This is a genomic window from Rhizobium viscosum (genome assembly GCF_014873945.1).
In the GTDB taxonomy this organism is placed as follows: Bacteria; Pseudomonadota; Alphaproteobacteria; order Rhizobiales; family Rhizobiaceae; genus Rhizobium; species Rhizobium viscosum.
Genome location: NZ_JADBEC010000001.1, coordinates 2,973,293 through 3,428,513, shown reverse-complemented (window position 1 = coordinate 3,428,513; position 455,221 = coordinate 2,973,293). Strand labels below are relative to the sequence as shown.

The 455,221-nt window shown below is 60.0% G+C and carries 452 protein-coding genes, 2 tRNA genes, 1 other RNA gene and 3 pseudogenes (2 of these 458 cut by a window edge); 228 read left to right on the top strand and 230 right to left on the bottom strand.

What is annotated here, in order from left to right:
* Positions 1-1,556: the 5' portion of an aminopeptidase P family protein gene (locus H4W29_RS16795; protein WP_192729913.1), read on the bottom strand. Its footprint begins 280 nt before the window's first position; the window shows 1,556 of its 1,836 coding nt (coding positions 1-1,556); its start codon is at positions 1,554-1,556; its stop codon lies beyond the left edge, outside the window.
* A 277-nt stretch (positions 1,557-1,833) separates the two neighbouring features.
* Between H4W29_RS16795 and H4W29_RS16790 the strand changes: the two genes are divergently transcribed.
* Positions 1,834-2,007, top strand: coding sequence for a hypothetical protein (locus H4W29_RS16790; RefSeq protein ID WP_018115709.1), 174 nt, complete (start codon positions 1,834-1,836; stop codon positions 2,005-2,007).
* A 170-nt stretch (positions 2,008-2,177) separates the two neighbouring features.
* On the opposite strand, the gene H4W29_RS16785 is transcribed toward H4W29_RS16790, so the two are convergent.
* On the bottom strand, positions 2,178-3,056 hold the full coding sequence (locus tag H4W29_RS16785) for a 50S ribosomal protein L11 methyltransferase (protein WP_192729912.1): 879 nt from the start codon (positions 3,054-3,056) through the stop codon (positions 2,178-2,180).
* Between the two features lie 59 nt (positions 3,057-3,115).
* Entirely contained in the window at positions 3,116-3,718 is a 603-nt protein-coding gene (locus H4W29_RS16780) for an SCO family protein (RefSeq protein WP_192729911.1), read from the bottom strand.
* Between the two features lie 125 nt (positions 3,719-3,843).
* Between H4W29_RS16780 and H4W29_RS16775 the strand changes: the two are divergent.
* Together H4W29_RS16775 and H4W29_RS16770 are read left to right on the top strand one after the other, a co-directional pair.
* Positions 3,844-4,260: pseudogene (locus H4W29_RS16775) on the top strand (methyl-accepting chemotaxis protein); the annotation flags it as partial.
* 2 nt (positions 4,261-4,262) lie between these two features.
* The gene (locus H4W29_RS16770) at positions 4,263-4,730 is read left to right on the top strand and encodes a chemotaxis protein CheW (RefSeq protein WP_112568976.1); all 468 of its coding nucleotides are present in this window, start codon (positions 4,263-4,265) and stop codon (positions 4,728-4,730) included.
* 48 nt (positions 4,731-4,778) lie between these two features.
* Here the strand turns inward: H4W29_RS16770 and H4W29_RS16765 are convergent, their stop codons facing one another.
* Together H4W29_RS16765 and H4W29_RS16760 are read right to left on the bottom strand one after the other, a co-directional pair.
* Complete coding sequence (locus tag H4W29_RS16765; RefSeq protein ID WP_192729910.1) at positions 4,779-5,270, bottom strand: CreA family protein; 492 nt, start codon at positions 5,268-5,270, stop codon at positions 4,779-4,781.
* A gap of 87 nt (positions 5,271-5,357) precedes the next feature.
* Positions 5,358-5,948, bottom strand: a complete 591-nt coding sequence (locus H4W29_RS16760; protein WP_192729909.1) for a 3'-5' exonuclease — start codon at positions 5,946-5,948, stop codon at positions 5,358-5,360.
* Between the two features lie 271 nt (positions 5,949-6,219).
* Here H4W29_RS16760 and H4W29_RS16755 point away from each other — a divergent pair, with 271 nt between their 5' ends.
* Entirely contained in the window at positions 6,220-6,750 is a 531-nt protein-coding gene (locus H4W29_RS16755) for a GNAT family N-acetyltransferase (RefSeq protein ID WP_192729908.1), read from the top strand.
* A 156-nt stretch (positions 6,751-6,906) separates the two neighbouring features.
* Here the strand turns inward: H4W29_RS16755 and ligA are convergent, their stop codons facing one another.
* The 10 genes from ligA to aqpZ all read right to left on the bottom strand — a co-directional run bounded on the left by ligA (position 6,907) and on the right by aqpZ (position 19,669).
* Entirely contained in the window at positions 6,907-9,063 is a 2,157-nt protein-coding gene (ligA, locus tag H4W29_RS16750; RefSeq protein WP_192729907.1) for an NAD-dependent DNA ligase LigA, read from the bottom strand.
* A gap of 75 nt (positions 9,064-9,138) precedes the next feature.
* Positions 9,139-9,657, bottom strand: a complete 519-nt coding sequence (locus tag H4W29_RS16745; RefSeq protein ID WP_192729906.1) for a DUF6886 family protein — start codon at positions 9,655-9,657, stop codon at positions 9,139-9,141.
* A 67-nt stretch (positions 9,658-9,724) separates the two neighbouring features.
* Positions 9,725-11,398: a DNA repair protein RecN gene (gene recN, locus H4W29_RS16740; protein WP_192729905.1), complete on the bottom strand. Its 1,674-nt coding sequence runs from the start codon at positions 11,396-11,398 to the stop codon at positions 9,725-9,727.
* A gap of 5 nt (positions 11,399-11,403) precedes the next feature.
* Complete coding sequence (locus H4W29_RS16735; protein ID WP_192729904.1) at positions 11,404-12,273, bottom strand: outer membrane protein assembly factor BamD; 870 nt, start codon at positions 12,271-12,273, stop codon at positions 11,404-11,406.
* A gap of 272 nt (positions 12,274-12,545) precedes the next feature.
* The gene (gene lpxC, locus H4W29_RS16730) at positions 12,546-13,502 is read right to left on the bottom strand and encodes a UDP-3-O-acyl-N-acetylglucosamine deacetylase (RefSeq protein ID WP_192729903.1); all 957 of its coding nucleotides are present in this window, start codon (positions 13,500-13,502) and stop codon (positions 12,546-12,548) included.
* 261 nt (positions 13,503-13,763) lie between these two features.
* The gene (gene ftsZ / locus H4W29_RS16725; RefSeq protein ID WP_192729902.1) at positions 13,764-15,476 is read right to left on the bottom strand and encodes a cell division protein FtsZ; all 1,713 of its coding nucleotides are present in this window, start codon (positions 15,474-15,476) and stop codon (positions 13,764-13,766) included.
* Between the two features lie 56 nt (positions 15,477-15,532).
* Positions 15,533-16,864 carry a cell division protein FtsA gene (gene ftsA, locus H4W29_RS16720; protein WP_192729901.1) on the bottom strand — a complete coding sequence of 444 codons (1,332 nt, stop codon included), beginning with the start codon at positions 16,862-16,864 and terminating at the stop codon, positions 15,533-15,535.
* The gene (locus tag H4W29_RS16715) at positions 16,861-17,793 is read right to left on the bottom strand and encodes a cell division protein FtsQ/DivIB (RefSeq protein WP_192729900.1); all 933 of its coding nucleotides are present in this window, start codon (positions 17,791-17,793) and stop codon (positions 16,861-16,863) included. Before H4W29_RS16715 ends, ftsA begins: the two co-directional genes overlap by 4 nt.
* Positions 17,781-18,707: a D-alanine--D-alanine ligase gene (locus tag H4W29_RS16710; RefSeq protein ID WP_192729899.1), complete on the bottom strand. Its 927-nt coding sequence runs from the start codon at positions 18,705-18,707 to the stop codon at positions 17,781-17,783. The genes H4W29_RS16715 and H4W29_RS16710 overlap by 13 nt, the downstream gene beginning before the upstream one ends.
* A gap of 275 nt (positions 18,708-18,982) precedes the next feature.
* On the bottom strand, positions 18,983-19,669 hold the full coding sequence (gene aqpZ / locus H4W29_RS16705; RefSeq protein ID WP_192729898.1) for an aquaporin Z: 687 nt from the start codon (positions 19,667-19,669) through the stop codon (positions 18,983-18,985).
* Positions 19,670-19,946: 277 nt separating this feature from the next.
* Here aqpZ and H4W29_RS16700 point away from each other — a divergent pair, with 277 nt between their 5' ends.
* Both H4W29_RS16700 and H4W29_RS16695 read left to right on the top strand, forming a co-directional pair.
* Entirely contained in the window at positions 19,947-21,257 is a 1,311-nt protein-coding gene (locus tag H4W29_RS16700) for an MFS transporter (RefSeq protein ID WP_192729897.1), read from the top strand.
* A gap of 113 nt (positions 21,258-21,370) precedes the next feature.
* Positions 21,371-22,300 carry a UDP-glucose 4-epimerase family protein gene (locus H4W29_RS16695; RefSeq protein ID WP_192729896.1) on the top strand — a complete coding sequence of 310 codons (930 nt, stop codon included), beginning with the start codon at positions 21,371-21,373 and terminating at the stop codon, positions 22,298-22,300.
* Between the two features lie 3 nt (positions 22,301-22,303).
* Here H4W29_RS16695 and murB read toward each other — a convergent pair whose 3' ends face one another.
* The 17 genes from murB to H4W29_RS16610 form a co-directional block, all read right to left on the bottom strand.
* A complete protein-coding gene (murB, locus tag H4W29_RS16690; RefSeq protein ID WP_192729895.1) occupies positions 22,304-23,278 on the bottom strand; it encodes a UDP-N-acetylmuramate dehydrogenase in 975 nt (324 codons plus the stop codon).
* Positions 23,275-24,690, bottom strand: coding sequence for a UDP-N-acetylmuramate--L-alanine ligase (murC, locus tag H4W29_RS16685; RefSeq protein ID WP_192729894.1), 1,416 nt, complete (start codon positions 24,688-24,690; stop codon positions 23,275-23,277). Before murC ends, murB begins: the two co-directional genes overlap by 4 nt.
* Entirely contained in the window at positions 24,687-25,811 is a 1,125-nt protein-coding gene (murG, locus tag H4W29_RS16680) for an undecaprenyldiphospho-muramoylpentapeptide beta-N-acetylglucosaminyltransferase (RefSeq protein ID WP_192729893.1), read from the bottom strand. The genes murC and murG overlap by 4 nt, the downstream gene beginning before the upstream one ends.
* Positions 25,812-25,818: 7 nt before the next feature.
* Positions 25,819-26,973 carry a putative lipid II flippase FtsW gene (ftsW, locus tag H4W29_RS16675; RefSeq protein ID WP_007824016.1) on the bottom strand — a complete coding sequence of 385 codons (1,155 nt, stop codon included), beginning with the start codon at positions 26,971-26,973 and terminating at the stop codon, positions 25,819-25,821.
* Between the two features lies 1 nt (position 26,974).
* Positions 26,975-28,387: a UDP-N-acetylmuramoyl-L-alanine--D-glutamate ligase gene (murD, locus tag H4W29_RS16670; protein WP_192729892.1), complete on the bottom strand. Its 1,413-nt coding sequence runs from the start codon at positions 28,385-28,387 to the stop codon at positions 26,975-26,977.
* A 7-nt stretch (positions 28,388-28,394) separates the two neighbouring features.
* Positions 28,395-29,495, bottom strand: coding sequence for a phospho-N-acetylmuramoyl-pentapeptide-transferase (gene mraY, locus H4W29_RS16665; protein ID WP_192729891.1), 1,101 nt, complete (start codon positions 29,493-29,495; stop codon positions 28,395-28,397).
* Positions 29,496-29,515: 20 nt separating this feature from the next.
* Positions 29,516-30,949, bottom strand: a complete 1,434-nt coding sequence (locus tag H4W29_RS16660) for a UDP-N-acetylmuramoylalanyl-D-glutamyl-2,6-diaminopimelate--D-alanyl-D-alanine ligase (RefSeq protein ID WP_192729890.1) — start codon at positions 30,947-30,949, stop codon at positions 29,516-29,518.
* Entirely contained in the window at positions 30,946-32,406 is a 1,461-nt protein-coding gene (locus H4W29_RS16655; RefSeq protein WP_192729889.1) for a UDP-N-acetylmuramoyl-L-alanyl-D-glutamate--2,6-diaminopimelate ligase, read from the bottom strand. The genes H4W29_RS16660 and H4W29_RS16655 overlap by 4 nt, the downstream gene beginning before the upstream one ends.
* 64 nt (positions 32,407-32,470) lie before the next feature.
* Positions 32,471-34,219, bottom strand: a complete 1,749-nt coding sequence (locus tag H4W29_RS16650; RefSeq protein ID WP_192729888.1) for a peptidoglycan D,D-transpeptidase FtsI family protein — start codon at positions 34,217-34,219, stop codon at positions 32,471-32,473.
* Positions 34,219-34,659: a cell division protein FtsL gene (ftsL, locus tag H4W29_RS16645; protein WP_192729887.1), complete on the bottom strand. Its 441-nt coding sequence runs from the start codon at positions 34,657-34,659 to the stop codon at positions 34,219-34,221. The genes H4W29_RS16650 and ftsL overlap by 1 nt, the downstream gene beginning before the upstream one ends.
* 1 nt (position 34,660) lies before the next feature.
* On the bottom strand, positions 34,661-35,686 hold the full coding sequence (gene rsmH, locus H4W29_RS16640) for a 16S rRNA (cytosine(1402)-N(4))-methyltransferase RsmH (protein WP_192729886.1): 1,026 nt from the start codon (positions 35,684-35,686) through the stop codon (positions 34,661-34,663).
* 17 nt (positions 35,687-35,703) lie between these two features.
* The gene (gene mraZ, locus H4W29_RS16635) at positions 35,704-36,141 is read right to left on the bottom strand and encodes a division/cell wall cluster transcriptional repressor MraZ (protein ID WP_246517201.1); all 438 of its coding nucleotides are present in this window, start codon (positions 36,139-36,141) and stop codon (positions 35,704-35,706) included.
* A 430-nt stretch (positions 36,142-36,571) separates the two neighbouring features.
* Positions 36,572-36,965, bottom strand: an RNA gene (rnpB, locus tag H4W29_RS16630) — RNase P RNA component class A.
* 57 nt (positions 36,966-37,022) lie between these two features.
* On the bottom strand, positions 37,023-38,198 hold the full coding sequence (locus tag H4W29_RS16625) for an NAD(P)/FAD-dependent oxidoreductase (RefSeq protein WP_192729884.1): 1,176 nt from the start codon (positions 38,196-38,198) through the stop codon (positions 37,023-37,025).
* 81 nt (positions 38,199-38,279) lie between these two features.
* Positions 38,280-38,897 (bottom strand): lytic transglycosylase domain-containing protein, encoded by a 618-nt coding sequence (locus tag H4W29_RS16620; RefSeq protein ID WP_192729883.1) that lies wholly within the window; start codon positions 38,895-38,897, stop codon positions 38,280-38,282.
* A gap of 263 nt (positions 38,898-39,160) precedes the next feature.
* Entirely contained in the window at positions 39,161-39,922 is a 762-nt protein-coding gene (locus tag H4W29_RS16615; RefSeq protein ID WP_192729882.1) for an N-acetylmuramoyl-L-alanine amidase, read from the bottom strand.
* Positions 39,919-40,626 carry a J domain-containing protein gene (locus tag H4W29_RS16610; RefSeq protein ID WP_192729881.1) on the bottom strand — a complete coding sequence of 236 codons (708 nt, stop codon included), beginning with the start codon at positions 40,624-40,626 and terminating at the stop codon, positions 39,919-39,921. The genes H4W29_RS16615 and H4W29_RS16610 overlap by 4 nt, the downstream gene beginning before the upstream one ends.
* A 428-nt stretch (positions 40,627-41,054) precedes the next feature.
* On the opposite strand from H4W29_RS16610, the gene H4W29_RS16605 reads away from it, so the two are divergent.
* The 3 genes from H4W29_RS16605 (at position 41,055) to H4W29_RS16595 (ending at position 44,043) form a co-directional block, all read left to right on the top strand.
* Positions 41,055-42,266: a pyrophosphate--fructose-6-phosphate 1-phosphotransferase gene (locus H4W29_RS16605; protein WP_192729880.1), complete on the top strand. Its 1,212-nt coding sequence runs from the start codon at positions 41,055-41,057 to the stop codon at positions 42,264-42,266.
* Positions 42,267-42,323: 57 nt separating this feature from the next.
* Positions 42,324-42,959, top strand: a complete 636-nt coding sequence (locus H4W29_RS16600; protein ID WP_192729879.1) for a LysE family translocator — start codon at positions 42,324-42,326, stop codon at positions 42,957-42,959.
* Between the two features lie 115 nt (positions 42,960-43,074).
* The gene (locus H4W29_RS16595; protein ID WP_192729878.1) at positions 43,075-44,043 is read left to right on the top strand and encodes a lytic transglycosylase domain-containing protein; all 969 of its coding nucleotides are present in this window, start codon (positions 43,075-43,077) and stop codon (positions 44,041-44,043) included.
* Between the two features lie 39 nt (positions 44,044-44,082).
* Here the strand turns inward: H4W29_RS16595 and H4W29_RS16590 are convergent, their stop codons facing one another.
* Positions 44,083-45,474 (bottom strand): serine hydrolase domain-containing protein, encoded by a 1,392-nt coding sequence (locus H4W29_RS16590; protein ID WP_192729877.1) that lies wholly within the window; start codon positions 45,472-45,474, stop codon positions 44,083-44,085.
* Between the two features lie 196 nt (positions 45,475-45,670).
* On the opposite strand from H4W29_RS16590, the gene H4W29_RS16585 reads away from it, so the two are divergent.
* From H4W29_RS16585 to H4W29_RS16565, 5 genes are all read left to right on the top strand, one after another.
* Complete coding sequence (locus tag H4W29_RS16585) at positions 45,671-46,915, top strand: BtaA family protein (protein ID WP_192729876.1); 1,245 nt, start codon at positions 45,671-45,673, stop codon at positions 46,913-46,915.
* A gap of 14 nt (positions 46,916-46,929) precedes the next feature.
* The gene (locus H4W29_RS16580; RefSeq protein WP_210332316.1) at positions 46,930-47,583 is read left to right on the top strand and encodes a class I SAM-dependent methyltransferase; all 654 of its coding nucleotides are present in this window, start codon (positions 46,930-46,932) and stop codon (positions 47,581-47,583) included.
* A 120-nt stretch (positions 47,584-47,703) separates the two neighbouring features.
* Positions 47,704-48,501: a glycoside hydrolase family 25 protein gene (locus H4W29_RS16575; RefSeq protein ID WP_192729874.1), complete on the top strand. Its 798-nt coding sequence runs from the start codon at positions 47,704-47,706 to the stop codon at positions 48,499-48,501.
* A gap of 83 nt (positions 48,502-48,584) precedes the next feature.
* On the top strand, positions 48,585-49,811 hold the full coding sequence (locus tag H4W29_RS16570) for a lytic murein transglycosylase (RefSeq protein ID WP_192729873.1): 1,227 nt from the start codon (positions 48,585-48,587) through the stop codon (positions 49,809-49,811).
* Between the two features lie 95 nt (positions 49,812-49,906).
* Positions 49,907-50,812, top strand: a complete 906-nt coding sequence (locus H4W29_RS16565) for a DMT family transporter (protein WP_192729872.1) — start codon at positions 49,907-49,909, stop codon at positions 50,810-50,812.
* 429 nt (positions 50,813-51,241) lie between these two features.
* On the opposite strand, the gene metF is transcribed toward H4W29_RS16565, so the two are convergent.
* The 4 genes from metF to H4W29_RS16545 all read right to left on the bottom strand — a co-directional run bounded on the left by metF (position 51,242) and on the right by H4W29_RS16545 (position 55,824).
* On the bottom strand, positions 51,242-52,144 hold the full coding sequence (gene metF, locus H4W29_RS16560; protein ID WP_192729871.1) for a methylenetetrahydrofolate reductase [NAD(P)H]: 903 nt from the start codon (positions 52,142-52,144) through the stop codon (positions 51,242-51,244).
* Positions 52,145-53,170, bottom strand: a complete 1,026-nt coding sequence (locus tag H4W29_RS16555) for an ArsR/SmtB family transcription factor (RefSeq protein ID WP_192729870.1) — start codon at positions 53,168-53,170, stop codon at positions 52,145-52,147.
* Between the two features lie 158 nt (positions 53,171-53,328).
* A complete protein-coding gene (gene ettA, locus H4W29_RS16550; protein ID WP_192729869.1) occupies positions 53,329-54,978 on the bottom strand; it encodes an energy-dependent translational throttle protein EttA in 1,650 nt (549 codons plus the stop codon).
* A gap of 108 nt (positions 54,979-55,086) precedes the next feature.
* Entirely contained in the window at positions 55,087-55,824 is a 738-nt protein-coding gene (locus H4W29_RS16545) for a ribonuclease T2 family protein (RefSeq protein WP_192729868.1), read from the bottom strand.
* Positions 55,825-55,994: 170 nt separating this feature from the next.
* On the opposite strand from H4W29_RS16545, the gene H4W29_RS16540 reads away from it, so the two are divergent.
* Genes H4W29_RS16540 through H4W29_RS16525 form a run of 4 tightly spaced genes read left to right on the top strand, consistent with a single transcriptional unit; the run spans position 55,995 to position 60,829 of the window.
* Entirely contained in the window at positions 55,995-56,939 is a 945-nt protein-coding gene (locus H4W29_RS16540; RefSeq protein ID WP_192729867.1) for an alpha/beta fold hydrolase, read from the top strand.
* Position 56,940: 1 nt separating this feature from the next.
* Positions 56,941-57,897 (top strand): DMT family transporter, encoded by a 957-nt coding sequence (locus H4W29_RS16535; protein WP_192729866.1) that lies wholly within the window; start codon positions 56,941-56,943, stop codon positions 57,895-57,897.
* A gap of 45 nt (positions 57,898-57,942) precedes the next feature.
* On the top strand, positions 57,943-59,142 hold the full coding sequence (caiB, locus tag H4W29_RS16530; protein WP_192729865.1) for a succinate--glutarate CoA-transferase: 1,200 nt from the start codon (positions 57,943-57,945) through the stop codon (positions 59,140-59,142).
* 28 nt (positions 59,143-59,170) lie between these two features.
* Entirely contained in the window at positions 59,171-60,829 is a 1,659-nt protein-coding gene (locus tag H4W29_RS16525) for a thiamine pyrophosphate-binding protein (protein WP_192729864.1), read from the top strand.
* A gap of 45 nt (positions 60,830-60,874) precedes the next feature.
* Here H4W29_RS16525 and H4W29_RS16520 read toward each other — a convergent pair whose 3' ends face one another.
* The 3 genes from H4W29_RS16520 to H4W29_RS16510 all read right to left on the bottom strand — a co-directional run bounded on the left by H4W29_RS16520 (position 60,875) and on the right by H4W29_RS16510 (position 62,553).
* Positions 60,875-61,219: a RidA family protein gene (locus H4W29_RS16520; RefSeq protein WP_007824077.1), complete on the bottom strand. Its 345-nt coding sequence runs from the start codon at positions 61,217-61,219 to the stop codon at positions 60,875-60,877.
* 72 nt (positions 61,220-61,291) lie between these two features.
* A complete protein-coding gene (locus tag H4W29_RS16515; RefSeq protein WP_192729863.1) occupies positions 61,292-61,630 on the bottom strand; it encodes a protein tyrosine phosphatase family protein in 339 nt (112 codons plus the stop codon).
* 86 nt (positions 61,631-61,716) lie between these two features.
* On the bottom strand, positions 61,717-62,553 hold the full coding sequence (locus H4W29_RS16510) for an aldose 1-epimerase family protein (protein ID WP_192729862.1): 837 nt from the start codon (positions 62,551-62,553) through the stop codon (positions 61,717-61,719).
* Between the two features lie 255 nt (positions 62,554-62,808).
* Between H4W29_RS16510 and H4W29_RS16505 the strand changes: the two genes are divergently transcribed.
* Positions 62,809-64,194: a L,D-transpeptidase gene (locus H4W29_RS16505; RefSeq protein WP_192729861.1), complete on the top strand. Its 1,386-nt coding sequence runs from the start codon at positions 62,809-62,811 to the stop codon at positions 64,192-64,194.
* Between the two features lie 6 nt (positions 64,195-64,200).
* On the opposite strand, the gene H4W29_RS16500 is transcribed toward H4W29_RS16505, so the two are convergent.
* The 7 genes from H4W29_RS16500 to H4W29_RS16470 all read right to left on the bottom strand — a co-directional run bounded on the left by H4W29_RS16500 (position 64,201) and on the right by H4W29_RS16470 (position 72,990).
* A complete protein-coding gene (locus H4W29_RS16500; RefSeq protein ID WP_192729860.1) occupies positions 64,201-65,316 on the bottom strand; it encodes a helix-turn-helix transcriptional regulator in 1,116 nt (371 codons plus the stop codon).
* A gap of 128 nt (positions 65,317-65,444) precedes the next feature.
* Entirely contained in the window at positions 65,445-66,155 is a 711-nt protein-coding gene (locus H4W29_RS16495) for an AAA family ATPase (protein ID WP_192729859.1), read from the bottom strand.
* A 247-nt stretch (positions 66,156-66,402) separates the two neighbouring features.
* Positions 66,403-67,557, bottom strand: coding sequence for an iron-containing alcohol dehydrogenase (locus H4W29_RS16490; protein ID WP_192729858.1), 1,155 nt, complete (start codon positions 67,555-67,557; stop codon positions 66,403-66,405).
* On the bottom strand, positions 67,554-68,939 hold the full coding sequence (locus H4W29_RS16485) for an aldehyde dehydrogenase family protein (protein ID WP_192729857.1): 1,386 nt from the start codon (positions 68,937-68,939) through the stop codon (positions 67,554-67,556). The genes H4W29_RS16490 and H4W29_RS16485 overlap by 4 nt, the downstream gene beginning before the upstream one ends.
* Before the next feature lie 100 nt (positions 68,940-69,039).
* Positions 69,040-70,404 carry a glutamine synthetase family protein gene (locus tag H4W29_RS16480; RefSeq protein ID WP_192729856.1) on the bottom strand — a complete coding sequence of 455 codons (1,365 nt, stop codon included), beginning with the start codon at positions 70,402-70,404 and terminating at the stop codon, positions 69,040-69,042.
* A gap of 146 nt (positions 70,405-70,550) precedes the next feature.
* The gene (locus H4W29_RS16475) at positions 70,551-72,098 is read right to left on the bottom strand and encodes an amino acid permease (RefSeq protein WP_192729855.1); all 1,548 of its coding nucleotides are present in this window, start codon (positions 72,096-72,098) and stop codon (positions 70,551-70,553) included.
* 121 nt (positions 72,099-72,219) lie between these two features.
* Positions 72,220-72,990 carry an N-formylglutamate amidohydrolase gene (locus H4W29_RS16470; RefSeq protein ID WP_192729854.1) on the bottom strand — a complete coding sequence of 257 codons (771 nt, stop codon included), beginning with the start codon at positions 72,988-72,990 and terminating at the stop codon, positions 72,220-72,222.
* Positions 72,991-73,166: 176 nt separating this feature from the next.
* Between H4W29_RS16470 and H4W29_RS16465 the strand changes: the two genes are divergently transcribed.
* The 8 genes from H4W29_RS16465 (at position 73,167) to H4W29_RS16430 (ending at position 80,578) form a co-directional block, all read left to right on the top strand.
* A complete protein-coding gene (locus H4W29_RS16465; RefSeq protein WP_025669073.1) occupies positions 73,167-74,039 on the top strand; it encodes a MurR/RpiR family transcriptional regulator in 873 nt (290 codons plus the stop codon).
* A gap of 189 nt (positions 74,040-74,228) precedes the next feature.
* Positions 74,229-75,332, top strand: a complete 1,104-nt coding sequence (locus H4W29_RS16460) for an ABC transporter substrate-binding protein (RefSeq protein ID WP_192729853.1) — start codon at positions 74,229-74,231, stop codon at positions 75,330-75,332.
* 75 nt (positions 75,333-75,407) lie between these two features.
* A complete protein-coding gene (locus tag H4W29_RS16455; RefSeq protein ID WP_192729852.1) occupies positions 75,408-76,301 on the top strand; it encodes an ABC transporter permease in 894 nt (297 codons plus the stop codon).
* Positions 76,298-77,086 (top strand): ABC transporter permease, encoded by a 789-nt coding sequence (locus tag H4W29_RS16450; protein ID WP_192729851.1) that lies wholly within the window; start codon positions 76,298-76,300, stop codon positions 77,084-77,086. The genes H4W29_RS16455 and H4W29_RS16450 overlap by 4 nt, the downstream gene beginning before the upstream one ends.
* Positions 77,087-77,098: 12 nt before the next feature.
* Positions 77,099-78,160 (top strand): ABC transporter ATP-binding protein, encoded by a 1,062-nt coding sequence (locus H4W29_RS16445; RefSeq protein WP_192729850.1) that lies wholly within the window; start codon positions 77,099-77,101, stop codon positions 78,158-78,160.
* 218 nt (positions 78,161-78,378) lie between these two features.
* Complete coding sequence (locus H4W29_RS16440) at positions 78,379-78,684, top strand: NIPSNAP family protein (RefSeq protein WP_007824100.1); 306 nt, start codon at positions 78,379-78,381, stop codon at positions 78,682-78,684.
* A 184-nt stretch (positions 78,685-78,868) separates the two neighbouring features.
* The gene (locus H4W29_RS16435) at positions 78,869-79,747 is read left to right on the top strand and encodes a DMT family transporter (protein ID WP_192729849.1); all 879 of its coding nucleotides are present in this window, start codon (positions 78,869-78,871) and stop codon (positions 79,745-79,747) included.
* A gap of 225 nt (positions 79,748-79,972) precedes the next feature.
* The gene (locus H4W29_RS16430) at positions 79,973-80,578 is read left to right on the top strand and encodes a nucleotidyltransferase family protein (protein ID WP_192729848.1); all 606 of its coding nucleotides are present in this window, start codon (positions 79,973-79,975) and stop codon (positions 80,576-80,578) included.
* 140 nt (positions 80,579-80,718) lie between these two features.
* Here H4W29_RS16430 and H4W29_RS16425 read toward each other — a convergent pair whose 3' ends face one another.
* From H4W29_RS16425 to H4W29_RS16405, 5 genes are all read right to left on the bottom strand, one after another.
* A complete protein-coding gene (locus tag H4W29_RS16425) occupies positions 80,719-81,720 on the bottom strand; it encodes an ABC transporter ATP-binding protein (RefSeq protein ID WP_192729847.1) in 1,002 nt (333 codons plus the stop codon).
* Positions 81,721-81,730: 10 nt separating this feature from the next.
* Positions 81,731-82,798: a Gfo/Idh/MocA family protein gene (locus H4W29_RS16420; protein WP_192729846.1), complete on the bottom strand. Its 1,068-nt coding sequence runs from the start codon at positions 82,796-82,798 to the stop codon at positions 81,731-81,733.
* The gene (locus H4W29_RS16415) at positions 82,795-83,637 is read right to left on the bottom strand and encodes a carbohydrate ABC transporter permease (protein ID WP_192729845.1); all 843 of its coding nucleotides are present in this window, start codon (positions 83,635-83,637) and stop codon (positions 82,795-82,797) included. The genes H4W29_RS16420 and H4W29_RS16415 overlap by 4 nt, the downstream gene beginning before the upstream one ends.
* A 13-nt stretch (positions 83,638-83,650) precedes the next feature.
* Complete coding sequence (locus H4W29_RS16410; protein WP_112541211.1) at positions 83,651-84,598, bottom strand: carbohydrate ABC transporter permease; 948 nt, start codon at positions 84,596-84,598, stop codon at positions 83,651-83,653.
* A 215-nt stretch (positions 84,599-84,813) separates the two neighbouring features.
* Positions 84,814-86,073, bottom strand: a complete 1,260-nt coding sequence (locus tag H4W29_RS16405) for an ABC transporter substrate-binding protein (RefSeq protein ID WP_192729844.1) — start codon at positions 86,071-86,073, stop codon at positions 84,814-84,816.
* A gap of 155 nt (positions 86,074-86,228) precedes the next feature.
* On the opposite strand from H4W29_RS16405, the gene H4W29_RS16400 reads away from it, so the two are divergent.
* Genes H4W29_RS16400 through H4W29_RS16390 form a run of 3 tightly spaced genes read left to right on the top strand, consistent with a single transcriptional unit; the run spans position 86,229 to position 88,251 of the window.
* Positions 86,229-86,546 (top strand): hypothetical protein, encoded by a 318-nt coding sequence (locus H4W29_RS16400; RefSeq protein WP_192729843.1) that lies wholly within the window; start codon positions 86,229-86,231, stop codon positions 86,544-86,546.
* Positions 86,547-86,605: 59 nt separating this feature from the next.
* Positions 86,606-87,490 carry a glucosamine kinase nucleotide-binding domain-containing protein gene (locus H4W29_RS16395; RefSeq protein ID WP_192729842.1) on the top strand — a complete coding sequence of 295 codons (885 nt, stop codon included), beginning with the start codon at positions 86,606-86,608 and terminating at the stop codon, positions 87,488-87,490.
* Complete coding sequence (locus H4W29_RS16390) at positions 87,487-88,251, top strand: GntR family transcriptional regulator (protein WP_192729841.1); 765 nt, start codon at positions 87,487-87,489, stop codon at positions 88,249-88,251. The genes H4W29_RS16395 and H4W29_RS16390 overlap by 4 nt, the downstream gene beginning before the upstream one ends.
* Before the next feature lie 115 nt (positions 88,252-88,366).
* Here H4W29_RS16390 and metH read toward each other — a convergent pair whose 3' ends face one another.
* Entirely contained in the window at positions 88,367-92,140 is a 3,774-nt protein-coding gene (metH, locus tag H4W29_RS16385) for a methionine synthase (protein WP_192729840.1), read from the bottom strand.
* 173 nt (positions 92,141-92,313) lie between these two features.
* On the opposite strand from metH, the gene H4W29_RS16380 reads away from it, so the two are divergent.
* Positions 92,314-93,558, top strand: a complete 1,245-nt coding sequence (locus tag H4W29_RS16380) for an AGE family epimerase/isomerase (RefSeq protein ID WP_192729839.1) — start codon at positions 92,314-92,316, stop codon at positions 93,556-93,558.
* A 10-nt stretch (positions 93,559-93,568) separates the two neighbouring features.
* Here the strand turns inward: H4W29_RS16380 and H4W29_RS16375 are convergent, their stop codons facing one another.
* The 8 genes from H4W29_RS16375 to H4W29_RS16340 all read right to left on the bottom strand — a co-directional run bounded on the left by H4W29_RS16375 (position 93,569) and on the right by H4W29_RS16340 (position 100,679).
* On the bottom strand, positions 93,569-94,192 hold the full coding sequence (locus tag H4W29_RS16375; protein WP_192729838.1) for a DUF2799 domain-containing protein: 624 nt from the start codon (positions 94,190-94,192) through the stop codon (positions 93,569-93,571).
* 122 nt (positions 94,193-94,314) lie between these two features.
* Entirely contained in the window at positions 94,315-94,803 is a 489-nt protein-coding gene (locus H4W29_RS16370) for a heme-degrading domain-containing protein (RefSeq protein WP_192729837.1), read from the bottom strand.
* Between the two features lie 90 nt (positions 94,804-94,893).
* The gene (locus tag H4W29_RS16365) at positions 94,894-95,505 is read right to left on the bottom strand and encodes a flavin reductase family protein (protein ID WP_192729836.1); all 612 of its coding nucleotides are present in this window, start codon (positions 95,503-95,505) and stop codon (positions 94,894-94,896) included.
* Positions 95,506-95,509: 4 nt separating this feature from the next.
* Positions 95,510-96,253 carry an aspartate/glutamate racemase family protein gene (locus H4W29_RS16360; protein ID WP_192729835.1) on the bottom strand — a complete coding sequence of 248 codons (744 nt, stop codon included), beginning with the start codon at positions 96,251-96,253 and terminating at the stop codon, positions 95,510-95,512.
* A 1-nt stretch (position 96,254) separates the two neighbouring features.
* On the bottom strand, positions 96,255-97,076 hold the full coding sequence (locus tag H4W29_RS16355; RefSeq protein ID WP_192729834.1) for an ABC transporter permease: 822 nt from the start codon (positions 97,074-97,076) through the stop codon (positions 96,255-96,257).
* A 1-nt stretch (position 97,077) separates the two neighbouring features.
* The gene (locus H4W29_RS16350) at positions 97,078-97,992 is read right to left on the bottom strand and encodes an ABC transporter permease (protein ID WP_192729833.1); all 915 of its coding nucleotides are present in this window, start codon (positions 97,990-97,992) and stop codon (positions 97,078-97,080) included.
* Positions 97,993-98,262: 270 nt separating this feature from the next.
* Entirely contained in the window at positions 98,263-99,561 is a 1,299-nt protein-coding gene (locus H4W29_RS16345) for an ABC transporter substrate-binding protein (RefSeq protein WP_192729832.1), read from the bottom strand.
* Positions 99,562-99,590: 29 nt separating this feature from the next.
* Positions 99,591-100,679, bottom strand: coding sequence for an ABC transporter ATP-binding protein (locus H4W29_RS16340; RefSeq protein WP_192729831.1), 1,089 nt, complete (start codon positions 100,677-100,679; stop codon positions 99,591-99,593).
* 266 nt (positions 100,680-100,945) lie between these two features.
* Here H4W29_RS16340 and H4W29_RS16335 point away from each other — a divergent pair, with 266 nt between their 5' ends.
* Complete coding sequence (locus H4W29_RS16335) at positions 100,946-101,656, top strand: GntR family transcriptional regulator (protein ID WP_192729830.1); 711 nt, start codon at positions 100,946-100,948, stop codon at positions 101,654-101,656.
* Between the two features lie 4 nt (positions 101,657-101,660).
* On the opposite strand, the gene H4W29_RS16330 is transcribed toward H4W29_RS16335, so the two are convergent.
* Together H4W29_RS16330 and H4W29_RS16325 are read right to left on the bottom strand one after the other, a co-directional pair.
* Entirely contained in the window at positions 101,661-102,068 is a 408-nt protein-coding gene (locus H4W29_RS16330) for a DUF4174 domain-containing protein (RefSeq protein ID WP_192729829.1), read from the bottom strand.
* Between the two features lie 96 nt (positions 102,069-102,164).
* Positions 102,165-102,548 (bottom strand): BRA0787 family protein, encoded by a 384-nt coding sequence (locus H4W29_RS16325; protein ID WP_192729828.1) that lies wholly within the window; start codon positions 102,546-102,548, stop codon positions 102,165-102,167.
* A gap of 319 nt (positions 102,549-102,867) precedes the next feature.
* Here H4W29_RS16325 and H4W29_RS16320 point away from each other — a divergent pair, with 319 nt between their 5' ends.
* From H4W29_RS16320 to H4W29_RS16310, 3 genes are all read left to right on the top strand, one after another.
* Positions 102,868-103,074: a hypothetical protein gene (locus tag H4W29_RS16320; RefSeq protein ID WP_192729827.1), complete on the top strand. Its 207-nt coding sequence runs from the start codon at positions 102,868-102,870 to the stop codon at positions 103,072-103,074.
* A 9-nt stretch (positions 103,075-103,083) separates the two neighbouring features.
* On the top strand, positions 103,084-103,299 hold the full coding sequence (locus tag H4W29_RS16315) for a hypothetical protein (protein WP_312872305.1): 216 nt from the start codon (positions 103,084-103,086) through the stop codon (positions 103,297-103,299).
* Between the two features lie 228 nt (positions 103,300-103,527).
* The gene (locus tag H4W29_RS16310; RefSeq protein ID WP_192729826.1) at positions 103,528-103,773 is read left to right on the top strand and encodes a DUF2934 domain-containing protein; all 246 of its coding nucleotides are present in this window, start codon (positions 103,528-103,530) and stop codon (positions 103,771-103,773) included.
* Here H4W29_RS16310 and H4W29_RS16305 read toward each other — a convergent pair.
* Together H4W29_RS16305 and H4W29_RS16300 are read right to left on the bottom strand one after the other, a co-directional pair.
* Positions 103,770-105,698, bottom strand: coding sequence for a DUF5054 domain-containing protein (locus tag H4W29_RS16305; RefSeq protein ID WP_192729825.1), 1,929 nt, complete (start codon positions 105,696-105,698; stop codon positions 103,770-103,772). The two genes, H4W29_RS16310 and H4W29_RS16305, sit on opposite strands and share 4 nt — an antisense overlap.
* Positions 105,699-106,261: 563 nt before the next feature.
* A complete protein-coding gene (locus tag H4W29_RS16300) occupies positions 106,262-106,447 on the bottom strand; it encodes a hypothetical protein (RefSeq protein ID WP_007824145.1) in 186 nt (61 codons plus the stop codon).
* 126 nt (positions 106,448-106,573) lie between these two features.
* Between H4W29_RS16300 and H4W29_RS16295 the strand changes: the two genes are divergently transcribed.
* The 4 genes from H4W29_RS16295 (at position 106,574) to H4W29_RS16280 (ending at position 108,839) form a co-directional block, all read left to right on the top strand.
* Positions 106,574-107,299 carry a LuxR family transcriptional regulator gene (locus H4W29_RS16295; protein WP_192729824.1) on the top strand — a complete coding sequence of 242 codons (726 nt, stop codon included), beginning with the start codon at positions 106,574-106,576 and terminating at the stop codon, positions 107,297-107,299.
* Between the two features lie 218 nt (positions 107,300-107,517).
* Positions 107,518-108,183: an acyl-homoserine-lactone synthase gene (locus tag H4W29_RS16290; RefSeq protein WP_192729823.1), complete on the top strand. Its 666-nt coding sequence runs from the start codon at positions 107,518-107,520 to the stop codon at positions 108,181-108,183.
* On the top strand, positions 108,180-108,371 hold the full coding sequence (locus H4W29_RS16285) for a hypothetical protein (protein ID WP_007824152.1): 192 nt from the start codon (positions 108,180-108,182) through the stop codon (positions 108,369-108,371). The genes H4W29_RS16290 and H4W29_RS16285 overlap by 4 nt, the downstream gene beginning before the upstream one ends.
* Before the next feature lie 237 nt (positions 108,372-108,608).
* Positions 108,609-108,839 (top strand): DUF2934 domain-containing protein, encoded by a 231-nt coding sequence (locus tag H4W29_RS16280; RefSeq protein ID WP_192729822.1) that lies wholly within the window; start codon positions 108,609-108,611, stop codon positions 108,837-108,839.
* Between the two features lie 15 nt (positions 108,840-108,854).
* Here H4W29_RS16280 and H4W29_RS16275 read toward each other — a convergent pair whose 3' ends face one another.
* Complete coding sequence (locus H4W29_RS16275) at positions 108,855-109,223, bottom strand: response regulator (protein ID WP_192729821.1); 369 nt, start codon at positions 109,221-109,223, stop codon at positions 108,855-108,857.
* A gap of 192 nt (positions 109,224-109,415) precedes the next feature.
* On the opposite strand from H4W29_RS16275, the gene H4W29_RS16270 reads away from it, so the two are divergent.
* Positions 109,416-109,491, top strand: a tRNA-Ile gene (locus H4W29_RS16270).
* A 284-nt stretch (positions 109,492-109,775) separates the two neighbouring features.
* On the opposite strand, the gene H4W29_RS16265 is transcribed toward H4W29_RS16270, so the two are convergent.
* From H4W29_RS16265 to H4W29_RS34350, 3 genes are read right to left on the bottom strand one after another with little or no spacing between them, the layout of a single operon-like run.
* Positions 109,776-110,414, bottom strand: coding sequence for a DUF3226 domain-containing protein (locus tag H4W29_RS16265; RefSeq protein WP_192729820.1), 639 nt, complete (start codon positions 110,412-110,414; stop codon positions 109,776-109,778).
* A gap of 16 nt (positions 110,415-110,430) precedes the next feature.
* Positions 110,431-111,531 carry an AAA family ATPase gene (locus tag H4W29_RS16260; RefSeq protein ID WP_192729819.1) on the bottom strand — a complete coding sequence of 367 codons (1,101 nt, stop codon included), beginning with the start codon at positions 111,529-111,531 and terminating at the stop codon, positions 110,431-110,433.
* Between the two features lie 34 nt (positions 111,532-111,565).
* Positions 111,566-111,718: a hypothetical protein gene (locus H4W29_RS34350; protein ID WP_246517198.1), complete on the bottom strand. Its 153-nt coding sequence runs from the start codon at positions 111,716-111,718 to the stop codon at positions 111,566-111,568.
* Between the two features lie 441 nt (positions 111,719-112,159).
* Between H4W29_RS34350 and H4W29_RS16250 the strand changes: the two genes are divergently transcribed.
* The 5 genes and pseudogenes from H4W29_RS16250 to H4W29_RS16235 all read left to right on the top strand — a co-directional run bounded on the left by H4W29_RS16250 (position 112,160) and on the right by H4W29_RS16235 (position 116,081).
* Positions 112,160-113,500, top strand: coding sequence for a hypothetical protein (locus tag H4W29_RS16250; protein WP_192729818.1), 1,341 nt, complete (start codon positions 112,160-112,162; stop codon positions 113,498-113,500).
* A gap of 41 nt (positions 113,501-113,541) precedes the next feature.
* The gene (locus H4W29_RS16245) at positions 113,542-113,901 is read left to right on the top strand and encodes a hypothetical protein (RefSeq protein ID WP_192729817.1); all 360 of its coding nucleotides are present in this window, start codon (positions 113,542-113,544) and stop codon (positions 113,899-113,901) included.
* Positions 113,902-114,487: 586 nt separating this feature from the next.
* Positions 114,488-114,697 (top strand): annotated as a pseudogene (locus tag H4W29_RS34775) (DUF6538 domain-containing protein); the annotation flags it as partial.
* A gap of 250 nt (positions 114,698-114,947) precedes the next feature.
* Complete coding sequence (locus H4W29_RS16240; RefSeq protein WP_192729816.1) at positions 114,948-115,538, top strand: ankyrin repeat domain-containing protein; 591 nt, start codon at positions 114,948-114,950, stop codon at positions 115,536-115,538.
* A 30-nt stretch (positions 115,539-115,568) separates the two neighbouring features.
* Entirely contained in the window at positions 115,569-116,081 is a 513-nt protein-coding gene (locus H4W29_RS16235; protein WP_210332183.1) for a YHS domain-containing (seleno)protein, read from the top strand.
* A 15-nt stretch (positions 116,082-116,096) separates the two neighbouring features.
* Here H4W29_RS16235 and H4W29_RS16230 read toward each other — a convergent pair whose 3' ends face one another.
* The 4 genes from H4W29_RS16230 to H4W29_RS16215 form a co-directional block, all read right to left on the bottom strand.
* Positions 116,097-118,313: an adenylate/guanylate cyclase domain-containing protein gene (locus tag H4W29_RS16230; protein ID WP_192729815.1), complete on the bottom strand. Its 2,217-nt coding sequence runs from the start codon at positions 118,311-118,313 to the stop codon at positions 116,097-116,099.
* Positions 118,314-118,404: 91 nt separating this feature from the next.
* The gene (locus tag H4W29_RS16225; RefSeq protein WP_192729814.1) at positions 118,405-118,659 is read right to left on the bottom strand and encodes a hypothetical protein; all 255 of its coding nucleotides are present in this window, start codon (positions 118,657-118,659) and stop codon (positions 118,405-118,407) included.
* A gap of 92 nt (positions 118,660-118,751) precedes the next feature.
* On the bottom strand, positions 118,752-120,095 hold the full coding sequence (locus H4W29_RS16220; protein WP_192729813.1) for an O-antigen ligase family protein: 1,344 nt from the start codon (positions 120,093-120,095) through the stop codon (positions 118,752-118,754).
* Positions 120,089-120,826 (bottom strand): glycosyltransferase family 25 protein, encoded by a 738-nt coding sequence (locus tag H4W29_RS16215; protein WP_192729812.1) that lies wholly within the window; start codon positions 120,824-120,826, stop codon positions 120,089-120,091. Before H4W29_RS16215 ends, H4W29_RS16220 begins: the two co-directional genes overlap by 7 nt.
* A 229-nt stretch (positions 120,827-121,055) precedes the next feature.
* Between H4W29_RS16215 and H4W29_RS16210 the strand changes: the two genes are divergently transcribed.
* Positions 121,056-121,799, top strand: a complete 744-nt coding sequence (locus tag H4W29_RS16210) for an SIMPL domain-containing protein (RefSeq protein ID WP_192729811.1) — start codon at positions 121,056-121,058, stop codon at positions 121,797-121,799.
* Between the two features lie 115 nt (positions 121,800-121,914).
* Here H4W29_RS16210 and H4W29_RS16205 read toward each other — a convergent pair whose 3' ends face one another.
* From H4W29_RS16205 to H4W29_RS16180, 6 genes are all read right to left on the bottom strand, one after another.
* Positions 121,915-122,286 carry a hypothetical protein gene (locus H4W29_RS16205; RefSeq protein WP_192729810.1) on the bottom strand — a complete coding sequence of 124 codons (372 nt, stop codon included), beginning with the start codon at positions 122,284-122,286 and terminating at the stop codon, positions 121,915-121,917.
* 148 nt (positions 122,287-122,434) lie between these two features.
* Positions 122,435-122,743 (bottom strand): hypothetical protein, encoded by a 309-nt coding sequence (locus H4W29_RS16200; RefSeq protein ID WP_192729809.1) that lies wholly within the window; start codon positions 122,741-122,743, stop codon positions 122,435-122,437.
* A 122-nt stretch (positions 122,744-122,865) separates the two neighbouring features.
* Positions 122,866-123,288, bottom strand: coding sequence for a secondary thiamine-phosphate synthase enzyme YjbQ (locus H4W29_RS16195; protein WP_192729808.1), 423 nt, complete (start codon positions 123,286-123,288; stop codon positions 122,866-122,868).
* 74 nt (positions 123,289-123,362) lie between these two features.
* Positions 123,363-123,716 carry a DUF1428 domain-containing protein gene (locus H4W29_RS16190; RefSeq protein ID WP_192729807.1) on the bottom strand — a complete coding sequence of 118 codons (354 nt, stop codon included), beginning with the start codon at positions 123,714-123,716 and terminating at the stop codon, positions 123,363-123,365.
* Positions 123,717-123,822: 106 nt separating this feature from the next.
* A complete protein-coding gene (locus tag H4W29_RS16185) occupies positions 123,823-125,046 on the bottom strand; it encodes an MFS transporter (protein ID WP_192729806.1) in 1,224 nt (407 codons plus the stop codon).
* Between the two features lie 123 nt (positions 125,047-125,169).
* On the bottom strand, positions 125,170-125,601 hold the full coding sequence (locus tag H4W29_RS16180; RefSeq protein WP_246517195.1) for a hypothetical protein: 432 nt from the start codon (positions 125,599-125,601) through the stop codon (positions 125,170-125,172).
* A 12-nt stretch (positions 125,602-125,613) separates the two neighbouring features.
* Here H4W29_RS16180 and H4W29_RS34345 point away from each other — a divergent pair, with 12 nt between their 5' ends.
* Positions 125,614-125,922 (top strand): hypothetical protein, encoded by a 309-nt coding sequence (locus H4W29_RS34345; RefSeq protein WP_246517193.1) that lies wholly within the window; start codon positions 125,614-125,616, stop codon positions 125,920-125,922.
* A gap of 37 nt (positions 125,923-125,959) precedes the next feature.
* Here H4W29_RS34345 and H4W29_RS16175 read toward each other — a convergent pair whose 3' ends face one another.
* Together H4W29_RS16175 and H4W29_RS16170 are read right to left on the bottom strand one after the other, a co-directional pair.
* Positions 125,960-126,358: a DUF427 domain-containing protein gene (locus H4W29_RS16175; RefSeq protein WP_192729804.1), complete on the bottom strand. Its 399-nt coding sequence runs from the start codon at positions 126,356-126,358 to the stop codon at positions 125,960-125,962.
* A 153-nt stretch (positions 126,359-126,511) separates the two neighbouring features.
* A complete protein-coding gene (locus H4W29_RS16170; protein WP_192729803.1) occupies positions 126,512-127,447 on the bottom strand; it encodes a phytanoyl-CoA dioxygenase family protein in 936 nt (311 codons plus the stop codon).
* Positions 127,448-127,581: 134 nt separating this feature from the next.
* On the opposite strand from H4W29_RS16170, the gene H4W29_RS16165 reads away from it, so the two are divergent.
* Complete coding sequence (locus H4W29_RS16165; RefSeq protein ID WP_192729802.1) at positions 127,582-128,445, top strand: helix-turn-helix domain-containing protein; 864 nt, start codon at positions 127,582-127,584, stop codon at positions 128,443-128,445.
* On the opposite strand, the gene H4W29_RS16160 is transcribed toward H4W29_RS16165, so the two are convergent.
* The 8 genes from H4W29_RS16160 to rpoD form a co-directional block, all read right to left on the bottom strand.
* On the bottom strand, positions 128,442-129,329 hold the full coding sequence (locus H4W29_RS16160) for a DMT family transporter (RefSeq protein WP_192729801.1): 888 nt from the start codon (positions 129,327-129,329) through the stop codon (positions 128,442-128,444). The two genes, H4W29_RS16165 and H4W29_RS16160, sit on opposite strands and share 4 nt — an antisense overlap.
* 84 nt (positions 129,330-129,413) lie before the next feature.
* Positions 129,414-130,214 (bottom strand): AraC family transcriptional regulator, encoded by an 801-nt coding sequence (locus H4W29_RS16155; RefSeq protein WP_192729800.1) that lies wholly within the window; start codon positions 130,212-130,214, stop codon positions 129,414-129,416.
* Between the two features lie 117 nt (positions 130,215-130,331).
* Positions 130,332-131,129, bottom strand: coding sequence for an APH(3') family aminoglycoside O-phosphotransferase (locus H4W29_RS16150; RefSeq protein ID WP_192729799.1), 798 nt, complete (start codon positions 131,127-131,129; stop codon positions 130,332-130,334).
* Between the two features lie 48 nt (positions 131,130-131,177).
* Entirely contained in the window at positions 131,178-131,339 is a 162-nt protein-coding gene (locus H4W29_RS16145) for a hypothetical protein (protein ID WP_183740999.1), read from the bottom strand.
* A 105-nt stretch (positions 131,340-131,444) separates the two neighbouring features.
* The gene (locus H4W29_RS16140) at positions 131,445-132,536 is read right to left on the bottom strand and encodes a DUF930 domain-containing protein (RefSeq protein WP_192730756.1); all 1,092 of its coding nucleotides are present in this window, start codon (positions 132,534-132,536) and stop codon (positions 131,445-131,447) included.
* Between the two features lie 49 nt (positions 132,537-132,585).
* Positions 132,586-133,323 carry a DUF930 domain-containing protein gene (locus tag H4W29_RS16135; RefSeq protein WP_246517337.1) on the bottom strand — a complete coding sequence of 246 codons (738 nt, stop codon included), beginning with the start codon at positions 133,321-133,323 and terminating at the stop codon, positions 132,586-132,588.
* A gap of 108 nt (positions 133,324-133,431) precedes the next feature.
* Positions 133,432-133,725 carry a GYD domain-containing protein gene (locus H4W29_RS16130; RefSeq protein WP_113185697.1) on the bottom strand — a complete coding sequence of 98 codons (294 nt, stop codon included), beginning with the start codon at positions 133,723-133,725 and terminating at the stop codon, positions 133,432-133,434.
* Between the two features lie 237 nt (positions 133,726-133,962).
* A complete protein-coding gene (gene rpoD, locus H4W29_RS16125; protein WP_192729797.1) occupies positions 133,963-136,017 on the bottom strand; it encodes an RNA polymerase sigma factor RpoD in 2,055 nt (684 codons plus the stop codon).
* A 441-nt stretch (positions 136,018-136,458) separates the two neighbouring features.
* Between rpoD and H4W29_RS16120 the strand changes: the two genes are divergently transcribed.
* Both H4W29_RS16120 and H4W29_RS16115 read left to right on the top strand, forming a co-directional pair.
* Positions 136,459-136,899 (top strand): hypothetical protein, encoded by a 441-nt coding sequence (locus H4W29_RS16120; protein ID WP_192729796.1) that lies wholly within the window; start codon positions 136,459-136,461, stop codon positions 136,897-136,899.
* Positions 136,900-136,956: 57 nt separating this feature from the next.
* On the top strand, positions 136,957-137,499 hold the full coding sequence (locus H4W29_RS16115; protein ID WP_192730755.1) for a L,D-transpeptidase family protein: 543 nt from the start codon (positions 136,957-136,959) through the stop codon (positions 137,497-137,499).
* Positions 137,500-137,621: 122 nt separating this feature from the next.
* Here H4W29_RS16115 and tdh read toward each other — a convergent pair whose 3' ends face one another.
* The 4 genes from tdh to dnaG form a co-directional block, all read right to left on the bottom strand.
* A complete protein-coding gene (gene tdh, locus H4W29_RS16110; RefSeq protein WP_192729795.1) occupies positions 137,622-138,659 on the bottom strand; it encodes an L-threonine 3-dehydrogenase in 1,038 nt (345 codons plus the stop codon).
* A gap of 21 nt (positions 138,660-138,680) precedes the next feature.
* The gene (locus H4W29_RS16105; RefSeq protein WP_192729794.1) at positions 138,681-139,868 is read right to left on the bottom strand and encodes a glycine C-acetyltransferase; all 1,188 of its coding nucleotides are present in this window, start codon (positions 139,866-139,868) and stop codon (positions 138,681-138,683) included.
* A 219-nt stretch (positions 139,869-140,087) separates the two neighbouring features.
* Positions 140,088-141,953 carry a DNA helicase RecQ gene (gene recQ / locus H4W29_RS16100; protein WP_192729793.1) on the bottom strand — a complete coding sequence of 622 codons (1,866 nt, stop codon included), beginning with the start codon at positions 141,951-141,953 and terminating at the stop codon, positions 140,088-140,090.
* Positions 141,953-143,941 (bottom strand): DNA primase, encoded by a 1,989-nt coding sequence (gene dnaG, locus H4W29_RS16095; protein ID WP_192729792.1) that lies wholly within the window; start codon positions 143,939-143,941, stop codon positions 141,953-141,955. Before dnaG ends, recQ begins: the two co-directional genes overlap by 1 nt.
* Positions 143,942-144,707: 766 nt before the next feature.
* On the opposite strand from dnaG, the gene H4W29_RS16090 reads away from it, so the two are divergent.
* Complete coding sequence (locus H4W29_RS16090) at positions 144,708-145,604, top strand: hypothetical protein (protein ID WP_192729791.1); 897 nt, start codon at positions 144,708-144,710, stop codon at positions 145,602-145,604.
* On the opposite strand, the gene H4W29_RS16085 is transcribed toward H4W29_RS16090, so the two are convergent.
* Complete coding sequence (locus H4W29_RS16085; protein WP_192729790.1) at positions 145,585-146,037, bottom strand: GatB/YqeY domain-containing protein; 453 nt, start codon at positions 146,035-146,037, stop codon at positions 145,585-145,587. The two genes, H4W29_RS16090 and H4W29_RS16085, sit on opposite strands and share 20 nt — an antisense overlap.
* A 271-nt stretch (positions 146,038-146,308) precedes the next feature.
* Here H4W29_RS16085 and carA point away from each other — a divergent pair, with 271 nt between their 5' ends.
* From carA to H4W29_RS16070, 3 genes are all read left to right on the top strand, one after another.
* Positions 146,309-147,514, top strand: a complete 1,206-nt coding sequence (carA, locus tag H4W29_RS16080; RefSeq protein WP_192730754.1) for a glutamine-hydrolyzing carbamoyl-phosphate synthase small subunit — start codon at positions 146,309-146,311, stop codon at positions 147,512-147,514.
* A 150-nt stretch (positions 147,515-147,664) separates the two neighbouring features.
* Entirely contained in the window at positions 147,665-148,216 is a 552-nt protein-coding gene (locus H4W29_RS16075; RefSeq protein ID WP_192729789.1) for a GNAT family N-acetyltransferase, read from the top strand.
* Positions 148,217-148,353: 137 nt separating this feature from the next.
* Positions 148,354-148,674: a hypothetical protein gene (locus H4W29_RS16070; protein WP_007824261.1), complete on the top strand. Its 321-nt coding sequence runs from the start codon at positions 148,354-148,356 to the stop codon at positions 148,672-148,674.
* An 18-nt stretch (positions 148,675-148,692) separates the two neighbouring features.
* Here H4W29_RS16070 and H4W29_RS16065 read toward each other — a convergent pair whose 3' ends face one another.
* The 3 genes from H4W29_RS16065 to H4W29_RS16055 form a co-directional block, all read right to left on the bottom strand.
* Positions 148,693-150,096 carry an MATE family efflux transporter gene (locus H4W29_RS16065; RefSeq protein WP_192729788.1) on the bottom strand — a complete coding sequence of 468 codons (1,404 nt, stop codon included), beginning with the start codon at positions 150,094-150,096 and terminating at the stop codon, positions 148,693-148,695.
* A gap of 140 nt (positions 150,097-150,236) precedes the next feature.
* A complete protein-coding gene (locus H4W29_RS16060) occupies positions 150,237-151,484 on the bottom strand; it encodes a TCR/Tet family MFS transporter (RefSeq protein WP_192729787.1) in 1,248 nt (415 codons plus the stop codon).
* Between the two features lie 134 nt (positions 151,485-151,618).
* Positions 151,619-152,524, bottom strand: coding sequence for a LysR family transcriptional regulator (locus H4W29_RS16055; protein WP_192729786.1), 906 nt, complete (start codon positions 152,522-152,524; stop codon positions 151,619-151,621).
* A 106-nt stretch (positions 152,525-152,630) separates the two neighbouring features.
* Between H4W29_RS16055 and H4W29_RS16050 the strand changes: the two genes are divergently transcribed.
* Positions 152,631-153,623 (top strand): aldo/keto reductase, encoded by a 993-nt coding sequence (locus tag H4W29_RS16050; RefSeq protein WP_192729785.1) that lies wholly within the window; start codon positions 152,631-152,633, stop codon positions 153,621-153,623.
* Between the two features lie 52 nt (positions 153,624-153,675).
* Here the strand turns inward: H4W29_RS16050 and ypfJ are convergent, their stop codons facing one another.
* Positions 153,676-154,617, bottom strand: coding sequence for a KPN_02809 family neutral zinc metallopeptidase (ypfJ, locus tag H4W29_RS16045; protein ID WP_192729784.1), 942 nt, complete (start codon positions 154,615-154,617; stop codon positions 153,676-153,678).
* A gap of 84 nt (positions 154,618-154,701) precedes the next feature.
* A complete protein-coding gene (locus tag H4W29_RS16040) occupies positions 154,702-155,190 on the bottom strand; it encodes a DUF2306 domain-containing protein (RefSeq protein WP_192729783.1) in 489 nt (162 codons plus the stop codon).
* An 85-nt stretch (positions 155,191-155,275) separates the two neighbouring features.
* Here H4W29_RS16040 and H4W29_RS16035 point away from each other — a divergent pair, with 85 nt between their 5' ends.
* From H4W29_RS16035 to H4W29_RS16000, 8 genes are all read left to right on the top strand, one after another.
* Positions 155,276-156,046 (top strand): LytTR family DNA-binding domain-containing protein, encoded by a 771-nt coding sequence (locus H4W29_RS16035; protein ID WP_192729782.1) that lies wholly within the window; start codon positions 155,276-155,278, stop codon positions 156,044-156,046.
* A gap of 77 nt (positions 156,047-156,123) precedes the next feature.
* Positions 156,124-157,152 (top strand): zinc-dependent alcohol dehydrogenase family protein, encoded by a 1,029-nt coding sequence (locus tag H4W29_RS16030; RefSeq protein WP_192729781.1) that lies wholly within the window; start codon positions 156,124-156,126, stop codon positions 157,150-157,152.
* 172 nt (positions 157,153-157,324) lie between these two features.
* Positions 157,325-160,810: a carbamoyl-phosphate synthase large subunit gene (gene carB, locus H4W29_RS16025; protein ID WP_192729780.1), complete on the top strand. Its 3,486-nt coding sequence runs from the start codon at positions 157,325-157,327 to the stop codon at positions 160,808-160,810.
* Positions 160,811-160,930: 120 nt separating this feature from the next.
* Positions 160,931-162,121: a T6SS phospholipase effector Tle1-like catalytic domain-containing protein gene (locus H4W29_RS16020; protein ID WP_192729779.1), complete on the top strand. Its 1,191-nt coding sequence runs from the start codon at positions 160,931-160,933 to the stop codon at positions 162,119-162,121.
* A 29-nt stretch (positions 162,122-162,150) separates the two neighbouring features.
* The gene (locus H4W29_RS16015; RefSeq protein WP_192730822.1) at positions 162,151-162,384 is read left to right on the top strand and encodes a hypothetical protein; all 234 of its coding nucleotides are present in this window, start codon (positions 162,151-162,153) and stop codon (positions 162,382-162,384) included.
* Positions 162,385-162,485: 101 nt separating this feature from the next.
* A complete protein-coding gene (gene greA, locus H4W29_RS16010) occupies positions 162,486-162,962 on the top strand; it encodes a transcription elongation factor GreA (protein ID WP_113325123.1) in 477 nt (158 codons plus the stop codon).
* Between the two features lie 31 nt (positions 162,963-162,993).
* Positions 162,994-164,043: a glycosyltransferase family 4 protein gene (locus H4W29_RS16005; RefSeq protein WP_192729778.1), complete on the top strand. Its 1,050-nt coding sequence runs from the start codon at positions 162,994-162,996 to the stop codon at positions 164,041-164,043.
* A gap of 52 nt (positions 164,044-164,095) precedes the next feature.
* Positions 164,096-164,890: a hypothetical protein gene (locus H4W29_RS16000; RefSeq protein ID WP_192729777.1), complete on the top strand. Its 795-nt coding sequence runs from the start codon at positions 164,096-164,098 to the stop codon at positions 164,888-164,890.
* A gap of 1 nt (position 164,891) precedes the next feature.
* Here the strand turns inward: H4W29_RS16000 and H4W29_RS15995 are convergent, their stop codons facing one another.
* Positions 164,892-165,359, bottom strand: coding sequence for an Lrp/AsnC family transcriptional regulator (locus H4W29_RS15995; RefSeq protein WP_112564538.1), 468 nt, complete (start codon positions 165,357-165,359; stop codon positions 164,892-164,894).
* Positions 165,360-165,588: 229 nt separating this feature from the next.
* Between H4W29_RS15995 and trxB the strand changes: the two genes are divergently transcribed.
* The 6 genes from trxB to H4W29_RS15965 all read left to right on the top strand — a co-directional run bounded on the left by trxB (position 165,589) and on the right by H4W29_RS15965 (position 171,541).
* Positions 165,589-166,563, top strand: coding sequence for a thioredoxin-disulfide reductase (gene trxB, locus H4W29_RS15990; RefSeq protein ID WP_192729776.1), 975 nt, complete (start codon positions 165,589-165,591; stop codon positions 166,561-166,563).
* A gap of 22 nt (positions 166,564-166,585) precedes the next feature.
* A complete protein-coding gene (locus tag H4W29_RS15985) occupies positions 166,586-167,482 on the top strand; it encodes a LysR family transcriptional regulator VtlR (RefSeq protein ID WP_112543602.1) in 897 nt (298 codons plus the stop codon).
* Positions 167,483-168,058: 576 nt separating this feature from the next.
* Positions 168,059-168,352: an ArsR/SmtB family transcription factor gene (locus H4W29_RS15980; RefSeq protein WP_007824305.1), complete on the top strand. Its 294-nt coding sequence runs from the start codon at positions 168,059-168,061 to the stop codon at positions 168,350-168,352.
* Positions 168,353-168,354: 2 nt separating this feature from the next.
* Entirely contained in the window at positions 168,355-169,521 is a 1,167-nt protein-coding gene (locus H4W29_RS15975; protein ID WP_192729775.1) for an MFS transporter, read from the top strand.
* A gap of 24 nt (positions 169,522-169,545) precedes the next feature.
* A complete protein-coding gene (locus H4W29_RS15970; protein WP_192729774.1) occupies positions 169,546-170,670 on the top strand; it encodes an alkene reductase in 1,125 nt (374 codons plus the stop codon).
* 73 nt (positions 170,671-170,743) lie between these two features.
* Positions 170,744-171,541: an aminoglycoside phosphotransferase family protein gene (locus H4W29_RS15965; protein WP_192729773.1), complete on the top strand. Its 798-nt coding sequence runs from the start codon at positions 170,744-170,746 to the stop codon at positions 171,539-171,541.
* Here the strand turns inward: H4W29_RS15965 and H4W29_RS15960 are convergent.
* Positions 171,538-172,560: an NAD(P)H-binding protein gene (locus H4W29_RS15960; RefSeq protein WP_192729772.1), complete on the bottom strand. Its 1,023-nt coding sequence runs from the start codon at positions 172,558-172,560 to the stop codon at positions 171,538-171,540. The genes H4W29_RS15965 and H4W29_RS15960 overlap by 4 nt on opposite strands.
* Positions 172,561-172,649: 89 nt before the next feature.
* On the opposite strand from H4W29_RS15960, the gene H4W29_RS15955 reads away from it, so the two are divergent.
* Positions 172,650-173,558, top strand: coding sequence for a LysR family transcriptional regulator (locus H4W29_RS15955; protein ID WP_192729771.1), 909 nt, complete (start codon positions 172,650-172,652; stop codon positions 173,556-173,558).
* 35 nt (positions 173,559-173,593) lie between these two features.
* Here H4W29_RS15955 and H4W29_RS15950 read toward each other — a convergent pair whose 3' ends face one another.
* A complete protein-coding gene (locus H4W29_RS15950) occupies positions 173,594-173,875 on the bottom strand; it encodes a DUF2188 domain-containing protein (protein ID WP_192729770.1) in 282 nt (93 codons plus the stop codon).
* A 239-nt stretch (positions 173,876-174,114) separates the two neighbouring features.
* Here H4W29_RS15950 and H4W29_RS15945 point away from each other — a divergent pair, with 239 nt between their 5' ends.
* Positions 174,115-175,209: a calcium:cation antiporter gene (locus H4W29_RS15945; RefSeq protein ID WP_192729769.1), complete on the top strand. Its 1,095-nt coding sequence runs from the start codon at positions 174,115-174,117 to the stop codon at positions 175,207-175,209.
* 124 nt (positions 175,210-175,333) lie between these two features.
* On the opposite strand, the gene H4W29_RS15940 is transcribed toward H4W29_RS15945, so the two are convergent.
* Positions 175,334-176,536, bottom strand: coding sequence for a pyridoxal phosphate-dependent aminotransferase (locus H4W29_RS15940; RefSeq protein ID WP_192729768.1), 1,203 nt, complete (start codon positions 176,534-176,536; stop codon positions 175,334-175,336).
* Positions 176,537-176,921: 385 nt separating this feature from the next.
* Between H4W29_RS15940 and H4W29_RS15935 the strand changes: the two genes are divergently transcribed.
* From H4W29_RS15935 to H4W29_RS15925, 3 genes are all read left to right on the top strand, one after another.
* The gene (locus tag H4W29_RS15935; protein ID WP_192729767.1) at positions 176,922-177,221 is read left to right on the top strand and encodes a hypothetical protein; all 300 of its coding nucleotides are present in this window, start codon (positions 176,922-176,924) and stop codon (positions 177,219-177,221) included.
* A complete protein-coding gene (locus H4W29_RS15930; protein WP_192729766.1) occupies positions 177,211-177,543 on the top strand; it encodes a sortase in 333 nt (110 codons plus the stop codon). Before H4W29_RS15935 ends, H4W29_RS15930 begins: the two co-directional genes overlap by 11 nt.
* A 108-nt stretch (positions 177,544-177,651) precedes the next feature.
* Positions 177,652-178,806 carry a PQQ-dependent sugar dehydrogenase gene (locus H4W29_RS15925; protein WP_192729765.1) on the top strand — a complete coding sequence of 385 codons (1,155 nt, stop codon included), beginning with the start codon at positions 177,652-177,654 and terminating at the stop codon, positions 178,804-178,806.
* Here the strand turns inward: H4W29_RS15925 and H4W29_RS15920 are convergent.
* Positions 178,803-179,252 (bottom strand): hypothetical protein, encoded by a 450-nt coding sequence (locus H4W29_RS15920; RefSeq protein WP_192729764.1) that lies wholly within the window; start codon positions 179,250-179,252, stop codon positions 178,803-178,805. The genes H4W29_RS15925 and H4W29_RS15920 overlap by 4 nt on opposite strands.
* Positions 179,225-179,788, bottom strand: a complete 564-nt coding sequence (locus H4W29_RS15915) for a DUF1176 domain-containing protein (protein WP_192729763.1) — start codon at positions 179,786-179,788, stop codon at positions 179,225-179,227. Before H4W29_RS15915 ends, H4W29_RS15920 begins: the two co-directional genes overlap by 28 nt.
* Positions 179,789-179,892: 104 nt before the next feature.
* Here H4W29_RS15915 and H4W29_RS15910 point away from each other — a divergent pair, with 104 nt between their 5' ends.
* The 3 genes from H4W29_RS15910 (at position 179,893) to H4W29_RS15900 (ending at position 182,089) form a co-directional block, all read left to right on the top strand.
* Entirely contained in the window at positions 179,893-180,783 is an 891-nt protein-coding gene (locus H4W29_RS15910; RefSeq protein WP_192729762.1) for a DMT family transporter, read from the top strand.
* A 489-nt stretch (positions 180,784-181,272) separates the two neighbouring features.
* On the top strand, positions 181,273-181,488 hold the full coding sequence (locus H4W29_RS15905) for a cold-shock protein (RefSeq protein ID WP_007824341.1): 216 nt from the start codon (positions 181,273-181,275) through the stop codon (positions 181,486-181,488).
* A 145-nt stretch (positions 181,489-181,633) separates the two neighbouring features.
* On the top strand, positions 181,634-182,089 hold the full coding sequence (locus H4W29_RS15900) for a BA14K family protein (RefSeq protein ID WP_192729761.1): 456 nt from the start codon (positions 181,634-181,636) through the stop codon (positions 182,087-182,089).
* A gap of 63 nt (positions 182,090-182,152) precedes the next feature.
* Here the strand turns inward: H4W29_RS15900 and H4W29_RS15895 are convergent, their stop codons facing one another.
* Complete coding sequence (locus tag H4W29_RS15895) at positions 182,153-183,025, bottom strand: oxidoreductase (protein ID WP_192729760.1); 873 nt, start codon at positions 183,023-183,025, stop codon at positions 182,153-182,155.
* A gap of 98 nt (positions 183,026-183,123) precedes the next feature.
* Between H4W29_RS15895 and H4W29_RS15890 the strand changes: the two genes are divergently transcribed.
* Positions 183,124-183,504, top strand: coding sequence for a winged helix-turn-helix transcriptional regulator (locus H4W29_RS15890; protein ID WP_246517336.1), 381 nt, complete (start codon positions 183,124-183,126; stop codon positions 183,502-183,504).
* Here H4W29_RS15890 and H4W29_RS15885 read toward each other — a convergent pair.
* The 6 genes from H4W29_RS15885 to H4W29_RS15860 form a co-directional block, all read right to left on the bottom strand.
* Complete coding sequence (locus H4W29_RS15885) at positions 183,501-184,877, bottom strand: ATP-binding protein (RefSeq protein WP_192729758.1); 1,377 nt, start codon at positions 184,875-184,877, stop codon at positions 183,501-183,503. The genes H4W29_RS15890 and H4W29_RS15885 overlap by 4 nt on opposite strands.
* Before the next feature lie 25 nt (positions 184,878-184,902).
* The gene (locus tag H4W29_RS15880; protein WP_007824352.1) at positions 184,903-185,604 is read right to left on the bottom strand and encodes a response regulator; all 702 of its coding nucleotides are present in this window, start codon (positions 185,602-185,604) and stop codon (positions 184,903-184,905) included.
* Complete coding sequence (locus H4W29_RS15875) at positions 185,605-186,096, bottom strand: MarR family winged helix-turn-helix transcriptional regulator (RefSeq protein WP_007824353.1); 492 nt, start codon at positions 186,094-186,096, stop codon at positions 185,605-185,607.
* A gap of 379 nt (positions 186,097-186,475) precedes the next feature.
* Entirely contained in the window at positions 186,476-186,748 is a 273-nt protein-coding gene (locus tag H4W29_RS15870; RefSeq protein ID WP_192729757.1) for a hypothetical protein, read from the bottom strand.
* A gap of 84 nt (positions 186,749-186,832) precedes the next feature.
* Entirely contained in the window at positions 186,833-187,099 is a 267-nt protein-coding gene (locus H4W29_RS15865) for a hypothetical protein (protein ID WP_113323654.1), read from the bottom strand.
* A gap of 173 nt (positions 187,100-187,272) precedes the next feature.
* Positions 187,273-187,890, bottom strand: coding sequence for a DUF1236 domain-containing protein (locus H4W29_RS15860; protein ID WP_192729756.1), 618 nt, complete (start codon positions 187,888-187,890; stop codon positions 187,273-187,275).
* A gap of 279 nt (positions 187,891-188,169) precedes the next feature.
* On the opposite strand from H4W29_RS15860, the gene H4W29_RS15855 reads away from it, so the two are divergent.
* Together H4W29_RS15855 and H4W29_RS15850 are read left to right on the top strand one after the other, a co-directional pair.
* Positions 188,170-188,814 carry an MBL fold metallo-hydrolase gene (locus tag H4W29_RS15855; RefSeq protein WP_192729755.1) on the top strand — a complete coding sequence of 215 codons (645 nt, stop codon included), beginning with the start codon at positions 188,170-188,172 and terminating at the stop codon, positions 188,812-188,814.
* Positions 188,815-188,825: 11 nt separating this feature from the next.
* Complete coding sequence (locus H4W29_RS15850) at positions 188,826-189,386, top strand: DUF1349 domain-containing protein (RefSeq protein WP_192730753.1); 561 nt, start codon at positions 188,826-188,828, stop codon at positions 189,384-189,386.
* Between the two features lie 44 nt (positions 189,387-189,430).
* Here H4W29_RS15850 and H4W29_RS15845 read toward each other — a convergent pair whose 3' ends face one another.
* The 4 genes from H4W29_RS15845 to H4W29_RS15830 form a co-directional block, all read right to left on the bottom strand.
* The gene (locus H4W29_RS15845; protein ID WP_192729754.1) at positions 189,431-189,772 is read right to left on the bottom strand and encodes a tRNA-binding protein; all 342 of its coding nucleotides are present in this window, start codon (positions 189,770-189,772) and stop codon (positions 189,431-189,433) included.
* Positions 189,773-189,783: 11 nt separating this feature from the next.
* A complete protein-coding gene (gene proC / locus H4W29_RS15840) occupies positions 189,784-190,611 on the bottom strand; it encodes a pyrroline-5-carboxylate reductase (protein WP_192729753.1) in 828 nt (275 codons plus the stop codon).
* Positions 190,612-190,614: 3 nt separating this feature from the next.
* The gene (locus tag H4W29_RS15835) at positions 190,615-191,115 is read right to left on the bottom strand and encodes a type III secretion system chaperone family protein (protein ID WP_007824374.1); all 501 of its coding nucleotides are present in this window, start codon (positions 191,113-191,115) and stop codon (positions 190,615-190,617) included.
* 401 nt (positions 191,116-191,516) lie between these two features.
* Entirely contained in the window at positions 191,517-191,777 is a 261-nt protein-coding gene (locus H4W29_RS15830) for an accessory factor UbiK family protein (RefSeq protein WP_113185736.1), read from the bottom strand.
* A 192-nt stretch (positions 191,778-191,969) separates the two neighbouring features.
* On the opposite strand from H4W29_RS15830, the gene lgt reads away from it, so the two are divergent.
* The 6 genes from lgt to H4W29_RS15800 all read left to right on the top strand — a co-directional run bounded on the left by lgt (position 191,970) and on the right by H4W29_RS15800 (position 197,977).
* The gene (lgt, locus tag H4W29_RS15825) at positions 191,970-192,821 is read left to right on the top strand and encodes a prolipoprotein diacylglyceryl transferase (protein WP_192729752.1); all 852 of its coding nucleotides are present in this window, start codon (positions 191,970-191,972) and stop codon (positions 192,819-192,821) included.
* An 18-nt stretch (positions 192,822-192,839) separates the two neighbouring features.
* Positions 192,840-193,940: a class I SAM-dependent methyltransferase gene (locus H4W29_RS15820; protein WP_192729751.1), complete on the top strand. Its 1,101-nt coding sequence runs from the start codon at positions 192,840-192,842 to the stop codon at positions 193,938-193,940.
* A 105-nt stretch (positions 193,941-194,045) separates the two neighbouring features.
* Complete coding sequence (pgeF, locus tag H4W29_RS15815; RefSeq protein WP_192729750.1) at positions 194,046-194,840, top strand: peptidoglycan editing factor PgeF; 795 nt, start codon at positions 194,046-194,048, stop codon at positions 194,838-194,840.
* Between the two features lie 5 nt (positions 194,841-194,845).
* Positions 194,846-195,997: a M24 family metallopeptidase gene (locus H4W29_RS15810; RefSeq protein WP_192729749.1), complete on the top strand. Its 1,152-nt coding sequence runs from the start codon at positions 194,846-194,848 to the stop codon at positions 195,995-195,997.
* A 102-nt stretch (positions 195,998-196,099) separates the two neighbouring features.
* On the top strand, positions 196,100-196,939 hold the full coding sequence (locus H4W29_RS15805; RefSeq protein ID WP_192729748.1) for a chromosomal replication initiator protein DnaA: 840 nt from the start codon (positions 196,100-196,102) through the stop codon (positions 196,937-196,939).
* A 105-nt stretch (positions 196,940-197,044) separates the two neighbouring features.
* Complete coding sequence (locus H4W29_RS15800) at positions 197,045-197,977, top strand: ribose-phosphate pyrophosphokinase (RefSeq protein WP_183731561.1); 933 nt, start codon at positions 197,045-197,047, stop codon at positions 197,975-197,977.
* 312 nt (positions 197,978-198,289) lie between these two features.
* Here the strand turns inward: H4W29_RS15800 and H4W29_RS15795 are convergent, their stop codons facing one another.
* Both H4W29_RS15795 and H4W29_RS15790 read right to left on the bottom strand, forming a co-directional pair.
* Positions 198,290-199,831, bottom strand: a complete 1,542-nt coding sequence (locus H4W29_RS15795; protein WP_192729747.1) for a hypothetical protein — start codon at positions 199,829-199,831, stop codon at positions 198,290-198,292.
* Positions 199,832-199,999: 168 nt separating this feature from the next.
* Complete coding sequence (locus H4W29_RS15790) at positions 200,000-202,789, bottom strand: bifunctional diguanylate cyclase/phosphodiesterase (protein ID WP_192729746.1); 2,790 nt, start codon at positions 202,787-202,789, stop codon at positions 200,000-200,002.
* Positions 202,790-203,206: 417 nt separating this feature from the next.
* Here H4W29_RS15790 and H4W29_RS15785 point away from each other — a divergent pair, with 417 nt between their 5' ends.
* The 5 genes from H4W29_RS15785 (at position 203,207) to H4W29_RS15765 (ending at position 208,381) form a co-directional block, all read left to right on the top strand.
* Positions 203,207-203,818 carry a 50S ribosomal protein L25/general stress protein Ctc gene (locus H4W29_RS15785; RefSeq protein WP_192729745.1) on the top strand — a complete coding sequence of 204 codons (612 nt, stop codon included), beginning with the start codon at positions 203,207-203,209 and terminating at the stop codon, positions 203,816-203,818.
* Positions 203,819-204,002: 184 nt separating this feature from the next.
* A complete protein-coding gene (locus H4W29_RS15780) occupies positions 204,003-206,360 on the top strand; it encodes an EAL domain-containing protein (RefSeq protein WP_192729744.1) in 2,358 nt (785 codons plus the stop codon).
* A gap of 26 nt (positions 206,361-206,386) precedes the next feature.
* Complete coding sequence (locus tag H4W29_RS15775) at positions 206,387-207,109, top strand: substrate-binding periplasmic protein (protein WP_192729743.1); 723 nt, start codon at positions 206,387-206,389, stop codon at positions 207,107-207,109.
* A gap of 94 nt (positions 207,110-207,203) precedes the next feature.
* Complete coding sequence (pth, locus tag H4W29_RS15770; protein ID WP_192729742.1) at positions 207,204-207,920, top strand: aminoacyl-tRNA hydrolase; 717 nt, start codon at positions 207,204-207,206, stop codon at positions 207,918-207,920.
* Positions 207,921-207,925: 5 nt separating this feature from the next.
* Positions 207,926-208,381, top strand: coding sequence for a GNAT family N-acetyltransferase (locus H4W29_RS15765; protein WP_192729741.1), 456 nt, complete (start codon positions 207,926-207,928; stop codon positions 208,379-208,381).
* Positions 208,382-208,391: 10 nt separating this feature from the next.
* On the opposite strand, the gene clpS is transcribed toward H4W29_RS15765, so the two are convergent.
* A complete protein-coding gene (gene clpS, locus H4W29_RS15760; protein WP_192729740.1) occupies positions 208,392-208,703 on the bottom strand; it encodes an ATP-dependent Clp protease adapter ClpS in 312 nt (103 codons plus the stop codon).
* Between the two features lie 226 nt (positions 208,704-208,929).
* Here clpS and ychF point away from each other — a divergent pair, with 226 nt between their 5' ends.
* Positions 208,930-210,033 carry a redox-regulated ATPase YchF gene (gene ychF, locus H4W29_RS15755; protein ID WP_192729739.1) on the top strand — a complete coding sequence of 368 codons (1,104 nt, stop codon included), beginning with the start codon at positions 208,930-208,932 and terminating at the stop codon, positions 210,031-210,033.
* Between the two features lie 103 nt (positions 210,034-210,136).
* On the opposite strand, the gene H4W29_RS15750 is transcribed toward ychF, so the two are convergent.
* On the bottom strand, positions 210,137-211,207 hold the full coding sequence (locus H4W29_RS15750) for a hypothetical protein (protein WP_192729738.1): 1,071 nt from the start codon (positions 211,205-211,207) through the stop codon (positions 210,137-210,139).
* A gap of 81 nt (positions 211,208-211,288) precedes the next feature.
* Between H4W29_RS15750 and H4W29_RS15745 the strand changes: the two genes are divergently transcribed.
* Positions 211,289-211,759, top strand: a complete 471-nt coding sequence (locus H4W29_RS15745; RefSeq protein WP_192729737.1) for a MaoC family dehydratase — start codon at positions 211,289-211,291, stop codon at positions 211,757-211,759.
* Positions 211,756-212,223, top strand: a complete 468-nt coding sequence (locus tag H4W29_RS15740; RefSeq protein WP_192729736.1) for a MaoC/PaaZ C-terminal domain-containing protein — start codon at positions 211,756-211,758, stop codon at positions 212,221-212,223. Before H4W29_RS15745 ends, H4W29_RS15740 begins: the two co-directional genes overlap by 4 nt.
* 57 nt (positions 212,224-212,280) lie before the next feature.
* Here the strand turns inward: H4W29_RS15740 and H4W29_RS15735 are convergent, their stop codons facing one another.
* The 4 genes from H4W29_RS15735 to petA all read right to left on the bottom strand — a co-directional run bounded on the left by H4W29_RS15735 (position 212,281) and on the right by petA (position 215,695).
* A complete protein-coding gene (locus H4W29_RS15735; RefSeq protein ID WP_007824424.1) occupies positions 212,281-212,823 on the bottom strand; it encodes an adenine phosphoribosyltransferase in 543 nt (180 codons plus the stop codon).
* Between the two features lie 115 nt (positions 212,824-212,938).
* A complete protein-coding gene (locus tag H4W29_RS15730) occupies positions 212,939-213,811 on the bottom strand; it encodes a cytochrome c1 (RefSeq protein WP_192729735.1) in 873 nt (290 codons plus the stop codon).
* Positions 213,812-213,836: 25 nt separating this feature from the next.
* Positions 213,837-215,105, bottom strand: coding sequence for a cytochrome b (locus H4W29_RS15725; protein WP_192729734.1), 1,269 nt, complete (start codon positions 215,103-215,105; stop codon positions 213,837-213,839).
* A gap of 14 nt (positions 215,106-215,119) precedes the next feature.
* Positions 215,120-215,695: a ubiquinol-cytochrome c reductase iron-sulfur subunit gene (gene petA, locus H4W29_RS15720; protein WP_192729733.1), complete on the bottom strand. Its 576-nt coding sequence runs from the start codon at positions 215,693-215,695 to the stop codon at positions 215,120-215,122.
* A 287-nt stretch (positions 215,696-215,982) separates the two neighbouring features.
* Between petA and H4W29_RS15715 the strand changes: the two genes are divergently transcribed.
* Positions 215,983-216,912 carry an endonuclease/exonuclease/phosphatase family protein gene (locus H4W29_RS15715; RefSeq protein ID WP_192729732.1) on the top strand — a complete coding sequence of 310 codons (930 nt, stop codon included), beginning with the start codon at positions 215,983-215,985 and terminating at the stop codon, positions 216,910-216,912.
* Here the strand turns inward: H4W29_RS15715 and H4W29_RS15710 are convergent.
* Positions 216,883-218,781, bottom strand: a complete 1,899-nt coding sequence (locus H4W29_RS15710; protein WP_192730752.1) for an ABC transporter ATP-binding protein — start codon at positions 218,779-218,781, stop codon at positions 216,883-216,885. The genes H4W29_RS15715 and H4W29_RS15710 overlap by 30 nt on opposite strands.
* Before the next feature lie 162 nt (positions 218,782-218,943).
* Here H4W29_RS15710 and H4W29_RS15705 point away from each other — a divergent pair, with 162 nt between their 5' ends.
* Entirely contained in the window at positions 218,944-219,195 is a 252-nt protein-coding gene (locus H4W29_RS15705; RefSeq protein ID WP_192729731.1) for a CopG family ribbon-helix-helix protein, read from the top strand.
* A 67-nt stretch (positions 219,196-219,262) separates the two neighbouring features.
* Here the strand turns inward: H4W29_RS15705 and H4W29_RS15700 are convergent, their stop codons facing one another.
* Positions 219,263-221,119 carry an ABC transporter ATP-binding protein gene (locus tag H4W29_RS15700; RefSeq protein WP_192729730.1) on the bottom strand — a complete coding sequence of 619 codons (1,857 nt, stop codon included), beginning with the start codon at positions 221,117-221,119 and terminating at the stop codon, positions 219,263-219,265.
* 385 nt (positions 221,120-221,504) lie between these two features.
* Between H4W29_RS15700 and H4W29_RS15695 the strand changes: the two genes are divergently transcribed.
* Both H4W29_RS15695 and H4W29_RS15690 read left to right on the top strand, forming a co-directional pair.
* Positions 221,505-221,966 (top strand): tRNA (cytidine(34)-2'-O)-methyltransferase, encoded by a 462-nt coding sequence (locus tag H4W29_RS15695; protein WP_192729729.1) that lies wholly within the window; start codon positions 221,505-221,507, stop codon positions 221,964-221,966.
* Between the two features lie 190 nt (positions 221,967-222,156).
* Positions 222,157-223,803 (top strand): Na/Pi cotransporter family protein, encoded by a 1,647-nt coding sequence (locus H4W29_RS15690; RefSeq protein ID WP_192729728.1) that lies wholly within the window; start codon positions 222,157-222,159, stop codon positions 223,801-223,803.
* Positions 223,804-223,805: 2 nt separating this feature from the next.
* Here the strand turns inward: H4W29_RS15690 and H4W29_RS15685 are convergent, their stop codons facing one another.
* Positions 223,806-224,066 carry a hypothetical protein gene (locus tag H4W29_RS15685; RefSeq protein ID WP_037100062.1) on the bottom strand — a complete coding sequence of 87 codons (261 nt, stop codon included), beginning with the start codon at positions 224,064-224,066 and terminating at the stop codon, positions 223,806-223,808.
* Between the two features lie 133 nt (positions 224,067-224,199).
* On the opposite strand from H4W29_RS15685, the gene hemF reads away from it, so the two are divergent.
* The 3 genes from hemF to H4W29_RS15670 all read left to right on the top strand — a co-directional run bounded on the left by hemF (position 224,200) and on the right by H4W29_RS15670 (position 225,840).
* Positions 224,200-225,111, top strand: coding sequence for an oxygen-dependent coproporphyrinogen oxidase (gene hemF / locus H4W29_RS15680; RefSeq protein ID WP_192729727.1), 912 nt, complete (start codon positions 224,200-224,202; stop codon positions 225,109-225,111).
* Between the two features lie 142 nt (positions 225,112-225,253).
* Positions 225,254-225,529: a hypothetical protein gene (locus tag H4W29_RS15675; RefSeq protein ID WP_192729726.1), complete on the top strand. Its 276-nt coding sequence runs from the start codon at positions 225,254-225,256 to the stop codon at positions 225,527-225,529.
* A 125-nt stretch (positions 225,530-225,654) separates the two neighbouring features.
* Positions 225,655-225,840: a DUF1059 domain-containing protein gene (locus tag H4W29_RS15670; protein WP_007824454.1), complete on the top strand. Its 186-nt coding sequence runs from the start codon at positions 225,655-225,657 to the stop codon at positions 225,838-225,840.
* Positions 225,841-225,842: 2 nt separating this feature from the next.
* Here H4W29_RS15670 and H4W29_RS15665 read toward each other — a convergent pair whose 3' ends face one another.
* From H4W29_RS15665 to H4W29_RS15655, 3 genes are read right to left on the bottom strand one after another with little or no spacing between them, the layout of a single operon-like run.
* On the bottom strand, positions 225,843-227,099 hold the full coding sequence (locus H4W29_RS15665) for a CCA tRNA nucleotidyltransferase (RefSeq protein ID WP_192729725.1): 1,257 nt from the start codon (positions 227,097-227,099) through the stop codon (positions 225,843-225,845).
* Entirely contained in the window at positions 227,096-227,746 is a 651-nt protein-coding gene (locus H4W29_RS15660) for a CoA pyrophosphatase (protein ID WP_192729724.1), read from the bottom strand. The genes H4W29_RS15665 and H4W29_RS15660 overlap by 4 nt, the downstream gene beginning before the upstream one ends.
* Positions 227,743-228,390: a DUF1285 domain-containing protein gene (locus H4W29_RS15655; protein ID WP_192729723.1), complete on the bottom strand. Its 648-nt coding sequence runs from the start codon at positions 228,388-228,390 to the stop codon at positions 227,743-227,745. The genes H4W29_RS15660 and H4W29_RS15655 overlap by 4 nt, the downstream gene beginning before the upstream one ends.
* 159 nt (positions 228,391-228,549) lie before the next feature.
* Between H4W29_RS15655 and H4W29_RS15650 the strand changes: the two genes are divergently transcribed.
* From H4W29_RS15650 to H4W29_RS15630, 5 genes are read left to right on the top strand one after another with little or no spacing between them, the layout of a single operon-like run.
* Positions 228,550-229,560: an AAA family ATPase gene (locus H4W29_RS15650; RefSeq protein ID WP_192729722.1), complete on the top strand. Its 1,011-nt coding sequence runs from the start codon at positions 228,550-228,552 to the stop codon at positions 229,558-229,560.
* A gap of 13 nt (positions 229,561-229,573) precedes the next feature.
* Complete coding sequence (locus tag H4W29_RS15645; protein WP_192729721.1) at positions 229,574-230,494, top strand: DUF58 domain-containing protein; 921 nt, start codon at positions 229,574-229,576, stop codon at positions 230,492-230,494.
* On the top strand, positions 230,491-233,310 hold the full coding sequence (locus tag H4W29_RS15640) for a DUF4159 domain-containing protein (RefSeq protein ID WP_192729720.1): 2,820 nt from the start codon (positions 230,491-230,493) through the stop codon (positions 233,308-233,310). Before H4W29_RS15645 ends, H4W29_RS15640 begins: the two co-directional genes overlap by 4 nt.
* Position 233,311: 1 nt before the next feature.
* Positions 233,312-235,384 (top strand): hypothetical protein, encoded by a 2,073-nt coding sequence (locus H4W29_RS15635; protein ID WP_192729719.1) that lies wholly within the window; start codon positions 233,312-233,314, stop codon positions 235,382-235,384.
* 2 nt (positions 235,385-235,386) lie between these two features.
* Complete coding sequence (locus H4W29_RS15630) at positions 235,387-235,803, top strand: GNAT family N-acetyltransferase (protein ID WP_192729718.1); 417 nt, start codon at positions 235,387-235,389, stop codon at positions 235,801-235,803.
* Here H4W29_RS15630 and H4W29_RS15625 read toward each other — a convergent pair.
* Positions 235,800-236,354, bottom strand: a complete 555-nt coding sequence (locus tag H4W29_RS15625; RefSeq protein ID WP_312872304.1) for a GNAT family N-acetyltransferase — start codon at positions 236,352-236,354, stop codon at positions 235,800-235,802. The genes H4W29_RS15630 and H4W29_RS15625 overlap by 4 nt on opposite strands.
* Positions 236,355-236,586: 232 nt before the next feature.
* Between H4W29_RS15625 and H4W29_RS15620 the strand changes: the two genes are divergently transcribed.
* A complete protein-coding gene (locus H4W29_RS15620; protein ID WP_192729717.1) occupies positions 236,587-237,576 on the top strand; it encodes a glutathione S-transferase family protein in 990 nt (329 codons plus the stop codon).
* 3 nt (positions 237,577-237,579) lie between these two features.
* Here the strand turns inward: H4W29_RS15620 and H4W29_RS15615 are convergent, their stop codons facing one another.
* Positions 237,580-238,059 (bottom strand): NUDIX domain-containing protein, encoded by a 480-nt coding sequence (locus H4W29_RS15615; protein WP_192729716.1) that lies wholly within the window; start codon positions 238,057-238,059, stop codon positions 237,580-237,582.
* A gap of 68 nt (positions 238,060-238,127) precedes the next feature.
* On the opposite strand from H4W29_RS15615, the gene H4W29_RS15610 reads away from it, so the two are divergent.
* The 4 genes from H4W29_RS15610 to H4W29_RS15595 all read left to right on the top strand — a co-directional run bounded on the left by H4W29_RS15610 (position 238,128) and on the right by H4W29_RS15595 (position 241,330).
* Entirely contained in the window at positions 238,128-239,036 is a 909-nt protein-coding gene (locus H4W29_RS15610; RefSeq protein WP_192729715.1) for a metallophosphoesterase family protein, read from the top strand.
* Positions 239,037-239,195: 159 nt separating this feature from the next.
* The gene (locus H4W29_RS15605; RefSeq protein WP_192729714.1) at positions 239,196-239,756 is read left to right on the top strand and encodes a tetratricopeptide repeat protein; all 561 of its coding nucleotides are present in this window, start codon (positions 239,196-239,198) and stop codon (positions 239,754-239,756) included.
* A gap of 219 nt (positions 239,757-239,975) precedes the next feature.
* The gene (locus tag H4W29_RS15600; protein WP_192729713.1) at positions 239,976-240,488 is read left to right on the top strand and encodes an RNA polymerase sigma factor; all 513 of its coding nucleotides are present in this window, start codon (positions 239,976-239,978) and stop codon (positions 240,486-240,488) included.
* Between the two features lie 5 nt (positions 240,489-240,493).
* On the top strand, positions 240,494-241,330 hold the full coding sequence (locus H4W29_RS15595; RefSeq protein WP_192729712.1) for an anti-sigma factor family protein: 837 nt from the start codon (positions 240,494-240,496) through the stop codon (positions 241,328-241,330).
* A 3-nt stretch (positions 241,331-241,333) separates the two neighbouring features.
* On the opposite strand, the gene H4W29_RS15590 is transcribed toward H4W29_RS15595, so the two are convergent.
* Complete coding sequence (locus tag H4W29_RS15590) at positions 241,334-242,314, bottom strand: quinone oxidoreductase family protein (RefSeq protein WP_192729711.1); 981 nt, start codon at positions 242,312-242,314, stop codon at positions 241,334-241,336.
* A gap of 98 nt (positions 242,315-242,412) precedes the next feature.
* On the opposite strand from H4W29_RS15590, the gene H4W29_RS15585 reads away from it, so the two are divergent.
* Positions 242,413-242,802 (top strand): winged helix-turn-helix transcriptional regulator, encoded by a 390-nt coding sequence (locus H4W29_RS15585; protein ID WP_192729710.1) that lies wholly within the window; start codon positions 242,413-242,415, stop codon positions 242,800-242,802.
* Between the two features lie 9 nt (positions 242,803-242,811).
* Here H4W29_RS15585 and leuA read toward each other — a convergent pair whose 3' ends face one another.
* The 4 genes from leuA to H4W29_RS15570 form a co-directional block, all read right to left on the bottom strand.
* Positions 242,812-244,545: a 2-isopropylmalate synthase gene (leuA, locus tag H4W29_RS15580; RefSeq protein ID WP_192729709.1), complete on the bottom strand. Its 1,734-nt coding sequence runs from the start codon at positions 244,543-244,545 to the stop codon at positions 242,812-242,814.
* Between the two features lie 157 nt (positions 244,546-244,702).
* Complete coding sequence (locus H4W29_RS34670) at positions 244,703-244,828, bottom strand: hypothetical protein (protein WP_281401335.1); 126 nt, start codon at positions 244,826-244,828, stop codon at positions 244,703-244,705.
* A 44-nt stretch (positions 244,829-244,872) separates the two neighbouring features.
* Positions 244,873-246,087: a benzoate/H(+) symporter BenE family transporter gene (locus H4W29_RS15575; protein WP_192729708.1), complete on the bottom strand. Its 1,215-nt coding sequence runs from the start codon at positions 246,085-246,087 to the stop codon at positions 244,873-244,875.
* Between the two features lie 160 nt (positions 246,088-246,247).
* Entirely contained in the window at positions 246,248-246,835 is a 588-nt protein-coding gene (locus tag H4W29_RS15570) for an ATP-dependent Clp protease proteolytic subunit (protein WP_192729707.1), read from the bottom strand.
* Between the two features lie 155 nt (positions 246,836-246,990).
* Here H4W29_RS15570 and H4W29_RS15565 point away from each other — a divergent pair, with 155 nt between their 5' ends.
* Positions 246,991-247,701: a hypothetical protein gene (locus H4W29_RS15565; RefSeq protein WP_192729706.1), complete on the top strand. Its 711-nt coding sequence runs from the start codon at positions 246,991-246,993 to the stop codon at positions 247,699-247,701.
* Positions 247,702-247,813: 112 nt separating this feature from the next.
* Positions 247,814-248,560 carry a DUF2076 domain-containing protein gene (locus tag H4W29_RS15560; RefSeq protein ID WP_192729705.1) on the top strand — a complete coding sequence of 249 codons (747 nt, stop codon included), beginning with the start codon at positions 247,814-247,816 and terminating at the stop codon, positions 248,558-248,560.
* 135 nt (positions 248,561-248,695) lie between these two features.
* Here the strand turns inward: H4W29_RS15560 and queF are convergent, their stop codons facing one another.
* The 3 genes from queF to lepB form a co-directional block, all read right to left on the bottom strand.
* Positions 248,696-249,160, bottom strand: a complete 465-nt coding sequence (queF, locus tag H4W29_RS15555) for a preQ(1) synthase (RefSeq protein ID WP_183741178.1) — start codon at positions 249,158-249,160, stop codon at positions 248,696-248,698.
* A complete protein-coding gene (emfA, locus tag H4W29_RS15550; RefSeq protein ID WP_192729704.1) occupies positions 249,160-250,074 on the bottom strand; it encodes a CDF family cation efflux transporter EmfA in 915 nt (304 codons plus the stop codon). Before emfA ends, queF begins: the two co-directional genes overlap by 1 nt.
* 145 nt (positions 250,075-250,219) lie before the next feature.
* Positions 250,220-251,041 (bottom strand): signal peptidase I, encoded by an 822-nt coding sequence (gene lepB / locus H4W29_RS15545; protein ID WP_192729703.1) that lies wholly within the window; start codon positions 251,039-251,041, stop codon positions 250,220-250,222.
* Between the two features lie 169 nt (positions 251,042-251,210).
* On the opposite strand from lepB, the gene H4W29_RS15540 reads away from it, so the two are divergent.
* From H4W29_RS15540 to H4W29_RS15525, 4 genes are all read left to right on the top strand, one after another.
* Positions 251,211-251,705 carry a MarR family winged helix-turn-helix transcriptional regulator gene (locus tag H4W29_RS15540; RefSeq protein WP_192729702.1) on the top strand — a complete coding sequence of 165 codons (495 nt, stop codon included), beginning with the start codon at positions 251,211-251,213 and terminating at the stop codon, positions 251,703-251,705.
* Complete coding sequence (locus tag H4W29_RS15535; protein ID WP_192729701.1) at positions 251,702-252,382, top strand: GNAT family N-acetyltransferase; 681 nt, start codon at positions 251,702-251,704, stop codon at positions 252,380-252,382. The genes H4W29_RS15540 and H4W29_RS15535 overlap by 4 nt, the downstream gene beginning before the upstream one ends.
* A 104-nt stretch (positions 252,383-252,486) precedes the next feature.
* A complete protein-coding gene (locus H4W29_RS15530) occupies positions 252,487-253,011 on the top strand; it encodes a hypothetical protein (RefSeq protein ID WP_192729700.1) in 525 nt (174 codons plus the stop codon).
* A gap of 99 nt (positions 253,012-253,110) precedes the next feature.
* Complete coding sequence (locus H4W29_RS15525) at positions 253,111-253,275, top strand: DUF1328 domain-containing protein (protein WP_007824505.1); 165 nt, start codon at positions 253,111-253,113, stop codon at positions 253,273-253,275.
* A gap of 68 nt (positions 253,276-253,343) precedes the next feature.
* On the opposite strand, the gene H4W29_RS15520 is transcribed toward H4W29_RS15525, so the two are convergent.
* Positions 253,344-255,533: an anthranilate synthase gene (locus tag H4W29_RS15520; RefSeq protein ID WP_192729699.1), complete on the bottom strand. Its 2,190-nt coding sequence runs from the start codon at positions 255,531-255,533 to the stop codon at positions 253,344-253,346.
* A gap of 267 nt (positions 255,534-255,800) precedes the next feature.
* Positions 255,801-258,035 (bottom strand): TonB-dependent hemoglobin/transferrin/lactoferrin family receptor, encoded by a 2,235-nt coding sequence (locus H4W29_RS15515; protein ID WP_192729698.1) that lies wholly within the window; start codon positions 258,033-258,035, stop codon positions 255,801-255,803.
* A gap of 279 nt (positions 258,036-258,314) precedes the next feature.
* On the opposite strand from H4W29_RS15515, the gene H4W29_RS15510 reads away from it, so the two are divergent.
* Both H4W29_RS15510 and H4W29_RS15505 read left to right on the top strand, forming a co-directional pair.
* Positions 258,315-259,226, top strand: coding sequence for an extensin-like domain-containing protein (locus H4W29_RS15510; RefSeq protein ID WP_192730750.1), 912 nt, complete (start codon positions 258,315-258,317; stop codon positions 259,224-259,226).
* Positions 259,227-259,318: 92 nt separating this feature from the next.
* Positions 259,319-259,546, top strand: a complete 228-nt coding sequence (locus H4W29_RS15505) for a hypothetical protein (RefSeq protein WP_192729697.1) — start codon at positions 259,319-259,321, stop codon at positions 259,544-259,546.
* Here the strand turns inward: H4W29_RS15505 and H4W29_RS15500 are convergent.
* Positions 259,525-261,204, bottom strand: coding sequence for a formate--tetrahydrofolate ligase (locus H4W29_RS15500; RefSeq protein ID WP_192729696.1), 1,680 nt, complete (start codon positions 261,202-261,204; stop codon positions 259,525-259,527). The genes H4W29_RS15505 and H4W29_RS15500 overlap by 22 nt on opposite strands.
* 155 nt (positions 261,205-261,359) lie before the next feature.
* On the opposite strand from H4W29_RS15500, the gene H4W29_RS15495 reads away from it, so the two are divergent.
* Positions 261,360-261,887 (top strand): TIGR00645 family protein, encoded by a 528-nt coding sequence (locus H4W29_RS15495; protein ID WP_192729695.1) that lies wholly within the window; start codon positions 261,360-261,362, stop codon positions 261,885-261,887.
* Positions 261,888-261,977: 90 nt separating this feature from the next.
* Here H4W29_RS15495 and H4W29_RS15490 read toward each other — a convergent pair whose 3' ends face one another.
* Positions 261,978-263,666, bottom strand: coding sequence for a COG3904 family protein (locus H4W29_RS15490; protein ID WP_192729694.1), 1,689 nt, complete (start codon positions 263,664-263,666; stop codon positions 261,978-261,980).
* A gap of 95 nt (positions 263,667-263,761) precedes the next feature.
* Entirely contained in the window at positions 263,762-266,878 is a 3,117-nt protein-coding gene (putA, locus tag H4W29_RS15485; RefSeq protein ID WP_192729693.1) for a bifunctional proline dehydrogenase/L-glutamate gamma-semialdehyde dehydrogenase PutA, read from the bottom strand.
* Positions 266,879-266,990: 112 nt separating this feature from the next.
* Here putA and H4W29_RS15480 point away from each other — a divergent pair, with 112 nt between their 5' ends.
* The 3 genes from H4W29_RS15480 (at position 266,991) to H4W29_RS15470 (ending at position 268,830) form a co-directional block, all read left to right on the top strand.
* Positions 266,991-267,452, top strand: coding sequence for an Lrp/AsnC ligand binding domain-containing protein (locus H4W29_RS15480; RefSeq protein WP_192729692.1), 462 nt, complete (start codon positions 266,991-266,993; stop codon positions 267,450-267,452).
* A gap of 145 nt (positions 267,453-267,597) precedes the next feature.
* Positions 267,598-268,323 (top strand): helix-turn-helix transcriptional regulator, encoded by a 726-nt coding sequence (locus H4W29_RS15475; RefSeq protein ID WP_192729691.1) that lies wholly within the window; start codon positions 267,598-267,600, stop codon positions 268,321-268,323.
* A gap of 45 nt (positions 268,324-268,368) precedes the next feature.
* Positions 268,369-268,830 carry a PAS domain-containing protein gene (locus tag H4W29_RS15470; RefSeq protein WP_192729690.1) on the top strand — a complete coding sequence of 154 codons (462 nt, stop codon included), beginning with the start codon at positions 268,369-268,371 and terminating at the stop codon, positions 268,828-268,830.
* Here H4W29_RS15470 and H4W29_RS15465 read toward each other — a convergent pair.
* The 3 genes from H4W29_RS15465 to H4W29_RS15455 all read right to left on the bottom strand — a co-directional run bounded on the left by H4W29_RS15465 (position 268,827) and on the right by H4W29_RS15455 (position 271,849).
* Entirely contained in the window at positions 268,827-269,948 is a 1,122-nt protein-coding gene (locus H4W29_RS15465) for a DUF2333 family protein (protein WP_192729689.1), read from the bottom strand. The two genes, H4W29_RS15470 and H4W29_RS15465, sit on opposite strands and share 4 nt — an antisense overlap.
* 152 nt (positions 269,949-270,100) lie before the next feature.
* Positions 270,101-271,174, bottom strand: coding sequence for a hypothetical protein (locus H4W29_RS15460; RefSeq protein ID WP_192729688.1), 1,074 nt, complete (start codon positions 271,172-271,174; stop codon positions 270,101-270,103).
* Between the two features lie 72 nt (positions 271,175-271,246).
* Positions 271,247-271,849, bottom strand: a complete 603-nt coding sequence (locus H4W29_RS15455) for a thymidine kinase (RefSeq protein WP_192729687.1) — start codon at positions 271,847-271,849, stop codon at positions 271,247-271,249.
* Positions 271,850-272,082: 233 nt separating this feature from the next.
* Here H4W29_RS15455 and H4W29_RS15450 point away from each other — a divergent pair, with 233 nt between their 5' ends.
* The 5 genes from H4W29_RS15450 to H4W29_RS15430 all read left to right on the top strand — a co-directional run bounded on the left by H4W29_RS15450 (position 272,083) and on the right by H4W29_RS15430 (position 276,225).
* Positions 272,083-273,039, top strand: coding sequence for a choline ABC transporter substrate-binding protein (locus H4W29_RS15450; protein WP_192729686.1), 957 nt, complete (start codon positions 272,083-272,085; stop codon positions 273,037-273,039).
* A gap of 77 nt (positions 273,040-273,116) precedes the next feature.
* Complete coding sequence (choW, locus tag H4W29_RS15445; protein WP_192729685.1) at positions 273,117-273,962, top strand: choline ABC transporter permease subunit; 846 nt, start codon at positions 273,117-273,119, stop codon at positions 273,960-273,962.
* Positions 273,959-275,005, top strand: coding sequence for a choline ABC transporter ATP-binding protein (choV, locus tag H4W29_RS15440; protein ID WP_192729684.1), 1,047 nt, complete (start codon positions 273,959-273,961; stop codon positions 275,003-275,005). The genes choW and choV overlap by 4 nt, the downstream gene beginning before the upstream one ends.
* 37 nt (positions 275,006-275,042) lie before the next feature.
* The gene (locus H4W29_RS15435; RefSeq protein WP_192729683.1) at positions 275,043-275,792 is read left to right on the top strand and encodes a HugZ family pyridoxamine 5'-phosphate oxidase; all 750 of its coding nucleotides are present in this window, start codon (positions 275,043-275,045) and stop codon (positions 275,790-275,792) included.
* A gap of 115 nt (positions 275,793-275,907) precedes the next feature.
* On the top strand, positions 275,908-276,225 hold the full coding sequence (locus tag H4W29_RS15430; RefSeq protein ID WP_007824533.1) for an ArsR/SmtB family transcription factor: 318 nt from the start codon (positions 275,908-275,910) through the stop codon (positions 276,223-276,225).
* Positions 276,226-276,369: 144 nt separating this feature from the next.
* On the opposite strand, the gene H4W29_RS15425 is transcribed toward H4W29_RS15430, so the two are convergent.
* Positions 276,370-278,343, bottom strand: a complete 1,974-nt coding sequence (locus tag H4W29_RS15425; RefSeq protein ID WP_192729682.1) for a PhoX family protein — start codon at positions 278,341-278,343, stop codon at positions 276,370-276,372.
* A 248-nt stretch (positions 278,344-278,591) separates the two neighbouring features.
* On the opposite strand from H4W29_RS15425, the gene aptA reads away from it, so the two are divergent.
* Positions 278,592-279,920: an omega-aminotransferase AptA gene (gene aptA / locus H4W29_RS15420; RefSeq protein ID WP_192729681.1), complete on the top strand. Its 1,329-nt coding sequence runs from the start codon at positions 278,592-278,594 to the stop codon at positions 279,918-279,920.
* 139 nt (positions 279,921-280,059) lie between these two features.
* Positions 280,060-281,118, top strand: a complete 1,059-nt coding sequence (locus H4W29_RS15415) for an alpha/beta hydrolase family protein (RefSeq protein WP_192729680.1) — start codon at positions 280,060-280,062, stop codon at positions 281,116-281,118.
* 105 nt (positions 281,119-281,223) lie between these two features.
* Here H4W29_RS15415 and H4W29_RS15410 read toward each other — a convergent pair whose 3' ends face one another.
* Positions 281,224-282,135: an HD-GYP domain-containing protein gene (locus tag H4W29_RS15410; protein WP_192729679.1), complete on the bottom strand. Its 912-nt coding sequence runs from the start codon at positions 282,133-282,135 to the stop codon at positions 281,224-281,226.
* A gap of 623 nt (positions 282,136-282,758) precedes the next feature.
* On the opposite strand from H4W29_RS15410, the gene H4W29_RS15405 reads away from it, so the two are divergent.
* Entirely contained in the window at positions 282,759-283,862 is a 1,104-nt protein-coding gene (locus H4W29_RS15405) for a branched-chain amino acid ABC transporter substrate-binding protein (protein ID WP_192729678.1), read from the top strand.
* Between the two features lie 117 nt (positions 283,863-283,979).
* Positions 283,980-285,677 (top strand): adenine deaminase, encoded by a 1,698-nt coding sequence (ade, locus tag H4W29_RS15400; RefSeq protein WP_192729677.1) that lies wholly within the window; start codon positions 283,980-283,982, stop codon positions 285,675-285,677.
* Here the strand turns inward: ade and bglA are convergent.
* Positions 285,670-287,319 carry a beta-galactosidase BglA gene (bglA, locus tag H4W29_RS15395; protein ID WP_192729676.1) on the bottom strand — a complete coding sequence of 550 codons (1,650 nt, stop codon included), beginning with the start codon at positions 287,317-287,319 and terminating at the stop codon, positions 285,670-285,672. The two genes, ade and bglA, sit on opposite strands and share 8 nt — an antisense overlap.
* A 274-nt stretch (positions 287,320-287,593) precedes the next feature.
* Between bglA and H4W29_RS15390 the strand changes: the two genes are divergently transcribed.
* The 6 genes from H4W29_RS15390 to H4W29_RS15365 all read left to right on the top strand — a co-directional run bounded on the left by H4W29_RS15390 (position 287,594) and on the right by H4W29_RS15365 (position 294,084).
* Positions 287,594-289,174, top strand: a complete 1,581-nt coding sequence (locus H4W29_RS15390; protein ID WP_183731777.1) for a peptide ABC transporter substrate-binding protein — start codon at positions 287,594-287,596, stop codon at positions 289,172-289,174.
* Between the two features lie 48 nt (positions 289,175-289,222).
* The gene (locus H4W29_RS15385; RefSeq protein WP_113412129.1) at positions 289,223-290,146 is read left to right on the top strand and encodes an ABC transporter permease subunit; all 924 of its coding nucleotides are present in this window, start codon (positions 289,223-289,225) and stop codon (positions 290,144-290,146) included.
* A complete protein-coding gene (locus H4W29_RS15380) occupies positions 290,143-291,060 on the top strand; it encodes an ABC transporter permease (RefSeq protein ID WP_192729675.1) in 918 nt (305 codons plus the stop codon). The genes H4W29_RS15385 and H4W29_RS15380 overlap by 4 nt, the downstream gene beginning before the upstream one ends.
* Position 291,061: 1 nt before the next feature.
* Positions 291,062-292,081, top strand: coding sequence for an ABC transporter ATP-binding protein (locus H4W29_RS15375; protein WP_192729674.1), 1,020 nt, complete (start codon positions 291,062-291,064; stop codon positions 292,079-292,081).
* Entirely contained in the window at positions 292,074-293,060 is a 987-nt protein-coding gene (locus H4W29_RS15370; RefSeq protein WP_192729673.1) for an ABC transporter ATP-binding protein, read from the top strand. The genes H4W29_RS15375 and H4W29_RS15370 overlap by 8 nt, the downstream gene beginning before the upstream one ends.
* 112 nt (positions 293,061-293,172) lie before the next feature.
* Positions 293,173-294,084, top strand: coding sequence for a sugar kinase (locus tag H4W29_RS15365; protein WP_192729672.1), 912 nt, complete (start codon positions 293,173-293,175; stop codon positions 294,082-294,084).
* 92 nt (positions 294,085-294,176) lie between these two features.
* Here H4W29_RS15365 and H4W29_RS15360 read toward each other — a convergent pair whose 3' ends face one another.
* Entirely contained in the window at positions 294,177-294,368 is a 192-nt protein-coding gene (locus tag H4W29_RS15360) for a DUF2735 domain-containing protein (RefSeq protein WP_192729671.1), read from the bottom strand.
* A 427-nt stretch (positions 294,369-294,795) separates the two neighbouring features.
* On the opposite strand from H4W29_RS15360, the gene H4W29_RS15355 reads away from it, so the two are divergent.
* Both H4W29_RS15355 and H4W29_RS15350 read left to right on the top strand, forming a co-directional pair.
* On the top strand, positions 294,796-295,836 hold the full coding sequence (locus H4W29_RS15355) for a glutamine synthetase beta-grasp domain-containing protein (RefSeq protein WP_192729670.1): 1,041 nt from the start codon (positions 294,796-294,798) through the stop codon (positions 295,834-295,836).
* 246 nt (positions 295,837-296,082) lie between these two features.
* Positions 296,083-297,267, top strand: coding sequence for a glycosyltransferase family 4 protein (locus H4W29_RS15350; protein ID WP_192729669.1), 1,185 nt, complete (start codon positions 296,083-296,085; stop codon positions 297,265-297,267).
* A 3-nt stretch (positions 297,268-297,270) separates the two neighbouring features.
* On the opposite strand, the gene H4W29_RS15345 is transcribed toward H4W29_RS15350, so the two are convergent.
* The gene (locus tag H4W29_RS15345; protein ID WP_192729668.1) at positions 297,271-298,284 is read right to left on the bottom strand and encodes an alpha/beta hydrolase; all 1,014 of its coding nucleotides are present in this window, start codon (positions 298,282-298,284) and stop codon (positions 297,271-297,273) included.
* Positions 298,285-298,448: 164 nt separating this feature from the next.
* Here H4W29_RS15345 and H4W29_RS15340 point away from each other — a divergent pair, with 164 nt between their 5' ends.
* Complete coding sequence (locus tag H4W29_RS15340; protein ID WP_192729667.1) at positions 298,449-298,886, top strand: MarR family winged helix-turn-helix transcriptional regulator; 438 nt, start codon at positions 298,449-298,451, stop codon at positions 298,884-298,886.
* A 64-nt stretch (positions 298,887-298,950) separates the two neighbouring features.
* Here the strand turns inward: H4W29_RS15340 and der are convergent, their stop codons facing one another.
* From der to H4W29_RS15325, 3 genes are all read right to left on the bottom strand, one after another.
* Positions 298,951-300,375: a ribosome biogenesis GTPase Der gene (gene der / locus H4W29_RS15335; protein WP_192729666.1), complete on the bottom strand. Its 1,425-nt coding sequence runs from the start codon at positions 300,373-300,375 to the stop codon at positions 298,951-298,953.
* A gap of 15 nt (positions 300,376-300,390) precedes the next feature.
* Positions 300,391-301,074, bottom strand: a complete 684-nt coding sequence (locus H4W29_RS15330; protein WP_192729665.1) for a tetratricopeptide repeat protein — start codon at positions 301,072-301,074, stop codon at positions 300,391-300,393.
* 101 nt (positions 301,075-301,175) lie between these two features.
* On the bottom strand, positions 301,176-301,772 hold the full coding sequence (locus tag H4W29_RS15325) for an NnrU family protein (RefSeq protein WP_192729664.1): 597 nt from the start codon (positions 301,770-301,772) through the stop codon (positions 301,176-301,178).
* A 129-nt stretch (positions 301,773-301,901) separates the two neighbouring features.
* Here H4W29_RS15325 and H4W29_RS15320 point away from each other — a divergent pair, with 129 nt between their 5' ends.
* Together H4W29_RS15320 and H4W29_RS15315 are read left to right on the top strand one after the other, a co-directional pair.
* Positions 301,902-302,891 carry a polysaccharide deacetylase family protein gene (locus H4W29_RS15320; protein WP_192729663.1) on the top strand — a complete coding sequence of 330 codons (990 nt, stop codon included), beginning with the start codon at positions 301,902-301,904 and terminating at the stop codon, positions 302,889-302,891.
* 120 nt (positions 302,892-303,011) lie between these two features.
* Positions 303,012-303,542 (top strand): PAS domain-containing protein, encoded by a 531-nt coding sequence (locus tag H4W29_RS15315; protein ID WP_192729662.1) that lies wholly within the window; start codon positions 303,012-303,014, stop codon positions 303,540-303,542.
* A gap of 61 nt (positions 303,543-303,603) precedes the next feature.
* Here the strand turns inward: H4W29_RS15315 and sbmA are convergent, their stop codons facing one another.
* Both sbmA and H4W29_RS15305 read right to left on the bottom strand, forming a co-directional pair.
* Complete coding sequence (gene sbmA, locus H4W29_RS15310) at positions 303,604-304,869, bottom strand: peptide antibiotic transporter SbmA (protein ID WP_192729661.1); 1,266 nt, start codon at positions 304,867-304,869, stop codon at positions 303,604-303,606.
* Positions 304,870-304,992: 123 nt separating this feature from the next.
* Complete coding sequence (locus H4W29_RS15305) at positions 304,993-306,204, bottom strand: MFS transporter (protein WP_376776568.1); 1,212 nt, start codon at positions 306,202-306,204, stop codon at positions 304,993-304,995.
* Between the two features lie 130 nt (positions 306,205-306,334).
* Between H4W29_RS15305 and H4W29_RS15300 the strand changes: the two genes are divergently transcribed.
* Positions 306,335-306,952, top strand: a complete 618-nt coding sequence (locus H4W29_RS15300; RefSeq protein WP_192729659.1) for a PadR family transcriptional regulator — start codon at positions 306,335-306,337, stop codon at positions 306,950-306,952.
* A gap of 38 nt (positions 306,953-306,990) precedes the next feature.
* On the opposite strand, the gene H4W29_RS15295 is transcribed toward H4W29_RS15300, so the two are convergent.
* The gene (locus tag H4W29_RS15295; protein ID WP_192729658.1) at positions 306,991-307,587 is read right to left on the bottom strand and encodes a TetR/AcrR family transcriptional regulator; all 597 of its coding nucleotides are present in this window, start codon (positions 307,585-307,587) and stop codon (positions 306,991-306,993) included.
* Between the two features lie 190 nt (positions 307,588-307,777).
* On the opposite strand from H4W29_RS15295, the gene H4W29_RS15290 reads away from it, so the two are divergent.
* Positions 307,778-308,176, top strand: a complete 399-nt coding sequence (locus tag H4W29_RS15290) for a RidA family protein (RefSeq protein ID WP_192729657.1) — start codon at positions 307,778-307,780, stop codon at positions 308,174-308,176.
* A gap of 54 nt (positions 308,177-308,230) precedes the next feature.
* Here the strand turns inward: H4W29_RS15290 and greA (H4W29_RS15285) are convergent, their stop codons facing one another.
* From greA (H4W29_RS15285) to H4W29_RS15265, 5 genes are all read right to left on the bottom strand, one after another.
* Positions 308,231-308,713, bottom strand: a complete 483-nt coding sequence (greA, locus tag H4W29_RS15285; RefSeq protein WP_192729656.1) for a transcription elongation factor GreA — start codon at positions 308,711-308,713, stop codon at positions 308,231-308,233.
* Between the two features lie 31 nt (positions 308,714-308,744).
* Positions 308,745-309,494 (bottom strand): type I methionyl aminopeptidase, encoded by a 750-nt coding sequence (gene map, locus H4W29_RS15280; protein ID WP_192729655.1) that lies wholly within the window; start codon positions 309,492-309,494, stop codon positions 308,745-308,747.
* Positions 309,495-309,533: 39 nt separating this feature from the next.
* Positions 309,534-310,595 carry an LLM class flavin-dependent oxidoreductase gene (locus H4W29_RS15275; RefSeq protein WP_192729654.1) on the bottom strand — a complete coding sequence of 354 codons (1,062 nt, stop codon included), beginning with the start codon at positions 310,593-310,595 and terminating at the stop codon, positions 309,534-309,536.
* Positions 310,596-310,776: 181 nt separating this feature from the next.
* On the bottom strand, positions 310,777-312,036 hold the full coding sequence (locus tag H4W29_RS15270) for an RNA polymerase sigma factor (protein ID WP_192729653.1): 1,260 nt from the start codon (positions 312,034-312,036) through the stop codon (positions 310,777-310,779).
* Positions 312,033-312,407, bottom strand: a complete 375-nt coding sequence (locus tag H4W29_RS15265) for a YciI family protein (protein ID WP_192729652.1) — start codon at positions 312,405-312,407, stop codon at positions 312,033-312,035. Before H4W29_RS15265 ends, H4W29_RS15270 begins: the two co-directional genes overlap by 4 nt.
* Before the next feature lie 81 nt (positions 312,408-312,488).
* Here H4W29_RS15265 and H4W29_RS34340 point away from each other — a divergent pair, with 81 nt between their 5' ends.
* Entirely contained in the window at positions 312,489-312,884 is a 396-nt protein-coding gene (locus tag H4W29_RS34340; protein WP_246517188.1) for a hypothetical protein, read from the top strand.
* On the top strand, positions 312,881-313,084 hold the full coding sequence (locus H4W29_RS34335; RefSeq protein ID WP_246517187.1) for a hypothetical protein: 204 nt from the start codon (positions 312,881-312,883) through the stop codon (positions 313,082-313,084). The genes H4W29_RS34340 and H4W29_RS34335 overlap by 4 nt, the downstream gene beginning before the upstream one ends.
* A gap of 58 nt (positions 313,085-313,142) precedes the next feature.
* On the opposite strand, the gene glpK is transcribed toward H4W29_RS34335, so the two are convergent.
* Entirely contained in the window at positions 313,143-314,636 is a 1,494-nt protein-coding gene (gene glpK, locus H4W29_RS15255; protein ID WP_192729651.1) for a glycerol kinase GlpK, read from the bottom strand.
* Positions 314,637-314,817: 181 nt separating this feature from the next.
* Here glpK and H4W29_RS15250 point away from each other — a divergent pair, with 181 nt between their 5' ends.
* The 4 genes from H4W29_RS15250 to xdhC are packed head-to-tail and all read left to right on the top strand — an operon-like array spanning position 314,818 to position 320,278.
* The gene (locus H4W29_RS15250) at positions 314,818-315,594 is read left to right on the top strand and encodes a 3-hydroxybutyrate dehydrogenase (RefSeq protein ID WP_192729650.1); all 777 of its coding nucleotides are present in this window, start codon (positions 314,818-314,820) and stop codon (positions 315,592-315,594) included.
* Positions 315,595-315,621: 27 nt separating this feature from the next.
* Positions 315,622-317,088, top strand: coding sequence for a xanthine dehydrogenase small subunit (gene xdhA, locus H4W29_RS15245; protein ID WP_192729649.1), 1,467 nt, complete (start codon positions 315,622-315,624; stop codon positions 317,086-317,088).
* Entirely contained in the window at positions 317,088-319,424 is a 2,337-nt protein-coding gene (gene xdhB / locus H4W29_RS15240) for a xanthine dehydrogenase molybdopterin binding subunit (RefSeq protein ID WP_192729648.1), read from the top strand. The genes xdhA and xdhB overlap by 1 nt, the downstream gene beginning before the upstream one ends.
* Positions 319,425-319,426: 2 nt before the next feature.
* Positions 319,427-320,278 carry a xanthine dehydrogenase accessory protein XdhC gene (gene xdhC, locus H4W29_RS15235; RefSeq protein ID WP_192729647.1) on the top strand — a complete coding sequence of 284 codons (852 nt, stop codon included), beginning with the start codon at positions 319,427-319,429 and terminating at the stop codon, positions 320,276-320,278.
* Here xdhC and H4W29_RS15230 read toward each other — a convergent pair.
* Positions 320,254-320,451: a hypothetical protein gene (locus H4W29_RS15230; RefSeq protein WP_192730749.1), complete on the bottom strand. Its 198-nt coding sequence runs from the start codon at positions 320,449-320,451 to the stop codon at positions 320,254-320,256. The two genes, xdhC and H4W29_RS15230, sit on opposite strands and share 25 nt — an antisense overlap.
* A 100-nt stretch (positions 320,452-320,551) precedes the next feature.
* Here H4W29_RS15230 and H4W29_RS15225 point away from each other — a divergent pair, with 100 nt between their 5' ends.
* On the top strand, positions 320,552-321,490 hold the full coding sequence (locus tag H4W29_RS15225) for a LysR substrate-binding domain-containing protein (protein WP_192729646.1): 939 nt from the start codon (positions 320,552-320,554) through the stop codon (positions 321,488-321,490).
* Here H4W29_RS15225 and H4W29_RS15220 read toward each other — a convergent pair.
* A complete protein-coding gene (locus H4W29_RS15220) occupies positions 321,484-321,816 on the bottom strand; it encodes a hypothetical protein (RefSeq protein WP_192729645.1) in 333 nt (110 codons plus the stop codon). The genes H4W29_RS15225 and H4W29_RS15220 overlap by 7 nt on opposite strands.
* Positions 321,817-322,066: 250 nt before the next feature.
* Between H4W29_RS15220 and H4W29_RS15215 the strand changes: the two genes are divergently transcribed.
* Together H4W29_RS15215 and H4W29_RS15210 are read left to right on the top strand one after the other, a co-directional pair.
* Positions 322,067-323,596, top strand: coding sequence for a winged helix-turn-helix domain-containing tetratricopeptide repeat protein (locus H4W29_RS15215; protein ID WP_192729644.1), 1,530 nt, complete (start codon positions 322,067-322,069; stop codon positions 323,594-323,596).
* 112 nt (positions 323,597-323,708) lie between these two features.
* Positions 323,709-323,930, top strand: a complete 222-nt coding sequence (locus tag H4W29_RS15210; protein WP_192729643.1) for a hypothetical protein — start codon at positions 323,709-323,711, stop codon at positions 323,928-323,930.
* A gap of 2 nt (positions 323,931-323,932) precedes the next feature.
* On the opposite strand, the gene H4W29_RS15205 is transcribed toward H4W29_RS15210, so the two are convergent.
* Complete coding sequence (locus H4W29_RS15205) at positions 323,933-324,127, bottom strand: hypothetical protein (RefSeq protein WP_192730821.1); 195 nt, start codon at positions 324,125-324,127, stop codon at positions 323,933-323,935.
* Positions 324,128-324,296: 169 nt separating this feature from the next.
* Between H4W29_RS15205 and H4W29_RS15200 the strand changes: the two genes are divergently transcribed.
* From H4W29_RS15200 to H4W29_RS15190, 3 genes are all read left to right on the top strand, one after another.
* Positions 324,297-325,535 (top strand): urate hydroxylase PuuD, encoded by a 1,239-nt coding sequence (locus tag H4W29_RS15200; RefSeq protein WP_192729642.1) that lies wholly within the window; start codon positions 324,297-324,299, stop codon positions 325,533-325,535.
* Entirely contained in the window at positions 325,532-326,839 is a 1,308-nt protein-coding gene (gene guaD, locus H4W29_RS15195; protein WP_192729641.1) for a guanine deaminase, read from the top strand. The genes H4W29_RS15200 and guaD overlap by 4 nt, the downstream gene beginning before the upstream one ends.
* 98 nt (positions 326,840-326,937) lie before the next feature.
* Positions 326,938-328,071, top strand: a complete 1,134-nt coding sequence (locus H4W29_RS15190) for an alpha-hydroxy acid oxidase (protein WP_192729640.1) — start codon at positions 326,938-326,940, stop codon at positions 328,069-328,071.
* A gap of 2 nt (positions 328,072-328,073) precedes the next feature.
* On the opposite strand, the gene H4W29_RS15185 is transcribed toward H4W29_RS15190, so the two are convergent.
* From H4W29_RS15185 to H4W29_RS15140, 10 genes are all read right to left on the bottom strand, one after another.
* The gene (locus H4W29_RS15185; protein ID WP_192729639.1) at positions 328,074-328,823 is read right to left on the bottom strand and encodes a metallophosphoesterase family protein; all 750 of its coding nucleotides are present in this window, start codon (positions 328,821-328,823) and stop codon (positions 328,074-328,076) included.
* A 1-nt stretch (position 328,824) separates the two neighbouring features.
* Entirely contained in the window at positions 328,825-329,181 is a 357-nt protein-coding gene (uraH, locus tag H4W29_RS15180; RefSeq protein WP_192729638.1) for a hydroxyisourate hydrolase, read from the bottom strand.
* A complete protein-coding gene (locus H4W29_RS15175) occupies positions 329,178-329,678 on the bottom strand; it encodes an ureidoglycolate lyase (RefSeq protein WP_192729637.1) in 501 nt (166 codons plus the stop codon). Before H4W29_RS15175 ends, uraH begins: the two co-directional genes overlap by 4 nt.
* Positions 329,679-329,684: 6 nt before the next feature.
* Positions 329,685-330,047 carry a HepT-like ribonuclease domain-containing protein gene (locus H4W29_RS15170; protein ID WP_192729636.1) on the bottom strand — a complete coding sequence of 121 codons (363 nt, stop codon included), beginning with the start codon at positions 330,045-330,047 and terminating at the stop codon, positions 329,685-329,687.
* Positions 330,044-330,337, bottom strand: a complete 294-nt coding sequence (locus H4W29_RS15165; protein ID WP_192729635.1) for a nucleotidyltransferase family protein — start codon at positions 330,335-330,337, stop codon at positions 330,044-330,046. Before H4W29_RS15165 ends, H4W29_RS15170 begins: the two co-directional genes overlap by 4 nt.
* 57 nt (positions 330,338-330,394) lie before the next feature.
* On the bottom strand, positions 330,395-331,417 hold the full coding sequence (gene alc / locus H4W29_RS15160) for an allantoicase (RefSeq protein ID WP_192729634.1): 1,023 nt from the start codon (positions 331,415-331,417) through the stop codon (positions 330,395-330,397).
* Entirely contained in the window at positions 331,418-331,915 is a 498-nt protein-coding gene (gene uraD / locus H4W29_RS15155) for a 2-oxo-4-hydroxy-4-carboxy-5-ureidoimidazoline decarboxylase (protein ID WP_192729633.1), read from the bottom strand.
* Positions 331,915-332,838 (bottom strand): allantoinase PuuE, encoded by a 924-nt coding sequence (puuE, locus tag H4W29_RS15150; protein WP_192729632.1) that lies wholly within the window; start codon positions 332,836-332,838, stop codon positions 331,915-331,917. The genes uraD and puuE overlap by 1 nt, the downstream gene beginning before the upstream one ends.
* A 99-nt stretch (positions 332,839-332,937) precedes the next feature.
* Positions 332,938-333,645 carry a DUF1045 domain-containing protein gene (locus H4W29_RS15145; RefSeq protein ID WP_192729631.1) on the bottom strand — a complete coding sequence of 236 codons (708 nt, stop codon included), beginning with the start codon at positions 333,643-333,645 and terminating at the stop codon, positions 332,938-332,940.
* A 116-nt stretch (positions 333,646-333,761) separates the two neighbouring features.
* Positions 333,762-334,940 (bottom strand): NAD(P)/FAD-dependent oxidoreductase, encoded by a 1,179-nt coding sequence (locus tag H4W29_RS15140; protein WP_192729630.1) that lies wholly within the window; start codon positions 334,938-334,940, stop codon positions 333,762-333,764.
* Between H4W29_RS15140 and mnmC2 the strand changes: the two genes are divergently transcribed.
* Positions 334,939-335,661 carry a tRNA (5-methylaminomethyl-2-thiouridine)(34)-methyltransferase MnmC2 gene (gene mnmC2, locus H4W29_RS15135; protein ID WP_192729629.1) on the top strand — a complete coding sequence of 241 codons (723 nt, stop codon included), beginning with the start codon at positions 334,939-334,941 and terminating at the stop codon, positions 335,659-335,661. The genes H4W29_RS15140 and mnmC2 overlap by 2 nt on opposite strands.
* Here mnmC2 and H4W29_RS15130 read toward each other — a convergent pair.
* Complete coding sequence (locus H4W29_RS15130) at positions 335,655-339,086, bottom strand: response regulator (RefSeq protein ID WP_192729628.1); 3,432 nt, start codon at positions 339,084-339,086, stop codon at positions 335,655-335,657. The genes mnmC2 and H4W29_RS15130 overlap by 7 nt on opposite strands.
* A gap of 43 nt (positions 339,087-339,129) precedes the next feature.
* Positions 339,130-339,426, bottom strand: a complete 297-nt coding sequence (locus tag H4W29_RS15125) for a hypothetical protein (RefSeq protein ID WP_192729627.1) — start codon at positions 339,424-339,426, stop codon at positions 339,130-339,132.
* On the opposite strand from H4W29_RS15125, the gene H4W29_RS15120 reads away from it, so the two are divergent.
* The 6 genes from H4W29_RS15120 (at position 339,425) to H4W29_RS15095 (ending at position 346,385) form a co-directional block, all read left to right on the top strand.
* Positions 339,425-339,742, top strand: a complete 318-nt coding sequence (locus tag H4W29_RS15120; protein ID WP_192729626.1) for a hypothetical protein — start codon at positions 339,425-339,427, stop codon at positions 339,740-339,742. The genes H4W29_RS15125 and H4W29_RS15120 overlap by 2 nt on opposite strands.
* A gap of 75 nt (positions 339,743-339,817) precedes the next feature.
* Positions 339,818-340,918, top strand: a complete 1,101-nt coding sequence (locus tag H4W29_RS15115; RefSeq protein ID WP_192729625.1) for a DNA alkylation repair protein — start codon at positions 339,818-339,820, stop codon at positions 340,916-340,918.
* 237 nt (positions 340,919-341,155) lie between these two features.
* A complete protein-coding gene (locus H4W29_RS15110; RefSeq protein ID WP_192729624.1) occupies positions 341,156-342,898 on the top strand; it encodes a DEAD/DEAH box helicase in 1,743 nt (580 codons plus the stop codon).
* Between the two features lie 299 nt (positions 342,899-343,197).
* Entirely contained in the window at positions 343,198-344,607 is a 1,410-nt protein-coding gene (locus H4W29_RS15105; RefSeq protein WP_007824659.1) for a circularly permuted type 2 ATP-grasp protein, read from the top strand.
* On the top strand, positions 344,607-345,548 hold the full coding sequence (locus H4W29_RS15100; protein ID WP_192729623.1) for an alpha-E domain-containing protein: 942 nt from the start codon (positions 344,607-344,609) through the stop codon (positions 345,546-345,548). The genes H4W29_RS15105 and H4W29_RS15100 overlap by 1 nt, the downstream gene beginning before the upstream one ends.
* Positions 345,549-345,560: 12 nt before the next feature.
* Positions 345,561-346,385, top strand: a complete 825-nt coding sequence (locus H4W29_RS15095; protein WP_192729622.1) for a transglutaminase family protein — start codon at positions 345,561-345,563, stop codon at positions 346,383-346,385.
* A gap of 166 nt (positions 346,386-346,551) precedes the next feature.
* Here the strand turns inward: H4W29_RS15095 and H4W29_RS15090 are convergent, their stop codons facing one another.
* The 4 genes from H4W29_RS15090 to H4W29_RS15075 are packed head-to-tail and all read right to left on the bottom strand — an operon-like array spanning position 346,552 to position 350,284.
* Positions 346,552-347,325, bottom strand: coding sequence for an ABC transporter permease (locus tag H4W29_RS15090; RefSeq protein WP_192729621.1), 774 nt, complete (start codon positions 347,323-347,325; stop codon positions 346,552-346,554).
* Entirely contained in the window at positions 347,309-348,142 is an 834-nt protein-coding gene (locus tag H4W29_RS15085) for an ABC transporter ATP-binding protein (protein ID WP_376776567.1), read from the bottom strand. The genes H4W29_RS15090 and H4W29_RS15085 overlap by 17 nt, the downstream gene beginning before the upstream one ends.
* Positions 348,143-348,153: 11 nt before the next feature.
* The gene (locus H4W29_RS15080; RefSeq protein WP_192729620.1) at positions 348,154-349,155 is read right to left on the bottom strand and encodes an ABC transporter substrate-binding protein; all 1,002 of its coding nucleotides are present in this window, start codon (positions 349,153-349,155) and stop codon (positions 348,154-348,156) included.
* Between the two features lie 46 nt (positions 349,156-349,201).
* A complete protein-coding gene (locus H4W29_RS15075) occupies positions 349,202-350,284 on the bottom strand; it encodes a 4-oxalomesaconate tautomerase (protein ID WP_192729619.1) in 1,083 nt (360 codons plus the stop codon).
* A gap of 106 nt (positions 350,285-350,390) precedes the next feature.
* Between H4W29_RS15075 and H4W29_RS15070 the strand changes: the two genes are divergently transcribed.
* A complete protein-coding gene (locus H4W29_RS15070; protein WP_192729618.1) occupies positions 350,391-351,305 on the top strand; it encodes a LysR family transcriptional regulator in 915 nt (304 codons plus the stop codon).
* 108 nt (positions 351,306-351,413) lie between these two features.
* Here the strand turns inward: H4W29_RS15070 and H4W29_RS15065 are convergent, their stop codons facing one another.
* A complete protein-coding gene (locus H4W29_RS15065) occupies positions 351,414-351,653 on the bottom strand; it encodes a hypothetical protein (RefSeq protein ID WP_192729617.1) in 240 nt (79 codons plus the stop codon).
* A gap of 398 nt (positions 351,654-352,051) precedes the next feature.
* Here H4W29_RS15065 and H4W29_RS15060 point away from each other — a divergent pair, with 398 nt between their 5' ends.
* Positions 352,052-352,255, top strand: a complete 204-nt coding sequence (locus H4W29_RS15060) for a hypothetical protein (protein ID WP_192729616.1) — start codon at positions 352,052-352,054, stop codon at positions 352,253-352,255.
* Positions 352,256-352,286: 31 nt separating this feature from the next.
* Positions 352,287-352,754 (top strand): NUDIX hydrolase, encoded by a 468-nt coding sequence (locus H4W29_RS15055; RefSeq protein WP_192729615.1) that lies wholly within the window; start codon positions 352,287-352,289, stop codon positions 352,752-352,754.
* 174 nt (positions 352,755-352,928) lie between these two features.
* Here the strand turns inward: H4W29_RS15055 and araD are convergent, their stop codons facing one another.
* The 6 genes from araD to chvE all read right to left on the bottom strand — a co-directional run bounded on the left by araD (position 352,929) and on the right by chvE (position 361,244).
* A complete protein-coding gene (gene araD, locus H4W29_RS15050) occupies positions 352,929-354,668 on the bottom strand; it encodes an L-arabinonate dehydratase (protein ID WP_192729614.1) in 1,740 nt (579 codons plus the stop codon).
* A 62-nt stretch (positions 354,669-354,730) separates the two neighbouring features.
* On the bottom strand, positions 354,731-356,164 hold the full coding sequence (locus tag H4W29_RS15045; protein ID WP_192729613.1) for an aldehyde dehydrogenase family protein: 1,434 nt from the start codon (positions 356,162-356,164) through the stop codon (positions 354,731-354,733).
* A 75-nt stretch (positions 356,165-356,239) separates the two neighbouring features.
* The gene (araD1, locus tag H4W29_RS15040; RefSeq protein WP_192729612.1) at positions 356,240-357,235 is read right to left on the bottom strand and encodes an AraD1 family protein; all 996 of its coding nucleotides are present in this window, start codon (positions 357,233-357,235) and stop codon (positions 356,240-356,242) included.
* A 107-nt stretch (positions 357,236-357,342) separates the two neighbouring features.
* On the bottom strand, positions 357,343-358,551 hold the full coding sequence (gene mmsB, locus H4W29_RS15035) for a multiple monosaccharide ABC transporter permease (RefSeq protein WP_192729611.1): 1,209 nt from the start codon (positions 358,549-358,551) through the stop codon (positions 357,343-357,345).
* Positions 358,548-360,086, bottom strand: coding sequence for a multiple monosaccharide ABC transporter ATP-binding protein (gene mmsA / locus H4W29_RS15030; RefSeq protein ID WP_192729610.1), 1,539 nt, complete (start codon positions 360,084-360,086; stop codon positions 358,548-358,550). The genes mmsB and mmsA overlap by 4 nt, the downstream gene beginning before the upstream one ends.
* Before the next feature lie 93 nt (positions 360,087-360,179).
* The gene (gene chvE, locus H4W29_RS15025) at positions 360,180-361,244 is read right to left on the bottom strand and encodes a multiple monosaccharide ABC transporter substrate-binding protein (protein WP_192729609.1); all 1,065 of its coding nucleotides are present in this window, start codon (positions 361,242-361,244) and stop codon (positions 360,180-360,182) included.
* Between the two features lie 270 nt (positions 361,245-361,514).
* On the opposite strand from chvE, the gene H4W29_RS15020 reads away from it, so the two are divergent.
* From H4W29_RS15020 to H4W29_RS15010, 3 genes are all read left to right on the top strand, one after another.
* Positions 361,515-362,534: a LysR family transcriptional regulator gene (locus H4W29_RS15020; protein ID WP_192729608.1), complete on the top strand. Its 1,020-nt coding sequence runs from the start codon at positions 361,515-361,517 to the stop codon at positions 362,532-362,534.
* Positions 362,535-362,605: 71 nt separating this feature from the next.
* Positions 362,606-363,061: a hypothetical protein gene (locus H4W29_RS15015; RefSeq protein WP_192729607.1), complete on the top strand. Its 456-nt coding sequence runs from the start codon at positions 362,606-362,608 to the stop codon at positions 363,059-363,061.
* A 262-nt stretch (positions 363,062-363,323) separates the two neighbouring features.
* Positions 363,324-364,214, top strand: a complete 891-nt coding sequence (locus H4W29_RS15010) for a Hint domain-containing protein (protein ID WP_192729606.1) — start codon at positions 363,324-363,326, stop codon at positions 364,212-364,214.
* Between the two features lie 142 nt (positions 364,215-364,356).
* Here the strand turns inward: H4W29_RS15010 and H4W29_RS15005 are convergent, their stop codons facing one another.
* Entirely contained in the window at positions 364,357-364,626 is a 270-nt protein-coding gene (locus H4W29_RS15005) for a hypothetical protein (RefSeq protein ID WP_192729605.1), read from the bottom strand.
* A gap of 176 nt (positions 364,627-364,802) precedes the next feature.
* Between H4W29_RS15005 and iolG the strand changes: the two genes are divergently transcribed.
* The gene (gene iolG, locus H4W29_RS15000) at positions 364,803-365,795 is read left to right on the top strand and encodes an inositol 2-dehydrogenase (RefSeq protein WP_192729604.1); all 993 of its coding nucleotides are present in this window, start codon (positions 364,803-364,805) and stop codon (positions 365,793-365,795) included.
* A 168-nt stretch (positions 365,796-365,963) separates the two neighbouring features.
* On the opposite strand, the gene H4W29_RS14995 is transcribed toward iolG, so the two are convergent.
* Entirely contained in the window at positions 365,964-367,187 is a 1,224-nt protein-coding gene (locus H4W29_RS14995) for an ROK family transcriptional regulator (RefSeq protein WP_192729603.1), read from the bottom strand.
* Positions 367,188-367,414: 227 nt separating this feature from the next.
* On the opposite strand from H4W29_RS14995, the gene xylF reads away from it, so the two are divergent.
* From xylF to H4W29_RS14980, 3 genes are all read left to right on the top strand, one after another.
* Positions 367,415-368,455 carry a D-xylose ABC transporter substrate-binding protein gene (gene xylF, locus H4W29_RS14990; RefSeq protein ID WP_192729602.1) on the top strand — a complete coding sequence of 347 codons (1,041 nt, stop codon included), beginning with the start codon at positions 367,415-367,417 and terminating at the stop codon, positions 368,453-368,455.
* A gap of 251 nt (positions 368,456-368,706) precedes the next feature.
* On the top strand, positions 368,707-370,017 hold the full coding sequence (locus tag H4W29_RS14985) for a sugar ABC transporter permease (protein ID WP_192729601.1): 1,311 nt from the start codon (positions 368,707-368,709) through the stop codon (positions 370,015-370,017).
* 14 nt (positions 370,018-370,031) lie between these two features.
* A complete protein-coding gene (locus H4W29_RS14980) occupies positions 370,032-370,814 on the top strand; it encodes an ATP-binding cassette domain-containing protein (RefSeq protein WP_132653514.1) in 783 nt (260 codons plus the stop codon).
* 220 nt (positions 370,815-371,034) lie between these two features.
* On the opposite strand, the gene H4W29_RS14975 is transcribed toward H4W29_RS14980, so the two are convergent.
* Positions 371,035-371,484 carry a VOC family protein gene (locus H4W29_RS14975; RefSeq protein ID WP_192729600.1) on the bottom strand — a complete coding sequence of 150 codons (450 nt, stop codon included), beginning with the start codon at positions 371,482-371,484 and terminating at the stop codon, positions 371,035-371,037.
* A 51-nt stretch (positions 371,485-371,535) separates the two neighbouring features.
* On the opposite strand from H4W29_RS14975, the gene H4W29_RS14970 reads away from it, so the two are divergent.
* The 3 genes and pseudogenes from H4W29_RS14970 to H4W29_RS14960 all read left to right on the top strand — a co-directional run bounded on the left by H4W29_RS14970 (position 371,536) and on the right by H4W29_RS14960 (position 372,699).
* Positions 371,536-372,138, top strand: a complete 603-nt coding sequence (locus H4W29_RS14970) for a TetR/AcrR family transcriptional regulator (protein ID WP_192729599.1) — start codon at positions 371,536-371,538, stop codon at positions 372,136-372,138.
* Positions 372,102-372,429 (top strand): annotated as a pseudogene (locus tag H4W29_RS14965) (ATP-binding cassette domain-containing protein); the annotation flags it as partial. The gene H4W29_RS14970 and the pseudogene H4W29_RS14965, both read left to right, overlap by 37 nt.
* Before the next feature lie 193 nt (positions 372,430-372,622).
* Positions 372,623-372,699, top strand: a tRNA-Arg gene (locus tag H4W29_RS14960).
* Positions 372,700-372,736: 37 nt separating this feature from the next.
* Here H4W29_RS14960 and H4W29_RS14955 read toward each other — a convergent pair.
* From H4W29_RS14955 to H4W29_RS14925, 7 genes are all read right to left on the bottom strand, one after another.
* A complete protein-coding gene (locus H4W29_RS14955; RefSeq protein ID WP_376776556.1) occupies positions 372,737-373,924 on the bottom strand; it encodes a helix-turn-helix domain-containing protein in 1,188 nt (395 codons plus the stop codon).
* A 229-nt stretch (positions 373,925-374,153) separates the two neighbouring features.
* Positions 374,154-375,620: a M12 family metallopeptidase gene (locus tag H4W29_RS14950; protein WP_192729598.1), complete on the bottom strand. Its 1,467-nt coding sequence runs from the start codon at positions 375,618-375,620 to the stop codon at positions 374,154-374,156.
* Positions 375,621-376,295: 675 nt separating this feature from the next.
* A complete protein-coding gene (locus H4W29_RS14945; protein ID WP_192729597.1) occupies positions 376,296-377,579 on the bottom strand; it encodes a phage exclusion protein Lit family protein in 1,284 nt (427 codons plus the stop codon).
* Complete coding sequence (locus H4W29_RS14940; RefSeq protein WP_192729596.1) at positions 377,576-377,923, bottom strand: hypothetical protein; 348 nt, start codon at positions 377,921-377,923, stop codon at positions 377,576-377,578. Before H4W29_RS14940 ends, H4W29_RS14945 begins: the two co-directional genes overlap by 4 nt.
* A gap of 500 nt (positions 377,924-378,423) precedes the next feature.
* Complete coding sequence (locus H4W29_RS14935) at positions 378,424-379,596, bottom strand: M14 family metallopeptidase (protein WP_192729595.1); 1,173 nt, start codon at positions 379,594-379,596, stop codon at positions 378,424-378,426.
* A gap of 405 nt (positions 379,597-380,001) precedes the next feature.
* Positions 380,002-380,397 (bottom strand): VOC family protein, encoded by a 396-nt coding sequence (locus H4W29_RS14930; RefSeq protein ID WP_192730747.1) that lies wholly within the window; start codon positions 380,395-380,397, stop codon positions 380,002-380,004.
* Positions 380,398-380,461: 64 nt separating this feature from the next.
* Positions 380,462-380,896 (bottom strand): tautomerase family protein, encoded by a 435-nt coding sequence (locus H4W29_RS14925; protein WP_192729594.1) that lies wholly within the window; start codon positions 380,894-380,896, stop codon positions 380,462-380,464.
* A gap of 119 nt (positions 380,897-381,015) precedes the next feature.
* On the opposite strand from H4W29_RS14925, the gene H4W29_RS14920 reads away from it, so the two are divergent.
* A complete protein-coding gene (locus tag H4W29_RS14920; RefSeq protein ID WP_192729593.1) occupies positions 381,016-381,609 on the top strand; it encodes a TetR/AcrR family transcriptional regulator in 594 nt (197 codons plus the stop codon).
* Between the two features lie 112 nt (positions 381,610-381,721).
* Here the strand turns inward: H4W29_RS14920 and H4W29_RS14915 are convergent, their stop codons facing one another.
* Entirely contained in the window at positions 381,722-381,886 is a 165-nt protein-coding gene (locus tag H4W29_RS14915) for a hypothetical protein (protein ID WP_376776566.1), read from the bottom strand.
* 513 nt (positions 381,887-382,399) lie between these two features.
* On the opposite strand from H4W29_RS14915, the gene H4W29_RS14910 reads away from it, so the two are divergent.
* The 5 genes from H4W29_RS14910 to H4W29_RS14890 all read left to right on the top strand — a co-directional run bounded on the left by H4W29_RS14910 (position 382,400) and on the right by H4W29_RS14890 (position 385,024).
* Positions 382,400-382,648 (top strand): type II toxin-antitoxin system ParD family antitoxin, encoded by a 249-nt coding sequence (locus H4W29_RS14910; RefSeq protein WP_192729592.1) that lies wholly within the window; start codon positions 382,400-382,402, stop codon positions 382,646-382,648.
* The gene (locus H4W29_RS14905) at positions 382,645-382,884 is read left to right on the top strand and encodes a type II toxin-antitoxin system RelE/ParE family toxin (protein WP_246517186.1); all 240 of its coding nucleotides are present in this window, start codon (positions 382,645-382,647) and stop codon (positions 382,882-382,884) included. Before H4W29_RS14910 ends, H4W29_RS14905 begins: the two co-directional genes overlap by 4 nt.
* A gap of 246 nt (positions 382,885-383,130) precedes the next feature.
* On the top strand, positions 383,131-384,093 hold the full coding sequence (locus H4W29_RS14900) for a hypothetical protein (protein WP_192729591.1): 963 nt from the start codon (positions 383,131-383,133) through the stop codon (positions 384,091-384,093).
* A gap of 107 nt (positions 384,094-384,200) precedes the next feature.
* Positions 384,201-384,548: a hypothetical protein gene (locus tag H4W29_RS14895; protein WP_192729590.1), complete on the top strand. Its 348-nt coding sequence runs from the start codon at positions 384,201-384,203 to the stop codon at positions 384,546-384,548.
* A gap of 212 nt (positions 384,549-384,760) precedes the next feature.
* Positions 384,761-385,024, top strand: coding sequence for a DUF982 domain-containing protein (locus H4W29_RS14890; RefSeq protein WP_192729589.1), 264 nt, complete (start codon positions 384,761-384,763; stop codon positions 385,022-385,024).
* Between the two features lie 378 nt (positions 385,025-385,402).
* Here H4W29_RS14890 and H4W29_RS14885 read toward each other — a convergent pair whose 3' ends face one another.
* Positions 385,403-386,725: a virulence-associated E family protein gene (locus H4W29_RS14885; RefSeq protein WP_192729588.1), complete on the bottom strand. Its 1,323-nt coding sequence runs from the start codon at positions 386,723-386,725 to the stop codon at positions 385,403-385,405.
* Positions 386,726-387,403: 678 nt separating this feature from the next.
* Here H4W29_RS14885 and H4W29_RS14880 point away from each other — a divergent pair.
* The 6 genes from H4W29_RS14880 to H4W29_RS14855 all read left to right on the top strand — a co-directional run bounded on the left by H4W29_RS14880 (position 387,404) and on the right by H4W29_RS14855 (position 394,130).
* Positions 387,404-387,550 carry a hypothetical protein gene (locus H4W29_RS14880; protein ID WP_167669471.1) on the top strand — a complete coding sequence of 49 codons (147 nt, stop codon included), beginning with the start codon at positions 387,404-387,406 and terminating at the stop codon, positions 387,548-387,550.
* Between the two features lie 276 nt (positions 387,551-387,826).
* The gene (locus tag H4W29_RS14875; RefSeq protein WP_192729587.1) at positions 387,827-388,510 is read left to right on the top strand and encodes a hypothetical protein; all 684 of its coding nucleotides are present in this window, start codon (positions 387,827-387,829) and stop codon (positions 388,508-388,510) included.
* A gap of 196 nt (positions 388,511-388,706) precedes the next feature.
* Complete coding sequence (locus H4W29_RS14870; RefSeq protein WP_246517184.1) at positions 388,707-388,988, top strand: hypothetical protein; 282 nt, start codon at positions 388,707-388,709, stop codon at positions 388,986-388,988.
* Positions 388,989-389,113: 125 nt separating this feature from the next.
* A complete protein-coding gene (locus H4W29_RS14865) occupies positions 389,114-389,515 on the top strand; it encodes a FixH family protein (protein WP_246517183.1) in 402 nt (133 codons plus the stop codon).
* On the top strand, positions 389,512-390,963 hold the full coding sequence (locus tag H4W29_RS14860; protein WP_210332180.1) for an efflux RND transporter periplasmic adaptor subunit: 1,452 nt from the start codon (positions 389,512-389,514) through the stop codon (positions 390,961-390,963). The genes H4W29_RS14865 and H4W29_RS14860 overlap by 4 nt, the downstream gene beginning before the upstream one ends.
* On the top strand, positions 390,960-394,130 hold the full coding sequence (locus tag H4W29_RS14855) for an efflux RND transporter permease subunit (RefSeq protein ID WP_192729585.1): 3,171 nt from the start codon (positions 390,960-390,962) through the stop codon (positions 394,128-394,130). Before H4W29_RS14860 ends, H4W29_RS14855 begins: the two co-directional genes overlap by 4 nt.
* 111 nt (positions 394,131-394,241) lie before the next feature.
* On the opposite strand, the gene H4W29_RS14850 is transcribed toward H4W29_RS14855, so the two are convergent.
* The 3 genes from H4W29_RS14850 to H4W29_RS14840 form a co-directional block, all read right to left on the bottom strand.
* Entirely contained in the window at positions 394,242-395,144 is a 903-nt protein-coding gene (locus H4W29_RS14850; protein ID WP_192729584.1) for an MBL fold metallo-hydrolase, read from the bottom strand.
* Between the two features lie 136 nt (positions 395,145-395,280).
* Entirely contained in the window at positions 395,281-395,889 is a 609-nt protein-coding gene (locus H4W29_RS14845; RefSeq protein ID WP_192729583.1) for an NAD(P)-dependent oxidoreductase, read from the bottom strand.
* 29 nt (positions 395,890-395,918) lie between these two features.
* A complete protein-coding gene (locus H4W29_RS14840) occupies positions 395,919-396,587 on the bottom strand; it encodes a DsbA family protein (RefSeq protein ID WP_192729582.1) in 669 nt (222 codons plus the stop codon).
* Positions 396,588-396,680: 93 nt separating this feature from the next.
* Between H4W29_RS14840 and H4W29_RS14835 the strand changes: the two genes are divergently transcribed.
* Positions 396,681-397,589 (top strand): LysR family transcriptional regulator, encoded by a 909-nt coding sequence (locus tag H4W29_RS14835; RefSeq protein WP_192729581.1) that lies wholly within the window; start codon positions 396,681-396,683, stop codon positions 397,587-397,589.
* Between the two features lie 31 nt (positions 397,590-397,620).
* On the opposite strand, the gene H4W29_RS14830 is transcribed toward H4W29_RS14835, so the two are convergent.
* The 5 genes from H4W29_RS14830 to H4W29_RS14810 all read right to left on the bottom strand — a co-directional run bounded on the left by H4W29_RS14830 (position 397,621) and on the right by H4W29_RS14810 (position 404,140).
* Positions 397,621-398,403 carry an ATP-binding cassette domain-containing protein gene (locus H4W29_RS14830; protein ID WP_192729580.1) on the bottom strand — a complete coding sequence of 261 codons (783 nt, stop codon included), beginning with the start codon at positions 398,401-398,403 and terminating at the stop codon, positions 397,621-397,623.
* Complete coding sequence (locus H4W29_RS14825) at positions 398,396-400,651, bottom strand: ABC transporter permease (RefSeq protein ID WP_192729579.1); 2,256 nt, start codon at positions 400,649-400,651, stop codon at positions 398,396-398,398. Before H4W29_RS14825 ends, H4W29_RS14830 begins: the two co-directional genes overlap by 8 nt.
* 102 nt (positions 400,652-400,753) lie before the next feature.
* Complete coding sequence (locus H4W29_RS14820) at positions 400,754-401,836, bottom strand: substrate-binding domain-containing protein (RefSeq protein WP_192729578.1); 1,083 nt, start codon at positions 401,834-401,836, stop codon at positions 400,754-400,756.
* 215 nt (positions 401,837-402,051) lie between these two features.
* Positions 402,052-403,245, bottom strand: coding sequence for a M14 family metallopeptidase (locus tag H4W29_RS14815; RefSeq protein ID WP_192729577.1), 1,194 nt, complete (start codon positions 403,243-403,245; stop codon positions 402,052-402,054).
* 139 nt (positions 403,246-403,384) lie between these two features.
* Positions 403,385-404,140 carry an SDR family NAD(P)-dependent oxidoreductase gene (locus H4W29_RS14810; RefSeq protein WP_192729576.1) on the bottom strand — a complete coding sequence of 252 codons (756 nt, stop codon included), beginning with the start codon at positions 404,138-404,140 and terminating at the stop codon, positions 403,385-403,387.
* A 198-nt stretch (positions 404,141-404,338) separates the two neighbouring features.
* On the opposite strand from H4W29_RS14810, the gene H4W29_RS14805 reads away from it, so the two are divergent.
* The 12 genes from H4W29_RS14805 to H4W29_RS14750 all read left to right on the top strand — a co-directional run bounded on the left by H4W29_RS14805 (position 404,339) and on the right by H4W29_RS14750 (position 415,316).
* Positions 404,339-404,935 carry a L,D-transpeptidase gene (locus H4W29_RS14805; RefSeq protein ID WP_192729575.1) on the top strand — a complete coding sequence of 199 codons (597 nt, stop codon included), beginning with the start codon at positions 404,339-404,341 and terminating at the stop codon, positions 404,933-404,935.
* Between the two features lie 265 nt (positions 404,936-405,200).
* The gene (locus tag H4W29_RS14800; RefSeq protein ID WP_007815309.1) at positions 405,201-405,323 is read left to right on the top strand and encodes a hypothetical protein; all 123 of its coding nucleotides are present in this window, start codon (positions 405,201-405,203) and stop codon (positions 405,321-405,323) included.
* Positions 405,324-405,484: 161 nt separating this feature from the next.
* Entirely contained in the window at positions 405,485-406,069 is a 585-nt protein-coding gene (locus tag H4W29_RS14795) for a hypothetical protein (protein ID WP_192729574.1), read from the top strand.
* A gap of 60 nt (positions 406,070-406,129) precedes the next feature.
* Positions 406,130-406,717 carry a protein-S-isoprenylcysteine O-methyltransferase gene (locus H4W29_RS14790; RefSeq protein WP_192729573.1) on the top strand — a complete coding sequence of 196 codons (588 nt, stop codon included), beginning with the start codon at positions 406,130-406,132 and terminating at the stop codon, positions 406,715-406,717.
* Positions 406,718-406,831: 114 nt separating this feature from the next.
* On the top strand, positions 406,832-407,617 hold the full coding sequence (locus H4W29_RS14785) for a hypothetical protein (protein ID WP_192729572.1): 786 nt from the start codon (positions 406,832-406,834) through the stop codon (positions 407,615-407,617).
* Complete coding sequence (locus tag H4W29_RS14780) at positions 407,614-408,453, top strand: SDR family NAD(P)-dependent oxidoreductase (protein ID WP_192729571.1); 840 nt, start codon at positions 407,614-407,616, stop codon at positions 408,451-408,453. Before H4W29_RS14785 ends, H4W29_RS14780 begins: the two co-directional genes overlap by 4 nt.
* A 574-nt stretch (positions 408,454-409,027) precedes the next feature.
* A complete protein-coding gene (locus H4W29_RS14775) occupies positions 409,028-409,717 on the top strand; it encodes a CerR family C-terminal domain-containing protein (RefSeq protein ID WP_192729570.1) in 690 nt (229 codons plus the stop codon).
* The gene (gene hlyD / locus H4W29_RS14770; RefSeq protein WP_192729569.1) at positions 409,714-410,721 is read left to right on the top strand and encodes a secretion protein HlyD; all 1,008 of its coding nucleotides are present in this window, start codon (positions 409,714-409,716) and stop codon (positions 410,719-410,721) included. The genes H4W29_RS14775 and hlyD overlap by 4 nt, the downstream gene beginning before the upstream one ends.
* Positions 410,718-412,463, top strand: a complete 1,746-nt coding sequence (locus H4W29_RS14765) for an ATP-binding cassette domain-containing protein (RefSeq protein WP_192729568.1) — start codon at positions 410,718-410,720, stop codon at positions 412,461-412,463. Before hlyD ends, H4W29_RS14765 begins: the two co-directional genes overlap by 4 nt.
* Positions 412,460-413,584, top strand: coding sequence for an ABC transporter permease (locus H4W29_RS14760; protein ID WP_192729567.1), 1,125 nt, complete (start codon positions 412,460-412,462; stop codon positions 413,582-413,584). The genes H4W29_RS14765 and H4W29_RS14760 overlap by 4 nt, the downstream gene beginning before the upstream one ends.
* Before the next feature lies 1 nt (position 413,585).
* Positions 413,586-414,698, top strand: coding sequence for an ABC transporter permease (locus H4W29_RS14755; RefSeq protein ID WP_192729566.1), 1,113 nt, complete (start codon positions 413,586-413,588; stop codon positions 414,696-414,698).
* A 222-nt stretch (positions 414,699-414,920) separates the two neighbouring features.
* Positions 414,921-415,316, top strand: coding sequence for a DUF1236 domain-containing protein (locus H4W29_RS14750; RefSeq protein WP_192729565.1), 396 nt, complete (start codon positions 414,921-414,923; stop codon positions 415,314-415,316).
* A gap of 173 nt (positions 415,317-415,489) precedes the next feature.
* On the opposite strand, the gene olsC is transcribed toward H4W29_RS14750, so the two are convergent.
* The 5 genes from olsC to H4W29_RS14725 all read right to left on the bottom strand — a co-directional run bounded on the left by olsC (position 415,490) and on the right by H4W29_RS14725 (position 419,581).
* On the bottom strand, positions 415,490-416,323 hold the full coding sequence (olsC, locus tag H4W29_RS14745) for an ornithine lipid ester-linked acyl 2-hydroxylase OlsC (protein WP_192729564.1): 834 nt from the start codon (positions 416,321-416,323) through the stop codon (positions 415,490-415,492).
* A gap of 312 nt (positions 416,324-416,635) precedes the next feature.
* A complete protein-coding gene (locus H4W29_RS14740) occupies positions 416,636-417,679 on the bottom strand; it encodes a Gfo/Idh/MocA family protein (protein WP_192729563.1) in 1,044 nt (347 codons plus the stop codon).
* A gap of 9 nt (positions 417,680-417,688) precedes the next feature.
* Positions 417,689-418,474 (bottom strand): ThuA domain-containing protein, encoded by a 786-nt coding sequence (locus tag H4W29_RS14735; protein ID WP_192729562.1) that lies wholly within the window; start codon positions 418,472-418,474, stop codon positions 417,689-417,691.
* A gap of 182 nt (positions 418,475-418,656) precedes the next feature.
* Complete coding sequence (locus tag H4W29_RS14730; RefSeq protein ID WP_192729561.1) at positions 418,657-418,998, bottom strand: DMT family transporter; 342 nt, start codon at positions 418,996-418,998, stop codon at positions 418,657-418,659.
* Between the two features lie 19 nt (positions 418,999-419,017).
* Positions 419,018-419,581: a TetR/AcrR family transcriptional regulator gene (locus H4W29_RS14725; protein ID WP_183732094.1), complete on the bottom strand. Its 564-nt coding sequence runs from the start codon at positions 419,579-419,581 to the stop codon at positions 419,018-419,020.
* Positions 419,582-419,739: 158 nt separating this feature from the next.
* Here H4W29_RS14725 and H4W29_RS14720 point away from each other — a divergent pair, with 158 nt between their 5' ends.
* Both H4W29_RS14720 and H4W29_RS14715 read left to right on the top strand, forming a co-directional pair.
* Complete coding sequence (locus H4W29_RS14720; protein WP_192729560.1) at positions 419,740-420,129, top strand: group II truncated hemoglobin; 390 nt, start codon at positions 419,740-419,742, stop codon at positions 420,127-420,129.
* A 2-nt stretch (positions 420,130-420,131) separates the two neighbouring features.
* The gene (locus H4W29_RS14715; protein ID WP_192729559.1) at positions 420,132-420,503 is read left to right on the top strand and encodes a DUF423 domain-containing protein; all 372 of its coding nucleotides are present in this window, start codon (positions 420,132-420,134) and stop codon (positions 420,501-420,503) included.
* On the opposite strand, the gene H4W29_RS14710 is transcribed toward H4W29_RS14715, so the two are convergent.
* The 6 genes from H4W29_RS14710 to H4W29_RS14685 all read right to left on the bottom strand — a co-directional run bounded on the left by H4W29_RS14710 (position 420,500) and on the right by H4W29_RS14685 (position 423,832).
* The gene (locus H4W29_RS14710; protein WP_192729558.1) at positions 420,500-420,871 is read right to left on the bottom strand and encodes a bleomycin resistance protein; all 372 of its coding nucleotides are present in this window, start codon (positions 420,869-420,871) and stop codon (positions 420,500-420,502) included. The genes H4W29_RS14715 and H4W29_RS14710 overlap by 4 nt on opposite strands.
* Positions 420,868-421,182 carry a heme-degrading protein HmuQ gene (gene hmuQ, locus H4W29_RS14705; protein ID WP_192729557.1) on the bottom strand — a complete coding sequence of 105 codons (315 nt, stop codon included), beginning with the start codon at positions 421,180-421,182 and terminating at the stop codon, positions 420,868-420,870. Before hmuQ ends, H4W29_RS14710 begins: the two co-directional genes overlap by 4 nt.
* 10 nt (positions 421,183-421,192) lie before the next feature.
* Positions 421,193-421,465 carry a hypothetical protein gene (locus H4W29_RS14700; protein WP_192729556.1) on the bottom strand — a complete coding sequence of 91 codons (273 nt, stop codon included), beginning with the start codon at positions 421,463-421,465 and terminating at the stop codon, positions 421,193-421,195.
* Between the two features lie 15 nt (positions 421,466-421,480).
* The gene (locus H4W29_RS14695; protein ID WP_192729555.1) at positions 421,481-421,888 is read right to left on the bottom strand and encodes a DUF2325 domain-containing protein; all 408 of its coding nucleotides are present in this window, start codon (positions 421,886-421,888) and stop codon (positions 421,481-421,483) included.
* A 108-nt stretch (positions 421,889-421,996) separates the two neighbouring features.
* Positions 421,997-423,346 (bottom strand): energy transducer TonB family protein, encoded by a 1,350-nt coding sequence (locus H4W29_RS14690; protein ID WP_192729554.1) that lies wholly within the window; start codon positions 423,344-423,346, stop codon positions 421,997-421,999.
* A 54-nt stretch (positions 423,347-423,400) separates the two neighbouring features.
* The gene (locus H4W29_RS14685; RefSeq protein ID WP_192730744.1) at positions 423,401-423,832 is read right to left on the bottom strand and encodes a hypothetical protein; all 432 of its coding nucleotides are present in this window, start codon (positions 423,830-423,832) and stop codon (positions 423,401-423,403) included.
* A gap of 179 nt (positions 423,833-424,011) precedes the next feature.
* Between H4W29_RS14685 and hemP the strand changes: the two genes are divergently transcribed.
* The 7 genes from hemP to H4W29_RS14650 all read left to right on the top strand — a co-directional run bounded on the left by hemP (position 424,012) and on the right by H4W29_RS14650 (position 429,014).
* Positions 424,012-424,197, top strand: coding sequence for a hemin uptake protein HemP (hemP, locus tag H4W29_RS14680; RefSeq protein ID WP_192729553.1), 186 nt, complete (start codon positions 424,012-424,014; stop codon positions 424,195-424,197).
* A 19-nt stretch (positions 424,198-424,216) separates the two neighbouring features.
* Positions 424,217-425,266 (top strand): hemin-degrading factor, encoded by a 1,050-nt coding sequence (locus H4W29_RS14675; protein WP_192729552.1) that lies wholly within the window; start codon positions 424,217-424,219, stop codon positions 425,264-425,266.
* A gap of 11 nt (positions 425,267-425,277) precedes the next feature.
* On the top strand, positions 425,278-426,207 hold the full coding sequence (locus tag H4W29_RS14670; protein WP_192729551.1) for a heme/hemin ABC transporter substrate-binding protein: 930 nt from the start codon (positions 425,278-425,280) through the stop codon (positions 426,205-426,207).
* 2 nt (positions 426,208-426,209) lie between these two features.
* Positions 426,210-427,319 carry a FecCD family ABC transporter permease gene (locus H4W29_RS14665; protein WP_192729550.1) on the top strand — a complete coding sequence of 370 codons (1,110 nt, stop codon included), beginning with the start codon at positions 426,210-426,212 and terminating at the stop codon, positions 427,317-427,319.
* Positions 427,320-427,329: 10 nt separating this feature from the next.
* The gene (locus tag H4W29_RS14660) at positions 427,330-428,124 is read left to right on the top strand and encodes a heme ABC transporter ATP-binding protein (protein WP_192729549.1); all 795 of its coding nucleotides are present in this window, start codon (positions 427,330-427,332) and stop codon (positions 428,122-428,124) included.
* Between the two features lie 135 nt (positions 428,125-428,259).
* Positions 428,260-428,604, top strand: a complete 345-nt coding sequence (locus tag H4W29_RS14655; RefSeq protein ID WP_192729548.1) for an ElaB/YgaM/YqjD family protein — start codon at positions 428,260-428,262, stop codon at positions 428,602-428,604.
* A gap of 8 nt (positions 428,605-428,612) precedes the next feature.
* Positions 428,613-429,014, top strand: coding sequence for a hypothetical protein (locus H4W29_RS14650; RefSeq protein WP_192729547.1), 402 nt, complete (start codon positions 428,613-428,615; stop codon positions 429,012-429,014).
* 178 nt (positions 429,015-429,192) lie between these two features.
* Here H4W29_RS14650 and H4W29_RS14645 read toward each other — a convergent pair whose 3' ends face one another.
* Both H4W29_RS14645 and H4W29_RS14640 read right to left on the bottom strand, forming a co-directional pair.
* Positions 429,193-429,747, bottom strand: a complete 555-nt coding sequence (locus tag H4W29_RS14645) for an RNA polymerase sigma factor (protein ID WP_007815244.1) — start codon at positions 429,745-429,747, stop codon at positions 429,193-429,195.
* 10 nt (positions 429,748-429,757) lie between these two features.
* A complete protein-coding gene (locus H4W29_RS14640) occupies positions 429,758-429,964 on the bottom strand; it encodes a NepR family anti-sigma factor (protein WP_192729546.1) in 207 nt (68 codons plus the stop codon).
* 272 nt (positions 429,965-430,236) lie between these two features.
* Here H4W29_RS14640 and H4W29_RS14635 point away from each other — a divergent pair, with 272 nt between their 5' ends.
* The 4 genes from H4W29_RS14635 to preA all read left to right on the top strand — a co-directional run bounded on the left by H4W29_RS14635 (position 430,237) and on the right by preA (position 435,397).
* On the top strand, positions 430,237-431,031 hold the full coding sequence (locus tag H4W29_RS14635) for a response regulator (protein WP_192729545.1): 795 nt from the start codon (positions 430,237-430,239) through the stop codon (positions 431,029-431,031).
* Positions 431,032-431,226: 195 nt separating this feature from the next.
* On the top strand, positions 431,227-432,222 hold the full coding sequence (locus H4W29_RS14630; protein WP_192730743.1) for a sensor histidine kinase: 996 nt from the start codon (positions 431,227-431,229) through the stop codon (positions 432,220-432,222).
* 484 nt (positions 432,223-432,706) lie between these two features.
* Positions 432,707-434,068, top strand: coding sequence for an NAD(P)-dependent oxidoreductase (locus tag H4W29_RS14625; protein WP_192729544.1), 1,362 nt, complete (start codon positions 432,707-432,709; stop codon positions 434,066-434,068).
* Between the two features lie 15 nt (positions 434,069-434,083).
* Positions 434,084-435,397 (top strand): NAD-dependent dihydropyrimidine dehydrogenase subunit PreA, encoded by a 1,314-nt coding sequence (gene preA, locus H4W29_RS14620; RefSeq protein WP_192729543.1) that lies wholly within the window; start codon positions 434,084-434,086, stop codon positions 435,395-435,397.
* A 422-nt stretch (positions 435,398-435,819) separates the two neighbouring features.
* On the opposite strand, the gene prfH is transcribed toward preA, so the two are convergent.
* From prfH to ftrA, 3 genes are all read right to left on the bottom strand, one after another.
* Positions 435,820-436,434 (bottom strand): peptide chain release factor H, encoded by a 615-nt coding sequence (prfH, locus tag H4W29_RS14615; RefSeq protein ID WP_192729542.1) that lies wholly within the window; start codon positions 436,432-436,434, stop codon positions 435,820-435,822.
* Entirely contained in the window at positions 436,421-437,644 is a 1,224-nt protein-coding gene (locus tag H4W29_RS14610) for an RNA ligase RtcB family protein (RefSeq protein WP_192729541.1), read from the bottom strand. Before H4W29_RS14610 ends, prfH begins: the two co-directional genes overlap by 14 nt.
* Before the next feature lie 200 nt (positions 437,645-437,844).
* The gene (gene ftrA, locus H4W29_RS14605) at positions 437,845-438,825 is read right to left on the bottom strand and encodes a transcriptional regulator FtrA (protein WP_192729540.1); all 981 of its coding nucleotides are present in this window, start codon (positions 438,823-438,825) and stop codon (positions 437,845-437,847) included.
* 92 nt (positions 438,826-438,917) lie between these two features.
* Here ftrA and H4W29_RS14600 point away from each other — a divergent pair, with 92 nt between their 5' ends.
* Positions 438,918-439,328 carry a rhodanese-like domain-containing protein gene (locus H4W29_RS14600; protein ID WP_192729539.1) on the top strand — a complete coding sequence of 137 codons (411 nt, stop codon included), beginning with the start codon at positions 438,918-438,920 and terminating at the stop codon, positions 439,326-439,328.
* A gap of 44 nt (positions 439,329-439,372) precedes the next feature.
* Here H4W29_RS14600 and H4W29_RS14595 read toward each other — a convergent pair whose 3' ends face one another.
* Positions 439,373-440,395, bottom strand: coding sequence for a zinc-dependent alcohol dehydrogenase family protein (locus tag H4W29_RS14595; protein WP_192729538.1), 1,023 nt, complete (start codon positions 440,393-440,395; stop codon positions 439,373-439,375).
* A 102-nt stretch (positions 440,396-440,497) separates the two neighbouring features.
* Between H4W29_RS14595 and H4W29_RS14590 the strand changes: the two genes are divergently transcribed.
* The gene (locus H4W29_RS14590) at positions 440,498-441,397 is read left to right on the top strand and encodes a LysR family transcriptional regulator (protein WP_192729537.1); all 900 of its coding nucleotides are present in this window, start codon (positions 440,498-440,500) and stop codon (positions 441,395-441,397) included.
* Between the two features lie 65 nt (positions 441,398-441,462).
* On the opposite strand, the gene H4W29_RS14585 is transcribed toward H4W29_RS14590, so the two are convergent.
* On the bottom strand, positions 441,463-442,101 hold the full coding sequence (locus tag H4W29_RS14585) for a TetR family transcriptional regulator C-terminal domain-containing protein (protein WP_192729536.1): 639 nt from the start codon (positions 442,099-442,101) through the stop codon (positions 441,463-441,465).
* Positions 442,102-442,413: 312 nt separating this feature from the next.
* Between H4W29_RS14585 and H4W29_RS14580 the strand changes: the two genes are divergently transcribed.
* Genes H4W29_RS14580 through H4W29_RS14565 form a run of 4 tightly spaced genes read left to right on the top strand, consistent with a single transcriptional unit; the run spans position 442,414 to position 446,131 of the window.
* Positions 442,414-443,667: a Zn-dependent hydrolase gene (locus H4W29_RS14580; protein WP_192729535.1), complete on the top strand. Its 1,254-nt coding sequence runs from the start codon at positions 442,414-442,416 to the stop codon at positions 443,665-443,667.
* Positions 443,664-444,269 carry a hypothetical protein gene (locus H4W29_RS14575; RefSeq protein ID WP_192729534.1) on the top strand — a complete coding sequence of 202 codons (606 nt, stop codon included), beginning with the start codon at positions 443,664-443,666 and terminating at the stop codon, positions 444,267-444,269. Before H4W29_RS14580 ends, H4W29_RS14575 begins: the two co-directional genes overlap by 4 nt.
* A 24-nt stretch (positions 444,270-444,293) precedes the next feature.
* Entirely contained in the window at positions 444,294-445,748 is a 1,455-nt protein-coding gene (hydA, locus tag H4W29_RS14570; protein ID WP_192729533.1) for a dihydropyrimidinase, read from the top strand.
* 5 nt (positions 445,749-445,753) lie between these two features.
* The gene (locus H4W29_RS14565) at positions 445,754-446,131 is read left to right on the top strand and encodes a hypothetical protein (RefSeq protein WP_210332178.1); all 378 of its coding nucleotides are present in this window, start codon (positions 445,754-445,756) and stop codon (positions 446,129-446,131) included.
* A 2-nt stretch (positions 446,132-446,133) separates the two neighbouring features.
* On the opposite strand, the gene H4W29_RS14560 is transcribed toward H4W29_RS14565, so the two are convergent.
* Complete coding sequence (locus H4W29_RS14560; RefSeq protein ID WP_192729531.1) at positions 446,134-446,547, bottom strand: cupin domain-containing protein; 414 nt, start codon at positions 446,545-446,547, stop codon at positions 446,134-446,136.
* A 94-nt stretch (positions 446,548-446,641) separates the two neighbouring features.
* Here H4W29_RS14560 and H4W29_RS14555 point away from each other — a divergent pair, with 94 nt between their 5' ends.
* The 6 genes from H4W29_RS14555 to H4W29_RS14530 all read left to right on the top strand — a co-directional run.
* Positions 446,642-447,427, top strand: coding sequence for an ABC transporter ATP-binding protein (locus tag H4W29_RS14555; RefSeq protein ID WP_192729530.1), 786 nt, complete (start codon positions 446,642-446,644; stop codon positions 447,425-447,427).
* A gap of 225 nt (positions 447,428-447,652) precedes the next feature.
* Positions 447,653-448,537 (top strand): ABC transporter permease, encoded by an 885-nt coding sequence (locus tag H4W29_RS14550; protein ID WP_192729529.1) that lies wholly within the window; start codon positions 447,653-447,655, stop codon positions 448,535-448,537.
* A complete protein-coding gene (locus H4W29_RS14545; RefSeq protein ID WP_192729528.1) occupies positions 448,534-449,661 on the top strand; it encodes an ABC transporter permease in 1,128 nt (375 codons plus the stop codon). Before H4W29_RS14550 ends, H4W29_RS14545 begins: the two co-directional genes overlap by 4 nt.
* 54 nt (positions 449,662-449,715) lie before the next feature.
* Complete coding sequence (locus tag H4W29_RS14540) at positions 449,716-450,687, top strand: ABC transporter substrate-binding protein (RefSeq protein WP_192729527.1); 972 nt, start codon at positions 449,716-449,718, stop codon at positions 450,685-450,687.
* A 410-nt stretch (positions 450,688-451,097) separates the two neighbouring features.
* The gene (locus H4W29_RS14535) at positions 451,098-452,330 is read left to right on the top strand and encodes an efflux RND transporter periplasmic adaptor subunit (RefSeq protein WP_246517180.1); all 1,233 of its coding nucleotides are present in this window, start codon (positions 451,098-451,100) and stop codon (positions 452,328-452,330) included.
* Positions 452,331-452,342: 12 nt separating this feature from the next.
* Positions 452,343-455,221, top strand: the 5' portion of a protein-coding gene (locus H4W29_RS14530; RefSeq protein ID WP_192729526.1) for an efflux RND transporter permease subunit. It continues 445 nt past the right edge of the window; 2,879 of the gene's 3,324 nt are visible here — the first part of the coding sequence; it begins with the start codon at positions 452,343-452,345; its stop codon lies off the right edge, out of view.

Below are 455,221 nucleotides of genomic sequence, written 5' to 3'. Positions count from 1 at the left end.
CCCGGCTCATTGGAGAGAATCATGCCGGGCAGCAGCTCCTGCGTCGAAAGCCGCGAAATGCGCTGCGGCCCCTCGTGAACCGAGAGGTAGGAGCCCACGCCGTGGCCCGTACCATGCGCGAAATCGGCCCCTGCCCGCCATAGAGCGATACGCGCCAGCGGATCGAGGTCGCAGCCGCGCGTACCCTTGGGGAAGCGCGCCGTGCTGATCTGTATCATGCCCTTCAGCACCAGGGTGAAGAAGCGCTTGTGCTCTTCACCGACGGCGCCGATGCCGACCGTACGGGTGATGTCGGTCGTGCCATTGGTATATTGCGCGCCGGAATCGATCAGGAAGAGCTCACCCGGCTGGATATGCCGGTCGGTCGCCGTCGTCACCCGGTAATGCATGATGGCCGCATGTTCGCCCGCACCCGAGATCGTGTCGAAGGAAATATCCTTCAGCGGGTTCTGCATGCTCTGACCCAGCCTGGCGCGGGCCGCTTCCAGCCGTTCGGCAGCGCCAATTTCGGTGATCGTGCCCGGCTTGCTCTGCGACAGCCAGTAGAGGAATTCCACCATGGCCGCGCCATCCTGCAGATGGGCTGCGGCCGAACCGTTGATCTCCGTGCTGTTCTTCACCGCGCGTGGCAGCTTTGCCGGATCGGCACCCTCGACCACTTCGCCGCCAGCCTTGCGGCTGATCTCGGCAAGCGCATAGGAAGCGATATCGGGATCGATGAGGATACGCCCGCCATCCTTGGCGACTGCAGCTAGCTTCTCATCCAGCAGCGAGGGCGCAAGCTGGACGGCGATCTGCGCGAGATAGGCTTCCGGCTCGATGCCGGTCTTGCGCTTGTCGAGAAATATCTCCGCCTTGCCGTCGGCATGGATGATGGCGCGCGCCAGCGGATGTGGCGTATGCGGCACGTCGGCGCCGCGGATATTGAAGATCCAGGCGATTGAGGACGGATCGGCGATCAACACCGCCTTCAGGTTCTTCTTGCCGAGGTCGGCGGCAATGGTCGCGATCTTGTCTTTCGCGAGAACACCAGCCTGCGCGACATTTTGGATGGTGACGGCGCCGAGCGGTTCTGCCGGCCGGTCGGTCCAGAGCTTGTCGAGCGGATTATGCGGCAGGAAGATGAGCGAGCCGCCGATCTCCGACAGCGCCTTTTCGAGCTTGCGCACTTCGGCGCCCGAATGCAGCCACGGATCGATGCCGAGCTTCAGCCCCTTTTTGCCATGCGCCGGAAGCCACACGTGCGGCGGCTCGTTGACGAGATCGCCGCCGGTAAAGACCGAACCGTCCACTTGCTCGGCCAATTGCGTCACGTAGCGGCTGTCGACATAGACGATCGCTTCCGTCCGGGTGATCAGCGCAATGCCCGCCGAGCCGGTGAAGCCCGTCAGCCAAGAGAGCCGTTCCGCACAAGCAGGCACATATTCACCGTTGAACTCATCGGCGCGCGGCACGAGGAAGGCATCGATACCGAGCGCGTCGAAACTGGCGCGCAGTGCGGAAACCCGTTCCCTGCCGAACTGTGGCGTGGAGGTGACTTCGAAAGACTGGAACATGCTGGAAACCCGAATGAATGAAACGAATCCGGTTAATGGGATAGCAGCCATGTTAGCGAAATTTCAGTCATTGGGGAGAAAAAGCGACGCGAAGCGGCTGGAAAGGCTCGGGCGCCCAATAATTTGGCAGAAATGTGTCTCGATGGGGGAAACTGGCACGCTTCATGCATTGCGCGCATGGCTGCAATGAAACAAACCCTCTGCCACTGCATGACGGAATAGCTATATACGGCTCATCGAACGGTTCACGACGAACCACCAACAAAGGATTTTTGAAATGACCGCCTCGCTCTCGCGCTTCGCTTACAGCAGCCCGGTACAGGCTGGCGAACGCCAGACTGTGCGTCATATCATCGGCGCCCGCCGCCCGCAGCATGAGGACAGCCTCAAGGTGCTCGCAGCAGGCCAGCGTTCTACGCGCCACAAGGGCGCACCGAGCTACGCATTCTGAGCTTAAAGCCTTTCCGATCCTCCTCCCTCCACCGGACAGGCCTATCGGAATGCAGTAGTGCCCGCTTGAGCATCCTCCTCCTTCGAGCTCGCGGGCAAGACCGGATTTAAATGCCGGTCCAAGGCGGTGCCTCTGGCACCGCCTTTTTTCTTGTCTCTATTCCGGGGAAATCAGGGGCGATCCAGATGGATCGTTACCCAGCCATTGCGCCAGATGGTGCGCACGTGGCGAAGCTTCGCGCCGCTATAGGCGGCAATCACCTTCCAGCGCTGACTGGCGAGAATGCCCGACAGGATCACCGAGCCACCCGGCGCCAGATGCGCCACGAGTTGCGGCGCCATCTTGATCAGCGGCCGCGCCAGAATATTGGCGATGATGAGATCGAACGGCCCGTTCTCGGAAAAGGCCGTCGAGTGGAAGCCCGGTGCCGTCACCGTGCTGATGCCGCTGGCAATACCGTTGCGGCGAACATTCTCGGCCGCAACGCGGACAGCGATCGGGTCGATATCGGTTGCGAGCACCGAAATGTTCTTGAGCTTGCGCACGGCAATCGCCAGCACGCCGCTGCCCGTACCAAGATCGAGCGCATTACGCACGGTGCGCGCCCTGACCACGCGGTCGATCACCTCAAGGCAGCCGGCCGTCGTGCCGTGATGGCCGGTACCGAAGGCCTGGCCGGCATCGATCTCGATGGCGATGTCGCCCATGCGCACCTTGTCGCGGTCATGCGAGCCGTGCACGAGGAACCGCCCTGCCCTGACGGGCTTCAGCCCCTCCAGCGATTTGACCACCCAGTCCACATCCGGAATGACCTCGCGCGACAGCGCAGCATCCGGGAAAGCGTCCTTCAGCGCCGCTTCGATACGAGTGCGCACATCCGCCTCTTCCTCCGCCATCATGTAGACGGAGGCTTCCCAGACATCTTTCTTCTCGTCGATCTCGGTCGTGCCAATGGCAAAATCTTCTTCACCGAAGACCTCGCTCAGAAGGTCGAGGATGTCCTCGGCCTGCTTTTCAGTCGTCGACACATAAAGGCGGATTTCACTCACGATAGGCAATCTTTCCGGTTGCGTCGCCCGCTGCCGGTTCCAACATATTCAGCTGCCGGTCATCCCTTGGCGACGAGATTCTCAAGCTTCTTTATCGCCGTATCGGGGTTTTCGCCATAGGAGATCGTTCCCGCAAAACGCCCGGCCGAATCGAGCAGGAAGACCGAGGCGGTATGGTCCATCGTATAGTCGCCGTTTGGGTTTTTCTCATCCACGGGCACCTTCTTGGCATAGACGCGGAAGCCCTTGATCACGTCGGCGATCTTGTCCGGCGAACCGGAAATGCCGGTGATACGCTTGGAAACGTTGGAGACATACTGGTCCATGATCTCAGGCGTATCGCGCTCGGGATCGACGGTCACGAAATAGGCCTGCAGCTTGTTACCCTCCGGATCGACCTTCGCCATCCAGCCATCGAGCTCGAAGAGCGTCGTCGGGCACACTTCAGGGCAATGCGTGAAGCCGAAGAACAAGGCGGTGGGCTTGCCGCGCAGGGCCTGCTCCGTAATCGGCTGACCTGTCTGCGATACCAGCGTGAACGGCACCCCGAACGGCCCCTCGGCCACCACTTCTCTCGTCCGGCTCTGGTCCAGCGTGAACCAGCCAAGCACGCCGGCAAGCAGCAGCACTGCGATCCACACGGCGATACGGAAATTCTTCATTGCGTGATCCTTGCTCCGGCAGCGGATGCCCCCATCCGTTCGTTCGCTGATTATAGTCACGATCGCAGGCGCGCAATTCAAGAATGCGTTTTCTGACCCGTGATTAATTGTCCCACGATACTCAAGTGACGCCGGCCAGGAACGCTTTGCGCCAAATCGACGAAGATGTTCTGCGTATCGACGGTCATGTTAAATCAATCGTAACCTCTGCGCGCGAACAATCAGTCAGACTGAACGAGATCAATACAGCCATCAGCCAGATGGATCAGGCGACGCAGAAGAATGCGGCAATGGTGGAAGAAACGAACGCCGCCAGCCACACTCTCGCAAGCGATACAGAAAACCTGACGCAGCTGGTACGGCAGTTCAATATCGGCGAGGGCATGAACGCCCGTCAAACGCCGCGAGAAGCCCCCGCAGCCTCGCATCCGAAAACCTCACCCGCACGAAGCCTCATCGGCAAGGTCGCGGGCGCCTTCACGGGCGGCTCTGCCGCCAGGACACTCGCCTCTCCGGCCGGAGACAACTGGGAAGAATTCTGATCATGAGCAACGCCATCAAGCAGTCGGGCGCCTACCTCGAAATCGTCTCGTTCCACCTGGGCGACCAGGAGTTCTGCATCGATATCATGGCGATCCGCGAAATCCGCGGCTGGGCACCGGTGACCCCAATGCCGCATACCCCGCCCTACGTCCTCGGCCTCATCAACCTGCGCGGTGCCGTGATCCCGGTCATCGACATGGCCTGCCGCCTCGGCATGAAGATGACAGAACCGTCAGAGCGTTCCGCCATCATCGTCACCGACATCGCCGGCAAGCTCGTCGGCCTGCTGGTCGAACAGGTCTCCGACATGATGACCATCAAGAGCGAAGACCTGCAGCCGCCACCGGAAATCATCCCGGAAGCCCAGCGTGCCTTCTGCCGCGGCATCGTCGCGCTCGAAAAGACCATGGTCTGCTTCCTCAACCTCGACACCGTCATTGCCGACGAGCTGGCTCGCGAAGCGGCCTGATCTCTCCTCATATTCGGAATTCAAAGGCCCGGCTTGCCCGGGCCTTTTTTATTGCGGCTTCCCGTTCTTCCACACCACATCCTGCCCATAGAGCGGGATCGTCGAAATCGACATCTTCGCCGAGCCATCCGTCACCTGTCGCGAATGCGCGAGATAGATCAGCGTATTATTGGCCTTGTCGTAGATGCGGTTGACGGCAAGCGTCTTCCAGATCAGTGACATGCCTTGGCGAAACACCTCGCTGCCGTCCTTGGACATATCGATATTGCCGATCTCGATCGGCCCCGTCTGGCGGCAGGCGATGGAATTGTTTGAAGGATCTTCGAACCAGTTGCCGTTCTTGAAACGGTCGATGAGGCTGCGGTCGAAATAGGTGACATGGCAGGTCACGCCCTTCACCTCAGGGTCGGAGACCGCCTCGATTATGATGTCGTTGCCGATCCAGTCGATCCCGACCTTGCCGACGACTTCCGCAGAAGTCGCGCCTGCGGAAACGGTCAGGAACGCTGCAGAGAGGAAAAGATTGCGCAAAGCGGACATGGCAACTCCCGTGTTGATCCGGAAGCTAAGATAAGAATGGCCGGACCCTTTGCAAGAAAGCGCCTGAGCCTTGCAGGAAAGCAAAAATCACGCCTTGCGGCAGGTGCAGGGCTCGTAGCCCGCAGACGTCAGCCGGCCGGGCTTCATGCCGATCACAGCGGGAATGGCGGCAACCGTCGCGGCCTTAACGGCCTTCGCCATCTCGATTGCCGCTGCCGCGCAAACGGCAGCATCCTCGGCGGCATTATGGTGGACGAAACGCAGGCCGAGATGTTCGGCAATCAGGTTCAGCCGGTGCGACAGGAAATGCGGCCAGATGCGCTGCGCCATCTTCAGGCTGCAGAGATAGGTCAGCTCCGGATAGGACTGCCGGTAAAGATCGAGGCTCGCCCGCCAGACGCTGAAATCGAAGGCGGCATTGTGGGCGATCATCGTCGCACCCCGGAAGTCGTCAACAAACTCGTCCATGACTTCGGGGAATTCAGGCGCATCCTCGACATGCTCGGGGCGAATGCCGTGGATCGCGATATTCATGCCGGAAAAGCGCATGTCGCGTGGGCGGATCAGCCGCTCCTCGACCCGCGTCACCCGCCCGTCTTCGATCCAGGCAAGGCCGACCGAGCAGGCACTGCCGCGCTGTTCGTTGGCTGTCTCGAAATCGATGGCGATGGTCTTCACGGGCAGATATCCGAATCGTCTGTCCTTATCGGAATAAAGATAGCCGCTTCCGAAGGCAAATCCTGACCTGTTGACATCTGCACGCAAATGGCGAAACTTCCGCCATGATCAACTCTGTGGCCCACACCCATCATCTTATCACCACGCCCCTTGCAGGGTACGCGGGAGAGATGGTGCGTCACTAGAGCCGATCATTCCCGAAAACCCTGCCGAGGCGAGCAGGGTTTTCTGAAACTCCGCTCTCCTCTTTTTGAAACCCAAGGAGAGCATGATGTCAGTCAATCAGGATACCCCACCCGAAAAGCCTTCTATGAAGGGCCTCAGCGTTCGCGCCCTGCGCGTGAGCGATGCCGAAGCCGTCACCGAACTGTTGAACCTGCCGGGCTACCGCGCCGGCACGCTGCGCCCGCCCTTTCAAAGCATCGACGCGGTGCGCAAGCGCATGGAAAACCTCTCGCCCGGCGCGCTCAATCTCGTCGTCGAACTCGACGGCAAGCTCGTCGCCAATGGCGGCATGACCCGCTTCGAGGGACGGCGCCAACATGCCGCTAGCCTCGGCATGGGTGTGCACGACGATTTCACCGGTCGCGGCGTCGGAACCTTCCTGATGGCCGCCATGCTCGACGCTGCCGACAACTGGCATGACATCAAGCGGATGGAATTGACCGTCTATACGGATAATGATGCGGCTATCCGTCTCTACGAGAAGTTCGGCTTCGAAAAGGAAGGCTTGCTCCGCTCCTTCGGCTATCGCGACGGGCAATATGTCGATGCCTATACGATGGCGCGGCTGAGGGTGTGAAAACTCTCCTCCGTCATGCTCGGGCTTTGTCCCGAGCATCTGCTGCCGTTCTGTATGTTGATGCGTGGCAGATCCTCGGGACAAGCCCGAGGACGACGCCGAGTAAAAGGCCGGCCTGTCAAAAGCCGAAACCGGACGTCCCGCGCCCGCTCTCCTTCATCCGCCAATCAGCGCCAGCCACTCGTCCTCGTCCATCGTCTGGACGCCGAGTTCGCGAGCCTTGTCGAGCTTGGAGCCGGCGCCGGGGCCGGCAACGACGATATCGGTCTTCTTGGAGACGGAACCCGCCACCTTTGCTCCGAGGCCTTCAGCCCTCGCCTTCGCCTCTTCGCGGGTAAACTTCTCCAGCGAACCGGTAAAAACGACGGTCTTGCCGGCGACCGGGCTGCCCGCTGTCACCGGCTGTTCGGCCTCCTGCGGCGTCACCTCGTCGAGCAGGCGGCCGATCACTTCGATATTGCGCGGCTCCTTGTAGAATTCGACGATGGCACGCGCCACGACCTCACCAATACCTTCGATGGCGTTGAGGTCGTTCCAGGCATCACCCGAAAGCGCTGCCGCCTCCTTCATCGCCGTCGCAAAGGCCTCGTAGGTATTGTAGGAGCGCGCCAGAAGCTTTGCAGTGGTTTCGCCCACATGGCGGATGCCAAGTGCATAAATGAAGCGGTGAAGGGCAATGCTGCGCCGCTCGTTGATGGCGGCATAAAGCTTGGCGACGCTGACCTTGCCGAAACCGTCGATATTCTCAAGCTTGGTCAACGAAGCGGATTGCCGCTTTTCCAGCGTGAAAATATCAGGCGCCGTACGGATCTGCAGCGCAGGATCATCGTTCTCGAAAAAGAAATCGATCTGCTTGGAGCCGAGCCCTTCAATGTCGAAGGCATTGCGCGAGACGAAGTGCTTTAGCTCTTCCGTAGCCTGCGCCCGGCAGATGAACCCGCCAGTGCAGCGGGTGACGGAATCGAGCTTGCCGGTCTTCTCGTGCCGCTCACGCACCGCATGCGAACCGCAGACCGGGCACACCTTCGGAAACTGATAGGGCTGAGCTTCCGCCGGCCGCTTTTCCATGACGACGTCGAGAACCTGCGGGATCACGTCACCGGCACGCTGCACGATGACGGTGTCGCCGATGCGGATATCGTGCTCCTCCTCGCGGATGCGTTCGCCATTGTTGCCGATGCCCTTGATATAATCCTCGTTATGCAGCGTCGCATTAGTGACGACGACGCCGCCGACGGTGATCGGCGTCAGCCGCGCTACGGGCGTCAGTGCGCCGGTGCGGCCGACCTGGATGTCGATATTCTCGACGATGGTGAAAGCCTGTTCGGCCGGGAACTTGTGCGCGGTCGCCCAGCGCGGACTGCGCGAGCGGAAGCCGAGGCGCTGCTGCAATTCGAGGCTGTCGACCTTGTAGACGACACCGTCGATATCATAATCGAGGTCCGGCCGTTCGAGACCGATCTCACTATAGTGGGCAAGGATATCGTCAACCGAACTCAGCCGCTTCATCAGTGGATTGACCGGGAAGCCCCACTCCCTGAACTTTTCGACCATGCCCATCTGCGTATTGGCAGGCATGTCCGACATCTCGCCCCATGCATAGGCAAAGAACTTCAACTTGCGGCTCGCCGTCACCTTCGCGTCGAGCTGACGCAGCGATCCTGCCGCCGTGTTGCGCGGATTGACATAGGTCTGCTTGCCTTCGGCCTCCATCTGGGCGTTGAGCGCCATGAAATCGCTCTTGGCCATGTAGACCTCGCCACGCACTTCCACGACGGATGGAACGCCCTTCGGCAGCTCGTTTGGGATTTCCTTGATGGTGCGGATATTGGCCGTGACGTTTTCGCCTGTCGTGCCGTCGCCGCGCGTGGCAGCCGTCACCAGCTTGCCATTCTCGTAACGGATCGACATGGAAAGCCCGTCAATCTTCGGTTCGGCGGTAAAGGCGATGGAATTGTCAGGCAGGCGGCCGAGGAAGCGATAGACGCTGGCAACGAAGTCGCGCACATCTTCCTGTGAAAAGGTGTTGTCGAGTGACAGCATCGGCCGGGAATGGACGACCGGCGCAAAGGTGTTGGACGGTTCGGCCCCCACCCGGCGCGACGGACTGTCATCGCGAATGAGCTCCGGAAAGCGTGCCTCGATCGCATCGTTGCGACGCTTCAGCGCGTCGTAATCCGCATCGGAAATCTCTGGCTGGTCCTTGCCATGATAGAGCGCGTCGTTACGCGCAACCTCCTTGGCCAGCCGCTCCAGTTCGATGGCAGCGTCTTCAAGGGTCAGGTCCTCAACAGCGACGGATTCGGTCGACATGCAGCTCCACTCCAGAGAATCTGCAATGGTTTTAGAGCAAAATTCCGCGATTGAAATAGCACCGACGTTTGGAATTTACGGCCGGGCGTTGCGGAGTCTGATGGCGCTCACATGTAATGTCGTGTCCTGCAGCGCCTTCACCGGCATAAGACTGTCGACGACCTTAAGCTCGATACCGCGTGGTGCAAATTCCCGGTCGAGGCCGGACAGAGCCGTGAGCGCGAGCGGTACGACATTCCTCCGCGACACCCACATTCCCGCGTCCTGCAGATCCTCGAAACCCTCCGTCGGCATCTCGTAGCGGTGGATGGTCTCGGCCTGCAGTCGCTCCAGCCAGTCTCGCTCGACATAGGCGGCACCCCGCCAGTCCCCGAGCAGGCGGCGATCCTCGTGCGATGTCTCCGGCTTTGCCCAAACAACGATGCGCGGGCAATCGCGCGGGAAGAGATACATGAAGTCGTGAATATCATCGATCGCCCAGACGAGCGGCCCGTTCAGCCACTCCCGGCCGGGCGGCCGTCCGGACGAAATGCGAACCGGGCGCGGTTCGAAGACCGCAATGCCGGGATCGTCGCTGAAATGGAAAAGCCGCATACATGGACCTCACCAGTGGTGAGGTCAGATAACCCAGCGCTTCGCGCTTGTCACCACCGGTGAATACCTAGCCGTTACCTGCCAGCAGCCGCGCAGCGGCCGCCCTCGCCTCTTCCGTCACGGAAGCGCCGGCCAGCATGCGTGCGATCTCTTCTGTACGGTCCTTGTGAGCCATAGTGGCAACGCGCGTGGCGATCTTGTCGGAGCCGTCGCCGGACGGTCCCTTGGAGATCAGGAGATGCGTGGCGGCCCGCGCGGCCACCTGCGGCGCATGAGTGACGGAGAGCACCTGCACACGCTCGGAAAGCCGCTTCAGCCGCTGGCCGATCGCGTCAGCCACGGCACCACCCACACCAGTGTCGATTTCGTCAAAGACGAGGGTCGGCGCCGAACCGCGATCGGCAAGCGCCACCTTGAGCGCCAGCAGGAAGCGCGAGAGTTCGCCGCCCGAGGCCACCTTCATGATCGAGCCCGGCCGCGTGCCCGGATTGGTCTGGACATGGAATTCGACGACATCGATACCTTCGGCCGTCGCCTCCTCCGTATCGGTAGTGATCTCCACCATGAAGCGGGCGCGCTCGAGCTTCAGTGCCGGCAGCTCTGCCATGACGGCCTGCGCCAGCGCATCGCCCGCATGGTGACGCTTCTGCGAAAGCGAGCGGGCGGCCGCATCATAATTCGCCTTGGCGACCCCGACTTCCGCCTCGAGCTTGGAGAGACGCTCTTCGCCGGCATCGAGATCGGCAAGATCGCTGATCATGCGCACGGCGAGCGCCGGAAGCTCGGTGACGGGAACGGAATATTTGCGGGAGGCAGCGCGCAGCGCAAACAGCCGCTCTTCGACGCGCTCCAGTTCCTTCGGATCATATTCCGTCTTGCGCAGTGCCGCCTCGACTTCCATCTGCGCGTTGGAGAGCTGGTCCAGCGCGGCGTCAAGAAGCGCTACGGTGTCTTCCAGCAATCCGGGCGCCTCATGGCTCTTGCGCTCGAGACGGCGCACCAGCGAGGCGATATGCGGCACGGGAGAGGCATTGCCGTTGAGGAACTCGGAAGCCTCGGCAATATCGCCGGCAATGCGCTCCGCCTTCATCATCTTCTGGCGGCGGTCGGCAAGCTCGTCTTCTTCACCATCGCGCGGTGAAAGCTTTTCGAGCTCTTCGACGGAGGAGCGCAGATAATCCGCCTCACGGGAAGCCGCCTCGACCTTCTCGCGGTGTTTCTTCAGCGTACGCTCGCTGTCGCGCCACTGGCGGTAAAGTGTCCCGACGCCCTGAACGTCATCGCTGATGCCCGCAAAGGCGTCCAGCAACGTTCTATGGGCGTTTGTATCGACGAGCGCGCGGTCGTCGTGCTGGCCGTGGATCTCGACCAGCATCTGGCCGGCCTGACGCATCAGCTGCACGCTCAGCGGCTGGTCGTTCACATAGGCCTTTGTGCGGCCATCTGAGGATTGCTGTCGGCGAAAGATCAGGTCGCCTTCGTCATCGATGCCGTTTTCGCGCAAGAGCTTGCGGGCACCGTGATCCATGCCGACATCGAAGACGGCCGTCACCTGGCCCTTGTCCTCGCCGTGGCGCACGAGGCCGCCATCGCCGCGCCCGCCAAGGGCCAGCGATAAACTGTCGAGCAGGATGGATTTGCCCGCACCCGTCTCACCCGTCAGCACGGAGAGGCCGGTCTCGAAGGCAAGATCCAGCCGCTCGATCAGAACGATATCGCGGATCGAAAGCTGGATCAGCATTGGCCTCAGGAACCGAGAAGGAGTTTCTTGCCCGCTGCGGCGATCCACGAACCCTTGTTTTCACGCGGCTCCGCGCCACCCGACTGCAGCAGTTTATAAGAATCAGCATACCACTGGCTGTCGGGATAATTGTGACCGAGAACGGCAGCAGCAGTCTGCGCCTCCTCGACGACACCCATCGCATAATAGGCTTCAACGAGACGGGCGAGCGCCTCTTCGACCTGATTCGTGTTCGGGTATTTCTCGACGACAATGCGGAAACGCGAGATCGCAGCGAGATATTCCTTGCGCTCCATGTAGTAACGGCCGACCTGCATCTCCTTGCCGGCGAGCTGGTCGCGCGCAAAGCGCATCTTGGCCTGCGCGTCGTCGACATATTCGGAGTCGGGATAGTTGTCGACGACGGCCTGCATCGCCTCGATCGTCTTCTGCGAGGCGCGCTGGTCCTGCGTCACGTCGACGATCTGCTTGGAATAGGTCAGGCCCACGAGATACTGCACGTAAGCGGCATCCTTAGACTTCGGATACTGCGCCATATATTTGTTGCCGGATGCGAGCGCGTCGTCGAAGCGGCCCTGGCGATACTTGACGAAGGTGCTCATGACGAGCGCCTTGCGCGCCCATTCCGAGAAGGGGTTCTGCGCATCGATCGCATCGAACTTGCGCGCCGCCTCGGCCATATTGCCGGCCTTCATGTTGGCGAGGCCCTGCGTGTAGAGCACGTCAGGCGGATCGGTTTCGAGGCCGAGCTTGGTGATGTCGATATCAGGGTCCGACTGGCAGCCGGAAATCAAGGCACCTGCGCTCAGCACCATCACGGATGCGAGCAAAGCACGCGCTGTCTTCATCATCATGTCAGACCTTGCATAAGCCATTCGAAAGAATCCCACCGCTGCCGTCCACTCCACGGCAGCCACGCCTAGCTGGCGTTTCTAGCCACAAATACCTATCAAGAGCAACGCAATGATCACGCATTAACGCATTTTTGTGGCAGCACCGCCGAGAATGTCGGGCTTTTCACCGGCATTCGAAGCGGCAGCGGCTAAATATATGCCGCAAAACATCTATCGCCACGCATCCGCCGCCTCTCCATAAAAAAACCGCCCCCGTTAGGAGGCGGCCCTGGCCTTAATTGGTATACTGGAGGTCATGCCGACCAGGGGGCGAATTCCGGAGCGCTGACTGCAATGAATTCGCGAACGGCAACGCGCTGGCGCGGCGTCGAGGTCTCGACCACTTCATAGGCCGAGGGATCGCTGAGCAGTGCCTTGAGAGCGTTGGCATTCATCTTGTGGCCGCCGCGATAGGAACGGTAGCAGCCGATGAACTGTGCGCCGGCAAGCGCCAGATCGCCGACGGCATCGAGCGTCTTGTGACGCACGAACTCGTCCTTGGCATAGCGCAGGCCTTCGACATTGATGACGGTATTATCGTCGGAGATGACGACGGAATTTTCGAGCGAAGAGCCGAGAGCATGGCCCGAAGCCCAGAGACGCTCGACATCACGCATGAAGCCGAAAGTGCGCGCACGCGACAGCTCGGCCTTGAAAACGGTGGCAGTTAGATCGCCTTCCCACTTCTGACGGCCGATCAGCGGGCATTCGAAATCGATCTCGACTTCGAAGCGCGTGCCGTCATAGGGGCGGAACTCGCTCCAGGAACCACCATGCTCGATACGTACAGGCTTGGTGATGCGGATATAGCGGCGCTTGACGCCGAGGGAAACGAGGCCGACCTGTTCGATAGCTTCGACGAAGGGAACCGAGCTGCCATCCATGATCGGCATTTCAGCGCCGTTGACTTCGATCACGACATTGTCGAGGCCGAGAGCGTAAACGGCTGCCATGACATGTTCGATCGTCGCGACGGAATGGGCCGGCGAGAAGCCGAGAACGGTGCAGAGATCGGTATTGCCGACCTGCGAGGAAACAGCCTTCAGTTCGGTAACGTCACCATTGTCATGGATGCGCTGGAAAATCACGCCGGTGCCGGCTTCGGCCGGATTGAAGGTGATCGAAACGTCGGCACCAGAATGAACGCCGATGCCCGAAAGTGTCACCGGACGCGATACCGTCGTCTGAAAGCCCAGCAAGCCAAGTCCCATAAAATTCTGCCTTTATTCTTCCGTATCCGTTGCAGGCAACCGACCGGATCTTTCTTCTACACTGCCCGAACCGCTCGAAGCGGACTCTAAGGGCAGTTCGCTTGCTTCATACTTACGTGGACGGGCGCTGCAATCCAAATCACTGTTCGTTTCGATTTGTTACGAAATCCGCAGAGCGAAAAGCATTTAGAATTCAATCAGGTAGAAATGCAAACGCCCGGGATTTCTGCCCCGGGCGTTTTCTGTGGAGAAGCTGTCCTATCAGTTCGACTGGCGACGCAGGAACGCCGGGATTTCCAGCTGGTCGTCTTCCTGCATCATGCGGGCCTGCGGCACTGCACGGCCCTGGTCGTCAAGGTTGCCGCGACGCGGTGCGTAGAGGCTTGCTTCCGGTGACAACGGACGGCGCTGCTGCGAGGATGCAGCCGGCGCGGAGGTCATTTCCGGAGCGACTTCCTCTTCGCGGCGGCCAAGCGAATTGGTGATTCGCTTGAGCAGGCCCATCGGGCCGCGCTCTTCCTGGACGTGCGAAGCGGCAGGCTGCGAGCGATGGTCGATCTCGGCCTGGACGACCGGCGGGAAGTCCTCGACCTTTGGCATGCGGACCTGCTCAGGAGCCTGGCGGATCAGGGGCTCGTGACGGACCGGCTGCTGCTGCATGATAGGCTGCGGAGCCGGCTGCTGCATGACGGGAGCCGACTGTACCGGAGCCTGGCGCATGACCGGGGCCGCTTCAGGCGCAGAAGCAAAAATCTTGCTCTGCGGACGGAAGGTCTCCTGCATCACCGGCTGCTGCTGGATCGGAGCAGCGGCACGCGGAGCCGGGATTTCCAGTTCACGTTCCATCTCGGCTTCAGCCATACGGATGGTCTGCGCAATCTGGTCGGCCTTCGGTGCCTGCATGACCGGAGCAGGCTGAACTGCGGCCGGTGCCGGAGCAACGGCCGCGGAGGGACGGATAGCCGGCTTTGCGACCGGCTGGAACGACCGATCGGCAGCCTGGTTCATCGCGCGGTCGATACCGGTGGCAACGACCGAGACGCGGATGATGCCTTCGAGCGATTCGTCGAAGGTTGCGCCGAGGATGATGTTGGCGTCCGGATCGACTTCTTCACGGATGCGGGTTGCAGCTTCGTCGACTTCGAAGAGCGTGAGGTCGCGACCGCCGGTGATGGAGATCAGCAGGCCCTGTGCGCCCTTCATCGAGGTTTCGTCGAGCAGCGGGTTGGCGATCGCCGCTTCGGCGGCCTGCATGGCGCGGCCCGAACCGGAAGCCTCGCCCGTGCCCATCATCGCACGGCCCATTTCGCGCATGACGGAACGGACGTCGGCGAAGTCGAGGTTGATGAGACCTTCCTTCACCATCAGGTCGGTGATGCAGGCAACGCCCGAGTAGAGAACCTGGTCAGCCATGGCGAAGGCGTCGGCGAAGGTCGTCTTGTCGTTGGCGATCCGGAAGAGGTTCTGGTTCGGAATGACGATGAGCGTATCGACAGACTTCTGCAGTTCCTGAATACCGGATTCGGCCAGGCGCATGCGGCGCCCGCCTTCGAAGTGGAACGGCTTGGTAACGACGCCGACCGTCAGGATGCCCTTGTTGCGGGCCGCCTGTGCGACGACAGGAGCAGCACCCGTACCGGTACCACCGCCCATGCCGGCGGTGACGAAGCACATATGCGTGCCATTCAGGTGATCGACGATCTCGTCGATGCACTCTTCGGCGGCTGCACGGCCGACTTCCGGCTGCGAGCCGGCGCCGAGGCCTTCGGTAACGCTGGCGCCGAGCTGGATGATCCGTTCGGCCTTCGTCATCGTCAGTGCCTGGGCATCCGTGTTGGCAACGACGAAGTCGACGCCCTGGAGGCCTGCGGAAATCATGTTATTGACGGCATTGCCGCCGCCGCCGCCAACGCCGAACACGGTGATGCGCGGCTTCAGCTCGGTGATGTCAGGCTTCTGCAGCTTGATAGTCATGGTACCAGTTCCTTCTCTCTCTGGCCGCATCGCCACGCCGGCCAATTCACTCAATTTCAAAAGCTTTCCTTCAGCCACTGGCCCATGCGGGCGATGCGGCTGTTATTACCCCCAAGCGACAGAAGCAGGCTGCTCTGTGACGCATGTGTTTCCATGTCCGCGACCTGCGGATAGATCATCAAACCCACGGCCGTCGAAAAGGCCGGGCCCTTGGCCGCCGTCGGAAGACCCGAGACACCCATCGGGCGGCCGATACGGACGTTGCGGGCCAGGATGCGCCGTGCCACTTCGGCAAGGCCCGTCAGCTGGCTGGCGCCGCCCGTCAGCACGACTCGCTTTCCGACGATCGGGCTGAAGCCCGAACGCTGGATCCGGTCGCGGATGAGTTCCATCGTCTCCTCGATACGCGCCGAAACGATGCGCGAAACCAGAGCCCGCGGCACCTGCGACGGCTGATCACGGTCATCCTCGCCGATCGGCGGAATGGAGATCAGTTCACGCTCGTCGGAAGAATTGGTCAGCGCCGAAGCATGGACCACCTTCAAACGTTCAGCATCCTCGATCCGGGTGGAAAGGCCGCGTGCGAGGTCGGTCGTCACATGATGACCGCCGAGGCCGACTGCATCGGTATGGACAAGCTTGCCTTCGGCAAAGACCGAAATCGTCGTCGTGCCGCCGCCCATGTCGATGGCCGCACAGCCAAGTTCGACTTCATCGTCGACCAGTGCGGCAAGACCAGATGCATAAGGCGTTGCAACGATTCCTTCCACCGAAAGATGCGCCCTGTTGACGCTCAGCTCGAGATTTTTGAGCGCCGAGCGCTCCGCCGTCACCACATGCATGTCGACGCCGAGCGCATCGCCATACATCGCCAGCGGATCGCGGATGCCGCGCTCGCCATCCAGCGAGAAGCCGGTGGCCAGCGAATGCAGGACGGCGCGGTCCTGGCGCAGCGACTGCTGGCAGGCTGCCGAAAGCACCTTCTTCAGGTCGTTCAGTTCGACTTCCTGGCCGCCGAGATCGATGGTTGCCGTGTAGATGTCGCTGCCGAGACGACCGGCAGTCAGATTGACGATCAGGCTCTCGACGGTCAGGCCCGCCATGCGCTCGGCCGCATCGACGGCGAGACGAATGACGCCTTCCAGCGCGTCGAGATCGGCGATCACACCGGTCTTGATCCCGCGCGAACGCTGATGGCCGATGCCGATGATCTCGATATTGTGCGTGCGGCCCGGCAGGATCTGGCTTTCCTCGCGCGGCGTCAGCCGACCGATCATGCAGACGACCTTGGTCGAGCCGATATCGAGCACCGAAACAATATGCGACCGCTTCGACGAAAGCGGCTTCAGGCGCGGCAATCCGAAATGGGATGAACCGAACAAGCTCATATATTCTGCCCCGCCTTCTTCAAATCCTTGGTGCGCGCCGTGACTGCCGCCTGTCGGCGGGCTGCTGCCTCAGGCGTCAGCTGGATCGTCGTGCGATCCGGCAACCTGAGATCGACTGCAGCGATATCGCGCTCCAGAAGCTGCTGTTCCTTGTCAAATTCCGAAAGGGTCGCGAGTGCCTGGTCGAGACCGTCTTCCGGCAGCTTGACGACGACGCCGTTGTCCATGTGCAGATCCCAGCGACGACCGGAAACCCAGACGTAAGCCTTCACACGGGCCTTGACATCGGGCCACTTGGCGAAGGCATCTTCGATGGAGGCGGCCGCCGTTTCGGCATCACGGCCGACGACCAGCGGCAGGGTCGAGAATTTATTGTCGCGAAGCGGCGCGATCACGCTGCCACTCTTCTCGATCAGCGAAAGCTCCTGGCCGTGCTGCCAGATGGCATAGGCGGCGCGCTCCGAGAGCTTCACCTCGATCGTCTTCGGATAGACCTTGCGGACTTCGACATTTTCGACCCAGGGAAGGCGCGCAATCTTCTGGCGCGCGGCATCGACATCGAGGGCGACGAGCGACGTCGCGCCATCGAGTCCGAGAAGCTGCAGAATCTCGATTTCGGAGGTCTGATTGTTGCCGGAGACCTTCACGTCCTCGATGGCAAAGCCGACAGCACTGGTCGTTGCCTGCGCGACGGCTTCCGTATGGCCGCCAAGCGACATGCCATAGAGACCAGTCGCGGCAAGGAAGCCAAGCGCGGAAACCGTGCCCGTGTGGGTCGGGATATGGATGCGGCCGCTACCGAGACTGACGAGGAAGCGTACGACGCGGCGCAGCGGACGCGGCAGCACGCGGCGTTCGTCGGCTTCCAGAACAGGAAGCTCGGCATAACGGCTGGGGCGCCCTATCCTTTTGACCGTCAACGCAAACAAGACGCGTCCTCCACCATCCACCGGAGAAATGCACCAAAGGAATATCCGGCATGGCCGGCCATTTCGGGCACAAGGGAGGTTGGAGTCATGCCCGGCTGAGTATTGACCTCCAGCCAGATGATCTCGCCGTCTTCGGAGAAACGATCGTCGTAACGAAAGTCGGACCGACTGACGCCGCGGCAACCGATTGCTTGATGCGCCCTTAATGCCAATGTTTGTATTTTTTGGTAAATTTTCGGTGAAATTTTAGCCGGCAAGACATGTTTTGAGCCACCCGACGCATACTTGGAGTCGTAATCATAGAAATTGTGGCCCTGAGGTACCACCTCAATGACATCCATGGGTTGATCACCCATCACACCGCAGGTCAGCTCGCGACCATGGATGTAGCGCTCGACGATGACCTCCTCGCCATAACGCCACTCGGCCGAGCCGATGACCTGCGGCGGATGCGCCTGATCCTCACCGACGATAACGACACCAAAGCTGGAGCCCTCGCGCACCGGCTTGACCACATAGGGCGCCTTCATCGGATGCTCCGACGGAAACGAGAAGCGATTCAGAACCTGCGATTCGGCAACCGGAACACCGGCGGCGGCGGCCACACGCTTCGCCCGGGCCTTGTCCATGGCAAGCGCAGAAGCAAGCACGCCCGAATGCGTATAAGGGATCTGCAGATATTCGAGAATGCCCTGGATGGTGCCATCCTCGCCGAAAGGCCCATGCAAGGCATTGAAGACAACGTCGGGCTTCAGGGCAGAGAGCTTCTCGGAAATGTCGCGCTCGACATCGATGCGCGTCACCTTGAAGCCTTCACCTTCGAGAGCATCGGCACACGCCTTCCCCGAAGAAAGGCTGACAGGCCTCTCCGAAGAAAATCCGCCCATCAGGACAGCTACGTGCTCGCGACTCATCAACACCCCCAAAAATAACTTTCACTCTGCCGGATCGAGGCTTACGCGGAGCTGGTCTGCGCGGTTCGTGGCCTTTGTCTGACTTGGGTGCATTAGAGCATCATTATGGTTAACGAATCGTTTACTTTCGTTAACTCCGCCTTGCCGTATGCTTCATTTTTCTGCCGTTACGATCGCTCGAATATCACCGCGAATAGGCCGCAAGCACGATGGAAAACGAAAAACCCGCGCAGAAAAACCACGCGGGTTCAATGGCATGTGGCGATCTTCTGCGATCAGTCCTTATCGCCGAAGAACTTCCAGACGAGGCCGCCAATCGCACCGCCCGCAAGCGGCGCGATCCAGAACAGCCAGAGCTGCTGCAGCGCCCAGCCGCCGACGAAAAGCGCCTGCCCGGTCGAACGCGCCGGATTGACGGAGGTGTTCGTTACGGGGATCGCGACGAGGTGAATTAGCGTCAGCCCCAGGCCGATCGCAAGTGGTGCAAAGCCGGCAGGCACCCTGCTGCTTGTCGATCCCAGGATGATGATCAGGAAAAACATGGTCAGCAGAATTTCGATCAGCAGCGCCGAAAGCAGCGAATAACCGCCGGGAGAATGTTCGCCATATCCGTTGGCGGCAAACCCGCCGAGTTCGAAACCCGCCTTGCCGCTGGCGATGAGATAGAGCGCGGCGGCAGCAACGATGGCACCGATCACCTGTGCGACGATATAGGGAACGAGACGCGCCGCAGGAAAACGTCCCGCAACAACAAGCCCGAGAGAGACGGCGGGATTGAAATGGCCGCCGGAAATACCGCCCACGGCATAGGCCATGGTGACCACGGTCAAACCAAACGCCAGCGCCACGCCGGCAAAACCGATTCCAAGTTCGGGATAGGCGGCCGCGAGCACGGCACTACCGCATCCGCCGAAGACCAACCAAAACGTGCCGAGAAACTCGGCAGCAAGACTTTTCCGCATGTGTGCCCCTCCATTCTCTCAACCAGAGAGCACTTTATCAATCAATTGCAATTTGATTCCGGTCAAGTTCGGGGCCACTTCCCGACAAGCCTGGCGCAAGGTTGAGAAACCGCCGAACCAGGGCGGACGGCTACCCATATCGGTGCCGCCCTGTCAAACCAGCGCATAATGTCGCTTGCGTCATATTCTTGCGTGTCCGGGCATTTTCTCAGCCTTAAAATTGCGTTAAGAGCGACACCTCCCAAGCAAATCGATAAAAATACTGATTGGAATGAACATGACAGAAGCGATCTCCGTATCGCCGAGCCCTTCGAGCAGCACGCAAGTCAATTCCCCCGCACGCGTCCTGATCGCGAGCCTCATCGGCACCACGATCGAATTCTTCGATTTCTACGTCTATGCGACGGCAGCCGTCCTCGTTTTCCCGCACCTCTTCTTCCCGTCCAGCGATCCGACCTCTGCGCTGCTGCAATCCCTCGTCACTTTCTCTATCGCCTTCTTCGCCCGCCCCTTCGGCGCCGTGGTCTTCGGTCATTTCGGCGACAAGGTCGGCCGCAAGGCGACGCTGGTGGCAGCCCTGATGACCATGGGCCTGTCGACCGTGGTGATCGGCATTCTGCCGGGCTACGACGCGATCGGCATCGCCGCGCCGCTGCTGCTGGCACTTTGCCGCTTCGGCCAGGGCCTTGGCCTCGGCGGCGAATGGGGCGGCGCCGTGCTGCTCGCAACAGAAAACGCTCCTCCCGGCAGGCGCAGCTGGTATGCCATGTTCCCGCAGCTCGGTGCGCCGATCGGCTTCATTCTCTCCTCCGGCTTCTTCCTGATCCTGGCGGAAACCATGAGCAACGAGGACTTCCTCACCTATGGCTGGCGCATTCCCTTCATTGCCAGCCTCGCGCTCGTCGCCGTCGGTCTCTATGTTCGCCTGAAGATCGCTGAAACGCCGGAATTTCAGAAGGCTGTCGAAAAGCACGAGCGCGTCGCCGTTCCGGTCGCCACCGTCTTCCGCGGTCATCTGCGCAGCCTGATTCTCGGCACCTTCATCGCCGTCGCCACCTTCGTGCTCTTCTACCTGATGACGGTCTTCACGCTGTCCTGGGGCACCACACCCCTGGAAAAGGGCGGGCTCGGCTATTCGCGCGAGCAGTTCCTGGTCGTCCAACTCGTCGGCGTCGTCTTCTTCGGCCTGACGATCCCGCTCTCCGGCTGGCTATCGGATCGCTATTCGCGTCGCCTGATCCTGAGCCTGACGACGATCGCCATTGCGATCTTCGGCTTTTTCTACGCAAGCCTGCTGACGGCGGGCCTGACCGGCGCCTTCATGTGCTCGATCATCGGCCTCGGCCTGATGGGCTTCACCTATGGTCCGATCGGCGCAGCGCTCGCTGCCCCCTTCCCGACCATGGTGCGCTACACCGGCGCCTCGATGACCTTCAACCTCGGCGGCATCTTCGGGGCTTCGCTCGCTCCCTATATCGCCACCTGGCTCGCGACCAACTACAGCCTCAACTATGTCGGCTACTACCTCGCCGCCTCGGCTGCGATCTCGCTGATCTGCATCCGGCTGTCGGGCCGAGAAGAAGTCTGAACCACTGAATCTAAGCGAGAGGCCGCGACGCTTGCCGTCGCGGCCTTTTTCTATTGATGCGCGTGATACTTCCGGTTAGCGAAGACCTCCACGGGCGGAACAGGGAGAAGATCATGCGATGCCTCGTCACCGGCGCAGCCGGCTTCGTCGGCGCTCCTCTTGTCGAACGGCTGTACAGGGAGCGGATCTGCGACGTGGCGGTTACGACCCGATCCCCGATATCAGCCTTCCCGCCTGATATCAGGCATTTCCCAATCGAGATCACCGAGAAGACTGATTGGACTGCAGCACTCGAAGGCGTCGATGCCATCGTCCATCTTGCTGCCCGCGTTCACATGATGAACGATCGCTCGGCTGATCCGCTGGCGGATTTCCGCCGGGTCAACACTGCCTCCACGCTCAATCTTGCCGAACAGGCAGCCCGCGCCGGCGTGAAGCGTTTCGTCTTCATCAGCACCATCAAGGTCAACGGCGAAGAAAACGACCGGCCGTTCAGGCACGATGACGCGCCGAAGCCGATCGATCCCTACGGCATTTCGAAAATGGAAAGCGAAATCGGCCTCCGGGAGATCGCCGCCCGCACCGGCATGGAGGTCGTCGTCATTCGCCCGCCGCTTGTCTACGGCCCAGGTGCACGCGGTAACTTCGCCCTGCTCGTCGCCCTTGTCCGCAAGAAGCTGCCCCTGCCCTTCGCCTCGCTGAAGAACCACCGCACGCTGGTCGCGGTTCAGAACCTCGTCGACCTGATCATCACCTGCATGCAGCATCCGGCTGCCGCAGGCGAAACCTTCCTTGCGGGCGATGGGGAAGATCTCTCGACGCCTGCGTTGATCGAGGGTATCGCCGCAGGGCTCGGTGTCAGACCGGCACTTCTCCCCTTCCCGCCTTCCCTGATACACATGGCGGCCAGGATCACGGGAAAGGAAGCCGTCTATCAGCGCCTCTGCGGCTCGCTGCAGGTCGATATATCCCATGCGCGCGACGTGCTGGGCTGGTCGCCCATCGTGACGCCGCGCGAAGGTTTAAGGCTTGCAGTAAAATAGCGCTTACTCTGTCGTGACACCCTGGAAAGGGCGAACCTCGCGGCCGGGCATGAAGAGACCGAGACGCTTGATTTCCCATTCGAGCTTGATGCCCGCCGTCTCGAAAACCTTGCGACGCACTTCTTCGCCGAGATATTCGAGATCGTAACCCGTCGCCTGCCCCATGTTGATCATGAAGTTGCAGTGAAGCGACGACATCTGCGCGCTGCCGATGACGAGACCGCGGCAATCCGCCTCGTCGATCAGCTTCCACGCCGAATGCCCCTCGGGATTCTTGAAGGTCGAACCACCGGTCTTTTCACGAATCGGCTGCACCGTCTCCCGGTGATTGCGCACGGCATCCATCTCGGCGCGGATCTTGGCGCGATCGTCGGGATAGCCCTCGAACAGCACTGAGGTGAAGATCAGATCATCGGCAGCATCGGAATGGCGATAGGAATAGCCCATCTCGGCATTCGTCAGCACGTGTTTGTTGCCCTTGCGGTCGATCGCGCGGACCTCGACGACGCGATCCTTCGTCTCGGATCCATTGGCGCCGGCATTCATGCGGGCGGCACCACCGATGCCGCCTGGAATGCCATAATAGAAAGCAAATCCGCCGATGCCGTTGTCCATCGCCATGGCGGCCACATGCTTGTCCGGGCAGATGGCGCCGGCGAGAATGCGGTTTTCGCCGGCGAGTTCGACAAAGCCGAAGCCCTTGGCCGACAGGCGCAGCACGACGCCCGGAATTCCGCCATCGCGTACCAGGATGTTCGAGCCGACGCCGACCACCGTCAGCGGAACTTCATCCGGCAGGATCTTCAGGAAGGCGATGAGATCGTCCTCGTCGTGCGGCTGGAACATCAGCTCTGCCAGACCGCCGGCGTGGAACCAGGTGACGCGGTCCATGGGGGCATCCGGCGTCAGTCGACCGCGAATGTCCTTTACGCCTTCTCCGAGAGAGGCAAGTAGCTTTTCCCCATTAACCTGTTTCATGCGGATTTTCCTGAAAGGTCTTGCAACTGCTTCGGCAGCGCCGCTGCCCAATATGTAATGCTACCAGCACCCAACAGAACTACAAAGTCCCCGGGTTTTGCAATTTCTGCTACCATCTGCGGTAGAGCTTCCGCCGAAGGAAGGAAGCGCGCATCGCGATGACCACCCGATTTGATGCGGGAAACCAGCGATTCCGATTCCGCGCCCTCGATCGCATCCTCGCCCGCTGCATAAACAGGCGCGATAAAAATACTATCGGCATCATTGAAGCAGGCGGCAAATTCCTCGAACAGGCTCGACAGGCGGGTATAGCGGTGAGGCTGGTGCACCGCGATGATACGGCCCTTGCAGGCCTCGCGGGCGGCGCGCAGCACCGCCTTGATCTCGACCGGGTGATGACCGTAATCGTCGAAGATCTGCACGCCGTTCCATTCGCCGGTCAGCGTGAAGCGCCGCTTTACGCCGCCGAAAGAGGCAAGCCCTTTGGCGATATCCTCGCGGGACATGCCGAGGCGGTTGGCGACGGCGATGGCCGCGGTGGCATTCGAGATGTTGTGACGGCCGGGCATCGGCATGACGAGATCGTCGAGCCTGATGACTTCGCCGGTGCGGCGGCGGCGGATTTCAACGTCGAAGATCGAGCGCGTGCCATCGATACGCACATTCATGAAGCGCACATCGGCCTGCGGATTCTCGCCGTAGGTGATGACCTTGCGGTCTTCGATCCGGCTGACCAGCGCCTGAACCTCGGGATGGTCGAGGCACATGACGCCGAAGCCGTAGAAAGGAACATTCTCGACAAATTGCCGGAAGGCGGCGCGAACGGCGTCGAAATTGCCGTAATGATCCAGATGCTCAGGATCGATATTGGTCACGACGGCCACATCGGCCGGCAGCTTCAGGAAGGTGCCGTCGGATTCGTCCGCCTCGACCACCATCCACTCGCCCTCGCCCATGCGCGCATTCGTGCCGTAGGCATTGATGATGCCGCCATTGATGACGGTCGGATCCAGCCCTCCGGCTTCGAGCAGCGTGGCAACAAGCGAAGTGGTCGTCGTCTTGCCATGCGTGCCGCCGATGGCAATCGCATTGCGGAAGCGCATCAGCTCGGCCAGCATTTCAGCGCGGCGCACGACCGGCAGGAGCTTCTCGCGTGCAGCAATGAGTTCCGGATTGCTCTTCTTGATCGCGGTCGACACGACGACGACTTCGGCATCGCCGAGGTTTTCCGCCCTATGGCCGACAAAGACTTCGATGCCCTTGTCGCGCAGGCGCTGAACGTTGGCGCTGTCGGACTGATCCGATCCCTGTACCCTGTGACCGAGATTATGCAGCACCTCGGCGATACCGCTCATGCCGATACCGCCGATGCCGATGAAATGGACAAGGCCGATCGCCTTTGGCAGCTTCATGCGCATGCCCCCTTGAATTCTGCAACTGTCTTACCGGCGGCAATAGCCTCAACCATGTCGGCAAGCAAGTTCGCTGCATCAGGTTTTCCCGCGAGCTTGGCGGCAGCCGCCATGCTGGCGAGCTTTTCCGGATCGTTCATGACATGCGTCAGGATAGAGGCGATACGCTCGGGCGAAAGCTCGGATTGGGCGATCACCTTGGCTCCGCCGGCCGCTGCCAGCGCCGCCGCATTGGCCGCCTGATCGTGGTCCAGCGCATGCGGATAAGGCACCAGCACGGCTGGACGGCCGATGACCGAGATCTCTGAAACCGTCGAGGCGCCGGAGCGGCAGATGACCAGATGCGCTTTGGCAAGACGCTCCGCCATGTCGTTGAAAAACGGTGCAATATCCGCAGCCATCTGCAGCTGCACCACGCAGCCGCGCACCGTCTCCATATCCTCCGGCCGAACTTGTTGGGTCACCCTGAGCCGCGCGCGCAGCGCATCGTCGAGCAGGCTGATCGCCGTCGGCATCGCCTTGGAGAAATATTGCGCGCCCTGGCTGCCGCCGAAGACGACAAGATTGAAATCCTCGCCCGGATGCGACGGCATGTAAGGCTGTTCGGCCGCGGCAAGGATGGCCGGCCGCACTGGATTGCCGGTCGCGATCGTCTTGTCGGAAAACGTGCCGCCGCTCTCGGGCAGGAAGCCGCCGGCAATCGCCCTGACCCGCGGCGCAAGCGCCTTGTTGGCACGACCCATGACGGCATTTTGCTCATGCAGCATGGAGGGCACACCGAGCCGAGCGGCGGCAAGCAGCGGCGGCACGGTCGGATAACCGCCGAAGCCGACGACGATCACCGGCTTCAACCGCTGGATCAGCCGCTTTGCGGCGCGCATCCCCGTCCAGAGCTTCCATAGAGAACGGGCAACCGCCACAGGGTTCTTCGAACCGATCGTTGCCGACGGCACGACATGGATCTCGTCGGCCGGAAACTTGCCGGCATAGCGCTCGGCGCGGCTGTCGGTGACGAGATGCACGGAATAGCCGCGCTCCCTCAGCTTGAAGGCAAGCGCCTCTGCCGGAAAGACGTGGCCGCCGGTTCCCCCGGCAGCAAGAAGGACGATGCCCTTGCTCATAATACCCTTACTCCGCCGGCATGCCGTGCGGCACTCGGAAGAGGCTCCGATCCTGCGCACGTTTTTCCGGGCGATGGCGCGTCAGCGCCAGAATGAAGCCGGCCGTCACGCAGATCGCCACCATCGACGAACCGCCGTAGGAAATCAGCGGCAGCGTCATGCCCTTGGCCGGCAGCAGTTCGAGATTGACGCCGATATTGATGATCGACTGAATACCCATCTGCAGCACGAGGCCGGCGACGGCAAAGCGATTGAAGTCGTTGCGTTCGCGATAGGCATGCGACAGGCCGCGCAGCACCAGCACAGTGAAGATGACAACGAGTGCGATGCAGAAGACGATGCCGAATTCCTCGGCCGCGACCGAAAAGATGAAGTCGGTATGCGCATCCGGAATGATGCGCTTGACGATGCCTTCGCCCGGCCCCTGCCCGAACCAGTCACCTCGGATAATCGCCTCGCGGGCGGTATCGATCTGAAACGTATCGCCTTCGCCGGTAAGGAACTTGTCTATTCGGCCCGCCACGTGCGGAAAAACGTAATAGGCGGTCACAAGGCCGCCGGCACCGCCGACACCCAGTACGATGATCCAGAGCCAAGGCATTCCAGCCATGAAAAACATGCCGCCCCAGACGGCCGTCGTCAGGATCGTTTGACCAAGGTCAGGCTGCGCCACGAGCAGAGCGACGACGATACCGAACAGGATGATGGCGAAGAGATTGCCCGGTATCTCCGGCTGGCGCGCATGTTCGGCAAAGAGCCAGGCGCAGACCACGACGAAGGCCGGCTTCATGAATTCCGACGGCTGGATGGAAAGGCCGGCGATCCAGATCCATCGCCTGCCGCCCTTCACTTCCTGGCCGAAGAACAGCACTAGCAGCATCATTGCGAGTGCCACGATCAGCAGGATGATTGCGGTGCGCCGCACCTGCCGCGGCGTCAGGAAGGAGAGGCCAAGCATGACCGCAATCGACGGGATCATGAAGGCGGCGTGGCGCTTGACGAAGTGGAAGGGCTCCAGGCCGATACGCTCGGCAACCGCCGGCGAAGCCGCAAAGGAGAGCATGAAGCCGATGCCCATCAGGAAGAGGAACAAGGCCAGGAAAAAGCGGTCGATGGTCCAGAACCAATCGGCCAATGCTCCACGTTCCGCGCGGCTCACCATGTCATTTGCCTCCTGTTGCCGAATTGATCAGCATCGTCACGCCGTCAAGGGCGGCCACATGGCCGACAAAGGCATCACCCCTGACTTCGAAGTTCTTATACTGGTCGAAGCTTGCGCAAGCCGGGGATAACATCACGGCCGCGGGGCCGGTTTCATCCTTTTCGGCGTCAGCTGCCGCATGTGCCACGGCGCGCTCAAGCGTGCCTGATATCTCATAGGGTGCCGCCTCGCCGAGCGTCGCTGCAAATTCCGCCGCCGCCTCACCGATCAGATAGGCTTTTGCGATGCGGGGGAAATAGGGCGCAAGCGTCGTAATACCGCCAGCCTTCGGCAATCCGCCGGCAATCCAGTAGATCCTGTTGTAGCTCGAAAGTGCCGGAGCTGCAGCATCCGCATTCGTCGCCTTGGAATCGTTAACGAAGACGACATTGCCGCGCCGGCCGACCGGCTGCATGCGATGCTTGAGGCCAGGGAAGGATGCCAGCCCCGCACGGATGTCCTCGGCGGAGATACCCACCGCAAGGCAGGCGGCGACCGCGGCAGCAGCGTTCTGCGCATTGTGGCTGCCGCGCAGCGTCTGGATGCCGTCGAGATCGACGAAGGGCAGCATGGCGCCACTCGCTGCCTGGATGAGCTTCGTGCCTTCGGCATAAATACCATCGGCCAGGACATTGCGGCGGGAGATCCTGATAACCCTCACCCCTGCCCGCTCGATGCGGTCGGCAATCAGCGCCGAATGGCTATCATCGACGCCGACAACAGCGACATCGCTGCCGGCGACCAGCCGTTCCTTCACATCGGCATAGTGCTGCATCGTGCCGTGCCGATCGAGGTGGTCGGGTGTCAGGTTGAGCAGGATGCCGGCCGAAGGATTGAGCGTCGGCGAAAGATCGATCTGGTAGGAAGAGCATTCGACGACGAAATAGCGCTCACTCTTCGGCGGATCCAGCGTCAGCACGGCCGTGCCGATATTGCCGCCGAGCTGTGTGTCGCGGCCACTCGATTTGAGGATATGGGCAATCAGCGCCGTCGTCGTCGATTTGCCGTTAGTCCCCGTGATCGCGATGAAGGGGCAATCGGGAGCATGCGCCCTGCGCTCGCGCACGAAGAGTTCGACATCGCCGACGATATCGACGCCGGCAGCACGCGCGAGATCAACGGTCCAGTGCGGCTTCGGATGGGTAAGCGGCACGCCGGGTGAAAGCACGAAGAGCGCCTGCGCGCTCCAGTCGATTGTATGCAGATCGGCAGAGGTGATGCCCTCTGCCGCAGCCTTGGCGACGCTGTCAGGATTGTCGTCCCAGGCCGTGACATCGGCGCCACCGGCGACGAGCGCCTTGGCCGTGGCCAGACCTGAGCCGCCGAGACCGAAGAGAGCGACCTTCTTTCCTGCAAGCGTCGTGACCGGGATCATGACCGCCTCACCGCAGCTTCAGGGTGGAGAGGCCGAGCATGGCAAGGCCGACGGCAATGATCCAGAAACGGATCACCACCTGGCTCTCCGTCCAGCCCTTCTTTTCGAAATGGTGGTGGATCGGCGCCATGAGGAAGACGCGCCGGCCAGTCATCTTGAAGAAGCCGACCTGGATGATGACCGAGAGGGTCTCCATGACGAACAGGCCGCCGACGATCGCCATGACGATCTCATGCTTGGTGGCAACAGCAACCGTGCCGATCGTGCCGCCGAGCGCCAGCGACCCGGTATCCCCCATGAAGATCGCCGCCGGAGGGGCGTTGAACCAAAGGAAGCCGAGGCCCGCGCCGATAACGGCGCCGAGCACGACGGCAAGCTCGCCGGTACCGGGCACGAAATTGATCTGCAGGTAATTCGCAAAGACCGCATTACCGGCGAGATAGGCGATGATGCCGAAGGCGGCGGCGGCAATCATGACCGGTACGATGGCAAGGCCGTCGAGGCCATCGGTCAGGTTTACGGCATTGCCGGCGCCGACGATGACGAAGCCGCCGAAGACGACGAACATGATGCCGATATTGATCAGGAAGTCCTTGAAGAAGGGGAATGCAATCGAGGAGCCGAAGGTGGAGCCTGCCGGACCCGAGACGAGCGCCGTGCGCATCATGAAATAGACGGCAATGCCGGCAATGATGAACTCGATGCCGAGACGCGCCTTGCCCGAAAAGCCCTTGTGGCTCTGCTTGGTGACCTTGAGGTAATCGTCATAGAAACCGATGGCGCCGAAGCCGAGCGTCACCAGTAATGTTGCGACAACATAGACATTGGAAAGATCGGCCCAGAGCAGCGACGCGCCGACGATGCCGGCAAGGATCATCAGGCCGCCCATGGTTGGCGTACCGGCCTTCTTGAAATGCGTTTGCGGCCCGTCGGCGCGAATCGGCTGGCCCTTACCCTGCCGGATGCGCAGCGAGTTGATGATAGTTGGCCCGAAGAGGAAGACGATCAGAGCGGAGGTAAAGAGAGCGGCACCCGCCCGGAAGGTAATGTACCTGAACAAATTCAGAAATTTGAAATATTCCGACAGTTCAACTAGCCAAATCAGCATTCAAGGCCCCTTTTACCCGATCACGGTTCGCGTTGCGTGTCTGAAACTGGCGGGTACTTGTCAAGGAGCGCGGCGACAATCTTGCCGAAACCGATCCCCAGAGACGACTTCACCATCAACACGTCGCCAGGCGCGACCGAGTTCGATACGAATTCCAGCAGTTCTTCCGTCGTCTCGCGATGCTCGACCGCGACGCTATCGGGAAGCGATTCCTTCAGCGCCACCATCTCGGGCCCTGCGAGCCAGACATGTTCGAGACCGGCGGCAAGCAGCGGGCCGGCAAGATCTGCATGTACCTGCTCGGCAAATTCGCCCATTTCCAGCATGTCGCCGAGCACGGCGATACGGCGCCCCCGGCCGATCGGCTCGGCTGTCGCAAGCAGCGCGATCGCCGCGCGCATGGAGGCCGGATTGGCGTTATAGCTCTCGTCGATCAGTGTGAAGCTGCCGTTGCCGATCGGAAGCCTGTAACGCTTGCCTCTGCCCTTTTCCGGCTTCAGCGTCGCAAGCGCGTCGATTGCCTTGTCGAGGCTGGCGCCGACGATCGTCACGACGCCCAATGCAGCCAGCGCATTCTCAGCGATATGGCGTCCAGGTGCGCCGATGCGCACTTCCTTGGTATCGCCTCCAACAGTCATCCAGAGCGTCGAGCTTTCGTCCGAGCCGTTGAATTCAGCGAGTCGGAACTCCGCCTTGGCGTGCTGGCCGAAGGAATGGATCCTGGTGATACCGAGCGACTGGGCAGCCTGCTCCAGGAAATTGAACTGATCGTTGTCGCGGTTGAGCACGACGTCGCCGCCCGGCTCCAGCCCCTCGAAGATCTCCGCCTTTGCAGCGGCGATTTCCTGAACGTTCTGGAAATTGCCGAGATGGGCCGGCGCGATTGTCGTGACGACCGCGACGTGAGGTCGGATCATCTTCACCAGCGGCCGGATCTCGTCCGGATGGTTCATGCCGACCTCGAACACGCCGAAATAGGTGTCGATCGGCATGCGTGCCAAGGTCAGCGGCACGCCCCAGTGATTGTTGAAGGAAGCAACGGATGCATGCACCTTGCCGGAGGGAGACAGTACATGGCGCAGCATTTCCTTCGTCGTCGTCTTGCCGACCGAGCCGGTGACGGCGATGATCTTCGCGCGCGAACGCTCGCGCGATGCCTGTCCCAGCTTGCCGAGTGCCGCAAGCACATCCTCGACCACAATCATCGGCACGGTCAGGCGACCCATCGCCGGCAGGCGGCCTTCGCTGACAACGAGCAAGGACGCACCGTTTGCCACCGCCATCGAGGCAAAATCATGCCCGTCGACCCGGTCGCCCTTGATCGCGAAGAAGGCTTCACCTGGCGCAATCGAGCGGCTGTCGATGGAAATGCCGGTAATACCCTGCGGCAGCGAGCCGAACGGACGGCCCGCCATCGCGGCGATCATGTCTTCGGTGGTCCAGAGCCAGTTCATGGTACCCGCTCCTCCAAAGCCTTGCGCACTTCGGCATGATCGGAAAACGGCAGCGTAACGCTACCGACCGTCTGCCCCTCTTCATGTCCCTTGCCGGCGACGATCAGCGTATCGCCGGATTTCAACTGCAGAACCGCCTCGCGGATCGCCTGCGCGCGGTCACCGATCTCGGAAGCGCATTTCGCCGCCGCCATGATCTGGGAGCGGATCGCAGCCGGCTCTTCCGAGCGCGGATTATCATCGGTAACGATCACGACGTCGGCAAGCCGGCAGGCGATTTCGCCCATGATCGGCCGCTTGCCACGGTCGCGGTCGCCGCCGCAGCCGAAAACGACGATGACGCGCCCCGTCGTGAACGGACGCACCGAGTTTAGCACATTTTCCAGCGCGTCCGGCTTGTGGGCGTAATCGACATAGGCGAGCGCGCCGTCCTTGGTATGACCGACCAGCTCAAGACGGCCGGAAGCGCCCTGCAGCTTTTCGAGTGCCGCCATCGCAACCTTTGCCGGAACGCCGGTCGACATGGCAAGTGCCGCAGCAACCAGCGCATTGGCGATCTGGAAATCCCCGGCAAGCGGAATATCGACTTCGAAGATCTCGCCTTCGGCATGAACTTCCGCGACCTGCTTGTGACGGAAATGCTCGACACGCTTCAGCGTCAGATAGGCACCCTTGCGCCCAACCGTGCGCACATCGTGGCCGGCAGCTGTCGCCGCCTTGATTGCCTGCTCCGACCACGGATCGTCGGCGAAGATGATAGCGGGCGAGCCCTTCGGCAGCACCCGATCGAAGAGATGCATCTTCGCTGCCATATAGTCTTCGACCGTCGGATGGTAGTCCATGTGGTCGCGGCCGAGATTGGTGAAGGCGGCGGCCGCGAGCTTCACGCCGTCGAGGCGATACTGGTCCAGGCCGTGGCTGGAAGCCTCCATCGAGGCATGTGTGACGCCTTCATCGGCGAGTTCGGCGAGCAGCTCGTGCAGCGATACGGTATCAGGCGTCGTCAGCGAGCCATATTCATTGCGCGTCGGCGAGATGACACCGGTCGTGCCGATCATGGCGGCCGCGTGGCCGGCATGCGCCCAGATCTGCCTGACGAAGGAGGCAACCGAAGTCTTGCCGGCAGTGCCCGTCACCGCAACCATCGTCTCCGGCTGACGGCCGTAGAAATGCGAGGCGGCAACAGAGAGAAAACGCCGCGGCTCGGAAACGACCAGAACCGGTACGGAAGTCTCAGCCGCATGTGATGCGACGACAACGGCAGCACCTTTTGCAACCGCATCGGCGATGAAGCCCGCACCATCAGCCTTGGAACCGGCAATCGCCACGAAAGCCATTCCGGGTATGATCTTTCGGCTGTCGGAAGACAATCCCGTTATATCCAGCGCCCCGGCCGGTCCTTCAAGTTCAGCTTTGAGTTCCGGAAACGCATTTCCGGCGAGGTCCCGCAATTTCATCGAATGCACTTTTCTGGTTCAGGTCGATCGCCCCTTACGAATCGACACCGACATTGATTCACACTCAATAAGACACCAACAAGGCCGAGCCGTCTTCGCCAAATTCCGGCTCGACACCGAGGATGGGGGCTGCGCGGCGCACGATGTTCTTGACCATGGGTGCTGCCGTATAGGCGGCGATACGCTGATGCTGCTCGCCGTCAAGCGGTTCGTCGCAGAAGGTCAGCACCACATATTTCGGATTGTCGATCGGGAAAGCCGCCAGAAAAGCGTTGAAATTCAGGTTGTTGGCGTAGCGACCGTTGACGACCTTGTCGGCCGTGCCGGTCTTGCCGCCGACATGAAACCCCGGCACATCGGCGTTGCGGCCGGAGCCTTTCACACCATTCAGCTTGAAGAGATAGCGGATATCGTCGCTGGTGCTTTTCTTGATGACCATTTCGGCGACTTCATCGGCCTGCTCGCGATTACGCGGCAAGAAGGTCGGCTCGATCAGCTTGCCCCCATTGATGAGCGCGGCACCGGCAACCGCCGTCTGCAGCGGCGTCGTGGCCACGCCATGGCCGAAGGAGATCGTGATGGAGTTGATCTTTTTCCAGACGCGCGGTTGGCTCGGCATCTTCACTTCGGGCAGTTCGGTCTGCATCTTGGTGAGCAGACCGAGACGCGTCAGATATTCCTTCTGCATTTCCATGCCGACGATATCGATCATTCGCGCCGTGCCGATGTTGGAGGAATATTCGAAGATCTCAGGAACCGTCAGCCAGCGGCGCTGGCCGTGGAAGTCTTTGATGGTAAAGCCGCCGATACGGATCGGATTGGTGGCGTCGAAACTGTCCTTCAGCGAAACCTTGCCGCTATCGATCGCCATGGCGGTCGAGAAGGTCTTAAAGGTGGAGCCCATTTCGAACGTGCCGTTCGACATGCGGTTCAACCAGCCGTCCTTGGATCCTTCCTGCGGATTGTTGGGATCGAAATCCGGCGCGGACGCCATGGCAATCACTTCGCCGGTATGCGCGTCGAGCACTGCGGCCCCTGCCCCCTTGGCCTTGTAGTTGACCACGGCATTGACAACGACATCGCGCACGATCGCCTGCACACGCACATCGATCGAAAGACGCACCGGCTCCAACGGCTGGTTGCTCGTCATGCCGACCGAGGCGAGATCGGCAAGTCCCTGATCGTCGATATATTTCTCCATGCCGGCAACGCCGCGGTTGTCGATGTTGACATAACCGAGGATATGCGCGGCCGTCGCGCCACCCGGATAGAAACGGCGCTTTTCCGGACGGAAACCGATGCCGGGAATGCCAAGCGCCAGGATCTGGCTCTGCTGCTTCGGCGTCAGCTGGCGGCGCAGCCAGGCGAAATGTGAGGTGCGGTTCGAGAGCTTCTTGTAGGTGTCCTTGACATCGAGGTCGGAAAGCACCGTCTGCAGCTTCTCGACGGCCTCGTCGGTATCGACAATCTTGTTCGGCTCGGCAAACAGCGAAACAGTACGGATATCGGTCGCCAGGATTTCGCCGTTGCGGTCGACAATATCTGGGCGCGATGCCATCAGCCGATCAGGCGGCAGGATAGACGAGACCGATTCCGGTTCCTTCATTCCATATTCGACCATACGGGCGCCGATGACTGCATAGAGGGCGGTAAAGCCGACGATCAGCAGGCCGACGCGGCTCCTGGCCTGTCCGGTCTTGCGCTTGCGCGAGCCTTCGATCGCCATGCCCGAGGGTGCACCGAAGCGGTCGTAGACGCCGGCGGAAAAATGCGCCTGGCTCTTCAGCACCATGATGCGGGAAAGAAAGGACATTATTCCACCGCCCCCGTTTCGATCTGGTCCGCGTCCTCAGTTTCGCGCGGCGCCGGCATCGGGATCGGCTGTGACTTGGCTGCAGCTACAGACTTGGCGCCAGTCTTAGCATCCCCAGCCTTAGCTTCAGTAACGTCAGGCGGCGGAACCTGCGATTTCAGCATCGGCAGCTCGCGCGCATGGGCAAGCGATGTCGAATCCGTCGGCTGCAGCTGCAGCTCGCCGTTATAGGCATTGACCAGCCGCTCCAGCCGGTTCGGCTGCGATTGCAGCGCCCAGTCGGCCTTCAGGAGATCGATCGTGTCCTTCTCCAGCTTGATCTCCGCTTCGAGGCGATGGACCTCCTCGAGCTTCAGCTCGGCGCGGTGCTTGATCGTGTAAGTGACGGCGGCTGCCGCCGTCATGATGCCGATGAGTACAAGATCGAACGTTCTCAGCATATCAAGCTCCAAGCTTTCCGAGGCTGGCAAGATTGGGGAATCCGAAGAGCGACATGTCTTCGGCTTCTGCGGGAGCGCCGGTGCGCTGGCCGGCACGCAGCTTGGCGGAGCGGGCGCGCGGATTGGTCTGAGCCTCTTCTTCGCTGGCCGAAACCATCGACTTGCCGACCGGCTCGAAGGTCGCGGCGCGCTCATGCGCGATCGGCAGATGTCGCGAACCCGACGCCTTGCCGGCGCGGTCGGAGAAGAATTTCTTGACGATACGGTCTTCCAGTGAATGGAAGGTGACGACGACGAGGCGACCGCCGGGCTTCAGCGCCCGCTCGGCGGCAAACAGCGCCTGCGCCAATTCGCCGAGCTCGTCATTGACGAAGATGCGCAGCGCCTGGAAGACGCGCGTTGCCGGATGGATCTTGTCCTTCATCTTGCGTGGCGTCACCAGTTCGATGAGGCCGGCAAGATCACGCGTCGTCTCAAAGGGTTTTTCGGCGCGATGCTTCTCGATGGCATGCGCGATGCGCGGCGCCTGATTTTCCTCGCCGAGATAGTGGAATATCCGGATGAGATCGGCGACCTTGGCGCGGTTGACGACATCGGCGGCAGAAACGCCCGCAGCCGACATGCGCATGTCGAGCGGGCCACTCTTCTGAAACGAGAAGCCGCGCTCGGCCTCATCGATCTGCATGGAGGAAACGCCGATATCAAGCACGACACCATCGAGCCCGCCATCAGGCGCATGATCGGCAAGTTGCGAAAACTGCGAATGGATGAGCTTGAGATGACCGCCATGCGCGGCGACGAGTGCCTGGCCCGCCGCAATCGCCGTCGGATCGCGATCGAGCGCGATCACATCAGCACCGGCACCGAGAATGGCGGACGTGTATCCGCCCGCGCCAAAGGTGCCATCGAGAATGATCTTGCCGGAAGAAGGCTCCAGCGCCGCAAGCACTTCCTTGAGAAGAACCGGAATGTGGCGAACCGGTCCGCCACCGGCTTCAGTTGAACCTCCGCCAGGATTCGCCACCATTCCGTTCCCTCGTTCGCTCAGGAACGCTTGCCCGCCAGCTTGCGCTCCCCTCGTGCCTGCGCCTGCGCGGCCGCGAATGCTTGCGGCTGCCAGAGCTGAAAGTGATCCGCCCGACCCACGAAGGTCACCTCGTCCGAAATACCGGTGAAGTCGCGAATGAAATCCGTGACCATCAACCGACCCTCGGCGTCGAGCTTCATGAAGACCCCGCCCCCATGAATGAGAAGCGACATCTCGTTTGCATCCGGCGAAAACGGATCTTCCGCCGCAATCTGCCGCTCGAACCTTTCCAGAAGATCCGAACCGCCGACGCTGATCGCCGGAAACACAAAATCCTGGAAGCAATAAACCTCCTGAATATTGCGCTGCGCCAGCACGGAACGAAAAGCCGCCGGCACGGAAACCCGTCCCTTGGCATCGATCCTGTTGGTCGCATTCGAAAGGAAGCGGCTCATGACACGAAACATCCGTTTCCGAAAGAGCCCGGAAAGCCCTCAGCCACCCGAAACCCTCAAAGTCAGGCACAGCTACGCAAGCCGAAAGAACCAGGGTCCTCCCGACGCTTCCGATCCGGAAGACGCCTTTGCTTTGCGATGGATGGGCAGATGATTGCCCTGATGCAGTGCGCATTTGGGATAGCATGGGACCATATGGGCGTCAATGGGATGAGCCCATTTTGAGGTGGGCGCAGTATCAAACATTTATAAGCCGTTAAGTTTAACAAAGGGTTAGGAAAGCGATTCTCAGACACCACCCGAAGTACCCCGAGCGAACGGGAAATCCGGCCAGACTAGGCCCGCGAGACCTTGCCCCCATTTCAGACATTTCAATGGCTTGATAGCAAGAAAATCGGATTTTGCCGCAAAGCGGACGCCGGAAAAGGTAATCGCCAGTTGGCCTGTAAGCCGGGTTCTGTATGGCTCCGGCGAACCGGAACGTGGCAGCCATTCATCTGGGACAGCGCTTGCACGCTGCCTCACGCAACCCACCCGGATGACTGACCCAGAAACAGGCCGGAAGGCTTTCGCCAACCGCGTCATCCCTATTCGGTTTTGCTCCCGGTGGGGTTTACCGTGCCATATCCGTTGCCGGAGATGCGGTGGGCTCTTACCCCACCCTTTCACCCTTACCCGTCATGACGGGCGGTTTGCTTTCTGTGGCACTTTCCCTGAGGTCGCCCTCGCCGGACGTTATCCGGCACCGTGTTTCCGTGGAGCCCGGACTTTCCTCACCCTACCGCCTTTCGGCATTGGTAAAGCGCGGCTGCCCGGCCAACTGGCAGGGGCTCCCTTAAACGAGGAAGCACGCAAATGCCAACGAAATATGGGAACCATGCTCAATGGAAATAAGGTGCGAAATCCGTGGCGTAGCCCTGGTCCTTGATTCTGCCTTCGAGAATGAGTTCGGCTCCCAGCCTGCCGACCTCGTCGGAGCTCTTGGCAGATGTTCCCATGCAGCCCGTCAAGACGGCAATATGCGGCGAAGCGGTATAGCCGATCATCGGATAACGGCTCTTCGTATAGGAGACCACGCAGGATGCACTCGAAATGGACCGCGCCTCGAGTTCCGGCACGATGCGTGCAACGATACCCTTGAAGTGTTCACGCGCAACTTCGCGCCCATCGGTGCGGAACCACGCACGCATGTCCTTGTCATTGTTCAGCACCAGATTGTCCGGATCACCGCCGATCTTCAGATAGAGCCTGCCATCGGAGTAACGGATCGGCGGCAGCAGGTAGATATCGATGCCGGGTGCATCGAGGATCAGCGACGGCATGCCGGCAAAGCGATGCGCATCCTCTTCCGCTACTTCGAAAAGGGTCACGGTGCGCCCGTAAACCGTCATATCAACCGATTGCGGCAAGAGATTCTGCGAAATGGAAAAACCACCAGCTGCAAGCAGCACTTTCTCGGCTCGCCAGACGTCGCCGCCATCAGTCGTGACGACAGCCGCCCCACCTTCCTCTCGGATCGAAGTGGCGTGATCGCGGATGACGGCCGCACCTGCCTTTTCAGCAAGCAGCGACTGCGCCTTTACCAGCTTTCGCGGACTGATATGCCCTGCTCCCTTCGCTTCGAAAATGCCGTTACTGTCGGCAAGAAAATCGAAGTAAGGAAATTGTCTCTTCAGCCCTTCTCCCTCGAAAGAAGCCGTCTCGACGCCGAGCGAGGTCGCAGCCCGTTGCGTGGCGGCAAGATAATCGCTACCCGGAGGCCCCACAGCGAGGCAGCCTGCTTCCGTATAGAACTCCACGCCGCTTTCTTCGGCGATCCCGCCATAGCGGGCGATGGAGCGATTGGCGAGCAAGGCCCAGTCGCGGTCCGGATCGATGGTGCGGGTGATGCGTCCTTCATCATAGTGGCTGGCGAAGACGCCTTCGTGCGCCTTGCGGTCTTCAGGCTCGTCCGGACCGATGACGGCAACGCCGTCCGTCCGGCGTGCCAGATACTTTGCGGCCGCTGCACCCATCATGCCGCGGCCGATGACGATGAACCTGAAGTCGACTGCCATATCTCACCTCTTTTGGAGGTAGCGATAGCATGGCAATCGCTCTGAGGCATCAAGCTCTTGTCGGAGAAAAACGCCTCCGGTTCAGAGCATCGCAAGAACCTTGCCGCAATAGGACTTAGAGACCGGGTTCATGCGCGTCGCGCCGTGACCGGCATTGTACTTGAGGATGGTATTGCAGGTCTGCCCGCCACCGAGATCATGGGCCGCCGCCAGGTACTTCATGCCGTACTTAATGTTGGTTTCCGGATCGAACAGGCCCTTGGCACCGCCGGAATAACCCATCATGCGGGCCGTCGCCGGCTTGATCTGCATCAGGCCGATCTCGCCGTGGGTGCCGCGAGCCATCGGATTGAAATTGCTTTCGACACGGATGACGGCAGTCGCAAGAGCCACCGGCACATCATACTGATTGGCATATTTGCTGATCAGTGCGGAATAAGAATTGCCGGAAACGTCGGCGACGGGATAGCCACTCTGGCGCTCGACCGTCTTCAGCGGACGCTGCGTTTTCTTCTGCACACGCTGCGCCGTCCTCTGCGGGCGTTCCTTCTTATTCATATGCTCCGCTGTCTTCTGCGGACGCTCCACTTTCTTCACGGGTGCATCGGCCCGTACGCCCCAGTCATTCGCAAAGGCAAAGCTATTTCCCGCCAGCACCATGCCAACGCACGCTGCAGCAACAACAATCATTTTTCTCATGTAGTCTTGATCACTCCGACCCAAAGAATTACCGGACTGCGCGCCTCGCGGTCATGATGTATTCCTGACCAAGAACTGATCAGGCCTCGCAGCAATTCTTATCGTTTCACATGACGCCTTCGATTTAGCTTGGGAACAACCATCGGCGTCGCTTAGCGGAAGCCCTTAGACCATCGCAATGAGGAGATAATAGGGAAATGATGTGGCAGTCCGAATTTCGCATCCGGACATGGAAAATCGGTAATGTTGGAAACTGTGAACGGTCAGGAATATCGCGGCAGCGCCGACAGCAGGCGATGCAGCGTATCGATCGTCGAGAAATCGGCGATCCCGTCCACCCGTTCGGGACGGAAATGCCGCTGGAAAGCTTCCACGTCACCGGCCGTCTTGTCGCTGAATTCGCCTGTGATCTCAGTACCGTAGCCATAAAGCGACAGCATGGATTGCAGCGCCTCGATCGGCTGCCCGCGGTCACCGCGCTGGAAGAAGCGTCCGCCGGTAATGGCGGCCGGTTCCACCCAGTGGCCGACACCTGCCTTATACAGCTCGCGCCAAGGGAATTTTTCGCCGGGATCGACCTTGCGCACAGGGGCGACGTCGGAGTGACCGAGCACCCTTTCAGGCGCGATTGACCAGCGATTGCCGCAATCGCGACATAATTCGATCACCGCCGCAATCTGCTCTTTCGGATAATCCGGAAGCCCGCCCGGATGGCCGGCATTGGCGATCTCGATGCCGATGGACAGTGAGTTGATATCCGTCTCGCCGTGCCAGAAACTCTTGCCCGCATGCCATGCACGGCGGCTCTCCGGCACGAGTTGCACGACCTCGCCGTCCGGCTGCACGAAATAATGGCTGGAGACCTGGCTTTCGTCCCGACAGAGCCACTCGAGTGCTCCTTCCGGGCTCGGCATGCCGGTATAATGCAGCAGGATCATATCGGGCTTGCGTCCGTCAGCGCGTTCGCCATGGTTTGGCGAAGGTTGGACGCGCGCTTGGCTGTAATCGGCCTCGAATGAGGTCATGCAGCGCGGCGTTCCTTTTCGATCGCCGCATAGGCGTCGTTCAGGGCTGCCATGCGTTCATTGGCAATCGCATGAAACTCTTCCGGCACGCCTCGCGAGATCAGCCGATCCGGATGATGCTCGCTGACGAGCACATGGTAGTGGCGGCGGATCGTCGGGAAATCATCTGCCGGCGAAACCCCGAGAACCTTGTAAGGGTCGCGTCCATCGGAGACGTGACGCGCAGCGATCTGATCGAAGCGGGCCTCGCTCATCTGAAAGATCTCGGCGATATGGCGCAGGAAATTCATTTCCTTCTCGTGGATCAGCCCATCCGCCTTGGCGATATGGAACAGACCATCGAGCACGTCCTCCAGAACCGGGCAATTGGCGGCGCAGGTCGAGCAGAGCGTGGACAGCTTGGCTGCATAGGCCTCGTAACCGGCAACGTCCTGGCGGGCGAGATTATAGAGGCGCGCGACATTCTTCGCCTCGCTCGGAGGAAACTCGAAAATATCGCGGAAGGCCTGCACTTCCTTTTCGCTGACGAGACCGTCAGCTTTTGCCATCTTGGCGGAAAGCGCAATGACGGCTACGGAAAAGGCAACCTTGCGGCGCGTCTCCGGATCACCTTCGAAAACTGTTCGAATAGCTTCGACCACCGCGGAGAGCGCATTGCCCGCGGTATTGCCAATGGCATTCACCAGTTTTTCCCAGAAAGACATCGTCATCTTCTCGCAATGCAGCAAGTTCAAGAAACACCTTGACCAAATAATCGTCGCCATTGCAAGGCGGCTATTGGTCGTAGGTTCGAAAACAGTTTTCACAATTCGGTAACGGTCGCCCAAACACGACCATCCGCTGTGCCCGCCATTTCCTGCAGTATTCGCACAACGCTCGACGATTTCCACAACACTTATGGATAGGTGGAACTGGCTTTGAACCGATTATATCGCCGCTTCCGGCGCCTGCTCTGCAGAAAGGCGCGTTTTTCGTAAATTCTTTACTTTACAGGGCACTTTCCCTGCCGCATCCATGCGTTACCAGAAGCATGTCGCGCAAAAACATGCAGCGGTTTTGCGATAACGACATGCGTAAAACAAAGTGACTTAAGCTGCACTCAGTCGCGCATCGGGCGCCCAAGGAGGGATCTATGGCCAAACAGAAAGTCGCAATGCTGACCGCCGGAGGCCTGGCGCCCTGTCTCTCATCCGCCGTCGGCGGCCTCATCGAGCGCTATAGCGACGTTGCACCTGATATCGAGCTCATCGCCTATAAGTCCGGTTATCAGGGCGTGCTGCTCGGCGACAGCGTCGCGATCACCAAGGAAATGCGCGAGAAGGCGCCGCTCTTGCACCGTTATGGCGGTTCGCCGATCGGCAACAGCCGCGTGAAGCTCACCAATGCTGCCGACTGCGTGAAGCGCGGTCTCGTCAAGGAAGGCGAAAACCCGCTCAGGGTCGCAGCAGAACGTCTTGCCAATGACGGCGTCACCATCCTGCACACGATCGGCGGCGACGACACGAACACGACAGCCGCGGATCTGGCCGCCTATCTCGCGGCAAACGGTTATGACCTCACGGTCGTCGGCCTGCCGAAAACCGTCGACAACGACGTCGTGCCGATCCGCCAGTCGCTCGGCGCCTGGACGGCTGCCGAAGTCGGCGCCCATTTCTTCGACAATGTCAGCAACGAACAGACCGCGGCCCCGCGCACACTCGTCATTCACGAGGTCATGGGCCGCCACTGCGGCTGGCTGACGGCCGCTACCGCCCGTGCCTATCTCCAGCGCACCAAAGGCAATGAATATGTCGATGGCCTGATGATGAACGCGCGTATGAAGAGCATCGACGCCGTCTACCTGCCGGAAATGGCCTTCGACCTTGATGCCGAAGCCGCCCGCCTGAAGGAGATTATGGACCGCACCGGCCATGCCACGGTCTTCGTATCGGAAGGCGCCTGCCTCGATGCCATCGTCGCAGAACGCGAAGCTGCCGGCGAGACAGTCAAGCGCGATGCCTTCGGCCATGTGAAGATCGACACGATCAATGTCGGCGCCTGGTTCCAGAAGCAGTTCGCAAGCCTGCTCGACGCCGAGCGCTCGCTCGTCCAGAAATCCGGCTATTTCGCCCGCTCCGCACCGGCAAACGGTGAAGATCTGCGCCTGATCCAGAGCATGGTCGACCTCGCTGTCGAAAGCGCTCTCAACAGGATTTCGGGCGTAACCGGCCACGATGAAGCGCAGAACGGCAAGTTGCGCACAATAGAATTTCCCCGCATCAAGGGTGGCAAGCCATTTGATCTTTCGACCGCATGGTTTGGTGAAGTAATGAGCCAGATCGGGCAAAAATACAGGGCGGCATGATTGACGGATGGCTAATATGGTGTCTTTGCTTGTTCTCTAGGAATAGGAGGAGATTCCATGTCGCTTGAAGCTTGGTTCGCTTTTGCAGCCGCATCCGCCATCATGCTCGCCATACCGGGACCGACCATTCTTCTGGTTGTTTCCTATGCGCTTGGTCATGGCCGGAAAACGGCGCTGGCGACCGTTTCGGGCGTGGCGCTCGGCGATTTCACGGCCATGACGGCGTCGCTTTTCGGACTGGGCGCACTGCTCGCCGCATCCGCGACGCTATTTACCGTGCTGAAGTGGATCGGCGGCGCCTACCTGATCTGGCTGGGAATCAAGCTCTGGCGGGCACCGATCGTCGGCGAACACATCGCTGACAACGATAACCTGCCGGAAGAAAAGTCGCTGCGGATCTTCCTGCATGCCTATGCGGTGACGGCGCTGAACCCGAAGAGCATCGTCTTCTTCGTCGCCTTCGTGCCCCAGTTCCTCAACCCTGCCCTTCCCTTCTTCGATCAGATGCTGATCATGGAAGCGACCTTCCTCGTGCTCGCCACCATCAACGCCTCCTGCTACGCGCTCGCCGCTCATGCCGCCCGCGGCCTGATTCGCAAGGCCAACGTGCAGCGCGCGGTCAACCGCACCGGGGGCACCCTGCTCATCGCAGCAGGCGCCGTAACTGCCGGCTATCGCCGTATTGCAGCCTAGTAATATTCCGTGGTTGCTGGAAAGCCACGAATAGGTTAATGGCTATCCCCGGGCTTAAGGTATTTGATAACTTTTAAGACGCTGCTGGGGCGGCGAAATTCACGAAAGTGAGAGAATGGTAGCGATCGGATTTTCCGGCCTGAAACGCAGTGTCGTGGTCTCTACCATGCTCTGCGGCGTCATTTCCGGATGCGCGAGCGTCGAATATACCTCTCAGGCGGAACTGACCGCCGCACAGACCGTGATTCCCATACCGAAGCCGGGTGAAGATGCAACGCTGGCTGCTATCCCAACCGCTGAAGGCGCAAACGGCCCGGCCGTCGCGACTCTCAATCCCCAGGCAGCAACCGCCGCACCTGTTCTCACCGCAGCCGCCATGCCGAATGTCGTCTCGCCCGTGCAGCAGCAGGCCGGTGATTTCGCCATGCAGGGCGGTGTCCAGCAGGTTGCTGTCAACGGCTATGCTCCTATTCCGCTGACGCCCGAAATGACGGCGATCCAGTCCGTTGTTCCGACGCCGCGTCCGGGCTCGCCCGCGAGCCCCTCTACGCAGCTTGCTTTTGCTGCCACGACACCGCAGAACGGCGCGCTCGCAGCGCTCGCCGCCGTCGATACCACGCCGCGCTTCACCATGGACTACGGCTTCGACGAGTCCGGTCCGATCGATCCGCCGGCCGCCCCGCCGATGTTTAGCGATGACGACAGCGACGATGCGCCGACCGTCGAAAAGAGCTTCGTCAGCAAGCTCATCAGCAAATACTCGAAGCTTTACGAAATTCCGGAATCGCTGCTCCACCGCGTCGTTCATCGCGAGAGCCGGTATAATTCCAAAGCCTATAACAAGCGCGGCTACTTCGGTCTCATGCAGATCAAGTACAACACCGCAAAATCGATGGGTTACGACGGCAATCCGGCCGGCCTCTTCGACGCCGAAACCAATATCAAATATGCAGGCAAGTACCTGCAGGGCGCCTGGCAGGTGGCCGACAAGAAGGAAGACGACGCCGTTCGTCTCTATGCCCGCGGTTACTATTATGACGCTAAGCGCAAGGGCATGACCGATATCGCCCAAGGCAATTACTGATAGTCCAATTACCGATATAGACCATCATCAGTGACGTCCTCAGCCGGCTTTCGCCGACTGAAGCGTATTGAGAATTTCCTTCAGCACGATCTGCGGCCTGTAGCGCAGCCAACTCGGTGTCAGCCCCATGCGGACGAAGACAAGATTGGCCGAAGGAACGATTGCCACCGTCTGGCCGTCATGCCCCTGCAGCCAGAACGTATCCGGCGGCAGACCGAACTCCGCGCTCGTCCCGCCGCCCGGCCCCGCAAGCCAGGCCTGGCCTTGCGTATACTGGCCGCCCGAACTTGCCGTCGGCGTGCGCATCATCGCAACAAAGCCTTCCGGCAAAAGTCTCTGCCCGTTCCACACGCCGTCCTGCAGCAGGAACTGTCCGAAGCGCACCCAGTCATGCGCCGTGGCATAGAGATAGGAACTGCCGGTAAACGTACCGCGCTCGTCGGCTTCGAAGACTGCGCTCGTCATGCCGAGCGGAGAAAACAGCGCATCACGGGGATAATCGAAGGCCGCCTGCGGGTCGCCGACCTTATCCATCCAGATGCGCGACAGAAGCATAGCCGTACCGCTGGAATAATGGAAATTCGTGCCCGGTGCAGCCACCAGTGGCGCACCTGCCGGCAGAGAAACCATGTCGGGGTCGAGGTAGAGCATGCGCGTCACATCGGCGACAGCGCCGTAATCCTCGTTGAAAGCAAGCCCGCTTTCCATGCCGAGCAGGTCGGAGAGCTTGATGTCGCGGCGTGGATCATGCGCCCATTGCGGCAGCAGATGCGTGTCGTCGAAAGAGATCTTGCCTGACAGCATCAGCCGGCCGATCAGCGCAGCATTGACGGTCTTCGTCATCGACCAGCCGACCAGCGGCGTATCGGCGTTGAAGCCCGGCCCGTAGCTTTCGGCAATGATGCGGCCATCCTGCACGACGACCATCGCCCGCATGGCGGGCCCGGCAAGCTTGGCATCGGCCAGGAGGTCTGCAACCTTGGCATTGCCGGTCGCCGGATCGACGCTCTCGCCATCCGGCCAGACCGCGTCATTTTCACCCGCCTGCGCCGCCGGCACCAGAGGCGCAGCCTTTGCAGCCGCATCGAAATCGCCATCGGGCACACTCGCGCAGCCGAGGGCGCCGCGATAAAGCGCATAGCTCGGCGCAAACAGACCCATGAAACGCGAGGTCACCCGCCCGCTGTCGTGATCGATCTCGACCCGCATTAGCCTGAGCAGCGGGTTTCCAGGCGCCTGGACATCGTCATGGAGAACTGTGTCGGGATCACGCCCAGCGATGAAGACATTGGAGCAGACGATCTTGGCAGCATAGCCATTGCCCACCTTCAGGAGCTCCGGCGGAGCTATGGAGAGCCACGCGGCTGCGCCTATGGCGACGAGAATGACGAGCAGGGCCAAGCCCTTGAAGATACGCGGAACAACTCGCATGCAATCCTCCACGAGACGGAGAGAAGCAGGAAACTTGGCTCACGAAAAGAGCGAAGCGAAAAGAAGTGCTTCAATTGGCTTCAAATTTCGCGGAAGTCATCGCCGAGTTTCGTCGAAGACTTTGCCCACAGGGCTCGTCATCAAACTGTAGCAGAGGCGCGTTACACGCCCTGAACGCTAAAAAGGTGACAGACTCATGTCGGAATTTGCACCGGATACCGGCTTCCGCAAGAACCGGAAACTCAAGGCAGCGCTTCTCCGCCACAAGGCTTTTTCCAAGGACGGCTTCTCCGAGCGTCTCTTCGGCCTTCTCTTCTCCGGCCTCGTCTATCCGCAGATCTGGGAAGACCCGGATCTCGACATGCAGGCGATGGAGCTGAAGCCCAATCACCGTATCGTCACGATAGGTTCTGGCGGCTGCAACATGCTGGCTTATCTTTCCAAGGCACCGGCCTCGATCGACGTGGTAGATCTTAATCCGCACCACATCGCGCTGAACAGGCTGAAGCTTGCCGCCTTCAAGAACCTGCCGGGCCATTCGGATCTCGTGCGCTTCCTGGCCATGCCGAACGAGAAATCGAACAGCCGGGTTTTCGACCGCTACCTGTCGTCCAATCTCGATGAGACGACCCGCGCCTACTGGAACACTCGCAAGTTCGGCCGCCGGCGCGTCACGGTCTTCGACCGCAACATTTATGAAACCGGCCTGCTCGGCCGCTTCATCGGCGCCGCTCATCTTCTTGCCCGCCTGCATGGCGTGAAGCTGCAGGAAATGACCAAGGCCCGCACGATCCGCGAGCAGCGCCAATTCTTCGAGGATCAGATCGCCCCTCTCTTCGAAAAGCCCGTCGTTCGCTGGATTACCAACCGCAAGAGCTCGCTTTTCGGTCTTGGCATTCCGCCGCAGCAATATGATGAGCTAGCAAGCCTTGCCGCCGACAATTCCATCGCGCCGGTTCTGAAGCACCGTCTGGAAAAGCTGGCATGCCATTTCCCGATGCGCGACAACTACTTCGCTTGGCAGGCCTTCGCACGCCGCTACGCCGATGGCGAAGAAGGCCCGCTGCCGACCTATCTGAAGCCTGAGCACTATGAAGTGATCCGGGCCAATGTCGACCGCGTCAACGTTCACCATGCAAGCTTCACCGAGCTTCTGGCCAATGAACCGGCGGCATCGCGCGACCGCTACATCCTGCTCGACGCGCAGGACTGGATGACAGACCAGCAGCTCAACGATGTCTGGCGCGAAATCACCCGCACCGCCCGCGAAGGCGCCCGCGTGATCTTCCGCACAGCCGCCGAAAAGAGCATCATCGAAGGCCGCCTCGCCCCTGCAATCCGCGACCAGTGGCACTATTTCGAAGAACAATCGCGTGAGATGACCACCCAGGACCGCTCGGCAATCTACGGCGGCTTCCATATCTACGGGAAGAAGGCGTGAGCAAAGTCGACGAGATGACCGTCAAGAGCGAGGAACATGCTGACCTTATGGACGGCATGTACCGCTACCAGCGCCATTTCTATGATCTCACCCGCAAATATTATCTTCTCGGCCGCGACCGCACGATCCGCAATCTCGACGTTCCCGAGGGCGGCACGCTGCTCGAAGTCGGCTGCGGCACCGGCCGCAACATGGCGCTTGCCCACAAGTATTTCCCGACAGCCAAGCTCTACGGTCTCGACATTTCCCAGGAAATGCTGATTTCCGCGCGCAAGACCTTCGCCACCAAGACGACGATCCCGGATTTTCGGGTGGCGGATGCCACGGCCTATACGCCACGCGAATTCGGCGCCGTCGGTTTCGACCGCATTCTGATTTCTTACGCACTGTCGATGATCCCGGATTGGGAACGCGCGGTGGATGCGTCAATTGCCGCACTCAATCCCGGCGGCCAGCTCCACATCGTCGATTTCGGCCAGCAGGAAGGCCTGCCCGCCTGGTTCCGCAGGCTGCTGCAGGCCTGGCTCGCCAAATTCCATGTCACGCCCCGCGCCAATCTGCGCGAGGTTCTGGAGGCACAAGCCGCTGAAAATAACGCCCGACTGTCGTTCGAGACGATCGGCGGCGGCTACGCCTGGCGGGCGGCGATTATCAGCAAGCGCTCATAATTCGCTTGTAAATAACCATTTTTTTACGTTGATATTAGAAAAGAGGGTTATACCCTCTGCTGGGCGCGTGTTTTCAAAGGTCAGGCTGTGGGGCAGATCCATCATCACGACGGAACATTCATGCGTCGGCTTCTGTTTTGCGTCCTGCCGCTTGCCCTGCTGCTCGCCGGTTGCAGCTCCACGGGTTACGATTATCTCGAAACTGCTTCCATAAAGCCGAAAACCAGCTTCAAGGATACCGATCCCCAGGATTTCGGGCCCAAGCGCCCACAGCAAAACGCGGTCCACGGCATCGACATTTCCAAATGGCAGGGTGATATCGACTGGCAGACGGTACGCAAATCCGGCGTTGCCTTTGCCTTCATCAAGGCGACGGAAGGCAAGGACCGCATCGATCCGCGCTTTGACGAATACTGGCGCGAGGCAGCCGCGTCAGGCATTCCGCACGCGCCCTATCACTTCTATTATTTCTGCTCCTCCGCCGACGACCAGGCCGACTGGTTCATCCGCAACGTTCCCAGGGAATCCATGCGTCTGCCGCCGGTGCTGGATGTCGAGTGGAATGCAGAATCGAAGACCTGTCGCTTCCGCCCCGACCCGGCCACGGTGCGTTCTGAAATGCAGCGCTTCATGGATCGCCTGGAGGCCTATTACGGCAAGCGGCCGATCATCTACACCTCTGTCGATTTCCACCGCGAAAATCTCGACGGCTATTTCCAGGATTATCACTTCTGGGTCCGCTCGACCGCCAAACACCCCGAAGTGACCTATGCCGACCGTCGCTGGGCCTTCTGGCAATATACGTCGACAGGCGTCATTCCGGGCATCAAAGGGCCGACCGACATCAATGTCTTCGCCGGCTCCGCGAAAAACTGGAACAACTGGGTGGCTGACGTTTCCAAGGATAGAAATTCTTAGTAACGTGCCCTAATCTTTCTTGCTTCCGTCACATTCGTCTGTGAAATCGGCGGCATTCTATGTGATTTTACGAGGATCGTTTCATGCACCGCTCGCTTAAAGGCCGCCCTGCACTTGCCCTTCTGTTTGCCTGCGTCCTAGCAACGGGCGCCGCCGCCCAACAGGCTCCGGATGCGGCAGCTTCGGCCCCGGCAGCACCCTGCGGCGGCGATCTCTCCGCCTTCCTTGAAGGCGTCAAGAAGGACGCGATTGCAGCCGGCGCCAGCGCCGAAGCAGCAGACGAGGCGTTCGCCGGCGCTCAGATCGATCCCAAGGTTCTGAGCCGCGACCGCGCTCAGGGTGTCTTCCGCCAGACCTTCCTCGAGTTCTCGCAACGCACAGTCAGCCAGGCCCGCCTCGACATCGGCCGCCAGAAGATGAAGCAATATGCCGATGTTTTTGCCCGCGCCGAGCAGGAATTCGGTGTTCCCGCTGGCATCATCACCGCCTTCTGGGCGATGGAAACGGATTTCGGCGCCGTGCAGGGCGATTTCAACACGCGCAACGCACTGGTGACGCTCTCTCATGATTGCCGCCGCCCGGAGCTTTTCCGCCCACAGCTGATCGCCCTCGTCGAAATGGTGCAGCACGGTGACCTCGACCCGCAGACCAATACAGGCGCCTGGGCCGGCGAAATCGGTCAGGTGCAGATGCTGCCGCGCGATATCATCGCCTATGGCATGGACGGCGACGGTGACGGCCATGTTCGCCTCAAGCAGAGCGGCCCAGACGCGATCCTGACGGCCGCCAAGTTCATCCAGCATCTCGGCTTCGAGCGCGGCCAGCCCTGGCTGCAGGAAGTCACCCTGCCGGATAACCTGCCTTGGGAAAAGTCGGGCCTCGGTGGCACGATGACGGCAGGCGAATGGTTCAACCTCGGCGTCAAGCCGCGCGACGGCAACACCGCCTTTGCCAATCTCGAAGGCGATCTCGTGCTGCCGCAGGGCCGCCTTGGACCGGCCTTCATCGCCTATCCCAATTTCAAGATCTATCTGGAATGGAACAAGTCGTTCATCTACACGACCTCTGCCGCTTATTTCGCGACCCGTCTCTCCGGTGCGCCGACCTATCAGAAGGGCACGCCTGAGCAGGGCCTCTCCAACGACGAGATGAAACAGTTGCAGACGAAGCTCGATTCGCTCGGCCATGACGTCGGCGAGATCGACGGCATCCTCGGCTCCGGCACCCGTGTTGCGATCCAGAAGGAACAGCAGCGCCTGGGTATGCCGGCGGATGGTTGGGCTACTCCCGCCCTGCTCAACGCGCTCTGAGACGCCACATTTGCCCTTTTGCCACCCTGCTTCCTGAATCGGGTGGCGGCTTCCCGCCGATCGGGTAAACCTGCCAGCAAATGGGAGGGATCGGCGTGGAACAGAAAATGAATGCTTTGACCTGGGGGCTTCTTGCCCTGCTCGGTCTGATCTGGGGCGGCTCCTTCTTCTTTGCACGCATCGCTGTTGTGGAGGTGCCGCCACTCACCCTCGTCTTCCTACGCCTCTCCATCGCAGCCATAGCGCTGCATATCTACATCGGCGGACGCTTCGGCATCTACCCACTCTTAAAGAGCGGGTGGCGCGAATTCCTCATTCTCGGCATCCTCAACAACGCCCTGCCCCATGCGCTGATCTTCTTCGGCCAGACGCGCATCGGCGCCGGCCTTGCCTCCATTCTCAATGCCACGACGCCGATCTGGACGGTGCTGATCGCCAATTACCTGACGTCGGACGAGAAGCTCTCCTCGGCGAAGATCATCGGCTGCCTTACCGGCCTTCTCGGCACGGTCGTACTGATCGGCCCCAGCGTTACGGCTCGCAGCGATCTTCCGTTATGGGCTTTGCTCCTGCCGGTGATCGCAGCGGTCTCCTATGGCTTTGCCGCCACTTACAGCAAGCGCTTCAAGGGCGTGGCGCCGCCCGTCATCGCTGCCGGCCAGATGACGGCATCCTCGCTCGTTGCCCTGCCGCTGTCGCTCGTCATGGACCATCCCTGGGCACTCGCCATCCCTTCGGCCAATACCATCGCCGCCATTCTGGCGATCGCCCTGCTGTCGACCGCCTTCGGTTATATTCTCTACTTCCGCATCCTGGCCGCTGCGGGCGCGACCAATGCCTCTCTGGTGACGCTGCTCGTGCCGCCGAGCGCGATCCTGCTCGGCTTCCTATTCCTGGATGAGCGACTGGAAGTGACCGAGATTGCCGGCATGGCGCTCATCGGCGCGGGACTTGTCATACTGGACGGCCGTATCTACCACCGCTTTGGCGCGATAACCTGAAATGATTATGCTGCAGTGCGCCATTCTTCCGCCAAAAGTGTGAATCGCCGCTATCGGTTTGTAACGAAGCGTTAAATTTTGAGAGCGGAATTTTCTGATTATATTTCAGTATCTTGCTGGATGGTTCCCAGACTTATCCACTGCCCTCTTCGGCGGTGCAGCACAAGAAGCGCTTCCCAACTAACACATTTCCGACATATTATTAGTCGGTTAACGCGAGGAGGCAGACATGGGACTTACGCAATCCTTGAATGTCCTGTTGGTCAGTGCAGCGTTCGCATTCGTCGTATCCATGCTCTTCATTTGAGCAGATGCGAAGCGTAAAGACTGAAATACCGAACTCCTGAAACAATCAGCCCCAGCTATTGAAAAGCGCATGCCCCGCCCGGCATGCGCTTTTCCTATATGCTGATAACGGTATCTGTCTGATCAGGCGGCAGCGCCGGCGCTTCTCGCCGTCTGTCGCGAAAGGCCGAGGTTGGCGAGAACGGCAGAAACCAGCGGCGCACGGTTCATCGTATAGAGATGGAACTCGTTGAGACCGCGGCGGACGAGATCCTCGATCTGCTCGGCAGCGACGTCGGCAGCAACCTTGGCTCGCTCCTCCGGCTTGTCGTCATATCCGGCAAAGCGCTCGTCGAGAAAGGCCGGGATGACCGTGCCGCAGGCGCCGGCAAAACGCTTCAGCTGCGTCAGGTTCTGGATCGGCATGATGCCCGGTACGACAGGGATCTTGACGCCGGCGGCGCGCACCTTTTCGAGATAACGCTCGAAATTGTCATTATCGAAGAAGAACTGTGTCAGGGCGCGGTCGGCGCCATTATCTGCCTTGCGCTTCAGCATCTCGATATCGGCCGCCTGGTCGCGGCTTTCCGGGTGCTTTTCCGGATAGGCCGAGACGGAGATTTCGAAATCGCCGATCTGCTTGAGGCCGGCCACGAGTTCGGCTGCATTGGCATACCCGCCCGGATGCGGCTGGTAAGGCGCACCGACACCGCCAGGCGCATCACCGCGCAGCGCCACGAAATGCGTGATGCCGGCCTTGCGGAAGCTGTCGACCACCTGATGCGTCTCTTCCTTCGTGGCGCTGACGCAGGTCAGGTGTGACGCCGTCGCAAGCGGCGTGTCGGTGAGGAAGCGCGTGACCGTGGAGAGCGTCGGCGCTTTGGTAGTGCCACCGGCGCCATAGGTCACCGAGACGAATTCCGGGTTCCAATCCTGCAGGTCGCGGACGGTGTTCCAGAGCTGGCCCTCCATCTCCTCGGACTTCGGCGGAAAGAACTCGAAGGAGATCGCGATATCGCGGCGGCGGGCGTCGTTTTTCTGGGTCATTTATTCTCTCCCGGCAAATGTAGGTACGGCGCCTTCGCTCTCCAGCGAAGCCATCAGGCGCCTCGGGTCGCGTGCGAGCCAGACCGTAACCGTGAGGCCCTTCTCGCCCTGCTGACCCGGATGAAGGTCGACTAGCTGCTCTATATCGAGCCCAGCCTTGCGCACCCAGTCCGACATGGCCTGATGCGAAAAGCCGAGACGCACATGGGCATGTTCGTCGCGAAGATATTCGAGATTGTGTGGCGCCAGATCGATGATAACAAGACGCCCGCCCGGTCGCAGCATGCGCGCGGCTTCTGTGATCGCGATGTCAGGCTGATCGAAGAAATGCAGCACCTGATGGATCGTCACCAGATCGAAATCCTGCCCTTCGAAAGGCAGGTTCAGGATATCGGCGTGGCGCACAGAGGCGGTGGTGATGCGGGACTTGTCGAGATTGGCGCGCGCCACGCTCAGCATGTCGCGGCTGGCATCGACGCCGATCGCCCGGCGATAGCGGCCGGCGAGAAGCTCCAGCATGCGCCCGGTGCCGGTGCCGAGGTCGAGCAGGGAATCGATCGGGTTGGCCCCGAGCAGCTTGATGACGGCTGCGTCCACCTCTTCGTCAGCGGCGTGCAGACGGCGAAGCTCGTCCCATTCGGCGGCGTTGCGGCTGAAATAGGCCTGCGCCCGCTCGGCACGCTGGCGCTTGACGGAAGCCAGACGCTCGCCGTCACGCTGGACGACAGGATCGTTTTCGGAGACATGCTTCAGCAAGGCTCGTACGAGTGCAGCGGCCTTGCCCTCCTGCGCCAGCCGGAAATAGGCCCAGGCGCCTTCCTGGTAGCGATCTATCAATTCCGCCTCGCCAAGCAGCTTCAGATGCCGGGAGATACGGGGCTGGGATTGGCCGAGAATTTCCGTAAGATCTGTTACGGTGAGATCGCCCGCCGCCAGCAGCGCCAGCAGCCGCAGGCGCGTCGGTTCGCCGGCCGCCTTCAAGACGTCCACCAGCGCATCCAGTCCAAGCCTTAGGGGTTCGCTCATATCCTACCCAATCAAGATATAAAGATATCTTTATGTGATTTGGATAGCTGAGGCAAGCGGCATTTTCCCGATTTGCGAACTTGCCTGTGGTAATCGCGCCATCAGAAATGAAAAAACCCCGGCAGACACCGGGGCTTTCGAAAGGCGTCAAAAATCAATCAGCGTGTCAGGCGCTTGTGAGCCTGGCTGCCGGGGTTGAGGGCGTCTGGGCCGAGACGGCGGACTTTGTCCTGCTCATAATCCTCGAAGTTGCCTTCGAACCATTCGACATGACCCTCGCCTTCGAAAGCGAGGATATGCGTGGCCAGACGGTCGAGGAACATGCGATCGTGGCTGATGATGATGGCGCAGCCGGCAAATGCTTCCAGCGCGCTTTCCAGAGCGCCGAGCGTTTCCGTATCGAGGTCGTTGGTCGGTTCGTCGAGCAGCAGAACGTTGCCACCGGCCTTCAGCATCTTGGCTAGGTGAACGCGGTTGCGCTGACCACCGGAGAGATTGCCGACCTTCTGCTGCTGATCGCCGCCCTTGAAGTTGAAGGCGCCGCAATAGGCGCGGGAGTTCATGTCGAACTTGCCGAGCTTGATGACTTCCGCACCGCCGGAAATTTCCTCCCAGACGGTCTTGTTGCCGTCGAGAGCATCACGGCTCTGATCGACATAACCGAGATGCACGGTCTCGCCGATGCGGATCGAACCGTTGTCGGGCTTTTCCTGGCCGGTGATCATCTTGAACAGCGTCGTCTTGCCGGCGCCGTTCGGGCCGATGATGCCAACGATACCACCCGGCGGCAGCTTGATCGACAGGTCGTTGATCAGCGTGCGGCCCTCGAAGCCCTTGGTGATGCCCTCCATCTCGATGACCACCTGGCCGAGACGCTCGCTGACCGGAATGATGATCTGCGCGTCGCCGGGACGCTGCTTCTCGGCGGCTTCCACCAGCTGCTCGTAGGACTTGATACGCGCCTTGGACTTGGCCTGACGAGCCTTCGGGCTGGAAGCAATCCATTCCTGTTCGCGGCTGATCGCCTTCTGGCGGCCTGCCTCTTCGCGGTTTTCCTGCAGCATGCGCTTGGCTTTCGCCTGAAGGTAAGCCGAGTAGTTGCCTTCGTAAGGAATGCCGCGACCGCGGTCGAGTTCGAGGATCCAGCCGGTGACGTTGTCCAGGAAGTAGCGGTCGTGGGTGATCATCATCACGGCGCCCGGATAGTCGCGCAGATGCTTTTCGAGCCAGGCGATGGTCTCGGCGTCCAGATGGTTGGTCGGTTCGTCGAGCAGCAGCAGATCCGGCTGCGAGAGCAACAGGCGGCAGAGTGCAATACGGCGACGTTCACCACCAGAAAGGCTGGTGACTTCGGCGTCGCGCGGCGGGCAGCGCAAAGCTTCCATCGCCATCTCGACCTGGCTTTCCAGATCCCAGAGGTTCTGGCTGTCGATGATATCCTGAAGTTTCGCGCCCTCTTCCGCCGTCTCGTCGGAATAGTTCATCATCAGTTCGTTGTAGCGATCGACGATTGCCGTCTTGGAGGCAACACCTTCCATGACGTTCTCGAACACTGTCTTGTTGGGATCGAGTTTCGGTTCCTGTTCCAAGTAGCCGACCGTCGCGCCCTCGGCGAGCCAGGCTTCGCCGGTATATTCCTTGTCCTGGCCGGCGATGATGCGCAGCACGGTGGACTTACCGGCGCCGTTCGGACCGAGGATACCAATCTTGGCATCGGGATAGAAGGAAAGATGGATATTCTCGAGGATCTTCTTATTGCCGTAGGCCTTGTTGAGGCCGGACATATGATAGATGAACTGGCGTGCCATGCTGGGATGCTCCGGGCGGAAACTTGAAATCGTGGCCGCTATGTAGGCGAAACCACGCCCTGGAGCAACGCCGAAACCCTGTTTCGTCAGGATTTCGGCATGTTTCCGTCAGAAGCCGGCTGCATCCACAATGCCTTCGTCGCAGCCGAAGGAAGTCTGCCCTGCTCCCTGGATGAGGCCGCCGAGGCCCTTCTCCTTCGCTTGCGCCGAAACAGCATCCTGCGAAAGCCCGATCGTCAGTTCGCTGATAACGCGCTTGTTGCCGACGCGCCGGCAGCTCATCTTCACGCGGTCGCTGGCGCCAGCGCCGAAACTCTTGTCGAAGGCCGCCTTGATCGCATCTGATTTCAGCGTCTTGCCGACATTGGCGGCAAAGAGATCGCGCACGGCCGAAGCATTGAGATCGCCCATCAGACGGACGGCGGTGGCGAAATAATCGTCGGCACTCATCTTCGTGCAGGTGCCGTGCTTGATCCATTCATGCCGCTCGAGACCCGATTGCGTGCCGGGCATCGCCTTGTCGAGCGCACTCTTCGTCTCGGCTGAGAGGTTCACCGCCGGCAGGCTCGTCCACTGGCCATCCTTGTCGGCGGCTTTCTGGTCTGCAGATACGTCGCAATAGTTCTGCCGCATCGGCCAAAGACCATGGAGAGAAAAGTTGGTGGCGTCATAGCGGTCGCCGCTCTGGCTGGCGCATTCGGCCTTCTTCTGGTTGGTCTGGCAGAATGCCGGCTGCCAGCTTGCCGCAAGGATGAACCGCGTGCGCCCGCTCTCCTGTGCGGACACGGAACCGACTGACGACAGCGAAAGGAACAGGATGGAAACCGAGAGTAGAAACTTGCCCATTATTAGCCCCGAAATAGCCCCGAAAAAGAACAATACAGGAACAAACAAGCACGAAGCCGAAGTTCGCGCAACCCTGAATCGCAGGGGCAAGCATGCTTTTCTTATGTATGAGCGAAACCGCAATATTGCATTCGCCTTGATATCTGGTCTTTTGGGCGTGGGAGGAATGCATGTTTTCCGAGACATTGCGGCTTCAAAACGCCGCGGCTTCGCTTGCCTATCATCACCAGCCTGCCAAGGGGCAAGCACGGGCTATCCTGATGATTTCGCATGGGCTTGCCGAACATTCCCGCCGTTACCAGCGCTTTGCTGCGGCGATGGCGGCAAGGGGCTATCATTGCTATGCGCATGACCATCGCGGCCATGGCGAGACGACCGCACCCGATGCGCCGCTCGGCCGCTTCGCGAGGCGAGATGGCATCGAGCGCGTCGTCAGCGATATCGCCGTCATGCACACCTTTGCCACGGGCCGTCACCCCGGCCTGCCCGTCATTCTCTTCGGTCACTCCATGGGCGGCCTGATCGCACTCAATGCCGTAGCAGACCTCCCTGGCCGTTTCGCCGCCCTCGCCGTCTGGAATTCGAATTTCGCCGTCGGTCTTTCCGGCCGCACTGCCCAGGCGATCCTGCTTGCCGAGCGCATGCTGAAAGGCTCGGACGTGCCGAGCGACATGCTGCCGCGGCTGACATTTTCCGCCTGGGGCAAATCCATTCCCGATCACCGCACGGAATTCGACTGGCTGTCGCGCGACCCGACCGAGGTCGACGCCTATATTGCCGATCCGCTTTGCGGCTTCGATGCTTCGGTATCGCTCTGGCTCGATGTCTTCGCCCTGACCTTCCGCGGCATCGAGAAGGAGCGGCTCGAGACCCTGCCGAAGAACATGCCGATCCATCTGGTCGGCGGCGGCAAGGACCCGGCAACCGAAAATGGAAAAGCCGTGCTCTGGTTGTCAAAGCGTTTGAAAAGCCGAGGCTTCTCCCGTATCAGCACTGAGATATATCAGGACATGCGGCATGAAACGCTGAACGAGATCGGCGCGGAAACGGCAATTGCGGATTTCGCCGATTGGTGCGACGAGGCAATCCGCACGGTCCCGAGCGAAAGGACCTGAGATGACGAGCCTGAGCTATTCCCGCCATCCCGCCTCATCCGAGGTGACATTCGGCTTGCTTTTCATGCTGCTCTCGGTGCTGATCTCGCCGCTGATCGACATCTTCTCGAAGCTCGCAACGACAACGATCTCCTCGACGGAGGTCGCCGGTTTCCGTTTCGTCATCCAGTCGCTCACCATGCTGCCTTTCATCTTCCTGCGCGGCGCCAGGATCCAATTCTCGCTGAAGCAGAGCTGGTATCATGCGATCCGCGGCGCGATGGTCACCATCTCGATGATCTGCTTCGTCACAACGCTGAAGGTCATGGCGGTCGCCGATGCGATCGCCATCTTCTTCGTCGAGCCGATCATCCTGACAATCCTCGGAAGCATCTTTCTGAAAGAGACGATCGGCTGGCGGCGCTACAGCGCGTGCGCCGTCGGCTTCCTGGGCGCGATGCTGATCATCCAGCCAAGCTTCGAAGAGGTCGGCTATATCGCCCTGCTGCCCGTCGTCAGCGCCTTCTGCATCGCCGTCTTCGCGCTCATGACGCGCGTGTTGTCGCATCGGGAAGATCCCTGGGCCATGCAGTTCCAGACCGGCCTCTGGGGCATCTTCTTCTGCGCCGTCATCCTGTTCTTCGGCTATGGCAGCGGCTCCGACATCGTCGACACGACCATGCCCGACCTTCCCGCCTTCGGCTACCTGCTGGGTACTGGCATTGCCGCAGCGATAACAGGCATTCTCGCGGCTTACGCCTATCGCGCCGCCCCGGCCTCCACGCTTGCGCCGCTGCAATATCTGGAAATCGTCTCGGCCACCGTCTTTGCCTGGCTGGTCTTCGCCGATTTCCCGGACGCGCTGAAATGGCTCGGCATCCTCATCGTCATCGCGTCCGGCCTCTACATCATCTGGCGCGAGCGCCGCTTTGCTTCCAAACCCGTATCCGATACATCTGAGGCAACGCGGGCGCCCTGAAATCCGATACCGATGGGAGCAACCCGGGAGGAAACTGGGAGGAACATGACGCAGGACGTGAAGAAGAAGCCGCCGCTTGCGGGCATCAGGGTGATCGAGCTTGCGCGCGTCTTGGCCGGCCCCTGGGCGGGGCAGATGCTGGCTGATCTCGGCGCCGATGTGATCAAGGTGGAAAACCCCGACGGAGGCGACGACACCCGGCATTGGGGGCCGCCCTTCGTCGAAGGAGCAGATGGCGAAAATCTCTCGGCCGCCTATTACCATTCTACCAATCGCGGCAAGCGATCCATTACCGCCGATCTCAAGAGCGAAGAAGGCCAGTCGCTGGTGCGCCGCCTCGTCGCTACAGCAGACGTGCTGATCGAGAACTTCAAACTTGGCGGCCTCGTCAAATACGGGCTCGACTATGAGAGCCTGAAAGCGATCAATCCGCGCCTCGTCTATTGTTCCATCACCGGCTTCGGCCAGACCGGCCCCTATGCCAATCGCGCCGGCTACGACTATATCGTCCAGGGCATGTCGGGTTTCATGTCCATAACGGGTGAACCGGATGGACAGCCGATGAAAGCGGGTGTCGCGATTGCTGATATCTTCACCGGCATCTATGCGGTCTCGGCAATCGAAGCCGCCCTCATCCATGCCCTGAAGACGGGCGAAGGCCAGCTGATCGACATGGCGCTGCTCGATGTGCAATCGGCAGTGCTTGCCAACCAGAACATGAACTATCTGGTTTCCGGTCGCGCGCCGGTGCGCCTCGGCAATGCGCACCCGAATATCTCGCCTTATGAGGTCGTGCCGACGGCTGACGGCTATCTCATCCTTGCCGTCGGCAATGACGGCCAGTTCCGCCGGCTCTGCACGATCCTCGGCCTCGTCATCGCCGATGACGAGAATTTCGCAACCAATAAAGCACGCGTCGCCAACAGAGACGCAGTGCGCCGGATGGTCTCCACCGAAACGCTGAAATGGCAAAAAGCCGACCTTCTGAAGGCTTGCGAGGACAATGCCGTCCCGGCCGGCGCCATCAACACGATCGAGGAAATGTTCGCCGATCCGCAGATTGCCGCGCGCGGCCTGCGCATCGATCTGCCGGATGCCGCAGGCACGATGATTCCGGGTGTGCGCACGCCGGTCGTGCTATCGGAAACGCCGCTGCGTTACGAACGGCCGAGCCCGCGCCTTGGCGAGCATAATGAAGAGGTCCTGGCCGAACTTGTAGAATGGGAGAGGAAGACGTCGCCATGAGAAAAGGGGCCATGAGAAGGACGGGACCATGAAGAGGACAGGCGGGCAATTGATCGTCGAGGCGCTGAAGGCAAACGGCGTGAAGCGCCTCTCCTGCGTGCCTGGAGAAAGTTTCCTCGCCGTGCTCGACGCGCTGTATGACAGCGATATCGACGTCATCGTCTGCCGCCAGGAGGGTGGTGCTGCGATGATGGCGGATTGCTGGGGGCGGCTGACCGGCGAACCCGGCATCTGTATGGTCACCCGCGGCCCTGGCGCCACCAATGCCTCTGCCGGCCTGCACATTGCCCGGCAGGATTCGATCCCGATGATCCTCTTCATCGGCCAGGTGCAGCGGGAGGCGCGCGAGCGCGAAGCCTTCCAGGAAGTCGAGTTCCGCCGCGCCTTCACCGAATTTGCCAAATGGGTCGGTGAGATCGACGATGCCGCCCGCATCCCGGAATTCGTCACCCGCGCCTTTGCGATCGCCACATCGGGGCGTCCCGGCCCTGTCGTCCTGACGCTGCCGGAGGATATGCTGCGCGACGAAGTCGAAGCGCCTCGCGCCAAGCGCTATACGCGCGTCGAAGCCCATCCGGGCCGCAGCCAGATCGACGACCTCTACCTGCGCCTCTTGAAGGCCGAACGGCCGATGGTCATCCTCGGCGGCACCCGTTGGGATGCCGATGCAGTCGCCGATTTCCAGACCTTTGCCGAACGCTTCCGCCTGCCGGTTGGCTGCTCCTTCCGCCGGCAGATGCTGTTCGACCACCTGCATCCCTGCTACGCCGGTGACGTCGGTATCGGCATCAATCCGGCCCTGGCGAAAGAGATCAAGGAGAGCGACCTGCTGATCCTGCTCGGCAGCCGTATGTCGGAAATGCCCTCCTCGGGCTATACGCTGCTCGACATCCCCTACCCGGCCCAATCACTCGTCCACATCCATCCGGACCCGTCCGAGCTCGGCCACGTCTATCGCCCCGATCTTGCGATTTGTGCGAGCCCGGCCGATTTCGTCGAAGCGCTCGCCGATCTGGAAGCCCCTGCCGAACCGCGCTGGGCCGAACGAACCGAACATATGCACCAGGCCTATCTCTCCTGGTCGAAGCCGCCGGCGACTGGTCCCGGCACCGTCCACATGGGGCCGATCATGGAATGGCTGGAGGCCAATACCAAGCCGGACACGATCTTCACCAATGGCGCCGGCAACTACGCCACCTGGGTGCATCGCTTCCACCGCTTCCGCCGCTTCAACACGCAGGCGGCACCAACCTCAGGCTCCATGGGCTACGGTCTACCGGCCGCCGTTGCTGCCAAGCGTCTTTTTCCCGAGCAGGAAGTCATCTGCTTTGCCGGTGATGGCTGCTTCCTGATGCACGGACAGGAATTTGCGACCGCCGTGCGCTACGACCTGCCGATCATCGCAGTCGTGGTCAACAATGGTATCTACGGCACGATCCGTATGCATCAGGAGCGCGACTATCCGGGCCGCATCAGCGCCACCGACCTCACCAATCCGGATTTTGCGGCGCTCGCCCGCGCCTATGGCGGCCATGGCGAGACGGTGGAAAAGACCGAGGACTTTGCGCCGGCCTTCGAGCGGGCGCGCGACAGCGGCAAGCCGGCAATCATCGAGATCAAGCTCGATCCAGAGGCGATAACGCCGACGAGGACACTCTCGGAAATCGCGCAAACAAAAAGCCGGTGAAGAGTTCACACCTCACCGGCTTTGATCGGTCGCTGCAGGGCGCTCTTAGTCGAGAGCAGCCGTGACGATGAACTCGACCTTGTACTTCGGCGCAGCGAGCTTGGCTTCGCTGGTGGCGCGGGCCGGCGGGTTTGCCGGGTCGATCCAGCCTTCCCAGACGGCGTTCATCTCTGCGAAGTAAGCGATATCGGAGAGATAGATGATCGTCTGCAGGATCTTCGACTTGTTGCTGCCGGCAGCAGCCAGCAGACGGTCGACTTCGCCGAGTGCCGACTTGCACTGATCGGTAACGCTTTCGCCTTCGCCGACCTGGCCTGCGAGATAGACGGTGTTGCCGTGGATGACGGCACCGCTCATGCGGGCGCCAATGTCGATACGCTTGATGCTCATCGTGTTCTCCTGTTCATCAAATGAAAGACGCCGCTTTCGGGCGGCGTCGGATTATGTCCGGACGGGACCGGATCAGGCGCGGATGTGGTGCGTCTTCTGATAGATCGCCGTAGAGCGCGCGCCGGAGCGGCAATAGCCGAGCATCGGGCGGTCGAATTCGTCGAGCGCATCGACCATGCCCTGCACGGCCTCCTCGGTCACGCCCATCGGTCCGACCGGCACATGGGTGATCTGCAGGCCGAGCTCCTTGGCGCGGGTTTCGATGACGGCAAAGGGCGGTTGATCAGGGCTTTCGCCATCCGGACGATGGCAGACGATGGACTTGAAGCCGAGCGCCTTGATCTGGTCGAGTTCGTCAACCGTGATCTGGCCGGAAACGGAGTATTCATCGTCGATCTGGCGGATATCCATCGTCTCAATCTCCTCGAAAATGGTGGGCTGAAGGTCTACGACGCCCCCTGTCAAGCGTCAACACGTCTTCTCCGAACACACCTTGATTAGTCGAAGCCGAAACGCAGGCCGTAGCTGCGGCTTTCCCCCGGCTTCAGCCAGTTGAACTCGCCGGCCGCCTCCAGCTCATGGCGCAGCACCCAACGGTGCGACACCGGTTCGATACCGATAATATGCGCCGGCGCCTTCTGGTTCCGCCAGATTTGCAGATGCGGCAGCGTATCGGCGCGGAAACGTACCCTCAACGTCTTGCCGCCGATCGCAGCAATCGGCCCGAGCCGGACTTCGGCAAAACCATCCTCCGTTGCCGGAGCCTCGACGCAGAAAATGCCGCCCGGCTCCTCGCCGAAGGTCCAGGGAAAACCGCCGCCCTCGAGCATCCTCCCCTCGAGCCGCGTTCCCGCGTCCAGCCATTTGCCGCCGATATTCATATGGTACATCAGAAAGGTCGGCACCGCTTGGTTGCTCGCATTGACGACGCGATCCTCAAGCGAGACCTCGCCCGTTGCCCCGTCGATCCGCCACAGGCGCTCGATGCGCTGGGGTAGACCCTCGACCGTGGTGATGTCGATATCGGCGCGGCATTCGGCATTGCCATCTTCGAACCTCGTCCACAACACCCTGGCGGCATGGCCGGAGGCAGAACCGTGAAGCGGATAGATCTTGCCGTCCGTCCCGGGAATGGGTTGGCGATGACGAATATGGTCGGGGCCGCAGGTGAAGAGAAAGCCTTCCAGAGAATGATCGATTCGCGGATCACCATCATCGGGGATGGCGCGCTTGGGCGCGATATCGATACCCTCGACGATGCAGCCGCCGATATCCAGCACCGATCTCTCATCCAGCATCAGGCGCGGCCCGCGTGCGGCGGCAAATTCGATCATCGGCTTGTCCTCCCGGAAATCTTGGCTGCGGTAGGGTTAGGGGGTGCCGTCACCCTAGTCAATCGAGGACAGGAATGGCGGCTGACGGCACCGCAAGCGGCGACTTCACAGGAACGTCATCTTCGCGCAAGCGTTTCTGAGTAAACGCAAAATACCGTTGTTTTTATGTTTTGTTCAGCACGGCTTAAGAAATTCCACACTAGCGTCAAAATTCGCAGGTGTGTGTCTGCCGAGCCACTGATCGAGGTGTGGGACGTGAATCGCTTTATGAAATCGGCCTTTTCTTTTTCGGCCATACTGTTGGCGCTCGCTGCCGTCGCGCCGCAGGCCGATGCCCAGCAATATGGCCGGAACCGGAGCGATATCGTACTGGTGACGCCAGGTGGCGAAATTCTCGACTACGTCCCACCCGGCCGCGGCTTCGTCTATGCCCACGACTACAGCGGCAATCGCGTATTGGTCGACCGCTACGGCAACATTATCGCCACCGAGATGCGCGCCCGCGGCTATTATTCGCCGCGCACAAATCGCGATGTCTATAACGACGCCTACAACAACGATCCCTATTATCCCGACGGTAACCGCTATGGCGACACGCGCTATTCCGAGCGCGGCCCGGTAACCGGTTCCATTCCGCAGGACGCTGCCATCGAGCGCCGCGCGCTCGAGGATCAGCCTTACCCCGGCGACCAGCAGGGTCAGGACGACTATGCAGCAATTGAGCCCGATCAGCAGGTTCCGCCGGCCGACGAGCCGCGCCCGGCGCCGCAGGAGCCTGTGATCACGCTCAAGGACAAGTCCAAGCCCGAGATCGTGGCCCTTCAGGTGTTTCTGGATCGCTCCGGCGTTTCTCCCGGTGTCATCGACGGCCACATGGGCTCCAATGTTACCAAGGCAATCTACGCCTACGAACAGATGACCGGCACGAAGCTCGATCCAAACAATACGGATGCGATCCTCGAAGATCTGCGCATGAATGGTGGCCTGCCGGTCGTCAGCTACACGATCACGGATGCGGATGCGGCCGGTCCCTATGTCGCGCAGATCCCGGAAGATTATTCGCAGAAGGCGCTCCTGCCATCCCTCGCCTACACATCGGTGACCGAAGCGCTCGCCGAACGCTTCCACATGGACGAGAACTTCCTGAAGGAAATGAACCCCGGCGCGGATTTCACGATTCCGGGCACCGTCATCAAGGTCGTCAATCCCGGCGAGAACAAGAAGGGCGCAGTCGCGAAGATCCTCGCCGACAAGGGCCGCAAGCAGGTCTTCGCCTATGACGACGCCGGCAACCTCGTTGCCGCCTACCCCGCCTCGATCGGCTCCACCGATACGCCCTCTCCATCAGGCATCGTCACCGTCGAGCGCGTCGCCTTCAATCCGGGCTACACCTACAATCCGAAGATCAATTTCCAGCAGGGCGCCAACGACAAGATCCTCGACATCCCGCCAGGCCCGAACGGCCCGGTCGGTACGGTCTGGATGGCGCTGTCCAAGCCCACCTACGGCATTCACGGCACGCCCGATCCGTCGAGGATCGGCCGCACCCAGAGCCATGGCTGCATCCGCCTGACCAACTGGGATGCGACGGAACTTGCCAAGATGGTCAAGCCTGGCGTGACGGTCGAATTCGTCGATTGAGGAAATCTATTCGCCCGGTGTCTCTGCCGGGCGCTCGCCGAACTGGATGAGGCGCAGGAGCTCCACTTGTTTCCTGGCACCCGTCTTCATGTAGACGGACCGCACCTGAGATCGGATCGTCTCTCGGGAACGGCTGGTCTCAGCAGCAAGGCCCGCAACCGAGCCTCCCGAAACCAGCGCCCTGACGACCCTGATTTCAGCCTCCGTAAGACCGAAATCGTTGCGCAGTTTCTCATCGCTCAGCCCTGTGGGGCTTTGTTTCGGCTCGATCAGGACAGCGACGACAGGCCGTTCGAAGAAGCGTGGCTGATGGCTCTTCTCAAGTTTGAGCAAGATGATCTTCCGGCCATCGGTCAGAACCGTCTGCTGACGCTGCGCCTCCTCTCCATGCCGCAGCATCAGTGTGAGGCGGTCATCGGCATCCTTGTCGGCGAGATGCAGCATTCCGAGCGGTGACAGCCAGACACCCGTTCCCTGTTCGAGCACTGCCTCTCCGATGACAGAAGCAGACCACAGTCGCCGCTCTGAATTCAGAAGGAGTACGCCGACACCAATGGCATCAAATAGTCGCCCGTTGATCTCCGAATGGCTCTTTTGCCGGCCGCCGGATTCGACCGCGATGAAGGCGCGCCTTAAATGCGGCCCTATCCGTGTCAGAAGCTCAGCACACGCCCGGCTCTCATCCGGATCTGTCCACCGGGTCGTGGTGATCGAAAGATTGAACGATCGGCTCCCCTCCCGCAGGATCGTCATGCCGACGGCGCCGTGGCCGTCATGCCGATGCCAAAAGTCATTGAAGAACTCGGTCTTGGAAAGCTCCGCGTAGGATATGAAATCCTCGCCGATTGCCCCCTGTCCGGTGGGCGTTCTGTTCAGACCTGTTATCCACGGGTTCAGCCGGCAGTAGTAGCGCGTGTAGGTGTCGATCCACGCCTGATCCATGTTGATGTGGAATTGCGACGAACCTTCCGCCCGCACTGCGTCATGATAGAAAAGGCTGGTTCCCGCACCTGGCAACAGCCCGTTCAATTCCGTCAGAAACGCATCCCATCGCGCTTCACCAAAAACAATTCCGTAGATGGAATCGATAAGCTTTTCGTCGACTTGCCGAGTGATGCTCATGCGTTGCTTCGCGGGTGACGGGATTTCTACAGCCTATGTTATCAGCATCCCAGCAAGCAACTGTAATCGCAAATAGAAAATGCCCCGACACTAGTCGGGGCATTGATTTCTTCATCGAAATGTTATGATCAGGCAGCGCGGCCCATGGCATTTGCCAACCGAACTGCAACGGGGAGCCGGCCCGGCACTTTGCGAATGATTTCCTCAGCAAAACAGAGAGCGTTTTCACGAGCCTTGTCGAGATTGCTGACGCGCGTCGGATCCATCGTATGCAGCGTGCCGCCGCAATCGAAGATGTCGCGGAAGGCAGAACGTTCGATGATCGCCGTATCGAGAACCGGTACGTGACGTTCGTTCAACAGTGCCTTGACGAGTTGCAGCGCGCGGGTGGTGACCATGGAGTTGACGCGGGTCAGCACGACCGAATGGCCGATCTTGATGCCTGCCTTGTCCGCCAGATACTGGAGAAGCTCAAGAACCTGGGCGCCGCCGCGGGCATCCATGGCGCAGCCCTGGATCGGGATCAGCACATGATCGGAAAGACCGACGGCCGTTGCCAGCAGCGGATTGCGCGCGCCCGGCAGGTCGATGATGAAGTAATCGGTATTCTGCTTGTTTTCGCTGATGTGCTGCGGCAGCGAGGCAGTCGTTACGAAGTCGATGACGCTGATGTTTGCCACATGGCCGGAGATTTCGTGCCAGCGCGAAATCCAGTGTTGCGGGTCGGCATCGAGGATCGTGACGCGGTAGCCCTGACGGGCAAGTTCGGTGGCAAGCAGCAACACGGCTGTGGTTTTGCCGGCGCCGCCCTTGGTATTTGCGAATGTGATGACTGGCATATTCTAAGTCCTCGAAGGGAATTGGCGCGAGCCGGCATCGCTCTTTCATTGATCGCACTGTCGGAGCATCGTGCGGTTAACCCATCCTTTCCAATCGTGGTTAACAAACTGTAAACGCGCCCGCCGAAATTGCGGTCCGCATTTTTCGCATCATCAAAAATCAGGATGGCCTGAAGCGCGAAAGACAACAAAAAAGCCCGGAAAACCGAGGTTTTCCGGGCCAGTTTAGAGGTCCGCCTTTATCTGTTCAGAAGCAATCCTTAAACAGGGTCTTCGTATTTTCGAGCGTCAATGCAACCGGATTGCCACCTGCACTCGGATCTTCGATCGCCATTGCGGCCAGTTCGTCGATCCGATCGGGGGTGATTCCCATCGCAGTGAGATTTTCGGGCACGCCAAGTTCGGAGCGCAGCTTCAGCACGTAGTCATAGAAGCCGTCGAAACCGCCCGATATGCCGAGATAGGCAGCCGCACGCGCAATCTTCTCTTCGATGGCCGAGCGGTTGAAGCGCAGCACTGCAGGCATGACGACGGCATTGGTCATGCCGTGATGCGTGTTGTAGACAGCGCCGATCGGATGCGAGAGCGCATGGATGGCCCCGAGCCCCTTCTGGAAGGCGACAGCACCCATGGCGGCTGCCGACATCATGTTGGCGCGGGCTTCCAGATCCGTACCCTCCTTATAGGCACGCGGCAGGAATTCCTTGACGAGCCGCATACCTTCCAGCGCGATGCCGGCCGACATCGGGTGGTAGAAGGGCGAGGAATAGGCTTCCAGGCAATGGGCGAAGGCATCCATGCCGGTGCCGGCCGTGATGATTTTCGGCATGCCGACCGTCAGTTCCGGATCGGAAATGACAACACCCGGCAGGAACTTCGGATGGAAGATGATCTTCTTCACATGCGTGACGGAATTGGTGATGACGCTGGCGCGGCCGACTTCCGAACCGGTGCCGGCTGTCGTTGGCACGGCAACGATCGGCGCAATGCCTTCGACGCTGGCACGCGTCCACCAGTCGCCGATATCCTCGAAATCCCAGACCGGGCGCGTCTGGCCGACCATGAAGGCCACACACTTGCCGAGGTCGAGCCCCGAGCCGCCGCCGAAGGCGACGACGCCGTCATGGCCGCCATCGCGAAAGGCCTTGATGCCGGCTTCGAGGTTCTTCTCGTTCGGGTTCGGATCGACATCGGCAAAGATCGCCCGGCCGAGGCCGGCATCTTCGAGAATGTCGAGCGCGTTCTTGGTGATCGCCATCGAGGCGAGGCCGCGGTCGGTGACGAGCAGCGGCTTCTTCATGCCGAGGCTCTTGCAGGCGTCGGCCAGTTCCTTGATGCGTCCGCGGCCGAGCTTGACGGCTGTCGGGTAGCTCCAGTTGGCGGTGATGTTGGCGCTGCTCATGCTGTGACTTTCTTCAGGTGGTAGGATTTCGGGCGCGTCAAGTTGTGGAAGCCGATGATCGACAACGAGCCGCCGCGACCGGTTTCCTTGACGCCGGTCCAGCATAGAGCCGGATCGAGATAGTCGGCGCGGTTCATGAAGACGGTGCCGGTTTCGATTTCGCGGCCGAGCCGTCCTGCCCGCTCCGCATCCTTAGTCCAGAGCGAGGCCGTCAGGCCATACTGGCTGTCGTTCATCAACGCCAGTGCTTCATCGTCACTCTTGACCTTCATGATGCCGACGGCCGGGCCGAAGGTTTCTTCACGCATGAAGGCCATGGAATGATCAACATTGACGAGGATCTGCGGGGCGAGATAGGCGCCGCCGTCATCGGCAGGGAAGAGCTTGGGATCGACGAGCGCCTTGGCGCCCTTGGAAACCGCATCAGCGATCTGTTCGCGCACCACCTTGGCGAAGCGCTTGTGCGCCATCGGGCCGAGCGAAGTCTCGGGATCGAGCGGATTGCCGAGCTTGTAGTTCGAAACCCAGGCGACCGACTTTTCGACGAAGGCGTCGTAGAGTGATTCATGCACATAGATGCGCTCGATGCCGCAGCAGCACTGGCCGGAATTATAGGTCGCGCCATCCATCAGCGTATCGACGGCAGCGTCGAGATCAGCATCTTCCATCACATAGCCCGGATCCTTGCCGCCGAGCTCGAGGCCCAGACCAGTAAAGGTGCCGGCAGCAGCGCGCTCCATCGAGCGGCCGCCTTCGACGGAGCCGGTGAAATTGACGAAGTTGAAGCTGCCGGCAGCGATCAGCGCCGAGGTCGTCTCATGGTCGAGGAAGATATTCTGGAACACATCCTCGGGAACACCGGCCTCGACAAAGGCCTGCACCAGCCGCTCACCGACGAGCAGCGTCTGTGAGGCGTGCTTGAGCACGACCGTATTGCCCGCCATCAGCGCAGGAGCGATCGTGTTGATCGCCGTCATGTAAGGGTAGTTCCAGGGGGCGACAACGAAGACGACACCATGCGCTTCGCGCTCGATGCGGCGCTCGAACTTGTCGCTCTCTTCGACGACGAGCGGCGCAAGCGCATCCGCTGCGATCGAGGCGACATAGTTGGAGCGCTCGTTGAAGCCGCGATATTCGCCGCCATACTTGATCGGCCGGCCCATCTGCCAGGCAAGCTCGGGTACGACGACATCAGACATCTCGTTGAGACGGGCGACACCCTTCAGCACCAGCTGGACGCGATTTTCGAGCGGGCGCCTGGCCCAGGCCTTCTGCGCCTTGCGCGCACGCGCCACGGCTTCCTTTGCCGCTTCGAGCGAAAGCGCCGGACGCTCCGCATAAACAGAGCCGTCAATCGGCGAAATGCATTGGATCATTGTCATGATCTAAATCCTGTTTTCCTCTGAGCCGCAGGGATAGACGCCACGACTAATCCTCCGCGGTGAGAATCCAGTCGGGCGGCTTTCCGCTTCGGGTATGTTCTTAAGCTCTCTCGAAGCCGCGCGCCACTTCCCAATCCGTGATGCGGCGGTCGTATTCTTCCTGCTCCCATTCCGCGGCGCGGGTATAGTGGTCGATGACGTCGTCACCGAAGGCTGCGCGCAGCATCTCCGATTCCGTCATCGCCTTGGTCGCAGCCCGAAGCGTACGCGGGATTTCGCGGATATCCTTGCCGAAATAGGCGTCACCCACATAGGGCGCTTCCAGTTCGAGTTTCTTCTCGATGCCGTCGATGCCTGCCGCAAGCAGGGCCGCGAAGGCGAGATAGGGATTGAGATCGGAGCCGCCGACGCGGCATTCGATACGGATCCCCTTGGTCTCCTCGCCGCACAGGCGATAGCCGGCCGTGCGGTTGTCCTTGCTCCAGACGGCCTTGGTCGGCGCAAAGGTGCCGGCCATGAAGCGCTTGTAGGAGTTGATGTAAGGCGCCAGGAAATAAGTGATTTCGCTCGCGTGGCTGAGCAGGCCGGCAATATAGTTCTGCATCAGCGGCGACATGCCGTGATGGCCGGCATGGTCGAAGAACAGCGGCTTTTCTTCGAGACTCCAGAGCGACTGATGGATATGCGAGGAACTGCCGGCGGCATTGTAATGCCACTTGGCGAGGAAGGTGATCGCCTTGCCCTTCGACCAGGCGATTTCCTTGCAGCCGTTCTTGATGATCGCGTGCCGGTCGGCCATGGTGAGCGCATCGGCATAACGCACATTGATTTCTTCCTGGCCGGCGGAAGCCTCGCCCTTGGAATTTTCGACCGGGATGCCCGCACCCTGCAACCCCTTGCGGATCGCCCGCATCACGTCTTCTTCCTTGGTTGTCTGGAAGATGTGGTAGTCTTCATTATAGGCGCTGGCGAGCTTCAGGTTGCGGTATCCGGAAGCCTGTGCCGCCTCGTAAGTCTGGTCGAACAGGAAGAATTCGAGCTCGGAGGCCATATAGGCCTTCATGCCCATGTCCTCCAGGCGCTTGACCTGCTTCTTCAGGATCGCGCGGGGGGAATGGGCCACTTCCTCATGCGTATGGTGGTCGAGCACGTCGCAGAGAACGAGCGCGGTGCCCTCGAGCCAGGGAATGACCCGCAGCGTCGAAAGGTCCGGCTTCATCGTATAGTCGCCGTAGCCCTTTTCCCAGCTCGTCGCCTTGTAGCCGGAGACGGTCTCCATCTCCATGTCGGTCGCCTGCAGATAATTGCAGCTATGCGTTTCCTTCCAGGCACTTTCGAGGAAAAACTCCGCCTGGAAACGCTTGCCCATCAGGCGCCCCTGCATGTCCACCTGGCAGGCCAGCACCGTATCGATGCGCCCGTCGGCAACGTCCTGTCTGAGATCGTCGAGAGTATAGCTGCTCATGATTCATCCGCCTGAAATTGGAACCGGGAAATCGGGACAACGAAACGGCATGCGACCGCCGGGATCAACCCGCCCGATGCCTTTTCGTTGAACCGTGATGGGGCCGCATGGTGCGGCCCCGCCATGTGAGAGGGAAGCCTCAGTTTTTAGCCTTCGCCGACAGCTTTTTCGGCCGCTGCGATTTCGGCCTGGCGCCTGGCCACCTCGTCGCCGATCGGCGGCCCCTTGAAGCGGCGGCTTTCGAAGCCGAACCAGACGATACCGGTCAGAACGAGGAAGCCAACGGTCACATAGAGTGCCGGTCCATTCGGCGGCTGAATGCCGAGAATGAAGATCAGGATCATCGCCAGGATCGAGAGAACCGCGAAGAGCTTGAACATGCCTTCACCGAGGTTCCACGGACCCATCTTGTCCCACTTCGAGGTTCCCCAGGCGAAAAGGCCAAGCGCAATCGGGATCGCGAAGGAGAAGAACAGGAAGATGACCGTGCAAGACACGACGATCGTGTAAACCGGCGTGTCGCCGATCGAAACGAGCGACGAGCCCCAGACGAAGAGTACCGAGAGGATCGAGCCTGTCCAGATCGCGGCAACCGGCGTGCGGTAGTTCGGGCTGACCTTCGACAGCGCCTTGGAGGCCGGCAGTCCGCCGTCACGCGAGAAGGCGAAGATCATGCGCGAGACCGAGGTAACGGTCGCGAGGCCGCACAGCCACTGGCTGATGAGGATCGCGAGGTAGAGGATGTCCTTCACAACCGCATTGACCTGCGTGTCCATCGCCCAGAAGAACACGTTCCAGCCCTGTTTTGCCGCATCGTCCATGTTCGGCAGCATGAGCACGAAAGCGCACAGCATGATGTAGCCGAAAAGCGCCGACCACAGGACCGACGCGACCATGCCGCGCGGTACGGAATGCGCCGCCTTGACGGTTTCTTCCGACGTATGGGCAGAAGCGTCATAGCCGGTGATCGTGTAGATCGGCAGCAGCAAACCAAGCAGGAAGACCCAGAGGCCAGATGTTGCCGGCCAGACATTGCCACCCGCTTCGCCTGAATAGTTGGCGAAGGTGAAGAGACGGCCGAACTCATAGGATGGAGCCGACAGCAGGCACACGGCCGCAAGCGCGATTGCAGTTGCAAAGATCAGGTAACCGGAGAAGTCCGTGAGCTTTGCTGTGAGCCCGATGCCCATATGGTTCACAAGCGCCTGCGCGCCGGTGATGATCACCAGGAAGACGATACGAACAGTCGTCGTATCCGTCAGGCCGAGATAGCTCGTGCCGAAGGCGCCCATGAAGAAGTAATAGGTGCCGACATTGATGGCGCCGAGAACGGTGACCAGACCGAGCAGGTTGAACCAGGCGGTCAGCCAGCCGGTGAAGCGGTTGCCGAGGATCGAACCCCAGTGATAGAGGCCGCCAGCAGTCGGATAGGCGGAACTGATCTGCGCCATGGCGACGGCGAAGACGAGCGAAACAAAGCAGCCGACCGGCCAGCCGATGCCGATGGCAGCGCCGCCTGCACCTGCGGTCGCCTGCGCGAGCGAGTTGATGCCGCCCGACAGGATGCAGATGATCGAGAAGGAGACGGCAAAGTTCGAGAACGAGCTCATTCGCCGTTCGAGTTCCTGGGCATAACCCATGGAATGCAGGATGCTCATATCCTGCTTCTTATCACTTTCGGAATAGTCCGACATGACTTCCCCCTGTTGACAATCGCCCGCGGAATTGCGGCCGATCCTGTGCCAATAGTGCCCGTGGCTTTTCGCCTTGCGGGCTGTTCGCAGTTAAACTGCTCCCCGGGGTCTTATGTTTTCTTCAGGCGTCCAGGCTTTGCTGGAGAAGCCTTGTGAGATAGTCGGCCACGACCCCTTGGCCGGTATCTTCATTGATGAGGTCGTTGCGGACCTCGATCATGACATTGCGCAACCCGTTGGAAATGCCGTGCAGGATCAGCGTGTGCGTCACGCCGTCCTCAGGTCCATAGGGCTCGTTACGTTCGGTGCGGTAGAGCGGCGCCTCGGCCGAAAATTCTAGCATGCGGTCGGCAAGACGGCTGTCTTCGTCATGAAGGATGCCAAGTTCGACGGCACGCGGCTTGCCATTATAGACCGGCGTGAAGGAATGCATGGTCACGATAACGCTATCCTGCCCCCTCGCCTGCCGGTCTCGGATCAGGCCGCGGACGGCATCATGGAATGGCTCATAGAGCGCTTCGGTGCGCGCCTTGCGCTCTTCAGCACTCAAATTCCTGTTACCGGGGATCGCATAGATCTCGCTCGTCTCCGGCATGGCGCCGGGCGAACTCGGTGGCCGGTTGCAGTCATAGATCAGCCGCGAGAAGCGCTGGTAGATCAAAGCTGCATCGAGAGCAGCCGAAATGCCGCGGGCAACAGCAAGCGCGCCCGGATCCCAGGCGATATGGCTGGCAAGCGCCTCCTGCGAAAGGCCGAGATCGCCGAACTGTTCAGGAAGCTTGCGCGACGCATGCTCGCAGACGAGCAGCACCGGGCTCTTGCCATTGACGCGCTCGATTGCGACGCAATCGCCGTCCGCTTCGCTGAGAATTCGGGGCTGAGCCAGCACCAACCACACCTCTCCATCGCTTAACAAAATCTTTATAAGAAAAGAATTCTTCAGGTTCACGGCAGTGTCAAGCGCGTTCTGAAAATTTCTTTTCATGACACTTGTTGACATGGATTGTGACAGCGTTGTTAACTTTCAGTGGGAAAGTGGCATCAGACCATCCCGGGGAGCAAAATCACGTGAGTGTCGCGGCTAAGACCGTTTCGGACGTCATTCATTCACATCTCGGCGTGCTCACGCGCGCCGAAAAGCAATTGGCCGAAAGCCTGCTCGACAACTACCCCGTCTCCGGTCTCGGCAGCATCACCACCATCGCCGAAAATGCCGGCGTCTCCACGCCGACGGTCGTGCGCATGGTCCAGAAGCTCGGCTACAAGGGCTATCCGGACTTCCAGCAGCATCTGCATCAGGAAGTCGAAGCGACGATTTCCAATCCGATCGCCAAGCATGATCGCTGGGCCCAAAACGCGCCGGGCACCCATATATTGAACCGCTTCGCCGATGCCATCATGGGCAATCTGCGCCAAACGCTCTCCGACCTCGATACGGCTACCTTCGACAACGTCGCCGCCCTGCTCTCGGACCGAAAGCGCACGCTCTATTTCGTGGGCGGACGCATCACCGGCGCACTCGCGGAATACTTCTTTACCCATATGCAGGTCATCCGCCCGAACACGGCGCTGCTTTCTTCCAATTCGTCGAGCTGGCCGCAATACGTCCTCAATATGAATCCGGGCGATCTGCTCATCATCTTCGATATCCGCCGCTACGAGCAGGAAATGGTGAGCCTCGCTACCGCCGCCCGCAAGCGCGGAGCCGAAATCATCGTCTTCACAGACCAATGGGCTTCGCCTGCCGCCAAGCTCGCCCGTCACGCCTTTCGCGTGCAGATCGAGGCGCCGTCGGCCTGGGACTCCTCCGTCGTCACCCTCTTCATCGTCGAGGCACTCATCGAGGCGGTGCAGAACTCGACCTGGGACGAGACGAAAGAGCGCATGAAAACGCTGGAAGGCCTGTTCGAACAGACCCGGCTTTTCCGCAAACCCGGTTAGGAGGGACAGCTAAAAAAAAGGCAAAAACAAAGACGGATCTCGCGGAATCAGGACAGCCTGTCGCAAATAAAACATCTGCCGCAAGCTCCTGCTATTCATGACGAAATTAACGTCACGCAACTGTCATACAAGCTTCATCTAACGACAGTAACAGCACATCGGACACTGAAAACCCGAAGGAGAACAACAGTGATCTCTAACATTTCTCGACTGCTCTCGCTTTCTACTGCGATGATCGTTGCTTCGACTGCGATCGCAGCAGCTGAGCCGAGCGCTGATCTTATCGCTGCCGCCAAGAAGGAAGGCACGCTGACCACGATCGCTCTCCCGCATAACTGGTGCGGCTATGGCGACGTTATCGCAGGCTTCAAGGCCAAGTACGGCCTCGACGTCAACGAACTGAACCCGGATGCAGGTTCGGGCGACGAAATCGAAGCAATCAAGGCCAACAAGGGCAACACCGGCCCGCAGGCACCTGACGTCATCGACGTCGGCCTCTCCTTCGGTCCGTCCGCCAAGAAGGACGGCCTGATCCAGCCTTATAAGGTTTCTACCTGGGATTCCATTCCCGATAGCGCCAAGGATGCCGAAGGCTACTGGTACGGCGATTATTACGGCGTTCTCTCCTTCGTCGTGAACACCGATATCGTCAAGAACGTCCCGAAGGACTGGGCTGACCTCAAGAAGCCGGAATATGCCAACACCGTTTCGCTCGCCGGCGACCCGCGCGCTTCGAACCAGGCTGTTCAGGCCGTCTACGCTGCCGGCCTTGCGACCGGTGAAAAGGACGCGACGAAGGCTGGTGAAGCTGGTCTCGCCTACTTCGCAGAGCTGAACAAGGCCGGCGTGCTCGTTCCGGTTATCGGCAAGTCCGCTTCGCTCGCTCAGGGCTCCACCCCGATCGTCGTCGCATGGGACTACAACGGTCTCTCATGGCGTGACAGCCTTGCCGGCAACCCGCCGGTCGAAGTCGTCGTTCCCTCGACAGGCGTCGTCGCAGGTGTCTACGTTCAGGCGATCTCCGCTTTCGCTCCGCATCCGAATGCTGCCAAGCTCTGGATGGAATACCTCTATTCGGACGAAGGCCAACTCGCTTGGCTGAAGGGCTACTGCCACCCGATCCGCTTCAACGACCTCGCCCAGAAGGGCAAGGTTCCGAAGGAACTGCTCGACAAGCTGCCGCCGGCTGAAGGCTATGCAAAGGCCGTCTTCCCGACGCTCGATGAGCAGGATAAGGGCAAGACCGCAATCACCACCAAGTGGGACAGCGTCGTCGGCGCCAACGTTCAGTAATATTTGCTACGGCCTCCCCGCCTACAAAAGGCGGGGAGGCTTTTCTCACTCCGACGCCCCAGGATGAGCTTTTCCATGAGCACTGTTTCAACGCCTATGGTAAGCAATGCCCCCTTGATCAACAAAGACCGTGTGATCGACTGGCTGGGCATTGCACCCTTTATAATTTTTTCTCTGCTATTCCTGATCATCCCCACTCTCTATCTCGTGGCGGGCGCGTTTCTGACGCCCGATGGCGATTTCACGCTGAAAAATATCGGCGATCTTTTCACCCCATCCATTATGAGTGCCTACTGGATCAGTATCCGCGTCTCGGTCGCCTCCGCTCTTGGCGGGGCGCTGATCGGCTTCTTTCTGGCCTGGGCCGTCGTGCTCGGCGGGCTGCCGAGCGGGGTGCGCGCAACGCTGCTGACATTCTCGGGCGTCGCCTCGAACTTTGCGGGCGTGCCGCTCGCCTTCGCCTTTCTGGCGACGCTTGGCCGCACCGGCCTCGTTACCCTCTTCCTGCGCGACTGGTTCGGCTTCAACCTTTATGGCACCGGCTTCAACCTTCTCTCCTTCTTCGGCCTCACCATCACCTACATGTATTTCCAGATTCCGCTGATGGTGCTGATCCTGACACCGGCGCTCGACGGCATGAAGAAGGAATGGCGTGAAGCTTCGCAGATCCTCGGCGCCACCAACCGCCAGTATTGGACAATGGTTGCCATGCCGATCCTCTGGCCGAGCCTGCTCGGCACGACGTTGCTTCTGTTTGCGAATGCTTTCGGCGCCATTGCAACGGCCTATGCGCTGACCGGCTCGTCGCTCAACATCGTCCCGATCCTGCTCTACGCACAGATCCAGGGTGACGTGCTTCACAACGCCAACCTCGGCTACGCGATCGCGCTCGGCATGATCGTTATCACGGGCGTTTCGAATGTTCTCTATCTCATGCTGCGCATGCGCGCTGAACGGTGGCAAAAATGAAGGGACAACGTATCGGCGCCTGGATCGCCATCATCATCGGCGCAACTTATTTCATCGTACCGCTTCTCGGCACGCTGGAATTCTCCCTGCGCAAGCGTCGTGACGCCTATTCGTTCGACGCCTATCAGTCTGTCTTTTCGGACGTCAATTTCCGCGAGACGTTCGGCTACTCCATGATGATGGCCGCGCTGACCATCGTCTTCGGCATGCTGCTCGTGGTGCCAACCGCCTATTGGGTGCGCCTGCGCCTGCCGCAGATGCGTCAGATCGTCGAATTCATCACGCTGCTGCCGCTCGTCATTCCGGCGATCGTCATCGTCTTCGGCTATATCCAGATGTACAAGTCGTCCTCGTACCTGCCGCTGACCGGCTCCACGACGGGCACCAACATCCTGCTGATGTTCTCCTACATCACGCTCTCGCTGCCCTACATGTACCGCGCCGTCGATACCGCCATGCGCGCCATCGACGTCCGAACGCTGACGGAAGCAGCCGAAAGCCTTGGCGCGAAGTGGACGACGATCATGTTCAGGTGCATTTTTCCGAACGTCATGAGCGGCGTGCTTTCGGGCGCCTTCATCACGCTCGCGATCGTCATGGGCGAATTCACCATGGCAGCCTTGCTCGGCCGCCCTGCTTTCGGCCCCTACCTGCAGCGTGTCGGCGCCAACCAGGCCTATGAGCCGTCGGCGCTCGCCGTTATCGCATTTTCGATCACCTGGCTCAGCATGGGCCTGCTCAATCTCGTTTCCCGCTTTGGCAAAGCCCGCCCGGCTAGGGTATAAGGTATTTGGCTCATGTCTTTTCTTACGCTGACCAACATTCAGAAATCCTTCGGCCAGACGCAGGTCGTCAAGAACTTCAACATGAACATCGAGAAAGGGGAGTTCGTCTCCTTCCTCGGCCCATCAGGCTGCGGCAAGACGACCGTGCTGCGCATGATCGCCGGTTTCGAAACGCCGACCGGCGGCACGCTGACGATCAACGGCAAGGACCAGCGCGCGCTGAAGCCGAACCAGCGCAACATCGGCATGGTCTTCCAGGCTTACGCTCTGTTCCCGAACATGACGGTGCATGACAACGTCGCCTTTGGCATGAAGGTCGCAGGTGCTCCGAAGCCGGAGATCGACAAGCGCGTCAAGGAAATGCTTGGCCTCATCAAGCTCGATCATCTGGCAGATCGCTTCCCCTACCAGATGTCCGGCGGCCAGCAGCAGCGCGTTGCTCTTGCCCGCGCCCTTGCCGTCAAGCCGCAGGTCCTGCTGCTCGACGAACCACTGTCTGCTCTCGACGCCAAGATCCGCGTTTCACTGCGCGAGGAAATCCGCCAGATCCAGCAGTCACTCGGCATCACAACGGTTTTCGTCACGCACGATCAGGAAGAAGCGCTCTCGATCTCCGACCGCATCGTCGTCATGAACGCCGGCAAGGCCGACCAGATCGGTACGCCCTTCGAGATCTACAACACACCGGCAACGCGCTTCGTCGCCTCCTTCGTCGGCACGCTGAATCTCATCGAGGCCAAGGTCATTGACCCCGACAGCAACCGCATCCAGATCGGTGACCAGGGCGTGACGCTCAAGCAGTCCGTCCAGACCTACAAGGCTGGCGACACCGTTCAGCTTGCGCTCCGTCCGGAAGCCGGCTCGCTCGCCGAAGGCGCCCACAGCGACACCGCCCTGACCGGCGAGGTCGTCTCCGCCCACTTCCTGGGCTCGGTCATTCGCACTCGCATGAATGTCGGCGGAAACGTGATCTCCTTCGATATGTTCAACAGCCCCGGCGTCACGCCGCCGGCCGCTGGCGAGACCGTGACGCTCCGCTTCATGGCCGCCGACCTGCTCGTCATCCGCGACTGATCAAAATGGACTGAAATCAAACGGAGGCGCCGCCAACGCGGCGCCTTTTGCATGCCTGCTACCTATTTTTAATGAGCCCTGCCCCTCTGAATATCCAGGTCAGGGAAATAGCATCGAAACGGAAGGCAGCGTAAAGACCAAACGGCTTGCCTCGAATCCGCGCAAGCAATACAGACCGGACGGCTATCCGCTCGGTCGTTCTACAACGGGGTCTTTCAATGATTACCTGCCATCTGCGATACGTCATCGACCCCTACAAGCTTGCCGAATTCGAGCAATACGCCCGGCTCTGGATCCCCATCGTCAACAGAATGGGCGGCGCCCATCACGGCTATTTCCTGCCGTCCGAAGGCGCAAACAACATTGCCGTGGCGCTGTTTTCCTTCCCGAGCCTCGCCGCCTATGAGGACTATCGCACCCGGATGGCAAGCGACCCGGAATGCCAGGCCGCCTTCGATCTCGACAAGCGTAACCGCAGCATCATCAGTTATGAGCGCAGCTTCATGCGCCCGGTTCTCGGCTGATCGCCCTGGAATTCAGTCCAGGCATATCAATCCGGCCGATCGGCATAAGACAGCACCAGATTCCATAGAATTCGGATATCCGGATTGTTTCGTCGCTGTCGGCCGCCCCAGCCGGGGATAGAGTGCAAGGCATATCTCCATTTAGTGGACGACGGCTTTGCGCACCGAAGCGATGACACAATCCATGTCTGCGAAGGATTGGGGCCAGCTTGCGCTCCTGGGCGCACTTTGGGGCGGGTCCTTCTTCTTCGCCCGCATAGCCGTGTCCGAAATTCCGCCCTTGGCCCTCGTCCTTTATCGCGTGGCGATTGCCGCGCTGGCCCTGCATCTGTGGTTGAGGCTGTGCGGCATTTCCTTCGCGCCGGTTCTCGCCCGGCCCGGCTCTTTCTTGTGTCTCGCGTTGCTCAACAACGTCATTCCGTTCTCGCTGATCTTCACCGGCCAAACGGAAATCGGCGCCGGCCTCGCCTCGGTGTTCTATGCTACAACACCTCTTTGGACGATCCTTGTGGCAAACGCGCTGACACCGGATGAGAAGATCTCAGCCCTGAAGATCGCAGGTGTGGCAATCGGCATCGCAGGCGCCGCCGTGATGATTGGTCCTGGGCTTCTGTCCAATCTCGGCGGCCCCACATGGGCAAAACTCGCAGTCATCGGAGCCGCTGTCTCCTATGCCTTTGCCGTGGTCTACGCCAAGCGCTTCAACGGCATAAGCCCGACGGCGGTCGCAACCGGCCAACTGACAGGCGCGACCATCCTCATGCCGCCGATCGTTTTCTTTTTCTACAGCCCGGCCGACATCGTCACGTCATCTGTTCCGATATGGATGGCGGTGCTGGTTCTCGCGATCCTGACCACCGCCTTCGCCTTCATTCTCTATTTCAATCTCATCGCTTCGGCCGGAGCGACCAATGCTTCCCTGGTGACGCTGCTGGTGCCTGTCAGCGCGATCTTGCTAGGCGCGGTCTTTCTTGGTGAAAGACTGGAGACGTTCGAGTTTGGCGGAATGACCCTGATCATGGCGAGTCTGATCGTCATCGACGGCAGGCTTTTTCGACGCTGACTTCACCCATCACGTTGTCGAACGAAGGGCCTCGCGCGCTGTCCGAGCCTTGGCGAAAGGTGGAATTCAAGCCGATGTGGACGCCGAGCGCCTTGCAGCAGGGCTCTTTCAAGTGAAGGATCTTGCCGGAAATATCTTCGTGAAGCATTTTGCTCAATCAACTGTCGCTTTAGTTGGGATTTTGCGACGGCATTTTCACGACGCCAATAAGCAAAAGGAGGGGCTATGTCGCTTACGGAGCAGCAATTCTTTGAGTCCGTCCAACGCAACCCTGTAAATGCTCAATTGTTGATCCGGCTGCGCGCCCTCCAAATTCCCCAAGGCATTCTAACCGCAGGCTGCCTCGTGCAGACCGTTTGGAATCTAAAGTCGGGGTGTGATCCTCAGTACGGGATAAAGGATTACGACATCTTCTACTTCGATGACTCCGACCTATCATGGGATGCCGAAGACGCCGTCATTCGCCAGGTGCAGCAGGCGGTCGCTGATCTACCCGCGAAGGTGGAGATCAAGAACCAAGCTCGGGTCCATCTCTGGTACAAGGACAAGTTTGGAGCGGAATATCCAGCCTTACAGAAGGCGGAGGATGGCATCGACCGCTATCTCACCCTGTGCACGAGGGTCGGCATTCGCCTTTGCGATAGCAGCCTTTATGCTCCTGATGGCTTTGATGATATGTGGAACGGCATCCTGCGCCTGAATCCTCTCAATCCTCAGCATGAATTATATCTGATTAAATGCACCGAATATTTGCAGCGGTGGCCGTGGCTGACGATCATTGATGGTCAGCCAGAGGTGGCGATGGACCGCAACAGCGGCGTTCGCAATTAACGCGTTCCGCTCTATCGCGAACATCCTGAATTTTGGGACGATGCATCAATCAGTCGCCGAAAGTCATGAGACTCGGCGGCCACAATCCCAAACTGGGGTTGGAACGCTTTATGCGAACAAGTCCTTCATTCCGGCTGCGATCAACGGATCGCCCTGTCGTTGGCATCGAAGCGATGGATATGGGTCCCATCCGGCGTCGCATAAACGATCTCATCCGGCTCATACTTGTGCTCGCCGAAGAGACGCGCGGTGATGAGGCCGCACTGCTCGGATTCCAGGTAGACGATGGTGTCTGCACCGAGATGCTCGACATGCACGGTCTTCGCCTTCCAGGTGCCGCTATTACGAGACAGCGTCAAGTGCTCGGGGCGGATGCCGATCGTCTTTGCGTCCGCATCGCCGACCTTGTCGCCGGCAATGAAGTTCATCTGCGGCGAACCGATGAAGCCGGCGACGAATGTATTGGCCGGGCGGTTATAGAGTTCCATCGGCGAGCCGATCTGTTCGATCGCACCGGCATTCAGCACCACGATCTTGTCGGCAAGCGTCATCGCCTCGACCTGGTCGTGGGTGACGTAGATCATGGTGGCCTTGAGGCTGCGATGCAGACGGGCGATTTCCAGACGCGTCTGTACGCGTAGCGCTGCATCGAGGTTGGAGAGCGGCTCGTCGAAGAGGAAGAGTTCCGGCTCGCGCACGATCGCCCGGCCGATCGCGACGCGCTGGCGCTGGCCACCCGATAGCTCGGCCGGGCGGCGCGCCAGATATTGCTCGAGCGACAGCATTGACGAGGCCTTCGTCACCCGCGTCTCGATTTCATCCTTCGGCGCCCCCGCCTGTTTCAGGCCAAGGCCCATATTGTCCTTGACCGTCAGGTGCGGATAAAGCGCATAGGACTGGAACACCATGGCGATGCCGCGCTTGGCTGGCGGCGTCAGCGTCTCGTCGCGGCCGTTGATGATAACGGCGCCCGAGGTGACATCTTCCAGGCCGGCAATGCTGCGCAGCAGGGTCGATTTCCCGCAGCCTGATGGACCGACGAAGATGACGAATTCCCCGTCCTTGACCTCAAGGTCGATGCCCTTCAGCACTTCGTGCTTGCCGTAGGCCTTGCGGATGGATTTGAGTTGAAGCGATCCCACTAGTCTTTCCTTATAGTCTAACCGGTCGGCCGGTGCGCACGCTTTCATCAGCGGCAAGGCAGATGCGCAGCGAAGCCACCGCATCATCCATATGGCGGGTGAGGTCCAGATCCTCGTTGATGGCGCGCAGCACGAAGGCCTGTTCCAGGTCGCAAAGCGCCTGGTGGCCGGGTTCGCCTTCCATCGTCATGTCCTGATCGGGACGAATGAACTTGCCGTCAGGCCCCATCGCTGCCGTATGCAGGCGGATGACGGAGGTTTTTGTATGCGTGTCGATATCGTCGGACTTCGCATTCGGATCCATGACGATCGAGACGGCGCCGTTCGGCGACATCACATCCTTCACGAAGAAGGCCGTCTCGGAAATCATCGGCCCCCAGCCGGCCTCGTACCAGCCGACGGAACCGTCTTCATAGAGCACCTGCAGATGGCCGTAATTATACATATCCGGCGCGATCTCGTTCGACAGCCGCAGGCCCATGCCGCGTACTTCGACGGCCTTGGCATCAGTGATCTGGCACATGACGTCGACGTAATGAACGCCGCAATCGACGATCGGCGACGTCGTCTGCATCAGCGACTTGTGCGTCGCCCATGTCGGCCCGCTGGATTGCTGATTGAGGTTCATGCGGAAGACATAGGGTCCGCCGAGCTTGCGGGCTTCCTCGATTAGTTTCTTCCAGGAAGGATGGTGGCGAAGGATATAGCCAATGACCAGCTTCTTGCCGGCCTTCTTCGCCGCAGCCACCACGCGCTCCGCATCCGCAACAGTCGTTGCCAGCGGCTTTTCGACGAAGACGTCGCAGCCGGCCTCGAAGGCAGCCACCGCGTAATCGGCATGGCTGTCCGAATAGGTGTTTATCGAGCAGAGATCCGGCTTCAGCTCGGCAAGTGCCGTCATGAAATCGGGATGGATCGCGTACTGCTCCAGCTCAGGTGCGAGCTGACTCGGCTTTGAACGGTTGACGAGACCGATGATCTCGTAGCCCGGATTGTTGTGATAGGCGAGCGCATGGCTGCGGCCCATATTGCCGAGGCCCGCCACGAGGACGCGGATCGGCTTGTCTGATTGGCTCACTTGACGGCTCCCGAGGTGATGCCGCGGATCAGCTGCCGCGAGAAGATGACGTAGAGAACGAGGATCGGCAGGATTGCGAGCGACAGCGCCGCCAGAACCGCGTTCCAGTTGGTGACGAACTGGCCGATGAAGATCTGCGAGCCGAGAGTCACGGTCTTGGTGGCTTCGGATGGCGCGAGGATCAGCGGGAACCACAGATCGTTCCAGATCGGGATCATCGTGAAAACGGCAACCGTCGCCATGGCCGGGCGCACCAGCGGCAACACGAGGCGGAAGAAGATCGCATACTCCGAGAGCCCGTCGATGCGCCCGGCATTCTTCAGGTCGTCGGAAACCGTGCGCATGAATTCCGAGAGAATGAAGATCGCGAGCGGTATGCCCTGCGCCGTATAGACGAGGATCAGCGCCGTCAGCGTATTGACGAGGCCGCTTGCCACCATACCCTGCAGGATCGCGACAGTGCCGAGGCGGATCGGGATCATGATGCCGATCGCCATATAAAGGCCAACAAGCGTGTTGCCTTTGAAACGGTATTCCGACAGCGCAAAGGCCGCCATCGCCCCGAACAGCAGCACGAGGAAGATCGCAACGATCGTCACGATGAAGCTGTTCTGGAAATAGGTGGCAAAGTCACCCTGCCCCAGCACCGTCTGATAGCCGACGAGACTGAAGGTCGAAGGTGTGGGCACCTGGAGGGGCGACCGGAAGATCGAATTTCGGTCCTTGAACGAATTCACGATCGTCAGGAACACCGGGAAGATGGCGATCAGCGTGTAGCCGATCAGCGCCAGATGTACGAGGCCGGTGCGGATGGGGGATGTGCGCGCTCTGTTCGACATGGGCTCACACTCCTCAGAACTGGTAGCGACGCATGCGCCGCTGAATGGCAAAGAGATAGAAGGAAACGCCCGCAAGGATGATCAGGAACATGACCGTCGCGATCGTCGCGCCCATGGAGCGGTCGCCGAGCTGCAGCTGGAAACCGAAGAAGGTGCGGTAGAGCAGCGTGCCCAGAATATCCGTCGACATATCGGGGCCGGCAAGTGCGCCCTGCACCGTATAGATCAGGTCGAAGGCATTGAAATTGCCGACGAAAGTCAGGATCGAGATGATGCCGATTGCCGGCAATATCAGCGGCAGCTTGATCTTCCAGAATTGCGCCCAGCCGGTAATGCCGTCGCATTCGGCAGCCTCGATCACTTCCTCGGGAATGCTCAGAAGTGCTGCGTAGATCAGCATCATCGGGATGCCGATATATTGCCAGTTCGAGATTAGCGACACCGCGATCAGCGCCGGGCCGGACTGACCGAGCCAGGGTGCGAAGGCCCACTTCAGGCCGACGAGGCTCATCAGCCAGGGTGCGACACCCCAGATCGGCGAAAGGATCAGCTTCCAGATGAAGCCGACAATGACGAAGGAGAGCAGCGTCGGCAGGAAGATAGCAGTGCGGTAGAAGGCAACGAAGCGAAGCCGCGGCGTCGACAGAAGTGCGGCAAGCGCAATCCCGATCGGGTTCTGCACGCACATATGGATGATGAAGAAGATGACGTTGTTGCGCAGCGCATTCCAGAAGTCATGCACCCAGCGGGCATCGCCGAAGAGAACCTTGTAATTGGCAAAGCCAACGAAGGCCGGTGCGCCATCGACCGTATTGTAGAAGGAAAGCCGGAGCGTTTCGATCAGCGGCAGGATCATGATCGCCGTATAGACGATGAAGGCCGGAAGAAGGAAGATTCCGATATGCCAGCGAATGGGACGCTTGATCGGGATCACGTCGACGGCGGTGTCGGCTTCGCTCATGGCTTTTGCCTGTTTTTATTGGCTGGACCATCAGGCGCAGCGCAGGTGGAAATCTTGCCCCTCATTCCCCTCTCCCTCTTCGGAGAGCCGGACCATGCCCGTACCTGAAAACCACGGGCCAGGAGGCGGCTGCGAGTCTCCTGCCCCTCGCGGGACAAGATGGCCGGCAGGCCGATAAGGGGCGGTCCAACAGGCCGCCCCTCATCTTCAAAACCTTACTTGCCCGGCTTGTACCAGCTGTCGAGGCCCTTCTGGAGCTTCTCGCCGGCGACGGCCGGAGTGTCCGTGCCGTTGATGACGTTGGCCGATTCAACCCAGGTCTCGTTCTCGAGGTTCGGCGTACCGCGCGACAGGATCTGATAGGTCGAGCGGACGGTCGACTTGTACGGGCCGCGCCAGGAAACGAATTCCTGAGCCAGCGGATCGCTCATCTTGACCGGGTTGGAGTTCAGGCTGAAGAAGCCCGGCAGTGCGTTCGCATAGATGTCTGCGAATTCAGGCGAAGCAACCCAGGTGAGGAACTTCTTGGCTTCTTCCTGGTGCGTGCTCTTGGCGTTCAGCGCAACGCCGATATCCGGATGGTCGGAAATGTAGCCCTGGTCGCCGGCCTTCGGAACCGGCGGCGGGAAGGCGCCCATCTTGAACTGAGCCTGCGTGTTGAACAGCGCGATTTCCCACGAACCGGCCGGATAGATGGCGGCGCGGCCGAGCGTGAAGAGGTTCTGGCTGTCCGAGTAGGTCTGGGCTTCGAAACCGTCGCCGAGATAGGGCTTCCACTTGGCAAGCTCTTCATAGGGCTTGACCCAGTCGGCGTCGGTCAGCTTCTGCTTGCCTGATATCAGGGCTTCGCGGCCTTCTTCACCCTTCCAGTAGTTCGGGCCGATGTTCTGGTAGCCCATGGTAGCGGCCTCCCAGAGATCCTTCGTGCCCATGGCGAGCGGGATATAGGTACCGTCAGCCTTGATCTTGTCGAGGGCAGCGAAGAACTCGTCTTCCGTCTTCGGAATAGCGATGCCGAGCTTGTCGAAGGCATCCTTGTTGTAGATGAAGCCATGGATGACCGAAGCCATCGGCACGCAGAAGGTCGACTTGCCGTCGTCTGTCGACCATGCAGCCTTGGCAACCGGCGAGAAGTTTTCCATGCCGGAGAGGCTGATGAGATCGACGAGTTGCTTCTTGTTGAAGAGTTCGAGCGAAGCGTCGAACGGACGGCAGGTAATGATGTCGCCTGCGGAACCGGCATCGAGCTTGGCATTCAGCGAAGCGTTATATTCAGTCGGAGCGGTCGGCGAGAAGACGATCTTGATGCCCGGGTTCTTGGCTTCGAAAGCCGGGATGATCTTCTCCTGCCAGATCTGCAGGTCGTCGTTACGCCAGCTTTCAACAGTAAGCGTCACGTCAGCGGCATGAACGAGGCCGGCTGACGACAGCAGGCTGGATGCAAGCAGCAAGCTTTTCAGAGCAGTGTTTTTCATTTCCCTCTCCTGTTTTTAAGCGCCGCAAAGCGCTGTTTTCGATCTGAAACAAGCAGTTGGCGTGTCTGAGGAAACACCCAACGCCCCTTTTGAAGCCGCCAAGACTGCCGGCCCCGAAGCTCTGTCGACCGAAGACGATAGCCTCCGGCCAACCGGTGCGCCCTCCCGATACGCTGAACCGGGCGCCTGAAAATAAGAGAAAAGCTTGGAAAGATACCGCACGCCTCCGCGAGCCGATGCCGGCCCTTGCGATCACCGTCTGCACCTTTCTCGAAACCTGGCCGGCGCTGTTTTTCTTTGCCGGTTTTCACACGCCTCGATACGCTGTTCCCTTTTCCGGAATTAAGGCCAAAAAAATACCAATTGTCCAGCCGAAATTAACTTCTAGACGAGAGAAAAATCATAAAAAATTTTTATTATTTAAAATCAATAGGATAAAAACAGGAAATTTCCTGATCATTTCCGCTTGGTAAATGGTATTTTTTTGGTATTGTATTAAAAAACATAAGGGAACGGCGTATCCGGAGGTCCGATGACGGAACTTGCAATCGGTATAGATGGCGGTGGAACAAGCTGCCGGGCCGCAGTTGCGGACAGAATGGGCAATGTCATTGGCCGCGGCAAGGCGGGCCCTGCCAACATCCTTTCCAATCTGGAAAACTCTCTCGTCAATATCGTCGAATCTGCTCGGCAGGCGCTGCGTGATGCGGGATTTGAAAATGAAACCGTTTCCACTTCCACTGCAGTCATTGGCGTCGCCGGGGCCAATGTCGGCGATTACGGCAAGCGCATCGAAAAGGCTCTCCCCTTCAGAAACCGAGAGGTCGTCACCGACGCGCTGATTTCGCTGCAGGGCGCGCTCGGTGATGGCGACGGCATTGTCGGCGCTCTCGGAACGGGCTCCGTTTATAATGCCCGCCGGAATGGCACACTGCACGGGATCGGCGGCTGGGGCTCGATCGTCGGCGATCAGGCAAGCGGCGCCCGGCTCGGCCGCGATCTCCTGGAAAAAACCCTGCTTTCCTATGATAAAGTTCGCCCTGCCTCACCGTTGACGGAAAAGGTCATGGCCGAATATGGCAACGATCCGGAACGCGTCGTCGAATTTGCCCATACGGCCCGGCCGACAGACTTTGCCCGTTATGCGCCCATGGTCTTCGAAGGCGCTCAGGCCGGCGATGTCACTGCAATCGAGATCGTCAAGGATGCCGCGCGCGCCATCGGCGAAAGCCTCGATGCGCTCTCATGGGCGGAATGCCCGTCCATCTGCCTGCTTGGCGGCTTGGCGAAAGCCTATCATCCGTGGCTTGCCGATCGGCACAAGGCATTGCTGACGGAACCGAAGGCCGATGCGCTGCAGGGCGCCGTCGACCTTGCCGTTAAGCTCCTGCGCGAACGGCAGAGAGGTGCGGCATGACCGACGATCTCGCCTCCATCCTTTCGCCTGAACGCTTGCAGGCTGGCGGCACCGGTCCACTTTACGTGAAGCTGCGCCGCACACTCGAAGATGCCGTGCGCACCGGCACGCTCGCCCATGGCGATGCCCTGCCCCCGGAACGCGACATTGCCGAATTTGCGGCCGTCAGCCGTGTCACCGTGCGCAAGGCGATCGACGAGCTTGTGGCTGACGGCCTGCTCGTGCGCCGCCACGGCTCCGGCACCTTCGTCGCCAAGCCGGTGTCCAAAGTCGAGCAACGACTGTCGCAGCTCACCTCTTTCACCGAGGACATGGCCCGGCGCGGCATGACCGCCCGCTCCGAATGGCTGCATAAAGGCGTCCACACGCCCTCGCCCGACGAGATGATGATCCTTGGCCTCGGCGCCGACATCAAAGTCTCGCGCCTCTCGCGCCTGCGCATAGCCGACGACCAGCCCTTGGCGATCGAACATGCGAGCGTGTCAGGCGAGTTCCTGCCCGATCCATCCTCTGTCACCAATTCACTCTATGCCGAGTTGGAGCGCCTCGGCGTGCGCCCCGTCCGCGCCGTCCAGCGCATATCTGCGACCAACATGAAAGAGGCCGACGCCCACTTGCTCGGCGTCCCCGTCGGCCAGGCCGGGCTCTCCATCGAGCGTATTTCCTATCTCGGCTCCGGCCGCGCGGTGGAATTCACCCGCTCGCTTTATCGTGGCGACGCCTATGACTTCGTCGCCGAGCTGACGATTGGAGCGAGCTGAATTTTTCAATTCAATTCAAAAAGATAAAGCCGGAAAGTGAATCACTTCCCGGCTTTTCCATTCATTGAATCGGCCACTGAGCCTGCCGCTTTAAGCGATGGGAAAGACTCAGGTTTCAGGCAGCGTCTTCGATCTCTTCATCAGCCTTGCGCGGCACGTAGTTGAGCACTGGCCCGAGCCAGCGCTCGACCTCGGGGACATTCATGCCCTTGCGCTTGGCATAGTCTTCGACCTGATCGCGCTCCACCTTGGCGACACCGAAATAGTAGGAGTCGGGGTGGCCGATATAGATGCCGGATACTGACGAGCCGGGCCACATCGCGTAGCTCTCGGTCAACTTCACGCCGGCGGTATTCTCCGCATCGAGAAGACCGAACAAGGTCTTCTTCTCGGTGTGATCGGGCTGGGCCGGGTAACCGGGTGCCGGGCGGATACCGGCATAGGCCTCGGTAATGAGATCCTCGTTGGAAAGATGCTCGTCCTTGGCGTAGCCCCAATATTCGCGACGCACGCGCTCATGCATGCACTCGGCGAAAGCTTCGGCGAAGCGGTCGGCAAGCGCCTTCACGAGGATCGAGGAATAGTCGTCGTTCGAACGCTCGAAACGTTCGGCGATGGCGATCTCCTCGAAGCCCGCCGTCACCACGAAGCCGCCGACATAGTCCTGCACGCCGCTGTCCACGGGCGCGACGAAGTCCGACAATGCCACGTTCGGACGGCCATCGCGTTTCGAAAGCTGCTGGCGCAGCGTGTAGAACGTCGCCAACTCCTCCTTGCGCGCATCGTCCTTGAACAGGCGGATATCGTCGCCGACTGTACCGGCCGGCCAGAAGCCGATGACGGCGCGCGGGCGGAACCACTTCTCGTCGATGATCTTCTTCAGCATCGCCTGGGCATCAGCCCAGAGTGCGCGGGCTGCTTCGCCCTGCTTCTCGTCTTCGAGGATCGCCGGGTAGCGGCCGCGCAACTCCCAGGTCTGGAAGAACGGCGTCCAATCGATGTACTTGGCAAGGTCGGCCAGATCGTAATCTTCGAATACCTTGGTTCCGAGGAAGCTCGGCTTGGTCGGCTTGTAGGCCGCCCAGTCGACCTTCTGTGCGTTCTCTCGGGCACGAGTGAGCGGCAGACGCACCTTCTCGGCTTCGCTACGCGCATGGGCGGCAGCGACCTTGGCATATTCGGCCCTGATATCGTCGATATAGGGCTGACGGGCTTCCGGCGAGAGCAGCGAAGAGACAACGCCGACAGCGCGGCTGGCATCCGTCACGTAAATGGACTGGCCTTTGTTGTAGCCCGGATGGATCTTAACGGCGGTATGCACACGACTGGTCGTTGCCCCGCCGATCAGCAGCGGGATATCGAAGCCCTCCCGCTCCATTTCGGCAGCAACATGCACCATCTCGTCAAGCGACGGCGTGATAAGGCCGGAAAGACCGATGACATCGACCTTCTCTGCAACAGCCGTTTCGAGGATCTTCGTTGCCGGCACCATCACGCCGAGGTCGATGATCTCGTAATTGTTGCAGGCGAGTACGACGCCGACGATGTTCTTGCCGATATCGTGTACGTCGCCCTTGACGGTTGCCATCAGGATCTTGCCGGCAGACTTGCGTTCTTCGCCGCCATTCTGGCGCTTCTCCTCTTCCATATAGGGAAGGAGTACGGCAACGGCCTGTTTCATGACGCGGGCGGACTTGACCACCTGCGGAAGGAACATTTTGCCGGAGCCGAAGAGATCGCCGACCACATTCATGCCGGCCATCAGCGGGCCTTCGATGACATGCAGCGGCCGCGCGGCCTGCTGGCGCGCCTCCTCGGTATCAGCCTCGATATATTCGGTGATGCCGTTGACCAGCGCATGTTCGAGACGCTTCTCGACGCTCCACTCGCGCCAGGAGAGATCCTGTGCCTTGGCTTCCTTGCCGGCAGCGCCGCGGAAGCGTTCGGCAACATCGAGCAGCCGTTCGGTCGCATCGGAGCGACGGTTCAGCACCACGTCTTCGCAGGCCTCGCGCAGTTCCGGATCGATCTGGTCGTAGACAGCCAACTGGCCGGCATTGACGATACCCATATCCATGCCCGCCTGAATGGCGTGGTAGAGGAACACGGCATGCATCGCCTCACGTACCGGCTCATTGCCGCGGAAGGAGAAGGAAAGGTTCGACACGCCGCCCGAGATATGGACGAGCGGCATGGTCTTACGGATCGTGCGCGTCGCCTCGATGAAGTCGACGCCGTAATTGTTGTGCTCTTCGATACCGGTCGCGACCGCGAAAATGTTCGGGTCGAAGATGATGTCTTCGGGCGGGAATCCGACCTTCTCGGTCAACAGCTTGTAGGCGCGCGTGCAGATCTCGACCTTGCGCTCATAGCTGTCGGCTTGCCCCGTCTCATCGAAGGCCATGACGACGACGGCCGCGCCGTAGTTGTGCAAGAGGCGCGCCTGGGCAAGGAAATTCTCCTCGCCTTCCTTGAGCGAGATCGAGTTGACGATCGCCTTGCCCTGCACGCGCTTCAGGCCGGATTCGATGATCGAGAACTTCGAGCTATCGATCATCACAGGAACGCGGGCGATGTCGGGTTCGGCAGCGATCAGGTTCAGGAACTCGACCATCGCCTTTTCGGAATCGATCAGGCCTTCGTCCATGTTGATGTCGATTACCTGCGCGCCGTTCTCGACCTGGTCGCGGGCGACGTCGAGCGCTGCCGTGAAATCGGCATTGGTGATCAGCTTGCGGAAGCGGGCCGAACCGGTGACGTTGGTGCGCTCGCCGACATTGACGAAAGGAATGTCCTTGGTCAGCTCGAAGGGTTCGAGGCCGGACAGCGACATGAAGGGGCGATGCTCGGGGATCGGCCGCGGCTTGTACTTGGCCACAGTCTCGGCGATGACACGGATATGCTCGGGCGTGGAGCCGCAGCAGCCGCCGACGATGTTGACAAGGCCTTCGCGGGCGAAGCTGTCGATCTGCGCCGCCATCAGTTCCGGCGTCTCGTCATACTGGCCGAATTCATTGGGCAAACCAGCATTCGGATAGGCACAGACAAACGTGTCGGCAACGCCCGAAAGCTCCTGCAGATGCGGACGCATCGCATTGGCACCGAGCGCGCAGTTGAGCCCGATCGTGAACGGATTGGCGTGACGCACCGAATTCCAGAAGGCGCTTGGCGTCTGGCCGGAAAGCGTGCGGCCCGAAAGGTCGGTGATCGTGCCTGATATCATGACCGGCAGGCGGATGCCCTTGGCCTCGAAACGCTCCTCGCAGGCAAAGATCGCAGCCTTCGCATTCAGCGTATCGAAGATCGTCTCGATGAGGATGATATCGGCGCCGCCATCGATCAGGCCGTCGATCTGTTCCGCATAGGCATCGCGCAGGTCGTCGAAAGTGACGGCGCGGAAGCCCGGATTATTGACGTCGGGCGAAATGGAAGCAGTGCGGTTGGTCGGACCGATGGCGCCGGCAACAAAGCGGCGCTTGCCGTCTTCACGCTCCGCACGCTGGGCGGCGCGTCGAACGATCTCCGCGCCTTCCTTGTTCAGCGCATAGACCTCGCCTTCCATCTGATAATCGGCCTGCGCGATGCGGGTCGAGGAGAAGGTATTGGTTTCGAGGATGTCAGCGCCGGCCTTGGCATATTTATAGTGGATTTCCTCGATCGCGTCCGGCTGCGACAGGATCAAGAGGTCATTATTGCCCTTCTGATGGCAAGCGCAGCCGATGAACCGCGAGCCGCGGAAATGGTCTTCATCGTAGCCCAGGCCTTGGATCTGTGTGCCCATGGCGCCGTCAAGAACGAGGATGCGTTCGCTGGCGGCTTTCTTCAGCGCCGCAAACACTTCACTGCCATCACGCTTGCCCCCTTCGGGACCAAAAAGGTTATCAAACACGGGAAGGCTCCTTGACGTCATAAGATCAGAAACGACAAATCACATAAAGATATCTTTATGTCAACATATGTCCGTTGCTTTAGGGCATTGCAAGCCTTGGCGGATGACAGACTCGCCCGACCTCTATATAGGCGTTTTCCTAAAGGCATTGTGCACGAATTCGGAGGAGTACCATGGCACCTGCACTCGGCAACTGGTCCACCCGCGCCTATCATCGTGGCTGGCTGCTTTCGCAGGCCAACGGCCTCTTTGATTTCTTCCAGCACAATTCCGTCAATTCCAAAGGCGGTTTCTACGATCTCGACGACGCTGGCAAGCCGCTCAATGCCGAAGGTCAGGTGCGTCCGCTCCATATTGCCTCGCGCGCCGTCCACTGCTTCTCCATCGGCACGCTTCTCGGCCGTCCGGGTGCCGCCGATGTCGTCGATCACGGCATGAACTACATCTGGAACCATCATCGCGACCGCAAGAACGGCGGTTACTTCTGGTCGCTGGACAATAACGGTCCTGTCGATTCCAACAAGCAGGGTTACGGCCACGCCTTCGTCCTGCTCGCAGCCTCCTCGGCAAAGACGATCGGTCATCCGCTCGCTGACGGCATGCTCGCCGATATAACCGAGGTCCTGAACACGAAGTTCTGGGAAACCAAACACGGTGCTATCGCCGAAGAGTTTACCGCGGACTGGCAACCGCTCGATGGCGGCAGCTATCGCGGCCAGAACTCCAATATGCACCTCACCGAAGCGCTGATGGCCGCCTTCGAGGCAACCGGCGACCGCGACTACCTCACCAAAGCCGAAAGCATCGCCGATCTCGTCATCCGCCGTTCGGCCGGCTCCGTCGACTGGCGCGTCGCCGAGCATTTCGATGCCGAATGGAACCTCGACAAGGATTACTATCATCCGAACGAAATGTTCCGCCCGGCCGGCACGACGCCGGGACATTGGCTGGAATGGACCCGCCTCATCCTGCAGCTCTGGGCACTCGGCGGCAAGAAGATCGACTGGATGCCGGATGCGGCAAAAGCCCTCTTCGAGCAATCCATGGTGCTTGGCTGGGACAACGACAAGGGCAGTTTCCTCTATACGCTCGACTGGGCCGACAAGCCGGCCAAACGCAACAAGCTCTGGTGGCCGGCCTGCGAGGGTGCGGCTGCCGCGCACTTCCTCAACGAGCACCTGCCGAGCGATTATCACGAAGAATGCTACCGCAAGATCTGGAACGTGATCGAGCGCAGCTTCATCGACCATGAGAATGGCGGCTGGCACGAAGAACTGACGGAAGACCTCGTTCCCTCACACTCGCTCTTCCCCGGCAAGGGCGACATCTACCACGCCCTGCAGGCCTGCCTCATCCCGCTCTTCCCGGCAACCGGCAGTCTGACCAAGGGCATTGTCGAAGCCGGCGGCAAGCTCTGAGGCGAAAGCCTTAGTAGCCGGGCATGACCGGCGGCGCCGCGTTCGGGTTCTGCTGGAACCACTGGACCTCGGCGCTCGCGTCATCGAGTTCGTCCTCAACGTCGCGTTGCTCCCTGCGGATGCGGCGCATATCGTCTTCGAGATCGTCCATCCGCCGGCGGATATCATGCCGATCCGCATCGGGCGCATCCTTGAGCTTGCGCGACAGGTCGTCGATCTCGGCTTCCTTCGATCCATAATCGCTCTGCAGCGAGCTTAGCCGTGATTGCAGCGAATGCTGGCGGTTCCCGAGCGTATAGCCGCGCAGGAAGCCTGCAGCCGCCACCGGCGGGCAGACATTGGAGTAGCCGTGACCCGCCTGCCCGTGCATCAGGCCGCTCATCGGCGTGCAGTAGCGCACGAGACCCGCCTGATAGCCCTGATACCAGATCGTCTGATCGGGCACGATCTTTACCCGCTCGCAGGATTTGGCATGCGCGGCAAAACGCTCCTGCGGCTCGTAGCCGGCTGCGCCGTCGGATTCACCAATCACCCGCCAGTCGGCGGCGACGCATTCTTCCTTCGAGAGCGTATTGCAGGAGGCGAGGAAAAGGCTGAAACCAATGGCAGCAAAGGTAAAGAGCAAACGTAACATGATGTCCCGGCAGCAAGTCACAAAACCGGGCGCACCTTATCGTCACGAAATACGTCAGTCACCGGGAACGGATCGCGATCTTGCAATTTTCGTGGCTTTTATTTGTCGAAAATGCGGCAGACTCATGCAAGCCGCAGGCTTTCGAGATCCTTTGCCAGGATCAGTGCCAGCGCTTCGACCGCGAGATTGTGGTCGTCGCGCTGCGGCAGGCCGGATACGGTGACGGCGCCGATGCAGCCAGTGCCTCTGACATTGATCGGGAAACTACCGCCGTGCGGCGCATAATCAGCGGGCGAAAGCCCGTTGTCCTCAACCTTCTTGCCTTCCTTCTGCAGCTTGAGGCCGGAAGCGTAGCTGCTGCGGAAATAGCGGGACACCATATTGCGCTTGCGGCGCACCCAATTGACATTGTCAGGCGTCACACCCGGCAAGGCCGCATAGAAGACCGGCATGGAATGCAGCGTAATATCGATCGCGATGCCGAGACCACGTTCGGTAGCGAGTTCCTGCAAGAGCTTGCCGAGTTGCCAGGCAGTCGTCAGATCGAAGGCATCGAAGCTCAGCGCCTTTTCCTGTTCCGCAATCCGGATCAGATCCTCGTCGATCGACATGGCACGGCTCTCCTCTCAGCGTGATGATCGGCTGTGACAATTCTCACGCAAGGGGGAAAAGTAAAGTCAAAACTTGGCGCTATGCACTGCTCAGAGTTTCGGCGTCAGCATCTCGAAGCGGTCGCGGATCGTCGAGCAGGTATCCCCGCCGAGCCGTGCGATGGCATCGACCATGGCCGGATCCACATGCAACCGCTCGGGGTCCACCACCCCGTCGCGATAATGTGCATAAACGATCTCGCCCATGATGATCTGCCGTGATTTTCCGAGTTCGAGCGTCACATGCCGACGACATTCGAAGGCCGCCGGCGCCTCGTCGATCCAGGGCGAAGCGACCTTCACTCCCGGTACAGCCGTCAGCCCTGCCTCCTTTAACTCATCGACACCGCGCGGATATTTGGCACCGCAAGTATGCATGGCCTCGGCGATCGCGAAGGAAACGATATTGACCGTGAAGACCTCGGTCATGCGGATATTGTGGCCGGTATCCTTGAACGACATGTCCGGATGGTTCTCGACGCCGATGGCGAGGATCGGAGGATCGGCCGACAGACAGTTGAAGAAGGAGAACGGTGCGGCGTTGATGTGCCCGTTCTCATCCACCGTCGTCACGAGTGCGATCGGCCTGGGAATGATCGTGCCGATCATTAGCTTGTAGCGCTCGTGCTCTGTCAGCTGCTCGAAATCGAAGGAAATGGCCATCGGTTCAGACAGCCTTCAGAGCCGGCGAAAAACCGCTCATAGCCCCGATGAAGGATTTCGGCAGCGGCGAGGCATAAGAACCGCGCTTGCTGGTGGAAAGCCCAAGCGATACCAGCGCCTCGGCCTGCTTGACGGCCGCAGCAACGCCATCGACGACAGGTATGCCGTAGATCTCCTGCAATTCTCTCGCGAGATCGGTCATGCCGGCGCAGCCGAGCACGATCGCTTCGGCGCCGTCTTCCGCAAGCGCCCGCTCGATCTCGGCGCGCAGCTTACCGATCGCACCGGAGGCCGCATCCTCCAGTTCCAGCACGGGGATATCGGAGGCACGCACCTTGGCGCGATCGCCCATTCCGTAGCGGCGAACGAGATTGTCGATCAGCACCCGCGACCGCTCCAGCGTCGTCACGACAGTAAAACGCTGTGCGAGGAAGCCCGCCGTCACGACCGCGGATTCGCAAAGCCCGAGGATCGGGACGTCCGAGAAGCTGCGTGCCGCTTCAAGCCCGGTATCGTCGAAGCAGGCGATAACGGCCGCATGGTAGCCCGCACTTTGCCGCTCCTTAAGTTCGGAGATGAGCCCGGGAATCGCCAGCGCCCCATCATAGTGCCCCTCGATCGAGACGGGTCCCATGCGCGAGGTGGCGGCGATGATCTCCGTGCCTGAAGCAGCCACCGCGCGCGCGGCGGTCGCGGCCTTCTCGGTCATGGAGGCCGTGGTATTCGGATTGACGATGAGGATGCGCATGTCAGTCTGTCTTTGCCTGTCGCCGGCTGAGCATGGTCATGATGCCGAGCGCGATGAGAATGATGGTGAAGGAAAACAGCGTCGTCACCGTGCCGAGCGCATAGAGCACCGGCGTCGTGACGTTGGTCGTCATGCCGTAGATTTCGAGCGGCAGCGTATTGTAGGTGCCCGACGTCATCAGCGTGCGGGCGAACTCGTCATAGGAGAGCGTGAAGCCGAACAGGCCGACGCCGACCAGGCTCGGCGCGATCATCGGCAGCACAACATGGCGGAACGTCTGCCAGGATGTCGCGCCGAGGTCGCGCGCCGCTTCTTCATAGGCCGGCGAGAAGCGGTTGAAGACGGCAAACATGATCAGCACCCCGAAAGGCAGCGTCCAGGTGAGATGCGCGCCGAAAGCCGAGGAATACCAGGCGGGCTTGAGGCCACCCTCCTGGAAGACGACGCCGATGCCGAGCGAGACGATGATCGACGGCACGACGAGGCTTGCGACGGTGGCGTAGAACAGCACGGTCGATCCGCGGAAGCGGCGGCGGAAGGCAAGGCCTGCGAGCAACGACACGACGATGGTCACCACCATCACCATCAGCCCGAGCGAGAAGGAGCGTCGGAAGGAGGCGCCGAAATCGCCGACCGCCTGCTTCTCGAAGAGATTGAAGAACCAGTGCGTGGAAACGCCGTTCATCGGAAAGGTCAGGCCGCCATCCGGCCCTTGGAAGGAGAGGATCAAGATCGCCGACAGCGGGCCGTAAAGGAACAGCACGAAGAGGATGAAGAAGGTCGCCAGCAGATAGAATTCCAGGCCACGTTTTTCGTGATTCATCTCAAAGCTCCTTGCGGATGTCGACGACGCGCAGGATGGCGGCGACCATCAGCAGCACCACGGCGAGCAACACCACGGCATTGGCCGCTGCCGCCGGATATTGCAGCAGCGACATCTGGTTCTTCATCATCAGCGCCACCGAAGCGCTCTGTCCGCCGGACATCACCTGCACCGTCGAGAAATCCGCCATCACGAGTGTCACGACGAAAATCGTGCCGATCGCCATGCCGGGCTTTGCAAGCGGGATCACTACATTCCACAGGACCTGCCAGCCGGAGGCGCCCGCGTCGCGCGCCGCCTCGAATAGCGACCGGTCGATGCGCATCAGCGTGTTGAAGATCGGCGTCACCATGAACAGCGTGTAGAGATGCACCATGGCAAGCACGACGGCGAAGTCGGAATAGAGCAGCCATTCGAGCGGCTGCGGAATGATCCCCACCTGGATCAGCGTCGAATTGACAAGGCCGTTGCGCCCAAGCACCGGGATCCAGGAGATCATCCGGATGATGTTGGACGTCATGAAGGGCACGGTGCAGACGAGGAAGAGGATCATCTGCGTCGACGTCCGGCGGATGTGGAACGCCAGGAAATAGGCCACCCAGAAGCCAATGACGAGCGTCAGCGCCCAGACGATGGCGGTGAATTTCAGCGTATTGAGATAGGTCTTCCACGTCACCCATGAACCGAGCGTATCGGTATAGTTCATGGTGAGGAAATCAGGATAGAGGCCGGCGAAATCATAGTCCCAGAAGCTGACGACAGCGATCATGGCGATCGGCAGCAGGAAGAAGAAGCCGAGAATTGCAATCAGCGGCGTCGCCTGGAGATAGGAGATGGCTGAGGGGGAGAGGCGGAAAGAACGCCTGCCGCGGGCGTCGTGGCTGCTCTCTTCCGTTTCTGCTGCGATGGTCGCCATGATTTCTTCCCCGTTCCGATTGGGTCAGGTTGAACGAAGGCGCGTGCCGCCCCCTCATCCGCCTGCCGGCACCTTCTCCCCGCTGGGGAGAAGAGAATCGTGGCAGCGTCCCCGCCGCCACAACTTCGCTGTCGTCGCGCGACCCCAGCCGCAAACTCCCGCTTCTCCCTAGCGGGGAGAAGATGCCCGAAGGGCAGATGAGGGGGCGGAGCGAAGCGACGTCTTGAGCGTCAGCGAAAGACAGCGCGCACTCCGCCCTCTCAGCCAGCCTTACGCCGCGATGAACTCGTTCCAGCGGCGGACCATGTAGCGGTCTTCGTCCATGACGGAGTTCCAGCAGGCAACGGCGCCCATGCGGGCTTCGAAGGAGCCGCCGTCGCGCACGGCACCGGCCTTCTCCATGACCTTGCCTTCCGGCGAGAGGATATCACCCGCGGCCGGCTTGCCTTCGATCCAGTAGCCCCATTCGTCTGCCGTCATGAAGTTCTTGGCGGTCTCCATGCAGGCGGAATAATAGCCCTGGCGATTGAGGTAGCCGCCGACCCAGCCCGACGTATACCAGTTGATGTATTCATAGGCCGCATCGAGTTGCGCGCCCTTGAGGTGCGAGGCAAGGCCGAGGCCGCCGCCCCATGCGCGGTAGCCTTCCTTGAGCGGCTGGTACTTGCAGGCAATGCCCTTGGAGCGGACGGCGGCGACGGCCGGCGACCACATCGACTGGATGACGACTTCGCCCGATGCCATCAGGTTGACCGACTCGTCGAAGCTCTTCCAGAAGGCGCGGAACTGGCCATCGCCCTTGGCCTTGATCAGGAATTCGATCGTTTTGTCGATCTCGGCCTTGGTCATGTTGCCCTTGTCGGCATATTTGATGTTGCCCATGGCTTCCATGATCATCGCCGCATCCATGATGCCGATCGACGGGATGTTGAGGATCGAGGTCTTGCCCTTGAACTTCGGGTCCATGATGTCGGCCCAGCTCGTAATGTCGCGGCCGACGAGATCCGGGCGGATGCCGAGCGTATCGGCGTTGTAGATGGTCGGAACCATCGTCATCCACTGCGTCGGCGCCTTGGCGAACTTCTTGGAACCCTGCGCCTCGACGAAGCCGACCGTATGCGGCGCCGTGCCCTGAGCAATCACGCTGTCCGGCTTCATCTTGCCGTTGATGAACAACGGCACGATCTTGTCGTAATATTTGAGCTTCTTGACGTCCATCGGCTGCAGCACGCCTGTTGGAAACACCTTCTTGGCAATCCAGTATTCGATGTCGGCAATGTCGTAACTATCGGGCTGGGTGACGGCGCGCTGGGCCGCAGCGTCGGAATCCGTCGCCGTCATTTCCAGGGTAATGCCCAGGTCCTGCTTGCACTTCTCGGCGATCGCATTGATGTTCGAGACGCCGGTGCCGAACTGGCGAAGCGTGATGTTGGACTGCGCCCAGATGGTCGGAAAGCCGGTAATGGCGCCCGAGCCGGCAATGGCGCCGACGGCGGCGGCACCCGTCTTCAGAAGCGTGCGGCGGGAAATTCCCTTTTCCGCCTTCGTGGTTTTCGTTTCAGTCGTCATGGCAGTTCCCCTTTTCTTGATGCTGAAGGTCATGCGGAAACGCGGCCAAGGAGGACGGCATCCTCCAGAGCCCAACTCAAAGACACCGCATCGCCGACCGAAACCGGGCTGGCGAAGTAATCGCTGTCGCTTGCGATGACGGTGAAATCGTCGCTGCCAGCTCCGAAGACGGTGATCTTCACCGAGGAGCCGCGATATTCGATATTGGAGACGATGCCGTTGAAGCCGAGGGTCCATTCGGTCGCCACCTGAAGACGTACGCGGTCAGTGCGGATGCCGATATCGATGGGCTCGCCGACCTCCCTGCCCGTCCCGCGCACGGAAAAACTCTGCCCTTCCGGCACCGTCATCACGATCACGCCGTTCTCGCTTGAGGTGACGCGGCCGGAGAGCACGTTATGATCGCCCATGAAGCGGGCGACGAAGGCGGTCGCCGGCTTTTCGAAGACCTGCCGCGGCGAGGCCGCCTGCTCGATCTTCCCGTCATTCATGATGACGATAATGTCGGCGAGCGCCATCGCCTCTTCCTGGCTGTGCGTCACATGCACGAAGGTAATGCCGAGCGTTTTCTGCAGCTTTTTCAGCTCTGCGCGCATGCGGATCTTCAGGAACGGATCAAGTGCAGAAAGTGGCTCATCGAGCAGCAGCGCTTCCGGATCGGTGATCAAGGCACGCGCCAGAGCGACGCGCTGCTGCTGGCCTCCGGAAAGCTGCGCCGGCCGCCGGCTGGCATAGGCCTCCATCTGCATCAGCTTCAGCATCTCCAGTGCCTTGGCGCGGCGCTCGTCCTTGTCGACACCCTTCATCTTCAGGCTGAAGGCGACGTTGTCGACGAGGTCGAGATGCGGAAACAGCGCATAGGACTGGAACATCATCGCCGTGCCGCGTTTTGCCGGCGGGAAATCGGTGACGACGGTATTGCCAAGCCTGATGTCACCAGACGAAATCGTCTCGTGACCGGCGATCATGCGCAACGTCGAGGTCTTGCCGCAGCCGGACGGACCCAGGAAGCAGCAATAGGAGCCGGCCGGGATTTTCAGGCTGATGGCATGGACCGCCGTGGTCGCGCCATAGACCTTTGAAACGGATGCTATATCGATCTCTGCCGCTTTCGACATCGTGTCTTCCCCTGTTCGAGAAAGACAATGCATCTGCCGTGCCAATTTGGTGAGCACATCCTAAGCCCTTGCAAACCATGAATTTTTAATGGCATCATGCGGACTGACGAAATTTCCGGCACTTTTCGCGCTGCACACAAAATGGGCTTTCGTCCTCAATTCGTGCAGAAAATCGTATACAATTTCACCCAGGCCGTGCGTACAAATTCATTTAACTTTTGAGACGAAGGCAGCTATGGTTTGCCGACATCAAGGAAACCGATTTCATGAAATCCGCCGCAAGCGCCATGAGCCATGACGACATCAGGGAAACGGGCGTCCCGCAGATCCGCGATGCAATCAGGGAGGCTATCGTCGAGCGGCGCCTGTCACCCGGCACGAAACTGTCGGAAAGCGATGTCGGCAATCTCTTCAATGTCAGCCGCACGCTGGCGCGCGCCGCCTTGCAGGCGCTTTCCTATGAAGGTCTCGTCAGCGTCGAGAAAAACCGTGGCGCCTTCGTCGCTTACCCCTCTCCGGAAGAGGCCCGGCAGATTTTTGCCGCCCGCCGCCTGGTCGAGCCCGGCATTCTGCGCGAAGCAGCGGCCCGCATCACGCAGTCGGATATCCAGCATCTCAAGCAATTGCTCTTGGAAGAAGGCCGGCTGATGGGCGAGCGCGGCCAGACGGCAAGACGGGCCGAGATCAAGGCATCCGGCGATTTCCACCTGACGCTCGCGGCCATATCGGGCAATGCGATCATGCAGCGCTTCATGGAGGAACTCGTCGCCCGTTCATCCCTTGTGATCGCGCTTTACGGGCAATCGACCGTCTCGAGCTGCGGCCATGCCGAACACGGGGACATCATCGAGGCGATCGAAAGCAGGGAACTCGATCGCGCCTGCCATCTGATGCTCCACCACATCGCCCATATCGAGGCCGACCTCGACCTGCGCGAACGCAAGAGCCTCGGCCTCAAGGAAGCATTCGAACTCTGAAAACTCAGTGGCCCGGCGACGAGATATCAGCTGCGCGGCTGATCTCCTCCACGCTCATTGGCTCGCTGGAGCGCATCTTCACCTTGCCGTCAGTGCCAACAAGCACGAGCCCAAATTCGCCGCTGAGCGGCCCCTGAAGCTCATCCCGCAGTTCGTCGGCATCAAGGTCCTGCCCACCCTCGAAAAGCGAGAATGCGCCGCCGCCGGCGATCGTGAAAACCTCGATATCATCTTCGATCAGCCGCATCTGTGATTTGCGCAGCAATTCGTCCTGAACGATCGGCCTGTCGTCCTCGGCATCTGCAAAGACGATGAGGACATTCTTTTCGCCAAGAAACTGTTCCAGCGATCGTGGCGTATGAGCCTCGCGGACGCCCGTTCCCATAATTTCGTGTAGAATGGATCTCAACATGGTGCTCATTCCTTCTCTGCCTGTTTCAACGGCTGGAAATGAGCAGGGTTCCCCGCGGGGAACAGGATCGCGGCCAGTGCCGCGATCCTGGAAGGCCTAGTCGCGGGGTTCCGCTTCGGGTGCGCGCGTCGAAAGCGCTGTGATATCAGGCGTGCCATTGGCAAGAAGGCGCTTGCGCACCAGAACGCGCATGACGCGCGCTGCCGTGGAGAAGGTCATCTGGTCCAGCGGTCCCTCGCCTTCCCAGGGCTTGGTCAGCCGTTCGGTAACGGCGCCGACGATATTGGCCGGGACGATATCAGTGCATTCGCGCATGGCTTCGAAAACGAAGCTGATCGGAATGACCCTGCCTTCATGGGTGACAATCGGCTCCGTCAGTTCGCTGTCCCATTCCTCGTAGGCATAAAGCGCCTCACGGAACAGCTGTTGCAGGATAAACGGGGCATGTCCGTCGTGAAGTGGCGGCAGTGCATTCATCATGTCTGTCTCCTCTGATGGATTTAGCCAGCTTCCTCAAGACCCGGTCCGGATCGACGCGGAAATAACGCTCGGCTCCTCCTTCGGACCGGATACACGATTCATTTTATAGAGTAACACAGGCGTGATAAAGCCATTTCTGCCCACCTGTCCGCCGGCATGTTCTAACCGATTGAAATTCATTGCGACTTGCCGGCATTTTTTTGCTGCCGAGGCGGGTTCAAACGGCGTTTTCCCTCCAAGATCGCATCGGAAAGCCAGATTCGGAACCTTTAGCGTGCTGGCCGGTTTTGCCCTAGCAAGCAGTCTGGGGAGATTACCAATGACGCAAATTCACCGACCTGAACGACGCAGCCGCACCCTGCGTGGCCGTCCCTATAGTCTTCACGAATTCGCCACCAAATACGGCCTCAAGAACGAGCAGGCCGAAAGCCTCTTCACCCGCTTCGGTCCATCTTCCGTCGAACTCGACTTGCTGATGGCCGCCAAGCGCCGTCCGCCTGTTCTGCCCGATCGTATTCACGAGTAGGACAGGATCGTGAGCGGCAAGGACAAAATCCACAAGGACGCCGAAGGACAGTTCGCGCGTTCGGACGAGGGCCGCCGCAACAGCGGCGTCTCCAGCGCCAAGCCGCGCGTCATCACTCACTCCGATGATGCGACCATCCACTGCACGCCGCCCGGCCAGAAGCCGAACAAGGACTGGAACGTCAAACACGACGAGGCCAACAGCGAGCGGTCACGCTCCGAATGACTGTCCCTCCCTCCACCTCTTGGAGCGAAATTTCACAGAATATGTCTGGAACACATGTCAGGTGAAACCGTTCTTCCGGTGAGCATGGCGAAATGCCATGCGGCCCCATCGAAATGCCGGCATAATTGCCGGCTCCTTCTACAAGATCAGCTTGAGGTACCGCTTCGGCGGGAGGCCAATCGTGTGGAATCGATGTGGGAAGAACATTGGCGCAAGAAGGACGGAACGATGAGCAACACCTCCCGGCATGAGTGGATATGCAAGCGAGCCTACGCGATCTGGGAAATGGAAGGCAGGCCGCATGGCCGCGATGCCGAACATTGGCTCCAGGCAACAGCCGAACGCGAACGGCTGGAACATACGCGTGCCTCGACGGACGGCAATGAAGTCCTCGTCAAATTCCCGAAAACGCCCAAAGCACCCCAGCCGGCAGTTACCGCCACCCCACGCCAGAGGCTGTCGCGCGCCGGTTAATCCAGGGCGATCCTGAAACGAGCGGAGAAATCACCTTCCCACCACATGGGGAAGTTGGTTCCCCACTTGTTGTTGTGCAGGTTGAAGCGGATTCCATCAGCAAAATCCGGCAAGCCTTTGCAAAAGGACATGAAATCCCAGCTCTGCGGCGCAACCAGCGGCGTATCCAGGGGCTCGACGACGAATGCTCCGGCATCCCCTGATACGCCGCTGACCGCGTTGACCGCCTGTAACTGCGCGCCGCCGGACCGGGCGAAATTGCCGGACCGGTGCCACAGACCCATCTTCCTGAAGAGCCAGTCCTTTGCGCCATCAGGCGTGAACGACAGGAAACTCGCCTCCGGCATGCGGTTGGCCAGCTTGTCGCGCAAAGAGAGCCGCAGTTGCAAGGCATCGCCATCAGCCGAAAACTCCACGGCGAGCTGGCGTGGCGCCCCGAACCGCTCGACGGCCTCGGCCGGCATGGACAAGAGAACTCCAGCCTCGCCCGCATCTTCCAGGCTCGGCACAAAAACTTTCGAAAGCGCCGCACCCGAACGGCCAAGCCCCGGCTTGTCGTGATCGAGCACCGCCCATTCCTGCCGATGCGTCAGATAGCTGTCCATATGTCTGTTGACGTCGGCAGCATCATAGCTCTCATAGCGATAGGCGATCAGCGAACCATTGCGACCGGCAATCCGGCGCCCCAGCGGCGAAGTCACCGCAGCGACATCGCCCGTCACCTCGTCAAGCTCGATCGACCAGCCGCCGGCATCAAGGCGGGTCTCCCGGCTCGCGCTGCCAACGAGCGCCGGCGCGAAGAGTTCTGCGAGCACGGCCTGCACCTGTTGCTGGTCGTCGGCATCGAGTTCGGCGACGGCCTGATCGATATAGCCGCGCTGCTCGTCCCACGACGCCTCGGTGTAGGCGAAACGGTAATCCGTTTTGCGCGCGGTGTTGAAATCGGCTTTTGCCCAGGCCTTGTCATCACGCAGATAGGATTTGATATCCACCCCGCACGTATGCTCCGCCACCATGGCGAGGCCACGGCCGAAGGCGAGCCTGCGGCTGTTGAGCCCCTCGCCCACAAAGCGGTCATAGAGCCGCTGCAGAGCCAGAAATTTCGCCGTCTTCAACGGGTCCGCGGCGCTTCCGTGGATCCAGCTGTCACCCAACTCCAGCTCCAGCACTGGGAAACGCTCGCGCTTTTCCCAGAGGATCGCGCCGTAATCCTCCAGCGTCGCCGCGCGGATGATCGCGTCAGACTCGAGGCGGCGCATATCGCGATAGGCTTCCGCCGTCTGCGGCACGCTCTGCGGGCCGATATTGTCCTGCGTATGCGCAAAACTCAGCCCGTCGTCGAAACCTTCGGGGAAATAGGTCTCGCCATAGGAACGCTGGTACATGACAACGACTTCGGCACCATCAGGCGCGCGCCAACGGAAGATGTCAGGCACGTCAGGCGGCGGCGAAGCGGTGTTGACGCCGAGATGCAGGAAGCGGATGCCGGCCTCCGCAAGCAACGGCACCATGCCGAGTGTGTGACCGGGAACGTCGGTCATCTTCGCCGCAATCGTCTGCTTGCCGAAACGGCGGTCGAGCTCCTGCGAATAGGAAAGGCCCGCGCGGAACAGGTCTGGCGACATCAGCTCGGTATGGGTGGTGAAAGGCAGCCCGTGCCAGCGGATGAGCCCGCGCTCGATCGCCTGTTCAAGTGCTGCGACCTCGACAGGGGAACGCGAATTCAGATAATCCCAGATCAGCCACGCACCTGTTGTCCAGATGAACTTCGGCTCTTCAGGGTTTTCGGCATAGAAATGCGCACCGGTCTCGATCGCCTGCGGAATGAAGCGCTCGTGATACTGACGGCGAACCTTCTCGGCATGGTCGGTGAAACCGATATCGAGATGGGTCTTGAAGACCAGGTGCACGCGCTTTTCTGTCATCTGCATTCCGCTAGATCAGTCTCGCCGTCGTCAAGCAGCTCTCATGAGACGCAACGCAAATGATTTTGCGTTCGACACGCAATCCCAATCCCCTCCCAATATGGCACAATGGCATTTTGTGTAACCGTTTCCACAAACACCTTTGCGCTTTGTGGTAACGATCCGTCAAGCATATTTGCTTGAGTGGTCCCGAATATGCTGGATATTTCATCGAGCTGGACTTTGCCCATCTTGCTTCCGGCAGGCAACGCAAATTAAGTGGCGACAAAATGTGAAAACGTGTTCATACGCTATTAACCTGACCGGCCAAGGCGGTGCACGCACGATACACCTGTCATCTTGCTGCCTTACACGACATAGCCCGGACCTCTTGCCAATGGCCTCCATGATCGAAATCACCGTCCATGCCCCATGTTCGGATCGGGCGAGCGAATTCCTTCCCCCACGCGAAATTTCGCTGGGAGATTTCAACATGGCCATATCCGGGCGGACCGCTTTTCCGGCAGCCCGACGATCCGTCTGTACGGAAGAAATGCGTGACTGATGTAGCGATAAAGGAGCGACTATTTCTCTTCGCAGAGCGTCCGGTGAACCTCTGTCCAGAACAAGGCAAGCAACGTATCGCCGTTGCGTTCGGCAACGAGCGCGCGGATCAGCGCCTCGGAGCCAGCCATGTCCTGCCAGCTCGATCTCAGCCCTTTGGCTGCCTGATGGCATTCGGCGATATCGAACGTTCTCTTGCTGTCCATCTGGAGCCTCCCCGAAAAAGGCGCTAACAGACGGATATGGAAAAGTCATTCCCCGCATATGTGGGGATGCCTTGTATTTTTGACATTCCTCGCGGTAGGATTGAACGGTTTGAGACAGGCGGCACGATGACGGAAAATAGTTATTCCCAAAAGTTCGAACCCGTTTTCGAACAGATCAAGGCTGCGATCAATGTCGATGCTTCCATCCGCATTTTCCAGGCGGAGTATGCCGTCGACTATGTCACCTATCACCTCGCTCAGACCATTGCGGCAAAGATCGATGCCCCTTTCGTGCGCACCACCTACCCGGACGCCTGGGTGTCGCGCTATCTGCTCAACAGCTATGTGAAGGTCGATCCGATCGTAAAACAGGGCTTCGAGCGCCAGCTGCCCTTCGACTGGAGCGAGGTGGAGCCGACGCCGGAAGCCTATGCCATGCTCGTCGACGCCCAGAAGCACGGGATCGGCGGCAACGGCTATTCGATCCCCGTTGCCGACAAGGCGCAGCGCCGCGCGCTGCTGTCGATCAACGCCCGCATTCCGCTCGATGACTGGACCGCCATGGTCAAGCTCTATCGCAATGAGTGGATCGAGCTCGCCCATGTCATCCATCGCAAGGCCATCTACGAGCTCCACGGCGAGAACGACCCGGTGCCGACGCTTTCCCCGCGCGAAATCGAATGTCTGCATTGGACGGCACTCGGCAAGGATTACAAGGACATCGCCGTCATCCTCGGCATTTCCGAGCATACGACCCGCGACTATCTGAAAACCGCCCGCTTCAAGCTCGGCTGCGCCACCATTTCCGCGGCCGCCTCGCGGGCCGTGCAGCTGCGCATCATCAACCCCTAGGGTTTTTCCCAATCAGATCGAGCATTCTGTTAGCTGAGACCGGCCGGTCGATCGGGCGGCCCGTCTCAGCCGATGGAATGATTCAAGCTGACCAGAAAGGGCTCCAAACGACCCCCTCATATGCGGGGGCTCATCTGTAGGCACCCATATGAGGGAATTTCCGATACCGCCGTCCTGAACCATTCTGCCCTCACGAACCCAACACGCTGGAGGGAAAAATGTTCGTTATCATTCAGGCACATGAGTATCAGAAATACGCTTTCATACTCGACCAGATGTTCCGCCTGCGCAAGAAAGTCTTTGCGGACACCCTTGGCTGGAACGTTCCGGTAATCGGCCCCTTCGAGCGCGACAGCTATGACTCGCTCTGCCCGGCCTATCTCGTCTGGTGCAACGAAACCCGCACCCGCCTTTATGGCGGCATGCGCCTCATGCCGACGACCGGACCGACCCTCCTCTACGACGTCTTCCGCGCGACCTTCCCGCAGGCAGCCAATCTCGTTGCCCCCGGCATCTGGGAAGGCACCCGCATGTGCATCGACGAGGAAGCGATCGCCGACGATTTTCCCGATGTCGATGCCGGCCGCGCCTTCTCTATGCTGCTGCTGGCACTCTGCGAATGCGCCCTCGATCACGGCATCCACACCATGATCTCCAACTACGAACCCCACCTGAAACGCGTCTACAAGCGTGCCGGCGCCGAGGTCGATGAACTCGGCCGCGCCGACGGCTACGGCAAATATCCGGTCTGCTGCGGCGCCTTCGAAGTTTCCGAACACGTGCTGGACAGGATGCGTGCATCCCTCGGCATCGATACCCCCCTCTACACCCGCTATGTCCCGACGCGTTCCGTCGTGACTCAATTCCTGGAGATGGCAGCATGAACCGCTTGAGTGAAACCACCGTACAAAAAGACATCGGTGCGTTGGAACGACATATCCTCGCATCCCGCGATATCGCCACGCAGATGGGAGACCCCTTCCTCTCCTATCTCCTCTCGATGGCTCTCTTCACGATCTACGAGAAGAAGGCGCATCAGGAAAACGACCTGCTGAAGAGCAGCTATAACTAAGCAATTCCAGCAAAAGTGCGCAGCGGCTTTGCGTCCGGAGTTGCGTGAAAACAAAGAGATAGAGCATTTTCGTTATTCGAAGAAAAATGAAATGCTCTAACCGTTCCCCCGGCAGCGGCCGGGCCTTGAAGCAGACCTCCCCTTCAGGCCCGGCTGCGCCTCCCGATGTCAGGCGCCTTGTCGGAACATTCCGCTCCCCGGCCGGTTCTATGTGATCGAAAACCAAGGGAGATAGCCATGACGGACCGAAACGAGGACCGCGTGCGCGAACGCGCCTATGCAATCTGGGAAAAGGAAGGCAGGCCGGAAGGCGAAGATCTGCGCCATTGGAGCGATGCCGAAGCCGAACTGCGCGGCGACGAGACACCAAAGGCCAGCGAGCAGCGCAAACAGCTCGAAGAAACCGAAGGTGCCACCGGAGCACCGGGCATTCCTATCGCCTCGCCGTCGATGGCAAGCCCCGATTGATCGTTCCGACCGCAGCTACCGCGTCATGGCAGCGATCGTCGAGATCAAGGCCTCGTGTAGATAGGGTTTCGGCAGGAAAGCCGTGTTGGCCGGCAGCGACATGGGATCGAGCCGCACCATGCCCGAGGTGATGATGATGCCGATATTCGGCCGCATCGCCCTCACCCGCTTGGCGAGCTGGATGCCATCCATCGAACCGGCCATGTTGACATCCGTGAAGAGAATATCGACATCGTTGCGGGCCTTCAGAAGCACCATCGCCTCATCCGCGTTCCCCGCCTCGAGCGCCACATGCCCCACGTCTTCAAGCACGTCAAGAATATTGAACCTGATCAGCGGCTCATCCTCGACGATGAGCACCACGGCACCCTGGGAAGCCACCATTCTGCGATTGCCCTCTTCAGATCCACCCTGACAGAAGTAAATGTAGCCCGCCTGCGAAGGTTCCAGAGGGCAAACCGGAAATATGCATCGTCCACAGATGCTTGCGCTCATGGCTTGTGACTGTCCCGGATTTGCGTTAAGCGGACAAAAGCCGCGGGTGCCATTGCCCCGGCTGACCGCACCATGGGTGCCGGGCCTGTAGCTCAATGGTTAGAGCCGGCGGCTCATAACCGCTTGGTTGGGGGTTCGAGTCCCTCCGGGCCCACCATCTTTTCCCACCGAGATCGCCGCCACTAACTGTTTGAACGGTGTAGCCGGACGCGAAAAACCGGAATTTTGACAGCAAGTTCCGGAATTTTCGATTTCAAAAAGGGTGGAGCGACGACAGCTTGAAGCCCCTTTAAAGAGCCTTTGAATTGCAGAGGGAGGCGCGGGAGCCTTGCGCCTGTTTCTAGACACTTTGGCGACCACTACGATTTGAGGCGCTGGCCATTTTCCGAACCACGATGGTCCTTCATCGAAGGGATAGACAATGAGATGGCGCGGGCTGGCTTATGGTATGGTGTCGAGATACGCTGCGATAGGATCGAAGACGGCGTCCTGCAGCGGGATTAGGTTTGGCTGCTCGATCCAGACTCGACTGAAGAGAATGTCTGGATTTCTGCGGTAGGTGCCTGCCAAATAGCTGCGAAGCCTCATTTTTGCTTTCTTCTGTTCCGGCCAGCCCGCTATCCCAAGACACGCTTCGAAAGCACTGATGCAGCTTGCGATCGCCGCTTTGCCCCTCGTTCCCGCGGAGTAACAAAGACTTTCGAGTGAACCGCTTTGATTAGCGGCGGGGATCATCATTACGTGAATATTGGGGTTCCCAACACTGACCGCGCCGGGCTGATTTGGCGGCACCAAGCCAGCATCTGTGATTTGTTTGCAAACATCCGCGAATGCTGTCGCGGGGTCATCGTCATTGTCTGCAACAACAACAATGTCTTTCACTTTCTCGAAGCCGGTGATCGCGGGGAACCCTTCCAGACTTCTCTTGAAACCTGAAATCCCGGGCCCTGTCTCCTTGTCAGGAGATTTTATATGGAATTCCTTGAGCTGGCGCTGGGATATAAGGCCACGAAAGAAGCCGGCATCGTGAGGACCCTCACAAAGGATTAGTCGCGGAAGAAAAAAGGTGAATTCCTGCAAATGAGTGTCCCGCACGCTACCTTAGCTCTCCCCCGATCTCTAGACCCGCCTTTAGTTGTTTGCCGGTAAAAGTTCTCAGCAAAGGTGCTCCTCCTTCGCTTCTCTCAACGCGCCAAAGCATTATATCGGAGACGTCTTTCCCCGCCGCTTCCACAAGAGCGGTCAGCCATTCCAGGCTATGGGTTGTAGTGAATATCTGGGTACGGCTGGAACGGCAGAATGACAAAACAGATCTCCAGACGGACCCATAATGCTTGTAATAGACGCCGTTTTCCAACTCATCTACGAGCACTACGCCGCCTGGGTGAGCGGTGATCGCCAAGAGGATAGCGATGATACGGCTGATCGCGCCGGAAACATTAGCAACAGGTATCTTCTCGTCTATGCCTGTAACCGTGGCATGTAGAACAGGTGCGCCTCCAACGACCTCTATATTGAGGTCTTCAATCCACGGATATTCTCTCACGAACGCGCCTACAAAGTCTTTCGATCGGCGAGCCTTACTCAGTTCGGAAAACCGACCCGCTGTCTCCTGAGCCCCGATGGGCTGCATTGACGAGAAATAAAAGAAATCTGGCAGGTCCTCGCCGGTATTGCCAAAACCTACGCTCCCATTTGGATTGATCTGGAAAGAAGCGGGCCGCACGTTCCCGGTCGCGTCCTTCCACTGGAAAAGAAGGGTGCCCAGTCCGGTGGTCCCAGACGTTTCTCCCATGAATGCCGGTAGGAACATCGTTCCGCCTTGCGAACGGGAGATATAAAGCGAGCGCGCCTCTGGGCCATCGCCTGATAGCTCAATTGATATGGCTTTCGTCGTATCCTTCTGAAAGAAAAGGTCAGAGAAGATCGCGTCCTCTATTACCTTTGGCGAACCTGTGAAATTGCCTTCCAATCCACGCTGTTGCCTATACCTTATCGCAATGTCTGTGCCAGCATTTAGAGCCGCAAATATTGCTTCCAAGATCGTCGTTTTGCCGACACCGTTGTCGCCAACGATGACGTTAACAAGCCCACAGTCAGCTGCAGAAAGCTCCCTGAAGCACCTAAAATTGTTTACATTAAGCGTTCTGATCATCTGGAAGCTCGCACAAGGTGTATCGCCATTCTCCTGCAGCATGTTGTGACTCATCAGTTGCTCGTTAGCAAGCTGCCTACCTGCAGAGGATTAGGCCACCAGCTTCCCATGCGACGCGAGGATCGGCGATCTTGCGGACGATCGGCGCTCCGATCTCTGCGACACCGGTGCCGCCCGTGTTGCAGAGGTGTCTCAGGACCAACAGGTTATCGAGGCGGATGTTGGTCATTGTCAGCCCCGGCGGAAGCCAGAGCTTCGAGCCGCAGAAAGCGACCGCCCCCGCCCGCCGACATAGTTCCCTGTCGTCCAACCGCCGCCGGTGACGGTATGGAAAGCGGCGATATGAGCAGCCCGCGTGTGCTATGCTAATACGGCGAGATCGCGGACATTGCAGCGTAAACCAGCAGGCAGAAAAAACGACAAACCTTGAAGACCCCAAATCAGCCATCGCCGCGACATACTATACGTCTGAATTAGCTCACAATATCGCCGATAATACAATTCGGATCACGGCAAGGAAGCCCATCAGTTACTGATTCCAATTGCATAGTGTACTCAGACAAGCGATAAAAACACTTGCAGTCACGTTAGAGTTGCAGCACTATGCGTGTATTATCATAACTGCGCTAGTATTGCGATAGTTAGCGCAAGCATACTGGGGGAGGATGTGATGCGAAATATCTTTGTTCAAGGATTCTGCTGCCTACTTCTATCCACGACAACTATGCCAACGGCGTTTGCTGCCGATAAGACAGCGCATAATTATTGCCAATTAGCGCCTGTGAGGTCTGACGCGCTCGACTTTCCCAGTAAGCATGCGTGGGACCTCTTTTTGATGCTCAACCACCCTGCGGTTGACCGGGAAATTGAACGCGGTCGAGCCGACTGTGCCCGCCCAATCGGAGACCCCGGTTCGACTACTGTTTGGGAAAGTTGGCGAAATGCCGGCAAGATAGGTGTTCAGGGTGAAGTGTTTTTGAAGGATGGAGTCGAGCCTCCTGACTGGAACGACACCACGATTCCTGATGAAAAACCTGGACAGGTTCCGAAGGAAGCAATCACGAGGGTACAAGCGTTTTCGGGGTCAGACCGGCAGCCTATCGATCCGCGCCAGATCTCATTCCATGACTGGGCGTTGATCGACAAAGCGAAACCTCAGTTTTCGCCAGGCGACGGTATTTTCGAAGGGGGCGGCGCGTTTGGAGAAACCCGCTTAAACCGTGAGACGTTTGAATTTATCAAGCGCAACTGTCTTTGGAGCAAGGATGGCCTCCGCCGTTATGCACAGGCATATCAGGATGGCAAGAAGCCCCTTATCGTGTTCCCGCCAGGTGCAATGGAGGTTAAGGCCGCATGGATCGACCTCGAACGAGAGAAAGTGCCCAAAGAAAAATGGAATACCTTCTATTCTGCTGATTACAAAGGCAAGAAGTATGGCCTTATGACATTGCACGTAATTACAAAGGACATCCCCAACTGGTTCTGGGCGAGTTTTCACCACAAAGATCAATTGAGCTTTGGTGACAAGCTGGAGCCTGGCATTGAAACTCCCGACGAATTCGGGCAGCCTTCGGCGCTGAAGGGAACCGTGTGGGAAAACTATGTATTGGGCGGGACGCAAATCGAGTTTGACAGTTCGACCGGTGCCCCCACAATGCTCTCCGACGCCCATGTGGAGAAAGGCTTTGTTCGGTCGTCGTGCATTACCTGTCACTCAACGGCAGTTATATCTCCTGACGACACGAAGTCGGTTGCAAGCCAAGCAGCGGCGATGTGCATATTGACGCCAACTGTCCCGGAATTCGATCTCGACCCGAAGGGATGTCGCGAAATAATCGGCGACAAATACTTCATGAAAGACGACAAGCTCGTTGCTGAGCGCGGTGCGCCGTTGCCCGAATGGTATATGAAGAACGATAAGCTTTTCTTCATTCAAACTGACTTCCTCTACTCACTCCCGCAAAGGGCACAAAAGGAGATGAACTCTCCTCCGAAACGCTGCGTCTGGTGAGCTGACGCATTGGCTTGATAAAGAATTTGGAGGATCAAAAATTGACAATTTCATATGCGCGGCTGCAAGAGTACCTCAGCCTGATCGGGCCCCGAGCTGGAAACGCGCCTCACGGCGAATTCTGGGATGTTGACCGCAACATCTTCATTGGAATGAATATTCCGGGCGTTGGATGTAACGGTGCCGCAATCCCAGCCGTAGACGCGGCGAATCCCGCCGCTTCAGGATTTTTGGAAATTTTGAAGGCCGGCCTTTGTGAAAATCCGCAGATGCCCAGATTTGCGAAGAAAGTCACTTCCGCCAGCTACAACGTTACGCTGTCTGACGGTTCGGTCGTGACTGGGGCGCAAATGCTGCAAGACATCGAGGATTGGTTGGTCGCCGGCTGTCCAGAGAAGTAACTACCATTATCGGGGGGGCGCGCAGCCCCGTGTATTTACAGCTAGAGCGCCGTGCATCCAATCGGACGCACAAAGGACGCTCCATCCCTTTGAATCTACGCATCAGGCTTTCCGAAAATCGATTCCGATTTTCGGGCCGATGCTGTAGGCCGTATAGCGGCCGCCATGTGGAAATCTCCCCGGCGTCAGGAAGCGAGCCATTCCTGTGATTTCCTTCACTAATTGAGGTTTCAGAGAGATTTTCACGCTGATATGGGAATTTTTTTGGCAGGAAAGGCACAAGCCCACGGGACCGGTTTCTCGTTCCGTCGTGAATAACTTCGAACGCCTTGTTTTGCAGGAATTGAAGGGTACTTGAAGGCGGCTCCAAGTTTCTCGAATGCATTTCGAGGTAACCATCCAATTCAAGCCTCCTTTTCGCTAACTCCGCCTTTTCTTTATTTGGACTGTCAGAGATGGTTCACGGGGCTTCCCTCTCCGCCCCAGTTAAGAGCTTGCTTTTAGGCACATTAGCGCGTGTTCCCGGATAATCCCACAGATTCCCACATTTTCCGGATACTGATGTCAGACAACACAGGTCCCCTCCGACCTGGTCAAAGCACTCGGAAAGACCGAAGTCGTGATTGCCCTCCACACTTCAAACCATAAGGCTGCTGCCGACGCGGCAAGGCGAGAGAGCCATCTTCTTGATGAGTTGTGGAAGAGCCACCGCGAGGCACTGAAGCGTGGCGAGACGATCGACCTAACCCGGAAGGTACCCGCCAGCCCACAATCCGGCGCGCGAAGGCGTCGATGACATCCGCGCAAATGCGCAGCATTTGTCGCGTGGCCACGTAGGCTTGCTCATATCGGCTCCACGTTCTCAGAAGTTGGAGCCTCCGGCAAACCCGACGCGGTTCACGTCCTGTGATCATCTTGCCCTTTTAAGGCTCTCACCTTCAGAGCCTGTCGATAGCGTCTCCATTCATTGCCGCCCCATCATATTCATGATAGCTTAAATGCACTTTCGCGCTTGTAAGCCAGTAATGGCAAGACGGGGGTGCGCGATGAATGTCTTTTGGATCAGCTTCGTCTGTTTCGGCCTTGGGATTTCCGCGGTGTCCGCGGGCCCATTGCACGATGCCGCGCGCGAAGGCAATGTCGATCGCGTCAAGCAGCTTGCCGACCAGGGCGCAAACCTCGCTGAACTGGATGACACCGGCGAACCGGCACTGCTGATCGCGGCCCTCTCCGGCAAGGCCGATGTCGTCACTCATCTTCTTGATCGCGGCTGCGATATCGAGATCCGCAACAAGGGCGGACTGACGGCCCTGCATGCGGCGGCCTATGGCGGCCATCTCGATATTGTTGAACTGCTGGTGGCCAAGGGTGCCTCCGTCAACGACCACGAGAACTTCTACAACATGACGCCGCTGCATGCGGCAGCCGAGGAAGGCCATGCCGATGTCATCGCTTTCCTGCTCGCGCAGAAGGCCGATATCGAGCCGAAGGAAAGAAACGGCTATACGCCGGTGACCCAGGCCGGATGGCGGTCGCACTGGGACGCCGTCACTCTTTTGTTGAAAGCAGGCGCCGCCTGTCAGGGAGCCGACCTCACGGGTCAGTGGCTCTATGACGAATGCACGAAGCGAAAATGAGCGTGCGCGCCTGAAAACGGGAGCATTGAAATGTCTCACTGGAATGGATTTGTGAAGGCCGCGGCTATAGGCGGCCTTGCCATCCTGCTGCTGGCAAACGAGGCCACAGCGGAAGACTTCGTCAACACCGGCTATTTCGGGGATGTGGCGATCAAGGGCTATGACCCGGTCGCCTATTTCACTGACGATAAAGCCGTGGAGGGATCGCCGCAATATTCCCATCACTGGCTGGGGGCGACCTGGTATTTCGCCAGCGCCGAGCACCGTGACATGTTCGTCAAGGATCCCGGCAAATATGCCCCGCAATATGGCGGCTACTGCGCCGATGGCGTGTCCTTTGGAACGGTGACCACCAATATCGATCCGAATGCCTGGCGGATCATCGAAGGCAAGCTCTATATCAGCTATGATCCGGGTGCTGCCGAGGGGCTGGTGAAGAACCCCACCAAGGTGGTCGACTCCAAAAAGCACTGGTCGGAAGTGCAGAACATCCTGATCTCGGAGAAGGCGCAGAAAGACTGGCAGCATCCCTCTGCCCAGTAGCTGACCAATTGGCGGTCAGCCCTCGATCGAGAAGAATTTCAGCGCCTGCGGCGTGACATGCACATATGTCGCGCCGGGCTCCTCGGGAGCGCGATTGCGATAGACGTTGCCGCAGACCATCCTGTCGAGGAAATAGCCCGGGAATTTCTCGCAGAGCCAGTCTTCTTTAATCTCGACGGTGCCGGTAATATTCGTGTTGGCGCTGCGATAGGCGGTATTGCCTGCCTTGTCGAAGAACTGGACAAATTGCGTGCCGTTGCGGTGCTTGCCGGTCCAGGTCTTGTCGCTGATGAGATCGCGCAACTGTTCGCCGGTGACCTGATCGGCCTTCTCGCCCTGAAACCCAAAAGGCCATTCGGGAATTCCAGCTTTCTGCAGCCTGCTCAAATGCAGGTCCAGATCATCCTTGCGCCAGTAGTCGTAGAGATAGCTGTAATAGGTCAGATTGCTTTCGGGAAAGAGCGCCAGCAGCTTCGTCTTCTCCTGCAGGCTGCGTTTCTTGTCGCCGTCCTCGATATAGGCTGCGGTCAGAAATTCGCGCGCCGCCTCCGCATTGGGAAGCGCGTCACGGGCCGCCTCCATGAGCGAGATCGACCGGTCGTCATCACCGATGATGTAGAAGACGATACCCGCCAGCAATTGGAAGCCGGGCGATGGCGAAGGATCGAAGCGCAGCGCCTTTTCCATTTCCGTGGTCGCCTGGTCATGATTGCCGATATGAGCGAGCACGAGGGCGAGATTGCCATTGGCTTCAGCATCGCTCGGCTGCGCCTGCACGGCACGGTTCGCCGATATCAGCGCCTCCGTCTGGCGCCCGTCGACCAGTTGCAGGAGGGCAAGGACCGTATGCGCCCGCGCATTGTTCGAATCGATCTTCAATGCCTGCCCTGCCGCGTCATAGGCGATCTTGCGGGCAACGGCGGCCGACCAGAGGATATTGTAGTCGTTGCGCCAGACATCGACGGCGATGCGCGCGATCCCGGCATGCGCATCGGCAAAGTTAGGATCGAGGTCGATCGCCTTCTGGTAATAGGACAGCGCTTCGCGGTAGGTCCCGACGTCTCCATAGGTGAGACCCGCCTGCTCGGCGCGCATGTAATAATCGTAGGCCTCGAGATTCTCCGTGGGGATCTGCGCCAGTTGCGTGCGCTCGCCCTCGCTGAGCCTGATGGCAAGCGCTGCGATGATCTTGCTGATGACATCATCCTGAACCGCGAAAAGGTCGGCATATTCGCGGTCGTAGCGCTCGGCCCAGAGGGAAAGGCCGCTCAGCGCATCGATCAGTTTGACATTGATGCGCAATCGTGAGCCTGCGCGCTGCAGCGTGCCTTCAAGGACATAATGGACGCCGAGCTCAGCCGCCACATCCTGTATCTTGCCGCCGTCATCGCGCACCGCAAAGACGGAGTGGCGCGCGATGACAAAGAGGCCGGAGACTTTCGACAGTTCCGTAATCAGATCATCGGTCAAGCCTTCTGCAAGATGATCGTGCTCCACGTCGCCGCTGACATTGATGAATGGCAACACGGCGACGGACGGCTTGTCCGGCAAAGGATAGGCAAAGCGCTGGGTCAACGACGGGGTTTCGAATAGCGCCCATGGCTGCCACCACAGCGCCGCTCCGGCCAGAATGAGCAGGATGGCAGCAGCAGCCATTGCCGCGATGCGTCGGCGGCTGAGATACTTTCGCAGATTGCTGAACTTCTTTGCTGCCGCCGGATCGAACACGACGCGGTAGACGCGCACGGGTTCAGCGATGCTCTTGACCCTTTGCTCGCCCAGTGAAACGAAACCGACATCGAGCTTCGATTTCACCTGGTCATAGGCTGGCCCGGAGACCGCGATCCCGCCGGGCTCGGCGAGCACCTGCATACGGTCGGCGAGATTGACGCCATCGCCGTGGATATCTGCCCCCTCGACGATGATGTCACCCAGATTGATGCCGATGCGGAAATCCAGGCGAAAATCGGCCGGTATCTCCGCATTGTGTTTCGCCTTCAGCTTCTGCACGTCCACCGCGCAGCGCATGGCCTCGACTACACTGTGAAATTCGACCAGCAGCCCGTCGCCCATGGTTTTGACCAGCCGCCCGCTATGCTCGGCTATCAGGGGCTCGACGATCTCCCTGAGGTCTGCCTGGAAGCGCAGACGCGTCCCCTCCTCGTCGACCTGGCTCAAACGGCCATAGCCCACGACATCGGCAATCAGGATGGCTGCAAGGCGGCGCTCCATGTCAGTCTCTTCCCCCGAAAGGACGACAGCAGCATCTTACAGCACCGCTATGGCCGATACCATCGACGACGAAAGGAAGGTCGTCAGCCCGTCACGGGGCGTGAGACTGCGCCATTGTCATCTCACTGTCATATTCTGCATAGGTGGCATGCCAAAATGCCCATTGTTGCAGCATCGCGCACAAATTATATGCTCGCCGGCTAACAAAAATAAAAAAAGTGAGCTTGATATGCCCTTGATTTTCAAACGCCGTAAAAACGGCCTCATGCGACGGATCGTCGACGGTCTTGGTTCTGCCCAGCAGCGCTATCGTGATGCGCGCGAGGCAAGGAAGACCGCGATCCATCCTTCGTTTCTTGACGATTTCGGTATCTGACAAGACGAGCGCTCAAGCTTGAGAGCGCTCGGCATCCCTTTCGGGCGGGCTTCCACGCCCTCTCAGGCAGCCTTCCGATCCCGGGATATCATCCCGGCATCTTGCCTGACCTCCCTCTTCTTCAACATGATCCCGCAGGCAAACGCGACGGCGGAAAACACGAAAAAGAACGATTCGCCGATTGCCAGCCGATTGTTGGAGTTGGACAGGATCGTTCCGAGGAAGAACAGCGTCACCATGCTATAGGCCAGCAGCGCGCTGAGGCTGATCAGCCTGGCTCTCCATGCGGCAAACACCCGGCTGTACATGCCTGTTGCCAATATGGCGAAAACGATAATGCCGAACAGCCCGTGACGAACAAGCATCTCGAAGTAGCCGTTATGGAGCAGCGTATAGGGTACGCTGGCATAGGTGGTGGACTGCCAGAGCGTGAGCCAGTGGTTGCCGGCACCGAAGAAAGGCGCCTGGGCAATCACTTCCGAAGCATTCGCCCAGAGCTGCAGCCGTTCATTCATCGACTCCGGCGTATCCTTTGACGCGATCGCATCAGCGACAGCATTCCATGCGCCATGCGCAGAGATTTCGGTCTCGATCCGTGCGGTGGCCTCGTAGGTCGGGCCGGCAAACCGCCAGATATCATCGCCGCCGACAAAAAGCGCCGCTGCGATGAGAGCGACGACGACAGCCCCTACCAACGCGGCCCGGCGTCTATCTGCATAAAGCAGCAGCGAGGCGAGCATTAGAGGCCCGACGAGGACGAGGCTCAGCCAGACGCCTTTCGCCTTGGAGCCGTAAATGTTGAAAAGGCAGAGAGCGATGATGAGCGTCGCGACGGCGATAATCCAGCTGCCGGAACGGCGTGCAAGCTGGCCGGTCTCCCAAGCGTGCAACAGCCAGTAGAAAGCCCCGATCATCAGGAAGCCGCAGCCGATCGCGCCATGGATCAGGTTGTTATGGAAGAGCGGCGAAATACGGTCGTCGCCTGCAAGAATGAGCCGATAGTCGGTGGAGATCAGCAGGGCGGCAAGTGCGATCGGGAAATAGATCGCAAAGACCGTTTCGATCTGTTTCCGGCTGGAATAAAGCGCGATGCCCACAGCCGGAAAAAACAGCGGAAAGGCGTAGAGCCAGTCGGACGCGCCCTTTTCGCCGTCGACGATCAGGCCGAAGAGGAAGCGCAGCAGAGCGTAGGCGCCCCAGGCAATGCAGGCATTGGCCAGCCAATCTCGCTTCAACAGGCCAAGATTCGGCTTGAACCAGACAAAGATCGTCCCGATCAGCAGCAGCGCCGCATAGCGATAGCTATCGCTTTCCAGAATGGGAGCCGAAATCAGCAGCAGCCACAGGATGATGAGGACAGGCTTGAGGCGGGAGGGCGTGGCAATCGGCTCTTCGCTCGCTACCATAGAGAATATTGCACCCTTCTAGCATAATCGGCGGCGCGAAGCAGATGCGTGACGGAGCGGCGTATTCCCTTGAATTTCTGCCGTCTGTAGTCAAGCTTCGTCGCAATCGCCGTTTCGTGGCTGTTCGGCCCTAGCTCTATCAGATTGTTCTTGACCGTAAAGGTATTAACCTCGGTCGACCACCCGCGCTCTAATGCCACATCGAAGGGATAGACCATGACGGTCATGGTCCGCAGAAGCTTCTTTGCGCCGGATCGGGTGACCAGATAGCAGGCGGCCGAACCCTGCGGCCCGTGGATGCAGCGGCCGATCGCATCACCGAATTTCGTCGTCGCCTTCTGCACGAAGCCCTTGGACCGATGGTTGAGCAACTTGACCAGTTCCGCTTTCGGAACCGCAGCAAGCACAGCCTCTGCACGTTCTATCAGATCGGCCTGCAGTTCCACGTCATCTTCCATGATGATCGCCGCATCATTGCTGCTGTCGAGAAACTCGGTGAGTGCCTTGACGTGGCTGCGATAGCAGCCGTGCTCGCCTGACAGATAGTTCCTGCCATTGCGAAGAAAAAATTGCCGCTTGTTGATGTCAGCCTTGTCGTGCGGCTGGATCTGCGAGCCATCCACCCCGGATATCCTGACGACGTCGAGCGCCAGCGAATTGGCCCTCCGCGAAAGCCCTTCCCATCGGGCGATGGAGCGGTTCAGGTTGATGACATAGGCACCGATTTTCATAAAAGCGAAACTTCAGCATGAGACAGAAATGCGGTTCTTTATAAGTCGAGGCTTAACCGCGGGCAACAGCCACACGCTCAGATTACCTACCATGCGTTGATTGCCCCCTACACTCTTTAGTCGAAAGCAATCATCGTGATAAAGCAATTCTCATATCGATTCCTGCCGCAATAGCTTCACAATCCGCAGACACAAAGCTCGCAGGGACGCAAACAGCCGAGGAACAAACATGGCGCCGAACTACACCAAGACTGCCCTTCTGACAGCCTTTCTGAGCCTGCCGCTTGCGGCATCCGCTCCGCTTCTGGCGCAGGAGAATCGGCCGCGCGAAGCGGTCATCACCGTATCAGGAGAGGGCGAATCGGCATTGGCTCCCGATATGGCCGTCGTCAATCTCGCAGTGGTCAAACAGGCAAAGACCGCCCGCGAAGCGCTCGATGAAAACAACAAGGCGATGAGCGAAGTGCTGGCTGCACTGAAGAAGAGCGGCATTGCCGACCGCGACCTGCAGACCTCGGGCTTTTCGATCCAGCCGCAGTACAATTACCCGCAGCCGGTCGACAACCAGCCGCAGCCGCCGCAGCTGATCGGCTACCAGACCAGCAATTCGGTCACCGTTCGCGTCCGCGACCTCTCCAAACTCGGCGAGATCATTGATCAGTCCGTCACGCTCGGCATCAATCAGGGCGGCGATATCCAATTCACCAACGACAAGCCGGAAGCAGCCCTCGAGGCAGCCCGCAAGAACGCTGTCGCCAATGCGATCAAGAAAGCCAAAACGCTGAGCGAAGCCGCCGGCGTGAAGGTTGGCCGCGTCGTCGAGATCAGCGAGAATGTCGTGCGCCCGATGCCGCAGCCGGTCTACCGCGCCGCGATGATGAAGGAAGCCTCCGATGTCGCCGCCGTTCCGGTCCAGGGTGGCGAGAACAGCTACAATGTCACCGTCAGCATGACTTTCGCAATCGAGCAGTAAACTTTCGCAGGGCGCTTCCGCGCCCTGTCCCAAAGGGAAAAGCCGCTCAAAAGAAAACCGCCTTTGCTGTCTGCAAGGGCGGTTTTTTATGCGATGGACGATCGTACGCCTGGTATCAGCGGCGCATGAGTGGGCAACCGCGAACGTTGCCGAAAGTCATCTGGTCGGGGCCGCGGCGGCTCCAGCCCTGCACGATGACACGGCGCGGCGTGATATCGACGACGCGCGTGCGGCGCAGGCCGTAATCCTCGGCGATGTTTTCCGCCATGCGCGGATCGCAGCCGCCACGCGGTGGGCGCCCGTAGCCCGGCGGACGGCCGTAACCCGGCGGTGGTGGCGGCGGACGGCGCCAGTCCGGCGGGGGCGGACCACGGTCCGGTTCGCCGATAATGATATTCACCTGTGCTGCAGCCGGCGCAATGGTGCCGGCCAGCGCAGCAGCGGAAAGAAGGGCGGCAAGCCCCGCCTTCGCCAGAAACTGCATCATGAAAAGATCCTCGTGGTTGGTAGCCGCGGGCAACTGCCGGAGCTGTTCCGGAATCACTTACACACAGTTCCGAGAGAACACGGGCGAAAGCGTTGCGGTCAAGGCAAAACGGCCGGAGCTCGAGTTTTCCGGGCTCCGGCCGAACGAATTAACGGTACATGAGCGGGCAGCCGCGCACATTGGCGAAGGCCATTCGGTCCCAGCCACGGCGGTCGCGGCCGGTGACGACGACACGGCGCGGCGTGATCTTGGAAATGCGCACGTCTCGCAGGCCGGAATAGCGAGCCTTGCGAATGGCCTGCATCGGCGAGCAGCCACGAACCGGCGGGCGGTGATAATACTGCGCCTTGACGACGAAATCCGTCTGGGGCGCGGCGAAAGCGGCGGAGCCGGCAAACGGAATGGAACTCAAAGCGAGCAGTGCGGCAAGCCAAGCCTTGGCAAGGAAATGCGACATTGGGTTTGTCTCCTCGTGGTGTTTCCTCAATCTCCCTTTTGGGATTGCCGCAAGACTAAACGCACGAAGCTGAATGCCGTTCGAACCGCCCATTCAGTTGGCATTCACAAGGCGTAATGATCTCACGGACTCAAATGCAACACGACGTCGCGCCGGTGCGGACGGTCACGGTGCTCGAAGAGATAGATGCCTTGCCAGGTGCCAAGTACCAGTCGACCGCGACTGACGGGAACGCCGATCGAAACCTGGGTCAGTGCAGCCTTGATGTGAGCAGGCATATCATCCGGTCCCTCTGTCGTATGAACGACCCACTGCATTGATGGGTCGGATGATGGCGGCACGAGGCGGCGGAAAAAGCTGTTGAGGTCCGTCTTCACATCGGGATCGGCATTTTCCTGGATGAGCAGCGAACAGGAGGTATGGCGCACGAAAACCGTCAACAACCCCTCCTCCATGCCGGACTGTCGCACGAAGGCTTGGGCCTGATCGGTGAATTCGTAGAGGCCCTGGCCACGGGTGGAAAGCGTAAACATCGTCTGGGGCAAGGCGGTCTCCGTCGCAGATTATCTCCCGCGAGGTGGCGTGCCTTGCCCTTGAAGTCAATGGCACGGATCCGATGCTAGAGCCGCAGCAACTCCTCGAAGCCGCCGTAGATCATGCGCTTGCCGTCGAAAGGCATCTGCCACTTGTCGCTGGAAAGGCGCGGATCGGCCATCACCTTGGCATTGATCTCGTCGCGCTGCTGCCTGGATTTGTAGAGGATCCAGGAAAACACCACGACCTCGTCATCCTTGGCCATCACGGCGCGTGGAAACGAGGTCAGTTCGCCATAAGGCACGTCGTTGCCGAGGCATTCGACATATTCGAGCGCACCATATTCCTTCCAGATCGAACCGGCATAGGCGGAGAATTCCTTGTAGGCATCGACATTCTCGCGGGGAACGGCGACGATGAAGCCATCAACATAGGACATTGCATTTCTCCTCTCGTGTTAACGTCCAAAGGACGTTCGACGCCGGCCACATCCGACATTGCCGCCTCAATTAACGCCCGCGGCCGATGCGGCAAGGAGATAAGGGCTAGCCCTGAAGTGTCTTCACCTTCAGAAGGTCGGGGAAGAATCGCGTCCACAGGAACACGACGACGATCGTACCGACCCCGCCGGCAATGCCGGCCACGACCGGGCCGACCACGCCGGCAACCATGCCGGACTCGAATTCGCCAAGCTGGTTCGAGGTGCCGATGAAGAGCGAGTTCACGGCGTTGACGCGGCCGCGCATCTCGTCGGGCGTCAGAAGCTGCACGAGAGAGCTCCGCACGACGACGCTGACCGTATCGGAGGCACCGACGACGAGCAGCGCGATGACGGAAAGCGCGATGTTTGTCGAGAGCGAGAAGACGATGGTGGCGACACCGAAGACCGCGACCGCCACCATCATCTTCCGGCCGACATCCGATGTCAGCGGCCGGCGCGCCAGCACGATGGACATGGCAAGTGCACCGATTGCGGGCGCCGCGCGCAGCAGGCCAAGGCCCCACGGGCCGGCATGCAGAATATCGCGGGCAAACATCGGCAGCAGCGCCGTCGCTCCGCCAAGCAGCACCGCGAAGAGATCGAGCGAAATCGTGCCGAGCATCACCGGCCGGCTGCGGATGAAGGAAACGCCGGCGAAGATGGAGGTAAGTGTCACCGGCTCGCGTTTCGAAGGAAGCCATTCCATGCGGATCGAAATCACGTTGAAGCTCGCCACGGCAAATAGCACGGCTGCAACAGCGAAAGGCGCAACGGGGCTGACGCCATAGAGAAGACCGCCGAGCGACGGGCCGATGATCAGCGCCGTCTGCATCAGCGAGGTCGAAGTGGCAACGGCTCTCTGGAGCATCGAGGTCGGCACGATATTGGGCAGGAGAGCCGCCATGGTCGGCCGTTCGAACGCAACGACGGCGCCCATGATCGTGACCGCGACCAGAATTCCAACCGGCGAAAGCCATTGCTGCCAGGTCGCGACCGCCAGCACCAGCGCAGTGACTGCCTCGATCAGTTGGCAGGCGAGCCCGATCCGGCGGCGGTCGAACCGGTCAGCGACGTGACCGACGACAAAGGTCAGCACGGCCATCGGCAGGAACTGGCAGAAACCAACGAGAGCGAGCGCGAAGGCGCTATGCGTCTGATCGTAGATCATCCACCCCATGGCGATGCCGACAGCCTGGAAGGAAAGCGAGGAGAAGACGCGGGAGGCGGCGAAGTTCAGATAGCCGGGATGGCGCAGAACGCTATCCCGCTCTTTCACTGGTATGTCCATTGTTCAGTCACCGGCGTGCGGCCCAGCCACAGGCACATATAGGAATCTTATAAGAACGAAACGGTGTTCTGCTTGAAAATGATTTCTGTCAACCGGAATAAGCTCCGGCGCGCAATTGCCGCATCAACGTGGGGGCGGACAGCAGCCGACCATCTGGCACGCGGCAGCATGGAGCTGGTCACGCATGTCGAGTAGCCACATGGTCTCTTCCATGACATCGAGGATTGCCGTTCGCAAATCCGGACCGACAAGAGCAAGCAGTTCGTTCTGCGAACTGCCTATGGTCGCTGTGCCACTGAGAAGCTTCCGCATCTGCTCGACAGTGGGAGCGGTGGAAATCTCGACCCTATCCAGAATGTCCGGAGACGGAATACCCATCCAGGCAAGTGCGGAAGCAACGAGCAATCTGGAAAGCGCCCGGCACAGCGGACAGGACAATTCCTCTGATGTGTTGACGATCTTCCGCTTGAAGCAGGCGATCGTCGCCCGGACCTTGCTGTTGACGGCAGCGAACATGCCGACAGCAATCCTGCGGGCAGCTTCGACAGGTCTCAATATGTAGACCCTTTGCCGGCTCCGGAGGGATGTGGCGGCACTATTTTCCTCATTGAAACCCTGGACGAGGAAATCACCCCTCCCGGCCAGTATTTCGAGAAGGATCAGAACGTATCCGTCACTGCGAGAAACATCGAATTCAAGATTGAAAGAACCATCACCGATGCTCTCTACGATGCGGATATCCAATACTTCGGAACGAAGCTCTACCTGATCCAGTTTCATGAGGCCCCCGGCAGCACCCTCGCGCGCGGCAAAGATACTGCAACCTCAGGGGGATTCATATTAACCCAATACGCTTACGGCTCCAGCCTCTTTTGACCAATGCGTAGATCAAAGGTGGAGATCAAGTTATCCCTTAGAACTGCCCTGCTTCCGGCGATGGCAGCTCTTCAATGGAATCGACCCTATCAGGATAAAAGGCCAAATAGCCCTTGATATTGGCAACGGCGGGATTGGGCGTCTCATAGGTCCAGATCGCATTTTTCGAACGCTCGCCCCCATCAGGAATGCTGTAGTAGGAGGCATCCCCCTTATAGGGGCAATGGCTCTCGTGGTCGGTGCGCTCCAGCAGCGACATATTTACATCCTTGCGTGGAATATACTGCACCGGCGGGTAGGAAGCCTCGCGAAGCGTCAGCGCATCATGCGTATCGGCAACCACGCGGCCGCCGAGCTTGACGACGACACGGGAGGGATTGTGTTCGACGGTGATCGGATGGTCCGGCCCGGGAATCTTGATCGGCTTGCCTGACATGGATGTCATCTCCGGATTGAGTTCGCTCCGAAAGAGATAGGGTACGCAGGCGAGCAACCCAAGGGGGCGGCGTATTTCATGAGCCCGCAGATGCGGCGCTTAGGAAAGAGCCGCGGAGGCGTCCACCTCCGCGGCTCGTGATCTGCTATCCGCTTACCAGCGGTCGAGGCCGAGCAGCTTGCGGCCGAGCGGCGTCAGCTCGGCAGTCTTGGCATTGTGCTTTTCCCATTCGCGCGGATCGCCGGGGAAGGCATCACGTTTCGGATGGTCGAGCTCCCGCCATAGGCGGATGCGTTCTTCGCGCTCTCCGGCATTGTCGTATTCAGCCGGATGCATGGAGATATATTGCGCCATGCGCACGCGATTGTCCGCATGGTTCGGGCGAACGCCATGGGCGAGCAGCGAATTGAAGATCATCAGGTCGCCCGGCTCCATGTCGATATTGACCACGGAAAGCCCGGTCATATCAGGATGCATCGGATCACGGTCCTCGGGCTGCGTCTTCACCCATTCCTCGAAATGTTCGAAAAGATAGGGCACGCACTGGAAGCCCCCGACATCGCCGTCCTGCTTCTTGAGGCTCAGCACGCCCTGCACGCCGATCGGCAGCGGCCGGATGGATGTATCGACGTCCCAGTGGATGAAGCCGTTCGGATTTCCTTTGACCTTCTTCGGCGGGTTCAGATTGGCGCGGTCGATCGTCACCCACAGGTCTTCGCGGTCCCAGATATCGACGAAGACGTCGTAGACGCGCTTCTCCATACGGTTATCCCAGAGCGCCTGATGATTATAGATCTCCAGCATGCCGGTATTGTTGAGCTCTTTCATCTTGTGCTCACGGCGCTGCGGCGCATACCAGGTGGAAGCGTCGTTCGGATCCTTCTCGTCAAAACGCCAGAGCACCTCCGCAAGCCGCTCGACATTGGCTGCAGGAACGGCCTGGCGAACGATGACATAGCCCTTCGTCGTCCAGTGCTGCCAGTCCGCTTCCGAAAGCACGCGCAGCGGCAGCCTCTTCTTGATGTCCTTGAGCTGCGTGGTGACCGACGAGGCCGTCGGATGAGCGTCGCGTTTCACTGCCAGTTCCATGAGATCCTCCCATCATTGATGCATTCCTGTGTTTCCAGGCGATGAAGAGAGTGTAGCCTTCCATTCTGGGTTATGTTGTGCCGTCTTGGCTGATTATGATACTATTCTGGCGTCAACAGTCAGAAAGGCGCCCGATGAGGCCTTATCTCGAAATCCTGCCGCGTCACGCCGATGCTTCCTGGAGCATGCTGAACCGGCGGCTGGATGACGCGATCCCCTTCCAGTGGCACCACCACCCCGAATTCGAACTGACGCTGACGCTGAATTCCATCGGCCAGCGTTTCATCGGCGACCACACGGGGGAATATGAGGATGGCGATCTCGTGCTCGTCGGTCCCAACCTGCCGCACACCTGGGTATCGCGAGCGAAATACGACGAGGCAAACCCGCATATCGCCCTTGTGCTCTGGTTCCATCCGGACTGGATACAGAAGATGACATCAGGTGCGGTGGAGCTTCGCCCGGTCGAGTCCATGCTTGCCCGCGCCGATCGCGGCCTGCACTTCTCGAAGGAAGCGGCCACAGCCGTCCGCGACGACATCGAAGCCATCTTCGCAAAGCCGCCCGCCGAACGGCTGCTCTCACTCTTCGACATCCTCGGCTCCATCGCCGGCGACCGGCAAGCATCCCCACTCGCCAGCACACCCGGCCAGAGCCGGGAATTGCAGGAGAGCCGTGAGCGCATCGACCGGGTGCTCACCCACCTGCATCTGCACTATGCCCGCACGATCGCACTGGAAGAACTCGCCGATATAGCCGCGCTCAGCGTCTCCGGCCTGCACCGGCTCTTCCGTCGCCATACCGGCACCACCGTCTCGGACTATCTGATCCGCATGCGCATCGGTGATGCCTGCGCCCGCCTTTCGGCCACGGTCCAGCCGGTCGGCCATATCGCCGATGCCGTCGGCTATGGTTCGCTTGCCAATTTCAACAGGCAGTTCAGGACGCAGACCGGAATGACGCCGCGGGAATACCGCAACGTCTTCCGCCCCGCTTAAACCTTGGCCGTTCGCCGCAGGCTGGCGAGGCCGAGGCCTAGGACCGCCGCCAGAACGCAGGCAATTCCGAAAATCTGATTGGAACCGATCGCCTCTCCAAGGACCAGGAAGGCGAAAATGACGGCTGTTGCCGGCGCAACAGCCGTAAAGAGAGAGGCCTCCGCACCACTGACGCGCTCCGCTCCCGCATACCAGAGAATGAAGCCGCCGACGGTCGGCACCAGCGCGTAATAGGCGACCGCAAGCAGAGCAGGTTGCGAAGCGATGCCGATATCATGATGCTCAAACAAGGCGGGCACACCCGCAACGACGAAGCCGATTGCCGTCATCAGCGCCGACTGCGTCAATGGTGGAATCGACGTGCCGAGCCGCTTGTTGAGCAGGATGAACAGCCCCTCGCAGATGACCGCGCCAAAAATCATGATGTCACCTACAAGCGACCCTCGACCGGCAGCCGGCGAAAAGGCAATGGAAAAGACGCCGGCTGCCGCCAGTCCGATTGCCAGAAGCAGGAAACGTTGCGGCCTCTCGCCAAGCACGAGGATGGAGATTGCCGCGGAGACGACCGGCAGCGTGCCGATGATGACACCGGCATTGGCCGCTGACGTCAGTGACAGGCCCGAAATCAACAGCGTCGTGTAACCCACGCTCCCGGCCCCCGCCTGTGTAACAAGGATCAGCCAGTCCCTCCCGGAGAGCCGGGGCAGCCGCGAACCTGTCCAGCGCATCAGGAGGAGGAAAAATGGAAAGGCCATCGCAAAACGCAAGGCCGTCGCCGTAAAAGGCGGCAATCCGGAAGCAATGACCTTGCTGGCGACGACGGTACTGCCGACCGTCGTCATGGCTAGTGTGAGATAGATATAACCTTGGAATTCCCTGCTCATCTGCCGCTCCTTTCGAGACGGAGCAAGCAAACAGGCTGGGAGGCCAGGGGTCTTGAACGAAATTGCAAGGGAACAGGAGAGCAATCAGGAATGGCCGCGCGCATAGGTGCCGGGCGTCAGGCCATAGCGGGAAACGAAGGCGCGGGTCATATGGCTCTGGTCGGCAAAGCCGCTTTCGGCTGCAGCCTCCGCCAGCGCCGCACCATCGGCGATCAGCCGCCGGGCAAGATGCACGCGGGCCTGAACGTGATAGGCGTGCGGCGTGAAACCCGTCGCCCGCGCAAAGGCGCGCAACACCTGAAATCGGCTGAGGCCGCTCTCCCGTGCCAGATCGGAAAGCGAGATCTCGGCGGCCGGATCATCATCGATCATGTTGCGGGCACGAACAATGGAATGCGGTGCCATGGCCGGCTCCTCCCGCATCGCCCTTTCACGCAGGGCATCAGCAATGATCGACAGGAGCAGCTCCTCGCAGCGCATCCGTTCCCCGTCGCCGGTCACAGCGAAAAACAGTGCGCGAAATCGATCGGCGAGCAGGCTGTCGTGAATGACAGGGCGCGGAATTTCCGAGCGATTGGCCCCGCCTCCTGTAACCTCGCGCGCAAGCCCCTCCATCACGGCAGGATCGAAATAGAGAATGCTCCATGAGCGCGCCTCACCGATCGGCGCCCCGTCATGGACTTCGTTCGGATTGACGGTGATAAGATCGCCGGCCTCCGCCTCGACCATGCCGCGCCCGCTCAGCGATTTTTGAGCCCCAGAAAAGATAAGACCGATGCCGAACTGCTCATGCGTATGGCGTGCGAAACGATGGCCCGATCTCGCCACCACCGCTTCCACGCCGGGCACGGACGAGCGCAGCATCCTGAACTGGCTGGTGGCCATGGCAAACTCCTTCGCGACCGACTGTGCCAGCCGGCGACGAGCCGGACAAGCGCTGAGGCAAATCCGGCAAAAGCGCGCAGCGGTTTTGTATCCGGAACTACGTCAAAACAAAGAGTTCTAAAAGAACTCATCCAGGAGCTGATAATAGTCCATCTTCACGGGATCGATGATCGACAGGCCATAGGCATTGAGAAACAGCCGCACGAATTCGCCGCCGAAATTATGGGCGATGCTGCGGCAGGCGAGCGCGATATCCTGATAGCGGTCGGCTACACCAAGGCGGCAGCAATCGATATAACCGGCAAACCGCCCCTCCGCGACCATGAAGTTCGGCAGGCAGGCGTCACCATGCGCAACGACGAGATTTTCAATTGCCGGTCGCAGCCGCTGCAATTCGCCGAAGAGGAAGAAGGCGCTTTTGCCGAGCCTCTCCTCGTCGAAATCCGTCTCGTCGACGACGCCGGCCCGCATGCGCGCTGCAGCGGCCACGAGGCGCTTCTCCAGCCGATGATCAAACGGACAGGCGCTGATATCGACATTGTGGAGGGTGCTGAACGCAGAGGCGAAAATCTCGATGCGCTCTTCGGGCAGAAGCGTCGCGGCAGTGACGAGATCCACACCCGGCAGCGCCGTCATCAGAAGAAAACTGCGCTCTCCATCGCTCTCATGGGCGATGACTTCAGGACAATCGAGGCCCTGGCTGCGAAGCCAGACAAGCCTCTCGGCCTCATCGGCGAGCTCGCAAAACGGCCCCGCCTCCTCGACCTTCAGGTAAAGCCCCGGACGCCCTTCGCCTTCCAATCGGAAAACGCAAGCCGAGGAACGGCCGAGCGCATCCCGCCGCCACTCATAACCGCCGAGATGGTTCCGGAGCGAAACCGGAAGCCTGCCATCCTCCTGAAGCCGAACGACCATGATGATCCTGTGATGGGAAGAAGCTCTGCCTGAGCCGGTGTGGGCACCTTAATGGAAGGTTTCGGCCGGTGCACTTTCCAGAAGAATTTCGAAAGCTTCTTCCAAGGCCGCGACCAGAATATCGGTCAGCTCGTCTGCCTTATTTTCCAGAAACATCAGGCTGACAGCTTCTTCCTGACGCTCGAAGAAGTGCTCGATCTCGTTCGACATATCATGTGTCCCTTCGTTACCGTACCATAACGGCTATGGAAGGACGATAGGGATGGTTCCTTGCGCGTGGCTTGTTCCAGGCCGAGACGCGATCAACGATGACGACTAGTCACGAATATCGTATTTCCCATACTGGCTGCGAGGGATCAGCCCGCCTACCTCGTGGGCGAACGAAACGACCTTCGTCGCATCGGTATCCACCTCACAGCGGAAACGAACATGATACCAGCCTTTGGCTGTGCCAAAGGCTGCATCGTCGATATCGAGCAAGTTTCCTGCACGCAACCCGTATTGGGGCAATGCGTAGGGCCGATAACTCGGAGAACCGTAAGTAAGCTGCGCTCGAAGCTCATTGGCGCAAAGAACGGCCACTCTCTTGTTTCGTGGAAGACCATCAACTGCAGCCTGCGCAATAGAGTTGCCGTCCTCCGTGGACGAAAACAGCGTCTTGGCATTCGTTAGGTCATTGTTCTTTGCCACCTCTTTGGGCTTCTCAGGAGCTTTCTGCTCTGGCGGTTTGGCCTGTTCGATACTCGTTACTGCTTTATCAGACATATCCGCTGGAGATCCGTTCGGCTCCGGAGAAGCGTTAGCCACTGTCACCTCGGGAAGCTTTACATCATCCGGAACAGGCTTCGATGGAGGCGTCTCGGTCTTAGGTTTTACCGCAACTGCCTCTGAAGGCATTTGCTCCGGCGCAACAACGTGCGACGGAGGCACTGTTGCCGGCTTTGCTTCACCTTCGGACGAATTGCCCGTCAACGATTTTTTGGGGCCGCTGTTCTTGTCGCCAAACTCCATAACGTTCAGCATGGGCGGCATAGGTGGCGGCTTCGCTTGCTTCGCCATTTCTGCAGCCGGTGGAGGTGATTGCGGCGGCGGCGGTGGGGGTGGCTCTGCCTTCGCCTGCTCCTTGGGCTTCTCTTCCTCTTTCGGCTTTTCCTCCGGCTTCTTCTCCTCCGGCGGCGGGACGAGCTCGACCTTCACGCTCTCATCCTCGGCGGGTTGCGCCTGGATCTTCGGGAGGCCGAATATGAGGAGCGCGACGATGGGTACATGCACCAGCACGGACGCAACAACACCCCAGCGAGTGCGAGGCTCCTGGTGTTCCGTCTCGTGATCGGTATCTGCCGGTTCGACTTCTTCTTCTGTCACAGCAGCGATGTGGCCTTTAAAACCGGCAGCATCAAGCCACAAATGGAAAAAACCTTGTGATGATGCCCCCATCGCGGCCACCGCTCCAGGTTCACTGATCGTCCTCACCATCCTCGGCGACAAGATTGTGTTCCTGCCATAGATCCTTCGGAATGGCATCGCCGATCGCATAGGCAAAGGCGGTGACGGCTTTTCCTGCGGGATCGACCTCGCAATGGAAGCGGATGCTGAACCAGTTGCGCTTGCTGCGAAAAGCCCCGCCCTCGACTTCGACACTGCTGCCGCTGACCCTTTCCGGCTTCATGGCATACGGAGCGACGAGATCAGCCTTCGAGCCCGGCCGCGATCGGTTGATCTGCTCCAGCGCTTCGAGATTGCAGAGCTGCAGGTTGCGCTCTCCGCCCGACAATGTGGCGAGCATCTTAAGCGCCTGTCGGCTGCGCGGGCTGGCAAGCGTCTTTGCCGAAAACAGTTCGTTTGCCTGCGTCAGCTGCGGCGGTCCCGGTATCACCGGTTTCGGCACGACAGGCAGTGACGGAAGGGGCTCCCTCGATGCAGTCTGCGACTGTGCCGATGCCTCCTCCGCCGCAGCATTGGCGTTATCGTCACGTCTGTCTTGCAACGGCTGAACAGCAGGCGGTGGCGATGGTACGGCAGTCGGCGGCGGCGTGACAACTTCCACGTCGACACTATCTTCCGGCGGCGCATGAACCGGCTGCACATCGGGCAGAAAAGCCAGCAGGATCACGATGATGGCAAGATGCAGGAAGAGCGACGCCGGCAATGCCGGATCGAACTTTCCTCTCTGCAACAGGCCGGCATGTTCCATCGGCAAGGCAAATCCATGCTCTGGGTTCAAGGCGCAGCGACACTGCCAGCACGGCGGAGCAACCGCAACGCCGCATCTGGCTCGTCACCAGTTATCAGCCATTCTGCCCTATGAGAGCGAACCGATGATGTCGCGATAGTTCACTTCCGAAAATGCCTTCAGGGTTTTCGTGCGCACATTGCCGGCCATGGCGAGCGTCAGCGTAAAGCGCGCCATCACGCGATCATCAGGCGCCTCACAGATGGCCGCCATGTCGTATTCGCCCATGGTGAGATAGAATTTGTCGAAGGAACCGCCCATGCTGCCGAGCATGTTCCTTGCTGCATCCAGCCGCTTGGCGGAGTCCTTCACGCTCCGGATACCCTGATCGGTCCAGTTTATCAGCAGAATGTACGTGGTCATGCTGCACCTCCCGGCGGAGGCTACGGTCACGCGGCGTATGATACCGCTCGCACGCCGCGACCGCTCTCTTCCCCGCGGCCGAAATTATAAGCCTGTCACTCCATGGGGACAAGCAATGCGGAAACCATCAATCGGGCTAGACATGTCCCAATGGGCTAATCCGCTCCGCCCTTGCACACAAAGAAAAACCCGGCCAGCAAAGCTGACCGGGTTCTGATTTCGATCGTCGTCGAAGCTTTAGCTGTCGAGGAACGAGCGCAGCTTTCTGGAGCGGCTCGGATGCTTGAGCTTGCGCAGCGCCTTCGCCTCGATCTGGCGGATACGTTCGCGGGTAACCGAGAACTGCTGGCCGACTTCTTCGAGCGTGTGGTCCGTGTTCATGCCGATACCGAAGCGCATGCGAAGCACGCGCTCTTCGCGCGGCGTCAGCGATGCCAGAACGCGGGTCGTCGTCTCGCGCAGGTTCGCCTGGATGGCGGCGTCGATCGGCAGCAGCGCGTTCTTGTCTTCGATGAAATCGCCGAGATGCGAATCTTCTTCGTCGCCCACCGGGGTTTCGAGCGAGATCGGCTCCTTGGCGATCTTCAGGACCTTGCGGACCTTTTCGAGTGGCATGGCGAGCTTTTCGGCCAGTTCTTCCGGCGTCGGCTCGCGGCCGATTTCATGCAGCATCTGGCGCGAGGTACGAACGATCTTGTTGATCGTTTCGATCATGTGCACCGGAATACGGATCGTGCGGGCCTGGTCGGCGATCGAGCGGGTGATCGCCTGACGAATCCACCACGTCGCATAGGTCGAGAACTTGTAACCGCGGCGGTATTCGAACTTGTCGACCGCCTTCATCAGGCCGATATTGCCTTCCTGAATGAGGTCGAGGAACTGCAGACCGCGGTTCGTGTACTTCTTGGCGATGGAGATGACCAGGCGAAGGTTCGCTTCGACCATTTCCTTCTTGGCGATACGCGCTTCGCGTTCGCCCTTCTGCACCATGTGCACGATGCGGCGGAATTCCGAGATCGAGATACCGGTTTCCGTTGCGAGATTCTGGATCTCCTGGCGGATGTCGCGGATCGTCGTGTTTTCGCTCTTGGCGAATTCCTTCCAGCCGCGGGCGGCCAGATTGCCGATCGACTTCATCCAGTTCGGATCGAGCTCGGCGCCCTGGTACTGTTCCAGGAAGCTGTCACGCTTGACGCCATAGGATTCGGCCAGACGCAGCAGGCGGCCTTCGTTCTGCACGAGGCGCTTGTTGATGTCATAGAGCTGCTCGACCAGCGCATCGATACGGTTCTGGTTGAGCGACAGCGACTTCACGGCCTTGATCAGTTCGTCCTTGAGCTCCTTGTAGCGGCGCTCCTGGGCGGAAGACAGCGTGCCGGTGGCGGCAAGGCGCTGCTCGACCTGCTGGTCCTGCAGCTTGCGCAGCTTCTTATAGGTCTCGGCGATGATGTCGAGCGTTTCCATGACCTGCGGGCGAAGCTCGGCTTCCATCGCGGCGAGAGAGAGGTTGGATTCGTCCTCGTCCTCTTCTTCCTCTTCCGGAGGCATGCCTTCGCCGCCGACATCGGTAATGTCGTCGTCACCGGAGCGCGCACGGCGGGTCTTTTCCTTCTCCTCGGCAGCCTTGCGGTCGGCCTCGATCTTCTCGGGGCTCTGGAACTGCGGGGCAGCCTTGGCTTCCGGACCGGAATAGGTGGTTTCGAGATCGATGATCTCGCGCAGGAGCGTGGTGCCTTCATTCAGTTCGTCGCGCCAGATAATCAGCGCCTGGAACGTCAGCGGGCTCTCACAGAGGCCTGCGATCATCGTCTCGCGGCCGGCCTCGATGCGCTTTGCGATAGCGATTTCGCCTTCGCGCGACAGAAGCTCGACGGAACCCATTTCGCGCAGATACATGCGCACCGGGTCGTCGGTACGGTCGGTCGGCTCTTTCTTCTTGGCGGTCGCAAGTGCGGTGCCGCCGGAAGGCGCGAGTTCACCACCTTCGCTCTCGTCGTCGCCCGAGCTGTCGTCGTCGTCGCCGCCGGAAGCGCCGGCTTCCTCGGCTTCTTCATCTTCGATGACGTTGATGCCCATGTCTGACAACATCGCCATCGTGTCTTCGATCTGTTCGGACGTCACTTCTTCGGAAGGCAGGACGGCGTTGAGCTCGTCCATCGTCACATAGCCGCGCTTCTTGGCGGCCTTGATCATCTTCTTGACCGCGTCATCGGAAAGATCGAGAAGAGGGCCGTCGCTTGCGCCGTCGCGTTCGACTTCCGCTTCTTCGTTCTCTTTGACCTTCGTTGCCATTTATATCGTCGCCTTCCTGACGCTATTCATACTCGCTGCGGTGAATGGCCGCCTCGTGGCTCTGGCGTGCGCGCCGGCCTCGAATCACCTATACCCACCTAACGGGATGACATTTAAAGCCTGATTAACCACGATCGCCGGCATCGGACAGCAAAACTCAATTGCCATTGGATTTCCGGCCATGGTTGTGCGATCCGCCTTGACCCAGTTCACCGCTCAAGTCGAACGGTGATTCCCACAAAATTTGTTCTCGTCAAGCTTTTCCAGAAAAAAAGCCATCGAAAACCCGGAAAAAGCCTTATCCACAGGCTTTGAACCGCGCCAGCGATTGCGAAGCTTATCTAGTATGTCACCGGGAAAAGACAAGGGCTTTTGTACAAACACCAGAATAGCCGCAACTCGCTCCAACCGTACGCCATAGATTCTTCGCAAAGCGCCAACATGAGTTGCAAAAAAGAGGCGCGCACGATTATGGCGAATTCCGCTCCGGTTCTGCTTGCACTTGTCGCGTTGTTCGCCGTCTTCCCGGCAAGCGGCTACCCCCAGGATGCAGGCAGCACAATCAGCTTCGGGATTTTGTTCGCAGATCGCGATCCGATAGTCGGGTCCGCCACTTGCTATAACGGCAAGACCTGCGAACTGGTCAAGGACATCGGACCAATACACTCGCTCAGCATCACCCACTTCTCGAAATCACCCGATCGCGGAAGTCGGCTGAAAATCGAATGCGCCTCCGATTGCTCTTTCGGCAATCAGCAATTCAGCACGGAAATAGGCCGTGAGCGTCAATTTTACTTCTTCAACGGGTCCGACACATTTACCGCGAAGCTACTGGCCATCAGAATACGCGATCCCGTCGGGCGGATCCTGCTCAACTACTAACGTGGCATTCGGCTGAAACGGTGTGGCGATTTCGTCAGCTCAAGATTTGGGATCGTGATGTTGAGAAATAGGTTGATCCTTCTGGCCGCTATCGTGCTCGGCGTTCTTGCCTATACGAAAGTGATGGCGAGGGTCGGCTCGGGCTCACCTCCTGCCGATGCGCCGCTGGAGCAGCAGGCTGATCTCATTCGCGTTCATAAATCCGAACGCAGCATGGTTCTGCTCCGAGGCGACACTCCTCTTTCGACATATCGAATTTCTCTTGGAAGTGCGGCCGATGAGGGACCAAAACAGCGGGAAGGCGACGAGAAAACACCAGAAGGACGCTATGAAATCGACTGGCGAAACCCACGGTCCATGGCGCATCTCAGTTTGCACATTTCTTATCCCGCCCCTGCCGATCGGCAAAACGCCGAGTTGAAGGGCTATTCTCCCGGCGGCAATATCATGATCCATGGGCTACCCAATGGCTGGGGCTTCCTTCAGGGCATTCATCGACTCTGGGATTGGACAGATGGGTGTATCGCCGTGACCGATGAGGAAATGCGCGATATCTGGGCGCGCGTCCCCGATCACACGCCGATAGAGATCGCGCCTTAAGTCGCCGCCCTGACAGCGCGTCATAGGCGTTCACCGTCAGGGCCGATGGATTGAGTGCCGGGATACAACGCGGATTGACGGACGCCATCTTCATACCGTTCGGCGCCATCGCTTCGGCCTCCTCACATCCAGTCCATCACGACCTTGCCGGAATTGCCCGAACGCATCGCCTCGAAGCCATCGCGGAATTCGTCGATCTTGATGCGATGGGTGATGACAGGCGACAGATCCAATCCGCCTTGGACGAAGGCGATCATCTTGTACCAGGTCTCGAACATCTCGCGCCCATAGATGCCCTTGAGGTTCAGCATCTTGAAGATCACCTTGTTCCAGTCGATCTCGAAACCGGCCGGCGCAATGCCGAGGATGGCGATCTTGCCGCCATTGTTCATCTTGTCGATCATGTCGCGGAAGGCCGGCGCCGCGCCCGACATTTCGAGACCGACGTCAAAGCCCTCGGTCATGCCGATCGCCTTCATCACATCGGCAAGGTTTTCCTTGGATGCATCCACGACGTAATCGATGCCAAGCTTGCGCGCGAGATCGAGCCGGCTCGGATTGATGTCGGTGATGACGACCTTGCGCGCGCCGGAGCGCTTGGCGACGAGCGCACCCATGATGCCGATCGGTCCGGCACCCGTGACCAACACGTCTTCGCCGACGAGATCGAAGGAGAGCGCGGTATGAACGGCATTGCCGAACGGATCGAAGATCGCCGCGATCTCATCCGGGATATCATCCGGGATCGGCACGACATTGGCCTCCGGGATGCAGACGAATTCGCCGAAGGAGCCTGGGCGGTTGACGCCGACGCCGAGCGTGTTGCGGCAGAGATGGCCCCTGCCCGCGCGACAGTTGCGGCACTTGCCGCAGACGATATGCCCCTCGCCCGAGACACGTTCGCCGACATGATATTTGGTGACGGCCGAGCCGATTTCCGCGATCTCGCCGCAGAATTCATGGCCAACGACCATCGGCACCGGAATGGTCTTCTGCGCCCATTGATCCCAGTTCCAGATATGCACGTCCGTGCCGCAGATCGCCGATTTCTTGACGCGGATCAGCACGTCGTTCGGGCCGACTTCCGGCACCGGCACATTCTCCATCCAGAGACCGACTTCCGGCTTCGCCTTGACCAGTGCTTTCATCATGTTGGACATGATCTTTTCTCCCCAAGGCTCTCAGATAACGCCGAGTTCGCGGCCAGCTTCGGCAAAGGCGGCAATCGCCCGCTCCACATCCGCCTTCGAATGCGCCGCCGACATCTGCGTGCGGATGCGCGCCTGCCCCTTCGGCACGACCGGGAAGGAGAAGCCGATCACGTAGACACCCTTTTTCAGCATCAGCGCCGCCATGTCCTGCGCGAGTTTTGCATCTCCCAGCATGACCGGGATGATCGGATGCCCCTCGCCGGCAAGCGTGAAGCCGAGCTTGGTCATTTCGGTGCGAAACAGCGCGGCATTGGCCGAGAGCCGCTCACGCAGCGCATCACCACTGTCGATGAGGTCGAAGACTTTGAGCGAGGCAGCTGCGATAACAGGCGCCAGCGTGTTGGAGAAAAGATAGGGGCGCGAGCGCTGCCGCAGCCACTCGACGATCTCGGCCTTGGCCGACGTATAACCGCCCGATGCACCGCCAAGCGCCTTGCCGAGGGTACCCGTGATGATATCGACACGGCCTTCGACGCCACAATATTCCGGCGAGCCACGGCCATGCTTGCCGACGAAACCGACGGCGTGGCTGTCATCCACCATGACCATCGCACCGTATTTTTCGGCGAGATCGCAGACACCCTGCAGATTGGCGATGATGCCGTCCATGGAGAAGACGCCATCCGTCGCGATCATCTTGAAACGGCTGCCTTCGGCCTTCTTCAGCTCTTCTTCGAGTGCTGCCATGTCATTATTGGCGTAACGGAAGCGCTTGGCCTTGGAGAGGCGCACGCCATCGATGATCGAGGCATGGTTCAACGCATCGGAAATGATCGCATCCTCTTCACCGAGCAGCGTCTCGAACAGGCCGCCATTGGCGTCGAAACAGGAGGAATAGAGAATCGTGTCCTCCATGCCGAGGAAGGAGGAGATGCGCGCCTCGAGCTCTTTGTGCTCTTCCTGCGTGCCGCAGATGAAGCGAACCGAGGCCATGCCGTAGCCATAACGGTCGAGCGCCTTCTTGCCGGCTTCCGCAAGCTCCTCGTTATCGGCAAGGCCGAGATAGTTGTTGGCGCAGAAATTCAGCACCCGCTCGCCCGAGGCAATGGCGATTTCGCCGGCCTGCTTCGACGTGATCACGCGCTCGGATTTATAGAGGCCAGCATCCTTCAGCGCAGCCAGTTCACCGCGCAAATGTGAGAGGAAATTCGAGGTCATTGAGAGCCCTTCTCTTGATGTTTTCCCGTCTGAGCGTCGGTTAGCACATCGCCACCGGCTTGTCTTGTTCAACGCTCGGCCGTGACAAGCAGAAAGGTCGGCCAGTCGAGCTCTTCAGCCCATTCCGGATGGTCGGTCAGGTCCTGCTCGTTCGCACACCGCCATCATCCCAGAAATATGGCGTCCTGATGTAGAAAGGCGAAGGCCTGCAGGCGCGCGTTATTCGTCGTGGGAGAGGATGATATCGAGGAAAGCGTCGCCGTAGCGTTCGAGCTTGGACTGACCGACGCCGGAAATGCCGAGCAGTTCCTTGCGGCTGCGCGGCCGCTCGGTGGCGAAGGCGATCAGTGTCGTATCGGGAAAAACGACATAGGGCGGCACGCCGAGAGACTTGGCAATCGACGTGCGCTCGGCCCTGAGTGCTTCGAAGAGAGCCCCATCCGCACCCGAAAGCCCGGTTCTCCGCTCGGCACGCTCAGTCTTCTTCGCTCTGCGCTCGGAAGGCGCGCGATCCTTGCGGAAGAAGACCTCGCGCTCACGCTTGAAGACGGCGCGCGCCTCCGGCTCCAGCTTCAAGGCTCCGAACGCCTCATGATCGACGCGGATCAGCCCCATCGCCATCAGCTGGCGATAGACCGATTGCCAGGTGCGAACAGCAATATCCTTGCCGGCGCCGAAAACAGGCATATCGACATGGCGAAAGCGTTCCGTCTTCTCGTTGACGTTGCCCATCAGCACATCGATGACGTGGCCGGCGCCAAAGCGCTCGCCGGTGCGATAGACAGCCGCCAGTGCCTTGATCGCCGCTTCCGTCCCGTCCCAGGTCTCGACCGGCTTCAGGCAGGTGTCGCAGCTGCCGCATTTGCCGCCATGCGCCTCGCCGAAATGCGCCAGAATCGCCTGCCGCCGGCAGGATGCAGTCTCGCAGATCGCCAGCAGCGCATTAAGCTTGCCGCGTTCGATGCGTTTGATCTCATCGGCCGCATTGCCCTCATCAATCATTCGCCGGCGCTGAATCACATCGGCCATGCCATAGGCCATCCAGACCTCGGACGGCAGACCATCACGTCCGGCGCGACCCGTCTCCTGATAATAGGCCTCGACTGAGCCCGGCAGATCGAGATGGGCAACGTAGCGCACGTTCGGCTTGTCAATGCCCATGCCGAAGGCGACGGTTGCCACAAGGCAGAGTTCTTCCTCCTTCAGAAACGCATCTTGGTTGGCGTCACGCAGCGCCCGATCCATACCGGCATGATAGGGCAGCGCCCGGATGCCCTGCGTGTTCAGCCAGTCCGCCGTCTCCTCCACCTTGGCGCGCGACAGGCAGTAGACGATACCGCTATCGCCCTTGTGGCCGGAGAGAAAGCGCAGGAGCTGCTGGCGCGGCTGGTCCCGCTCGACGATCTCATAGGAGATATTCGGCCGGTCGAAGCTCGTCGTGAAGACTGCGGCATTGTCGAGCATCAGGCGCTCGATAATGTCTTCGCGCGTATGCGGATCGGCCGTCGCCGTCAGCGCGATGCGCGGCACGCCGGGATATTGCTCGGACAGCTTACCGAGTTCGCGATACTCCGGCCGGAAATCATGACCCCACTGCGAGACACAATGGGCTTCGTCGATGGCAAAGAGCGCGATCTTTGCGTTGCCGATGATCTCCCGGAACCCCTCCATCAGAATGCGCTCGGGCGTGACGTAGAGCAGATCGAGATCACCGGAGGAAATGCCGCGGCGGATCGCCACATATTCTTCGCGTGAGATGGATGAATTGAGCGCTGCGGCCCGAATGCCGAGTTGCTTCATCGCCTCCACCTGGTCGCGCATCAGCGCAATCAGCGGCGAAACGACGATGCCAAGACCCTGGCGGCAAAGCGCTGGGATCTGGAAGCAGAGGGATTTGCCGGCACCTGTTGGAAACAGCACGACGGCATCGCCGCCGGCAACAACATGTTCCACCACCTCCTGCTGCCGGCCGCGAAAGGCGGAATAGCCGTAGACGCGCTTCAGTACATCGAGCGGCCGGGCTGCACCTGCAAACAGGGCGTCGGATGCGGAGAAGGATGGTTCGTCGTGTTCGGCCTGCGACATCAGTGGCTCGCAGCACCCTTGACGCGGCCGGAGAGCACGCCGAAGCCATCGATGATGGCCTCCTGGTTTTCGAGCCTGAGCGCCTCGTATTGCACTTCCTGTGAGGCGCGCATCAGCCGGTCGATTTCGGCATCGTCCCCGGCCTCGGTCGCCTGCGCGATATCGCGCTCCAGCTCGATCTTTTGCCAGCGCAGGTCCTTGGCACGCTTATGGAAGGCAAGCGCCTGACGATAGCCTTCGCGGGCATCCTCCATCGCCGCCTCCTCGGTCGCCGTCCAGAGCCGCGCATTGCGCACCTGCTGGTCAAGATTCTTCAAGAGCGGACCGAAGCCGGCCACATCGAGGCATTCCATGAGATAATCACGCGTCAGATGCGGCCCGGCAACGACAGCCGCCGCACCCAGCATCGCCGACCAGAGCTTCTGCAGGTCGCGATTGTCATAGTCGATCGCGGCGATCTCATCGTAGTCGTCGAGCATCAGCGAGGGGTGATTGATGACCGTCAGCGCCAGCACACATTCTCTCAGCGCCGTATTGTCCTGATGGCCGCGCACGAGACCTGAACGGGTCAGGCGATCCGATGCGGCAACGGGAGTTCGAGGCCCGGCGGGAGCGCCAGCCTTCTGGCCGCGGAAATTGCCACTACCGGTGCTGCCGCCGAAATTGCGTCGCTCGCCGCCGCCGCGATTCTGGAACTGCGGCTGGAAGAAGCTGTTCAGCTTGTCGCGCATATCCTGCTGGTAATGGCGACGCACATTCTCGTCCGCGATGACGGCGACGAGCTGCCTCAGCCGCGCCTCCAGTTCGGCGCGCGCTTCCGGCGTATCGAACTTGCCCGCTTTCGCCTCGCGATCCCAGAGCATTTCCGAGAGCGGCTTGGCCTGCGCCATGACCCTGTCGAAGGGCGCCCTGCCCTCGTGTTTGACGAGATCATCAGGGTCCTTGCCGTCGGGCAATAGCGCGAAACGCACGCTCCGCCCTGGCTTCAGATGCGGCAGCGCGAGATCGGCGGCACGGTTGGCGGCACGAATGCCGGCACCGTCGCCATCGAAGCAGAGCACCGGCTGCGATGTCATCTTCCAAAGCAGATCGAGCTGGTTTTCCGTCAGCGCTGTGCCAAGCGGTGCCACGGCATTTTCGACACCTGCCTGATGCAGCGCGATGACATCCATATAGCCTTCAACGGCAATGATCGTGCCCTCGCCGTTCGCCCCCTGCATCGAGCGGCGCGCGCGGGCGAAATTGTAGAGCACATTGCCTTTGTGGAAGAGCTCGGTCTCATTGGAGTTGAGATATTTCGCCGGCGCATCCGGAGACATGGCGCGTCCGCCGAAGGCTATGACCTTCTCACGAGAGGAGAGAATCGGGAACATGATGCGATCGCGGAAGCGGTCGTAGGAGACCGGAACGTTTTCATGAACCACCAGCCCGCAAGCCTCGATCTGCTCCTTGCTGACACCCTTGCCGGCCAGAAATTCCTTCAGCGCATTGCGGCTGTCAGGCGCAAAACCGAGCCGGAACGTCTCGATCGTACGCCCCGTTAGCCCGCGGTCACGCAGATAGGCGCGCGCCCGTGCGCCATTTGCCGTCTGCAACTGATCCTGAAAGAACTGCGTCGCCATTTCCATGACATCGAGAAGCGAGGTGCGCTCCTTCTCCCGCTTTTCCATCTGCGGATCGGCAACCGGCATCGGCACGCCGGCCATGTCGGCGATCGTCTGCACGGCTTCGGGGAAGCTCTGACCTTCGAGCTCGGTCAGGAAGCGGAAATGATCGCCGGTCACACCGCAGCCGAAGCAATGGTAGCGACCCTTGCGGTCCTCGCAATGGAAGCTCGGCGACTTCTCGCCGTGGAAAGGGCAGCAGGCCCAATAGTCGCCGCGCGATACATTGGTCTTGCGCTTGTCCCAGCTCACGCGCCGCGCAATCACGTTCGATATGGGAACGCGGTCGCGGATATCGTCCAGGAAGGTGGGGGAAAAGCGCATCTCTACCTCTTGCAGAACATCCATATAAGCAGCTTTGCCGCGCCGCGCCACGAAACTTCTGCCGTAAATCCCGCTTTTCACAGGGCGGAGGAGATTGTCACAAATGTCCGCCGATGCCACTCAACAAAGCGTTATCAGACCCTGACAGGGGGTGCGACATTTTTGACATTTTCCAAGTTCCGAAAGCCTGGCGATGTCCATTTCGCGGAAAGCCAATCCAGAGAAAGAAAGGCAAAAACAATCAGTTAGAAGAGATACGAGCGGATTACCCGGGCTTTTCCGGAGTGTGTGGTCGAACTCCATATTCACATCCCAAAAGGCCGAATCCGGGATTATTATATTTTTGTAATTTGAATAGACCGGGGGCTGGCCATAAGTTCGATCTCAACAAAGCGATCCCCAAGCGAGGCACCATCCCTACCCCCGGCGCCGCCTCGCAAGGGTGCCTTTGCAAATACCCGCCGGCTTGGGTTTCGACCCTGCGTCGCTGACGGAAGCAAAGAGCAAGAAGGCAGGAGCGCCCCCAGCTCCTGCCTTCTTAATTTTTGGAGCATTTCCAGCAAAAATGTGCAGCTGTTCTGCGTTCGGAATTGTCTAAAAACAAATAAACACAGCATTTCCGTTTTCGGAGAAAACCAGAAATCTTCAGGATTTTGCACAACCGCTTTTATTGAGCTTTACCTTACCAATTAACCCCTGAAATACAAAAGCATTGACACTTCCAATAGGCGTGGCAAATGAATGCGCGAAACTCCTGGACAGCGCCATGGCCTACACCGCAGAAAATCTTGCAGCCAACGATAATTTTCTTGCTGCAATTCTTCATTGTGCCAATGAAATGCTCGCGATTTATCGCGAAAGCCCACGTATTGCATCGATCTTCGCCGCACAGCAGCGCTGGCTGATGGCGCATACCGGCTTTGCTCTCTATTACGGCTATCCCGGGGATGAGAGGCGCGGCCTCTATTCCGGCCGTTTCATCGATTTCGTCATCCAAAATAAGATCGCCAGCCGCAACACTGCCGCTGCTTTCGTTCAGGAAATGCTGGCCTACCGGTTTCTGCGCCCTGTTCCGGGCGACGACAAACGCACCCGCTATCTTGAGCCGACGGAAACGGCCGAGCATCATTTTACCAAATGGCTGGTCGCCCACCTGATGATTCTGGATAGCCTCGATAGCGGCCATCGCGTGGAAAATCTGACGGCCGATCCCACATTGATCGCCCGCCTGCAGCCACTCATCGCCAAGAAGATCATCGAAACCGAAGCCGTGCGCGATCCGGGCGCTACCTTCAATCTCTTCAACTGGGCCAATTCCGGCGGCCTCGTGATGGATTATCTGATTTCGCGCCTGCCGGGCTTTCCGCATTCTGCCGATCGCATCATTGTCGGCCCGTTGTCGCTGCGCGAGATTCGCGATCAGTTCATGATTTCCAATACCCACCTGAAACGCCTGCTCACGCAGGCCGCCGATATGGGAAGCGTAGGATGGACCGAGCCGCCGAGAAAGGGCGATTTCTGGCTCTCCCGCGGTTTCGTGCTCGAATATTGGAACTATCAGGCGGCGAAATTCGCCATTATCGATGCTGCCGCCGAAGTGGTACTTGGGCCTGCGGTCGCAGAACAACCGCAGGCAAGGCGTTTTATTTCAGCAGCTCTTTGACCGTGCCTGAAGCCTTGGCGAAATCCATCTGGCCGGCATAGTGTTCTTTCAGGGCAGCCATGATCTTGCCCATGTCCTTCGGGCCTTCGGCGCCGACTTCCTTGATAATGGCGGCGATATTGGCACGCACCTCGTCGTCGGAAAGCTGCTTCGGCATGAAGTCCTGGATAACGACAATTTCTGCGCGCTCCTTGGCTGCAAGCTCGGGGCGGGCATTCTCTTCGTAAATCTTCGCCGACTCATCGCGCTGCTTCACCATTTTGGCGAGGATCTGCAGCACTTCGTCGTCGCCCGCCTCTTCCTTGCCGACGCCGCGATTGGCGATGTCACGATCCTTGATCGCGGCCTGGATGAGGCGGATGGTGCCGAGACGGTCCATCTTCTTTGCCTTCATGGCCTCTTTGAGCTCAGTGGCGAGTTGATCGCGCAGCATGTCGTTACTCCTTTTAAAATGGCGCTTTCATAAACCAGGCCGATGCATGGGATCAAATAAATTGCGAGAATCCCGCCAATATCGGCAGGAAAAGTGCCGCAATATGCAGTACAAAGATTGACCTAGGCAAAGAGCGTGGCTATCTACCGCCACCTGCACCAAAATTCGTGATCAGGCGTCGAACGCGGCCAAGGCCGCGCGCCTGCACCTGCGAGATCAAATGGCCGGCTCGCGTTTTCAGAACGCCAGGCCCGCCGGAAAAGGGATGAAGATGACCGCGACAGCACCCTGGACAACCGAAAAGCCGACCGCCCTGCTCGTTCTTGCCGACGGCACCGTCATTGAAGGTAAGGGCATCGGCGCAACCGGCAAGGTCCAGGCTGAAGCGGTCTTCAACACTGCGCTCACTGGCTACGAGGAAATCCTCACCGACCCCTCCTATCTCGGCCAGATCGTCACCTTCACCTTCCCCCATATCGGCAATATCGGCACCAACGAAGAAGATATCGAAGACCTGACGCCGGCAGCACGCCATGGCGCGGTCGGCGTGATCTTCAAGGCCGATATCACTGAGCCCTCCAACTACCGCGCCGCCAAGCATCTCGACGCCTGGCTGAAGGCCCGCGGCATCATCGGCCTCTGCGGCATCGACACCCGCGCGCTGACGGCCTGGATCCGCGAAAACGGCTCGCCCAACGCCGTCATCGCCCATGATCCCCAGGGCAATTTCGACGTCGACGCACTGAAGGCGGAGGCCAAGGCTTGGAGCGGCCTCGAAGGTCTCGACCTCGCCAAGATCGCTTCGTCCGGCCAGTCCTCGCAGTGGTCGCAGACCCCCTGGGTCTGGAACGAAGGATACGGCGAACTCGGCGCTGCCGACACGAAGTATCATGTCGTCTGCCTGGATTACGGCGTGAAGCGCAACATCCTGCGCCTCTTTGCCGGCCTCGACTGCAAGGTCACCGTCATGCCGGCAACGACGAGCGCTGAGGACGTGCTCGCCCTGCAGCCTGATGGCATCTTCCTGTCGAATGGCCCCGGCGACCCGGCAGCTACGGGCGAATATGCCGTTCCCGTCATCAAGGACCTGATCAGCACCGATATCCCGGTCTTTGGCATCTGCCTCGGCCACCAGATGCTGGGCCTGGCACTCGGCGCCAAGACCGAGAAGATGCATCAGGGCCATCACGGCGCCAACCATCCGGTCAAGGATCACACGACCGGCAAGGTCGAGATCGTCTCCATGAACCACGGCTTCGCGGTCGACACGAAGTCGCTGCCCGAAGGCGTTGAAGAGACTCACGTATCGCTCTTCGACGGCACGAATTGCGGCCTGCGCGTTCTCGGCAAGTCGGTCTTCTCCGTCCAGCATCACCCGGAAGCCTCCCCCGGTCCGCAGGACAGCCACTACCTCTTCCGCCGCTTCGTCAACATGGTGCGCGAGAAGAAGGGCGAATCGGCGCTCGCCGAGCGCTGATTTCTCATCACCGCTGCTTCGCAGCCCAGCCCGTTTGATCAAAAATCACGATCCTCACTTATCGAGGGGGTCGTCTTCATCAACATATTGCCTGCTGAAAATACTTTCATAGGAACAGTGCTAACCCGTCTCGCGGCTTTGGAGCGGTGTATGTCTGACGGAATTATCAAACTGCTGAAACCGGACGATGCTGAGGTCTTCAAGAAAATTCGACTTGAAGCCCTGCGTTCTGAACCTGCCGCATTCGCCAGCCGCTCAGAAGATTGGGAGGTACTGTCTCTTGATGAATGGCGCAACCGGTTGATTGAAATGCCGGTCTTCGTCGCCTTCCAGGATGATGAACCGGTCGCGATCATGGGGCTGATGTGGCAAAAGCCAAGCAAGATGGCGCACCGGGCAACGCTGATAATGGTCTATGTGCGTGCCAGCCTGCGCGGAACCGGCCTTGCTCTTGAACTTCTGGAACAAGTGACGAAGCATGCAGATGCCCACGGGATCAGGCAGATCGAACTGGCGGTCAGCGCCGAAAATCCCGCGGCACGCCGGTTTTACGAGCGCGAAGGTTTTGTCGAAATAGGCCGGATTCCGGGCGCGTTTCTCCAAGACGGCGTGGAGGTGGATGAGATTATGATGTCCCGCCGGATAGGCTCCTGGGAGACCCGCCATGTTTCAGAACACTGGACGCAACCTAACCGACGCTGACATTGTTCTGCATCCGGCGTCCGGGCCGAGATTGGTCCGCTCAGGCGGGCCTTTTTTCTTTGTCGGCATATTGACCTCAACTTAACTTGAGGAACTACAGAACTGCCTGCAACACATCCGATGCAGGAGAAGACTGGATGAGCGGAGCTTTCTACAGGATAGACAAATTCGTCGTGCCCGCCGCGGCGCGTGAGGAATTTCTCGTCAATGTGATGATGACCCATAAGGTGCTTGAGGCACAGGACGGCTTCATCAATCATACGGTGCTGGAACAGGTTGCCGGTCCCGGCGAATTCAATTTCGTGACCGTTGCCGAATGGGAAAGTGCGGATGTCGTCGAACGCGTGCGGGCAGTCGTTGCCGCAGCCCACAAGGCCGCCAATTTCGACCCGCAGGAAATGTTTGCGCGCCTCGGCATCCGCGCCGATATCGCCAGCTACAAGCCCGTGGCCGCCTGATATTCCAAGACGGCCGGCTTAGGCGCCGGCCGCAGCTCCTTCCCGGCGAACGAGAATGTAGAAGCGCGCACAGAGCATGGCGGCCGCCGCCGCAAGCCCGACGAGAAAGCCGAGCCAGATGCCGAGACCGCCCAAACCGAGCGGGAAGGCGAAGGCCCAGGCGAGGAAGAAGCCGATCGGCCAGTAGGCGATCAGCGCCAGGATCATCGGCACGCGCGCATCCTTCAGCCCGCGCAGCAAGCCGCTGGCAATCGCCTGTACACCATCGACGAACTGGAAGAGACCGGCAATGACGATCAGCGGACCGGCATAGGCCAGCACTTCAGGCGCTTCCGGCAGGCTGACATCAAGGAACAGGCGCGCCAGAAGCTGGGGCACGGTCGCAAAGATGATGCTGCCGACGATCGCAGCGATGCTGGCGATGATCAGCACCGTGATCGCCGCCCGTACCAGCCCAGCATGATCGCCCTGCCCGTGCGCGACACCGACCCGCACGGTTGCCGCCTGGCCGAGACCGAGCGGGATCATGAAGGCCATCGACGCCCACTGCAGAGCGATGCCATGCGCGGCAAGCTCGATCGTGCCGATATGGCCCATCAGCAGCGAGGCTGCAGTGAAGAGGCTGACTTCGGCGAGGATGGTGACGCTGATCGGCAGGCCGAGACGGATAACCTCGAAGAAGGCATGCCAGTCCGGCTTCCAGAAGCGCACGAAAATCTCATAACGCCGCGTCTCGTCCCTGCCCTGCACGAAGGCCAGGATGAACAGGAAGCCCGCCGTCTGCACCGCGACGGACACGATTGCTGCACCCTCCAGGCCCATGACCGGAAAACCGAAATGGCCGAGCACGAGGATGTAGGCGCCGATCGCATTCAGCACCAGCATGGCGATGGTGACCTGGAGAATGACGCCGGCCTTGCCGATGGCGCTAACGAGCGCGCGCATGACATTATAGAGCAGCCCCGGCAGCACACCGAACTGACCGATGATGATATAGCCGTGGGCAAGTTTCGCCACTTCAGGCTTCTGCCCGAAATAACGCAGGATCGCCTCGGAATTGTAGAAGGCCGGCTGCATCAGCAGCCAATAGCAGATGACGACCCAGATCCCCATGCGCAGCGAGCGGCGCACGGTCACGACATCACCGCGGCCATAGGCCTGGGCCACCATCGGGATGACGGCAATCGCAAAGCCCGACCCGAAAATCAGGATCGTGAACAGGAACTGCGCGGAAAGCACCATGGCGGCAAGATGCTCGGCACCAAGCTGACCGACGATCATCACATCGGTCATGCCGATGCCGAATTGCGCGAGCTGGGCGCCGATCAGCGGCACGCCGAGCATCAGCGTGGCGCGAAAATGCGCAGACCAGCGGTTGTCGTTTGCAGGCGCAACGGCGCGCACATCGATCGGCGTGTCCATGACACTATTCCTGAGATTGAATCGTTAAGGGCCGCAGTGCGGCAAAATATCAGGCTGACTTAGAGCAAAGCAGCGCAAAGAACTACCCCAAAACAAGCAGATGCTGAAAAATTCATCACAGCTTCACTGTTTTTGATGGATCACTCCGCCGCGTTGAAAGCTTGTGCCGGCGCTTTCGATGTCGTCACGCGCGTCAGAAATACAACCGCAGCAACGAGGATGAAGAACGCTGCCAGCAGATAAGGCGCGCCGGCAAAGGTGATCGGTGCATCCGGCTTGGTGAAATAGCCGAACATCTGTGTGAAGATCAGCGGACCGATGATCGTCGTGATGCTGCTGATGCTCGTGAGTGCGCCCTGCAGCTCACCCTGTGCGGATGGCGGCACCTTGCCGGCGGCAATGCTGCGCAGCGGCGGATCGGCAACATTCTCCATGACTGTCAGTACGATCACGGTATAGACGACCCAGCCCTCCCAGGCGAAAGCATAACCTGTAAGGGCGGTCATCGAGAAACACAGGCCGAGCAGCGCCGTCTTCCATTCACCGAGAACAGGCACGACACGCGGCAGAACGAGCCCCATGACCGCAGCGGCGCCGATCCCGTAGAGGCCGAGGGACAGACCGATCTGCCCTTCGCTCCAACCGTAGCGGAAGGTCGAGACGAAGGGCCAGACCGAGGGGTAGACGGCATGGGCGAGGAAAAACAGGAACATCACGAGGCAAACCCAGCCGATGCCGGGATAGTGCCGCATCTGCCGCAAAGCGCCGAGCGGGTTTGCGCGCTTCCATTCGAACGTACGGCGGTTCTTCGCTTCGAGCGTTTCCGGCAGCAGGAAACAGGCGGCAACGAAATTGATGAAGGAAAGCACGGCCGCACCATAGAATGGCACGCGCGGCCCGAACTCACCAAGGAAGCCGCCGATGACAGGCCCGACCGTGAAACCGACACCGAAGGCGATACCGATCAGGCCGAAATTCTTGGCGCGGTTCTCTTCATTGCTGATGTCGGCAATGTAAGCCGAGCAGGTGGCGAAACTGCCACCGCTGATACCGGCAAGTACCCTGCCGACGAAAAGCATCCAGTAACTGGTGGCGATGGCGCAGATGAAATTATCGAACGCGAAGGTCAGCACCGAGAGAAGCAGGATCGGACGGCGCCCGAAACGGTCGCTCAAGTTTCCGAGCAGCGGCGCAAACAGGAACTGCATCAGCGAATAGATCAGCATCAGCCAGCCGCCATCGACAGCCGCGTCACTGACCGTGCCGCCCGTCAACTGCTCCAGATAAACGGGCAGGACCGGCATGATGATGGCGATACCGATGACGTCCAGAAAGAGGATGATGAAGACCAGGAAAAGGCCGCGGCGAACGAATTTCGGATCAAGCATAAGACATCTCTACAGCTGATATTTTCTGGAAAGACGATCTCGTCGCCGGATATATGACATAGCCGATTGAAATAGCCGAAACAATACGTGAACATTTCAATGTTTTTGATGGCGAGACCGCCTAAACAGATGGTTCACGCGCTTTTTCGCTGCTCCATCCGTACAAAATCGACAAAAGCCCGCAATGGCGCGGGCATGTGCTGGCGGCTCGGATAATAGAGAAACGGACCGGAAAATTCGCTGTCCCATTCCTCGAGGATCGACACCAGCCGGCCCTCCGCAATGCCTGGCGCAAGCAGTTCTTCAAAGGTACGGATGACGCCAAGACCGGCAAGCGTGGCCTCGATTTCCATCTCCACAGCATTGGCGATGATAGGCCCGGATGGCGTAATCGCGATCACTTCGTCACCCCGTTCGAATTCCCAGGCAAGCGTAGCGCCGCTGATGAAGCGATGGCGGATGCAGCTATGCTCCAGCAGATCCCGCGGATGCTGCGGCGTGCCCCGCTTTTCCAGATAGGCGGGAGCAGCCGCCGTCACATAGCGCTGCCGGCGCGGGCCGATCGGCACCGCAATCATGTCGCGCTCCAGCCTCTCGTCATAGCGAATGCCGGCATCGAAGCCGGCGGCCAGCACGTCGATGAATGTATCTTCGCCAATGATCTCCAGCGTAATCTGCGGGTAGAGCGCCAGAAACCGCGCGGCGAGGTCCGCCATGAAGAGCTTTAGGACGATACTCGGTACGTTGAGCCTGAGCGTGCCCGCCGGACTGTCGCGAAAACTGTCGAGCTGACTGAGCGCAGCGGCCACTTCAGAAAGCGCCGGCGAAAGCTTCTCGAGCAATCGCTGGCCCGCCGCCGTCGGCGTGACAGAGCGTGTCGTCCGATTGAGAAGCCTGACGCCGAGCCGCTCTTCGAGGCGCCGCAGGGAATCGCTCAGCGATGACGCGGAAACCCCGCGCTTGCGGGCTGCGGAGCGGAAACTGCGCTCTCTTGCAATCGCGGCAAAGGCATCCAGATCACTCAGGGGAAGGTCATCCATTGTTCATTTTTCCGTACGGCCTGTTCGATACTATCCGGATTATCGCACAAGCTTGAGCGCGATAAAACAACATCCGAAGACGCCATCGGCGCTGAAGGAGAAGAAGATGCAGATCCATCGTTTGGGAAAAACCGGTCCAGAAGTCTCGGCTATCGGCCTCGGCTGCATGGGCATGTCAGGCATGTACGGCCCGTCCGACCGTGCTGAGAGTATTGCGACCATCCACGCAGCGCTCGATGCCGGCGTCAACCTGCTCGACACAGGCGACTTCTATGGCATGGGCCATAATGAAATGCTGATCGGCGAGGCACTCAAGGGCCGCAAGCGCGAAGACGCCATCATCAGCGTCAAGTTCGGCGCGTTGCGCGATCCCTCCAATGGCTGGAACGGCTACGACGCCCGCCCCATCGCCGTGAAGAATTTCCTTGCCTACACGCTACAGCGCCTCGGCGTCGATTACATCGACATCTACCGCCCTGCCCGCCTCGATCCGAACGTGCCGATCGAGGAGACGGTCGGCGCGATCTCCGATCTCATCAAGGCCGGCTACGTCCGCCATGTCGGCCTCTCCGAGGTCGGCGCCGACACGATCCGCCGGGCTGCGACCGTCGCACCGATTGCCGACCTGCAGATCGAATATTCACTGATCTCACGCGGCATCGAAGATGAAATCCTGCCTGTGACCCGCGAACTCGGCATTTCCATCACCGCTTATGGCGTGCTGTCGCGCGGCCTCATCAGCGGCCACTGGCAGAAAGGCCAGCAGGGCGCAGGCGATTTCCGGGCCGTCAGCCCGCGCTTCCAGGAGGGCAATATCGATGAAAACCTCGCCCTGGTCGAAGAACTCCGGAAGATCGCCACCCTCAAGGGCGCCTCGGTCGCACAGGTCGCGATCGCCTGGGTAGCAGCTCAGGGCAAGGATATCGTGCCGCTGGTCGGCGCCCGCCGCCGCGACCGGCTGACGGAAGCGCTCGGCTCCCGCGCGGTGGAGCTCACCGCAGACGATCTCTCTGCGATCGAACGCGCCGTACCGAAGGGGGCCGCCAAGGGCGCCCGCTATCCGGAGGCCCAGCTCAAGCACATGGACAGCGAAAAGTAAGCTACCCGGCATACCGGCACCCTGCCTTCAGGCAAGGTGCCGGATATTCTGATCAGATCGGGTTGGAGAAAGTATCGCAGGCCGAAAGCTGCCCGCTGTCGAAGCCACGCTTGAACCAGCGCATGCGCTGCGCCGACGTGCCGTGGTTGAAACTCTCCGGCACGACATAGCCCTGCGAACGCTTCTGCAGCGTATCGTCGCCGATCTGCTGCGCAGCGTTCAACGCCTCTTCGAGATCGCCGGCATCGAGAATGCCCTTCTGCTGGGTAAACTTGCCCCAGATGCCGGCAAAGCAATCCGCCTGCAGCTCGACGCGAACCGACATCTTGTTCGCATCCGCCTCGCTCATGCGCTGGCGAGCCTCATTGAACTTCGGCAGAATGCCGAGCAAGTTCTGCACATGATGGCCGACCTCATGGGCGATCACATACGCTTCGGCGAAATCGCCTGAAGCGCCGAACCGATCGGAAAGCTCCTGGAAGAAGGCCGTGTCGAGATAGACCTTGTGGTCTCCGGGGCAGTAGAAGGGACCGGTCGCAGCCGACGCAAATCCGCAGGCCGACTGCGTCTGGCCGGAGAAGAGAACGAGGCGCGGCTCCTCGTAATCCTTGCCCTGAGACTGGAAGATGCCGTGCCAGGTATCTTCGGTTTCGGCGAGAACCGTGCGCACGAAGGCAGTCATCTCGTCATTGGCGGGAGCCTGCGGGGAGGATTCGCTCTGAGAATAACCGGAGCCGCCAGCGCCATCCATTGAGCCGCCGCCCTCCATCACCTGCAGCAGGTCGACGCCCATCGCCTTAAAGATCAGGTATATGACGACGAGAAAGATGATCGTGCCGATGCTGAGCCCGCCGCCACGACGACCAACGCCGCCACCCGACGGAAAACTGAAGCCGCCGCCACGGCCGAATGGATTACGTCCCCCCAAGCCACCGGACGGATCGCCACGACGATCCTCGATATTGTCGGACTGACGCCGGCCTTTCCATTCCATCTTCGATCTCCCCGGCAATGCACCCAAGCATGCTCTCAGGAGTCAGTTATATATCCGCCGCGAGGACGAATTCCAGCCGCTTCCTCATGCAACCCGGCTGCGGCGCGGACGAAACCCGATGGCCGCGCCGATCGCAGCGGTGACCAGCCCGAGCAGCGCCAGAGCCAGCCAGCTATTGCCGGAGAACGTGACCGCATACATCAGCCGGCCCGGCAGCAGCGTTGCAAGGCCGGCAACGACGATGCCCCCGAAATACATGCCCGATACGATCCGCCGATGCGTACGGATATCATGCCGCCGCGCGGCAAGAACCGCCCGCCAGCTTCCGGCGAGCACAAGGACGGAAAGAAGATGGATTGGGCTGAAGCCATAGACGAGATTGATCTGGTGGATGAAGAAGCTCGACAGCGCCGTCACCACCATCAGCACCATCCAGATCTTGCCGAGCAGACGATGCCGCGGCGTGCCCTTCGGCCATGCAAGCAGATAGGCGCCGAGGATAGCCGCCGGCACCACGGCGGCAACGTGGATCTGAATGGCAATAGCGGCATTAAGCAGAGGTTCCAGGGTCATGAACGGCTCCGGTTGAATTCCTCCCCTGTTTCCGGCATGACTGCATTCCTCTCAACAAACATGGCGTAGACGGCGGGAAAACTTCGTGGATCACCCATCCTTGCAATCCACGCTTCGCGAATTGCAGGTCTTCTGGCGTGCACCGCGCTTCTGGGGAACCTTCCTCGCCATCGTTCTGATCTTCGCGATTACCGGCCCCTACGGCACGATGGAAAGCATGCCCGCCGGTGAACGCTTCGCCTACTGGCTGATTCTGCACGCCGTCGCCTGGTCGATCGCCATCTTGTTTTCGGTTCTTGCCGATACGCTGCTGTGCAGGGTGCTGGATCGCATGTTCTGGCGCATGATGATCGGCTCACTGGTCGCAGCCCTGCCGATCGGCTTTGCGATCGGCCTCGTCGACTATGCCTTCAGCGGCAATCCGGCTTCGTTCAACGGCAGTTTCGCAAGGGCGCTCTTCGCGCTGCCGCTCTGTGCCCTCTTCTGTTTTCTGACTTACCTCGCCATGCATCGCCAAATCGAGCAGGCAACGGCGCAAACACCTCCGACGGCCTCGCTCCTCGATCGGTTGAAGCCGCAAAATCGCGGCGCCCTGCTACGTCTATCCGTGCAGGATCACTATACCGAGGTCGTCACCAGCCGCGGTCGCGAGCTGGTGCTGTTGCGTTTTTCCGATGCGCTGCGCGAGATCGGCGGGACACCGGGCCTCCAGGTGCACAGATCACATTGGGTGGCCGACGCTCATGTTGAAGCCCTGAAACGCGATAACGGCAAGATCCTGATCCTCACGCGCGACGGCACGCAGATTCCCGTCAGCCGGAGTTTTGCCGAGGAAGCCCGCCGGCGCTTCGGCTGAAGAAATGCCGGCAACTGCTTGACGCGACTCCTGCTTTCCCGCTTCCTGATGATGAGGAGACCTGGAGGAGAATGCCGATGAAAGCCGTGCGCCTAGAAGCGACCGGAAAGCTGTTCCTGCGCGAGGTCGAAAAGCCCGTTCCCGGACCGGGCGACCTGCTGGTGCGCGTCGAAGCCTGCGGCATCTGCGGCACCGACCGCCATCTTTTCCTCGGTGAGTTCCCCTCCCATCCACCAGTGACCCTTGGCCACGAATTCGCCGGCATCATCGAAGCAGTCGGCTCCGAGGTCAGCGGTTTCGGCCCCGGCATGCGCGTAACGGGTGATCCCAACATCGCCTGCGGCCGCTGCGAAGAATGCCACAATGGCCGGGTCAATCTCTGCCGGAGCCTGCAGGCGATCGGCATCCACAAAGACGGCGGTTTTGCCGACTACGTCATCCTGCCGCAGAAACAGGCCTTCGCCCTGCCGCCTGGCCTCGATCCTCTGCATGGCGCCTTTTGCGAGCCGCTGGCCTGCTGCCTACACGGCGTCGATCTCGCCAATATCAAGACCGGCGCTTCGGTCATCGTGCTCGGCGGCGGCGTAATCGGCCTGCTTACCGTCCAGCTTGCCCGGCTCGCCGGCGCAACACGTATTCTCCTCGTCACCCGCAATGCCGAGAAACGCGCGCTTGCCGAAACACTCGGTGCCACCGCGACTTTCGATCCGTCACACGCGGATGCCGTCAGCAGTATTACCGGCGATCAAGGTTTGCTGCCTGGCGGCGCCGGCGTCGTCTTTGAATGTGCTGGTGTGCCGGAAACGATGATGCAGGCGCCGAAGCTCGCAAGACGCGGCGGCACTGCCGTTATCCTCGGCGTCATGCCGCAAGGCGCAAAGATAGAGATCGAACCCTTCGACCTGCTGTTTCGCGAAGTGAACCTCGTCAGCTCCTTCCTCAATCCGTTCACGCATGGGCGCGCCGCCGATCTCATCGCCACCGGTGCGATCAAGGTCGAGCCGCTGATTTCGCGTCGGATCACGCTCGAACAGGCACCTGAAGCCATCGCCAATCCTGCGCTTGGCGGCGAGATTCGCACGCTCGTCGTGCCTGGTGGGCAATAGGCTTCCAGCGACCCATTCGGATTCCTGTCGATTCCATGATTTATGGGGTTCCGTTTGCAAAAACATTTGCCTATAAGCCGCTTCTAGCCTGAAAAGACCCTCAATGCGCGACCCGACCCGGTGACCTCCCACCCTGGCCGGCTTTTTGCGCAGCTAGAAATGGATATCGCCCATGCCGAAGCGCCAAGACATCAAATCGATCCTCATCATCGGCGCAGGACCGATCGTCATTGGCCAGGCTTGCGAATTCGACTATTCCGGCACCCAGGCCTGCAAGGCGCTGAAGGAGGAAGGCTACCGCGTCATCCTCGTCAACTCCAACCCGGCCACGATCATGACCGATCCGGGTCTCGCCGATGCAACCTATGTCGAGCCGATCACCCCTGAAGTCGTCGCCAAGATCATCGCCAAGGAACGCCCTGACGCGCTGCTGCCGACAATGGGCGGCCAGACGGCACTGAACACCGCGCTCTCGCTGAAGCGCATGGGCGTGCTCGATCGCTACAATGTTGAGATGATCGGCGCAAAACCTGCCGCCATCGACATGGCTGAGGATCGCGCGCTGTTCCGCGAGGCGATGGCCCGCATCGGCCTTGAAACGCCGCGCTCGATGCTGGCGAACGCCACCGACATCAAGGACGCCGACCGCAAGACGCATGAGGCCGAGCGCACCAAGCTGCGCGAAAGCCTTTCCGGCCCCGATCTCGACAAGGCGCTCGACGAGCTGGAAAACCAGTGGAACCTCGGCGAGAGCGACCGCAAGCAGCGCTATATGAGCCATGCCATGGCAATCGCCGCCCAGGCAATCGATCATGTCGGCCTGCCCGCCATCATCCGCCCGTCCTTCACGCTCGGCGGCACCGGCGGCGGCATTGCCTATAACCGCTCGGAATTCTTCGAAATCGTCGGCAGCGGCCTTGATGCCTCGCCGACCACAGAAGTGCTGGTCGAAGAATCCGTCCTCGGCTGGAAGGAGTATGAGATGGAGGTCGTCCGCGACAAGGCGGACAACTGCATCATCATCTGCTCCATCGAGAACATCGATCCGATGGGTGTCCATACCGGCGATTCGATCACCGTTGCTCCGGCGCTGACGCTGACGGACAAGGAATACCAGATCATGCGCAACGCCTCGATTGCGGTGCTGCGCGAGATCGGCGTCGAAACCGGCGGCTCGAACGTGCAGTTCGCCGTCAACCCGAAGGACGGCCGCCTCGTCGTCATCGAAATGAACCCGCGCGTCTCGCGCTCCTCGGCACTGGCCTCCAAGGCCACCGGCTTCCCGATCGCCAAGATCGCCGCCAAGCTCGCCATCGGCTATACGCTCGACGAACTCGAAAACGACATTACCGGCGGCGCGACGCCGGCTTCGTTCGAACCGTCGATCGACTATGTCGTCACCAAGATCCCACGTTTCGCCTTCGAGAAATTCCCCGGCGCTTCCCCCGTTCTGACCACGGCCATGAAGTCGGTCGGCGAAGTCATGGCGATCGGCCGTACCTTTGCGGAATCGCTGCAGAAGGCGCTGCGCGGCCTCGAAACCGGTCTGACCGGCCTCGACGAAATCGAAATCCCCGATGCCGAGGAAGGTGAATCCAGCCTGAACGCCATCCGTGCCGCCATCGGTACGCCGACGCCGGACCGCCTGCGCATGGTCGCCCAGGCGCTGCGCATGGGCCTGACCATCGAAGAGGTTCATGAAGGCTGCAAGATCGACCCCTGGTTCATCGCCCAGCTGAAGAACATCATCGACATGGAAGCCCGCATCCGCGAGCACGGCCTGCCTGATGATGCCGCAAACCTTCGCATGTTGAAGGCCATGGGCTTCTCGGATGCCCGCCTTGCGACGCTGACCGGCAAGCGCCCGAAGGAAGTGGCCGAGCTGCGCAACGGCCTGAACGTCCGCCCGGTTTTCAAGCGCATTGACACCTGTGCTGCCGAATTCGCCTCGCCGACAGCCTATATGTACTCGACCTATGAAACGCCTTTCGTCGGCGCTGCACGGTCCGAAGCTGAGGTTTCCGACCGCAAGAAGGTCGTCATCCTCGGCGGCGGCCCGAACCGTATCGGCCAGGGCATCGAGTTCGACTATTGCTGCTGCCATGCCGCCTTCGCGCTGAAGGATGCGGGCTATGAAGCGATCATGATCAACTGCAACCCGGAAACGGTCTCGACCGACTACGATACCTCGGATCGCCTCTATTTTGAGCCGCTGACGGCCGAAGATGTGATCGAAATCCTGCGTGCAGAGCAGGAAAAGGGTGAAGTCGTCGGCGTCATTGTCCAGTTCGGCGGCCAGACCCCGCTGAAACTCGCCGAAGCGCTGGAGAAGAACGGCATCCCGATCCTCGGCACCGCGCCTGATATGATCGACCTTGCCGAAGACCGCGACCGCTTCCAGAAGCTCCTGATGAAGCTCGACCTCAATCAGCCGAACAACGGCATCGCCTATTCGGTCGAGCAGGCTCGCCTCGTCGCTGCCGAGATCGGCTTCCCGCTGGTCGTCCGCCCGTCCTACGTGCTTGGTGGCCGTGCCATGCAGATCATCCATGCCGAGAGCCAGTTGCAGAGCTACCTGCTCGATACCGTTCCGGAACTGGTGCCCGAGGACATCAAGGCACGCTACCCGAATGACAAGACCGGCCAGATCAACACGCTGCTCGGCAAGAACCCGCTTCTCTTCGACAGCTACCTGACGAATGCCATCGAAGTCGATGTCGACTGCCTCTCCGACGGCACTGACGTCTATGTCGCCGGCATCATGGAACATATCGAAGAGGCCGGCATCCATTCGGGCGACAGCGCCTGCTCGCTGCCGCCGCGCACGCTTTCGCGCGAGATGCTCGACGAGCTGGAGCGCCAGGCCAAGGCAATGGCAAAGGCGCTCAATGTCGGCGGCCTGATGAACGTGCAGTTCGCCATCAAGGACGACACCGTCTACGTACTCGAAGTCAACCCGCGCGCCTCCCGTACGGTGCCCTTCGTCGCCAAGACCATTGGCGCGCCGATCGCCAAGATCGCCGCCCGCGTCATGGCCGGCGAGAAGCTCGATGCGACCTTCGCCGCCTATGGTGAAAAGCCCGATCCGCGGGCGCTGAAGCACATCGCCGTCAAGGAAGCCGTCTTCCCCTTCGCGCGCTTCCCGGGCGTCGATACGCTGCTCGGCCCGGAAATGCGTTCGACCGGCGAAGTCATCGGCCTCGACAGCGATTTCGCGCTGGCCTTCGCCAAGTCGCAGCTCGGCGCCGGCGTCGAACTGCCGCGTGAAGGCACGGTCTTCGTATCCGTGCGCGATGCCGACAAGCCGCGCGTCCTGCCGGCGATCCGCATCCTGGTCGAACAGGGCTTCAAGGTACTGGCAACCGGCGGCACGGCCCGCTTCCTCGGCGAAAACGGCATCGAGGCGACCAAGATCAACAAGGTTCTTGAGGGACGTCCGCATATCGAGGACGCCATCCGCAACCGCCAGGTCCAGCTTGTCATCAACACGACTGACGGCAACAAGGCGATCTCGGATTCGAAGTCGCTGCGCCGCGCCACGCTGATGCAGAAGGTGCCTTACTACACCACAATGGCCGGCGCCGAAGCCGCCGCCCAGGCCATCAAGGCGCTCAAGGCCGGCAATCTCGAAGTCCGCCCGCTGCAGAGCTACTTCTGATCCCGCGAAGAGGCATCGCCTCTTCGCCTTCGCCTCCTCGGCCCGCCAAAACTGCGACCCAAAATTGCAGACATGGATACTTGATGTTAGCCTGCTTCCCGGTCGTATCGGGGAAGCAGCATGTCGAAGAACATCGTCATTCTGTTCGACGGCACGTCGAACGAGATAACTGCAGACCGCACCAATATTTTGCGTCTGTTCGGAACGCTGAAGCGCTCCGACGACCAGATCGTCTATTACGACCCCGGCGTCGGCACGCTGGGTGCAGCAGATGCCTGGTCGCCCTTCTACCGCCAGTCTATCGAGGTCTGGGGCCTTGCCACCGGTTGGGGTCTCGATGAAAACGTCAAGGGTGCCTACCGCTTCCTCGTCGAAAATTACGATGCCGGCACGCCCGACGATCACGGAGGCCATCCCGACAGGGACCGCATCTATATTTTCGGCTTCAGCCGCGGCGCCTATACGGCCCGAGTTCTCGCAGGTTTCATTCATGCCTTTGGGCTGTGCAGCAGATATCACCTGAACCTGCTCGATTACGCTTACAGAACCTACAAGGGCATTCCCGAACAGGAGCAGCGCGCCGATGGAGGCGATCCCTCATCGGCCTTCAAGAGCATGCGCCTCTATGAGCGCATGCTGCGCAACGACCGCCCGCCGATCAAGCTGCTCGGTCTCTTCGACACCGTCGCCTCTGTCATCGAAAAGGGCAAAGGGCGCATTCAGTTCAAGACCCATCCTTTCACCCGCAAGAATCCAAGCGTCGAATATGTGCGCCATGCCATGGCGATCGACGAGCGAAGAACGATGTTCCAGCCGGAATTGTGGACGCCGGATCAGGATTATCGCGGCAACCCCTTCAAGCCAGCAACTGCAAAACAGGACTTCAAAGAGGTCTGGTTTGCGGGTGTCCACGGCGATATCGGCGGCGGTTACCCGGAGGCCGAGAGTGCCCAGATCAAGATACCGCTCGACTGGATGATCCGCGAAACGGGACCTGCAGGCCTGCTCTACGTTTCGCGTACGATCAACAACATCGTCCTTGGCAAGAGCGACAAGTACTATGTCGAGCTCAATGCGGCCGCACCGCTGCATGACTCGATGAACATAGGCTGGAAACTGCTCGAATATGTTCCGCGTCGCGTGCCGGAAAACTCCTGGCGCAAGCGCGGCGACAGGAGGAGCATTTATCTGCCCCGCGAAGACAGGCGTTTCATCCCCGATGGCGCAAACCTGCATGAATCCGTGAGGGTGCGCATGGTGACCGGATATAATCCGCCGAACCTGCCGAAAGATCCGGTCTTCGTCCCCTGACACGGGCACTGGAGGCCGCCGAATCCCGCTTGGCCGTGCCGCTGGAGGCGCAGGAGGCATCATATTTGGCGCCGTCGGAGAAGATCGCCAACCGTTCTATAAGCGATTTCTTCACCAGCATGTTCATCAAATGTTCACATCGACAAAATCAAGACGAAGAAATGAGCCTCCATCCAACTTCCCTTCAAAAGCAGGCACTTCTGCGGGAAGCGGAAAGCTTCGGTAAGAATTTTATGGAAATCGCGCGTGCCGATCTGCTATAAGCAATGAACTAAGATTGTAGCACGGTTCCGAAGTTCCCTTCGGGACCTGTTTTCTTTTGTGTCTGCGACAACTGCGGATGCGGGGAGAGAAGGACGAAAAAATGGTTGATAAGGTACCGATGACACAGGGTGGTTTCGTCAAGCTGCAGGAAGAACTGCGCTGGCGTCAGCAGGAGGAGCGCCCGCGAATCATCGAGGCAATCGCGGAGGCGCGCGCCCATGGCGACCTTTCGGAAAATGCCGAGTACCATGCCGCCAAGGAAGCGCAGAGCCACAATGAAGGCCGCGTTGCCGAGCTCGAAGACCTGACGGCGCGCGCCGAAGTCATCGATCTCTCCAAGATGTCGGGCGACAAGATCAAGTTCGGCGCCAAGGTGAAGCTCGTCGACGAGGACACCGAAGAGGAAAAGACCTATCAGATCGTCGGCGATCAGGAAGCCGACGTGAAGCAGGGCCGCATTTCCATCTCCTCCCCGATCGCCCGCGCGCTGATCGGCAAGGAAGTCGGCGATTCCATCGAAGTCAACGCACCGGGCGGTTCGAAGGCCTACGAAATCCTCTCCGTTTCCTGGGGCTGATCGCCCGCGCCCCCCTCTTCAAGAGCAGCCATTGCCGGATATCCGTGACGTCGAGATCATCGCGCCCAACCTGAAACGTCGGCTCTCCGGCGTCACGTCGACGATCGTCCAGCTCATCCCTTGCCAGATCCGGCTGGGGATCAGGATCGCGGCTCTCGGCCCCGGCCTTCCGCCGGAACTTCCGCGCCTGAAATGGCCGCAGCTTGCCGGCCTCTGGCGTCCACCCGCGAGACGGCGTCACCGGGTCTGGCACGCGCGCCGCAACAATGAGATGGCGGCCGGCATTCTCATGCGCCACGTGCTGCGCATGCCGCTGAAGCTCGTCTTCACCTCGGCTGCCCAGCGCCGCCATACCTCCTACACCCGCTGGCTGATCCGCCAGATGGATGCTGTCATCGCCACCAGCAGCCGTTCCGGCTCCTTCCTCAAGGTGCCGCACACGGTCATCCAGCACGGCGTCGATCTCACGCTTTTCCATCCGCCCGAGGGGGCTGACGATACGATCGCCGCCACAGGACTGCCCGGCAGCTATCTCGTCGGCTGTTTCGGCCGCGTGCGCCATCAAAAAGGCACCGATCTTTTCGTGCAGGCGATGATCGCGCTCTTGCCGCAACATCCGGGCTGGACGGCTGTCATTTCCGGTCGCGTCACCCCGGAGCACACGGCATTCGCCGACAAGCTGAAGGCCGATATCGCCGCAGCCGGTCTGACCGACCGCATCGTCTTCATTGGCGAAGTGCCTGACATCAAGGTCTGGTATCGCCGCCTGACACTCTATGTCGCCCCTTCCCGCAATGAAGGCTTCGGCCTGACGCCGCTGGAGGCCATGGCTTCGAAAACGGCCGTCGTGGCCTCTGACGCCGGCGCTTACGCCGAAATGATCGTGCCCGGCGAGAACGGCATCATCGTGTCCCCCGGTGACGGCAAGGCGCTGACTGCGGCGATCGCCACCTATCTGACTGATCCTGCCTTCGCCATTGTGCAGGGCGAAACGGCTCTGCGGCACGTGCGGGAAAATTTCGCGCTGGAAAAGGAAGCAACCGCGATCAGCCGGATTTACCAGCAACTTCTCGGCGCGTAAGCCGTTCATCAGACCACGGCAACGGACATATCAGGGAGGTAGGGACACGTAGATGTCGACCGCAAAAGACAACGAAAACCTGGTCAACGTGCTCTGCATGAAATGGGGGACGCTCTACGGCGCCGAATACGTCAACAATCTCTACCGCGGCGTCAAACGACACCTGAAGCGCCCGCATCGCTTTGTCTGCTTCACCGACAATACCGCCGGCCTCGACGAGGATATAGAAATCTTCCCACTGCCCGAGCTCGGCCTGCCGGCCGGCTCCAAGGATCGCCGCTGGCAGAAGCTTGCGCTCTTCCGCCGCGAGCTTGCCGACCTCAAGGGCATTGCCCTCTTCCTCGATCTCGACCTCGTCATCGTCGATGATCTGGAACCGCTCTTCCAGCATCCGGGAAAGTTCATCATCATCCGCGATGACGACCTCTTCCGTGCAAAACCGCTGCGCAAACTCACCCCTGCCCGCGACCGATTCCTTGCATCGGTCGGCAACAGCTCGGTCTTCCGCTACGAAATCGGTGCCCACGCCTATATTCTCGACTCTTATGTCGCCGATCCGGTGGCAGCCATGTCCAAATACGAGATTTCTCAGCAGTTCCAAAGCGCGCAGCTGGCAGCGCACGGAAACCTGCAATATTGGCCGCGTGAATGGTGCGTGAGCTTCAAGAATGCCTGCGTACCCCGCCACATCAGGAGCTTCTGGCGCGATCCCGAGCGGCCGCCGGAGGCCAAGATCGTCGTCTTTGCCGGCAGCCCGAAAATGAGCGAGGTTTTTGAAGGTGGCGGACAGAAATGGTATCGCCGCATCGGCAATACCGATTGGCTGCGCAAGGCCTGGCGGGGCTAGATTACAGCTCGACGAGCCCGAGCTTCTTCACTTGCCGGATCGTCAGCATGGTGCGAACGGTATCGACATGTTCGTTGGCCGTCAGCACCTCGATGACGAAGTCCTGGAAGCGGGTGAGGTTTTGGGCCACGCAATGCAGCAGGAAATCGCTGTCGCCGGACACCATCCAGGCCTGGCGCACCAGCGGCCATTCGGCTGTGGCGGCCGCAAAGGCCTTCAGGTTGGCTTCGGACTGATGCTTGAGGCCGACCATGCAGAATGCGACGAGATCAAGCCCAAGCTTCGGGCTGTTCAACATCGCGTGATATCCTTCGATGACACCCGCCTCCTCGAGCTTGCGCACCCGGCGCAGGCAGGGCGGCGCTGAAATTCCCACCCTGTCGGCAAGCTCCACGTTGGTCATGCGGCCGTCGGCCTGCAGTTCCCGCAATATCTTTATGTCGATAACGTCAAGTTCAGCGCGAACCACGCCCAGGCCTTTCTTTAATTCCCCGTGGGCAGCTTCTATATAAAGCGGCGGAATACGCAAGAAAGTTTCAGTGAGATGACGGAATCTTGCACGGCGCCCGCATTTGCCTTGTTGGTAATGCAAGGCTGCCCTTGAATAAAAGCATTGGTCGTTCATAAATGGCGCAGGGATCGCGAAACGGCCTTATTCGCCTCTTAGCCGCCGCATCCTGCTATCGAAAGGAAATTCCATGTCTGCCCGCCATACCAAGGTGCTCATTATCGGTTCCGGACCTGCCGGCTATACGGCAGCGGTCTATGCCGCGCGCGCCATGCTGAAACCGGTTTTGATCGCCGGTCTGGAACAGGGCGGCCAGCTCATGATCACCACCGATGTCGAGAACTATCCGGGCTTTGCCGATCCTATTCAGGGTCCTTGGCTGATGGACCAGATGCTGCAGCAGGCTCAGCATGTCGGCGCCGAGATCGTCAACGACCTCGTGACTGAAGTCGACCTCAACCAGCGCCCCTTCGTTGCCCGCACCGATAGCGGCCAGGTCTGGACTGCCGATACGCTTGTTATTGCGACCGGCGCCAAGGCCAAGTGGCTCGGTATCGAGAGCGAGCAGCATTTCCAGGGCTTCGGCGTGTCTGCCTGCGCCACCTGCGACGGCTTCTTCTATCGCAACAAGGATGTGATCGTGGTCGGTGGCGGCAACAGCGCCGTCGAAGAGGCGCTTTATCTCTCCAATATCGCGAAGTCGGTCACCGTCGTGCACCGCCGCGACAGCTTCCGTGCGGAAAAAATCCTGCAGGAACGTCTCTTCTCCAAGGATAATGTCAAGATTCTCTGGAACACCGAGGTCGCCGAGATCACGGGCACGCCGGCAAAGCCCCCCATGCCGCCGTCCGTTTCCGGTGCTCGTCTGCGCGACACCCGCACCGGCGCCGTCGCCGACGTCGCCATTGACGGCGTGTTCGTGGCGATCGGTCACGCGCCGGCGACCGAACTTTTCAAGGGCAAGCTGAAGCTGAAGGATAATGGCTATCTCTGGACCGCACCGGATTCGACTGCGACCAGCCTGGAGGGAGTCTATGCCGCAGGCGATGTGACGGATGATACGTTCCGCCAGGCGGTTACCGCCGCAGGCATGGGATGCATGGCCGCCCTCGAGGCAGAGCGTTATCTGACGGGTCACATGCCCGTTGCCGTAGCAGCGGAGTAACAGTGGCATGAGGGGTGGGGGAATGCCGTTGGACTGGGACAAGCTGCGTATTTTCCACGCAGCTGCCGAAGCCGGATCGTTTACGCATGCGGCTGACAAGCTGCATCTGTCCCAGTCGGCCATCAGCCGTCAGGTGAGCGCGCTGGAGCAGGATGTGGGCACCAAGCTCTTCCACCGCCACGCACGCGGCCTGATCCTCACCGAACAGGGCGAGTTGCTTTACCGCACGGCCCATGACGTGCTGCTGAAGCTCGAAACCGTGAAGATGCAGCTGACCGAGACGACGGAAACGCCGTCCGGCAAGCTACGCGTCACCACGACGGTCGGCCTCGGCCAGGGCTGGCTGACTGACAAGATCCAGGAATTCCTGCAGCTCTATCCCGACGTCCAGATTCAGCTCATCCTCGACAACGAGGAAGTGGACGTGAACATGCGCCATGCCGATTGTGCCATCCGCCTTCGCCAGCCGCAGCAGTCGGACCTCATCCAGCGCAAGCTCTTCACCGTGCATATGCACGTCTACGCGGCCCCCTCCTACATCAACCGCCACGGCGAACCGCAGACGATCGAGGATCTCGACAACCACCGCATCATCACTTTCGGCGAACCGGCGCCGAACTATCTGCTCGACGTGAACTGGCTGGAAATCGCCGGCCGTTCGTCGGACAATAAGCGCATTCCGCATCTGCAGATTAACAGCCAGACCTCGATCAAGCGCGCCTGCCTGCTCGGCATCGGCATCGCCTGCCTGCCGGATTATATCGTCGGCCGCGACCCTGGTCTGATCCAGCTGGCGATCAATGCCGACGTCCCCTCCTTCGATACCTATTTCTGCTATCCGGACGAGATCAAGAACGCCGCCAAGCTGAAAGCCTTCCGCGATTTCATCGTCAGCAAGGCCCGCAACTGGAACTTCTGATTTCCACTTTTATGGAACGAATTTCAATTCATGCAACCCACGCATGACTGACATGCACAAAAAAGGGTTGTTGTTTGCTCATTAAAGCACCATATCGCACATAGCTGATGCACACGGTGGCTTTTCCTCCCAGTTCCACCGCATTAGCTGTTCCCCTCTGGAGGTTTTTGACCTTCACACTTATAAGGGCCCTGGTTTTCCGGTGGCCCTCTTTTTTTGCCCGATTTTTGCTTTTTGCCTGAATTTTTATCGGCAGATACCGCAGTGCGGAAAAATTTTGTGCAGCGCATAGCTGACATGCACAAAAGACTATTGAAAGCTGCACAAAGAACCACCATATCGCTCATAGCCGATGCATTTTGTGGCTTCTCTCCCAGTGCCACCGCGTTGGCTGTTCCCCTCTGGAGGTTTTTGACCTTCACACTTAAAAGGGCCCTGGTTTTCCGGTGGCCCTCTTTTTTTGCTTAAAATTTAAGCTGACCGGAAAAATCGTCAGCTCACGCCTCCGTGATTTGCATATCGAAAATCATCGATCCATATATCGAAAAAATCCGATTTATACTTCGATGAATGACGATGGACAAAGACGAGATTCTCAAGGCGCTGGCCAACCCTGCCCGGATGGACATCCTCAACTGGCTGAAGAACCCGGAAGAACACTTTCCGACGCAGGAGCACCCGTTTGAAATGGGCGTCTGCGCCAGCCAGTTCGAACGCTGCGGCCTTTCCCAGTCCACAGTTTCCGCCCATCTTGGTACCCTTCACCGCGCCGGGCTCGTTACCAGCAAGCGTGTCGGCCAGTGGATCTTCTACAAGCGCAATGAAGAAACGATCGCCGCCTTCCTCCAACAGTTAAAGCAGGATCTGTAACCATGCCCCTAGCCCTGCTCGTCCTTGCCTTGAGTTCATTTGCGATAGGCACCACCGAATTCGTCATCATGGGCCTCCTGCCCGAAGTCGCCGCCGATCTTTCTGTGACGATCCCCCAGGCTGGCTGGCTGGTGACGGGTTATGCGCTGGCCGTTGCGCTCGGTGCGCCGATCATGGCGGTCGCCACCGCCAAGCTGAAGCGACGCTCGACGCTCATCATGCTGATGGCTTTCTTCATCGCCGGTAACCTGCTCTGCGCCATCGCACCCAATTACTGGGTGCTGATGATCGCCCGTATCGTCACCGCACTCTGCCACGGCGCCTTCTTCGGCATCGGCTCGGTCGTTGCCGCCAATCTCGTCAGCGAAGACCGCAAGGCCCGCGCCGTCGCCCTGATGTTCACCGGTCTGACGCTCGCAAACGTGCTTGGCGTGCCGCTCGGCACCGCCATTGGCCAGGCTTTTGGCTGGCGCTCCACCTTCTGGGTCGTTACCGCCATCGGCGTCGTCACCATTGCCGGCCTGATCGCCATCCTGCCGCGCGACAAGCAGGAAACGCAGAGCAACATCCTGCGCGAGATCGCGGCATTGAAGAACGTCCGCCTCTGGATGGCGCTCTCAGTGACCATCTTCTTCGCGGCCTCGATGTTCACGCTCTTCACCTACATCGCCCCGCTGTTGCGTGATGTCACCGGCATCTCGCCGGAAGGCGTCACCTGGACGCTGTTCCTGATCGGCATCGGCCTGACAGTCGGCAATCTCATCGGCGGCAAGCTGGCCGATTGGCGGCTTGGAGCCACGCTCGCCAGCGTCTTTGCTGTGATCGCGCTCACCTCCGCAGTCTTTTTCTACACCAGCCGCTTCGTTATCCCGGCCGAGATAACGCTCTTCCTGTGGGCTGCCGCAACCTTCGCTGCGGTCCCTGCTCTGCAGGTCGGTGTCGTCGGCTTCGGCAAGGATGCGCCAAACCTCGTCTCGACCATCAATATCGGCGCCTTCAACACCGGCAATGCGCTGGGCGCCTGGGTCGGCGGCATGGTCATCAATGCCGGTCTCGACTTCGTCCATGTTCCCCTCGCCGCAGCTGCCATGGCCCTGATCGGCCTCGGAGCGACGGCGCTCACCTATCTCTCCGGCCGGGCACAGACTAACCCCGCTACCGCCGAGTGATCCCCCAAGCAGAAAGGACCTTCCATGGCCAAGCTTTTCCAGCCGACGCAGGTCGGCGATATTTCCCTCAAGAACCATATCGTCATGGCGCCGCTCACCCGTAACCGCTCGCCGGGCGCAGTCCCGAACGATCTCAACGTCGAATATTACCGCCAGCGCGCTACGGCCGGCCTCATCATCACCGAAGCGACCGCCATCACGCATCAGGGCCAAGGCTATGCTGACGTTCCCGGCCTCTACAGCAAGGAAGCCCTTGATGGCTGGAAACGTGTGACGGACGCCGTTCATGCCGAAGGCGGCAAGATCGTCGTGCAGATGTGGCATGTCGGCCGCATCTCCCACACCGCACTGCAGCCGAACGGCGGCAAGCCGGTCTCGTCGACCAACCGTGTCGCCAAGGCCAAGACCTACCTCGTCAACGCCGACGGCACCGGCGCCTTTACCGAAACCTCCGAGCCCCGCGCACTCGAAGCCTCTGAAATCCCCGGGATCATCGAGGATTATCGCAAGGCCGCCCGCGCGGCGATCGATGCCGGCTTCGACGGCGTCGAAATCCACGCCGCCAACGGCTATCTGCTCGACCAGTTCATGCGCGACGGCGTCAACGACCGCACCGACGAGTATGGCGGCTCGATCGAAAACCGCACACGTTTCACCTTCCAGGTCGTCGAAGCCGTGACCAAGGAAATCGGCGCCCGCCGCACCGCAATCCGCATTTCGCCGGTCACTCCGTCGGGCGAATCCTATGATTCCAACCCGCAGGTGCTCTTCACGCATGTCGTTGAAGGCCTTGCCAAATACGACTTCGCCTATATCCACGTGATCGAAGGCCAGACCGGTGGCGAGCGCGACTATCGCCAGGGCGACAACCCGTCCTTCGACTACATTGCGCTGCGCGCTGCCTATGAGAAGGCCGACGGCAAGGCTGCCTGGATGGTCAATAACGGCTACGTCAGAGATATGGCGATCGAAGCCGTCGAAACCGGCACGGCCGATCTCGTTGCCTTCGGCAAGCCTTTCATCGCCAATCCCGATCTCGTCGAGCGCCTGGAAAAGAACCTGCCGCTCAACACCCCGGACCAGGCCACCTTCTACGGCGGCAACGCAAAGGGCTACATCGATTATCCTTCGCTCGAAAAGGTCGCCTGATCGTCTTAGACAAACAGAAATCCCGCCAACCGGCGGGATTTCCTTTTCAGGCCATTGCCGCTAGCTTACGCTAATGTTTTCTCCCTATCTCGAACGCTGGTCGCTGACTGCTGACGGCGAACCCATCATCACCCATTCGAGCCGCCTCCTGCCAGTCATCTGGCGGAGCAAGCCTGCCATGCTGAAAGTCGCAACCGACAGCAGCGAGCGCGAAGGTGCGTTGCTGATGAAGTGGTGGGACGGCGATGGTGCAGCCCGTGTCTATGCCCAGGAAGATGATGCAGTTCTGCTGGAGCGCGCGACGGATAAACGCTCGCTGCTGCATATGGCAATGAACGGCGAGGATGACGAGGCAAGCCGCATCATGTTGCGCACGGCGGCAAAGCTGCATGCGCCCCGCCCCACCCCTCTCCATGACTCCACGCCGCTAAAGCGCTGGTTCCGCGATCTAGAGCCGGCCGCCCTCACCCATGGCGCCACGTTTGCCGACTGCTGGAAAACTGCAAGCGCTTTGCTGGCCGAGCCACAACAGCTCAGCATTCTTCACGGCGATATCCACCACCGCAATATCCTCGACTTCGGCGAACGGGGCTGGCTGGCGATCGATCCCAAGCGTCTCTGGGGCGAACGCGGCTTCGACTTTGCCAATATTTTTGCCAATGAAGACCTTCCGACGATAACGGACCCCGCTCGTCTGAAGCGCCAGGTTGCGATCGTCTCCGAGGAGGCCGATATCGAGCCGACCCGCCTGCTCAAATGGATAGCCGCCTATTCCGGCCTTTCCGCCGCCTGGTTCCTCGAAGATGATGACCACGTGTCGGCAGAAAAGCCTCTGACTGTCGCCCGCATCGCGCTTGCCGAACTGGCCTAACCCGCCTTCCCGACGCTGGAGAGAGGTACCGTCGTCGCGCCACGCGGTTCCGGCAGGGAACCCTGCGCGATGAGCGTTGCGCGCACCGCCTCCTCGATCGGCGTGTGCGGCTCGGTTCCGAGTTCGGCGACCAACTTGTCGTTCCTCATACGCACTGTCACCTTCCAGAGGTAACGCATCTCCTTCAGCTCATTCATGACCGTCATGAAGGGAGCGAGCAGCGGTACCACGAACCAGGGGAAACGACCGATCTTCGCCGCGCCGCCGGCAACACGCCGGACCGCCTCCGCCATCTGCCGGCCATCGCCATCCCAGAAACCGTTCATGTGATAGCAGGCGAAAGCCGGGAGGCGCTCGGCCCGCTCGACGAGCTGCACCATCGTCTCGGCGACATCGGGCAGATAGGCCCATTGGTGACCGATACCCGGCCTGGCCGGATTCTTGATCGTACCAACAGGCTTGCCCGGCGTGGCAAATGCAGCGGAGAACCAGCTATTGTCAGTAGCACCCGGCCCGAAGAAATCGCCGGCACGAACGATGATGACGTGGGTGCCAGTTTCGGAAGCAGCCTTCAGGCGCTTCTCTGTCTCAACGCGGATCTTGCCCTTCTTCGTCACCGGATGTTGCGGACTATCCTCCGTCACGAGCGGAAAGACATCCGGCCCGAAATTATAGACGTTCCCTGGCAGCAAGATGCGCGCACCAACGGCGCGAGCCGCGACAATCGTATTGTCCAGCATCGGCAAAACCAGCTTCTCCCAATCGCGGTAGCCGGGCGGATTGACGGCATGAACGATAAGATCAGCACCTTCCGCGGCCTTGCGAACATCGGCGGCATTCATCGCGTCACCCTGCACCCACTGAAAGCCCTGCCCGCTCGCCGACACCTTGGCGGCGTTGCGGTTGAGCGCCCTGACCGTCCAGCCACGCGCCTGCAGCTTGCGGGCGACCGCGCCGCCGATACCGCCGGTAGCACCCAGAACGAGCGCCAGTTTCTTGTCCTGATATCCGCTGCTCATGATCATCTCCTTGTTCGATGAGACGACTATGCCTCCAGCCGCAGATAAACAAAATTGACTAAATAAGTTCCGCAGATATACATAAATATATGGATATCGAACCCAGTTGGGATTTCTACCGCTCCTTTCTCACCGTGCTGCGCCACGGATCACTCTCGGCCGCCGCCCGGGAACTCGGCCTGACGCAGCCGACGATCGGCCGCCATATCGATGCGCTGGAAGAGGCCGTTGGCACTGAGCTTTTCATCCGCTCCTCGAATGGTCTGCTGCCGACCGATGTGGCACTCGACCTCCAGCCCTATGCCGAAACGTTGGCGACGACGACGGCCGCCTTCCTGCGCACCGCATCAAGCCAGCGCGACAAGGTGGAAGGTACCGTGCGCATCAGTGCTAGCGAGGTGATCGCCATTGAGGTACTGCCGCCGATCATTGCCGATCTGCAGGAAGCCTATCCCGGTCTGCAGGTGGAGCTGTCAGCATCCGATGCGCTGGAGGATCTCATGAACCGGGAGGCGGATATCGCAGTGCGCATGGCTGAGCCGCAGCAGGACGCGCTGGTGGTACGGCGCATCGGCGATATTCCGCTCGGCTTCCACGCGCATCGCCGTTATCTGGAACGACACGGCATGCCTCAGAGCATGTCCGAGCTTGCTGGCCACCGCCTGATCGGCTTCGACCGGCAGACTGCCTATATCCGCATGATGCGCAAACTCTATCCGTTGATGGACGAACTCACCTATGCCTTCCGCACCAGCAATCATCTCGCGCATCTGACCGCTATCCGCGCCGGCATAGGCATCGGCATCTGCCAGACGGGGCTTGCCCGCCCGAACCCCGATCTCGTCCATATTCTGGCAGATGAATTCGAAATCCCGCTCGGCACATGGGTCGCCATGCACGAGAGCCTCAAGACCTCGCCGCGCTGCCGCATTACCTTCGACGCGCTGGTCAGGGGTCTGCTGAACTATCTCAAGTCATGCAAGGAAACGCGCGCCTGACGACGCGCTGAAAGACTCAGAAAATCGGCTGGAGATCAGGGCTCTGGGGAAACCTCGGGCGGACGGCCCTTGGTAAAAGCGTCCACCACCTCGGTCTCGGGACGATCGCCACCCTCGGCATATTCCTCATGCCACTTGCCCTGCGCATCCTGCCAACTGATCTCGGCGGAGTCGCCGCCGACCTGCTGCTCGGCCGCAACGATGCGGGCTGCTTCGAGCGCCTCGGAGTGACTCGGAAATGCCTCGGAATAGACGTCTCCAAGCTTGTAGGCCCAGCCGCCGTCATGCGGTACGACTTCGTAGACCACCTTGACCATGCATGTGTCTCCTCTTCTTATCGTTGCGCATCCGTAGGCTCCCGGATCATGTCCGGTTCAGCGCGGGCCGCTTGAGAAGATTTCGAGGACGCCGCGATCTGGGTTCCGGCTGCCGTATGAAAAGCAGTATTTCATTAATCGTCACAGACTGCAAATTTCATCAGTGACGAGTCTGCTTGCATAGAAAAATCACCGGCTTAGATTCCCCGAGGGAATCAAAATCGGCGCTGGTGGTAGACATGGCATTGCATCTTAAGGAAGAAAAATTCCTGATCGTGGCAGTCATCGTCGCTGTTATCGCTTACTTGCTGGAACATTCGGTCATGGATGCCGGCCGGGGCATGGCGCTTCTCGCCGCCGCCGCGCTGATCGCCACCATCGTGCTCGCCTCCATGCGCGTCGCCCATCACGCGGAACTGCTGGCCATCAAGGTCGGCGATCCCTACGGCACGATGATCCTGACGCTCTCGGCCGTCGCTGTCGAGGTCATCATCCTCGGCATCATGATGAGCGGCGAGGAAACGTCGCCGACACTCGTTCGCGACACGATCTATTCGGCTCTCATGCTCGATATCAACGGCATCCTCGGCCTAGCCGCCCTGCTCGGCGGCCTCAAGCATGGCGAGCAGCCCTATAACGACAATTCCGGCAAGACCTACGGCGTGATGATCCTGACCGCGATGGGCATCTCGATGATCGTTCCGGAATTCGTGCCCGACGACAAGTGGCACTATTATTCAGGCTTCACCATTATCGCCATGATCGCGCTCTACGGCCTTTTCCTGCGCATGCAGGTCGGCCAGCACAGCTATTTCTTCTCCTACAGCTATCCGCGCTCGGAACGGCAGAAGGAACATCCTGAAGAACACCACGACGAAGGATCGGTCGCGACCTCGATTACCATCATCCTCATCGGCGTGGTCATCATCGGTGCGCTCGCGGAATTCATGTCGGGCTTCATGAACGAAGGCCTGCGGGATAGCGGTGCTCCTGTGGCCGTGACCGCGATCGTGGTTGCCGCCATCTCCGCTGCTCCTGAAATTTTGACGGCCCTGAGGGCCGCACTCCGCAACCACATGCAGGCAACCGTCAACATCGCCATGGGCGCATCCCTCTCGACGGTTATCCTCACCGTACCGGTCATGGAAGCGATCGCGCTCTATACGGGCCAGCCCTTCATCATGGCCATGTCGCCGGTGCAGACGGTGATGGTCATGGTCACGCTGATCGCCGCGGCTATCAACCTCAACGACGGCGAGACGAATGCCATCGAAGGTATGACGCATTTCATCCTCTTCGCCACGTTCATCATGCTGACAGCGATCGGACTTTGAATCTGATATCAGCGACTTAGCGCCAAAAGCGGAATCGCTTTCGAAGCACGCTGAATCAAAAAGTGAGACAAAGAAAAAGCCCGCCATCTCTGGCGGGCTTTTTTGATGGGGCTGATGCTACCGATTACTTGCAGGCGCCGCAGAAACGCTGGATGCGGCGGCAAGCTTCCTCAAGCAGTTCTTCCGACGTCGCATAGGAGATGCGGAAGTTCGGGCCGAGGCCGAAGGCCGAGCCATGAACGACGGCGACGCCTTCCGATTCCAGCAGTTCGGAAACGAAATCCTCGTCCGTCTCGATGACTTTGCCGGACGGGGCTGTCTTGCCGATGAGCCCGGCGCAGGACGGATAGACGTAGAAGGCGCCTTCCGGCACCGGGCAGACGATGCCCTTGGCCTGGTTCAGCATGGAAACAACGAGATCACGGCGACCTTCGAAGATCTTCTTGTTCTCTGGAATGAAGTCCTGCGTGCCGTTCAGCGCTTCGACGGCCGCCCACTGGGCGATCGAGGTTGCACCCGATGTCTGCTGCCCCTGGATCATGTCCATAGCCTTGATCAGCTGGATCGGACCTGCCGCATAACCAATACGCCAGCCGGTCATCGCATAGGCCTTGGAGACGCCGTTCATCGTCAGCGTGCGGTCGTAGAGCTTCGGCTCGACTTCGACGGGGGTGACGAATTTGAAGTCGCCATAGGTCAGGTGCTCGTACATGTCGTCCGTCAGCACCCAGACATGCGGATGCTTCATCAGCACATCGGTCAGCGCGTTCAGCTCGTCATGCGTATAGGCAGCGCCCGTCGGGTTGGACGGCGAGTTGAAGATGAACCACTTGGTCTTCGGCGTGATCGCCTTTTCGAGATCGGCGGGCTGGAGCTTGAAGTTATGCTCCTGGGTGGCCGAAACGAAAACCGGTGTGCCGCCGCAGAGCGCCACCATCTCGGGATAGGACACCCAGTAAGGCGCAGGGATCACGACTTCATCGCCGGGGTTCAGCGTCGCCATGAAGGCGTTGAACAGGATCTGCTTGCCGCCCGTGCCAACGATCGTCTGCTCCCAGGAATATTCCAGACCGTTCTCGCGCTTGAATTTGGCGGCAATCGCCTTGCGCAGCTCGGGGATACCGGAAACAGGCGTGTACTTCGTCTCGCCGCGATTGATCGCGTCGATGGCGGCCTTCTTGATATTCTCGGGCGTATCGAAATCGGGTTCGCCTGCACCGAGACCGATCACATCACGTCCTTTGGCTTTCAGTTCGCGCGCCTTCTGAGAAACGGCGATGGTGGCTGAAGGCTTCACGCGGGAAAGGGCATCGGCAAGGAAGGCCATGATATCGGTCCTACAAGGTTGAAACGGGCAGAAGGCCGAGACCGGAGTTCTGCGCTAAGCTCTATGTCCAATGTATGACAGCATTTCAAGCGCAAAGGCGTGATGGCGGCGATGATTCTTATTGATCAATTGCCGCATCTGCATCCGGAACCTTGAACCGAGCTTCGACGAGTGAGCACAGGCGGCAGGTCCGGCCTCACGAAAACTTGAATCAGTTTCTGAAGTCGGGTCCGTTTATTCGTTAAGAATCAAGGTTATCGCCCGTTTACCATTTGCCACGAATAAGCCGCAACAAATGCCGCGGCATGCCGCAATTCGGTCGTGAGAGCGCCGAGATCAAACCGGTATTCTATCACCATCCGACACTGGTTATTGAGGGCATACCATGTTTCTGGAAGACGAACGCGCGGCGGGACGCATGCGTGCAAGCCGGGTTTCCCTGTCACTGATGGTAGCGGTCATCGCTTTTGCGAGCTGCGTCGTGGTGACGCTCTGCCTCTTTTCGATTGCCGAAGCCGGACCGGCCCTGGCTTCCGGTTCCCTCCACGCTTCCTATGCCGACCAGAAGATTACGGATGGCGTAGCGGTGCTTTTCACCGCGTTCGTCGCCGCAAACGGGCTTGCCATCTGGCTGCGTCGCATCAAGGGCCTTGTCCTCTCGGGAGGTCAGCGCGATGCCCGCTAAGCCGCAACGTTCCGGCTGGACCGAGGAAGCCGATACGTTCGAGCCGCTGCCGACCTATTTGGAACTTGCCATGGCCGCAGCGTCTGCCCACGAGGCACCGCCCGCACCGCCGAGACCCCGTCTCCCCGGACTTTCGATCGTCGAGAAACTGGTCGCCGTCGGTATCGTTTGCCTCGCCTTCTACGGCATGGCGCTGATCGGCTGCGGGCTTTTCCTGAAAGCTGAAGCAAAGCGCACCGGCTTCATCACACAACGGATGATGAGCGCCGAACTGCAACAGGCTGATTTCGATCCCCGCTTCCCTGCCCGCGTAATCAACTGACCTGCTCTCATCAACCCGAGAACACAAAACCGTTATGGAGTGCCGATTACCGTTGAAGCGCCCCATCCCCCGCGCCACCTTCCCCTCAAACTGACGACGGGGATTATGATGGACGCCATTTCGACTTTCCGTTTTGCCGCGCTGCTCGCAGGGGCCGCTGCTTTTGCAGGTCCAGTCCTTGCCCAGACCGGGGACGTCGTCAGGACGCAGGAAGTTTCGGTTCGTGTCCAGAAGCTCGCCGATGGGCTGGAGCATCCCTGGGCGGTCGAGGTCCTGCCTGACGGTGGCTATATCGTCACGGAGCGGCCGGGGCGGCTGCGCATCATCCGCGACGGCAAGGTTTCCGATCCGATCGATGGCGTGCCAAAAGTGAGCGCCCGCGGACAGGGCGGCCTGATGGATGTCGCGCTTGCCCCTGATTTCGCCACCAGCCGAAAGCTCTATCTGACCGCTGCAACCGCCAGTGACCGGGGCTCCGGCACCGAGGCTTTCAGCGCCACGCTCTCCTCGGATGAAAAGAGCCTCAAAAACGTCACGCCCATTTTCACCATGCGGCACTTTACCCGCGGGAACATCCAGTACGGCTCCCGCATCGCGATCGCCCCCGACGGCTCGTTGTTCATCAGCGTCGGCGACCGCGGTGACCGCAACCGTTCGCAGGACTGGAAGGATGATGCCGGCTCCATCATCCACCTTAATGCCGATGGCAGCATTCCCGCCGACAATCCCTTCAAGAATAGCAGCAAAGCCCTACCGGAGATCTGGTCCAAGGGCCATCGCAACCCGCAGGGCATCACCTTCGATAGTGCCGACGGCAAGCTCTACACTGTCGAGCATGGCGCAAAGGGTGGTGACGAGATCAACAATCCCGAGCCCGGCAAGAATTACGGCTGGCCTGTTATCACCTATGGCCGCGACTATTCCGGCGCCAAGATCGGCGAAGGGACAGCAAAGGAAGGGCTCGAGCAGCCCCAGCACTATTGGGATCCGTCGATCGCTCCGGGCGCTCTCGTCGTCTATCGCGGCAAGATGTTTCCCGAATGGAACGGCAATTTCATCGTCGCCGCCCTGAAATTCCAGTTGCTGTCGCGCATGCAGCGGGATGCGAGCGGCGCCTTCACTGCCGAGGAGCGCATGTTCGAAGGCGATTACGGCCGCATCCGCGATGTGATCGTGGCCCCCGATGGCGCATTGCTGATGGTAACCGACGAGAATGATGGCGAATTGCTTCGGGTTTCCCGCGCCGCAGACCGGGCCGGCTAAAGCGAATTCCGCAATTCCTTGCGGATCATAAATTTCAGCCCCGACCATATATCGTCGATGGCGCAGACCTTGACGTCGACGAGACCTGTCGGCAACAGGATCTCTCTTAATGCATCCTCGGTAATACTGGTCGGCACCTTCGAACTCTTCTTCGGCCAGGATATCCAGACCATGCCATCCGGCCTGACGACGCGGATTAGCGCCCCCGCCATCTCTTCCAACGCCACACGACGTGTTTCGAAGACGTGGATATAATCGAATTGCCGGTCAGAGGCCGTCGGCAAGACCCGTTCGACCGCAGCAAAACCCTCGAACCCGCCGATCTCGGCCAGCCCATCGGGAACATTGATGAGCAAGGCCGCCTGTCCTGGTTTAAGCCCCAGCTTCCTTGTGAGCGGCGTGCCGGAATATCCTGCCGTCATTGGCGCTTCCACACGAGTGGCCATGTTGCCGGACCGCCATCAGCCCTGGCATCGCATTCCTCCTTGATGCGCACTTCCTCAAGAACAAGGAAATCCGTGTTATCAGGCTCGGCTACACGCCAGGTATAATAGCTGCCGCAATCGCCCATGCCACGTGCCTTCACGAAGGAGGTGAAATGCCTCTCCGTCGCATCGTAGCGGATGTTGAAAGCCGTATCGCCGGTCGTTTCTGAAAACTTCAGCGGAAAGACCGTTCGAGAAATCTGGCTGCCATAACCGCCGTAGATCGCGAAAGGCATGTTATAGGCACCAGCCGGGCCGCAGGGCACGATGATCAGTCTCTTCCCGGTCTCGTCGGTCACTTCGAGGGCGTCGCCATGGGCAAGCCGCTGCTCTTCGATGTGGCAGTCGCCATCATCAGGCTCGACATCCGCGCGCACCACATCGGGCAGATCGGCAAAGCGTACAATCGGCCGGACGGGTGATGAAGCCTCGGCCGAAGCGTCCCAAGGCCCTGCCAGAACAACTGCCGTAACGGCCGCAATCAATTGCCGCTTCATCCATGTCTCCGAACCATTTGAAGAATTCTCATCCTTGTCGAAAAGAGATGCGCCTGCTAACCCGGCAGCATACTCTTAAATGCTTCCCAAACATTGAGGGCGAGATGACGCGCGTTCAGGCGAACCTCCTTCTATTGCTCGCAGCCGCTATCTGGGGCGGCGGCTTCGTCGCGCAGTCGACGGCAATGAAGGCGATCGGCCCCTTCTGGTTCATCGGCCTGCGCTTCGCCATCGCCGCACTTGCCACCCTGCCTTTCACACTCATCGAAGCGCGCAAGGCGAAGGTCGCAACCAACCGCCGACATCTCGGCCTCTATTTGATGATCGGCCTTGCGCTCTTTGGCGGCGCGTCGACACAGCAGATCGGCCTGCAGACGACGACCGTCACCAATTCCAGCTTCATTACCGGGCTCTATGTAATCTTTGTGCCGCTGATCGCCGTCTTCTTTCTGCGCCGCTCGCCGCATTGGATCATCTGGCCGGGCGCCATCATGGCCGTGTCAGGCATTTACATGCTGTCGGGCGGCCAGCTTTCGGCCCTGACGGTGGGGGATCTGCTGACGGTCGTCTGCGCCATCTTCTGGTCTGTCCAGATCACGCTTGCCGGTACGACGGTCGGCGAAACGGGCCGACCGCTTGCGCTGTCCAGCGCCCAGTTTGCAATCACGGCAGTCTGTGCGCTGATCATCGCCGCCGTTTCCGAACCGGTCAGCCTGTCAGATATCCGCGCGGCTGCACCCGAAATCCTCTATGTCGGCATCTTCTCCTCGGGCGTCGCCTTCGTGCTGCAGGTCGTCGCCCAGCGCTACACCACGCCGTCGCAGGCCGCGATCTTCCTCTCCGCCGAAGCGCTGTTTGGCGCGACGCTCGCCGCACTTCTTTTGGGCGAGAGCATGCCGCCACTCGGCTATATCGGTTGTGCGCTGATGTTTATCGCTATGCTTGTAGTCGAGCTCGTGCCCGAAATGACCCGCCGCCGCTCGCAGACGGCCTGAACACGCGTCCATTTATGGGGCGTTTAATGCCATCTGGAATTTTTTTTAAGCGAGCGACAAGACGCGCTATCGTTGCATTTTTGGTAAAATCTGCCCGGAACTTATATTGCAGACGATATAAAACGTTAATCATTTGCTCCCCGCGGCGGATTTTTTGCGTTTTTGCGAAAACAGGCCATATTTGCGGGTGTGTTCTTAGGGACACGTTAAAAAACTTTTGCTTGCCAAAATCCTTCAAACGCAGCACTCTTCGCGCGTTCGGGCATTTTGCGAGCATGGGAAGTCCTTAAGAATTTGCGAGCCGGAAACGCTAATATTCCGGTCAGCCGGTCCCAAAAAACAGCAGGCGTTAAGTCCTGTCTGGAACCGGCGGAGGTAGAGGGGACCTTTTTCTCACATTTCAAGATCTGCCTGCCAGCGTCTTCGCAAGAAGGCAATAGCGTAATGCTGCCCGTGTGGATGGCGGGCGGAGACAAAAGGACCTGAGGCATGGCCGAGACTGGCACTGTAAAATTCTTCAATACCGACAAGGGCTTCGGCTTTATCAAGCCGGACAAGGGCGGCGCCGATATCTTCGTTCACATTTCTGCCGTTCAGGCTTCCGGTCTGGCCGGTCTGACGGAAAATCAGAAAGTAAGCTTCGACACGGAGCCGGATCGTCGCGGCAAGGGCCCAAAGGCCGTCAATCTGCAGATTTCAGGCTGAACCCTCGTATAGGCGTGGAATTCGAGTTGAAGCCCGGCAGCCATGCCGGGTTTTGTCGTTCAGACTCCATTCAGCATGACGCCGCTAGTTTCGGAACCATTGAGAAGGGGCCGCTTCCGGTTCCCGATACTGGGATTTTATCGCCATGAACAGGCTTGCAAAGACCATTCTTCTGACGGCAACCGCCGCTGCCTTGACCCTCTCGGCCATCGGCGAAGCTTCAGCTGGCGACCGTTACTGGCGTCGTGGCCATGACCACGGCAACGATGCACTGGTCGGCGGTGCTGTCGGCCTTGCTACCGGCCTGATCGTCGGCTCTGCCATCGCCAATGCCAATAATGGCCCGGTCTATGAAGAGCGCCGCTACATCGACCCGCCGGTCTATGAGCCGGAATATGCTCCGCCCCCGGTTTACCGCGCGCGTCCGGTCTACTCCGAGCCGGTCTATGGCCGCCCTGTCTACGGTCGCTCGGTCGGCGCCATGGAACCCTGGAGCGCTCAGTGGCAGCGCTATTGCTCCTACCGCTATCGCAGCTTCGATCCGCAGAGCGGCACTTATGTCGGCAATGACGGTCGCGAGCACTTCTGCGTCGCAAGCTGATAGGCTGAAGATGTTTTGACGAAAAGCGCCGCCATAGTGCGGCGCTTTTCTTTTGGCCACACCTCAGCCCGCCTTCTTCTCCCAGGGCATGGGCCTGGCACCTCCGCCCTGTTCGAAATCGGTCGACTGGCTGACGACACGCCAGGTGCGATCGGCCTCCATTCGCGCCGCATCCGCCCTTTCCACCGCTGCGGCCGCATCGCTGCCAAGCAGCAATCGTAGCGGCGGCGTATCGAGCGAAGCGATATGCAGCACCGCGGCGGCCGCCCTGGCCGGATCGCCGGGCTGGCGGCCATTATAATTGCGCTGATATTCCGCCATGGCACCGACCGTTGCGGCATATTCCGGGCGGCCTTCGTAGATCGCCGTTGATGAACCGGCGAAATCCGTGCGGAAGCCACCGGGCTCGATAATCGTCACCTTGATGCCGAGTGGCCCGACCTCTTTGGATAGCACCTCGGAAAAGCCCTCGACACCCCATTTTGCCGCCGCATAGGGCGCTCGCCCCACCGGACCGATCCTGCCGCCGACGGAGGAGAACTGGATAATGTGCCCTGTCCCCTGCCCGCGCATGATCGGGATAGCCGCCTTGCTCATGATGATAGTGCCGAAGAGGTTGGTCTCGATCTGCGCCCGGAAATCTGCAAGGCTCGTATCCTCAATCGGTGCGACATTGCCGTAACCGGCATTGTTGACCAGCACATCAAGCCGGCCGAATGTTTCGACCGCGCTCTTCACAGCCGCGTCCCCCGCCGCCTCATCGGTCACATCGAGCGGCAGGGTCAGAACGTGTTCCCCATATGCTTCAACGAGATCGGCAAGCTGGCCCGGATCACGCGCCGTCGCAACCAGCTTGTCGCCGGCGTCAAGCACGGCATCCGCCAACGCCCGGCCAAGGCCGCGCGAACTTCCTGTAATCAACCAAACCTTCGACATGGGAAACCTCCTTTTCGGTTCCCGCTCCATTTAGGATCTGTTGTTTCCAATAGAAAGAAGGTACCTTGGAGATCTATACATACCTGAAAGTAACTACGATGAATGACGATATCTTCGATTTCTGCCGCAACATGAGCGACGAACAGGATGCGCGAGCCCGGCAGATGCTGGAACGCGCCGCTGCGAAATGGCCGCTGCGCGTCCTGCACGTGCTTTCCGAGGCCGATGGCCCCTTGCGGTTTTCAAGGGTGCTGGAGCGGGTGGAGGATATCAGCCAGAAGGTTCTGACGCAGACCCTGCGCACGCTCGAAAGCGACGGCCTCGTCATCCGCACCCTCTATCCGCAGGTGCCGCCGCGCGTGGAATACGAGCTGACGCCGCTCGGCCGCGAATTGCTGACGCAGGTCGTCTCGCTGTGGCGCTGGATTGTCATCCACCTGAATGAATTCGGCGCCCCCACATCTGCGTCCAGAAGCTAGGCTGGAATACGCACCGTCGCTCTCAGCCCGCCAAACGGACTGTCGCCAAGCGTGATATTGCCGCCGTGGCTGCGCGCGATATCCCTCACGATGGCAAGTCCGAGACCGGTGCCCGAAGCATCGAGATTGCGTGCGCTATCCAGCCGGAAGAATGGCTTGAACACATCCTCCCGGTACTTCTCCGGAATGCCGGGACCATTGTCATCGAAGACAATAGTCAGCCATTTCGCACCATGCTTGGCCTCGATATGGAGCGTGTCGGCATAGCGCCGTGCATTCGAGGCGAGATTGGTCACAAGTCGCAGGAAGGCATTGGGGCGCACCGAGATATGGTCCTCGCCCTCGATGGAATAGGTCAACTCCTTGCCGTGAAGCTCGAAATCGATCTCGAGCTTTTCGAAGATCTCGCTGAGCTTCAGCTCGCCGACATCCTCCTCCACCTCGCCCTTGGCAAAGGCCATATAGGCCTCCAGCATGGTCTGCATGTCGTTGACGTCTTCGTTGAGTCCGGCAAGATCAGGGTTGTCCCCGGCGAGCGCCAGCTGCAGCTTGAAACGCGTCAGGATGGTTCTAAGGTCGTGGCTGACGCCTGAGAGCATCGCGGTGCGCTGCTCCATCTGCCGTTCGATACGCTCACGCATGAGAATGAAAGCAAGGCCGGCCCGGCGAACTTCGTCAGCGCCGCGCGGATAGAAACTATCGGCCTTCTGTCCCTTGCCGAAGTTTTCCGCCGCCCGCGCCAGATTGAGGATCGGCCGGATCTGGCCGCGCAGGAACAGGATCGAGATGGCGATCAGCACAAGTGACGCGCCGACCATCCAGAGAATGAAAATATGCGTGTTCGATGCATAGGCCTGACTGCGTTTTGTGATGACGCGCAGGATGCGGTTGTCGAGCTTGATGCGGATCTCGATAAGATTGGAATTGCCGACCGTATCGATCCAGAACGGCCGGCGGATTTCATCGGTGATCTCGTCGCTCAGAATGCCGTCGAGAATCGAGAAGAACGGCTTTTCGCGCGGCGGCGGCAGATCTCCATCCGGCTCGATCGAAATCTGCAGGTTGAGCTGGTCGCGGGCAATGCGAGTTATATCGCTGTAATCGGCATCCTGCGGAAAGGTGTCGATAATCTCGATGATGGCGGCGATATCGCGGGTCACGGCGAGCGACAGCCGCTCCGTCACCATCTGCCAGTGACGCTCCATGAAGACCGCTGCGACGACCGACTGCAGAAGCACCATCGGAATGATGATGATGAGCAGCGAACGCGTATAGAGGCCCGTCGGCAATCGCCGGCGCAGCCAGCGCACAAACCAGCGCCAGCCGGGTGCAGGAGAGCGGTCTTCCCGCCGCAAGCTGTCGAATGTCACCATTTGCGCCGGTCCCGAACCCGTCGTTTCAGTCGATGCTCAGCCTGTATCCGATACCGCGCACTGTCTGCAGCCAGACCGGATTGGCGGGATCATCCTCAATCTTGCGGCGCAGACGGTTGATCTGCACGTCGATGGTACGTTCGCCGACTTCAGCATCATCTCCGATCAACTCGTGCCGCGGGATCGTGTCGCCGGCCCGACGGGCAAAAAGCAGCATAATCTCCTGCTCACGGTCCGTCAGGCGGATCACCTCCGCAGCCTTCTTCAGCTCCTTGCGCGTCAGCGAGAAGGTGTAAGGCCCGAACATGATCTGCTCGATCTTCGGCGTGTCGCCGCCGCTGTTGCGCCGCAGGATGTTGTTGACACGCAGGACGAGTTCGCGCGGATCGAAAGGCTTGGGAAGGTAATCGTCGGCGCCGGCTTCAAGCCCGGCAATACGGCTGTCGGATTCGGCAAGCGCCGTCAGCATGATGATCGGCACGTTCTTCACGGCCCTGAGCCCGCGTGTCACCTCGATGCCGGATTCGCCCGGCATCATCACGTCCATGATGATGAGGTCGAAATCGAGCCCCGCCAGCTTGCGCTGTGCCTCCGCCCCGTCAGAGGCAATGGTCACGCGAAAACCGTTTTCCGTCAGGTAACGGTTCAGCAACGCGCGGATACGGGTATCGTCGTCGACGACGAGAAGATGCGCCGCGTCATCGGAAATGCCTGTCTTAACCGCCATTCAATCCGCCTTCTGTCTGTCTCGCATGCCTCTGAGGAATGCCTTTACGCCCTCTCGCGCCTCCGGGGTAGCGCCCTCGAATGCCCGTTCAATACGGCGTGATTGGGGCTCGGCGAGCGCCAGTGCCAACTCCCTGCCCGATTTGGTGGGGTAGAGCTTGCGCTGTCGGCGATCCTCCGGGCCTGCCACCTGCCGAATATAGCCTGAATCGATCAGTTGTTTCAGCACTCTTGCAAGGCTCTGCTTGGTGATCTTCAGCGTATCGAGCAGATCGGCGACCGTCATGCCCGGATTTCGGTTGACGAAATGCACGACGCGGTGATGCGCCCGCCCAAAACCACTCTTTTCGAGAATGGCGTCGGGATCGGATACGAAGTCACGGTAAGCGAAGAAGAATAGCTCGATGATCTCGAAATCGATGATCCCGACATCCTCCATCGGCGTGGCCAGCGGTTCAGGTTTGCCTGCTTTCGAGCTGGTCTGTCGTGGCACTCGGCATTTCCTCTCTCTTGGCGCGAGCCTTGCGAAGTCTTCGCAAAATATGTCGGTTTTGGTGACGTATTTTTGCGTCGCCGCTAGCTTCCCCGAACGTTGCAGGCCCCGCGCGGACTGTTCTTTCCCTGAAAGCTAAAGCCCGCTCGGCAAATCTCCAACGCAACGCGCAATTTCCCCTTGCATCAGTGGATAGAACGTAATGGGGACAACAATCAACAGCCATGGCGCAAACGCGCCGGAGGCAGAGAGAATGGCTTCGTTTCTCGGAAGTTTACGTGCGGCCGATTGCATGACGCGGGGTGGTGAGGTGATGAACGCTTCCGCCTGGGCGAAAACGCATCAACGTGGTGATCGCCTTCGTCAATAATGGCGCCATTCACGCGCCAACCTGGATTGCTTCTTGAACGGCATCACCTGCCGAACCGTGATTGAGCTCGCCAAACGTCGCAGCATCGAAGTCGTCGAACGAGCACTCTTCCCGGAAGAGCTGAGCAGCTTCTCCGGACGCTGCCAGACCGGCTTGAAAGCGGAGGTTGCTGCCGCATCCAAAATCGGCCGGTATTGCTTCACGCCGGCGACGATCTCCGAAACGCTGGCGAACAACTACATGAAGGAAGTTTGTTCGACCGCTGCCATCGCCGCCGAACAAACCATCCAGCGATTATGCCGATCCGGCCAGGCGCGTGCGTCTGCCGAGCCGTTTCGTTGTCCAGCGTCCAGTCCGTCCGAACCTTCAGCGTGCCTTGGCCATGACCAGCCCGGCGACCGACGAAAGGATGCCGCCGCCAATCAGCCCGCCAATGCCGTCTGCGATCAGGCCGGTCATTGCTGCCTCACCGCCGACCATGCTGAGAAGCATGCCGCCCCCAATGCCGCCGATGGCGCCCGCAATCGTGCGCGCAACGACATTGATCGCCTGCTGTTTCAGCGCAGCACTTGCGACATTGCCGCCGACGGCCCCTGCAACCAGTTGTGTGATGAGCGGAAGTAGCGCTTCCATAATTTTCTCCTCTGGCGATCTCCCCGATCGCCGACTCATGCCATCACCGGATGGCATGTTAGAATATTATCATATTTACGAGGAGAAGTAGAGAATTCTGGCAACCAGTGCGAGAGCGCTGCGAATGGTCGCAGAAAGGACAAAGGCGGCAGCATGCCGCCTTTCCCATAGGCTTATTGGTAGACATAAACGATACGGCGCGTACCCGGATCGACCAGCACCGGCCGATCGTTGATGCGGACATAGCGATACTGGTAATCCGGAATCGTCTGGAATGTCACGTCGGCGGGCACTTCAGCACCGACGACCACATCACCGCCAAGCCGCACGGCCTGCCCCGGCGTTGTGTCGATATAGGTGCGAACTTCCTCCGGCGGCGTAATCGCCTCAACCGAGCCGACCGGACCGATCAGCTCATCACCGGGTGCAGGCATCGGCTGTGCCGGCACGACGCTGGAGGTCGTCTCATAGGTCACCACTGGCACGCCAAGATCGTCGCGATGCTGCTCGACGATGACTGGCGAGCCGCCCTGATCGACCTGCAGATATTCGGCATAGACCCAGCCGCGCACGCCGTTTACATCGACCCGGCACCAGCGGCTGCCTTCGATGCAGCCGTCGAGCACGGCAGTCGAGCCGCGGGTGGCAAGGCCGACGGTGGGATATTGCGGGCCGGGTCCGGAGCGGATGTTCAGGTCATTGATGGACGTCGCCACCATCTCCGCCTGAGCAAGGCCGGCACTCGCAGCCAGAAAGGCGCCGGCCAGCAAAAGGTTTCTCTTCAAGGTCATTATAAGGTCTCCTTGTTGCGATGGGCTGACAACGCACGGGTTGCGTGGTTGTTCCGCCGCGGTAGACGTGGCCGAAGAATGGCACAAAGAAGACCGCAGCAAGCATCTGAAATCCCTTCAAAAATCAACCCAGAAGCAGTGCCGCGCCGCTCTCCGTAAGCCGATAAATTCCTGTTGCAGCCTGTCGTTTTCGCGTGAGCCGGCCGAAAATTCCGGCTGCCTTCGGCGGCGTTTGCGCCTATAGAGACAGGCAATTGAAAGACACGAAGCGAGGCATTCATGGGCATGCTCCAGGCCGGCATCATTCCGGTGACACCCTTCCAGCAGAACTGCACCATTCTCTTCGACCCCGATACGAAGGAAGGCGTGGTCATCGATCCCGGCGGTGACGTGCCCGTTATTGCAAGCGTGATCGAAGAACATGGTCTCAAGATCAAGGAAATCTGGCTTACCCACGGCCATCTCGATCATGCCGGCGGCGCCAAGGAGCTGAAGGAAAAGCTCGGCGTCGATATCGTCGGCCCGCATGAGGACGACCTGCCGCTCCTGCAGCGCATCGAGACCCAAGCCGAGAAATATGGCGTCCAGGGCCTGCAGAACGTCACGCCTGACCGCTGGCTGAAGGACGGCGACAAGATCTCCTTCGGCTCCCACGAATTTGAGGTCTATCACACGCCGGGCCACGCGCCGGGCCACGTCATCTATTTCAACCGCGCCCAGAAATTCGCCCATCTCGGCGACGTGCTCTTCAACGGCTCGATCGGCCGCACAGATCTGCCCGGTGGCAATCATCGCCAGCTTCTCGATTCCATCCGGGACAAGGTGCTGCCGCTCGGTGACGATGTCGGCTTCATCTGCGGCCATGGACCGGGCAGCCGCATCGGTGACGAACGCCGTGAAAATCCCTTCCTGAAGGAGATCTGAGCGTGAAGCATATGAGCTGGCTGAACCCGCCACCCTTCTTCGAGGAGCGCGACGGTGCGCTCCATGTCCGCTCCGGCGAAAAGACCGATTTCTGGCAAGGCACCTATTATGGCTTCCACCGCGACGACGGCCACTTCCTGCATGAAAGCCGCAAGGGTGACTTCACCGCCGAGGTCACCTTCTCCGGCAACTACGAAGCGCTCTACGATCAGGCCGGCCTGATGATCCGCGCCGATGAGAAGCACTGGATGAAATGCGGCATCGAATATACCGATGGCGCCAGGCATTTCAGCACCGTGGTTACCAACGGCAATTCCGACTGGTCAGCCTTCCGTATCGGCCATGACTTCGATGCCATCTCGGTCCGCGCCACCCGCAACGGCGACGCGCTGTTCATTCAGTACAGTACTGACACCATGGATGAATGGCGCATGGCCCGCCTCGCCTGGTTCGATCCGGCTCTCGAGGACGTGCTGGTCGGCCCCGTCTTCTGTTCACCGCAGCGTGCCGGCTTCGAAGCCGTCTTTCACGATTTCACATTGAACGATCCGCTCTCACGCGACATTCACTGAGGCTGCTTGAATGATGCCGGTCGACGATAAGGAAGTGTGACGGCCTACATCAGCCTCTGGCCGTTCGGCACCGGCCGCTCGACAGCCGCAAGGACAATATCGCCCTTCTCATCGGCAAAACCGAGTGTCAGCACTTCCGAGCGGAACGGGCCAATCTGGCGCGGCGGAAAGTTGACGACTGCGGCCACTTGTCGTCCGACGAGCCGTTCCGGCGAATAATGAACCGTGATCTGCGCCGAAGATTTCTTGACGCCGATCTCGGAGCCGAAATCGATCAGAAGCTTGATCGCCGGCTTTCGTGCTTCCGGAAAGGGATTTGCCTCGATGATGGTCCCGATACGGATATCCACACGCTCGAAATCAGCAAAAGCGATCTCTTCAGCCATGACAGTCTTTCTCAGCCGGCGAGCTCTTCGGCACGCTTGCGCGCAGCCTCGAGCGCCTCGTCGAACAGCGGCTGCATGCCATCTTCAGCCATCAGTACGGAAAGTGCAGCAGCGGTTGTGCCGCCCGGCGAGGTGACGTTCTGGCGCAGGCGCGCAGCGTCGTCGGGGGACTGGTGCAGCAGCTCACCAGCCCCCGCGACAGTTTCCCGCGCAAGACGCATGGCAAGGTCCGCCTGCAGGCCAAGTTTACGGCCCGCTTCTGCCATACACTCGACGAGATAAAACACATAAGCAGGCCCGCTGCCCGATAGCGCCGTCACGGAATCGATATCGGATTCGGCGGGCACCCATTCGACAGGGCCGGACACACGAAGAAGAGCATTGACGCCGTCGCGCTGTTCCGCGCTGACACGTGCATTGGCAAAAGCGCCGGTCACGCCGCGCCCGACCATGGCAGGCGTGTTCGGCATCGCGCGCACCATGGCCGCCTCGCCGAGATGTTTTTCGAGGAAGGCGAGCGTCTTGCCGGCAGCGACCGAAACCACAACCGTCTGAGGCCCGACGAGACTTTTGACCGCCGGAAGCACGGCTTCCATTACCTGCGGCTTCACGGCAAGGAACAGAACCCCGGCCTTGAGATTGGCGGGAGCGGCCGTGACATGGGAGGCACCCGCATCGGCAATGGTCGCCAGCATCGCCGGCGATGGGCCGGGATCGACGACGATCACGGCAGAGCCCGGAACGCCGCTCTTCAGCCAGCCGGAGAGCATCGCTCCGCCCATATTGCCGGCACCGATGAGAACGACCGGATTGGCAGCGGAAAAGGCACTCGCAGGCATGTTTTACGCCTCACCGACGGTTTCAAACAGGACCGCTTCCATCGCCTTATTGGCTTCCATACCGGACCAGACGACGAACTGGAAAGCTTGATAGTAAGCTTCGCAGGTATCGAGCGCGCTGGAAAGCAGAACTTCCACCTGACGGTTGGTAGGCTCCGCACCGCCGGCAAGCAGCAGCGACTGGCGGAAGATGACGACATCTTCCTGGCGCCAAAGGTCGAAATGACCCATCAGCACCTGGCCGTTGATCGCCGAGAGCAGTTTCACGACCTCGTTGACCCTGATTTCGGGAACCTTGATGTCGAAGGCGCAACCGAGATGCAGCGCTTCGAATTCCTCCATCCACGAGAAGGAGACGTGATAGTCCGCCCAGCGACCTTCGACCGTCATCGCGATCTCGTCTTCGCCGGAGCGCTCGAATGCCCAGTCATTGTTTGAAGCCACGTACTCGATCATATCGACCGGGTTCGACTGGCGTTCGACTTCCAATTCCATAAGGCTCATGCAGCACCTTCTTGACCGGAATGAATGCGGCCTAACTTCGTGAAAAACACAAAACGAGACACACGCAATACCGGAAACAACCACTGGGGATGATCGCTGAACCGCTGCCAGACTAACGCAGTGAACCTGCCCGGAGCTTACCAATTCGCTTCGAATCATCATTTAAAATCAGTGTATAATGCCCCTTGCGACCTGCCAGCCCCCTTCACGGAAATTTGGCCGGACCTGCTGTGGAAAGCACTTATGGAATCAAATTCAGCGGGGGAGGTAAAAGACTCTGCCCATTGGCTTTTTTGGCAGTGTCCACAGGTGGAAATTACACCTGATTTTTTTCATCGGAGATGCGGCATGTTACATATGAGCCACGCCGCACCTTATACAGCATCTTATTTAAGCTGATATCACTTGCCCTTCGCGGCGAGCTTGGCTTCAAGCGCAGCGATGCGGGCTGCGAGCGCCTCGTTTTCGTCACGGGCCTTGATCGCCATTTCGCGCACAGCTTCGAACTCCTCGCGCTTGACAACATCCATGCTGTTCAGCCAGCGTTCGGCATGGGCATTGAAGGCTGTCTCGACCTCCTTGCGCACGCCCTGCGCGGCACCTGCCGCGTCGGTCATCAGCTTGGCGAATTCATCCATGATGCGGTTCGTTCCGGTCGTCATGGCGTATTTCTCCCTTCGCACGACGTGAATATCAGGCCTTGCAGCCACTGAAATGGAGGTAGGGCTTCGCCGTTGAGGATGCAAGCGCTTTGCACGGGATAAGCCCCTGCGCACGGGGCCGTGACGAACAATGCACTTGACCGTCAGAGATCGCGGAGCCATGTTCCGCGCATCTCAACGGGTAGGAAAACCTTGCCGATAGCTGCTGATCTTCTTGCTATAATGCCTTTCCCTAATATCGACCCGATCGCTTTTTCGATCGGCCCGCTGGCGATTCATTGGTATGGTCTGGCCTATGTCGCCGGCATTGTGCTCGGCTGGGTCTACGCCCGCCGCATTGCTGCAAACGATACACTCTGGCCGAACAATACCTCGCCCATAACAAGGGCCCAACTCGACGACTTCATCGTCTGGGCAGCCCTCGGCATCGTTCTCGGCGGTCGCATCGGCTACATTCTCTTTTACGATCTCGGCGCCATCATCGAAAATCCGATCCGCGCCATACAGATCTGGAACGGCGGCATGTCCTTCCATGGCGGCCTGACCGGCACGACGATCGCCATGATCCTCTTTGCCCGCCGCAACCGCATCCCGATCTGGAGCCTCTTCGATATCGTTGCGACGGTGGTGCCCTGTGGCCTGTTCTTCGGACGTATCGCTAATTTCATCAATGGCGAGCTCTGGGGCAGACTGACGGATGTGCCCTGGGCAGTCGTCTTCCCGACCGGCGGCCCCTTCGCCCGCCATCCGAGCCAGCTCTACGAAGCCGGCCTCGAAGGCGTCGTCCTGCTGCTCGTCCTTGCCGCGCTCGTCTACGGCGCCAAGGCCCTGAAGAGTCCCGGGCTCATCACCGGCGTTTTCGTCTGTGGTTACGCGCTCTCGCGCATCTTCGTGGAATTCTTCCGCGAGCCGGATGCGCAGCTCGGCTACCTGCTCGGCACCAGCTGGCTGACGATGGGCATAGTCCTGTCGCTCCCGATGATCCTGCTCGGCCTTTGGGCGATCTTCCGCGCCCGCCGCCAGGCTGCTGCCCTGCAGCACTGAAGCTCCGGAACGACCGCGATGACCACCGCATTAAGCGAAAAGATCAAGACGATCATCCAGGCAAACGGGCCGCTCAGCGTCACCGACTATTTTTCGCTTTGCCTAGCCGATCCCGAACACGGCTACTACCGCACCCGCGAGCCCTTCGGCCGTTCGGGCGATTTCGTCACGGCACCTGAAGTCAGCCAGCTCTTCGGCGAAATGATCGGCGTCTTCGTCGTCCACGCCTGGCAGCGTCATTCAACGCCGGCGGGTGTTCGGCTGGTCGAGATCGGTCCTGGTCGCGGAACGATGATGGCGGACATGCTGCGGGTGATTTCGCGTATCGCCCCGCCGCTCTTCGACAATATGACGGTCCATCTCGTTGAGACCAGCGAGCGCCTGCGCGATGTCCAAGGCCAGACACTGGAAGCCCATGAAGGCAAGATCAGCTGGCATGCCGGCTTCGACGAAGTGCCGCCGGGCTTCACCCTGATCGTCGCCAATGAACTCTTCGACGCCATCCCGATCCGCCAATTCATCCGCACCCCGACCGGCTTTCGTGAGCGCACTGTCGGCCTCGATGCCGATGGCGAACTGATGTTTGCGGCCGGCGTTGCCGGCATCGATCCGGCACTGTTGCCGGAGCCTGCGCAGAACGTGCCGGTTGGTACGCTGTTCGAGATCTCGCCCGCCCGCCAGGCGGTCATGAGCGCCATCTGCGAAAGGCTGCGGATCTTCAGCGGCACGGCGCTCGCCATCGACTACGGACATCTCGTCACCGGCTTCGGCGATACGCTCCAGGCGGTGCGAATGCACGAATTCGATCCGCCGCTTGCCCATCCCGGCGAAGCCGACCTCACAAGCCATGTCGATTTCCAGCAACTGGCGGAGACGGCAGCCGCTGCAGGCGTCCACATTAACGGCGCGCTGCACCAGGGTGACTTCCTGACCGGCCTCGGCATCCTCGAACGCGCCGCAGCCCTCGGCCGCGACCGCGAGCCGCATACGCAGCAGATCATCAAGAGCGCCGTCGATCGGCTCGCCGGTGCAGGTGAAGGCCGCATGGGCGAACTCTTCAAGGTGCTCGCTGTCTCCTACCCGGCGATCGACCTGATGCCGTTCCGTCCGGTGGATTGACAGGCAGCCTTGCGCTCGCCAACATCCGCCGCAAAATGACACCGCTTCGCCGGAAGAGATCCGGCCAGGATGACGTCGATCCCTCTCCAAAAACTGGAATATCACATGACAGACGCGGCCTCTCCAGCACCGATCGAAAGCGCGCTGCTGAATGAAGCGGCCGGCGGCTCGATCCGCCACGGCTATTTCACCCGCGCTGGCGGCATTTCACAGGGCATCTATCGCGGCCTCAATGTCGGCTTTGGCTCGCATGACGAGCGCGAAAACGTGCAGGAGAACCGCAGACGCGTCGCCGCCTGGTTCGATCTGCCGGTAGAACGGTTAGCAACCGTCCATCAGGTCCATTCGCCAGACGTCGTCACCATCGGGCCCGACTATAACGGCGACCGACCGCAGGCAGATGCCATGGTCACGGCTACGCCGGGCATCGTGCTTGGTGTGCTTGCAGCCGATTGCGGCCCGATCCTGTTCGCCGACCCTGAAAAACGCGTCATCGGCGCAGCCCATGCCGGCTGGAAGGGCGCACTGACCGGCGTGCTTGAAAACACCATCGATGCCATGGTGGCCCTTGGTGCTGACAGGGACAATATCGTCGCCTGCCTCGGCCCCTCGATCAGCCAGGCAAGTTATGAAGTCGGTCCGGAATTCGTCGAGCGCTTCCTCGCCTATGATCCGGCCTATGAGCGCTACTTCGTCCCCTCCCCTTCGGCGGGCCACGCGATGTTCGACCTGCCGGGACTGACCGTCGAGCGGCTGAAAAACGCCGGCGTGCGTGCCGAAAGCCTCGGTCTCTGCACTTATCCCGATAGCGAGCGCTTTTTTTCCTATCGGCGCACCACACATAAAAAGGAGCCGGATTACGGCCGCCAGATTTCGGCGATCAGCATCAGGGAGATGTAAGCAGCATGGCACTTCATTTCGAACGGGCTGAATTCGCAAGCCGGCTTGCCCGCCTGACGGACAAGATGAAAGAAGAAAAGCTCGACGCCCTGCTGCTTTTCGCGCAGGAGAGCATGTACTGGCTGACCGGCTACGACACGTTCGGCTACTGCTTCTTCCAGACGCTGGTCGTCAAGGCCGACGGCACCATGGCGCTGATTACCCGCTCGGCCGACCTGCGGCAGGCCCGGCACACCTCGGTTATCGAGGACATCCATGTCTGGGTCGACCGCGTCAATGCCGACCCGACGATGGATCTGAAGAACCTGCTGGTCGAAATGGACCTGCTCGGCACCCGTATCGGCGTCGAATATGACACGCATGGAATGACCGGCCGAATCTCCCGGTTGCTCGACTCGCAACTGACGACCTTCGGTCAGATCATCGACGCCTCCTACCTCGTCAGCAGCCTGCGCCTCGTCAAGAGCCCGACTGAGGTCGCCTATGTCGAGCATGCCGCCGTGCTGGCCGACGATGCGCTGGATGCAGCAATCCGCCTGACCAAGCCTGGTGCGGACGAGGCCGATATCCTCGCCGCCATGCAGGGCGCGATCTTCTCCGGCGGCGGCGACTATCCGGCCAACGAGTTCATTATCGGCTCGGGTGCCGACGCCCTGCTCTGCCGCTACAAGGCCGGCCGCCGCAAGCTCGACGCCAATGATCAGTTGACCCTCGAATGGGCCGGCGTTTACGCGCATTATCATGCCGCCATGATGCGCACGATCGTCATCGGCGAGCCGACGCACCGCCATCGAGAACTCTATAATGCCTGCCTCGAGACGATCCAGGCGATCGAGACCGTGCTGAAGCCTGGCCATACTTTCGGTGATGTCTTCGACATGCATGCCAGGATCATGGATGAGCGCGGCCTCGCTCGCCATCGGCTGAATGCCTGCGGTTACTCGCTCGGCGCGCGCTTCTCGCCGTCCTGGATGGAGCACCAGATGTTCCATGCCGGTAACCCGCAGCCGATCGAGCCGAGCATGTCGCTCTTCGTGCACATGATCATCGCCGATTCCGACACAGGCACAGCCATGACCCTCGGACAGACCTATCTGACGACCGGTGAAGCCCCGCGTGCACTTTCGCGCCATCCGCTGGATTTCATCGGGGTCTAACCTCCGCAATCACCGGCAAGAATCCGGAATTGACAGACAGGTCCCCCGACCCCCATAAATTCGCACGGGGCTGATGCTGACGTGGGAAGGACGAACCGAGGGATGACGCGAGTTGCGACTGCGCCCATGCTCCTGATCTGTCTTGCCTTGCTTTCTGCTTGCAACACGACCGATGCATTGACGCTCACGCCGCCGATGGAAATCGGCGACTCCTCGACGAGTCAGCGCTCATCCACACCGGTGACGCAGAGCGAAGCTGAGCGTATGGCCGGAGCGCCGCAACGGACCTTCCCGGCGGCACCCCGTCGGAACGACTATACGCCAGCCTACAGCGAGACCTATCCGACCCAGCCGAACTACCAGGCGCAGGCCTACCGGCCCGGCACCGGCGCTCCGCCGACGACCATGCAGGCCCAGGCCGATGCGCTTTCCCGTGATGGCTCTTCGCCCGCCGCCTCCGGACCGATCGCAGGCCAATCACTGGCGCCACCGTCCGCCGCCGAGCAACCGGCACCGCAGCAGCCGACGCAGACAGCGGCGCTTGATCCTTCGGTTTCGTCATCGACCTCGGTACGCGGCAATACAGTGCGTTTCCTGCCCATCATCGGTGCGCCCGTACAAGCCGTCACCCCGCTGTCCCGCCAGCTTGGCGCGGAGGCCCGCGCCCATGGCCTTGCCATCAAGAGCTCCAACGATACCAGCAGCGACTATATTCTAAAGGGCTACCTCTCCGCTTTCAGCGACGAGGGCAAGGTCACCGTGGTCTATGTATGGGATGTGCTCGACAATGCCGGCGCCCGGCTGCACCGCATTCAGGGACAGGAAAGTGTGCCGACGGCGGCGGCCGATCCCTGGGCCGGCGTGCCCGCCTCCGTGATGCAGCAGATCGCTTCAAAGACGATCACCGAGTTCACATCCTGGCGGCAAAGCCGGGGCGGTTAGTCACAAGCTTTTTATAAATATAAAAGTATGTGACGCCTTAGCCCTTGCATTCACCGGGAAGCTGGCTAAAAAGCGCGGCTATCAGCGCATAACAGGCGGACCAAGATGAAGGTTTTCGCAGGCAATTCGAACCGGCAACTCGCCGAAGCGATCTGCAACTATCTCAATGTTCCCTTAGGGAAAGCCAGTGTCCGAAGGTTTGCCGATCAGGAAATCTTCGTGGAGATCCAGGAAAATGTGCGCGGTGAGGACGTTTTCCTCGTGCAGCCGACCGCGTTTCCCGCCAACGACCACCTGATGGAGCTGCTGATCATGATCGACGCCATGCGTCGTTCGTCAGCCCGCCGCATCACCGCCGTCCTCCCCTATTTCGGTTATGCCCGCCAGGACCGCCGCGCCTCCGGCCGCACGCCGATCTCCGCCAAGCTGGTCGCAAATCTGATCACTGAAGCCGGCGCCGACCGTGTCATGACGCTCGATCTCCATGCCGGTCAGATCCAGGGCTTCTTCGATATACCCACAGACAACCTCTTCGCCCTACCCGTGCTGACGCGCGACATCAAGAGCCACTATGACCTCAGCAATGTCATGGTCGTCTCGCCTGACGTGGGCGGCGTGGTGCGCGCCCGCGCGCTCGCCAAGCGGCTGGACTGTCTTCTGGCCATCGTCGACAAGCGTCGCGATCGGCCCGGTGAATCCGAAGTCATGAACATCATCGGCGACGTCACCGGCAAGGACTGCCTGCTGATTGACGACATCGTCGATTCCGGCGGCACGCTCTGCAATGCGGCCGATGCGATGCTCGCCAAGGGTGCCTCCAGCGTCACCGCCTATATCACCCACGGCGTTCTCTCCGGCGGCGCGGTCACCCGCGTCACCTCCTCGAAGCTGCGCGAACTCGTGATCACGGATTCCATCCAGCCGACCACCGCCGTGCTTTCGGCCCACAATATCCGCGTCGTCACGACAGCTCCGCTGATCGGCGAAGCCATCAGCCGCACGGCCCAGGAAGAGTCCGTCTCCAGTCTCTTCGACTAAAAGAGCCGGCATTCGACCGGCTCTTTTGATCTTCGAACTGTAGTTCCCTGACCGCTGATCAGTGCTGTGCGGTCCTCAGAGATTGACCATTAACAGTCGCCGTGCCGTCCGCGCACCATTACCGTCCGAACTTTGGCGTCAGCAAAGCCTTTGGACATCATCACCCCAAGCCGACCTGGCTGAAATCAGGTGCCTTTCCTGTGACTTCCTGAACGGCAGCAATCGATTTGTCGACCAATGCGCCTGTGACACCAGACGCAAAAAGCCGGCACGAAGCCGGCTCTTTTCGTTTCAGGCTGCAGTTCAGAGCACTTATTGCGGCTGAACCTGCTCCGGTTCCTGCCCCTGCTCCTGGTCTGGCTCCAGCCCCTGATCTTGATCCTGATCCGGTTCCTCGGCATCCGGTCCCTTGATCTGCTGGCCGTTGATCGCCACGGAACCGTCGCCGGCAACGCTGATATCCCAGCGCGAGCGGCCATCCGGGTCCGTCTTGGCGAAGCCCTTGGCCATCATCATACCGAAGGAGACCTGCTGAAGGTTCGGGTCGCTCTTGGCAAGCTCCTGGATGGCTGCGATCGACTTGTCGAGATCCCGCGCCAGGACCGAAGCCTGAAGCGAATAATCCTTCTGCGTATCGACGCGGCCCTGCAGCTTGCCGGTGACGTCGATATCGTAGACATCCGAGACTGCTGTGAACTTCGGCAGGTCGACGACAACGACGCCGTCGTGGAAGAGCTTCTCGGCAGCCAGCTTGCCGCTTTCTTCCGAATTGTTGCCCGATGAGAAATCGATCTTCATGAACTCGTCGCCGAAAGCGGCGAAATCCATATCCGGCACGGCGATCTGCATATCGATGCTCTTCGGCAGGAAGGCATGGTAGCTCGCCGGCACGACCGGGCTGTCGAGCGTGACCTCCTCGGCATTCATCCCGAAGGCAAATCGAACTGCATCGCTCGGCCCGTCGACCGAGAAATTATAGCCGAAGGCCTTGGCGCCGCCACTTCCGGCAACGGTGCCGACCGCCAGATTATTAACCGTGATCGTTTCGTTGGCCGATGAGAACAGCGGAAAGGATGCCTTGAGGACGGACTTCAGCTTTTCGCCGTCTTCCTTGCTGAGCTCCTTCTCATCCGCATGATCAAGGACAAAGAAGACGATATCGCGAATTTCCTTCGCCGGCAGGCCGGCCACAGCGGCATTGAAGTCAATCGAATCCGCCTTGATGGTGACCGGCGGCGTCTGCGCGCTGGTAACTGTCTCCGACAGCGCCGTAAACGCGCCGCTCCCCTTGAAGTCCAGCCGGCCATTGCCGCCTGCGCTGTCGGTCGAATCGAGCCTGTAATTCATGCCGGCAAAGCTCGCATCGACCTGATCGGCCTCGGACTTCGACGTGAGGTGGATATCGCTGGCCTTGAAATCGCCGGAACGCAGATAGGCGATCGCCGGATCGAAGACGCCGTTATAGACCATCGAGGCAATGGAATAAGTGAAATCGGTGTTCTTGTCGTCCGGCCCCTTGACGTTGCCGGAGATGTTGAAGCTGTTGTTGCCTTCGAGATTCCAGAGCCCGCTGTCGAGCGGTGTGGCGAAGACCGACCAAGGCGTCAGCCCGTTTACCACGTACTTGGTCGTATCCACTTTTGAAAGCAGTTTGGCGAAATCGTAGATAACCTCATAGCGGGTACCCGCCGGGTTGACGGTCACGAAACCGCTCTTTGCGAAATCCTCGGGCAGGATGCCCGTCAGACTGTCGCGAAGCTTGTTCGCTCCATCCTGATTGATCTCAGCCCCTTGCGCTGCCCCGAACAGCGATAGGGCAACAAGGCTCGTTGTCGTGACAAGTTTGAGACGCATTCACATTCTCCTCAGCCGCTTTGAATGCGGCCATAGGAAGATCGGATATCTTCCGGTGTCAACCCAGCACGTTTGGACAAATGTTATTTTGCGATCACGGCCGAGAGTGAACATATCCTGCCCGGCGCTCCCGCACGCGAAGGCCCTCGATTCTAATCTCGCCCTGCGTCAGGCCGCAGTGTTGAGCGTAACCGATTGTTGTTCCATTCGCGCGGGGCGACCGAAATAGTAGCCTTGGGCCTCGTCACAGCCTTCGGATGTCAATAGTTCGAGCTGGCTCAGCGTTTCGACTCCTTCAGCAAGCACGGGGATCGACAGGCCGCGTCCCAGCGCTAGGATGGACCGAATGACCGCCTTTGCTTCCTGGCTGGTCTCGACTTCGTTCATGAAGCTGCGATCGAGCTTGATCTTGTCGAAGGGGAACGAGCGAAGGGTCTCGAGCGACGAATAGCCTGTTCCGAAATCGTCGATCGCGATCGCAACGCCCTGCTGCTTGAGCGCTCGCATAGCAACCAGCGCCTTGCTCTTGTCGACGATGATCGATGACTCGGTTATCTCAAGTTCGAGCCGCGATGCCGGTAGGCCAGTTTCCTGGAGGACGGTACGAACAAGCTCGGCTATGTTCGCATGGGCGATCTGAATGGGCGAAATATTAACGGCAATCTTGATGTCGTCCTTCCAACCGACCGCTTCCTTGCATGCCTCGCGAAGGACCCATTCTCCGATAGGCACGATCGCACCGCATTCCTCGGCAATCGGAATGAAATCGACGGGCGGGATGTTTCCGCGTTCAGGATGGTTCCATCTGAGCAGCACTTCGTATCCGGTCGTCTTGCCGGTCGCGACCGACTTCTGCACCTGATAGTGAAGGTACATCTGGTCGCGCTCGATCGCGACCCAGAGATCACGTGCCAGCCTTCTCCTGTCGCGCGACACTTCATCCATGGACTCTTCGTAGAAGCAGACATTGCGCCCGACCTCGTGTTTTGCGCGATACATGGCCAGATCTGCATTTGCGAGAAGCGTTTCGGCGTTTTCGCCGGCATCGGGGTAAAGTGCGACACCAACGCTTGCGCCGGGGACGATGTGATGCCCCTCGAAATCCATCTTCTCCATGAGCGTGGCTTCCAGCCGCGCAACGAAGTCGTCAAGCTCTGCCCCGTCATTGAAACGCTTCACAGCCGCAAACTCATCGCCGCCAAGCCGGGCGACGAGTTCCTCGTCACGCAGGATCCCGTTCAACCGCGCGGCCAATGTGCTCAACACGAAATCGCCTGCGACATGGCCCATCTGGTCATTGATTTCTTTGAATTTATCCAGGTCGATGCCAATCACCGCAACCTTGGTCGACAGCCTTTTGGCGATCGTCAGCTGATGTGAGAGGTAGTCGTTGAACGTGGGACGGTTCGGCAGACCGGTCAAAGCATCGTGCTTGGCCATGAAGGCGATTTTCTCTTCGCGCGCCAGCCGTTCGGTAATGTCTTCGAACGTTGTAACCCAGCCGCCATCCGCCAGAACATTGAACGTCGCAAGAATTGAGCGGCCGCTCGTCGTCTGATGCACCAGGGTCCTCTGGCCGGAGCGCATGGTCGCCATATGCCTGCGATAGTGATCGGTCGCCCTTGTATCTGCGGCATCACCGTCACCAAAAACGATCTGATAGCCACTGCGAACGATCTCGGAATAGGTAAGGCCCGGGCGAATGAAACTCTCAGGAAACCCGAAGAGCTGGCTATATCTGGCGTTTGCGAGGATCAGCCGCTCATTGCGGTCGAACATCGAGATGCCCTGGCTCATGTTCTCCAGCGCCAGATCGAGGTTCCTCGATACTTCCTTGATCCTATCCCCGTCGATTTTTGCCTGCGTGATGTCGCGGGTAATCTTCACGTACCCGATGAGATGGTGATTATCGTCATAGACGGGCTGGATGACGACATGTGCCCAGAACGAGGATCCATCCTTGCGAAAACGCAGCCCCTCCGCCTCAAACCTCCCATTGGCGAGAGCGGATTCGAGAGCTCTCTGCGGAAGACCATTCTGCTGATCCCCTGCGGAGTAGAACCGGGCGAAATTCTGGCCGACGATATCAGCGGCGCTATAGCCCTTGGCGCGTTCCGCCCCCGTATTCCAGTTCGTCACGACGCCTGAAGGATCGAGCATGTAGATTGCGTAATCCGTCACGCCCTGCAGGAGCAGCTCAAACCTGGTTTCGCTTGCGCTCGCCTGCTTGGCGGCGCGAAATGCAATGATCGATGCCGAAATGCCCGAGGCCAACATTGAGATCGATACGACGAGAATGGTCACCAGAAGAAACGGCTTGGAAAGCGCCTGCGGCTCGATCGCGTTTGCGCCCCCTTCGATGATCGTCAGAGCGCCCATCGCGGTGAAATGCATCAAAACGATGCCGAGCGACAGCGCAGACGCCGCAGCGAGAATGCTCCAGTTCGAACCCTTCCAGTTCTTCGTGAGTGTAAATCCCCAGGTCGCCATGGCAACCGATATGATCAGCGCAGCGATAACGAGATGCTTATCCCAGGCGATGCTCCCAGGAACCTGCAGGCCGGCCATGCCAACGAAATGCATGGCTGCGACGCCGACGCCAAAAACAAGGCCAGCAGCGATATTGGCCTGAGAAGGCGGAAGCGACACCGCGGCAAGGCCTGCCACAAAGGTAGAGGCAAAGGCCGCGCCGAGCGAAATAAGCGTCAGATCGCGATCATAACCGACGACGATGCCCGGATCATAGGCGAGCATGGCGACGAAATGCGTCGACCAGATGCCGAAGCCGCCTGCCGCTCCAGCCACGGAAAGCCAGATCCAGCGCGGCACGCCGTTTGACCTGCCAGCACTTCTCAGAAACAGGATCGTTCCGAGATTGGACACAAGGCATAGTACGGCAGCCAGAAGAACCAGCGTAAAGTCGTGTTGGTATGTTAGACAGTAAACGATCGCAAACATGAGAAAACCCATTCTTTTCAAGCCTGACATCGGTCTTGCCGCGTTAAAGAAGGGATAATCCGGCGCCTTCACCGGTAAAGTGGAACCTTCTGTTCGACTTTGTGATTAACGCCCGGACAACGAAGGCTTATCAGCGGTTTTTGGAACGGCTTGCAGAACACCAGGGATTGCATTTCCCGATCTTTCGGGTGTAGTGCCGATGAGGCGCGATCTTGGATACGGCCAACGGCATTGGTCCCCTCAAGAGGACCAGTTGCCGCCGCTTGCGTTTGCGCGACACTTATATTATAGGCCACGCGTCCGCGTAGACACCCTTGGAGGCAACGCGGATGAGGACGGGCCTGCCCGCCTCCGGTCCGACGGCACAAGGCTTCAAGCCCGCCGCGGGCTCTCCAAATAACCTCGAAAGGACTAGCCATGAGCCAAGAAACGTACGAGCTCAAGGCCGAGGCGCGCGAACGGGTTGGTAAGGGGTCCGCCCGTGAACTCCGCCGCAACGGCTTTATTCCCGCTGTCATCTATGGTGACAAGCAGGCCCCGATTTCCATCGCTATCAACACCAATGAGGTGACGAAGCGCATTCATGCCGGTGGCTTCATGACCACCGTTGCGACCATCGACGTCGACGGCAAGAAATACCAGGTTCTGCCGAAGGACTACCAGCTCGATCCGGTCCGCGACTTCACGATGCACGTCGATTTCCTGCGCGTATCCGGCAACACCCAGGTTACCGTTGAAATCCCGGTCCACTTTGTCAACGAAGAAAAGTCCCCTGGCCTCAAGGTCGGCGGCGTTCTGAACATCGTTCGTCACGAAGTTGAAGTTCACTGCCCGGCAAACGCGATCCCGGAATTCTTCACGGTCGACCTTTCCGGCCACAAGATCGGCGACAGCATCCATATTTCCGAAGTCACTCTGCCGAAGGGCGTGACCCCGGTTATCGCTGACCGCGACTTCACCATCGCAACGATCATTGCTCCGGCTGCCGGCATCGACGAAACCGCTGCCGAAGGCGAAGCAGAAGCCTGATCGCTTCTACCAATTTGTAAAGCATAAGGCCCGTTTTCCGTGAGGAACGCGGGCTTTTTCATTGCCGAAAAGGCCCATTTCAGCAACATTTAACACATTCATGGAAGCATGCTCCGGCTGGTCGCGAAGTTCCGCCCTGCTGCGTGACCGCAAAATATTCCGACCCCGTGGAGCAAACGGATCCATGAATAATTCCGTTGAGAACAGATTTTTTGCGATTGTTTGCGGCGCGCTGCTTGTTTTTGTAGCTCCCCTCTTTGTTCTTTTCCTTTTCCTTTCCTCCGAGCGCGCCGACAAGGAAATACGCGACCATATTTCCGTTCTTCTTGTGGCCAACGCCCAGGCGCTCGCCAAGCCGCTCTGGGATCTCGATGCTGACAGTGTAACCCAGATCAGCGCGACGGTTGTTTCACAGGGCGCAATCGTCAAGGTTGAGGTGCGCGACCAATCGGGCCAGCTCGACGTAAGCCAGTCGACCATTCCGCGCTCCTTCGATGGCAAGCTGGTTCAGGTTTCCCGCGCTATCATCTACAACACCGTCGACGGGCCGAAGAACCTCGGCAGCATTTCCGTCTTCTATCCGGCACTCGGCCTGTTTTCCGGCTTGAAGCAGGAAGAGGTCGTCTTCATCTCGATCTTCATTTTCGCGGTGCTGGCCGTTTTCGCGACAGCGCTCATCGGCAACCGTATCTTCGTTATCCAGCCTCTGATGCGCCTGACGGCTGCGATCGAGGCGACACGTCAACTCGGCTCCCGCCACCATGTCGACTGGCAGTCGAACGACGAAATGGGCCGCCTTGCCCAAAGCTTCAACGAAATGCAGACGAAGCTTGAAAACGAGGAAACCGAACTGAAGCTCGCACATCGCCGCGCCACCGACATCTATAACCTGACGCCCGCCATGCTCTTCTCCCTCGATGAAGAAGACCGCATCACCGCCGTCAGCGACTACTGGCTGTTTGCGACCGGCTATCACCGCGCCGCCGTCATCGGCCGGGATTTCTCCGATCTCGTCACGCCCACCACCCGCGACAAGTTCATCAAGCGCAAGAGCCAGCGTGAGAACGCCACCGGCGATGTCACCGTCAAGTTCGTCTGTATGGACGGCCGCATCATGGATGTGCTCATCATCGAATCCGCTCTCATGACTCACGGACAGGAAGGTCAGTCGCTCTCCGTCATGACCGACGTGACGGAACTGAAGGCCTCCGAAGATCGCAACCATCGCCAGGCGATCACGGACCATCTGACCGGTCTCCTGAACCGCCAGGGCTTTGAAGCCGTGCTCGATAGCAAGATCGCAGCCGCCGATGCCGCCGATCAGGAACTCGCCTGCCTCTTCGTCGACCTCGACCGCTTCAAGTGGATCAACGACAATATGGGCCACGCCGCAGGTGATGCTGCCCTTATTGAACTCGTGGAGCGGCTGAAGACGCTGCTTGCTCCCTCCGATGAAGCAGCCCGTCTTGGCGGCGATGAATTCGCCATCCTGTTACCGGCCAAGAATGCTGAAAAGCGCGCCCGCGCCATGTGCGACCAGATCGCTTCGATCTTCGAGACGCCCTTCGGTCCGGACATGCATCTCAGCGCTTCTATCGGTATCGCCATCTATCCTCGCCACGCTGCGACCGCCGCCGAACTGCTGCAGAAATCCGACATGGCCATGTACGCCAAGAAGCGCGACGGCAAGAACGGCGCACAGATCTTCGATAGCAGCATGCTCGACCACGCCCGCCGCCGCGCCGAGATCGAAGCGCATATCGAAGCCGGCCTCGCCGACGACTGGTTCGAGGCCTATCTGCAGCCGATCGTCAACCTGAACGGCCGCGGTATTGCCGGGTTCGAAGCGCTGATGCGCCTCAACCATCCACAGAAGGGTCTCATGCCGCCGGCCGAGATCATCAGCGTAGCCGAAGAGACTGCCAAGATCGTCCGCGTCGGCAACGTCATCATGGAAAAGGCAATCGCCAATCTGGCGAAGATTTCCCGCCTGCCCGGCATGCAGGGCACCTATCTCGCCATCAATTTCTCGCCGCTGCAGTTCGAACCGGCGCTCGCCGCCCGCCTTGCCGCCATTCTCGGCCGACATGGCATCCTGCCGGATCGTATCGTCGTCGAGATCACGGAAGCCGTGCTGATGCACGACAACCCGCAGATCCGCATGATCGTAACGGAACTGCGCCGTTTCGGCTGCCGTATCGCGCTGGACGATTTCGGTACCGGCTACTCGTCGCTGAGCTATCTCAACCGCTTCCCGGTCGACATCATCAAGATCGACCAATCCTTCACCCGCGCCATCAATGATGCTGACGATGACGTGCGCGAGAAGAGCCGCATGCTGATCGAAGGCATTACCACGCTGTCGCACAAGATGAACTGCACCGTCATCGCCGAAGGCGTCGAGACGGAGGAGGAGTGCGGCACGCTGCACCAGATGGGCCTCGATTATGGTCAGGGTTATCTGTTCCACCGTCCGCAGAATGCCGCCAGGCTGATCGAGGAATTGAGCAACTCACTCTCGGATGTGGCGCGCGCTTCATGAATTGACGAGATATGGGAGGTATCGCGATGAAAAAGCTGCTGCTTCTTGCACTTCTTACCCTGCCCTGTTTTGCCACGTCTGCCTCAGCCCAGACGATAGCCTTCGTGACCGAGGAATACGCCCCCTTCAATTACCGCGAGGGAAAGATGATCAAGGGCGCGACCGTCGAACAGGTCGAGAAGGTGATGGCCGATATCGGTGTCGGCTATACGCTCGACGTAATGCCCTGGGCCCGTGCCTTCAGCCTGGCCCGTTCGACGCCGATGACCTGTGTTTTCGCAACCGCACATAACGCCGCGCGCGACGGCCTGTTCAAATGGGTCGAGCCGCTCCTCGTCGACCGCAACATTCTGATCACCCGCAAGGGATCGGGTGTCTCGGCCGCAAATCTCGAAGACGCGAAGAAATACGTAATCGGCACGCAGCGCGACGACTACACGGAAGTGACGCTGAAGGAGAAGGGCTTTAACAAGCTCGACGTCGCCAGCGATTTCAACGCGACGCTGCGCAAGCTGCTTGGCGGCCGTATCGACATGATGCCGATCTCCGAACTCTATTTCGACAAACTGAAGGCCGATCAGCCGCTGGAAATGGTGACGATACTGTCCTCCCAGCCGATGGGAATTGCCTGCGAAAAGAATTTCCCGGACGATCTCCTGGCCCGCATGCAGGTCTCGCTGGACAGGCTGATCGCCAGCGGCGAACAGAAGCAGATCTTTCTGAAATACGGCCTGCATCTGCTGAAATGATCGGCCGCGTGCCGTTCACGCCCGCCTTTGCCACTTGACTTTGCCGCCGTTTCGCGGTGGTGAACGCCAACAGCTCTTGCAAGGAAGACAGGCCATGCTGATCATCGCAGGTCTCGGCAATCCCGGCGCGAAATATGCCGGCAACCGGCACAATATCGGTTTCATGGCGGTGGATGCGATCTATCGCCGCCACAGCTTTTCGCCCTGGTCGAGAAAGTTCAAGGCAGAGATTTCCGAAGGTGAGCTGGCGGGTGAGAAGGTGCTGTTGATCAAGCCGCAGACTTTCATGAACCTGTCGGGCGAAGCCGTTGGCGAAGCCATGCGCTTCTATAAGCTGCAGCCTTCCGATCTCGTGGCGATCTATGACGAACTCGATTTGCCGGCCGGCAAGGCGCGGCTGAAGACCGGCGGCGGTCATGGCGGCCACAACGGCATCAAGTCGCTCGACGCGCATTGCGGTAAGGAATACCGCCGACTGCGCCTCGGTATCGGCCATCCCGGCGTCAAGGAGCTGGTGCATAACCATGTGCTCGGCGATTTCGCCAAGGTCGACAGCGACTGGCTGGAACCGCTTCTCGACACGCTCGCCGACAATGCCGACATGCTGGTCCGCAATGAAGATTCCCAGCTGATGAACAAGATTGCGCTGGCGCTCGGCGGCAAGGCGGAAGAGGAAAAGCCGAAGCCGGAGAAGAAGCCAGCGGGAAAGTCCCACATTCACCAGGCCCGCAATCACGGCCAGCAGAAGCTTCCGGCGACAGGCCCTATGGCCGAGATGCTGAAAAAGATGTTCGGCAACAAGAGCGACTGAACGCGATGGCCGGTGGCGATTTCAGCATCCGGCCTGCGGCCGTCGGCGATCTGCAGGGCCTGACCACGCTCTACCAGCACCTCAGCCCGACCGATCCGGTCCTCGCTCCCGATGTGGCAATGGAACGCTTTTCCGCCATCCTGGCGCAGCCCGGCATGGCGGTCTTGATCGGCTTTGCCGGCGAGATCGCTGCCGCGACTGTCACGCTGATCATCGTCCCCAACCTGACGCGCAATGGCGCCTCCTATGCACTGATCGAAAACGTCGTCACCCACGCCGATCACCGCATGCAAGGTTATGCCGGCAAGCTCATCCGGCATGCGATCGCGCAAGCCTGGAATGCCGGCTGCTACAAGGTCATGCTGCTGACCGGATCGAAGAACCCGGCGACACTGCGTTTCTATGAAAACTGTGGTTTCACGCAGGACAAGACCGGCTACCAAATCCGCCGGCAGTCTTGAGACGCCGACTCTATTCCTCGGGCTCGGTGGTAAACATCAGTGGAAAGCCCATTTCCTTGGCAAGGTCGATGGCTTCCTTGGCCTTCGTCTCCGCAATATCCCTGGTACAGACCACGACTACGCAGGAGCCGAGCTTGTGTGCCGTCATCATCACGCGGTAGCCGGCCTCCTCGCTCATGCGGAAGACAACCTTCAGCACCACGATGACGAATTCGCGCGGCGTATAATCGTCATTGACGAGAATGACCTTGTAGAGCTTCGGCTTGTCCAGCTTGGGCTTCACCCTGGTCTTGGGTTTTAAGGCAATGTCGTTGTCAACCATCGGAAATCCGCCCGTTGATGACATGGGAAGGGGTTTCGATCTAACTAAACTTTTTTGATTGCAGAATTTCGACACCTGATGCCGGAAAAATCCCACGAGGTAAGAATAAGGCTGCCAAGCCCTGACGGCAAGGGAGCGGCGAGAAAAGCGCTCTAAGACTTGACCGCTCCCCTCCTTTATCCCATAGGCACGGCCAAGGAATTCTAGAGAACAGCAGGTTTCAGCCATGGGCTTCAAATGCGGTATCGTCGGCCTGCCGAATGTCGGCAAGTCGACCCTCTTCAACGCACTCACCAAGACGGCGGCCGCACAGGCGGCGAACTATCCTTTCTGCACGATCGAACCGAACACCGGCGAAGTGGCCGTTCCCGACGCGCGCATGCAGAAGCTTGCCAATGTCGCCAAGTCGAAGGAAATCATCCCGACCCGCATCAACTTCGTCGATATTGCCGGCCTCGTGCGTGGCGCCTCGAAGGGTGAAGGTCTCGGCAACCAGTTCCTCGCCAATATCCGCGAAGTCGATGCCATCGTGCATGTGTTGCGCTGCTTCGAAGACGGCGACATCACCCACGTGGAAGGCCGCATCGACCCGGTTGCCGATGCCGAGACGATCGAGACCGAACTGATGCTCGCCGATCTCGACAGCCTTGAGCGCCGCACGGAGCAGACCCGCAAGCGCGCCACCAGCAAGGACAAGGATTCCATGGCGATGCTGCCGATCATGGAAGCCTCGCTGGCGCTGCTGCAGGACGGCAAACCAGTTCGCACGCTGCTTTCGAAGCTCGATGCAGAAGAGACCAACATCCTGAAGGGCCTCAACCTTCTGACATCGCACCCGGTCCTCTACGTCTGCAACGTCGCCGAAGGCGATGCCGCAACCGGCAACAAATATACCGAGGCCGTCGCCGCTATGGCCAAGGCTCAGGGTGCCGAAACAGTCACCATCTCGGCTGCGATCGAATCTGAAGTCGCCCAGCTTCCGGACGAAGAGGCCAAGGAATTCCTCTCGGCACTCGGCCTCGATGAGGCAGGCCTCGACCGCCTGATCCGCGCCGGCTACAAGCTGCTTCACCTGATCACCTATTTCACGGTCGGACCGAAGGAAACGCGCGCCTGGACGATCGAACGTGGCACCAAGGCGCCGCAGGCCGCTGGCGTCATCCACTCCGATTTCGAACGTGGCTTCATCCGCGCCAATACGATCGCCTATGACGACTACATCCAGTTTGGCGGCGAAGTCGGCGCCAAGGAAGCCGGCAAGGCACGCGACGAAGGCAAGGAATATGTCGTTCAGGACGGCGACGTCATCCACTTCCGCTTCAACACCTGATTGACCAGAGCATGTCGCGCTTTGCGTCAGCGACATGAGGAAAAGCAAGACCTGAAACGCGGGAAGCGGATCTCAAAAGACCGTGACACGCTTCAGCTGCCGCTCAGCCGGGCGGCAGCCTTTCCACTACGCCTGAGGGCAAGGCGTGCAGCACCATGCGCCGAAGTGGCATCCATCCCGTACCGATGACGAGCACGATCACGCCGACAATGATCAGCGTCCCGAACACGTAAGTATCGACGGTCGCACTCCCCTGCTGGAATATCCCATAGATCGCCAAGCCCAGCGTCAGCAGGCCTGATGTCACGAAAGCGCGCCGGTCGATGATCAGGCCAATCAGCATCAGCAGCGCGACGATTACGACGACAACAGGCGTCTTGAAGGAGTTCGCATCCATGATATCCAGCCAGCCGCCGTCGAGTGAGAGCAATATCCGGATGCTGTAAAGCAGGGCGGGCGCGGCGACGAGATGAAGCCAGAAGGCGACATCCGATCGCGTCGTGCGGCGAAACCTGTCGCTGAGATCGAAGCCGAGCGCGGCGACGAACAGGCCGACCGCGCAGGCAAACAGGATGACCGACACGAGAGTCGGATGGTTGAGGATGAAGGCATCGTCGCCGCTCCCCCATTGCAGCAGGCGGAAGACAAGCGCGAGCACGAGGGCCAGCCCCGAGAAGATGGAGAGTGCGAGCGCAAGCGGCACACGGTAGCGCAGGTAGAAAAGCCCCATGATGACGGGAAATGCGACGATGAACCTATCGATGCCATCGCCTGTCAGCCACAGATCGGCATTGGAGGGATAGACCGACAGCATCATCCGGAAGGTCCAGAAAAAAACCGCCAGCGTCAGCACGACAGCCGGCAGCGCGAGGCGCTGGCGCTTCACGAGGATTTCCGCCAGCACCAGGATCGCCGGCAGCACCGTATAGAGCGAGGCAAGCCCCCAGAGGCCTGCAAGTGCGATGAGAATGCCGATAGTGATCAGTACGTCGTGGAACCCACGCACGAAACGCGGTGTCTCGGTATCAGACCAGGCAGGTTCTTGAGGCTCGGCCGCCCGCGCCTCGACGATCACGCCACGCGCTGCAAGGAACGGCGCCAGCCGCTCACCGGCCTCTGCGGTGATCAACCCCTCCCGCGCTGCCTCATCGAGTATCGACCTTAGTTCAGCCATTCTGGTTCGCCCCTATGGAATCATTGAGCCCGGGCGGATGCTATTGTAAGCAATGAGGCCTGCCTATGATGAGAGACCCTGATGCCTGCAGAAAAGCTCGCCCATGAGGATTTCCAGCCCGGCCGGCGCTTCCCGCTCGGCCCGAAGCCGGTAACGGCTGCCGAAATCATCGAATTCGCCGCGGAGTTCGACCCGCAGCCCATGCATCTGGACGAGACCGCGGGCCGTGCCAGCATCCTCGGCGGCCTCGCAGCATCCGGCTGGCACACCTCGGCAATGTTCATGCGCATGATGGCCGACAGCTATGTGTTGAATTCTCTCTGCGAAGGTGCACCCGGCGTCGATTTCATGGAGTGGCGCAAGCCGGTGCTGTCAGGCGATACGCTTTCCGGCCATTCGACGGTGCTGGAGGCGCGTGCCCTTCGCTCGCGTCCGGGCCTCGGCATCGTCAAGTTTCGCCACGAGGTGGAAAACCAGCGCGGCGAACTGGTCTGCCTATCAGAAAATTCTGTTATCTTCGGTATGCGTGGCAACCCGGAGGGCAGCGCATGAGAATGACCGAACTCTACGCCGCCGGTGAGAAGAGCGAGATCGGCACCTACGTCTTCACGGAGGAAAAGATCCTCAGCTTCGCCCGGAAATACGATCCGCAGCGCTTCCATACCGACAAGGATGCGGCCAAGGACAGCATGTTCGGCGGGCTCTGCGCCTCCGGATGGCATACGACGGCCGCATGGATGCAGTGTTTCCTCAAATACTGGATGGCGGAGATTGGCCGGCTGAAGAGGGAAGGCCTGGAGCCGCCGAACCTCGGCCCCTCACCCGGTTTCCAGAAGCTGCAATGGATGAAGCCGGTCTTTGTCGACGAGATGGTCAGCTATTCCGTGACCTTTCTCTCCGGCCGCCCGCTTGCGTCGCGGCCGGGCTGGCATGTCAACAGCATCCTCTGCGAAGGCGTCAATCAGGACGGTATTCCCGTCATCCGCTTCGAAAGCAGCGTGCTGGAATTCGAGTAATGCGGACAGAAGCAATTCCAGCAAACGCCTGTAACGGCTCTGCTGAAATTGACATGCTCAATGGCCGGCAAACTCGACGAGCGTGTGCACGTCGACACCGAGGTCTTCGAGCTTCTTGCGGCCGCCGAGATCCGGCAGGTCGATGACGAAGCAGGCGCCGACAACCTCCGCGCCGATCTGACGAAGAAGCTGTGTTGCGCCGACAGCCGTGCCGCCCGTCGCGATCAGATCGTCAACGAGGATCACCTTCTCTCCCGGCTGGACGGCATCACGGTGCATTTCCATCTCGTCCACGCCATACTCCAAGCTATAGGCGATGCGCACCGTGTCATGCGGCAGCTTGCCCTTCTTGCGGATCGGCACGAAGCCCGAGGAAAGCTGATGCGCAACCGCGCCGCCGAGGATGAAGCCCCGCGCTTCCATGCCGGCGATCTTGTCGACCTTCAGACCAGCGTAGGGCTGCACGAGTTCATCGACCGCGCGGCGGAAGGCACGGGGATTGCCGAGCAACGTGGTGATGTCGCGAAAGATGATGCCGGGCTTGGGGTAATCCGGAATGGAGCGGATGCTGGCCGCAAGCTCCGAAAGCGTATTGTTCATCGAAAATCCGTATCTGCGAGGAGCACAAAACGCCCGCACACTATCAACTGCGCCGGGTCAAACCAAATAAAAAAGGCGGCTAAAAAGCCGCCTTTCCCGATGAGATTGGATAATCTCAGTGGTCAGTGCGCGCGTAGACCGAACGTTTGGTCAGATAGATCAGCACAGTGAAGATCAGCAGGAAGACCATGACCATGAAGCCGGTACGCTTGCGTTCTTCGAGATGCGGCTCGGACGCCCACATCAGGAACGACGAGACATCCTTGGCGTACTGATCGACCGTCTGCGGCGAACCATCGTCATAGGTGACCTGGTCGTCGGAGAGCGGCTTCGGCATGGCGAAGGCAGCGGCAGCGTGGAAATACGGGTTGTAATGCGCGCCTGCCGGAACCTGGAAGCCAGCCGGCGGCTCTTCATAACCGGTCAGCAGCGAGTAGATATAGTCCGGGCCGCTTTCCTGATACTGGGTGAAGATATCGAAGACGAACTGCGGGAAACCGCGCTCGACTTCGCGTGCCTTCGCAAGCAGCGACATGTCGGGCGGAGCCGCACCATTATTGGCGGCAGCAGCTGCCTCCGCATTCGGATAGGGCGACGGGAAGTGGTCGGACGGAACTGCCTTGCGGGTGAACATTTCGCCGCTGGTGTCCGGACCGTCCTGGACTTCATAATTGGCAGCGAAGGTCTTCACCTGCGCATCCGAATAGCCGAGATCGCTCAGCGTGCGGAACGGTACGAGGTTCATCGAGTGGCAGGCGGCACAGACTTCCGTATAGACCTTCAGGCCGCGCTGGAGCTGGCCCTTGTCGTAATGGCCGAACGGACCCGCGAAGGTCCAGTCGATTTCCTTGGGCTCCTTCAACGGATAATGCGGCGTGGCGCTTTCCTCATGGTGAGCGGCCGGAGCCGCTGCTTCCTGAGCAAAAGCCACACCGGCGGCACCGGCTGTGACAGCGAGCGACAGAATGCTTGCAACAAGCTTTTTCATGTTTCTATTCCTTACCGTCGCTCGCTCAGGCCTTGGCCGCAGCAATCTTGTTGCGCTTTTCGAGCACCGCTTCAGTGATCGAGTTCGGAATGCGGCGCGGTGTTTCCACCAGACCGAGAACCGGCATCGCGACCAGGAAGAAGGCGAAATAGAGCAGTGTGCAGAACTGCGAGATCGCCGTGTAGATGCCTTCCGCCGGCTGCGAACCGAGCCAGCCGAGGATGATCGCGTTGATCACGAACAGCCAGTAGAACAGCTTGAACCACGGACGATAAACCGCCGAGCGCACCTTCGAAGTGTCGAGCCAGGGAAGGAAGAACAGCACGATAATGGCACCGAACATGACGAGAACGCCGCCGAGCTTGGAGTCGATCGGACCAACGTTGAAGGTGATCGAACGCAGCATCGCGTAGAACGGCAGGAAGTACCATTCCGGAACGATATGGGCTGGTGTCTTCAGCGGGTCGGCCGGAATGTAGTTGTCGGCATGGCCGAGATAGTTCGGCAGGTAGAAGACGAAGTATGCATAGACGATCAGGAAGACCGAGACGCCGAGCGCATCCTTGAGCGTTGCATAAGGCGTGAAACGAACCGTGTCCGTCTTGGTCTTGACCTCGACGCCAGTTGGGTTCGTCTGGCCGGTAACGTGCAGCGCCCAGATGTGCAGGACGACAACGCCTGCGATCATGAAGGGCAGCAGGTAGTGCAGCGAGAAGAAACGGTTCAGCGTCGGCTGGTCGACGGCAAAGCCGCCGAGCAGGAACTGCTGAACCCATTCGCCAACCAGAGGGAAAGCCGAGAAAAAGCCGGTGATGACGGTCGCGCCCCAGAAGGACATCTGGCCCCAGGGCAGAACGTAGCCCATGAAGCCGGTCGCCATCATCAGCAGGTAAATGACGACGCCGAGGATCCAGAGGATTTCGCGCGGTGCCTTGTAGGAGCCGTAGTAGAGGCCACGGGCGATGTGCAGGTAGACGGCAACGAAGAAGAAGGATGCGCCGTTGGCATGCAGGTAGCGCAGCAGCCAGCCGTGATTGACGTCACGCATGATCTTTTCAACGGAGTTGAAGGCGATCGTCGTGTCGGCGGCATAGTGCATGGCGAGCGTGACGCCCGTCAGGATCTGTACGATCAGCATGACGGCGAGCATGGCGCCAAAGGTGTAAGCATAGTTCAGGTTCCGCGGAACCGGATAGGCAATGAAGCTGTCATAGACCATGCGCGGCAGCGGAAGGCGCGCATCGACCCACTTTTCCAGGCCGGTTGATGGTTCGTAGCTGGAATGGCCACTCATTAATCAGTCTCCCCTCAACCGATCTTGATCTTTGTGTCGGACAAAAACGAAAAGGTCGGAATCGCCAGGTTCTCCGGCGCCGGACCTTTGCGGATGCGGCCGGCCGTGTCGTAGACCGAACCATGGCAGGGACAGAACCAACCATTGTATTCGCCGGCCTGACCGAGCGGAACGCAGCCGAGATGGGTGCAGGTGCCGATCATGACGATCCAGTTTTCCTTATCCTTGCCGCCCGAGCGGTCAGCGCCCGTTGCCGGAGCGTCGGGAGGAAGGTTTGCATTGCGGGCGATCGGGTCCTTGAGATCCGAAAGCTGGACGTCGGCCGCGGCCTTCACTTCTTCCGGCGTGCGGTTGCGGATGAAGATCGGCTTGCCGCGCCACTTGACCGTCAGCGACATGCCGGGCGTAAGGCTCGCGACATCGACTTCGATGGAAGCAAGCGCCAGCGTCGACGCATCCGGACGCATCTGGTCGATAAACGGCCAAGCAACCGCAACGGCGCCGACTGCACCTGCCATACCAGTGGTGAGATAAAGGAAATCACGGCGAGTGGGCTCTGAAGCCTCGCTTGTCGTTACGTGTTCGCTCACGGCTTAACCATCCTCTGCGCAATTGTCGCGGAATTCCGCCCTGCCCCTCCAGAGGCGGCGAATCTATCACAACATATTTCGGCCATAGATTCCCCACCAATCCGGCGCGTTCTATGCTTGATCGCAAATTATGTCCACCCTTGACAAGAGGATGGGGGCACAATGTCGCGGGAAATTTCAGTGAATTTTTTAAGGCAATCACTGGCTTGCAACTTTGCTGCGTTGCAACAAACTAGGGGGCGTGTTAGGCGCTGGTGAGTTTGCCATACGAATTTGGATTTGCGCCGATGAGGCATACTGTTTTCTGCGTATTGAGCGTCCTCATCACGATTGTCCTGGCCCTCGTTTCGCTCCGTTATTTTACCGATTTCTGGCTGCTTTCGCTCGTTTACAGCTTCCAGGTTCATCTCAGCATCGTCTGCGCAGTCGGCGCAGTCATTGCCCTCTTTTTCAGGCGACACTGGTATGGCTTTCTGATGCTGGCGGTAGCAACCTTCCTGAATATCCACGGCGTCATCATGCTGCGCGAATTCGCCGGCAGGACGCCTCCGGAGGATGCCCCCCGCCTTTTCCGGCTCATGTCCTTCAATATCGAGAATGACAATTTTGAAAACGGTGGGCGGATTGCCGATGCCATCCTGGCTTCAGGCGCCGATGTGGTCGATATTATGGAGGCCGAGCCGGTCTTTGCGCAGCTGCCACGGCTTCAGCAGCTCTATCCCTACCGGATCGGCTGCGATGCGAGTGAAAAATGCGATACGCTTGTGCTGTCGAAACGTCCCTTTGTCCGGCAGGAGACCCGCGACATCGGCGAGCTTTGGAAACAGCGGCTCGTGTCGGTTTCGATCGACTTCGATGGAACGCCTGTCGATCTCCTGTTCCCCCATCTCTCCAAACCATATTTTGATGATTTTCAGGCCGACGAGCTTGAGGATCTCACGGCTTTTATGAAGCCTCATACAGGCGCGCTGGTGGTTGCCGGAGATTTCAATTCCTCGATCCTGGCACCGACTATTCAGCACTTTTTGCGCGGGACGGGACTAACGACGGATTTCCCTGAACCCACCACCTGGCCAGTCAGCGCCGGCTCCTTCGGCATCAGCATCGACCATATCTTCGCAAGACCACCGCTGCTCATCCGCGCGACGAGCCGGCTGGAAGACAGCTTCGGCTCGAACCACTACGGCCTAGTCAGCGATTTCGTCCGCGAATACTGAGCGCGTATTGTCATCGCCAGAAGCGAGAAAGCCGCCGGACTGGCGCGCCCAGAGATCGGCATAAAGCCCGCCCTGCCTCAGAAGCGCATCATGCGTGCCTTCTTCGATGATCTTGCCGCGGTCGATCACGACAAGCCTGTCGAGCGCGGCGATCGTCGAAAGCCGATGGGCAATCGCAAGCACCGTCTTGCCTTCCATCACGCGGTTCAGGTTTGACTGGATCGCCTCTTCCACTTCTGAATCAAGCGCCGACGTCGCCTCGTCGAGAACGAGGATCGGTGCATCCTTCAGCAACACACGCGCAATAGCGATACGCTGGCGCTGACCGCCAGAGAGCTTGACCCCGCGCTCGCCGACATGCGCGTCAAAACCCTTGCGGCCCTGTTGATCCCGCAGCCGCTCGATGAAATCGAGCGCTTCGGCGCGTCTGGCGGCCTCGACAAGGCGTTCCTCTCCGGCATCAGGCCGGCCGAAAAGGATGTTGTCACGCACGGAGCGATGCAGCAGCGACGTATCTTGGCTGACCATGCCGATCTGCATACGCAATGATTCCTGGGTGACGGCGGCGATATCCTGCCCATCGATCAAGATACGCCCGCCCTCGAGATCGTAGAGACGCAGGAGAATATTCACGAGCGTCGACTTGCCCGCACCGGAGCGGCCGATGATGCCGACCTTTTCGCCGGGACGGATCGTCAAGGAAAAATTGTCGATGACCGAATTCTCCTTGCCGTAGTGGAAGGAAACATTCTCGAAACGGATACCCGGCTGCTTGATGACGAGTTCCTTCGCATCGGGGCGGTTGACGAGATGCAGCGGCTGGGAAATCAGCTCCGCCGCGTTCTGAATGGTGCCGAGATTGCGCATGATGCCGTTGAACTGGGTCATCAACCGCCCGAGCAGAAAGTTCAACCGCAGAACCAGCGTCAGCGAAAAGGCGACCCCACCCGAGCTGATCAGCCCACGCAGCCACAGATCGACGCTGAGGCCGGCCATGGTGACGATCATCAGGCCTGAGAGCAGCGCCATAGACGCACGAACGCCGGTGATGAAGCGCGTGAACTTTAGCACCGTTTCCTGATAGGCGTTGAAGCCGTCAAGCATGTAGCGGTCGCTCTCCTCGTCGCGTGCGAAGAGCTTCAGCGTCTGGATATTGCTATAGGCATCGACGATGCGGCCATTGAGCAGCGAAGCTGCCTCCGCAGTTTCCCGCGAGTGATAGCGGATGCGCGGCACGAAATAGCGGGCGAGCACGCTGAAAGCCGCCAGCCAGAAGAGAACCACCGCCGCCAGCGAAAAATCGAGCTGCCCGACCAAAACCAGCGTCGTGACGGCATAGATGCCGACGAACCATACACTTTCCATCAGCGACGTCACGAGATCGCCTGTCGCCTGCCCCGCCGACCAGACCTTGGTAACGATACGGCCGGAAAAATCACTCTGGAAAAAGGCGAGAGACTGGCGCGACACATGCAGATAGGACTGCCAGCGCGCCAGATTATAAAATCCCGGTGTGATGACCTGCTGGTCGATCAGCGCAATCAGGAATGCGACGACGAAACGAACGATGCCGATCAGCGCCAGCATGCCGAAAATCTCGCTGCCATGAGCAGCCAGGAGCGTACTCCAGCCGTCTTCGGGCTTGATGGTACTGAGGATATCGACGAGGCGCCCCACGAACCAGAAAAGAGCTGCTTCGATCGCCGCCGACATGCCGCCGAGCACTAGCATGGCGATAAACGGCCACTTGGCCTGGCCGATATAGAACCAGATGAATCCGAATGTATTGCGCGGCGGTTGAAGATTGTCGCGAGCGCGGAAGGGATCTATCCAGGTTTCGAACAGGCGAAGGATCGGAGTGAGCAGCATCACCGCGATATAGGCCCGTTCAGAATTGCGGCAAAGAGAATATAAAGCGGACGCAACCTTATATTTTCGTAATGATCGGTAATATCGGCGTCATCTCCATTGATACGGGTGGAAGCAGCCACGATCTCGTGCCATGATCGCGTCTTACCGGAGACCGCAGATATGGAAACGAAAACGCTCAATGCGCATCTTCCGCTTTCCCTTGCGGAAAAGCTCGACGCCCTGGCGGACGCGCTGGATGTGCCGCGTGACAGCATCGTGACGGAAGCCATAGCAAACTGGATAGAACGGGAGGAACGGCTGCGGATTTTCACGCTTCAGTCGCTTGCCTCGAACTCGATCGTTGTCGTGGAGCATCATCGCGTCATCGACTGGGCCGACAGCCTCTGCGCCGACCGAGTCCGCACGCTCTAAGCGGAAAATTGATTTCCTCAACAGGACAAAAGAAAAGCCCTCCCCGCAGAAACGGGAAGGGCTTATTTTACTGGGCTGCGACTTCGGTCTCTTCCTCGTGATCGGCGAGGAAGCCGCCGGACTGGCGATTCCACAGATCGGCATAGATGCCGCCATGGCTGACCAGTTCGCCATGCGTGCCGCTTTCGATGATGCGGCCCTTGTCGAGCACGATCAGCCGGTCCATCTCGGTCAACGTCGACAGGCGGTGAGCGATCGCGATGACGGTCTTGCCTTCCATCAGCGCGAAGAGGTTTTCCTGGATCGCCGCTTCCACTTCGGAATCGAGCGCCGAGGTCGCCTCGTCGAGCACCAGGATCGGCGCGTCCTTCAGGAAGACGCGTGCGATCGCGATGCGCTGACGCTGGCCGCCGGAGAGTTTCACACCGCGCTCGCCGACCTGTGCATCAAGCCCCTTGCGGCCGTGCATATCGACAAGACTTTCAACGAACTCCCAGGCATTGGCCCGCCTTGCCGCCTCGATCACATCCTCATCGGTCGCGTCGGGGCGTCCATAAGCGATGTTATCGCGGATAGAGCGGTGCAGCAGCGACGTATCCTGCGTCACAACGCCGATCAACGCCCGAAGGCTATCCTGCGACACCTCGGAAATATCCTGGCCGTCGATGGTGATGCGCCCGGACTCCAGATCGTAGAAACGCAGGAGCAGGTTCATCAGGGTCGTCTTGCCCGCACCTGAGCGTCCGACGAGACCGACCTTCTCGCCTGCCTTGATATCGAGCGACAGATTGTCGATGACGCCCTTGCCCTTACCGTAGTGGAAGCCGATGCGCTCGTAATGGATCGCACCCTTCTTCGCGGTGAGCTTGGGCGCATCGGGCTTGTCGACGATATCGTGCTGCTTCGACATCATCTCCATGCCGTCATAGACGGTGCCGATGTTTTCGAAGAGCGCCGAGACTTCCCACATGATCCACTGCGACATGCCGTTGACGCGCATCGCAAGGCCGATGGCGATCGAAATCGCACCGACCGAGATCGTGCCGTTCAGCCACAGCCAGATGGACAGGCTGGAAATGATGAACAGTGAAATGCAGTTGTTCAGGTAGACGCTCATATGGAAGAGCGTCACCTTGCGCATCTGCCTGTGTACCGTGTCCAGGAAGCCCTCCATGCTCTCCTTGGCATAGACCTCTTCTCGGCCTGCATGGGAAAACAGTTTCACGGTGGCAATGTTCGTATAGCTATCCACTACGCGGCCGGTCATCAGCGAGCGCGCATCTGCCTGCTGCGCCGCAATCTTGCGAAGCCGCGGCACGAAATAGGCGACGATGCCTATATAGACGCCGAGCCAGGCGAGGATCGGCAGCATCAGCCGCCAGTCGGCAGCCGCGATGATGACGATCATCGACAGAAAGTAGGTCACGACATAGACGAAGACGTCGAGGATCTTCATGACCGTTTCGCGCACGGCAAGCGACGTCTGCATGACCTTTGTGGCAACGCGCCCGGCAAACTCGTTGGCAAAGAAGGTCATGCTGTGGCGCAGCAGGAAGCGGTGCATCTGCCAGCGCGCGATCATCGGATAATTGCCGAGCATCATCTGATGCATGATGAGCGAATCGAGACCGGCAACGAGCGGCAGTCCGATCAGCACCAGCGCACCCATCCAGATCAGTTTGTGACCCTCATTCTGTAGGAAGGTCGCCTTATCGGCATTCGTCAACCAGTCGACGATATCGCCAAGGAACTGGAAGAGCGCCACTTCGCCGACTGCGATCAACGCCGTCAGGAAGGCCATGAGCGCAAGCCATCCCGCCGCCGGCTTGCTGTAGTGCCAGCAGAAGGCAAAAAGACCCTTCGGGGGAGCGACCGGCTCCTCGCTCGGATAGGGATTAAGTCGCCGTTCGAACCAGTCAAACATGAAATCGCTCCAGAACTTCCGCGTTCCGGCCCCGGCTTTGCGCTCTTGCGGCGCACGAAAGCACATATGGGAACCGGAGGCTCAAGGGGCGAGGCCGTAATGGCCGCGCAATTATTCAAAATGGGCAATTAGGGGAAAGAAAAGCGCCTTATATGCGCCAGGTCACCAACAGTGGCATCACGGGCGGGAGACGCATCAGCACAAATGTATCCATGTCGGCGCTCCCTGTTGGCGATTGAAGATATGCACCGATAGCGCGAAAATGCCTAAATTTCCAGCCCCGCCAGCTTGGAAAGTGACCATCGAAAGGTCAAAAAGCGTTCTGTTGCCTCAAAATCACAGTTCGGATAGGCCAATTGCGTATCATCTCAACGGACAATTTCCCATGGCAGACCTTAGACTGGCGCTCTATCAACCCGATATACCGGGCAATACCGGAACGATCCTGCGCCTTGCTGCCTGCCTGGGCTTTGCGGTTGACATCATCGAGCCCGCCGGTTTCGACATTTCCGATCGAAACCTGAAGCGGGCGGGCATGGACTATCTGGCAGCCGCGGCGCTCACGCGCCATGTCAATTGGGAACGCTTCGAGGAATGGCGCGCAGCCACCGGCCGCCGCCTGATCCTCGCCACGACGAAAGCATCGCAGCGCTACACGGATTTCGCCTTCCGCCCTGATGATATCCTGCTCTTCGGCCGTGAAAGCGCCGGCGTACCCGATCATGTGCATGAACGTGCCGATGGGCGCGTCCTGATCCCGATGGTGGAAGGCCAGCGTTCGATCAACCTTGCCGTCTCCGCCGCGATGATCACAGGAGAGGCAATGCGGCAGACCGTCTGGTCGTGAACCTGCAGACATGCCGATCTTTGGCGGCCTTCATGTCGCAAACATCGCTTTGAATCGACGCAAAAAGCCCTATATTAATTAGCCAGGCAATCAATAAATCTGCACAAGCAGTGAGATTCCAATGATTTACTCGACTACGGAAACGTAGAATCGAGAAAACCTTCTCAAGAAGAAGAAAAAAACCAGGACCATGGAATCCACAATCGTCATGATCAATCTGTTCGGCGCAATTGCGCTGCTGCTCTTCGGCCTTGCGCAGGTCAAGGACGGCGTCACGCGCGCCTTCGGCGCACGCCTGAGGACCGGGCTTGCGACGGGCACGGCGAACGGGCCGCGCTCGATCCTGTCAGGTTTCCTGGCAACCATCGCCCTGCAAAGTTCGACCGCAACGGCCTTGATGACGGCCTCCTTTGTGGAACGCGACCTCATCAAGCCGCGCATGGCCCAGATCGTACTGCTCGGCGCCAATGTCGGGACTGCCGTGACCGCCTGGATAGTCGCTACCGGCATCGAATGGGTTTCGCCGCTGCTCATTCTTGGCGGGATCGTGCTCTATCGCGGAAAGTCCAGCGCCCGCCACGGCGGCGGCGCGGCCATGATCGGCATCGGCCTTATGCTGCTCTCCCTGCATCTGCTGAGCAATGCGACGGAGCCCATGCGCACGTCGCCGGCACTGGCTGCCTTCATCGGCCTGCTCGGCGATGCCTGGCCCGTTGCTCTGGTTTTTTCCGCAGCACTCGCCTTCATTTCGTCGTCGAGCCTTGCGGTGGTCGTCCTGATCCTGTCGCTCGCGTCAACGGGGATCGTGTCCCCGGAACTGATCATCGTTCTCGTCCTCGGTGCCAATCTCGGCGGCGCGATTCCGCCCGTTGTCGCAACCCTCTCCGGCCCTGCCTCGGCGAGACGCGTCACGCTCGGCAATCTCATCGTCCGCAGTGCGGGTTGCCTGATCGCGCTGCCGCTCGTCGGCTATGCCGCACCACTCCTGCAGATGCTGCCTTTCGGTCCGGCCAAGCTGCCGGTCGATGCGCACTTGATCTTCAACATTCTGCTCGCAGGGCTCGCTTGGCCTTTCTCCAGGGCAGTATCCACCTTCACCGCCCGGCTCGTGCCCGACGACGCTCAGCCGGATCAGGGGCCGAAATTCCTCGACATACAGGAACTATCGACCCCCGTTGTGGCGCTTGCCAGCGCGACGCGCGAAGTGCTTGGCGTCGGCGATCTTATCGAACGCATGCTGCTGCGCACCTCGGAGGCTTTCGAACACGACGACATGTCCAAGCTCGCCGAGATCCCAGCGCTCGAAAAGCGCGTCGACCTGCTGCAGCAGGAGGTGAAGGTCTATCTCTCCAAGCTCGGCCGCGGCGGTCTCAGCGACGAGAATGCCCGCCGCTCTATCGTTATCATCGACTACGCGATCAATCTCGAGCATATCGGCGACATCATCGAGAAAGGCTTGCTGGAGCAGGTCGGCAAGAAAGTCTCGCTCGGCCTGAAATTCTCTGAAGACGGCTACAAGGAATTGCGCAAGCTCTTTGATCTGACGATCGACAACCTGCGCGTCGCCCAGACCATCTTCGTCACCCGCGACTTCAATCTCGCTCGGCAGATGATGGAAGTGAAGGTCGAGGTTCGCCGAATGGAAAAGCAATCGGCCGAGCGGCATCTCGAGCGGCTGCGCGACGGGCGTGCCGACAGCCTCCAGACGAGTTCACTTCATCTCGATATGCTGCGTGACCTGAAGCGTATCAATGCGCACATCGTCTCAGTGGCGCATCCGATCCTCGACGAAAGCGGCCTTCTGATCGAAAGCCGCCTGCGTAAAGCAGCCGAATAAGTTCAATCGGCGGATGGCAAGCGGCGCATGGTGAATTCGATCTGGTCGCCCTCCAGCTGACGCCAGCTTTCCACTTCGGTCCAATAGGCGGCTTTCGGATATTCGTCGAACCATTCGCGCGCCTTCGCGCGGGCTTCCAGAAGCCCCATTCGGTATGTTTCGCGGACAAAGTGATCTCGCTCACGGGCGGACGCCTCTGCCCGATGCTTTGCTATCCTGCGCTTCAAGCCTTCGAAGGGCGGAGGCCCCGGAATTTTCGCCATAAACCTACCTCTGAATGAAAAGTAGTATCGAAATCCGCCCTTTGCGAGTCGAATCTTGCAGGGGCCTTCCACCGCTGGCAGGCTTCTGCTGCACCTGCTAAACCGGGATTGTAATCAACAAAGAGCGAATCGTATGGAAAGACCGGAACTGCCGATCGGCCTGCCCGAAGACATCGAGGACAAAAAGACTGCCGCCCGTACATGGTTTGAGGGGCTGCGGGACACGATCTGCGCTTCCTTCGAAGCGCTCGAAGATGAACTCGAAGGTCCCCTCTCCGACCAGGAGCCAGGCCGTTTCGTCGCCAAGGACTGGTCGCGCGAAAACGGTGCCGGCGGCGGTGGCCGCATGTCGATGATGGAAGGCCGCGTCTTCGAAAAGGTCGGCGTGCATACCTCCACCGTCTATGGCGAGTTCGCGCCCGACTTCCGGGCCCAGATACCGGGCGCCGCCGAAGATCCGCGCTTCTGGGCATCGGGCATTTCGCTGATCGCCCATCCGGTCAATCCCAATGTGCCGGCGGTTCACATGAACACCCGCATGGTCGTCACCACAAGCCGCTGGTTCGGCGGCGGCGCCGACCTGACCCCGGTTCTCGGTCGCCGTCGCACCCAGGAAGATGAAGACACCCAGCTCTTCCACAAGGCCATGGAAATCACCTGCCGCAACCATGCGGTCGCCGATTACGAGGCCTACAAGAAATGGTGTGACGAATATTTCTTCCTCAAGCACCGCAACGAGGCGCGCGGCGTCGGCGGCATCTTCTACGACTGGCTGCATTCCAGCGCGGAAGCCGGCGGCTGGAATGCCGATTTCGCCTTCACGCGGGATGTCGGCCGGGCCTTCGCCATGGTTTACCCCAAGATCGTCCGTTCAAATTTCAACAAGGACTGGACGGAGGCCGACCGTGACGAACAATTGATTCGCCGTGGCCGCTATGTCGAGTTTAATCTCCTCTACGACCGGGGGACGATCTTCGGCCTGAAAACCGGCGGCAATGTCGAATCCATTCTCTCTTCGCTGCCGCCCGTCGTGCGCTGGCCATAAGCCAGCGCCAAGCGTGCTGGCAAAGACCGGCATGCTGATAAATTTGAAATACAATTCCGGTAAAATCGCGTTGAAAGGCCTTCATCAGAACTGAGTGCGTCCTAAATTAGCTTCTGTGCGTTACAATCGGAGGAGGATTGTCATGACGGTACAAAGCAACTCTCCTGCTTCTGCAGGTGTTCAGGAAACGTCCCGCGCAATCGAAGCGCCCGAGTTTCTAACGCGCATCGCCGAAGACTTGAGAGCGAAAAGCGGCTCCGACCTGCCGCTCTCCTGCTTTGTCGAGCAGGTGAAATTGCAGCTCGCAGGCGGCAAGACCCCGGAAGAACTTCAAGAGCAGGCAACAGGTGCTGCCAACAGCAACAAGCCCGCACACCTTTCGGATACTTACATGGCCTGGGCAATGCCCCACCAATAACAGAGCCTTTCGGCCGACTTCCAGGTCGGCCGGAGCTTTCCTCCGCCGGAACCTTCTCCATTGCCGCACATTCCTCAGTCGCGCGAAAGCGCGATGGTTCTGCATTTCAGAGACAGGAGAAGACCATGCGACTTTTCGAATGCGGTACGCTCGTTCCCGGATGCGATTGGCACACAAGGGCCGACAATGATGCTGAAGTTGTTCGCCGCGCCGTCGAACATATGAGAACCGCCCACGGCGAAACGACCATTCGCGAAAACATGGTGGACAATATCAAGGCCCGCATCCGCGACGAAGCGAACGCGGCCTGATCTCAACCTGCAATCTCCGAAAGCCGGGCGAGCAATGCCGCCCGGTCGGAAACGAAATTCTCTTCTACCCACTGGTTTTCCAAGGTCGACAGGATTTCACCGACCTTAGGGCCGGCCTGTATGCCCATGGCCATCACATCTGCGCCATTCAGCGGAAACTGCGGCTTCTTCCAGATGCGTGCATGATCAAGAAGCTTCGAAAGCCGCGCCGAACGGCTCATTTCATCAAAACTACCATTCTCTGCCTTGCCGCGAGCAACGCCAAGCGCCAGTTTTAGCCGCACGATGATGCCGTCCACGCCGTTTCCGTAGAGCAGCTTCTCGAAGGCGGCAGCGGAAATCTCATCATTGACTGGAGCGGCCTTTGCCCAAGCCCTGAAATAGGCGGCTTCTGCATTCGAAAATTTCAGCCGCGCTGCCAGTTCCTCCAGCCGCGCCGGATCAGGCGGAATAATCGAGGCAAGCCGAAGCAAGGGATCGCGTGCCCAGCCGAGCGCCTTCTCGGTCGAGACGAGCGCCGGAATGGCATCGATACCCCATTTTTCCGTTTCCGGCAGGATTTCCGAGAGAACCGCAACCTGCCGCATCCAGAGAAGCGCCCGGCCGGGATCTTCCGCCGACAGGAGCTTTCTGAGCTCCGACCAGACACGTTCGGCCGACAGCGTTTTCAGCTTCGAACGCGCAGCGGATGACGCTCTCAGCCCCTCCGCATCGGGCCGTCCGGAACCGTACCAGGCGAAGAAACGGAAGAAACGCAGGATGCGCAGATAATCCTCGGCGATCCGCGTCGCTGCATTGCCGATGAAGCGGATATTGCGCTTCTCGATATCATCGAGCCCACCGACGAGATCGATCACTTCGCCCGCAGCATTGGCGTATAACGCGTTGATGGTGAGGTCGCGTCGTTCCGCATCCGATTGCCAGTCCGCGCTGAAGGCCACCTTGGCGCGACGGCCATCCGTTTCCACATCGGTACGCAGCGTCGTCACTTCGAAGGGGCGGCCATCGATGACGAGCGTCACCGTCCCGTGGTCAATGCCGGTCGGCACCGCCTTGATGCCGGCAGCAGCGGCCCGCTCCAGGACGGCTTCCGGCAGCAGCGTGGTTGCGATATCGATATCGGCGACCGCAAGCCCCATCAGGCTGTTGCGCACGGCACCGCCGACCACACGCCCTTCCCCGCCATCGGCGTTGAGCAGCGCAAAGACGCGACCGAGCGCCGGATCCTGAAACCATGCCTGGTCGGCCACTGAGGTCATGCATAGAGCCTTTCATAGAGCGTGCGGACAATGCCGGCGGTGATGCCCCAGATCATTCGCGTTTCATAGGGCATGCGGTAGAAATGCCGGTCGATGCCGTCAACCACGCGCTTGTCCCTGTTGTGATTGGCAGGATTCATCAGGAAGGAGAGCGGCACCTCGAAAACATCGTCCACTTCGATCGGATTGAGTTGCAGCGAGAAACCGCGCTGCACCACGCCGAGGACGGGCGTGATGCGGAACCCGGTGGATGACAGATAGTTCGGCAGCCGCCCGACCGTTTCGACGAAGCCGCCGCCAAGGCCGATCTCCTCCTCGGTTTCGCGGATCGCGGCCATCTCGGGCGAGACATCGTCTGGATCGATCGAACCGCCTGGAAAGGCGATCTGGCCGGAATGCTTGCGCAGCGTCGATGTCCGCTTGGTGAAGATCACCTTCGCCTCATCGCCATCGTCGACGACGGGCACCAGTACGGCCGCATCACGGAGCTTCAGGGTCTCGGCCAGCGCAACGATATCGGGATTGAGCACATGGTCGCCATGGTCGCGCCAGGCGTGATCAATGGGTGCACCGATCTGGTTGAGCGCACGGCGACGGAACTCGGCAGCCGAAAACGGGGGATAGGTCCTGCTGATCGCTTCGCTCATCGGGAGGCTGCTTCCAATTCATCCGCCGGCATGATTGGAAAAATCTCGCCGCCGGAGCGAAGGACGAACATCTTCCGGCCGGCGACCTCGGCCACTTCGCCGAGGTCGACCATTTCATACATCACGGCGCGCGACACGAGCGCTTCGAGCCGTCCCCGCACCTGCAGGTAGGGCTTCAGTTCACTGTCTTTCCCGCGCGCTGGCCCATCTCCCGGCCCATGTCCTGGAAAGCGCAGAGGATGATCCTTGCCAGCCTCGATGACATCGCCGACATTGGTGCGGAAGGTCAGAATCTGCTGTCCATCCTTCTCGCTCGCGTTCATCTCGACGGCAACGAAGGGCGCATCGACGACCCTGATCCCGACCTTTTCCACAGGAGTTACGAGGTAGGTCCTGCTGTCTTCATCCTTCCTCAAAACGGTGGAAAAGAGCTGAACCAGCGGCTGCCGGCCGATCGGCGTGCCCATGTAGAACCATGTGCCATCCGCCCTGATTTCCATGTCGATATCGCCGCAAAAGGGCGGATTCCATTTCTCGACAGGCGGCAATCCGCGCTTCTTGCCGGATTTTGCTTCGGAAGCGCGCGAAATCAGCGCGGCAAGCCCCGCTGCATCCGCCATCTGCTTCATTTCCTCGGCTGCCATTCTTCCGTCCCGGTTTGCTTTTAACGAAATAAGTCACGAGATAGTCATTTGAAACAAACTTGTCAGCCCGCAACAACTTCATAACTGTATCGGGTATGAGGCACGCCTATTAAAGTCAGACGATTCGCAGCCGAATGATTTCAGCCGTTGGAGATGCCCGTGGGTATGATCAAGACCGAAGCCAGCCTCGATGAACAGGCGATTGTCGCCGCCGCAGAAAGAGCGCTATCCGATATCGCCGCCATCCGCACGGAAGTCTCCAAGGTCATCTTCGGTCAGGAAAGCGTGGTTGAAAACACGCTTCTCGCCGTTCTCTCGGGTGGCCACGCCCTTCTCGTCGGCGTTCCCGGCCTTGCCAAGACGAGGCTCGTGACGACGCTCGGCGAGGTATTGGGTCTTGCCGCAAACCGCATTCAGTTCACCCCCGACCTGATGCCCTCGGATATCCTCGGCTCCGAAGTCATGGACCAGGATGAGAGCGGCCGCCGCTCCTTCCGTTTCGTCAAAGGTCCGGTCTTCGCCCAGCTTCTGATGGCCGACGAGATTAACCGCGCCTCGCCGCGCACCCAGTCGGCACTTCTGCAGGCGATGCAGGAATATCATATCACGATTGCCGGCCAGCGTTATGACCTGCCCTCGCCCTTCCACGTTCTGGCAACGCAGAACCCACTGGAGCAGGAAGGCACCTATCCGCTTCCCGAAGCCCAGCTCGACCGCTTCCTGCTGCAAGTCGATGTCCACTATCCCGAGCTTGCGGCCGAACGCCAGATTCTGCTGGAAACCACCGGCCTCACCGAAGCCAAGCCCGAACCGGTCATCAACGCCGCGCGTCTCATAGAAATCCAGACGCTCGTGCGCCAGATGCCGGTCAGCGACACGGTCGTCGATGCTATCCTCTCGCTGGTTCGCTCCGCCCGTCCGGGTCAGGGCAATGCTTCCACCGACAAGCATGTCGCCTGGGGCCCCGGCCCGCGCGCCGGCCAGGCGATGATGCTCTGCGCCCGCGCCCGCGCGCTCTACGAAGGCCGTCTGGCCCCCTCACTCGACGATATCTATGCTTTGGCCGAGCCCGTTCTCGAGCACCGTATGGCGCTGACCTTCGCCGCCCGTGCCGAGGGCATGTCGGTGCGCGACGTCATCGCCGGACTGGTCAAGCAGGCAAAGGGATAAGGAAGCGCAGCGCGTGGCATCCATCGGACAGATCGTCAACCCGACGTCAGGCAACGATGCCCTTTCCCGCGCAAGGCAGCGGGCTGCCCTCGTGCCGGATTGCCTGGTCGAAGCCAAGCGCATCGCCAACACCGTGATTGCCGGCTGGCATGGCCGCCGCAAGCGTGGCATCGGCGAGAATTTCTGGCAGTTCCGTCCCTATAGCGAAGGCGAAAGCCTGTCGCGCATCGACTGGCGCCGCTCCGCCCGTGACGATCACACCTATGTGCGCGACCGCGAATGGGAAGCCGCTCACACGATCTGGCTCTGGGCCGACATGTCGCCCTCGATGATGTACAAGTCGAGCTACGGCAGCGTATCCAAGGAAAGCCGGGCGCTGGTCATCATGCTGGCGCTTGCCGAAATCCTCGCCCGATCCGGCGAGCGCATCGGCTGCCCCGGCGTGATGGAGCCTATCTCAGCCCGCAATGCAGCCGAGAGGCTCGCAGCCGCGCTGATGCACACGCCGCTGACCGGCGGCCTGCCCGAAACCGTGATGGTGCGCGGCTGGAGCGATCTCATCCTCATCGGTGATTTTCTCGATGACGCGCCCGCCATCATGGCCCGCCTCGGTCCGCTTGCCCGCCGCGGTCTTCGCGGTCATGTGGTGGAAATTGCCGATCCGGCCGAGGAAATCTTCCCCTATAACGGCCGCACCGAATTCACCGATCCGGAGACCGGCGAACGGCTGACCTCCGGGCGGGCGGAGAGCCTACGGGAAGACTATCGCAACGCCTATCTCGCCCGACGCGAAAATCTTGGTCAGTCGCTGCGCCATCTCGGCTGGACTTTCGTCAGCCACCGCACAGATCACCTGGCGTCCGAAGCGCTGGTCGCTGTCCACATGTATCTTTCCGGCATGCCGGCAAAGGCAACGCATGGAGGACAGCTTTGAGCGCGCTTCCTTTCGCCTTCGCCTATCCCGCCATCCTCGGCGCGCTGATTGCCCTTCCCGTCATCTGGTGGCTGCTGCGGCTCACCCCGCCACGCCCACAGGCGGAAGTGTTCCCACCGCTGAAAATCCTTGCGACTGTGCTGAAACGCGAGGAGACGCCGGCGCAAAGTCCCTGGTGGCTGACGCTGCTGCGCATGCTTCTGGCCGCCGCCATCATTTTCGCCATCGCTGATCCGGTCTTCAATCCGCGCACCAGCTCACTCGCATCGGGTGGTCCGCTCGTCCTTTTCGTCGACAATAGCTGGGCTTCGGCACCCGACTGGGAGCGCCGCATCCAGACGGCCGACGCGCTGATCGACGATGCCGAGTCTGCCGGCGCTGTCGTCTCCATCGCCTTCACTGCCGATCCGACCAATGACGCAACACCAGGCACCGCCGCCACCGCCCGCGAAAAGCTGCGTGCCGCTGAGCCGAAGCCACTCGTGCCGGATCGCCAGCGCGCATTCGAGGCTCTGCGCTCGGCTCTCAACGGCGTACATCCGGGTACGCTTGCCTTCCTCACCGACGGTGCGGCAAGCAGCGACAACGATGCTACCGTCCGTCAGCTCTCCGATCTTCAACCTGCCGAACTGCGTGTGATCGAAGGCGATGCCGCCCAGACGGTAGCAATCTCCGGCGCCGGCAACACGGCCGATGCAATGACGGTCAAGGTGACTCGGCTCAGCCCCGCTGGCGCGGTCTCCGTCCCGCTCAACGCGCAGGATGCGCAGGGCCGCGTAATCGCCACCGGCAGGGCTGACTTCGCCCCCGGCCAGACCACCGTCAATGCCGGCATTTCCGCCCCCTTCGAGATGCGCAATGATTTTGCCCGCGTCAGCATCAATACCGGCGCCACCGCAGGCGCGGTGCATCTGCTCGACGATGCCTTCAAGCGCCGCAGGGTCGTGCTTCTCTCAGGCGAAAGCGGTGATGAATTCCAGCCGCTGCTGTCCCCGCTCTACTATATCCAGAGAGCGCTTGAGCCCTATGCGGACCTCGTGCGGCCGACCGATGCCAATCTTTCCGTCGCGATCCCGAAGCTGCTCGCCAATAATCCCTCGATCATCATCATGGCCGACATCGGCCGCCTTCCGGAGGATACCTACGCGCCCCTGCAGCGCTGGATATCGAATGGCGGCATGCTGCTGCGCTTTGCCGGCCCGCGCCTTGCTGCGGCACCTGCCGAAGATCCCTTGATCCCGGTCACCCTGCGGCAGGGCGAACGGGCACTTGGCGGCAGCTTGTCCTGGAGCGAGCCGCAGGCGCTCGCCGAATTCCCCGGATTCAGCCCGTTTGCCGGCATACCGCGTCCGACCGACGTGACGGTCAACCGCCAGGTGCTGGCAGAGCCGACACCCGATCTTGCCGAACGCACATGGGCAAGCCTTGCCGATGGTACACCGCTCGTGACCATGAACAAGATGAATGCCGGCCAGATCGTGCTCTTCCATGTGAGTGCCGAAGCGACCTGGTCGAACCTGCCGATTTCTGGCACCTTCGTCGAAATGCTGCGCCACCTCATCCAGATCTCGCGCTCCGGCGGGGTAACCTCGGAATCATCTGGCAGTGCGCGCGTTGCCGAAACCCTGCCGCCCTTCCGCATGCTGACCGCCAAGGGCATCCTGGTCACCGAAACCGGCAATGCCCGTCCGCTGATCCCGAATGCCAAGGCAGCACCCGTTGCCAATTTTGACAATCCACCCGGCCTCTATGGCTCCGAAGATGGCTTCACGGCGCTGAACGTGCTGCCCGACAATGCAGAGCTGAAACCGCTCGATATCAGTGGCTTCAATGTCGTCCGCGCCGGCCTCGTCGGCGGCGAAAGCTGGTCGGCGAAGCCCTTGCTCTTCTTCATCGCCTTCCTGCTGCTTCTCACCGACAGCCTGATCGTGCTCTTCATGAATGGCGCCTTCTCCCGCCTGCGACCCCGCGCCCGCGCAGCGGCAACGATCGCCGTGGCACTTGCGGCTGGTCTCATGCTGCGGCCGGACCTCCTGCATGCCAATGACACCCAGCCGGGCGATGACATCATCATGCAGCGGCTCGACAATACTCATCTCGCCTATGTCGTGACCGGCGAGCAGGATGTGGACAATATTTCCGAAGAGGGGCTCAATGGCCTCACGAGATTCCTGACTTACCGCACCACGCTGGAGCCGTCCCCGCCCGTTGGCATTGACCTGAATAAGGACGAGCTATCCTTCTACCCGATCATCTACTGGCCCATTTCGGCGACCGCGCCGATGCCGTCTAACGCCGCCATCAGCCGTATCGACGCCTATATGCGAAATGGCGGAACGGTGCTTTTCGACACACGCGACCAGATCGACTCTCTCGAAGGGAGCAGCGACACGACCGCCAACGGCCAGCGCCTGCAGCAGATCCTCGCCAATCTGGATATTCCGCCGCTTGAACCCGTTCCGCACGACCACGTGCTGACCAAGTCCTTCTATCTGCTGTCCAGCTTCCCCGGCCGCTACGCCGGCAGTCCGCTCTGGATCGAGGCGCGGCAGGGTGGCCAGAACCAGAACAACGCCAACAGGCCGGCAGCTGCCGCAGACGGCGTCTCGCCGATCCTGATAACCGCAAACGATTTTGCCGGCGCATGGGCCGTTGACGACAATGACACGCCGCTGCTGCCAACTGTGCCGCCGGATGAGACGCAGCGCGAATACGCGTTTCGCGCCGGCGTCAACATCATGATGTACATGCTGACCGGCAACTACAAGACAGACCAGGTTCACGTGCCCGACCTGCTCGAACGGCTGGGGCAGTGATATGACACTCGATTATTCGCCCTTCCTGCCCTGGCCTTTTTTAGCGGTACTGACTGGCATCGTCCTCCTGATCGCCGTATTCGCGATCTGGCGCGGCATACGCGGCGCATGGATCCGCACACTCGCGGCCCTCGCCCTGCTGGCAGCACTTGCCAACCCGGTACTGCTGCAGGAAGACCGTGATCCGCTTTCGACCATTGTCCCCGTTATCGTCGACCGCAGCCAGAGCCAGCAGACGGCCGACCGCATGAAGATGACGGATGATGCGCTGGCGTCGTTGAAAACCCAGCTCGCCCGCTTTCCGCAGATCGAGCCCCGCTTCGTCGACGTGAACGAGGACCGCAATTCCGACGTGCCCTCGACGCGCCTCTTCGAGGCCCTGTCAGCTTCGATCGCCGATGTGCCGCCCTCGCGCGTGGGTGGCGCGATCATGCTGACGGATGGCGAAGTGCATGATGTGCCCGGCGTCAATCAGGCGCTCGGCTTCGATGCGCCGATCCATGGCCTCATCACCGGCAAGCCAAACGAGTTCGACCGCCGCATCGAGGTTATCAAGGCGCCCCGCTTCGGCATCGTCAACGAGGAGCAACAACTCGTTATGCGCGTCTTCGACGACGGTCCGAGCCCCGGCGGTACGGCGAATGTGACGGTGCGCCTCAACGGCGACGAGATCGCCACCCTGCAGGCGACGCCCGGTCAGGATACGCCCTTCTCCTTCAAGGTGACCCGCGGCGGCCCGAATGTGCTGGAATTCTCGGTCGCCAGCATTCCCGGCGAGGTGACGGATGCCAATAACCGTGCCGTGCACATCATCGATGGCATCCGCCAGAACCTGCGCGTTCTCCTGGTCTCGGGCGAACCGCATGCCGGCGAGCGCGCCTGGCGCAATCTCCTGAAGTCCGACGCGTCAGTCGATCTCGTGCATTTCACCATCCTGCGCCCACCGGAAAAGCAGGACGGCACGCCGATCAACGAGCTGTCGCTGATTGCATTCCCGACCCGAGAGCTCTTCGTCGACAAGATCAAGGACTTCGATCTGATCATCTTCGACCGCTATCAGGATCGCGCCAATGTGCTGCCGATGCTCTATTACGACAACATCGCGCAATATGTGGAGAATGGCGGCGCATTGCTGATTGCCGCCGGTCCTGAGCACGCAAGCCCGGAGTCGATCGCGATGACACCGCTTGCCTCCGTGCTGCCGGCAGAGCCGACCGGACGGATGATCGAGCAAGCCTTCTATCCCCGTCTTTCCGAACAAGGCCGCAAGCATCCCGTCACGCGTGGGCTTGACGGTTCCGGCGATGAGCCGCCGCATTGGGGCCGCTGGTTCCGCAGCGTCGATGTCGAGCGGCCACAGGGACAGACCGTCATGGTCGGCGCCGACAACCATCCGCTGCTGGTTCTTAACCGTGCCGGCCAGGGCCGCGTCGCCATGCTGCTTTCCGATCAGGGCTGGCTCTGGGCGCGCGGCTTCGAAGGCGGCGGCCCGCATGTCTCGCTCTATCGCCGCATCGCCCACTGGCTGATGAAGGAACCGGCACTGGAGGAAGAGGCCCTGACGGCACGCACCTCCGGCCGCACGCTGGAAATCACCCGCCAGACGATTGGCGATGCCCCCGGAGACGCGGTCGTGCGCTACCCCTCGGGCAAGACCGAGAACCTGCCGCTGACGCAGACGGAGCCCGGCCTCTACAAGGCTGAAAGGCGCATGGACGAAATTGGCCTTTTCGAAATCCGCAATGGCGATCTGACCACGCTCGCCCATGTCGGCGCCGTCGATGCGCCGGAATTCAAGGCGATGATTTCGACAACCGCTGCGCTGAAACCAATCACCGATAAGAGCCGCGGTCTCGTCACACGCGTCGTCAACAATGCCGGCACCATCACTGTCCCGCCGATCCTGCCGGTGCGCGGCCAAGTGCGCGTGGCAGACAATGATCGCATGGCGATCCGCATGACCAATGAGACCGTGCTGAAGGGCATCAATACCTTGCCGCTCTTTGCGGGTTTTGCAGGTGTTGGAATTCTGCTTCTCGCCTTTGGCGCCATGTGGTGGCGTGAAGGACGATAACGATGCCGGAATTCGAGCTCACCGCCGCCCCTTCACCGGAAGAGCTCGCCGTCATCACTGATGGCCTTTCGGCCTTCAATACCGAGGATGTAGGTCCGTCCGAACGGCAGACGCTTGCCGTTTTCATCCGGGATACCGATGGCAAAGTCTCGGGCGGCCTGTCCGGCTACACCGCCTGGGGCTGGCTCTTCGTCCAGATGCTCTACATCCCCGATACACTGCGCGGCAGTGGCATGGCCGGCAAGATTCTTGCGAAGGCTGAAGAGGAAGCCGTCGCCCGGGGCTGCCGAGGCGCCTGGATCGATACGTTCAACCCGCACGCGCTCGGCGCATACCAGCGCCAGGGCTATGAGATCTTTGGCGAACTGCCGGATTTTCCCGAGGGCAGGACGCGGACGTTTCTCAAGAAGATGCTCTAACTATGCCGCCAGGCGATCGTACCCTTCAGCCGCGCATGCGTGTCTTCAGCGATCGGGACGACGAGCACACGGCTCGGATCGACGGGACCGGGAAAAGTCAATGCGCCATAGGCGACCTTCTCGAAGCCGAGCGGGCCGTAATACGGCGGATCACCGACGAGGATGATGGCTTCCGAACCCCTGCGTTTGGCGGCCTCGACTGCGATGCGTACCAGTTCCCGGCCGATACCCTTGCTCTTGTGCGACGGCCGCACGGCAAGCGGTCCCAAGAGATGGCCTTTCACCGTTCCGGCCAGAACCGGCGTCATCCGCACCGAAGCAATCGTCTCGCCGTCATCGGCGCAGATGAAGGAGAGCGACAGGTCATGAGGTCCCTGCTCGCGAATACGGGCAGCAGCGCGTGTGTGCCGGCCGGGGCCGAAGGCTTCTTCGTTGATGAGTTCGATAGCGGCGTCGTGAGACGCGTCCTCAGTGAGGTAGACGAGATCGTGCTTGTACATGAGCATGGGAACAGAGACCGGATAGACGCAGATATATGGGTTCGCGAACACGCCCTCAGGCGTTCGGGAGCATCAGCGTCGTCGCAGGCCTCTGAGAATAGACATCAAGCAGGATTCCAAAATTTGTGAGGAAGGCGGATAGCAGGAAAAATTTCTGTCGTCCATTGCAAAAATTCGGTCAAGAATTGGGTGACCAAGACGCAGTGTTCAATCTTTGCCGACCTGCAAAAAGCAGCGCACCGCAATATCTATGCTGCAACAACCAATTTCAGAGGTAGAAAACATGGGCATGCTGGTGGACGGCGTCTGGCATGACGTCTGGTACGACACGAAGGAAACGAAGGGCCATTTCAAGCGTCAGCCCTCGCAGTTCCGCAACTGGATCACCGCCGATGGAGAGGCCGGCCCCAGCGGCAAAGGCGGCTTCAAGGCAGAAGCGGGTCGCTATCATCTCTATGTTTCCCTCGCCTGTCCCTGGGCGCATCGCACGCTGATCTTCCGCAAGCTCAAGAAGCTCGAAGACCTGATTTCCGTTTCGGTCGTCGATCCGCTGATGGTGGAAAATGGCTGGGAGTTCAAAGTCGGCAATGGCGCCACCGGCGACCACCTTTTCGGCTCCAAGGCGCTCTGGGAAATCTACGTGAAGGCCGATCCGCACTATTCCGGCCGCGTCACTGTCCCTGTTCTCTGGGACAAGCAAACCGGCACGATCGTCAACAACGAGTCGGCCGAAATCATCCGCATGTTCAACAGCGCCTTCAATCACCTGACGGACTCAACAGCGGATTATTACCCGGAAGACCTGCGGGCAGATATCGATGCGCTGAACGACGTAGTCTATGACACCGTCAATAACGGCGTCTACAAGTCAGGCTTTGCCACCACACAAGCAGCTTACGAGGAAAATGTCGTCAAACTCTTCGAAACGCTGGACAAGCTCGATGAGCGCCTTGGCAAGGGCCGTTACCTTTTCGGCGATCGCCAGACCGAGGCCGACTGGCGCCTCTTCACGACGCTCGTGCGTTTCGATCCCGTTTATGTCGGCCACTTCAAATGCAATATCCGCCGCGTCGAGGACTACCGCAACCTGCCGGGCTATCTGCGTGACCTCTATCAGACCCCCGGTGTCGCCGAGACGGTAAACCTGCGCCACATCAAGGAGCACTATTACCGGAGCCACAAGACCATCAACCCGACCGGCATCGTGCCATCAGGTCCGGCGCTCGATCTCGACCGGCCGCATGGCCGCGACAAGCTCGCAGCCGCAGCCTGAGCTTCACCAGTAATGCGCCGGCTCCGCCTCGCCGCGGAGTTCGGCAAGCCTCCTATACGTCGCTTCAGTCGTCTCCGCCGGCAGCTTGTCGATTTCGAAAAAGCCGCTCTCGGCAATTTCCCAGTCCGGCAGTCGCGGCGCGGTCTGTTCCACGGTAGCTCGGTAGAAGACCACATGATCGCGCCGGGTGATATTGGTGTTGAAATAGACGTGGAAGAGCTGCGGCTTGCCCACGATCCTGAGGTTGCCTTCCTCCCGCAACTCCTTGATGAGCGCCTCTTCTGCCGTCTCGTTTCGTTCCAGCCCGCCGCCTGGCATATGCCATCCGCCTGTATAGCCGTGACGAACGAGAAAGAGGCGCCCCTGCTCGTCGAAACAGGCTGCACGCACCCCCATCGTCATGCCGCGCGCGACGGAAAAATACACGTGCAGCAATCGCACCAACACTTTCATGTGAAGGGGCCATGTTTGTTTGTCTGCCATGGGCTCTTTCATATTCTCATCGCGGGGATGTGTTTGAATTGTAAATAAGCTGGTCTATGTGTCGTTGCATGTTCAAGCTCGCGCATATCTCCGACGTCCATCTCGGACCCCTGCCCCGCCTTTCCATTCACGAACTTTTCTCAAAACGTATTACGGGCTTTGTGAACTGGCACCGCAACCGGCGCAAGCATCTTTTCGGCAGCACGCTCGATCTGCTGCTGGACGATATCCGCTCCCACAAGGCAGACCATCTGGCAGTGACCGGCGACCTCGTCAACCTCGCAAGCGGTATCGAGATCCGGAGCGCGGCAGCCTGGCTGCGCGAACTCGGCGATCCCGCCGCAACATCGGTCGTCCCTGGTAACCACGATGCCTATGTGCCGGGCGCCTATGAGAAGTCGATGCGCGCCTGGTACGACTATGTGCGCGGCGACCTCGCTCCGCCGCAATGGGAAGAAGACCGGCACATATTCCCTTACCTTCGCATCCGCGACAAGGTGGCGATCGTCGGCTGCTCGACCGCCGTCGCAACTCCGCCCTTCGCGGCCTCCGGCTTTTTCGGCGCGCGCCAGGCGCGCGATACGGTCAACATGCTGCGCGCTGCCGGCGAGGCCGGTCTGTTCCGTGTGGTCATGATCCACCATCCGCCGATCCGCGGCGCGACCTCTTTCTACAAGCGCATGATCGGCATCCGCCGTTTTGCCGCCGTCGTTTCCACCGGCGGCGCAGAGCTCGTGCTGCACGGCCATACCCATCTCAACACGCTTTACTGGCTGCGCGGACAGACAGGCCCGGTACCTGTCGTCGGCATAGCGTCGGCCTCGCAGGGACCGGGCGGCATCAAGCCGCGCGCCGCCTATAATCTCTTCTCCATTTCCGGCTCCCCGGGCGCCTGGGAGGTGAAGGGCGAGCGCTTCAGCATCAACGATACGGCCGATGGCATGATGCCGGAAAGTGCAGATATTTTCGCACTTTAAAGGCGATTGCGGAATCGATTCCGGCAGCTGTTGAACCAACCTGTGAAGATCGGTCACCAATGTCGCAGCATAGGCAATAAAGACCGCCGGGGCTCTTGGTATTTTTAAGCGTCGGCGTACAATTCAACAACCGCAGCGCTTCAAAACGGAGTACGCCCGATGACTGCTTCTCTTCATCGCCTGTGCAGACTTTCGCTTGTTTCCGTCTTTGCTTTCGGTCTCGCCACATCCGCCTTTGCGGTCGGTGGCGGGAACGATGACACCTCGCCGCCGCAGAAGACCCAAACGACCAAGACCTGCACCAAGGGCAAGGTGTGGGATGCCAAGAAGAAGGAATGCGTTGATCCGAAGAAGCAGAGCTTCAACGATGACGACCTCTACAACTTTGCCCGGGAATTTGCCTATACCGGCCAGTACGAGAACGCTATCACGGTGCTGAACCTCGCGCAGAACCAGAACGATCCGCGCATCCTGAATTATCTCGGCTATGCCAACCGCAAGGCTGGCCGCATGGAGCTCGGCATGTCCTACTACAAGAAGGCGCTGCAACAGGATGAGAATTACATCCTCGCCCGCTCCTACATGGGTATGGCGCTTGCCGAACAGGGCGACCTCCAGGGCGCCCGCGTGCAGCTCGTCGAGATCCGTGATCGCGGCGGCGAAAATACCTGGGCCTATCGCGCTCTGCTGCAGAGCCTGAACGGCTACAGGACATATTGAGGCAAGCTCCGCGGGGTATGGTGCGGAAATCTCTTGGGATGGGATGGATGAATTCACCCCCGCGCTTGCGAAATACAGGCGACTTGTTTCATAAAGCCGCCTGCATGGCCGGGGTAGATACGATGGCTTCGCGCCCGCCGGGCAAGGCCCGTACGCGAAGCCGGCCCGAATGCAAAGCCAGTTGAATGCCGGCCGATGTGAATGCTTCTTGGAAAGACAATGCGCCAACCCGCCACCACCACCGATATCCGGCGTGATCTCGTCGGCCTTCTGCCCCGCCTTCGCCGCTTTGCCATCACGCTCGCGGGAGAGACGGCTGCGGCCGATGAGCTGGTCCAGGCGGTCTGTCTGCGCGCAATTTCCAAAGGGCATCAGTGGAATGGCGAAGGCCGGCTGGAAAGCTGGATCTATACACTTGCCCGCCAGCAATGGGCCGATGACAGCCGCAAGCGCAAACCGCGTCCGGTCGCACGGGGCAATGTAACCGATATCCGCGATGCCATTCGCGACCGTACAGCCGCCGTCGATACTGACGCCCTGCACCGCATGCTCGCGGAAATGCCGGAGGGCGTGGCCAGCATTTTCGTGCTGATCGACGTGGAAGGCCACAGCTATCAGCAGGCAGCCGAAATCATGGGCATTGCAATCGGCAGCATTGCCGGCCAGCTTGCGACCGCACGACTCCATTTCGCCGCATTGTCCGGTCACAATCCGCCCGTTCATAGGTACTGACTGATTTGCTCGATTTCAAAAAACAGCCGCTTGAAGCCCAGCTCGCCGCCCTCCTCGACGGCGAAACCACACCGGAACAGAAGCTGGAGCTGGAAAGCAGGCTGGCAACAGATGAAAACGCCCGCAAAATCTACGACAAGCTCCGCCACGGCGTCGATTTCGGCCGTCGCAAGCTGGACGACATGCTGAAGGAACCTGTCCCGCTGGCGCTTGTTCGCTCGATCAAGAGCACGCAGCCACCGAAGACGCCGATCGCCCAGCGCAACACGCGCCCGCAGCTGAAGCTCGCGCCGAACGGCCGCCAGGCACTTGCCGCAGCCCTCATTCTCTTCGTCGTCGGCGGTGGCATCGGCTATTTCATCGGCAATACGCCTGATACGGATGACGCCACTCCGGTCGCAGCCGCTCAGATCAACACCAATGACTGGCTGGGCGACGTCACCGCCTTTCAGCGGCTTCTCGTTCGCCAGCCGCGTCACCTCGTCGAGGTGCCGGCCTCGCAGTCCGAGGAAATTTCCTCCTGGCTGACGACTGCAATCGGCGTGCCGTTCCGCGTGCCGGATCTATCGGCCGAATCCTGGACCTTTCAGGGCGCGCGCGTGATCCTTGGAGACAACCGCCCTGTCGGCCAGCTCGTCTATTCCAACACCGATGGCGATATCATCTCGATCTGCTTCCGCAAGGATGCGCAGCCGCCAGAAACGGAAGATTTCAAGGAAACGATCCGCGACGAGATCGGCCTTGTGACCTGGCACAATGCGGGCACTTCCTACGTATTGGCAGGCCCCTCCGCTGAAGCCACGCTCGGCCAGCTCGCCATGGAAATCGCCGCCGCCATCTGACGGTCAAGGTACCAGCACGATCTTTCCGCTGACCCGGCGCTCTTCGAGCATACGATGCGCCTCAGCCGCTTCATCAAGCGAAAAACGGCCGCCGTGCACGACCTTCAGCGCTTCGGTTGCGGCAAGATCGAAGAGGAGAGCGAGATCGCCCTTCCATTTGTTGGAGGCAATCAACGGCAAGAGCGAAAAGCCCTTTAATGACTGGTTTGCATCCAGCATGGAGCGGATTTCGGAAAGCTCCAGCGAGAACCGCCCCATGGCTGCCAGCAGCATTTCTCCAGCGGGAGCAAGTGCAGCCAGAGACGCCCTCGCGATATCGCCGCCGACCGTCTCGTAGATGACATCAGCGCCCTGCCCTCCGGTCGCTGCCTTGACGGGATCAGCCCAATCTTTAGCAGTGTAATCGACGGCCAGATCAGCGCCGAGCGAAAGTGCGATCTTCCTCTTGGCCTCGCTGCCTGCTGCGGCAATAACCATGATCGCTCCTTCGAGCCTGGTAAGCTGCAGCAACAGAGACCCGACTCCGCCGCCGGCGGCGTTGACGAGCACCACCTTTCCCTTCGGCGGGCTACGACGCGCCATGTGCAGAGCCGTCAGCCCCTGCACCATCAACGCCGCCGCATCTGCAAAGGAAAGACTGTCCGGCAAACGCACCACCACTCCAGCATCCACAGCCACATATTCGGCATAACCGCCGAAGCCACGTCCGATTGCAAAGAGCGGCACAGCGACACGCGCGCCAAGCATCGACGGATCGGCATCCGCCCCAATGTCTTCGACGATGCCTGCCACTTCCACACCGGGAAAGACAGGCAGCAGCGGCGTGACGGCATATCGATCCGCCCGCATCAGAACCTCGAAGAAATTGACGCCGGCAGCATGGACACGCACCAGCACCTCGCCGCCTCTGGGCTTCGGGATCGGCAATTCGACAGTTTCGAGAACCTCGGGCGGGCCGAAGCGGGTGAATTGAACGGCTTTCATGGCAGACCTCGCGCTTTGATGGCATGAGGCAGCCTGTAGCACTCGATTTACGGTTCAAAATACACACATATCAGTGCCGTACACACCAGGAGGTGACCATGGCCGAGCCAATGAAAAGATTGCCGAAACTGCCTGTGGAACGGGCTTTGAAGGTCATTTCCGGGCGATGGAAACCCGTCATCCTCTATCATGTCTTCTCAGGGCCGAAACGGCTTTCAGAGCTCAAGCGCATGATGCCCGAGATCACCCAGAAGGTGCTGATCCACCAGCTGCGGGAGATGGAGGAACACGGCCTTGTACGCCGGGAAGTCTTTGCCGAGGTGCCAGCGCGGGTGGAATATACGGCGACCAAGCTCGGCCTCGGGCTGGAGCCCATTCTCCTTGCCCTCTGCCAATGGGGACAGAACCATGCGGAAGCGCAGGGCGAGCTCGATGAGCTCGCCGATTGCATCGTCAGGCCGCGTCATCCTGAGGTGATCGCGGCCTGATCAGAATGCTTAGGCCTTGCCGGCCTTCACATCGAGCACGCGGTTGGCAGCCGACACGATCGCTTCGAGCGATGCCGCCACGATATTGGTGTTGATGCCGGCACCAAAGAGCTTGCCACCCGGATAGGACGTCTCGACATAGGAGATGGCAGCGGCGTTCGAGCCATGCTGCAGCGAATGCTCCGAATAATCCTCGACCGACATCTCGATACCGAGATAATGCGACAGCGCATTGATGAAGCCGTCGATCGGGCCGTTGCCACGGCCTTCGATGCGCTTGATCTCGCCATTGTCGGTGATTTCGGCCGCCACGACCCTCTGTCCCTTGCGCTCGGTGTCGGGGTAGGTGTGATGATCGATGAACCTGAGACGGGCATCAGGCTGGGTCACGTAGCGCTCGATGAAGCGGTCGTGGATACGCTTCGACGGAAGCTCCTTACCCTCTTCATCGGTAATGCGCTGGATGTCTTCGCGGAATTCGACCTGCAGGTTGCGCGGCAGGTTCAGACCGTAATCCTGCTGCAGGATATAGGCGATGCCGCCTTTACCCGACTGCGAATTGATGCGGATGATCGCTTCGTAGGAGCGCCCGACATCACGCGGATCGATCGGCAGGTAAGGCACTTCCCAGACCGGATGGTTGGCAACCTGCGCCGCCTTCATGCCCTTGTTGATCGCATCCTGATGCGAGCCGGAGAAGGCCGTGTAAACCAGTTCGCCGACATAGGGGTGACGTTCGGTGATCGCCATCTGGTTCGAATATTCGAACACTTCCTTGATGCGCTCGATATTGGAGCAATCGATCTGCGGATCGACACCCTGCGTGAACATGTTGAGCGCCATGGTGACGACATCGACATTGCCGGTGCGCTCGCCATTGCCGAAGAGCGTGCCCTCGACGCGGTCGGCGCCAGCCAGCAGCGCCAACTCGGCCGCAGCAATGCCGGTGCCGCGGTCGTTATGTGGATGCAGCGAGATGATCAGGTTTTCGCGGTTGTCGAGATTGCGGCACATCCATTCGATCTGGTCGGCATAGACGTTCGGCGTCGCCATTTCGACAGTCGACGGCAGGTTGATGATGAGCTTGTTGTCAGGCGTCGGCTTCATCACCTCGATGACGGCGTTGCAGATTTCCAGCGCCACATCCAGCTCGGTGCCGGTGAAGCTCTCAGGCGAATATTCGAAACGATAGCCACCACCAGCCTTGGCAGCCATGTCTGTGATCATCTTGGCGGCATCGACGGCGATCTGCTTGATGCCCTGCACATCCTTTGCGAACACCACGCGGCGTTGCAACTCACTGGTAGAATTATAGAAGTGTACGATCGGCCGGTTAGCGCCTTCCAGCGCCTCGAAGGTGCGCGTAATCAGTTCGGGGCGGCACTGAACCAGCACCTGCAGCGACACATCGTCGGGCACATTCCCTTCTTCGATGCACCAGCGGGCAAAATCGAAATCGGTCTGCGAAGCGGAGGGGAAACCAATCTCGATTTCCTTGAACCCCATTTCCAGCAGCAGATGGAACATGCGCGCCTTGCGGTCATGCCCCATCGGATCGACAAGCGCCTGGTTGCCGTCTCGCAGGTCGACGGAGCACCAGATCGGTGCCTTGGTAATGGTCTTGGTCGGCCAGGTGCGGTCGGGAATGTTTACTTGCGGATAAGGCCGGTACTTCACGGCAGCGTCGGGCATGCCCTTGGCGGAAGCAGCGCTTGCGGAGGATCGGCTGGTGTTCGTGTCCATTGTCTTGTCTCCTCGTCCCGGCATTTGCCCCGCGTCTTAGCCGATCATATCAGGCTTGGCGACTGCAAATGCGGACCTTTACTCGGTCGTTTGGTCAATTTTGAAAGTGAGTCGCGAGGAGCGATGGCCGGGCGGGCTTTCGGCCGCCGGGCGCTCCTCAAAGGACCCGGCAACCGCGCGTAAGGCCGAGGAGAAGAAGCGAGGTCAGGGCGCGCGTATTGTCACGCAGGGCCGTGCGGCCGCGTGCAATCGTGTCGGAAATCCGTGCGCTTGTGCTCTTCATGACCGCGCTTATAGCCTTCGCCGCAAATTCCGGCAACCCCTCGCCTATTTTTTCCGCGCCTGCACGATGCGGGACAGCGCCAGCATCAGCCCGCCCGCGATCAGCCCCCAGAAGGCACCGGATATGCCACCGAAGGAAACGCCGGAAGCCGTGACAAGAAAGGTGATAGCCGCCGCCTCACGCGATTCCTGTGCCTGAAAAGCCGCCATGGCTGAACTGGAGAAGGCGCCGACAAGGGCCAAACCGGCCACCGCCTCGATCAGGATCGGTGGCGCCAGCGCGACAAAGGCGGTCACTGCTCCCGCAAGCAGGCCGAAAATGACATAGCCGACGCCCGAGATCAGTGCCGCCCAATACCGCCGTGAAGGATCGGCATGCGCGTCCTGCCCGGCGCACATCGCTGCGGTGATCGCCGCCAGGTTGACCGCATGGCCGCCAAAAGGCGCCGCCAGAAGCGAGAAGACGCCGGTAACGGCAAAGAGCGGCCCCGGCATCGGATCATAGTGATTGACCTTCAGCACCGCGATCCCCGGAATATTCTGCGACGCCATGGTTACGACGAAGAGCGGCAGGGCGATGGACACGAAGCCTGCCAGGTTGAAGACCGGGTGAACGATATCGATGACAGGCACCAGCGACTGCTTGAGCGACGACAGAGCGCCCACGGGAATATCGACGCCGAAGGCCAGCACCAGCGCGAAAGCCACGAGCGCCGCCGGTACCGCCCAAAGGCGCTTGAAGGCGCCGACCACGATCCAGGTCAGAATGATTGGCAGACCGAGCAGCGGATTGAAAGCAACGGCCTTGACAGGCGCAAAACACAGGCCGAGCAGCACGCCCGACAGCATTGCATTGGCAAGCGGCGCAGGAATGGCGGCAACCGCCCGTCCGAGCGGCTTGAACAGCCCGGCAACGACGATCAGTACGCCGCAAAGAACGAAGGCGCCGACCGCTGCATTGAAGCCCCCGTCAATCGTTCCGATGCTTGCAAGAAGCGCAGCCCCAGGGGTCGACCAGGCGATACTGACCGGCAGACGCGTGACGGCGCTGAGCATGACGGCGCAAAGCCCCATCGAGATCGACAACGCCATCAGCCCCGAAGCCGCCTGCGCATCCGTCGCGCCCACCGCCTGAAGCCCGTGCAACACGACGGCAAAGGAACTGGTAAACCCGACGAAGGCTGTCAGAAGCCCCATGAACAGGCTCTGTACGGAGAAATCTTTGAGCATGACGCGACTCCGGCTGCGAAGATTGCGCATGGAGCAGCATAAGAGAATTGCACGCAAGCCGGATTGTCGCCGGAAATGTTCGTCTGAGCGGCAATCCCCGAGATTACATGTCGCTATGTCGACGGACATGGAAACGCCCCGCCTGCGGCTGGCAGACGGGGCGTCAATTCAAGGCAGTATCAGCGAAAGATCAGATTTCGCTCTGCGAGGTCACGATGCGAGCGACAAGACCATAGGCAACGGCGTCTTCGGCGGAGAGCCAGTAATCGCGGTCGATATCCTTGGCGATCTTTTCTTCCGCCTGACCGGTGGCGTTCGAGAAGATCTTGATAAGGCGCTCGTTCATCTTGATGATTTCGCGTGCCTGAATCTCGATATCCGAAGCCATGCCGCGCGTGCCGCCGGACGGCTGGTGCAGCAGGAAGCGGGTGTTCGGCAGGCAGATGCGGCGCTCCTTCGGAGCCGCGGCATAGATGAGCGCGCCAGCCGAGGCGACCCAGCCTGTACCGATCATCCAGACCTTCGGCTTGATGAACTTGATCATGTCATGGATGGAATCGCCGGATTCAACGTGGCCGCCGGGCGAATTCACGTAGATACGAATGTCTTCGTCATTGGCGGCAGCGAGTGCGACGAGCTGGGTGCAGACCTTCTGCGCCAGTTCCTGCGTGATCGGCCCGTAGATGAAGATCGAACGCGACTTGAAAAGGTTCGCCTCCGTTTCCTTGCCGAGCGGCAGTTCCTTCGTCTTGTCGTCCTGTTCTTCTTCGTCGTTCATTCGAACCTCTCTCGTCCAATGCGGTTCCTCGCACATAGTGCGACTCAATGCGTAAAACAATGCGGGAAAAAGAGGAAGCAGGAAGCGGTGAAGATATTCTTATGACAAACGGACGATATCGTCGCATTCTCTGAAAAGCCCGGGAGAAACATAAAATGGCCTCCTCCTTCCTGCGTGCCGCCATCAGCAACAATGCATTCTGGTGCGATGCCATCTGCAAGGCGCTGGGCTCGCCCGGCGAGTTCACGGCCACGCTCTGGTTTCACCGCCGAGGCACACCGCCCTTCTATCCCGATGCCGTAACGCTGACGGAGACAGAAGGTGAGCAAACGGAGACAATCGCGACGCTGATCAATAGTGAGAAACGGGACTGGGCGATCAAGGACAGCTATGCGGCCCTCGATCTTGCGCCGCTCGGCTTCAAGCTCCTGTTCGAAGCCGAATGGATCGGCATGCGCACGCCGGTCTCGGCGCAGTCTCCGACCACTTGGCGGCGCATGGAAAGCGCTGCCGATCTTGCGCAATGGGAGGCGGAATGGAGCAAAGCGAACGGTCCGGTAACCCAGAAGATCTTTACCGAACCACTGCTGAACGATCCCGAAATTGCCTTTCTGCTCGGCTTCGAACACGGCAAGCCGATCGGCGGCGGCATCCTCAATCACCACGCCGGCGTCGTCGGCCATTCGAACCTGTTTGCCGAGGGCCGGCACCGTGAAACCGTCCGCCGCGGGCTGATTGCGCAGGCGGTCGAACTCTATCCGCGAGAACCGCTTGTCGGCTACGAACGCGGCGACAATTTGGACGAAGCGCTGCGCGCGGGCTTCGAACTTCTCGGGCCGCTGCGCGTCTGGCTAAAGGAGGCCTGAGCTTACTGAAATGTAAGTTGCCAAGGCTTTGAAATGCCCTAATCGCTTCCTAACTCAGCCTTAGCGGCTTCTCGCCGAACCTTAAGCCGCAGAACTTTAGAGGAGACAGAATATGTCACCGGAAGAACGCCAATTGCTGACCGCCCTTTTCGATCGCGTGCGTACCGCCTCCGCCACGCCGCGCGATCCGGAAGCCGAGACGCTGATATCGGAAGCAACCCGTGCGCAACCCTCCGCCACCTATTATCTGGCGCAGGCCGTCATCGTGCAGGAAAAGGGCCTGGAAGCCGCCGCCAACCACATCAAGGAGCTCGAAGAGCGCGTCCGCCAGCTCGAAGCCGGCGCCGGTGATCACCGCCAGGCTGAACAGGGCGGTTTCCTGAGTTCGATCTTCGGCAGCACCCAGACTCAGCAGCCGGCCCCCGCTCCCGGTCCCTGGGGTGGCGCGCCGAGGGACAGCTACGAACAGCCGCAGCGTGGCTACGACAATAGCCGCCAGATGCCGCAGCAGCCGACTGGCCCCTGGAGCCAGCAGGCCTATGCACCGTCCGCCGGCGGCAGCTTCCTGCGCGGTGCTCTCGGTACAGCGGCCGGCGTGGCCGGCGGCATGCTGCTTGCCAATTCGCTCAGTGGCATTTTCGGCAACCACATGTCGTCGCTCGGCTGGGGCTCGCCCTTTGGCGGCGCCAATCCCTTCGGCAACGCCAGTGCGCCCACCGAGGAAACCGTTATCAACAACTACTACGGCAACGACGATAATCGCCAGGCCGACGATAACGACAATATCCAGCAGGCCGATTACACCGACAACGATGACGACTATGCCGACGATTCCGGCGATGACACGACGGATGTTTGAAATTTGGTGGCCAAAGATGGGCGGCAATTAGGTTGTAATTACCGCACCGTATCCCGGCCCTTCGCTTAGGCTCAGGGGGTTTGTCGCTGCAATCGATTCACTGAATCGATTGCTCGGGCCGCGCCCGACCACGGCTCACCCACGCCCACGATAGGTCGCAACGCCCTGATCCGGCAGCCATACACCTTCCGGCGGCTTGCCGGTCTGCCAGAAGACGTCGATAGGAATGCCGCCGCGCGGATACCAGTAGGCACCAATGCGCAGCCACTTTGGATCCAGAAGCTCGACGATGCGCTTGGCGATATAGATCGAGCAATCCTCATGGAAGGCGCCGTGATTGCGGAAGGAATGCAGGAAGAGCTTCAGCGACTTCGATTCCACCAGAAATTCATTGGGAATGTAGTCGATAACGATATGAGCGAAATCCGGCTGTCCGGTCATTGGGCAGAGCGACGTGAATTCCGGCGCGGTGAAGCGCACGACATAGTCGGTTCCGGCATGATTGGACGGCACTTTTTCCAGAACCGCCTCTTCCGGGTTCTTGGCGGTTTCCGTCTGCTGGCCCAGCATTGAAAGGCTGGAAACGTCTGTCTTCGGCATTACGCCTCCTTGATCACTTTGACGCGGATGCCATGGGCCTTCTCGCCCTCCGGCTCCACGTGAATGGCAATTGTCGAGCCCGAATGCACGGCCCGAATGGCATCTTCAAGGCGATCGCAAATATCATGCGCTTCCCGCACAGTCATCTTGGCGGGCACGACGAGATGGAAATCGACGAAGGTCACCGACCCGGCGCGCCGCGTCTTCAGGTCATGCACGCCGATCGAGCCCGCCGCATGCGTGGCGATTGCCTGCTTGATCGCCTCCTCCTCCTGCGGTTCGACCGCCTGGTCCATCAACCCGCCGATCGACTGCGAGATCACTTTCCAGCCCTGATAGAGGATGTTGAGCGCGACGAGAATGGCGAGAATGGGGTCGAAGATCGCATAGCCGGTCGCAAGTGCCAGAAGCAGGCCGGCGAGAACGCCGACGGAAGTGACCACATCCGACATGATGTGCTGCCCGTCCGCCGCCAGTGCCGCTGAGCGATGCTTGCGGCCCGTGCGGATCAAAAGCCGCGCCCAGACGGCATTGATGACACCAGCGGCAAAATTGATCGAAAGACCGAGCACCGGTGCCTCGAGCATACGCGGATCTGCGAGATGGTTCACGGCCTCCTGCACGATCAGCAGCGCGGCGACGACGATCATCACCCCTTCGGTGACGGCGGACAGATATTCCGCCTTGTGGTGGCCGAAGGGATGATCGTGGTCGGCAGGCTTCTGCGCGTAGCGGATTACGAAAAAGGCGATGAAGGCCGCCACCACATTGACGAAGGATTCCAGCCCGTCCGAGAGCAGCGCCACGGAGCCCGTCACCCACCAGGCGACCATCTTCAGCCCTAGAACGCCGAGCGACAGGGGAATGCCCCAGAACGCCAGTTTCCGAACCGTAAGATTGCCCTCGTCGTTCATATCGTCCCCCTGCGGATGCGAATGAATTGCAGCAGTTAAGCCATTGAAACGCAAAACCGCCCACGCGTGAATCGCGCAGGCGGTCAATGCGGGTGATATGGGCAAGCAGACCCAAAATGTCAAAGGTTTTGACAGGTGAACCCACCTATTCGAAGGTCGTCCCAATCCGTTCCGCATCGGGAGAGACAAGGATCAATACAGCCTGACCCGAAATATCCTTCGCCGGAACGAAGCCGTTTTCGCCCAACTGGTCCGGAAAGCGGCTGTCGACGGAATTGTGCCTGTTGTCTCCCAGCACGAAATAATGGCCGACCGGGACCTCGAAGGGACCGGCATCGTCCTGCCCTTTAACCGGTCGATCATTCATTGCGATCGCATAATGCCGCCCCTCCGGCATTACTTCATCGAGAATTCTCGATTCATTGCCCATAATATCCATCATGGTGCGATCAGTGGATGAGGTCGCAAAGGCCTTGCCATCGACAAAGATGGTACCACCGCGCAGTTCCACCTTGTCACCCGGCAGGCCGATCAGTCGCTTGACGTAGAGCTCGGCATTTCCGGACAGCGCAGAGCGATTGTTGAAGACTAGAATGTCACCCCGTTTCGGTTCAGCGCCGGCATAAGGCCTTGCGACGAAAAGCTCTTGCTCTTTGATACTTGGTTCCATCGAGGTTGCCGGCATTGTCCATAGATGCATGCCGCAGAGATTGCGCCTGAAGCCGTCGCCGTCGCAATTCTGCGGCGCCACGACCGCAAGCCCTTTCGCTGCGGCGTCTGCCAGCGATTGCATTTTAGCAGGATCGATGCTCCACAGACCGGCCTTCGCCAGAAACAGCGGATAGGCCAGTTTGAGGAAATTGGCGAAATCCTGTTCACGTCCGTCGTCTGCACACACTTCACCTCCAGCGCTAGCGGCAACGAATGTCGCCAGTACCAGAGCCCTGCCCGCCTTGTTCAACCTCATCCGCCTTCGTCTCCACATGTTGGACCTTCATACCCGTCCGTGAGTTTGGGCGGCTCAAAGGAAAGGCAAGTCCTCGCCCGAGGGACATATCGAATAGGAAGGCATGATTGACGCCAATTGCATAAGCGTTTATATAACTGGTTATATAAATTGAGTTGAGGAACCTGCCTTGGTCGAGGATGTCGTGAAATCCCTGGGTTTCCTATGCCTCGGCAGCCGCTTCCGCCGTATCGGCGAGCGCTTGCAGGCTGACACGCAAGAAGTAATCGAAGAACTGGGCGTCTCCATACAGCCTGCGCAATATCCATTCATAGGCGCTATCGATCGGCTCGGCCCATTGACAATAGGGGAGTTGGCGCAGGCAGTGGGTATCACCCAACCTGGCGCCACACGCACGGTTTCCCAACTCATCGAAGCCGGCTTTCTCGATATGCAGCCCTCATCGGAAGACCAGCGACGCAGGGTCGTCTCGCTGACGACAGAGGGCCAAGAACTCGTCGACTATTCGAAACAAAAGGTCTGGCCGCGCGTTGCGGCAGCCGTTGCCGATCTCTGCGGAGATCTTGACGGCCCACTGCTTGAACAGCTTGCTGCGATTGAGGATGGGCTCGCCGAGGCATCGCTCATCCGCCGTGCCATCGCCGCACGGGAGAAAACACCATGAGCCATATCCTTGACCGGCCGATCTGGAATGCGCTCCAGACGACGCATGCCGAACTCGCCGAAGGCGACGAACACGCGATGCGTTACCCGCCATCGATCGTTCCTTTCGCCGCCGCCGCCGACGGCACGCGTGAAAGCCTCGAAGCGCTCGAAAATCTGCCGGCTGCAGATGAAGTCATGGCGATCGTCGAAGCCGGACCCGTCACCATCCCGCAGGGCCTGACGGTCGTCTCCGAAGGAAAGCTGGTGCAGATGATCGCCGTGCGACCTTACGAGCGCATTTTCGACAGCCGGCTGCAGCCGCTGACCGTTGATGATGCGGAGGAAATGCTGGCCTTGGCGATGCTGACCAAGCCCGGTCCCTTCACATCAGGCGCCCAAAAACTCGGAACCTTCTGGGGTGTGAAGATCGACGGCCGTCTCGTCGCCATGGCTGGACAGCGCCTGCGCCACCCGGGATTTGGCGAGCTCAGCGGCCTTTGCACCCATCCTGATTTTCAGGGACGCGGCCTCGGCACCCTGCTCTTCCGCTACGTCGCGGGGGAAATCTCCGCCAGGGGCGACACCGTCTTCCTGCATGCCTATTACACCAACACGCCGGCCATCACGCTCTACAAGACGCTCGGCTTCAAACTGCGGTCCGAAATGAACCTGCGCGTCGTCAAGCGTCACGCATGATCGGCAAAAACGCCGCGGGCTCATGCTTTTGCCATTTGCGCCATGATAGCGACCCAATTGCATGATGTTGACGGCTCGGCAGTCAATTGGGGACCGCGTAAGATATGCATTGGATCAATCGCTACATCGACCAACCGTTGCTCGACGGTGCGGCCAGTTCCCTGCGGGCCTGGCATATTCGCACAGGCCTGTCGCCTGAACGGCTGGAGCCGCTCTGGAATATTGCAGTGACAGGCATCCTGCTCTTTGCTGCCGGGCATTTCCTCTCGGGGCCGGCGCTGCTTCTATGTTACGGCGGCCTCATCATGTTGACGCTCCCCTCCGCCTGGATGCTCTTTACATCCAGCCGCCACGTGGGCGGCTACAACGTCGCCGCCTACAAGAGGCTCAGGACCAGAGCCTTCATGAAACGCGAGGGGGAATGGGCCGTGCGGCTCGCCATCCTCTTCACCGCCATCTGCCTTCCCTTCGTCTCACGCTCGGATGATCCGACCGCGGCCTATTTCATGATCGGCGCCAGCCTCTGGTTCGTGCTGACCGGCCCGGCGAGATCCTATCTGGCAGCAGCAGAACCGCCCATGCCGCGCGATGGAGACCGGTCCTTCAATACCGATCTGCAATTCGGCTGAGCAGATTTAAATCAGCACACAATTCAATTGTCGCAGCGACAATGGAACGAACGGCTCACGCTTCCGTTATATTGCCAGCAACCGACAAAGGAGATCGCGATGCTGTATTATGCTCTGGTATTTCTCGTCGTAGCCCTGATTGCAGGCGTCCTTGGATTTGGCGGCATTGCCGGCGCATCCGCTTCGATCGCCCAGGTCCTGTTCTTCATCTTCCTGGTGCTGTTCGTCGTATCCATCGTCGCCCGGCTTATGCGGCGCGTATAGACGGACAAACCAATGCACATAAAAAACCCGCCATTCCGGCGGGTTTTTTATTGCTTATGCCTTTGGTATCAGGCCGCCTTGGTTTTGGCCCTGCGGGCAAGATGCGCCACCACATTCTCGATCATCCGCATACCCGCATCGCCGCCGAGCGTCATGATCGATTCCGGATGGAACTGCACGGCCGCGATCGGCTCCTTGGCATGCTCGATGCCCATGATCGTGCCATCCTCGCTCTCGGCGGTGATGATGAACTCCCGCGGCAGCGTCGACGGATCGGCAAAGATCGAATGATAGCGTCCGACCGTCACTTCCTTGGCAAGGCCGGAGAAGACGATACCCGGTTCCAGCACGCGGATGCGCGACGGCTTGCCATGCATCGGCAGCGCCAGATGACGAAGCTCGCCGCCATAAGCCTCCGCAAGCGCCTGCAGGCCTAGGCAGACGCCGAAGATCGGCAGATTGCGTGCCCTCGCCTTCTTGATCGTCGCCTTGCAGTCGAAATCCTTGGGATTGCCGGGACCAGGCGACAGCACGACGAGGTCAGGGTTCAGCCGATCGAAGACTTCTTCGGGCACCGGCGTACGAACGGTCGAGACCGTGGCACCGGTCTGGCGAAAGTAGTTCGCCAGCGTGTGCACGAAACTGTCTTCATGGTCGATCAGCAGGATGTTGACGCCCTTGCCGACGGAGGCGACATCGCGCTGGGTCTTGCCGGAATTGCCCGTCTTGGCATCGCGGATTGCGGAAAGCATGGCGGAGGCCTTCAGTTCGGTTTCGGCTTCTTCTTCCTCGGGAATGGAATCGTTGAGCAGCGTCGCACCGGCGCGCACTTCGGCAATGCCGTCCTTGATGCGCACGGTGCGCAGCGTCAGGCCGGTATTCATGTCGCCATTGAAGCCGACCATGCCGATCGCCCCACCATACCATGCGCGCGGGCTCTTCTCATGAGATTCGATGAAACGCATGGCCCAGAGCTTCGGCGCACCGGTAACGGTGACGGCCCACGCATGGCTGAGAAAGCCGTCAAAGGCGTCCATATCATCCCGCAGACGGCCTTCGATATGGTCGACCGTGTGGATCAGCCGTGAATACATCTCGATCTGCCGGCGGCCGATCACCTTGACCGAACCCGGCTCGCAGACGCGGCTCTTGTCGTTGCGGTCGACATCCGAGCACATGGTGAGTTCGGACTCGTCCTTCTTGGAGTTCAGGAGCTTGAGAATCTGCTCGCTGTCGGCGATCGGATCGTCACCGCGCTTGATAGTGCCCGAGATCGGGCAGGTCTCGATGCGGCGGCCGGAAACACGCACGAACATCTCAGGCGAAGCGCCGACCAGATATTCCTGGTTTCCGAGATTGATGAAAAAGGAATAGGGCGACGGATTGATCGCCTTCAGCCGCTTGGAAATGTCGGAAGGCTTGCTTTCGCAGCGCTCCATGAACTTCTGTCCGGGCACCACTTCGAAGAGATCGCCCTTGCGGAAGCTCTCCTTCGCCTTGACGACGAGCTCGGCATATTCACCCGGCCGGTGATCGCTTTTCGGCGGGATGGCGTCGGTGCGAATGAACGGCTCGGCGGCGATATCATCGGCCTTGCCTTCCGTCGTCTTGCCATCCTTGGCGAAGTCGTAACGGTCGACCCACGCCTTTGCGGCATAGTTGTCGACGACGAGGATTTCGTCCGGCAGATAGAGCACCATGTCCCGCTGGTCGGAAGGACGCTCCAGCTTCAGGTTGATCGCGTCGAACTGGAAAGCGAGATCGTAGCCGAAAGCGCCATAGAAGCCGATGCTGGCATCGGCCTGCGAATAGAAGAGATCGGTGATGGCGCGAAGCACGGTAAAGACTGTCGGCATCTTCGAGCGCTCTTCTTCGGTGAAGACGCGGTCGGGCATCTTCACCGTCAGATCGAGCCTGCGCGCGGTCAATGCGCCGAGTTCAAGCTCGTTGACCGTCTTCAGCCGCTCGACGATGAAATCAAGGATGACTTCGCCGCGTTCGTTATAGGCTTCGATCCAGACATTGCGGCCGAAGGAGGAAACGCCGAGCGGCGGATCGACGACAGCCGTATCCCAACGCGTATAACGGCCCGGATATTCGTAGTTCGAGGAGAAGACGGCGCCGCGGCGCTCGTCGAGCTTGTCGACATAGGACGAGACTGCATCGGCATAGGGAATTGCCCGCCGCTGCCGGGTGACGGTGATGCCGCCCTTGGTCTCGTAGATTTCCGCACCATCATCCCGCAGGATCGTTACCATAGTTCCACTCCGTTATCGGACCCGGACGAAAGGCGACCTTTGAAACAAAAAAGCCGCCTCGAAGTTTCGGGCGGCTCGTTCGTCGTCTTTGGACACGATTGGTCGAGGCCGCCTCAGCGAGCCCACCACCAAACTGCAATGTTCAAGGACTTCTTCATGGGCGAAATTGTTAGCCTGAGATGAAGCCAAGCGCAAGGGGCCATTCGCGCACGAAAAAGGGCGACCCGAAAGCCGCCCCTACCCCAGCCTTGAAAGGCTGATTTGCAGTTAGAAAGTCTTGGTGACCGAGATCTTGAAGGTACGTCCCGGCTCCGTGTACCACTCCTTCGGCTGTGACGCCGTCGGTGAACTCAAATTAACGTCACGAACTGCCAGCGCGCTGTAATATTCCTGATCGAAGATGTTATAGACACCGCCCTGGATGCGCAGACCCTTGACCTGCTCAGGCGTCCACCATGCCGTCAGATCGACGATGCCATAACCAGGTGCATCGAAAGACGTCTCCGCATTATCGTTGCCGGTCATCTGCGACGAGAGTGTCGAGGAGAGGTCGAAACCGTATTCGTCGTTGCTCCAGCCACCGCCGATAATGGCCTTGAACGGTGCAACAGAGCGCAGCCGCTCCTGCGTATCGTCATTCCGACCATAGGTATAAGCAAGCGAGGTATGAAGATTGATGCCGTTGTCGAAGGTCTTGATCACATTCGCTTCGAGGCCCGAAATCGAGGCCGACGAGACGTTCACGTAATTGAATTCCGTGAAGTTGGCTACGGGGTTATAGTTCTGCTGCGTCTCAATGAAGTTCTGATAACGGGTGTGGAAAGCAGCCACTCGCCCCTGCATGCCGCCCGTGTCGAAATTGGCGCCGATCTCGATGCCACGGCCGATTTCCGGCTCAAGATCGGGATTGCCAAGCTGCGCATAGCGGCCGTTGGGATTGTAGAAGCGGCTATAGAGTTCGTCTACAGTCGGAGCGCGGAAGCCAACGGCAAACTGAGCGTAAAGCTGGACGTCGGGCGTCAGGTCGTATGTCGCAAGCAGCTTCGGCGACATGGCAGCTTCCGTCCGATCACGAAGATCGCCGAAGCGCGCGAGGCCGGTGTTGGTTGCGAAGCCGCCACCAGTCGACGGATTGTAATTGAACCAGTCAAAACGGAAGCCCGGCGTCAGCGCGAAGCCGGTATTGCCGATCTCGATCTTGTCTTCGAAAGTCAGGGCAAGGTTCTGACTGTCGACATTGGGCACTTCCGCCTGATTGTTCAGCGATGGGCACGTGGTCGGTGTCGGGCAAAGGGCCGAGCTAAACTGCGTCCACTGCGACACGCCGACGTCAAGACCGATACGAACGGAGTGGTTGAGGCCGGAATATTCGAAATCCTTGGTCGCGGTGCCACTGAAGCCCCAGGTTTCGTTTTCGATCTCATTGTTACGGCCGTAGGCAACATTAGCGGCCGTTCGGCCCTGGCTGCCGGCTTCCTTCTTCAAATCAAGCCAATAGAGCGTCGCCCGAGCACTACTGAAGAAGGCATCGGAAGACTGCGCTTCATAATCATAATCGAGCGAGACACGATCGCGGTCGCGCAATTCACGGCCGTCGAAATTGTTGATCATGTATGTGCGGCCAAAGCCTTGCTGTTCCCGAAGATCGGTCTTCAGATCGCGCCGGAAACGCTCAGCCGTCAGGCCGATGCGATGGCCGCCTTCGAGGTCCTGGCGCAGCTTGAAGAGCAGATTGTTCTGATCGAAATCAGCCGGATCCGCCTCGGTGCGCAAGCGGCCATAGCTGTCGTTATCGCCCGTGTTGTCGCGCTCGTGGCCCTTGCGATAAGAACCCTGGAAAAGGATCGACGTGTTGCCGACCTTTTTAGCAGCGGCAGCGGAGCCGGAAATGCTGCGATCTTCGCTGTCATAGGTCGACTTGACGATCGCGCCCCAGTCGCGGTCTTCCGGAATAAGGTCTTCCGGTTCCAGCGTATTGAGAACGAAGGCACCACCCAGCATGCCCGAACCGCCCTTGCTCGAATCCGCGCCGCGCACGATGTCGAGCGAGGACAGCGAGTCGAAATCGAACGTATCGCCGCCGCCATTGGCGTTGCTGGTCGCAAAAGCGCCCTGACGAGAGCTATTGGAAACATACGGGATCGGGATGCCGTCGATTGTCGTCAGGATACGCGGGCCGGAAAGGCCGCGCAGGTTGAAGCCCGCGTCTGCACGCGAATAGTTCACGGTTGCATCGACGCTGCGGCCGATATCGTCGTAATTCGTGACCTGCTTCTTTTCCAGTTCTTTCTTGTCGATCTGGGTTGCAAGTGGCGTGTCGGCAACACTGCCGGGGGCGGCACGGTTTCCCTTGACGACGATTTTCTGAAGGACGGTTGCGCCTTCGGCATTCGTGGCGGGCGTAGTCGCCGGAGCGCTCTGAGCGAAAGACTGTGAAACGGGAAGAACAAGTGCGGCTGCTGTGCAGACCATTAGAACCGAGCGCCAATGCCGGACGATCATAACCTACCCTCAAATGAAAATTACCGGGCTGGCTGTCGTGGCGCGTCAGACGCTCGAGGGGCTGGCTAGGCTTGCGGACGACGGCGGAGATTTCCGCCTTCTTTTTGCCGCATAAAAAACATGAGTTTTATTGTCAATATATTTCGCCGACTTATCTTGAATAATATCATCAAGTTTTAAGGATCTCAGGAAACGTTGCGCAATTGCAACGAATTCGCCGTTCTTGCGTTTCCCCTCCGCTCGATCAACGGGAAACGACGTGTGAGAGAATTTCGGAAGATGGCGGTCATTCTGGCCGCACTCGCCCTGCTCCCCGGCGCAAGACTGCCGCGAACCGGCCCGGTGCCTCAGGCAAAGCCAGAAGCAGCAACCGAAGCGCCTGCAGTCCCTCAGCCAGAAAAGAAACCGGAAGAAGAGCAGGTTCCCAAGCCTCAGCCCGCGCCTGCGCAAAACCCCGAAACACCGCCGGCGGCCTCCGAGGTTCCGACACCGCAGCCCAAACCGAGCGAGATCCCGGCCGCGCCAGCCGTCGAAAAATTTGGTCCCCCCTCTCCCGCACCGGAAGACCTGACACCGAAGCCCCCGGCTGAGCAGACGCTCGAAGAGCAGCATCTGACCATCGAACCGGAAAGCGATGCGGACCATGCCGAATGCACTACAGAATTGCAGAGCCTCGGCGTCGTCTTCCGTGAGACACCCCGCATCGACGACAACAACGGCTGCGGCATCGACAAGCCGATCATCGTCTCCCAAGCGCTGCCCGGCATCGCACTGAAGCCCGAAGCAACACTACGCTGCCCGACGGCACTGGCGCTCGCACGATGGATGAAGGGAAGCGTCATTCCCGCAGCCTCGGTCGCCTTGCCGGAAAGCGGCGATATCACCACCATCAATCAGGCCTCCGCCTACATTTGCCGCCTGCGCAACGGCGCCGATACCGGCAAAATCTCCGAACATGCCCGCGGCAATGCCATCGATATCGCAAGCTTCAGCTTCAAGAAGGGCGAGGATGTTGCCGTCCGCTCGCGCCGCGATGATTCGACGCTGACAGGGGCATTCCAGCGCACCGTCAGCGCCGCAGGCTGCCTCTATTTCACGACAGTGCTCGATCCCGAGAGTGATGCCGCGCATGAAACCCACTTCCATCTCGACGTGATCAAGAGAAAGGGTGACTTTCGCTACTGCCATTAATCATTTCAGGCGCTTGAGATAGCGGCTTGACTCAGCTCCTCAAATTCCCAAATCAAAGTCTGAGGATAACGAAGGCGAGGTTAGGAGAGCGAATGAAGGCTATCGCAGCCTGCATAATTTTCGGGCTGCTCTTAGCTGCCATAGGTTTGCTGTTCACAGGCCACGTTCTCTGGCTCATCCCTATAGGGATATTGCTAAGCGGCAGCCTTGAGAGGCTCTTCATTTGGCTGTTCATCGACCCTGAATTTGGGAAACGCCAAGCTCATCGGCTGATCAGAGGCGTGAAAGCTGCCCGGGATCAGAACAACCCTTCGATATAACCCTGGTCATTCAGGTAAATCCGCTCCGCCGACGGCGACTTCGGCAGGCCGGGCATGGTCATGATCTCGCCGGTGATGACCACCACGAAACCGGCGCCGGCCGACAGGCGCACCTCGCGCACCGATACGATATGCCCCTCGGGCGCACCGCGCAGATTTGGATCCGTAGAGAAGGAATATTGCGTCTTCGCCATGCAGACCGGCAGCTTGCCGTAGCCCTGTTCCTCCCAGGCTGCGAGTTGGTCGCGTACAGCCTTGTCAGCCGTCACCTCGCCGGCGTGATAGATCTTCGAGGCGACGATCTCGATCTTTTCGAGCAGCGGCAGGTCGTCGCCATAAAGCGGCTCGAACTTCGCCTGTCCGGATTCGGCAAGCTCCACAACCTTATAGGCGAGGTCCTCGATGCCTTCGGACCCTTCCGCCCAGTGACGGCAGAGGATGGCTTCCGCGCCGTGACGCGCGACGAAATCTTTGACGGCAGCGATTTCCGCATCTGTATCAGACGTGAAATGATTGATCGCGACCACAACGGGCACGCCGAACCGGCGTACATTGGCAATGTGGCGGCCGAGATTGGAACAGCCGCGCACCAGCGCCTGAACATTCTCAACGCCGAGATCGTCCTTTTTCACGCCGCCATTCATCTTCAGCGCCCGGACGGTCGCGACGATCACGGCAGCACTCGGCTTCAATCCCGCCTTGCGGCACTTGATGTCGAAGAATTTCTCGGCCCCGAGATCTGCCCCGAAGCCCGCTTCCGTCACGACATATTCGCCGAGTTTCAGCGCTGTCTTCGTCGCAATCACCGAATTGCAGCCATGGGCGATATTGGCGAAAGGCCCTCCATGCACGAAGGCCGGATTGTTTTCCAGCGTCTGCACGAGGTTCGGCTGCATGGCATCCTTCAGGAGCACGGCCATGGCCCCATCGGCCTTGAGGTCGCGGGCATAGACCGGCGTCTTGTCGAAGCGGTAGCCGATGATGATATCGCCGAGCCGACGTTCCAGATCCTTGAGGTCGGTCGCCAGGCAGAGGATCGCCATGACTTCGGACGCGACGGTAATATCGAAGCCGTTCTGCCGCGGGAACCCGTTGGATACGCCGCCGAGCGAGGACACCATGCTGCGCAGCGCCCGGTCGTTCATGTCCATTACGCGCCGCCAGGTAATGCGGCGCAGGTCGATATTCTCTTCGTTGCCCCAATAGATGTGGTTGTCGATCATCGCCGCGAGCAGATTATGCGCCGAGGTGATCGCGTGGAAATCGCCCGTGAAATGCAGGTTAATGTCTTCCATCGGCACGACCTGCGCATATCCGCCGCCCGCCGCCCCGCCCTTCACGCCGAAGCAGGGACCGAGCGAAGCCTCGCGTATGCAGACGATCGCCTTCTTGCCGATGCGGTTCAGCCCATCGCCTAGACCGACGGTGGTCGTCGTCTTGCCCTCGCCCGCCGGCGTCGGGTTGATGGCGGTAACAAGGATCAACTTGCCGTCCTTCTTGCCCTCTTGGGCGGCGATGAACTCGGCACTGATCTTCGCCTTGTCATGTCCATAGGGGACGAGTTGTTCCGGGGGAATGCCAAGCTTGCCGCCGATTTTGAAAATCGGCTTCTTCGTCGCCGCGCGTGCGATTTCTATATCGGATTTGATGGCAGTCATGGATCCTGTCCTCATTCTCTCAGCGCAACGGACTCGGCGTTTATTTCAATCGGATAGCGAAATATCCCGAACCTGTGAATAGTACTGCGTCTTGCGGTGGGCTTCTTCCCTTGTTTATTAGTCACCAGCGATTCTGAGTTTTACGGGGATAGACTATGAAATCACTGGAGCTTCTGGTCGAGCGCATCATTCTGTCCAGCCGCTGGCTACTGGTTGCCTTCTACATCGGCCTCGTTCTGGCACTCGCCGTCTATGCCGTATCCTTCGCCTTCAAATTCCTGAAGGTCGCAGGAAGCGTATTCGAGCTCGGCGAGGCGGAAATGATCCTCGCCATGCTCGGGCTTATCGATGCGGCACTCGTCGCAAGCCTCATCGTCATGGTGATGATTTCAGGCTATGAAAACTTCGTCAGCCGCTTCGATGAGGCTGAGAAGGAAGGCGAAGTCTCCTTCCTCGGCAAGCTCGATTCCGGCAGCCTGAAGATCAAGGTCGCCTCCTCGATCGTCGCCATCTCCTCCATCCACCTGCTTCAGGTCTTCCTCAACGTCGATCAATATACCGATGGCAAGATCATGTGGCTGACCCTCATGCATCTGGCCTTCGTCGTTTCCGCTGTCATGCTCGGCTTCCTCGAGAAGCTGATGAGCGTGACCTCGAAGAATGATCTGAAGGACAAGGCGTAAGGCGGCGTCAAGCCGGATACAACTGGCGAACGATCGCAGTGCGAAGCAAAAGCGCCGAGCCGTTACAGCGTCCCTTCTCGCATCCCGGCATCAGTTAACCGATGCCGCAGCAGGTACGATTGCCGCCTCGGATTTTCTGGGGCACCGGACACTTTCCTTCGCATTCGGTCCACAGAAATGAGAGCCAGGCTCTTCATCGTCAGGGATCGCGCCATCGATAATGTCGAGCCCGATCGCTTGGGAATAAAGGATATCCCCCCTGCCATTCGGCGGTGTGATCATCATTGTGTCGAATGCATCAGGGCTGACGCCCATTTCCTTGAAATAGCTGTAAAATTCTTCACGATCAGTGTCTGTAAGCTTGTCCATCGGCCGGCTAAGGCCAAGCGCCGAATTTCCCACAAGCCGCAACTCTCCGCCCATGAGAGCAAGAGTGCAGCTCGAAAAACAATATGCACCGCCGGCAAAGACCTCGCCCTCGGTCGGGCCGCTTTTGGCCATGCCAGCCTCACAGCGCGGATCCATCATCGGACAATTCGGCAATCTCGTCCTGCCAATTGATGTATCGAGACCTGCAGCACGGATCATGCGCCCCATCACGAAAGCGGCATCCCTGTCGCCACCATAGGACTGAAAGACAACGGGCAGCTTTTTTCCTCCGAGCGTCTTCAAGATCGCGTCCAGCTGAGCCGGCGTATCCGGCGTAATGTCCCCATCCGCAGAAATCCACTGCGTACACTCGTCCTGGCAATTGCCATGGTACATCACGAGAAAGTCCATAGGATGGGTTTTAGGCAGACCGCCGCTTGTGTATACGGTCGTACGCTTCACCGGTGCCTCCGCCACAGGCGCCGGCGCTACAGCCACCTCGGCCACAGGCTGGCGATAGCAGACGGCGCTCGCCGCGGCGTCTTTAGGACAGAGCGGCATACCGGGCCACTCACTGAATGTCAGTACGTCCGTGAGAAGACCCATTCGAACTGCGTCTTCAGGCGGTATGACTGCGATGCTTGCAGGGGTGGTAGCCATCATCACATCGACCAGATCACCACTGACGCCCATTTCCTTCAAATAGCCCGTAAGGGCAGCTGTGGCTTTCTTGCCCAGCTTGGTGGAGCTGCGCTGCCCAGCTGGCTTTCGTCCGACCTCCTTGCGGGAGACTTCGGTCTTCTTGCCGTTCACCATCTTGTATTCGATCCGGTAAGAGATACGCACCTTCTGATAGATGGTCGTGATCTGGTGGACGCCGATATAGGCCCATTGCGACGAGGCACGCGACGTGCCGCCGGCCAACACCAGAGGACACGCGGAATAACAGAACGCACCGTCCGAATAGGTGTCCCCGACTGAAGTGCCATCCTTTGCGATAGCCGCAGCGCAGCGCCTATCGTCATCGGGGCAATCCTTCAGCTGCGTGCCGCCGACTGCCGTTTCAAGACCAGCCTTGCGGATCATCCGGCCCATTGCATAGGCGGCATCGACTTCGCCACCCTCCGAGCGAAGGACGATAGGCACTTTCCGGTCCCCGATCTTTTTGAGAAATTTTCGCAACCGCGCTGGCGTATCGGACGTTATGCGCCCCTCCGCCGAGATCCATTCAGGACAGTCGTCCAGACAGGAGAGGCTGCGCACAAGAATGAAATCCATCGGGGGCTGCCCCGCCTGTTTCTGCTTGGCGGCTTCGGAGACACTGGCTCCGATCGGCAAGTTTAAAAGAAACAAAATAAGTAACGATCGGAAGGATAGGCACTTCACCAAAAAAGAAATTGCAAAGCGCACGATTAGATTGCCTCAGCTGCACCTGATCATACGCTTAGCAATTGGCTTGAACGGCAGCAAGCTGGATTCCGAGAGCCTTCTGCCGCCCTGTTACTTTATTCGCCCATTGCAATCAGGCTGGCATTGCCGCCCGCTGCCGCCGTGTTCACCGAGATAACCTGTTCCAAGGCAAAACGTAGCAGGTAGGCCGGCCCACCCGCCTTGAATCCGGTGCCAGAGAGCCCAGAGCCGCCGAAGGGTTGAGTGCCGACGACGGCGCCGATCATGTTGCGGTTTACATAGACATTGCCGGTATCGAGCGCATCGGTGACGGTGCGGATCGTGGATTCGATGCGGCTGTGGATGCCGAGCGTCAGGCCGTAGCCGGAAGCCTGAATGTCCTGCAGGACCTTCGGCAACTCCTTCGCCTTCCATCTGACGATGTGCAATACCGGCCCGAAGACTTCCTTGGTCAGCGCTGCCGGCTTGTCGAGTTCGACAATATGCGGCGCGAAGAAGCTGCCGTCACCAGGCGCCTTGCCGGCATAACGCACCTTCTGCGTCTTCTGCATCTCGGCTATATGCGCTTCCAGCATCGCCTTCTGCTTCTCGTCGATGATTGGGCCAACATCGGTGGTTTCCAATGCTGGATCACCGAGCTGCAGCTCACGCGCAGCACCCTCGATCATCTGCGTCATGTGCTCGGCGATGTCTTCCTGCAGGAAGAGCAGACGCAGCGCCGAGCAGCGCTGACCGGCCGAGCGGAAGGCCGAAAGAACCACATCGTCGGCCACTTGCTCGCCAAGCGCTGTCGCATCGACCACCATGGCGTTGAGACCACCGGTTTCGGCAATCAGCGGCACGATCGGCCCATCCTTGGCCGCCAGCGCCCGGTTGATCGCCCATGCCGTCCTCGTCGAGCCGGTAAAGGCGACACCGGCAAGCGCCGCATGCGCGGTGATGGCAGCACCGACATCGGGACCGCCAGGCACGAAAAGCAGCGCATCAACGGGCACGCCAGCCTTGTGGAACAGCTTCACTGCTTCATAGGCGATCAGCGGCGTCTGCGGCGCTGGCTTTGCGAGCACGGCGTTGCCGGAAACGAGCGCGGCCGAAACCTGCCCGAGGAAGATCGCCAGCGGGAAGTTCCAGGGCGAGATGCAGGCAAAAACCCCGCGCCCGCGCCAGAGGTAGCGATTGTCCTCTCCGGTCGGCCCGGGCATCTTCGTCGCGGTGCCGAAGAGCCGGCGCGCCTCACCAGCATAGTAGCGGCAGAAATCCACGGCCTCGCGGATCTCCGCAATGCCGTCATCGAGCGTCTTGCCGGCTTCTGCGGCCAGAAGCATAAGCAGCCTGTCGCGGTTTTCTTCCATGAGATCGGCCATGCGCTCCAGGACCGATGCGCGCTCCTCGACCGAGCGGCGCGACCATGTCTTGAAGCCTTTGGCTGCAACGGCAAAAGCCTTGTCGATATCGGCAGCGGTGGCGTTGCGAACCGAACCGACGGTCTTCGAACGATCGGATGGCGAAACGACAGGCACATCCGAACCGCTGGCAGCCACACCGGGGACGAGAGGCGTCGCAGCGATGGCGGGAAGCCCCCTCCGGATCGCACCCATCAGCTTTTCAAGCGTCGCGCGATGACCGAATTCCAGTCCGGCGCTGTTCTTGCGCTTACCGTAAAGCTGCAGCGGCATCGGGATCTTGCTGTTGCGCGCACTCGCGCCGACATCGAATTGCAGCTTTTCGGCAGGGCGCTCCAGCAATGCCTTGACCGGCACGTTCTTGTCACCAGCCATGGCGACGAAAGAGGAGTTGGCGCCGTTTTCCAGAAGGCGCCGGACGAGATAGGCAAGCAGATCGCGATAACCTCCAACCGGTGCATAGATTCGGCAGGCGATCCGGTCGTTGGTGTCCAGCAGATGGTCGTAGAGGCTCTCGCCCATGCCATGCAGGCGTTGGAATTCGAAGCCGGAGCGATCATTGCCGGCAAGCTCCAGGATGGCGGAAACCGTCAACGCATTATGAGTGGCAAACTGCGGGAAGATACGCGCCCGCTTGGCAAGCATGTGCTGCGCGCAGGCGAGATAGGAGAGATCAGTCGCCTGCTTGCGGGTCCAGACCGGATAATCATCGAGCCCGCGCTCCTGCGCCCGTTTAACCTCGGTATCCCAGTAGGCGCCCTTGACGAGGCGCACCATCATGCGGCGGCCAAGCTTTGCGCAGAGTTCGTCGATGTAATCGATCACGGCGACCGCGCGCTTCTGATAGGCTTGGATCGCGAGGCCGAAGCCGTCCCAGCCGGCAAGCGACGGATCGGAAAAGACGGCGGCGATCACATCGAGCGAAAGCTCCAGCCGGTCAGCCTCTTCGGCGTCGATGGTGAAATTGAGCTGATGTGCCTTGGCCATCTGCGCGAGCTTCAAGAGGTCGGGCACGAGTTCCTTCATCACGCGGTCGCGATGGGTGGCGAGATAACGCGGATGCAGCGCTGAAAGCTTGACGGAAATACCCATCCGGTCGGGCAGATCCTTGCCCTTGCCGTTCTTCGCCATCCAGCCGCCGATCGCCTCGATCGCCATGGCATAGGACTGCCAGTAGCGCTTGGCGTCCTCAGCCGTGCGTGCGCCCTCGCCCAGCATGTCGAAGGAGTGACGATAGCCCTTCTCCTCGCTCTTGGCCGCACGGTTCAGCGCATCCTTGATCGTCTCGCCGAGCACGAAGTGATGGCCGAGGAAGCGCATGGCCTGCTTGGTGGCATTGCGCACGGTCGGCAGACCCATGCGCTTGACGAGGCCGCGCACCACACCTTCAGGCGTTTCGCCGGGACGGATGATGCGTGCCGAAAGGCCGAGCGCCCAGGCCGAGGCGGAGACAAACCAGCTGTCTGCCTTGCCTTCATGCTCGCTCCAGCCGCCTTCCTTCAGCTTGTCCTCGATCAGCTTGTCCTGCGTCAGCGCATCGGGCACGCGCAGCAGCGCTTCGGCAAGCACCATCAGCGCCAGACCCTCCTTGGTGGAAAGCCCGTATTCCCTGAGGAAATCCTCCACACCGCCGATCGATCCCGAATTGCTGCGGATCGCCTCGATCATGCCGCCCGCGCGCTTGTCGATCGCCCTGTCCTGAGAGGCCGAAAAGCGCAAGCCTTCAGCAAAACCATGCAGAAGGCGATCATCGTCGCCGGCAAATGGAGCGTTGAACGGGGAAAAAGGCGTGGAAATCTGGGTCGGCATGAAGTGTTCTCCGTGATTTCGGCAACATAGCTGTTCATTCGTGGTGTTTTTCACTAAACTGAGGCCGACCAACACGATCTTCGCCTACCCACCGCCTGAAAGGCCGCGAAAAATGAAAGAGCTCGACCGTCTCGACCGCAAGATTCTCCGTGCGCTGCAAAAGGAAGGACGGCTTTCCAACATAGAGCTCGCCGAACGCGTCAATCTGTCACCCACGGCCACCGCCGAGCGCGTCAAGCGCCTGACCCGAGACGGTTATATCACGGGCTATATGGCAATCCTTTCGCCGGAGAAACTCGGCCGCAATCTCCTCGTCTTCGTACAGGTGAAGCTCGATCGTACCACGCCTGACGTTTTCGATGCCTTTGCTGCGGCAGTAAAACGCAGCGACGACGTCATGGAATGTCATATGGTCGCAGGAGGCTTTGACTATCTTGTGAAGGCGCGCATGGCGGGGATGGAAGCTTATCGCCAGTTTCTCTCGGAGGTGATTCTTCCCCTGCCCGGCGTCCGCGAAACGCATACCTATGCGGTTATGGAGGAGGTAAAAGGCACAGCCCTTCTACCCGTATAGCCCGAAAATCAACTCAAGGGCGTTTTTCATCTGGTTAATTTTTCACAAAATGAATTAATCAGCGTGTGCTAAGTCAATTGGGGCTAGCATGCAGGCGGATTTATGTATTTGATAGCGGTAACATGGGGACTTGCGGGGGCGTATAATGTCTTACATGACTACCTCTGAAAGGCAGTCATTGCTATCGGGCGAGCTGGCAGTGGCGCGCACGCGCGGCCTGTTCGCACAGGCGCTTGGAAGGGTGGCGGCTGCTTTCGGTTTCGAGCACGCCACTCTGCTGAACGCGCCGACGATAGAAGATTTGCTGCTCAAGCCGCTGATCATCGAGAGCTCGCTGCCGGTTTCCTACATCAAGGATTTCGATCGCGCGCATATGCTGCGCGCCTGTCCCTTTGCCGCGCGCATGAGGGAATCAGCCGTACCGCAGGTCTGGCATCTTAACGATCCCGGCCATTCCCAGGCTTTCCCCGCCGGCATTAGAAACTTGATGCTGCAGCACGGTCTGAGCGCCGGCATCGCCATGCCGATCAATTCCGGCGATGGACAACGCCTCGTCTTCTGGTTCGGCGGTGAACGCGCATCCCTTGGTCAGAGCGAGATCAATGAACTCGCGATGATCGTTCTCCACGCCGTCGACACCTACAACAGCGTCAAGCGTAATGAAGAGAGTACCCATAGCGCGCTCTCGGCCCGCGAGCTCGAGGTCGTGCGGTGGACGGCGCAGGGCAAGACCTCGATCGAGATCGGCCAGATCCTGGCGCTCTCGGATCACACGGTAAATGCCTATATGACCAACGCAATTAAAAAACTCGATTGCGTCAACCGCACCCAGTTGGTAGCTAAAGCCATCCGATTGAAGCTGATCAACTGAGGAATCAGAAGAGAATCAGCGCGTCATCCCAATTAGGGGGAAACCGTGCCTCTTCGTTTCGAACAGCCGGCCGTCGAACATCGGCTGCAATCCCGTGCCCACATCGGAATTACCGATGCCGAAGCGTTAACAATGTTCGCCGCCTATCGCCTCTTTGGCTTCTGGCGGATGAATCTCGAGACGGGGCATTTCTTCGCCAGCGAAGACGTACACCAGATCTTCGATCTTCCCTACAGCGAAGGACCGGTGAATCTGACCGAACTCATGTCGCGCATTCATGAGGAAGACCGGTTGCTGATTGCCGAAACCTTCGAGCAGGCGAGCCTCCACCGTGTCGGCTTCCACTACGTCTATCGCGTCGACAACGGGCTCGGCGGCTACAAGATGGTGCGCTCCGTCGGCAAGTTCCGCGACGACGCCAGCGGCGGCGGTATCGTCGGTATCACCTATGAATTCGTCGAGAAACTGCGCATCGTCGGCTTCGAGGACGGCGGCACTCCGGCTTAACGGTCCAGCACCGAGCGAATTTCAACGAGGTTCGATCGCACCCTCAATATGTAGAAGCCCATCGTGGCGAGGTGGCTCGGCATGATCCAGCCATCCTCTCGTCCGTTGGAAATAATTGCCGGCTGGATGCGAAGTGCTGCCTGGAATTGCCGTGTCGTGCCGGTCCAGATCGCCCCGAGGTTTCGCTCCGACACAACCTGAGAGAAATCCGCCTGCGCCGCCGAAAGAATCGCGTAATAGGCGTAGAGCTGGCCATAGGCGAACCAGAAGCGATCATCGGCACGCGTGTCAAACCAGCCGCGATTATGGTTTTCTGAGCGCTCGGCCAGCATGTCGGAGGTGCTGCCGAGATCGTTGGCGATACGGTCGATGAACTGAATAAGGTTGTCGGCGCGGCCATCGAAGACCGCATTGCAGCCGGCGAGATCGGTATTGAATTTCCGCAGACTGTTGATCGCCGCGCGATAATAGGCCGGCGTCGGCGTCTTCGGTCCAAAAGGACGGAGGCCGAAATACCAGCTAAATTCATCGAACTGCAGATTGCCGCGCGCGCTTTGCAGGTCGTTGTTGATACCTGACGTGCCGCGCACGCGCCCCAGCGTATCCACAAGCTCCACGGAAGTGCGGCGGACGGCCTGATTGATACCGCGCTGGAACGATGCCTTGTTGTCAAGGAAGGGCGTGTGATCCCAATCGATGCCGAAGAAGCCCATCTTGTAGAGCAGCATCGACGATATCCAGGCATTTTGGTTGACGTTGAAATCCGTCAGATCGGCCGCGACATCGACGATCGCCGAGCGCTGGCAGGTCTTTGCAGCAGTCCCGTCGGTCGCCGGAATTTCCTGCCCTGCCGGCACCTTGCGATCCGAGAGGCGATACTGATCGACGAAAGCAGTGTTGAAATTCGACCAGACCTGCGTCTGCCAGATGAAATAGCCATAGAGCACGACGAGCAGTGCCAGAAACGCGATGATCGGCAGCCGGATCACCCAGGTCCGGCGCGCATACCATCCGTGCGCGGCCATGAATGGCCAGATGGCCCATGCGGCAAAAAGGCGAACCCAGCGGCTGATCGTCTGGCCGATCAGTCTGAAAAAACCGGCAATCCGGTCAAACATCGTCGTCTCCTGTCAGGCGGCGAAAACAGGGATATCCTTTCCCTCCACATATGCGCTCAATCGCCCAAGTACAACAACAGACAAGGATATTTCGGACAAACGGTGCGCGAGCCAGACACGATAGATCGGATGCACCTTCCCTCGCCGCCCCGTCAGGAGCGCAGCGAACGGAGGAATCCGAGCCCGAACATGGGAGATTTTCGCACCACATCGATCAGTGGCGCCTCCGAGGGCTCCTCGGCATAAGCAGGAAATTTCCGGGCAAATTCCTGGTCTGCACGGCTCTTCCGCTGGACCAGATCCTGGGGCACCAGCATGCCCTTTTCGAAAAGCGCGATAGATGCGGCGATCTCAGGGAAAAGCTCCGGTTTGATCCTCACCTTCATGCCTGGACGGTCGGTATCGACCTGCGCCTGATAAATGATGAGCCGCTCCTCGGTATCGACCGAAAGCTTGCGGATAAGCACGTTGCAGCCGGAAATGCGCCCGTTCAGCCTGTCGACGAAGGCCTGGAACATGCTGATGAAGCGTTCGCGCCGCTGGCTCTCGTCGCGCATCGCATGTTCCTCGACGGAAATGCGCTCGGCCTCCGCCTTCAACGCCAGGCGCTCCGCCTCCATCTGCTCCCAGTGCGCCTTGTTGCCATAGACGCCAATGCGCCCCTGCGTGTTCAGGGCCTTGGCGTTGAGCTCCTTCATCCGCATCCGTGCAATGTCGATCTCGTCGACAAGCCGCCGCCGGTGCTCGACAATGCCGATGAGGCTCAATTCGGCGCTCTTGTGACGCTCGACAAGAGACCGCCTCTGGCCTTTAAGCAGCGTCGCCAGAAGATCGGATTTCGTCAAGAGATCGAGTAGTTGTTCCACGACCGGCGCCTCACGCACCCGCGCGCTATGCATGCGCCACATGCGCTGTCGGGAGAACCACCCGGCCATCTTTTCGCGCCGCGTCAGCCCGCGAAAACTGTCGAGATCGGCCGAAACCTTTGATGTCAGCCGGTCGAGGGAGAAGACGAGTTCCGCAAGCAGCACATCGAGCGTGGCACTGTCGTTCAAGAAGGCCTGGAAGCGCGGATTCTGCTCCAGGAAAATCTCGTCGGATGAGCGCGACTCGTCACCATCGAAACTTGTGATGCAGGCGGCACAATAATCGGCCTCGCCGGCCATGGCCTCGGCAAGGTCACGGGCGGCATCATACTGGCTATCGAAAGGCGGGCTTTTGCGCACCGGGCACTCCCAGGAATCTCCGTCTTCCAGATTATTCAGTTGCTGCACCAAAGAAAACAGGGGTCGATCCGTTTAGACCGGCTCGGCAATCCATTCGCCATTCATTGCATCATCCCAATGACGGCGACACAACGAAACATATTTCTCGTTCCCGCCGACATCGATCTGCGCGCCTTCGTGCAGTACCTTGCCCTCGGCATCGAGCCGCACGACCATGGTGGCCTTGCGCCCGCAATGGCAGATGGTCCGCACTTCCCGCATCTCGTCGGCAATCGCCAGCAGTTCCTGCGAGGCCGGGAAGAGCTTGCCCTGGAAATCCGTTCTCAGGCCGTAGACCATCACGGGGATGCCGAGCCTGTCGACTACGCGAGCAAGCTGCCAGATATGATCTGGCGTCATGAAATGCGCTTCGTCGACGAACACGCAGGAGATCGCCTGTCCTTCACTGCTGAGTTTCCGGACCAGCGCATAGAGATCACTGTCGCTTTCGAAGGGGATGGCCTCCGCTTCGAGCCCGATACGTGAACCGATGATGCCGCGCCCCACCCGATCGTCGAAGGCCGCGATCAAGAGAACCGTGCGCATGCCGCGCTCCTGGTAATTGTAGGAGGCCTGCAGCAGCATGGTCGACTTGCCGGCATTCATCGTCGAGTAGTTGAAATAGAGTTTTGCCATCGAATTCTCCTTATCTGGCTTCTTGAAAGCTGGAGAACGCAAAGAAAAGCCCCGACAAATCGATAGTCACAGGAAATCCAGGCATCGAAACCGTCAAAAGCCTTACAATTCAGGCTTTCCCAAAATGCGGCACGTCGCAATCACATAGTCCGGAACGCCGCAAACGCGCCGAGATCGCTTGTAAAACTGGTCTATTGATGGTTGGCTTGGGAACGTAAGACTGGGAGTCTAAAATGAAAACAACAAGCGCATTCAAACTCATTACCGCAACTGCAGTCGCAGCTCTCTCCGTTGCGACCGCCGCCTTCTCCGCAGACCCTGAAAGCTGCTCCACCGTCCATCTTTCGGACATCGGCTGGACGGACGTCACGTCGACTACGGCAACCGCCTCCCTGCTCCTCAAGAAGCTCGGCTATGAGACCGACATCAAGGTTCTCTCCTTGCCGGTCACCTATACCTCAATGAAGAACAAGGACATCGACGTCTTCCTCGGCAACTGGATGCAGTCCCAGAAGGCGGATATCCAGCCCTACCTCGACGACAAGTCGGTCGAGTCCTACGGGCCGAACCTCGTCGGCGCCAAGTACACGCTGGCGACAAATGCCAAGGGTGCTGAACTCGGCATCAAGGACTTCAAGGATATCGCCGCTCACAAGGGCGATCTCGATGGCAAGATCTACGGCATCGAGCCCGGCAATGACGGCAACCGCCACGTCATCGACATGATCGACAAGAACACCTTCGGCATGAAGGAGATGGAACTGGTCGAATCCTCCGAGCAGGGCATGCTGGCACAGGTCGCCCGCGCCGAGAAGGAAGGCAAGCCGATCGTCTTCCTCGGCTGGGAACCGCATCCGATGAACACCAACTTCAAGATGACCTATCTGTCGGGTGGCGACGACACGTTCGGACCGAATTTCGGCGGCGCCGAAGTCTATACCAACGTGCGTGCCGGCTATCTCAGCGAGTGCCCGAACGTCGGGACGCTGGTCAAGAACCTCAAGTTCTCCCTGAAGATGGAGAACGAGATCATGAACAAGATCCTGAATGACGGCGAAGATCCGGAAAAGGCAGCAGGCGATTGGCTGAAGGCCAATCCGTCCACGGTCGAGCCCTGGCTTGCCGGCGTCAAGACGCGCGACGGCAGCGGCGATGGTCTTGCAGCCGTCAAATCCGGCCTCGGCCTCTGATGAAATGAACGGGGCGGATCTGCCGCCCCGTTTTCGTTTTCATCCCGATCTTTGTTCTCAAAAGACAGGCGCGCCTCGTGAATTGGATCACCGACGCTAAAATTCCCATTGGCCCCTGGGCCAAGACCTTCGTTGACTGGCTGACGACGAACGGCGAATGGTTTTTCAACCAACTCTCCGCCCTGTTGTCGCACGTCATTAATGCCCTGCTTTTCGTGCTGCAGACGCCCAATCCGCTGATTGCCGTCCTTGCCATCAGCCTCCTCGCCTGGTGGCTGCGCCGGTCGATTACAGTGGCGGTCTTCACCTGTCTTGGGCTGCTGCTCATCATGAACCAGGGCTACTGGAAAGAGACGACGGAAACGCTGGCGCTCGTGCTCGCCGCAACTTTCGTCAGCATGGTGATCGGCATTCCGCTCGGCATTGCGGCTGCCCGCCGCGCCTGGATCTATGCCGCGATGCGGCCCGTTCTGGACCTCATGCAGACCATTCCGACCTTCGTTTATCTCATTCCAGCCCTTATCCTTTTCGGCCTCGGCATGGTGCCGGGCCTGATCGCAACCGTCATCTTCGCTATCCCCGCCCCCATTCGTCTCACCCGCCTCGGCATCATCTCGACACCCCCCTCCCTCGTCGAAGCCGCCGTCGCCTTCGGTGCGACGCCGATCCAGGTCCTGCGCAAGGTGGAACTGCCCTTCGCAACGCCGCAGATCATGGCCGGCCTGACGCAGACCATCATGCTCTCCCTCTCAATGGTCGTCATCGCTGCCCTCGTTGGCGCTCCCGGTCTCGGCGTGCCGGTCGTACGTGCCTTGAATACCGTCAACATCGCCAAGGGTTTTGAAGCCGGTTTCTGTATCGTCATCCTGGCAATCATTCTCGACCGCATGTTCCGCACTGCAGGTGAAGGAGACGGCGCATGACCGCGGTCAGTTTCAGAGACGTCAACATCATCTTCGGCGACAGACCGGAGATTGGGCTCGCCATGGTCGACCAGGGTCGCTCGCGCGACGAGATCGGCGCTGAGACGGGTCTCGTTCTTGGCGTCGCCAATGCCTCGCTGACCATCGAGGAAGGCGAAATCCTCGTGCTGATGGGCCTTTCAGGCTCCGGCAAATCGACGCTCCTGCGCGCTGTCAACGGGCTTGCGCCCGTCGTGCGCGGCGAGGTCGCCGTTTCGACGGTAACGGGGCCGGTAAACCCCTACAAATGCAACGCCAAGGCGCTGCGCGACCTGCGCACGCATACGGTCTCCATGGTATTCCAGCAGTTCGCCCTTCTTCCCTGGCGCACCGTTGCGGAGAATGTCGGTTTCGGCCTCGAACTCTCGGGTGTGCGGGAAGCCGAGCGCAAGAGCCGGGTCGGCGAGCAGCTCGAACTCGTCAACCTGACGAAATGGGCGGACCGTAAGGTCAATGAACTCTCCGGCGGCATGCAGCAGCGCGTCGGTCTTGCCCGCGCATTCGCCACCGGCGCTCCGATCCTGCTGATGGACGAGCCGTTCTCCGCTCTCGATCCGCTGATCCGCACGCGATTGCAGGACGAGTTGCTGGAATTTCAGCGGCGGCTGAAGAAGACCATCCTCTTCGTCAGCCACGATCTCGACGAGGCCTTCCGCATCGGCAATCGCATCGCGATCATGGAGGGCGGACGCATCATCCAGTGCGGAACGCCGCAGGAGATCGTCAAGAACCCGGCCGATCAATATGTCGCCGATTTCGTGCAGAACATGAACCCGATCAACATGCTGATGGCCTCCGACGTCATGCAGCCCGGACTTGGCGATGCGGCAATCGGCATGTCGGTCAGCGCTACCGCGCGCCCCACGACGCCGCTTGTCGATGTCCTCGATGCCCTCTCCCGGCAGCCGGGCAGTATCGGCGTGGTGGACAACGGCCAGATCGTTGGCACGATCTCGGCACAGGATGTCGTCACCGGCCTCACACGGCACAGGCGGAAGGAATAGACTTGATCCTCTCACTCCGCTTTGCGACAAAGCGGATATGAAAGAGCCATCCTCTACGCTTCGCGAAACCGACGACGAGGCCCGCAAGCTTGCGCGCACCCTCTTGCGCTCCGCCCGCTATGCGGCCCTCGCCGTCCTAGATCCTGAAACCGGCTTTCCCTTCGCAAGCCGGGTTCTTCTCGGCACCGACATAGACGGCGTTCCGGTCATTCTCGTTTCCGCGCTCTCGACCCACACGAAAGCACTCGCCGCCGATGCCAGAGCCTCGCTGCTGACCGGTGAGCCCGGCAAGGGGGATCCGCTTGCCCATGCGCGACTGACCACCCAATGCCGTGCGGAACAGGTAGAGCGGAATACACCCCTTCACGCGCGCATCCGCACCCGTTTCCTCAGCCGTCACCCAAAGGCGAATCTCTATATCGATTTTCCGGATTTCCGTTTCTTCCGCCTCATCCCGCAATCGGCGAGCCTCAATGGCGGATTCGGCCGTGCTTACATTTTGGACGGCAGTGATCTCGTGATTCACTCCGGGGCAAATGATGACATCGCTGAAAAAGCTGACGCCGCAGTGCAAGATTTAGTAGCGCGCCATCCGGATCTAATGTCAGCGCTGACATCGAGGCTAAAGGCCCCTGAAGCTGGTCCCTGGCGCATAAGTGGGGTCGATTTGGCAGGATTTGATATGATTTCAGGTGACTTATTGTTGCGTTGCGAGTTCGACATACCCGCGGAGGATTTGGATCACATTTGTTCAAACATATCTAAAATAGCATACCTGATACCTTAAATTTAGGTATATACAATCTTCAAACCCAATTGCTAGTTTTCGCCGTCAGTCAAAGAACCGTCTGACGGCCTGTGCCTGTACGGATGATGTACGTTTCGCATTAGGAAGAAAAAATATGGAAACCTCTGATTTGGCCGAGCACACCAATGTGGCGGCAGCTTTATTATCGGCCATGGCCAACCCCAAGCGTTTGCTGATCCTCACCAGCCTGGTAAAGGGAGAAGTGCCTGTCGGCGTTCTCGCCACCCAGGTCGGACTGAGCCAGTCGGCCCTCTCCCAGCATCTGTCGAAATTGCGCGCTCAGAAGCTGGTCAAGACCCGTCGTGATGCACAGACGATCTACTATTCCAGCAACTCCGAACCGGTCATGAAGATCCTTGCGACACTCGAGGATATCTACGTGGCCCAGAACCGGAGCAGGTCTGCAGCCTGATGTTAGCGCTGACATGATGTCAGTCTGAGCAACGTTCCAAGGAGATGTTCCCGCGGACGCTGCTTACGCTATTTTCAGCACGTGAAGCCTTAGAGGCCGGCAATTCGCAAGAATTGCCGGCTTTGTTGCTTGGAGAACGCGGACTTAGCTGCCCACCACGCCATTCTTGCTGCGTGTCAGCACGACGAGCGACGGGCGGGCCGGTACGCCCGGCTTGAAGTCCGGCCAACTGGTGCCGGCATCTTCCATCGAAGTCGCATCCTCGTTATCGGCCATGCGCAATTCGCCCGGATGCTGGACCGAGAGAAAGACGCTGGAACCATCGGAGGTAAAGGTCGGAGAGCAGGTCTCCGAACCGACGGGCGCGATATAGATGAGCTTCGGCAACGCGCGGCCTGGACCTTCCGTATCCATCACATAGACGGAATCGGCGATGCCTTCCGGCGGCGGACCATCAGTCGTCACCCAAAGACGGCCTGCCGGATCGACGGCAAGGTTATCAGGGTCGGTGAACCAGCCGGCCGAGGTGGTCGCCGGGTGGAACATCGCCTGGTCTTCGGGCTTTGCCGGATTCCCGCAAAGGACGAAGACATCCCATTTGAAGCTCTCGGCTGCATAATCGGGCTTGTCCGGACCGCCGGGGGTCACGAGTTCCAGCAGATGCCCGTGCGGATTGGGGCCACGCGGATTGGCGACGTTGACCTGTTCCTTCTCGTCGTCACCCTGGCCTTTCGGCAGGCGATCCTCATTCTCGGTCATGGCGACATAGAGCTTGCCGGTGCCGAGATGCGGGATGAAGCCTTCCGGCCCGTCCATCGGCGTAGCGCCAACGAGATCCGCGGCAGCGCGTGTGGCGAGAACCACATCGGCCTGCGTCTTGAAGCCGGCTTCAGCCGTCAGCGGGCCTTCGCCGGCCACGAGCGGGATCCAGCGCATCGTTCCGTCGCTTTCGAACTTGGCGACCGACAGCGTGCCATGGTCGAGCAGGTCCTTGTTGGCGGCGCGATCGCCAGGATTCCAAGGATCGCGTGTGACAAAGCGGTAGATATATTCGAAATCGTCGTCATCGCCCATGAAGACCACGACGCGGCCATCTGGCGCCACACAACATTGTGCGCCTTCGTGCGTCATACGGCCGAGCGACGTACGCTTGACCGGCTTTGCCGTTGGATCGAAGGGATCGATCTCGACCACCCAGTCGAAACGCATCCATTCGTTCGGCTCTTCCTCGAACTTGAAGCGCGGCTCGACGCGGCTGACGGAATAGATATCGTTCTCATCCTCGTCCCAGCCCTGGCGCTCGACCAGTTCCTGGTTCGGCAGCTTTTTATAGTCGCCGGCGAATACGTCCATTGCGCCTTCTTCACCTGACAGCATCGTGCCCCAGGGCGTGATGCCGCCATTGCAGTTCGAGATCGTGCCGAAGACGACCGTGCCGGTTGGATCGGCCTTGGTCTTAAGGCGGTCGTCGCCGGCGGCGGGGCCGGAAATACCGATTTCCGTGCTCATGTGGATGCGGCGGTTATACTTACCGTTCTTGACCACCTGCCACTGATTGCCGTCCTTGCGCACCTCGAAAACCGAAACGCCGACAGCGGCCATGACCGCACGGATCTGGTCCTCGGTCAGCTTCTCGCGATAATTGTCCACCGTCAGGCCCGGGAACATCAGGAAGGGCGTCGCATATTCGTGGCTGACGACCATCAGGCCGTGGTCCGAGCTCTTCTCGCCCCAGGGCAACGGCAGGAACTGCGTGAAGTCGTTATTGTAACCGAACTGGCGCTCGGCGGCTTTGCCGTTGAGCTTGGCCACGTCGAATTCCGGGCTGTCGGCAAAGAGTGCATCACCCCAGCGAATGAGGATCTGGCGCTCATATCCATCAGGCCAATGATCGGCGGTATCGCGCACGCGCTTCAGCTCGGGGAAAGTAAGGGTCGACTCGGCAGCTTCTGCCTTCGTTGCTTCGAGCGCCGGCGCAAAAACGGCTGCCCCCATGGCTGCGATGAAGCCCTTGAGAACAGTACGGCGACGAACGCCTTCTTGGAGAATGGTGCCGTAGCTCGGCGCAAATGCACGCCGCGGATTGGGGCGCGGCCTGGTTTTCTGGCGGTCCGTCATGACTACCTCCGGTAAAAACGGTTGAATTTCAAGGAAATGAATGAAATGCCCTCGGCCATTGCGGCCATCGATTTTTGTAACAATGCCCGGCGAAGGATTAATGACGCTCCAAGCGTCTCGGGAACGGCAGTTGGCAGCGCTTCTTCGGCTTGACGCCTTGCCGGGCGCTGATAATTTGACCGGGCAGTAAAAATAAACGGCGCCAAGCCTTGAACGGGAACGGCCTCCCCAACGGCCAGGAGAACAGCATGTCCAATCGCCTGAATGCAACGCCAAACGACCTTCGTGCCTTTTGGATGCCCTTTACCGCGAACCGTCAGTTCAAGAAGGAACCGCGCCTCTTCGTGAGCGCCAAGGATATGTACTACCAGACCCATGACGGGCGTCAGGTTTTGGACGGTACGGCTGGTCTCTGGTGCGTGAATGCCGGCCACTGCCGCCCGAAGATTACCGAAGCGATCCGCGAGCAGGCAGGCGAACTCGATTACGCCCCGGCCTTCCAGCTCGGGCACCCCAAGGCCTTTGAACTCGCCAACCGCCTGGTCGATATCGCCCCCGAGGGCTTGGATCACGTCCTCTACACCAATTCCGGTTCTGAATCGGTGGAAACGGCGCTCAAGGTGGCGCTCGCCTATCACCGCGTGAAAGGCAACGGCTCACGCTTCCGCCTGATCGGCCGCGAGCGCGGCTATCACGGCGTCAACTTCGGCGGCATTTCTGTCGGCGGCATCGTCACCAATCGCAAGATGTTCGGCACGCTTTTGACCGGCGTCGACCACATGCCGCACACCCACTTGCCCGGCAAAAACAACTTCACCCGCGGCGAGCCCGAAATTGGCGGCGATCTCGCCACCGAACTCGAGCGTATCGTCACCCTCCATGATGCCTCCACGGTCGCCGCCGTCATCGTCGAACCGGTTGCGGGTTCGACCGGCGTTCTCATTCCGCCGAAGGGCTATCTGCAGAAACTGCGCGAGATCTGCACCAAGCACGGCATCCTGCTGATCTTCGATGAAGTCATCACCGGCTTCGGCCGCCTCGGCGCTCCCTTCGCCGCCCAGTATTACGACGTGAAGCCCGATATCATCACCACCGCCAAAGGCCTGACCAATGGCGTCATCCCGATGGGCGCCGTCTTTGTGACCTCGGAAATCCATGATGCCTTCATGAACGGCCCCGAGCACATGATCGAGTTCTTCCACGGCTATACCTATTCCGGTAACCCGATCGCCTCGGCCGCAGCACTTGCAACGCTCGACACCTACAAGGAAGAAGGCCTGCTGACCCGCGCAGCCGAACTCTCGGACTACTGGGCCGATGCGCTGCATTCGCTCAAGGATTGCCCCAATGTCATCGACATCAGAAACACGGGTCTCATCGGCGCGATCGAACTCGACCCGATCGCCGGCGAGCCGACCAAACGCGCCTTCACGGCCTTCCTCAAGGCTTACGAAAGCGGCCTGCTGATCCGTACGACAGGCGACATCATCGCGCTCTCTCCGCCGCTGATCATCGAGAAGAAGCACATCGACGAACTCTTTGGCAAGCTGCGTACGATCCTGCAGAACAACATCTGAGCTCAATCGTCCCAAGTGAATTCAAGGGCGAGGCTCCGGTCTCGCCCTTTCTTTTGATATCGGCGACCTCGATCGCGTTATCGGTCTCCAGCCTCAGGGATTTCCTCCAGACAGGGCAAATCAACCCAATGGAGATCCCATGCCAAGGCTTGCCTTTATCCTCCCTCTGCTCCTCCTGATGGTATCAGCAGCACATGCCGGAACCGGTTTCCGCGAAACCACCCTGCCCGGCATAACCGCCGATCACCCGATGCATGTCAGCATCTGGTATCCGACAACGTCTGACGCCACACCGGTCCTTCTCGGCGAAACACCGGCCTTCATCGGCCAACCTGTAATCAAGGACGCCGAGCCTACAGCCGGCCCGCATCCGCTGGTCGTCCTCTCCCATGGTTATGGCGGCAGCTGGCGTAACCTCGCCTGGCTTGCCGCCGATCTCGTTGACGCAGGCTATGTCGTTGCCGCGCCCGATCATCCCGGTACGACGACATTCGATATGCGGAAGCCCGACGCCGTAGAACTGTGGAAGCGCCCCGGCGACCTCAGCCGCGTGATCGATGCTCTGCTCGACAATCCTGATCTGACGGGCGGCGTGGCATCCGATCGGATTGCCGCCATCGGCCATTCGCTCGGCGGCTGGACGGTGGTCGAACTGGCGGGCGGCCGCTTCGACGCGGCCAAGGTGACGAGGAATTGCATGGCTGAATTCAGCCCGATCTATTGCAAAATATTCGAGGCGCTCGGCATCGGGCGCGATGCGGCCTCAAATGCAGCGATGGCCGCCGATCTCGGTGATGCAAGAATTCGTGCCGTCGTGACACTCGATCTCGGACCTGGCCGCGGGCTGACACCGGAGAGCCTTGCGGCAATCCATATCCCCCTAATGGTGCTCGGTGCTGCGGCCGACGTCGATGCGGAAACGGCAACCGAGGCGGAGATAGCAGCCACCAACAAGGATTCCGGTTACCTTGCCCGCTATCTGCCGTCAGCGACCACCACCTACAGCCTTATACCCGGATCATTGCATTTCAGTTTCATGCAGCCCTGCAAACCAGGCGCCGCCGAACTGATCGAGAAGGAAGCGCCCGGCGAGAGCATCGTCTGCCGGGATGGCGTTGGCGCAGATCGCGGAACGATTCACCGTCAGGTTTCCAGCATGATCACGGATTTCCTGGGAAAAGCGCTCGCTTATCAATAGAGCGGCTTCTTCATCCTGCACGCTTTCGAGACCGCGGATCACGAAGACATTCGGCCTGCGGCGGATCAGATCCCAACAGGCCTTACGTGATGAAAACGGATACGCTCAGGAAACAGAGGCGACCGACAGGCAGAGGGCGAATTTTTTGACGAGCCGGCGGTCGAAATGCCCTTCATTGGCCAGCATCCAGCTCAGCGCCTCCTTCGCGCTCCACGGAGCCTTGTAAGGGCGCACCGAAGTAACGGCGTCATAGACATCGCAAATCGCGGCAAGACGTGCGTGAAGGCTGATCTCGCCGTGGGAAAGCTTGCGCGGATAACCCTTGCCGTCGATCCGTTCATGATGGTTGAGGCAGACGTCGAGAACGATTTCCGACATGCCCTCCTGACGCGACAGGATTGCATGCCCTTTTTCCGGATGATCCCGGATCAACTGGATCTCGTCTTCGTTCAGGCGCCCTTCCTTGTTGAGCACTTCGAGCGGAATTTCGAGCTTGCCGACGTCGTGCAGCAGCCCCGCCGTGCCGAGCGTCTGCACCACTTCCTCATCCAGTCCGAGATGGCGGCTGAAAAGGATCATCAAGGCACTGACCGAGAGGGAATGCAGAAAGGTCACCTCGTCCTTGGACTTCAGCCGGGTAACGCTGATGAAGACGGCGGGGTAGTCATCCATCGATTTGGAAACGGAGGAAATCACCGGCTCGACCTGGTCGACGGTGATCGTATCTCCGCCCTGCAGCCGACCGAAGATATTTTCGAGCACTTCTACGGATTTCTGAATGGTCTCGCGCGCCGCCCTGATGTCGATCTCGATCTTACGTGAGGTGTTCCTGACATCGAGGCCCTTGGTGGTGTTGATCACGACACCTGCATCCGCGCACTCGTTAAGCTTCAGCGTATCGCTCTCGCGCCGCAGTAAGAACCGCCGCCGAGATAGAAGAGGATCGCGCCAAATACCCTCGACCATCTCGATAAACATTCCGGTCCGCACCTGCCTGGCTTCAATACGCTTGAGCATCCAGATATCTGTTCCCGCTATATGCCTATATCGACAAATCGAATATTTTATTGCACCGCAACAATATACTAGGGAATGATAGTTATACTGGGATTCTTAGAATCAATTGTTAACTTGCTAAAACAGCAAAACCAGAACAGTGATCAGCGGCCCCATTGCCACATATCTGTTTATCTGCGGCCGTCGATATGCTCTGTCGAGGAAGCTTCGTCTCAACTTTCTGCGGAGGTTACAAGTCACGCACGACTGAACGCATGCGATCGGAAAAACCTGGCCCTGACAGTTGCAGACCGAAATTGCCCTGACGCGGGCGCTGGGACGTGCGGAATAGCTTGGGCAGGACAGACCGAAAATTGCGGGAAATGGACTGAAAAATCAAAAAATCGGGCGCAATCTTTCCGGATTTGGCGAAAACGAGCCCGATCTTGTTATGATCTTGCGGAATCTCACCAAAATTCCTAGAAATCTGCATGCGCCGCGCGAGCCAAATATGGCCGCGAGGCTCATTGATCGCGCAGCTTTTCCTCGTCCTTCGCACGCTCCCAAAAGGATCGCTGACAAAAGAAACGGCTTTCGCGGCAAGCAACCGGTGGTCGAAGAGACCCTACCCAAGGAGAGAGAACATGACCCTGAAGACTCTGACGGCGACGCTCGTCGCCTCGCTGGCATTTGCGCCGCTCGCGCATGCAGATATCGTCATCGGCCTCATCGCGCCGCTGACCGGTCCGGTGGCAGCCTATGGCGACCAGGTAAAGAACGGCGCGCAGACCGCCGTCGATGAAATCAACAAGAGCGGCGGCATTCTCGGCGAGAAGGTCGTGCTCGAACTCGCTGACGACGCCGGCGAACCGAAGCAGGGCGTTTCTGCCGCGAACAAGGTTGTCGGCGAAGGCATCCGCTTCGTCGTCGGCCCGGTCACGTCAGGCGTTGCCATCCCGGTTTCCGACGTTCTGGCCGAAAACGGCGTGCTGATGGTCACTCCGACCGCCACGGCACCTGACCTCACCAAGCGCGGCCTGACCAATGTTCTGCGCACCTGCGGCCGGGACGACCAGCAGGCCGAAGTCGCCGCCAAATACGTTCTCGAACACTTCAAGGACAAGCGCGTCGCCATCATCAACGACAAGGGCGCTTACGGTAAAGGTCTCGCCGACGCTTTCAAGGCAACGCTGAACGCCGGCGGCATCACCGAAGTCATCAACGACTCCATCACGCCCGGCGACAAGGACTTCTCTGCGCTCACCACCCGCATCAAGGCTGAGAATGTCGATCTCATCTATTTCGGCGGTTATCACCCGGAAGGCGGCCTGCTCGCTCGCCAGCTGCATGATCTCTCGGTCAATGCCCAGATCATCGGTGGCGACGGCCTCTCCAACACCGAATTCTGGACGATCGGCACGGATGCGGCAGCCGGCACGCTGTTCACCAACGCCTCCGACGCCACCAAGAACCCTGACTCCAAGGCTGCAGCCGATGCGCTCGCCGCCAAGAAGATCCCGGCTGAAGCCTTCACGCTCAACGCCTATGCGGCCGTTGAAGTTCTGAAGGCCGGCATCGAGAAGGCCGGCAGCGCCGAGGATGCGGAAGCCGTTGCAGCAGCCCTGAAGGGCGGCGAGCAGATCCCGACCGTCATCGGCAAGCTCACCTACGGCGATACGGGCGATCTCACCTCGCAGAGCTTCTCGCTCTACAAGTGGGAAGGCGGCAAGATCGTCGCTGCCGAATAATCGGAGCGAATGGAACATGCGACCGGGCGCCAATGGCGCCCGGTTTTGTTTGCGGGCATCGAATCCACGAACAGATGCGCTATAACTCGCGGAATCGATTGCATTGCGAGGATAGATATGACCGCCAAGCTCGAACGTCTCATCGATCAGGGTGTGGGTCGCGTGCCTGCCGATATCGTCCTGAAAGGCGGACACTTCTTCGACCTCGTGACGGGTGAACTCGTCCAGTCTGATATCGCAATCTGCGGCGACCGCATCGTCGGCACCTGCGGCAGCTATAGCGGCGAAACCGAGATCGATATTTCCGGCAAGATCGTCGTTCCCGGCTTCATCGATACGCATCTGCATATCGAATCCTCGCTCGTCACGCCGCACGAATTCGACCGCTGCGTCCTGCCTTACGGCGTGACGACAGTGATCTGCGACCCCCATGAGATCGCCAATGTGCTGGGCAAGGAGGGCATCGAATTCTTCCTCGCTTCGGCACTGGAAACGATCATGGATATCCGCGTCCAGCTTTCCTCCTGCGTGCCGGCCACACATCTCGAAACTTCAGGCGCCGACCTGCCGGTCGAAGGCCTCCTGCCCTATCGCGGCCATCCCAAGGTCATCGGCCTTGCCGAATTCATGAATTTCCCGGGCGTGATCCACAAGGATCCCGTCTGCATGGCGAAGCTCGATGCTTTCCAGGGTGGGCATATCGACGGCCATGCGCCACTGCTCTCAGGCAATGATCTGAACGGTTATCTCTCCACCGGCATCCGCACCGAGCATGAATGCACGAGTGCCACCGAAGCACTGGAGAAAATCCGCAAGGGCATGCATATCCTCGTGCGCGAGGGTTCCGTCTCCAAGGATCTTCATGCGCTGATGCCCATCATCACCGAGCGCCTCTCGCCGTATCTTGCGCTCTGCACCGATGACCGCAATCCGCTCGATATCGCCGAACAGGGTCATCTCGACTACATGATCCGTACGGCTATCGCCCATGGGGTCGAACCGCTGGCTGTCTACCGCGCCGCCTCGATCTCGGCTGCCCGCGCCTTCGGCCTGCGCGACCGCGGCCTCGTCGCGCCCGGCTGGCGGGCCGATCTCGTGGTTATCGACAGCCTGGAGAATTGCCGGGCCGACATGGTCTTCTCGGCCGGCCGCCATGTCACTAACGCGCTCTTTGCCTCCCGCAAGCCAGTCTCGCCCGTCGGCCTCGACAGCGTCAAAGCGCGCCCCGTCAATGCGGCCCATTTCGGCGTGCCTGTTTCGGAAGGCGAAACACCCGTCATCGGCGTCATGCCCGGCAAGATCATCACCGAGCATCGCCGCTACCGTCTGCCGGCCAGAGGCAACCAGACGACCGTTGATCTCGGCAACGACATCATCAAGGTCGCCGTCATCGAGCGTCACGGCAAGAACGGCAATCACGCCAACGGCTTCGTCCAGGGTTTTGGATTGAAGAAAGGCGCCATCGCCTCGACGGTCGGCCATGACAGCCACAATATTTGCGTTGTCGGTGTCAACGAGGACGACATGGCGCTTGCGGCCAATCGTCTCGGCGAGATCAAGGGCGGCTTCGTCGTCGTCGAAGACGGTAAGGTCACAGGCGAGATCGCGCTTCCCGTCGCCGGCCTGATGAGCCTGGAACCCTATGAGACGGTGCGCGACACGCTGCATCATCTGCGCAAGGCCGCCTATGCGCTGGGCACGACCCTGGAGGAACCCTTCCTGCAAGTTGCCTTCCTGCCCCTGCCCGTGATCCCGCATCTGAAGATCTCGGACAAGGGGATGGTAGACGTCGATCGCTTCGCGCTGATCAGCTGATCCGAGCGCAGAAAGCGTCAAGCGCGTCGAGCTGCACTGTCTTGGCACCGGCAGCAGCTTTGAACCCGGGCATGGGCAATGGAGCGCCCAGCGCCATGCCGGCAGGAAGCTGAAACTCCGCGGCCTCACGTGTCAGGTTGAAGACGAAGAGCAGCTTCTCGTCTCCCTTCTCGCGCACAAAGGCGAGCAAGTCCTGATTGCTGCCAACGAATTCCATGCTGCCGTCGATCAGTACCGGATGGGTCTTCCGGAATTCCAGCGTACGCCGGTAATGGTGAAGCACGGAACTGTCATCGTTTTCCTGGGTGTCTACGGAAAGCGCCGCCTGTTCATAGGGCACCGGCAGCCAGCTCTTCTCGGCGCTGGTGAAGCCGGCATGCGCCTTGCCGGCTTCCCATGGCATCGGCGTGCGGCATCCGTCACGGCCCTTGAAGGCCGGCCAGAAGCGGATGCCGTAGGGGTCGCGCAGGTCTTCGAAGGCAAGCTCCGCCTCCGGCAGCCCCAGCTCCTCGCCTTGATAGAGGCAGATCGAACCGCGAAGCGCTGCCAGCACCGAAATCGCCAGCTTGGCGATGATGGGCCGCTCCTCTTCCGTCAGCGCGAAGCGGCTGACGTGGCGGTTGACGTCGTGATTGGAGAAGGCCCAGCAGACCCAGCCATCTTTCACCATGCGCTGGAAGGTCTCGACGCAGCCTCGGATATGGGCCGCGGTGAATTCAGGACCGAGCAGATCGAAAGTGTAACACATATGCAGCTTGTCGCCGCCGGTCGTATAGGCGGCGACGGTCTTCAACGAGCGCGCGCCGTCGCCGACTTCGCCGACCGTCGTGCGCTCCTCGTACTGATCGAGCAGAGCCCGGAACCGCCTGAGGAATTCGAGGTTCTCCGGCTGCGTCTTGTCGTAGAGGTGGTTCTGCATGCCATAGGGATTGCTGTCGGGCGCATCGAGACCAGCCTGATCCGGATCAGGCACATGCGGCGGATTGTCTCGGAGTTGCTTGTCACAGAAGTAATAATTTACTGTATCCAGCCGAAAACCGTCGACGCCGCGGTCGAGCCAGAACTTCACCGTCTTCAGCAGCGCATCCTGAACCGGCTTGCTGTGAAAATTCAGGTCCGGCTGCGAGGTCAGGAAGTTGTGCTGGTAATATTGCCGGCGCACGCCATCCCATTCCCATCCCGGCCCGCCGAAGATCGACAGCCAGTTGTTCGGCGCTGTCCCGTCGGGCTTCGGGTCTGCCCAGACATACCAGTCGGCCTTGTCGTTCGTGCGGCTGGAGCGGCTTTCCACGAACCATGGATGCCGGTCGGACGTATGGGAAATCACCTGATCGATGATGACCTTTATGCCGAGCCTGTGGGCTTCTGCCATCATCGCATCGAAATCGTCGAGCGTGCCGAAGATCGGATCGACGTCGCAATAGTCGGAGACGTCATAGCCCATGTCGGCCATGGGCGATTTGAAGAAAGGCGAGAGCCAGATCGCATCGACGCCAAGGCTTGCGATATGGGAGAGGCGCCGGGTTATCCCCTTGAGATCGCCGAGCCCGTCGCCGTTCGTATCCTGAAACGAGCGCGGATAGACCTGATAGATCACAGCGCCGCGCCACCAATCCGCATTCCCGCCCGTCTGCAACGCCATGAACTGCCTTCTCCCGCTTCATTTCGCCGCAAGACTAATGGCGGCGAAGCAAAAAACAACAGTTCAATGGCTCATTTTCGAGCAAAGATCAGGCAGTCGCGATCGGACAAAAGGGAGACGCTTATAAGCTTGTCCACACCCGAATGCTACCCACCGGTTTAGGGGTTGCAACGCCAAACCTTTGCGTTAAGGTGCCGTTGACCTGCACGTAACAGGTCAAATCGGGAACAAATGACCAAAGAAAAGGCGAAAAGCCTAGAAAGGTGGACACAGTATGTCCTTTTTCACGAAAAAATTTCTCGCGTCTGCAATGGTTGGCTCATTGCTCGCATTTTCGGCCCACGCGGCCACGCTGAATATCCATAATGGTGGCGACCCCACCTCGCTGGATCCGCAAAAACTCTCCGGCGACTGGGAAAACCGTATTGCCGGCGACATCTTCGAAGGCCTCGTCACTGAAGACGCCAAGGACAACCCGGTTCCCGGCCAGGCCGAAAGCTGGACCATTTCCCCTGACGGCAAGGTCTACACTTTCAAGCTGCGTGACGGCATCAAGTGGTCGGATGGCCAGCCGGTAACGGCCGGCGATTTCGTCTTCGCCTTCCAGCGCCTCATCGACCCGAAGAATGCAGCCGACTACGCCTATCTGCAATTCACCATCAAGAACGCAGAAAAGATCAACAAGGGCGAGATCACCGATCTGAACGAACTCGGCGTCAAGGCGATCGACGACAAGACACTCGAGATCACCCTTGAAAACCCGACCCCCTATTTCATCAACGCCCTGATGCACTACACGGCCTATCCGCTGCCGAAGCATGTCGTCGAAGCCAAGGGTCAGGACTGGGTCAAGATCGGCAACATCGTCACCAACGGTCCGTACAAGCCGGTCGAGTGGGTCCCCGGTTCGCACGTCACGACCGTCAAGAACGATCAGTGGTATGGCGCTAAGGATCTGAAGATCGACGGCGCGAAGTTCTTCGTGCTCGAAGATCAGGAAGCCGCGCTGAAGCGCTACCGCGCCGGCGAATTCGATATCCTCACCGACTTCCCGACCGACCAGTACGAGTGGATGAAGAAGAACCTTCCGGGTCAGGCGCACGTCGCCCCCTTCTCCGGCCTCTACTACTACGTCATCAACTCGACCAAGCCGCCCTTCAGCGACAAGCGCGTCCGCCAGGCTCTCTCCATGGCGATCAACCGCGAAGTCATCGGTCCGCAGATCCTCGGCACCGGCGAACTGCCGGCTTACTCCTGGGTTCCGCCGGGTACCGCCAATTACGGCGATCCGGCCTACGTTTCCTGGAAGGATCTTCCCTACAAGGACAAGGTCGAAGAAGCCAAGAAGCTGCTGAAGGAAGCCGGCTTCGGCCCGGATCATCCGCTGACGACCGAGCTCAAGTACAACACCAACGACAACCACAAGCGTATCGCTGTCGCGATCGCCTCCATGTGGAAGCCGCTTGGCGTCAATGTCGAGCTCGTCAACGCGGAAACGAAGGTCCACTACGACCAGCTGCAGCGCGGTGAAGTGCAAATCGGCCGTGCCGGCTGGCTTGCCGACTACAACGATCCGGACAACTTCCTGAACCTGCTCGTGACAGGCGTTCAGATGAACTATGGCCGCTGGTCGAATGCCGACTATGACAAGCTGATCAAGGAGGGCAACGCTCAGACCGATCTGACGAAGCGCGCTGAGATCTTCAAGAAGGCCGAACAGCTCGCGCTGGACGATTCAGCCGCACTCCCGATCTACTACTACGTCTCCAAGAACGTCGTCTCGCCCAAGATCGAGGGCTTCGTCGACAACGTTCAGGACATCCACCGCACGCGCTGGCTGTCCATCAAGGAATAAGGATGAAAGGCTCTTCCCGGTCACTCCGGGAAGAGCCGCTCCACGACCATGATCAAATACGCTCTCCGTCGATTGCTGTCGACGATCCCTGTTCTGTGGATCGCCGTCACAGCTTGCTTTTTCGTTTTGCGCCTTGCCCCCGGCGGCCCCTTCGATGGCGAAAGGCCATTGCCGCCGGTGATCTTGAAAAACCTTGCGGCCCATTACAATCTGGATAAGCCGCTCGTTCAGCAATACCTGATCTATGTCGGCGACCTGCTGAAAGGCGACCTCGGCCCCTCCTTTGCAAGCGAGGACTTCACCGTCGCCCAGCAGATCATGATCGGTCTGCCCTATACCTTCACCATCGGTACGGCTGCCTTCCTGATTGCGATCATTGTCGGCGTGGCTGTCGGCTGTCTTGGGGCGCTCTATCAGAACAAGGCACCGGACTATATTCTGAGTGCCCTCATTCTGGTGGGCGTCGTTCTTCCGAACTTCCTGATCGCGCCGATCATGCAGCTGATCTTCGGCATCCACCTCGCCTGGTTTCCAGTCGGCGGCTGGGGTGACGGCTCGATCAAATTTCTCGTCCTGCCGATCGTGGTTCTTGCGTTGCCGCATGCCGGCCGCATCTCGCGCATCACCCGCGGCTCGATGATCGAGGTGATGAACCAGAACTTCATCCGTACCGCCAAGGCCAAGGGCATCGGCCCGCGCCTGACGGTCATGCGCCACGCGCTGAAGCCCGCCATGATGCCCGTTGTCTCTTATCTGGGTCCGGCGGCAAGCTACCTTCTCACCGGCTCGCTGGTTGTCGAAAGCATCTTCGGATTGCCCGGCATCGGCCGCTATTTCGTCAACGCAGCGCTGAACCGCGATTACGGCATGGTTCTCGGTACGGTCATCTTCTACATGGTGCTGATCGTGTTCCTGAACCTTCTGGTCGATATCGCCTATGCCTGGCTGGACCCGAAAGTGAGAAACAGATGATCCTCAATCCCGCAAAAAGAGAGCTGCTTGCAGCCGAACTGCTGGAAGCGGAAGGCCTGTCTCCGGAAGGCCGCTCGCTGACCAAAGATGCGCTGCGCCGCCTCTCGCGCAACAAGGCAGCCGTCATCTCCATCGGTGTGCTGGTGCTGCTCATACTGGCCGCCTTCCTTGGCCCAAGCTTCATCCCCTTCAACTATGAAGACCCGGATTGGGCCGCCTTCCGCGCGCCTCCATCCTTCGAAAGCGGCCATTATTTCGGCACCGATCCGAACGGCCGCGACCTGCTGGCCCGTGTGCTTTACGGCACGCGCGTTTCGCTTGCCGTGGCACTCACGGCAACCCTCGTCTCCGTCGTCATCGGCGTGCTCTATGGTGCGATTTCAGGCTATATAGGCGGCAGGCTGGACTCGATCATGATGCGCTTCGTCGACATCATGTATGCGCTTCCCTACATCCTCTTCGTCATCCTGCTGATGGTGATCTTCGGCCGCAACGTCTACCTGCTCTTTGCAGCGATCGGTGCGCTCGAATGGCTGACCATGGCCCGCATCGTGCGCGGCCAGACCCTGTCGCTCAAGCACCGCGAATTCGTGGAAGCCGCCCGCGCCTCGGGTCAGAAGCCCTTCAAGATCATCACCAAGCACATCATCCCGAACCTCGTCGGCCCCGTCGTCATCTTCGCCGCACTGACCGTGCCGGAAATCATCGCGACCGAGAGCTTTCTGTCCTATCTTGGCTTCGGCGTTCAGGAACCACTGACCTCGCTCGGCACCCTGATTGCCGAAGGCACCGACGCCATGGAAAGCATGCCCTGGCTGCTGATTTTCCCGGCAAGCTTCCTCGTGGCCCTGCTGCTCAGCCTGCTCTTCATTGGCGACGGGCTGCGCGACGCGTTCGACCCGAAGGATCGATAGGATGACCCAGGAAAACAAAAAAGAAAAACAGCAGGATACGCTTCTCGAACTGAAGGATTACTCGATCACCTTCGAAACACCCGAGGGTCAGGTGAAAGCGGTCTCCAACATGAACCTGACGGTCCGTCGCGGCGAACGCATCGCCATCGTCGGCGAATCCGGTTCGGGCAAGAGCCAGACCTTCCTGGGCGTCATGGGCCTGCTTGCCAAGAACGGCAAGACGACAGGCCAGGCCCTGCTCGAAGGCAAGGACGTGCTGTCACTGAAACCACGCGAGCTCGACCATGTCCGCGGCAAGGACATGGCCATGGTCTTCCAGGATCCGATGACGGCACTCAATCCGTCTCTTCGTATTTCCCGGCAATTGACGGAACAACTCGAAATCCACCGCGGCTTCACTGCCAAGGCGGCATCGACCGAAGCGCTCGACATGCTGAAGCGTGTCGGCATCCCTGATCCCACCCGCCGTTTCGGCCTCTATCCGCACGAGCTTTCGGGCGGCATGCGCCAGCGCATCGTCATCGCTATGGCGCTGCTCACCAAGCCGAAGCTCCTGATTGCCGACGAGCCGACCACCGCGCTCGACGTAACCATCCAGGCGCAGATCCTCGATCTCTTCAACGATCTGACGGCAGAGATGAACACGGCACTGATCATGATCACCCACGACCTCGGCGTCGTCGCGGGCCTCGCCGATAAGGTGGCCGTCATGTATGCCGGCCGCATCGTCGAGGAAGCGCCTGTCGACGAACTCTTCGAAAACCCGGCCCATCCGTATACCGCAGCACTGCATGCTTCGATCCCGCGCCCGGATCAGGATGTCGACGATCTCGTTGTCATTCCCGGCCGCCCGCCGAATCTGCAGCACCTGCCGAAGGGTTGCAATTTCTCGCCGCGCTGCTCGCAGGTCCAGGACGATTGCATCGACCGACCGCCGCAGCTTCAACAACAGGGGGCAAATCATTGCGCCGCCTGCTTCCATCCCTTCCCCCGCCGCGAGGAGTTGCTGAGCCATGGCTGAACGCTCGCTTCTGAGGGTCGAGAACCTGACGACCCAGTTCGAGATTCCCTCGAAATCCTTCTTCAAGCCGCCGCTGATGCTGACGGCCGTCAACAATGTCAGCTTCGACCTCGCCGAAGGCCGCACGCTCGGCATCGTCGGCGAATCCGGCTGCGGCAAATCCACGCTCGGCCGCTCGATCCTGCGTCTTCTGAAGTCGCAGAAGGGCCGTATCCTCTGGCAGGGCCGCAACCTGCTTGATCTCTCGGATGAGGAAATGCGTGCCGCACGCCGCGACATGCAGATCATCTTCCAGGATCCGATTGCCTCGCTCGATCCGCGCATGACGGTCGGCGACATCATCGCCGAGCCGCTCACCGTTTTCGAGCCGAAGCTGACGAAAGCCCAGCGGCTGGAGCGCGTACGCGAGATCATGGCCGCCGTCGGCCTGGTGCCGGAGATGATCAACCGCTATCCGCACGAATTTTCGGGCGGTCAGGCGCAGCGCATCGGTATTGCCCGCGCCGTCGTCACCCGGCCAAAGCTCATCATCTGCGACGAGCCGGTCTCGGCCCTCGACGTGTCGATCCAGGGTCAGGTCATCACGCTGCTTCGCAAGCTGCGCAAGGAGTTTGGCCTGACGCTGATCTTCATCAGCCACGACCTCTCGGTGGTGCGCCTGATCTCCGATGACGTGCTGGTTCTCTATCTGGGCAAGGTCGTCGAAGCGGGCGATTGCGCCACTGTCTTCGAACATCCGGCCCACCCGTACACGCAGGCGCTTTTCTCGGCGGCGCCGATCCCGGATCCAAAGCTCGCGCGTCTGCGCAGCCGCATCCGCCTGCAAGGCGATCCGCCTTCACCGCTGAACCCGCCAAAGGGCTGCGTCTTCTCGCCGCGCTGCTGGAAGGCGACGGATGTCTGTCGCACCGAAATGCCGCCGACGGAACTCGTCCGCCCCGGCCAGACGGCTGCCTGCTACCATATGGACAGGCCCTGACACGACATTCTCCATCGCCCCGCAACGGGCGATGGACTTTCAACTCTCCTTGACTTGTCTCCTCCCGCCTCTTCGCGTATCCGCAAGAGCAGAAAAAATCCGGGAGGACGGCTTGAGCGGACGGTTTCTGTCGATTGGCGAATGCATGGTGGAGCTCTCGCAGGCGGGTGAAGGCCTCCTGCGGAAAGGCTTTGCCGGCGATACCTTCAACACCGCATGGTATGCTCGCGCCTGCCTGCCCTCCGCCTGGTCGGTCGATTATTTCACCGCGCTCGGCGATGATCCCATGTCCGATGAAATGGTCGCCTTCATGGGCAAGGCCGGTATCGGCACGGATCTCATCCACCGCATCAAGGGCAAGACGCCCGGCCTCTACATGATCAATCTCAGGGATGGCGAACGCTCCTTCAGCTACTGGCGCGATAGTTCCGCCGCCCGCAGTCTCGCCGCCGATCCTGACCGCCTGCGTGAAGCCGTGGAAAGTGCTGACGTTGTCTATTTCTCCGGCATCACGCTTGCCATCCTCTCGCATGACGACGCCGACACGCTGCTCGCCGAAATCCGCCGCGCCAAGGCTGTCGGCAAGTTCGTGGTCTTCGATCCGAATATCCGCCCCCGCCTCTGGTCGAGTTACGATGTCATGCACACGACGATCAGCGAAGGCGGCCGCGCTTCCTCGCTGGTCATGCCGAGCTTCGACGACGAGGTTGCCCATTTCGGAGACGCCTCTATCGACGCCACCATCGAACGCTATCTTGCGCTCGGTGCCTCACATGTCGTTGTCAAGAACGGTGCGGAAGGCGCAACGCTGAGCTTCGCCAACGAGAAAGCTTACGTGCCGGCAGAAAAGGTGAAAATGGTCGTCGACACGACGAGCGCGGGCGACAGTTTCAACGGCGCGTTTCTTGCTCATTATCTGGAGAACCGGGACGCGCCGGCAGCCGCTCGCTTCGCGGCCAAAATCGCCGCCCACGTGGTCAGCGAGCACGGCGCACTCGTGCCGAAGGAAAAGCTCGGCCTCTGATATCGGGATTGAAGCCTGCGCATGTCGCTTGATCTAGCGGCCACGCGCAGGCTCGCCCCCGCCTAAGCGGTCATTCATCATCGATCGTCAGATCAGGAATTGGGCTTCTTGCCGTCCGTGCGAACGGCTTCGTCGTGATACCAGCAGCTGTCGAGCGCAGCGTCACACACACCAGCAGCCTCCCGCTCCATCATCCGAAAGCGCTCGAAGCGGTTCTGGGCCTGAACGGCCTTGACGGGAAACTGGTAGATTGTCGCGGATTCACGATGGAAACCGATTGCCATGAGATAGCCTTCCTTTAGTTCGGCCTATCAACATTCACGGTCTGCATAGTAGCATAATGCACATAGTTTATGCAAATTGCACAAAATAAGGGCAATGGTGCAATTATAAACGACCGACACAGCATTTCCTGATTAAGCTCGCGCTGATTTGTTTAAAACTTCATCCGTCAACCTAAACGCCGGAATTTTCATCCGGTTCCAAGACGGAAAATGCCCATCTCAACGCGGATAGCCGTATACCGGCTCCGTCAGGCCCTCCGCCGGATCGGCTTTGAAATCGCGCTGGCGGAGTGATTCGTAAATTTTTTATGTCGATTGCCGGATCTGGCACGCTACGTGCTTTAGAAGAGGCATCCCCTGGCGGGAGAGCGCACTCTTGCGTCTACTGCCTCAGGATTTGCTCAAGTTCGCAGCAGAGAGAGTCGCGATGACAAAGTATAAGCTCGAGTATATTTGGCTCGATGGGTACACCCCGGTACCGAACCTGCGTGGCAAGACGCAGATCAAGGAATTCGATAATTTCCCGACGCTCGAACAGCTCCCGCTCTGGGGCTTCGATGGTTCGTCGACGATGCAGGCTGAAGGCCGCAGCTCTGACTGCGTGCTGAAGCCCGTCGCCATCTATCCCGATCCGGCCCGCACCAACGGCGTGCTCGTCATGTGCGAAGTCATGATGCCGGATGGCGTGACCCCGCATGCAAGCAACGCCCGTGCGACCATCCTCGACGACGAAGATGCCTGGTTCGGCTTCGAACAGGAATATTTCTTCTACGAAAACGGCCGTCCGCTCGGTTTCCCGGAGAGCGGCTACCCGGCTCCGCAGGGCCCGTATTACACCGGCGTCGGCTACTCGAATGTCGGTTCGGTTGCCCGCGAAATCGTCGAAGAGCATCTCGACCTCTGCCTCGCAGCCGGCATCAACCACGAAGGCATCAATGCCGAAGTGGCCAAGGGCCAGTGGGAATTCCAGATTTTTGGCAAGGGCTCCAAGAAGGCCGCCGACCAGATCTGGATGGCGCGCTATCTCCTGCAGCGCTTGACCGAAAAATACGGCATCGACATCGAGTATCACTGCAAGCCGCTCGGCGACACCGACTGGAACGGTTCGGGCATGCATTGCAACTTCTCGACCAAGTTCATGCGCGAAGTTGGCGGCAAGGCCTATTTCGAAGCGCTGATGGCCCAGTTCGACAAGAACCTGATGGACCACATCAACGTTTACGGCCCCGACAACGACAAGCGTCTGACCGGCAAGCACGAGACGGCTCCGTGGAACAAGTTCTCCTACGGTGTTGCTGACCGTGGCGCCTCGATCCGCGTTCCGCACTCCTTCGTGAAGAACGACTACAAGGGCTACCTCGAAGATCGCCGCCCGAACTCCCAGGGCTGCCCCTACCAGATCGCCTCGCAGGTTCTGAAGACCATCTCGGAAGTCCCGACTTCCGGCTTCGCTTCGGCTGCAGCCTAAGTTTTAATGCGGTGCCGGCCTCCCCGCCGGCGCCGTTCCTTTTCAAGGCGCAAAACGCCTTCCGGCCATTCATCGCCGACATAATTGCTGGCTTCTCCCGGCATAACGTCCTGTAAACACTCGCTCAGGGCTGTAATATTTCCATCATGCACTTCCGCCAGAATAGACAAGCGGGAATCGCCATTCCGGAACCCCGCCAGGGGTTGTGCGTTGCCAGAACTAAGCGACGCTGATGGAAATGGAAGCATGCTGCAACGTCCGTCAAATTCATATAGCGGCGAAAGCTGGGCTAGTGCCGCAGCAGCCGGAGCCGTGCCGGAGCGGCTGGTGATCGTGACTGACGCCTGGCATCCGCAGGTCAATGGCGTCGTCCGCTCGATCGAGAACACCAATCGCGAACTGGCCAGGATGGGTGTCGAAGTCTCGATGGTGACGCCAGAGCGTTTCGCCAGCATCCCCTGCCCCACCTACCCCGAGATCCGCCTGTCGATCGCCTGGTACCGCCGCATCGCCCGCGAGATCGAAAAGCACAATCCGTCTTACGTCCACATCGCAACGGAGGGGCCGCTCGGCCTGTCGGCGCGGCGCTGGTGCATCCGCAAGCGCATGCCCTTTTCCACCAGCTACCACACCCGCTTTCCCGAATATGTGTCGGCTCGCCTGCCGATCCCTCAGGGCTGGCTCTACGCTTTCGTGCGCTGGTTCCATAATGGCGGCGCCGGCTGCATGGTGGCCACCCCCAGTCTCGCCCGCGAACTGTCCGCCAAGGGCATTAAGAACTTGATGCCCTGGAGCCGCGGCATCGATGCCACGCAATTTCATCCGATGCCACTGGAGGAAAAGCCCTTCGGCCTTGCCCGCCCGATCTTCATGACGGTCGGCCGCGTTGCGCTGGAAAAGAACCTGCCGGCCTTCCTGGATCTCGATCTGCCCGGTTCGAAAGTCGTGGTCGGCGACGGCCCCGCACGCGCCGAACTCGAAGAACGCTATCCGGATGTGCATTTCACCGGCGTGAAATTCGGCGAGGAACTGGCAAAGGCCTATGCGCAGGCCGATGTCTTCGTCTTCCCGTCGCTGACGGATACATTCGGCAACACCATTTTGGAAGCGCTTGCCTCGGGCGTTCCCGTTGCCGCCTATCCCGTCACCGGCCCGCTGGATATTATCGGCGAGGACAGCGCCGTCGGTGCGCTGAACGGGGATCTGCGGGCGGCCTGCCTTGCGGCGCTTTCCGGCTCGCGGGAAAAGGCGCGCGAGCTTGCTATGCAATATTCCTGGGAAACGGCGACGCTGCAGTTCATCAACAATATCCGCGCCGCCAACGGCGTCATCACGCCGAAATGGAAGAAGGCGTGGCAATACGCCACCAAATCCCTTCCAAGAAGCAAAAAACCCGGCGATCCCGCCGGGCCTCTTCCTTCCGCTGACTGACCCTTACTTCTGAAGGGCAGCCCGCAGCGTATCGTTGGCGACAGAAATGGCGCTGCGAACAGCCGGTGTTTCGGCAATCGCGTTGAGCAGTACGAAGTCGTGGATCGTGCCGTTGTAGCGGATCGACGTGACCTTTACGCCTGCTTGCGACAGCTTGCGGGCATAGGCTTCTCCTTCGTCGCGCAGCACGTCGTTTTCATCGACGATGACGAGTGCTGGCGGCAGACCATTCAGCTGCTCAAGGGAAGCCTGCAGCGGCGAAGCGGTGGGCTCCTTACGCTTGGCTTCGTCAGGCAGATAGGCATTCCAGAACCACTTCATGGCTTCCTTGGTCAGCCACGGGCCATTGGCAAACTGATTGTAGGAACCGGTGTCGAAATTGGCGTCGGTGACAGGGTAGAAGAGCACCTGCTGGTCGATGGCAGGACCGCCGCGCTCCTTGGCAAGCAGCGTCACGGCGGCAGTCATATTGCCACCGACGCTATCGCCGGCAACGGCGAGCCGGCTGGCATCCACGTGGAATTCCTTGGCATGCTCGGCGACGTATTTCGTGGCCGCGTAAGCCTGCTCGATAGCGATCGGGTAACGGGCTTCCGGCGAGCGGTCATAATCGACGAAGACGACGGCAGCCTTGGCGCCATTGGCGATTTCGCGAACCAGCCGGTCATGTGTGTCGGCATCTCCCAGCACCCAGCCCCCGCCGTGGAAATACATGACGACAGGCAGCGTGCCCTTGGCGCCCTCAGGGCGAACGATGCGCAGCTTGACGCTGCCGGTCGGGCCGACCTTAATGACCTTATCTTCTTCCTGAGCGGCGAGCTTCTTCACGTCGCCCTTCTGGGCGCCAGAGAGAATGTTGCGGGCATCGGCAGGCGAGAACGTGTAGATCGGCTTGGAGCCGGCCAGACTATCGATGAATTTCTGCGTTGTCGGTTCCAGTACCGGATCGGCAAACGCTGCGGCAGTGGAAGCTGCCAGGATTGCTGCTGCGGAAACTGCGGTCTTGATCGTCGACATTGTCGTGTCCTCTTCGGGTTTGTTGCGTTCGTCCTGAACACGATTTTATATCGCACACGACAAATTACCGTACGATAGAAATTATTGCATGGCTGCCATGCATTAAAAGCGTCTACGATTATTTATCGCACGATATAATATCTCGCGGTTTTGGAGATCGTGCCATGTCGAACCAACTGAAACTCGAAAGTTTCATCTGTTTTGCCGTCTATACCGCAAGCCACGCCTTCAACCGCGTCTACAAACCTCTGCTCGACGAACTCGGCCTCACCTACCCGCAATATCTGGCGATGGTCTGCCTCTGGGAAGAAGACGGCCAGACCGTCGGCGGTCTCGGCGAAAAGCTGTTCCTGGAATCGAGCACACTGACCCCTCTCCTCAAACGCCTGGAAACAGCAGGCTACATCCGCCGCGAACGCAGCAGGCAGGACGAGCGTGTCGTCGTGCTGCACTTGACGGAAGAAGGCAAGCGGCTGAAGAAAAAGGCTGAGACCGTACCGGGCTGTATCATCGACGCAAGCGGCCGCGACGCGGATCAGCTTGTCCGGCTGCAGGCGGAAATCGTCGCGCTGCGCGAAGCTTTGAATAAGAGCGCGTCTTGAGGGCTATCGGCGCGTCCGGCAAACCCACTCTGGCCCAAGCGGCAAGGCGACAACAAGAAGCGGGTTAGGTCCGCCTCTTCTTGCCCTCAAACGGATTGTCCGGCGACCGGTAGTGGATCCGGATCGGCACGCTCGGCATATCGAAATCCGCCCGCAATCCGTTGATCAGATAACGCGTATAGGATTCCGGCAGGGCATCCGACCGGGTGCAGGACACCATGAAGGCCGGCGGGCGCGCCTTTACCTGCGTCATATATTTGAGCTTGATACGGCGGCCGGACACAGCCGGTGGCGGATGCTGAACCTGCTGCTGCTCCAGCCAGCGATTGAGCTTGGCAGTGGAGATGCGCTTGTTCCAGACACGGTCCGTATCGATGATCGACTGCATGAGCTTGTCGAGGCCCCAGCCGGTCTGGCCGGAAATCGGCACGGCGCGGATGCCGCGTGCCTGCGGCAGCAGCCGGTCGGTCTTTTCGCGCAGGTCGGCAAGCACCGCCTGACGATCCTCGATCATGTCCCATTTGTTGAAGGCGAGAACGGCCGCGCGGCCTTCGCGCAGCACCAGGTCGACGATATGCAGATCCTGCTTCTCGAAGGGAATCGTCGCGTCGAAGACGATAACAACTGTCTCGGCGAAGCGGATGGCACGTAGCGCATCGGCGACCGAAAGCTTTTCCAGCTTCTCGATCACCTTGGCCTTGCGGCGCATGCCGGCCGTATCGAACATCTTGATGGTCCGTCCGCGCCAGTCCCATTCCACGGAGATGGAATCGCGCGTGATGCCGGCTTCCGGCCCCGTCAGCAGCCGGTCCTCGCCAAGAAAGCGGTTGATGAGTGTCGACTTGCCGGCATTCGGGCGACCGACAATTGCCACGCGCAGCGGCTTGCTGTCGTCGTAAGCGGGCTCTTCGTCTTCCTCGTCCTCTTCACCCGATGATTGCGGCAGATCGACATCGGTGACAGCGACGTCTTCTTTCGACGGATAAGCGACATCCTCGCCGAGTGCCGCAACGATGGCGTCGCGCAGATCGAGCATGCCCTGCCCATGTTCGGCTGAAATCGGCACCGGTTCGCCGAGCCCAAGCGAATAGGCATCGTAGAAACCGCTGTCGGAACCGCGCGCTTCGGACTTGTTGGCGACGAGCACGACGGGCTTGCCGCGCCGGCGCAACATCTCGCCAAGGGCCGTGTCGACAGGCGTCAGCCCCGTTTTGGCATCCACGATGAACAGAGACAGATCGGCCTCGTCGATTGCCGCTTCCGTTTGCTGACGCATGCGACCCTGCAGGCTCTCATCCGTTACATCTTCGAGGCCTGCCGTATCGACAATCGTAAAACGCAGATCGACAAGCCGCGCCTCACCCGGCCGGCGGTCACGCGTCACACCCGGCGTGTCATCGACAAGCGCTAGCTTCTTCCCGACCAGACGATTGAAAAGCGTCGACTTGCCAACATTCGGGCGTCCGACGATGGCGACCGTAAAACTCATTATTTTCCCTTAAGCTCAGCCCTGCGCGGCGGGCGCCTTGCCGGATGCGGTGATGAGATCAAGCATCATATGGGCACGATTGGCAACACCGCGCGGACTGTCCACATCGTCGACGATCGACTGGAACCACTGACGCGCCTGCGCCATGTTGCCGGCCTTGTAGGCGGCAAGACCAAGCGCCTCGCGTGCCGAATGGCGGAAGGCATTCCCCGGCACGGCCATTTCCTCGACGGCGGCAGAGACCTGCTCATAGGTGCCGTTCTCGATCAGCAGCCAGCCGGCGCGCATCTTGGCGGCATCCTGCACGGCAGCCGGAACGGACTTGTCCTTGGCGATGGTCTGGAAAGACGCGATCGCGGCGGCATTATCGCCCTTCTGCGATTGAACGGTCGCAGCACGCATGCGCGCCAGAACCGGGTAAGCGCCGTGGCCTTCCTTCTCCAGCTTGTCGAGAGCGGCGAGCGCCTCATCCGTCTTGTTCTCGTCAGCAAGCTTCATCGCCGCCAGAAACTGGTCACCGGCGCCGGAGGACTGGTTGCTGTCCCAGTATTCGTAGGCGACTTTGCCGATGGTTCCGAGGACGATAAGAACGGCAACGGCAATGATATAGCGGCCGAACCGGCGCCATGCGCCCTTCATCTGGTCGGAACGCAGTTCCTCATTGACTTCACGAATGAAGCTGTCGTCGTTGAATGCCATTCTCGTCTCCGGCCGCGGATACCCATGCACAGTGCAAAACGCACATTGTCGGGCCTTCTACTCCATTTTGCGGCCGTTGTAAGGGGGATATCGCAGAATCGTCACGAAGCAAGCATCGGCAGGGGTGCTACACCGATCAGCCATTCGTGAACGCGCCAGATCACCAGCGCCCAGACAATCACGCCGATGATGACAGCATAGATGTCATATTTGGCCGAAACGAAGACCGGCAGCGTGATCTCGCCACGCCGCTGGCGCCGCTTCAGCGAGATGCGCATCACTACGCCCCAAGCGAGGAATGCAGCAAAGAGCAGCACCGAATAGGCCTCGCCATTCGACAGAAGATGGGCAAGCGCCCAGATCTTCACCGACAGAACGATCGGGTGTTTCGTCTTCGTCTTGATATAACCGGCGGGCAGGAAGCCAGCGACGAGACAGATCACCGCGATCAGCATGAGGGTGACGGTGAGATGCGCCATGCCCATCGGCGGATTGTAGAGCATGCCGATCGGCTCGCTGCTGGCGGCGCCAAAGGCGTAGATGACGAAGATCAGCGTCAGGATGCTGGCAATCGAGTGGAAGGCGATCCAGGCCGGCTTGCCGACCCTGTCGATCATCGCCTGCCGGAAGCCCGGCACGACGACGCGGATCAGGTGCAGGCCGAGGAAGAGAATGAGGCTGAGGACGAGCAGAGCCATGGTGATCTGGTTTTCCTATTTTGACGGTCAGCAATGAATTACCGGCAGACTGTGAAAAATGCCAGTAAGACCGCAGCTTCGCCGCATTTCTGTAACAGGAAAACCGCAATGCAAATTGTCGCGGTGCCCATGTTTCGTTCTATTTTTTCCGCCTCCCTCGCCCTGTCTCTGATTTTTCCTGTTGTTGCTCACGCCGCAGACAAGCCGAAGCAGCTCGTCATCATTTCCTTCGACGGCGCCCATGACAATGCGCTCTGGCAGAAAAGCCGTGAAATGGCGGCAAGGAACGGCGCGCACTTCACCTACTTCCTCTCCTGCACCTTCCTGATGAATCAGGAAGCGAAGCAGGCTTACCAGGCCCCTCATCAGAAACGCGGAAAATCCAATGTGGGCTTTGCGCAGAGTGACGACGAAATCCGCGAACGCCTCGGCAATATCTGGCACGCCCACCTCGAAGGCCATGATATTTCCAGCCACGCCTGCGGCCATTTCGACGGCCGCCAATGGAGCGAAGCGGACTGGTCAGCCGAATATGCGACTTTCAAGACCACATTGAAGAACGCTTGGAGAAGCGTCGGCCTGCAAGAGCCAGCCGGCTGGCGGGATCTCGTCGATCGCGGCATCAGGGGCTTTCGCGCTCCCTACCTTTCGACAGGCGGCGGCGCCGACATGGTCGCAGCTGAAAAGAAGGCCGGCTTCACCTATGACGCGAGCCTCGTCACAAAGGGACCGGCAATACCCGTCGAGGAAGACGGCATCATACGCTTTGGCCTACCTCTCATTCCCGAAGGTCCGGGTGAAAAGCCAATCATCGGCATGGATTACAATCTCTTCGTCCGCCACTCCAAGGGCGAGGAGGATGCAGCTGACAGCGCCGCTTTCGAAGAGCGCGCCTATGCCGCCTTCAAGGAAGCCTTCGACAAGCAATATGCGGGCAGCCGCACTCCCCTACAGCTCGGCTTCCACTTTGTGGAAATGAACGGTGGCGCCTATTGGCGCGCGCTCGACAGGCTGGTGAGCGACGTTTGCCACAGATCAGATGTTGCCTGTGTCAGCTATTCCGAAGCGATCCCGATGATCAAAGCCCGCGGCAAGCTGCAAGAGACGTCCGGGTTGTAGGCACCTGGCGCTTAAAACCCTTGGATATCAAAAACTCTCGCACGTATTGATTGCATCGGGGCTGCGCTTTGATAAGCATTGCCTCATGAGCGTGCTGCAAGCATGGGGAGGTGCGACGTCATGACATTTATTGAAAACCTGAGGCGCCCGGCCGACAAAGACGAATTTCCGGTCTGTGAAACCGGCTTTTTCACCTGGGATATCGTTGCCAACCTCCTCTATGGCGACGGAGCGGTCGCTGAAATATTCGGACTCGATGCTACGGAAACGGCAAGCGGTCTGCCGCTAGAAGCCTACGTCGCCCGCATCCATCCGGAGGATCAGCCGGGCGCCGCCAAAGTCATCCGCGATACGATCCTGACACAGGAGCCGGAGCAACAGAACTACCGCGTACGTCGCGCCAACGGCGTCTTCCAGCAGGTCATGGCATTCGGACGATGCTTCCGTGACAAGAACGGCATCCCGTCCCTTTACGGCGGCATCGTCTTTCCCCTCCCTGAGGAAGCGCCTGTCGCTACACCGCTGCTCGATCATTGCCTGGCCGCCTACGACATCGCAGTCAAGGAGGGCAACATGGCCGTTGCCGAGCATATCGTGGAAGCCCTGATGGATATGGACTGGAAAAATACCGGCTGCACGCGCCCGAACTGACAGTTTTCGAGGAGATGATAAAAGAAGGGCCACCGCAGCGGTGGCCCTTTTTCGTTTCGTATCAACCGTCGGCGTGAACAGCGCCTGCCTCGTGCTCCAAATAGCGCTGGTCGATATCCGGCAGCGGCTCGTCGTCAATTGCCGCCTCGAAAGCCTTGAGGCGCTTGTGGATGGACAGCAGTTCGATGATCGTCGTCCAGGAGTTGACGAGATACTGGAAGGAATTGCTGACCTGACCGAAAGCGGTCGCGATCTGCTGGAAGATACCGTAGGTGATGGCGCCGGCAACGATGGTCGGAGCCATAAAGAAGTAGACGAAAAGATTGTCGGCCTGCAGATAAAACGAGCGGGCAACATTGAAATACAGATAGTGAAAGTACAGCGTGAAATAATTTCTTCGCACTCTTGAGAACAGCTCCTGCATCGTCGGCGGCTGTGCTCGGTCGGCATGATCCTCGCCATAGACCAGCTCCTTGCGGTAGGCCGCCTCCACGCGCTGGTTCTTGAAATTCAGCCCGGGCAATTTGATGCCCGCGATAGCGAGCAGGACGGTACCGAAAGCCGACCAGAAGATAGCGAGCCAGAAGAGAGAGTTTGGCACTTCGCCGAGTATCGGCAGGCTCGTCACGTAATGCGACAGCGCCAGCATGATCGGCAGGAAGACGACCAGCGTCATCACCGAATTGATCAGGTTGATGCCGAGACCTTCCAGGGTAGTGGAAAAGCGCATCGTATCTTCCTGCACGCGCTGGGATGCGCCTTCGATATGGCGAAGCTTTTCCCAATTGGCCATGTAGAAATTGTTCATCGCCGTCCGCCAGCGGAAGATGTAATGGCTGGTGAAGAAGTCGGTCAGGATCGATACGAGCATGCTGAGGAAGGCGATTTGCGCGAAGATCAGAAATAGATCGTAGAAGTTCTCGACGGTGATACCCGGCTGCTTCGTTAGCGCATTTTGCAAGAGATCGCCGAACGGCCGGCGCCAGTTGTTGATGACGACTGTGATCTGCACGCCAAAATAGGTCACGAAGATAATCAGCGCCGAGCCCCAGATGGACCACATCTTCCACGGATGGCTGAGTGCCTTCAAATGCCAGAAACCGCAGAAGATCAGCGCGGCTAAAAAGAAGTAGCCGTAGAACCAGAGATTTTCCGGCAGCAGAAAGAACGAGAGATCGATCGGCTGCTGCTCCTCGGGAACAGGCGTAAAACCAAGCGAAGCACCGAGACCGGCGGCGAAGAAATACCAGCCGAAAATTGCAGCCAGCGTCCAGACTACGAGCGAAATAAAGAACGCCTTTGGCTGGGGAAAGAAGGAATGAAACACGGGAGGATTTGCTTTCCTGAACTGGAGTCACGGAAGAGTGGCGAACCACTGATTGCCCGGAAATTAAGGCAGTTCGAAGAAAGCGGCAATGGGTCCAGCCCATTGTTACGAACTTGTAATCACTTAAGGGATTTTCTTCATCACCGGTATGACCAAAAGCGCGCAGAAGACCAGCACGATTGCTGCAATAATGGTCGGCAGCACGAAATTTCCGGTTACCTGCGCGATCCAGCCGGCAGCAACAGGACCGATGATCTGACCGACACCGAAGGCGGCTGTCATCAGCGCCAGGATGCGGCGCGGGCTTTCGGGTGAGAGCCGGCGGCCGATCTGCAATCCATAGGCGGTGATGGCAAGGAAGGTCGCCCCGAACAGCGCGCCGCCGATCAGCGGCGCCACCGAATGCGGCAGTTCCACGGTTGCGAGCACGCCGATCGCCTCGATGATCAGGGCCGCGGCGTAGACGCCTCCAATTCCGAGCGAACGCACGAAAGGCTTCCAGATGAACAGCGCGACCGTCGCCGTCACTCCGGCAATGAACCAGCAGAGAAATTCGACGATCGGCCCTGAGGCGCTCATGCGGGCGATGGCGACGAGGAAGGTTGCGGTGATGACATAGCCGAAGCCAAACAAACCGTAGGACAGTGTCAGCAGCACCATCGGTCGGTTCCAGACCAGCGCCGGCTCTTTCGTCTGCCCATTGCGCACCGGCGCCTTCGGCAGCAGAGCCCACACAAGGATAAAGCACGCGAGGCAGAAAAGAGCGCTGCCGATCCAATCTGCGCGCCAACCGCCGGCCGCATCGTCGAAAACAAAGCCGAACAACAGCACCATGACAGAAGAAATCGCGATCCCCGCCCCCGGTCCGCCGAAATGCGCCGCCTGAACATGATCGTTACCGGCAGCCGCGCCATGGCTCAGCACGATTGCTGACGTGAAGACCAATGCGAAAGCGCTCGCCACGCCGGCCAGAAACCGGATGACGGCAAAAAGTATGATCGAATCCGTCGCTGCCATGGCAACGAGTAGGATTGCCGTCGCCAGAAGGGAAAGAAGCGCCATCGGCCGCTCGCGCCCCGCCGCCCAGCCATAGGCGCCGAGGACCGCACCAACGAGATAACCAACGAAATTGGCGGAAGCGATGAAACCCGCATCGGCGGCCGAAAGCGGCACGCCAACCATCATGCCGGGCAGGATCGGCGTGAAGGAAAAGCGCCCGAAACCCATGGCCGCCGCCATGGCGACGGCACCTGCAAGCGCTGTGGTGAAGAGATTGACCGGACGGTCGTTATTGGGAGCCAACATCGCGCGTTTATCGCGCTGCGGCATGGCCATCACAAACGAGTAATTCTGATGAATGCTTCAATTTCCCGAACAGATTTTTCGCGCCGCCTCTTGAATGACATATCTTACGATATATGTTTACGACATAGTGAGAGATACATCGGATATAAAGGAGCCTGCCATGAGAGGTTTTCGAGGCGGATTCGTCGGCGAGGCGATGCGCATGGGAATGGGCCGCAGGTTTTCTGCTGGCGAGTTGCAGACGATCCTGCTGGCGCTTCTGGAAGAGCGTCCAAGCCACGGCTATGAACTGATCAAGACGCTGGAGGAGCGCTCCGGCGGCTTCTACGTGCCGAGCCCGGGTGTCATCTATCCGGCGCTCACCTATCTGGAAGAGACCGGACTGACGGAAGTCGAGAATGACGGGGCAAAGAAGCTCTACAAGATCACCGAAGCCGGCCGCCGGAAGGTGGAAGAAAACCGTGACATGATCGACCAGACGCTTGCCAAGCTGGAGCGCATTGCCGAGGGCATGGCCTTCGTTAACCGCATGTTCGATCCCGACCAGCCCCAAAGCGGTGGCGGCAGCGGTGGCCACGGCCATCGGCGTCGTGATCACGAGGACGATGAATTCGGCCGCGACCACAGCAACGTCCATGCCGCACGCCAGCTGCTGCGCTCCGCCCTGCGCATGCGCCATCCCTGGTCAACAAGCGAGGCTGCCAGGATTTCCGGGATTCTGGAGCGTGCAGCCATGGAGATCCTGCAGGGCGGCAAGACCGACCCGCAGCAGGACTAACGTTGCTTGAGCGGGTGGCGGCCGAAGTCGCCGCCCTATCAGTCTTCGACCTTCAGGAGACCGCTTGCCAGGGATCGGAATGCTTCGACAACCTTTGCCAGAACGGCATTAGGATCATCCGCTGCGGCGATCCAGAGTGCCGCGCTGAGCGACGCTCCGTTGAGCAGGCGAGCCGCAGCCTCCGCATCGACGGATCTGACAGTCCCTTCGTCAATCAGCGCCTGCATGGTCTGGGTTGTCGTTCGAAGGCACGCATTCTGACTGGGCCACTGCGAGGGATCGCCGAGCACCGCCGGCCCATCGAGAAGCATGATGCGCTGGATTTCCGGCTCCAGAGCCATTTCGATATAGGCGGTATATTCCGCCAGCAACCCGAGCCAGGTCGTCTCGGCGCGATCCCGCTCGATACGCAACCGCTCCCCCATCTCGCCGTCGATCTGGTCGATCACGGCCTGCAGCAAGCCCTTCTTATCACCAAAATTGTGGTAGAGCGCGCCGCGTGTCAGCCCTACATCGGCGGTCAGATCGTCCATCGAAGCAGCCGCGTAGCCCTTGACTGCAAAGGCTTTTCGGCCCGCCTGGATGAGCTTCGCCCGTGTCTCCTCCATCATTTGCGCCCGGGTCTTTGCGACCATCACTATCTCCCAAAATACACATACGGACCGTATGTGTATTGACATACGCGTCGTATCTCTGATTATATCCACATACGGGGCGTATATCAATTGCTCCGGAATGGGCTGGCCATACCCACAAATGCCTCGTCGCCATCGACGAGCAAATGCCCGGCGAAAGGCACCCTTTTACCTGAACAGGAGAAAAGCAATGACCAAACGCGAAGCAATCTTTCCCGCCGGCCGGCAGGCTCTCTATGAGATCAACCGCTATTCAGCGGCGATCCGCTCCGGTGACCTTCTCTTCGTCTCCGGCCAGGTCGGCAGCCGTGAAGACGGCTCGCCCGAGCCCGATTTCGCAAGGCAGGTACAGCTTGCCTTCGACAATCTGAAAGCCGTGCTGAAGGCTGCCGGATGCAGCTTCGACGACGTTGTCGACATCACGTCCTTCCACACCGATCCTGCCGCGCAATGGCCCGTGATCTCCGATATTCGCTTCAAGGAAATCGGCGAAGCGCCCTATCCGAACTGGACGGCGGTCGGCGTGAACTGGCTGGCAGGCTTTGATTTCGAAATCAAGGTCGTTGCTCGCCTTCCTCAGGCCGCCTGACAGGCCCTCTCAAAAGCAGTGAATTGAACGCGACGCCGGAAACGCGTGCGGCGGTCAGGAAATCTTGATGATTTCGAGTTCCTGATCGCCGACGACAACGATATCGCCGACGGCCTTGCCCGTGAGAACCCGGGCGACCGGCGCGACATAGGAAATCGACCCGGCTTTCGGATCGGCTTCATCCTCTCCCACGATACGATATGTCTGGACGCGCCCATCGTCACGGCTGAAGGTGACAGTGCTTCCGAAGGCGACCGTCTCCGTCGATGTCGGGGCCGGCATAGGCTGGGCCGTGCGAAGACGCTCGACGAAATAACGCAGGTCACGCAGAGGATTTGCCTGCTGCCGCCGCCGTTCGTTGACGTCCTCGACGGTGCTCGCCGCTTCATAGGCCTGGCGCGCTTCCTGCATTTGCAGTTCGAGGGCTTTCAGCCCGGCCTCCGTCACGAGATTTGGATGAGGCGAAATCGCGCGGTCGGGTAGCAGCGTTTCCGCTGCGGTTTCGGCACTCTCTTCCTTGGTGAAGGCAACTGCCATCTCGACCTCCAACAGCGAGGGGAAATCCCCCTCAAGCCGCCAATGTCAGAATGATCGGCCCGTTGCGGGTCGCAACGACCGTATGTTCGTATTGCACTGTCGGGGCCTTGGGATCGGCATAAAGCGTCCAGGCATCATCGCCGCCTTCAGCCCACGTGGCACCAAGCGAAAGAAAAGGCTCGACGGTAAAGACGAGGCCTTCCGTCATCATGCGCCGTTCTGAAGGATCAGGCCAGGTGGAAAGTTCGGCCGGCTCCTCGTGCAGCGAGCGGCCGACGCCGTGGCTCGCGAGATTGGCAACGAGCGTATAGCGGTTCTTCTGTGCGAAGGCGCCTACGGCGTTGCCGATCTTCGCCAGCGGCTCGCCCGCCTTGATCTGGTTCAGACCCACCCAGAGCGCCCGTCTGCCGTCCCGGCAGAGCCTCTCGATGCGGGATGCGACCGGCGGCACGGCGAAGGAGGCGCCAGTATCCGCAAAGAAGCCGTCCTTTTCCGCCGAAACGTCGATATTGACGAGATCACCTGGATGAATGACGCGCGGACCGGGAATGCCGTGGGCGATTTCCTCGTTGACGCTGATGCAGGTCGCACCCGGAAACTGGTAACAGAATTCGGGCGCCGAGCGCGCACCGGCGTCTTCCAGAACCTTGCGGCCGATCTGGTCGAGCTCCAGCGTCGTCATGCCCGGCTCCATCGCTGCCGCCATGACCTGGATGGCATTGGCGCAGATACGGCCGATCTCTTTGAGCTTGGAAAGTTCTTCGTCGTTCTCGATAACCATAGACACGTTCCGGCTTTGCCGAGAGCGACAGGCTCTTCGTCAGGCGGTGGCTTTCGCCCCTTCGGAAGTTTCAGTCAATGCCTTTCTGACGATCGGCGCCACTTTTGTCCCGTAGAGCTCGATGCCGCGCATGACCTGATCATGCGGCATCAGGCCGATCGCCATCTGCAGCAGGAAGCGATCGTTGCGGAAAACCTTGTGTGCAGCAACGATCTTCTGAGCCACGAGTTCCGGATCGCCGAGGAAGAGATTGCCGGTCGGGCCGCGTGACATGTCGAAATGCGCCCGGCTCGTCGGACCCCAGCCGCGCTCGCGGCCGATGCGGTTCATCACTTCGGCCTGCGGACCGTAAAACTGGTCGGCCGCCGCCTCGGTCGTATCGGCGATGAAACCATGCACATTGATGCTGGTCTTCAGCTTCGTCGCATCCTGTCCTGCCCGGCGGGCGGCTTCCCGATAGAGGTCTAAGAGCGGCGCAAAGCGCGGATATTCGCCGCCGATGATGGCAAGCGCGACCGGCAGACCAAGCGCGCCGGCGCGCGCAACGGACTGCGGCGTGCCGCCGACAGCAATCCACAAAGGCAGCGGATCCTGCAGCGGCCGCGGATAGACGCCGCGCCCATTGATCGGCGCGCGCAGTTCGCCCTGCCAGTTGATGATCTCGCTGTCGCGCAGAGCCAGTAGAAGATCGAGCTTCTCTTCGAAGAGCTGATCATAATCTTCGAGATTGTAGCCGAAGAGCGGGAAGGATTCGATGAAGGAACCCCGCCCCGCCATGATCTCGGCGCGCCCGTTGGAAATCAGGTCCAGCGTCGCAAACTGCTGGAACACCCGCACCGGATCGTCTGAGGAAAGAACCGTGACGGCGCTGCTGAGACGGATGTTCTTCGTCTTAGCCGCGGCGGCCGCGAGCGCCACCACTGGCGCCGATGCCACATAGTCAGGCCGATGATGTTCGCCGAGCCCGAAGACATCAAGCCCGACCTGATCGGCAAGCTCGATCTCCTCGATCAGATGCTTGATCCGCTCGGCCGCTTCCACGCCCTTGCTGTGGGACGGATTGGGGTTGACGTCTGCGAATGTATAAAGGCCCAGTTCCATGGTCGGTATCCTGTTTAACTTGCGCCTGAGATAAGGTCCGGCAGGGCTTGGAGCAAACGGAAATTCTGGAACGGATTGTTCGACAAAGTTGATGGCTGCGTCAGACCGATGCCCGCCACGGATTGATGATTTCCACGCCCGTTCCCCGAAAGTCGCGGGCGGCATCCCATGAAGGTACAGCTTATTTCGCCGCCGGCTGCGCCGCTTCTTCCTGCATCTTGTCGATTTGCCGGCGGATATGGGCAGCTTCCGCCGCGGAATGGGCAAGCGCGATGGCGCGGTCGAAGGCAATGCGGGCCGGCGTGATACGGCCAAGCTGCTTCAGCAGATTGCCGCGCAGGCCGTGATAATAGAAGTAGCCGTCGAGCTTCTCGCCCAGTGGTTCGATGAGATCGAGTGCCTCCTGCGGTCCATTCAGCTTTGAGACCACGACCGCCCGGTTGAGCGTCACGACCGGTGAAGGCTGGACGCGCTCCAGCGCGCGGTAGAGCAGATCGATTTCCACCCAGTCGGTATCCGCGGCGCGTTTTGCACGGGAATGGACGGCGGCAATTGCTGCCTGGAGCTGATAGGGGCCGGGCTTGCGATGACGCAGCGCCTTGTCGAGCAGAGCCAGCGCTTCGTTGATCAAGGGCTGGTTCCAGAGCGAACGGTCCTGGTCCTCGAGCAGCACGATCTCATCTTCAGCGCTGAAGCGTGCCTGCCGGCGGGAAATCTGCAAGAGCATGAGGGAAAGCAGCCCCATGAGTTCCGGTTCGGCGGGGAAGATATGCAGCATCAGCCGCGCCAGCCGGATCGCCTCGTCACTGAAGGCAGCCGCCTCCTGTTCCGGATCCGCCTGGCTGTAGCCCTCGTTGAAGATCAGATAGATCATCGTGCTAACGATCACCAGCCGCTCGGCCCTCTCCTGCGGGCTAGGTGTCTCGAACGGCACACCGGCTTTCGCCACACGCGCCTTCGCCCGTGTGATCCGCTGCTCCATGGCGCTTTCGGAGACGAGGAACGCACGCGCGATCTGCGTCACCGACAGGCCGGAAACGATGCGCAGCGCCAGTGCGATCTGCTGGGTGGCCGGCAGGTCCGGATGGCAGCAGATGAACAGCAGCCGCAGGATATCGTCGCGATAATGGGAATCGTCCAGCCGATCGGCAATGTCGCTTTCGGCATCCTCCTTATCGGAAATCTGGTCCTCATCCGGCAGGGCCTGGATCTTCGCCCGCTTGCGCACCGCATCGATGCCGCTGTTGCGGCCGACGAAGATAAGCCAAGCCGTCGGGTCGCGCGGCGGCCCTTTTTCCGGCCAGGTCCGGATCGCCCTCAGGCACGCCTCCTGAAACGCCTCTTCCGCGGTATCGAGATTGCGGAAATAGCGTAGCAGCGCGCCGAGCGCCTTCGGCCGGGCCGAGGCAAGCGCGAGGTCGATCCAGGCGATGTCTGTCATGATGCGATCTCTCCCGGCCTGAAGGTGTAGAACGGCCGAATTTCGTAAGAGGTGGAACCCGGATTGACCGCCGAAAGCTGTTTCGAGAAGGCGATCGCCTCATCCAGCGTTTCGAAATCAACCGTATAGAAGCCGAGAAGCGCCTCTTTCGTTTCCGCAAACGGGCCGTCGACCACAAAGGCCTCGTCCCTGCCCTTGCGCACGGTCGTTGCCGCCGTCGTCGGCATCAGCCGGCCGGTCGGACCGAGCTTGCCGGCAGCGGCAAGCGGCTCGATCACGGCATGGAGATTTCCCATGACGGCTGCCTCTTCCTCCTGGGTCCAGGTGAAGACGGTTTCCTCATTGGCGTAGCAAAGGATTGCATAAAGCATCGGTAGCTCCTCTTTCCGAATGACGAATGAGTAACCGTTTGACCGACAGGCCGCATCAAAAAATTACGGATAGGAAAATCGATGAATCTGATGGAAGCGCTGCAGTTAGCTATGCACGGGGCTCCGAAATCCACGCCATTGAGTTGCCCAATTTGGCTCCGAGAGCTGTCGGCGCTTTCGATCACCTTTCCATTCGAGAACTCAATAAACAAATCTCAGAGACTTCTCGTTGCGCTTGCCACCCTCGTCTTGTCGACGCAGGCTGCCCATGCCGCCTCCGCCCCGGAAAACTTCCTCTATATGGGCTCCGGCGACCTCGCGGCCGCAAAGGCGAAGCTCGCCCGGCCCAATATCGGTGGCGTGCAGGTCGTCTTTAACTGGAAGAGCCTGGAAACGGCGAAGGGTCAGTATGATTTTTCGGGAACAATGTCGGCCTTGGCGGCCCTGACATCGTGCCGAACCGCAAGGCGCAGATGAAGAACTCCTACCCCTTCTTCAACAAGTACAAGGGCAAGCTTTCCTATGTCGGCCTCGCCGTCCAGGAGCCGACGCTGAGCGACAAGAATCCGGCGACCAAGAAGCCTTTCACCAAGGAGGAATTCACCGCCTTCGCGCAAGGCTATCTCGGCGCCGACGTGATCTTCTGGAGCACGGCGACACCCTGGCTGAAGAAGTAGCAAGAGCGGCAGGCGGCGCATCAAAGCCGCTTGCCTGAAGCTTCACTTCCGATATCCCTCAGAGTTCGCTCAGCGTCCGCTTCACGGCGTTCTTCCAACCTTTGAGCTTAGCCGCGCGGGTCTTCTCGTCCATCGAAGGTTCGAAGCGCCGGTCACGCTTCCAGGTCGCGGAGAACTTCTGCCGGTCCGGCCACACACCAGCCCTGCTGCCGGCAAGCCAGGCAGCACCGAGCGCCGTCGTCTCCAGGATGATGGGACGATCGACGGGTGCTTCCAGCAGATCGGCAAGCCGCTGCATCGTCCAGTCCGAGGCGACCATGCCGCCATCGACGCGCAGCACCGTGTCGTCTGTGCCGTTCTTCCAGTCCTTTTGCATCGCCTCCAGCAGGTCGCGCGTCTGGTAACAGACAGCCTCCAGCGCCGCCCTCGAAAGCTCGGCCGGGCCGCTATTACGCGTCAGGCCATAGATCGCGCCGCGTGCCTTGGCATCCCAATGCGGCGCGCCGAGCCCGGTAAAGGCGGGCACGAGATAAACCTCCTGCGTCGGATCGGCTTTCTCCGCCAGATCGTTGGTATCGGATGCCCTGTCGATGATCCCGAGACCATCGCGCAGCCATTGGACCGCCGCGCCGGCAATGAAGATCGAGCCCTCCAGTGCATAGGTCGTCTCGCCGTCAAGGCGATAGGCGATGGTCGTCAGCAACCGGTTCTTCGATCGCACCATATCGCTGCCGGTATTCAGAAGCGCGAAGCAGCCGGTGCCATAAGTCGATTTCAGCATGCCCGGCTCGAAACACGCCTGACCGATGGTCGCCGCCTGCTGATCGCCGGCAACGCCGAGGATGGGGATCGCGGCACCAAACAGCTCGGGATCGACGATACCGAAGTCATCGGCGCAATCCTTCACCTCGGGCAACATGGCGGCCGGTACGCGCAGGATATCGAGCAGATCCTCGTCCCATTCGTTGGTGGCGATATTGAACATCAGCGTGCGCGAGGCATTGGTCGCGTCGGTCACGAAGCTCTTGCCGCCCGTCAGCCGCCAGATGAGGAACGTATCGATCGTGCCGAAGCAGAGGTCGCCGCGCGCTGCTCTCGCCCGCGCGCCCTTCACGTTTGCAAGCATCCAGGAAAGCTTGGTGCCCGAGAAATAGGGATCGAGAATGAGCCCGGTCTTCTTCGTGAAGGTGCGCTCCAGATCCTGCCGCTTCAGATTGTCGCAATAGCTTGCCGTGCGCCGGTCCTGCCAGACGATGGCATTCTGGATCGGCTTGCCGCTCTCGCGCTCCCAGACGACGACGGTCTCGCGCTGGTTGGTGATGCCGAGTGCGGCAATATCCTTTGCGGTGACCTTGGCTTCGCGTAGCGCCATATGGACGGTGGAAACGACCGAATCCCAGATTTCCTCCGGATCATGTTCCACCCAGCCGGAGCGCGGATAGAATTGGGTGAATTCCTTCTGGCCCATGCCGGCGATCTTCATGTCGCCATCGAAGACGATCGCCCGCGTCGAGGTCGTTCCCTGATCGACCGCCAGAACATATCCACCCATGCGATTCCTCCCGCTGCATGCTGTTGCCGTGGCAAATCAATAGGGCAGGTCCGCCCGGCTTGGAAGGGCGTAACTGGCAGCGGCGTCCCTCAACCACTTCCCGATTGCCAGCCCGACGCCTTTGAGCATAACCTCGCTCCAACGCTGCAATGCAGCATCTCATTGTCAGGGAGGAAGAAGCATGAGCAGATCAGTCGTCGTCACCGGGTCCACCAGCGGCATCGGGCTTGCGATTGCCACTGCCTTTGCCGCCAGGGGCGACAACGTCGTCATCAACGGCTTCGGAAAAGAAGAGGAAATCAAGGCGATAGTCGAGCGCCTTGAATCATCGTCGAAAACCAAGGCCCTCTATCACCCGGCCGATATGACGAAGCCATCAGAGATTGCCGATCTGATCGAAACTGCGGCCAGGACCTTTGGGACGGTCGATGTGCTCGTCAACAATGCCGGCATCCAGCATGTCGAAAAGATCGAGGATTTCCCGATCGAAAAGTGGGACCAGATCATCGCCATCAATCTGTCCAGCTCTTTCCATACGATGCGCGCTGCGATCCCGCTGATGAAGGCGAAAAAACACGGCCGCATCATCAACATCGCTTCGGCGCATGGCCTGGTCGCCTCGCCCTTCAAATCTGCCTATGTAGCGGCAAAGCATGGTATATTGGGCCTGACAAAGACGGCCGCCCTTGAACTCGCCGAATTCGGCGTGACGGTAAACGCGATCTGCCCCGGTTACGTGCTGACCCCGCTGGTCGAAAAACAGATCCCGGATACGGCAAAGGCGCGCGGCATGACGGAGGAGCAAGTCAAGACCGAGGTCATCCTCAAGGCGCAACCGACACACGAATTCGTCAAGGCCGAGGAAATCGGCGCTCTGGCGCTTTACCTCGCAAGCGAGGAAGCCCGGCAAGTGACCGGCACGCATATCTCGATTGACGGGGGCTGGACGGCGGCATAACCATTTTAGAAAACATCCGGGAATATCATGAACGACAGCATCCGTTTCATCCTCAATGGCGAGGACGTTACTTTGGGCAACGTCCGGCCGACCGAAACGCTTCTCGATTTTCTCCGGCTTGAGCGACGGCTGACAGGCACCAAGGAAGGCTGCGCCGAAGGCGATTGCGGCGCCTGCACCGTGCTGATTGGCCGGCTCATTGATGGCAAGCTCTTCTATGAATCCGTCAATGCCTGCATCCGCTTCATCGGCTCGCTGCACGCGACCCACGTCGTGACGATCGAGCACCTGGCTGCAAAGGATGGCACGCTGCATCCGGTGCAGCAGGCCATGGTCGATTGCCACGGTTCCCAATGCGGCTTCTGCACGCCTGGCTTCGTCATGTCCCTGTACGGGCTCTGGCTCTCCAACGAGAAGCCGGATCGTGCCGAGATCGAAAAGGCGCTGCAGGGCAATCTCTGTCGCTGCACCGGCTACGAGCCCATCGTCAAGGCCGCCGAGCAGGTGAGCCTGCAGCGCCCAAGCACGCTTTTCGATCCGCTTGAAAAGACCCGCGCCGAAATCATTGCCCGTCTCTGGGCCATGCAGGCATCGGAGACGATCTCGATTGCGTCAGAAGAGGGCCGCCTCATTGTGCCCCGCTCCGCCGACGCGCTTGCGCGGGTGCTGGCGGCCGAACCGACAGCGACCATCGTTGCCGGCTCCACCGATGTCGGCCTCTGGGTGACGAAGCAGATGCGTCAGCTAGATCCCGTCATCTTCATCAATCATCTGACGGAGCTTCAGTCGATCATCGCAGGCGAATACGGCATTACCGTCGGCGCCGGCGTCACCTATACCCGTGCGCTTGAGACCATCGCCCGCAAGATACCTGCCTTTGCCCGCCTCATAACGCGCATCGGCGGCGATCAGGTGCGCAACATGGGCACCATCGGCGGCAACATCGCCAACGGCTCGCCGATCGGCGACAGCCCGCCGCCCCTCATCGCGCTCGGCGCACAACTGACGCTGCGTTCGATCGAAGGTGTGCGCAGGCTGCCACTCGAGGATTACTTCATCGCCTATGGCAAACAGGATCGTAAACCGGGCGAATTCGTCGAGAGCGTCTTCGTGCCATACCCGGTCGCAGACACCAAGTTCGCCGTCTACAAGATCAGCAAACGCCGAGATGAGGATATTACCGCCGTGCTCGGTGCCTTCTATCTGGTGCTGGACGAAGCCGAGCGTGTCACCGAGATCCACATTGCCTTTGGCGGCATGGCGGCAATACCCAAGCGCGCCCGCAGCGTCGAGGCCGAGCTGATCGGCAAGCCTTGGAGCGAAGCGACCATCGAGGCTGCACGCCCTGCCTTTGACACCGACTTCCAGCCGCTGACGGACTGGCGCGCCACGGCGGAATATCGCCAGCTGACGGCCAAGAACCTGCTGACGCGGTTTTACCTTGAAACGGTCGGTGCGCCCGCCGAGCTGAAGCGGTTCGAGGAGGTGGCGTGATGGACAAGTCCACCTTCGAGGATCGCAAGCTCATCAACGGCCAGATGCATGTCTCGCTGCGCCATGATTCAGCGCATAAGCATGTCACCGGAAGTGCCGATTATATCGACGATATTCCAGAACCCGCAGATCTCCTGCATGGCGCGCTCGGAATGTCGGACCGCGCTCATGCCGAGATCGTCTCGATGGATCTCTCCGAGGTCGCAGCCTGTCCCGGCGTCGTCTGGGTCTTCACCGGCAAGGACATTCTCGGCGTTAACGACGTCAGCTCGAATGGCAGCCACGATGAGCCGCTGCTTGCCGAAACCAAGGTCGAATTCCACGGCCAGCCGATCTTTGCGGTGATCGCGCAAACCCGCGAGATCGCGCGCCGCGCCGCGCGCAAGGCAAAGATCGAATATCGCGATCTCCCCCATTGGAGCGACATCGACGGCGCCATTGAAAATGGCAGCCCGCTCGTCATAACCCCGATGACGCTGCAGCGTGGCGAAGCGAAAGCGGAAATGGAAAATGCTCCACGCCGGCTGAAGGGCCAGATGCGCATCGGCGGCCAGGAGCATTTCTACCTTGAGAGCCATATTGCCATGGCGATCCCCGGTGAGGACGATGAGGTCGCCGTCTGGTCCTCGACCCAGCATCCGAGCGAAATCCAGCATATCGTCGGGCATGTGCTGAACATTCCCTCGAACGCCGTCACCGTCAACGTGCGCCGCATGGGCGGTGGCTTCGGCGGCAAGGAAACGCAGGGCAATCAATTCGCAGCGTTGGCCGCAGTGGCAGCCAAGAAGCTGAAGCGCGCCATCAAGTTCCGCCCCGACCGCGACGAGGACATGAGCGCTACCGGCAAGCGCCACGACTTCCGCGTCGATTACGAACTCGGCTTCGATGACGAGGGCCGCATCCATGCCGTCGACGCCACCTATTCGGCCCGTTGCGGCTTCTCCTCGGACCTATCGGGCCCGGTCACCGACCGCGCGCTCTTCCATGCCGATTCCAGCTATTTCTATCCGCATGTGCATCTGACCTCGCAACCGCTGAAGACGCATACCGTCTCCAACACCGCCTTCCGCGGTTTCGGCGGCCCGCAGGGCATGCTTGGCGCCGAGCGTTTCATCGAAGAGATCGCCTACGCCGTCGGCAAGGATCCGCTCGATATCCGCAAGCTGAATTTCTACGGCCAGCCGGGGTCCGGGCGCACCACCACGCCCTATCATCAGGAGGTCGAGGACAATATCATCGCCCGCGTCGTCGAGGAGCTCGAGGACAGCGCGGACTACCGCGCCCGGCGCAACGCCATCGTCGCCTTCAACCGCGACAGCCGCTATATTCGCAAGGGCATTGCGCTCACTCCGGTGAAGTTCGGCATCTCCTTCACCATGACCGCCTTCAACCAGGCCGGCGCCCTCGTCCATATCTATCAGGATGGCTCGATCCACCTGAACCATGGCGGCACGGAAATGGGCCAGGGCCTCTATACGAAGGTGGCGCAGGTTCTGGCCGACAGCTTCCAGGTCGATATCGACAGGGTGAAGATAACAGCGACCACGACGGGCAAAGTCCCGAACACCTCGGCGACAGCCGCCTCCTCTGGCTCGGACCTGAACGGCATGGCGGCCTACGATGCCGCCCGCCAGCTCAAGGAACGGCTGGTCGCCTTTGCGGCGGAGAAATGGGAGGTGCCCGTCTCGGAGGTCGTCTTCTTGCCCAACCGCGTGCGGGTCGGCGAGATAGAGATCCCCTTCCCCGATTTCATCAAGCAGGCCTATTTCGCCCGTGTCCAGCTGTCCGCCGCCGGCTTCTACAAGACGCCCAAGATCCACTGGGACCGCCAGGCCGGCCGCGGCACGCCCTTCTACTATTTCGCCTATGGCGCCGCCTGCACCGAGGTCACGATCGATACGCTGACCGGCGAATATCTGATCGACCGCACCGATATCCTCCACGATGTCGGCCGTTCGCTGAACCCGGCAATTGATATCGGCCAGGTCGAGGGCGCCTTCGTCCAGGGCATGGGCTGGCTGACGACCGAGGAACTCTGGTGGGATGACAAGGGCCGCCTGCGCACCCACGCCCCCTCCACCTACAAGATCCCGCTTGCCTCCGACCGGCCGAAGATCTTCAACGTGCGCCTCGCCGAATGGTCCGAGAATGCGGAAGCCACGATCGGCCGTTCCAAGGCCGTCGGCGAGCCGCCCTTTATGCTGGCGATCTCCGTGCTGGAAGCGCTCTCCATGGCCGTCGCCAGCGTCGCCAACTATCGCGTCTGCCCCCATCTCGATGCCCCCGCAACGCCCGAACGCGTGCTGATGGCGGTCGAGAGGATGAAGAGGGTGTAGCCATGACCCGGCGCGAAATCCTTTCCGGTTTTGTGCCCGGCAGCGATTTTCGCGCCTTTCTGGCCCTCCAGCCCGATGCGATCCTCGTCGAAATATCAGGCACGCAGGGCTCGACGCCGCGCGAGGCCGGCGCCTTCATGCTGGTCTCGGAAGGACGCGTCTGGGGCACGATCGGCGGCGGCCAGTTCGAATTCATTGCGATCGGCAATGCCCGCAACTTGCTCGCCGGCACCGGCGGCACTGACGTCATGGATATTCCGCTCGGCCCGGAAATCGGACAGTGCTGCGGCGGGCGCACGCAACTGCGCTTCCGGCCTGTGACGGATGCAGTCAGGAACGAGCTGGAGAAAAAGCGGGAAAGCGAAGCCGAAAGCTTGCCGGAAGTCTATGTCTTCGGTGCCGGCCATGTCGGCCGCGCGCTTGCCGCGGCACTCGCGCCGCTGCCGCTTTCGGTCACCGTCATCGAGACCCGGAAGGACGAACTCGCCAATCTTCCGGTCTCGACAAAGAGCCTGTTGGTGCCGATGCCCGAGGCATTGGTGAAAGAGATGCCTGCAGGTGCGGCACTCGTCATCCTCACCCATGACCATGCGCTGGATTTTCTGATCGCGCGGGAAGCACTGGCCCGCACAGACCTTGCCTATACTGGCATGATCGGCTCTGCCACCAAAAAAGCGACCTTTGCGAACTGGCTTTCCCGCGAGGCAGACGGCGAACGCTCCTGGCTGGATCGCCTTACCCTGCCGATCGGCGGATCGGCAGTGAAGGACAAACGCCCTCAAGTCATCGCCGCCATGACGGCAGCCGAGATCCTGACCGCACTGGCCTCCTATCGCGACCGGTCATCCTCATAGTGCGGATCGCGGCCGTCCAGGAAACCGAGATCGCGCTTGATGCGATCGGGCATGGCATCCATGTCCAGCCGCGGCATCCGGCTGCCGATTCCCCCGGCCAGCCGGCGAATGACGGTGGTGATTAGCGCCTCTCGTGCTGGTGAACGGCTCTCTTCGATAGCTTGGCAATCCATGACATCACCTTGATGGTTTGATGAGATGATTGCAGTTTGCTGGGAAAAATGCTGCAATTCCAATCGAACAATCGTCTGCGCCCATAAAGAGAACTTATTCATGAAACTGTCGAAGCAGTTCCCGCTGAATGCGCTGCGCGTCTTCGAATCCGTGGCCCGGCTCGGGAGTTTCACCAGGGCCGGCGACGAGCTCGGCATGACGCAGACGGCCGTCAGCTACCAGATCAAGCTTCTGGAAGAGAATATCGGCGAGCCCCTTTTCCTGCGCCGCCCGCGCCAGATCGAGCTGACCGAAGCAGGCGAACACCTGGCGCCGAGAGTCTCGGATGCATTCAATATCCTGATCGAAGCCATGGCCTCGATGCGCAAGGCGACGGAGGAAACGCTGACGATCCATTCGACGGCGACTTTCGCCCAGCAATGGCTGTCGCGCTATATCGGCTCCTTCCAGCTGCAATTCCCCAACATTGCCGTCAGGCTGGTCACCTCGGGCAACATCGTCGATTTCCAGAAAGAGGCCGCAGATGTGGCCATCCGCTGGGGTCGCGGCGACTGGCCGGGGCTCGTCAGCCACCGGCTGATGAAACTCGACTATTCCCCCATGCTGAGCCCCAAGCTCGCTGCCGAAATCGGCGGTATCCGCGAACCCGCAGATCTCCTGAAACTGTTCCTGATCAGTGCCGGCGATTCCTGGTGGGCGGAATGGTTCGCGGCAGCCGGCGTCAAGAATGCCGATCTCTCCCGCTATCCGAAAAGCGAATTCGGCACCCAGATCCTCGATGCCAGCATCGCGATTGCCGGCGGCGGTGTCGCTATGCTCAATCCCGGCCATTTCCAGGACGATGTCGCCGCCGGCAGGCTTTACCAGCCCTTCGAACTAACCGGCAATGACGGACGCGACTATTGGCTCGCCTATCCCGAAAACAGGCGAAACGTGCCGAAAATCAGGAATTTTCGGAAATGGCTCCTGCAGAAATTCGATGTGGAGCAGGATGAACATGTCACGCAAAAACGGCAGGGTTTAAAACCCTCTCAGTAACCCATCTCGGGCGCATAGAAACATCGCGGCGTATCTTCGTTCGGGAACAGGCAGATATGGTAATCGCTATCGCCTGAATGCATTGCCCTGGTCATCGGCAGTAAGAAGACATGGCTCCGCGTAACCAGCCGATGATCGCCGGGTCTCAGCGTCACGCGATAGCCATCCGGCGTGATGGCCACAGTCTTGGACGGGATCATCTGGCAATCGCCGTTTTCAGCATTTCCATTGCAACAATAGGGGTCGTAACTCCACCCCGTACCGGCGTCGTGGGCTGTCGCGAACGACGCATATGCAATCATCACGCATGTCAGAATGCTGCGCATGGGCATCTTCTCCGTCGATGAATGCGCCGCCAGTTTTGTGCGGTTTCCACCTCATCCCGGCGGCTGCGTTTAAAAACTGTAACCCAAATTTCACATTTCAAGGAATCGGCTGCTCCACATCGGAGCATCAGCAGTGGATAAAATGCCGCAGAAATCGGCGATTTTTTAAGGCATACAAATGACACGCCCGCTTCACAGCGCAGCGTACAACCAGATTGCCACCTCAAATTGCGCGGATATAAGTATTCTGATGGAAGAGCAGCGATATGCTTTCGGCCGTTTCATGCTTGACCCCGGCAGCGGCGTGCTGCGGCGGGACGGCCAGCCGGTCGCGCTCGGCCAGCGTGCGATTTCACTGCTCAAGGCGCTTCTTGATGCCGACGGGCGCCCGGTCGGAAAGGATGCTTTGATCGAAGCGGGCTGGCCGGGGATCATGGTCGAGGAAGGCAATCTTTCCGTCCAGATCGCCCATCTGCGCAAGGCACTTGGGCAGCGGCCGGACGGGCAGGAATGGATTGTCACGCTGCCGCGCCTCGGCTATCGCCTCTTCAGGAACCAGGCTCCGCTCACCGAGGTCGGGGAACAGGTCGTCCCGTCGCTCGCGGTGCTGCCATTCGAAAACCTGAGCGGCGATCCCGAGCAGCAATATTTTGCCGATGGCGTCGTCGATGACGTCATTACGGCGCTCAGCCGCTTCAAATCCTTTGCTGTCATCGCCCGCAATACCAGCTTCGTCTATCGCGGCGCAGGCGACATCAGAAAGATCGCCGGCGAACTCGGCGTCAAATACGTACTCGAAGGCAGCCTGCGCAAATCCGGTAGCAGGCTGCGCATCTATGCCAGGCTCGTGGATACCGCGGCCAACGTGCAGCTCTGGGCGCAAAGCTTCGACGGCGATCTCGAAGACGTCTTCGAGTTCCAGGACCGCATTACCGAATCCGTCGCTGTAGGGATTGAGCCGCATGTCCAGCGAGCCGAGCTGGAACGCGCGCGCCGGGAACGGCCTGGTAGCATTTCCGTCTATGACATCTGTCTGCAGGTCTTGCCAAAGATCCTGGCGGAAACCTCCGCTCAGAACACCGAGGCCCATGCGCTGCTGACCGAAGCGCTAGAGCGCGAGCCGGACAATGCCCGCATCCTGGCGCTCGCCTCCTATACGCTCGAACACCGCAGGACGATGGGTTGGCCGCCCTTCGGGCCGGACGATGCAGAGAAATGCGTGGCACTTGCGCGTCGCGGCATCGCATTGGCAAGAGGCGACGCGACAATCATGGCCACCTGTGGCATGTCACTCATTCAGGTCGGGCGCGAATATGATTGGGGTTTGGCAATCATGCAGGCCGCAGTCGACCTTAATCCGAACAGCCTTAACGTGGTCTTGAGGGCCGGAATTGCTCATGTTCATTGCGGCAACCTTGATCAGGCGCAGCAATATCTCATGCGTGCCCACCGCCTGAGCCCGCTTGATCCCTACGCCCACATCACCTTCTGCGGCCTCGCGGACATCGAAATGATCCGCGGCAATTACGAGCAATCGCTTCTCTGGGCGTCACGCTCGCTGGCGCTGAACCCGAATTTCGATCCGACAGTCTGGATTATGATCACCGACAACATCCATCTCGGGCGGAAGGAAGAAGCAAAACGCTTCCTGCAGCATCTGTTGCGCATCGCGCCCAACAGCACGCTGGCAAGCATCGCGAGCGGGCAGGCAACCAAAGTTCCCGAGCGCCTGACACTTGTCCTGAACGGTCTTCGCGAAGCGGGCCTGCCGGAAGCTTAGGAAGCTTTCGGCATTCTTAGGATCTTTTAGGCTGTCGCTAAAGGACCCGATGCATACAGGCCGAGCAATCTCCTCCCATCGCGCAAACAGCGCAGCATTCTGGGAGGTTCCGATGTTATCACCCCTGATGATCCTGTCGCTCGACCAAGGCAAGCTCACCTCTGCCCCACGGTCTGTCGGTCAATTCGATGCCCGCCTGCTGGAGGATATTGCCGACTGTATCGCCGAGCCCGCAATGCCGGCCCCAGCTGGTCCACAGACCGCCGGATTAGTGGCCATCGTCCGGGAAGGCCTGCGGTTCTGGCCGGCACAGCTAGACCGGCTTAAGCCGTAAACCTAGTGCTTCTTCTGCTGCTGCTCAGCCGCTGCGACGCGGTTCAGCATTGCCACCATCTTGGCCTTGATCGAGCCATAGGTGCCGAGCTCGAAATTGCAGCTGAAACAGGTGATGATGTCGCTGTCGATCGGCTGCGGGCGCGGAAACTTCATGCGCGTGTTGCGGCACTTCGGGCAAGGGACTTCGATCTGCATGTTTCAGCGGCTCCTTAATAGCGTCGTTTCGCGATGCCTTAGCATATATGCCGCCCCCGGCAAGCTCTTCCTGCAATCTCGACTGCGGCAAGAAACCCCACGATCCCCCTTTCCTCCCGCCCGAATTTCTCGCAATCTCACGAGTCGGGAAGAAGAACAGGGGAACTGAATGTATGAATATGCAATAGCCTGGGAGTGGCTGGCCTTTGCGGCGCGCTGGTTCCATGTCATCACCGCGATCGCCTGGATCGGGTCGTCCTTCTATTTCATCGCGCTCGACCTCGGCCTGGTGAAACGACCGCATCTGCCCGCCGGTGTTCACGGCGAGGAATGGCAGGTCCATGGCGGTGGCTTCTACCACATCCAGAAATACCTGGTGGCGCCGGCCGAGATGCCGGAACACCTGACCTGGTTCAAATATGAGAGCTATTTCACCTGGCTCTCCGGCTTCCTGATGCTCTGCATCGTCTATTACGGCGGCGCTGACCTGTTCCTCATCGATCGCCACGTGCTCGATATCTCGAAGCCGGTGGCGATCCTGATCTCGCTGGCATCGCTTGGCTTCGGCTGGATCATCTACGACCTGCTCTGCAAGTCGCCGCTCGGCAAGAACACCTGGGGCCTGATGGCGGTTCTCTACGTCGTGCTGGTCTTCATGGCCTGGGGCTATACGCAGGTCTTCACCGGCCGCGCCGCCTTCCTGCATCTTGGCGCATTCACGGCGACGATCATGTCGGCCAACGTCTTCATGATCATCATTCCCAACCAGAAGATCGTCGTCGCCGACCTGATTGCGGGCCGCACCCCCGATGCCAAATATGGCTACATGGCCAAGCAGCGCTCGCTCCACAACAACTACCTGACGCTGCCCGTCATCTTCTTCATGCTGTCGAACCACTATCCGCTGGCCTTCGGTACTGCGTTCAACTGGGTGATCGCCGCATTGGTCTTCCTGATGGGCGTCACGATCCGCCACTGGTTCAACACCACACATGCCCGCAAGGGACGACCGACCTGGACCTGGATCGTGACGGTCGTGCTCTTCATCCTCATCATGTGGCTGTCGACCGTGCCCAAATTGCTGACTGGCGAGGATCAGAATGCCTCCGTCGCTCCCGCCTTCCAGCAGTTTGCCGGCGATCCGCATTTTCCCGCCGTAAAGCAGCTGATCGGTACGCGCTGTTCCATGTGCCATGCCGCAGAACCGGTCTATGAAGGCATCGCCCGGCCGCCGAACGGCGTGATCCTGGAAAATGACGCGGAAATTGCCGCCCATGCGCGCGAGATCTATATACAGGCCGGTCGCAGCCATGCCATGCCGCCGGGCAACGTGACCGACATTACGCCCGATGAGCGCAAGCTGCTCGTCGCCTGGTTCGAAAGCGCAGTCGAAGGCAAACAAGAATGACCACAACACTCCTGCGCGGGCGGCTGCTCTCCTTCCTACGTGCGCCCCTCAGCCTTGCCGACAGCGAGAGCTATCTTTACGAGACCGATGGCGGCCTGCTGATCAAAGACGGCATCATCGCCGCCGTCGGTGCCTATGCCGAGATCAAGGCAAAGGCACCTGAAGACGTCAGCGAGATCGATCATCGCCCGCATCTGATCATGCCGGGCCTGATCGACATGCACCTGCATTTCCCGCAAATGCAGGTGATCGCCTCCTATGCTGCAAACCTTCTGGAATGGTTGAACACCTATACGTTCCCGGAGGAATGCCGCTTCGTCGAAAGCGCCCATGCGCAGAGGATCGCGACGCATTTCTACGACGAGCTCATCCGTCATGGCACGACGACGGCCGTCGCCTATTGCTCGGTTCACAAGACCTCGGCCGATGCCTATTTCGCGGAAGCCATGCGCCGCAACATGCGCATGGTCGGCGGCAAGGTGATGATGGACCGCAACGCGCCGCAGGGCCTGCTCGACACACCGCAGATGGGCTATGACGAGACCCGGCAGGTGATCGCCGACTGGCACGGCAAGGGCCGCAACCACGTCGCCATCACGCCGCGCTTCGCGATCACCTCGACGCCGGAGCAGATGGAGGCGACGGCAGCCCTCGCCCGCGAATTCCCCGATCTGCACATCCAGACGCATCTGTCGGAAAATCACGACGAGATCAAATTCACCTGCGAGCTCTATCCGGAAGCCATCGACTACACCGACATCTACGACCGCTACGGCCTGCTCGGCCCGAAGAGCCTGTTTGGCCACGCCATCCATCTTTCGGAGCGCGAAGCTGACGCTATGAGCGAGAGCGGCGCGGTCGCCGTCCATTGCCCGACATCCAATCTCTTCCTCGGCTCCGGCCTCTTTCCGCTGAAGGCATTGGCCCGCCGCGAGAAGCCTGTCCGTATCGGCGTCGCCACGGATATCGGCGGCGGCTCGAGCTATTCCATGCTGCGGACCATGGATGAGGCCTACAAAATACAGCAGCTTCTCTGCGAACGTCTAAACCCCTTGGAAAGCTATTATTACATGACGCTCGGCAATGCCGAGGCGCTCTCGCTGGCTGACAAAATCGGCACGCTGGCAACAGGCACGGACGCCGACCTCGTCGTTCTCAATGCCGCGGCAACACCTGCCATGGCCTTGAAGATGGAAGTGGTGAAAACGCTTCCGGAGGAACTGTTCCTGCTGCAGACCATGGGCGACGACCGCGCCATTGCGGAAACCTATGTGGCGGGCGTTGCGATGAAAAGCGGGCTCTAGCAGGGCGATGGCCTGACGCTAAAACTCTTCTGGAATCAAATACCAAAGGCCGAAGAAGCGTGGTATTCGACCACATCATCAGATGTGAAAGTTCGCTCATGACCAAGCCGCTGACCATCGCCGATCTCAAGAAAATGGCTCAGCGCCGCGTTCCGAAGATGTTCTTCGACTACGCGGATTCCGGCGCCTGGACGGAATCGACCTACGCCGCCAACGAAGCCGATTTTCGCGACATCAAACTGCGCCAGCGCGTGCTGGTCGACATGACCAACCGCACGCTTGAAACCACGATGATCGGCCAGAAGGTGTCGATGCCGGTGGCGCTTGCGCCCACCGGCATGACCGGCATGCAGCACGCCGACGGTGAAATGCTGGCAGCCCGCGCCGCGGAAGAATTCGGGGTGCCCTTCACACTTTCGACCATGAGCATCTGCTCGATCGAGGACGTCGCCTCGGTCACGACGAAACCCTTCTGGTTTCAGCTCTATGTCATGCGCGACAGAGGCTTCGTGCTCGATCTCATCAACCGCGCCAAGGCCGCCAAATGCTCTGCATTGGTGCTGACCGCCGACCTGCAGATTATCGGCCAGCGCCACAAGGACCTGCGCAACGGTCTCTCGGCACCGCCGAAACTCACGCCGAAACATATCTGGCAGATGGCGACGCGCCCCTTCTGGTGCATGGAGATGATGAAGACGAAGCGCCGCAGCTTCGGCAACATCGTCGGCCACGCCAAAGGCCTCGCCGATCTTCCCTCGATCACGACTTTCGCGAATGAACAATTCGACCCGCAGCTATCGTGGAGAGATGTCGCCTGGATCAAGGAACAGTGGGGCGGCCCGCTGATCATCAAGGGTATCCTCGATGTCGAGGACGCCAGGCACGCAGCCGAAACCGGCGCCGATGCCATCATCGTCTCCAATCACGGCGGCCGTCAGCTCGATGGCGCCCCCTCTTCGATCAGCATGCTGCCGAAGATCGTCGATGCCGTCGCCGATCGTGTCGAAGTGCATGTCGATGGTGGTATCCGCTCCGGTCAGGATGTGCTGAAGGCCGTGGCACTCGGCGCGCGTGGCACCTATATCGGCCGCCCCTTCCTTTATGGCCTCGGCGCCATGGGCAAGGACGGCGTTACGCGGGCGCTCGAGATCATCCGCAAGGAGATGGACATCACCATGGCGCTGTGCGGCAAACGCGATATCAAGGATGTGGACTCCTCGATTATTGCCTGATGTCAGTAAGATTGCGGCATCCGGCCTGTCGCGAGCGCGGATGCCCATTCCGGGCGGCCATTGGTTGCTGCCAGCACCGACATCGCCATATTGTCATATCTGATATTGCGGAACTGCGCCGTCCATCCACTGGTCGATTTTTCCAGCACTGCATAACTCGCCATTGCGTGGCCGGTTTCGACCTTGTGCGGATAGGGCTTTTCATCGTCATAGGCCGGGCCGCCGACGCTGCCGGGATTGACGATAAGACGGCCGCCGGAAAGTGCTGCCATGCGTGGAATATGCGTGTGGCCACACAGGATCAGCGGGCTTTCGATACCTGCCGCCAGCGCTTCGATCTCCGCCTGCGGCCGCAGCACCACGCTGCCATCGGCAACGGCCATATCCAGCCAGTAGAGGTTATCGTCGTCAGGCGTCGCGTGGCAGAGATAGACCTCATCCCGGTAGATCAGGTCGACCGGCAGCGATCGCAGCCAGTCGAGATGCACCACACCAAGCTGCGCATAGGCGGCGGCATCCGAAATATGCATTTCTTCCGGCTGCTGCTCGATCAGATAGCGGTCGTGATTGCCGCGCACGGTCGGAATGGAGAGCGACAGTAACCGGTCCGCCACCCTGCCCGCCTCCAGCGGACCGCTGAAACAATCGCCGAGATTGACGATATCTGTAATCCCTTGAGCAGCGATGTCAGCCAGCACGGCATCCAGTGCGGGGTAGTTTCCATGGATATCGGCGATAGCGGCAAAGCGCATGTCAGCTCCCGCGATAGGTGGAATAACCGTAGGGCGAGATCAGCAGCGGCACGTGATAATGCGCCGCGATATCGGCAATGCCGAAGCGGATCGGCACGAGATCGAGGAAGGCCGGATGCGGCAGGGGCGTCCCGTTTGCCCGCAGATAATCTCCGGCGTGAAAAAGCAGTTCGTAGGTACCGGCGCGAAAGCTCTCGCCGATCAGGATCGGCCCACCATCGACGCGGCCATCGGCATTGGTCTGGACGGTCTTGATGTGGTGGCGAAGCTCACCCTCGATGTGAAAGAGATCGATCCTCAACCCCTGTGCCGGCTTGCCCAGCGCAGTATCGAGAACATGAGTGGTCAGTCCGGTCATAGGCCTGGCTCTTTGATGATGAAGGGTTCGTCGAAGAAGAATTCTTCCAGATTGTTGCCCGGCCCGTCACGGTCGACAACGAGAAAATCGCTCGGCTCGCCGAGCGCCATCAGCGGATGGTGCCAGACATTGCGGCGGTAATTCACGCCCTGGTCGCCGCGTGCGAGAAAGACCTGCGGACGACCCGGATGGCCGCCTTCGTCTTCCGAAACGACGACGAGGAACGGCCGGCCCGAGATCGGCGAGAAGCTTTGGCTGCCGAACGGATGCCGTTCCATCATGCCGATCTCATAAGGAAACGCGCGCGGCTGCCCGCGAAAGAGATTGATGATGATGCGCGCACCCTCGCCCACCGCTTCAGGCGCGGCAAGCGCGTGGAAGCGCTCGGTATTGCCGCCATTGATATAGCGCATGGTTGCCGGATCAGCTTCGATCACGTCGCCGAAAGGAGCGAAAGCGGATTTGGTGAGAGGTTGTATTTCGAGAGGTGGGGACATTGGGGATTATTCGCCTTGCGCGCGCCAGTGGCGGACAAGATCCAGCCTGTCCAGAAGATCAGGCACGTCGTCCTTGGCTGTCGCCCAGACCTTCTCCAGGTCAATGTCGAAATAGCCATGGGCAATGCGGTTGCGCATGCCGCGCATCGCGCCCCAAGGGAACTCGGGGTGTTCGACAGCGAATTCAGGATAAGTCTTCATCAACTGGGCGGCCGTCTCCGATGCCATCAGGAGGCTCATCCCGACAGCACGTTGCAAGATGATATCCTCAAGAAACCGCTGCTTACTAACTTCGGCGATCATTGCATGAGCATCGGCCGCCGCTGAACGCATCCGCTCCAGAAGATACGGGATACGACTCTCGCTCATATGGGCTTGGCCTCGGAAAGAACTCGGCTGCGGATCGATTCGGGAAAATCGCCGGGTGTCAGCAGGTGGATCGACGTGCCAATCATCATCTGCTCCAAAGCATCCTGCAAACCGCCAAGCGTCAGCAATGTGCTGCCTGGCAGCGCGTCCACCAGAATGTCCAGATCACTGTCCGGCCGATCCTCACCACGGGCGACAGAGCCGAAGACACGCGGATTCGCCGCGTTGAAGCGTTTGGTCGCTTCGCGGATTGCTTGCCTGTTCCTCTCCAGCACTTCCGACGGTCTCATCGCGGCATCACTCCTGATGCCGCGAATATAAGGGACGGGACTGAAAGAGAAAAGAACTCAAGCCTTCACCCCATAGAGCCTGAGCCGCATCGTGCCGCCATCCGGATGCATGGCATAGCGCACATGCGTAATGGGACCGATATCGGCAATGGCATCGCTGCCATATTCATGGATATGATCCATCTGCAGCTTGCTGCGCGGCAGGATCGGCTTCCAGTTTTCGGATGCGGCGATATCGGCCTCCGAGAGCGTATCGCCGAGATCGGGCAGATAGGCGCCGAACAGTTCGCAGGTGTCGGGGAAATTGCCCTTGAAGAAGGCCGTGTCGACGATCACGCGCTTGATCGTACCGGCATGGCCGAGACGGATGATCGCCCAGTCGTGACCGGGGCCGCGGCGGCGCTTGGTTTCCCAGCCGTCGCCCATGTTGAGGCCGCGTCCAGGACCGAGCAGCTTGTCCGGATGGCCATAATGCGCATCCGACCAGGCAAGCGCTTTGGCACCGTTGAAGATATAGGCAAGGTCGATCTCCTCGCCGGCACCGACCTTCGACCAGTCGAAATAGGCCGAACCATAGATGCGAAGACGCGCCACACCACCATCCGGATAGATGTGCAGGCGAAGATGCGTCCAGATCTTCTGCTTATCGGCATTTTCAAAGAAATGGTGTGCACTGGAGCCGAGCGGCGACTTCGCCAGGATTTCGGTCCACTGCGTCGCATCATCAGGATCGCCGCCCTCGACAAAGGCAGCCTCGATCGAGCAATGCGGCGGATAATTGCCGGTGAAATAGCTGGTATCGACGTCGAAGCCGAAGATGCGGCCCGGCATGGCGAGCTTCACGATCGCCCAGTCATGGCCCGGAACGCGCTTGCGGCGGCTTTCCCAGCCGTCCATGTACTTGCCGTTATCGTCGTAGAGATCCGGATCGAAACTTGCCGGCACGTCCTGCAGCATGCGCTCCAGCGGCGCGAAGAATTCGTCCGTGGCGTAGAGACCCTTGGCACCGAGACGGGCCGAGGCAAGATTGATGGCGCCCGTGGCGAAAGCCGGCAGGCTGGTACTGGTCGTATCGGTCATTCAGGTCTCCGGAAGCATGGATGCTAGGCGCAGCAGCGCGATCTTTTCGACCTCGGCTGCCGCAGTCACGAATTCTTCGTCGCTGGTATTGTCGATCCGCTTTTCGAAAGCGGCAAGGATATCGTCCTTGTTCAGCCCCTTCACCGCGATGATGAAGGGAAAACCGAATTTCTGCGTATAGGCGGAATTAAGCTCGGTAAAACGCGCGTGCTCTTCCGGGCTCAACCGGTCGAGCCCGGCACCGGCCTGTTCTCGTCTGCTGTCTTCCGTCAGCTCGCCCGATATCGCCAGCCGCCCGGCAAGATCGGGATGAGCGCGCAACACGCCGAGGCGCTCCTCCCTGCTCGCCGCGCGGAAAATGGCGACGAGCTCCGTATGGACACGATCCACAGTCAGCTTCTCACCGACAAAGCCGTCGTCATAGGCCCGCTCTGCGATGAAGGGCGAATGCTCGAAGACGCCGCCGAAGCGGGACACAAATTCGCTGCGCGAAATCATCAGACTGTTTCCGGCTTGTGGTTCGCATGCCAGTGCTGCGCGATCTCGATCCGGCGCGGGATCCACACCTTATCGTGTTTCAGCACATATTCCATGAAGCGCCTCAGCGACGCCACGCGTCCGGGCCGGCCGACGAGCCGGCAATGCAGGCCGACGGACATCATCTTCGGACTGCCCTCCTTGCCTTCCTCGTAGAGCGTATCGAACGCATCCTTGAGGTAGGTGAAGAACTGATCGCCGGAATTGAAACCCTGAGGCGTCGCAAAGCGCATATCGTTGGTTTCGAGCGTATAGGGAATGATAAGGAAGGGATTTTCGTCGATGCCCTTCACCCAATAGGGCAGATCGTCGGCATAGGAGTCCGACGAATAGAGGAAGCCGCCCTCTTCCTGCACCAGCTTCAGCGTATTGTCGGAGGGCTTGCCCTGATACATGCCATAAGGCCGCTCACCTGTCAGCTCGGTGTGCAGGCGCACGGCTTCGACAATATGCTTGCGCTCCAGATCCTCGGGGAAATCCTTGTATTCCAGCCAGCGATAGCCGTGGCTGGCGATCTCCCAGCCCGCTTCCTTCATGGCGGCGACCGCTTCCGGATTGCGGGCCATGGCAAGTGTCACGCCATAGACGGTCGCCTGCACCTTGAGATCGGTGAAAAGACGCCAGAGCCGCCAGAAGCCCGCGCGCGAGCCGTATTCGTAGATCGACTCCATGTTGAGATTGCGCTGGTTCGGCCAGGGCTGCGCACCGACGATTTCCGACAGCAGGTTCTCCGACGCCGGATCGCCGTCGAGGATCGAGCTCTCGCCGCCCTCTTCGTAATTGATGACGAACTGCACTGCGACACGCGCCTCGCCGGGCCACTTCGGGTCGGGTGTATTGCGCCCATAGCCGATAAGATTGCGCGGATAGGTCTCGGATACCATCAAATCACCTTTTGAAAAGACAGGTGAAACGGTAGCATCCATGAGCGGAATGTCGAGGCGTAAAAGTGCGTATTTGACCTTAGGCCCGAGGCGTGTACTTCAGGCGATCTTGCGCGCGCTCACCTTGCCCATCGGATGCAGCGAGTGCACCCGGAACGGGCCGCCGGCGCCCTCCTCGATCATCAGCGCGACATTCGAGACCGTCACCGGCTCGACAAGCACCGGATCGAATATCGACCGCAGCGCCTGCTCGATGCGCGGCATGTCGATGGCATTGACAGGGCCTGTGACCGGCATGTGGAAGCGGAATTCGTCCATTACGTAGGGGTTACCCCAGCGATGCAGGTTCGCGAATTGCGCGGCCGAAAGTCCATCCGGATCACTGCGCTCGATATCCGCCTCGGAGAGCGGCGCACGGAACCGGTCGAACTCCTGAACGATCGCCGAAGAGAGGTAGTGAACTTGGTCGCAAGGGCGGATCGGCGACAGGCTGTAGAAAGTGCCGAGGCGCGCAACTTCCAGGCGCGGAATCTGGAAGGGCGACAACGTCCCGCAAAACCGCATGAGGTCGCGCAGGAGTTGCGATTCGGAAACCTCGGACGAGAGGTGGAAAGGGGCTTTCAACACGCCGTGGAACCCGTAGCGACGCGGCACTGCCGTATGAAAGGCGATCTCATGGATCCCGAGGCCGCGGATTGCCGGCGGCTCGACCATGTCACCTGAAAATACGTTGCGGCCAAGCCAATTGGCCGCCACATGCGAGAGCGGATCGCTCGCTGATGGCGTGAAGCAAATGGCATAGCGCATGCGATTTCCTCCATCGGATGAAATGAGCGCGGGATCCCATCCCGCGCCGTCGATGCGCAAGCAGATAGGTGATTTGCATGACAGAATAACGAAGCGGAGCGGCTTCTAATTCACGTTTAACGTGAAGAGATTGCGATGTGGTTTGAAATTGCAAAGCTTTCCGGCAACAAAAATTCCGCATTTGCATCGCTTGCAATGCATATTGCCGCTTCCGCCAGCCGATGCGCGAGCCCGAAACTGACCTTGAAACCACCGGTCAGGGCGATGAGATTGTGATTCTCCGGATGCGCGCCGACCATCGGATCGCGATCGATCGCCTTGGGGCGCAATCCGGCCCAGCGCTCGATAACGGGCGCATCGCGCAGCGCAGGAACCATATCGCGGGCGGCTTCGATCAGCGCGTCGAGCTGCTCATCCGTGGAAAAGGGATCGGCGAAGCTGTTCTCGCTGGTGCTGCCGACTGCCACATGGCCGCCCTCATGCGCCACGACATAAAGCCCATCGCGGAAGATTGTCGGCAAGCCGGGGTCGATATCGGCCGCAAGCAATGCCGCTTGCCCTTTCACCGCTTGCCCGAGAGGTTTCTGCAACCCCGGCGTCAGCTTCTCCAGAAAGGGAAACGAGCGATATCCCGCAGCAAGGATGCAGCGGCCGAAAAAGATGGTCCCGCCATCGAGCGAGGCCGTTCCTCGTGCCGGATCGAGATCTGCTATTTCCGTTTGCTCCGATACCCGCACATGCCGTGCCTCGCGCAGAAAGGCTTTGAGCGCAGCGATCAGCGAACGCGGCGCGACGCGGGCGGCGAGTGTGTCATGCACAAAACCGCTTTCACCGGCTGCCGGATCGATCCAGCCTTCGCCCGGTGGCCTGTCCAGCACATGCCAATGGAACCGCCGCTCTCCCGCTTTCCAGTGAACCTCTGCATCTGCGGAATGTCCAAGCGCGATTTTGCGCAGATGCGGCTTTGGCAGCGGGATGAGCCGGCCGGAGCGCCGATAACCGGCCGAAAGCCCGGTCGCCTCTTCGATTGCGGCAATCTCCGCCTCCAGCGAAACCAGCGCATCGAATTGAAATTGCTTCTTTTCCGACCAGCGGTCCGGCATATGCGGCATCAGGGCGCCGAGCAGTCCACCACTTGCCCCGCTGCCAAGATGCCCCGCATCGGCCAGCAACGTTTTGATGCCCCGGCGTTCGGCATGCACGGCTGCCCACAGGCCCATGATACCGCCGCCGACAATAAGGAGATCGATCGATGATTGACCCGAGGCCGGGGCGGGATTATCGGCTTTTTCCATGACAGACATCAATCCCGATCAGATCGGCGCGGGCAAGCCGCAGCCCCTCGAATGGCGCGACGGCGATATGCCCTATTCGACCGCCTTTGGCGACCATTTTTATTGCCAGACCGACGGGCGGCTGGAATGCGGCCACGTCTTCCTCTCGGGAAACGGCCTGCCCGAACGGTGGAGCGGCCGGTCGGCCTTTCTCATTGGCGAACTCGGCTTCGGCACGGGGCTCAATTTTTCCGAAACCTGGCGACAGTGGAAGCTCCACCGCCAGCCGGGTCGGCATCTGCATTTCATGTCCTTCGAACTCTATCCCATGCTCCGCGAAGAAATCGACCGTGCGCTTGCACATTGGCCTGAAATCGATGCTGAGCGCCAGGCGTTGGCCGCCCTCTGGCCAGATAGTCCTGAAGGCATCGTCGCGCTCGATCTGGATGAGCAGACGAGGCTCAGCGTCATCTGCGGCCGTGCAATCGATGGAGTTTCTGAAGCCGTTCCCGGTTTCGACGCCTGGTATCTCGACGGCTTCGCTCCGTCGCGCAACAGCGATATGTGGTCGGAAGAGCTGATGCGCCTCGTCTGTGAGAGGACTGTTCCCGGCGGCAGTTTTGCCACCTATGCCGCAGCAGGCTTCGTGCGACGCAATCTCGCAGCCGCCGGTTTCTCAATTGAGCGGCGCAAGGGCTTTGCCGGCAAACGGGAAATGCTCTGCGGGGTAAAGCCTCAGTAACCGGAGCGGCCCGGCTGCAATTCGCCGCCACCAAGCCACTGGCGAATCTTGTCCTCCAGAAGCTCGGGGCTGATCGGCTTGGACATATAATCATCCATGCCGGCATCGAGGCAAAGCTCGCGGTCGCTTTCCAGCGCATGCGCCGTCACTCCGATGATCGGGACACGATGGCCCTGGCCCCACTCCCTCTCGCGGATAAGCTTGGTCGCCTGATGGCCGTTCATGACAGGCATGGACACGTCCATCATGATCAGGCGCGGCGTGTGCTGCTCCCAGGCCTCCACAGCCTCTTGGCCATTATTGACGACGAGGAAGGAAAGCCCGGTCCCCTGTAGGATCTGCGTGAAGACGATCTGGTTGACCTCGTTGTCTTCAGCCACGAGAACATCGACGAAATCGGCCGCTCGTTTTTGCGGAGCCGGAGCAGGCGCTGGCGGCGGCGCCTCGGCTTCCTTCTGCAGCCGTGCAATCTCGGCCTCGGAAGCCTGTTTGACGCGGCTTGCCCGCACTACCTCGACGACCGTATTGCGCAGCAAGTTGGCGCGCGCCGGTTTCATCAGATGCGCATGGCCGTTCAGCGCCGCAAATTCCTTCTCGGTGCCGGAAATATCCATCGAGGTCAGGAAGATGATCGGCAGGTCAACGAAACGGCTGTCAGCGCGCAGGCGGCGGGCGACCTCGGCGCCGTTCATGTCGGGCATATGATAATCGAGCACGACGGCATCGACCTTGATGCCGAGATCAGCGGCGGCCTCCAGAATGGCAAAGCCCGTGGCGCCGCCCTCTGCGGCAACGCCGTCAAAGCCCCAGAGGCCGAGCTGTTCGGTGAGAATCCGGCGATTGACCTCATTGTCATCGACGACGAGGACGCGCGCACCCTGCACATTGATCGGCAAGGGCTTCGGCTCGATGCGGGCGGCGGCAACGGCGAAAGGCAGCTTGACGGTAAAGACCGAACCCTTGCCCCATTCGCTTTCGACATCGATGTAGCCGCCGAAGAGATCGACGAGACCGGCAGTGATTGCCAGGCCCAGGCCCGTGCCCTCATGCCGCCGGGTCGATGAGGAATCGACCTGCGAGAATTTGTCGAAGACCGAGTCCACCTTCTCGGGCGGAATGCCGATGCCGGTATCCTCGATGCGGATGCTGGTCATGATCTCGCCGCCGGCGGAAGGCTCGAAACCGATATCGACGAAGACATGGCCGCGCTCGGTGAATTTGACAGCATTGCCGACGAGATTGGTGACGATCTGGCGGAAGCGCCCGGCATCACCGATGACGGCGGCCGGCAGATCGGGGGCGGAGCGCACCAGAAGCTCGATATCCTTTTCCGCCGCAGGCGAAGACAAGAGCGTCGCTACATCCTCGACGGCCTCGACGAGATCGAAGGCCGCCTTGCGCAATTTCATCTGCCCGGCATCGATCTTCGAGAAATCGAGGATGTCGTTGATGATCGTCAAAAGCGCATTGCCCGATTTGACGATGATATCGACAAAGGTCTTCTGGCGGGTATCGAGATTGGTCTTGGCAAGCAGTTCCGCCATGCCGAGCACGCCGTTCATCGGCGTGCGGATCTCATGGCTCATATTGGCAAGGAATTCCGACTTGGCGCGGTCGGCGGCCTCGGCGCGCGACAGAAGCTCGGTCAGTTCCTCCTCGCGCTGCTTGAGTTCGGTGACGTCGGTAAACAGCGCCACCCAATGCTGCCGTTCGCTGATAGTGGCTTCCATATTCACCCAGCGCTCACCGCCGACGTGGAAGACGGTGGAGATCGGCTGGCGCGCGGCGATATTGGCGCGCCACTCCTCCAGCGTTTCGATCGCCTTGTCGTGGAAATCGCCGCGATTGGCGCAGAACTGGAAGAGATCGATCCATTCTCTGCCCGCCTCGGTCAGCTCGGCCGGAATGCGCAGCACTTCGGCAAGCCCGTCGTTGGAAAGCTTGATCACGCCGTCCCGGACGATCGCAAGCCCCTGCGACATGGCATGCGTGGCGTCGCGCATCATCTCGCCGAGGCTCTCCAGTGCGGCGCGCGCCTCATGGATTTCCTGCTCGCGCTCGCGCACCGCGGAAATATCGGAATAAGTCAGCAGGATGCGGTTGGAGGAAATGCGCCGGGAGTCGAAGATGACTGACTTCCCGGCAGCCCAATCGAGCTGGATCGGCTCGGGGTTTTCATCTTCGAAAAGCCCTTTGCGGAACGCATAAATTTCTTCCGGCGTCTGCGTATCGCCGTAGCGGCCAAGCTCGTAATTGCGCTTGACGACATCGATGAACGGCCGCCCATCGAAACGGTCGTCGAGCGGCAGCTCCCAGATGCTGTAGAACTCGTCATTGACGTAGAGGATAGTGTGATCATTGTCGAGGATCAGTACCCCGACCGGCAGCGAGCGCAGGATGCTCTCGATTTCCTGATGCAGCATTTCCTCTTGCTGGCGTGCCTCAATCAATTCCTTCTCACGCGCTTTCAGCGGCGTGATATCGGAGAAGGAACCGACGACATAACGCTTGCCATCGGGCGTTACGACCCGGTTGACGCGAGAGATCACCTGGAAGACTTCGCCGTCGGTATTCGGCAGATAGCTCTCGACCTCGGTCAGCACGCCGTTTTTCAGAGCCCGCAGGTTTTCCCGATAGATCGCCTCGCCCGCTTCCTGCCCGAACATGTCGTGCTCGGTCAGGCCGAGTACCTTGGAACGGGCATGACCGGTGAAGGTCTCGTAATATTGGTTGGCATAGACCAGCCGGTGGTCCTCGTCCCGCACGAAAGCGGCGACCGGAAGATCCTCCATGATGGTGCGCAGCAGGTCACGCTCCCGCACGCTCTCATGCCAGGCCGTCTCCCCTCCTGGCGCGGACTTGTTGCCATCAGGCGCAGACTTGCTGCCATCAGGCGCATACCTGCTGCCATCGGGCGCAGACTTGCTATCCCCACGATAGGCCGCATTAACGATTAGCGGCCGGCCGTCATCGGCAAAGATACCGATCGGATGATCGAGATTTTCGAGTGCCTCGCGGATACGGCCGAGATCGGTCGCCATCGTATCCGCAACCTCGGGAATGGCGCGACGCGGCTCGCGCATATCGAAGATGCCGAGCACGTAAGCCCGGTCCTGGGAAGGCGAAAAGCTCTCGATCAGCACGCGCTCATGGCTGAGGCCGGCGGCATCGAAGGAGATGGCGCTCTCTTCCGTACCGAACACCAGCGCGCGGCGTTCCCGATCCTCGCGCTCCTCTTCTTCCGGTCGGTCGAACAATTCGCGGCTGCGCCGCCCGATGAAATCGGATATCTCGCGGCCGAAGAAGCGGGCATAGGCCTCGTTGACGGCGACATAGCGGAGTTCGCTGTTTTTGACATAGGCCGGGGTATCCAGATCGGCGATCCGGCGACAGGCCAGCTCTAGGAGTTCCCCGGTAAAATTCAAAAAATCTTCACTCCCGCAATGAATGAAATATCCCCTACAACAACTATAACGCCAAGGCTTTTAACAAGCTGTTAACCATAAAATTCCATTGGCAAAAATTCCAAGCCGGCTCATGAAGCTGATGAATCAGACTGACAACAAAGGCTTGCACGAAACTGAAATGGCTTGAAGATTCACGGGGAAAAACCCACCGGGCATGACGAACGCCTCGACCCGACCACAGCCGAGCATGGAGAAAATTTAATCCCGGCGCGGCTTGCGCGACCATCAGCGCGCCGCGATCGGAGCCGATTCTGGCCATGGCTTCAATGACGAGCCTACCACGAAAGGAATTCGACATGTCCGTTCTTCATAAGACAATGGCGGCGGGCCTGGTTGCACTGACATTCGCAGGCGCCTCGCTGGCAACGGCCGATACCGCAAGCGCTCACTCCGGCAATGCCTTCTGGGGTGGCGTTGCCGGCGGTGTCGTCGGCGGCCTCGTGGGTGGAGCAATCGCCTCTGGTCCGGCCTATCCGGCACCTTATGCCTATTATCCCCGCCCCTACGCCTATTATCCCGCCTACCCCGCCTATTACGGCCCGCGCTTCTGCCATCCGGAATGGCGCTATGACCGTTGGGGCCAGCCCTATCGCATCGAAGTCTGCAGGCGCTGAGGGTTTTCCCGGCGCCGCTTGACCTCCCGCCTTCATCGGGCCATGCATCGCATGACCCGAGGGGAGATTGCGCCGATGCCGGAACCACTGAAGAACCTTCTGCATCCAGCGCTCGTGCGCGCGATGGCAGAGATCATCTCGGCCAATGCGCCCTCTTTTGACCGCGACCGCTTCACCGCACTTGCGACTGATGGCATAGAATCGCTGGAGCTCATGGAACGCGCGGCACTGATCCGCGACGCGCTGTTTGCGACCCTACCCGAAAGCTTCCCCGAGGCGGCAGCCATCCTCGCCGCAAGCCTGCCGACCGCAGGCAAAACCGGGCTGACAGGCTGGATGCTTCTGCCCGTCAACCAGTTCATCGCCGCGCGCGGCCTTGGGCATTTCGATATCGCGCTTGATCTCCTCAAAGCGCTGACGCCGCATTTCACGGCGGAGTTCGGCATCCGTCCGTTCATCCATCAGAACCAGGAGCGCGCGCTGGCGACGATCATCCGCTGGGTCGGTGACGCCAACCACCATGTGCGCAGGCTCGCGAGCGAGGGCACGCGCCCGCGCCTGCCCTGGGCGATGCGCCTGCCGCAATTGATCAAGGACCCCTCGCCGATAATCCCGATCCTCTCCGCGCTGATGGACGATCCCGAAGATTATGTCCGCCGCTCCGTCGCAAACAGCCTGAACGACATCGCCAAGGATCATCCCGATCTCGTCGCGGCCTTTATCGCCGAGCATATCGAGGGCGCCTCGGCCGAGCGCCGTTGGCTGCTGAAGCACGCTTCACGCACGCTGCTGAAGAAGGGCCATGCCCAGGCGCTTGCCAATTTCGGCTTCGGCGCGGCAGCCGCTCTGGAATGCGAATTGCGGCTGCCAAATCCATCGGTGCTTTTCGGCGAAGGCGTGGATTTCGAAATCCGCCTGCGCAATGCAGGCGATATCGCGCAATCCCTGATGATCGACTATGCCATCCATCACGTGAAGGCCGACGGCTCGCTCTCTCCCAAGGTTTTCAAATGGAAGACCGTCACGCTGGAAGCGGGCGAAGACCATGCCCTGCAGCGCCGACACGCCATGCGGCCGATCACCACGCGGCGCTATTATCCCGGCCAACATCGCATCGTCATTCTCGTCAATGGCGCCGAAACGGCCTCGGGTCATTTCATCCTCTCCATGCCCTGAAACACCGAATGAAGGCGCATCCTCTTGACTTCCGGCGGGAAATAGACCACATGGCGCTCAGCTTTCACCTTCCGGCCGCCGCGTGAGCGTGCCACTGCAACAGATGCTGAAGAAGGATAGAGCGCATTCTGATGATGCCGCGACCCAAGAGCGGCAAGACGCGCTGGAAAGCTTTTTCCAACTTACAAGTTCCCATTTCACGCGGGGTTCTTGACGCCAGATTGACACCGGACCGCAATGCCGCGATCCGGCGTTTATGTTTGGCGCGCCCTAAAAGGTTATGACTTGACCAATTTTGAATCGCTCGGTGTCTCCAAGCCGGTCGTCGCCACCCTGTTCCAGCTCGGCATCGAAACGCCGACCCCCATTCAGGAACAGGCTATCCCCCTTCTCATCCAGGGCCGTGACCTGATCGGCCTTGCCCAGACCGGCACCGGCAAGACCGCTGCCTTCGGCCTGCCGCTCATCGAGCGCCTGCTCAAGGAAGAAAAGCGTCCCGACAACCGCTCCGTTCGCACGCTGATCCTGGCCCCGACCCGCGAACTGGTTAACCAGATCGCCGACAACCTCCGGAAATTCATCCGCAAGTCGCCGCTACGCATCAATGTCGTCGTCGGCGGCGTCTCCATCAACAAGCAGCAGCTGCAACTCGAGAAGGGTACCGACATCCTCGTCGCCACGCCCGGTCGTCTGCTCGACCTCTGCAACCGCAACGCCATCACGCTGACCGCCGTGCGCTATCTCGTGCTCGATGAAGCCGACCAGATGCTGGATCTCGGCTTCGTGCATGACCTACGCAAGATCGCCAAGATGGTGCCGAAGCGCCGCCAGACCATGCTGTTTTCGGCCACCATGCCGAAGGCGATTGCCGATCTCGCCGGCGATTACCTGACCGATCCCGTCAAGGTCGAAGTGACCCCCCCGGGCAAGGCTGCCGACAAGGTCGAGCAGTATGTGCACTTCGTCCCCGGCAAGAACGACAAGACGGTTCTGCTCAAGAAGTCGCTGACCGAAAACCCCGATGGCCGCGCCATCGTCTTCCTGCGCACCAAGCATGGCGCCGAAAAGCTCGCCAAGCACCTGGAACAGGTCGGCTACTCCGTCGCCTCCATCCACGGCAACAAGAGCCAGGGCCAGCGCGAACGCGCGCTCAAGGGCTTCCGCGACGGCGCCATCAAGACGCTGATCGCCACCGACGTCGCCGCCCGCGGCATCGATATCCCGGCTGTCAGCCACGTCTTCAACTACGACCTGCCGGAAGTGCCTGACGCCTACGTGCACCGCATCGGCCGCACGGCCCGCGCCGGCCGCGACGGCATCGCGATTGCCTTCTGCGCTCCGGATGAAGCCCGCCTGCTGCGCGATATCGAAAAGCTGATGGGCATCGACATCACCGTTGCCAGCGGCGAGCCGCCGGCTGACCTGCGTGCCGCCCCCCGCAGCAACAATCGCGGCCGCGGCCAGAACCAGCAGCGCGGCCAGGGTGGCCGTGGTGAAGGTGGCGAACGTCGCGAAGGTGGCCACCGCGGCGGCGAACGCCGTGAAGGCGGCCGCAGCGAAACCCGCAATGGCAGCGGCCGTCCGGCCAGCCATGGCGACCGCCGTCCGCGTCACGATGGCGACGTCACCGAAGTGCGCGGCGGTGAAGAGCGTCGTGCTCGCCCCCCGCGCAACGATCAGCGCAACAACCGCAACCAGGACTTCCGCGGCCAGCGTCGCCACGAACAGGCACCGGATCTCGGCCCGGACAATGATCTGGCTTCGACCTCGGATTTCCGCCCTGCCCGCAATCAGCAGCAGCGCCCGGCTCAGCCGGCTGAGGCAACCGGCCATCATCGCGGTAACAAGCAGCACGTCCATGGCCGCCCGCCGCGCAATCACGGCGACCAGCAGCCGCAGGGCGATCAGCGCCGTGAGGGCAACGGCGGTCTCCGCCGCAAGGGCCGCAATGGCGGCGGCCCGCGTCGCGAACGCGCTTAAGCTAACGATATCAGTGAGGGCCGGAGTGATCCGGCCCTTTTCTTTTGGCCGTCCTTCGGTCACCGGAACGGGCGGAGTTTGATCGGTCGCCCGGGCAGGAAATAATCACCTGCTCATCTTTTGTGCGCGACGTCAGGATTGACAGGAATCCGCCTCGCGCCAGATCCTGATAAATGCCCAGTTTTTCACCGGTTTTTTGCACTGCGGAAGATTTTATGAATCTTCCATGCGAACTGTGCATGGTTCTTGCATTGCCTTTTGCGTTGTATTCAAATGAAGAAAAAAGGGGAGCCACACCTTTGGCATTTGATGAAATGATCACCGGAGACGAAAGTCCCCGAGCGCCATATGAAAAATACTTTGAGTGGTACAACAGCCAAGACCGGGCACACCTGATTTCAAAGTCCCGCGACGCTGAAAACATCTTCCGCAAAACCGGCATCACCTTCGCGGTTTACGGCCACGCCGACAGTTCCGAAAAGCTCATCCCCTTCGACATCATCCCTCGCATCATCTCCGCCCGCGAGTGGCGCAAGCTTGCCCAGGGCATCGAGCAGCGGGTGATCGCGCTGAACGCCTTCCTCGACGATATCTATCACAAGCAGGAAATCATCCGCGCCGGCCGCATTCCGCGCGAGCTGATCGAGAAGAACGTTGCCTTCCTGCCCGAGATGATCGGCTTCCGGCCGCCGGGTGGTGTCTACACTCATATCGTCGGCACCGATATCGTACGAACGGGCGAAGACCAGTTCTATGTGCTGGAGGATAATGCCCGCACGCCGTCAGGCGTCAGCTACATGCTGGAAAACCGGGAAACCATGATGCAGATGTTCCCTGAACTCTTCCACGAGAACAAGGTGCAGCGCGTCGAGGACTATCCCTATCTCCTGCGCCAGAGCCTCGCCTCGCTCGCCCCTCCCGGCTGCAAGGGCAAGCCGCGCGTCGCCGTTTTGACCCCCGGCATCTACAACTCCGCTTACTACGAACATTCCTTCCTTGCCGACACGATGGGTGTCGAGCTGGTCGAGGGCTCGGATCTGCGCGTCATCGACGGCAAGGTGAAGATGCGCACGACGCGCGGCTACGAGGCGATCGACGTGCTCTATCGCCGCGTCGACGACGATTTCCTCGACCCGCTCACCTTCCGCCCGGAATCGGCCCTCGGCATTCCCGGCATCATGGATGTCTACCGCTCCGGCAATATCACCATCGCCAATGCGCCCGGCACCGGCATTTCCGATGACAAGGCGATCTATTCCTACATGCCCGAGATCGTCGAGTTCTATACGGGCCGCAAGCCGATCCTCGAGAATGTGCCGACCTGGCGTTGCTCAGAGGCCGGCAGCCTGAAATATGTGCTGGAACATCTGGAGGAGCTGGTCGTCAAGGAAGTGCACGGCTCCGGTGGCTACGGCATGCTCGTGGGCCCGACCGCTTCCAAGAAGGAACGCGCCGATTTCGCCGAGAAGCTGAAGGCAAAGCCCAGCAACTACATCGCCCAGCCGACGCTGTCGCTGTCCACCGTTCCGATCCTCGTCAACAAGGGTATCGCACCCCGCCATGTCGACCTGCGCCCCTATGTGCTGGTCTCCGACAAGGTGCAGATCATTCCGGGCGGGCTCACCCGCGTGGCGCTGAAGCAGGGCTCGCTGGTCGTCAATTCCAGCCAGGGCGGCGGCACCAAAGACACCTGGGTATTGGAGGACTGATGCTCGGAAGAACTGCAAACGGGCTCTACTGGATGTTCCGGTATATCGAGCGCGCCGAAAATATCGCACGTCTTGTCGATGCCGGCCTGCGCATGTCGCTGACGCGCAGTGACGCCGGTGATGACAATTGGGACGGCGTGCTGCAAAGCGCCGGCGTGCGCGAACTCTATGACGAAAGCCATTCGAAGCTGACCGGTCCTGACGTGATCGACTACATGCTGCGCGATCGTTCCAATGCGTCGAGCGTCATGTCCTGCATCGATTTCGGCCGCAACAACGCCCGCATGGTGCGCACCGCGCTGACACGCGAGACCTGGGAAGCGACCAACGAATGCTGGATCGATCTCAAGGAACTGCTGTCGAAAAAGCTGAAGGCGGCGGAACTCCCTGAAGTCATCGATGTCATCAAGCATCGCGCCGGCCTCATCCGCGGCGCCTTCCATGGTTCGATGTTGCGCAACGAGCTCTATAATTTCGCCCGCATCGGCACCTTCATCGAGCGCGCGGACAATACGAGCCGCATCCTCGACGTGAAATATTACGTGCTGCTGCCCTCGATCTCGCAGGTCGGCTCCTCGGTCGACAACGTTCAGTGGGAATCGATCCTGCGTTCGGTCTCCGCCCACCGCTCTTACAGCTGGGCCTATGACGGCGAATACCGTGCCATGAACATTGCCGACTTCCTGATCCTGAACGGTCAGATGCCGCGTTCGCTCGCCTATTGCTACGAGAAGATCGTCAGCAACCTTGGCTATATTGCCAAGGACTATGGCGAGCGGCTGGCAGCGCACGATACGGCGGATGCCATTCGCGCCACGCTGCAGACCCTGAAGATCAAGGATGTCATGGATCAGGGCCTGCATGAGTTCCTCGAGGATTTCGTCGCGCACAACAACAAGCTCGGCAATGAAATCTCCGACGGCTACCGGTTCTATGTTTAAGCGGGTCAGATCATGAGACTGAAGATCAGCCACCTCACCGAATACCGCTACGACGAACCGGCGCAGTTTTCCCTGCAGCGGCTGCGCCTGACGCCGCCGACATCAGTCGGCCAGACCGTGCTCAACTGGTCGCTGCATGTCGAGGGCGCCAAGCCGGAAGTCGAATATGACGACCAGTTCGGCAACCACGTGAACCTCGTCTCGCTGGAAGGCGAACAAAAGGTGACCCGCATCGTCGCCGAAGGCGAAGTTGAAACCGAAGATCGCAACGGCGTGACCGGCCCTCATACCGGCTTCTGCCCGCTCTGGCTCTTCCTGCGCGAGACGCCGCTGACGAAGAGCGGCAAGCTGGTGAAGGAATTGATCAAGAGCGTGACCGGCGAGAACGAGCTTGCCCGCATGCATGCGCTGATGGCGGCAATCCACGAGGCGGTGGAATACAAGCCCGGCACCAGCGGGACCGAAACGACTGCCGAACAGGCGCTCGAGAGGAAGACCGGCGTCTGCCAGGACCATGCCCATATTTTCGTTGCCGCCGCCCGCGCGCTTGAGATCCCCGCGCGTTACGTCTCCGGCTATCTGATGATGGAAGAAAAAGTCGATCAGGCCGCAACGCACGCCTGGGGCGAGGCGCATATTCCCGGCCTCGGCTGGGTCGGCTTCGATCCCGCCAACAAGATCTGCCCGGACGAGCGGTATGTCCGCATGGCCTCAGGCCTCTGCTACCGCGATGCCGCGCCTGTTTCAGGCATGCGCATCGGCACGCCGGGCGAGAAACTGTCGGTCACCGTCAAGGTAGAGAACGGCGACCAGATGCAGAGCCAAAGCCAGAGCTGACAAAGCGGACAGGTTTGCTGCGGACATCTGGACAACCACAAATCCCGGCAGACACGCCGGTTGCAGCCCTATTCGCCGATCATCTCGGCGCACTCGTCCAGACGAGTGCGCCAATTACCTTGTCAATGCCGGATACGCTTCAAACAAAATATGAAACGCAACAAGCTCACGCGGGCCTTTCCGCTACTTTCGGGCGCCACTTGATCAGTCGGGACTCAAGCAAATCCAGCACCAGGTCGATGAGGAGCACGAACACGGCAAGAATGACGATTCCCGCAAAAACGCCGACTGCGTCGAAATTGCCTTCTGCTTGGGCGATCAGGTAGCCCAGCCCGGCAGACGCGCCGAGATATTCACCAATGATTGCACCGACCACTGCAAAACCAACTGAAGTGCGAAGCGAGGAGAGAATCCAGCTCGCCGCAGCCGGGAAATAGACATGGCGGAGCAGATCGAAACGCTTGGCGCCCAGGATACGTGTATTTGAAAGGACGACCGGATTAACTTCGCGGACGCCCTGCATGGCGTTGAAGAAGGTCACGAAGAAGACCAACGTCACCGCGAGCGCGACCTTCGACCATAGGCCGAGCCCAAGCCACAGCACAAAGATCGGGGCAAGAACGACACGAGGAATGGCGTTAAGCCCTTTGATGAAGGGATCGAGGATCCGTGCCATCGACCGGGACAGACCTAGCCACACGCCAGCTCCTACCCCAAGGACCGTGCCAATGACGTAACCGAGAACCGTCTCGGTCAGCGTGATCGTCACGTGCTTGTAGAAAGACGGGTCAGTTACCCAGGTCAGCACCTGGTGGAAGATATCGACGGGGGATGGGAAGAAAAATACGTCGATCACTCCGGCGTTCACGCCGAGCTGCCATCCTCCGACGACGACGATCAGAAGTGTGAGTTGGATAAGTCGTTCAGTCATGGCGTGCATAGCTTTTCTCCACTTCGCCACGCAGGGAAGCCCAGATGTTGCGATAGAGGTCTGTGAACCTCGGGTCGAGCTTGATTTCCGCGACATCTCGTGGACGCTCGAGGCCGACCGGGAAGCTGTCGATTACCCGCGAACGCGGTCCGGCTGCCAGTACGACGACGCGGTCGCCGAGAGCGATCGCCTCCTCAAGATCGTGGGTGATGAGCACGACGGCGCGGCGCTCCTCCTGCCAGAGGCGAAGGAGCTCGTTCTGCATCAGATGCCGTGTGTGAATGTCGAGAGCCGAAAAGGGCTCGTCCATCAAGATCACTTTCGGGCCGGTGATCAGAGCCTGGGCCATCTGCACGCGTTTGCGCTGACCGCCAGAAAGCTGATGCGGATAACGATCTTCGAAGCCCTTCAGGCCCACTTTAGCAAGCCACTCCAAGGAACGCTCGCGCCGTTCTCTTGCGCCCGTTCCCTGGAACATCGGGCCGAGCTCGACGTTCTCGATAGCGGTCTTCCAGGGCAGCAACGCATCCTGTTGAAAGAGATAGCCGATATCGTTCTGGACCCCGACAACTGGCTTGCCGTCGATCATGACGCTGCCCTGCGCCGGCTTGAGCAATCCCGCGATCGCGTTGAGAATCGTGCTCTTTCCGCAACCCGTCGGGCCGACGATCGCGACAAATTCTCCGTCGGCGACGTTCAGGTTGACGTCCTGAACGGCGACGAAGGATCCAAAGGCCATGGTGACGTTCTCGATCGACACCATTCCTCGGGCTGCGGGCGCCGGCTGCGGCGTCTGCATGGTTGGCTTGAAGGCCGCCACGGTCATCTTAACCTCCCTTAGTTCGATGCCGCTTTGGGCACCTTGGTTACAAACTCGTTGGTGTAGGTTTTGCTCAAGTCGATTTTTGCAGCCGCGACCTTCTCGTTGAAGGATTGGAGGACTGCGAGGGGAGTTTTGATGTCGTCTTCGCTGAGCATTCCATCGGTCGAGAAGATCGCACGGGCGTTCTCAATGGCCTTCACGTAGGTTTCCTTGTCGCCGGAAATGAACTCCGGAGGCAGCTTCTCGACGATCTCCGCGGCGGTATGATCCTCCATCCATTTCAGCGCCTTCACCGTCGCGTTCGTCACCTTCTGGATCGTTTCCGGGTTGTCGGAGATGTAGGACTGTGTCGCGTAAAGGACTGAGGTCGGATAGAGGCCCCCATAGATCTCCTTTGCGCCTTCGTCGTTTCTCGCGTCGATGAGTATCTTTCCCACACCCTTTTCGACGACGAACGTCGCAGCCGGGTCGTAGTTGACGAGCAGGTCGATCTTTCCCTGTTCCAGCGCGGCAACGGCGGCCGATCCAGAGCCGACACCAATGATCGAGACCTCATCGGCCGAGATCTTGTGGCGCTGCAGATAGTAGCGAACGAAGAAATCTGACGACGAACCGGGCGCCGTGATCCCTATCTTCGCACCCTTGATGGTTTCGGGCTTGGCTGGATCGAACGTAGAGTTCTTGCCGCCCGCAAGGACGAGGCCCGAATTGCGGGCCAACTCGACAAACGCGACCACATCCTTGCGCTGAGACTGCATCTGGATCGTGTGGTCATAGAAGCCGACCGCAACGTCCGTTGAGCCGGCAACAAGCGCCTGGAGCGTCTTTGAGCCGCCGGACGCGAAATTCTCGACCGTGACGTCCAGTCCCTCTTGCTTGTAAAGGCCGAGGCCCTGGGCCACAGGAAACGGCAAGTTGTTCAGGTTATAGGAGCCGACGCTTATTCGCACGGACTCGGCGTAAGCAGAGCCCGCGAAAACCACGGTTGCGGCGAGTGCCAAGATTAGCTTCTTCATGTTTTCCTCCGTTCAGGCACTCTCCCAGTGCCGGTAGATTGATAGATTATGCAGCACAAATCAGATTTTTGACGGGCTTGGCGAAGACGCGGCCTTCGAAGAGCCGCCTGGCGGTCCGCAGGATACCTGCGACGATCTTGCCGTCGCGCTGCTGAAGTTTGACATCGAGACTTCCGCTCGGGTGTTCAAGCGATAGAATGATCGGTGGGGTCCGCACGCCCACGAGGTGCGAAGCGACCGTGCCCTCGCTGATGCATGCGGTCGCAATCCCAACTGCTCCAGTCGTTGCGAGCGATGGGTGGCACTCATGTGGCATGAAATAGCGCACATTGAGCGCGCCGCCATTCCTCGGGCGCGAGACCAGGACAGGCTTCGGTGTCACCTGTTCACGCACGTCTCCCATACCCATGAGTTCGCCGGCGCTGAGGCGCACCGCCTCCATCCGCTGTAGAAGGGCGGAATTCGCGTTAAGCTCGGCGGACGTTTCGTAGCCGCTGACACCGAAAGCTTCCGCCTCCATGAGGATCATAGGCATCGCGCAATCGATGCAGGTGACGTCTACACCGTTTATGTTCTCGATCGGCGCGCCCGTGGGAAAGAGCCTGCCTGTCCGGGCGCCGGCCGCATCCATAAAAGTAAGGGCGATCGGCGCTGCCCGTCCCGGTACGCCGTCGATGGCAGCGTCACCAAGATACGCGACCTTGCCATAGGGAGTAGGCACTTCAGCCTCGATCACCTTGCCCGTATTAACGTTGTTGATGCGGACAATCGTCGTCTCTCCCGATACGGCCACAAGTCCCGCTTCAATCGCAAACGGTCCGACCGCCGCAAGCATGTTGCCACAGTTCGGCGAGGTATCGACGATCTGCTGATCGACGCGCACCTGCGCAAAGAGGTAATCGACATGCACGCCGGGAACCGTACTTCTTCCGATGATCGCCACCTTGCTTGTTATCGGGTTCCCACCACCAATCCCGTCAATCTGAAGGGGGTGGCCCGAGCCCATGACGGACAGAAGGACCTGATCCCTTGCTGCCGGATCGGTTGGAAGGTCAGCAGCAAGAAAAAAGGGACCTTTCGAGGTACCCCCGCGCATCAAGACGCATGGAATGGAAAGCAGATCGTTCATTTGCAACCCCGAATGATGTTGGGTTCGTATCAATCTCATCTGTTGTTGCCATTATCGAAATAAAGATTAATCTGTAAAATGCTAATAACGAGGGCATTGATGCGTTATGAACATAAATTGCGAGATATTGGATTTGCGGGCATTCCTGTCGGTGGTCGAACTGCAAAGCTTCAACCGGGCGGCGGACCAGCTGAACATGTCGCAGCCCGCGCTCAGCCGACGCATTCAGAAACTTGAACAGGCGATAGGCGCGCCACTGCTTGAACGGACAACACGCCATGTTGCGGCAACCGCCCTCGGCGTGGGTCTGGTGCCGCTCATCCAGAGAATGTTGGAGGAATTCGACGGATCGCTCTTTGCGATGCGTGAGTTAGGCAGCAGTCGAGGAGGCCTTGTGACGATTGCATGTCTGCCGACTGCTGCCTTCTACTTTCTGCCCTCAGTGATCCGCCAGTTCAATGTCGAGTATCCAAACATTCGTTTCCGGATCCTCGATTTGACCGCAACGGACGCATTGCAGGCCGTTGCCCGGGGCGAGGTGGAATTCGGCATCAATATCATGGGCAGTTCAGACAGCGACCTCGTCTTTGAACGTCTTGTGGAGGACCCTTTTGTTCTCGCCGCCCGAAACGATCATCCTTTGGCGGCGAAGGACGAGGTGCGGTGGGGAGACCTGGAACCCTATCACCTGATTACCGTCCATCGCTCAAGCGCCAACCGCATCCTTCTCGATGCGGCGCTTGCGAAATCGAGCATCAAGCTCAACTGGTTTTACGAGGTCACGCATCTTTCGACTTCGCTTGGCCTCGTCGAGGCCGGCCTCGGCATTTCCGTACTCCCGAGGATGGCAACACCTGAGGGCGATCACCCTTTCCTGATAAGCAAACCGATCCGCAATCCCGAGATATCGCGTACCATCGGCATCGTGCGGCGTCGAAGCGGATCGCTTTCGCCTGCGGCTGAACGCTTCATGAGCATGCTGCTAGGTACTTGGGCTGCGCCTGCCGCGGAGCCGAAATAGCAACGTCTGCCAAGATCGGACAGGTCGAGCCAACGGCTGACTTCTTTAAGCCAGGTATCAGACGCTCCCGGAATGTCCTCTATTCCAGCTCCTTATCATGGTGTCTCTTTACTGCGACAAGATGCGTCTTGGCTTTTCGAAGGTGAACTCGGATGAAGTGACTGTTTCCTGCGCGGAAGGTAGATCATCCGAGACGCCGTATGCCGGCGGTAGGTAGACGCGGTTTCCACGTGGCTTAGGCAATAGCGCTTGGGAAGCGACCAGATACAGGATGATTGCGAGCATAGTTGTGCCGATCACGAAGAGCGGGAAAATCGGCATCTCGGATACTTCGGACTTCGTTCTCATCGCACTCTCCATTGGTTGTCCGATGAGAGATTAGCTGCGGTGAGGTCGCGCTGAGAATCATACGCAAGGGTGGAACCACCTATACTCTGGGAATAAAGCTTGCCGCTTGGGCGAAGGCACGACTGGTGAACAGGCGACCTCGCAAGGTGCCGTACCTCTCCAAGCGAGCCGAAATCATCCATCGCCGATGCCTCTTGATGCGTTGCTGGACAGGGTGAGGCAAGGTCGCTTGAGTGGCACTCCCTCTCTTCCAGACAACCCGGCATGCGTCGTGTCTCGACCATTCCCCCATCCGGACATCGATTAAGGCTTATCGCGTTCGCCTCGGCCACTTTCAGGCATGTCCGCCAATGTCCATTTTCGCGGGAAAATGATAGGATTATTCAAGGGAGGTTGCGATGCGTCTGGAAAACACGAATGTTGCACGAACGACGGCTGGAACGATTACGGTGGAATTCCGGGGCGCGGGAAACGACTTGATTACTGTTCGAATGTCGGCGGAGCCTGGCAGCGAAGACGAGGCGGCCATCGTCCGGGCTAAGGAAATGATGGCAGAACTTGTGGCGGCACCTTCCGATCGCATTTCGCCCTCAGCTGTTTAGAGCCCTTCCTGGTTAACGTCAGGAATCCACGATGGCTGTCCGAAGCGCAGGGCTCCTTATTTACCGTTTTGTAGATGTTGCGGTGGAACTGCTGCTCGTCCATCCTGGCGGACCGTTCTGGAAGGGAAAGGATGAGGCCGCATGGTCAATACCAAAGGGTCTTGTCGAAGAGGGCGAAGATGAACTTGCCGCTGCCCGCCGGGAGACTTTCGAGGAACTTGGTGTCAATGTCTCTGGCCCGTTTGAGCGGCTTGGCGAATACAAGCAGCCTGGGGGAAAGCTTGTCATCGTCTGGCTGACGGAAGCTGAGAGAGGCTTCGAGCCGAGGGTCGAACTCAGTTCAACGTTTAAATTGGAATGGCCGCCGCGCTCGGGGAAGACGGAGGTTTTTCCCGAAGTCGACCGTGCAGCCTGGTTTTGCACCAAGGAGGCGGAGTTCAAAATGCACAAGGGGCAAAGACCGATCCTGCATGATTTTTTGAAGAAAAAGGGGAAATAGCAACGCGCAGACGTCGTAAGCCTCTTACCGCTGGCCGTCCTCCCGCACTGATCGATGCGATTTTGTCGCAAACCCCGCAAAGGCCTCAGTACTGACAGCACAATATCCGGCATATCAATGAAAAGGCGGAGCTCTCGCCCCGCCTTTTCAGTATTCAGTCCAGAACAGACTGGATCAGTGGCTGTCCTTGCCGACTGCACTTCCGCGACATCCCTTGAGGAAGTCGAGGTCGGCGCCGGTATCGGCACCCTCGACATGCTGCTGATGCAGGAAGGCGTACCCCGAGGTCGGCAGGTCATGGTTCGGCTGCCATTCGGCCAGACGCTTCGCCAGCTCCTCTTCGGAAATATCGAGATGCAGGCGGCGGTTCGGCACGTCGAGCTCGATCATGTCGCCATTCTTGACAACGGCAAGCGGGCCGCCGACAGCGGCTTCCGGCGAGGTATGCAGAACGACGGTGCCGTAGGCCGTGCCGGACATGCGGGCGTCGGAAATGCGCACCATGTCGGTGATGCCCTTCTTGAGCACTTTCGGCGGCAGACCCATGTTGCCGACTTCGGCCATGCCCGGATAGCCCTTCGGACCACAGTTCTTCATGACCATGATGCAGGTCTCGTCGATATCGAGGCTGTCATCGTTGATCTTGGCCTTGTAGTCGTCGATGTCCTCGAACACGACGGCCCTGCCCTTGTGCACCAGCAGATGCGGAGAGGCGGCGGAAGGCTTCAGCACTGCGCCCTTCGGGGCGAGATTGCCGCGCAGCACGACGATGCCGCCCGAAGCCGTCAACGCCTTCTCCGCCGGCAGGATGACGTCTTCGTTCCAGTTGACGACATCCTTGACTTCGTCCCAGACGGTCTCGCCCGAAACCGTCACCGCATCCTTGTGCAGGAGGCCGGCTTCGCCGAGGCGCTTCAGCACGACGGGCAGGCCACCGGCATAGAAGAATTCTTCCATCAGGTATTTGCCCGACGGCATCAGGTTGACGATCGTCGGCACGTCGCGACCGCAGCGGTCCCAGTCGTCGAGCGTCAGATCGATGCCGACACGGCCGGCCATGGCCAGCAGGTGGATGACAGCATTGGTCGAACCGCCGATGGCCGCATTGGTGCGGATGGCGTTTTCGAAGGCCTGCTTGGTCATGATGTCGGAAGGCTTCAGGTCGTCCTTGACCATCTGCACGATGCGGCGGCCAGTGAGCTGCGCCATGACCTTGCGGCGGGAATCGACGCCCGGGATCGCGGCATTGCCCGATAGTGCCATGCCAAGCGCTTCAGCCATGGAAGCCATGGTGGAAGCAGTGCCCATCGTGTTGCAGGTACCCGAGGAACGGCTCATCGACGCTTCGGCTTCGAGGAATTCGGCCTGCGTCATCTCGCCGGCCTTCACCATTTCGGAGAACTTCCACAGATGCGTACCGGAACCGACGCGCTCGCCACGGAAATAGCCGTTCAGCATCGGACCGCCGGTAACGACGATCGACGGCAGGTCGACAGAGGCGGCCCCCATCAATAGCGACGGCGTGGTCTTGTCGCAGCCGACGAGCAGCACGCAGCCATCCATCGGCTGGCCGCGGATCGCTTCTTCGACGGCGAGCGCCGCCAGGTTGCGATACATCATCGCGGTCGGACGGAAGGTGTTTTCAGAGGCCGAAAAAACAGGTACTTCGAGTGGGAAACCGCCGGCTTCCCACACACCGGCCTTCACCTTTTCGGCGAGTTCGCGCAGGTGACCGTTGCACGGCGTCATGTCCGACCAGGTATTGAGGATGCCGATGACAGGGCGGCCGTCGAACAGATCGTGCGGGTAACCCTGGTTCTTCAGCCAGCCGCGGTGATAGATCACATCGCGGCTCGTGCCGCCGTACCATTCCTGCGACCTCAGCTTACGCGGCCATTCTGCTTTCTTTTTCATAATTTCTGTCCTTCAGGATATCCCCTGACCGCCTCGTACGATCAGGGTTATCGCGCTTTGTCTTAGGCCAGCGTATAGGCGGTCTTGACGGTTGTGTAGAATTCGGCAGCGTACTTGCCCTGCTCGCGCGGGCCGTAGGACGAGCCCTTACGGCCGCCGAAGGGAACGTGGAAATCGACGCCGGCGGTCGGCAGGTTCACCATCACCATGCCGGCCTCGGAGTTGCGCTTGAAATGCGTCGCATGCTTGAGGCTGGTCGTGGCAATGCCCGCCGACAGGCCGAACGGCGTGTCGTTGGCGGTTGCGAGCGCCTCCTCGTAATCCTTCACGCGGATCACGGATACGACAGGCCCGAAGATCTCTTCGCGCGAGATGCGCATCTGGTTCGTCGCTTCGGTAAAGAGCGTCGGCTGCAGGTAGAAGCCGGGCGTGTCGCGCGAGATGAGCTCGCCGCCGAAGGCGAGCTTGGCGCCCTCTTCCTTGCCGATCTTGATATAGTCGGTATCGGTCTGAAGCTGGCGGGCATCGACGACCGGGCCGATATGGGTGCCGGGCTTCATGGCATTGTCGACGACGATGGTCTTCAGCTTTTCGGTAAGTGCCGCAACGAACTTGTCGTGGATGCCTTCGGTGACGATCAGGCGCGACGAAGCCGTGCAGCGCTGGCCCGTGGAGAAGAAGCCGGAATTGGCTGCAGCCTCGACGGCAACGGTCAGATCCGCATCGTCGAGAACGACCATCGGGTTCTTGCCGCCCATTTCCAGCTGGAACTTGCGGTTATGCTCGATGGAAGAGGTGGCAACGCGCCGGCCGGTGCCTGTCGAACCGGTGAAGGTGATGCCGGCAATATCGGGGCTGTCGAGCATGGCCTGGCCGACGACCGAGCCCTTGCCCATGACGAGGTTTAGAACGCCCTTCGGCAGGCCTGCGCGATGCAGGATGTCGGCAATCGCCCAGGAACAGGCCGGAACCAGATCGGCCGGCTTGAAGACGACGGTATTGCCGTAGCAGAGCGCCGGAGCGATCTTCCAGGCCGGAATGGCGATCGGGAAGTTCCAGGGCGTGATGATGCCGATGACGCCAAGCGGCTCGCGGGTGATCTCGACGCCAATATTCGGGCGCACCGAGGGAACGACCTCGCCGGCAAGGCGCAGCGCTTCGCCAGCGAAGAATTCGAAGATCTGCGATGCGCGGATCGTTTCGCCGATCGCTTCGGGAAGCGTCTTGCCTTCCTCACGGGCGAGAAGAGCGCCAAGCTCGTCCTTGCGCGCCATGATCTCATCGCCCGCCTTCTTCAGGATGACGTGGCGCTCCCAGATGCCGGAGCGCGACCAGGCCGGAAAGGCAGCCTTGGCAGCCGCGATCGCAGCCTTGGCATCCTCGGCGCTCGCCTGAGCGTAGAGACCGACGACTTCGTTCGTGTCGGACGGATTGATGTTCTCGGCGGCATTCGTGCCGGTCCATTCGCCGGCAATGAGATTCTGATGGACGGTCATGGCCTTGGAGCCTCCTCTATGACAAATGACCGGCGGCTTTCGTGGCAGCCGGTCCCTTTGAGATCACAGTTGAAATCAGAGCTGCTTGACGGCGATCTCTTCTTCGGCAGCGACCTTCAGCGGATTGCGCAGCGGCAGGCCAAACTCGGACACCTCGATTTCAAAGATATCGCCCTCTTCCGCCTTGATGCCATCGGCAAAGGAAAGCGTCGCCGTACCGAACATATGTACATGCACATCACCCGGCACGCGGAAGAGGCCATATTTGAAATGGTGATATTCCAGATTGGCGAAAGTGTGCGACATGTTCGCTTCGCCGGACAGGAATGGCTTTTCGAAGATCACGTGGTTGCCGCGCTTGATGCGCGAGGTGCCACGGATATCCTCTGGAGCCACACCGATGCGGATTTCCGGACCGAAGCTTGCCGGACGCAGCTTGGAATGGGCGAGGAAGAGATAGTTGATCCGCTCGGTGACGTGGTCGGAAAACTCGTTCGACAGCGCAAAGCCGATGCGGAACGGCGTGCCGTCCTTGGCGATCACGTAGATGCCCGCCATTTCAGGTTCTTCGCCACCATCAAGCGCGAAGGACGGCGAGACGAGCGGAGCGCCCGGAGCAGCGGCGCCATAGCCGTTGCCCTTGTAGAACCATTCGGGCTGCACGCCCTTCTGGCCGGCCGCCGGCTTTCCGCCTTCGAGACCCATCCTGAACATCTTCATGGAGTCGGTCAGCGTTTCCTCTGCCGCCTCCGTGGTCTTCTTGTGCATGGAATCGCGCGTTGCAGCGGAACCCAGATGCGTCAGGCCCGTGCCGGTCAAATGCAGGTGTGCTGCATCCGGATGCGTGATCGGTGGCAGGAAGCGGCCTTCGGCATAGGCCTTTTCAAGATCGACGGCGTCGCCATACCCATGGGCTTCGATAACGGAGACGAGGGACTTGCCGCCATCTGCGGCTTCCATCGCCAGAGCATAGACGCTCGTAGCACCCTTGACGGACTTGGCGGCGGCACCCGGTTCGCGCACGGCGACGATGATCTCTCCGTTTGCGCCCTTGATCTGCGAAATAAGCACGGTCTTCATCCTTTTCGTTTGGCGATGGCAAAGCTACGCCGCTCCGGCTCCATCCGGAGCCGGAATTCAGTTTTCATATGACTGCGATGCGGGGGTTGAGCCGAAGCTCAGCCCTTGTTCTTGTTATAGACGTCGAAGAAGACGGCAGCGAGAAGCACCGCACCCTTGACCATCTGCTGGAAGTCGATGCCGAGACCGACGATCGACATGCCGTTGTTCATGACGCCCATGATGAATGCGCCGATAACTGCACCGGTGATCTTGCCGACGCCGCCCGAAGCCGACGCACCGCCGATGAAGCAGGCTGCAATGACGTCAAGCTCGAAACCGACACCGGCCTTCGGCGTCGCCGAGTTCAGGCGCAGCGCAACGATCATGCCGGCGAGACCCGCAAGCACACCCATGTTGACGAAGGTGAAGAAGCTCAGGCGTTCGGTGTTGATACCGGAAAGCTTGGTCGCCTTCTCGTTACCGCCCATGGCGTAGATGCGGCGGCCGATCGTCGTGCGGCGCGTGACGAAGCTGTAGACGGCGATCAGCACCAGCATGACGATGAGAACGTTCGGCAGGCCCTTGTAGGTCGACAGCAGCCAGCCGAGCCAGACGATGGCGAGCGAGATGAGGAGGTTCTGGCCGATGAAGAAGCCCATCGGCTCGACGTCGATGCCATGGCTCTCATTGACCTTGCGGCGGCGCCAGGCGAGGTAGAAGAGGATGACCGGCATGATGACGGTCAGGATCAGCGAGGTGAGCTGGGTCGGAACACCGAAGATGTCGATCATGTCGCCCGGCAGAAAGCCAGTGCTGATGACCTGGAATTCCTTCGGGAACGGGCCGATGTTCTTGCCGCCGAGAACAGTGAGCGTCAGGCCGCGAAAAACCAGCATGCCGGCGAGCGTCACGATGAAGGACGGGATGCGGTGATAGGCGATGAAATAGCCCTGTGCCGCGCCGATGAAGCCGCCGATGATGAGACACAGAAGCCCGGCCAGCCAGAAATTCATGCCCCAGGAAACGGTGAAGATGGCCGCCAGCGCGCCGACGAAGGCAACGATGGAGCCGACCGACAGGTCGATATGCCCAGCAACGATCACCAGCAGCATGCCGAGCGCCATGATGATGATGAACGAGTTCTGCAGCACGAGGTTCGTCAGATTGACCGGCTTGAACAGGATGCCGCCAGTATAGAACTGGAAGAAGATCATGATTGCGACGAGCGCGATCAGCATGCCATATTCGCGGATGTTGCCGCGGATATAGTCGGCAATCGAAACGACGTTGCTTTCCTCTGATGTTGTCGGGTTGACAGGAGTCATTGTTTCTTCTCCCCTGAGCGCATGATAGCGCGCATGATGGTTTCCTGGCTTGCTTCTCCCTTCGGCAGTTCGGCGACGATGCGTCCTTCGTTCATCACGTAGATGCGGTCACATGTGCCAAGCAGTTCGGGCATTTCTGACGAGATCATCAGAACGCCTTTTCCATCGGCGGCAAGCTGGTTGATGATAGTATAGATTTCGTATTTTGCGCCAACGTCGATGCCACGTGTAGGCTCGTCCAGGATCAAAACATCGGGATCGGAGAACAGCCACTTCGACAGCACGACCTTTTGCTGGTTGCCGCCCGAGAGGTTGACCGTTTCCTGGAAGATGCCCGATGACCGGATGCGCAGCTTCGAGCGGTAATCCGTCGCGACTTTCATTTCCTTGATGTCGTCAATGACGGTGTTCTTCGAAATGCCGAGCAGATTGGCGAGCGTGGTGTTGTGCAGGATGTTGTCGTTCAGCACGAGGCCGAGATGTTTGCGGTCTTCCGTCACATAGGCGAGACCGGCGTCGATCGCCTTGCGAACCGTCGACGTATCGACCTTCTTGCCGTCGACGAAAACTTCGCCGCTGATCTTATGGCCGTAAGACTTGCCGAAAACGCTCATTGCGAACTCGGTACGACCGGCGCCCATCAGGCCGGCAATGCCGACGACTTCGCCCTTGCGGACATTCACGTTGATGTCATGCAGAACCTGGCGATCGCGATGCTGCTGATGGAAGGCGTTCCAGTTCCTGACTTCGAAGATCGTATCGCCCACCGGCACGGAGCGCGGCGGATAACGGTCGGCGAGGTCGCGGCCCACCATGTTCTTGATGATGATGTCTTCGCTGATCTCATCCGTATGACAGTCGAGCGTCTTGACGGTCATGCCGTCGCGCAGGACCGTGATCTGGTCGGCGACTTTGCGGATCTCGTTCAGCTTGTGCGAGATGATGATCGAGGTGATGCCCTGCCTGCGGAATTCCATCAGCAGGTTGAGGAGCGCGTCTGAGTCGCTTTCGTTCAGCGATGCCGTCGGCTCGTCGAGGATGAGCAGCTTGACGCTTTTCGACAGAGCCTTGGCGATCTCGACGAGCTGCTGCTTGCCGACGCCGATGTCGGTCACGAGCGTGTTCGGAGATTCGCGTAAGCCCACCTTGGCCAGAAGCTGCTTGGTGCGATTGTATGTCTCTTCCCAGCTGATGACGCCTTTCTTGGCGTTTTCATTGCCGAGGAAGATGTTTTCGCCGATCGACAGGAGCGGTACGAGCGCCAGTTCCTGATGGATGATGACGATGCCGATTTCTTCCGAATCCTTCAGAACCCTAAAATTGCGCACGTCGCCTTCATAGACGATCTCGCCTTCATAGCTTCCTGCCGGGTAGACGCCGGAGAGCACTTTCATCAGGGTCGACTTGCCGGCCCCGTTTTCGCCCACCAATGCGTGGATCTCACCCTGACGAACCTTGAGGTTCACATTCTCGAGCGCCTTCACGCCCGGGAACGTCTTGGTGATGTTCCGCATTTCGAGGATTGTATTGTCCATGACTAAAAACCCAACGCCGCGACCGAAAATGGCCCGACGATCATAGAATCGAAGACCGGAACCCGCAATCACGCGGGTCCCGGCCATTCATAATTACTTCAGCTGGTCTTCGGTGTAGTAACCGCCGTCGACGAGGATCTGCTTGTAGTTGGTCTTGTCGACGGCAACTGGCTTCAGCAGATAGGACGGAACGACCTTGACGCCGTTGTCGTAGGTCTTCGTGTCGTTGACTTCAGGCTCCTTGCCGGACATGACGGCGTCAACCATCTGAACGGTGACCTTTGCGAGGTCGCGCGTGTCCTTGAAGACCGTCGAATACTGTTCGCCGGCGATGATCGACTTGACAGACGGAACTTCGGCGTCCTGGCCGGAGACGACCGGCAACGGCTGGTCAGCCGAACCGTAGCCGACGCCCTTCAGCGACGAGATGATGCCGATCGACAGACCGTCATACGGAGACAGGACAGCGTCAACCTTGGCGTCGGTGTAGTTAGCCGAGAGCAGGTTGTCCATGCGGGCCTGGGCCGTTGCCGGGTCCCAACGCAGCGTGCCGACCTTGTCCATGCCGGTCTGGCCGGACTTCACGACGAGCTTGCCGCTATCGATGTAGGGCTGCAGGACAGACATTGCGCCGTCGTAGAAGAAGAAGGCGTTGTTGTCGTCAGGCGAGCCGCCGAAGAGTTCGATGTTGAACGGGCCCTTGCCGTCCTTGAGGCCGAGCTTGTCGACGATCGTGCCAGCCTGGAGAACGCCAACCTGGAAGTTGTCGAACGTGGCGTAGTAGTCGACGTTGGCAGAGTCGCGGATCAGGCGGTCATAAGCGATGACCTTGATGCCGGCGTCATGAGCCTTCTGAAGAACGTCCGAAAGGGTCGTGCCGTCGATCGAAGCGATGACGAGAACCTTGGCGCCCTTCGTGACCATGTTTTCGATCTGCGAAAGCTGGTTCGGAATATCGTCGTCAGCATACTGCAGGTCGGTCTGGTAACCAGCGGCCTGAAGCTGCTTGACGATGTTGTTGCCGTCGTCGATCCAGCGAGCCGAGGACTTCGTCGGCATTGCGATGCCAACCAGGCCCTTGTCCTGCGCCAGAGCAGGCATAACGAACGATGCGACGCCGAAGGCAGCCGCAGCCATCAATGAGATAATGGATTTCATTTCTCTCTCCCTTGTTAAAGATTCACGGACGAAAAATCGCCCGCCCCGAAACTGTGGCAGGTTCCGTATTGGATAGTTACTTCAGATGGTGAGAAACGAAGTAGGTCTCCTCCACGATCTCACACGTGTTGAGTGCCAACCAGCACACGGCGGCAAACTGGTATGGATTCCTATAACTGTCAAATAGAATAACTGGTAATGTGCATAACAATTTTGGTATATCGTTAAAAAGTATTACTTTTGATGGAGCGCGGTGGGGAGGCTGCAACCATGACGATCATCTCCGAGCCATTTTCGTTGGAGCATGTCGACATCAACAGCGATAATTTTGGCGATGACGGCTTTCTACGTGCGGGACTTAAGCTGAATCACCTGCGTATGATTGTCGCAATCGAAGATAGCGGGCAGATTTCGGCTGCCGCCGAAGTGCTGAACATATCGCAGCCGGCGGCCTCCCGAATGCTGTCCGATATGGAGTCGATTGTGAAGACTTCGCTCTATGAGCGGGTGGCCCGCGGCGTGGTGCTGACCACCTTCGGCGAAGCGCTCGCCAGGCGTGCGCGCAAGATCCTCCTGGAGCTCAGGGAAGCGAGCCGCGAGATCGGCGAATTGAAGAGCGGCAAGGGCGGTTCGGTCTTCATCGGCGCGGTCACCGCGCCCGCCATGAGCCTCGTCGTTCCTGCCATCAACACGGTGCGCAAGACCTTTCCCGGCATCGAGGTCAATATCCAGGTGGAGACCAGCAACGTGCTGGCGCGCGAACTTCTCGCCGCCCGCCACGACTTCATCATCAGCCGCATCCCCGATGACCTCAACCCGCGCCTTTTCGAGGTCCGCGAGATCGGGGTCGAGAAAGCCTGCCTCATCGTCCGCAGCCGCCATCCCCTCCTGAAGAAGAAGGTGCCAAGCACTCTCTCGGAGATCAAGGATTACGACTGGGTCTTCCAGCCGCCGGGCACGCTGCTGCGGCGCACGATAGAGGATATCTTCCTGTCGCGCGCCGTTCGGCTTCCGGAAAACATCGTCAACACCTCTTCGCTGCTGCTCACCTGCGCGATCATCTGCGAGACGGATGCCATTGCCCCCGTCGCCATCGATGTCGCCCAGTTTCTCGCCTCGCAGAGCTCGAACGCCTCCGATGTGCGCATCCTGCCGATCGATTTCGAGATCAACGTCAAGCCCTACAGCCTGATCACCGTCCGCGAGCGGGCGCTACCGCCAAGCGCCCGGCTTCTCTACGATCTCATTCTGGAAGAGAGCATCCGGCAGGCCGAGGGCAGCGTGGGATAAAATCCCACGCGGAAATCCAGCCCGGCGCCAACTTGGCGCCGTCTAATGCGCCGCTCGAAAAGGAAGGGCGCATGCTGTTCGGACAATCGATATTCCAATCCGTTCTCGAGCGGTTGAAAGAGGAAGACGCCGCAGAAGCGGAAGAGCCGGTTGCCCATCGCGTTTCCGGCTTCTCGACCGGCCTCGCCTTCGATGTGATGGAGGGGGTCTCGGCCGCCTCGCAGCGGGTTGGGCAAGCCTATTTCGAAAATCTCGGCCCCGAGCCTGTTGTCGGGCAGCCTCCCCCGCCGGCGCCAGAGCCTGTCATGCCCGATCATCTTGCCCGCATTGCGCCGGAAGAGATTGCTGCGGACCTGTCGATTTCATCTGCCGATACGCAACATACGCTGAATGAGAAACGGCGCACCTTCGCCAAGGCCAATCATCCCGACGGCGTAGCCCAGCCTTTCCGCGACAATGCCAACCGACGCATGATGATCGCCAATCTGCTCATCGACGAGGCGATGCGCCGCCTGCCGCGCGCCTGAAGCTTTTCCGCCCGGTTTGCGGGCTGTTTGCGCCGCTTTCCTCTGCCGGCTCAACCGGTGCTGATCGTATCCCGATTGAATATTTCGCGCCTGAGTAGCAGATAATTCTCCGGCTTTGGGGTACCGGCAACAGCATATTTCGGCATGCCAGCATATAGTGCCTACTCACTTTTCAGTAGGCCTCAACGCTATTTAGCGAAATTGAATGCGATACAACCCTTGATAACATAGGCCGGTGTTAATGTTATCGAAGGACACCAGCATGTCATCCACACAAGATCCTAAGCTGCCACGCAATACCGCACGCAGACATTTTCTAGGTGTTGCCGCTGCCGCCGGTGCCCGGCTTGCCGGGGCGGCGGCATTGGTGACGGCAATTTCCACCTCTCCCGCCAATGCGCTGGGGCGCCGTTGGGGGCGCGGCGGCTCGGGTGGACATGGAGGCTCCGGTGGACACGGCGGCTCCGGTGGGCACGGAGGCTCCGGTGGGCACGGAGGCTCTGGCGGCGGCCCGCAGTGCTTCCTGCGCGGGACGGCGATCCTCACGGATTGCGGTGAAAAGCCCGTCGAGGATCTGCGCATCGGCGATCGCATTGCCCTTTCGGACGGGAGCACCCGCCCGATCAGATGGGTCGGCCGCCAGGCCTTCAAGAAGAGCGGCACGCGCTGGCATGAAGGCGTCGTGCCGGTCCGGGTTTCCCGCCATGCGCTGGATAGCCGCACGCCGCATTCCGATCTCTACCTGTCGCCGGACCACGCGCTGCTTCTGAACGGCGTTCTGATCCGCGTGAAGCATCTCGTGAATGGTACGACCATTGCACCGGTCACGCCGGCCGACGACGTGCCGGTCGAATATTACGCCGTCCTGCTCGACACGCATGAAGTCATCCTCGCCGAAGGTGCCGCGGCCGAGAGCTTCCATCTCCTGGAGAACAACCACGAAGCCTTCTCCAATTTTGCGGAGTACAAGCGCCTCTATGGCGAGAAACCCACCGCGATGACGTCCTATGCGCCGGTACTGGGCGAGGAAGGCGGATGGAAGCACTTGAAGGCGCTTCTCCTGCTTGGCGCTTCGCCACTGGTGCCGATGCGCGATCCGTTCGGGGATGCCTGTGAAAGGATCGACGCCCAAGCCAGAGAGTTGTCGCTCTGATCAGCTGCCCGCCTTCCGCGCCGAATCGGAGGGCCGGAGAACGCGCGCCGCGCAAAACCGTGCAGCGGTTTTGCAGGCACGACATGCGTGAAACAAGGACCTGAAGCGTGGCGCGCATCGGAGAGATCGCGCCGCGCTTTCCTTATTCGGCCTTCTTCTCTTCTTCTGCTGCCGGCTTGTCTCCCTCTTCCTCATCATCGGGTGTGACGACTGCTGCCGTTTCCGGCGGCTTCGGATCGAAGGTCCAGATCAGCACATAGAAGGAATAGGCGCCGGCGCCGCCCGCAAGCACGCCCCAGAAGGGGTCTCCGCCGATAAATTCGAAGATCGCCCATCCGAAACAGACCACGACGATGAGGACACGAACCCAAAGGTGTCGGTAGGTCGGATGGTTGGGATCGATCAGCTGCATCTCTGTCTCATCGTTGTGATATCGCCGCCTCACTGTCGTGAGAACCTACTTGTCTTTAGGATGGATTTCACAAATGTGAAAGACCCGCGGGCTTGACGCGGCGATTGGAAAATGGAATGAAAATTCCAAACTTATATCAATTCGGTTTATTTGTTCCGAATATAGGGAGGCAGTAAATGACAGTGAGATTTGGTCTTCTCGGCGCCGGCCGCATCGGCAAGGTCCATGCAAAGGCCGTCAGCGGCGATGCCAATGCAAAGCTCGTAGCCGTCGCCGACGCCTTCCCGCAGGCAGCCGAAGCGATCGCGTCCGCCTATGGCTGCGACGTGCGCACCATTGAAGCAATTGAAGCCGCCAAGGATATCGACGCCGTCGTCATCTGCACGCCGACGGATACGCATGCCGACCTGATCGAGCGTTTCGCCCGCGCCGGCAAGGCGATCTTCTGCGAAAAGCCTGTTGACTTGGATGTTGCGCGCGTAAAAGCCTGCATCAAGGTCGTGGAAGAAACCGGCGCCAAGCTGATGGTCGGCTTCAACCGCCGCTTCGACCCGCATTTCATGGCTGTCCGCAAGGTCATCGACGACGGCAAGATCGGCGATGTCGAGATGGTGACGATCACCTCGCGCGATCCCGGCGCCCCGCCGGTCGATTACATCAAGCGTTCGGGCGGCATCTTCCGCGACATGACGATCCACGATTTCGACATGGCCCGCTTCCTGCTCGGCGAAGAGCCGGTCTCGGTCGTCGCAACAGCTGCCGTGCTCGTCGACAAGGCGATCGGCGAAGCCGGAGATTACGACAGCGTTTCCGTCATCCTGCAGACCGCCTCCGGCAAGCAGGCCATCATCTCCAACTCGCGCCGCGCCACCTATGGCTACGACCAGCGCATCGAGGCCCACGGCTCCAAGGGTGTCGTCTCGGCCGAGAACCAGCGCCCGGTCTCGATCGAGGTCGCCAACGGCGAAGGCTATACCCGCCCGCCGCTGCACGACTTCTTCATGACCCGCTACACCGAAGCCTATGCCAACGAAATCGCCAGCTTCATCTCCGCGATCGAAAAGGGCTCGAAGATTTCGCCCTCCGGCGCTGACGGCCTGGCCGCTCTCGCGCTCGCGGATGCTGCCGTCCAGTCCGTCAAGGAAGGCAAGCTCATCAAGATCGGCTGACCGCCCTCTCCCGACGGTCGCCACAATGAGAAATGGCCGGGTGAAAACCCGGCCATTTCTCGTTTGATGAGATGCGTGGGTGGGCCGAAAAAAGACCCCTCCCCACGAGGAAAAGGGAGAGTGCGACGGTGCCTGTCCCTTCTCCCCACTGGGGCGAAGGGGGAACCATTAATCCCCGCCCTGCACACCCGCCGCGACGATATCCTCATCGATGACGGCCAGCGCCCGATTCAGATGTCCTTCGAAGACGAGAATCTGCTCGTCCGCGACGACCCTGAGTTCCGGCATGCCCTCCATGCGCACGACATGGGATTGGCCGAGCCCCTCCTCGATCCCCTGCCGCAGCAGATCATAGTAGCGCGTCCCCGGCCCGGTGATCGCGATCGGCATGCGCTCCGTCAGGCTCAGCATGCGCGACAGGCCGTTGCCGAGTGCGAGCCCCGCCTGCCGGAAGGCAAAACCCGAGATGCGGTGGCCCTGCCGCGCCCTTGCCGCGATCTTGTCGAGCTCGGCCACCGGCACGAATTTTGCCGGGATCGTATCGAGCGGCACTTCGAAGGCGGTGCGCAGGATGGCATAGAAGCCGGCATGGGCCTCGATGCAGCCGCGCGTGCCGCAGCGGCAAAGCCCGCCATTGGCCATGTGCAGCATATGGCCGAAATTGGGCGCGGAGACGTCATGCCCGCCATGGCTCGTCCGCCGCACGATTCCAAGCCCGATGCTGTGGCCGAGCGAAAGGGCCGCCAGCGAGCGGAAATCGCCGCCCTTCACATTCTCCTCGCGCGCGCCGAGAGCGGCAGCGACCAGCAGCGTCTCGTTGTCGAGAATGACCTTCGCCTTCCAGTCCGGCTTGAGCGCCAGTTCGAAATCGATCTGGTCGCTGCCGAAGATCGGCGACCAGACGAGGACCGGTTCGGAGGAATTGACCAACCCCTTGCTGCTGATCGAAATGAGCAGCACCTTCTCCCGCTCGATCCGCGAGCGCGACAGGATACGCTCAAGCCCTGCCCGCACCCCGTTCACGAATCGGGCTGCCCCATCCGGATCATGCGACCTTTCCTCGCTGAAGCGGTCGATCAGCTTGCCCGAGTAATCGACGAGCGAATATTGCACGGCATCCGAGGATATGATGACGACGATGAGATAGCCGCAGTCGCGCCGCTGGCGCAAAAGCACGCGCGGGCGCCCTCGCCCGCTCGCCGCCTGCTGCTCGGATTTTTCGATCACCTGCGCCTTTTCGAGATCGGCCGTGATCGCAGAAACGGTCGCGGAGGAAAGCCGCGTGAAATCGGATATTTCAGTGTGAGCAAGTGGCCCATGGCGGCGGAGAGTGGCGAGCACGAGCACGCTGTTTCTCTGCCGTACGAGCTCCGTGCTCGACTTGGTCAGCATCTATCGCCGCCTCTTCCCCGTTCGTTCCGCCCTTCACTTGCCACAGCATCTCCGGGGCCTTTCGTCAAAGGAAATTAAGCCGGTAGTGCGGTGTTGACAGTTGAAAAAATCTCTGACACTAAATTTCTCGACTGTCGAGAAAAAAATCCGAACCTTTCTGGACAGGCTTTCGCGGTGGCCGGAGGAGCAATGGCTGGGCCGGCTGCAATTCACTCGGGAGGACATTTATGAAGTCTATTTACAAGCTGATGGCGGGTGCTGCCATCCTCGTTTCGCTGCAGTCGGCTGCCATGGCTGCAGACCTCGTCGTTGGCGTTTCCTGGTCGAATTTCCAGGAAGAACGCTGGAAGACCGACGAAGCCGCCATCAAGAAGGCTCTGGAAGCCAAGGGCGCAAAGTACATTTCCGCTGACGCTCAGTCGTCGGCTGCAAAGCAGCTCACCGACGTCGAGTCGCTGATCTCGCAGGGCGCAAACGCACTCATCATTCTCGCTCAGGACTCCGACGCAATCGGCCCGGCTGTTGAAAAGGCCGCCAGCGAAGGTATCCCGGTCGTCGGTTACGACCGCCTGATCGAAAACCCGTCTGCCTTCTACATCACCTTCGACAACAAGGAAGTCGGCCGCCTGCAGGCTCAGGGCGTCTTCAAGGCAAAGCCGGAAGGTAACTACGTCTTCATCAAGGGCTCGTCTTCCGATCCGAACGCCGACTTCCTCTTCTCGGGCCAGATGGAAGTCCTGAAGGCCGCAATCGATGCCGGCAAGATCAAGAATGTCGGCGAAGCCTATACCGACGGCTGGCTGCCGCAGAACGCTCAGCGCAACATGGAGCAGTTCCTGACCGCCAACAACAACAAGGTTGACGCTGTCGTTGCTTCGAACGACGGCACGGCCGGTGGCGCCGTCGCCGCTCTTGATGCACAGGGCATGGCCGGCTCCGTTCCGGTTTCCGGCCAGGACGCCGACAAGGCTGCTCTCAACCGCATCGCTCTCGGCACGCAGACGGTTTCCGTCTGGAAGGACAGCCGTGAACTCGGCAAGCGCGCTGCCGAAGTCGCTCTCGATCTCGCCGGCGGCACCGCGCTCGACAAGGTTGCAGGCGTACAGACCTTCGAAGGCGGCCCGAAGAAGGTGAAGATGCAGTCGATCTTCCTGACCCCGCTCGCCATCACCAAGGACAACCTGAACGTCGTCATCGACGCAGGCTGGATCTCCAAGGCTGAAGCCTGCCAGGGCGTCAAGGCCGGCTCCGTCAAGGCTTGCGACTAATCCTCGCCTGACGATCTGAAATACCGGCGCCGCAGCGGCCCTCCGCTGCGGCGCCGGATGCGGATGAAGCCCGCTCGATGGCGCTTCTCCGTTCTCGCGCACATCGCGGATGCTTTGATTCCCTGCCAGAATAGTGCCGTTGTGATCGGCTATTTTCGGAAGCGTCCCGGTGGTCACATCTAGAACAGGGCGATCGTCGGCCGGCCCATCAGGCAGGCCCGCGCCCAAACAATGGGGGAAACGGCAAACCCATGGCAGATATCACCCAATCGACCTCATCCGGCCCACGCACGGCAGTTGAAGGCCCCTTCACGCGCTTCCTCAGGGCAACGGAAATAGACACCCGCCTTCTCGGCATGATCGCCGCGCTGCTGGTCATCTGGATCGGCTTCCATTTCTATACCGGCGGCCTGTTCCTCACACCCCGAAACCTCTGGAACCTCTCGGTCCAGACGACCGAAATCGCGGTTCTGGCAACCGGCATGGTGCTGGTCATCGTCACCAGAAACATCGACCTGTCGATCGGCTCGATCCTCGGCTTCGTCGCCATGATCATGGGCGTGGTCCAGGCGAAGTTCCTGCCGCAATATCTCGGCTTCGACAATTCCTTCACCTGGGTGATCACGCTCATCGCCGGCCTCCTCGTCGGCTCGGCCATCGGCCTGCTCCAGGGCGTCATCATCGCCTTTCTCGGCGTACCATCCTTCATCGTCACGCTCGGCGGCTTCCTCGCCTGGCGCGGCCTTGCCTGGTACGTCACGAGCGGCCAGACGGTCGCCCCCCTCGACACCACCTTCCGCATCATGGGCGGCGGTGCCGAAGGCGCGATCGGCGCCACCTGGAGCTGGATCATCGGTGCAGTCGCCTGCGCGCTGATCGTCGTCTCGATCATCGGCGCACGCCACCAGCGCCGGCGCTTCAACTTCCCGCGCCGCCCGCTCTGGGCCGAATATGTCCTCGGCGTCCTCGGCTGTGTCATGGTGCTCGGCGCGATCTGGGTGTCGACGATCTATTACTGGCCGCCGGCAATCGCCAAGCGCTATGCCGAGGCCAATAACATCACCATGCCGGAAGGCGGCCTGATGATCCCCTACGGCATCGCCGTGCCGGTGCTGATCGCCATCCTCGTCGGCATCGTCATGACCTTCATCGCCACGCGCCTGCGCTTCGGCCGCTATGTCTTCGCGATCGGCGGCAACCCGGAAGCAGCCGAACTCGCCGGCATCAAGACCCGCTGGGTCACGGTGCGCATCTTCGCGCTGATGGGCTTCCTTGCAGCGGTGGCCGCCGCGATCTCCACGGCGCGCCTCAACGCCGCCGCCAACTCGCAGGGCACGACCTACGAGCTTTATACGATCGCAGCAGCCGTCATCGGCGGCACGTCTCTGGCAGGCGGCACCGGCACCATTGCCGGCGCCATGCTCGGCGCGCTCGTCATGCAGTCGCTTCAGTCGGGCATGGGCCTCGCCAATGTCGATACGCCCATCCAGAACGTCGTCGTCGGCGCGGTGCTCGTCATTGCCGTCTGGCTCGACACTGTCTATCGCTCCCGTGCGAAGTAAGAGGAGTACGAACCATGGCTGAACAACGCACTCCCCTTGTCGAACTGAAGAACATCTCGATCTCCTTCGGCGGTATCCACGCAGTCGACAATGCCTCGGTCGATCTCTATCCCGGCGAAGTCGTGGCCCTTCTCGGCCATAACGGCGCCGGCAAGTCGACGCTGATCAAGATCCTCTCCGGCGCCTACAAGCGTGACGCGGGCGAGATCCTGATCAATGGCGAACCGGCCGACATCCGCAATCCGCGCGATGCCAAGAAGTTCGGCATCGAGACGATCTACCAGACGCTCGCCGTCGCCGATAATGTCGACGCCGCCGCCAACCTCTATCTCGGCCGCGAGCTGAAGACCCGCTGGGGCACGCTCGACGACGTCGCGATGGAGGCCTCCGCCCGCGAGGTGATGGGCCGCCTGAACCCCAACTTCAAGCGCTTCAAGGAGCCGGTGAAAGCCCTCTCCGGCGGCCAGCGCCAGTCGGTCGCCATTGCCCGCGCCATCCTGTTCAACGCCCGCATCCTGATTATGGACGAGCCGACGGCAGCCCTCGGTCCGCAGGAAACGGCGCAGGTCGGCGAGCTCATCAAGCAGCTGAAGAAGGAAGGCATCGGCATCTTCCTGATCAGCCACGACATCCACGACGTCTTCGACCTCGCGGATCGTGTCTCGGTGATGAAAAACGGCCAGGTCGTCGGCCACGCCCGCACCGAAGATGTCACCAAGGACGAAGTCCTCGGCATGATCATCCTCGGCAAGGTGCCCCCCAAAGCCATCCCCGGCCCCGGCGCCATGCAGGTTTGATTGTACTGTAATATCCGATGCAGAAACTCCGCCGCCCCCTGGGGCTGGCGGAGTTTTTATATCATTCTCCGGGCTGACGGGTAAGAATACCCGCCAAACGGCAAGCGTCGGTAATTCTGCAAATTTCGCGATTGAAGCCAGCCGCAAGCTAAGAACCACGCATCGGACAGGCGTTGAAGGCACGCTCAGCCTCGTCGAGCGCTTCAACGGCTTGCGGCACTCACGCCGACATGTCGTCGTTCCAGCGGCGCTGCATCTCCTCAGGCGTGACCTGCTCGATGGTTTGCGACAGCATCCAGCGATGACCGAAGGGATCAAGCACCTGCGCCACCCGCTCGCCAAAACTCTGGTCGGTCGCCGGGCGCAACATCGTCGCCCCGGCCGACAGCGCCTGCGCCAGTGCTGCGTCGGTCGACACCGTGTCCATGTGGAAGGTCACCGGAGAGCCTCCGACGGTATCGGGAGACAGGGCGCCGAAGTCCGGATACTCGTCTGCCAACATCATCAGCGTCTCTCCGAAACGCAGCTCGGCATGGCCGATCCGCCCGTCCGAAGGATCGGTCATGCGGAAGACTTCCGTGGCGCCGAAAGCCTCCTTGTAGAAGTCGATGGCCCGTGCCGCATCCTTGACGATGAAGTAGGTGCTCACTTTTCGGGCAAAACTCGGCATGGATGATCCTCCTTGACTGGGTCTTTCATTAACGTTACGTATCGTAAAGATATGAGTCAAGAGAGTAACGCAACACCGAAGAAACGAGGGCGGCCGCCAAGCGCTGCCGCGCAGAGGCGTGCCTTGGAGGCCGCCCATGAAATCCTGATGGCCGAAGGTTTTGGCCGCATGACGATCGAAGCTGTGGCGGCGCGGTCCGGTGTCGGCAAGCCGACGATCTACCGCTCCTGGGCCAACGCCCAGGAGCTGGCGATGGCCGCCCTTCTGGTCAACCGGCTACCGGAAGCGGAGGTCGGAGGCGGCACGGCGCAGACGGCTCTCGGCGCGCAGATGAGCGGACTGGTGACTGCCTTTGCGAGCACGCGCGGGCGGCAGATCACCATGGCACTCGCGGCCGCCGACCCGGAAAGCGAATTCACCAAGGCCTTCCGCAATCAGGTGATCCTGTCGAGCCGCAACGCGGGTCGTGTCATCCTGGAGGAGGCTCTGGCTCGGGGAGAGATCGTTCCGCCGCTTGATATGGAGGCGCTGCTCGACATGATCTACGGACCGGTCTTCTTCCGGCTACTGGTCGGCCATCGCCCGGTCTCGCCGGAATTCGGCGATGCGATCGTCAGGACCGCGTTGCGGGCCGTTGCACCGTCGGGGGCGTGATGGGCCGCCTGAACCCCAACTTCAAGCGCTTCAAGGAGCCGATCAAGGCCCTCTCCGGCGGTCAGGGCCAGTCCGTCGCCATCGCCCGCGCCATCCTGTTCAACGCCCGCATCCTCATCATGGACGAGCCGACGGCGGCGCTTGGCCCCCAGGAAACGGCGCAGGTCGGCGAGCTCATCAAGCAGCTGAAAAAGGAAGGCATCGGTATCTTCCTCATCAGCCACGACGTCTTCCACCTCGCCGACCGCGCCCCCCAAGGCCATCCCCGGCCCCGGCGCCATGCAAGTTTGATCGGTCGCTACGCCCGACAAGCAAACTCCGCCGCCCGAAAGGACCGGCGGAGTTTTCATTTCGGCAACAGTGTGCAGCCGAAATCGCATTAAAAGCCAAGCCGCGGAAATTCCGTCAACTTCGCGATTGAAGCAGAGCCAAAGCTAGGCTAAGAACCACCCATCGGACGACGATGAATCAATCGTCAAGGCATGCACCCGTAGCTCAGCTGGATAGAGTGTTGGATTCCGATTCCAAAGGTCACAGGTTCGAATCCTGTCGGGTGCGCCATTTTTCTCTGGTCCATTCTGGACACATAGGTTACAGTTTATACCGGAGACATGGGTAACACTTTTGGCCCGAAGGGGTTTTGGAGTGGTTCGAGCCTGCATGTCTCATCATCGAAGTATCCCAAATCATAGTCCATGAAGCTAGCCAGCCAGATATGGTCCTCGACCTGTTTGATGCCGACGGTCTGACCGGCAAAGACGAGGCTGAGATTGATCTTCTTGCGGTCGAAACAGATGCGTCCGCATGTGGTGACGGTGACGGCCTTGTCGTGAAACGGATAATCGAGGTCAGGCAGGCCAGTATAGCTGCGCGGTGACGCCGCGTAGCACTCGGCCGGGCAATGCATGTCGAGCGCCTGGTGCGGCCGCTCATTGTTGAAGCAGTCGATGAAGTCGTCGAACTTTGCCTGCTGCTGAAGGAAGTTGGCGGCGGCTGGCTTGGTGGTCTCCAGCTTCAGAGTGAGGTGCATGCGCTCATGGCGCCCGTTCTGCTGCGGGCAGCCCGGTTTGATGCGCTCGATGTCGATGCCCAGGCGCAGCCACCAGACCGACAGCTTGCTGAGGTTGAACAGCGCGTTGGGGCTTGCGAAAGGAACCCCGTTGTCGGTGCGAATGGCGTTGGGCAGGCCAAACTCTTTGAATACGCTTTCGAATACGGTGAAGGCATAGGCTTCCTTGGTGGTCGAGAGCGCTTCGCAGGCGATCAGATAGCGACTGGCAAAGTCGGTGATCGTCAGCGGATAGCAATAGCGCCGGTCGGCGAGCATGAACTCGCCCTTGTAGTCGGCACACCACAGCTCGTTGGGCCGACAGGAGTGGGAAAGCGCTGTCCCCGTCGCCTTGTTGCGTCGCCGCTTGCGGCGCTCGACCATGTCGTGCCGGTCGAGAACCGCATGCACCGTCGAGATCGCCGGCCTGTGCACATCCGGGTACAGCCGGGCCAACCGTTCGCGTATCTTCGGCGCACCCCAAGTCGGCTTGTCCTGCTTCAGGCGCACAATCAGCTTCTCGATTTGAAACGGAAGCTGATTGGCATGGCGGTAAGGCCGGCGCGATCGATCCGTCAGCCCTTCCAGGCCGCTGTCGTTGTAGCGTGTGAGGATCTTGTAACCCGTCTTGCGCGAGATATCGAACTCCCGGCAAAGCACGGCCATCTTCTCGCCGTCCAGCAGCCGGGCGATGAACTTCAGCCGCTCTTCCATGACGTTACACTCCTTCCAAGGCACCTTGCTCTCCTTGCAAAGGGCCGAAAGTGTAACCCATCTAGCCGGAATGAACTGTCACCCATCTCTCAGGAAGGGCATCTCACCCCGGAATAAAGCTGGGCACGGATAAGGAGAGTATCCTTCACCTCATCAGAGGGTTTCCCACAACGTTGACGTTGTTCATTGCCGTGATCACCACGCTGACTGATCTCACGGCATGAGGACCGCCGCGTGCGCCATCAGGCGCGCGTCAATGCCAGCGCATCTTTCGATACTTCGTAATCTCCTCGACCGTCTCGCCGGTGAGTTGATAATCAGGGTTTAACGAGCGTTCCCACCGGGCGAGCGAATAGATTCCGGCGCGGACCCGCATCAACTTCGTTTCGAAGTTTCGATCGAGATAGTTAAGCTGATAGAAATTACCGAGATTCTCCGTGACATCGTCTGCCAAGAGATCATCCTGCTCCAACTCCTTCATGATGTCGTTGAAATAAACCACCCGGCCGGATTTCCAATCCGGGATATTGTCGCGATCTTCATAAGAGCCTGCCGAAAATTTATTTACATTCGTGCAGGCGGCGGCGACCGATACCATTGGACATCCGCATTTGACCCAGAGCTCGTGTAGGGTCTCTGCGCCGAGCCGGCCGCAGGAGAAGTCATCGTGATCCCACCAGGACGTCATATAGGTTTTCTTGATGCGAACGCATTTGTTCCTTTCGTAGTTTGGCGGCAAGGCCGACATATATCCACACCAGTTCTCGTAGGGCTCCTCGACCTTCTTGTACTGCGTACCCCCCATGACTTCGCAATAGGGAGCGCAAATCGCCTGAAAAACCGACGGCTCGTAATTAACGATGCCGCAGGCGCTCAACTGCTCCTTCACTAGAACCGCTTGGAGGTTTGAAGCATAGGCTTTCCGGACGCCGTCATAGTCGAGTTGCGTTATCGCTGCGCCGCCGACCTCATCGAGTGCACATGCCTTCGGCACGATCGTCTGGAGATCCGGCCTCCGCAGCGAGCAGTTAATTTCATCCCTCGCAAAGCTACAATTAAAGTAGTGCATGATAGAGGCGTAGTCGTATTGGGTGCTGATCGCGACGTCCGGCCAGATATTGAATTGTGGCATCTGGCCGCTTCTGACGTTCCCTTCTACGATGAAGACGAAGGCGTCGCGATCCGGCCTCTGATGTTCATGAATCAAGCCGATTGCATGCCCAATCTCGTGTTGCAAAACATAAGCTTGCGACCAGTGCGTCTGATAAACCCAGAGGCTTTGCGCCCCTCCTTGGCGTCCGACCCACGAACAGCTTACAAATGGACCTGAGCATTGGTCGCCCGTGTGTTCTCTCACGAATATGTAGTCCCGCTCGGACGCACGTTCCTTGCACGTCAAAGGCGTTCCGATCGTCCACGCGCTGCACGCCGCGACAAAATTGGCCCGCTTTTCTCCCGACAATGCAGTATCGAAGCTATAGACAATGACTCCGTTCGACCAAAGATTGCCAGGAAACGCCGCTAAAAACGACGGATCCGCTCCGAAGATCATGTCGCCGACGACGACCTCCCCATTCTTCGCGGTTGCCAATATCTCTGGAGTAATAATGTTTGTGAGTTTTGTTCCACGCTTTAACAGAACCGAAGCGCTGACCGCCGGTGCAAGCAGCGACGCCACCAGCATCACCAAACACAATCTTTTCAGCATCCTTAGAAGCATCAAATCCTCCAGGCGCAGTCTCTGTCACTATCGATCTTACTGGATGTACTATCATCTATCTTAAGCGACGTATTATCAAGATGAAATTACAACCTATACCCGCGAACGTCGTTATCCGGGGTAGACTTCATGTCTTCGATGAACTTGGCTAGCGATGGCAGATGCGTGAAGATGTGCACTTATCCGAATGCCCGGGTTCCCCAATTGAGTTTCGTTAGGGAGAGCTTCCTAAAAGTGGTATGGCAAGATTTTTGAGACGGGCAGGTTGTCGGATCGAAGATTTCCCACCGATATTCAGAACCTAACCGATGTCGCGCAGCGAAATCGCCGCCGCCATTGACCAGTGAGCGAGTTATTTCGGGATTCTGAAAGCATGGTGCTGCGGCACCACGCATCACTCACCCAACAAAACGGGGACGCAGGCAACATCCTGTTTATAAAGCGGCATGACAAATCTTAGAAATCATAAGGCGCACAGAATAAATTAGCGGTGCCGAGCTTCATCCTGTCTGGTGCGCCATTTCTCTACACTCCGGAACAAAACTGGGCACTCAGGTTCCGATTTGACACAAGCCGCGACCGCGACGAATACATCGCGCTGAGATTAGAAGGATTTATGTTCAGCGCTCACTTCTTGCCTCGCGCCTGTTCTTAAATACGTTGCATTAACCTCCTTCATGCGAAAGCCGCAGCATATCTTTGAAGAGCACGCTTGGTTGAATAATCTTCAATTGTCCGCATCCGGTTAACAACATCCGCAGTAAGCGCGAGCGCACGCAAAACAAACGCCCTGTGCCCTTCGTCGCTCTCCATCTTGAGTTGTTCTTCTGCCGAACGCCTCAATTCAGCTAGGTGGTGGATGATTTTTATCGGACTCCCGATAAATAGCCAGCGCGCGATCTCCTGCCAAAACTGTTCTTTTTTGTCGTTAGATAGATCGCCCTCGCAATATTGATTGAACAGGTTGTTAATTGGAGAGGGCAATAACTGCTTCTCTTCGATCGAGGCCAGAACTGAGAGCAGAGACTGCGCGATGGCATCAGAAAAGCGCACCGCCTCTGGGTTAGGTTCAGCAAACGGCCGGGCTAGATTCAGATTGCCATCTGAGAAAACGGGCACGTATCCTGAGCGACTACCAGCGGTGAAAGCGACCCTTAGTCTATATAATCTCTCGTATGCGTTCGGATGCGCATGGGGACTGTCGAAGGCATCCCGATACCTTGTATATCTCTCAAACAAGCCGAGAAGCCCGAAAAATAACGATGGTCCGCCGAACTCCATTCCAGCGAATTTCGTCCCCTCAGGACGACGCATAAGCGCATGAAGACGGCCAGCCAGGTCGTCCGCTTGATGTTCCTGTCCAATAGAGAATGTTGCAATTTGCAAGTCTACTCTTTTGTCTCGCAGGAGATGGACATCGCCGCGATCATGACGAAGGACAATGTGGGCGAATTCGTGCAAAATGAGGAATTGAATTGCGTCGGCCACAAGCGCTTCAACGAATGGTGATCTGCGCGAAGATGGAGCTAAGCCATTGCCTAGTGGAAATCCCACTTCGAGAAATGCTGCGATGCGCTCGCTGACGCGCTCTGCGGCAGCCGCATCGTGATGACCTAGTAGCAGCGGCTCATCATCAACTTCATCTCCGTACCCAAATATATCGAATGCGATAACGTTTAGCGCAGTGACAAGGCCAGCATTCACTGCGATTACATATGAATCTGGTGTATCTGGGTGCTTATACCATGTAGCAGTCATGGACGGTTCGTTTACCAGTCCTATCTCAATTCGCGCCCCCAATTCACTATCGTTGAGAAACATCCGCCCAGCATTTGTAATAACTTCTTGGCCGAAGTCCCACGTACCTTCATAACTACGCAAGCGAAACACATCCTCCGGCACGATGTTTTTGAATGCGCTCCTCTGCGTCTGGAAATGTGCCAGGAATGATGCAGTCATTGTCGGACCATGGGACATAGCACCTTCAATCCCATTCGCGCCGCCAACACAGCGAGCGTCCCGACGGCATTTGGAAGAGCGAAATGCCCCGTGATCAATTCCGCTATCGCGCTCGCGAGCGCATAAACATCGTCTTTCTCAACAAACGAAACAATTATTGACGACCCACAAACACGATCCCGGATTTGCGGAAGCATCTCATTGAAGTAGTTGTAGCCTCTTCTTTCGGCCTCCTCTGGATCGCCAGGAGCGGCATGGCCTCCGACCACAGCTTCTCCCAAGTCTCGATAAAGTTCTGATTCGGAAAGCTCAAGAAGTCGTTGCGGTATGCCTAATTCCGACATCGCTCGCCTCAAAAATAGCGTTCGCAAATTTTATACATCTATTTTATACAACTAGAGAGTAATTTTTACAAATTACGTTATACATCGTAGGCTACGGTGACAGTACATCCAATGGAAATGCGCGAAGGTGCATTACGGAAACAGTGCTCTTAGTTCCTACAGTTCGGGCTGGCTCAAGCGGGGCGGCAAATTTTCTTTAGAAATTATATAGCACAAACAATGATGTACCGGTGCCCACTTTCATCCTCTCCGGCGCGCTATTTTTATCCTTTTGATTTTTCTAGAATGTTGTTCTTGTCCCGGAACAAAACTGGGCACTGATTGTGGATTTGTCTGAATGCGACCGTTGCGTCATCGCTGGCGCCACGTCCGCAACGGGTGGAAATAAGGTTATTCGCTGAGCGTCGACGGGAATGCCGTCATGCTCCGCAAGCGATGGCATCTCGGCCGAACAGCGTCCGGCCGCTGCTTCTCGCAGATAACCCGCGGACAGCGGTGCCCTATTCCGGATAGTCTTCAGCCCCGCTCGGCGGCGTCCGGTTGAAGAGAATGAAGGCGATCACGTTGCCGGGCTCCGACGTGGCGTCGCTCCGCAGACCGCCAATCTTGCCATCGACCTGGCTGGTATATTCCGCAACGATCTCGCCGAACATGTTGCGCTGGATTGCGATTTTCTGGCCGGGGTTGACCGCGTCCGTAAGCTTTACGAGATGTTCGACAATGCCGCCTGCGGTCGCAAGAACCGGGAAGAGGCTGTTGCCCACGAAAATCCCCATATCGCGTCCGGTGCGTCCGATCGGCCCCTCGATGATGCCGTGCAGCTTGAGCACGTTCATCGTGCCCTCCACAAAGAGAGGGATCATTGTCAGATCAAGGCGCCGGCCATTGCCGATCTCGGGCGTGAAGGCCGGAATACCCACCTGAAAGAGGGCGTCCGTAAGAAGACCGGGATAACCGGCGTTGTCGAAGATCTGGTCGATCGGGAAGAGTTCCGCCATGGCCCTGATCTCTGGCACGTCCATCTTCGCCAGGTGAAACGCCGGGGCATCGATGCCGGTAAAGCCGGTATGAAAATCAAGGACATAGTCCGAGTTCGGACGGATCAGCCGATTGAACAGAAGACCGGCATGGCGCGCCGGAGCGCTCGGCCCGTTCTCGTCGCCCGGCCAGACACGATTGAGGTCGATCAGGTCTGCACCGCGACCGGAGTTCGGCCAGCGCCGGCCCATGTTTTCGATCGCAGGGCGGGACACATCGAAGACCGCCATGACGGTGCCGCCCATCACGGCCGGGTCGAGCCCATCGATGATGGTCTGGACGGCGTGGATGGAGCTCATCTCGTCGCCGTGGACACCGCTCACCAGCGTGACGCGCTTGCCCGGCTTCGCTCCCCGCAGGACGGCGACCGACACAAGCCAGGGCTGGCCCGAGGGGCCTTCGACGCCGCGGAAGTAGAGGCGATGGAGCTTCCCCGGCTCAAGGTCGGCAACACCGAGCGTGCTGACGACCGGCTTTCCGTCCACGGTATCGCCCGTGTAGATTGTTCCTCCCGGCAACTTGGCCGTCGCGGTTTGTGCCGCAGCATGATCCGAAGCAAGAGCAATCGACGCCGCAGCGCCGCCGACGGCTGCGAGCATGAAATCGCGACGATCGAGGCTTGACTCATCTGTCATGGCGAGGTCTTCCGGACGATACATCGACGGTATCCATTTAGCATAACGCTTCAAATGGGTTCTGCACACAGCTTTGTGCCGGGGGAAGGTGCCTTCTCCCGAAGGTCTCTTCGGGTTCGAACCGTGATTTCTCTGCACGCCGCTATTGGGTCCGCACGCGGCGTACAGCATACCGACGCTTGGAAATTGATAGCAGTAACAATGACATAACGGTGCCCGGTTTCATCTCCACCGGTGCGCCACCTACTTCCATATCCTAGCCGGAATTGCTGACATCTGGTCCCGCCATGACGTCCCGTTGCCGCAGTCTCGATCAGACGCAGCCTTTCATCCCTCTCTCCGGGCTTGAGAGAAATCGCCCTCGCCTCAATTGCTGACTGGCATCTGGTGGCTTGCCAGTTCGGCTCAGGCGAGACAGTCCAGCATCCACTGGACCCCAAATTTGTCGGTCAGCTTGCCGTAGAAACTTCCCCATGGCTGTGTCGCCAGAGGCGTTGTCACGCGCCCTCCTGCTGCCAGCTTGCTGAACAGCTCCCGGGTCCTTGCGCGATCGTCCAGGATGAGGATGTGAGATGAGCCGCGCATCGGCTCCGCGTCATGATTGTCGGACGCAAAAAACAGCACTCCAGGTCCCTCGAAGCGCGCATGCATAACCTTGCCCGCCATCGCTTCGTCCGGGAGTGGAATATCCAGGTCGCCATGGCGCATCAGCACTGTCACCTGGCCAAGCCCGCACTCGGTGTAAAAAGAAAGCGCCGCTTCGCACTGGGTCGTGAAGAACAGGTAATTGGCAAGCTGCATCATGATTTCTCCGTTCTGACGCGGGCTGGATGCATCTACATCCGGCCCGCGCGTTTGGTCCCGCTCAGGCGTTGTCCGGGGCAGCGGATCTGGCGATAGATTCACCGAGATCGGCATTGGCATAGCTCTTCCCGGCGATGCCCCAGGCGCCATCCGGCGCATAGACAATATTCGACCAGATATGCTCGCGCCGGATTCTGCCGCCTGCCGCCTTTTCCACGACATCGGTCGCTTTTTCGATGAAGGCGCGCTTCGCCTCCGCGGTCGCCAGCGCGACCTCAGGCAGTTTCAGTTCCACGAAGGCGGCATCGACAGGCTTGCCCGCCGCCAGGACATGGCCGGCCGGCAGCGTGTGTATGGACCCGACGACGTTGGCCGTCATGAAAGCGTTTCCACTGAGTTGGGACACGTCCAGAAGCGCGGCGGTCAGGCCGGCAAAGGCTTCCGCCTGGGCCGCAGGCGACAGGATCCCTTCCGGGATAGTGAGTGTGATCGGCATGGTCCTCTCCTTGTTTTGGAATGCGATGCACGGCATATATACCGAATGCTCTCTATGCATACAGACCGATCACTCTCTATGCAAGCGATAAAGAGTGATCACTCTTAAAGGAATTCGACATGCGCTACAGCGCTGAGCACAAGAAGCAGACACTGGCGAAAGTCATCAGCGCCGCCGGACAGGTGTTTCGCAAAGAAGGTTATGGCGGCGCGGGTATCGACGCGCTGACGAAGGCGGCAGGTGTGACCAATGGTGCCTTCTACGGGCACTTCAAGACCAAGGGTGAAGCCTTTCGCACGGCCTTGCTTGCGGGGATGGATGAACTCTTGCAGGGAATTGCGGCGCTGAAGACCGAACAGGCCGGCGGCTGGCTGAAAGCCTTTGTCAGCTACTATCTCGGCTACAAGCGAATCTGTGATCTCGGAGATAGCTGCGCGTTGCCGACACTTTCGGCCGACGTCATGCGATCGGATGAGGAGACTCGGCTTGCCTATACCAAAGAGCTTGGACGCCTGGCGGCCGAAATTGCCGACGGACTGCCGGAAGAGGCGCCAGACGGGTCACCGGGCGCTTCACCGGAAGACCGGGCACTTCTATTGCTTGCCCTTCTGACCGGAGGCGTCACGCTGGCGCGCGCCGTCAACGATCCCGCTCTGTCGGAAAAGATTGCCAGGCTGGTCGAGGCCGAGGCCGTGCGCAAGGCCGGCAGCTGAGGAGAAGCAGTCGACAGATCGCGAGTGAAGCCTGCCCACGGGAAGGGCTCGCGAAGCCGGCCTGCGTGAGATACCAAGAAAACTGGCGGAACACGCAGGATTCAAACGCCGCTTAATGGCCGGCTATGGCGTAGACATAGTTCTCATCATCGAAGCATCCCGGATCGTAATCCATAAAGCTGGTAAGCCAGATACGGTCTTCGACCAGTTTGATGCCGACGGCCTGACCGGCGAAGACCAGACTGAGATTGATCTTCTTCCGCTTGTAGCAGAGCATCCGTATGTTGTGACAGTGACTGTCTGGTCGTGGAACGGGTAGCGGCGACCTGGCAGATCAATACCTGCAGGATAGCGCGTTGGTCGGCCTGAAGCCTTGGCTGCACGCCGGGTTCCTCGAATGCCCAGGCTGATACTGGAAATCGGCGCTATTTGAGCTTCGGTGCATCGTGCACGATGAGGCCAGGGTCGCCAAGCCGATAACCAAGCCAGCGATCATAAGTGTCCGAAGTCTGCTCATCACGGTCGCCTTCCAGCGGTAGCTCGAAATATAGAATTCATGGCATCTCCTGTAGTGTCAACGGCGAGCGAGAAGACCCGGAGCAGGCCGATCGAAAGCCGAATTGAAGACGACTGACGCCGAGCGATTGATGCTAGCGGACCGCACAGCCGGCTTTAGTCGGACTAGGGCTTCACGTTATGGGTTCGCCGCTCGCAATCATCGCTATCATCTTTCATACAATTGCCAATGCTTGCCAAACCATGCCATCCTACCCGGCACGAGGTGATCGATATGGCAACCATGAACGTGTCCCTGCCCGACCCCATGAAGGAATGGGTGGAAGCCCAGACCAAGACGGGGCGCTATAGCAACGCAAGCGATTATGTCCGCGATCTGATCCGCCGCGATCAGGAGCGTGCTGACAAGCTGGCGGAGCTGCAGCGGCTTGTTACCGAAGGTCTTGAGAGTGGCGTCAGCGACCGCTCGAAGGAAGACATTCTCCAGGCCGCGCGTGAACGGTTGGCCGCCAGCCGGGCATGAAATACCGCACGACGTTTAAAGCTGACCGGGATATCATCGATATCTACGTTCTTGGCGCCGAACAGTTCGGTGTGGCGCAGTCCGAACGATATGTCGATGAGTTATTTAGGACGTTCGAATTGCTTGCCGATAATCCGCAAATGGCGCGGGAGCGCCGGGAGCTGAAACCACCCATGCGGCTTCATCCCTATCAGGCCCATATGATTGCCTACACCACCGGGAGCGAGACATTCTGATAGTTCGCATCCTGCACGGTCGGCAGGATTGGCAAGGTCTTTTCAGCTAGAAGCCGGCAGGAATGCTATGTCCCTGGCCACGCTCCGATACCACTGGCGATGCCCCGCCGAGTAGGCCGATGTTTCGGTTGGATATCGATCCCGCTCATCTTGCCGTTGCCTGTTCCAGCCGCTACACAATCCGGGGTTTTAGGAACGGGGACGGGTATGCGGTCTGCAATCGCAGCAATAGCAATGATGGCTTTCATGCCGACGGTCGTGTTGGCTCAGGCATTCGATTGGCCAGCTCAACTGGGAAAATCTCAATCTGCTCTTGAGACGACACTCCGCCAGGCCGGGCGTTGCACCACGGACGGATTCACGATTCCAGTCACGGTGGTCAAGATGGACACCTATCTCTCTGATAACCTCTTTGATCCGGTCGTTACGTCGGGCGGCGTGTTCGTACCCGTAAACGGCGAGCAGGACACCAGGAGCGACTACGATGACAAGCGGACGTTTTCGTCGAACAAGGTCACTTCGATCCGATGCACTATAGGACGCGAAGCGTCCGTGCAGGCCTATGCGTTCGAGGATCGCATCGTTCGAATCAAGCTGACCTTCGATCGCTGCCAGGCCCGGGAGATGCAGGAAGACAAGTTCCTCACCATGATCACGGGCAACGCCAGGAAGCCAATCATGGTGGAGAAATGCGACGGCACTGACCTGGCAGAGAAAGACTTCGATACCGCTCTCTACCAGGCGATCAAGGCGCGCAACACTTACGGGTACAATCGACAGGGCAATCCGGGCATGCTCGATTTCGAATGGTCGAAAAATATGTCGGGCGAATTCGAGATCGCTGAATTCCGGGTCATGTGGGATATCGGTTGTTTTTCCGGTACCCGCTACGAGGTCGGTCGTAAGATCCTGCCCGACGACAGGAGGTTTCGCTGCCTGATTGACGTAGACAACAAGGATCCGGCGCGATGGTCGGCTACAGCGATGTATGAGATTTTACGTCCCGGCGTGTTTGTCGACACAGTGGAACGCAGGCTCGCTGCAATGCGAGTGTTCGTAGACATGCCCGCTGAACGCTCCGCAGCCCTGGCGATCCGACCGGAATTGCAAACGATGATCGACGGCATCAAGGCCGGGATTGCCGCTCGAGCCACGGCTAAGCAAACCAAGGACAATGCGGTGTCCAACATTCTCGGCGGTGCGAACTGACCACAACGAAGCACAGAGGGTTCTCATGTGATCGTTGACACGGCGCTTCGGCCCCGTTGATTAAAAACACTGTTGCACTTTTTTGAAAAAGCACGACGCGACATTCGATGATCAAGCCTGAACTCGGATTCCTCATCTTTTTTACGAGCAACTTTGCCGCTCCGTTCCTGGCGTTTATCGCCGGGCGCAGATGGCCACATCGCCGGATGGCGTTTCATTTTTTGGCGGTGATCTGGATCGTTCTGTCAGCGTATCTGTGCCACAAAGTGACTTTCACACCAGATATAACCGCTGTGGACGACTCTTATGAGCCTGAGGAAGTGATGCAATTCCTGGTCGTCGCTGCCGTCTTCTTTCAGCAGATACTCATCCTGGCCGCCTATCTGGTTCGGTACGCATACTGCGCAGCTAAGAAACGGCGCGAGAAAACCCGGGTAGCAAGAATCTTCGAATGATGATGGGTTGGGCTTCAGAGATGGCGTAAACGACGCGGCCTGCCTCCCCACGGGATGTCAATGCCTTGGCTGTGCGCCTTCCCACCGCCAGCAAAACCTTCTCCCCGTCCTGCGCCACGAGCGCCATGCCTGTTCCGGATAAACCGCTGCGCTCCCCTTGGCACGCCTCTTGCAACCTTAACAATACGCCATCCCATCGGGAGTATTGTGTAATGGAATGGGACACCCCAATCGAATTCGCCCCCGTGATCCTGATGTTTCACGATCCGGATAGGCTCCTGTCCGTGCGAACGGCCATTGGAGCCGCCAACGCGCTCATGAAGGAATTCCCCTGCGATGACGGGGAGGAATTTCTGGCGGCGATCAAGATCTGTCTTGATGTCGTGAAGGGCAGTGCTGAGCCCGGAGAACTGAGAGCGGCAATCATTCGCGCCGCAGACGAGGCCGGGATTACCGCCATCGCCGTACTTCACTGAACTGTCGCTTTGCCGGCAATGGCGGCCTGATGCCCGAAGTTTGTAAGCGCTGCCTCTGCATCTGCAAATTTCGTAAGCGCGTTTATCAAACAAAATCAGTGCCTTAACGATTGCGCTTACAAACTTACGAAATTACCGCCTGTTTCCAACTCTCATGGGGATAACCACCAGCCCCTCTGGAATACCGGTCTGTCTCTCCACTGAGTTTTACCAATGTTTTCGTAAGTCTGTAAGCGAAGCTATAAATCACTGAAACCATTATGGAAATTCGCTTACAAAATTTATGTGGGCAATCGTAAGCACCGTAAGCAATTCTCCAGGTCGGCCGCAAGACAAGCCACTTGATGCTACCGTCTCCAGGGCGGTGCGCTCACCCCTCTAGAAGCTCCGCTCCCGCCCTCGCCGGCCGTGCTCGAATTCAATCCGTCCATCCGCCCATCCCGCCCAGCGCCTGCCGCTCACATTGCCCCGAACATAAACGCGCACAGCCTCCCGCCCGCGATTGGAAACCACCGACTGAGGTTCGAACCCCAACCCGACAAGCGCCCTCTGCAGGTTCTTGTGCCAGCCGGAGGGCAAGCGGCTGGCATCCTCGCTTCCGCCGGTCAGAAGCTTGCGCATGTCCGCGCACGGCAGCATCATGTCCCCGTGGGGGATCAGATCGCGGATGATCTCGTAGGTGGGGCCGAAATCCATCACGCCCTGGTGCAGGGCTTCAAGATCTGCCTGCAATGCCGGGTCATCCAGCCACAGGGACTCATGCTCGTAGATCGTCATGACTTCGGCCCAGACCTGCGCGCGGTCGGCCCGGATTGCCGCGATATCGATCGCGGTGGGCCTGACCGGCCACCAGCGGCGATTGCCCGTCGTGTCGGTCAGGAACTCGTCGGCATTCGTCGTGGCGTAGAACGCGAACTGGCGCGGCACGTCGTCGGCCTTGTGCTTAAAGGCGCCGCGCGCGGTATCTACGCGAACCGTGATGAACTTCCTGATCGTCTCGATCTCCCGGGTCGACCGGCCGGCAAGCTCCGCCAGCTCGACGACCCAACGTCCGCGCGTGTTCTCGATCACCTCGCGCGCGCTTTCGCCCACCGTCACGCCGTCGGTCACCCATTGCTCGACCGGAACGAGCGCCCGGCCGAAGGACGATTTTCCGAGGCCCTGCCTGCCCTGCAGGGTCAACACGTGGTCGAACTGGCACCCTGGCTGAAACACGCGTCTGGCAAGGGCGCAGAGCCATTTGCGCGAGAAGGCACGGTTCAGCGGCGTGTCATCGGCGCCGAGATGCGAGGTCAGGAACGTGTCGACGCGCCTCCTTCCGTCCCATGCCGGCAGCGATGACAGCCAGCTTTTCACGGGGTGATAGGGATGCCGGCCGGCGACCTTGTCGATAACGGGATTGATGTTGAAAACCTTCGGCGTCAGGCCAAACCCTTCCAGCCACTCCACCGCTTCGGCAAGGTCGTTGTTTCCGATGGGGCGAGGCTTCCAGTCGCCCTTCCGCAAATCCCACGGCGGCCGGCGCAGCAGCATCGTCTGGCCGCTGAATTCATCGAGGGCAAGCATTCCGCATGCGTCGGGGTGGTGTTCCAGCATCACGGTCCAGTTGAGCGTGAGGCCAGGAAGGGGATTGCCCTTGTCATTCGTCTTGAGCATGGCGAGCCAGTCGCACGACGGTGCATGTGCAGTCATTTGTGGCATGAGATTTTCCGCGTGGGATGGAGTGGCGTCCCCTTCTCCCCGGCGGTGGTCCGAAGGACGGGTCGCGGCCCGTGGCTCGACCCCCGCTGGAGAGAAGGCGACGTGGACTATTTCGAACGTCGCCAGAACTATTCGGAAAACGGTTGGCAAATAGAATCGCGCTGCGGGACAGGGCTCGACGCCTCCAAGGCGAAGTGGATGGCGGAATAGCCGGCCAGTCAGGCCCCTTCTCGCCTCATCAGCGGTCAGCGCGCCCTCTCGCGTGCCGGAAACGAGGATATCGAACAATGGCATGCGCAGCGGTCGCGAAGTCCCGTACGGCTTCAACCCAGGGCATCCTGCTGAAAATTGGGGCACGCTCCTGAAAGCGCCGCGATCCGCCGGTATAGCTCGACCGTCCCGGGTGCACGATCAAAAACGATTGTCAGGCGCCAAACGCCGTCGTCCACGGCTTCAATGCCGCCACCGGGCAGGCCCCAGCTAGGAAATGAATTCGCTCCACGCCTTCCGCAGAGGCCCATCGGGCCGAGAGTGAACCGGCTTGTTCCAAGCACCCAATATCGTTGAGGCAATTGCGTCGAATAGGTACTCGCCACAGTTGCTTATGCCGATGGTTTGGGGAATATTCGTGCTCTGGCCCTGAGGGTCTGCGCGGTGACTGATAAGGGGGACAATGTCATGTCTGTAAAATACCTTTTGGCCGCGGTAACGATCGCGCTTCTGGCCCTTTCAGGGTGCGCGACCACCGGCACCGGCGGCGACAACACGACCTACGCAACTCCACTGGGGATTGGTCCCGTTCGCGGGAATATCGGTGGCTATTAGTAGCTGCTGATTTCCATTGAGAGCTGATCCACCGATGGGTTCGGGAAACCGGCCTATCGATCACAGTTTTTGAACCCTGTCCGGCGAGTGGTTCCACACTCGCTTCGGCTGTCTGCGGCTTCGCTTGAGCGGCAGGTCCGACAAGTGTTTCGGCATAGGGGCCGTAGTTCTCACGCAGCAAATGATGGATATATGCGGTGAGCGGGAAACATTCGCAAAGCTCCGTCGCCGCAACACGGCGAGGAACTGTTCAGAAGCGGAGGCTGGGATTGCTTCATGGAAGATGACGTGAACGCGGCGCGCCGCCAGGACATCGCCGGCCTGCGCCGGTTCCTCGACCTTGAGCAGCAGCGCGCTTGGATGCAGGGCGAGACGATGCTGCGCGATACCGACGAGCGCCCGGAGTCCCTGGAATTGCGTCTCAAATACGTGGCGAGGTTCGAGAAGCTGCTGCGCCGGCCGCAGGCACCAGAGGTTCTGGAGATTCTCCGGCGCTACGGCAGCGACTGCATCCCGATCCCGCGCCGGACCGAGCGGCACTACTGGTCGGTTTCCTGTCTGCCGTCGACACCGGGCAAGGCGCTCATTCGCGTCAATGCGAGCTGGATGGAGCTCTTCTCGCTTTATGCTGACGGTGAGGACATCCGCGCTCTCTTCCTGGTGCATCTTTCCGATTTCACCACCGATCACTCGCTCGATCACGGCCAGGTGGACGAGGATTTCCTTGAGCACTGCGTCATGGCGCCTGATGACGTCAGCTACATCTTCCCCAGAGGCGATGACATTTTCGGCGTCAAGGTCCGCGGCTTTTCCTCGATCGGTAAATTCATGGCAACGCCCCGTGCCTTGCAGGCGATCCGGGCATTCAACCTGACGCACATGAACCGCGGCCGGAACGCCTATCAGGCGAGCCACTGTTACAGGCTGGCGGATCACATGCTGGGTGACGACGCAGGTTGAGCGACGGATCAGGCAGGATCGCAACACATCTGCGTGAACCCGCTTCCAATTCTGCAGGCGCCATGCCATTCCTATTTGCATGACTCTCCTTCGGGCCGTCCATCGTCTGTTTCTGTTCGTCGCCATGCTCGCGGTTGTTCTTGGGCCCGCAAGCATTGGGCTGGCCGGCAGCGCCATGGCGTCCTCGCAGCCGGCGATGATCGACGGCATGAGCGCCATGGCCGGCATGAAGATGACGGGCATGAAGATGATGGAGGAGATGCCTTGCTGCCCGCAGCAACAGCCGGTCAAGAAAATTGACTGTGGCAAGGACTGCCCTCTGTCGCTGGTCTGCACCACGTCGATCTCCGCCCATGAACCGGACGTTCATGGCGAGTCCTTGGCAATCTCCTGGCTGGCCCACAGCTACGACGCGATTTCCGCATCGCAACTGACGCCGGCATTTATCGAGCCTCCGGCCCGACCTCCGAAAGCCTGATCTCAAGCCAATTTTGAAACATGCCGCGGTTCACGCCGGACGCCTGAGCGCGCCCGTGATCCGATGGCCATCAATTTTGACCCGAGGACGTGATCGAGGATCCGTCCCGATGAGATCGGACAATCATGAACAAGACTTCCTTTTCCGGAGCGATGCTCCTCGCCGGCGTGCTGATCGCCGGCTCCGCCACCGTGTCCTTCGCTGGTTCGCAGGATTACGAGTTCCAGCCCGTTTCGGCTGACGTCAAGCAGGGCCAGGGATCGCTGGTCTCCGTGCGCCTGATCGACAAGCGGACGGGCAAGCCGGTTCCCGACGCCGTCATCTTCACCACCCGCATGGATATGGCCCCCGAGGGCATGGAGATGATGACGACGCCCGTCGAGGCAGCCAGTTCGACGGAGCCCGGCGTCTACGCCTTCAAGACTGATTTCGCCATGGCCGGAAACTGGCGCTTCAAGCTCGCAGCCAAGGTCCAGGGCGAGCCGGACACCGTCCAGGGCGAGCTTGTCCTGAAGGCAGTCCCTTGACCACGCCATCACGTGTGGCAGCCACGCTCTCCCTCGCCGTATTGCTCGGCGGGGGAGGCTATTGGGCTGGCACCAACAACCTTGCCTCGATGGCTGGGCTCGAACTGGCCGAAAACGCGATCGCCACGCCGGCGGTTCCGAAGCCTGCACCATCGGCTGGCGTCGGCGCAGTCATCTACTACCGCCACCCCGACGGGTTGCCGCAGTACTCCGCCACGCCTGACACGACCGACGATGGACGTTCCTTCGTCACCGTGCATGCCAGCGAGGACGTGAGCTTCGACGACAAGGCGAAGGCGCCTGCCTTTGCCGAAGCGGCCGACACCGCAACGCCGTCGGAGGCCGGCAAGGGCCGCATCCTCTACTACCGCAACCCGATGGGATTGCCGGACACGTCGAAGGTGCCGAAGAAGGACTCGATGGGCATGGACTACATTCCAGTCTATGAGGGTGAGCAGTCCGACGCCTCGACCGTCAAGGTCTCGCTTGGCAAGCTGCAGCGCACCGGCGTCAAGACGGCAACGGCCGAGATGGCCAGCATCGGTCGCAAGATCGAGGTGCCGGGTACCGTGACGTTGGACGAACGCCTCGTCAGCATCATCTCGATGCGGACGGACTCCTTCGTCGACGATGTCGCCGACGTCACGACCGGCGACCGTATCGGCAAGGGCGAAAAGCTCTTCCGCTTCTACTCCAGGGAGATCGCCACCGCCGCGTCCGAATACGCTGCCGGCCGTGACACTTCGCGCGGCACCGGCGACGCGGGCTCGGCTCTGCGCCTGAAGAACCTCGGCGTGCCCCAGGCGGTGATCGACGACATCGCCAGGACCCGCCAGGTGCCGACGAGCATGACTTACACCGCTCCGCGCGACGGCATCGTCCTCGAACGCGTGGCAACAGCAGGCATGATGGCAAAACCCGGCGACGTGTTGTTCCGCATTGCGGACACGTCCGACATGTGGGTGACGGCCGACGTGCCGGAATACGATCTCGCTTCCGTCCGCATCGGCGCGAAGGCGGATGTCACGATCCGCAGCCTTCCCGGCAGGACCTTCCACGGCGCCGTCGACCTCGTCTATCCGGAGGTGGACATGCAGACGCGCACGACAAAGGTGCGCATCGAGCTTGCCAATCCGGATGGTCTCCTGCTGTCCAACATGTATGCCGACGTCGGGATCGAGGCCGGTGCCCCGAGCCCCGTCGTCTCGGTTCCGAACAGCGCCGTTGTCGACACCGGCGACCGCCAGGTGGTGTTCATCGACAAGGGCGACGGACGGTTCGAACCGAGGGACGTGACGCTCGGTATCCGAGGCGACGACAAGACCGAGATCCGCCACGGCGTCGCCGCCGGCGACAAGGTGGTCGTCTCGGCCAACTTCCTGCTCGACGCGGAAAGCAACCTCAATGCGGCGCTGAGCGCCATGACATCAGAGGAGGCCAAGCCATGATCTCCCGCCTCATTGCCTGGTCAGCCCACAATCTCGTGCTGATCTTCGTTGGTGCTGCGCTCGCGGTGGCGGGCGGCATCTATGCGCTGCGCTCCCTCCCGCTCGACGCGATCCCCGATCTTTCCGACGTGCAGGTGATTGTCTACACGGAATATCCCGGACAGGCCCCGCAGGTGGTCGAGGATCAGGTCACCTACCCGCTGACGACCTCGATGCTGACAGTGCCGAAATCCAAGGTCGTGCGCGGCTTCTCCTTCTTCGGGGTCTCCTTCGTCTACGTGATCTTCGACGACGGCACCGATCCCTACTGGGCGCGCAGCCGTGTGCTGGAATATCTGAACGCGGCGGCGAGCCGCCTGCCGCAGGGCATCACGCCGACGCTCGGCCCGGATGCCACAGGCGTCGGCTGGGTCTACGAATACGCCCTCGTCGCCAAGGAGCTCTCCTTGGCCGAACTGCGCTCCCTGCAGGACTGGGTCGTGCGTTTCGGCGTATCCAAGTCCGAAGGTGTGGCCGAGGTCGCAAGCGTCGGCGGTTTCGTGAAGCAATATTCGATCGTCGTCGATCCCGCCCGCCTGAAGGCGCAAGGCGTATCGCTTCAAGACGTTGCCAACGCCGTACGCGCCAGCAACACCGACATCGGCGGACGAACGATCGAGCTGTCCGAATTCGAGTTCGCGGTGCGCAGCCGCGGCTACCTCAAGGGCATTCCCGACATCGAGAACATCGTGCTGAAGAGCCGGAACGGCGTGCCGCTGCGCCTCGGGGACGTGGCGAGGGTCGAACTCGTCCCGGACGAGCGGCGCGGCATCACCGAGCTCAATGGCGAGGGCGAAGTGGCAGGTGGTATCGTGCTGCAGCGCTTCGGAGCCAATGCCCTGACCGTGATCGACAATGCCAAGAAGAGCATGGAGTCGATCAAGGCCAGCCTGCCCGCGGGCACAGAGATCGTGCCCGTCTACGACCGCTCGACGCTGATCGAGGCGGCCATCGAGACCTTGAAAGGCACGCTGGTCGAAGAGTCCATCGTGGTCGCCCTGGTGACGATCGCCTTCCTCCTGCATGTCAGGAGTGCGCTCGTCGCCATCATCATGCTGCCCGTCGGCATCCTGCTCGCCTTCATCGCCATGCGGCTCCTCGGGCTTGGCGCCAACATCATGAGCCTCGGCGGCATCGCGATTGCCATCGGCGCAATGATCGACGCGGCGATCGTCATGATCGAGAACGCCCATAAGCATCTGGAGCGGGCACCGCCGGACAAGCCGCGGATCGACATCCTCGTCGAGGCGGCAAGCGAGGTCGGGCCGGCGCTGTTCTTCAGCCTGCTGATCATCACCGTGTCCTTCCTGCCGATCTTCACGCTGGAATCGCAGGAAGGCAGGTTGTTCGGACCGCTTGCCTTCACCAAGACCTTCTCGATGGCGGCCGCAGCACTTCTGTCGGTGACGCTCGTACCCGCCCTGATGGTCGTCTTCGTCCGGGGGCATATCGTGCCTGAGCAGAAGAACCCGGTGAATCGCATTCTCATCTGGCTCTACCGTCCGGTCATCTCCGGGGTGCTGAAGGTGAAGACCCTGACGATCGCCGCAGCGGTCCTGATCCTGGCGGCGACCGTCTGGCCGGCGCAGCATATCGGCAGCGAGTTCATGCCCAATCTGGATGAGGGCACGCTGATGTACATGCCGACGACATTGCCCGGCATCTCCGTCACCAAGGCGGGCGAACTGATGCAGACGCAGGACCGCATCATCAAGTCCTTCCCAGAGGTGGAAAGCGTGTTCGGCAAGGCCGGCCGAGCGCTCACGGCAACCGATCCGGCCCCGACGGAAATGTTCGAGACGATCATCCGGCTGAAGCCGAAATCCGAGTGGCGGACGGGCGTGACGATCGACAGCCTGAAGCAGGAGATGGATGCGGCGCTGCAGTTTCCCGGCGTGTCGAACGCCTGGACCATGCCGATCCGCGGCCGCATCGACATGCTCTCGACCGGCATCAGGACACCCGTCGGCGTAAAAGTCTACGGCACTGATCTCGGCGAGATGGAGAAGGTGGCGCGGCAGATCGAAAGCGTGCTGAAGGCAATCCCGGGAACGTCGAGCGCCTATGCCGAACGCGTGATCGGCGGCTACTATCTCGACATCGTCCCGGACCGCACAGCGCTCGGCCGCTACGGACTGACCGTCAACGACGTGCAGGACGTGATCGGCATGGCGCTCGGCTCCGAGGTCGTGACCTCGACCGTCGAAGGCCGCGAACGATACGGCGTGGCAGTGCGTTATCCGCGCGCCTTGCGCAGCGATCCGCAGGCGATCGCCCGCGACGTGCAGATCTCGCTGCCGGGCGGCGGAACGGTTCCGCTCGGCGAGGTCGCCGATATAAAGCTGACCCGCGGCGCCACGACGATCCGCACCGAGAACGGCCAGCTTGCCGTCTACGTCTACGTCGATATCGCGGGCCGCGATCTCGGCGGCTATGTCGCGGAGGCACAGCAGGCGGTGGCGAAAAGCGTAAAGCTGCCGCCTGGCTATTCCGTCGAATGGAGCGGCCAGTTCGAATATCTGCAACGGGCCGAGGCGCGGCTTGCCATCGTCGTCCCGCTGACGCTGGCGCTGATCTTCCTGCTGCTCTACCTGAACTTCAAGGCGCTGACGGAGACTGTCATCGTCATGCTGTCGCTGCCCTTCGCGCTCGTCGGTGGCATCTGGCTGATGTGGTGGATGGGTTTCAACGCCTCCGTGGCGGTCGCCGTCGGCTTCATCGCCCTTGCGGGCGTGGCGGCCGAGACCGGGGTGATCATGCTGATCTATCTCGACCACGCCATGAAGGAACAGCGGCAAGCCTGCGAGAAGGAAGGCCGTTCCTTCTCGAAGCTGGATCTCAGCCGGGCCATCATGGTCGGCGCGGTCGAACGCGTCCGGCCGAAGATGATGACGGTCGTCGCCATCATGGCCGGTCTGGTGCCGATCCTGTGGCGGACGGGCACCGGCTCGGAGATCATGCAGCGCATCGCCGTGCCGATGATCGGCGGCATGGTGTCCTCGACGCTGCTGACACTGATCGTCATCCCCGCCGTCTACGGGCTGGTCAAGGGATGGCGGCTGCCGGCCGCATCCGCGCAGAGCCAGTTCGTCGAGGAAGACGAGCGCGGGCTCGAAGCCGCCGAATGAAAGGAGGATGAGATGATGAACGACATGATGATCTGGGGCACGGAGATCGCCGCCTGGCGCTTCTGATGACTGGTTTGGAGGGGTGGCATCGGTCGCCACCCCTCGCCGGCATCACTCGCCCCAGCTTATCTCACCCTTGGCGACCTTCGCACCGAGTTCGAGCGAAATGGGCATTGCGTCATTGGGATAGAGCTTCTTCATGGCCTCGATCAAAGCCTTCGAATCCGCGGCTTTGGCAGCTTCCGCCTCGAATGCGATCAGGTAGTCGCGGGTGTAGGTCACGCCCGACGCGTCGGTCGGCCATGCGGCGGTAGTGTGCCCGGGCACCACGATCTTCGGGTTGCGGGCGAGGATTCCATCGAGCGCGGCCCTCCACGCTTTCCGATCGTCGGCAGCAGGCAGATCGGCCACCCACGGGTACATGCCGCCGAATACCGCGACGCCGCCGAAAACGGCCTTGAGCGACGGCACCCAGATGTACCGGCCGCGGTCCTTGATACCAGGCGCAGTCACGATCTCGAGCTTCTCGCCGTCGACCGACAAGGAGGTGACGTCAGTCGCTTCCGGGAAAATCAACTCGGAAACCGCCTTCGGGCCGTCGTTGCCGAGAACGGGCGACCACGCCTTGATCTTGCCTTCGGCCTTCTCGCGCATCAGCGCCACGGTGTCCGGAGCGGCAAGGATTCGAGCGTCTGGAAAGGCCTCATGGACGGGTGCCAGGCCGAAATAGTAGTCGGGATCGTTGGTTGTGATGTAGACCGTGGTCAGCCGCTTGCCGCTCGCCTTGATGGCGTCGGCGACGAGCTTGCCGTCGGAGAAGCTGAAGCTCGAATCTATGAGAACGGCCTCGGTCTTGCCCGAGACAAGAACGGGCGCGCGCAGGAAGCCGGCTTCGTTGGCCTTGAAGGCTTGCCACGACAGCGCGGACTTGTCCTCAGCGACAGCTGATGAGGCGACGGAGATCGCGACCGCGGCGGCGGCGATCGTCATGAGGGTGGTACGGCGGTTGAGCATTCGGGAGGTTCCTTGTGAGATGCGGATAGGATCCGGGAGGCCGCAAGACATGCGGAGCCGGTCGCGCCGGCACGCAATGTGACGGCACGCGATGTGACCACTGCGTTGGGAGCGGGTTCGGATTGGGAGCGACGGATCAGTAGCCGACGGTGAAACGCATCCTGACATGCGCCGGAGCCTCAATCTCGTCGACCAGCGCAACGGCGAAGTCTTCGAACGATATGCTGCTGCCTTTCTCGTTCGTCAGGAGCTGGTCCGTGCCGAGGCGGAAGGCGCCCGTGCGCTCACCGGGCACGAACGACGCAGAGGGAGACAGGAAGGTCCAGTCGAGCCCTTCCTCGGCCTTGAGCTGGTTGAGGTAGTCGAGGCCGCCCTGCGCTTCGGCCTTGTAGAGCGCCGGAAACTCGGGCGTGTTGACCAGAAGGACGCCAGGAGCGACTTCGAGGCTTCCGGCACCGCCGACCACGTAGTAGCGGCGAACGCCGGACGCTTTGACCGCGCCGAGCAGCTTGTCGGGATCGGCTGCGGAGAAGTGCACCGAGCTGATCACGGCGTCGTGGCCGGCCAGGACTTTTGCCAGAGCTTCCGGAGCGTCGATGTCGCCTGCAACGGCGACGACGCTGGGCAGCGAAGCGACCTTCGAGGGGTCGCGCGCAATCGCGGTGACGGCGTGTCCGCGCGAGGACAGTTCCGAAAGAATGCGGGAGCCGGCCTGGCCGGAAGCTCCGATGAGTGCGATCTTCATGATGGTTCTCCTTGTTGAGGTTGAATGGTTCAAGCTGGTATGGCGAGGTCGGCGATCACCGCCAGGAGGCGTTCCGGACCGTGATAGAGGGCTTCCCCATCGATGACGTGCCGCTTGCCGTCGACGACCGCGACAAGCTGCGGGACGCCGCGGATGCCGAGCGAATTCATCTGGCTCTGCGCCTCTTCCATCCGCTCCAGGGTCCGCTCGCGCAGAGCGGCGTCGTTTCGGAGCCGGTTCGAGAAGGCGTCGGCCTCAAGCTCGATCCCGTGCTCGGTGGCAACCTTGGCCGCGACCGTGGCGACTTCGTCGATATTGGACGTATCGCGTCCCCCGACATAGCGGGCGATCTGCATGGCGTGCAGGAGGTGTGGTTCCAGCGCAGCATCCTGCTCGCCGAGAGCAGTCAATGCCAGTGTGGCGGGGCCGGAGTCGAAGACGCCATCAGGAGCAAGGAGGACGTTCTGATGATACTCCTCCGAAAACCTCTGCCCCGTGAGGCTCTGGATGCGCTGGTCGTTGCGCCATGCGTGATCTGCGATCGACGAGATCGGCCGCCCTCCCACGAACAGCCCCGATGGGAGCATCTTGAGCTTGTCGCGGAACCTGTCGGCAAGACCGGCAAGCGCGGGTGCGCTTGCGTAGCACCAGCCGCAGAACGGGTCGAAGAAGTACCGAAGTTCGATATCGTTGGTCATGACGATCTCCTTTGTTGAGGAGAATGTACTGTTGCGGATATCAAATATATACGGCATTCTGAGACGCATAATGTTGCATGGATCGAGCAAATCATGGACCGCATCACGGCCGCAAAGGTACTGTTGAAGACCGTGGAGCGGGGCAGCGCCTCGGCGGCTGCGGAAGAACTCGGGATGTCGCGCGCCATGGCTTCGCGCTACATCGCCTCGATCGAGGAATGGTCGGGGACAAGGCTGCTTCACCGTACCACGCGACAGCTCAGCCTGACTTCGGCCGGAGAGCGGGTTCTGGAACTCTGCAAGGAGATGGCGCGTGTCGCCGACGCGGTGACGGAAGTGGCAGTTCATTCAGACACGCCGCATGGTCTTCTGCGGGTGACTGCCCCGGGTATTCTCGCAGAGGCGCAGCTCATATCTCTCTTCTCGGAATTTGCAGTGCAGTATCCGCGGATCAAGATCGATCTTCAGATCTCGGACAGATCGGTAGACCTTGTGCAGGATCGCATCGACGTCGCGATACGCATCGCGAACCATCTCGATCCGTCCCTGATCGCAAAGCGCCTTGGCCAGTGTCCCTCGCGCCTGTACGCCTCCGTCAAATACCTGAAAGACCACGGGGAGCCTGCCTCGCTCGAAGACCTGAAGGCACATCGGTGCCTGACATATACCCATCTGGGCGGGGCGGAGTGGGTCCTGAGGAGGGGCGAGTCGGAAGTGACCATACCGGTTTCCGGAAGCTTCCAGACAAACGAGGCCCTGGCTCTGAGACGGGCCACGCTGTCTGGCCTCGGCATAGCCATGCTTCCGCGGTTCTCGGCCGACAATGAAGTCCTGGCGGGGAGGCTCGCCGTGGTACTGCCGGAGTGGGAGCCGACGTCGCTCGGCATCCATGCCCTCTACGTTTCCCGGCGACACCTGCCGATGGCGGCACGGGCTCTCATCGACTTTCTTTCGGAAAAGCTCGAGAACTCTTTCCACCTAGGTTCGGACGTCACCGCGTGAGGTCCGGCGTGCATCCGAAGCAGCCGATCGATCAGCTGTTTCTTGCCTCATCGGCTGTCAGCGCGCTCTCCCGCGTGCCGGAAACGATAATTTCAAGCACTTCCTGCTCGTCGGTATTCCCTATGTAGCGATCGCCGACATATTCGCCGCGCTTGAGAACCATGACGCGATCACCCACGGCAAAGATATCGACCAGACGGTGTGAGATGATGATCTGGGCGACGCCCTGTCTCTTCAGTTCCAGCATGGTTTCGAGCAGCCGGTCCGTCGCCATCACGGAAAGGTTGGCCGTCGGCTCGTCGAGGATCACGACGCGCGGCTCGAACGAGATTGCACGGGCGATCGCGACGGATTGCTGGCGGCCGCCCGACAGGCTTTCGACCTTCTGATAGACGGAATTCACGTCGACCTTGAGCCGTTTCAGCACGCTGTCGGCTTCCGCATACATCTTCCGCCGGTTGACGAAGGGGCCCTTGAGCGGCCAGCGGCCCAGGAAGATATTCTGGCCGACATCCATGTTGCCGCAGAGCGCGAAATCCTGGTAGATCATCTCGATGCCGACGTCGCGGCTCTCATGCGGGCTCTTGAACCGCACCGGTTGCCCGGCGACGAGGATATCGCCCGCATCGCGCTGATAGGCACCGGTCAGGATCTTCATGAGCGTCGATTTGCCGGCGGAATTGTCGCCGACAAGGCCGAGGATCTCGCCGGGATAAAGCGTGAGATCCACCTTGCGAAGCGCCTGCACGGCCCCGAAGGCCTTTTCGATGCCCCGCATTTCCACGATCGGCGCTGTTGGTGTCGCCTCAGCCATGACTGCTGTCTCCTGTTGGCGCCCCTCTTCTCAGCCAGGTTCGCAGGCGCCCGAATAGATTGGCCTGGCGCACCCATATGTCGATCAGCACCGCGACGATCAGGATGACGCCGATAAACACGTTGATCCAGTGCTGCGGCATGCTGAAGCCCTGGACATTGAGTTGAAGCAAGGCCCGCACGAGCGTGATGACGGCGGCACCCGCAAGCGAGCCGATCATCGTGCCGTAACCGCCGAAGATCGATCCGCCGCCGATGATGACGGAAGCGATCGCGTCGAGCTCGCGAAACTGGCCGGCAACCGGGTTGAAGCTGCGAAAATAGGCGACGTTGATGATCCCGGCCATGGTTGCGCAGAGCGCCGAGAGCATGAGCGAGATGAAGCGCACGCGGTTGGTGTTGATGCCGGCATAGGCAGCGGCGCGCACATTGCCGCCGGCCGCACAGACCTTCAGCCCGAACGGCGTATAGGCAAGCATGATACCGGCGATCACGGCAACGAAAAACATCCAGATCGTCTGGATGCTGACGACCTCGGCCACCGTGCGGACGATCCCCGGTGGCAGCGCAAGGCCGAAATGCAGGAGAACGTCGTTCACCTTGCGTCCGAGCAGGTTATAGCCCTCGGGCCAGCCGGTCAGCTGCTGTCCCGCGACGAACCAGGCGGCGAGGCCCCGGGCAATGTAGAACATGCCGAGCGTGGCGATGAAGGCAGGCAGTTTGAAGCCGACGACCACCATGGCGTTGACGGCGCCGGCGGTCATCCCCGCAAACAGGCCCATCGCCACGGCAGTGAGCGGGTCGGCGCCGAGCACTTTCAGGAAATAGGCCGCCGTGCTGCCGGCAAGGGCAAGCACCGCACCGACCGAGAGATCGATATCGCCGGCTGCGATGACATAGGTGAGCCCGACCGCAATGAGAGCGAGTTCCGTATAGTTGAGCAGGATGGCGAAGGTGTTGGGCAGGTTCCACCAGTAGTCCGGCCTGAGCGCGAGGCCCGTCAGCCACAACACGACGGTCAGGATGATGGCGAGAGCATCGCGGCGGGCGAGAAACTTGCCGAGCCCGGTGGCGGATAGCGCCATGTCGGTCGCCATCGCCCCCTTGGTCTGGACACCTTCAATCGCCACGCCGCCGATCTCGTAGGCCGGCGGAGGCGGCCGGCCGCGCAGCCATGCCCATAGCCGGGCCGCAACCTGGCGCCTGATAAGGATGGGCTCGATCAGCACGGCGATGACGAGAAGGAGACCGAGGAAAACCAGCACGGCACCAGCAGGAAGTGTGAACTTGGCGCCGACTGCGATGCTTTGACCGTCGATCACGACGGTGCGCGTGATCGGCCATCCCTCGCGCAGCACCTTGTCGATCAGCACGACGACCGCAGCACCCAGGCAGGACCCGATCACGCGCCCGCGCCCGCCAAGGATCGATGCTCCGCCGATGACGACGGATGCGATAATGGTGAGTTCCCAGCTGACGCCATAGAGCGGGGTGACACCCTTGTCCTGCGCGGCCGACAGGAGAGCTGCAAGGGTCGCGCAAAGCGAGGAGAGCAGATAGGCGCGAATGCGCACCCAGCGTGTACGAATGCCGGCATAGACCGCCGCCTGCTCGTTTCCGCCGGTGGCGAAAGTCTCATAGCCCCAGCGGGTCTTGGCAAGCACAAAGGCCCCAACTATGGCGACGAGGAAGAAGATCGCGATCTGGTTGTTGAAACCGAGGAGATTCGTCTCGCCCAGGTGGAAGGAGAGCGGATAGTCTCTCGCCTTGTCGGAGTAATAGATCGCCTGACCATGCGTGAGCGCGAGCACGAAGCCGCGACCGATGAAGAGCATCGTCAGCGTCGCGATGAAGGCAGGCACTTTCAGGATGGTGACGAGCACACCGTTGACCAAGCCGATCGCCGTGCCCAGCAGTACACAGAGGATCGCCGATGGGATCACGCCGAAATCGAGAAAGCTCGGGGCAAAAAGCCTGGCGAAGACGACGGCGATGAGACCGTAGGTCGAACCGACCGAAAGATCGAGATCCCTGTTGACGATGACGAAAGTCATCCCGACCGCGATGATCCCCACGCGGGACGTATCGCGCAGAAGCGCGTGAAGGCCTTCCGTCGATCCGAAGAAGGCCGGATTGACGAGAGCCCCGCCGATATAGAGCAGCGCAAGAAACAGGAGGAGCCCCGCCTCCCAGCCGCCGACGAGCTGGGGTGGCGCACGGCCGAGCGATGTCGTCGTGGCGGGCTCCATGAGTTTCTACCGACCGAATGCGTTTCTACCGACCGATCCTTGCTGCCGCGTGGCGGGACGGCTCACGCCCTCCCGCCACAATTTCAGGCGTCCCAAACGAAATCAGTTCTCGAAGCGCTTGCCGACCTTGGCGACGTTATCCTTCGTCACCAGCTGGGCACGCGTGTCGAGATTGGCGGCTGAGATACCGCGATCGATCTGGAGATAGAGCTGCATGACAGGCCAGAAGCCCTGCAGGAAAGGCTGCTGGCCGAGCGAGCCGGTCAGGTTCCCCGCTGCGATGCCTTCCTGCTGTGCCGGGCCGAGATCGAAGCCATAAGCGCAGAACTTGCCGGTCTTCCCCATCTGGGCAACCGCCTTGACGAGCGGCGGCGTAAAGACGTTGTTGGCCGTGAAGGCGCCGACCACGTCACCGCGGGACTCGAAGAGCGAAACAAGGGCGTTGACGGGATCGTTCGGGTTCGTGTCGATGCCGACATTCTCCGGACCGGCGTCAACCTTGAAGGCATCGAGCTTGCCGGCATCCTTCAACGTCTTGACGATGGCATTGAAGGCGGCGGTGACACGGTTGTTCACCTCGATATTGCCCATCGCGGTGGAGGACGGCAGCACGATCGAACCACCGGCAGCGCCACTGGCAAGCACGCAATTGGCGAGCGCCTCGCCGCCGATTGCCGCCGCCGACGCATCCTGCCCGGTGTGGCTGATCGCGCTCCGGTGCAGAATGGTTCCGTCGAACGAGTTGGTCGTCGCGACCGGGATGCCGGCCGCCTCGGCAGCCTTGACGATGTCGTTATAGGCGCCGGTCTGCGGCGTCGTCATGATGATGCCGTCGATCGTCGGGTCCTGAATGATCTGGTTCAGGATCTCGATCTCGCGGGCGGGGTCGTCCACCGGCGATTCCGAACCGAGCAGCAATATCTTGGCGCCGATCATATTGCCGGCGGCGATCGCGCCGACATAGACAGGGTCGAAGAAGCCATTGCCTGCCGTGTGCGTTACTATCGCGAAGGTCAAATGACCGTCAGCCGAATGGAAATCCTTCGTGCCGGGGGCCTCTTTTGCGGCTTCCTCGAAGTTGTAGCCGCCAACCGCTTTCTCTACACTGCCCGACTGCGCAAATGCATGCGCTACACCGAGCGACAGTATCGCGGCCGATGCCGCGTAGAACAATACCCGCCTCATGATTGGTCCTCCCTTGAAACCAAGGGAGGAAAGCCGTCGGGCGCAATGTATCGAGAGTGGGGCCGAAGGCTTATCCTCCCATTTGCTAATATTCTGCGCAATTCCGACTTAAGTAAACGGATAAGTTGATGATGCTGGCGAATTTGTTCGCTTTGGAAGCGTCCGATATCCGATTTTTATTGGCAGACGTCTCTACGATGCGCAGAAACGGCGGATTACTCGGGATAGGCCTCAGCGCCCTCCAGCGCCGCCTTGTGGAAGAGGATGAAGACCAGGGGGTTGCCGGGCTCGGACATTGCATCGCTGCGCTGGCCCGTTATCTCTCCGGCCACACCGCTCGTATATTCCGCGACCACTTCGCCGAAGCTGTTGCGCTGGATGGCCACCTTCTGTCCGGGTTCGACCTTGTCGTTGAGCTTGACCAGATGCTCGACGATCCCGCCCTGGGTTGCCAGGATCGGGAACGCACTGTTGCCGACGAAGACATTCACGTCCTTGCCTGTCCGGCCCATCGGCCCGGCCACGATGCCGTGATGCTTGAGGACGTTCATCGTGCCTTCCACGAACAGCGAGATCATCTCGAGGTCCAGAACGCGGGCAGCACCGATCTCCGGCGTAAAGGAGGGGATGCCCACGTCCATAAATGCGTTATGCAGGACACCGGGATAGACATGGTTGTCGAAGATCTGGCCGACGGGATAGAGCTCCAGCATGGCCTTGACCTCGGGCACATCCATGCCGCCAATATTGAATGCGGTGACTTCGAACCCGGTTGTGCCGGTGTGGAAGTCGATCGCGAAGTCGGCGTTCGGCCGCAGCAGCCGGTTGAACAGCAGCCCGGCATGCCGGCTGGGCGCGGAGGCACCGTTCTCGTTCCCCGGCCATTCCCTGTTCATATCGATCAGATCCACGCCCCTGCCCTGATTGGGCCACCTGCGCTGCATGCTTTCAATGGCCGGGCGCGCCACGTCGGTGACCGCCATGACCGTGCCGGACATCTGCGCCGGATCGAGCTGGTTCATCACGGTCTGGACCGTATGAATATTGCTCATTTCGTCGCCATGCACACCGCTGGTCAGGATGCCGCGTTTGCCCGGCCTTGCCCCCTTGGCGACCGTCACGGACACATACCAGTGCTGCCCCGTGGGCATCTGCGCACCCTGAAAATACAGGAAATGCTTCTGCCCGGGCTCCAGATCATCGACGTCGAGCGCGCTGACGACCTTTTTCCCCTGGATGACATCGCCGGTATAGACCGTCCCTGCGGCAGGATTGGCAGCGGGTTTGGCTGCCTCCTCTGCATTCGCAGCACCGGCGCTGGCGGCCAAGGCCGCCGACGCACCGACCGTGGCAATGGAAGCGATCAGGAGATCGCGGCGATCGATGCCTTTCCTCGATTTGTCCGACATGATGGAGGCCCCTCTGTGATTTGAAAATCGACTTCAGAACAACGGCATGTACAGCGGTCGCGAGAATCCCGCGCAACTTCAATCTAGGGTATGCTGCCGAACTGGCAAGGTCGCGCGATTTGCGCGGACCTGAGGCGCTTTAATGCGCAGTATAGGCGCCATCCACCAGGTAGTGAGCGCCTGTAATGAAGCTTGCCTGTTCAGACAGGAGGAAGCAGACGAGATTTGCAACCTCGTCCGGCGTGCCGCGCCTTCCCATTGGCTGGAGCGCTGCCATCCGGCGCGTGCTCGCTGCCTCCAGATGTTCCGACAGGAGGGGCGTATCGATCCAGCCGGGACCGATGGCATTGATCCGGATCCCGAACCGCGCATATTCGATCGCGGCGGCTTTCGTCAGTCCGACCAGCCCGTGCTTGGCGGCGGTATAGGCTGCCGCGGTCGGCAACGCGACGGACCCAAGGGCAGAAGACATGTTGACGATTACCCCCCCGCCCGATTTCAGCATCGCGCCGATCTCGCACTTCATGCAGTAGAAAACGCTGTTCAGATTGACGTTCATCAATCTGTGCCAATCGTCGAGCGGATAGTCTGCGACCGCTGCCCGCACGCCATCGACCCCGGCATTATTGACAGCGAGATCGAGACCGCCGCATTCCTCGACGGCAAATTGAACAAGCCTTTGCACCGCTTCGAAATCGGTCACATCGACGACAAAGACGCGGGCGCGACCGCCGTCCGCAACAATTGCAGCGGCAGTCTCGTGCGCAGCATCCTCATTGAGATCGGCAACGACGATCTCGGCACCCTCGTTGGCGAGCTGTCGGGAAACGGCAGCCCCGATACCGGAGCCCGCACCCGTCACGATCGCGACTTTTCCTTCCAGGCAAAGTTTCATCGCTTCCTTCCATTCCCGTATTCTAATACTCTTGCAAAACGAGTGGCTGAGGCAAGGAGATTCGTGGATGCTCGGACTGCATACTACAAGTTGCGCAGCTTGTCCGCCTGCCAAATACGCAATTCCACAGAAGCGAATGGGCCGGAAACGAGCCCGCTGCTGACCGGAAACATCGAAGCTGACTGAGGGTAGGTGGAAATGAACGAAAGGGCAGTAGTCACGCGCCGGGGCCTCGTTTTAGGCAGCCTGGCTCTGATGCTTCATGGATGCAGTACGACATCGGATGGCCCGCCGCTGGGCTATCGGGTTTTGGGAAGGGACCCGGATGCCGATCCCCGCTATCGCCGGCAGGAAGTGGCCTATGACGGAGGCGAGCCGCCCGGCACCATCGTGGTCGATACGGGTGCACGCTATCTCTATTTCGTCGAGGACGGCGGCGTTGCCACGCGCTATGGCGTCGCCGTTGGCGAGGAAGGCTTAAGCTTCAAGGGCGAAGCCACGATCGGCCGCAAGGCGGAATGGCCGTCCTGGATGCCCACCGACGACATGATCGCGCGCAAGCCGCGGCTCGCCCAATATGCCGATGGCGTGCCGGGAGGACCGGACAACCCGCTGGGGGCTGCGGCCCTTTACCTCTACCAGGGCGGCCGGGACACGCTCTTCCGGCTGCACGGAACCAATGCGCCCTGGTCGATCGGTCAGGCGGTGTCGAACGGCTGCATTCGCCTGACCAATGCAAACATCGTCGACCTCTACTCCCGCACCCGGGTGGGAACGCGTGTGGTCGTCATTTAAAGCATGTCGCGCAAAAGTGTGCCGCGGTTTTGCGAAAACGACATGCGAAAACGAAAGCCTGAAGCGTGGCGAGCGGACTTGACGGATCACGACATGCTTCAGTCCCGTTTACCATGTGAAATTGCGGGGTTGGCCACACCGGTAAGTATCTGCTAATGTAGATTCGTTGCACATTGCATCACTCCCGCACTGTCCAAGGTGCCGATTATCGTGAAACTTTGAGGTGCAGTCTTTCAGGCCTGCATCAGGATGAGGAGAGGACTTAATGAGCAGAATTTTATTCGTGATCCTCGCAACGCTTGCGGTGGCCAATCTGAGTGCCTGCGGGTCGATTGGTAAAGGCAAGGGGAAAGCTCCACCGCCTGCAGCAACGGCCGTCTACAAGTAAAATTCGCATAACGCTTGGGAAGGGCTCGGTAGGCCCTTCCTCTCTCTCTCTAACATCCTAAAACGGCCAGGATTGATCCCGCCTGCCATCAAGGACGCAGGAACGGCGCATCAGCCGGCATCAGGTCTGCATTCGCAGGAGCCTGCACATGGAGCGTGTCGATGGCGCTTGGAAGAAGCCGCTTGTGCTTGGTCGCTATTTTGGCGGTTGTGGTATCGTCGTGCCAGTCAGAAGACAAAGCCCCCCTGCCACGTTATACATCCGATGCTCGTGACCTGAAGAAACCGGTTACGGCTCAACAACAAGCGGGACGGCGTTTCATCGAGTTCCGCTCGCGTTATGCGCTGACCTACGGTCACACCTATGTCGTCTTCGGCAGCGCCGACAAGAACGGAAGAATGATCAGTCCCGAGGTTGCGGGACTTGCCCCGGCTTCGGAAGATGCCGCGCCCTATGTCATCGGCCACTTCATTCCCGTCCCCGCCACGACAGGCGAAACGGACGGCGATCTCGAAGAGCAGTACCGCTCGGCAAGCTGGCGCGTGATGCTGACGGACGCCGAATATAACGACACGGTCGCCTATATTCGCAAACTCCAGGCGCGCAGCCGTCTCTGGGAAGCGACCGTCTACAATTGCAACGCCTTCGTGGCCGATATCGCCAAGCATATGGGCTATAAGACGCCCGGCATCTGGCTTCGCCCGCAACAATTCATTACAAATCTGCGCGAGATGAATACGGGTTGATAGAAAAGCAGGGCGATCCCGGAAAACGGATCGTGGAAAGGTTCTGGTGCCGATTTGAGCTTGTCAGTTCACACCATTGGCGAGATCGTCTGGGTCCTCGGAATTATCGCATGGTACATCATTCGATACCCGTTTGAACGCCGCGGTAAGCGTGTGCCCGTCGTCAGCAGCCGGCGGAGCGCATCGGAAAGGGTAGCGCTTGCAGCGGCTCTCGCGGGCCTCGCCATCGTGCCGGGTTTCTATGTCGCGACGGGCATCCCGAAAGCAGCCGACTACCCAGCCCACCTGTGGGCGGTCGTGCTGGGAGCGGCCGTCTTCTGCCTCGCCATGTGGGTCTTTCGCAGAACCCACAAGCAGTTGGGGCGAAACTGGTCCATCACGCTCGAAATCCGCCAGAAGCACGAATTGATATGCGCCGGGCCTTACGCGCTCGTGCGCCACCCCATGTACACCTCCTTCATGCTGATGGGACTAGCGCAGGCTTTCCTGCTGTCGAACTGGGTGGCGGGTCTTGCGGGGCTCGTCGGGTTCGGGGTGCTGTTCTTCCTGAGGGTGGACAAGGAAGAGCGTATGATGCTCGACGTTTTCGGCCCTGAATACCGCGCCTATATGGACAAAACCAAGCGCATCATCCCTTATCTCTATTAGAGCAATTCCAGCAAAAGTGTGTAGCGGTTCTGCGTCCGGAATTGCGTGAAAACAAGGAGATAGAGCATTTCCGTGTTTCGCAGAAAAACGGAAATGCTCTAGGAGGAAGGCAGGATGAGGGGACGAACAATCAGACTTTCGCCCGCAAGGCGGCTTGTCGGAGATCTCATGCGATTTTCGATCGGCATCCCGCGCGTCACCGTGCAGCGGCAGATGAATATCCGCCCGCTGCTGGAAGCGAGAAGCGCCTGCGATCCGCGCCCGTCATGGACCGTGCTGTTCCTGAAAGGCTATTCGCTGCTCTCGAAGGAGACCCCGGATCTCCGGCGCGCCTATATCAAATTCCCGTTTCATCAGCTCTACGAATATCCCGAAAGCGTGGCCTCCGTTGCCCACGAGCGCGAGCATGAGGGCGAGCGGATCGTCCTCCTGAGCAAGATAAAGGGGCCGGAACAGCGCCCCATTCCCGAGCTGGAAAAGCTGATCCGCGAAGCCCGCTCACTACCGATTGGCGAGATCAAGGACTTCCGGCGTTCGCTCAAACTGGCCCGGGCGCCCGCCCTGCTCCGCTGGTCCATGATGTGGCTCGGGCTCAACCTGGCAAAACGACGTGGGCATTATTTCGGCACGTTCCAATTCTCTGTCTATTCCGGCCTCGGCGCCGAATCCTTGAATCCGCTGACGCCGCTCACCACGCTGCTGAACTACAGCCCGATCGATGCGGACGGCACCGTCACCGTGCGCATCCACTATGACCACCGCGTCATGGATGGCGCCAGCATCGCCCGGGCATTGGAGCGGTTCGAAAAGATCCTGAACGGCGAGATCACCGACGAGGTCAGGGGGCTGCCGCAGGCGGGAAAGCCCGCCGGCATATCGATTGCGGGAACAGCACCATGAGCGAAAGCGCCGAGCAGCGCTTGGCTGTCGTCGTGCTCGGTGCATCCCGCGGTATCGGGCGGGCCATTGCCCGGGTTGCCGCGCGCGAGGGAAATATCGTAGTGCTCGTGGCGCGCTCCCCCGAAGGCCTTGCGGCTGCCGCAACGGAGATTACGCAGGCGGGCGGCGAAGCCTTCACGATCGAACTCGACCTCGCCTCCGCAGATGCATCCGCCCGGCTGGAATCCTATCTTGCCGAAAATGGACTGATCTGCAGCGTTCTGGTCAATAGCGCCGGCTATGGGCTGCGCGGCGCGACAACCTCCCTGCCCGCCGATGAGCAGCTCGGGATCATCGACGTCAACATCCGCGCGCTCGCCGACATGACCCTTCGCTTCCTGCCGGGCATGGTGGCGCGCCGCAGCGGCGGCGTCATCAATCTCGGCTCCGTCGCCGGTTTCACGCCAGGCCCCTACATGGCCTTCTATTATGCCAGCAAGAATTTCGTGCGCGCCTTCTCGACCGCCCTTCACGAGGAGGTCCACCGCTTCGGTGTGACGGTAACCTGCGTCGCCCCCGGCCCTGTCTCAACCGAGTTCCTTGAAAAATCCGGCGCCAACCGGGCTGCCCTCTTCAAGGTCCTGCCCAAGCTCGATGCCGACTATGTGGCCGAGCAGGCATGGCGGGGATTCAGGTCCGGCCGCCGCCTCGTCATTCCCGGCATCTCCTCGAAGCTCGCCGCCTTCATTGCGAGAATCCTGCCCTCGGCGGTGGCCCTGCGCCTGATCGGCCGGGCTCAGCGCCGCAAAAGGGATCCGAGCCCCCATCGGCCGGAGACGAACACTACCGGCCCGTAACCGGAATCGGCCTTCGGAAAGCCCGATGCGTAGGCTCTGGGAGTTAGAGCATGTCGCGCAAAAGTGTGCGGCGGTTTTGCGATAACGACAATGTCCGGGATCATTGCTGGTCGATGCCGCGCGCAAAAACCTGCTTCGAACCATCCGGCTGATCGGCCTGCGCTGTCTCGCGCCTGATCCGCAGCCACCAATTCGCGCTCAGGCGCGGTGCCGTCAGTTGTCCATCATGAGGAGATGGTTTCACCACCTCGTTCTGAATGCGATTGCCTTTTCCGGACGCAACATCGTCGGCGCAAGCCATGGTCACAGGAAGAGCAAGAGCCGCACTCGCGAGGAGCGCTCTCCAGGCATGTCTTGCAGCGCTTGGCGTGACGGGCCGGTTTCTCATCAGCCCATTCAGCCAGAACATTAGCCTTTGCGGAAGTACGCAACGGTAAACAGGACAGCCAAAAGCGTAAATTATGCCGCTTTGCCAGTGACGACAGCGGTTTCAGGCACTATCCCGCCCCACAGGCTGCGCAAGATATAAATTCATTCGATTGACTGAAATTTTTATTGAGTATATATATGAGACATGACTGATGAACAAAACCAATCAAACCGCGCCGAAATCACCCGGGAAAAGCTGCTGTCCGCAGCCCTCGATGTCTTCGGCCGATACGGCTTCGACGGCACCTCGACGCGGCAGCTGAGCGAAGCCGCAGGCGTCAACCTGCAGGCCATTCCCTATTATTTCGGCGGCAAGGAAGGCCTCTATGTCGCGACCGCGGAATATCTGGTCTCGCGCATCGACCGCCATGTCGGCGGCCTCCGGCAGCGGATCGGCGCCCGTCTCATGGAGCTTGCCGCTGCCGGAGAGGCATTGGGCGAAGAGGAGGCACGGCTTTTCCTGACGGATATGGCGACAACCATGGTCGGCCTTTTCGTCAGCAAGGAATCCGAGCCTTGGGCGCGCTTCATCATTCGCGAACAGATGGAGCCGACCGAAGCCTTCGCCCGTGTCTATCAGGGCCTGATGGGTCCGATGATCGAGATGGCACGCCTGATGATCGGCACCATCCTGCAGGAAGACCCGACTTCCGAGCATGTGCGGCTGCGCACGCTCTCCTTCGTCGGCAACATCATGATCTTCCGCGTAGCCCATGCCGCCGTTCTCGCCCAGATGGAATGGCAGGCGGTCGGCCCGGAACAACTCCAGACCCTGCGCAGTCTGGTCGCAGAGCTTGTCGGCCAGCTTCAGCCGGCGAAAGGAAACACAAGATGAGACGGATCCTCCCCCTTGCCATCGTCATTCTCCTCGCTGCGGGTGCCGCGGCCTGGTGGTACGGCTTGCCCCAGAAGCTAGGCTGGCTGCCGGAGCGCACAAAAGAATTCGCGCTCTATGGCAATGTCGATATCCGCCAGGTCTCCCTCGGCTTCCGCCTCAATGGCCGGGTTGCCTCGCTCGCCGTCGATGAGGGCGACATGATCAAGAGCGGCGAGGTACTCGGCAAGCTCGACACTGCACCATTCGCAGCAGCCGTCGCCTCGGCTGAGGCCAATGTTGCGGCTCTTCAGGCGACGCTCGACAAGCTGAAGGCCGGTCCGCGCCCGACGGAGATCGCCCAGGCGCAAGCCTCCTATGATGAAAGCCTTGCTGCGCTCCGCAATGCCAACATCGCCTATGACCGCGCCCGCCAGCTCCGCCCCCAGGGCACGATATCGGAGGCGAATCTCGACGAGGCGACCGCCAATCGCTCGATGGCCGTGGCGCGTTCGGATTCCGCCAATGAAGCGCTGAAACTCCTGCAGGAGGGCAGCCGCGTGGAAGACATTGCCAATGCCGAAGCGCAGTTGAAGGCCGCGCAATCTGCACTGGCCTCCGCCCGCATCTCGCTTGCCGATACCGAACTGCTCGCCCCGAATGACGGCATCATCCTCTCCCGCGTGCGGGAACCCGGCGCCATCGTTTCGCCGGCAGATACCGTCTTTGTGCTCTCGCTGACCCAGCCGGTCTGGGTCCGCAGCTATGTTGCGGAAGGCGATCTCGGCCGCCTGCATCCCGGCATGAAGGTTCAGGTGACCTCGGATACGCAACCCGACAAGCCCTATGAAGGCACGATCGGCTTCATTTCGCCGGTCGCGGAATTCACGCCGAAATCGGTGGAGACGCCCGAGCTTCGCACCGATCTCGTCTATCGCCTGCGCATCGTCATCGACAGGCCCGGCCCGGACCTGCGCCAGGGCATGCCTGTTACCGTGCGCTTTCCCTCTCTGGCCGCACAATGAGCACCTCTCCCGCCCCAAAGGATGAAGCGCTGGTGCGGCTTGCCGATGTCACCAAGCGCTTCGGTGATGGCCCGGCCGCGCTTGATGCCGTCTCCGGCGAGGTCAAGGGCGGCGCGATCACCGGTCTCGTCGGCCCCGACGGCGCCGGCAAGACGACACTGATCCGGCTGATGACCGGCCTGATGATGCCGGATAGCGGCACGGTGGACGTGCTGGGCTTTAATACGCAGAAGAACCCGGCCGCCATTCAGGCCTCGATCGGCTACATGCCGCAGCGCTTCGGCCTCTATGAGGATCTGTCGGTCCAGGAAAATCTCGATCTCTATGCCGATCTGCGCGACCTGCCGAAAGCCGAACGTTCGAGCGCCTTCGAGGAACTGCTGACCTTCACCGATCTCAAGCGCTTCACGACGCGGCTCGCCGGCAAGCTTTCGGGCGGCATGAAGCAGAAGCTGGGCCTTGCCTGCGCACTATTGAAGAAGCCGCGCCTGCTGCTGCTCGATGAGCCGGGCGTCGGCGTCGACCCGATCTCGCGCCGCGACCTCTGGAAGATGGTGGAGAACCTGACGCAGGAAGGCATCGGCGTGCTCTGGTCGACCGCCTATCTGGATGAGGCAGAGGCCTGTGATCACGTTCTGCTGCTCAATCAGGGCAAACTGCTCTTTTCCGGCAAGCCGCATGATCTGACCGGCCGCGTGGAAGACCGCGTCTTCAAGGTATCAGGTATCACCGGCCGCAGGCGGCAGGTGCTGGCCGAACTCCTGCAGACGAAAGGCGTCATCGACGGTGTCATCCAGGGCGATGCCATCCGCCTCGTCACCGGCAAGGACGAGACGCCTGATATCGGCGGTGCCGCCGGTGAAGCAAAGCTTGCGCCCACTCCTGCCCGCTTCGAGGATGCCTTCATCGACATGCTGGGCGGCGGCCCCGGCGGACGCTCGAAACTCGCGGAAGCGCAAGCGCCGCCAAGCGAAATGGGCGATCGTCCCGTCATCGAGGCGCACGGCCTGACCAAACGCTTCGGGGATTTCACCGCCGCCGACAAGATCACCTTTGATATAAGCCGCGGCGAGATCTTCGGCCTGCTCGGCCCGAATGGTGCGGGCAAGTCCACCACCTTCAAGATGCTCTGCGGCCTGTTGAAGCCGACGGAGGGCGAAGGCCGTGTTGCCGGTTTCGATCTGCGCAAGGATGCAGCCGTTGCCCGCAACCAGCTCGGCTACATGGCGCAGAAATTCTCGCTCTACGGCGATCTCACGGTCATGCAGAACCTCGAATTCTTCGCCGGCGTCTATGGTCTGCGCGGCGCACGCCAACGCGAGCGCATCGAGTTGATGACCGACATATTCGATTTCGGCCGCCACGCGCGCCATTCTGCCAAGGACCTGCCGCTCGGCCTGAAACAGCGCCTGGCGCTCGCCTGCGCTGTCATGCATGAGCCGCGCGCCCTCTTCCTCGACGAGCCCACATCAGGCGTCGATCCGATCACCCGGCGCGAATTCTGGACCCACATCAATGCACTCGTCGAAAAAGGCGTCACGGTGCTTGTGACGACGCACTTCATGGACGAGGCCGAATATTGCGACCGCATCTCGCTGATCTATCGCGGCCGCTCGATCGCGCTCGGTTCGCCCGATGAGTTGAAGGCGCGCGTGGCGACAAAAGAACAGCCGGACCCGACGATGGAAGATGCCTTCATCGCCCTGGTTCAGGAGTCGGAAACAGAGGAGGAGGCCGCGTGAGCACCTCTTCCCGCATCCGCCGCTTCATCGCCCTCGTGCGCAAGGAAAGCTATCAGGCGATCCGTGATCCCAGCACCATTCTCATCGCCTTCGTGCTGCCGCTGATCCTGCTCTTCCTGTTCGGCTACGGCGTATCGCTGGATACGACCCGCACCCGTATCGGCCTCGTGCTGGAACAGGCAACGCCCTTGACGCAGGACCTCTCGGCAAGCTTCCAGGCCTCCCGTTACTTCTCCGTCACGGTCGGGCGCGACCGCCGCATGTTCGAAGATGATCTCGTGCTCGGCAAGGTGCGCGGCATCGTCGTCATTCCCGCCGATTTCACGACGGACTATACCGCCGGCAACCGCCCGCAGATCCAGGTTCTCGTCGACGGTTCGGACCCGAACACCGCCAATTTCGTGCAGAACTATGCACAGGGCGCCGTCGCCAACTGGGAGCGGCAGCGGCAATCCGAAACGGTTGCAGCGGGTCCCCCAATCTCCATCGAGCAGCGCTTCTGGTTCAATCCGGAGCTCACGAGCCGAAACTTCCTCGTCCCCGGCTCCATCGCCATCGTCATGACGCTGGTCGGCACGCTGCTCACCTCGCTCGTCGTCGCCCGCGAATGGGAGCGCGGAACGATGGAGGCAATGATGGCGACACCGGTGACATCAGCCGAACTGCTTGCCGGCAAGATCCTCCCCTATTTCCTGCTCGGCCTCGCCTCGATGACGCTCTGCGTGCTGCTCGCCGTCTTCCTCTTCGGCGTGCCGTTCCGTGGCTCGGTCGCAGCGCTCTATGCCCTGTCGGCCGCCTTCCTGATCCCCGCTCTCGGCCAGGGCCTCTTGATTTCGACGGCGACCAAGAACCAGTTCCTCGCCTCGCAGCTCGCGCTGATCACAGCCTTTCTGCCGGCCTTCCTGCTGTCGGGCTTTCTCTTCGAGATCAATTCCATGCCCACAATCATCCAGTGGATCACCGTCATCGTGCCGGCCCGCTATCTGATCCCCAGCCTGCAGACGGTGTTCCTGGCAGGCGATATCTGGCCGATGTTCGCGCGCGCGATCGCCGTCATGCTCACGATCGGCGGCATCATGTTTGTGCTGGCTGCCCGCAGCACCAGAAAGAGGATCGGCTGAGATGTGGTGGACGCGGCTGAAGGCTCTCATCGTCAAGGAACTGCTCGCCGTGATGCGCGATCCCAAGGGACGCTTCGTGCTGATCGTGCCGCCCCTCATGCAGCTCCTGATCTTCTCCTACGCGGCGACGCTCGAAGTGCGCAATGTCGATGTCATGGTGCTGAACCGTGACAGCGGCCATTGGGGGCAGGAACTGATCCAGCGTATCCAGGGCTCTCCGACTTTCCGGCGCATCGAGACCGCCGATAACCAGACCGATATCCGCGAAGCGATCGACGGTCAGGCCGTGATCGCGGCAATCGAGATCGGCCCGGATTTCTCCCGCAACATCGAGGCCGGTATATCAGCCGATCTGCAGATCATCCTCGACGGACGCCGCTCCAACGCTTCCCAGATCGTCTCCGGCTATCTCACCCAAATCGGCATGACGCTTTCGGCCGATACGCCGGCAGGCCGGCGCGCCATGGCAAAGACGGTCGCGACCGTGCCGCGCAACTGGTTCAACGCCAACCTCACCTATCAATGGTTCATGGTGCCGAACCTGATCGCCAGCATCGCCTTGCTCATCGGCCTCATCGTCACCGCCCTCTCCATTGCCCGCGAACGGGAACTCGGCACTTTCGACCAGTTGATGGTCTCGCCGCTGCGCGTCCACGAAATCCTCATCGGCAAGCTCATTCCGCCGATGATGATCGGTCTCTTCCACATGACGCTTTATGTGCTGGCGGCGATCTTCATCTTCGGCGTGCCCTTGCGCGGCTCGCTCTTCCTGCTCTATGGCAGCTCGATCTTCTATCTGGCTTCGGTGGCGGGCCTCGGCCTCTTCATCTCGGCGCTCTCGATGACACAGCAGCAGGCGATCCTCGGCGCCTTCCTGTTCATGGTGCCGGCCATGCTGCTTTCGGGTTTCGCAACCCCGATCGAGAACATGCCGGACTGGCTGCAGCCGGTGACGCTTGTCAATCCGCTGCGCTATTTCCTCATCATCGTCAAAGGCGTCTTCCTGAAGGATATTCCTGCAGCCGAGGTGTTGAACCAGACCATTCCCCTGGCGCTGATTGCCTGCGCGACGCTTGGTGCCGCCGCCTGGCTGTTCCGCCGCAGGCTGGAATAGCGGCGCCTCACACTATGTGAACTGCGCTTCCAAACCGTGACTCCGAAACGCTTCTCCAGCCGGAACATCGACAGGATGGGCCCGTTACCTCAGTGCAGACCAAAGCAATTCCAGCAGAACTGCAACGCGATTTTTTTGTGAGGAGTTGTTTTAAAAACAAAGAGGTAGAGCATTTCCGTGTTCCTCGAAAAACGAAAATGCTCTGGAGCCAAGGAGAAGAAAATGTACAAGGTCATTCTTGTGTCGAGCGCGCTTGCGCTCTCGTCTCTGGCCACGAATGCGATGGCTGATGGAGCCGTGACGGGTGCTGCCGGCGGCGCAATCACCGGCGCCATTGTCGGCGGTCCCGTGGGCGCTGCCATTGGCGGCGTGGCAGGCGGTGTCGCCGGTGCTGTCGTCGATCCGCCGCCGCGCGAGGTCGTAACCTATGTGCAGCAGCAGCCGGCCCCGCCGTCGGCAGTCGTGGTGCAGCAGCCGATCGTCGTCGGCAAGCCGCTGCCCGCAAATGTCCAGGTGATCCCGGTGCCGGATAATCCGCGCTATGCCTATACGGTGATCAACAATCGCCATGTGATCGTCGAGCCGCAGACCCATCGTGTGGTTCAGGTGATCGAGTAATAGCAGTTGGCCCCGCTCCGGCGGGGCCTATTGCTTATGGACCGGGGTACGCCCCTCCGAGTCGTCATGCTCGGGCTTGTCCCGAGTATCTAAGCCGTCGCCTTTATCATCAACGTGATTAGATCCTCGGCACGAGGCCGAGGATGACGGAGAGCAAGGAGGGAGCCCCTTGCTTACCCGCGATTGCGCAGCGCTTCCGCCTGCGCATAGAACTTCTTTTCCCACTCCTTGTGATTATCGAGCCCTTCGCGGATGAACGGCGTGAAAATCGCAAGATTGAGCAGAGCCCAGTTGATCAGCCGCGCCGGGAATCTCAGCGGCTTGACGAAATCGATGAACAGAACGACACGCGTCTTGTCCGTGTGGTTCCAGGCCTCGTGCTCATAGGCGTCGTCGAAGATCAGCGCCTTGCCTTCCTGCCAGTGGCAGATCTGGTCCTTGACGCGGATGGCAAGCTTGTCGGCCGGTTCTGGCACGATCATGCCGAGATGCAGGCGCAATACGCCATTATAGGGTCCGCGATGGGCCGGCAGATGTTTGCCGGGCTCGAAGATCGAAAACATCGCCGTCTTCAGGCCGGGGATCTTCTGCACCGCCTTCCAGGTTTCCGGGCAGGCCTGGATATTCTGCTCCGACTTCACCCCGAAGCCGACGAGGAAGAAGGTCTTCCAGCGATTATCCTTGGAAATGGTCTGCACATCGGTGGAGATTTCCTGGAAGCTCGGCAGTTCGCTCTGGCGTACCAGCACACGGTCCAGTTCGGCGCGGATCTCAGGCCAAGCCTTCTCGACCTCCTTCGCCCACGGGAAAACGTTGTTATCATAGACCGGCGGATTGCCGAGTTTGGCATATTTGAAATTCAGGCCCTCGGCCCAGGCGACGATGCCCATGAAGAAGCGCGTTATCGCGCTCGGCCGGTCCATAGGGGCGATCCCGGCAGTGGCAAAGTCTTGTGTCTCGGGGGCGGATTTTTCGGGAAGGGGTGTATTGGCGATAATGTCAGTCATGTGTTTTCCGTTGCCGACTAGAGCAATTCCAGCAAAAGTGCACGGCGGTTTCGCTTTGCATCCGGAATTGCGTCAAAACGAAGAAAGATCGCTTCCGCATTTCGAAGAAAAACGAAAGTGCTTTGGGAATGACATGGCCTTCCGCGCAGGAGCCGACACGACGGTTACCGCGTTGGCCATTGAGCAAATATGGATAGTGCCGGGCGTGGCTCAAGTACACTTAAGTACAGGTTTTAGCGGTCAATTGCCGCATGTTACCGCCGCGCGCGAAGGGCGGCGGTAAGGATCTCCAAGACAGATACGGGGAGAATATCAGACCTTCAGCTCGCGGCGTTCGCGCTCGGTGACCATGGCAAGGTCGAGCACTTTCTGCAGGTTTGCCGCATGACGGAAGTTCGGGTCGAGCTGTACGCCCGTTGCCACGGCCTCGGCAAAGCGCTGGTAGTTGGTTGGAACCGGCGGCACATCGACCGGCTTCCAGCTCGCCGTTTCCACATCGTCGCCGAGGCAGCCATGCAGCTCGGAACCGCTTGGGCGGTGGATGACTTCGAGACTGCCCTTCTCGCCATAGATACGCAACTTCAGCTCGTTCAGATGACCGGTCGCCCAGCGGCTGGCATGGATGACGCCAAGCGCTCCATTGGCGAAATCGACCGACATGGTGAAACTGTCATTGGCATCGAGCATATACTCGCCGATCTGCCCGCCCGGCGCCTTGTTGAAGGTCTTGAGCCGCGCAAAGACGTGATCGATATCGGTCGCCGCGCCATAGGCGGCGAAATCGAGGATATGGATACCGACATCGCCGAGCACGCCGTTCGAACCGTGACCCGTCGACAAACGCCACAGCCAGGTCGATTCCGTGCGCCAGTCGCCCCAGGCGCGGGATACCAGCCAGCTCTGCAGATAGGACGCCTCCACATGCTTGATCGTGCCGAGCTCGCCCGATAGCACCATCTCGCGGGCGCGCTGCAGGGGAGCAACGTTGCGATAGGTGAGGTTCACCATGTTGATGACCCCGGCGGTCTCGGCCGCTTCCGTCATCTCCAGCGCCTTCGGATAGTTCTCCGCCAGCGGCTTCTCACAAAGCACATGCTTGCCGGCAGCAATCAGCGCCATGGTGGTCGGATGGTGGATCCGGTCAGGCGTGATGTTGGTCGCCGCATCGAACTCGCCCCAGGCGATCGCCTCGTCGAGCGTCAGAAACCGCTTCTCTATATTGAACTTGTCGGCAAAGGCGGCCAGACGGTCGGAATCCGTGTCGACGGCGCCGACCACGGTCACGCCGTCGATATTCATGAAATGGGCGAGCTGGTTTTTCGCCATCACGCCCGTACCAAGAACGAGTAGTCGCATGGATGCTCCTCAGCGGTAACCGGCTTCGCCGGCCTGATGCAGTCTCGGGCCGCGCTCGACGATCGGCTCCAGTGCCTTCTCTACCGGCACATTTGGGGCATCGGTGATGCTCTTCAATGCGCCCTGCGGGTTATAGGCCCACTTCACGCCATTGATCAGCACCTTCTGCACGTTTGCATCGTGATAGGTCGGATAGGTTTCGTGACCCGGACGGAAATAGAAGATGTTGCCGGCCCCGCGCCGCCAGGTCAGGCCCGAGCGGAAGACTTCGCCGCCCTGGAACCAGGAGATGAACACCGTCTCCAGCGGTTCCGGAACGGAAAACTGCTCGCCGTACATCTCCTCGTTTTCAAGCTCAAAATGCTCGCCGAGACCAGTTGCGATCGGGTGGCGTTGATTGATCGTCCACAGACGCTCGCGCTCGCCTGCCTCGCGCCACTTCAGCGCACAGGGTGTGCCCATCAGCCGCTTGAAGATCTTCGAGAAATGGCCGGAATGCAGCACGAGCAGGCCCATGCCTTCCCACACCCGCTTGGCGACACGCTCGACGACGACGTCGGAGACCGCACCATGATCCTTGTGACCCCACCAGGTCAGGACATCGGTCTCGGCAAGCCGGGCTTCGGTGAGGCCATGCTCGGGCTCCTGCAGTGTCGCCGTGGTCGCCGAAATCGCCGGGTCGGTGTTCAGCGCCTGGGCGATGGTCGTGTGCATGCCTTCGGGATAGATGCCCCGGACGATCTCGTTGGTTGTCTCATGGATGTTCTCTCCCCATACGACGGTGCGAATGGCCATGACTATGCTCCTCTAGAACCTTTGGATTTTTGGCAAGCAGGAAGGCGGGATTCAAAGCGCTTTGGAAAGATGGGCAGCCAAAGCAGTCCCTCCTCCGCGTCAGAGGAAGACATAGACCTTTGTCGGTATTTTGACAAAGCGGATTTTTCCCGGTCCTGCGGCCGGGAAAACCCCTTTTCACATCAATGGGAAACGGTCTTGGAGAACAGGTTGACGACGACCACGCCTGATATGATCAGGCCGAGGCCGATAATGGCAGGCGTATCCAGCCTCTGCTTGAAAAACACGAGCCCGACGGAGGAAATCAGCACGATTCCCAAAGCGCTCCAGATCGCATAGGCGATCCCGACAGGGATATGCTTCAGCGTCAGCGACAGGCAGTAGAAGGCAGCCCCATAGCAGGCGACGACGAGCGCCGTCGGCCCAAGACGGGTAAATTGCTGGGAAAGCTGAAGCGCGGTCGTGCCGATAACTTCAAGCACGATAGCTGCAACGAGCAGCCCATAGACGGCAGCCGGGTTCATGGCGGTATTCCTTCTTGATCTACTTGTGGGTCAGCTCGATGAGGCGGGCAATCAGCTCTCGCCTCAGAGCGTCACCGATATCATGGCTTTCCAACGTATCTGCGAACCACAGACCGTCGGCGGCAAAACGCACGATCAGGGTGTCGAGCGCGGAGTCGGTGCCGATATATTCCTCGGCTCTTGCCGCTACCCATTGGCGCCAGCGCAGGCGCAGCCGGGGTTCGGCAAGCAGGGCGATCGTCACCTGCGTCCAGCTTCGGGAATCGTCGGGACGATCCTTCAGCCCGGACACCGCCTGCAGATAGGCGCGCGAGAAACGGCCCTGCGGCAGCGGATCGCCGCGCATCAACTCGTCTATATCGGCGTCGAACTTCTCCAGCAGGCTTTCGAATAGGGCGTCCAGCAGGGCATTCTTCGTGGGGAAGTGATGCAGCAGCCCGCCCTTGCTGACACCCGACGCAGCCGAGACCGCATCGAGCGTGACAGCGCTCATGCCGCTCTCACCGGCAAGACGCGCGGCAACCTCCAGCAACTGCTGGCGCACGAGCACGGGTTGTTTCTTGCGATGATGAGCGTTTGACATGGATTTACAAAGATACCGTCCGGACGGTTTTGTCAAGAATAATCTATCAGATCCCCTGTCCTGCAAGGGATTATGGGCGAAATGCCGCGGCGTTTTGATGACAGTTGCGATCCTTTTTTAACGGGTGCATGTAGGGACGGGTTTCAAGGGATGGTTTTGTGACAGAGCAAGTGACGACTTTATACGAGGCGATCGGCGGCGATCCGGTCGTCCGGGCTCTGACGCATCGCTTCTATGAGCTGATGGATACGCTGCCGGAGACGAAACACGTGCGCGCCGTGCACCCGCCAAGCCTCGAAGGCAGCGAAGAGAAATTCTACGAATATATGACCGGCTATCTCGGCGGTCCCCCGCTCTATACCGACAAGCGCGGCCATCCCCGTCTGCGCAGCCGTCATTTCGTTGCCGAGATCGGCCCTGTCGAACGCGACGAATGGCTGCTCTGCTTCCGCCAGGCGATGGACGAGACCATTCCCAGCCAGGCGCTACGCGATCTCATCTGGACGCCGGTCGAGCGGCTCGCCCATCACATGCAGAACAAGGAATAGTCATGAGCCTGAACACGCGTATCGAGCCGGTGCTCTTCCTCTTTGCCGGCCTGTTCGGCCTGACAGGCGTGGCGCTCGCCGCCCTTGCCGCCCATGGCGGCGGCGATGCGCATCTCGCCGCCTCGGCCTCCACCATGTGCCTGGCGCATGCCCCTGCTCTTCTGGCGCTGGCCCTCGGGGCCGGCAAGATCAAAACCACCTGGCTCGCCGGTTTGCTGATGATCGTGGGGACGCTGCTTTTCGCGGGCGATCTCGTCACCCTGCGCTTTACCGGCTCCGGCATCTTTCCCTATGCCGCGCCGACTGGCGGCTGGGCGATGATGCTGGGCTGGCTGGTAGTTTCGGCGAGCGCGTTCTTCCGCGTTCGGGCTTAACTCGGCGACTTCGGTATACGCCCGAAGCGCAGGAGATTGCCGTGAGGATCATGGATATAGAATTCCTCCATATTCCACGGCCGCACCTCCATCTCGGATAGGCGCGGAACAGCCTTTGCGCTATATTCCGCGTGCAGCGCACCAATACGCCCGCCTCGCAGATAGACCGAGGTCTTTTCCGGCAGAGCGCGGTCATCGGTTAGCCAGAAATGCAGCTCCATCTCATCGCGCCGGAGGATCAGATAATCCGGCGCCTGATAGATTATTTTGGCAAAGCCAAGCTGATCGCGATAGAAGATGAGCGTCTCTGCGATATCGAGCGACGGCAGGACCGGCAGAACCTCGATACGATCGGGATCGCCGCTCATATGCCGTCAACGACGTTGAAGCCTTCAAACACCGGCGGCCCCTTGTACAGGCCCTTGTTGTCGCCGGCATTGCGATGCGCGGCGCGGAAATTCTCGGACTTCGTCCAGTTCAGAAAATCCTCTTCGCTGCGCCAGAGCGTATGCGAGGAAAACAGCGTATAGCCCTCCTCCGCATTGGCCTTGCCACGGAGCAGGCGAAACTCGATGAAGCCGGGAACTTCGGAAAGGCTGGAATCGCGATTGCGCCAGACAGTCTCGAAATCGCCTTCGGCGCCGGCCGCAACCTTGAAGCGGTTCATCGCGATATACATCAAAAAATCCTCACGCCTTTTTCTTCTTTGCCCGCTCCGCATAACGCGGAAACGCGACGATATTATTGCCATCAGCAGCGTCCGCGCCAATGGGTTTTACAGCAGCTTCACCGGGCATGCGCGCTTCCCAAGCGGGAAACAGCACAACATTCGGATAGCTGCGCTGGCGCGCGGCATTCTCAAGGAAAACCTCGTAAAGCTCCGGCACGAGGCCGTCGCCGCCGTGAGCGGCGAGCTTGTGCAGGCCGATCATCGTGAACCCGTCAGGGTGCCCATTATTCATCGAAAAAATGTCCATTCATCGGGAATTGTCTCGTTCGTTCATCGTCTGCAGCGCACGCTCCAGGCTGGACTTGCTGCCATTGCGCAGCGGGATGAAGGCCTTGCTGAACTTCTTGCAGCCGGTCTTCACACGCAGGCAGGCATCGTGGCTGATACAGTCGATGGGGCAGAACACGCAGTCGACGGAGGGAAGCAGCGTATCGATGCGGGAAACCGCTTCGCGAAGCCCGCCATCATGGTGGATGAGCTCTGCCCCGAAATTGCTGGCAATCTGGCGCAGATGCGCCACCTGGCAATCGCGGCCGCCGACATAGAGGAAACTGCGGCCATCCAGCTTGGAGCGGCCCGAGGAGATCTCTTTCGTCTCCTGATCGGCCTGAACACGGATGTCCCGGTTCGCCCCCTTCTTCGCCCTTCGAGCCATTTACCACCCGTTCGCTCGTTAATCGTCACACGATTCCTGCGTGTGCGAACGGACCTTATTAAACTTGATTTTTAGAGTAAAGTATAAAGTTGATTGTTTTTATCATATTTATTGGATCTGGATTGGTGCCGAGATGGTCATGGCTTGCCCACCTGGCGGAGGGCCGAACGGCGCAGCCCGACGTACAGCGTCAAGAGCAAGCTGATCGATATCGGGAATACCCGATCCCTGCGAAACGCGAGCCGAAGTCAGTCCACCGTTGCCGCTCACCGAAAAGGTCACGACAACGCTGCCTTCGACACCACGGGGCTTCCTGATGGCGCGACGAATACGGCTTCGGACCTTGCCCTTGTAGTTGGCAATTGCCGCAGTACCGACACCATCATTATTGTTGCTGGCAGCCTGCGAATTGCTATCGGATTGCGCCGACGAACTCCCCTCAGCAACGCCTCTCTGGGAATCCTGCTGCCCTTCACCTTGCGAACCAGCAGTCTTCTTAGGCGCACGCTTCTTTTCAACCGGCTTAGGCTTCTCTTGCCTCACCACCTTCGGCTTCGGCATCGGCGTGACAACCTCCTCAGACTTCTCCGGCTCAGGCTGGACTTCAGCCGTTTCGACAGGCTTCACCTCTTCGGGGGCCTGCGCGACCTCACGCTGGGTCTCTGCGGGCTTTACTTCAGTCGGCTGCACCTCAGATGGTTGCACTTCAGGAGAAACCGTGTCGACCGTCACCTGGTGTTCGGGAACGACAGTCGACATCGGCTGCACAACGGATTCTTCGGCCGGCACCTCGGAAACCAGAATTTCCGGCTCCACAGCCGCGGAGGTTTCCGGCGAAACCCGCGTTACTTCCTGCGCTGGCGCCTGCTGAACGGGGTCCTGCGTTTCGACAGGCGTAACCTCGGTCGGCTGAACGGTTTCCGGTTGAACTTGCGCTGTCTCGGGTTTCGTCGGCTGGATCGTGTCGGGCTGCACCGCCTCCGGAATGATCTCTTCCTGGACGGTCGTTTCGGTCTCGCCGGCGGCTGTCTGATCGACGTCGGAATTGCCGTACATGACGACGCTCACCGCCTGACCAGCTTCTTCGATCGCCTCTTCTGGAGCCTTGGGAAACGCGACGATCAGCGCAGTCGCCAATGCCGCATGAAAGACCAGCGAGCAGATACAGGTCAGCGTCAGCCGGCGCCGCACCGGCGCCTTCTCGCCTTCCTGCTTTTCCACCGCCGCATCCATTGGTGGCGGGGTGACCGAGGATGCGGGTGCGGCTTCCGGATGATCGGGGAAGGAGGATATCTGCGCGAAACGCGCATAATGAATGACGGTCTCGCCGGCCGGCTGTCGCTGCGCATTGTGCAGGTCGGAAAGCTCATGCCCGGGATTATTGTCGTTCAGGCTCTCGTCAGCGCTCGCCTCCTCGATGAGCACGTGTCTCGATCTGGACTTCGCTGAAATTGCCATTTTACGCCTCGGACAGCCTGAAACATGCGCGCCGGGCTTCATCCCGGCCTGGGTTTAGCCTTCGAAAGGAACTGTTATCTGCGAGCGGGTCACGAGACCCTTCATGCATTCGCCGGCCGCCGGCCCATCACAGACCGGCGTATCGTTGATGATGATGCGCGTGACCGTCTCGCATTTGACGTTCGGCATATCGAACTGGCGCACGCGCTTCTTGCCCTGCGGCAGATCGCGGAAATCGAGCACGGTGATGCGGTCGACGGCATTCTTGTCGTTGAAGAAGGCAAGTTCGAAAGAGATCTTGTTGATCGGTGTCTGCAGATTGTTCTCGGCAACGAAGGTCATCATGCAGCCCTTCTGCGAGGGCGCCAGCGCATTGAGCTCGACGTCAAGTTTGGCGGCTGCAGCCGCATCCTGCGCATAGGCCTCTGCAATACCGGACACCGAAAACAGCACACCAGCCGCAAACGCGGCAAACCGACCCGTCATCATCGCCTCTCCATAAGCAAATTGACCGCCGCCCAGCGGCCTCAAAACAGCAGGATCAAAAACTTGACTGCTTTTGTCTTCAATTATTGCGTCTTTAAAAAACTATGAGTATGAGAGTCAAGATAAATGTCACCGGAACCGGGGTCTTGCCCCCGCAATCACGGAATAAGCCGACCGAAATGATGGTTGAAAAGCCAGATACCTTTAAGCTCGCACAGCTGCGCAACGAACCAGCAGTGGCCGAGATCCGCGTTCTCGAAGGCAGCGATCTTTTTCGCGGCTCAAACGAGATCATGATCCGGCACGACGGCGTGATCTACCGCCTGAAGATCACCCGTCAGGGCAAACTCATTCTCAACAAGTAAGCTAATAGCAGGGTAGAACATGACCGAGCAGACCAGACCGGCACCATCCGAAATCCGCGCGTTCCGCGCTGAAAATCCGAAGATGCGCGAGCGCGATATTGCCGCGCAGCTGAAGATTTCCGAGGCGGCCCTCGTCGCAGCCGAAGTCGGCATCAGCGCTGTCAGAATCGATGCCAGCGCCGCAAAACTCCTGGAGCGCGTCGCCGATCTCGGCGAAGTCATGGCCCTGTCGCGCAACGAAAGCGCCGTACACGAGAAGATCGGTGTCTACGAAAACATCAAGGTCGGCGAGCACAACGCCATCGTACTCGGCGAAAATATCGATCTACGCGTCTTTCCAAGCCGCTGGGTCCACGCCTTTGCCGTCACCAAGAGGGACGGCGACACGGAACGCCTCAGCCTCCAGTATTTCGACAAGACGGGCAACGCTGTCCACAAGATCCACCTGCGCCCTGCATCCAATGTCGAGGCCTACCATCGCATCGTCGCCGAGCTGAAGCTCGAGGACCAGGGCCAGGAACTCGTCGAAGCAGAGGCTTCCGCCGATGCGGACGAAGACGGCAATGTCAGCCGCGAAGAGCTGCGTGATAACTGGAGCAAGATGACCGACACGCACGAATTCTTCGGCATGCTGAAGCGCCTGAAGATCGGCCGTCAGGCCGCCGTGCGCTCCGTCGGCGACGACTATGCCTGGAAGCTCGACAATACCGCGACGGCAGAGATGATGCATGCCTCCGTCAAGTCAGGCCTACCGATCATGTGCTTCGTTGCCAATAACGGCATCGTGCAGATCCATTCCGGCCCGATCTTCAACGTCCAGCCGATGGGTCCGTGGATCAACATCCTCGACGAAACCTTCCACCTGCACCTGCGCCAGGACCACATTGCCGAGACCTGGGCCGTGCGCAAGCCGACCAAGGACGGCCACGTCACCTCGCTCGAAGCCTATGATGCTGGTGGCAACATGATCATCCAGTTCTTCGGCAAGCGGAAGGAAGGCTCGGACGAGAATGCCGAATGGCGTGACATCATGGAAAACCTGCCGCGGGCAACAAGCGTCGCCGCATAAGGATCGCAACGATGAAGATGCCTAGAAACCTGCGCCGGATCCGCCTCTGGGAGCTGGCCCTGACGGCGGCCGTCATGGCTCTGCCGCTGATCCCGGCAGCACCGGCCGGCGAGAGCTTTGCTTTCGTCCGCGCCGCCCGCGCCGAAGACAAGGTGCTCGATACCTCGCGGCTGGTTTCGGTCGGCGGCGACGTCACCGAAGTCATCTACGCGCTCGGCGAGGAAAGCAGGCTGATCGCCCGCGATACGACGAGCACGTATCCGGAAGCCGCCCTGAAGCTGCCCGACGTCGGCTACATGCGCGCGCTTTCGCCGGAAGGCATTCTCGCCATGAACCCGACGGCGATCATCGCCGTCGAGGGCTCAGGTCCGCAGGAAGCGCTGAACGTTCTGAAGAACGCCAGCGTGCCCTTCGAAACCGTTCCGAACGCCTATACGCGCGACGGCATCATCGCCAAGATCGATCGCGTCGGCACGCTGCTGAACGTTCAGGATAAGGCTAAGGCGCTTGAGGAAAAGGTCGGCGCCGATCTCGACGCCGCCGTCGCAGACGCCGGAAAGCGCCCCGAAGCGGAGCGCAAGCGCGTTCTCTTCATCCTCAGCGCACAGAACGGCCGCATCATGGCTTCAGGCATCGGCACCGCCGCTGATGGCATCATCAAGCTTGCCGGCGCCATCAATGCTGTCGGCGAATTCCCGGGCTACAAGCCGCTCACCGACGAGGCGATCATCAGCGCCAAGCCCGACGTGATCCTGATGATGAACCGCGGCGATGGTGCCGGCACCAAGAACGAGGATCTGCTTGCCCAGCCGTCGATCGCGCTGACGCCGGCCGGCGAAAACAAGGCGATCATCCGCATGGACGGCATGCATCTGCTGGGCTTCGGTCCGCGCACGGCGAGCGCCGTCCGCGAACTCAACGCGGCAATCTACGGGGGCTGACGATGGCCGTTCCGGAAGCCATGATGGGAAACAGGCGATCCTTCTCTGTGGCCTTCCGCAGAAGCAGGCAGGCGGGTGATAGAACCAACCTCGCCCTGCTGGGTATCACCTTTCTCGTAGTGGCTTCCGTCTTCGCCCTGCTCTTTTCCATCACGACAGGCGCGTCGGACGCTTCCGTCCTCGATGTTATCAGAAACATGACGGGCTCGGAAACGGCACTCAGCGCCCGCGACCGGATCATCATCTTCGATATCCGCCTGCCCCGCGCCATCCTCGGCTTCCTGATCGGCGGATCGCTCGCCGTCTCCGGCGCGGTCATGCAGGGCCTGTTTCGCAATCCGCTGGCCGATCCCGGCCTCGTCGGCGTCTCCTCGGGCGCCGGCCTCGGCGCTGTCGTCATGATCGTGCTCGGCGGCACGATCGCCGCACCGCTCTACCTTGCGCTCGGCATCTACGCCCTGCCGCTTGCAGCCTTCGGCGGCGGCCTCGCCACGACGCTGCTGCTCTATCGGGTCGCCACCAGCAACGGCCAGACCTCCGTCGCCACCATGCTGCTCGCCGGCATCGCACTTGGCGCATTGGCCGGCGCACTGACGGGCGTGCTGATCTATATGGCCAACGACCAGCAGCTGCGCGACCTCACCTTCTGGGGCATGGGCTCGCTTGCCGGCGCCACCTGGATCAAGATATCAGCAGCCGGCCCCATCATCATCCTGTCCTTCATCGCCCTGCCTTTCATGGCGCGCGGCCTGAACGCGATCACGCTCGGTGAAGCCGCCGCCTTCCATATGGGCGTGCCCGTCCAGCGGCTGAAGAATATCGCCATTGTCACCGTCGCAGCCGCCACCGGTGCTTCCGTTGCCGTCAGCGGTGGCATCGGCTTTGTCGGCATCGTCGTTCCGCATATCCTGCGCATGGTGATCGGTCCGGACCACCGCTTCCTGCTGCCGGCCTCGGCTCTGCTTGGCGGCTCGCTGCTGATCTTTGCCGACGTGCTCGCCCGCACCATCGTAGCACCCGCCGAACTGCCGATCGGCATCATCACGGCAGCGGTCGGCGGCCCCTTCTTCCTCTGGATCCTGTTGCGGCAGCGCTCGCGCCTTGCCCTTTGAGTTTGTTTCGATGATCGAAGTTTCCGGCGCCTGCGTGCGCCTCTCCGGCAAGACCATCGTGCGTGACGTCGCCTTCACGGCCAGGGCCGGCGAACTCACCGCCATTGCCGGCCCCAACGGCTCCGGCAAGACGACGACGATGAAGGCCGTCTCCGGCGAGCTCGCCTATGACGGTTCCGTTCGTTTGAACGGCGAAGAGGTGCGCACGCTGAAGCCTTGGCAGCTTGCCTCCACCCGCGGGGTCCTGCCACAGGCAAGCAGCATCTCCTTTCCCTTCACCGTGCGTGAAATCGTCCGCATGGGCCTGACATCAGGCCTTAACCTTCACCCCGATCAGGCCGATGAGACGGCCGCAAAAGCGCTTGCCGCCGTCGATCTCATCGGCTTCGAAGGACGCTTCTACCAAGAACTCTCGGGTGGCGAGCAGCAGCGCGTTCAGCTTGCCCGCGTGCTCTGCCAGATCGCCGAGCCGGTCGTCGACGGCAAGCCATGCTGGCTGCTGCTCGATGAGCCGGTCTCCAGTCTCGACATCAGCCATCAGCTGACGATCATGACGCTGGCGCGTAATTTCTGCGAACGCGGCGGCGGGGTGATCGCTGTCATGCACGATCTCAACCTGACGGCCCTCTTCGCCGACAGGATCGTGCTGATGAAATCCGGCCGGCTGGCAGCCGCTGGCAACGTCCGCGAGGTACTGACGGACGAATGCATGCAGTCCGTCTTCGGCTGCCCATTGCGCGTTAACAAGGTGCCGGTCGACGGCACGCCCTTCGTGCTTGCACACAGCGCGCTTCCCGCCAACTGAGGAACCTTTCCAGCCCAAATGCGTTGTCCGCAATGATTTGGGTCAAGGCCGGGCGCGCTCTTCCGTGCCATTGATGGTCCTGACCCCCGCGCGAAACCGGGCGGCGCTTGTCCGCGCCCAGCTATGGAGACAGTCATGGCCTATTCCTTCTTCCAATCCAGCCGCAGCCGCCGCAACGGCCCTCTCCACAAGCTCGAAACCAGCATCGAGGACCAGATCGAGGCGCTCCGCGAAGAGCTCGCCGAACTCACCCATGTTCTCGGCAAGACCTCCCGCCATCAAGGTGAAAAGCTGCGCTCGCAGGCATCCGCAAGCTATGAGGACATTCTCGGCCGCAGCGAGGATTTGCTGCGCGAGCTGCAGCAGAGCTATCTGCGCGGCGCTAGCGAAGTGCGGAGCACCGTGCGTCGCCATCCGCTCGCAACAGTCGGTGCCGCTGCTGCCTTCGGCCTGCTCGTCGCTATGCTCGCCCGCCGCTAGGAGGCACGATGCTCTACCCGATCCTGAGCCTGCTCATAGGCACCAGTGTCCACCGCACGGTGGAACGCACCAAGCGCAACGGCATCTTCATCGCCGTTGCGTTGCTCTTTCTGCTGACCGCCTATGCGCTTGCCGTGACCGCAGGAGCAATCTGGCTCGCAGGCATCTATGGACCGATCGGCGCTTCGCTTTTCCTGGCGGCCTGCGCATTGCTGATCGCGATCATCGTCTTCGTCATCATGGCAATCATCAATCGCCAGGAAGCCCGCCGCGCCCGCGAACGTCGCGCCGCACTTGAATCCCTGGCAACCGTCGGCATCGGCCTGGTCCGCTCTCAGCCGCTATTGACTGCAGGCATAGTAGCCGCTCTTGTCGCCGCCAATCTCGTGGGTTCGAGGCGGGACGACTAATCCGCATTCTTCTCATCTTCGATTGCCGCAAAACACCTAGCGCGCCCAATGACTTGGCGTACTGTGCTTTCTCTACCTCTTTATTGAAGCAATCGCGCCGACGGGCCGCGTAATATAATAAAAAAGCCGGCGCCCCGCAGGGCAACCGGCCTTCCTTCCTCCCACGGAAACAGGTTGATCAGAAGGCAAAGGCCTTCGACGTCAGCGGCGCCGACGTAGCATCCGGGCCGAAATCCGCCTCGCCCGATATCTGCAGGAGATCCTGCAGACGCTGGCGCGCACGGTTCACGCGGCTCTTGATGGTGCCGACGGCACAGCCGCAGATTTCCGCCGCCTCCTCATAAGAGAAACCCGATGCACCGACGAGAATAATCGCTTCGCGCTGGTCCGGCGGCAGCTGGTCCAGCGCCTTCTTGAAGTCCTGCAGGTCGAGTGCGCCGTATTGGGACGGGTGCGTCGCCATGGATTCCGTAAACAGGCCGTCGCTGTCCTGCACCTCGCGGCCGCTCTTGCGCATCTGGCTGTAAAGCTCGTTGCGCAGGATCGTGAAGAGCCAGGCCTTCATGTTGGTGCCCATCTCGAAGTGATCCTGCTTGGCCCAGGCCTTCATGATGGTGTCCTGAACCAGGTCGTCAGCGCGGTCGTGCCGGCCGATCAGGGATATGGCGAAAGCACGAAGGCTCGGCAGGGCCGCCAGGAGTTCGCGCTTGAAGCTCGGTTGCGCTTTTTCCATGCCGGTATTCCTATTCGGCCATCTTTGCGGAAGCCATCATTTCGGCCTGGTCGAGCTTTTCCAGCAGGTCGAGGAAACGCTCGGGAATAGCTTCCTCCTGCGCGGCAGCGTAAAGCGACCGCAACCTGACGCCGATCTGATTGTTCGGATCCAGTATGTCGCTCGCCCGCAACTCCAGCTGGCGCTGGTCCGGTGCTTCTGTCTTCTGTGTCGTCATCAACTGATCACTTCTTGCCTGTTGTCTCGGGATGAAAGGCAAAGTCGGCTGTAAAAGGTAAATGGAACGGATAAACGATCGATCAAGCCGGTTCTTTCAAACCCTTGATGCCGCAGATCAATTCCTTTCACATGGGTCAAAACGTGACGCCCTTCATTTGTCGGCTAGGATAATGCGATGCTACAAAAAAAGTTCCTCCCTCCGGAACTTTTTTATGAAGTTCGCGTTTTCAGCTTATTGCAGCCATTCACCGGCCTAGACGGGAGTTTTTAATGACACTTTCCACTCGAATTGCGCCGCACCTTCCTTATCTGCGTCGCTATTCCCGCGCTCTTACCGGCACTCAGACTTCTGGCGACGCGTATGTCGCCGCCGTCCTCGAAGCGATCATCGCCGATCTCTCCATATTCCCGGATACCGCGAATGACCGCGTCGCACTCTACAAACTCTTCACGCAATTGTTTGGTTCCACTGCAGTCGAGATTCCTGAGCCCTCCTCTCCCTATGCCTGGGAGCAGCGCGCGACGCTGAACCTCTCGAAGGTTTCACCGCTTGCCCGGCAGGCTTTCCTGCTCGCCTCCGTCGAGAATTTCCGGGTCTCGGAGATCGCCGAAATTCTCGAAATCACCGAAGAGGAAACCATGCAGCTGCTCGACAAGGCTTCGCACGAGATCTCGCGCCAGGTAGCGACCGATATCATGATCATCGAGGACGAACCGCTGATCGCCATGGATATCGAGCAGATGGTCGAAAGCCTCGGCCATCGCGTGACCGGCATAGCCCGCACCCATACGGAAGCCGTAGCACTCTACAACAAGACGAAGCCGAGCATGGTGCTGGCCGATATCCAGCTTGCCGACGGCAGCTCGGGCATCGATGCCGTCAACGATATCCTGAAGACATCGAGCGTGCCCGTCATCTTCATCACCGCCTTCCCCGAGAGACTGCTGACCGGGGAGCGGCCGGAGCCCACCTTCCTCGTGACCAAGCCCTTCAACCCCGACATGGTCAAGGCCCTGATCAGTCAGGCGCTTTTCTTCAACGAAACGACCCGTGTGGCGGCCTGAAACATGAATTCCAGCCGTGCCGGAACCATTCCGGCAACGATGCGTTCCGGCTTTGCCGGAGCGTATTGGAGGCTTTAACGGTTTTTGCAGCGCTTGCTTTTAGAATGACCGGCAATTTTGTCGGGAGGGTAACATCATCCCTCCGCATGTTCGAAGGGACTGAGGAAAGGCGGCCGAGTGAATACGACTGGACCATTGTCCGGAACGCCTTTCACCACCGAAGGCAAGGCGGCCATTATGGAGCGCGCGCTCGCCAGCGCCGCTATCTCGCTCCTGTATCAGGATGCGAGCCTTGCCATAGTTTATGCCGAAAATCTCCTCCCCTATTTCCGGAAGCGTTTCGTCACCGGTGGCGATGACGGCTCGCTGTTTGGCGAAGCACACGGCAAATCCCTTGCCGCGATGAAGCGCAGGGTGCTCGAGACCGGTGCCTCAAGCAATGCCGAGGTCGATGTTGCAATCGACGGCGAAGTCAGGACATTCGAACTGAACGTTCAACGCACCGGCGCACGCGGCAATTACGGCCTGCTCTCCATTATCTCGGAGATTACCGAAAGCCGGCATCGCGAAAAGGTGCTGAAGTCGCTGCTGCGAGAGCTTTCCCATCGCTCCAAGAACCTGCTTGCCATCATCCAGGGCATCGCCACGCAGACCGCACGCAACACCATTTCTCTCGATGCTTTCCTGATGAAGTTCCGCGGACGCCTTCAGTCACTCTCCAACTCGCAGGATCTGATCACCGATTCCAGCTGGCGCGGCGCCTTCCTCTTCGAACTCGCCGAAAAACAGTTTGCCCCCTATTGGCCGGAAACATCAGGCTCCCTGCCGATCTTTGGCATCAACGCCCATCTGACGCCGAACGCCGCCGTGCATCTCGGTCTTGCGCTGCATGAACTGATCGTCAACTCCGCCTCCTACGGTGCAATCGCCAACGGGGCGACGTCGGTCACGCTGAATTGCCGGGAAGCTGACATCGCAGGCCGCAAGGCAATTGAACTCGCCTGGGTGGAAGTGCTTCCAAACAGCGCCGACGTGCATGAATTCAGCGAAAACACCTTCGGCCGGACGGTGCTGGAGCGTGTCGTGCCCTCCTCCGTCAACGGCAAGGCCGAACTGACGCTCCTCCCCGGCCGCATCGAATATCACCTGACGGTCCCGGAAACGGAATTCGAAATCCTGAAGCGCGCCTGAGACATTTGCCTCTCACGTAATTGCGGCCTCAAAACCGCAGCACACATTTTCTGGAATTGCCCGCTTGCAAAAATTGCTGGGGCCACAACGGAAAAACAGCCGGTGCGAGGGCGGCGCACCAGCTGTCTCCACTCACCGGGAGGGGACCGTGAGTTCGTCCGAATGATGGGTTGGGGGCGCGCATGTTGGGTCGATGCGGTCATCACTCGGATATCGCATTAACTACGCTCATTAACTTTGGTTCCGTCCCATCGGAAAAAAATTGGACTTTTATCAATCTTTTTCTCGGACACCCGAATTGGATGGCCACTCCCATCCACTCATTTGGAAGGCAGAGCCTGCCTAAAGAATTATCACAATAAACAAAATCAATTACTTAAATGGCGTTCGCGAAAGAAAATTGCCAAAATTTTACCGTTTGATAAATTTTTGAACCTGAGTTACGATTCCCTCACTAGTCGTTACCAATAAAGAGGGAACTTCAATGGAACGCCTGGAAACTGGGATTCGTGCCGGCCGGCTTTCCTCCGCCGAGTACGAGGCTAATTTCTCCGATCTTCATCCGCGCCTCGACAATCACGAAGCGCTTGTGGCCGCCGACCGCTGTTATTTCTGTTATGACGCGCCGTGCATGACGGCCTGTCCGACCTCCATCGACATCCCGCTCTTCATCCGCCAGATTTCGACCGGCAATCCGCTGGGTTCGGCGAAGACGATCTTCGACCAGAATATCCTTGGCGGCATGTGCGCCCGCGTCTGTCCCACCGAAGAGCTCTGCGAGCAGGCGTGCGTGCGCAACACCGCCGAGGAGCGTCCTGTCGAGATCGGCCGCCTGCAGCGATACGCGACGGACGCGGCAATGGCCGCCGACAAGCAGTTCTATCGGCGTGCTGAGCCGACCGGCAAGAAGATCGCCGTCGTCGGCGCCGGTCCCGCCGGTCTTGCAGCCGCCCACCGCCTCGCCGTCAAGGGCAACGACGTCGTGATCTACGACGCCAAGCCGAAATCCGGCGGCCTCAACGAATATGGCATTGCCACCTACAAGACGGTCGATGACTTCGCCCAGAAAGAAGTCGATTACGTCCTGTCGATCGGCGGCATCGAGGTAAGGCACGACCAGCAGCTTGGCCGCGATTTCTCGCTCGCCGATCTGCAGAGCCAGTATGACGCCGTCTTCCTCGGTCTCGGCCTTGCCGGCGTCAACGCGCTGCGCGTCGACAATGAAAACCTGCCCGGTGTGGATGACGCCGTCGATTTCATCGCCGCCCTGCGCCAGGCCGGCAACAAGGGCGACATCGCCATCGGCCGCCGCGTCGTCGTTCTCGGCGGCGGCATGACGGCAATCGACGCCGCAGTGCAGGCAAAGCTGCTCGGTGCAGAGGAAGTGACGATCTGCTACCGCCGCGGCAAGGAACATATGAACGCCTCGGAATTCGAGCAGGATCTCGCGACATCAAAGGGCGTCATCATCCGCCATTGGCTGGCGCCGAAATCCCTCCTCTCGCAGGATGGCAAGGTGGCAGCGATCGAGGTGGAATATACTGCGATCGTCGATGGCCGCCTTTCGGGCACCGGTGAAACCGGCGTGATCGCCGCTGACCAGATCTTCAAGGCAATCGGCCAGACATTCGAGACCTCAGGTCTCGGCGCGCTGCGGATGGAAACCGGTCGTATCGCCGTGGATGCTGAAGGCCGCACATCGATCGAAGGTGTCTGGGCCGGCGGCGACTGCGTCTTCGGCGGCGAAGACCTCACCGTATCTGCCGTCGCCCATGGCCGTGACGCGGCCGAATCCATTCACCGCACCCTGTCCGCCGCAGCCGCTCCGGCTGTCGCCGTCGCCTGAAGGGGAGAATGAACAATGGCTGATCTCCGCAATAATTTCGTCGGCATCAAGTCCCCGAACCCCTTCTGGCTCGCCTCCGCGCCGCCGACCGACAAGGCCTACAATGTCGAGCGCGCCTTCAAGGCCGGCTGGGGCGGCGTCGTCTGGAAGACATTGGGCGAAGAAGGCCCGCCTGTCGTCAACGTCAATGGTCCGCGTTACGGCGCAATCTGGGGCGCCGACCGCCGCCTGCTTGGCTTGAACAATATCGAGCTTATCACCGACCGTGACCTGCAGACCAATCTCAGGGAAATGAAGCAGGTCAAGATGAACTGGCCGGATCGCGCCCTCATCGCCTCGATCATGGTCCCCTGCGAGGAACAGGCCTGGAAAGCCATCCTGCCGCTGGTGGAAGAAACCGGTGCTGACGGTATCGAACTGAACTTCGGCTGTCCGCACGGCATGTCCGAGCGCGGCATGGGCTCGGCCGTCGGTCAGGTGCCGGAATATATCGAAATGGTCGTGCGCTGGTGCAAGCAGTACACCCGTATGCCCGTCATCACCAAGCTGACGCCCAACATCACCGATATCCGCCGCCCCGCCCGCGCCGCCAAGGCCGGCGGCACGGACGCCGTCTCGCTGATCAATACGATCAACTCGATCGTCTCGGTCGATCTCGATAATTTCGCGCCGAACCCGACCGTCGGCGGCAAGGGCAGCCATGGCGGCTATTGCGGCCCGGCGGTCAAGCCGATCGCGCTCAACATGGTCGCCGAGATCGCCCGCGATCCCGAAACCTACGGCCTGCCGATCTCGGGCATCGGCGGCATCACCACCTGGCGCGATGCGGCCGAATTCCTCGTGCTCGGCGCCGGTAACGTGCAGGTCTGCACGGCGGCCATGACCTACGGCTTCAAGATCGTGCAGGAAATGATCACCGGCCTGTCGGACTGGATGGATGAAAAGGGCCACAAGATCCTCGATGACATCACCGGCCGCGCTGTGCCCAACGTCACCGACTGGCAGTATCTCAACCTCAACTACATCGCCAAGGCGAAGATCGACCAGGACGCCTGCATCAAGTGCGGCCGCTGCTACATCGCCTGCGAGGACACGTCGCACCAGGCGATCACCAACTTCGTCGATGGCGTTCGCCATTTCGAGGTGATGGACGAGGAATGCGTCGGCTGCAATCTCTGCGTCAGCGTTTGCCCGGTCGAGAACTGCATCACCATGGAGCAGCTTCCCGCCGGTTCGCTCGACAAGCGCACCGGCAAGGTCGTTGACCCGAACTACGCCAACTGGACGACGCATCCAAACAACCCAATGGCGCGCCAGGCTGCGGAGTAAGAACGATCTTGCCGTTCTGCGAAGGGCTGGTATTGAGAAGCCGCCGTCCCTGAGACGGCGGCTTTTTTGATGGAGGCCATCATGTCACGCAAGACCTTCAACGATGTGAGCTTTTGAGGTCACGTCAAAGCGACGCAAGTCCTTCCCTTCCGAAACCAGCGTCAAGACGGGCAACCGGTTCGTTCATGGTGACGTCGAGTTGATCGAAAAACTCGGACGTAACGACCCCTGCCCCTGCAGATCAAGGAGGAGGTTTCAAGAACTGTTGCCTCAAGACCGGGCGTTATGACGGGATCGAGCGGGACTATTACTTTTAGAGCCCGCGACTGAACGAAGTCTGTCCCGCATCCAGCGTCAACAGCGGATGAAAGGCAAATGGATCGGCGCCCTCGGTAAGGGCGTCGATCGCATCTGGCTAACTGTCACAGCCTGAAGGCCTTGACCTCATTGCCGCGCTCGATCGTGCGATTGGCAATGAAGCGCCCGGCTTTCGCCGCCTCCTGCTTTTCCGCCTCGATATCTTGCAGCATCGCCTGCAGGCGCCGGATTGCCAGTGCCTTGTTGCGATGCTGCGAGCGTTCATCCCGGGCGGTCACGACAAGGCCGCTCGGACGATGCAGGACACGAACCGCGCTGTCGGTCGTGTTCTGATGCTGCCCACCCGGCCCGCCGGCACGCAACGTCTCGAATTGCAGGTCGGCAGGATTGATCGTCACCGCATTGCCTTTAGGCGGAAGATCGATGCGCCGCACCGCCACATACCAGTTCTGCCGCTTGTGGCCGGGGCGAACCGCGCTCTTGAAGGTGAAACGGATCGTACCGCAATAGCCGGTCGCAATCCGCTCCGCCGCATCGCCCTCTATAGTGACGATCGCCGACTTCGCACCGTGGTGATCCGGCATTGGTCCAAGGTTGACATGCAGCGAGCACCCTTGCTGTTTCCCCTCGTCCTCAAGGATCCTGAGAAGCGCAGAGACCGCGATTCGGCATTCGACTGGACCGTTGCCCGACGTGACGAGGAGATCAATAGCGCTCACGACCACGCCCTCCTTCACGACGGTATTTCGGCTTGCGCCGCCGCTGCTCGACCTCGGCTTCGTCAACCGCCTTCTTGAAGGTGACGAGCGGCCGGAAGCTGGCAAGCACGCTCACCAGCTTCTCATTTTCGAGGTCGGCGACCACCTGCCCTGCATCCTTATAGGCGGCCGCCGCCTCTTCGATGACGAGCGCCCGGTCATCGCAAATGGCAATGCCACCCCATGCGTTGCGCAGCAGCTGTTCACGCTCGGATCGATTGCGACCGGCCCGCCCATGCATGCTGGCACGGTCATATTTGCGACCGGCCCCATGCGATATGCCCCCAAGCGATCGGGAGACATCGGCTGTCGGGCAAACCACGTAGCTAAGGCTTGCACGCGAACCGGCGATCGGCGCGAGTTCTCCCGGCGTAACTGCCGCAGCCCCCTTGTAGTGCACGAAAGCGCGACCGGAGGACCGGACGAGATTGTGAGGCACATCAGCGACGAGCCGCAGATCCGCACGCAACGCCGCCGCTGCCCGTGCCGCGATCAGCCGCCGGTTCAGCGATGCCCAGGCGACGCATCGGTCATGATTCGCAAGCCATGTGACGGCGCCTTGCGAACCCGGCAAAAGCCCGGCTGCGAGATCAGGATGAGCGTCGACCGCCTCCGAAAAGAAGGCAGCGCCAAGTGAACGCGAGCCGGAATGGACAAGCAGGTAGAGAGCATGCCCATCCAGACCAGTGGCAACACCGCCTTCGGCAAGCGCATCGATGGCCTGCAACTCGCAAAAATGGTTGCCGCCGCCGATCGTGCCGAGTGCATCCGGCGCCAGGGACGTCGGCAAGCCCGCCTCCTCAAGCAGAAGAGCGGGATTGCCGATCTCTTCGGCCTCAAGCTGGCGAAGCCGCTCTGCCGCCTTGTCGATCTTAAGTTTGTGCGGCGGCAGATCGAGCTGGAAGAGCGACATGCCGCAACCGATATCGTTGCCAACAAGCAGCGGAAGCAGGCGCTCCGATGCCAATGCGACACCGGTTGCCCCATATTTTCCGGGATGCAGATCCGGGAAGGCGGCGATTTCGGAAACGCCCGGAAGACGGGACATTTCGGCAAGTTGATCCAGCGCTGCACCCTCGATCCAGGTGCGGCCGGAAAAGAAATGATGGATGAGCGCAGGCGGATACGCCTGCATTATCGGGGAGCTTCCGCTCCCGATGGAATTGCCCATGATAAATGAACTCTGGATATGAGTGGTCTTTCATCGCGCAGACGGCGATGGTCAACCGGCATCCGTCAGCCCGCGGACTGAGTTAAGCCGAAACCCTCTCGGGGCGTACTGAGATTTTTGTCATCTTGCGCTCCCTTTCCAGAAACAAATGATGCCGCCCCTTTAGGCGAAGCAAAAAACAAATGCAAGCCTGAGGCGTGTTAATTGCCGAATGACTTCCGATAGGCGCTCGGGCTCGTTCCTAACCGCCTCCGGAAATGGTGGCGCATCGTCGCTAACGTTCCGAAGCCGCTGGCGGCGGCAATATCATCAAGCGACACCGCGAGCTCCTTCTCCAGAAGATCGCGCGCATGCCGCAGCCGCTCCTTCAGCAGCCATTCGCCGACACTGTCGCCCGTCGCCGCCTCGAAGCGACGCTGGAAGGTGCGCATGCTCATGCCCGCCCTGCCGGCAAGCAGGCTGATCGGCTGCTCCTCGGAAAGCCGTTCGCGCATCCATTCGATCAGCGGTCCTAAACGAATGCCCTCGCGCTCTTCCGGCACGGGCGCGGCGATGAACTGCGCCTGCCCGCCCTCGCGATGCGGCGGGACGACAAGCCGGCGCGCCACACTGTTTGCCGCGTCGGGTCCAAAATCACCACGCACGACGTGCAGGCAAAGGTCGATACCTGCGGCACTACCCGCTGCCGTCAGGATGCTGCCTTCATCCATGTAGAGCACATCGGCATCGAGTGCGATGTCAGGGTAACGCGCCGCAATCGAGGCGACATAGCGCCAATGCGTCGTTGCCCGCCGCCCGGCAAGCAGACCGGAAGCGGCAAGCACGGCGACACCCGAACACAGCGACATCACCCGCGCCCCGCGCTCATGGGCGGCACGAAGCGCTGCGATCAAAGGCTCCGGCACCGGCGCGTCGATCGCCCGCCAGCCCGGCGCGATAATGAGATCAGCCTCGCCAAGCAGTTCCAGTCCCTTATCGACGGCAACGGTCAGCCCGCCTGCCGCGCGCAACGGACCGGGCTCGATGCCGGCGACCGAAAAGCGATACCAGCCCTCGCCCATCTCCGGCCGTGAGAGGCCGAAGACTTCGTAGGCGATGCCGAATTCGAAGGTGCAGAGCCCGTCATAGGCAAGCGCCACCACATGCGGTCCGCGGGTCGTGTGAACATCCGATTTTGGCATGATCTTTACGCTATCCGTCGTGATGGCCAATTTCGTCCATCACTAGCATCGGCAATGATCGGCGGCAACCAGAGGCAAGAAAGGACAAGATCATGCCGAGCCCCGTTTCCGAAATCCCCGCAGCAGAACCTGAAGCCGCCGCCGAACATTTTGCCCGCAAGCTCGCCTTCGAGACCGATTGCTCGGATGTGAACGCCGCCTTTGCTTCGGGCAAGATCGACTTCGTCCTTCTCGACGTCCGCTCGCCGGCGCTCTTCGCCCTTTCGCATATCCCCGGCGCCCTCAACCTGCCGCATGGCAAGATGACCGCACACCGCATGTCCGAATGGCCTGCCGATACGCTGTTTGTGGTCTATTGCGCCGGGCCGCATTGCAACGGCGCGGACAAGGCCGCATTTCGTCTCTCCCGTCTCGGCCTGTCCGTCAAGCTGATGATCGGCGGCCTGACCGGATGGGCGGATGAGGGGCTTGCTTTTGAGAGTGGAGCAAGCGTTGCTGCCTGATCAAGGATCCCTTCTCCCTGCTTGAGGAGAAGGGAAACCACCACTCAGAACTCAACCACGACCTTACCGAAGGGGCCGCGGTAGAGATGATCGAGCGCTTCGGGGAATTCCTCGAAAGAGTAACGCTTGTCGATGACCGGTTTCAGTCCGGTCTGGTCGACCGCCCGGACGAGATCCTCCAGTGCCCGGCGATGTCCAACGGAAATGCCCTGCACCACGGGCGCTTTGAGCAAGAGCGGACCGACGGGACCGGAAATTTCGAAACCTTCGAGAACCCCGATAACCGAGATACGGCCGTTGATCGCCACCGCCTTCAGGGCCTGCCCGAGATGCGCGCCACCGACGATTTCGAGGACGTGGTCGGCGCCGTAGCCTTCGGTCAGCGCATAGAGCTGCTCCACCCAATCGCCGTCATTCCGGCTAAGCGCATGATCAGCACCGAGGGCAACGGCGCGTTCCAGCTTCTCGGCGCTGCCTGATGTGATGAAGACCTCCGCCCCATGCGCCTTGGCGATCTGCAATCCGAAGAGTGCAACGCCGCCCGTGCCCTGAACCAGCACCTTGTCACCGGCCTTCAGGCCTCCGCGCTCAATCAGCGCAAACCACGCTGTCAATCCGGCGCAGGGCAAGGTACTCGCCTCAGCAGCATCAAGCGTCTTCGGCGCGTGCGAATACCATTCCTCTGACAGGACGGTGTACTCTGAGAGAACGCCGGGATAGACGCCGCCGCGCGTGGTATAGGGCGGCGTGCGGGCGTCGCCCAGACCGCGTCCGTCGATCCAGTCGGGCGAGAAGGTCGAGATAACCCGATCCCCAGGCTTGAAGCGGGTGACATCGGGACCGATGGCTTCCACGACACCGGCCATATCTGAAGCCGGCACAAAGGGAAATTGCAGCGGCAATCCCATGCCGTTTTCCATCACCAGCCTGTCACGAAAATTCAGCGAGACCGCCTCCGTCCGCACGAGAATCCTGTTATTCGAAACCGGCTCCAGTCTCCGCTCACCGATCGCAAGTTTCCGCTCCGGTCCGATCGTGTCGATCTGCCATTGCCGTGTCGTCTGCATTGTCTCGCTCCTTGTCCGATTGCAGGAAGCGAAACATATCGTTGAAATTTTCTCTCCAGTTGCGATATTAATTCACCAGACTGGTTCCGCAGAGGAAACAATATGGAGCACCTGAAAGGCATTTCGATCTTCGTCGAAGCCGTCGAGGCCGGCGGTTTTTCGTCAGCGGCCGAGCGGCTTCATCTCACGCGCTCGGCCGTCGGCAAGACCATTGCACGACTGGAGCAACGTCTCGGCGTGCGCCTCTTCAACCGCACGACACGCATGCAGAGCCTGACGGAGGAAGGCCGTTTCTTCTATGAGCGCTGCTTGCGTGCGGTCGAGGAAATCCGCCTTGGCGAGGCAATGCTGGAATCAGGCCGCCGCAGCGTGCGTGGCCGGTTGCGCGTCTCGATGCCGGTGCTCTTCGGTCGCCTCTGTATCGCGCCAGTTCTGGAGGATCTGCTCGATGAACATCCCGAGCTCGAACTCGACCTTTCCTTCAACGATCGCATCGTCGATCTCATGGAGGATGGATTCGATCTTGCCATCCGCAACGGCCCGCTGAAAGATCATCCTGATCTGATGGCCCGCGCCGTCGCCCACCAGAGAATGACGGTCTGCGCATCACCCAGCTACCTGGAAAGACATGGCATACCGCAAACGATTGCCGATATTCCTCAGCATCAAGGCATCGTCTACCGACGTGGCGACTATGAAAGAACCTGGATCTTCCCGACGCCCGATGATCGGTGGCGGGAGGTCCAGCCACAGACGCGGCTGCGGCTCGACGATCTCGCAGCCATCTTGGATGCGGCGGTCGCTGGACGCGGGCTTGCCTGGCTGCCTTGTTGGCTGGTGCGCGAAAGTGTGGCCTCCGGCCATCTCGTCCAGGTACTGAAATACGAGCAGCCCAATATCTTCGATGCCCATGCCGTTTGGCTGCGCTCGCCGGTTATGCTGCCGAAAATAAGACTGGCGATCGACACGCTGGCCGCCCGGCTTCCGGCAATGATGGGCTGAGCAGAAATCCGGGAGCTCGAAGGGGTCGCGGACATTCTTCTCCGCGTGGCGCTCTGGGCAGTCTTTCAATCAGGCCGCAATCCGCCGATGAAAAGCTGCTCCAGGAAGCGCGCCGCGTCCTCGAAGCGCCCGTCGCCGGAATGCTCTTCGCCAAGCACGGCGCGAACCTGCACGTCGAAATCGGCATAGTGCTGCGTCGTTGACCAGATCGAGAAGATGAGGTGATAGGGGTCGCAACGGGCGATCTTGCCGCTTTTGATCCAGGTGCGGATCACGGCCGCCTTTTCGTCGACCAGCTCTTTCAGCGGTCCTTTCAGCATGTCGAGGACGTGCGGCGCGCCCTGCAACATCTCGTTGGCGAAGAGCCGGCTCTCGCGGGGGAAATCGCGCGCCATCTCCAGCTTGCGGCGGATATAGCTGCGGATCTCCGCTTCCGGATCGCCTTCCGCATCGAAGGCCCTCAGCGGCTCCAGCCAGTTATAAAGCACGCGGTCGATCAGTGCGCGATGCATGGCTTCCTTGGTGCGGAAATAATAGAGCAGGTTCGGCTTCGACATGCCGGCCACTTCGGCGATCTGGTCGATGGTCGAGCCACGGAAGCCGCTGACCGAAAACACATCCAGCGCCGCTTCCAGGATTTGCTCTTCCTTCTCTTCCTGGATGCGTGTCCGCCGAAGTGTCTTCGCCGCTCTCGGTATGGCCATACGCTCTTTTCCCCTTGAAATTCAACTCCTTCGCTCAAGATTTGAAGAACGGCCTCTCCTGCCGCTTTATCAGGCAACTGCCTGCATTTTTGCCTGTACTTTCTGTCTATTTTTCGTGATTTTCGTCTTGAGCGCAGCGATGGAAGTTGTAATGTTTACCAATCGGTCAAATTATCCGCCAGATAAAAAACAAAGGCAACTGGCGATTTTCCGGCGCTGACAGAACAACAAGCAGCAGCGGAATTTGACCACGGGAACATGGCGGGCATGTACTTTGCATGACTGCCGCAAAACAGGTGAGGACTTTCAATCATGGTGGCAGCGCCAGGCGAAAACATGCGCATCAACGGGGACCGTCTTTGGGACAGTCTCATGGACATGGCGAAAATCGGCCCGGGAATTGCCGGCGGCAACAACCGCCAGACTCTGACGGATTCGGATGCCGAAGGCCGCAACCTTTTCAAGAAATGGTGCGAAGACGCCGGCCTGACGCTCGGCGTCGACAAGATGGGCACCATGTTCGCAACCCGCCCCGGCACCGATCCTGACGCTCTCCCTGTCTATGTCGGCTCGCATCTCGACACCCAGCCGACCGGCGGCAAATATGACGGCGTGCTCGGCGTGCTCGGCGCGCTTGAAGTCGTCAGGACCATGAACGACCTCGGCATCAGGACGAAGCACCCAGTCGTCGTCACCAACTGGACCAACGAGGAAGGCGCCCGCTTCGCGCCTGCGATGCTGGCATCCGGCGTCTTCGCCGGCGCACACAGCCTGGATTTCGCCTATAACCGCAGGGATCCCGAAGGCAAGCTCTTCGGCGACGAGCTGAAGCGCATCGGCTGGGTCGGCGACGAAGAAGTTGGCGCCCGCAAGATGCACGCCTATTTCGAATATCACATCGAGCAGGGCCCGATCCTCGAAGCCGTGAACAAGCAGATCGGCGTCGTCACCCACTGTCAGGGTCTCTGGTGGCTGGAATTCACGCTGACCGGCAAGGAAGCCCATACCGGCTCGACGCCGATGAACATGCGCGTCAATGCCGGCCTTGCCATGTCGCGCATCCTGGAAATGGTTCAAGGCGTTGCGATGGGCGAACAGCCGGGCGCCGTCGGCGGCGTCGGCCAGGTCTTCTTCTCGCCGAATTCTCGCAACGTGCTGCCGGGCAAGGTGGTCTTCACCGTCGACATCCGCTCGCCCGACAAGGCCAAGCTCGACCGCATGCGGGCAAAGATCGAGGCCGAAGCGCCAAAGATCTGTGATGCATTGGGTGTCGGCTGTTCCATCGAGGCGATCGGCCATTTCGAGCCCGTCACCTTCGACGAAAAGCTCGTCACCTCGGTCCGCTCCGCCGCAGACCGCCTCGGCTACTCCCACATGAACATCATCTCCGGCGCCGGCCACGACGCCTGCTGGGCCGCCAAGGTCGCGCCCGCGACGATGGTTATGTGCCCGTGTGTGGGGGGTCTCTCGCACAATGAGGCAGAGGAGATCTCCAAGGAATGGGCGACGGCCGGGGCCGATGTGCTGTTCCATGCGGTGGTCGAGACGGCGGAGATTGTCGTGTGATGGCGTCCGACTTGCCAACGACCTATCTCGATTACGCTGATGCTTTTAAGTTCTATAGTCAGCGAACTGCCGACGACCTTGCATGGGCCAATGCCAATCTGACGCCGGTGAACGACGGGCCGTGGGACGGTATACCTAGCGCGCAGGTCTACTACATTGGCATCAACGCCACAGGCGAGCGGATCAAGCTTTCACAAATATCGGGTTTCTGGCGGTATAAACCTTCCAATGTCGAGCTAGCTGGGTCGGATGCCTCCTCGCGCCATCAATCCTACTATCTCGCTGGGGAGCCCGGGTCTGTTGCTGTCGTTCGGATCGAACTCGGCCCTTCCATGCCCGGAATACTGATCGAACGCCCCAAGGGCAGCCAACCCGTACAGTCAACTGGGCTCATCGATGGCAAGGATTTCTACTTTCGCGAAAGCGATGGTTTTTGGTCATTGTCAGTCGGTGGCGCTGACGTCGTTGACCAGCCCGACTGGTATTACGAGGAAGAGCACGACACTCCCGACGATCTGAGTGAGGAGGCAGTTTACAGCCTCATCGCCAAAGGGGCCGCGCTCCTGCGAAGTGGCACGCCCACGATGGCAGTTGAACAGTAACAGCTAGGAAAAGGAGCAGCAGCCATGACCACAGTCATCAAGAACGGCACCATCGTCACGGCCGACCTCACCTATAAGGCTGACGTGAAGATCGACGGCGGCAAGATCGTCGAGATCGGCCCCAACCTCTCCGGCAACGAGGTGCTGGATGCCACGGGCTGTTACATCATGCCCGGCGGCATCGATCCCCACACCCATCTCGAAATGCCCTTCATGGGCACCTATTCCTCCGACGATTTCGAAAGCGGCACACGGGCGGCCCTTGCCGGCGGCACGACCATGGTCGTCGACTTCGCCCTGCCCTCGCCCGGCCAATCGCTTCTCGAAGCACTGACGATGTGGGACAACAAGTCCACGCGGGCCAATTGCGACTATTCCTTCCACATGGCGATCACCTGGTGGGGAGAGCAGGTCTTCAACGAGATGAAGACGATCGTCCAGGACAAGGGGATCAACACCTTCAAGCACTTCATGGCCTATAAGGGCGCACTGATGGTGAATGATGACGAGATGTTCGCCTCCTTCCAGCGCTGCGCCGAGCTTGGCGCCCTGCCGCTGGTCCATGCCGAAAACGGCGATGTCGTCGCCTCGCTGTCGGCCAAGCTGCTGTCGGAAGGCAATAATGGCCCCGAAGCCCACGCCTATTCGCGCCCGGCCGAAGTCGAGGGCGAGGCCACCAACCGCGCCATCATGATCGCCGACATGGCCGGCTGCCCCGTCTATATCGTCCATACTTCCTGCGAACAGGCGCATGAAGCGATCCGCCGCGCCCGCCAGAAGGGCATCCGCGCCTATGGCGAGCCGCTGATCCAGCACCTGACGCTCGACGAGACCGAATATTTCGACAAGGACTGGGATCATGCCGCTCGCCGCGTCATGTCCCCGCCATTCCGCAACAAGCAGCACCAGGACAGCCTCTGGGCCGGCCTCGCTTCCGGTTCGCTGCAGGTCGTGGCGACCGACCATTGCGCCTTCACAACGGCGCAGAAACGCTTCGGCGTTGGTGACTTCACCAAGATCCCGAACGGCACCGGCGGCCTCGAAGACCGCATGCCGATGCTCTGGACCTATGGCGTCAATACAGGCCGCCTGACGATGAACGAATTCGTCGCAGTCACCTCCACCAACATTGCCAAGATCCTCAACATATACCCGAAGAAGGGTGCCATCCTCGTTGGCGCCGATGCCGACCTCGTCGTCTGGGATCCGAAGCGCTCCAAGACCATTTCGTCGAAGAGCCAGCAATCGGCGATCGATTATAACGTTTTCGAAGGCAAGGAAGTGACCGGCCTGCCGCGCTATACGCTGACGCGTGGGGTCGTGGCGATCGAGGAGGATACGGTCAAGACCCGCTCGGGCCACGGCGAATTCGTCAGGCGCGAGCCGGTCACCGCCGTCAGCAAGGCGCTGTCGACCTGGAAGGAGATCACAGCGCCGCGCAAGGTCGAGCGCACGGGCATCCCGGCGAGCGGAGTGTGATATTGATGCGCGGCCATCTGCTTCTGACGATCGTTTCCCTGGCCGCGCTTTATACTGCGGCGAATGCTGACACGCTGCCCATCAAGGGCAGCTACGGCAACAAGGATGGCTGTGCCTACGCCAAGAGCGGCGAAAGTACAGGTTCCGACAACTTCTTTCTCCTGACTTCCGAAGGCATCACCACGGCGGCCTCTTACTGCGAAATCAAGAAAGTCCTGAAGACCGAAGGCAAGGATTTCACCGCCACGGTCGCTTGCCAGGCGGAGGGCGAAGAGAGCAGCAACGACGACACCGTCAAGATCACATCAGGGCCTAAAGGCTATACGATCGGGTTCGTGGCCGATGCCGCAATCAAGTGGGGGCCGCTGCCGCTATGCAAATAGCCTCACGCCGGCACCAGCGCATCCAGCTCGGGCAGCAGGATCACGCTTTCCTGCTCGTTCGGATCGGTGCGGGCAATGATCGCCGTACAGGGCGTGCTGCTCAGGTTGGCCGGCAAATGCGGGACGCCCGCCGGGATGTAGAAAAGCTCGCCGGCATGCACGACAATGTGGTTCTCCAGCTTGTCGCCGTACCAGGTATGCGCCTCACCGGAGAGCATGTAGATCGCTGTCTCATGCGCCTCATGCAGATGCGCCTTGGCGCGCACGCCGGGCGGGATCGTCAGAAGATGCATGCAGATGCCCTTCGCGCCGACCGTCTCGGCCGCAATACCCTCGAAATAGCTGAGCCCTTGCTTGCCGTCATAGGTATGGTTGGGGCGAACAATATGGCAGGTGGGCTTTGATTTTGCGTCCATCCTCATCCTCCAAGGACTGTGCTGTCGGTAAGGCCGGCGGCAATGATATCATGGAAAACCGCGACGGCGCGGCGAAAACAAGACTGGTTTATTGATGCAAGCACCCTCCGTCGTATCCGCCAAGGATCTCTGTCTCAGCTACCAGACGAATGACGGCGCGGTGCACGCGCTTGCTGATGTCAATCTCGATATCCGCAGGGGCGAGTTCGTCTCCTTCATCGGCCCTTCCGGCTGCGGCAAGACGACCTTCCTGCGCGTCATCGCCGATCTTGAGCGCAAGACTTCCGGCGACATCGCCATCAACGGAATGACACCGGATGAGGCCCGCAAGGCCCGCGCATATGGCTACGTCTTCCAGGCGCCGGCACTTTATCCGTGGCGCACAATCGAGAAGAACATCGCCCTGCCACTGGAGATCATGGGTTATTCAAAACCCGAACAGAAGAAGCGTATTGACGGCGCGCTCGACCTCGTCGAACTCTCTGGCTTCGAGAAGAAGTTCCCCTGGCAGCTTTCAGGCGGCATGCAGCAGCGCGCCTCCATCGCCCGCGCCCTCGCCTTCGACGCCGACCTGCTCTTGATGGACGAACCCTTCGGGGCGCTGGACGAAATCGTCCGCGATCATCTGAATGCGGCGCTTCTGAAACTTTGGTCGCGCACCAACAAGACGATCTGCTTCGTCACCCATTCCATTCCGGAAGCCGTCTACCTTTCCACCAAGATCGTCGTCATGTCGCCACGCCCTGGCCGCGTGACCGATATCATCGACTCGACACTGCCGAAGGAGCGACCGCTCGACATCCGCGAAACACCGGAATTCCTGGAAATCGCCCATCGCGTTCGCGAGGGGCTGAGGGCGGGGCATAGCTATGAGCAGTAGGCCTTTGCGTTCGATGGCTACCCCCCTCTGTCCTGCCGGACATCTCCCCCACAAGGGGGGAGATTGGCTGGGGGTATCGGCTTCCCCAAACAATGGACGCTGCAAACTGTGCAACGTTAGCGTTGTACGGAGGTCCAGCCTCTGGCCAATCTCCCCCCTTGTGGGGGAGATGTCCGGCAGGACAGAGGGGGGTAACTCCATCCTCCACGCACAGAGGCAGGCCGCATGAAACCCGACACCCTCAAGGACAAGATCGTCCCCGTCCTCACCATCCTGCTGGTGCTGGTTGCCATCTGGTATGTCGCCGCCGTCTTCCTCAACGCGCCATTCCAGCGCGATATGGACACGCGCAATAACGTCACCTCGACGACGACGGAATTCATCGGCAGGACACTCTCTCAACCGAAGCCCATCCTGCCGGCGCCGCATCAGGTGGCGCAGAACGTCTTCGAAAACACCTTCCTGCGAAAGCTCTCCAGCAATCGCAGCCTCGTCTACCACGCAGGCGTCACCCTCTCTTCCACCGCGCTTGGCTTTGCGCTCGGTACGCTGCTCGGCATCGTGATCGCCGTCGGCATCATCCATATCAAGGCGCTCGACCGCAGCCTGATGCCGTGGATCATCGCATCCCAAACCGTGCCGATCCTGGCGATCGCGCCGATGGTCATCGTGGTACTCGGCTCGATCAATATTACCGGCCTCCTTCCGAAGGCACTGATCTCCACCTACCTCTCCTTCTTCCCGGTCACGGTCGGCATGGTGAAGGGGCTGCGCTCACCCGAGGTCATGCATCTCGATCTGATGCGCACCTATAATGCCACGGCTGCCCAAACCTTCTGGAAGCTGCGCGTGCCCGCCTCCATACCCTTTCTCTTCACTTCGATGAAGGTGGCGATCGCCGCAAGCCTCGTCGGCGCTATCGTCGGCGAACTGCCGACCGGCGCCGTCGCCGGCATTGGCTCCAAGCTGCTTGCCGGCTCCTATTACAGCCAGACGATCGATATCTGGGCAGCACTGGTCGCCGGCTCGGTCCTCGCGGCGCTCCTTGTCGCCATCGTCGGCCTCGTGGCGAAGATCGTCGACCGCGCCATGGGCGGGAGGCCGGCATGAAGCAAGTCGTGCTTTCCTGGCAGGGCCTGATTGCCCTCCTCTGCGTGGTGGGCGCAATGGTCATGCTGCCTGTCTTCGGGGCCGGTGCCACACAGCCTCCGTCCGCAGGAACTGTCATCCTGATCGCTCTGCTTGCGATCGTCGCGGCACTGATCTCCTTCGCGCCCCTATCTACATCGCTTGTCGCACCCGCCCTCTTCGTGGGCGCTCATGGTGCGGCATGGCTGCTGCTCGGTACGCTTTCGGGCAATGAAGGCTTCGCCGGCGCCTCCTTCTTCCTGCTGCTGGCCGCCTGCTGGCTGCTTGCCTGGCGTTGCGTGACGGAGCTTTCGGAGCTCAAGCCGACAACACCGTCCAGCCAGTGGCTGCTGCGGCTGCTGATCCCAGCAATCTTCGGTGCCTGGATCCTCATCATCTGGGAAACGATCACGCGCGGCGCCGGTATCCCTTTCGTGCTGCTGCCGCCGCCGTCCGCGATCGGCGCACGTATCATAGGCTCCCTGCCGATCCTCGGCGAAGATATCAGGCAAACGATCTTCAAGGCCGTTCTGATCGGTTACACCATCGGCTGCGTCAGCGGCTTCGTCGTCGCCATCCTTGCAGACCGCTTCGCCTTTCTGCGCCGCGGTCTGCTGCCGATCGGGAATCTGGTTTCGGCCCTGCCGATGATCGGCGTGGCACCGATCATGGTCATGTGGTTCGGCTTCGACTGGCCGTCGAAGGCGGCCGTCGTCATCATCATGACCTTCTTCCCGATGCTGGTGAATACGGTCGCCGGACTTGCCGCCTCCGGCAACATGGAACGCGACCTGATGCGCACCTATGCATCGAACTACTGGCAGACGCTGGTCAAGCTCAGGCTTCCGGCCGCAATGCCCTTCATTTTCAACGCACTGAAGATCAACTCGACGCTGGCACTGATTGGTGCCATCGTTGCGGAATTCTTCGGAACGCCGATCGTCGGCATGGGCTTCCGCATCTCCACGGAGATCGGTCGCATGAATGTCGATATGGTCTGGGCCGAGATCGCCGTCGCAGCGCTCGCAGGCTCGATCTTCTACGGTGTCGTCGCCCTTGCCGAGAGGGCGGTGACGTTCTGGCATCCGTCTATCCGTGGTGGTTAGACATGCCCCGGCCCCGCATCAGGGCCTGGGCATAACTTCAGAGGGAACAAGAAAATGAAAAAATTGATGGTTGCAATGATGGCGAGCGCTATGTCGCTTGCCGCCGCCCACGCGATGGCGGCCGACAAGGTGGCGCTCCAGTTGAAATGGGTCACCCAGTCGCAATTCGCCGGCTACTACGTCGCCAAGGATAAGGGCTATTATGAAGAAGAGGGTCTCGACGTCGACATCAAGCCAGGCGGCCCCGATATCGCTCCTGAGCAGGTGATCGCCGGCGGCGGCGCCGATGTGATCGTCGACTGGATGGGCGGCGCACTTGTTGCCCGCGAAAAGGGCGTTCCGCTGGTCAACATCGCCCAGCCCTATCAGAAGTCCGGCATGGAAATGATCTGCCGCAAGGACGGCCCGGTCAAGACCGAAGCCGACTTCAAGGGCCACACGCTCGGCGTCTGGTTCTTCGGCAACGAATATCCCTTCTTCGCCTGGATGAACAAGCTCGGCCTCAAGACCGACGGCGGCCCCGATGGCGTGACCGTGCTGAAGCAGAGCTTCGACGTGCAGCCTCTCCTGCAGAAGCAGGCCGACTGCATTTCCGTCATGACCTATAACGAATACTGGCAGGCAATCGATGCCGGCCTGAAGCCGGAAGACCTCATTGTCTTCAACTATACCGCCATGGGCAACGACCTCCTGGAGGACGGCCTTTATGCGATGGAAGACAAGCTGAAGGATCCGGCCTTCAAGGAAAAGATGGTCAAGTTCGTCCGCGCCTCCATGAAGGGCTGGAAATATGCGATGGAGAACCCGGATGAGGCAGCCGGAATCGTCGTCGACGCCGGCGGCCAGGACGAAAACCACCAGAAGCGCATGATGGGCGAAGTCGCCAAGCTGATCGGCGACGGCACCGGCAAGCTCGACACCACGCTCTATGATCGTACGGCAAAGGCTCTGCTCGACCAGAAGATCATCAACAAGGAACCCTCGGGCGCCTGGACCCACGACATTACCGACGCAGCCGCCAAGTAACTGCGTATCGATACCGAAATGCAACGCGCGCGGGAAATATTCCCGCGCGTTTCTATTTTTTGCATTTAATGAGAAAAATCGCCTTGCAACTGTCGCATTTATCAGGCGTCAAACGTCAAGCATATGAGAGCCGATCAATCATCGTCATGTTCACATAACCCTCAGGTGATTGATGAGCCCCGCAATGGTAATTAATATTATCTCATGGGGAATTATTTTCTGCCGGGCTTGCACGTGGAGCAAATCGATACCACGTACTAGCTGGATTTGCCGGGTTGGGACGATAAGTTCCGGCAAGTGGGATGCGGGTAAATACCTCTGAGATTTGGAAGACGGCATTTGCCCGGTTCGCGAGTTGCATGACGACGCGCGAGTCCGGCCGATCCTGTCAAGAGATTGGACCACGACGCATGGCACTGAAGCCGCACGCATTACTACGCGCCTCCACTTTCCCTGTCGCCGCTTTTGCGGTCTCCACCCTTCTTGCCGCCGCTTTTGCGGCCTCGGCTGTATTTGCCGAGGAACCCCAGACCACGCCTCCGCAGGCCCAGGCTTCCCAGAACCTGCCGGCAATCGTTGTTACTACGGCGGTGAACCGCACCCTCGTCGACCGTGTCATCGGCACGGGAACGGTCAAGCCCGTCGAGGAAGTCTATATCCAGCCGCAGGTCGAAGGCCTCTCCATTCGCACCCTCAAGGCCGATGTCGGCGATAAGGTTCAAGCGGAAAGTACGCTGGCGACGCTCAACGACGACGCTCTGATCCTGACCAAGAGCCAGATGATGGCGACGAAAGCCAAGGGTGAGGCAAGCCTTGCACAGCTACGCGCCCAGCTCATCGAGGCACAGGCCAATGCCGAGCAGGCAAGGCAGCAGCAGGCCCGTGCCCAGGAAATGGGAAAGAAAGGCACGGTTTCCACAGCTCAGGTCGAGCAGGCAGATGCGACCGCCGCAGCCGCCAATGCCCGCGTCGCTTCCGCCGAACAGGCGATCGAGGTTGCCGAAGCCGACCTCAAGGTCTTCGACAGCCAGATCGCCGATGCGGACCTGAAGCTGGCGCGCACCGATGTGAAAACACCGGTTGCAGGCATCGTTTCAGCCAAGAACGCCAAAGTCGGTGCCATTGCCGCCGGTACCGGCGACCCGCTTTTCACCATCATCCGCGACGGCGACGTCGAACTTGTCGCCGAAGTCGCCGAAAGCGACATTGTCAGGGTCATGGCCGGCCAGAAGGCGACGATCTCGCTTTCCGGCAGCCGCGAGAAGCTTTCCGGCGCGGTGCGCCTGGTGTCGCCGACCGTCGATCCGGTCACCCGTCTGGGCCTCGTCCATATCTCCATCGACGATGACAGCAAGGCGCGTTCCGGCATGTATGGCAGCGCCGAGATCATCGTCCGCGAGACCGAGGGCGTATCGCTTCCGCTGACCGCGGTGCTCACCGGCAGCGAAGGCTCCTCCGCCCGCAGGGTCGAGAATGGCGTGGTGAAATTCGCCAAGATCGAGACCGGCATCCAGGACGGACCCTATGTCGAGATCATCAATGGATTGAAGACCGGCGACGAGGTCGTGGCCAAGGCGGGCGCCTATGTCCGCGACGGCGACCACATCACTCCGGTGCGCGAACAGCCCTCGGCTTCCAACTAAAGAGACCATCCGATGAATTTTTCAGCCTGGTCCATTCGAAATCCGATCGCGCCGCTCCTGGCCTTCTGCCTGCTGATATTCATCGGCATGCAGTCCTTCAACACGCTGCCGATCACGCGCTTCCCGAATATCGACGTGCCGCTCGTTTCGATCAGCGTGACGCAGAGTGGCGCGTCGCCGGCTGAACTCGAAATGCAGGTGACGAAGGAGATCGAAGACGCGATAGCCTCGATCACCGGTATCGACGAAATCCAGTCGACCGTGACCGATGGCAGCTCGCAGACCAACGTCATGTTCCGGATGGAAGTGCCGACGGAACAGGCTGTGCAGGACGTCAAGGACGCGATCGACCGCATTCGCAGCGATTTGCCGGCAACGGCCGAAACGCCGATCGTCACCAAGGTTGATGTCGAGGGCCAGGCGATCCAGACCTTCGCCGTTTCCTCGCCCGATATGTCGCTGGAAGAGCTCTCCTGGTTCGTCGATGATACCGTCAAGCGTGCCCTGCAGGGCCAGGCCGGCATCGGCCGCGTCGACCGTTACGGCGGCGCGGAGCGCGAAGTGCGCATCGAACTCAGCCCCGACAAGCTCAACGCTCACGGCATCACCGCCGCAAGCGTGAACCAGCAGCTGCGCGGCACAAACGTCGACCTCGGCTCCGGCCGCGGCCAGGTGGCCGGCAGCGAACAGGCCATCCGCGTTCTCGGCGATGCTCGCAACGTCGCCGAGCTTGCAGACACGACGATTGCGCTGCCGAGCGGCCGTTTCGTCAAGCTGTCCGATCTTGGCGTCATCAAGGACACCTACGAGGAGCCGAAATCCTTCTCGCGCTTCAACGATACGCCGGTTGTCACCTTCGGCGTCTTCCGCTCGAAGGGCGCCAGCGAGGTCAGCGTCGCCGAAACCGTGGCGCAGAGCCTCGACAAGGTCAGGAGCGAAAACCCGAATGTGAAGATCGAGATGATCGACGATTCGGTCTATTTCACCTACGGCAACTACGAAGCGGCCATTCATACGCTGCTCGAAGGCGCGCTGCTCGCCGTCATTGTCGTGCTTCTGTTCCTCAGGAACTGGCGTGCGACCCTGATCTCGGCCATCGCCCTGCCGCTCTCGGCGATCCCGACCTTCTGGGTCATGGACATGATGGGCTTCTCGCTGAACCTCGTCAGCTTCCTGGCTTTGACGCTCGCGACGGGTATTCTCGTCGACGATGCGATCGTGGAAATCGAAAACATCGCCCGCCATATCAAGATGGGTAAGACGCCCTATCGAGCGGCGATCGAGGCCGCGGACGAAATCGGCCTCGCCGTTATCGCCACCACCTTCACGATTATCGCCGTCTTCGTGCCCGTTTCCTTCATGCCGGGCATTCCGGGCCAGTACTTCATCCAGTTCGGCCTGACCGTCGCCTTCTCCGTTTTCTTTTCGCTGATGGTCGCGCGCCTCATCACCCCAATGATGGCCGCCTATCTCATGCGCGCCGAAGACGGTGTTGACGACCATCACGATAATGATGGTTTGCTGATGAAGGGCTATACGCGTCTTGTCACCGGCACGACTCGCAGGTGGTATTGGCGTTATACGACGCTGATTGTAGCCCTCCTCCTCACGGTTGGTTCGGTCATCTCACTATTCATGTTCGTGCCTGGCAGCTTCCTACCGCCGGAAGACGCTTCGCGCATTGTTCTCTCAGTCGAACTGCCGCCGAACGCGCGGCTCGACGACACCGAGAAGACGACCGATGCGATCTATGACAGGGTCAAGGACATCGACGGCGTCGAAAGCGTCTTCGTGCTCGGCGGCGCTTCGCCGAAGGGCGAGCTCGAATTGCGCCGTGCGACCATCACGCTCGCACTCGACAAGCTCGACCAATCGCTGGTCAAGAAGGTGGTCAACGATGTGCTTGGCCATATCCCGGTCATTGGCCCGATGCTGCCGAAGGTAGAAGTCCACGGCCGTGAACGTCCGCAATGGAATATCGAAAAGGAAGTCTTCGCCAAGCTGCGCGACATTCCCGACGTCCATATCCTGAAGCTCAACGACCGCGGCGAGCGCGACCTGTCCTTCAACTTCCTTTCCAAGAACGAGAAGGACCTCAACGACGCCGTCGGCATTCTGGAATCCAAGCTTCGCGCCGATCCGCTGCTCGCCAATGTCAGCGCCGACGGCTCCCTGCCCCGTCCGGAACTACAGGTCTACCCGCGCAAGGACGAGGCCGCTCGCCTCGGCATCACGCCGCAGCAGATCTCCGAGACGATCCGCGTCGCCACCATCGGCGACGTCGATGCGGCGCTCGCCAAGATCTCGCTCGACGATCGCCAGATCCCGATCCGCGTCCAGGCCGCGCTCGACATGCGCCGCGACCTTGCCGCCATCCGGGCGCTGAAGATCCAGACCGCCAGCGGCGGCACCGTTCCGCTTTCGAGCGTTGCCAATATCGACTATTCGGAAGGCGTGAGCTCGATCAAGCGCAATAACCGCAACCGCGTCGTCTCGATCGGTTCGGACCTGCCGCAGGGCGTGGCACTCGACACGGCCTCGGCCCGCTTCCGCCAGATCGTCAGCGACGCGCAAATCCCGGCGACGGTGCATCTTGCCGAAAGCGGCGATACAAAGGTCCAGACCGAGATGCAGCAGAGCTTCGTCAACGCCATGTTGATGGGCCTCCTGCTGGTGCTGACGGTGCTGATCCTGCTCTTCAAGGATGTGATCCAGCCCTTCACCATCCTGTTCTCGCTGCCGCTCGCCATCGGCGGCGTGGCCGCCGGCCTGATCATCACCAGCAATCCGCTGTCCATGCCCGTCATGATCGGCATTCTGATGCTGATGGGTATCGTCACCAAGAACGCCATCCTGCTCGTCGATTTCGCGATCGAGATGCGCCATCAGGG

Coding starts and splice junctions, on each gene's coding strand:
- H4W29_RS16790 (WP_018115709.1), top strand. CDS start 1,834: ATGACCGCCTCGCTCTCGCGCTTCGCTTACAGCAGCCCGGTACAGGCT.
- H4W29_RS16780 (WP_192729911.1), bottom strand. CDS start 3,718: ATGAAGAATTTCCGTATCGCCGTGTGGATCGCAGTGCTGCTGCTTGCC.
- H4W29_RS16770 (WP_112568976.1), top strand. CDS start 4,263: ATGAGCAACGCCATCAAGCAGTCGGGCGCCTACCTCGAAATCGTCTCG.
- H4W29_RS16765 (WP_192729910.1), bottom strand. CDS start 5,270: ATGTCCGCTTTGCGCAATCTTTTCCTCTCTGCAGCGTTCCTGACCGTT.
- H4W29_RS16755 (WP_192729908.1), top strand. CDS start 6,220: ATGTCAGTCAATCAGGATACCCCACCCGAAAAGCCTTCTATGAAGGGC.
- ligA (WP_192729907.1), bottom strand. CDS start 9,063: ATGTCGACCGAATCCGTCGCTGTTGAGGACCTGACCCTTGAAGACGCT.
- H4W29_RS16745 (WP_192729906.1), bottom strand. CDS start 9,657: ATGCGGCTTTTCCATTTCAGCGACGATCCCGGCATTGCGGTCTTCGAA.
- recN (WP_192729905.1), bottom strand. CDS start 11,398: ATGCTGATCCAGCTTTCGATCCGCGATATCGTTCTGATCGAGCGGCTG.
- H4W29_RS16735 (WP_192729904.1), bottom strand. CDS start 12,273: ATGGCTTATGCAAGGTCTGACATGATGATGAAGACAGCGCGTGCTTTG.
- lpxC (WP_192729903.1), bottom strand. CDS start 13,502: ATGGGACTTGGCTTGCTGGGCTTTCAGACGACGGTATCGCGTCCGGTG.
- ftsZ (WP_192729902.1), bottom strand. CDS start 15,476: ATGACTATCAAGCTGCAGAAGCCTGACATCACCGAGCTGAAGCCGCGC.
- ftsA (WP_192729901.1), bottom strand. CDS start 16,864: ATGAGCTTGTTCGGTTCATCCCATTTCGGATTGCCGCGCCTGAAGCCG.
- H4W29_RS16710 (WP_192729899.1), bottom strand. CDS start 18,707: ATGAGTCGCGAGCACGTAGCTGTCCTGATGGGCGGATTTTCTTCGGAG.
- aqpZ (WP_192729898.1), bottom strand. CDS start 19,669: ATGCGGAAAAGTCTTGCTGCCGAGTTTCTCGGCACGTTTTGGTTGGTC.
- H4W29_RS16700 (WP_192729897.1), top strand. CDS start 19,947: ATGACAGAAGCGATCTCCGTATCGCCGAGCCCTTCGAGCAGCACGCAA.
- H4W29_RS16695 (WP_192729896.1), top strand. CDS start 21,371: ATGCGATGCCTCGTCACCGGCGCAGCCGGCTTCGTCGGCGCTCCTCTT.
- murB (WP_192729895.1), bottom strand. CDS start 23,278: ATGAAACAGGTTAATGGGGAAAAGCTACTTGCCTCTCTCGGAGAAGGC.
- murC (WP_192729894.1), bottom strand. CDS start 24,690: ATGAAGCTGCCAAAGGCGATCGGCCTTGTCCATTTCATCGGCATCGGC.
- murG (WP_192729893.1), bottom strand. CDS start 25,811: ATGAGCAAGGGCATCGTCCTTCTTGCTGCCGGGGGAACCGGCGGCCAC.
- ftsW (WP_007824016.1), bottom strand. CDS start 26,973: ATGGTGAGCCGCGCGGAACGTGGAGCATTGGCCGATTGGTTCTGGACC.
- murD (WP_192729892.1), bottom strand. CDS start 28,387: ATGATCCCGGTCACGACGCTTGCAGGAAAGAAGGTCGCTCTCTTCGGT.
- mraY (WP_192729891.1), bottom strand. CDS start 29,495: ATGCTGATTTGGCTAGTTGAACTGTCGGAATATTTCAAATTTCTGAAT.
- H4W29_RS16660 (WP_192729890.1), bottom strand. CDS start 30,949: ATGAACTGGCTCTGGACCACCGAAGACATGATCGCCGCGATGGCGGGC.
- H4W29_RS16655 (WP_192729889.1), bottom strand. CDS start 32,406: ATGAAATTGCGGGACCTCGCCGGAAATGCGTTTCCGGAACTCAAAGCT.
- H4W29_RS16650 (WP_192729888.1), bottom strand. CDS start 34,219: ATGTCCTTTCTTTCCCGCATCATGGTGCTGAAGAGCCAGGCGCATTTT.
- ftsL (WP_192729887.1), bottom strand. CDS start 34,659: ATGCTGAGAACGTTCGATCTTGTACTCATCGGCATCATGACGGCGGCA.
- rsmH (WP_192729886.1), bottom strand. CDS start 35,686: ATGGTGGCGAATCCTGGCGGAGGTTCAACTGAAGCCGGTGGCGGACCG.
- mraZ (WP_246517201.1), bottom strand. CDS start 36,141: ATGAGCCGCTTCCTTTCGAATGCGACCAACAGGATCGATGCCAAGGGA.
- H4W29_RS16625 (WP_192729884.1), bottom strand. CDS start 38,198: ATGGCAGTCGACTTCAGGTTCATCGTCATCGGCCGCGGCATGATGGGT.
- H4W29_RS16620 (WP_192729883.1), bottom strand. CDS start 38,897: ATGAGAAAAATGATTGTTGTTGCTGCAGCGTGCGTTGGCATGGTGCTG.
- H4W29_RS16615 (WP_192729882.1), bottom strand. CDS start 39,922: ATGACCTCATTCGAGGCCGATTACAGCCAAGCGCGCGTCCAACCTTCG.
- H4W29_RS16610 (WP_192729881.1), bottom strand. CDS start 40,626: ATGTCTTTCTGGGAAAAACTGGTGAATGCCATTGGCAATACCGCGGGC.
- H4W29_RS16605 (WP_192729880.1), top strand. CDS start 41,055: ATGGCCAAACAGAAAGTCGCAATGCTGACCGCCGGAGGCCTGGCGCCC.
- H4W29_RS16600 (WP_192729879.1), top strand. CDS start 42,324: ATGTCGCTTGAAGCTTGGTTCGCTTTTGCAGCCGCATCCGCCATCATG.
- H4W29_RS16595 (WP_192729878.1), top strand. CDS start 43,075: ATGGTAGCGATCGGATTTTCCGGCCTGAAACGCAGTGTCGTGGTCTCT.
- H4W29_RS16590 (WP_192729877.1), bottom strand. CDS start 45,474: ATGCGAGTTGTTCCGCGTATCTTCAAGGGCTTGGCCCTGCTCGTCATT.
- H4W29_RS16585 (WP_192729876.1), top strand. CDS start 45,671: ATGTCGGAATTTGCACCGGATACCGGCTTCCGCAAGAACCGGAAACTC.
- H4W29_RS16580 (WP_210332316.1), top strand. CDS start 46,930: ATGACCGTCAAGAGCGAGGAACATGCTGACCTTATGGACGGCATGTAC.
- H4W29_RS16575 (WP_192729874.1), top strand. CDS start 47,704: ATGCGTCGGCTTCTGTTTTGCGTCCTGCCGCTTGCCCTGCTGCTCGCC.
- H4W29_RS16570 (WP_192729873.1), top strand. CDS start 48,585: ATGCACCGCTCGCTTAAAGGCCGCCCTGCACTTGCCCTTCTGTTTGCC.
- metF (WP_192729871.1), bottom strand. CDS start 52,144: ATGACCCAGAAAAACGACGCCCGCCGCCGCGATATCGCGATCTCCTTC.
- H4W29_RS16555 (WP_192729870.1), bottom strand. CDS start 53,170: ATGAGCGAACCCCTAAGGCTTGGACTGGATGCGCTGGTGGACGTCTTG.
- ettA (WP_192729869.1), bottom strand. CDS start 54,978: ATGGCACGCCAGTTCATCTATCATATGTCCGGCCTCAACAAGGCCTAC.
- H4W29_RS16545 (WP_192729868.1), bottom strand. CDS start 55,824: ATGGGCAAGTTTCTACTCTCGGTTTCCATCCTGTTCCTTTCGCTGTCG.
- H4W29_RS16540 (WP_192729867.1), top strand. CDS start 55,995: ATGTTTTCCGAGACATTGCGGCTTCAAAACGCCGCGGCTTCGCTTGCC.
- H4W29_RS16535 (WP_192729866.1), top strand. CDS start 56,941: ATGACGAGCCTGAGCTATTCCCGCCATCCCGCCTCATCCGAGGTGACA.
- caiB (WP_192729865.1), top strand. CDS start 57,943: ATGACGCAGGACGTGAAGAAGAAGCCGCCGCTTGCGGGCATCAGGGTG.
- H4W29_RS16525 (WP_192729864.1), top strand. CDS start 59,171: ATGAAGAGGACAGGCGGGCAATTGATCGTCGAGGCGCTGAAGGCAAAC.
- H4W29_RS16520 (WP_007824077.1), bottom strand. CDS start 61,219: ATGAGCATCAAGCGTATCGACATTGGCGCCCGCATGAGCGGTGCCGTC.
- H4W29_RS16515 (WP_192729863.1), bottom strand. CDS start 61,630: ATGGATATCCGCCAGATCGACGATGAATACTCCGTTTCCGGCCAGATC.
- H4W29_RS16510 (WP_192729862.1), bottom strand. CDS start 62,553: ATGATCGAATTTGCCGCCGCACGCGGGCCGCGCCTGATGCTGGATGAG.
- H4W29_RS16500 (WP_192729860.1), bottom strand. CDS start 65,316: ATGAGCATCACTCGGCAAGTCGACGAAAAGCTTATCGATTCCATCTAC.
- H4W29_RS16495 (WP_192729859.1), bottom strand. CDS start 66,155: ATGCCAGTCATCACATTCGCAAATACCAAGGGCGGCGCCGGCAAAACC.
- H4W29_RS16490 (WP_192729858.1), bottom strand. CDS start 67,557: ATGAGCAGCGCCAACATCACCGCCAACTGGAGCTACCCGACAGCCGTC.
- H4W29_RS16485 (WP_192729857.1), bottom strand. CDS start 68,939: ATGACAATGATCCAATGCATTTCGCCGATTGACGGCTCTGTTTATGCG.
- H4W29_RS16480 (WP_192729856.1), bottom strand. CDS start 70,404: ATGAGCAGCTATACTCTCGACGATCTCAGACAGGACGTTGCCGACGGG.
- H4W29_RS16475 (WP_192729855.1), bottom strand. CDS start 72,098: ATGTCGGACTATTCCGAAAGTGATAAGAAGCAGGATATGAGCATCCTG.
- H4W29_RS16455 (WP_192729852.1), top strand. CDS start 75,408: ATGAGCACTGTTTCAACGCCTATGGTAAGCAATGCCCCCTTGATCAAC.
- H4W29_RS16450 (WP_192729851.1), top strand. CDS start 76,298: ATGAAGGGACAACGTATCGGCGCCTGGATCGCCATCATCATCGGCGCA.
- H4W29_RS16445 (WP_192729850.1), top strand. CDS start 77,099: ATGTCTTTTCTTACGCTGACCAACATTCAGAAATCCTTCGGCCAGACG.
- H4W29_RS16440 (WP_007824100.1), top strand. CDS start 78,379: ATGATTACCTGCCATCTGCGATACGTCATCGACCCCTACAAGCTTGCC.
- H4W29_RS16435 (WP_192729849.1), top strand. CDS start 78,869: ATGTCTGCGAAGGATTGGGGCCAGCTTGCGCTCCTGGGCGCACTTTGG.
- H4W29_RS16430 (WP_192729848.1), top strand. CDS start 79,973: ATGTCGCTTACGGAGCAGCAATTCTTTGAGTCCGTCCAACGCAACCCT.
- H4W29_RS16415 (WP_192729845.1), bottom strand. CDS start 83,637: ATGTCGAACAGAGCGCGCACATCCCCCATCCGCACCGGCCTCGTACAT.
- H4W29_RS16410 (WP_112541211.1), bottom strand. CDS start 84,598: ATGAGCGAAGCCGACACCGCCGTCGACGTGATCCCGATCAAGCGTCCC.
- H4W29_RS16405 (WP_192729844.1), bottom strand. CDS start 86,073: ATGAAAAACACTGCTCTGAAAAGCTTGCTGCTTGCATCCAGCCTGCTG.
- H4W29_RS16395 (WP_192729842.1), top strand. CDS start 86,606: ATGACGGAACTTGCAATCGGTATAGATGGCGGTGGAACAAGCTGCCGG.
- H4W29_RS16390 (WP_192729841.1), top strand. CDS start 87,487: ATGACCGACGATCTCGCCTCCATCCTTTCGCCTGAACGCTTGCAGGCT.
- H4W29_RS16380 (WP_192729839.1), top strand. CDS start 92,314: ATGGCACCTGCACTCGGCAACTGGTCCACCCGCGCCTATCATCGTGGC.
- H4W29_RS16375 (WP_192729838.1), bottom strand. CDS start 94,192: ATGTTACGTTTGCTCTTTACCTTTGCTGCCATTGGTTTCAGCCTTTTC.
- H4W29_RS16370 (WP_192729837.1), bottom strand. CDS start 94,803: ATGTCGATCGACGAGGATCTGATCCGGATTGCGGAACAGGAAAAGGCG.
- H4W29_RS16365 (WP_192729836.1), bottom strand. CDS start 95,505: ATGGCCATTTCCTTCGATTTCGAGCAGCTGACAGAGCACGAGCGCTAC.
- H4W29_RS16360 (WP_192729835.1), bottom strand. CDS start 96,253: ATGCGCATCCTCATCGTCAATCCGAATACCACGGCCTCCATGACCGAG.
- H4W29_RS16355 (WP_192729834.1), bottom strand. CDS start 97,076: ATGAATCACGAAAAACGTGGCCTGGAATTCTATCTGCTGGCGACCTTC.
- H4W29_RS16350 (WP_192729833.1), bottom strand. CDS start 97,992: ATGGCGACCATCGCAGCAGAAACGGAAGAGAGCAGCCACGACGCCCGC.
- H4W29_RS16345 (WP_192729832.1), bottom strand. CDS start 99,561: ATGACGACTGAAACGAAAACCACGAAGGCGGAAAAGGGAATTTCCCGC.
- H4W29_RS16340 (WP_192729831.1), bottom strand. CDS start 100,679: ATGTCGAAAGCGGCAGAGATCGATATAGCATCCGTTTCAAAGGTCTAT.
- H4W29_RS16335 (WP_192729830.1), top strand. CDS start 100,946: ATGAAATCCGCCGCAAGCGCCATGAGCCATGACGACATCAGGGAAACG.
- H4W29_RS16330 (WP_192729829.1), bottom strand. CDS start 102,068: ATGTTGAGATCCATTCTACACGAAATTATGGGAACGGGCGTCCGCGAG.
- H4W29_RS16325 (WP_192729828.1), bottom strand. CDS start 102,548: ATGATGAATGCACTGCCGCCACTTCACGACGGACATGCCCCGTTTATC.
- H4W29_RS16320 (WP_192729827.1), top strand. CDS start 102,868: ATGACGCAAATTCACCGACCTGAACGACGCAGCCGCACCCTGCGTGGC.
- H4W29_RS16310 (WP_192729826.1), top strand. CDS start 103,528: ATGAGCAACACCTCCCGGCATGAGTGGATATGCAAGCGAGCCTACGCG.
- H4W29_RS16305 (WP_192729825.1), bottom strand. CDS start 105,698: ATGACAGAAAAGCGCGTGCACCTGGTCTTCAAGACCCATCTCGATATC.
- H4W29_RS16300 (WP_007824145.1), bottom strand. CDS start 106,447: ATGGACAGCAAGAGAACGTTCGATATCGCCGAATGCCATCAGGCAGCC.
- H4W29_RS16295 (WP_192729824.1), top strand. CDS start 106,574: ATGACGGAAAATAGTTATTCCCAAAAGTTCGAACCCGTTTTCGAACAG.
- H4W29_RS16290 (WP_192729823.1), top strand. CDS start 107,518: ATGTTCGTTATCATTCAGGCACATGAGTATCAGAAATACGCTTTCATA.
- H4W29_RS16285 (WP_007824152.1), top strand. CDS start 108,180: ATGAACCGCTTGAGTGAAACCACCGTACAAAAAGACATCGGTGCGTTG.
- H4W29_RS16280 (WP_192729822.1), top strand. CDS start 108,609: ATGACGGACCGAAACGAGGACCGCGTGCGCGAACGCGCCTATGCAATC.
- H4W29_RS16275 (WP_192729821.1), bottom strand. CDS start 109,223: ATGGTGGCTTCCCAGGGTGCCGTGGTGCTCATCGTCGAGGATGAGCCG.
- H4W29_RS16260 (WP_192729819.1), bottom strand. CDS start 111,531: ATGCTGCAGGAGAATGGCGATACACCTTGTGCGAGCTTCCAGATGATC.
- H4W29_RS34350 (WP_246517198.1), bottom strand. CDS start 111,718: ATGACCAACATCCGCCTCGATAACCTGTTGGTCCTGAGACACCTCTGC.
- H4W29_RS16250 (WP_192729818.1), top strand. CDS start 112,160: ATGCGAAATATCTTTGTTCAAGGATTCTGCTGCCTACTTCTATCCACG.
- H4W29_RS16240 (WP_192729816.1), top strand. CDS start 114,948: ATGAATGTCTTTTGGATCAGCTTCGTCTGTTTCGGCCTTGGGATTTCC.
- H4W29_RS16235 (WP_210332183.1), top strand. CDS start 115,569: ATGTCTCACTGGAATGGATTTGTGAAGGCCGCGGCTATAGGCGGCCTT.
- H4W29_RS16230 (WP_192729815.1), bottom strand. CDS start 118,313: ATGGAGCGCCGCCTTGCAGCCATCCTGATTGCCGATGTCGTGGGCTAT.
- H4W29_RS16225 (WP_192729814.1), bottom strand. CDS start 118,659: ATGGATCGCGGTCTTCCTTGCCTCGCGCGCATCACGATAGCGCTGCTG.
- H4W29_RS16220 (WP_192729813.1), bottom strand. CDS start 120,095: ATGGTAGCGAGCGAAGAGCCGATTGCCACGCCCTCCCGCCTCAAGCCT.
- H4W29_RS16215 (WP_192729812.1), bottom strand. CDS start 120,826: ATGAAAATCGGTGCCTATGTCATCAACCTGAACCGCTCCATCGCCCGA.
- H4W29_RS16210 (WP_192729811.1), top strand. CDS start 121,056: ATGGCGCCGAACTACACCAAGACTGCCCTTCTGACAGCCTTTCTGAGC.
- H4W29_RS16205 (WP_192729810.1), bottom strand. CDS start 122,286: ATGATGCAGTTTCTGGCGAAGGCGGGGCTTGCCGCCCTTCTTTCCGCT.
- H4W29_RS16200 (WP_192729809.1), bottom strand. CDS start 122,743: ATGTCGCATTTCCTTGCCAAGGCTTGGCTTGCCGCACTGCTCGCTTTG.
- H4W29_RS16190 (WP_192729807.1), bottom strand. CDS start 123,716: ATGTCCTATGTTGATGGCTTCATCGTCGCCGTTCCCCGCGAGAATGTC.
- H4W29_RS16185 (WP_192729806.1), bottom strand. CDS start 125,046: ATGGACATACCAGTGAAAGAGCGGGATAGCGTTCTGCGCCATCCCGGC.
- H4W29_RS16175 (WP_192729804.1), bottom strand. CDS start 126,358: ATGTCAGGCAAGCCGATCAAGATTCCCGGGCCGGACCATCCGATCACC.
- H4W29_RS16170 (WP_192729803.1), bottom strand. CDS start 127,447: ATGGAACTGGCAGTGAAACGCGACGCTCATCCGACGGCCTCGTCGGTC.
- H4W29_RS16165 (WP_192729802.1), top strand. CDS start 127,582: ATGAGGCCTTATCTCGAAATCCTGCCGCGTCACGCCGATGCTTCCTGG.
- H4W29_RS16160 (WP_192729801.1), bottom strand. CDS start 129,329: ATGAGCAGGGAATTCCAAGGTTATATCTATCTCACACTAGCCATGACG.
- H4W29_RS16155 (WP_192729800.1), bottom strand. CDS start 130,214: ATGGCCACCAGCCAGTTCAGGATGCTGCGCTCGTCCGTGCCCGGCGTG.
- H4W29_RS16150 (WP_192729799.1), bottom strand. CDS start 131,129: ATGGTCGTTCGGCTTCAGGAGGATGGCAGGCTTCCGGTTTCGCTCCGG.
- H4W29_RS16145 (WP_183740999.1), bottom strand. CDS start 131,339: ATGTCGAACGAGATCGAGCACTTCTTCGAGCGTCAGGAAGAAGCTGTC.
- H4W29_RS16135 (WP_246517337.1), bottom strand. CDS start 133,323: ATGGAACATGCCGGCCTGTTGCAGAGAGGAAAGTTCGATCCGGCATTG.
- H4W29_RS16130 (WP_113185697.1), bottom strand. CDS start 133,725: ATGACCACGTACATTCTGCTGATAAACTGGACCGATCAGGGTATCCGG.
- rpoD (WP_192729797.1), bottom strand. CDS start 136,017: ATGGCAACGAAGGTCAAAGAGAACGAAGAAGCGGAAGTCGAACGCGAC.
- H4W29_RS16120 (WP_192729796.1), top strand. CDS start 136,459: ATGAGTTGCAAAAAAGAGGCGCGCACGATTATGGCGAATTCCGCTCCG.
- H4W29_RS16115 (WP_192730755.1), top strand. CDS start 136,957: ATGTTGAGAAATAGGTTGATCCTTCTGGCCGCTATCGTGCTCGGCGTT.
- tdh (WP_192729795.1), bottom strand. CDS start 138,659: ATGTCCAACATGATGAAAGCACTGGTCAAGGCGAAGCCGGAAGTCGGT.
- H4W29_RS16105 (WP_192729794.1), bottom strand. CDS start 139,868: ATGACCTCGAATTTCCTCTCACATTTGCGCGGTGAACTGGCTGCGCTG.
- recQ (WP_192729793.1), bottom strand. CDS start 141,953: ATGTCGCAGGCCGAACACGACGAACCATCCTTCTCCGCATCCGACGCC.
- dnaG (WP_192729792.1), bottom strand. CDS start 143,941: ATGCGCTTTTCCCCCACCTTCCTGGACGATATCCGCGACCGCGTTCCC.
- H4W29_RS16090 (WP_192729791.1), top strand. CDS start 144,708: ATGGCCTACACCGCAGAAAATCTTGCAGCCAACGATAATTTTCTTGCT.
- H4W29_RS16085 (WP_192729790.1), bottom strand. CDS start 146,037: ATGCTGCGCGATCAACTCGCCACTGAGCTCAAAGAGGCCATGAAGGCA.
- carA (WP_192730754.1), top strand. CDS start 146,309: ATGACCGCGACAGCACCCTGGACAACCGAAAAGCCGACCGCCCTGCTC.
- H4W29_RS16075 (WP_192729789.1), top strand. CDS start 147,665: ATGTCTGACGGAATTATCAAACTGCTGAAACCGGACGATGCTGAGGTC.
- H4W29_RS16070 (WP_007824261.1), top strand. CDS start 148,354: ATGAGCGGAGCTTTCTACAGGATAGACAAATTCGTCGTGCCCGCCGCG.
- H4W29_RS16065 (WP_192729788.1), bottom strand. CDS start 150,096: ATGGACACGCCGATCGATGTGCGCGCCGTTGCGCCTGCAAACGACAAC.
- H4W29_RS16060 (WP_192729787.1), bottom strand. CDS start 151,484: ATGCTTGATCCGAAATTCGTTCGCCGCGGCCTTTTCCTGGTCTTCATC.
- H4W29_RS16055 (WP_192729786.1), bottom strand. CDS start 152,524: ATGGATGACCTTCCCCTGAGTGATCTGGATGCCTTTGCCGCGATTGCA.
- H4W29_RS16050 (WP_192729785.1), top strand. CDS start 152,631: ATGCAGATCCATCGTTTGGGAAAAACCGGTCCAGAAGTCTCGGCTATC.
- ypfJ (WP_192729784.1), bottom strand. CDS start 154,617: ATGGAATGGAAAGGCCGGCGTCAGTCCGACAATATCGAGGATCGTCGT.
- H4W29_RS16040 (WP_192729783.1), bottom strand. CDS start 155,190: ATGACCCTGGAACCTCTGCTTAATGCCGCTATTGCCATTCAGATCCAC.
- H4W29_RS16030 (WP_192729781.1), top strand. CDS start 156,124: ATGAAAGCCGTGCGCCTAGAAGCGACCGGAAAGCTGTTCCTGCGCGAG.
- carB (WP_192729780.1), top strand. CDS start 157,325: ATGCCGAAGCGCCAAGACATCAAATCGATCCTCATCATCGGCGCAGGA.
- H4W29_RS16020 (WP_192729779.1), top strand. CDS start 160,931: ATGTCGAAGAACATCGTCATTCTGTTCGACGGCACGTCGAACGAGATA.
- greA (WP_113325123.1), top strand. CDS start 162,486: ATGGTTGATAAGGTACCGATGACACAGGGTGGTTTCGTCAAGCTGCAG.
- H4W29_RS16000 (WP_192729777.1), top strand. CDS start 164,096: ATGTCGACCGCAAAAGACAACGAAAACCTGGTCAACGTGCTCTGCATG.
- trxB (WP_192729776.1), top strand. CDS start 165,589: ATGTCTGCCCGCCATACCAAGGTGCTCATTATCGGTTCCGGACCTGCC.
- H4W29_RS15985 (WP_112543602.1), top strand. CDS start 166,586: ATGCCGTTGGACTGGGACAAGCTGCGTATTTTCCACGCAGCTGCCGAA.
- H4W29_RS15980 (WP_007824305.1), top strand. CDS start 168,059: ATGGACAAAGACGAGATTCTCAAGGCGCTGGCCAACCCTGCCCGGATG.
- H4W29_RS15975 (WP_192729775.1), top strand. CDS start 168,355: ATGCCCCTAGCCCTGCTCGTCCTTGCCTTGAGTTCATTTGCGATAGGC.
- H4W29_RS15970 (WP_192729774.1), top strand. CDS start 169,546: ATGGCCAAGCTTTTCCAGCCGACGCAGGTCGGCGATATTTCCCTCAAG.
- H4W29_RS15965 (WP_192729773.1), top strand. CDS start 170,744: ATGTTTTCTCCCTATCTCGAACGCTGGTCGCTGACTGCTGACGGCGAA.
- H4W29_RS15960 (WP_192729772.1), bottom strand. CDS start 172,560: ATGAGCAGCGGATATCAGGACAAGAAACTGGCGCTCGTTCTGGGTGCT.
- H4W29_RS15955 (WP_192729771.1), top strand. CDS start 172,650: ATGGATATCGAACCCAGTTGGGATTTCTACCGCTCCTTTCTCACCGTG.
- H4W29_RS15950 (WP_192729770.1), bottom strand. CDS start 173,875: ATGGTCAAGGTGGTCTACGAAGTCGTACCGCATGACGGCGGCTGGGCC.
- H4W29_RS15945 (WP_192729769.1), top strand. CDS start 174,115: ATGGCATTGCATCTTAAGGAAGAAAAATTCCTGATCGTGGCAGTCATC.
- H4W29_RS15940 (WP_192729768.1), bottom strand. CDS start 176,536: ATGGCCTTCCTTGCCGATGCCCTTTCCCGCGTGAAGCCTTCAGCCACC.
- H4W29_RS15935 (WP_192729767.1), top strand. CDS start 176,922: ATGTTTCTGGAAGACGAACGCGCGGCGGGACGCATGCGTGCAAGCCGG.
- H4W29_RS15930 (WP_192729766.1), top strand. CDS start 177,211: ATGCCCGCTAAGCCGCAACGTTCCGGCTGGACCGAGGAAGCCGATACG.
- H4W29_RS15925 (WP_192729765.1), top strand. CDS start 177,652: ATGGACGCCATTTCGACTTTCCGTTTTGCCGCGCTGCTCGCAGGGGCC.
- H4W29_RS15920 (WP_192729764.1), bottom strand. CDS start 179,252: ATGGCCACTCGTGTGGAAGCGCCAATGACGGCAGGATATTCCGGCACG.
- H4W29_RS15915 (WP_192729763.1), bottom strand. CDS start 179,788: ATGAAGCGGCAATTGATTGCGGCCGTTACGGCAGTTGTTCTGGCAGGG.
- H4W29_RS15910 (WP_192729762.1), top strand. CDS start 179,893: ATGACGCGCGTTCAGGCGAACCTCCTTCTATTGCTCGCAGCCGCTATC.
- H4W29_RS15905 (WP_007824341.1), top strand. CDS start 181,273: ATGGCCGAGACTGGCACTGTAAAATTCTTCAATACCGACAAGGGCTTC.
- H4W29_RS15900 (WP_192729761.1), top strand. CDS start 181,634: ATGAACAGGCTTGCAAAGACCATTCTTCTGACGGCAACCGCCGCTGCC.
- H4W29_RS15895 (WP_192729760.1), bottom strand. CDS start 183,025: ATGTCGAAGGTTTGGTTGATTACAGGAAGTTCGCGCGGCCTTGGCCGG.
- H4W29_RS15890 (WP_246517336.1), top strand. CDS start 183,124: ATGAATGACGATATCTTCGATTTCTGCCGCAACATGAGCGACGAACAG.
- H4W29_RS15885 (WP_192729758.1), bottom strand. CDS start 184,877: ATGGTGACATTCGACAGCTTGCGGCGGGAAGACCGCTCTCCTGCACCC.
- H4W29_RS15880 (WP_007824352.1), bottom strand. CDS start 185,604: ATGGCGGTTAAGACAGGCATTTCCGATGACGCGGCGCATCTTCTCGTC.
- H4W29_RS15865 (WP_113323654.1), bottom strand. CDS start 187,099: ATGGAAGCGCTACTTCCGCTCATCACACAACTGGTTGCAGGGGCCGTC.
- H4W29_RS15860 (WP_192729756.1), bottom strand. CDS start 187,890: ATGACCTTGAAGAGAAACCTTTTGCTGGCCGGCGCCTTTCTGGCTGCG.
- H4W29_RS15855 (WP_192729755.1), top strand. CDS start 188,170: ATGGGCATGCTCCAGGCCGGCATCATTCCGGTGACACCCTTCCAGCAG.
- H4W29_RS15850 (WP_192730753.1), top strand. CDS start 188,826: ATGAGCTGGCTGAACCCGCCACCCTTCTTCGAGGAGCGCGACGGTGCG.
- H4W29_RS15845 (WP_192729754.1), bottom strand. CDS start 189,772: ATGGCTGAAGAGATCGCTTTTGCTGATTTCGAGCGTGTGGATATCCGT.
- proC (WP_192729753.1), bottom strand. CDS start 190,611: ATGCCTGCGAGTGCCTTTTCCGCTGCCAATCCGGTCGTTCTCATCGGT.
- H4W29_RS15835 (WP_007824374.1), bottom strand. CDS start 191,115: ATGAGCCTTATGGAATTGGAAGTCGAACGCCAGTCGAACCCGGTCGAT.
- H4W29_RS15830 (WP_113185736.1), bottom strand. CDS start 191,777: ATGACGACCGGAACGAACCGCATCATGGATGAATTCGCCAAGCTGATG.
- H4W29_RS15820 (WP_192729751.1), top strand. CDS start 192,840: ATGACCACCGCATTAAGCGAAAAGATCAAGACGATCATCCAGGCAAAC.
- pgeF (WP_192729750.1), top strand. CDS start 194,046: ATGACAGACGCGGCCTCTCCAGCACCGATCGAAAGCGCGCTGCTGAAT.
- H4W29_RS15810 (WP_192729749.1), top strand. CDS start 194,846: ATGGCACTTCATTTCGAACGGGCTGAATTCGCAAGCCGGCTTGCCCGC.
- H4W29_RS15805 (WP_192729748.1), top strand. CDS start 196,100: ATGACGCGAGTTGCGACTGCGCCCATGCTCCTGATCTGTCTTGCCTTG.
- H4W29_RS15800 (WP_183731561.1), top strand. CDS start 197,045: ATGAAGGTTTTCGCAGGCAATTCGAACCGGCAACTCGCCGAAGCGATC.
- H4W29_RS15795 (WP_192729747.1), bottom strand. CDS start 199,831: ATGCGTCTCAAACTTGTCACGACAACGAGCCTTGTTGCCCTATCGCTG.
- H4W29_RS15790 (WP_192729746.1), bottom strand. CDS start 202,789: ATGTTTGCGATCGTTTACTGTCTAACATACCAACACGACTTTACGCTG.
- H4W29_RS15785 (WP_192729745.1), top strand. CDS start 203,207: ATGAGCCAAGAAACGTACGAGCTCAAGGCCGAGGCGCGCGAACGGGTT.
- H4W29_RS15780 (WP_192729744.1), top strand. CDS start 204,003: ATGAATAATTCCGTTGAGAACAGATTTTTTGCGATTGTTTGCGGCGCG.
- H4W29_RS15775 (WP_192729743.1), top strand. CDS start 206,387: ATGAAAAAGCTGCTGCTTCTTGCACTTCTTACCCTGCCCTGTTTTGCC.
- pth (WP_192729742.1), top strand. CDS start 207,204: ATGCTGATCATCGCAGGTCTCGGCAATCCCGGCGCGAAATATGCCGGC.
- H4W29_RS15765 (WP_192729741.1), top strand. CDS start 207,926: ATGGCCGGTGGCGATTTCAGCATCCGGCCTGCGGCCGTCGGCGATCTG.
- clpS (WP_192729740.1), bottom strand. CDS start 208,703: ATGGTTGACAACGACATTGCCTTAAAACCCAAGACCAGGGTGAAGCCC.
- ychF (WP_192729739.1), top strand. CDS start 208,930: ATGGGCTTCAAATGCGGTATCGTCGGCCTGCCGAATGTCGGCAAGTCG.
- H4W29_RS15750 (WP_192729738.1), bottom strand. CDS start 211,207: ATGGCTGAACTAAGGTCGATACTCGATGAGGCAGCGCGGGAGGGGTTG.
- H4W29_RS15745 (WP_192729737.1), top strand. CDS start 211,289: ATGCCTGCAGAAAAGCTCGCCCATGAGGATTTCCAGCCCGGCCGGCGC.
- H4W29_RS15740 (WP_192729736.1), top strand. CDS start 211,756: ATGAGAATGACCGAACTCTACGCCGCCGGTGAGAAGAGCGAGATCGGC.
- H4W29_RS15735 (WP_007824424.1), bottom strand. CDS start 212,823: ATGAACAATACGCTTTCGGAGCTTGCGGCCAGCATCCGCTCCATTCCG.
- H4W29_RS15730 (WP_192729735.1), bottom strand. CDS start 213,811: ATGAAAAAGCTTGTTGCAAGCATTCTGTCGCTCGCTGTCACAGCCGGT.
- H4W29_RS15725 (WP_192729734.1), bottom strand. CDS start 215,105: ATGAGTGGCCATTCCAGCTACGAACCATCAACCGGCCTGGAAAAGTGG.
- H4W29_RS15715 (WP_192729732.1), top strand. CDS start 215,983: ATGAGGCATACTGTTTTCTGCGTATTGAGCGTCCTCATCACGATTGTC.
- H4W29_RS15710 (WP_192730752.1), bottom strand. CDS start 218,781: ATGCTGCTCACTCCGATCCTTCGCCTGTTCGAAACCTGGATAGATCCC.
- H4W29_RS15705 (WP_192729731.1), top strand. CDS start 218,944: ATGGAAACGAAAACGCTCAATGCGCATCTTCCGCTTTCCCTTGCGGAA.
- H4W29_RS15700 (WP_192729730.1), bottom strand. CDS start 221,119: ATGTTTGACTGGTTCGAACGGCGACTTAATCCCTATCCGAGCGAGGAG.
- H4W29_RS15695 (WP_192729729.1), top strand. CDS start 221,505: ATGGCAGACCTTAGACTGGCGCTCTATCAACCCGATATACCGGGCAAT.
- H4W29_RS15690 (WP_192729728.1), top strand. CDS start 222,157: ATGGAATCCACAATCGTCATGATCAATCTGTTCGGCGCAATTGCGCTG.
- H4W29_RS15685 (WP_037100062.1), bottom strand. CDS start 224,066: ATGGCGAAAATTCCGGGGCCTCCGCCCTTCGAAGGCTTGAAGCGCAGG.
- hemF (WP_192729727.1), top strand. CDS start 224,200: ATGGAAAGACCGGAACTGCCGATCGGCCTGCCCGAAGACATCGAGGAC.
- H4W29_RS15675 (WP_192729726.1), top strand. CDS start 225,254: ATGACGGTACAAAGCAACTCTCCTGCTTCTGCAGGTGTTCAGGAAACG.
- H4W29_RS15670 (WP_007824454.1), top strand. CDS start 225,655: ATGCGACTTTTCGAATGCGGTACGCTCGTTCCCGGATGCGATTGGCAC.
- H4W29_RS15665 (WP_192729725.1), bottom strand. CDS start 227,099: ATGACCTCAGTGGCCGACCAGGCATGGTTTCAGGATCCGGCGCTCGGT.
- H4W29_RS15660 (WP_192729724.1), bottom strand. CDS start 227,746: ATGAGCGAAGCGATCAGCAGGACCTATCCCCCGTTTTCGGCTGCCGAG.
- H4W29_RS15655 (WP_192729723.1), bottom strand. CDS start 228,390: ATGGCAGCCGAGGAAATGAAGCAGATGGCGGATGCAGCGGGGCTTGCC.
- H4W29_RS15635 (WP_192729719.1), top strand. CDS start 233,312: ATGACACTCGATTATTCGCCCTTCCTGCCCTGGCCTTTTTTAGCGGTA.
- H4W29_RS15630 (WP_192729718.1), top strand. CDS start 235,387: ATGCCGGAATTCGAGCTCACCGCCGCCCCTTCACCGGAAGAGCTCGCC.
- H4W29_RS15620 (WP_192729717.1), top strand. CDS start 236,587: ATGGGCATGCTGGTGGACGGCGTCTGGCATGACGTCTGGTACGACACG.
- H4W29_RS15615 (WP_192729716.1), bottom strand. CDS start 238,059: ATGGCAGACAAACAAACATGGCCCCTTCACATGAAAGTGTTGGTGCGA.
- H4W29_RS15610 (WP_192729715.1), top strand. CDS start 238,128: ATGTTCAAGCTCGCGCATATCTCCGACGTCCATCTCGGACCCCTGCCC.
- H4W29_RS15605 (WP_192729714.1), top strand. CDS start 239,196: ATGACTGCTTCTCTTCATCGCCTGTGCAGACTTTCGCTTGTTTCCGTC.
- H4W29_RS15600 (WP_192729713.1), top strand. CDS start 239,976: ATGCGCCAACCCGCCACCACCACCGATATCCGGCGTGATCTCGTCGGC.
- H4W29_RS15590 (WP_192729711.1), bottom strand. CDS start 242,314: ATGAAAGCCGTTCAATTCACCCGCTTCGGCCCGCCCGAGGTTCTCGAA.
- H4W29_RS15585 (WP_192729710.1), top strand. CDS start 242,413: ATGGCCGAGCCAATGAAAAGATTGCCGAAACTGCCTGTGGAACGGGCT.
- leuA (WP_192729709.1), bottom strand. CDS start 244,545: ATGGACACGAACACCAGCCGATCCTCCGCAAGCGCTGCTTCCGCCAAG.
- H4W29_RS34670 (WP_281401335.1), bottom strand. CDS start 244,828: ATGAAGAGCACAAGCGCACGGATTTCCGACACGATTGCACGCGGCCGC.
- H4W29_RS15575 (WP_192729708.1), bottom strand. CDS start 246,087: ATGCGCAATCTTCGCAGCCGGAGTCGCGTCATGCTCAAAGATTTCTCC.
- H4W29_RS15570 (WP_192729707.1), bottom strand. CDS start 246,835: ATGAACGACGAAGAAGAACAGGACGACAAGACGAAGGAACTGCCGCTC.
- H4W29_RS15565 (WP_192729706.1), top strand. CDS start 246,991: ATGGCCTCCTCCTTCCTGCGTGCCGCCATCAGCAACAATGCATTCTGG.
- H4W29_RS15560 (WP_192729705.1), top strand. CDS start 247,814: ATGTCACCGGAAGAACGCCAATTGCTGACCGCCCTTTTCGATCGCGTG.
- queF (WP_183741178.1), bottom strand. CDS start 249,160: ATGCCGAAGACAGACGTTTCCAGCCTTTCAATGCTGGGCCAGCAGACG.
- emfA (WP_192729704.1), bottom strand. CDS start 250,074: ATGAACGACGAGGGCAATCTTACGGTTCGGAAACTGGCGTTCTGGGGC.
- lepB (WP_192729703.1), bottom strand. CDS start 251,041: ATGAGGTTGAACAAGGCGGGCAGGGCTCTGGTACTGGCGACATTCGTT.
- H4W29_RS15535 (WP_192729701.1), top strand. CDS start 251,702: ATGAGCCATATCCTTGACCGGCCGATCTGGAATGCGCTCCAGACGACG.
- H4W29_RS15530 (WP_192729700.1), top strand. CDS start 252,487: ATGCATTGGATCAATCGCTACATCGACCAACCGTTGCTCGACGGTGCG.
- H4W29_RS15525 (WP_007824505.1), top strand. CDS start 253,111: ATGCTGTATTATGCTCTGGTATTTCTCGTCGTAGCCCTGATTGCAGGC.
- H4W29_RS15520 (WP_192729699.1), bottom strand. CDS start 255,533: ATGGTAACGATCCTGCGGGATGATGGTGCGGAAATCTACGAGACCAAG.
- H4W29_RS15515 (WP_192729698.1), bottom strand. CDS start 258,035: ATGATCGTCCGGCATTGGCGCTCGGTTCTAATGGTCTGCACAGCAGCC.
- H4W29_RS15510 (WP_192730750.1), top strand. CDS start 258,315: ATGGCGGTCATTCTGGCCGCACTCGCCCTGCTCCCCGGCGCAAGACTG.
- H4W29_RS15505 (WP_192729697.1), top strand. CDS start 259,319: ATGAAGGCTATCGCAGCCTGCATAATTTTCGGGCTGCTCTTAGCTGCC.
- H4W29_RS15500 (WP_192729696.1), bottom strand. CDS start 261,204: ATGACTGCCATCAAATCCGATATAGAAATCGCACGCGCGGCGACGAAG.
- H4W29_RS15495 (WP_192729695.1), top strand. CDS start 261,360: ATGAAATCACTGGAGCTTCTGGTCGAGCGCATCATTCTGTCCAGCCGC.
- putA (WP_192729693.1), bottom strand. CDS start 266,878: ATGCCGACCCAGATTTCCACGCCTTTTTCCCCGTTCAACGCTCCATTT.
- H4W29_RS15480 (WP_192729692.1), top strand. CDS start 266,991: ATGAAAGAGCTCGACCGTCTCGACCGCAAGATTCTCCGTGCGCTGCAA.
- H4W29_RS15475 (WP_192729691.1), top strand. CDS start 267,598: ATGTCTTACATGACTACCTCTGAAAGGCAGTCATTGCTATCGGGCGAG.
- H4W29_RS15465 (WP_192729689.1), bottom strand. CDS start 269,948: ATGTTTGACCGGATTGCCGGTTTTTTCAGACTGATCGGCCAGACGATC.
- H4W29_RS15455 (WP_192729687.1), bottom strand. CDS start 271,849: ATGGCAAAACTCTATTTCAACTACTCGACGATGAATGCCGGCAAGTCG.
- H4W29_RS15450 (WP_192729686.1), top strand. CDS start 272,083: ATGAAAACAACAAGCGCATTCAAACTCATTACCGCAACTGCAGTCGCA.
- choV (WP_192729684.1), top strand. CDS start 273,959: ATGACCGCGGTCAGTTTCAGAGACGTCAACATCATCTTCGGCGACAGA.
- H4W29_RS15435 (WP_192729683.1), top strand. CDS start 275,043: ATGAAAGAGCCATCCTCTACGCTTCGCGAAACCGACGACGAGGCCCGC.
- H4W29_RS15430 (WP_007824533.1), top strand. CDS start 275,908: ATGGAAACCTCTGATTTGGCCGAGCACACCAATGTGGCGGCAGCTTTA.
- H4W29_RS15425 (WP_192729682.1), bottom strand. CDS start 278,343: ATGACGGACCGCCAGAAAACCAGGCCGCGCCCCAATCCGCGGCGTGCA.
- aptA (WP_192729681.1), top strand. CDS start 278,592: ATGTCCAATCGCCTGAATGCAACGCCAAACGACCTTCGTGCCTTTTGG.
- H4W29_RS15415 (WP_192729680.1), top strand. CDS start 280,060: ATGCCAAGGCTTGCCTTTATCCTCCCTCTGCTCCTCCTGATGGTATCA.
- H4W29_RS15410 (WP_192729679.1), bottom strand. CDS start 282,135: ATGCTCAAGCGTATTGAAGCCAGGCAGGTGCGGACCGGAATGTTTATC.
- H4W29_RS15405 (WP_192729678.1), top strand. CDS start 282,759: ATGACCCTGAAGACTCTGACGGCGACGCTCGTCGCCTCGCTGGCATTT.
- ade (WP_192729677.1), top strand. CDS start 283,980: ATGACCGCCAAGCTCGAACGTCTCATCGATCAGGGTGTGGGTCGCGTG.
- bglA (WP_192729676.1), bottom strand. CDS start 287,319: ATGGCGTTGCAGACGGGCGGGAATGCGGATTGGTGGCGCGGCGCTGTG.
- H4W29_RS15390 (WP_183731777.1), top strand. CDS start 287,594: ATGTCCTTTTTCACGAAAAAATTTCTCGCGTCTGCAATGGTTGGCTCA.
- H4W29_RS15385 (WP_113412129.1), top strand. CDS start 289,223: ATGATCAAATACGCTCTCCGTCGATTGCTGTCGACGATCCCTGTTCTG.
- H4W29_RS15380 (WP_192729675.1), top strand. CDS start 290,143: ATGATCCTCAATCCCGCAAAAAGAGAGCTGCTTGCAGCCGAACTGCTG.
- H4W29_RS15375 (WP_192729674.1), top strand. CDS start 291,062: ATGACCCAGGAAAACAAAAAAGAAAAACAGCAGGATACGCTTCTCGAA.
- H4W29_RS15370 (WP_192729673.1), top strand. CDS start 292,074: ATGGCTGAACGCTCGCTTCTGAGGGTCGAGAACCTGACGACCCAGTTC.
- H4W29_RS15360 (WP_192729671.1), bottom strand. CDS start 294,368: ATGGCAATCGGTTTCCATCGTGAATCCGCGACAATCTACCAGTTTCCC.
- H4W29_RS15355 (WP_192729670.1), top strand. CDS start 294,796: ATGACAAAGTATAAGCTCGAGTATATTTGGCTCGATGGGTACACCCCG.
- H4W29_RS15350 (WP_192729669.1), top strand. CDS start 296,083: ATGCTGCAACGTCCGTCAAATTCATATAGCGGCGAAAGCTGGGCTAGT.
- H4W29_RS15345 (WP_192729668.1), bottom strand. CDS start 298,284: ATGTCGACGATCAAGACCGCAGTTTCCGCAGCAGCAATCCTGGCAGCT.
- H4W29_RS15340 (WP_192729667.1), top strand. CDS start 298,449: ATGTCGAACCAACTGAAACTCGAAAGTTTCATCTGTTTTGCCGTCTAT.
- der (WP_192729666.1), bottom strand. CDS start 300,375: ATGAGTTTTACGGTCGCCATCGTCGGACGCCCGAATGTTGGCAAGTCG.
- H4W29_RS15330 (WP_192729665.1), bottom strand. CDS start 301,074: ATGGCATTCAACGACGACAGCTTCATTCGTGAAGTCAATGAGGAACTG.
- H4W29_RS15325 (WP_192729664.1), bottom strand. CDS start 301,772: ATGGCTCTGCTCGTCCTCAGCCTCATTCTCTTCCTCGGCCTGCACCTG.
- H4W29_RS15320 (WP_192729663.1), top strand. CDS start 301,902: ATGTTTCGTTCTATTTTTTCCGCCTCCCTCGCCCTGTCTCTGATTTTT.
- H4W29_RS15315 (WP_192729662.1), top strand. CDS start 303,012: ATGACATTTATTGAAAACCTGAGGCGCCCGGCCGACAAAGACGAATTT.
- H4W29_RS15305 (WP_376776568.1), bottom strand. CDS start 306,204: ATGGCCATGCCGCAGCGCGATAAACGCGCGATGTTGGCTCCCAATAAC.
- H4W29_RS15300 (WP_192729659.1), top strand. CDS start 306,335: ATGAGAGGTTTTCGAGGCGGATTCGTCGGCGAGGCGATGCGCATGGGA.
- H4W29_RS15295 (WP_192729658.1), bottom strand. CDS start 307,587: ATGGTCGCAAAGACCCGGGCGCAAATGATGGAGGAGACACGGGCGAAG.
- H4W29_RS15290 (WP_192729657.1), top strand. CDS start 307,778: ATGACCAAACGCGAAGCAATCTTTCCCGCCGGCCGGCAGGCTCTCTAT.
- greA (WP_192729656.1), bottom strand. CDS start 308,713: ATGGCAGTTGCCTTCACCAAGGAAGAGAGTGCCGAAACCGCAGCGGAA.
- map (WP_192729655.1), bottom strand. CDS start 309,494: ATGGTTATCGAGAACGACGAAGAACTTTCCAAGCTCAAAGAGATCGGC.
- H4W29_RS15275 (WP_192729654.1), bottom strand. CDS start 310,595: ATGGAACTGGGCCTTTATACATTCGCAGACGTCAACCCCAATCCGTCC.
- H4W29_RS15270 (WP_192729653.1), bottom strand. CDS start 312,036: ATGACAGACATCGCCTGGATCGACCTCGCGCTTGCCTCGGCCCGGCCG.
- H4W29_RS15265 (WP_192729652.1), bottom strand. CDS start 312,407: ATGCTTTATGCAATCCTTTGCTACGCCAATGAGGAAACCGTCTTCACC.
- H4W29_RS34340 (WP_246517188.1), top strand. CDS start 312,489: ATGAATCTGATGGAAGCGCTGCAGTTAGCTATGCACGGGGCTCCGAAA.
- H4W29_RS34335 (WP_246517187.1), top strand. CDS start 312,881: ATGAAGAACTCCTACCCCTTCTTCAACAAGTACAAGGGCAAGCTTTCC.
- glpK (WP_192729651.1), bottom strand. CDS start 314,636: ATGGGTGGATATGTTCTGGCGGTCGATCAGGGAACGACCTCGACGCGG.
- H4W29_RS15250 (WP_192729650.1), top strand. CDS start 314,818: ATGAGCAGATCAGTCGTCGTCACCGGGTCCACCAGCGGCATCGGGCTT.
- xdhA (WP_192729649.1), top strand. CDS start 315,622: ATGAACGACAGCATCCGTTTCATCCTCAATGGCGAGGACGTTACTTTG.
- xdhB (WP_192729648.1), top strand. CDS start 317,088: ATGGACAAGTCCACCTTCGAGGATCGCAAGCTCATCAACGGCCAGATG.
- xdhC (WP_192729647.1), top strand. CDS start 319,427: ATGACCCGGCGCGAAATCCTTTCCGGTTTTGTGCCCGGCAGCGATTTT.
- H4W29_RS15230 (WP_192730749.1), bottom strand. CDS start 320,451: ATGGATTGCCAAGCTATCGAAGAGAGCCGTTCACCAGCACGAGAGGCG.
- H4W29_RS15225 (WP_192729646.1), top strand. CDS start 320,552: ATGAAACTGTCGAAGCAGTTCCCGCTGAATGCGCTGCGCGTCTTCGAA.
- H4W29_RS15220 (WP_192729645.1), bottom strand. CDS start 321,816: ATGCGCAGCATTCTGACATGCGTGATGATTGCATATGCGTCGTTCGCG.
- H4W29_RS15215 (WP_192729644.1), top strand. CDS start 322,067: ATGGAAGAGCAGCGATATGCTTTCGGCCGTTTCATGCTTGACCCCGGC.
- H4W29_RS15210 (WP_192729643.1), top strand. CDS start 323,709: ATGTTATCACCCCTGATGATCCTGTCGCTCGACCAAGGCAAGCTCACC.
- H4W29_RS15205 (WP_192730821.1), bottom strand. CDS start 324,127: ATGCAGATCGAAGTCCCTTGCCCGAAGTGCCGCAACACGCGCATGAAG.
- H4W29_RS15200 (WP_192729642.1), top strand. CDS start 324,297: ATGTATGAATATGCAATAGCCTGGGAGTGGCTGGCCTTTGCGGCGCGC.
- guaD (WP_192729641.1), top strand. CDS start 325,532: ATGACCACAACACTCCTGCGCGGGCGGCTGCTCTCCTTCCTACGTGCG.
- H4W29_RS15190 (WP_192729640.1), top strand. CDS start 326,938: ATGACCAAGCCGCTGACCATCGCCGATCTCAAGAAAATGGCTCAGCGC.
- H4W29_RS15185 (WP_192729639.1), bottom strand. CDS start 328,823: ATGCGCTTTGCCGCTATCGCCGATATCCATGGAAACTACCCCGCACTG.
- uraH (WP_192729638.1), bottom strand. CDS start 329,181: ATGACCGGACTGACCACTCATGTTCTCGATACTGCGCTGGGCAAGCCG.
- H4W29_RS15175 (WP_192729637.1), bottom strand. CDS start 329,678: ATGTCCCCACCTCTCGAAATACAACCTCTCACCAAATCCGCTTTCGCT.
- H4W29_RS15170 (WP_192729636.1), bottom strand. CDS start 330,047: ATGAGCGAGAGTCGTATCCCGTATCTTCTGGAGCGGATGCGTTCAGCG.
- H4W29_RS15165 (WP_192729635.1), bottom strand. CDS start 330,337: ATGAGACCGTCGGAAGTGCTGGAGAGGAACAGGCAAGCAATCCGCGAA.
- alc (WP_192729634.1), bottom strand. CDS start 331,417: ATGACCGATACGACCAGTACCAGCCTGCCGGCTTTCGCCACGGGCGCC.
- uraD (WP_192729633.1), bottom strand. CDS start 331,915: ATGATTTCGCGCAGCGAATTTGTGTCCCGCTTCGGCGGCGTCTTCGAG.
- puuE (WP_192729632.1), bottom strand. CDS start 332,838: ATGGTATCCGAGACCTATCCGCGCAATCTTATCGGCTATGGGCGCAAT.
- H4W29_RS15145 (WP_192729631.1), bottom strand. CDS start 333,645: ATGCGCTATGCCATTTGCTTCACGCCATCAGCGAGCGATCCGCTCTCG.
- mnmC2 (WP_192729629.1), top strand. CDS start 334,939: ATGACAGACATCAATCCCGATCAGATCGGCGCGGGCAAGCCGCAGCCC.
- H4W29_RS15140 (WP_192729630.1), bottom strand. CDS start 334,940: ATGGAAAAAGCCGATAATCCCGCCCCGGCCTCGGGTCAATCATCGATC.
- H4W29_RS15120 (WP_192729626.1), top strand. CDS start 339,425: ATGTCCGTTCTTCATAAGACAATGGCGGCGGGCCTGGTTGCACTGACA.
- H4W29_RS15125 (WP_192729627.1), bottom strand. CDS start 339,426: ATGTCGAATTCCTTTCGTGGTAGGCTCGTCATTGAAGCCATGGCCAGA.
- H4W29_RS15115 (WP_192729625.1), top strand. CDS start 339,818: ATGCCGGAACCACTGAAGAACCTTCTGCATCCAGCGCTCGTGCGCGCG.
- H4W29_RS15110 (WP_192729624.1), top strand. CDS start 341,156: ATGCCGCGATCCGGCGTTTATGTTTGGCGCGCCCTAAAAGGTTATGAC.
- H4W29_RS15100 (WP_192729623.1), top strand. CDS start 344,607: ATGCTCGGAAGAACTGCAAACGGGCTCTACTGGATGTTCCGGTATATC.
- H4W29_RS15095 (WP_192729622.1), top strand. CDS start 345,561: ATGAGACTGAAGATCAGCCACCTCACCGAATACCGCTACGACGAACCG.
- H4W29_RS15090 (WP_192729621.1), bottom strand. CDS start 347,325: ATGCACGCCATGACTGAACGACTTATCCAACTCACACTTCTGATCGTC.
- H4W29_RS15085 (WP_376776567.1), bottom strand. CDS start 348,142: ATGACCGTGGCGGCCTTCAAGCCAACCATGCAGACGCCGCAGCCGGCG.
- H4W29_RS15080 (WP_192729620.1), bottom strand. CDS start 349,155: ATGAAGAAGCTAATCTTGGCACTCGCCGCAACCGTGGTTTTCGCGGGC.
- H4W29_RS15075 (WP_192729619.1), bottom strand. CDS start 350,284: ATGAACGATCTGCTTTCCATTCCATGCGTCTTGATGCGCGGGGGTACC.
- H4W29_RS15070 (WP_192729618.1), top strand. CDS start 350,391: ATGAACATAAATTGCGAGATATTGGATTTGCGGGCATTCCTGTCGGTG.
- H4W29_RS15065 (WP_192729617.1), bottom strand. CDS start 351,653: ATGAGAACGAAGTCCGAAGTATCCGAGATGCCGATTTTCCCGCTCTTC.
- H4W29_RS15060 (WP_192729616.1), top strand. CDS start 352,052: ATGCGTCTGGAAAACACGAATGTTGCACGAACGACGGCTGGAACGATT.
- H4W29_RS15055 (WP_192729615.1), top strand. CDS start 352,287: ATGGCTGTCCGAAGCGCAGGGCTCCTTATTTACCGTTTTGTAGATGTT.
- araD (WP_192729614.1), bottom strand. CDS start 354,668: ATGAAAAAGAAAGCAGAATGGCCGCGTAAGCTGAGGTCGCAGGAATGG.
- H4W29_RS15045 (WP_192729613.1), bottom strand. CDS start 356,164: ATGACCGTCCATCAGAATCTCATTGCCGGCGAATGGACCGGCACGAAT.
- mmsB (WP_192729611.1), bottom strand. CDS start 358,551: ATGACTCCTGTCAACCCGACAACATCAGAGGAAAGCAACGTCGTTTCG.
- mmsA (WP_192729610.1), bottom strand. CDS start 360,086: ATGGACAATACAATCCTCGAAATGCGGAACATCACCAAGACGTTCCCG.
- chvE (WP_192729609.1), bottom strand. CDS start 361,244: ATGAAATCCATTATCTCATTGATGGCTGCGGCTGCCTTCGGCGTCGCA.
- H4W29_RS15020 (WP_192729608.1), top strand. CDS start 361,515: ATGACGATCATCTCCGAGCCATTTTCGTTGGAGCATGTCGACATCAAC.
- H4W29_RS15015 (WP_192729607.1), top strand. CDS start 362,606: ATGCTGTTCGGACAATCGATATTCCAATCCGTTCTCGAGCGGTTGAAA.
- H4W29_RS15010 (WP_192729606.1), top strand. CDS start 363,324: ATGTCATCCACACAAGATCCTAAGCTGCCACGCAATACCGCACGCAGA.
- H4W29_RS15005 (WP_192729605.1), bottom strand. CDS start 364,626: ATGCAGCTGATCGATCCCAACCATCCGACCTACCGACACCTTTGGGTT.
- iolG (WP_192729604.1), top strand. CDS start 364,803: ATGACAGTGAGATTTGGTCTTCTCGGCGCCGGCCGCATCGGCAAGGTC.
- H4W29_RS14995 (WP_192729603.1), bottom strand. CDS start 367,187: ATGCTGACCAAGTCGAGCACGGAGCTCGTACGGCAGAGAAACAGCGTG.
- xylF (WP_192729602.1), top strand. CDS start 367,415: ATGAAGTCTATTTACAAGCTGATGGCGGGTGCTGCCATCCTCGTTTCG.
- H4W29_RS14985 (WP_192729601.1), top strand. CDS start 368,707: ATGGCAGATATCACCCAATCGACCTCATCCGGCCCACGCACGGCAGTT.
- H4W29_RS14980 (WP_132653514.1), top strand. CDS start 370,032: ATGGCTGAACAACGCACTCCCCTTGTCGAACTGAAGAACATCTCGATC.
- H4W29_RS14975 (WP_192729600.1), bottom strand. CDS start 371,484: ATGCCGAGTTTTGCCCGAAAAGTGAGCACCTACTTCATCGTCAAGGAT.
- H4W29_RS14970 (WP_192729599.1), top strand. CDS start 371,536: ATGAGTCAAGAGAGTAACGCAACACCGAAGAAACGAGGGCGGCCGCCA.
- H4W29_RS14950 (WP_192729598.1), bottom strand. CDS start 375,620: ATGCTTCTAAGGATGCTGAAAAGATTGTGTTTGGTGATGCTGGTGGCG.
- H4W29_RS14945 (WP_192729597.1), bottom strand. CDS start 377,579: ATGACTGCATCATTCCTGGCACATTTCCAGACGCAGAGGAGCGCATTC.
- H4W29_RS14940 (WP_192729596.1), bottom strand. CDS start 377,923: ATGTCGGAATTAGGCATACCGCAACGACTTCTTGAGCTTTCCGAATCA.
- H4W29_RS14935 (WP_192729595.1), bottom strand. CDS start 379,596: ATGACAGATGAGTCAAGCCTCGATCGTCGCGATTTCATGCTCGCAGCC.
- H4W29_RS14930 (WP_192730747.1), bottom strand. CDS start 380,397: ATGCAGCTTGCCAATTACCTGTTCTTCACGACCCAGTGCGAAGCGGCG.
- H4W29_RS14925 (WP_192729594.1), bottom strand. CDS start 380,896: ATGCCGATCACACTCACTATCCCGGAAGGGATCCTGTCGCCTGCGGCC.
- H4W29_RS14920 (WP_192729593.1), top strand. CDS start 381,016: ATGCGCTACAGCGCTGAGCACAAGAAGCAGACACTGGCGAAAGTCATC.
- H4W29_RS14915 (WP_376776566.1), bottom strand. CDS start 381,886: ATGCTCTGCTACAAGCGGAAGAAGATCAATCTCAGTCTGGTCTTCGCC.
- H4W29_RS14910 (WP_192729592.1), top strand. CDS start 382,400: ATGGCAACCATGAACGTGTCCCTGCCCGACCCCATGAAGGAATGGGTG.
- H4W29_RS14905 (WP_246517186.1), top strand. CDS start 382,645: ATGAAATACCGCACGACGTTTAAAGCTGACCGGGATATCATCGATATC.
- H4W29_RS14900 (WP_192729591.1), top strand. CDS start 383,131: ATGCCGACGGTCGTGTTGGCTCAGGCATTCGATTGGCCAGCTCAACTG.
- H4W29_RS14895 (WP_192729590.1), top strand. CDS start 384,201: ATGATCAAGCCTGAACTCGGATTCCTCATCTTTTTTACGAGCAACTTT.
- H4W29_RS14890 (WP_192729589.1), top strand. CDS start 384,761: ATGGAATGGGACACCCCAATCGAATTCGCCCCCGTGATCCTGATGTTT.
- H4W29_RS14885 (WP_192729588.1), bottom strand. CDS start 386,725: ATGCCACAAATGACTGCACATGCACCGTCGTGCGACTGGCTCGCCATG.
- H4W29_RS14880 (WP_167669471.1), top strand. CDS start 387,404: ATGTCTGTAAAATACCTTTTGGCCGCGGTAACGATCGCGCTTCTGGCC.
- H4W29_RS14875 (WP_192729587.1), top strand. CDS start 387,827: ATGGAAGATGACGTGAACGCGGCGCGCCGCCAGGACATCGCCGGCCTG.
- H4W29_RS14870 (WP_246517184.1), top strand. CDS start 388,707: ATGATCGACGGCATGAGCGCCATGGCCGGCATGAAGATGACGGGCATG.
- H4W29_RS14865 (WP_246517183.1), top strand. CDS start 389,114: ATGAACAAGACTTCCTTTTCCGGAGCGATGCTCCTCGCCGGCGTGCTG.
- H4W29_RS14855 (WP_192729585.1), top strand. CDS start 390,960: ATGATCTCCCGCCTCATTGCCTGGTCAGCCCACAATCTCGTGCTGATC.
- H4W29_RS14850 (WP_192729584.1), bottom strand. CDS start 395,144: ATGCTCAACCGCCGTACCACCCTCATGACGATCGCCGCCGCCGCGGTC.
- H4W29_RS14845 (WP_192729583.1), bottom strand. CDS start 395,889: ATGAAGATCGCACTCATCGGAGCTTCCGGCCAGGCCGGCTCCCGCATT.
- H4W29_RS14840 (WP_192729582.1), bottom strand. CDS start 396,587: ATGACCAACGATATCGAACTTCGGTACTTCTTCGACCCGTTCTGCGGC.
- H4W29_RS14835 (WP_192729581.1), top strand. CDS start 396,681: ATGGACCGCATCACGGCCGCAAAGGTACTGTTGAAGACCGTGGAGCGG.
- H4W29_RS14830 (WP_192729580.1), bottom strand. CDS start 398,403: ATGGCTGAGGCGACACCAACAGCGCCGATCGTGGAAATGCGGGGCATC.
- H4W29_RS14825 (WP_192729579.1), bottom strand. CDS start 400,651: ATGGAGCCCGCCACGACGACATCGCTCGGCCGTGCGCCACCCCAGCTC.
- H4W29_RS14820 (WP_192729578.1), bottom strand. CDS start 401,836: ATGAGGCGGGTATTGTTCTACGCGGCATCGGCCGCGATACTGTCGCTC.
- H4W29_RS14815 (WP_192729577.1), bottom strand. CDS start 403,245: ATGTCGGACAAATCGAGGAAAGGCATCGATCGCCGCGATCTCCTGATC.
- H4W29_RS14810 (WP_192729576.1), bottom strand. CDS start 404,140: ATGAAACTTTGCCTGGAAGGAAAAGTCGCGATCGTGACGGGTGCGGGC.
- H4W29_RS14805 (WP_192729575.1), top strand. CDS start 404,339: ATGAACGAAAGGGCAGTAGTCACGCGCCGGGGCCTCGTTTTAGGCAGC.
- H4W29_RS14800 (WP_007815309.1), top strand. CDS start 405,201: ATGAGCAGAATTTTATTCGTGATCCTCGCAACGCTTGCGGTGGCCAAT.
- H4W29_RS14795 (WP_192729574.1), top strand. CDS start 405,485: ATGGCGCTTGGAAGAAGCCGCTTGTGCTTGGTCGCTATTTTGGCGGTT.
- H4W29_RS14785 (WP_192729572.1), top strand. CDS start 406,832: ATGAGGGGACGAACAATCAGACTTTCGCCCGCAAGGCGGCTTGTCGGA.
- H4W29_RS14780 (WP_192729571.1), top strand. CDS start 407,614: ATGAGCGAAAGCGCCGAGCAGCGCTTGGCTGTCGTCGTGCTCGGTGCA.
- H4W29_RS14775 (WP_192729570.1), top strand. CDS start 409,028: ATGACTGATGAACAAAACCAATCAAACCGCGCCGAAATCACCCGGGAA.
- hlyD (WP_192729569.1), top strand. CDS start 409,714: ATGAGACGGATCCTCCCCCTTGCCATCGTCATTCTCCTCGCTGCGGGT.
- H4W29_RS14765 (WP_192729568.1), top strand. CDS start 410,718: ATGAGCACCTCTCCCGCCCCAAAGGATGAAGCGCTGGTGCGGCTTGCC.
- H4W29_RS14755 (WP_192729566.1), top strand. CDS start 413,586: ATGTGGTGGACGCGGCTGAAGGCTCTCATCGTCAAGGAACTGCTCGCC.
- H4W29_RS14750 (WP_192729565.1), top strand. CDS start 414,921: ATGTACAAGGTCATTCTTGTGTCGAGCGCGCTTGCGCTCTCGTCTCTG.
- olsC (WP_192729564.1), bottom strand. CDS start 416,323: ATGACTGACATTATCGCCAATACACCCCTTCCCGAAAAATCCGCCCCC.
- H4W29_RS14740 (WP_192729563.1), bottom strand. CDS start 417,679: ATGCGACTACTCGTTCTTGGTACGGGCGTGATGGCGAAAAACCAGCTC.
- H4W29_RS14735 (WP_192729562.1), bottom strand. CDS start 418,474: ATGGCCATTCGCACCGTCGTATGGGGAGAGAACATCCATGAGACAACC.
- H4W29_RS14730 (WP_192729561.1), bottom strand. CDS start 418,998: ATGAACCCGGCTGCCGTCTATGGGCTGCTCGTTGCAGCTATCGTGCTT.
- H4W29_RS14725 (WP_183732094.1), bottom strand. CDS start 419,581: ATGTCAAACGCTCATCATCGCAAGAAACAACCCGTGCTCGTGCGCCAG.
- H4W29_RS14715 (WP_192729559.1), top strand. CDS start 420,132: ATGAGCCTGAACACGCGTATCGAGCCGGTGCTCTTCCTCTTTGCCGGC.
- H4W29_RS14710 (WP_192729558.1), bottom strand. CDS start 420,871: ATGAGCGGCGATCCCGATCGTATCGAGGTTCTGCCGGTCCTGCCGTCG.
- hmuQ (WP_192729557.1), bottom strand. CDS start 421,182: ATGTATATCGCGATGAACCGCTTCAAGGTTGCGGCCGGCGCCGAAGGC.
- H4W29_RS14700 (WP_192729556.1), bottom strand. CDS start 421,465: ATGAATAATGGGCACCCTGACGGGTTCACGATGATCGGCCTGCACAAG.
- H4W29_RS14695 (WP_192729555.1), bottom strand. CDS start 421,888: ATGGCTCGAAGGGCGAAGAAGGGGGCGAACCGGGACATCCGTGTTCAG.
- H4W29_RS14690 (WP_192729554.1), bottom strand. CDS start 423,346: ATGGCAATTTCAGCGAAGTCCAGATCGAGACACGTGCTCATCGAGGAG.
- H4W29_RS14685 (WP_192730744.1), bottom strand. CDS start 423,832: ATGACGGGTCGGTTTGCCGCGTTTGCGGCTGGTGTGCTGTTTTCGGTG.
- hemP (WP_192729553.1), top strand. CDS start 424,012: ATGATGGTTGAAAAGCCAGATACCTTTAAGCTCGCACAGCTGCGCAAC.
- H4W29_RS14675 (WP_192729552.1), top strand. CDS start 424,217: ATGACCGAGCAGACCAGACCGGCACCATCCGAAATCCGCGCGTTCCGC.
- H4W29_RS14670 (WP_192729551.1), top strand. CDS start 425,278: ATGAAGATGCCTAGAAACCTGCGCCGGATCCGCCTCTGGGAGCTGGCC.
- H4W29_RS14665 (WP_192729550.1), top strand. CDS start 426,210: ATGGCCGTTCCGGAAGCCATGATGGGAAACAGGCGATCCTTCTCTGTG.
- H4W29_RS14660 (WP_192729549.1), top strand. CDS start 427,330: ATGATCGAAGTTTCCGGCGCCTGCGTGCGCCTCTCCGGCAAGACCATC.
- H4W29_RS14655 (WP_192729548.1), top strand. CDS start 428,260: ATGGCCTATTCCTTCTTCCAATCCAGCCGCAGCCGCCGCAACGGCCCT.
- H4W29_RS14650 (WP_192729547.1), top strand. CDS start 428,613: ATGCTCTACCCGATCCTGAGCCTGCTCATAGGCACCAGTGTCCACCGC.
- H4W29_RS14645 (WP_007815244.1), bottom strand. CDS start 429,747: ATGGAAAAAGCGCAACCGAGCTTCAAGCGCGAACTCCTGGCGGCCCTG.
- H4W29_RS14640 (WP_192729546.1), bottom strand. CDS start 429,964: ATGACGACACAGAAGACAGAAGCACCGGACCAGCGCCAGCTGGAGTTG.
- H4W29_RS14635 (WP_192729545.1), top strand. CDS start 430,237: ATGACACTTTCCACTCGAATTGCGCCGCACCTTCCTTATCTGCGTCGC.
- H4W29_RS14625 (WP_192729544.1), top strand. CDS start 432,707: ATGGAACGCCTGGAAACTGGGATTCGTGCCGGCCGGCTTTCCTCCGCC.
- preA (WP_192729543.1), top strand. CDS start 434,084: ATGGCTGATCTCCGCAATAATTTCGTCGGCATCAAGTCCCCGAACCCC.
- H4W29_RS14610 (WP_192729541.1), bottom strand. CDS start 437,644: ATGGGCAATTCCATCGGGAGCGGAAGCTCCCCGATAATGCAGGCGTAT.
- ftrA (WP_192729540.1), bottom strand. CDS start 438,825: ATGCCAAAATCGGATGTTCACACGACCCGCGGACCGCATGTGGTGGCG.
- H4W29_RS14600 (WP_192729539.1), top strand. CDS start 438,918: ATGCCGAGCCCCGTTTCCGAAATCCCCGCAGCAGAACCTGAAGCCGCC.
- H4W29_RS14595 (WP_192729538.1), bottom strand. CDS start 440,395: ATGCAGACGACACGGCAATGGCAGATCGACACGATCGGACCGGAGCGG.
- H4W29_RS14590 (WP_192729537.1), top strand. CDS start 440,498: ATGGAGCACCTGAAAGGCATTTCGATCTTCGTCGAAGCCGTCGAGGCC.
- H4W29_RS14585 (WP_192729536.1), bottom strand. CDS start 442,101: ATGGCCATACCGAGAGCGGCGAAGACACTTCGGCGGACACGCATCCAG.
- H4W29_RS14580 (WP_192729535.1), top strand. CDS start 442,414: ATGGTGGCAGCGCCAGGCGAAAACATGCGCATCAACGGGGACCGTCTT.
- hydA (WP_192729533.1), top strand. CDS start 444,294: ATGACCACAGTCATCAAGAACGGCACCATCGTCACGGCCGACCTCACC.
- H4W29_RS14565 (WP_210332178.1), top strand. CDS start 445,754: ATGCGCGGCCATCTGCTTCTGACGATCGTTTCCCTGGCCGCGCTTTAT.
- H4W29_RS14560 (WP_192729531.1), bottom strand. CDS start 446,547: ATGGACGCAAAATCAAAGCCCACCTGCCATATTGTTCGCCCCAACCAT.
- H4W29_RS14555 (WP_192729530.1), top strand. CDS start 446,642: ATGCAAGCACCCTCCGTCGTATCCGCCAAGGATCTCTGTCTCAGCTAC.
- H4W29_RS14550 (WP_192729529.1), top strand. CDS start 447,653: ATGAAACCCGACACCCTCAAGGACAAGATCGTCCCCGTCCTCACCATC.
- H4W29_RS14545 (WP_192729528.1), top strand. CDS start 448,534: ATGAAGCAAGTCGTGCTTTCCTGGCAGGGCCTGATTGCCCTCCTCTGC.
- H4W29_RS14540 (WP_192729527.1), top strand. CDS start 449,716: ATGAAAAAATTGATGGTTGCAATGATGGCGAGCGCTATGTCGCTTGCC.
- H4W29_RS14535 (WP_246517180.1), top strand. CDS start 451,098: ATGGCACTGAAGCCGCACGCATTACTACGCGCCTCCACTTTCCCTGTC.